A 461,373-nucleotide genomic window follows, 5' to 3' on the forward strand; every position below is an offset into this window, starting at 1 on the left:
GTACGGTCGCGCTTCGCCTGGTACATCGCGACATCGGCGCGGCGCAGCAGGCCCTCGGCGTCGAGGGCGTGCTCGGGGTAGACGGCGACCCCGGCGCTGGCCTCCAGGACCAGGGTGAGGCCGTCGAGGTCCAGCGGCGAGGACAGCTCGGCCACAAGATGGCGGGCGACGCGCTGGGCGCTGGTGGCGGAGTCGCACGTCGGCAGCAGCACCGCGAACTCGTCGCCGCCGAGCCGCGCGGCCTCCGCCCCGCGCGGCAGGGCCAGCCGGAGCCGGTCGGCTATCTGGAGCAGCAGCCGGTCCCCCGCGAGGTGCCCGAGGGTGTCGTTGACGGAACGGAACCGGTCGAGGTCGATCAGGACCAGTGCCGACCGGGCGCCGAGCCCTTCCGCGTCCTCCAACGCCGACCAGGTGCGCTCCAGCAGCCACTGCCGGTTGGGCAGTCCGGTCAGCGGGTCACGGAGCTGCTCCTCGGCCCGCGCCCGGGCGATCCACAGCGTGGAGTCGAGGGCGATCAGCGGGATGGAGAAGAGCGGCAGCACCACCGGCAGCGTCATCGCGACCACACAGATCAGCGGGGCGATCCCGAGCAGGGCGACCGCGACCAGCCCCTGCCGGAAGAGCGCCGTGCGCGCCACGGTCGGCAGCCCGCCGCCCTGCGGAGCCACCGCGTACCACAACAGCGCCCGGGTGACCATCAGATGGACCCCGGCGGCCAGCATGATTTCCGGGACGGCCTCGATACCCCAATCGAGGGGATTCCAGGGCTTCTCCACGGTGGGCAGCACGTCGAACAGCCTCAGCACGAGCGCGGCGGCCCCGATGCCCAGCATGTCCGCCGCGCCGTGCAGGACTCCTTGGCGCCAGCGGTGTCTGCGCGCCATACCGACCAGCACCACGACGGACAGGCTGACGAGGACGGCGGGCACCCAGCCGTACAGCAGCAGGACGGCCAGGGTGAGGGCCGCGCCCGAGCCCGTGCCGCCCCACCACCGGTCGCGGCCGAGCGCCACGAGATGCCCGACGATGATGCCGGTCAGTACGGCCATGGCCCAGCCGGTCGAGCCGCCGGGGAAGAGCGCGTGGCCCTCACGCACCGTACGGATCAGACCGGTGGCCAGCAGGACCACGGCGAGTCCCACCACCAGAGCGGGTGTCCTGGTCGCGATACCCCTGATTCCCGCGAATCCGCGCGGGGGTGAGACCGGGGCGGCGCTCTCGGTCGGTTTCATTCCCGTCCCTCTCACAGCCGGCGGAGCCGATGCCACGCGATGGCACGTTGTCATGCCATCACGGCTGAAACCGCACCACGCAGCCGTGCACGACAGGCGCACATCCCAACAGTAGGCCGCGGAAGGCCTCAACGGGCAGCGCTCTACAGCTCTTGCCCGAATGCGACCCGCCCATCCGTATCCATCTGATATGCGCCGAACGGGTGAGCTTTGGGGCCCTGATCCGGCGCGGCCCGCCCTACTCCGCGGTGCTTTCCCCGGCTGCTTCCTGGGCCGTCTCCCCTGACGCCCCCTCGGCATCCGTCCCGGGGGCCTCCTCCTCGGCGGTCAGCGCGACCTCTCTGGCCGCGTCGGGGCCCTGTGCGAGCAGGACCGCGAAGCCGTCGTCGTCCAGCACGGGCACCTTGAGCTGCATCGCTTTGTCGTACTTCGAACCGGGATTCTCTCCGACCACTACGAACCCGGTCTTCTTCGAAACAGAGCCCGTTACCTTCGCGCCGAGGTTCTGAAGCGCCTCTTTTGCGCCATCCCTCGTGTACCGCTCCAGGGTGCCGGTGACGACCACCGTCAGCCCCTCCAGCGGCCTCGGCCCCTCGTCCTCGCCGGTGCCCTCCTCTTCCATCCGGACCCCGGCCGCACGCCACTTGCGCAGGATCTCGCGGTGCCAGTCGACCTGGAACCACTGGGTGAGGGAGGCCGCGATGGTCGGTCCGACGCCCTCGACGGCCGCCAGCTCCTCCTCCGTGGCCTGCTCGATCCTGTCGATCGAACGGAACTCCCTGGCGAGCGCCACGGCCGCGACGGGCCCCACATGCCGGATGGAGAGCCCGGCGATGATCCGGGCCAGCGGGCGCTCCTTGGCCGCCGCGATATTCGCCAGCATCGCCAGCGCGTTCTTCTTCGGCGCGCCTTCCTGGTTGGCGAAGACCGTGGCGATCTTCTCCTCGCCGGTCTCCGGGTCGCGCTTGGGCAGTCCGCTGTCCTGGTCGAGGACATACGCCTTGATGGGCAGAAGCTGATCGACGGTCAGATCGAACAGATCGCCCTCGTCCAGCAGCGGCGGTGTCTCGGGCTCCAGCGGCTTCGTCAGGGCGGCGGCGGCCACATAGCCGAAGTTCTCGATGTCGAGGCACTTGCGGCCGGCGAGATAGAACAGCCGCTCGCGCAACTGGGCAGGGCAACTACGCGCGTTGGGGCAGCGCAGATCGACATCGCCCTCCTTCATGGCCCGCAGCTCCGTGCCGCACTCGGGGCACTTCTCGGGCATCACGAATTCGTACGCGTCGTCGGGGCGCAGATCGATGACCGGGCCGAGGATCTCCGGGATCACGTCTCCGGCCTTGCGCAGCACGACGGTGTCGCCGATCCACACGCCCTTGGCCTTCACCACGTCCTGGTTGTGCAGGGTGGCGAACTCGACCTCGGATCCGGCGACCGTGACCGGCTCCACCTGCGCGTACGGCGTGACGCGGCCCGTACGGCCCACGCCCACCCGGATATTGACCAGCTTGGTGTTGACCTCCTCCGGCGCGTACTTCCAGGCGATCGCCCAGCGCGGGGCGCGCGAGGTCGAGCCGAGCCGGCCCTGGAGCGGGATCTCGTCGAGCTTGACGACCACTCCGTCGATCTCGTGCTCCACCGAGTGGCGGTTCTCCCCGTAGTACGCGATGAACTCCCGGACGCCGTCGAGCCCTCCGACCACCTTGTTGTGCCGGGCGGTGGGCAGGCCCCATTCGCGGAGCAGGCCGTACGCGTGCGAGAGGCAGTCGATGTCGAAGCCCTCGCGCGCCCCGATGCCGTGCACCACCATGTGCAGCGGCCGGGTCGCGGTGATCTTGGGGTCCTTCTGGCGCAGCGAACCGGCCGCCGCGTTGCGCGGGTTGGCGAACGGCTTGTCCCCGGCCTCCACCAGCCGCGTGTTCAGCTCCTGGAAGGCCTCCATCGGGAAGTAGACCTCGCCGCGGATCTCGACGAGGTCGGGCACGCGCTCGCCCGCGAGGCGGTGCGGGATCTCGGCGATCGTACGGACATTGGGGGTGATGTCCTCGCCCGTACGCCCGTCGCCACGGGTGGCGGCGCGGGTCAGCCTGCCGTGCTCGTACGTGAGGTTGACCGCGAGGCCGTCGACCTTCAGCTCGCACAGGAAGTGGTAGTCGGTGGTGCCCACGTCCTTGGCGATCCGGTCGGCCCACGCGGCCAGTTCCTCGTCGTCGAAGGCGTTGTCCAGGGAGAGCATCCGCTCGCGGTGCTCGACCGCGGTGAACTCCGTCTCGTACGCCCCCGCGACCTTCTGGGTCGGCGAGTCGGGCGTACGCAGCTCCGGATACGTCTCCTCCAGCTCCTCCAGCGACCGCAGGAGCCGGTCGAACTCCCCGTCGCTGATGACCGGCTGGTCCTTCACGTAATACCGGAAGCGGTGTTCCTCGATCTGCTCGGCGAGTTGGGCATGCCGATCCCGTGCCTCCGCGGGCACGGCCGATCGCGCCTGCGCCGGTACTGCGGTCCGCTCTTCGCCAGCCACCGTCTCGTCCTCCCGTTCACCCATGACCCGTCACCCGGGATCGTCACTCAGGGTTGTCCGCGAGGGATCTCGCGGCCCTGACACAGTGCGCCTGCGCGGCGTGCGCGTACGCGGGCGAAGCGCCCGCGAGCCCGCACGACGGGGTGAGCACCAGGGACTCCGCGAGAGTCCCCGGATTCAGCCCCAGCCTGCGCCACAGCGTTCTGACACCCATGACGCTACCGGCAGGGTCGGACAATGGGCCCTCCGTGCCCGGCACGATCCCCGCGAAGAGCTTCGTACCGCCCTCCACCGCCTCCCCGATCTGCTCCTCGTCACGCTCGGTGAGCAGTCCGAAGTCGAAGGAGACACCGGCGGCGCCCGCCCGCCGCAGCAGCGCGAACGGCACGTCGGGCGCGCAGGAGTGCACGACCGCCGTCCCCCCGCTCACCGCGGTCACCTCGCGCAGCGCGCCCCCCACGATCTGCCGGTCCACGGCCCGGTGGGTGCGGTAGCCGCTGGCGGTCCTGACCTGGCCGCGCAGTACGGCGGTGAGGGACGGCTCGTCGAGCTGGAGCACCGGTACGGCCCCCGGCACCCGGCGCCGTACCTCCGCGAGGTGCCCGGTCAGCCCCTCCACCAGCGATCCGGTCAGATCCCGGCAGGCCCCGGGGTCGCTGAGCGCCGCCTCGCCGTTGCGCAGCTCCAGGGCGGCCGCGAGCGTCCAGGGCCCGACGGCCTGGATCTTGAGCGGGCCCTCGTACCCCTGGGTGAACTCCTCCAGCGCGTCGAGGTCCTCGCCCAGCCAGGACCTGGCCCGCCTGGTGTCGCGCCCTGGCCGGTCGCCGATCCGCCAGCCGCTGGGCTCCACGCGCGCGTAGACCTCGACGAGGAGCCCCGCCGTACGGCCGATCATGTCGGCGCCCGGGCCCCGGCCGGGCAGTTCGGGCAGGTACGGAAAGTCCTCGAAGGTTCCGGTGACGGCTTTGGCGGCCTCCCGGGCGTCGCCGCCGGGCATCGACCCGACGCCGGTGGCGGGCCCCCAGCGGAGACCGCCCGTCTGCTCCGTACCGCTCATCGGCCCGGCCGTACGGTCAGATTGTCGATCTGGGCGTCGCGCGGCAGGTCGAGTGCCGTGATGATCGTCGTGGCCACCGACTCGGGGTCCATCCAGAGCGAGGGGTCGTACTCCTTGCCCTCCTGCTGGTGCACCCTGGCCTGCATGGGGCTCGCCGTGCGGCCCGGATAGACCGAGGTCACACGGACACCGTTGGGCTTCTCCTCGTGGCGCAGCGAGTCGGCGAGCGCCTTGAGGCCGTGCTTGGAGGCGGCGTACGCGCCCCACTCGGCGTGGGCGTTGAGCCCGGCCCCGGAGTTGACGAAGATCACCTGGCCCCGGGAGATCCGCAACTGGGGCAGCAGCAGCCGGGTCAGCTCGGCGGGGGCGACCAGATTCACCTGGAGCTGGCTCTGCCAGACCTTGGGGGTCAGCTCGGCGATCGTGCCGAGGTCGACGATGCCCGCGATGTGCAGGAGCGAGTCGAGCCGGTCGGGCAGCGACTGCTGGGCCAGCGCCCAGGAGAGCCGGTCGGGCGCGGCGAGGTCGCCGACGAGCGTACGGGCGCCGGGGAAGTCGGCGCCGAGTTCCTTGGCGCGGCCGGCGTCGCGGGCGAGCAGCAGCAGATCGTCGCCGCGCGCGTGCAGCCGGCGCGCGACGGCGGCGCCGATGCCCGAGCCCGCACCGGTGATGAGATGGGTAGCCATGCCGTCATGGTCGCATCACGGCGGAGCGGTCAGCGCACGCCCGCGCTCTCCTCCAGATGGGCGAGCGCACCGACCCCGTCCTCGGCGAAGAACACCAGGTCGGTGAGGGGGACGGGCAGGAAGCCCTCCTCATCCATCCGGAGGAACTGCTGCTTCAGCCCGTCGTAGAAGCCCGCGGTGTTGAGGAGTACCACGGGCTTGGTGTGCAGGGCGTGCTTCTTCAGCTCCAGGATCTCCGTGGCCTCGTCCAGCGTGCCCGTACCCCCGACCATGATCACAACGGCGTCGGACTTGGCGAGGAGCAGTGCCTTCCGCTCGGACAGGTCCTTGGCGATCACCATCTCGTCGGCGCCGGGCCGCACGAATTCATGGAGGAAATCCACCGAGACACCGACCAGCCGGCCGCCGGACTCCTGCACCCCGTCGGCGACGACCTTCATCAGTCCCTTGTCGGAGCCGCCCCACACCAGGGTGTGGCCGCCCTTGCCGAGCAGCTCGGCGAATTCACGGGCGGGGCGGGTGTAGCGGTCGTCGAGATCGGCGGCGGAGAGGAAGACACAGATATTCATGCGGCCACCATAGGTGCCGGTACGGGCCCGCGGGGAAGACTGCGCGCCGGTCCGTTGCTGAGGAAAGTGCACGAGCCAGTGAGCCGGGAAACACCGAAGGGACCGATCACCATGACCACGGGACACACCATCACCGTCGAGCAGGGCGCCGAGCATGTCCGCGTCGTACGGGACGGACAGGTGCTCGCCGAGAGCCGGCGTCCGCTGGTGCTGCGGGAGACCGGCTGCCCCGTCCGTTACTACCTCCCGCCGGAGGATGTGCGTACGGATCTGCTGACGCCGTCCGAGACCACCACCCACTGCCCGTTCAAGGGCGACGCGGCCTACTGGTCGCTGCCCGGTGCCGCGGATCTGGTCTGGGCCTACCCCACGCCCAAGGACGAAGTCGCTCCGATCAAGGACCACTTCTGCTTCTACGAAACCGAAGTGGTCGCGGCCTGAGAAAAAGCCCTGGCCTGCGGAAAGACGGGCCGAAAAAAATCTCCCCGGTTGAACGATGAGTTGTGCGGCGCCCGCTCGTCTCCCCCAACATGGACATGATGTCTACTGCCATATCGGGGGACGGCACCCCTGTCGCCTATCGCCGCCTGGGCGAGGGACCGCCGGTGATTCTGGTCGGCGGCGCGCTCAGCACGGCGGAGTCGCAAGCACCGCTGGCGAAGCTGCTCGCGCCGGCCTTCGAGGTGCTCGTCTACGACCGGCGCGGGCGCGGCGCCAGCGGTGACACCGCTCCGTACACCGTGGAGCGGGAGATCGAGGATCTGGCGGCCCTGATCGCGGAGGCCGGCGGCAGCGCCTCCGTGTACGGCGTCTCCTCGGGCGCCGCGCTCGTCCTGGAGGCCGCTGCCGCCGGTGTGACGGTGACTCAACTCGCGCTGTACGAGCCGCCGTACGCCGTCGATCCGGCGGATCTGGCGGCGCACTCGGCCTATGCGGAGCGCCTCGGCAAGCTGCTGGACCGTGAGTCGCGGGACGATGCCGTCGAGCTGTTCCTGTCGGTGGTGGGCGTGCTGCCCGAGGCGGTCGCCGGGATGCGGCGGTCGCCGATGTGGGCGGATCTGACGGCTCTGGCGCACACGCTCGCGTACGACAGCGCGGTGCTGGGGCCCGGCGGGGTACCGGCCGAGCGGCTGAAGGGCATCAGGACCCGCGCCATGGTCGTGGACGGCGGGTGCAGCCCGGTGCTGCTGCGGAACGCGGCCAGGTCGGTGGCCCGGGCCCTCCCCCGGGGCCGCCACCGCACCCTCACGGGCCAGACCCACGATGTGGCCCCGCATGTGCTGGCGCCGGTGCTCGAGGAGTTCTTCACGGCGTAGGCGAGGTCCGCCGCACCGGTCGCGCTCAACCTGTCTCGCCGCGATATGGCCGCCTCGCACCGTCCTGCGACAATCGCTCAACCCTGTTTCAGGGAGCGGCAGTTGAACAGGGTTGACGTGAGCATGACTGACCGATAGGTCTGGTCGTTCAACGGGCGTAGACCCGCCTCCGCCTAGGCGGAGACCGTCGCACCGACCGACCTGGAGGAAGCATGTACCGACGATCGACGCCATGGAGACGGACGGCGCTGTCCGCGCTCGGCGCCCTGATCACCACGGTGCTCGTCGCCACGGCCCAGCCCGCCGGCGCCGCGCCCGCTCCCGTCGGCCCGCCCGCGCGCGACACCGCGGGCCGCGACACCATGAGCCGGGCCTTCGGGCAGGCTGCGGCCGAGTTCGGCGTACCGCGCGACCTGCTGGTGGCGGTCGGATACGGCGAGACCCATCTGGACGGGCACGACGGCGAGCCCAGCCAGGCCAACGGCTACGGCGTGATGCATCTCGTCAGCAATCCCAGCAGCCGCACCCTGGAGCGGGCCGCCGAGCTGACCGGCGAGCCGCGCGCCGAGCTGCGCGAGGACACCGCCGCCAACATCCGCGGCGGCGCCGCCGTCCTGCGCTCGTACGCCGACGGGCTGGGGCTGGACGCGACGGAGCGCCGGAGCGTCGACGCCTGGTACCCCGTGGTGGCCCAGTACGGCGGGGCGGCCGACCCCGCCACCGCCCGGCTCTACGCCGACACCGTCTACACCTTCCTCGCCGAGGGCATCAGCGCGCCGGTCACGGGCGGCGAGCGGGTCACCGTACGGCCGCGCGCCGTCGCACCCGAGCGCGGTTCCTACGCGACGGCGGGCACGCGCGAGGGGCGGGCCGCGCTCAGCCCCGACTATCCGCCCGCCGCATGGGTCCCGGCCAACGCGGCCAACTACTCGGCGGGCCGGTCCGCGTCGATCAGCACGGTGGTCGTCCATGTCACCCAGGGCTCGTACGCCGGGACCATAAGCTGGTTCCAGAACCCGTCCTCGAAGGTCAGCGCCCACTATGTGGTGCGCTCCTCGGACGGCGCGATCACCCAGATGGTCCGCGACAGCGACACCGCCTACCACGCGCGCTCGGCCAACTCCTCCAGCCTGGGGATCGAGCACGAGGGCTTCATAGCCGACCCGAGCTGGTTCACCGACGCGATGTACCGGTCCTCGGCCGCGCTGACGAAGTATCTGTGCGAGCGGTACGGCATACCCAAGGACCGGGGCCACATCGTCGGCCACGCCGAGGTGCCGGGCAACGACCACACCGATCCGGGACCGAACTGGAACTGGAACTACTACATGCAGCTCGTGGGCGGCAGTTCGGGCGGCGGGGGCGTACAGCTCGACTTCGCCTCGTACTCCACCCTCAGGAGTGGTTCCACCGGCGCCCAGGTGACGGCGGCTCAGACCCTGCTGAACCAGCAGGGGTACAACGCGGGCACCGCCGACGGCGTCTTCGGCTCGCGCACCACCAGCGCGGTCTCGGCGTTCCAGTCCGCCCGGGGGCTCACCGCCGACGGCGTGATCGGCTCCCGCACGTGGACGGCGCTGCTCTCGGCCGGGGCCCAGACCGTCGTACGCGAGGGCAGCTCGGGCGCGGCGGTGCAGCGCCTCCAGCGTGCGCTGACGGCCGCGCTGGGGCGAACGGTGTCCATCGACGGGCAGTTCGGGTCCGGTACGGCCCAGGCGGTACGGGACTACCAGAGCAGCCGGGGTCTGACCGCGGACGGCATCGTCGGGGCGGGCACCTGGACCGCGCTCCAGGCCGGCCGCTGACGCCCGCGGCGGTACGGGACCGCTGTTGACGGGTCGGCCTCCTTGAAGAGGCCGACCCGTTCCGTACATTCCGCAAAGAAGACGTCCGTAAAAAAAGACGTCCGTAAAAAAGGCGTCTGTAAAGAAGACGGCCCGTTCCGTCAACCGGCCAGAGCCGCCTTACGCCGCTGGGTGGTCGCGATCGTCGCCGAGCCGACCACGCGCGTGCCGTCGTACAGCACGATCGCCTGCCCGGGCGCCACGCCCCGTACCGGCTCCTCGAAACTCACCCGAAGTGTGCCGTCCGCCGCCGGCTCCGCCGTCACCGGTGTCTCGCCGCCGTGGGCGCGGAGCTGGGCGGTGTAGCCGCCGGGGCCGGTGGGCGCGGTACCGCACCAGCGGGGCTTGATCGCCGTCAGCGCCACGACGTCCAGCGCGGCGGCCGGACCGACCGTCACGGTGTTGTCGACCGGCGAGATGTCCAGGACGTAGCGGGGCTTGCCGTCGGCGGCCGGGCGGCCGATGCGCAGGCCCTTGCGCTGGCCGATGGTGAAGCCGTACGCGCCGTCGTGGCTGCCCACCTTCGTACCGGACTCGTCCACGATGTCGCCCTCGGCCCGGCCCAGCCGCTCCGCGAGGAAGCCCTGGGTGTCGCCGTCCGCGATGAAGCAGATGTCATGGCTGTCGGGCTTCTTCGCGACGGCCAGACCGCGCCGCTCGGCCTCGGCGCGGATCTCGTCCTTGGTGGTGAGGGTGTCACCGAGCGGGAACATCGCGTGCGCGAGCTGCCGCTCGTCCAGGACACCGAGCACATACGACTGGTCCTTGGCCATGTCGCTGGCCCGGTGCAGCTCGCGGGCACCGCCCGGACCGGTGACGACCGTCGCGTAGTGGCCCGTGCACACGGCGTCGAAGCCGAGGGCGAGCGCCTTGTCGAGCAGCGCGGCGAACTTGATCTTCTCGTTGCAGCGCAGACAGGGGTTCGGGGTGCGGCCCGCCTCGTACTCCGCGACGAAGTCCTCGACGACATCCTCACGGAACCGCTCGGCGAGGTCCCAGACGTAGAACGGGATGCCGATCACATCGGCGGCCCTGCGCGCGTCACGGGAGTCCTCGATGGTGCAGCAGCCGCGCGCACCCGTACGGAAGGACTGCGGGTTCGCGGAGAGCGCCAGATGCACCCCGGTGACATCGTGGCCCGCGTCGGCGGCGCGGGCGGCGGCGACGGCGGAGTCCACGCCGCCCGACATGGCGGCGAGCACACGGAGGGGACGCTGAGCATTCCGCTCGGGATTGTGAGTCATAACCACACCAGAGTACGGCCCGGCGGGAACCGGAGTCGCTCCGGTTTGCGTTGACGATCACATGGGCGACTACACACCGGGGACGACCGGCGGCGGGCAGGCCTGCGGACGCCATCGCGGCGCCGCGGACGCGGGGGAAATCAACCGCAGGACGGTGCTGATCGGCGGCGCCGCGGCGCTGCTCGGCGGCGGCATCCTGGCGCGGGAGCAGGTCTCACGGGTGTGGTGGCGGGTGCCGGGCATCAACAAGCCGCGCAAGGAGGGTGAGCTCGATTACGCTCCGGCGCAGTGGATCGCGGCCTCCCCCGCGAACTGGCGGCGGGCGGACCGGCCGGCCGACTACGCCGTGGACCGCGTGGTCATCCATGTCGTCCAGGGCAGCTATCAGGTGGCGCTCAAGGTCTTCCGGGACCCGGCCCACGGCGCCGCCTCGCACTATGTGGTGCGCAAGGACGGGCATGTGGCACAGATGATCCGCGAGCTGGACGTGGCGTACCACGCGGGCAACCGGCTCTACAACGAACGGTCCATAGGCATCGAGCACGAGGGCTTCGTGGACGAGAAGTCGTCCTTCACGGACGCCATGTACCGCTCGTCGGCGCGGCTGACCGCGGGGATATGCGCGCGGTACGGGATCCCGGTGGACCGGAAGCACATCATCGGGCATGTGGAGGTCCCGGGCACGGACCATACGGACCCGGGGCCGTACTGGGACTGGGACCGCTACATCGAGCTGGTACGGGAAGCGGGCACGGCCGGGGCAGGCCCGTCCGGCACGGGCGCGGCCTGAAACGGGCCCTGACGAGCCGGCGCCGTAGAGCCCGGCCCCGGGCCCCGGCTGCGGCCCCGCCTCGGACCCCGGCCGTGCGGCTGGGCCCGAGGCCACCTCGAAAGCCCTGGCCCCAGGCAGCCGGGAGGGGTCCTAGGTCGTGTCGGACAAATAGCGTCGTCCGCCCGCAGGGCGGGGCGCGCGGCGGCTGGTGCGTGCGATCGCAAGGCGGAGGATCGCCCGCGTACTGGACGTACTCGGGCGACTCCGACAACGCCGCGAGCGTGCGTGCCAGGCGTCGCGCGCCAGACGGGATGTGTCAGACACGGCCTAGCTGAGTCCCGCGTTTCTGGCGCGGTCGACGGCCGGGCCGATGGCCTTCGCGACCGCTTCCACATCCGCCCCGGTGGACGTGTGGCCGAGGGAGAAGCGCAGGGTGCCCCTGGCCAGGTCCGGGTCGCTGCCGGTGGCCAGCAGGACATGGCTGGGCTGCGCCACACCCGCCGTACAGGCCGAGCCGGTCGAGCACTCGATGCCCTGGGCGTCGAGCAGCAGCAGCAGTGAGTCGCCCTCGCAGCCCGGGAAGCTGAAGTGCGCGTTGGCGGGCAGCCGGTGGACCGGGTCGCCGCCGAGGACCGCGTCGGGGACGGCCTCCCGTACGGCCCCGATCAGTTCGTCCCGCAGGGCTCCGATGTCCCGGGCGAACTGCTCGCGCCGCTCGGCGGCCAGCCGCCCGGCCACGGCGAAGGCCGCGATCGCCGGGGTGTCGAGCGTGCCCGAGCGCACATGCCGCTCCTGCCCGCCGCCGTGCAGAACGGGTACGGGGGTGTACTCACGCCCCAGCAGCAGCGCGCCGATCCCGTACGGGCCGCCGATCTTGTGGCCCGAGACGGTCATCGCGGCAAGGCCCGAGGCACCGAAGTCCAGCTCCGTCTGGCCGAAGGCCTGGACGGCGTCGGAGTGCAGCGGAATGCCGAACTCCGCCGCCACCTCGGCCAGTTCGGGCACCGGCAGGATGGTGCCGATCTCGTTGTTGGCCCACATGACCGTGGCCAGCGCCACATCGCCGGGACCGCGCTCAATGGCCTCGCGCAGGGTTTCCGGCGAGACGCGCCCGTACGAGTCAACCGGCAGGTACTCGACCGTCGCGCCCTCGTGCTCGGCGAGCCAGTCCACCGCGTCGAGGACGGCGTGGTGCTCGACCGGGCTGGCGAGCACCCGGGTCCTGGCCGGATCGGCGTCACGCCGGGACCAGTACAGGCCTTTGACTGCGAGATTGTCGGCCTCGGTGCCGCCCGAGGTGAAGACCACCTCGCTGGGCCGTGCGCCGAGGGCCTCCGCGAGGGTCTCGCGGGCCTCCTCGACGGTACGGCGGGCCCGGCGCCCGGCGGCGTGGAGTGAGGAGGCGTTGCCGGCGAGGGCGAACTGGGCGGTCATCGCCTCGATCGCCTCCGGCAGCATCGGAGTGGTCGCGGCGTGGTCGAGGTAAGCCATGGTGGGCACGATTCTACGAGTCGGGGGAGCCATACACGCGTCCGGTCCAGGCCAGGCCGTGGCCGACCCGGCGCGCCCCGCACGCCCGAGCGCCGAACGGCCGTCAGCCGGTCCGGCACACGAGGACAGGACAGAGCGCCCGTCCGACGCCTGAGGACAAAGCACCGCGCCCGTGCGGCGCATGAGGACAGGACACCGCGCCGGTCCGGCACTCGAAGACAGAGCACGCGCCCGTCCGGCACACAAGGACAGAACACCGCGGCGCATGAGAACACCGCCGGACCGTCACCCGCGCAGCACTATTCACACGGCACTACGTACGTGGCATTACTCACGCGGCGCTACTCCCGCGGCACGCGGGCGAGTTGGCGGGACTGGGTCACCAACCGGTCCGCGCTGTCCCAGATCTCCGCGTCCTCCTCCAGGAAACCCCCGGCGAGATTACGCGTCGTGAGCGCGACCCGTAGCGGCCCCGGCGCCGGCCGGCAGCGGACATGGGCGGTCAGCTCGACCGTCGGGGTCCATCCCTTGAGCCCCAGCTCGAACGCCGTGGGCGGCAGCGCGTCCACCGCCAGCAGCAGCGACAGCGGATCGGCGTCCCGGCCGTCCCCGAACGCGAACCAGGCACGCATCTCGCCCCGCCCGGACGGCGCGCCGACCGCCCAGCCCACCGTGGCCGGGTCGAGCCGCAGGGCCAGCCGGTCGATCATCGAGAAGTCCCCGGGCGGCGTGGGCCCGTCGGCGGTGCTGATGCAGCGCTCCAGCGGCGGCATCTCGGGCGGCTTCGCGGCCGTCCGTATGTCGTCGGACAGCGCGTCCAGATCGCCGTACGACGCGACGACCCTGATCCGCTCGACCTCGGTGCCGTCCTCGGCGGTCTGGTAGAGGGACGCCTGGCCGGTGGAGAGCGTACGGCCGGTCCGTACCGCCTCCGTACGGATCACGGCGGGACCGGGGGTCGACGGCGTGAGGTAGTGCGCCGACACGGCGAACGGGTCGGAGTGCGGCAGGGCGTCACCAAGTGCGCGCCCGATCACCGCCAGCAGATAGCCGCCGTTGACGACGTTCATGATCGTCCAACCCGACGCGAGCCGGGTCTCGTAGACGCCCTCCGCACGTGCGGTGACGGCGGTGTCGCGGTCGAACTCGCTGTCCCCGATGGACGCGATGGATGCCTGTGCCATGGAACGCAACACTACAAGAGGATTGTACTAAGCGGTAGCTTACAAAGGTCACGACAAAGCCGGCCCCTGGACCCGAAAGTCCAGGGGCCGGCCAGGAGTAGAGCGATCCCGGGCCCTACCTACTTCGTGGTCCCGGTCTCCGCGGCGCCGCCCGTCACCGCGGCCGTCTGCGCGCTCTGGTCGGGAGCGTTCTCCGGGTGGTGGCAGGCCGCCTGGTGCCCCGGCGCGAGCTGGATCAGCGGCGGCTCGGTCGTCCTGCACACCTCCGTCGCCTTCCAGCACCGGGTGTGGAAGCGGCAGCCGCTCGGCGGCTTGATCGGCGAGGGCACATCGCCCTTGAGCAGGATCCGGTCGCTCTTCCCGCCGCGCCTGCTCGGGTCCGGCACCGGCACCGCGGACAGCAGCGCCTTGGTGTACGGGTGCTTGGGCGACTCGTACAGCGAGGTACGGTCCGCCAGCTCGACGATCTTGCCGAGGTACATCACCGCGATGCGGTCCGACACATGGCGGATGACCGAGAGGTCGTGCGCGATGATCACATAGGTCAGGCCGAGCTCCTTCTGGAGGTCGTCCAGCAAGTTCACCACCTGCGCCTGGATCGACACGTCCAGCGCCGAGACCGGCTCGTCCGCCACGACCAGCTTCGGGTTGAGCGCGAGCGCGCGGGCGATCCCGATGCGCTGGCGCTGGCCGCCGGAGAACTCGTGCGGATAGCGGTTGTAGTGCTCGGGGCTCAGGCCCACCAGCTCCAGCAGCCGCTGGACCTCCTTCTTCACGCCGCCCTCGGGACGGATGCCCTGGAGCTTGAAGGGGGTGCCCACGATCCCGCCGATGGTGTGGCGCGGGTTCAGCGAACCGTACGGGTCCTGGAAGATCATCTGCACATCGCGGCGCATCGGGCGCATGGCCCCGGCCGAGAGGTGCGTGATGTCCCGGCCCTCGAACTCGACCTTTCCGCCGGTCGGTTCGAGCAGCCTGGTGATCAGCCGGCCCATCGTCGACTTGCCGCAGCCGGACTCGCCGACCACGCCCAGGGTCTCCCCGGGACGTACGTCGAAGGACAGTCCGTCGACCGCCTGGACCGCGCCCACCTTGCGCTTGAGTACACCCTTGGTGATGGGGAAGTGCTTGACCAGGCCGGTGACCTTGAGAAGCGGCTCGGGCGCCGACGCGTCCGTACCACCCGGTCCCTGACCCGCCCCCTGCTCGGGAATCTCTTTGCTCAGATCAGTCACAGCTTCGGCGCAATCTCTTCGGTCCAGATCCGTTCCCGCTCCGCCGGCGTCATATGGCAGGCGGAGAAGTGCCCGTCGGTGATCTGCCGCAGCTCGGGACGCTCGGTGCGGGTGATGTTGCCCTTGGGGATGTCGGCGTACGGGCAGCGCGGATGGAAGGCGCAGCCGGACGGGACGTTGATCAGGCTGGGCGGGGTCCCCTTGACCGGCACCAGCCGGTCGGTCTGCTCGCGGTCGATCCGCGGCATCGAGCCCAGCAGCCCCCAGGTGTACGGGTGCTGCGGCCCGTAGAAGACCTTCTCGGCGGAGCCGCGCTCGATACACCGCCCCGCGTACATCACCAGCAGATCGTCCGCGATCTCGGCGACGACGCCGAGGTCGTGGGTGATGATGACGACCGCCGAGTGGAACTCCTTCTGGAGGTCCCGGATCAGGTCGAGGATCTGCGCCTGGACGGTCACGTCCAGGGCGGTCGTCGGCTCGTCGGCGATCAGCAACTGGGGGTTGTTGACCAGGGCCATCGCGATCATCGCGCGCTGGCGCATACCGCCGGAGAACTGGTGCGGGTAGTCGTCGTAGCGCCTGGCCGGCTCGGGGATCCCGACCCGGTCGAGCATCTCGACGGCCCGCTTCTTCGCGGTCTTCTTGTCGACGGCGTTGTGGACGCGGTAGGCCTCCACGATCTGCGCGCCGATGCTGTAGTACGGGTGCAGCGCGGACAGCGGGTCCTGGAAGATCATCGCCATCTTCTGGCCGCGCAGCTCGCGCACCCGATCGGTGCCCGCGCCGATCAGCTCCTCGCCGTCCAGCCAGATCTCACCGGAGATACGGGCCCGCTCGGAGCTGTGCAGGCCCATGATGCCCAGCGAGGTGACGGACTTGCCCGAGCCGGACTCGCCGACGATACCGAGGGTCTGGCCGGCCTTCAGGTCGAAGCTGACGCCGTCGACGGACTTCACCAGGCCGTCGTCGGTGTCGAAGTGGATCCGCAGGTCCCGTACGGACAGGAACTGCTCGGCGGCGCCCTCGGACCCGGCGCCCGCGCTCGTACCCGTGCTGGCCTTCTCGGCGTCCGGCTTCTGTACGTCGCTCATGAGAGCCTCACCCGGGGGTCGATCGCGGCGTACACGAGGTCCACCAGCAAGTTGCAGACAACGATGAAGAAGGCGGCGACCAGCGTCACCCCCATCACCTTGGGCAGGTCGCTCTGGGTCACGCCCTGGATGGCGAAGGCGCCCATGCCCTGGAAGGAGAAGACCCGCTCGGTGATGACCGCGCCGCCGAGCAGCAGCGCGAAGTCCATGCCGAAGATGGTGACGAGCGGGGTCAGCGCGGCGCGCAGGCCGTGCTTGACGACCACCTTGCGCTCCCGGAGCCCCTTGGCCCGCGCGGTTCTGATGTAGTCCTCACCCATCGTCTCCAGCATTCCGGCTCGGGTGAGCCGTGCGTAGAGCGCGGAGTAGAGGAAGGCGAGCGTGCACCAGGGAAGAATCAGATTCCAGGCCCACTCGCCCGGATTCTCGGTGAACGGTACGAATTCGAGGTTGTCCCAGATCGTCCAGTGGAAGCTGAACAGGGCCAGCGAGACCAGTCCCGTGAAGAACATCGGCAGTGAGACACCGGCCAGGGCGACGCCCATGGCGAGCCGGTCGAAGATCGATCCCCGCTTGAGCGCGGAGAGCACGCCGATCGCGACACCGGAGAGGACCCAGATGACCGCCGCGCCGACGGCCAGCGACAGGGTCACCGGTATGCGCTGGACGATCTCGGGCCAGATCTCGATGTGTGTCTTGAACGAGTAGCCGAAGCACGGCACATGGCAGACCGAGGGGTTGGGGCCGAAGTTGTACTCGGCGCCGACCACGATGCCCTTGATGAAGTGCCAGAACTGGAGATAGAGGGGGTCGTCGAGCCCCAGGTTCTTCTTGACGGCGGCGATGGCGTCCGGGGTAGGACTCTTGCCGATGTACTGGGCGGCCAGCGAGTCGGTCGTCTGGCCGCCGAGCCGGGGCACCAGGAAGAAGATCGCGAACGTGACTGCGCTGACCACCAGCAGCAGCAACACCGCGGCGAAGACGCGTCGGATGATGTACGCAGCCACAGCCGTTTGGTGCCGGGCCGTCCTGACGGGGTACGCCAGGACGGCCCGGCACCTTCACCTGCCTTTCGGGGGGTGCTGTTTTGATGTACAGGTGTTACGTGTTACGCGTTGCGCGGGGTCACCGGGAATTCCCGGTGACCCCGGGTGTCACTTGGTCGAGCTCATCAGCACGTAGTCGTACATGCCGAGGTAGGCCTCGGTGACCGTGACGTTGGCCGCGGAGTCGGGCCGGTAGAGCAGGTTCTTCTTGTAGAACAGCGGGACGACCGAGGCGTTCTGCATGACCATCTCGTCCACGTTGCCCCAGGCGGCCGTACGGGCGGCCGGGTCAACCGTGCCGATACCGTCCGTGAGCGCCTTGTTGATCTTCGGGTCGTTCAGCTCCATCAGGTTCGTGCCACCGGAGGGCTTGATGGCCGAACCGTTGACGATCTGGTCGAGGAAGCCGAAGCCGGTCGGCCAGTCGGCACCCCAGGCCATCATCATGAGACCCGCGTTGTTCTTGTGGACCCAGTCCGGCACACCGGCGAAGTCCGTGAAGTACTTGTCGGCCGGGAAGGTCTTGATCTCGGCGGTGATGCCGATCTTCTTCAGACTCTCCTGGATCTGGGTGGCGACGGTGACCTCGTCGGGACGGTCCGAGCGGGCCGTCAGCGTGGTCGTGAAGCCGCCCGGCTTGCCACACGCGGTCAGCGCCGCCTTGGCCTTGGCCTCGTCGCCCTTGTTGCCCGGCGTCGGGTACAGGTCGAACTTCTTGTAACCGCTCACCGACGGCGGGATCACCGTGCTGGCCGGGTCGCCCTTGACCGCGCCACCGATGGAGTTGACCGCGCCGGCCTTGTCCACCGCGTACTGCACGGCCTTGCGGCACTCGATGTTGTCGAACGGCTTCACGTTGACGTTGATCGCCATGTACGCGAGCGCGCCCGCGTACGGGTTGTCCGTCTTGGCCTTCTCATCGGCCTTGACGAGCACCTTCGGCTGGGTCTTGGCCTGGAGGCCGGTGCCCGCGGCGTCGGCGGTGATCGTGTCGCTGAGCAGGTGCTCGTCGACCGTCGTCGCGTTGACGTTGAGCTTCAGCTCGATCTTGTCCGGCAGCGCCTTGCGGATCGGGTCGCTCGCCTGGTCCCACTCGGGGTTGCGGGACAGCGTCGCGCCGCTGCTCTCGCTGTACGAGTCGAACTTGTACGGGCCGGAGGACACGATGCTCTGGACGTACTCGGCACCCTTGTCGGCCTTCTGCGGGACCGGGGCGGTCTGCGAGAAGGCGGCCAGGTAGTCCATGTCCGCGAACGGCTTGTTGAGCTTGAAGGTGATCGTGTACGGGTCGGGGGTCTCGATGGACTTCAGACCCTCGGGGGACTTGTCCTTGTACGGGCCCTTGTACTTCTCGCCGCCCTCAAGATAGGCCTTGAAGTAGGTGGGGCCGTTGGACAGGGCCTCGGGCGCGAAGTTGCTGCGCTCGATCGCGTACTTGACGTCCTTCGAGGTGATCTCGGTGCCGTCCTGGAACTTCACGCCCTTGCGGAGCGTGTACGTCCAGGTCTTGGCGTCCGGGCTCGCCTTGCCGAGCGAGGTCGCGAGGTCGGGGACGACCTCGAGGCCTTCCTTGCCCGCGGCCGGCTTGAAGGTGACCAGGGAACGGGCGTACAGGCGCGAGAAGTTCTGCACCCAGCCGTAGTAGGTGTTGCCCGGGTCCAGGGAGTCGGGGCCGCTGGAGTGCTCGTAGACGACCGTTCCCCCCTTCTTGTCGGACGCGTTGACGATGCTCGACAGTCCGGCATCGGCCTTGGCGCTACCGCCCCCCTTGCTGCCGTCACTGTCCTTGTCGGAGCTGCCACAGGCGCTCGCACCGAGCGCCATGGCCAGCGTCACGGCGATGGCCGCTGCCGTCTTTCTGCTGTTCATCCTGAGGAAAGCCCCCTCGATTGACGATGTGCGGCAGGGCCGCTCTTACTTGCCACGGGGGTCGAGTGCGTCACGCAGCCCGTCCCCCAGGAGATTGAAGGCCAGCACGGTGATGAAGATCGCCATGCCGGGGATGATCATGAACATCGGGTCGACCTGGTAGAGATCGACCGCGGTGGACAGCATGCCGCCCCACGACGACTGCGGCGGAGCGATACCGACACCCAGGAAGCTCAGCGAAGCCTCGAAGAGGATGTTGGTGGGGATCAGCAGGGTGGAGTACACGAGGATCGGCGCGACCAGGTTCGGCAGCAGCTCGCGGAACAGGATGAACGGTCCGCGCGCGCCCAGTGACCTGGCCGCCTCCACGAACTCCCGCTCACGCAGGCTGAGGGTCTGCGCACGCACGATCCGGCCGATGTACGGCCAGCTGAAGAACCCGATCACGAAGATCAGTACGGCGATACGGAGCGGCAGCCCCGACAGGCCGAAGGCGTTGCCCTGGAGCGACGCCGAGATGGAGATCGCGAAAAGCAGTAGCGGGAACGCGAGGAACGTGTCCATCATGCGGCTGATGGCACTGTCCACCCAGCCGCCGTAGAACCCCGCCACCACGCCCATCACGACGCCGATGACGACCGAGAGCAGTGTGGACCCGGCCGCGACGACCAGGGAGACCCATGAGCCCTCGATGATACGGGCCAGGATGTCGCGCCCGGTCTGGGGTTCGACACCCAGCGGGTGATCCCAGCTCATTCCCCCGAAGCCGCCCTTGGGCGCCAGCAGGGTCGGATCCACCAGGTCCTGGTTGAAGGCGTTGGGGTCGAGCCCGAACACGGCCTGGATCGGCTTGGACAGTACGGCGACAAGAACCAGCAGGATCACGACGATGCCGCCCGCTACGGCGACCTTGTCCCGCTTGAAACGCGTCCACGCGATCCGGCCGAGCGAACGGCCCTCGATCTGCTTGCCCCCGGCGCCCTCCAGGACCGCTTCCGGCTGCGCTGTCGCCGCCGACCCGGTGGTCTCGATAGGTGCCGTCATTGCGCTGGAGACCCCTCTCGGCCGACGGTGGCCGGCCCATGACCGCCGCTGTAGCGGCACTTTCACATCACATGTCGCATGTGGACCCTCTAGCCCCCCCTGTGGCGGAAACCGCTGTCTGTCAGCGCGTCGCACACCAGGCCGGGACCACCTGCTGCACGGAGTCTTCAGTCATTTCGCGATCACCCGCCAGCCCTCCCGGGGAATGTTTGCTCAAACGTGATGCGGGTAGAGGGTTTCCGTTATCCGGACGCCCCGACCGTCTCAGCGGACCAACTCGGCCACTATTCCCCCAGATCGGGCATACCGCGCGACTCATTGCACACTGGGCGGAATCGGATCATCCACATCGCCGCCGCAGGCGTTCGGCACCGTACGCGCATGCCTCGGACATGGCCAGGGGCGCCCCTCAGGGCGCCCCTCGGTACGGCTCAGTGCGTGGTTCAGTACGCCCGGGAGGCCGGCGGCGGATAGCCGTACCCCGTCGCGGGTGCCGCGGCCGCCGCGCCGTGCGCCTCACGGGCGTAGAACGGGCGGGAGTTGGCGCGCAGCCACATCGTCACCGGGTCGTACTCGTCGGACATCGCAACCGTCGAGACCGGCAGCCCGTCCGGGACCGCGCTGATCGACTGCCGCATCATCGTCCGTACGGAATCCACCGACGCCGGACTCGTGTCGTACAGGTCGAGTCCGATGGTGAGATACGGGACGCCGAGCGCCGGCTGCACCCAGGCGCGGCGCAGCGAGCGGACCGCGGGGGTGCGATGGGCGTTCTGGGTCAGCAGGGCGTAGAACTGCGGAAGCTCGATGGCCGGTTCCGACAGGCGCAGCGGGCCCGCGGGCATCCGGTCGAGGCCGGTGGCGATCCGCCGCAGATCGAGCCAGGGGATCCCGACACCGCCGCCCGGGGCATGCGGATTCAGCCAGATCCCCCAGCGGTCGGGGTAGAGGGCGCGGGCGATGTCGCGGCCGGTGACCAGTTCGTGCGCCCGGGTCCAGCCGCTGACGGCCAGCTCCTGCGCGGAGGTGACACAGGGCGCGTACCCCAGGCCCTCGATCTCCATGTTTCCGTACTGGGCGTCGGGCGAGCCCGCACTGCCGTGCCAGAGCAGCATCCACACGCTGTCGTCGGCGAGGGCCTGGAGCAGCGCCTCGTACGCGTCGTAGCGCCCTGGCGTCACCTGGCGCAGCATGTGCTCGACCTGCCCGGCCGCCGCGGTGCCTGACGCGCTCACTCTGGGTCCCGCCCCTCTTCGATCCACCATTCGGCCAGCTCCCCCCGAAGCTCCCCGGCCCCGTCCCGCGGGGCCGCTCCGGGCACCCGGTACGAAGGCTGAGTCATCAAACCAGCTTAGGCCCTGCCTTTCGGGCCCTGCCGGGCTCGCCCGGCCCAACAGGCAGGTCCTGGGCGGCCGCTCCGACACCGGCATCCGGTGTGCCGGGCCGCGTACGGCGAGCCGCTCTCCCCCGCTGTCGTACCCGCGAAGGCCGGGCCTATCCGCGGCGGCCCGGCGTACCCGTGGCTACGCCCTTTGGTAGAAGGGCCGTACCTTCGCGAGTAGATAGTCACCGACCGGGTCCTGGGCCACATCCAGCAGGATGAGGTTGACCGGCCAGCCCACCGCCACGCGCCCCAGCGCGCGCCCGAGCGCGTCCAGGGGCGCGTTCCGGTCGGCCGCATCCCAGGACGAGAGCTGTACGCCGATGAAGAGCGCCGGCGAATCCCCCTCGACGCTGGCGAGCGCGCGGCGGGCCGAGAGCACCACCCCTGATGTCTCGAACTCGCTCCCCGCGGCGGCCAGGAAGTCGACCGGGTCCTCCTGCCAGTCCGGCTCGAAGAGCCTGACCCGGCCGCCGGTGGCCGGCCCGTCCAGCGGGCTGCGCCCCGACCGGCACAGCTCGGCGACGGCGGGCGGCGGCAACGGCATCCCGACCATGCCGCCGGGATTGACCGCTATACCGAGCTGCGGGGGCAGACCCCGGGCGAACTCGCGCGCGGGTGCGATCGTGAAGGGCATATGGGCGCCGACGCACTGGACGAACTGCCCCTGGGAGCTGAAGACCGGAACGTACGGAGCGCCCTCGATCTCCAGGGTCGGCAGATCGAGGGCGGGGCTGTCCGGACCGCCGCCGTTGGGCAGCGGCACCCACACCTCGCTGCGCCCGAGCACCTCCACCAGCCGGCCGCCCGCTCCCTGGCTGCCGAGCGAGGCGGCGAGCACCTCTTCCAGCTCATTGCCCGGCCATGCTGTGTTCACTGTCACTTCCTCCGTGCTCGTACCTGCGGCAGCACCCTAATGCCGCAGGCGGCGGCGCGTCCCCGTCCGTCCACGGATCAGCGACCGGCCTCCCGCCCCGGCTTCTCCAGAAAGGCGATCCGGTCGAGGGCACCGGCCGCGGTCCGGTCCAGGAGCACCGCCGTGGCACAGCCCCGGGGCAGCCGGCCCGACTCGGCGGCGGCCAGCAGCCGCCGTACTGCCCGGCGGTGACGGGCGAACGCGTAGCCCGAGACGCCCCGGCCGCGCTCCCGCTGCCCCTCGCGCGCCACCTCCGGCGGTACGTCCAGCAGTACGAGATGGAGCCGGCGGCCACGTCTGCGGGCCTCGCGGGCGAGCCAGCGGCGTACCCATCTCTGCGTACCGCAGTCGTGCACGACGACGCTCTCGCCGGAGCCGAGCGCACGCCACAGCCCCGCGTAATGCGCCATCCGGACGAGCGGGCGGTAGACGGCATAGGGGAGCGCGGCCGGCAGCCGGCGCTCCCAGCGGTCCCTGGCGTCCTGGGAGTCGATCCCGCCGGCCTCGGCGGCCCGCCGGATCAAGGTCGACTTGCCACTGCCGGGCAGTCCCGAGACCACCACCAGATCGCCCGCGCCGAAGGCCAGGGCGCCGGGCAGCCGGCCACCGCGCCCCCGCAGGTCCCGTACCACCGCGACGGGCCGCGCGACCGCGTCCCGGTCGGACACCCCCTGCTGCGCCGGCACCCCCGCGGTCGTCGCATACGCTCCGGACCCCTGCGACATCATCGCCGTCCCCCCTGTCGATCAGTCGGCGTCAGCTCAGCTAGGGCCTGCCCACAAAGTGTAAAGAAATGGTAATGCGCCACAAGCTTTTCACGCCGGACGGCGCAATGCGGTCCTGCCGCCCCGGTCCACCCGGATGCGTGCGATGATGTGCCCGCCAACTGCATACCGGCCGTTTGAATCCGCGCGGGAGAGTCCCGGTCACTCAGTGCGCCGGGCGCCGAAGGAGCAAGTTCCTCCCTTGAATCTCTCAGGCCCCGTACCGCGTGGATGAGGCAGATCTGAAAAGCGGGCCGCAGCTCTGCGGCTCCACCCAAGGTGCAAGTCATGACCCCTGGTACGGGTGGTCGTGGTGAACCTCTCAGGTTCCGATGACAGATGGGGAGGACCGTCCTCGCCGTCATGCCCTGGGAGCCATCGCGATGAACCACGCCCCCCCGAGCAGCACCCCCCGTAAGACCGCCCTCGACGCGGTGCACCGCGCCCTCGGCGCGACCATGACCGACTTCGCGGGCTGGGACATGCCGCTGCGGTACGGCAGCGAGCGCGACGAGCACACCGCCGTACGGACCAGGGCCGGGCTCTTCGACCTCTCCCACATGGGCGAGATCACCGTCTCCGGCCCCGCGGCCGGCGCGCTGCTCGACTACGCGCTGGTCGGCAACATCGGCTCCGTCGCCGTGGGCCGCGCCCGCTACACCATGATCTGCCAGGAGGACGGCGGCATCCTGGACGACCTGATCGTGTACCGCCTCGGTGAGGACACGTACATGGTCGTCGCCAACGCCTCCAACGCGCAGACGGTACTCGACGCGCTGACCGCGCGCGCCGCCGGATTCGACGCCGAGGTCCGCGACGACCGCGACGCGTACGCCCTGCTGGCGATCCAGGGTCCGCAGTCCCCGGGCATCCTCGGCAAGCTCACCGACGCCGACCTCAACGGCCTCAAGTACTACGCCGGTCTGCCGGGCACGGTGGCCGGGGTCCCGGCGCTGATCGCCCGTACGGGCTACACCGGCGAGGACGGTTTCGAGCTGTTCGTCGAGCCCCGGTACGCCGAGGGCCTGTGGCGGTCGCTGACCGAGGCGGGCGAGGGAGCGGGCCTGGTGCCCTGCGGTCTCTCCTGCCGCGACACGCTCCGGCTGGAGGCCGGGATGCCGCTGTACGGGAACGAGCTGAGCACCGCCCTCACCCCCTTCGACGCGGGTCTCGGCCGGGTCGTGAAGTTCGACAAGACCTCGAACGGCGGCGCCTTCGTCGGCCGCGAGGTCCTGGAGGCGGCGGCCGAGCGCGCCGCGGGCGCCCCGCCCCGCAAGCTCGTCGGCCTGATCGCCGAGGGCCGCCGGGTCCCCCGGGCCGGCTACCGGGTCGTCGCCGACGGGACCCCCGTCGGCGAGGTCACCTCGGGAGCGCCCTCCCCCACCCTGGGCAGGCCGGTCGCCATGGCGTACGTCGACGCCTCGCATGCGGCGCCCGGCACGCCCGGTGTCACGGTCGACATCCGCGGCTCGCAGGAGCCGTACGAAGTCGTGGCGCTGCCCTTCTACAAACGCCAGAAGTGATACGGACATCATCAGCGCCACCCCCGTTCCGCCTTCGTTCCACAGGGATGCCGTCCCGGTGCCATTCGGTTCCGGCTCCGGCCGGCTTCTCGTATCTCGCTCCGTCTCGCTCCGTAAGACAGCCGTTCCGCACCACTCCCCCGCGTACAGGAGAATTCAGGTCATGAGCAACCCCCAGCAGCTCCGTTACACCAAGGAGCACGAGTGGCTGTCGATCCCCGAGGACGGTGTGGCGACAGTCGGGATCACCGAGTTCGCCGCGAACGCTCTCGGCGATGTGGTGTTCGCCCAGCTCCCGGAGGTCGGTGAGACGGTGACCGCGGGCGAGTCCTGCGGCGAACTGGAGTCGACCAAGTCGGTCAGCGATCTGTACGCCCCGGTGACCGGCGAGGTCGTCGAGACGAACCAGGACGTGGTGGACGACCCCTCGCTGGTGAACTCGGCTCCGTACGAAGGCGGCTGGCTGTTCAAGGTACGTGTCGCCGAGGAGCCGGACGAGCTGCTCACCGCCGACGAGTACCAAGACTTTTCCGGCAACTGACGCGTTCCGGCCACCGAGACCCCAGGGACTGTGATGTCTTCGAAGTCGCTTCTGAACTCCTCGCTCCATGAGCTCGACCCGGACGTCGCCGCCGCCGTCGACGCCGAACTCCACCGTCAGCAGTCCACGCTCGAAATGATCGCCTCGGAGAACTTCGCTCCCGTGGCGGTCATGGAGGCGCAGGGCACGGTGCTGACCAACAAGTACGCCGAGGGCTACCCCGGGCGCCGCTACTACGGCGGCTGTGAGCATGTCGATGTGATCGAGCAGATCGCCATCGACCGGGTGAAGGCGCTGTTCGGCGCGGAGCACGCGAACGTACAGCCGCACTCGGGGGCCCAGGCGAACGCGGCGGCGATGTTCGCGCTGCTCTCCCCCGGCGACACGATCATGGGCCTGAACCTCGCGCACGGCGGGCATCTCACCCATGGCATGAAGATCAACTTCTCCGGCAAGCTCTACAACGTCGTCGCCTACCACGTCGACGACGAGACCGGCCGGATCGACATGGCCGAGGTCGAGCGGCTCGCCAAGGAGTCCCGTCCCAAGCTGATCGTGGCCGGCTGGTCCGCGTACCCCCGCCAGCTCGACTTCGCGGGCTTCCGCCGGATCGCGGACGAGGTCGGCGCGTATCTGATGGTCGACATGGCGCACTTCGCGGGGCTGGTCGCGGCGGGGCTGCACCCCAACCCGGTGCCGCATGCCCATGTCGTGACCACGACCACCCACAAGACCCTGGGCGGCCCGCGCGGCGGTGTGATCCTCAGTACGAAGGAACTGGCGAAGAAGATCAACTCCGCGGTCTTCCCCGGTCAGCAGGGCGGTCCGCTGGAGCATGTCATCGCGGCCAAGGCGGTCGCCTTCAAGGTCGCGGCGACGGAGGAGTTCAAGGAGCGCCAGCAGCGCACCCTGGACGGCGCCGGGATCCTCGCGGAGCGGCTGGCGCAGCCGGATGTGGCCGAGGCGGGCGTGTCCGTACTGTCCGGTGGTACGGATGTCCATCTCGTCCTGGTCGATCTGCGTGACTCGGAGCTGGACGGGCAGCAGGCGGAGGACCGGCTGCACGAGATCGGCATCACGGTCAACCGCAATGCCGTCCCGAACGATCCGCGCCCGCCGATGGTCACCTCGGGTCTGCGGATCGGCACCCCGGCGCTCGCCACCCGCGGCTTCACCGCCGAGGACTTCACCGAGGTCGCGGAGATCATCGCGGCGGCGCTGAAGCCGTCGTTCGACCGGGCGGAGCTGGCGGGGCGGGTCTCCGCGCTGGCAGTGAAGCACCCGCTGTACCCGGGCCTGAAGTAACCGCGTAAAGCCGCTCGGCCCCGGCTCGTACGACTGCCGCACCGCTGCACCGCACTACCGCCTTACCGCTACACCGCTGTACCCGGATCCGACGTCACCCGTACGGCCCGGGTTCACGGGGCACCGCGCACACTGAACCGTGCCGCGCGGTGCCCCGGACCGTATGGACCGTATGGACATGACCGTAAGTGCCCGTCTGTACGCATCGGTCCCCCGTCGGCACGTACCCGTCGGCTCCGCCCCACCCCGGCGGACAGCGGCGTCCACCAGCCAGCAAGGAGTCACCACCGTGGCCATCTCGGTCTTCGACCTGTTCTCGATCGGTATCGGCCCGTCCAGCTCCCATACGGTCGGCCCGATGCGCGCGGCCCGGATGTTCGCCCGCCGCCTCAAGAACGAGGGCCTGCTGGCCCACACCGCCACGGTCCGTGCCGAGTTGTACGGTTCGCTCGGCGCGACCGGCCACGGCCACGGCACCCCCAAGGCCGTCCTGCTCGGCCTGGAGGGCAACTCGCCCCGCACGGTCGACGTGGAGCACGCGGACGAAGAGGCGGAACGTATCCGCAGCAGTGGCAGGCTGAGTGTGCTCGGTATGCACGAGATCGCCTTCGACGCCGGTACGGATCTGATCCTGCACCGCCGCGAGACCCTGCCGTACCACGCCAACGGCATGACCCTCTTCGCGTACGACGGCGACGGTGGCCTTCTGCTGGAGAAGACCTACTACTCGGTGGGCGGCGGCTTCGTGGTGGACGAGGACGCCGTCGGCGAGGACCGGATCAAGCTGGACGACACCGTCCTCCGCTATCCGTTCCGCACCGGGGACGAACTGCTGCGGCTCTCCCGTGAGACCGGTCTGTCGATCTCCGCGCTGATGCTGGAGAACGAGAAGGCCTGGCGCACCGAGGACGAGATCCGGACCGGGCTGCTGGAGATCTGGCGGGTGATGCAGGCGTGCGTCTCACGCGGGATGGCACGCGAGGGGCTGCTGCCCGGCGGTCTGAAGGTCCGCCGCCGCGCCGCGCACTCCGCGCGCCAGCTCCGCGCCGAGGGCGATCCGCAGGCGCACGCCATGGAGTGGATCACCCTCTACGCGATGGCCGTGAACGAGGAGAACGCCGCGGGCGGCCGGGTCGTCACCGCGCCCACCAATGGCGCGGCGGGCATCATCCCGGCGGTCCTGCACTACTACATGAACTTCGCGGCGGGCGGCGCCACCGCACAGGAGAAGGACGACAACGTGGTCCGCTTCCTGCTGGCCGCCGGCGCCATCGGCATGCTCTTCAAGGAGAACGCCTCCATCTCCGGCGCCGAGGTCGGCTGCCAGGGCGAGGTCGGCTCCGCCTGCTCCATGGCCGCGGGCGCCCTCGCCGAGGTCCTCGGCGGCAGCGCCGAACAGGTCGAGAACGCCGCCGAGATCGGCATGGAACACAACCTGGGCCTCACCTGCGACCCGGTCGGCGGCCTGGTCCAGATCCCCTGCATCGAACGCAACGGCATGGCCGCGGTCAAGGCGGTCACCGCCGCCAAAATGGCCCTGCGCGGCGACGGCACCCACAAGGTCTCCCTGGACAAGGTCATCAAGACCATGAAGGAGACGGGCGCGGACATGTCGGTCAAGTACAAGGAGACGGCCCGCGGCGGGCTCGCGGTGAACATCATCGAGTGCTGAGAAAGCGCACTCCGACGGGTTGTCAGATGCGTTCGCCTACCGCGTTCGCCGACTGGATTCGTCGGCGTCGTGAGCGGAAATGGGGGGTCACCGGGTCGGCGGGTGGTCCGGGGCTCCGGCTCCCATCGAGTGCGACAGCAGCAACAGCGCCGCCCGTGTCCCGGCGTCCGTGGCGTCCGTCTCCGGAGCGTTCGTCTTGCGCGTGTTCATGGTGACCAGCCTGCCGATCGCGGCCCGGCACGCCGGGACGCCGTCCTCCTCCACGGCCCGGCGCCTGGCGAACGACTTGACGTGCTCGTGGTACGTGTAGCGGCCCGGCCTGTCCGTCTCGATGAGGTGGACGTCGACGAGCGACTCCAGCAGCCGTTCCGTGCGCGCGAGGGGAAGCTGGAGGATCTCCGCCGCGGCCCGCAGCACGATCCCGGTGCCCTCGAACAGCGCCACCAGCCGGAAGGCGCGCGCTTGGGCGGCGTCCAGTCGCCGGTAGCCGGGCATGAGCGGCGCGTCGTGCGCGCGGCAGTCCGGGTGCCGGGCGGTGAGGGTGAGCTGGTTCGCCTCCGCGTTGAGCTGACGTTCGACCGCCGCCATGGTCCACCCGGGACGGGCCGCCACCCGCAGCCCGGCCAGCCGGATCGACAGCGGGATGCCGGAGCACGCGGCGACAAGCCGCCGGGCGGCCGCCGGTTCCGCCCGTACCCGGTCGGGGCCCGCGACGCGCGACAGCAGGTCCAGCGCCTCCTCCGGATCGAGAACGTCCGCCTTGCACCAGTGGACACCCGGCAGCTCGGGCATGCGCGACCGGCTGGTGACCAGGACGGCGGACCCGGGTGTGCCCGGGAACAGATCGCGGATCTGATCGCTGTCACGCGCGTCGTCCAGGACGACCAGCACACGCCGCCCGGCGAGGGTGGTCCGCCACAGGGCGGCCCGCTCACCGGCCGCATCGGGTATCGCGCGGTCGCCGAATCCGTAGGAGCGCAGGAACGCGGCAAGCACGGCAGACGGGTCGGCGGGCCGGTCGCCGGCCGCCCCGAGGTCCGCGTACACCTGACCGTCGGGGAAGGCCGGCCGTACGGCGTGGGCGGCGCGCAGCGCCAGCGCGGTCTTGCCGACTCCGGCCAGGCCGACGAGGCCGACGACGGGCATGCCGTCCGGCACCGTCAGCCTGCCGGTGACCTCCTTCAGCAGCCGCCCCCTGCCCGTGAAGTCGGGTGAAAAGGGCGGCAGTTGGGCGGGGATCAGCCGGGGCGCCGGGGCGCTTCCGTACCGCGGCACGCGCGGGGACGGCTCCAGCAGGGCGGGATCGGCGCTGAGGATGCGCTGATGGATCCGGCGCAGGGCCGGGCCCGGATCCACCCCGATCTCCTCGGCCAGCAGCTCACGGCCCTGCTGGAAGCTGGCCAGCGCGTCGGCCTGCCGGCCCGACCGGTACAGGGCGAGCATGTGCAGCTCGCGCAGCCGCTCACGCATCGGCTGCTCGGCGACCTGCGCGGAGAGCTCCGCGATCAGCTCGACGTGTCTGCCCAGCTCCAGTTCCACCGCGAACCGGCTTTCGACGGCGGTCAGTCTCATCTGGGTCAGCAGAGTGCGCCGGGCATCCGCGGTCACCCCATGGGCGCCTGCCAGCGGAGCGCCTCTCCACAGCGCCAGGGCGTCGCGGAACAGCGTCGCGGCGAGGGCCGGTTCATGGTCGCGGTGCGCCGTCTGGGCCCGCTCGATCCGTTCCCGGAACAGCATCAGGTCCAGCGTGCCCGGCGGCGTCCGCAGTGCGTACCCGCCTCCCGTCGAGTCGATGACGTCCGCGCCGATGACGCGCCGCAGCCTGGAGACGTAGGAACGCAGCGTGCCGACCGCCGTACGCGGCGCGTCCGCCTCGCCCCAGATCGTGTCGACGAGTTCGTCCAGCGCCACCGGCCCTCCCTCACGGAGCAGCAGGGTCGTGAGCGTCGCACGCTGCTGCGGTGAGCCCAGTTGTAACTCCACGTCGTCACGCCACGCCCGGGTCGGGCCCAGCACCGCGAATCGGAATCCCATACGTCCCAGTCACTTTCCTCGGCGGCCGGAGCCGTCATCAACACCTGTGCGGGGACCGGCACATGAGACCGGTACGGAAGCGGACCGAACCCATGTGCCGACGATCCCCCGCGAACACCATGCTGGCCGGTCCGTAGTGGACACGGAGTGCGGAAGATGTGGGCGCGGTCCGCACCACCTCTCCCGTACCGGCCTCTCCGGACCGGAGCGGCGCGCGGCAGCCGGACACGATCCGGCTGCCGCGCGCCCGGGTCAGCCCAGGTCGAGCTTGGCCAGCTCCGCCCAGTACCACGGCACGACCTCGCGCCCCGCGTCGGAGCGCGGGTCCGACCAGTCACGGACCCACTCGCCGAGAATCCCCAGGAAGGAGTTCGGGATGCTGCCGGCCTGGATCAGACGCTGGATCCCGCTCTCGTGTGCGACCGGGCTGGTCCCGCCCACCGCGTCGGCCACGAACATCGTCCGGTAGCCCTCGCTCTGGGCGCGGACGACAGGGAAGGCGAGGCAGATCTCGGTCCACAGGGCGGCGAAGACGATGTTACGGCGCCCGGTCGCCTTGACGGCCCGGCGTACGGGTCCGTCCTCCCAGGCGTTCATGTTCATACGGTCGTACTCGATGAGATCCGGTATCTCTTCGCGCAGATACGGGATGGTGGGGTGGTTGACCCCGGCCTTCACGCCCACGGTGGTGAGCACGGTGGGGACGTCGAGCAGCCGGGCGATCCGGGCCAGGGCCTTGACGTTGAGCTTGAGCAGTTCCCTGTGCATCGAGGTGACCCCGGTGACCATCTCGGGCTGGTAGTCGATCAGCACGAGCATCGAATTGTCCGGGCCGAACAGGGGATTGTCCGCGCTCCGGCCGCTCGCGGCGGCGGGCGCGGTGCCGGTCAGGGCGGGGACGATCGCCGCGGCGGCTCCGACGGCACCTGCGGTGAGTGCTTGTCTACGGGTCGGACTGATCATGACGCGATCCTTCACTGAGAGAAAGATTGAACAATCAACTTCCCTCTCATGCAAGCACACCGCCATCTACAAGCCATTGACGGAACACCTATGAATTCCGGCGGACCACCCCCGCCCCGCCCTCAACACATCGTCAATGGATTTCCAATAACCGGCTGGGAGCCTTGTCGGCAGGAGGCAGCGATTTCGCCGCTGCCTTTTCGGCCTACAACAAGGGAGACCTGATGCCGAATCACTCGACAACGCAGGTGGCAAGACGGGCCATATTCGCCCTGGCGATGATCGCCGGGCTGCTCGGCGCTCTTTTCGCCGGTCCGGCCACGGCAGCGACGGCCGCCGAGCCGCCGTCCACCTCCGCCACCAACGGATACCAGGTCCGTGTATGCGTCGGCGAGGGGCACCCCGACATCAAGGCATTCACCATCAACGGCTTCAACCAGAACAACAACTACGTCGCCTCCCCGAAGACCGACCTTCCCGGCAACAGGTACGGGTTGCGCTGCCAAATCATCTGGAACTGGTACTGGAAGAACTGGATCGACGTCGACTTCTGGGACTACAGCGACGCCAAATTGGACACGCGGCAGTGTTACGTCCCCGAGTCCGGGATGTACGACACGTACGAGTGCATGTTCGGCTGACCGGAATGTCATTCACGCAATTCGCCGATCCCGCTGACCGCACCAAAGGAGACTTGATGCTGCGTCACTCGAAGAAACACCTGGCCGGGAGGGCCATGGCCACGCTGGCGATGGCCGCCGGGCTGGTCGGCAGCCTTGCCACCGGTCCGGCCGCGGCGGCAAGCGCCGCCGAACCGCCGTCCACCCTCGGTACCAACGGCCAGCAGGTCGAAGTGTGCGTCAAAGGCGGACACTTCGACATCAGGGCGTTCACCATCAACGGCACCAACCAGAACAACAACTACGTCGCCTCCCCGAAGCTCCTCCTTCCCGGCGACAGAACCGTGACCCGCTGTTACGCGCTCGCGGGCTGGTACTGGAAGTGGACGATCGACGTCGACTTCTGGGACGACAACGACGGCAAGCTGGGCACACGCCAGTGCTACGTTCCGCTGACCGCGGGTACTCACACGACGCAATGCTGGTTCAACTGATCGCGCGGATTGTGTGAGGCCCCGGCCCACTGCCCGCCCCCGAGCCATGGGGGCGGGCAGAACGCATAGAAGCCGGACCGCCGGGTGAGGGGGAAGGCCGGACCGCCGCTACGGTCGCCGACTCCCGGAATCGTCCCCCCGCCCCTCGGCGACAAGGGAGATCCTGGGCGCGGGAACGGCATCTCCGAGGGCCTTGAGCTTGGTCCGTATCTCGTCGGCGGCCTGGTGATCCATCGGGGCGAAAATGGCCAGCGAATGCTGCCAGACGGTACGGGCGGATCCGTAGTCACCGACCGCGTGATAGGCGTCGCCGAGCTGGTGGAGAGTGCCTGCCTCGTTGTAACGGTCGCCTATCTGGCGGTAGAGCCGCAGGGCGTGCTGATAGCAGGTGGTGGCACGCCGGTGGTCACCGAGACGGTGATGGGCGTGGCCGAGGCTGTCCCATGTCCCGGCCTCGCCGTAGCGGTTGCTGAGCCCCGCCAGTTCGGTGAGAGCCCGCTCGAAGTACGGGACGGCCAGCCGGTGTTCGCCACGGAGAACGTGCGTCCAGCCCAGGGCATGGTGACAGCTCGTCTGCGCCACCCGGTCTCCCACGGCCTCATAGAGGGCGAGGGCCTTCCGGACCGCCGCCTGCGAGTCGTCGTAACGTTCCGTCTGGTCGAACAGCCATCCCTGGCTGCGGTGTGCGTGGGCCAGCCCGAGACGGTCGCCCAGTGCCGTGTGCAGTTCCAGGGAGCCGGCGATATGGGTGTGGGCTTCGTCGTACCGCTTCAGCCGGGCGGAGGCTCGGGCCAGTCCGCGCAGGAGGTGTGCGCGTGCGGCGCGGTGGCCGGCGCGGGTGGCGGCGGCCAGCGCGACGCGCTGCATGGCCTCGGAGTCGTGCCAGTGTCCTTGCCGGTCCCAGAAACGCTCCAGGCACCAGGCCAGTTGCCAGGCGTGTGTGTCGGAGCCCGTCCGGACGGCGAGGTCGACGACCTCGCGCAGGACGTGCCGTTCGGCGGTGTACCAGCGCAGTGCCTGGCCGTCGTCGTCGAGGGTTTCGGGCGTGGCGCCTTCCAGGGCCGGAGGGAGAGTCGTTGCCGTCCACCACGGCGAGTACAGCCGGCCCGCCGCGTGGGCGGTGTACAGGTAGTGGTCGAGAAGACGCCGCACGGCGGCTTCGCGCCGGGGCCGCGGGTCATGGCGTTCTGTGAGCTCCATGGCGTACAGCCGCACCAGGTCATGGCAGATGTAGCGGCCGGGCGCGTGCTCGCTGAGGAGGTGCGCGCGGGTGAGTTCGGCGAGCAACTGCCGGGTGCGTGCCATCGGGACACCGATGAGCGCGGACGCGGCGGGCGCACCGGTGTCCGGTCCCGGGTGCAGGGCCAGCAGCCGCAGGAGCCGGGCGGCGTCCGGGCTGAGGGTGCGGTACGACCAGGAGAAGACGGTCCGTACGTCACCGGCCGGCTCGGGGTCGGTGAACGCGTCGAGGCTGCCCTGTGCCTCGCTGAGTTCCGCCGCGATGGCGGCCAGCGGGAAATCGGGGTGGGCCGCGGCCCGGGTGGCCACGACGGCGAGGGCCAGTGGCAGTCCGGCGCAGTGCCGGACGATCTCGGCCGCCGCGTGGGATTCGGCGATGACCCGTGGGGCGCCGATTCTGCGGACGAGCAGTTCACGGGCCTCCGCGGTGGGAAACGGATCCAGTTCCAGTATCTGGGCGCCGTGCGAGGCGCCCAGGCCGAGCAGCCGGTTCCGGCTGGTCACGATCACCAGGCAGTTCGGGGTGCCGGGCAGCAGGGGTCTGATCTGTGCCGCGTCACGGGCGTTGTCGAGCAGGATCAGCACTCTGCGGCCGGCGAGCAGGCTGCGGTAGGCGCCGGCTTCGCCGTCGGCGTCCGCCGGGATGTGCTGGGGCGAGAGTCCCAGCGCGGTAAGGAATCCCCGTACGGCCTCACGCGGGTCCATGGCGGTGGCGCTGGGATCGAAGCCGCGCAGGTTCACATAGAGCTGTCCGTCCGGATACCGGTGTGCCATCTGGTGGGACAGATGGACGGCCAGCGTGGACTTGCCGACTCCGCCCATGCCACTGATCGCGAGGATCACGGTGGCGGGCGTCATGGTCTCCCTGCCAGACAACAGGAAGCGGGCCCGGGTGAGATCGGCCCGCCGTCCCGCGAACACCGGTAGATCCGCAGGCAGTTGGGCCAGCGGGGGAATCAGCGGGGAGGCAGGTCGCACCGGATCGGTGTCAGGGGTGGGGGCGGTGTACGCGGACCCACGCGCGGCCGGGCCGGTGCGCCGGTCCGCACCGTCCCCGGTCGCCGGGCTGTCGGTCCGCAGGACGCGCGTCTGCGCCTCGCGCAGTTCGGGGCCGGGTGAGATCCCCAGCTCCGCGGCCAGTTCGGCGCGTACCTTCTGCCAGGTGTCCAGGGCCTCGGCACGATGTCCGGCGGCGGCCAGGACAAGGACCAGTCGGGCTTGCAGGGGCTCGTCGAGCGGATGCTCGGCGGCGACCCGGTGCAGCACCATCAGCAGCCGCTCCGCGGCACCGTGGTCCAGCGCCGTGTCGGTGGCCTCCTTGACCGCGATCAGGTATTCGCGGTCAAGGGCGGTGAAGACGGGGTGTGCGCGCGATTCCGCCGGAATGCCGGCGGCTGTCGGGCCCTGCCGCAGATCCACGGCTTCGAGGAAGAGCGCCACCGACTTGTCGAGGTCGCCGCTCCGGTTCGCCGCTCGGGCACGGCCGATGAGGTCCCGGAAGCTCAGCAGGTCAAGGGTGTCGACGTCGGCATTGAGCCGGTAGCCACCGGACTCGCGCACCAGCCAGCGGCCAGTGGCACGGGGCGGCAGGCCGGGCTCCAGACGACGTCGCAGCTCCCCCATCTGCCGGTAGACCGCGTTGGCCGCGCTGGCCGGCGGCTCCTCGCCCCAGAGCGCGTCCACCATCGTGTCCATGCTCACGGGCCGGCCCGCGTGGGCGAGCAGTACCGCCAGCAGCACGCGCTGCTGCGGCGGCCCCAGTGTGACTTCCTCCTCTCTCCGCCAGGCCCGTACCGGTCCCAGAATCGCGAACCGCATCAGAGCTGTCCCTCATTGATGAAGCTGTACGTCACGCCGAGTACTCCTTGAAAAGCACAGGCCGGAAGTGCGGGCCCGGGTCTCCACGAAGCGTAGGGGGGCGCTGTGGTCAAAGTGTGCTGTGCCCGGGCGGGCTGCCCGCGACCAGGCCGGCGATGGCGCCCTCGGCGTCGTACCGTGCGAGTTCGTCGCGCATCTCGGCCGCCCGCCTGCGACAGGCCGGTTCGGTCAGTACGCGCCGGACCGCGCCGCGTACCGCCTCCGGCGTGGGGCGTGCCGTGCCGAGGGAGATGCCGACGCCGCTCCACTGCACCCGCGCGGCCACCTCCCGCTTGTCCTCGCCCTCACCCGCCACAACCAGGGGCACTCCCTCGCCGAGCGCGGCGTGAACGCCTCCGTACCCACCGTTGGTGACCAGTACCGAGGCGTACGGCATCAGCAGCTCGAAGGGGACGAAACCCGCGACGCGCACATTGTCCGGCACCGGACCCAGATCGGCCGGGCCGTCCTGCCGCGCGGTCGCGGCCACGACCAGGACCTCCTCCTCGGCCAGCGCGTGCACGGTCGGCGCCACGAGCTGGGTCAGGTCACGGTTGGCCGAGGAGCCCTGTGTGACCACGACCACGGGCCGGGCTCCGCCTGCCAGCTCCGGCCACCACTCCGGCAGCGGGTGATTCCCCGCCAACGGCGACGGAAGCGGTCCCACGTACCGGAAGGAGTCCGGCAGGTTGCCGCGCGGATACTCGAAGCCGGGTGCCGTCAACTGGAGATAGTGGTCGGGCACCGTGACCATGCTGTTGAAGATGAGGTCGGGCAGGTCGACGCCGGCCGCCTTGAAATTCTGCTCCAGATACCACTGGGTGTCCGTGAGCGCCTCTCTCACCTGCTCGTTCATCGCCCTGTGCCGGGCTCTTCCCGCCGCGCCCGGTAGGGGCGGCACTCCCAGACCCACGGGCGGCGCGTCGTCGCTCAGCAGCGTCGGCATGGTGTTCCCCAGGCTCACGGTCACCGGCCGCTGCCCGGCGGGTGCCGACAGTGTGAGTGCCAGCGAGCCCAGGAACAGCATGTCGCTCACCACCACATCGGCGGGGAACCCGGCCAGCAGCGAGCGCAGCGCACGGAACTGAGCACACGTGGGGTCGCCGAAGACGTACTTCATGTCGTACTCCAACTGCGCGGGACCGGCCGGAATCCCGGCCCGCTCCGGAAAGTAGGCGTCCAGATTCCGGTCGTCGTAGTCGGCGTCCGGCGGCAGCGGTGCGTACCGCGCTCCGACGGCCCGCACGTCGTCGGCGAAACGCGTCCCGGCCAGGACGACGACTTCATGACCGTGCCGGACGAGAGCGGCGGCCGCCGCGAGCACGGGCTGGACATGGCCCTGCAACGGTGTGACGGCGGCAATGATCTTGGCCACGGGACAGACTCCTGCGCTCAGTGGACGAAAGTCCACGTGAGCGTAGGCATGGCGGTGTGGGGAAAAAGTGCTGCGCCGTGGATGCCCGACGCCCGGGACCCCACTCGGCGCGCACTTCTTGCCCACATGCGCTCTTCTAGCCTGACTTCGCAGGTCACGACCACCGATGACCTTGTTTACGGGTTTCAGTACTTTTCAGTAAGTCCCAGCCAGGAGCACATCCATGACTCATGTCACCGTCAATGACACACAGCTCTTCTACACCGACGAGGGACAGGGCGACGAGACTCTGCTGCTCATCCACGGCGGCACCTGCGACTCGCACGACTGGGCCCCGCAGATGGCCCCGTTCACCGCCCGGCACCGGGTCGTCGCGGTCGACCTGCGTGGTCATGGCCGGTCACAGGAGGCCCGGACCACTCATCGCCCGGCCGACTACGCCACCGATCTGGCACTGCTGGTCGAGCTTCTGGGCACCGGTCCGGTCATCGCGGTGGGCCACTCGCTCGGTGCGCTGGTGGCGTCCGTTCTCGCCGTCGAGCACCCTGAACTGGTCCGGGCCGTGGTCGCCGTCGACCCGAGCTGGGGATTCGAGGCCGCGTTCGCGGCGGCCACCGCGAAAGCGTTCCGCACCCCGGACCCGGTGGGTGTCGCAGCCGCGGTCCTGTCGCAGATGGAGGGCTCCGGTCCCGGGACCCCCGCATGGCTGGGCGACTGGCATCGCCGACGGGCCCTCGCCATGTCACCGGACGTGGTGTCCGGAATCTTTCTCGGAATATTCGACCTGGAATCCGAGAAGACCGTGCGCGGCCGGGCCGAGGAATACCTGCTGCGCCGAAGCTGCCCCGTGCTCACCGTCGGGGCGGCGGCCTCGCTGAAGGCCAAGGGCATCGACGGGTACTGGGACAAGTCGGTGAGCGCTCACCCTTACAGCGAGTCGGTCGTCTGGGACGGCGTCGGCCACTGGCTCTTCCAGGAGCGGCCCGACGAGTTCAACGCCCTGCTGCTCGACTGGATCGCCGAGTTTCCCCGACAGCACCGGAGCACGCACCGCCACCGGTGATCCGATGCCGCACGCCGCGTGCGGGGATGGCAACTTGGCCGAAATCAGGGGGATATGCGCCTGACAAGGTGTGCCGTTTCGATGCTCTGGCCCAAGGTCCGTTTCCCTTCGCCAGGAGCATACGATCGACATCAACTTCCCGGCCCGCGAACGGTTCAGCCGCCGCCATGCCGCAGCCCTCGCCCTCGCCGTGCTGATGGTCGCCGGTACGGCCTCGGTGACCTCGTCCAGAGCCGGCGCGTCCGGTCATTCGTCCGGAAAGCCGCTGTCCATCGACCTTGAGAGCGCGACCGTGGCCCAGCTCGGCGGTCTCCTCGACTCGGGGAAGATATCGAGTACGAAACTCACCGAGGCCTATCTGGACCGCATCCGGGCCCTCAACTCCCAGGGCCCTTCGCTCAACGCGATACGTTCCGTCAATCCGAACGCCATGAAGGAGGCGGCCGCGGCCGACCGGATGCGGCGCGGCAAGGGTCCGCACAGTCCGCTGCTCGGTATACCGGTCGTCGTCAAGGACAACATCGATGTCGCGGGCATGCCGACCACTGCGGGGTCGGTGGCGCTCGCCCGCTCGTACCCGGCCAAGGACGCGCCGATCGTCGCGCAGTTCCGCAAGGCGGGCGCGGTCATCCTCGGCAAGGCCAATCTCACCGAGTTCGCCAACTACCTCACCTCCGGGATGCCCGGCGGCTACAGCTCGCTCGGCGGGCAGGTGCTCAACGCGTACGACGGGAGCCAGTCCCCCAGCGGCTCCAGCGCCGGTTCGGGAGTCGCCGCGTCGGCCGGCCTCGGCGCCGTGACCGTGGGCACCGAGACCTCCGGGTCCATCCTCAGCCCCGCGTACTCCAACTCCGTGGTGGGCATCAAGCCGACCGTCGGGCTGGCCAGCCGTACGGGCATCGTGCCGATCGCCGCCAGCCAGGACACCGCCGGTCCGCTCACCCGTACCGTCGCCGACGCGGCGGCCACGCTCACGGCACTGAACGGGAAGGATCCCGAGGACCCCGCCACCGCCGCCAACCCGCTCGTCGGGCACGACTTCACCGACGACCTGTCCACAACCGCGCTGCGCGGGGCCCGTATCGGGGTCGTCGCCGGCCAGGTCCCGGCCGCCGGAACCGACAACCGCGCCCTCTGGGACGCGGCCGTCACCGCCCTCAGGGACCAGGGCGCGATACTCGTCGATGTCACCCTGGACACCTCGGGCCACAGCTCGACGGTCCTGTCGTACGAGTTCAAGCGCGACCTGAACGCCTATCTGGCCAGGCTGCCCCGGAACGCCCCGATGAAGAGCCTCGCCGACATCATCGCGTACAACACCGCGCACCCCGCCGAGGCGTTGAAGTTCGGACAGGTCAACGCGCTCAACTCGCAGGCCAAGGACCTCGGCGCGGACAGCGCCGACACCGCCGCCTACAAGGCGAGCCGCGCCCAGGACCTGGCCGACAGCAAGGACCGTATAGACGCGGTCATGAAGGACAACAGCCTGACGGCCCTGCTGTTCGCCAACAGCGGCAGCGCGGGCATCGGCGCGAAGGCCGGCTACCCGTCGGTCAGCGTCCCGGCCGGCTACCAGGCCGCCAACCGGCGCCCGTTCAGCATCGCGTTCCTCGGTACGGCATGGAGCGAGCCCGCCCTCGTCGGCTACGCGTACGACTACGAGCAGGCCACCAAGCTGCGCCGGGCGCCATCCGTGATCAACCCGGCGCCGTACCGCTGCACCGCGCTCACCGCCTTCACGGAGACCTGCGCGCCCTGACACACCCGCTCGCCCACCCGGCGTGCGTCGGTCATGCCCGTCGTGCACGGCAGGCATGACCGGCGCATGGCACACGCTCGGAGCCAGCAGGACCGCTACCGCTCAAGAAGGAAGCGGTCAGGAACTCGGGACTCAGGAACTCAGTGACCGTACGAGCAGGGGCGCCCCCAGCTCCTGGTGTCCGCCGCTCGCCAGCATGCGCACCTCTCCCCGGTCGCTGATCTCCGCACGGACGATGCCCGTCTCGTCCTCGTAGACGGGGAATCCGCCCGCTCCCGTGCCGGCCGTACGCCGGACGATCACCACGTCGTCCTCCACGGCCGACGCCTGGAACACCAGCTCATAACTTTCCGGATAGTCATCCATCGGGGCCTCCCGACAAGGCTCTCGCAGGGGGCTGCGCCTGCGTCCTCCCATGGTTACCCAGACCCGGACCCCGCGCCTCACGAAACGGACACCGGTCGGGACACGATTCACCGCGCGCACACCGCGGACACACCGCGCGGGTCACCGCGCCGACCACCGCGCCGGTCACTGTGCGCTGAGCCAGTGCGGGTCCGGTACGACCGTGAGGATCGCCGAGAGCAGGACGACCACCGCCAGCACGGCCAGCTCCGCACGGGCGGGAGGGTGGGATCCCGCTCGTGGCGCAGCCGGCGCCGGGCGGTCAGGGCCAGCGCGCTCACCACCACGACCAGAACCAGTTTGGCGATCAGGACCCGGCCGTACGCCGTGCCCAGGACCACATCGACGGGAAGCCTGCGCAGGGTGGAGACCGTGCCCGTGGCGGCCAGCGCCACGAAGGGCCAGACGGCGAGGCGCGCGTACCGCAGCAGCACCGCCCTGGCCCCGGCCGGATCCCCGCGCCGCAGACGCAGCGTGCGCAGGACGTACAGCAGCGAGCCGGTCCACAGCGAGGCGGCGGTGAGATGGACGACGGTCAGCGCCACGCCGAGCACCGGGGTGTACGGCTCGGGGTGCGCCCGCAGCGCCTCCGCGCCGACGACCGCGACCAGCGGAAGCAGGGCCCAGCCCGGGTGGCCCAGGGCGGCGCAGCCCGCGGCCAGCAGGAATCCGTTGGCCATCACGAGCAGCAGCCGGCCGTCCGTGGTGCCGTACACGGTGGTGATGTCCAGCCCGCTGACGGCGGCCAGGACGAGGATCTGCGCCGCCGAGGCGGCGGCTCCGGTGAGTGCGGCGGGCACCGCCCAGCTTCGGGGCGCCGGTCCGGTACGGGCGAGCCGGGCGCCCGCCAGTTCGCCGAGGTGCAGCGCCAGGGCGGCGAAGACGGCGAGCCGCAGCACGGTCGTCCGGCCCGAGCCGGGTATTCGCAGCTCACCGGTGCCGCGCCCGGCCGCGTCCGCGCCGAGCAGCGCGCCGAGGACGGCGAGTACGGCGGCCAGGGCTCCCACGGCGATCAGGCCCCCGGTCACGGCCGTGCCGCGCCCCGGAGAGCCAGTGGTGTCATCGGCGGACGGACCAGGAGGTATCACCTTCTGATCGTCTCTTCCGGGCGCGGGATACGGCAACGCGACCGGCGCGCACGAGGGACCGGCGGGCCGACGGGGACCCGCCGGCCGCCGGGACCAGTCGTCGCGGCCGGTCGGTCCGGCCGTTCGTATCCGGTCAGCCGTTGTTGCGGGAGGCCAGGAACTCGTCGAAGGTGAGCAGCCCGTCGCCGTTGGCGTCATGGGCGTTGATGACGGCCTGCGCGACGGTCTCGGTCACATGGAAGTCGCCGAGCTGCGCCATCACGCTCTTGTACTCGGCCGCCGTGATCAGTCCGTCGCCGTTCGCGTCGAACCGCTCGAACGCCTTGCGCGCGTCGTCGATGTCTGCCATGGTCCCGCCCCTTCGTAATGCCGTTCTGACGCGGTCAGATTAGCTGCTCGCGTAGAGCTAGCCGCGCCAGGGCTTGTAGTGCGGGTTGTCCACACACTCCGTCATGATCTCGGTCTTCTTCCGCTTGTCGACCGGGCAGACGCCGACGATCAGCTCGCGCGAGATCCCGCCGGGGAAGGCGACCTCTTCCTGGTCGGCCCACTTGTGGGTGGTGCCGATGGTCCGGTTGACGTCGATACCGCCGGGGGCGTCGATGTAGTAGTTGAAGCCGCTCTTGTACCACTGCTTGTACAGGTCGTGGTCGTACGAGGTGGAGACATACGGCGAGGGCTGGTTGACCAGCACGTACTTCTCGATGTCGTACTGGCCGTCCAGGGTCGCCTTGGGGTGGAAGCCCTGCTCGAAGACGATCTCCGGGGGACGGCTGTCGGCGCGGTAGAGCTGCTTGCAGTTGGTACGCCAGGACGGTGCCGGGGTGATCCGGTCCAGCTCGACCCTGCGGTCCGCCGCGGCGTACAGCGGGTCGGCGATGACGGGACAGCGTTCGGCCGCGACCGCTTCGGCCGGCACCGCCGGAGCGTGCCCGGTGAGGGCCGGTCCGGTGAGCGTCGGTCCGACGAGGGTCGGGCCACCGGTGGCGGGCGCCGAGACGGCGGGCCCGGAAGCGGTGGGCGCGGCCTCGGTGGTGGTGACCGGAACGAGAAGGGCGACGGCGGACAGGACGACGGCTGCGGCCCGCTGCCGCGAGCGAGAGGTGATCATGGGGAGCACCCTCTCCGCTGGACGGCGGCGGGCCGGGGACCATCACCCGAATGGGGGCGTGTCGGCCCCGAACAGCGCCGGACGGAACGCGAGTTGACAAAAGGCCCGGCCTCCCCGGCCGGGCCCCGACGCCCCTCCCTCAGCCGCGCACCCCTCAGCCCCGCCTCTCACCCCCGCCCGCGAACGGGGCCCGTATGCGCACGGGCCCGTATGCGCACGGGCCCGGATCCGCTCCGGCCGGGCCCCGTCCTCAGCGGAAGACGCCCGTGTGCCCCAGTGAGTAGCGCCCCGGCTGCGGATAGACCGCCAGTCCGTGCGGCCCGCCGTCGACCGGGATCCGGGCGAGCTGCTTGCCGGTGACGGTGTCGATCGCGTACACCTCCGAGTCGTACCGCCCCGACAGCCACAGCACCTTGCCGTCCGCCGAGACTCCGCCCATGTCCGGGCTGCCGCCGTCCGGCAGGTGCCACTTCTTGGTCAGCCGGTTCTTCGGGAAGTCGAAGATCGAGACGGAGCCCTCACCGCGGTTGGAGATGTACATCACCCGGGAGTCGCGGCTGACATACAGCCCATGGGCGCCCTTGCCGGTGGGCAGCAGCTTCGGGGTGGTGAACTTCTCGCCGTCCAGCACCCACACACCGTGCGCCATCATGTCGGCGACGTAGAAGGTCTTGCCGTCCGGCGAGATCTTCACGTCCTGCGGCATCGCGCCCTGGAAGGGCAGTTTCTGCTGGGCCGTCACCGCCATCTTCTCGGTGTCGACCTTCAGCAGCTCGCCGGAGAACTCGCAGGAGACGATGAAGTAGCGGCCGTCCGCCGAGAAGTCCGCGTGGTTGACGCCCGCGCAGGTCACCGGCTCGGTCTTCTTGACCTTCATGGTGTGCGGGTCCCGGAAGACGAGCTGACGGTCGAGCGAGGCCATGACGACCGCGTACTTGCCGTTGGGCGTGAAGTAGAGGTTGTAAGGGTCGTGTACGTCGACGGGCTCGCCCACCTTGCCGGTGGCGGGGTTGATCGGGGTGAGGGTGTGGCCGCGGTTGTTGTTGACCCAGAGGGTCTTCAGGTCCCAGGAGGGGACGACGTGCTGGGGCTGCCTGCCGACCTCGATGGTCTCGATGACCTCGTAGGTCGCCGGGTCGATGACCGAGACGGTGTCGGAGTTGGTGTTGGGCACGTACACCCGTGAGGGGAAGCGTTTCACTACCGGCGAGAGCATGCCGGGCCGGTCCGCGGCGTAGATGTCCTTGGGGTTCTGCACCGGCGGCATGCCGGGCAGTCCGGCGGGCGGGCTCGGCCGGGCCACGGCCGGCCGGGCGGTGGCCTTGGAGGCGCCCGCCCCGCCCCTTCGGTCGTCGGGGCTCGCGCAGCTCGCGAGCAGGGCGAGGCCCGCGGCGCCGAGCAGGGCGGTGGTCCGGGTGAGGGGAGGAGGAAGCATCAGGTCAGCAGCTCCGTGGTCGTCACCGCGCGCAGGCCGCGGCGTTCCAGTGCGTCGAGAAGGGCGGGCAGTGCGGCGACCGTGTCCGCGTAGCCGAAGTGCAGGCTCACCACGGAGCCGTTGCGGATCTGCCCGGTGACGGTACGGACGACGGCCGGGGCGCCGGGCGAGGTGAAGTCGAGGGAGTCGACGTCGTACGAGAGGACGTGCGGGTAGCCCGCCCGCCGGGCCAGCCGCTGGACGAGCGGGGTGGCGTGCTGGGTGCGGGAGGGGCGGAACCAGGTGCCGATGGAGCCGGTGTGACGGCGCAGCCGCTCGGCACAGCCGGTGATCTCCGCGTACGCCTCGGTCTCGTCCATCGCGGAGATGTCGGTGTGGTGGAGCGTGTGATTGCCGAGGTCGTGGCCGCCGTCGAGGACACGTCGTACGAGAGCCGGGTGCTCGTCGACCCAGCCGCCCACGGCGAGAACGGTGATCCGGGCCCCGGCGCGCTCCGCCTCGGTCAGTACGGCGGTGGCGGTGGCGGGGTCGCCCTGGCCGTGGAAGGTGAGCGCGACCCGGGCGCGGTCCCGTGGGCCGTGCGCGATCTCGGCGGGCTGCCCGGGAAACCGCCGGGGCGCGGGCGCGGTACGGGCGGCCGGCCCGGTACCGCGCCCGTGCGGCGGTACGGAGGAGGGCGGCCGGGAGCCGGGCGGTACGGAGCCGGGCGCGCCGGAGACGCGGTCCGTACGGTCCGTACAACCGGTGGCCAGGGCACCCGTGACGGCCGCGCCCGCTGCTGCGCGCAGTGCTCTGCGACGGTCGATGGGGATCACTCCCCCATTTAAGGCGCGCCCGGGGTGAAAGGTGACGATTGACCCGGCAAAGGGGTGGCGGGGTCGCTTGCCCGGCGGAGCCCGTGGGCCGGCGGCCGGGGACGGCGCGGCCGAGTGCCGCGGGACCATGGCCGGGAACGGCGTGGCGCAGTACCGCGGGACCGCTCAGGGGGTCTGGCGGTCCGCCACCCTCATCTCGAACCAGGTGTTCTTGCCGCGCGGCAGCAGGTCCACTCCCCAGCGGTCGGAGAGCCGGTCCACCAGGAAGAGCCCGCGCCCGCTGGTGTCCATCTCGTGCACCGGCATCAGACAGGGCAGCCCGCGCGAGGGGTCCCGTACCTCGATCCTGATCCAGCCGCGGCGGCGCAGCATCCGCAGCCCGAAGACCCGCGCCCCGGTGTGCCGTACGGCGTTGCCGACGAGCTCCGAGACGAGCAGGACCGCGTATTCGGCGGTCTGCGGCGAGAGGGCCCACTGACGCAGCACCACACTGTGGGTGATCCTGCGGGCGGCCGAGGCGGACTCGGGGCGGGAGGGCAGCCGGACTTCCGCCTCCGTCGGATTGCCGAACAACTCCAGCGCCCTGAGCGCCTGTTCGTCATCGACGGACGGTATCCCCCGCGCAGCGACCGCATGACCGCGCTGCCGCGGTTGTTCCACACCCTCCAGGCCCGCCATGTCCCCCATCATGGCCGCCCAGAGCCCGCTCCGGGGCCGTTCCGGGGGAATAGACCCCCCGGAATGAATCATTCCAGGGGGCGCGAAGGGCATATGCCATTGACAGAACTTGGCCTTGCACAGAGGTGCTGACCTGCGATGACGCCTCGCGATTCAATGATCGCCAAGAGTGATCACGCGATGATGCTTAAGGTTTCCTTAAGGCCCCGCTAAGCCGTGCGCGCCCGTGCGTCGGGTTGACGCGGTGGCTCTCCGTGTCCAAGCGGGCCGTCACATCGGGTCATCGCACCGGGCCGTCACACCGGCTCGTCCGGACGGCCCGCCAACCGGGCGCCCCTCAGAGGAACTTGGCCTTGCCGGGGCCCTCCTCCACAAAGGACCGCATGCCGCGCTCGCGGTCCTCCGTCGCGAACAGGCCCGCGAACCAGGTCCGTTCGACGGCGAGGCCCGTCTCCAGATCCGTCTCCAGACCGGTGTCCACCGACTCCTTGGCGGCGCGCAGCGCGAGCGCGGGCCCCTGGGCGAGCTTCCCGGCCCAGGCCAGCGCCTGCTCGTACACCTCGGCCGCCGGGACGACCCGGTCGACCAGCCCGATCGACAGCGCCTCCTCGGCCGCCACCTGACGGCCCGTGAAGATCAGGTCCTTGGCGCGGGAGGGGCCGACGAGCCGGGCCAGCCGCTGGGTGCCGCCCGCGCCGGGGATCAGCCCGAGCAGGATCTCGGGCTGCCCCAGCTTGGCGTTGTCCGCGGCGATCCGGAAATCGGCGCAGAGAGCCAGCTCGCAGCCGCCGCCCAGCGCGTATCCGGTGACCGCGGCGACAACGGGCTTGGGGATGCGGGCCACCGCGGTGAACGACTCCTGGAGCGCACGGGAGCGTACGACCATCGCCGCGTGGTCCATGTCACGCATCTCCTTGATGTCGGCGCCGGCCGCGAAGACCTTCTCGCCGCCGTAGAGGATCACCGCGCGGACGTCCTCGCGCCGGGCCGCCTCCTCGGCCAGCTCGCGCAGCCGGTCCTGAATGGAGGTGTTCAGCGCGTTCATCGGGGGGCGGTCGAGCCGGATGGTGCCGACGCCGCCGGAAACTTCCAGGTTCACGAATGCCATACGACGCAGGTTAGGGCCTTTCGTTTGGATCTGGCTGGACCAGGGAGCGGGGTCTGGTGCCGTGGATCGCAAGGCGGAGGATGGAGCCCACGCGGAGCGTAGGCGACTGACGACAACGCGGCGAGGCGCGGTGCCAGGGCACGCGAGCCCAGCAAGATCCAAACGAGAGGCCCTAACCGGCGCTAACGACAGCGGACCCGGCGCACTGTCACCGTGCGCGGGTCCGTGTCCGTCCGTTGTGCTTCCGCGTGCCGCTGTGCAGCTACTTGGTCCACTCGTCCCAGGGCATGTTCCAGCCGTTGAGGCCGTTGTCCGGGGCGATCTGCTTGTCCTTGGAGTTCTTGACGACGACCACGTCGCCGATGAGCGAGTTCTTGTAGAACCACGCCGACGGGGTGCCGTTGTTCCCGCCGCCCCGGATGTCCCGCAGCCCGACGCAGCCATGGCTCACATTGGCCGAGCCGAAAGTGCTCCGGGGCGCCCAGTAGTTGCCGTGGACGAAGGTGCCAGAGGTGGACAGGCGCATCGCGTGCGGAACGTCCTTGATGTCGTACTCGCCGCCGAAGCCGACCGTCGCGCCGTTCATGCGGGTCACCTCGTACTTCTCGCTGATGACCATCTGCCCGTTGTACGTGGTGGTCGACGGGGCGCCCGCGGTGATCGGGATCTTCCTGATCTGCTTGCCGTCCCGTACGACCTTCATGGTCTTGGCCCGTGCGTCGACGGTGGAGACCTGGCTGCGGCCGATGGTGAACGACACGGTCTTGGCCTGCTTGCCGTAGACGCCCGGGCGGCCCTCGACACCGTCCAGGTTGAGCTTGACCGTCACCTTCGTGCCCGCGGCCCAGTACTTCTCGGGCCGGAAGTCCAGCCGGTCGTTGCCGAACCAGTGGCCCTCGACCGGTACGGGCGGGTCGGCCGTCACCGTGATGGCGTTCTCGACGGCCTCGGGCGCGGTGATGCCCCGGGTGAAGTTGATCGAGACCGGCATCCCGACGCCGACCGTCGAACCGTCCTCGGGCGTGTACTGGCCGATGAAGGTGTTCTTCGGGACCAGCGTGGTGAAGGTGGTGTCCTTGGCGGACTCACGGCCGTCGGCGTCCTTGGCGATCGCGTGCACCTTGTACTTGGTGGCTCCGGCGAGATGCTGGAGCGGCTCCCAGGTGGCGGCGTCCGCGGAGAGCTTGCCCTCGACCGGATTGCCCTTGTCGTCCTGGACGGTGACGGTGGTCAGCTTGCCCTTGGCCGCGGAGACCTTGAGGGCGCCGGTGGTCGCGACGCCCTTGGCACTGTCCTTCGGTGCGATGGTCACGACCGCCACGGAGGCCGCGTTCCGTACCTTCGCGGCGCCCTTGCCGTCGTTCTTGTCCCCGTCCTTGCCGGAGGCCCCGCCCCCGCCGCCGCACGCGGTGACCACGAGGAGGAGCCCGCCCAGCATCAGGGCCAGCGGCCCCGTTCCCCCGTGTCCCCGCCGCTTGCCCGGTATCGGCAGCTCGTTCACTCTGGTCGTCTCCCCTCGCACGGCCTGGCCCCGCCACGGCCCGCACCCCCGCGCGCTGAAGTGCACGCGCACGATAGATAATCACACCGCACGCGACGCGGTGAGCACGCGAATGTCACCGTTCCGTCCCAACAAGTCCGGGACGGCGCAGGTCATCCGGGCTGTACGCGTAGGGGTGTTACGGCCGCGGCCCGGGGTCAGTGGAGTGCCGAGCCCGCCTTCCACCGCTTCCACGTCAGATTCCAGCCGCCGAGCCCGTTGTCCGGAGCGACCGTGCGGTCCGGGGAGTTGACCACTTCCACCACATCGCCGATCAGGGTCCGGTAGAAGAACCAGCCCGCCGGGCTGTCGGCCGCGCCGCCCCTGACGTCCTCCAGCCCGATACAGCCGTGGCTCACGTTCTCCGAGCCGAACGTCTCCTCCGACGCCCAGTAGTTGCCGTGCAGAAACGTCCCGGAGGTGGTCAGCCGTACGGCGTGCGGTACGTCGTCGATGTCGTACTCGCCCCCGAACCCGACCGTCTCGCCGTTCATGCGCGTGACGTCGTACAGCTCGGTCGCGACCATCTTGCCGTTGTACGTCGTGGTGGCGGGCGCGCCCGCGGTGATCGGCAGGGTCGCGAGCAGCTCGCCGTTCCGCCGTACCTCCATGGTGTGCTTGCGGGCGTCGACACGTGAGACCTGGGACCGGCCGACCGTGAAGCCCACGGTCTTGCGCTGGATACCGAACACGCCGGGGGCCGCCTGGACGTCCCGCAGGGCGATGGAGATGGTGACTTCGGTGCCGGGCTTCCAGTACGTCTCCGGCCTGAAGTCGAGGCGCCGGCCGCCGAACCAGTGGCCGACCACCTCGACCGGCGGTTCCGACGTGACTCTGATGGCACGCTCGACGGCCGCGCGGTCGCGGATCCGCCGGTTGAAGTCGAAGGACACGATCATCCCGGCCCCCACGGTGGCTCCGTCCTCCGGCGAGAAGTAGCCGGTGAAGCGGTGGGTGGGGACGTCCGTCGTGAACGTGCTGTGCCGGGCGGATCGGCGGCCCAGGCGGTCCACGGCCACCACGTCGATGCTGTACTTGGCGGCGAGCGCGATCCGCGCGCCCCTTACGGGTGTCCAGGTGCGGCCGTCCGGGGAGAAGCGCCCCGGCAGCTCGGCGGGGCGGGCGTCCTCGATCCGGACGACCCTGACCCGTTCGAGGCGGCCGGCGGACACCCGTACCTCGACCCGGTCGGCCGCGCCGACACCCTTCTCGCCGTCCTTGGGGCTGATCCGGATGATGTCCCGGGGTGCCCGTGGCTTGCTGTCGGTCACCCTTTCCCGGTCGGCGCACCCCGTGAGGCCGGCGGTCAGTCCGGCCAGCAATCCTGTCCATGCCAGGGTGACGGCCACGCCGACCCCTGCCCGCTTCGCCCGTTTCAGTACATGTCTCACGATCCGACCAACGACGACCCCCCTCGGGGGGAAACGTGAGTGCGGGCCCTCTGGCGGGCACAACAGTTGCGAGGACCATGCGAGGACAGCCGCGGCCGGGACGCCGCGCGCCGCCCGCGGGCCCGTGAGCCGCGGGAGGCCGAACAGGTGGCAAAGGCAGCCGACCGGAAGCCGGAGCAGGAAGCGGCGAAGCGCGCGCGGAAGGCGGTCGCCGCGACACCGGGGCCCGTCCGGGGCACGGCCGCACCGGGAACCGCCCCTGGCACGGGCACGCCGGGACCCGCCTCGGGCGCGGGCACTCCGGCCGAGCCGGGCCGGGAAGCCAGCACGAGCCGCGAAGCCGAGACGGGCCGGGAGACCGAGCCGAGCCAGGAGCGCCGGACGAGCCGGGAGACCGGGACGGCCCAGGAGACCGGTACGAGCCAGGAGCGCCGGACGGGCGGGGAGTCCGGGACGGCCCAGGAGGCCGCGACGGGCCGAGAGACCGGGACGAGACAGGAGGCCGAGCCGGGCCAGGATGCCGGCACGGGCCGGCTAGCCGCGACCAGCCAAGAGGCCGGCACGGGCCAGGAAGCCAGGACGAGCCGGGAGAGCCGGCCCGGCGTGGAGAGTCCGCCCGGCCAGGTCCGGGGCCGTCGGCCGAGCAAGCAGCGAGCCGCCCGCGCGGCTCAGGAGAGTCCACCCACGCGGGACGGCCGACTGGAGCAACGCGCCAAGACTGTTCGGGCGGGCGGACCGGCCTCGGAGGGGCAGCCGGGTCCGGCGGCCCTCGACGACCGCTCGGGCCGGGTCGCTCAGTCCGCCCGGACCCGGCGCCCCGGCGCTTCTCCGCTGTACGGGGTCAACGGGCGGCGCCGGGACACCACGGAGCCCGTACCCCCCGTCTGGCCCGGCGCGCCCACTCCGCTCGGCGCCCGCTTCCGTACCGGACCCGACGGGGTCTCCGGGACCAACTTCGCGCTGTGGGCCGGCGGCGCCGATGCCGTCGAGGTCTGTCTCTTCGACGACGACGGCGCCGAGACGCGGCTGCCGCTCGGCGAACTGACGCATGAGATCTGGCACGGGTTCGTGCCGGGGGTACGCCCCGGACAGCGGTACGGGTTCCGGGTGCACGGACGGTGGGATCCCTGGACCGGCGCCCGGTGGAATCCGTCGAAGCTGCTGCTCGACCCGTACGCCCGCGCCGTCGACACCTCCGGCGGGAACGACTACCGCCGGCTGCCCCCCGAGGTGTACGGCCATGTGCGCGACTGGCCGCAGCGGAATGTCGCCGACACCGTGCGCGACGACCGCGACTCCGCGCCGTACGTCCCCAAGGGCGTCGTCGTCCACGAGGACGCGCCCGACGACGAGTGGGCCGAGGACCGGCGGCCCAAGACGCCCTGGGCCGACTCGGTGATCTACGAACTCCATGTGCGGGGCTTCACCAAGCTCCACCCCGGCGTTCCGGAGGAGCTCCGCGGCACCTACGCCGGGCTCGCGCATCCCGCCGCGATCGCGCATCTGCGGAAGCTGGGCGTGACGGCCGTCGAGCTGCTGCCCGTACACCAGTTCGCACACGAGGAGCATCTGCTGCGGCGCGGGCTGCACAACTACTGGGGCTACAACTCCATCGGCTACTTCGCCCCGCACGCCGGCTACGCCTCGGACGGCACCCGCGGCGAGCAGGTCGGCGAGTTCAAGCGGATGGTACGGGCCCTGCACGCGGCGGGGATCGAGGTCATCCTCGACGTGGTGTACAACCACACCGCCGAGGCCGGGGAGCTGGGGCCCACCCTGTCCCTGCGCGGGATCGACAACCGCGGCTACTACCGGCTGCCCTCGGACGCCCGCCGCTACACCGACTACACGGGCTGCGGCAACACCCTCCATGTGGTCCAGCCCCAGGTGCTCCGGCTGATCACCGACTCGCTGCGCTACTGGGTCACGGAGATGGGCGTCGACGGATTCCGCTTCGACCTCGCGGCGGCCCTGGCGCGCTCGATGCACGACGTCGACATGCTGTCGCCGTTCCTCGCGGTGATCGCCCAGGACCCCGTACTGCGCCGGGTGAAGCTGATCGCCGAGCCGTGGGACGTGGGCAACGGCGGCTATCAGGTGGGGGCGTTCCCCCCGCTGTGGACGGAGTGGAACGACCGGTACCGCGACGCCGTACGGGACTTCTGGCGCGGCGCCCTGCCCGATGTACGGGATCTCGGCTACCGGCTCTCCGGGTCCAGCGACCTGTACGCGTGGGGCGGCCGGCGGCCGTACGCCTCCGTCAACTACCTGACCGCGCACGACGGTTTCACCCTGCGCGACCTGGTGTCGTACGAGCGCAAGCACAACGAGGCCAACGGCGAGGGCAACCGGGACGGCACGGACCACAACCGGTCCTGGAACTGCGGGACCGAGGGAGAGACCGACGACCCGGCGGTCAACGCCCTGCGCCGCCGCCAGCTCCGCAATCTGCTGACCACGCTGCTGGTGTCGACCGGCGTGCCGATGCTGGTCGCGGGCGACGAGATGGGCCGTACGCAGGGCGGCAACAACAACGCGTACTGCCAGGACAGCGAGGTGAGCTGGGTCGACTGGTCACTGCTGAACCCGCCCGGCGACCGGACGGACGACCGGCCCGGCGGCGCGCCCGGCGACCGGCCCGGCACACCGCTCGGCGGCCGACCGAACGGCCCGTACGGCGGCCCGGCAAACGACCCGTACGGAGCGCGCGGTCTGTACGAGCTGACCACCCGGCTCCTCGCCCTGCGCCGCGCCCATCCCGTCCTGCGCCGCCGCGCCTTCTTCTCCGGCCTGCCCCAAGCGCCGGACGGGCTGCGGGACTTGGCCTGGTTCACCCGGCGCGGCAGGGAGATGACCGAGGAGGACTGGTACGCGCCGACCGCGACGCTCGGGCTCTTCCTCTCCGGGCGGGACATCCCCGGGCGGAACGAGCGCGGCGAGAAGATCACGGACGACAGCTTTCTGACGGTCCTGCACGCGGCGGGCGCGCCGGCCGGCTTCACCCTGCCCGGACCCCCCTGGGCACGGACGTACGAACTGCTCGTCGACACCGCGCGCGAGGACCAGACACGGGCACCGGGGACGGTCTACCGGGCGGGGGCGACGGTGACGGCTCCGGCGCGCTCCGTCCTGCTCTTCAGGGTGCGGACTTGAGGCGGTAGGGACCTCGGGCGGTACGGAAGAGTGCGTGCCTGAGGCGGTGCGGACCTCGGAGCGGTGCGGACCTCGGGCGGTACGGCATCACGCGCGGCCGAGGCGGTACGGCACAGCGCGCGCCGGTCAGCCCAGGATGCCCCGCTCGTACGCCACCGCGACCGCCGCCGCCCGGTCCTTGACCCCCAACTTGGCGTAGAGGTGCGTGAGATGCGTCTTCACGGTCGCCTCGCTGATGAACAGCTCCGCGGCGATCTCCTTGTTCGGGGTGCCCCGGGCGACCAGTTCGAGCACCTCGCGCTCGCGCGCCGACAGCGGCTCCCGGCCCGCGGCGGCCGGCGTGCGTACCCGTGAGACCAGGCGGGACGCGACGGCCGGCGAAAGGACCGTACGCCCGTCGGCGGCGGCCCGTACCGCCGTGAACAGCTCCTCGCGGGGCGCGTCCTTGAGCAGATAGCCGGTGGCGCCCGCCTCGATCGCGGGGAGGGTGTCGGAGTCCGTGTCGTACGTGGTGAGGACGAGGACCTTGGCGCGGGCGCCCCGGCGCGTGAGTTCGGCGATCGCGTCGACCCCGCCACCGCCCGGCATCCGCAGATCCATCAGCACCACATCGGGGTCGAGCCGGACGGCGAGCGCGACGCCCTCGACACCGTCGGCCGCCTCGCCGAGGACCTCGAAGCCGGGCGCGGACTCGAACATGCCGCGCAGACCGTCCCGTACGACGGGATGGTCGTCGACGACGATCAGGGTGATGGTCCGCTGCTCAGCCATGGCGGACCAACGGTACGCGAGCCGAGACGGCCGTGCCCTGCCCCTCCTCGGACTCGACGGTGACGGTCCCGGCGATCCGTTCGGCACGGGCGCGCATACCGTCCAGGCCGAAGCCGCCCGTACCGGAGCGCGGTGCCACGGAGAGCGGGTCGAAGCCGCGCCCGTCGTCCCGTACGTCGAGACTGATCTCGTCGCCCATGTACGAGAGGGTCACGCCCGCGCGGCTGGCCTTGGCGTGCCGGGCGGTGTTGGCGAGTGCCTCCTGCGCGATACGGAGCAGGGTCGCCGCGACCTCGTCGTGCAGGGGCTCCTCCGTACCGGTGACGGTGACCCGCGCCCGGACGCCGGACCGTTCCGACCAGGCGGCGACGGTCTTTCTGAGCGCCTCGGGGAGCGTGTCGTTCTCCAGCTCGGCCGGGCTGAGGTTCTGTACGGACCGGCGCGCCTCGCCGAGGCTGTGCCGGGCGAGCGCGGCGGCGCGCTCCAGGTGGTCACGGGCGAGCGCGGGGTCGGTGGTCGCGTGCACGACCTGGAGCTGGGCGATGATCCCGGCCAGGCCCTGCGCGATGGTGTCGTGGATCTCGGCGGCGAGTCTGCGGCGCTCGTCGGCGACGCCGGCCTCCCTGGCCTGGACGAGGAGCTGGGCATGGAGGCCCGCGTTCTCGGTGAGGGCCTGCTCCAGCCGGGCGTTGGCCAGCTCCAGTTCGGCGATGGTCGCGGCCTTCTCCTTGGCCGCCTCGGCCTCCCGGGTGCCGAGATGGGCGAAGACGAGGGTGAGACAGGCGTGCAGGCCGAAGAGCCCTGCGAAGAGGATCCAGTGGACAGGGCCGGCGGGCGGCAGTCCTCCCGCGTTGGAGCCCGCCATGATCACGGCCGTGATCAGCAGCCCGGGGCGGACCAGGCGCCGGGGCAGGAGGGGAGCGGCGTCGAAGTAGCCGAGGACCGCGTAGACCGCGAAGAAGGGGTTGAGCCAGGTGAGGGTGAACGCGAGGGCGGTGCGCAGGCCGTAGTAGAGCTGTCCGGGCGGGGAGTGCTCGGGCATGCCCCGCCGTATCCGGCCCCACCAGAGCTGGAGGGCGACGGCCATCGGAACGAGCACCGCCGCCACGTACATCTCCGTGCGGCTCATGGGGAGATCGGCGGCGACGGCGCCGCCGATCAGGGTGGAGAGGCCGAGCAGGACATACGGGCCCCAGCGGTAGAACTGCTCCCAGCGCTCCTCGATGGAGACCGGTACGGGGACCGGCCGGTCAGCGGCCTCGCCCGGTCCCGCGCCGGTCGTCCAGGCACTGCCCGTCACTTCGCGCATCGCTCTCCCCCTCCCCCGATCCCGATCCGATCCCGATCCGATCCCGCCCCCGATCCGACCCCGCTCCCGTGGCCCGTGCCGCTCACTCCCAGCGGAACCAGCGTGCCGCGGCCCCGGTGAGAAGAACAGCCCAGAGCGCGGTCACCCCGAGGTGCGCCCAGCCCGGCCAGCCGCCGCGCATCGCCTCGTCGAGCGCGGCCGAGGCGGCGCCGAAGGGCGTGAACTCCACGATGGTCCGCAGGGTGTCCGGCATCACCTGTACGGGCACCCAGACGCCGGCCGTGAACATCGCGGGGAAGAACACGGCCGAGCCGATGGCCCCGGCGATCTTCTGCGTACGGGACAGCGCGCAGACCGTGCCCCCCAGCGCCAGCGCGCTCGCCGCGGTGAGGACGAGTGCGAGCGCGTACCCCGCGAGCTGCTCCGGCAGCCGTACGCCGAAGGCCAGCCGCCCCACGACGATCACCAGCACGGCCGAGGAGAGCGCGGTCAGGCCGTGCAGGGCGAGCTGGGCGGTGAGCAGTGAGGCGGGCCGTACCGGAGTGGTCGACATCCGGCGCAGAATGCCCCGCTCGCGATAGCCGGTCAGCACGGGGGGCATGGCCTGGATCCCGGCCATGATCAGCGCGAGCAGCACGGAGACCGGCACATAGAGGTCGATGACCCGGCGTCCGCCGAGCGCCGCGTCGGTCTCGCGGAAGGTGGGGATCAGCCCGAGGATCGTGAGGAGGAGCGACGGGAACAGCACGACCCAGAAGAGGATTCCGGGTTCGCGGGCCATCAGGCGCGCCTCGGTCCTGAGGACGGCGGCGGACGCGGGGGACAACATGTCAGTGCCTCTCTTCGGGGCGGTCGGCGGGGGTGTACGGGGCGACGGGGGCGGATCCGGTGGAGGCGGCGGATCCGGTGTCCGAGGCGGATCCGGCGGCGGATCCGGGACTGGCCTCGGCCTTGGTTCCGGCCTTCGCTCCGGAGGTGCCTGCGCCCGTGGCTTCCGCGGCGGATTCCGTTGTGAGGTCGAGGAACGCGTCGTCCAGCGACGCCTCCGTGACCCGGAGCTGGCGGGCCGTGACCCGGTGCCGCGCGAGCAGTGAGATCACCGCGTTGACGGTCTCGTCCGTACCGTTGATCACGATCCGGTCCGCGAGGGTCTCGATGGACGCGGTCCCCGGCAGCGCGGCCAGTTCACGGTCGTCGAGCGGGCGCGAGGGGGTGAAGGAGATGACGGTGGAGGCGGTCGACCGGGCGATCAGCCCGCCCGGCGAGTCCAGCGCCGCGACCCGCCCCTTGTCGATCACGGCGATACGGTCGCAGAGCCGCTGGGCCTCCTCCATGAAGTGGGTGACGAGCAGCACGGTCACCCCGGAGTCCCGGATCTCCTCGATCAGGCTCCAGGTGTCCCGGCGGGCCCGGGGGTCGAGGCCGGTGGTCAGTTCGTCGAGTATGACCACGCGCGGGGCGCCGATCAGGGCGAGCGCGATGGACAGCCGCTGCTTCTGACCGCCGGACAGCTTCGCGAACCGGGTGGTCAGCCTGGGGGTGAGCCCGAGGCGCTCGGCGAGCGGGCGCCAGTCCGCGGGCTTCGGATAGAACGCCGCGTACAGCTCCAGCGCCTCCCGTACGGTCAGCTTCGCCTGGAGTTCGCTCTCCTGGAGCTGTGCGCCGAGGAGGTGCGTCACCTGCTCGTGGTCGGCGACCGGATCGAGCCCGGCCACCCGGACCGTACCGGCGTCGGGGGTCCTGAGACCCTCGACACATTCGACGGTCGTCGTCTTGCCCGCGCCGTTGGGGCCGAGGATTCCGAAGATCTCCCCCTCGGCCACGGCGAAGGACACCCCGTCCACGACGGCCCGGCCCCCGTACTCCTTGCGCAGTCCGCTCACTTCGATAATCGCCATGCCCCGAGAGTCGCCTCCGGGGCGGGCTCCGGGTATCGGCCATCACGCTCGAACGCCCATCAGCCATTCGGTTGATATGGACATACGACAGACGGAGCGCACACTCGACTGGCGGAAAAACACATGAGCGATGTCAGTGGTCAACCGTAGGCTCGCTCGTGATGTCCGAGACAGATGCAACCACCAAGGACCGGTCCTCCGTACGCGCGCTGCTGCGGCTGTGGCCCTATGTACGACCGGTGCGCGCGCGGCTGTTCAGTGCGGCTTTTGTCGCGATAGTCGCGTCGTGCCTGAGTCTGGTGTTCCCGCTCGTCCTCAAGTGGATGGTGGACGGGCCGGTCACCGACGGGGACCCGGGGGGCGTCTGGCTGGGCGCGCTGGCGCTGCTGCTGCTCGGGATCGTCGAGGCGGTGCTGTTCGGTTTCCGGCGCTGGCTGGTGGCCCGGCCGCTGTCGTCGGTGGAGGCGGCGATGCGCGCCGATCTGTACCGCCATCTCCAGCGGCTCCCGGTCGCGTTCCACGACCGGTGGCCGTCCGGCCAGTTGCTCTCGCGGGCGACGACCGACCTGATGCTGCTGCGGATGTTCCTCGCCTTCCCGCTGACCTTTCTGCTCGTCAACACGACCACGATCCTGGCGGGTTTTGTGATTCTGCTGCTCCAGGACTGGTCACTGGGGGTGGTGCTGCTGGCGCCGGTGGTGCCGCTGGTCATCCTCTGCTCGCTCTTCGAGTCGAAGTACTCCCTGGTGGCACGGCAGGCACAGGACCAGGTCGGCGATCTGACGACGGTCGTCGAGGAGGGCGTGCTCGGCATCCGGATCATCAAGGGCTTCGGACGCCACCGCAGCCAGGCACTCGCCTTCCGGGCCCTGGCGCAGCGGCTGCGTGCCACGGAGCTGGGCAAGGCCCGGCTGCTGGCGGGCATCTGGGCGCTGATCATGACCATTCCGGAGCTGGCGATCGGCGCGGCACTGGTGCTGGGCACGGTCCAGGTCGCGGACGGCGCGCTCTCGGCGGGCACGCTGGTGGCGTTCCTGTCGACGGCGCTGGCGCTGCGGTGGCCGGTGGAGTCGATGGGGTTCCTGCTGGCGATGAGCCAGGAGTCCGCGACGGCGACCGAGCGGTTCTTCGAGGTGATGGACGTGCAGGAGGAGGCGGAGCCGTCGCCGGGCCGGGCCGCGGAACCCGGTCTCCCGGAGGCCGGGGACGGGCTGCGCTTCGAGGGGGTCTCGTTCCGCTATCCGGACGCCGAGCCGGACTCCCCGGCCGTACTGGACCGGATCGATCTGCACATCAGACCCGGCGAGACCATGGCGCTGGTCGGGGCCACCGGGTCCGGCAAGACCACGCTCACCGCGCTCGTTCCGCGGCTGCACGAGGTCACCTCCGGGCGGATCACCCTGGACGGCGAGGACATCGCGCTGATACCCCGCCCGCGGCTGCGGGAGCTGGTGTCGGTGGCCTTCGAGGAGCCCACGCTGTTCTCGGCGAGCGTCGCGGAGAACGTGCTGATGGGCGCGGAGAAGGCCGACGAGGAGGCGCTGTCGCGGGCGCTGGACGTGGCCCAGGCGGGCTTTGTCGGCGCACTGCCCCAGGGGGCCCGCACGGAGGTGGGCGAGCAGGGGCTCAGTCTCTCGGGCGGCCAGCGGCAGCGGCTCGCGCTGGCCAGGGCGGTGGTCGGCCGGCCGCGCTTCCTGGTGCTCGACGATCCGCTCTCCGCGCTGGACGTCCATACGGAGGCGCTGGTGGAGGGGGCGCTGCGGCAGGTGCTCAAGGACACCACCGCGCTGGTCGTGGCGCACCGTCCGTCGACGGTGATGCTCGCCGACCGGGTGGCGCTGATCTCGTGCGGGCGGATCGCGGCCGTGGGGACCCATCAGGAACTGCTGCGGAGCAGCGAGGAGTACGCGTGGCTGATGTCCGGGGCGGAGCGGGACCCGGAGCCCGGCGCCGCCGAGGACACCGGGGCCGGGGCCGACGTCGTTGAGGAGAGCGTCCGATGACCATATCGACCAGCACCATGGGTACGGGCCCGGCCCCGGACGACGAACCGGCCACGGGTACGGAGACCGTCACGCTCCAGAAGGCGCCCGTTCCCGCGGGCTCCGTCCGCCCGGGCCCCGCCTCCGAGGCGGCACCCCTCGCCGCCGACGACCCCTTCGGCCAGGACGCGCTGCCCGCGCCGCCCGGCGCCACCGGCGCTCTGCTGCGGTCACTGCTGCGCGCCCGGCGCACCAGGGTCGCGGTGGCGGCACTGCTCCTGCTGCTCCAGCAGGCCGCCGCCCAGGCGGGCCCGCTGCTCGTCGCGTACGCCATCGACCGCGGCGTGCCCGCCTTCCGTACCGGCGACCACGGTCCGCTGATCGCGATAGGCGCCGGGTACGCGCTCTGCGCGGCCGGCTCCGGCGGCTTCCAGTACGCCTTCATCCGCGCCTCCGCCCGTATCAACCAGGACGTGCTGCTCGATCTGCGCGGCCGGATCTTCCGCCACGCCCAGGCGCTGAGTGTGGACTTCCACGAGCGGTACACCTCGGGGCGGCTGATATCCCGGTCGACCACCGATGTGGAGTCCCTGCGGGAACTGCTCAGCGAGGGCCTCCAGGAACTCATCGGCGTGGTCCTGGCCTTCGTCTACATCAGCGCGATGCTGCTCTGGCTGGACCTGGGGCTCGGCGCGCTGGCCGTGCTCTCGTTCGTACCGCTGTATCTGCTCGTACGGCTCTACCAGCGGCGCGCGGCCGAGGTCTTCGGCCGGCGCTCCACCGCGATAGCCGCCGTCATCGTGAAGTTCGCGGAGACGATGAACGGCATCAGGCCGGTGCAGGCGTTCCGGCGCGAGCGGGCCAACGACGCCGAGTTCCGGGTGCTCAACCACCGCCATGAGCGCAGCAACGGCGACGCCCTGCTGGAGATGGCCCGCTATGTGGTCGGCTCGCGGCTCGTCGCCAACACCACCGTCGCGGGGATCGTGCTCTGGGGCGCCTACCGGGTGGCGGACGGCACCCTGGCGCTCGGTGTGCTGGCCGCGGCCGTGCTGTATCTGCGGCGGCTGTACGACCCGATCGACCGGCTCGGCATGTTCCTCAACTCGTACCAGTCCGCGGCCGCTTCGCTGGAGAAGATCGCGGGACTGCTGGCCCAGACGCCCTCGGTGCCCGAGGCGGAGCACCCCCGGCCGCTGCCCCCGCCGAGCGGCGGCTTCCCGGGCCGCGAGGTCGTCTTCGACGGGGTGAGCTTCGCGTACCGTACGGGCGGCGAGGTGCTGCCCCGCTTCGATCTGACGATCCCGGCCGGGCAGACCGTCGCGGTCGTGGGCTCTACGGGCGCCGGCAAGTCCACGCTGGCGAAGCTGCTGGCCCGGTTCTACGACCCGTCGGCCGGCCGGGTCCTTCTCGACGGCGTCGATCTGCGCGAGCTGGACACCCCCGAGCTGCGGCGCGGGGTGGTGATGGTGACCCAGGAGGCGTTCCTGTTCTCCGGCACGGTCGCCGAGAACATCGCCATCGGCCGCCCGGAGGCCACCCGCGAGGAGATGGAGGAGGCCGCGCGGGCCATCGGTGCCCATGAGTTCATCAGCGGCCTGCCGGACGGCTATGACACGGACGTACGGAAACGGGGCGGCCGGATCTCCGCCGGCCAGCGCCAACTGGTGGCCTTCGCCCGCGCGTTGCTCGCCGACCCGGCGGTCCTGATCCTCGACGAGGCGACCAGCTCGCTGGACATCCCGGGCGAGCGGGCGGTGCAGCGCGCCATGGACACCGTCCTGCACGGGCGTACGGCGGTGGTGATCGCCCACCGGCTGTCGACGGTCGAGATCGCGGACCGGGTGCTGGTGATGGAGCACGGCCGCGTCGTCGAGGACGGCGCCCCCGCCGATCTCATCGCCGGCACCGGCCGTTTCGCGGGCCTGCACCGCGCCTGGCGCGAAAGCCTTGCCTGACAAGGGAATTCAACGGGGCATAAACGTTTCGCAGGCATTACCCATATATTACCCACTGGCTAGATTTTGCCTCTTCTGGGGCTGTACCGGTGTGTCGTTTTACTGAGTCTTGGTTTTCTGTAAATGTTTGCCCGTCAGGACAGGGCCTGAACCCGTGACCGGGCGGGTTCTGAATTGAGGGAGAACCATGAGCTACGGCAACACCCTGCGAGAAGCTGTCGCGTCGGAGCGCACCACGCCTCTCATCGGTATCTATGACATGTACTCGGCATCGATCGCGGCCCAGCACTACAACGGATTCTTCGTCTCCGGCTTCGGTTTCGCCGCCTCGCATTACGGACTGCCCGACATCGGTTTCATCGCCTGGCCCGACATGGTGGCCTTCGTGGAGCGGCTCCGGCTGGCCTTCCCGCAGCACCATCTGCTCGTGGACATCGACGACGGCTATGTGGATCCGGAGGTCGCCTGCCATGTGGTGCAGCGGCTGGAGCGCAGTGGGGCGTCCGGGGTGATCCTGGAGGACCAGAAGCGTCCCCGCAGGTGCGGGCACGCGGACGGCAAGCTGATCCTGCCGCTGGAGGAGTATCTGGAGAAGCTCGATCTGGTGCTGCGCAGCCGGGAGGATCTGCTCGTGGTGGCGCGTACGGACGCCACGGAGGAGGGGGAGATCATCCGCCGGGCCGAGGCGCTCGCGGAGAGCGGCGCGGATGTCGTTCTCGTCGACGGGGTGCGGAGTGTGGAGTGGATTCGTAAGATCCGCTCGGTCGTCGGTGACAAACCGCTTCTCTTCAACCAGATCGCGGGCGGGAAATCGCCCCGGCTCTCCCTCTCGGAACTCACGGAACTCGGCGTCGATGTCGCCATCTACAGCACGCCGTGCCTTTTCGCCGCGCATGGTGCGATCGACGGAGCGCTGATTGATCTGAAACTGGCGGACGGGCGGCTCCCGGACACGGCGGAGACCGGATCCATCGGGGTCAAGGGCTCCACGGAACTGCTGGAGCAGAACATCAGCAGGCATCACCGGATCCGTCAGCCGCTTTCGATCTGACCGCGCGTCGTCCGATGTCCGTAAAACTCTTCCGGCCCGGGTCCGGCCGGCACCGGCAGCGAAACGCAGGACCCCTCGCGCGAGGGGCGGCCACGGCGGGGGTCGCCGTGGCCGCGGCGGTGGGCGTGCTGAGCGCCGGCGGCGCGGCGTCCGCCGGGACTCCGCCCGCACCCGTGGCAGCCCAGGACGACGACGAGGACGATTCGCCGGAGCCGCCCCAGGGCAACCGGAGCGTCGGCCTTATCGTGATCGACAACTCCTTCGCGGACTCGTGGCTGGAGGTCGACCGGACGCTCAACACGCTGCTCCTCAGCCGGGGAACGGCGGGCAGCGACCACGACGGGGGCGGCGGCGCCATCGACGTACACACGGGGGACGGCTCGGGCGCCGGAGCCCCGCCGAAACCGGAGCCGGCCCCGGAACCGGCCCAGGCGTCGGCATCCGCACCGGCACCGGGGTCCTCGCAGCACCCGGCCCAGAAGCCCGCGCGGGAACCCGCGCCCGAGCCGCGGCCCGCCTCCTCGGGCCACTGGATCGGCGAGATCGGCCATCCCCCGTGGCAAGGCGAAAGCGGTGAGTGACGTGGCGTCCATGACCTGGCTGAAGTCCTGGCCAGGCCGTTTGAGGAGGGCGGTCGACCTCTATGTGGTCGCCCTCCTCGGCACGGTCGTACTGGCGGCCCTGCTGCCCGCCACTGGCCGGGCGGCGACGGCCGTCGGCGGCGGCGCCGATGTCGCCATCGGCCTGCTCTTCTTCCTGTACGGGGCGCGGCTCTCCACCCGGGAGGCACTGGACGGGCTGCGGCAGTGGAAGCTGCACCTGGTGGTGGGGGCGAGCACCTTCGTGCTCTTCCCGGTGCTCGGTCTCGCCGTCGGCAGCCTCGTACCGTACCTGCTCAGCGAGCAGCTCTACGCGGGGCTGCTCTTCCTCTGCGTCGTCCCCTCGACGGTCCAGTCGTCGATCGCGCTGACCTCCACCGCCCGGGGCAATGTCCCGGCGGCCATCTGCGCCGGTACGTACTCCAGCCTGGCGGGGATGGTCGCCACCCCGCTGCTCGCGGCCTGGCTGATCGGCTCGGGCGTGAGCTTCTCACTCCACGGGCTGCTGACGATCGTGACCGAGCTGCTCCTGCCGTTCCTCGCGGGCCAGTTGCTGCGCCGGTGGATCGGCGGCTTCATCGGGCGGCACAAGAAGCGCATCGGTCTGCTGGACCGGTTCTCCATCCTGCTCGTGGTCTACACGGCGTTCAGCAAGGGCATGGAGGAGGGCATCTGGCGGCAGATGACACCGGGGCGGCTGCTCGCCCTGCTGGTGCTGGCCGCGAGCCTGCTGGCGGTGGCCCTGGCGACGACCTCGTTCGCCGCGCGGCGGCTGGGGTTCGGCCGGGAGGACCGGATCACCATCGTCTTCTGCGGCTCCAACAAGAGCCTCGCGACCGGGCTGCCGATGGCGGCCGTGCTGTTCGGGTCCTCGGCGGGGCTGGTGATCCTGCCGCTGATGCTGTTCCACCAGCTCCAGTTGATGGTGTGCGCGGTGATCGCGGGCCGGTGGTCGCGCGAGCCGGTGACGGCGGGTGCCGCTCCGCTGCCGCCCGTTCCGGTACGTGAGACAGCGCACTGACCCCTCTCGGGCCGCTTCGGCTCCTCGCTCCGCGAGGAAACACGCGGCCAAAATTCGGCCACGTTGCGAAGTGAGCCCGTCAGCGGACCGCCATGGGCCGCTCAACATCGCGTTCACAATTGGCAATCTCGCCCACAGCGCCGCCGCAGACCTCGAATCGGGCCCCGGCGGACCGCTGTTGGCACAGTGCGAACCCTCGGCGGCATCGCCACGATGATCGACGAAACGTCCGCTTAACGAACAGGGTCTGTCGGGCAGCGAACCGTTTCCGGCCAACTTGTTGACGCGCTCCTGACAGTAAGCGGTCACGGCTGTCACTCTTCCCCCGTTCTCCGCACCACATTGCTCCGCTTGCTCTGTCCGGGCTGCCCAACGAGCGGCCCGGTACCCCCTCGCAGAAGGAGTTCGCGTGAGATCCACGCCCAGCCGCCGCGCCACCGCGACCGGCGCTCTGATAGCCGCAGCGGCCCTGCTGTCCGTAGGCCTGCAGGCCGGCACCGCCACCGCCCAGCCCGAAAGCGCACCCGCCGCACCGGTGGCCGGCAAGGCCGACCCCGGCGCGCAGCAGCGCGCTCTCTCCCCCGCGCAGCGCACCGCGCTGATCAAGGCGGCCGACGCCTCCAAGGCGGACACCGCCAAGGAGCTCCGCCTCGGCGCGGAGGAGAAGCTCGTCGTCCGTGATGTCGTCCAGGACGTGGACGGCACCACGCACACCCGCTACGAGCGCACCTACCAGGGCCTCCCGGTCCTCGGTGGCGACCTGGTCGTGGCCGAGAAGGCGGGCGCGACCGAGTCGGTCACCAAGAACTCCCAGGCCGCTCTCAAGAACATCGCCACCGCCGCGGACGTCGCTCCGGCCGTCGCCGAGAAGCAGGCTCTGAGCGCCGCCGCCGCAGAGGGCTCGAAGCAGGCCGAGGCCGACCGCGCGCCGCGCAAGGTGGTCTGGGCGGCGAAGGGCACGCCGGTCCTCGCGTACGAGACGGTCGTCGGCGGGCTCCAGCACGACGGCACTCCGAACGAGCTGCACGTCGTGACCGACGCCGCCACCGGCAAGAAGCTGTACGAGTGGCAGGCCGTCAAGAACGGTGTGGGCAACACGCAGTACAGCGGCCAGGTCACCCTCGGCACCCAGCTTTCGGGGTCGACGTACAGCCTGACCGACACCGGCCGCGGCAACCACAAGACGTCCAACGCGGACACCGGCGCGCTCTACACCGGCCCGGACGACGTCTGGGGCAACGGTTCGCCCTCCAACACGGAGACCGCGGCCGCGGACGCCCACTACGGTGCGGCGGAGACCTGGGACTACTTCAAGAACGTGCACGGCCGCAGCGGTATCCGCGGTGACGGTGTCGGCGCGTCCTCCCGGGTGCACTACGGCAACGCGTACATCAACGCCTTCTGGCAGGACAGCTGCTTCTGCATGACGTACGGCGACGGTGCGGGCGACCTCAAGCCGCTGACGTCGATCGACGTCGCCGCGCACGAGATGTCGCACGGCGTCACCGCCGCCACGGCCGGCCTGATCTACAGCGGTGAGTCCGGCGGTCTGAACGAGGCCACCTCCGACATCTTCGCCGCGGCGGTCGAGTTCTACGCCAACAGCCCGCAGGACCCGGGTGACTATCTGGTCGGCGAGAAGATCGACATCAACGGCAACGGCACCCCGCTGCGGTACATGGACCGGCCGAGCAAGGACGGCGCGTCCAAGGACTACTGGTACTCCGGCATCGGCGGCATCGACGTCCACTACTCCTCGGGCCCGGCGAACCACTTCTTCTACCTGCTCTCCGAGGGCAGCGGCGCCAAGGTCGTCAACGGTGTCTCCTACAACTCCCCGACCTCGGACGGTCTGCCGGTGACCGGCATCGGCATCGCCAAGGCCGAGAAGATCTGGTTCCGGGCGCTCTCCACCAAGTTCACCTCCTCGACGAACTACTCGGCCGCCCGCACCGGCACCCTCGCGGCCACCGCCGAGCTGTACGGCGCCACCAGCGCCGAGTACACCGCCGTCCAGAACGCCTGGGCCGGCATCGCGGTCGGCCCGCGCCCCGGTGGCGGCGGCACTGGCCAGTCGTTCGAGAGCACCACGCAGGTGGCCATCCCGGACAACGGCGCCGCGGTGACCTCCGCGCTCAGCGTCACCGGCGTCACGGGCAACGCCCCGACGTCCCTCCAGGTCGACGTGAACATCACGCACACCTGGCGCGGTGACCTGGTCATCAACCTGCTCGCCCCGGACGGCACCTCGTACCGCCTCAAGGACGCGGTCGGCAGCGACTCGGCCGACAACGTCGTCGAGACGTACTACGTGAACGCCTCGTCCGAGGTGGCCAACGGCTCCTGGCGCCTCCAGGTGCAGGACGTCGCGTCGGCGGACGTCGGCCGTATCAATAGCTGGAAGCTCACCTTCTGAGCTTCCGGGACCGGGCGGTGAGACCGCCTGACCGTGGCTGAACCGGGAACCGCCCGGGGTGTTCCGACACCCCGGGCGGTTCTGCCGTGTCTGTCGTGGCGTGGGTCCGATGTGCCGCGGTCCCGATGCGCCGCTGGTCTGGTGTGCCGTGGGCCGATGTGCCGTAGGTCCCATGTGCTACGGGTCCGGTGTGCCGCGGATCCCATGTGCCGCGGGCCGACGTGCCGCGGGTTCACGGAACCGGGCCGGCGGGTCCGGCCGGGCGGAATGCGGCGATAGGGTGCGGGGATGGCACACGGCACAGCGGAGGAGGACGCGTGAACCGGCTCACGTACGACGACGTCAAGCAGGCCGGGGACCGGATCGCGGGCCGCGTACGCCCGGTGGTCCTCGCGCCGGCCGATCCCGGCGCCACCGGTCGGGCCGACGGCTCCGCGGAGGTCTGGCTGGCGCTGGAGTTCCTCCAGCACACCGGGAGTTTCAAGGCCCGGGGTGCCCAGAACTTCCTCCAGGCCCACCGCGCCGCCGGCACCCTCCCCGACACCGGGGTGACCATCGCCTCGGGCGGCAACGCGGGCCTCGCCTGCGCCTGGGCCGCCCGCGCCCAGTCCATACCCGCCACGGTGTTCCTGCCCGAGAACGCCCCGCCGGTGAAGATCGCCAGGCTCCGGTCGTACGGCGCGGAGGTACGGCTCGTCGGCACCCGGTACGCCGAGGCCCTCGCCGCCTGCGAGGAGTTCGCCGCGCGGAGCGGAGCGCTCGCCTCGCACGCGTACGACCACCCGCTGATCGCCGCCGGGGCGGGCACCCTGCTGGAGGAGATCCACCAGCGGCTCCCCGGCCTCGACACGGTGGTGGTCGCGGTCGGCGGCGGAGGCCTGTTCGCGGGCGTCGCCACGGCGGCCGGGCATCATGGCGTACGGGCCGTGGCGGCGGAACCGGAGAACTGCCGGGCCCTGAACGCCGCGATCGAGGCCGGTACGGTCATCGAGGTCCCCGTCGATTCGATCGCCTCGGACTCCCTGGGCGCCTCCCGCGCCACCCCGCTCGCGCTGGCCGCCGCCCAACAGGCCGATGTCCGCTCGGTGCTGGTCCCCGACACCGAGATCTCCCGCGCCCGCCACACGCTCTGGGACACCCACCGCATCCCGGTGGAACACGGCGCGGCCACCGCGCTGGCGGCGCTCACCTCGGGCGCCTACCGCCCGGCACCGGGCGAGCGGGTCTGCGTGATCCTCTGCGGCGCCAACACGGACACCCGCACCCTGACCGAATATCCCTGAGCCGCGTCACGCACAGAGCGCTACAGGACCGGCGGACCCTGCTCGATCCGGCGCAGCACCGGTGCGAGCCGGTCGAGTTCCTCACTGCCCTGGATCTGCCGCTCGTCCCACCAGGTGGCTCCCGCCTCGGCCAGCGGGCCGATCAGATCACGGGTCCTGCCGGGATCGCCGCCCGGTGTGGCACCGCCGAGGACGATCTCGAAGGGGGTGTCTGACCGGTCCTCGCGCTGCTCGCGCAGGTACGCGACCAGGTCACGGACCTGGTCAACAGGTGGCACGTGGCCGTGCCTGGCGTCGGTGAACAGGGGGACCGCGCCGTCCCAGCGGGCGGCCCGGCGCATGGGCGGGCGGTTCGGCCAGAAACCGGCGACCCAGACGGGCGGCCGGGGGCGCTGCACCGTGGCGGGCAGCAGCGTCACGTCCCGTACCCGGTAGTGCCGTCCGTCGTGGTTCACCGGCTCGCCCGACCAGTAGCGCCGCAGCAGGTCAAGGCCCTCGTCCAGCCGCTCGGCCAGCACCTTCGGGTCCGTGGTCTCGCCGAAACTCGCGTACTCGTCCTCGACGGGCCCGCCCAGCCCCGCACCGAAGACGACCCGGCCACCGCTCACGGCGTCCAGGGTCGCCACCTGGCGCGCGAGCTGCTGGGGGCGCCGCCGGGCGACGGGGGTGACAAGCGTGCCGAGCCTGATCCGGGAGGTGGCCAGCGCGGCGGCGGTCAGCAGCATCCAGGGGTCCGCGAACGGCCTGCCCGAGTGCCTGCGATGCAGCACATGATCCCAGACGAACAGCCCGTCCCACCCGGCCTGTTCCACCGCCACGGCCACCTTCGCCACGGTTCTGGGATCGGCGAAGTCCCCGAAGTTCGGAACATTGACAGAAAACCGCACCCCCGCATCCTGCTCCACCCCACCAGGAACGGCAACCGATCAACGGCTCCGCCGACGGGCGCGCCGCCCAGTGATTCGACTCACCGGACGACGCGCCCCCTGGGGCCATCAACTGAAAGAACTTGCCCCGTCAGTTCGGGTTGCTCGCGTTCGTCAGTGTCTCCCAGGCCACGAACAGGTTGTTCGTGCCCGACGGGCGCTGCTGCTCCGTGAGGCGCTGGGTGTTCGTCATCGCGTATCCCAGACGGGTGTTGAGGGCGTTGAAGCCGACCTCGGTGATCGGGCCGAGACCGCGCTGCACGCTGCCGCCGCACAGGTTCGACGGTACGGGCTCGGCCTGTACCTCGTACTTCGACTGGAAGCCCAGCGCCTGCCGCAGGCGCTCGCCGACCTGGGGGAAGAGGTCCTGGCCCTGGATCCGGGCGGTCTCGTAGACATGTGAGACGGACGAGATGCCGTAGCCGGTGTGCACGAAGTCGCGGCAGGTCTCCTGGGTGAGGCCGGTCATGAAGGTGCCCTGGCCCTGCCAGTAACCGACGATCTTGTCGCGGGTGTTCAGGTTCTGGCTCGGTACGGTCTTGGGCAGATCGCCGTCGGACGCCAGATAGATGTACGCGGGCACCCGGACCAGGTACTTGCCGATCGCCTTGTCCCAGCTCGCCTTGTCGTCGAGGAAGACGGAGATGCTGACCGCCGCCTCCATCATTGTCAGCTCCCAGTTGCCGTTGGAGTTGGAGCCGTTGATGATCTCGGGCAGATAGACATTGCGCAGCATGGTGCTGAAACGCCCGGAGTTGGGCCAGTTGCCGTAGACGTGCTTGATGATCTCGGCGGCCTTGGGCCAGGACGAGCCCGCCCAGCCGGTCTGGAGCGGGGCGTTGCTGTTGGTGTGGTCCTGGATGGAGTTGGACCACGCGTCCATGAGCTGGATGGACTTCTGCGCGTAACGGTCGTCGCGGTTGATGTACCAGGCCAGCGCGGTGGTGTACGCGGCGATGGCGTCCTCGCGCTCGTCCGTGCAGCCGTTGTTGGGGTTCGAGTACGAGCCGCACTCGACGACCGCGCGGGGCTTGGCCGTACGGGAGAGCGAGGCGTACTTGCTCGCCAGCATCTGGTCGTACGCGGCCTTCCAGGGCTGCGCCCCGGCCTGCACCTTGCTCCGTACGAAGTTGAGCTGGGCGGTGCTGAGGTTCACACCGGGGTGGGTGAAGCTCGCCGGAGCCGCGGCGACGGCGGGCGCGGCGGCGGCAGCGGGGGCCGGCTTCGGCGCCTTCTCCGCGGAGGCGGAGGTGGATGCGGAGGCGGGGGCCATGAAGGCCGTGGCCAGGACACCGGCGAGTGCGGCGGAGAGTCCGAGGAATCTGGGCAGTCCGGGGATGGATCCGGGGCGCATGTGGGGGTGCCTTCCGGTCAAGGGGGTGGCCCTCAACTCGATTCACTCATATGAACGTTGAGTGGAGCTGTGAACCGGTCATTGAGTCAGGAAGGTAGAACCATCCCATGGACACGTCAAGGTCTGGACCAATGGCCACGGGCGCCCGGCCCGGCCGGGGTACGAGGAGCCGGGCACCCCCCACGCCCCCATGCCCGGCACCCCCGGACCCCCATCCCATGCCCCGCACCTCCGGCCCGCCGTGCCCGGCCCCCGCCGTCCGCGCCGCAGCACTCAGCGCAGCAGAACCCCCGCCCCCTCCCCCCGTCGTCTCCGTCGGCAGCGCGACCAGCCCCAGGTCCGCGCTGGTGGCGAGCAGCGGATGCGAGGGCAGCACCCGGACCGTGTAGCCGTACGGGCCGGTACGGTCCAGGACGAGCGGCCCCTCGTACACCCAGCGCCCCTCCAGATCGGGCCCGCCGGCCGGCTTGAGCGGGTACGCCCGCGCGTCCACGAGTGTGTCGTCGGAGCCGACCCGGCCCGCGACGGCCTGCACCTCCACATCGTCCGGGCGCAGTTCGCCCAGCGCGGCCCGGACCCGCAGGGAGAGCGTGGAGCCCAGTTCGGCCGCGCCTCCCGCGGCGGTCGCCGCCACCGCCTCCACATGGTCGACCGACACATAGGGCCAGAGGGTGCGCACGCGGTACTTCCAGGACGCCAGCTCCGCCGCGGTCGCCGCGTCCATCGCGCGGTGGGCGTGCGCGGCGGGCTCGTACAGCCGCTCCACGTACTCGCGCACCATCCGTCCCGCGAGCACCTTCGGCCCCAGCGTGACCAGGGTGCTGCGGACCATCTCGATCCAGCGGTCCGGCAGCCCGTCCGCTCCCCGGTCGTAGAACCGCGGCGCGACCCGGTCCTCGATCAGCGCGTAGAGGGCGTTCGCCTCCAGCTCGTCCCGGCGGTTCTCGTCGGTGGCGGCGTCCGCGGTGGGGATGGCCCAGCCGAAGTCCGGCTCGAACCACTCGTCCCACCAGCCGTCCAGGACCGACAGATTGAGACAGCCGTTGAGCGCGGCCTTCATCCCGCTGGTGCCGCACGCCTCCAGCGGCCGCAGCGGATTGTTCAGCCAGACGTCGCAGCCCGGGTAGAGCTTGCGCGCCATGCCCATGCCGTAGTCGGGCAGGAAGACGATGCGGTGGCGCACGCGCGGGTCGTCGGCGAACCGCACCAGCTCCCGCACCAGCCGCTTGCCGCCGTCGTCGGCGGGATGCGCCTTGCCCGCGACCACGATCTGGACCGGCCGCTCCGGGTCGAGCAGCAGATCGGTCAACCGGTCGCGGTCGCGCAGCATCAGGGTGAGCCGTTTGTACGAGGGGACGCGGCGCGCGAAGCCGATGGTCAGGATGTCCGGGGCGAGGACTCCGTCGATCCAGCCCAGCTCGGCGGCCTGGGCGCCGCGCTGGAGCCAGGACGCGCGCAGCCGCTGCCGTACCTCCGTGACGAGCTGCTCGCGCAGGATCCTCCGTACGTCCCAGAGATCGGCGTCCGGCACCGCGGGCGACAGCGTCGCGTCCGGGCCGCCGCCGGACAGCCGGGCGATCTCGGGCGCGACCCAGGTCGGCGCGTGCACGCCGTTGGTCACGGAGACGATGGGCACCTCCTCCGCGTCGAAGCCGGGCCAGAGACCGGCGAACATCTCGCGGCTGACCGCTCCGTGCAGGGTGGAGACGCCATTGGCGCGCTGGGCGAGGCGCAGGCCCATCACGGCCATGTTGAAGAGATTCGGCTCGCCGCCCGGGAAGCTCTCCATCCCGAGACCGAGGACGCGCTCGGCGGCCACGCCGGGCAGTTCGCCGTCCTCCCCGAAGTGGCGGGCGACCAGTTCGCGGTCGAACCGGTCGATCCCGGCGGGGACCGGGGTGTGGGTGGTGAAGACCGTCCCGGCCCGGACGGCCTCCAGGGAGGCCTCGAATCCGAGACCGGTGTCGACGAGTTCGCGGATGCGCTCCAGGCCGAGGAATCCGGCGTGGCCCTCGTTGGTGTGGAAGACCTCGGGCGCGGGGTGGCCGGTGAGCCGGCAGTACGTTCGGACCGCGCGGACCCCGCCGATGCCCAGCAGCATCTCCTGGAGGAGGCGGTGCTCGCTGCCGCCGCCGTAGAGCCGGTCGGTGACCTCGCGCTCGGCGGGGCCGTTCTCCTCGACGTCCGAGTCGAGCATCAGCAGCGGGACGCGCCCGACCCGCGCCTGCCAGACATGGGCCCGCAGGGTGCGCCTGCCGGGCAGGGCGAGGGCGACCTCGGCGGGGGTGCCGTCCGCCTCGCGGAGCAGGGTGAGCGGGAGTTCATTGGGGTCGAGGACCGGATACTGCTCCTGCTGCCAGCCGTCCCGTGACAGCGACTGGCGGAAGTAGCCGTGGCGGTAGAGCAGGCCGACGCCGATGAGCGGTACGCCGAGATCGCTGGCGGCCTTGAGATGGTCGCCGGCGAGGATGCCGAGGCCGCCGGAGTACTGGGGCAGGGCCGCGGTGATCCCGAACTCGGGCGAGAAGTAGCCCACGGCGGCGGGCAGCTCGGCACCCTGCCGGTCGCGCTCCTGGTACCAGCGGTCGCCGCGCAGATAGGTGTCGAGACCGGCCGCGGCGTCGGCCAGCCGGCCGAGAAAGGAACTGTCCGCGGACAGCTCGGCCAGACGGGCGGCGGAGACGGATCCGAGCAGCCGTACGGGGTCGCCGTCGGCGGCCCGCCAGCCGGCGGGATCGACGGATTCGAAGAGCTCTCGGGTCTCGGTGTGCCAGGACCAGCGCAGGTTGCGGGCGAGGTCGCTGAGCGGTTGGAGTGGTGCGGGCAGGACGGGGCGGACGGTGAACCGACGGATTGCCTTCACGTGTTCCACCTTCGCAGGGACCTACGAGTCAGGGCGGGCGCACCACGGGTGTGCGGCCCGCCGTCCCTCCGACGGTAGTCCTCCCGCGCCGTACGCAACCACGGCGCATTCGCGCATTCACGCCCGGCGCTCCACGCCCCAGCAGTGACAGCTCCCCGGATTGCCCACCCGAGGGGAGGGGGAAGGCTCCTCCGGTACGCACAGCGCACACCGCGCCCTCCACCGCTCATACGCGGTGCCCGTACGGCAAACGAGCGCGTTTCCACCCGATTCCAGCGCTATTCGAGTGAACGCGGACAGGAGCGGCCATGCCCGCAGCCTCCGAGTCGTCTACCGAGCAGCTACAAAGAACGTCCAATAGCTCCAAAACATTGCAAACATCACAGGCATCAAAAACCGGTAAAACTACTCAACAGCCGGTAAAAGTTCTCAACCCGCTCAACCTGCCCTGCCTGTCACGCCCGCACAGCCCACAGGTGATCCAGTGAAACCGCTGATTGGTCGCATTCCCGTCCTGGACGTACTCCCGCTCGTCGACTGCGGCAGACGCCCCGCGAAGGCGGTGAGCGGTGAGTCCTTCCAGGTCACCGCGACCGTCTTCCGCGAGGGTCATGACGCCGTCGCGGCCAATGTCGTCCTCATGGACCCCAGTGGGCGCCCGGGCCCCTGGACCCCCATGCGTGAGCTCGCCCCCGGCACCGACCGGTGGGGCGCCGAGGTCACCCCCACCGAGGAGGGTCGCTGGACCTACACCGTCGAGGCGTGGAGCGACCCGGTCACCACCTGGCGCCACGCGGCCCGGATCAAGATCCCCGCGGCTGCCGACGAGCACGACATCGCCCTGGTCCTCGCCGAGGGCGCGGAGCTGTACGAGAGGGCCGCCGCCGGAGTGCCGAAGCGCGAGGGCCGGGAGGCCGTGCTCGCCGCCGTCGACGCCCTGCGCGACGAGTCGCTCTCCGCCGCGGACCGGCTGGTCGCCGCGCTCGCCCCGGCGGCGAACGCCGCCCTTGCCCGCCATCCGCTGCGCGAGCTGGTCACCGCCTCGCGCCCGGCGCCCCTGCTGGTCGAGCGCAAACGGGCGCTGTACGGCTCGTGGTACGAGCTGTTCCCGCGCTCCGAGGGTGCCGTCGTCAAGAAGGGCGAGCCGCCGGTCAGCGGGACGTTCCGTACGGCCGCCGAGCGGCTGCCCGCGGTCGCCGCGATGGGCTTCGATGTCGTGTACCTGCCGCCGATCCACCCCATCGGCACCACCTTCCGCAAGGGCCGCAACAACTCGCTGGACCCCGGCCCGGACGATGTCGGGGTGCCGTGGGCGATCGGCTCCGAGGCCGGCGGCCATGACGCCGTCCATCCCGATCTGGGCACCATGGAGGACTTCGACCACTTCGTGGAGACGGCCCGTACGCTGCGGATGGAGATCGCGCTCGACTTCGCTCTCCAGTGCTCCCCGGACCACCCCTGGGTCACCAAGCACCCCGAGTGGTTCCACCACCGCGCCGACGGCTCCATCGCGTACGCCGAGAACCCCCCGAAGAAGTACCAGGACATCTACCCGATCGCCTTTGACACCGATCTGCGCGGTCTGGTCCGGGAGACCACCCGCGTGCTGCGCCACTGGATGGAGCACGGCGTACGGATCTTCCGCGTGGACAATCCGCACACCAAGCCGGTGGTCTTCTGGGAGAAGGTCATCGCCAACATCAACCGCACCGACCCCGATGTGATCTTCCTGGCCGAGGCGTTCACCCGCCCGGCCATGATGCGTACGCTCGGCGCCGTCGGCTTCCAGCAGTCGTATACGTACTTCACCTGGCGCAACGGCAAGCAGGAGCTGACCGACTACCTGACCGAGCTGGCCTGCGAGACAGCCGCCTTCATGCGGCCGAATTTCTTCGTCAACACGCCTGACATCCTCCACGCCTACCTTCAACAGGGCGGGCGCCCCGCTTTCGAGGTACGGGCCGTGCTCGCCGCGACCATGTCGCCGTCGTGGGGTGTCTACGCGGGGTACGAACTCTGCGAGAACACCCCCGCGAAGCCCGGCAGTGAGGAGTACCTTGACTCCGAGAAGTACGAGCTGAGGCCCAGGGACTGGGAGGCGGCCGAGCGGGAGGGCCGCACCATCGCCCCGCTGATCACCCTGCTCAACCGGATCAGACGGCGGCATCCCGCGCTTCAGCAACTGCGCGACATCCATTTCCACCACGCCGACAATGACGCGGTCATCGCGTACAGCAAGCGGGCGGGCACGGACATCGTTCTGGTGGTCGTCAACCTCGACCCTCACCACACCCAGGAGGCGACGGTCTCGTTGGACATGGAACGGCTCGGCCTCGAACGGCATGAGACCGTTCCGGTGCGCGACGAGCTCACCGGCGAGACCTATCACTGGGGCAGCTCCAACTATGTGCGCCTGGAGCCGGGTGTCACACCCGCGCACATCGTGGTGCTGCGACCGTCCCCGCCGATCGGAGGGTCACCCACATCATGATCGTCAATGAGCCCGTCCACGACACGTTCGAGGACACCCCGGTCAAGGACCGCGATCCCGACTGGTTCAAGCGGGCCGTCTTCTACGAGGTCCTGGTGCGTTCGTTCCAGGACAGCAACGGCGACGGCATCGGAGACCTCAAGGGCATCACGGCCAAACTGGACTATCTCCAGTGGCTCGGGGTCGACTGCCTCTGGCTGCCGCCGTTCTTCAAGTCGCCTCTGCGCGACGGCGGCTACGACGTGTCCGACTACACGTCGGTGCTCCCCGAGTTCGGCGATCTGGCCGACTTCGTGGAGTTCGTCGACGCCGCGCACCAGCGCGGAATGCGCGTGATCATCGACTTTGTCATGAACCACACGAGCGATCAGCACGAGTGGTTCCAGGAGTCCCGCAAGGACCCCGAAGGCCCGTACGGCGACTACTACGTCTGGGCCGACGACGACAAGCAGTTCCAGGACGCCCGGATCATCTTCGTCGACACGGAGACCTCCAACTGGACCTTCGATCCGGTGCGCAAGCAGTACTACTGGCACCGCTTCTTCTCCCACCAGCCCGATCTCAACTACGAGAACCCGGCGGTGCAGGAGGAGATCATCTCCGCGCTGCGCTTCTGGCTGGACCTGGGCATCGACGGCTTCCGGCTCGACGCCGTGCCGTATCTGTACCAGCAGGAGAACACCAACTGCGAGAACCTCCCGGCCACCCACGCCTTCCTCAAGCGGGTGCGCAAGGAGATCGACGCCAACTACCCGGACACGGTGATCCTCGCCGAGGCCAACCAGTGGCCAGAGGATGTCGTCGACTACTTCGGGGACTACACCCTGGGCGGCGACGAATGCCATATGGCGTTCCACTTCCCGGTGATGCCGCGGATCTTCATGGCCGTACGGCGCGAGTCCCGCTACCCGGTCTCGGAAATCCTGGCGAAGACCCCGGCGATCCCGACCAACTGCCAGTGGGGCATCTTCCTGCGCAACCATGACGAGCTGACCCTCGAAATGGTCACGGACGAAGAGCGCGACTACATGTACGCGGAGTACGCCAAGGATCCGCGGATGCGCGCCAACATCGGCATCCGGCGCCGGCTCGCCCCGCTGCTGGACAACGACCGCAACCAGATCGAGCTGTTCACCGCGCTGCTGCTGTCGCTGCCCGGCTCCCCGATCCTCTACTACGGGGACGAGATCGGCATGGGCGACAACATCTGGCTGGGCGACCGGGACGCCGTCAGAACGCCGATGCAGTGGACCCCCGACCGGAACGCGGGCTTCTCCTCCAGCGACCCCGGCCGGCTCTATCTGCCGACGATCATGGACCCGGTCTACGGCTACCAGGTCACCAATGTGGAGGCGGCGATGGCCTCGCCGTCCTCGCTGCTGCACTGGACCCGGCGGATGATCGAGATCCGCAAGCAGAACCCGGCCTTCGGGCTCGGTTCGTACACCGAGCTGCCGTCGTCGAACCCGGCGGTGCTGGCCTTTCTGCGCGAGGCGCCCTCCCCGCAGGGCAACAGTGACGATCTGGTGCTCTGCGTCCACAACTTCTCACGCTTCGCACAGCCCACGGAGCTGGACCTGACGCAGTTCAACGGGCGCCATCCGGTGGAGCTGATCGGCGGCGTGCGCTTCCCCGCCATCGGGGAGTGGCCGTATCTGCTGACGCTCGCGGGCCATGGCTTCTACTGGTTCCGGCTGCGGAAGGACGGCCTGCCGGGCGTCACCTCGTAACGCCGCAGCCCGGTACGAGGCTCCCGTGCGAGGCGGTTTCCGCCGCCCCGCACGGGGCACGCTGTTTGTCCATAGGGAATCGAGAATCTGTACGGACAGAATCGAGCCCGTACGGATCATCCTCACCCGACACGTCCCGCACAGCCGGACAGCCATTGCCGCAATCCGGGACACTCTGCGCATCCTGTGGTGTGCCCGGGGAAAGGACGCGATGCCATGTCGAAGGCTGCATCCACCCGGACTACCCCGTGCCTCGTCACCGCCACGCCCGCTGCCTCACCAGCCGCGTCGTCCGCGCTGTCGCCCGCCGACGCGAGGGCGCTCGTCGGCTCGCTCGCCCCGCTGTTCCATGACTGGCTGCCCCGCCAGCGCTGGTTCGCGGGCAAGGGCCGGCCGGTCACCGGCTTCGTACCGCTGGCGGTCACCGAGCTGCTGCCGATGACCGCGGGGGGTCCGGGGCTGCTGCATCTTCTCGTACGGGTCGAACAGCGCAGCGCGCAGGGCCCGCCGCCGGCGATTCCCTCCTCCACCCCCGCGGGTGCCACGTCCTCGGCGGCGTGCGGCACGGCCGCGGGCGGCGACTGCTACCAGCTTCTGCTCGGGGTGCGCAAGGCGCTGCCTCCGGCGCTGGCTTCCGCGCTGATCGGCCACTCCGCGCAGGGACCGCTGGCCGGGCGCACCGTCTACGAGGGCCTGCACGATCCGCGGCTGGCCGAACTGCTGCTGGAGCGGCTACGGACGCCCGGCGCGCTGGGGCCGCTGCGCTTCGACCGCGCGGGCACCCTGCCGGCGGGGCTGACCGGGCGGCTGCTCGACGCCGAGCAGTCGAACTCGTCCCTGGTGTACGGGGACGCCTTCATCCTCAAGATCCTGCGGCGCGTCTTCCCCGGGCCCCACCCCGATCTGGAACTGCCGCTCGCGCTGGCGGCCGAGGGGTGCGAGCGGGTGCCCGCGCCCGTCGCCTGGTTCGAGGCGGCCGACCCGTCGGGCAGCGGCGACTCGCTCACCCTCGGCGTGCTCCAGCCGTTTCTGCGCGGCTCCCAGGACGGCTGGCAGCTCGCGCTCGGCGCGCTGGCCAGGGGCCGGGACTTCACCAAGGAGGCGCGGGCGCTGGGCCGGGCCACCGCCGAGGTGCACACCGCGCTCGCCGCGGCGCTGCCCACCGTCACCCTGGGGCGGCGGCAGACCGCGCAGCTCGCGGAGGGGATGGCCGAGCGGCTGGAGGCGGCGGCGCAGGCGGTGCCGGTGCTCATGCCGTACGTACCGGGGCTGCGCACCGCGTTCGACGCGCTCGCCGGTCTGGACGAGGCGGGGCGCGGCAGACCTGCCCAGCGTGTGCACGGCGATCTGCATCTCGGACAGACCCTGCGCTCGCCGGACGGCCGCTGGTCGGTCATCGACTTCGAAGGCGAGCCTGCCAGGCCGCTGGCCGAACGCCGCCGCCCGCAGCCGCCGGTCCGCGATGTCGCGGGCATGCTCCGCTCCTTCGACTACGCGGCCCGCTCGCACGAACCCTGGCGCCCGGACTGGGCGGCGCGCTGCCGGGCCGCGTACTGCGAGGGGTACGCGCTGGCCTCGGGCACCGACCCGCGCGCGGAGCCGGAGCTGCTGCGTGCGTACGAGACGGACAAGGCGGTCTACGAGGTGCTGTACGAGGCCAGGCACCGGCCCGACTGGCTGCCGGTCCCGATGGCCGCGATCCGGCGGCTGGCCGGAGACGCCTGAAACGGCGGTCCGGCGCGGGGACACCCCGTGACCGACCCTCCGTGACCGGCCACCGGCGCGGGCGGCGGGAGCGGTGCCGTACCGGCAGGGCACCGGCCGGAGCCGCCCAACCCACCCTTTATCCCCCTGATCCCCTTCATCCGCCCGACACGCCTCATCCGTCCGAGCCGCCCGATCCCCTCCCGTCCACCCAGCCCCGTCCGTCCAGCTCCGTCCGTCCAGTGCGACACCGCCGTAGCACCGCCGAGGAGGCAGCCCCCGTGACCGCCCGCACGCCGTCCGACCGTCCTTCGGAGCCCACGCTCCCCACCACCTCCGTCCCCGCTCCGGCCGCCGGGGCGGGGAAGAAGCCCGCGCGCCGCAAGCGCCCGCAGGACTCCGGTGCCGCCGCCCCGCCGCCGCGCGAGGATCCCGGCGGGCGTACGGAGGCGGTGCGGGCCGCGCCCGCGCTGGACGACACGGACCGGGAGCGGCTGCTCAACGGCTCGCACCACGATCCGCACGCGCTGCTGGGCGCGCACCCGGTGGCGGACGGTGTGCTGTTCCGGACGCTGCGGCCGTACGCGCGCGGCGTGACCGTCGTGACCGGGAAGCCCGCCGCCCGGAAGTCCGCGGGGGGCGCCGCCGTACGGGTCGGGCTGCACGACGACGGCGACGGCTTCTTCTCCGGGATCCTGCGGCTGGAAACCGCCGGAGCCGTCGAAGCAGCCGTACCGGAGTACACGCTCCTCGTCCGCTACAGCGACACCACCGAGCCGCTCGACGAGCTGGAAGTACAGGATCCGTACCGTTTCCTGCCCGCGCTCGGCGAACTCGATCTGCATCTGATCGGCGAGGGCCGGCACGAGGAACTGTGGCGGGCCCTCGGTGCCCGGACCATGACCCACCAGGGCGTGGCCGGCACCCGCTTCACCGTCTGGGCGCCCAATGCCCGGGGCGTACGGATCTCCGGCGACTTCAACTACTGGGACGGCACCGCCCTGCCGATGCGCTCGCTGGGCTCCACCGGGGTGTGGGAGCTGTTCGTACCGGGGATCGGCGAGGGCGCGCTGTACAAGTTCGACATCACCCGCCCGGACGGTTCGCACACCCTGCGCGCCGACCCGATGGCGCGGCGTACGGAGGTGCCGCCCGCGACGGCCTCCGTGGTCACCGAGTCGCACCATGTGTGGCGCGACGAGCAGTGGCTCAAGCACCGCGCCGACCGCCCGGTGCACGAGGCGCCGTTCTCGGTGTACGAGGTCCATCTCGCGTCCTGGCGCCCCGGTCTGACATACCGTCAGCTCGCCGCGCAGCTCCCCGCGTATGTCCGTGACCTCGGTTTCACCCATGTCGAGCTGATGCCGGTCGCCGAGCATCCCTTCGGCGGTTCCTGGGGCTACCAGGTCACCGGCTTCTACGCGCCGACCTCCCGGATGGGCACCCCCGACGACTTCCGGTATCTCGTCGACGCGCTGCACCGCGCGGGCATCGGTGTGATCGTCGACTGGGTGCCCGCCCACTTCCCCAAGGACGACTGGGCGCTGGCGCAGTTCGACGGCCGGCCGCTGTACGAGCACGGCGACCCGCGGCGGGCCGAGCACCCCGACTGGGGAACGCTGGAGTTCGACTACGGCCGCACGGAAGTCCGTAACTTCCTGGTCGCCAACGCCGTGTACTGGTGCGAGGAGTTCCATGTCGACGGGCTGCGGGTCGACGCGGTCGCCTCGATGCTCTACCTCGACTACTCGCGCGAGGAGGGCCAGTGGACGCCCAACGAGCGTGGCGGGCGCGAGAATCTGGACGCCGTTGCGTTCCTCCAGGAGATGAACGCGACCGTCTACCGCCGCTGCCCGGGGGTGGTGACCATCGCCGAGGAGTCCACCGCCTGGAACGGGGTCACCCGCGCCACCCACCATGTGGGCCCCGACGGCTTCGGCGGGCTCGGCTTCGGGCTGAAGTGGAACATGGGCTGGATGCACGACTCGCTGGACTATGTCTCCAAGGAGCCGGTGCACCGGAAGTACCACCACGGCGAGATGACCTTCTCCATGGTGTACGCGTACAGCGAGAACTACGTCCTGCCGATCTCCCACGACGAGGTCGTGCACGGCAAGCGCGCGCTGGTCTCGAAGATGCCGGGCGACTGGTGGCAGCAACGCGCCAATGAGCGCGCCTACTTGGGCTTCATGTGGGCCCATCCTGGCAAGCAACTCCTCTTCATGGGACAGGAGTTCGCGCAGGGCGCCGAGTGGTCGGAGGGGCATGGCCCGGACTGGTGGGTGCTCGATCCGTCGTACGAGGCCGAGGCCGACCACCGGGGCGTACGCGATCTGGTGCGCGATCTCAACAAGGTGTACGCCGCGACGCCCGCGCTCTGGGAGCGGGACACCGTGCCGGAGGGCTTCGCGTGGGTCGACGGCGACGCGGCCGACGACAATGTCTTCGCCTTCCTCCGCTTCGACGCGGACGGCTCGCCGCTGCTGGCGGTCTCGCACTTCTCGCCGGTGGTGCGGCAGCGGTACCGGCTCGGTGTTCCGGAGGAGTTCGCGGCCTGGACGGAGATCCTGAACACGGACGCGGCGCGGTACGGCGGCAGTGATGTGCTGAACGCGGAGCCGCTGAAGCCGGAGCCGGTGGCGGCGCACGGCCGGCCGGAGAGCATCCAGCTCACACTGCCGCCGCTGGCGACGGTGTGGCTGCGGCCGGTCTGAGGGTTCCGTACGGTGCCGCCCCGCCGGGATCGCTCCGGCGGGGCGGCACCGTACGGTTCACGGTCGGCGCGCTCAGATACGTACGATTCCCAGCCGCTGGGTGGCCCGGGTCAGCGCCACATAGAGGTCGTTCGTGCCGCGCGGCGAGGCGTTCAGGATGCCGTCCGGGTCGGCGACGATCACCGTGTCGAACTCCAGGCCCTTCGCCTGGCGCGCGCCGAGCAGGACCACCGGTCGGGTGAGATCGGGCTCGGCTCCCCAGGAGGCGTCCGGGAGTTGTGCCGCGAGAGCGGGCAGCAGGGTGGTCGGGGCGATCACCGCGAGACGGCCCTCGCCCGGGTGCGCCAGCGCCGGATCCGAGGTCAGCGCGGCGGCCGTGGACACCAGAGCCGAGGGTTCCACCGTACGGACGAGGGGTGCGTGGCCGGTCGACCGTACCGACTTGGGGGGTTCGAAGAGCGGGTCCGCGGTCCGCCGCACCTCGGCCGCGACCTCCATGATCTCCACCGGCGTACGGTAGTTGACCCCGAGCCGCACCAGCCGCCAGCGGTCGCGGACGTACGGCGCGAGGATCTGCCGCCAGGAGTCGCAGCCCGCCGCGTCGCCGGTCTGGGCGGGGTCACCGACCAGGGTCATGGAGCGGCTGGGGCAGCGGCGCATCAGCAGCCGCCAGGCCATGGCGGAGAGTTCCTGCGCCTCGTCCACGACGATATGGCCGAAGGCCCAGGTGCGGTCGGCGGCGGCCCGTTCGGCGGCGCTGCGGTGGTCGGCCTCCTCCTGCCGGTCCGCGAACCGTTCGGCGTCGATGATGTCGTGCGCGGCGAGCACCTCGGACTCCTGGTCCTCGAACTCGTATGTCTTCGAGCCCTCGGAGAGGTCGAGCACGCCCTGCGCGTAGGCGATCCGGTCCTGGCGTTCGGCCTCGGCCGCGGCGCGGGCGGCGCTGTCGTCCTCGCCGAGGAGTTCGGCGGCCTCGTCGAGCAGCGGTACGTCGGCGGGGGTCCAGGGGCCGTCGGTCCTGCGGATCAGCTCGGCGTCGCCGTCCGGCAGGCGGGTGGGCTCGGCGAGGAAGTCGGCGATCAGCCGCTGCGGGGTGAGGAGCGGCCAGAGTTCCTCGATCGCGGCGTGCACCTCGCGGCTGGTGGCGATCTCCTTGCCGAGCTGGGCGATGTCGTCCGCGCCGAGCAGGTTCCCGCCGCCGAGCGGATCGGCGCCGAGCCGTTCCGCGAGCTGCTCGGTGAGGGCGTCGATGACATGGAAGGCGAAGTGCGGGCGCGCCAGATTGTGCGGAAGGCCGGTCTCCCGGGCGTGCCAGCGGGCGTCCTCGGCCATGGCGCGGTCGAGGAAGAGCGTTCCGTATCCCTCGTGGGCGATCTCGGTGGCGCGGTGGGGCACGGTCTGCCGGTCGCGCACCACCGCGGTCAGCACCTCGGCCATCGAGGCGCGGCCCTTGATCTCGGCCGCCGCGGGCGTGTCCGTACCGGTGGCCCGTACCCCCGGGAACAGTTCGCCGACCGTCGCCAGCAGCACTCCGGTCTCACCGAGCGAGGGCAGCACCTCGCCGATGTAGCCGAGGAAGGCCGGGTTGGGGCCGACGATCAGCACGGCGCGGCGGGCGAGCTGCTCGCGGTGGGCGTAGAGGAGATACGCGGCCCGGTGCAGCGCGACCGCGGTCTTGCCGGTGCCGGGGCCGCCCTCGACGACCAGCACGCCCCGGTGCGGCGCGCGGATGATGCGGTCCTGCTCGGCCTGGATGGTCTGGACGATGTCGCTCATCCGGCCGGTGCGGACGGAGTTGAGCGCGGAGAGCAGGACGGCGTCGGCGTCCGGGTCCTCGAAACCGGTGCGGGTGGTGTCGGTGAGATCCATGATCTCGTCGTGGAGCGCGGTGACGCGGCGGCCCTGGGTGGTGATGTGGCGGCGCCGGCGCAGGCCCATGGGGGAGAAGCCGGTGGCGAGATAGAAGGGGCGGGCGACGGGGGCGCGCCAGTCGATGAGGAGAGGGGTGCGGTCCTCGTCGTCGAGACGTATTCCGATTCGTCCGATGTGGTGGACATTGGTACCCGGATGAGCGCCCTGGGCTGCGCCGTCGGGTACGTCTTCCTTCCGGGCGGCGTCCTCGTACCGGATGGCGTCCTCGTCGCGCAGGTCGATACGGCCGAAGCAGAGTCCGGTCTCGACGGCGTTGAGGGTGGAGAGGCGATGGGACTGCTCCGCGACGCTGATGTCCCGCTCCACCCGGGCCTGCCGTACGGTCGTGACCTGGCCGGCCGACGCCTCCATGGCGGTCTCGGCCTGCTCCCGGAGGGCGTCGAGGCGCTCGTAGAGGACAGAGATGAATTGCTGCTCATTCCGCAATTCGTCGGCGGATTCCCGCTTGGATTCCCTGGTTGACAATTCAGCCCCTGTCCGATACGCTGCATTCCATTGAGTTCCCCTGGGCCTGCCCACCGAATCATCCGAGTCTTGCGTGTCATCCGCATCGTCCGCCGAGTCGGTGGAACCGGCTGAATCAGGCCATGCAAACACTCAATATACGCAGGCGAATACCCCGGCCGTCAATTCGGACCGGGGATTTTTTCTGGGCATCGCCGGACGGCTCGGACGGATCCCGGGGCGGACGGATCCCCGGGACGGGCGCGCGGTCGCGCCGTCCGGGCCCGGGGACGCGGGCCCGGACGGCGCGATGCCGAAACGGGGTCTCACCACCGGATCGGTCCCGGGGTCAGCACACCCAGAGGCCGTCGGCCTTGTCGTTGTTGGCACTGCCCACGTTCGAGCTGGCGGAGGGGGCCGTGGAGGTCCACAGGACCACCCAGGCGTTGACGCCGTTCCAGTTGTAGACCGTCGTCTGGGTCCCCGACGACTGGTTGTTGTGCCAGGAAGTGGTCTGGTCGTTGAAGCCCCAGTCGGCGAGGTTGACGAAGTTGCAGTCGGACCAGGTCAGACGGCGGCCGTCGAAGTTGGCGTGCTCGTACAGGCACGTCCAGAGATAGCTGCAGTTCGGTGAGCCCGCCGGTGCGAACGCCTCGCCGACGGCGCGTGCCTTCTTCTCGCCGGGCAGCGGGAAGGTCATCACCGCCTTGCCGCCACGCCAGGAGATCTCGTTGAGACCGGTCTGCTCGCCACCGGGTACGGCGGCGAGCTGAGCGTCCACCTCGCGCTGGAGGCCGGCGGCCTCCGCCTTGTCGAGGCCCGCCTGAGCGGCTTGCGCCGCGAAGGCCGGCTGGACCGAGGTGGACGCGGAGGTCGGGCCCGCCAGGCCCATGACCGCCATCGCGGCCGCCGCCAGGGCGACGGACCACTTCGTGAATCTGTGCACGAGAACCCTCGATTCATCGGTACGGAAGTTTGATCCGAAGTACTTCGGTATTTCCGAGGCCCGACATTGCCAGCAGTTCCATCCGGTGGCCATGATGTTTCGGCACACCTCAAAGACGCTGGTCAGCCGAGAGGAATAGCGTGCTCCGTATTCATTTCACCGATGCCGACCTGGCCCGTACACGAATTGCCGCCACGGCCGATCCCCTCTGGGAGATCGTGAGCAGCCTGCACCGCTTCCAGACCAGGAAAGGCCGATGGGCATACACCGACTGGTACCACGATGCCTGTACGCGTATCCGGGAACGTGATCTGGAGAGGACAGTGCGCTCCCTGCTGATACCGGTCGCGCCCAGAGCCGCTTATTATCCCGACTTCCTCACTCCGGCCGAGGGATCCGACGGTCTCAGGGCCGGATTGGCGGCCATTCTGCGGACACCTGGCGAACGGGTCCGGCGTGAAGTGCAGGTCATGGCGCGGGTCAGCGGAGCACCGGCGTGGACATCGCGTCTCGCGGAGACAGGGATGCGCGAAGAACTGGTAAAGGCGCTACGCAGTTATCACGAGGCTGTCATAGCCCCGCACAGTGATCGCATCCAGGCGCATGTGGACGCGGAGCGTTCCTTGCGGACCCGTCCTTTGATGGACCACGGAACGGACGGGCTGCTGCGCAGTCTGCGGCCGGTCATGGAATGGAATCCGCCGGTCCTGCACGTCCCGTGCGCCGGCTGGACGAGAGATCTCCATCTGGGGGGACGCGGACTTCTTCTTGTGCCTTCGTACTTCTGCTGGCAGCAGCCCGTCGCTCTGGCGGACCACGAACTGCCTCCCGTGGTCGTCTATCCAATTGTGCGTCAAGCGCCCGCGCGCAGAAGAACGTCCGGCACTCACCGGGTTTCCGCACTGGAATCCCTCATAGGGCAGAGGCGTGCCGCCGTTCTCCTGGCCACCGGGACGGGCGAGACCACCGGCGGGCTCGCGCGTGCCGCGGGTATCTCCGCGTCCGCGGCCAGCCAGCACACCAGGGCACTGCGGGACGCCGGTCTGATCACCAGCCGGCGTGTGGCCAACTCCGTCCTCCACACGCTGACTCCGCTCGGAGCGGCGCTCATCAGCCCGCCTTCCGCGGAGGGGCAGTGGCAGGGGGCGGCGCTGGACGCGAACGCATGAGGGGAGCCATGAGGCGAGCGAGGCGGCCGGGCCGGGAGACCGCGCCGCGCTGGGAGACCGCGCCGCGCTGGGAGTCGGAAGACTTGTCCGGGAGCCGGGAACCGGGAACCGGGAGCCGGGAACCGGGAACCGGAAGCCGGGAATCGGGAGCCGGAAGCCGGAAGCCGGAAGCCGGGAATCGGGAGCCGGAAGCCGGAAGCCGGAAGCCGGGAATCGGAGGCCTTGTCTCCCCGGGAATCGGGAGCCTTGTCTCGTCGCGGCCCGGCTCCGTTTCCGGCAGGTGTCAGGCGCGGTCCGGCTCGTCCGCCAGCCCCTCGTCCAGCTCCTGGAGCAGCCTGCGCTTCGGGCGGGCGCCGACCATCGATTTCACCGGCTCGCCCGCGCGGAAGAGGATGAGCGTGGGCATCGCGAGGACGCCGTAGCGGGTGGTGGTCAGCGGGTTGGTGTCCACATCGAGCTGTACGACCTTGACGCGGGCGGCCTCCTCCTCGGCCACGGCGCTCAGGACGGGGGCGAGCTGGCGGCACGGCGGGCACCAGTCGGCGGTGAACTCGACCAGGACCGGGAGGCCGGCCTTCAGCACCTCGTCGTCGAAGTCGGTGTCGGTGACGGAGTCGACGCCCGCCGCCCTGGCGCCGGTTGCTCCGGCGCCCGTTGCCTTGATCATTTGTGTTCTCCCTCGTTCATGGGGTCTTGTGCGGTGGGTACGGTCAGCTCGCAGCGGGGCGGGGGCGCGGTGGCCCGCATGACCTCCGCCCGTACGACCTCCGCCCGCACGGCTTCGGCCTGGGCGGCTTCGGCCAGTGCGGCTTCGGCCTGGGCGAGTTGCGCCCCGACCTGGGCCCGGACCGACTGGAGCTGGTCGATCAGACTGTCCAGTTCGGCGAGCTTGCGCCGGTAGACGGCGAGCGAGGCCGGGCACGAGTCCCCGGCCGGGTGCCCGGCGCGCAGGCACTCCACGAACGGCCGGGTCTCCTCCAGATCGAACCCGAAGTCCTGAAGGGTCCTGATCTGCCGGAGCAGCCGGAGATCGCTCTCGTCGTACGTGCGGTATCCGTTCACCGCGCGCCGTGCGGGCAGGAGCCCGCGGGACTCGTAGTAGCGCAGAGTCCGGGCGGTGGTTCCGGCCCGCTCCGCCAGCTCACCGATTCGCATGCGGTCGACCGTAATCCTTGACGCCGACGTCAGGGCAAGGGCCGGGGACATCGCCCCCGGGTGGGCCGGCCAAAGCCATTGACGGCTACCCGGCGCGGCACTACAAGACGTACTGAGAGCGCTCTCAGAGTTGTGGGTTCCAGATCCCGGGATCCTCCTCGGCACGCACCATCCTCACCGGAGGTGTTTCCTTGAGAACGAGCCGCATCAGACACACTCCCCGTACCCCCCTCCTCGCCGCGGCCCTCGCCCTGGCCGTCGCGCTGGCGGGCTTCATCGGGCTGACGGGCGCGGGCACCGCGCAGGGCGCCATTCCGCCCGCCCCCGGCTGGACCGTCCAGTGGAGCGACGACTTCAACGGTCCCGACCGGGCCCTTCCGTCCACCGCCGACTGGCAGATCGACACCGGTCACGGCTACCCCGGCGGGCCCGGCAACTGGGGCACCGGCGAGATCCAGAACTACACCGCGAGCCCCGACAACCTGAGTCTCGACGGCAACGGCAATCTCCGTATCACCCCGCTCAGGGACGGCGCGGGCAACTGGACCTCGGCCCGTATCGAGACCAGGCGCGCCGACTTCAAGGCCCCGGCGGGCGGCACCCTCCGTATCGAGGGCCGGATCCAGATGCCGAACGTCACCGGGGCCGCGGCCGCCGGCTACTGGCCCGCCTTCTGGGCGCTCGGCTCGCCGTACCGCGGGAACTACTGGAACTGGCCGGGCATCGGCGAGTTCGACATCATGGAGAACGTCAACGGGATCAACTCCGTCTGGGGCGTGCTGCACTGCGGGGTCAGCCCGGGCGGCGCGTGCAACGAGACCACCGGGCTCGGCGCCAACCGGCCCTGCCCCGGGGCCAGTTGCCAGTCGGCGTTCCACACGTACCGGTTCGAGTGGGACCGCTCGGTCGCGCCGAACGAGCTGCGCTGGTACGTGGACGAGCAGCTCTACCACTCCGTACGGCAGGACCGCGTCGACGCGGTCACCTGGGCCAATATGACCGAGCACGCCGGGTACTTCCTGCTGCTCAATGTGGCGGTCGGCGGCGCGTTCCCGGACGCGCTGGGCGGCCCGACCCCGACGGCGGCGACCGTGCCCGGCCGGCCGATGCTCGTCGACTATGTCGCCGTCTGGACCCGCGGCGGCGGCTCGCCCCCGACCGATCCGCCGACGGACCCGCCGCCTTCGGGGACCTCGACGCTGTACCCGGTGGCGGGCTCCGGCCTCGGCGCCTCCTCCGGCTCCGCCACCACGGCCACGCTCGCCTCGGCGGGCGGCGCCAACTACGACGGCACACCGCACAGCCCACAGGTCTTCACCTCAAGCGGTATCACCCGCGCGTACAACGGCGGCTCGACGCAGTTCGACCTCTTCGTCGACTCGGGCGCGACGGTCGGCAACGGGCAGCAGGTGCGGGTGAGTTACGACCGTACGGGCGACGGCTCCTGGGACCGTACGGAGACATACACGTACTACGCGACCGATCCGATCCCCGGCTATGAGCACTACACCCAGGCGAGCGGCCTGAAGTCGGCGACCGGATCGCACGGCGACCTCACCAACGGCAAGGTCCGTATCGAGGTCTGGAACGCCATCGGCAACGGCACCAGCACACTCGGCATCGGCAACCAGTCGGTGATCCGGATCCCGTTCGGCTGAGCGGACGCGGGGCGCGGGGCGGCGCCCGGCGACGACCGGGGACCGCGACCGGGGACCGGCTCGTACGGACGTATCGGTGTCCGTACGAGCCGGTTCCGGCGGTTCCAGCGGTTCCGGCGGTTCCGGCGGTCCCGGCGGTCCCGGCGGTCCCGGTGATTCCGGTGATCACGCCGCTCGTGCGGCCCGTCAGAGCCGTGTGCGCACGAGACCGATGAGCTTTTCCGCGGTCGGACGGTCGGATTCGTCCGTGACACTCGTGACCACCTGGAGCGTGCAGGCACGGTCGTCCACGACGAACTCGGCCATATTGCCGGAGCCGAAACTGATGCCGTCAGGGCCGTCGGCGCCGGAATCCGACTGACCCGGAACAGCCGTGCCGGGCGAGCCGATGCTCAGTGTGACGGAGTGGTAGGTGTCGGGGTTCTCCCACAGACACACGCTCTCCCCCACCCCGCCATCGGGCCGGCCGCCGTCGTTCTTGCCGATGACCGGCGTGATCTCCGCGGGCTTGAGCAGCGTGCACGCGTCGACCTTCGCGTCCGACGCCGCGTCCGCGGCATCAGGTTCTCTGCTCGCCGAGGGTCTCGAAGCCTGGTCGCCGGGCGTCCGAGTGTCCGTGGCCGTGTCCGAACCACAGGCGGCCACTGTCGGCACCAACAGGAGCACCAGGCAGGCCGCAGCCAGAGATGAACGCTTCACGGATGATCCTCCAATTCGCCACCCCCGGCCCCCGCCGGGACAACGTCAATGACGGCTCCGCCCGAGGCCCGGGTTGCGGCGGTGCGTGCCAGTTACGTGCGAGAACTGTCACCGGACAGCCACCGCTCCCGCCATGTCGGCGGAGACCGACGGGGACCGGCGCGGCGGGAAACCATGGATCGGCGTCGCGAGTTCGCATCCGACGCGGTGGACGGCGTTCGGACCATCGGTACAGCCGTCAGCCGGCCAGGCCCCGGCTCCTGTTGGTTACTGTCCGCTCATCGGGAGATCAGCTCGCGGCCATGGCTTGACTCGCGCTTTCAGCCTTGGACGGACGCTCGATCGTCGCTCGTCATCTCATGTCTGCCCGGCTTGACGCGCTTCTGACTAGCGTCGTCGTTGTATAAGCCATCGACCCGGGAAGAACCCTTATGTCCATCAGCAGTGACAATCAGTCACAAGAGCCGGCCGGACAGAGCCGGCGAGGTTTTCTGCGCAACACGGCACTGGCAGGCGCGGGAACGGCGGTCGTGGGAGTCGGCGTGGCCGCGCTCGGCGCCACGCCCGCGTCCGCCACGGACGTCACCAACAGCGGCAGGACCGGCAGGACCGGCACATGGAAGCCGGATCCGACCGCCCTCCAGTTCACCCTGGCCGTCATGCCGGACACCCAGTTCCTGTACTGGGGCAGCCAGGACAGCGTCAACCGGACGCCGCAGGAGGAGTCGTTCCGGTACATCATCGACAACAGCGGGAACGCCGACAACAACATCGTGTTCATGGCGCACCTCGGTGACATGACACAGGACGCCGACGCGTCGTCCTTCGAGCAGGTCGACAAGGCCTTCGCCGTGCTGGACTCGCACGGTGCCGCGTACAGCGTGCTCGCCGGCAACCATGACGTGACCGGCGACGACAGCCGCGGCGACACGCCGTATCTGCGGACCATGGGCCCGCAGCGGTTCAAGCGCTCCAAGACGTTCGCCGGATCGGATCCGACCGGTTACAACACCGCGCACATCTTCCAGGCCGCCGGCCTCTCATGGCTGGTGCTGGCCCTGGACTGGCGTACCACCGACCAGGGCTTCGCATGGGCCAACGATGTCATCAAGGCCCACCCGAAGATGCCGGTGATCCTCACGTCGCACGACATCGTCGCCTCTCCGTACGATGACAACGTTTTCCCGTACGAGTCCGGCGACCCGGAGGACAACGCCGTACTCTCCGGTTACGGCCAGACGGTCTGGGACAAGCTGATCAACGACAATGACCAGATCTTCCTGACCCTGAACGGCCACTACTGGCCGCCCGGGCGTACGACCAGGAAGAACGCCGCCGGCAATGACGTGCGCATGCACATCACGAACTACCAGAACCGCTACTTCGGCGGTGGCGGCATGATCCGGCTCTACCACTTCGACCTGGCCCGCGACACGATCGACGTCGAGACGATCAACCCGTGGATCCTGGCGCAGGAGCCGGAGTCCCGCTCCGAGTTGGCGGCCGAGCACGCCCGGATCACCGGCCCCGTCGACAACTTCTCGATCCCGATCGACTTCGAGAAGCGGTTCTCCGGCTTCATCCCGGTTCCGGTCCGGCCCGCCCGGCCGGCCGCCAAGGAGCTGGTGAGAGGCACGCTGGCGTACTGGCGCTTCGACGGGCAGGGCGCGCCCGGCACCCCGCTCACCGTGGGCCAGACGGTCCGCGATCTGTCCGGCAAGGGCAACGATCTGACGGTGGTGACCGTGCCGGGCACCGCCGCCGACGCGCTGACCTGGTCCGACGACCACCACCCCGACCAGCCGGGGCATGCCAGCCTGAAGTTCGCCGGTGGCAGGAACCCTGTCCACGGCACGTATCTGACCACCGGAGCGAAGGCTCCGCTGAACCGCGAGACGTTCTCCGCCGGGTACACGATCGAGACGTTCGTGATGCTGCCGCTGGACTGGGACTCCGGGAAGAACGGCAACGCGTCGATACTCAGCCGCCGGGGTTCGGCCGGGGCGGCCGGCAAGCACGGCAAGAACACCGACCCGAACGAGCCGCTGGCCCAGTTCGCTGTCACGAACAACGGCCGCGAGGCGCAGTTCAACCACTACCCGCTGAACAACACCTACCCGACGACCAACTGGGGTCACGGCATGGTGGAGCTCAAGTGGTGGCACCTGGCGGTGGTCAACGACGGCCGTCTCACCAGGCTGTACGTCGAGGGCGCCCCGGTCGTCGACAACCCGAACCGGCTCTCGGTCGGCCTCACCTCGCTCGGGCTGCCGTGGCTGGTGGGCGGCCACGAGTACGCGGGGGACATCGACGTCGTCTTCCACGGCAATGTCGGTGACATCCGCATCGTGAACCGTCCGCTGTCCATGAACGAGTTCCTGACCGCGAAGTAGACCCGACCGCCGAGCGACCGCCGAGCAGGGCAGTCGGCCCGGGCAAGGCGGTCAGCCCCGTCTCCCGTCTCCGGCCCGCCCGCCGGAGGCGGGAGACACTTCCGGTCCGCGCGCACCCATTTGCGTCGTCCGAGGCATACAGGCGAAAAGGGGGAGGTACCCATCCCTCGCTCGCAACGTCCGCCTCCTTGGCCGGATGACCGTACGCGCTCGTTATGGAGTACGCGATGACCGAAATTGGCGAAACAACCACCTGTCCATTCGATTTCAGCGAAGGTCTGGAATTCGATCCCCTGCTCGCGGAACTCATGTCCAGGAATCCGGTCACCCGGATCCGGCTGCCCTACGGCGACGCGGACGCGTGGCTGGTGACGGGGTTCGAGGGGGTGCGGCAGGTGACCACCGATCACCGGTTCAGCCGGGCGGCGATCACCGGGCGCAACTATCCGCGGCTGACGCCGGAGCCGATCGTCTCGCCGGAGTCGATCAATGTGATCGACCCGCCCCGCTCCACCCGGCTGCGCCAGCTCGCCTCGCAGGCGTTCACCAAGCGGCATGTGGACCGGATGCGGCCCGCCGTCGAGGCCATCGCCTCCCAGCTCCTGGACGAGATGGAGGAGCACGGCGCGCCCGCCGACCTCGTACACCATCTCTCCGACCGGCTCCCCCCGCACACCATCTGCGAGCTGCTCGGCATCGCGCCCGCCGACCGGCCCCGGATGCAGGAGTACGCGCACCAGCTCCTGTCCACCGGACAGAGCACCCGGCAGGCCGCGGCCGACGCGAAGTCGGCGCTGCGCGAGTACTTCGGCGGGCTGGTCAGCGAGCGGCGGCACAAGCCGGGGGACGATCTGATCAGCACCCTGGCCGCCGCCAAGGACGGCGACGACGCCTTCGACGACCAGGACCTCGCGGTCATGGCGCTGACCCTCATGCTGAGCGGGCACGACACGGCGACCTGCGAGATCAGCAATATCGCGTACATCCTGCTCGGCCGGCCCGATCTCATGGAGCAGGTACGGAACCGGCCCGCGGAGCTGACGCGGGTGCTGGACGAGCTGCTCCGCTTCATTCCGTTCCGCAAGGGCGTCGGCATTCCCCGTATCGCGACGGAGGACGTGGAGATCGAGGGCGTCACGATCCGCGCGGGCGACTTCGTCCATGTCTCGTATCTGACGGCGAACCGCGATCCGAAGAGGTTCACCGACCCGGATGTCATCGACCCGGACCGTACGCCCACCCCGCACATGACGTTCGGCTGGGGCGGACACCGCTGTATCGCGGCGCCGCTGGCCATGGCGGAGCTGGAGGCGGCGATCGGGGGGCTGGTGAACCGTTTTCCGCGGCTGCGGCTGGCGGTGCCGGCGGAGGAGGTGCGCTGGGACACGGAGACGATCCGGCGGTTCCCGATCGAGCTGCCGGTGAGCTGGTAGGGGGCGGGACCGGGGAAGGCACGCACCAACGGCCGTACGAAACGGGGTCCCGGGAACGTATCCGGGGCCCCGTACCCGTGCTCACCAGCGGGGTACGGCCGGTGTCGTCCAGTCGGGGTGGGCCACCCGCATCGCTGCGGCGTCGTCGCGGTCGCGCATGGTGCCGTCGTCGTCCAGCCACCGCCGGTGCAGTACGGCGAGCCGCTCGCGGTCGAGTTCGACACCGAGCCCGGGAAGGCCGGGCACGTCCAGACGCCCGTCGCGGAAGGCCAGCCGTTCCTTCGACGTGTCCGTGATGACGTCCTCGGTCTGCCAGGGGTAGTGGCTGTCGCAGGCGTAGTCGAGGTTCGGGACGGTGGCGGCGACATGGGTCATCGCGGCCAGGCTGATACCGAGGTGGGTGTTGGAGTGCATGGACAGGCCGACGCCGAACGTACGGCAGATCGCGGCCAGTTCACGGGTGTTGCGCAGCCCGCCCCAGTAGTGGTGGTCGCTCAGCACGACCTGCACCGCGCCGGTCGTGAACGCCTCGCGGATCTCGGGGAACGTGGTGACGCACATGTTCGTGGCGAGCGGGACGTCGGTGTGGGCGGCGACCTCGGCCATGTTCCGCGTACCGCTGGTGGGGTCCTCCAGGTATTCGAGCACGTCGCGCAGTTCGTCCGCGACCTTGAGCGAAGTCTCCACGGACCAGGCGCCGTTGGGATCGAGGCGGAGCGGCTGCCCGGGGAAACGGTGGGCGAGGGCGCGGACGGCGGCGATCTCCTCGGCGGGTTCGTACACGCCGCCCTTGAGCTTGAAGGAGGTGAACCCGTAGTCGCGGGCGAAGCGTTCGGCCTGCGCGACGATGCCGGACGGGTCGAGGGCGGCGCCCCAGTCGTCGGTCTCGCCCGTCACGCCGCCGGTGCCGGCCGGGCCGCCGGGGTGCGTGGCCCAGCGGTAGAAGAGGTACGCGCTGTACTCGACCCGGTCGCGGACCTTGCCGCCGAGCAGGGCGTGTACGGGCAGACCGGCGGCCTTGCCCCAGGCGTCCAGGCACGCCACCTCGAAGGCGGACACGACGGACAGGCGCAGCTTGTCGGCGGTCTGTACGCCACGGAGTCCGCCGACGTCGACGGAGTCGTCCACGCGGGAGGCGTCCACGGCGACCTGGTCGGCCAGCGCGAACAGCGCGTTCAGATCGGTGACCGGCCGCCCCGGCAGCCGCTCGGCCAGCGGGCGCGCCAGCTCCAGGTACTTGGTGTCCCCGTACGTCTCGCCGACACCGGTCACGCCGCCGGCGGTGACCACCTCGACGATCAGGCGGGGGGTGTACGGCTGGTGGACGCCCTGGGTGTTGAGGAGGGGCGGGTCGGTCACCAGGATGGGAGTGAGGCGGACGTCGGTGATGGTGAGCATGTGAGGCGTCTCCCTATGCGTGCGGCGTCCACGTACACGACTGGAGGCTAGGGATGTGAACTGGGTGAGTCAATGGGGGGTGCGTGGGCGGCGAGGGCTGGCGGGCCCACGTACGGCGTGAGTACCCGGCTGCGCAGTCGGCGCCCCGAGCAAAAACCAGCCCGTCCGGCGATTGAGGACAGACCCCCGACCGCCGGAACCCGGAAGACCGGCCCGTACGGAAGCGTCTCCGTACGGGCCGGTCTCCGGGGGAGCCGGGGCGGGGGGATGGCCCCGGCGGGGTGGGCCGGGGTTGGGGGGAGGAGCCCCGGCCTGGTCGGGAAGTGGGGGTGAGAAGAGAGGGGCAGCGGGTGGGGTCAGACCGCGGTCTTGTCCGGGGTGCGCTGGCCCGGGATCGTCGCGGCCGTGTCCTCCGCCCCGGCGTCCCCGTGCCCGTCGTCCAGCAGCGTCTTCTCGTCGAACGGGATCTCGCCCGCCAGGACCTGGTCCACCCGGGCCTTGTCGATCTCCTTCGTCCATGTGCCCACCAGGACCGTCGCCACCGCGTTGCCCGCGAAGTTCGTCAGTGCGCGGGCCTCGCTCATGAAGCGGTCGATGCCGACGATCAGGCCGACGCCGTCGACCAGTTCAGGACGGTGCGACTGGAGGCCGCCGGCCAGGGTGGCGAGGCCCGCGCCGGTGACGCCCGCCGCGCCCTTCGAGGCGATGATCATGAAGAGCAGGAGGGAGATCTGCTCGCCGATGGAGAGCGGGTCGCCCATGCCCTCGGCGATGAAGAGCGAGGCCATCGTGAGGTAGATCGCCGTACCGTCCAGGTTGAAGGAGTAGCCGGTCGGTACGGTGATGCCGACCACCGGCTTGCTCACGCCCAGGTGCTCCATCTTCGCGATCAGACGCGGCAGCGCGGACTCCGACGACGAGGTCGAGAGGATCAGCAGGAACTCGCGGCCCAGGTACTTCAGCAGCGAGAGGATGTTGAGACCCGCGATCACCCTCAGCAGCAGACCCAGAATGACGAAGACGAAGATCGCACAGGTGATGTAGAAGCCGATCATGATGATCGCCAGGGACTTCAGTGCGTCGAGGCCCGTCTCGCCGACCACCGCCGCGATCGCGCCGAACGCGCCGACCGGGGCCGCCCACATGATCATCGCGAGCATCCGGAAGACCAGGCGCTGGAGGTGTCCGATGCCACGCAGGACCGGCTCGCCCGCCGAGCCCATCGCCTGGAGTGCGAAGCCCGCCAGCAGGGCGACCAGCAGGGTCTGGAGGACCTGGCCCTCGGTGAAGGCAGACACCATCGTCGTCGGGATGATGCCCAGCAGGAAGTCCGCGGTGGACTCGCTCGCCCCCTCCGCCTGTGCCGCGCCCGCGCCGCGGGTGGCCTCGGTCAGGTGGAGGCCCGAGCCGGGCTCCAGGATGTTGCCGACGACCAGGCCGATGGCCAGTGCGACGGTCGACATCACCATGAAGTAGCCGAGCGCGAGCCCGCCGACCGCGCCGACCTTCGCGGCCTTTCTGACCGAGCCGACGCCCAGCACGATCGTGCAGAAGATCACGGGCGAGATCATCATCTTGATGAGGTTCACGAAGCCGGTACCGATCGGCTTCAGCTCGACGGCCACACCGGGAGCCGCGAAGCCCACCAGGATGCCGAGCGCGACGGCGGCGATCACCGCGATGTACAGATAGTGGGTGCGGTCCCGGCGTGCGGCCACGGGTCCTCCTTGACTCGTACCAGCGAATCCCCCCGTCCCTGTCCGTGGGGGTCCCGGCGACTATCCATCAGCATGTGATGCCGGTCACGGTTACGTTCATTTCGTTCATATGAATGCGGCGATGCAGACTTGCGCCATGCACCTGCCCCGGCCCCGCAGCCTCGCCGCCCAGCTCTTCGCCATGCAGGTCGTGCTGGTCGCCGCCGTTGTCGTGGGGTGCGCGCTCTTCGCGTACATCACCGGACGTGCCCACGCGGACGAGACCGCACGTAAGCAGGTTCTGGCCACGGCGCACGCGCTGGCCGATTCGCCCTCTGTACGGGAGGCCATCCGTACGCCTGATCCGACGGCCGTGCTCCAGCCGTACGCGGAACGGGTACGGCGCGACACCGGCATCGACTTCGTCACGATCATGAATCCCCGCGGTATCCGCTGGACCCACCCCGATCCGGCGCAGATCGGGATGCGCTTCCTGGGGCGTACGGCGCCGGCGCTGCGCGGGGAGACCTTCACCGAGACGTACACCGGTACGCTCGGCCCCTCGATGCGGGCGGTCACCCCGATCTGGGACGGCGGCCGGATCACCGGCCTGGTGAGCGTCGGCATCACCGTGGACCGGATCTCCTCCGAAGTGACCCGGCAGGTCAAGGTGCTGGCACTGGTGGCGGGCGCGGCGCTGGTGCTCGGCGGGCTCGGTACGTATGTGATCAACGCGCGGCTGCGCAGGCACACGCACGGGATGAACGCCGCTGAGCTGAGCAGGATGCACGACTACCATCAGGCCGCGCTGCACGCCGTACGCGAGGGGCTGCTGATGCTCGACGGCGGGCGCAGGATCGCCCTGATGAACGACGGCGGGCGCGAACTGCTGGGTCTGGACGACTCCGCGGTGGGCCGTCCCGTACCCGAACTCGGGCTGCCCGCGCCCCTCACCCGCGCGCTGCTCGACCCCGGGCCCCGGGTGGACGAGCTGCATCTCACCGCCGACCGGATCGTGGTCGTCAACACGCGGCCGGTGGTCGGCGGGGAGCGGCGCGGTACGGTCGTGACGCTGCGGGACCACACCGAACTCCAGGCGTTGTCGGGGGAGTTGGACTCGGAGCGCGGCTTCACACAGGCGCTGCGCTCGCAGGCCCACGAAGCGGCCAACCGGCTGCACACGGTCGTCTCGCTGATCGAACTGGGGCGGGTGGAACAGGCGGTGGAGTTCGCCACGGCCGAACTGGAGCTGGCCCAGGCGCTGACGGACCGGGTGGTCGGCGCGGTCGGCGAACCGGTGCTGGCCGCGCTGCTGCTGGGCAAGGCGGCGCAGGCGAACGAGCGCGGGGTGGAGCTGGTGCTGGCGGAGGACAGCCGTATCGACGACGGGGTGCTGCCCGCGACGCTCGCGCCGCGCGATCTGGTGACCATCCTGGGCAACCTGATCGACAACGCGGTGGACGCGGCGCAGGGCGGCGAGGGCGCGCGCGTGACGGTCACGGCGCTGGTGCGGGACGGTCAACTCCTGCTGGGCGTACGGGACACGGGGGCCGGCGTCGACCCGGCGGCCATGGACGAGGTCTTCCGCCGGGGCTGGTCCACCCGGGGCCCGGACCGCGGCCTGGGACTCGCCCTCGTACGCCAGTCGGTCCACCGCGCCCACGGCACGGTGACGCTGACACGGGGCGCGGAGGGCGGCGCGGAGTTCACGGTACGACTGCCGCTGAGCGCGGGCGAGGACCTGGTGGCGACGGTCCCGGAACAGCGGACGGCCGATACGGAAGCGGGGGCGGCGCCGGCCGGTACGGTCCCGGAGCCACGGCCGGCCGATACGGAAGCGGGGGTCGCGGTGGCCGGTATGGTCCCGCCGCAACGGGCGGCCGGTACGGATGAACCGGCCGCCCCCGTCGGGCCGGACGTCCCGGCGCCGCGGGAGGCTTCGGGCCCGGCCGGGCCCGGCACGGGACCGGCCCTGTCCGCCGGTACGGCCCCGGTGCGGGGCGGCCGTACGGGGCGCTCCCCCGGCGTCGGAGCCGCGCCGGACCACCGCGCCGAGCCCCCCGACGACGCCCCGCCGCCCGGCGCCGAGGTGACACCGTGAGCGTCAGACCGCCCATCCGGGTTCTCGTCGTCGAGGACGACCCCGTCGCCGCCGACGCCCATCAGCTCTATGTCGGGCGCGTCGCCGGGTTCGCCGTGGCGGGGGTCGCGCATTCGCGCGGGGAGGCCGCCCGGGTGCTGGAGCGGGCCGCCATCGATCTGATTCTGCTCGATCTGTATCTGCCCGACGGGCACGGGCTCCAGCTTCTGCGCGGGCTGCGGGCCGCGGGCCACCACGCCGATGTGATCGCCGTGACCTCCGCCCGCGACCTGGCCGTCGTACGGGAGGGTGTCTCGCTCGGGGTCGTGCAGTATGTCCTGAAACCGTTCACCTTCGCCACGCTCCGTGACCGCCTCACCCGCTACGCCGAGTTCCGCGCCGCCGCCGGGGAGGCCAGCGGGCAGGAGGAGGTGGACCGGGCGCTCGGGGCGCTCCGGGCCCCGCAGCCGTCGTCGCTGCCGAAGGGGCTGAGCGCGCCGACGCTGGAGGCGGTGACCCGTACCCTCCGCGCCTCCCCCGACGGGCTGACCGCCGCCGAGGCCGGTACGAAAGTCGGTATCTCGCGCATCACCGCGCGCCGCTATCTGGAGCATCTCGTCACCAACGGGCGTGCGGCACGCAGTCCGCAGTACGGGCAGGTCGGGCGGCCGGAGCTGCAGTACCGCTGGATCCCCGCGCCCCACTGAACGCCCCGCTGCGCGGCCCGCCGAACACCCCGTCGCGCCGGGGGGGCGCCAACTACTGGGCGCTGCACGGGGATTGACCATGGTAATGGCCCAGTCCTACGGTCGCCGGGCAGCCCCCTGTGGCTCAGAGGAGGTCGTGCCCGTGCGCCCCACCGCCCCGCTCATCCTCATCGCAGCCCTCGCCGCCGGTGCCCTCACCGCCTGCGGCGGCGGTTCCGGCAGCGACCCGGACACGGTCAAGGTCGCGTACAAGCGCTCCACCGACAACAAGATCCGCATCGCGGACACCTATCTGGAGTCCGTGAAGCGGGAGTTCGAGAAATCGCATCCGGGCAAGAAGGTCCAGCTCATCCCGATCCAGGCGCCGGACAACGACTACGCCACCAAGGCGCAGCAGATGATGCGCTCCCCGAAGACCGCGCCGGATCTGGTCTACGAGGACACCTTCCGTATCAACGCGGACATCAAGGCCGGCTATCTGCGCCCGCTGGACGACTACTTGGCGAAGTGGGACACCTGGGACCAGTTCGTCGACACGGCGAAGTCGGCCGCGAAGGCGGAGGACGGCAAGACGTACGGCGTACCGGACGGCACCGACACACGCGGGCTCTGGTTCAACAAGGAGATCTTCGCGAAGGCCGGCCTGCCCGCCGACTGGCGGCCCCGCACCTGGGACGAGGTCCTGGACGCGGCCCGTACGGTCAAGGCGAAGGTCCCCGGCGTCATCCCGCTGAACGTGTACACGGGCAAGGGCCCCGGCGAGGCGGCCGTGATGCAGGGCTTCGAGATGCTCCTGTACGGCACGGGCGCCGCCGGCGAGGACCCCCTGTACGACGCCTCCGCACGGAAGTGGGTCGCGGGCGGGCAGGGCTTCCGGGACGCGCTGGGCTTCGTCAGGACGGTGTACGCGGAGAAGCTCGGCCCGGACGTCTCGGACGCGCTCGACCCGAACGTCGGCACCCGGGTCGCGACCGAGTGGTTCCCCGAGGGGAGGCTGGCGATCTCGCTGGACGGTTCCTGGATGGGCCAGAACTGGATCAGCGAGGGTCCCAAGGAGTGGCCGCGCTGGTCGACGGACCTCGCCCAGGCACCGATGCCGACACAGCGCGGGCAGGCGCCCGGCGCGGTGTCGATGTCGGGCGGCTGGGCGTGGGCGATCCCGCAGAAGGCGAAGAACCCCGATCTGGCCTGGGAGTTCATCAAGACGCAGCAGACCGCGGAGAACGCGGTGGAGTGGGATGTCGTGGGCGCGCAGATCGCCGTACGGAAGGATGTGGCGGCCGATCCGCGGTACGTGAAGTCCATGCCGGGCATCGAGTTCTTCACCGGCCTGGTGCGGTACACCCACTACCGGCCCGCGCTGCCGGTCTATCCACAGGTGTCGACGGCGATCGGCGAGGCGATGGAGAAGGTGACGACGGGGGACGCGTCCCCGGAGGACGCGGCGAAGGAGTACGACGATCAGCTCAGAACGATCGCCGACGGCGCGGTCGTCACGAAGTGACCACGGACCGGGCCGAGCCGCCGCACGGTGAGAACATCCCGGGGGCGGCCGGGCCCCCGAACCGGGAGGACAAGCCGGCTCCAGTGGGCGGGCCGGTGCGACCGGGCGGCGGGGCGGCGCCCGTAGGCCGCAGGCCGATTGGCCCCGTAGGCGGCCCGCCCGTGCGGGCAGACGGCCGCGAGGCACAGGCTGCCGCCGGGCCGCGCCGGTCGGCGGCCGAGGCCGGCGACCCGGTGGCCGGGAAACCCGTCGGCTCCCCGCGGCCCGCCGCGCCCGGCACGCGCGGGCCGCGGCCCTGGCGGTGGTTGCCCCTCGCGCCCGCCACCCTGCTGCTGCTTCTCTTTCTCGCCGGGCCCATCGTCTACTGCGTCTGGATCGCCTTCACCAACACCCAGTTGACCGGCTCGTCCTCCTCCGACTTCGTCGGGCTCGCCAACTTCCGGCGGGCGTTCGCCGATGAGGACTTCCGTAACGCCGTCTGGCTGACCCTCGTCTTCACCGTCGTCTCCTCGATCCTCGGGCAGAACACCCTCGGGCTGGCGCTGGCCGGGCTGATGCGGGCCGCGTCACGGCCGGTCCGTACGCTCACCGGGGCGCTGGTGATCGCCGCCTGGGTGCTGCCCGAGATCGTCGCCGCGTTTCTGCTGTACGCGTTCTTCCGTCGCGAGGGGACCCTCAACGCGATCCTCGACTGGCTTCAACTGCCGTCCCAGAACTGGCTGTTCACCCTGCCGATCCTGGCCGTGTCGTTCGCCAACGTCTGGCGCGGCACGGCCTTCTCCATGCTGATCTACTCGGCCGCGCTCTCCGAGATCCCCAAGGACATCACCGAGGCGGCACAGGTCGACGGCGCGGGCGGGGTGCGGCGGGTCTGGCACATCACGCTGCCGATGATCCGCCGCTCCATCGGGACGAATCTGATGCTCAACACCCTGTCCACGCTCTCCGTCTTTGGGCTGATCTGGGCGATGACCCGCGGCGGCCCCGGCAACCGCAGCCAGACCCTGCCGGTGTTCATGTACGACCAGGCGTTCCTGAAGAGCCTGATCGGCTACGGCACGGCGGTGGCGCTGCTCCTGCTGCTGGTGGGCTCGCTGTTCTCGCTGGTCTATCTGCGGCTGATGAAGGTGGAGGTCTGATGGCGCGGTCACGGCCGGCACTCCGCCCGCGTACCCGCGGCGGACGCGTACTCACCCGGCGCGCCCGTGGCCGGCTCGCCGCCGACGGCGCGCTGCTGCTCACCGCCGCCGCCTTCGCGCTGCCGCTGCTCTGGCTGATCCTGGCGTCGGTCGACGCGGACGCCGATATGCGCGTACGGGCACCCGCCTCGGTGACCGGGGAGAACTTCAGCGCCGTCCTCACCGACGAGATCACCTTCACGCCGATGCTCAACAGCCTGCTGCTGTGCGGCAGCGCGACCCTGCTCGCCGTGGTGTGCGCGGCGCTGGCGGCGTATCCGCTGTCCCGCTACCGCTCGCGCTTCAACCGCCCGTATCTGCTGACGATCCTGTTCACGACATGTCTGCCGGTCACGGCGATCATGGTGCCGGTGTACGGGCTGTTCGTACAGGTGGATCTCGTGGACACCATGTACGGCACGTCGCTCTTCCTCGCCACCTCCCAGCTCCCGTTCTCCATCTGGCTGATGAAGAACTTCATGGACGGGGTGCCGACGATCCTGGAGGAGGCGGCCTGGACGGACGGGGCGTCGCACGCCCAGACGCTGACCCGGGTCGTCCTGCCGCTGATGGGCCCGGGGCTGACGGTGGTGACCATCTATACGTTCATTCAGCTCTGGGGCAACTTTTTCGTACCGTTCATGCTGCTTCTGACGCCCGAGCAGCTCCCGGCCTCGGTCTCGATCTTCACCTTCTTCGGCAACTACGGATCGGTGATCTACGGTCAGCTCGCCGCGTTCTCGATCCTCTACTCGGCGCCGGTGCTGGTCCTGTACATCCTGATCTCGCGGCGCCTGGGCGGGGGTTTCGCGCTGGGCGGCGCCGTGAAGGGCTGAGCCCCGAAAGCCCGTTCGGCGCCCAGCGGAACGCTCAGAAAACGCTCTCGGCCTCGAACATCCGGTCCTCCGGCACCGTCTTGAGCCGGGTCACCGCCTCCGCCAGCGGCACCATCTCCACCGCCGTCCCCTTGAGCGCCGTCATCACCCCGAACTCGCCCCGGTGCACCGCCTCCACGGCGTGCCAGCCGAAGCGGGTCGCCAGCACCCTGTCGTACGCCGTCGGGGTGCCGCCGCGCTGGACGTGCCCGAGGATGACCGGCCTGGCCTCCTTGCCCATCCGGCGCTCCAGCTCCGCCGCGAGCCGGTTGCCGATGCCCCGGAAGCGCTCGTGCCCGAACTGGTCGATCTCGCCCTTGCCGTACTCCATCGAGCCCTCGGCCGGATGCGCGCCCTCGGCGACACAGATCACCGCGAACTTCTTGCCGCGCGAGAACCGCGCCTCGACCATCTTCACCAGGCTGTCCACCTCGAAGGGCCGCTCCGGCAGACAGATCCCGTGCGCGCCGCCCGCCATCCCGGACTCCAGCGCGATCCATCCGGCGTGCCGCCCCATCACCTCGACGACCATCACCCGCTGGTGGGACTCGGCCGTGGTCTTGAGCCGGTCGATCGCCTCGGTGGCGACGGTGACGGCGGTGTCGAAGCCGAAGGTGCGGTCGGTGGCGTAGATGTCGTTGTCGATGGTCTTCGGTACACCGACGACAGGCATCCCCGCGTCCGCGAGCAGCCGGGCCGCGGTCAGTGTGCCCTCGCCGCCGATCGGGATGAGCGCGTCGATCCCGTACCGCTGCGCCAGCTCCGCGCAGTTCTCGGCGGCTTCGCGCAGCCGGCCGCGCTCCAGCCTGGCGGAGCCCAGGATCGTACCGCCGCGGGCCAGGATGCCGCTGACCGCGTTGAGGTCGAGCGGGCGGAAGTGGCCGTCGAGCAGTCCCTTGAACCCGTCCTCGAATCCGATGACTTCGTCGCCGTATCCGGTCAGGGCGCGATGCACGACCGAGCGGATCACTGCGTTCAGGCCGGGACAGTCGCCGCCTGCGGTGAGAACTCCGATACGCATCGTGCTGGGTCTCCTGCTCGCTAGTGCCGTACGCCTCCGGCCCGCCGCCGCCGTGCCGTCAGCGTGCCACCGCCGTGCCGCCGTGCTTCCCGGAGGGCGTTCTCCGCCCTCCACGCGTGAGCCTGCTCCGATCCTGCCATGGTGATCGGCGTCACGTGCCGGGCGGTCCGCCTGTCGGACGCGCTGTCGGCGGTGCTGTCGAGCGGGCCGGCGTCCGGTTCGTACACCTCGCCGTGTACGGCCGTACACCTCTCCGTACCCGCCCCGCGTGGCGGTCGGCGTAACTACCCTCGGAGGTATTGTCAAGAGGGCCTTACCGCCCCCCAGGGCGCCACGCACAGACGAACAGTACGGACAGCACAGGCAGCACAGGCAGCACGGGCAGCACACGCCGGGGGCGTCCGGCCGGGGGCCCACTCACGAGCAGGAACGACGGGAGAGCACGCGTGACGCGCAGCGTGTACGTGACCGGGATCGACCGCGGGGACGGCCGTCAGGTCGTCGAGCTGGGGGTCATGGAGCTGCTGACCCGCCAGGTGGACCGGATCGGGGTCTTCCGCCCGCTGGTCCACGACGGCCCCGACCGGCTCTTCGAGCTGCTGCGGACCCGCTACCGGCTGACACAGGACCCGGCGACGGTCTATGGCCTCGGCTACGACGAGGCGTCCGCGATCCAGGCCGAGCAGGGCACCGACGAGCTGGTCTCACGGCTGGTGGAGCGCTTCCACCTGGTGGCGCGGGAGTACGAGGTGGTGCTCGTCCTGGGCACGGACTTCGCGGCCACCCAGCTTCCCGACGAGCTGGCGCTCAACGCGCGGCTGGCCAACGAGTTCGGCGCGTCCGTGATCGCGGTGGTGGGCGGCAAGGGCCAGAGCGCCGAGTCCGTACGGGCCGAGGCCGGCAACGCCCACCGGGCCTATCACGTCCTGGGCTGCGATGTGCTGACGGTGGTCGTCAACCGGGTCGCCCCCGAGGACCGGGCCGCGATCGCCGAGGGGATGACCGCGCGGCTGCCGGTGCGCTGTTACGTACTGCCGGACGAACCGGCGCTCGCCGCGCCGACCGTCGCCCAGATCACCCAGGCCCTCGGCGGCACCGTACTGCTCGGCGACGATTCCGGCCTGGCCAGGGACGCGCTGGACTTTGTCTTCGGCGGCGCGATGCTGCCCAACTTCCTGCGCGCGCTGACCCCCGGCTGCATGGTGGTGACGCCCGGCGACCGCGCCGATCTGGTGGTGGGCGCCCTCGCCGCGCACTCCGCGGGCACCCCGCCGATAGCGGGGGTGCTGCTCACCCTCGACGAACGGCCGGACGACTCGGTCCTGACCCTGGCGGCACGGCTCGCGCCCGGCACCCCGGTGATCTCGGTGCCGGGCCGTTCCTTTCCCACCGCCGCCGAACTCTTCGGCCTGGAGGGGAAGCTGAACGCCGACACCCCGCGCAAGGCCGAGACCGCGCTCGGCCTCTTCGAACGCCATGTGGACACCGCCGATCTGCTGGCCCGGCTGTCGGTGGTCCGCAGCGGCCGGGTGACCCCGATGATGTTCGAGCACGAACTGCTCAAGCAGGCACGCGCCCACCGCCGCCGCGTCGTGCTGCCCGAGGGCACCGAGGAGCGCGTGCTGCGCGCCGCCGATGTACTGCTGCGCCGCGATGTGTGCGATCTGACCCTGCTCGGCGACACCGGAACCATCCGAAAGAAGGCCGCGGACCTCGGTATCGATCTCGGCGCCGACCGGGTCCAGCTCATCGATCCGGCCACGTCGGAGCTGCGCCGGCGGTTCGCCGAGCTGTACGCGGAACTGCGCGCCCACAAGGGCGTGACGGTGGAGCTGGCGTACGACATCGTCGCCGACGCCAACTACTTCGGCACGCTGATGGTCCATGAGGGCCTGGCCGACGGCATGGTGTCGGGCTCGGTGCACTCCACGGCCGCGACGATCCGCCCGGCCTTCGAGATCATCAAGACCCACAAGGCCGAGGGCGCCGCCTCGATCGTCTCCTCGGTCTTCTTCATGTGCCTCGCCGACAAGGTGCTGGTGTACGGCGACTGCGCGGTCAACCCGGACCCGGACGCCGCGCAGCTCGCGGACATCGCCGTCCAGTCGGCGGCCACCGCCGCCCGGTTCGGGGTCGAGCCGCGGATCGCGATGCTCTCGTACTCCACCGGCACCTCCGGCTCCGGAGCGGATGTCGACAAGGTGCGGGAGGCGACGAAGCTGGTGCGCGCGGCCCGCCCGGATCTGCTGATCGAGGGCCCGATCCAGTACGACGCGGCGGTCGAGCCGTCCGTCGCCGCGACCAAGCTGCCGGAGTCGGAGGTGGCGGGCCGGGCGACCGTACTGGTCTTCCCCGACCTCAATACGGGCAACAACACCTACAAGGCCGTGCAGCGTTCGGCGGGCGCGGTGGCCGTGGGCCCGGTGCTCCAGGGGCTGCGGAAGCCGGTCAACGACCTGTCGCGCGGGGCGCTGGTGCAGGACATCGTGCATACGGTGGCGATCACCGCGATCCAGGCGCAGGACGGGCCGGCGTGACCGTACCTTCCGTACCTTCTATACCTCCCCTTCCCTCCCCTACCGCCGAAGGCCGACAGCCCGTGAGTTCCCGTGAAGCCGCCACCCGAGTCCTGGTCCTCAACTCCGGTTCCTCGTCGCTGAAGTACCAGCTCCTGGACATGCGGGACGGCTCCCGCCTCGCGGTCGGACTGGTCGAGCGGATCGGTGAACGTACCTCCGCGCTCGTACACACCCCGCAGGCGTCGGACAGCGGCGGAAAGCGTGAACGTACGGGCAGGATCGCGGACCACACGGCGGCGCTGGAAGCGGTCTCGGCCGAGCTGGCGCACGACGGCCTCGGGCTGGACTCCCCGAACTGGCGGCGATCGGCCACCGGGTCGTGCACGGCGGACTCAGGTTCAGCGCCCCCGCGCTGATCGACGACGACGTGGTGGCGGAGATCGAGCGGCTGGTGCCGGTGGCGCCGCTGCACAACCCGGCGAACCTCATGGGGATCCGTACGGCGCGGGCGCTGCGCCCGGACCTGCCGCAGGTCGCGGTCTTCGACACCGCGTTCCACACGACCATGCCGGAGTACGCCGCGCGCTACGCCATCGACACCGCGACGGCCGACGCGCACCGTATCCGCCGCTACGGCTTCCACGGCACCTCGCACGCGTATGTCTCGCGCAGGACCGCCGAGTTGCTGGACAGAGACCCGTCCGAGGTAAATGTGATCGTGCTGCATCTCGGCAACGGCGCCTCGGCGTCGGCGGTCGAGGGCGGGCGGTGCGTGGACACCTCGATGGGGCTGACTCCGCTGGAAGGTCTGGTGATGGGTACACGGTCCGGTGACATCGATCCCGCGGTCACCTTCCATCTCAAGCGGGTGGCCGGAATGTCCGTCGACGAGATCGATGAACTTCTCAACAAGAAAAGTGGTCTGGCCGGCCTCTGCGGGGACAACGACATGAGGGAGATCCAGCGCCGTATCGACGAGGGGGACGAGCGGGCACGGCTCGCGTTCGACATTTACATCCACCGGCTGAAGAAGTACATCGGCGCCTACTGCGCGGTCCTCGGACGGGTGAACGCGGTGGTCTTCACGGCGGGTGTGGGGGAGAACGCGGCGGCGGTACGGGAAGCGGCCGTGGCGGGTCTGGAGGCATTCGGGCTGGCCGTGGACGCGGGCCGCAATGCCGTGCGTTCCGGTGAGCCGCGGCTGATCTCGCCGGACGGGGCGCGGACCGCGGTGGCGGTGGTCCCGACCGACGAGGAGCTGGAGATCGCACGGCAGACCTTCGCTCTGGCCGGCGAGGACCGGACGCTTATCCCCTGAGCCGTCCCCAGCCGTCTCCCGAGCGGGCGACTATCGACCGGCTATCGACTGAGCGGCAGTCCGCCCATTTGTACTTTCCACCAGACGGAATATTCCGCATGGAAACAAACCGATAGGATCCGCCTTATGCGCCGTTCCAAAATCGTCTGCACACTGGGCCCCGCCGTCGACTCGTACGAGCAGTTGAAATCGCTCATCGAGGCCGGAATGAATGTGGCCCGCCTGAATATGAGCCACGGGAGCCACCCGGAGCACGAGGAGCGGTACAACCGCGTCCGCAAGGCCGCTGCCGACACCGGCCACGCGGTGGCCGTGATGGTCGACCTCCAGGGCCCCAAGATCCGACTGGAGACCTTCGCCGAGGGACCGGTCGAGCTGGTGCGCGGTGACGAGTTCACCATCACCACCGAGGATGTCGCCGGCGACAAGTCCATCTGCGGCACCACGTACAAGGGTCTGCCCGGCGATGTCGTCAAGGGCGACCAGATCCTGATCAACGACGGCAATGTCGAGCTGCGGGTCGTCGAGGTCGAAGGACCCCGGGTCAAGTCCGTGGTGGTCGAGGGCGGGGTGATCTCCGACCACAAGGGGATCAACCTGCCGGGCGCGGCGGTGAACGTACCCGCGCTGTCCGACAAGGACGTCGAGGACCTGCGCTTCGGCCTGCGGATGGGCTGCGACATGATCGCGCTCTCCTTCGTGCGCGACGCGCACGACGTGGTCGATGTGCACAAGATCATGGACGAGGAGGGCCGCCGGGTCCCGATCATCGCCAAGGTCGAGAAGCCGCAGGCGGTGGCCAACATGGACGCCGTCGTCGCGGCGTTCGACGCGATCATGGTGGCCCGCGGCGACCTGGCCGTCGAGTATCCGCTCGAAAAGGTCCCGATGGTGCAGAAGCGGCTCATCGAGCTGTGCCGCCGCAACGCCAAGCCGGTGATCGTGGCGACCCAGATGATGGAGTCGATGATCACCAACTCCCGCCCCACCCGCGCCGAGGCGTCCGATGTCGCCAACGCGATCCTGGACGGCGCGGACGCGGTGATGCTCTCCGCCGAGTCGTCGGTGGGCGCGTACCCGGTCGAGACGGTCAAGACGATGTCGAAGATCGTGGTCGCGGCGGAGGAGGAGCTGCTCTCCAAGGGCCTCCAGCCGCTGGTCCCGGGCAAGAAGCCGCGTACGCAGGGCGGTTCGGTGGCCCGCGCGGCCTGCGAGATCGCGGACTTCCTGGGCGGCAAGGCACTGATCGCCTTCACCCAGTCCGGCGACACGGCCCGCCGTCTCTCCCGCTACCGCGCGACCCAGCCGATCCTGGCCTTCACGACGGACGAGGCGACCCGTAACCAGCTCGCGCTGAGCTGGGGCGTGGAGTCGTTCATCGTGCCCTGGGTGACCAGCACGGACGCGATGGTCGACCTGGTCGACGAGGAGGTCCTGAAGCTCCAGCGCTACTCCGAGGGCGACGCCATGATCATCACCGCGGGCTCCCCTCCCGGCGTCCCGGGCACCACGAACATGGTCCGCGTCCACCACCTGGGCGGCGGCGACCGCGACTGACACGCGAACGCCGCGTCTGTACGGCTGTGGGCCGCGCCTCCTTCAACGGGGCGCGGCCCACAGGCGTTTGCGGCCCGCGCCGTTGCGTCGCTTCGCCATTGCGTCGCTTCGCCGTTATGCCGGTTCGCTGCTCGCCGTTACGCCGGTTCGGTGGCGAGCGACGCCAAGTGGTGGAGTTTGGCTTCGCTTTCGGTGCCCGGGGGTGCGGTGAAGACCAGGAGGGTCTGGGGGTGGTCGGGGTCAAGGAGGCTTTGGCCGTGGAGGTGGAGGGGGCCCAGCCGGGGGTGGTGGATGCGTTTGGGCGGGCAGGTGAGGCCCGCTATCGGGTGGTCGCGCCAGACGGCGGCGAATTCCGGGCTGGCGGTCAGCAGGGCGTCGACGAGGGCGCCCGTGCGCGGGTCGTCCGGTTCGCGGGTGGCGGCGGCGCGGAGCTGGGCGGCGATCGTGCGGCTGTGGCGGGCGTGGTCGGCCTCGGGGTGGATCAGACGCGAGGCCGGGTCGGTGAACCAGCGGTAGGCCAGGCTGCGCGCCATGCCCGTGTGGCGGCTGTCGTCCCCGGTGAGCGCGACGGCGAGGCGGTTCTGTACGAGGGTCTCGCCGAGGTGGTTCATCACCTGCGCCGGGGTGTCCGCCAGCCGCTCGAAGATCCGGAGCATGCCCGGGGCGATCTCGTCGCCGGCGGGGATCCGGCGGGGCGGGGCATGGCCTGCCAGCCGGAAGAGATGGTCGCGCTCGTCCGGGGAGAGGCGCAGGGCGCGGGCAAGGGCCGTGAGCATCTGCCGGGAGGGGTGCGGGCCGCGGCGCTGCTCGATCCGGCTGTAGTAGTCGGCCGACATACTGCTCAGCGCGGCGACCTCCTCGCGGCGCAGGCCACCGGTACGGCGTGACCGCCACCCCCGGGGCAGGCCGACGTCCTCGGGTTGCAGGGCCGCCCGGCGGGTGCGCAGGAAGTCGGCGAGTGCGGCCCGGTCCACCTGGCTCATACGGCCACGCTCCTCTCGGTGCGGGGACGGCGGGTCCTCCGTACGGTCGGACGGCGGGTCCTCCGTACCGTCAAGCGTCGCAGACGCCGCGGCAGTGCCACGACCCGCGGTGTTCGCGCGACAGGCACAGGTTGCCGGAGTGGTCCGCATCACCGGACCGGTTGTCCCTGGCTGCTCCGCCACCGCCTTGCCACGCTGGCGCCATGAACAGCATGAGCAGTACGAACGCATGGGACGGGACCCACTGGATCGGCGGTACGGCCGTCCCCGGCGGCCCTGCCTCGATCGATGTGGTGAACCCGGCCACCGGCGCGGTCGTCGCCTCCCTGCCGGCCGGTACCCCCGACGACGCCGACCGTGCCGTCGCCGCCGCTACGGCCGCCTTCCCTGCCTGGGCCGCCACCGCTCCCGGCCGGCGCGCGGAGATCCTGGGGCGCGTCGCCGAGGGGCTCCAGAAGCGCGCCGAGGAGATCGCGGGCACCATCACCGCCGAGATGGGCGCGCCGATCCAGCTCTCCCGCTTCGCGCAGGCCGGTCTGCCGGTCGCGGTGACCGCCGCCTTCGCCGGGCTCGCCGCGGACTTCCCGTGGACCGAGGAGATCGGGCACTCGCTGGTCGTGCGCGAGCCGGTCGGGGTGGTCGGGGCCATCACGCCCTGGAACTTCCCGCTCCAGCAGACCGCGACCAAGGTCGTGCCCGCCCTGCTGGCCGGGAACACCGTGGTCCTCAAGCCCTCCGAGATGGCGCCCCTGAGCGCGCGGATCCTGGCCGAGGTGGCCGCCGAGGCGGGCCTGCCGGCCGGTGTGCTCAATGTCGTGCACGGCACCGGGCCGGTCGTCGGCGAGGCGATCGCCGCGCACCCCGGCGTCGACATGGTGTCCTTCACCGGCTCCACCCGGGCGGGCAAGCGCGTCTCGGTGGTCGCGGCGGACACGGTCAAGCGGGTGGCGCTGGAGCTGGGCGGCAAGTCCGCCAATGTGATCCTGGACGACGCGGACCTCGCCCGGGCCGTCGGCCTCGGGGTCACCAACGCCTGGATCAACAGCGGCCAGGTCTGCGGCGCCTGGAGCCGGATGCTCGTCCCGGCCTCGCGCCACGACGAGGCCGTCGAACTGGCCGTCGCCGCCGCGGCCGAGTTCACGGTCGGCGACCCGGCCGACGAGAGCACCCGGATCGGCCCGCTGGTCTCCGAGGCGCAGCGGCAGCGGGTCACCGGCTATATCGAACGGGGCATCGCGGACGGCGCCACGCTCGCGGTCGGCGGGCCCGGCCGTATCGAGGGGCTGGAGTCCGGCGCGTACGTACGGCCGACGGTCTTCGCCGATGTCGACCCGGACTCCGTGATCGCACAGGAGGAGATCTTCGGGCCGGTGCTCGCGGTGATTCCGTACGCCGACGAGGACCGGGCGGTCGAGATCGCCAACAGTACGGTGTACGGGCTGAACGGCGCGGTGTTCGGCGAGCGGGAGCACGCGCTGGCCGTCGCGCGGCGGCTGCGGGCCGGTCAGATCGATGTGAACGGCGCCGAGTTCAACCCGCTGGCCCCCTTCGGCGGCTACAAGCAGTCGGGCAACGGGCGCGAGATGGGCCGCTTCGGGCTGGAGGAGTTCCTGGAGGTCAAGTCCATCCAGCAATAAGGATCCGGCGGTGAGGAGCCGGCGGCGAGGGCCGCCCCGTACACGCGGGGGCGTACCCGTATCGCCGTACCGGGAAGGACACACCCCGGCCCGCACCCCCGGAGCCGACCACGGGGATGCGGGCCGCTGCTGCCCAGGTCCTGTCCGGCGGACAGGGCCTAGTCCGTCATGTAGTTCTGGAGGCCCGGGACGGTGAGCGTGCCGCCGAACTGGCCTGCCTGGGTCACCTTGACGTCCGTGAAGAAGGCGAACGGTACGTTCAGCGGAGGCGGCGTCCGCGGGCTGAAGGTGATCGGGATGAGACCGAAGAGGTTCCCCTTCAACTCCTCGGTGTACATCGTCACTTCGCCGTCGCGGATCGTGGACGTGGAGCCCTCGCGGGCCTTCACATGCGCCGTCTTGCCCTCGGGGTAGACCACGAGCTGGTGCAGGTCCCTGATGTCCACCGACGAGGCCGTGAACTTCAGCACCTTCTTCGTGCCGAGGCTGGTCCTCACCTCGACGATGCCGTGGTAGTCGAGCCCGCGCAGCGTCAGCAGCGAACTGTCCAGGATCCAGGGGTCGTCGGGCAGCAGCGGGATGCCCTCTTCCTCCTTGGCCGCGGCGAGGGCCTCGGGGTCGGGGGTGGGGCAGGGGAAGGGCTCCTTGCCGCCCGCGCCCGCCGGGATGTCGTCGTCCGCGCGGGCGTCGAGGCCCTTGGCGCTCTCGTCGAGTTCCTCGACGGTGACTCCGGCCTTCCTGGCCGCCTCTTTGATCGCCTCTTTCGTTCCGTCGACGGCGCCGTCGACCGCGTCACTCGTCGAGCCGGCCGGCTCGGGCTTCCCAGTGGAACCGTTGGCCGGTTCGGCGGACGGGTCCGCGGACGGCCGCCGCGCGGGCGCGGTGGCCGACGGCGTCGGCGCCGGGCTGTCCGGCTCGTCCTTGTCGTCGCCCTTGTCCGGTACGCCGAGGATGCCGCCCAGCACATCGCCGAGCCCCAGCGGGTCCAGCGGGTTCTTGGACTTCGTCGGGGTCGGTGTCGGGGTCGGGGCCGGCGGACGGCTCGCATCGCCCGACTCCTCCGACGGCCCGGGACCCGGTCCCTCGGAAGGCCCCGGCCCCGGCGCCCCGGCACTCTCCGACGCCGACGGCGACTCCCCCGGCGCCGGCGACTCCGACTGCGAGGCCGACTCGGACGGCGACGCGGAAGGCGAGGGCGACTCCGACGCGTCCGGATCGTCCGAGCGCGTCACACACGGCCCCGGCGCGAACGGGATGTCCTTGCTGTCGTCGGCCAGCGCGAGTCTGGGCGTGAGCCCCATGCCCACGAAGACCGCCGTCGGCATGGCCGCCAGCGCGATCGCCTTGCCGGCGGGTATGTGCAGCTTGGTCAGGAGCGACTTTCTGGGGGCCGCGTGGCGCGGCCCTCTCCTCTCCCGGGATTCCTCGCCCCCGGCCGCGATCCGCTGCGTTTCGTCACCCCGCACTGTTCCTCCCGCCGTTGGCCTGGGCAGTCGTTTCCGTCACGTTCGGGTCCTCCCCGTCGCGCGGTACGGGAAAGGGGTCACCGGCGCCGTGGGGCTCCGGTGACAGGTGGGGGGTGTGATCGTGCTCGGCGGCCGGCCGGGGCGGTTTGCCGGGTGCCCAGGAGATGGAGAGCGCGCCGCCGATCAGGGCGAACAGGAAGCCCAGCAGAAAGCCGCCGAGGTTGGAGACGGGGATCGACACCAGCGCCAGCAGGATGGCGGCGACACCGGCGAAGACTCTGACGATGCTGTGGAACCACATCGTCAGGCCCAGGGTCACCAGCAGTACGCCGATGATCAGCGAACCCGACCCGGCCGTGGTGGACATGGCCAGGGTGAGATTGCCGAGGTGGAGCTGGGCGTACGGGAAGTAGGCGATCGGCAGACCGCCGAGAAGGGTGAACAGGCCCGCCCAGAACGGCCGGGTGCCCCGCCAGGCGCGGAACCGAAGCCGCCAGTAGGTGAATCCGCGGGAACCTGTGGACTCGGCGCTCATGGAAAACAGCTCCCTGGAATGCGGTGTGCGGGATGCGGTGGTGCGAGAGAAGCGGGGGTGCGGAAAGCGGGGGCCGGACGAGCCGGACGGTCACAGGGCCGGTCCCGGGGAGGGAACAGTCCTACGGCCGCGCGGCCCGCCCGATACGAATGCCTAGTAGCACTCGTACTTCTTGGGGTCACCGACATTGAGCCGGAGGCTCAGGTCCGGGAGCTTGAACGTGCCCGCGCTGGTGGCCCAGGCCGTCTGCCTCACGTCGGTCAGTACGGCTTCCTCGGCCTGCTGGGCGAAGCCGTTCGGATTCGGATTCGTACCCGGCTGGGTACCGGGCACTTCGTTCTCGCCGGCCGCGACACCGATGTCGATGTTCTTGAACACCGCGTCGGCGTCCAGGGATTCGACATCGAGGTAGAGGTTCTGCGCGTCGATGTCGGTGCCCTTGTTACCCGCGGTCAGTACCAGCGTCACGCTCGTGTTGAGCAGTGGCAGCGGGGTGACCACGGACTGGCACATGTTCGTGATCTCGGCCTTCCTGAACCCCGAGACGGCGACCGGGTGGGTGGCCTTGTTGCCTTTGAGGTCCGTGCCCTCGGCGACACCGCCGTACTGGACGAAGTCGTGGCCGACCAGTTCATCGGCCGTCACCTTGAAGCTCTGGCCGGACACGCTGAACGACGCCGCGAGCGCCCCCTGTGCCAGAGCGACACCTATCGCCGCCGTCGCGGCCACGCTGGGCACCATGACCACAGCGAACCGCTTCCATCTGGTCCCGCCACGAACTTGGGACTCCATGAATTTCCTCCTTCTCGGACGTACATCTCCGGATCGGGTTGGAGCCCGTCCTGGGATGGGAGAAGTGCTACGTCCTCGGGAAGGAGAGCGCCTGTGCCGGGGGCGCCAACCGCGCCCGTAACCACCGGCGATCACCCCCGAGCGACAACCACTGGCCACGCCTTCGCGCAACCTCTGGACAGGCCCTGCCGGAAGGCAGGAACCCCCCTGTCCGGTCCGGCGGCCGCAGCCACCGGTCCGCCCGGTGGGGACCCAGGACCGACGGCGCGACTGGTTGCCGTGCTGGTGCGGAATTGGACCGAGCGTCGCCGATCGTGGTCCATTCGCGCCCGGGGCACAAGGGGGTTCGTTACTGGCTAGTAACGGCCTGATAACCAGCAGGCGACCCGATGACATCGGGCGGCCACACAGGGTGCCTCCCGGCGGCGCACCAGAAGCGGCGAATGCCCCTCATAGCCGGACAGAAGAGGGGTGCCGACTTACTGCGAGTAACAGCGGCCACTTTTACCAAGTTTTGGTAAAGCGCGGCCGCTGTCCGCATAGTTCCGCCGCCCGTGCGTTCGGGACATCGGACGATACCGCGAAGGCGCCGCCGCTACAGCACCGGGATACCGCCGAGGCGTCAGAAGAGCACGCGCGCCAGGGCCGAACGCGCCGCCGTCACCCGGGGATCGTCCCCGCCGATCACCTCGAACAGTTTCAGCAGCCGTACGCGCGCCGCCTCCCGCTCGTCACCGGAGGTCCGGCGTACGGTCTCGACCAGCCGGCCGAAGGCGTCCTCCACATGACCGCCCACCAGATCGAGATCGGCCGCGGCGATCTGCGCCTCGACGTCCTCGGGACGCTCCGCGGCGTCCTTCCGTACCTTCGCCTGGTCCATCGCCCGCACCCGGCCGAGCAGTTCGGCCTGGGCGAGGCCCAGCTTGGCCTCCGTGTTGCCGGGGTCGTCGGCGAGCACATTGCGGTACGCCTGGGCCGCGCCGGCGAAGTCGTCGGCGTCCAGCGCCCGTACGGCCGCCTCAAGCAGCGCGTCGTACGGACCGGCCGGAACGGCGGCCTGCGCCGGGGCACCCTCCTGGGCATCGGGGTCGACCGCGATACCGGTGAGCCCGAAGCGCTCCTCGCCCACCTGGATCAACTGGTCCAGGGTCCCGCGGATCTGGGCCTCCGGCGCCGCGCCCTGGAAGAGCGGCAGCGCCTGCCCGGCCACCACCGCGAAGACCGCCGGGATGCCCTGGATCCCGAACTGCTGCATAAGCATCTGATTGGCGTCGACATCGATCTTGGCAAGGACGAACCGGCCGTTGTACTCCCGCGCCAGCCGCTCCAGCACCGGACTGAGCTGTTTGCACGGCTCGCACCACTCGGCCCAGAAGTCGATGACGACCGGGACCTCCGTGGAGCGCTGGAGGACATCGCGCTCGAAGCCCGCCTCATCGACGTCGATCACCAGACTGGACGGGGGGACGGCACCGGTGCCCCCCTGGCGGGCCGCCTCGGCACGGGCCTGCTCCGCCTTCGCCTTGGCCTCATTGGCCGCCTTCACCGCGGCGAGGTCGACGACGCCGCTCATGGACATGTTCCTAGGCTGCATGAGTACATCCTCCCCCTTCGGCGCGCACTTCAGAAAAACGGCCACGGGCCCGTACGAACATGCGCCGGGCATACGCCGGGCCCGTACGACCTACGTTACGCCGCGTGGCCGGCCGGGGCGGACCGTATTCGGCGCGCGGGGCAGCCCTTCTCAGCGCGCCAGGCGGCCCAGCAGCGACGAGGCCGCCATGATGCCCACGACCGCCGCGAACACCAGCACGCCGTAGTCCAGCAGCAGATGGGACGGCGTACCGAGCAACAGGCCGCGCAGGGCGTCCACTTGGTAGCTCAGCGGATTGATCTTGCTGATCACCTGGAGCCAGTCGGGCATCACCGCCACCGGATAGAGCGCGTTCGACGCGAAGAAGAGCGGCATGGTGATCGCCTGGCCGATACCCATCAGCCGGTCACGGGTCAGCACGATCCCCGCGATCGTCATCGACAGGCACGAGAAGAAGGCCGAGCCGAGGACCACCGCGACCGCGACGCCGAGCAGCTTCAGCGGATTCCAGGTCAGGCCGACGCCCAGGGCCGCGGCTATGAGGATCACCACGACCGCCTGGATCAGCGCCTTCACCCCGGAGGCGAAGGCCTTGCCGCTGATCAGGGCGGCTCTCGGGGTGGGGGTGACCAAGAGCTTGGTGAGGATGCCCGCATCCCGCTCCCAGATGATCATGATGCCGTAGAAGATCGCGATGAACATCGCGGACTGCGCGATGATCCCGGGCGCGAGGAAGTCGATGTACGGGATGCCGCCCGTGGGGATCGCCTTGATACGGGTGAAGGTCTCGCCGAAGATCAGCAGCCAGAGCGCGGGCTGAATGGCCCGGGTGTACAGCTCGGTCCGGTCGTGGCGCAGTTTCTGCAGCTCGACCGCGCACATCGCGATGACCCGGGCGGGCAGGACCCGCCAGCCGGTGCGGGCGCGCGGCGGCTTGAGCAGCAGGTCGAGACGGCCGAGATCGGGGCCGTTGCCTGTGCCTGTGCCTGTGCGTGTGCCTGTGCGTGTGCCTGTGCCGGTCCCGTTGGCCGTGCCTGCGCCTTCGCCCTCAGCCGACCCGGGACGCTGTGCGGCGCGTGTTCCTGACATCGCGGAAGTCCCCTCCTTCCTCTTCCAGCCCCCGGCCCGCGACATCGCGGAAGACGTCCTCCAGCGTCGGCGCGGTCTCGCCCGCCGCCTTGCCGCCGGCGGCGACGCGCCGCTCGCGCAGCTCGGTCCGCAGCTCGTCGGGGGTGCCGAGCGCGTGGATCCGGCCGCGGTGCATCAGGGCGACGCGGTCGCAGTACTGCTCGGCCTCGTCCATGTAGTGCGTGGTCACCAGGACGGTCATGCCGGTGGCGTTCCGTACGGCGTTGATGTGCTCCCAGACGCTGGTACGGGCGATCGGGTCGAGCCCGATCGTCGGCTCGTCCAGCATCAGCAGTCTGGGCGCGCTGACCAGGGCCTGGGCGAGTTCGAGGCGGCGGATCATGCCGCCGGAGTACGTCTTGGCCAGCCGGTCCGCGGCGGCGGTCAGATCGACGGCCTCCAGCGCCTGGGCGACCCGCTCGGCGCGCTCGCGGCGGGACACGTCGAAGACACGGGCGAACAGGGTGACATTCTCCCGGCCGGTCAGCGCGGCATCGGCGGAGAGCTGCTGCGGTACGTACCCCAGCAGCCGGCGAACGGCCATCCGCTCCTTCGCCGCGTCGTGCCCGAAGACCCGCACCATGCCCGCGGGGACGGGGAGCAGCGTGGTGATGCAGCGGATCGCGGTCGTCTTCCCAGCGCCGTTCGGGCCGAGCAGTCCGAAGACCTCGCCGGCGCGGACGGAGAGATCGAGTCCGGAGACGGCTTTGGTGTCGCCGAAGGAGTACTCCAGCCCGCGGCAGCTCACGGCTTCGACCTCGGCCGTGCGCGCGGTGCGCACGTCTTCGGTCCCGGCCGCGGTGTGCACAGCTTCGGCTCGGGCCGTGCTCGCGGTGTGTACGTCTTCGGTCTGGGCCGCGGTGTGCACGGCTTCGGCTCGGGCCGTGCGCGCGGCGTCCGTGGCGTCGGTCGTCTCGCCCGGGCCGGTCGGCTCCGGCGTACCGGCAGTGGCTGTGTCGCTCATACGCGCTCCACTTCCTCGTGCATGTTCTGGGCGAGCCTGCGCAGCGCCGGAAGGGCCGCGGCCAGGGCGGCGCGCTCCTCGTCCGTCAGGTGCGCCACCTGTTCACGCATCAGCGCCGAGCGGCGGGCCTCCCAGTCCGCCAGCCGCTCCAGGGCCGCCGGAGTGGGCAGCAGCCGGGCGGACCGGCGGTCGGACGGATCGGTCTCCCGGCGCAGATAGCCGATCCGGCTGAGCTGGTTGACCAGGGTGGAGACCGAGTTCCCGGCGAGATACAGCTCCCTGGCCGCCTCCGACACCCTGATCCCCGGCCGCGCCGCGACCAGTCGCAGCAGATCGACCTGCGCGCCCCGCAGCGGCGGTGCGGTCAGCCCGTCACGCAGCCGCCGTCGGACCATCCGATGGACTCCCGCCAGCACAGTGGCGAGCGTGTCGGGAAACTCCGTCGTGGTCATACCATCACTTTAGCTCTGACTCAGAGGTATCCGCCAAGAGGAGCCCACCGCAAGAACAGGTCAAGAAAACGGCGCCAAGCAGCCGGGCCAGCGGCCGGGACAAGCACCCACGGCAAGGAACAGAGGCAGGAAACACAGGCAGGCAAACCGGGACGGGAACGGGAAAAGCCGGTGGCCGCCCCCCTCTCGGGGAGCGGCCACCGGCCCGGTCGCTGAATCGCCGAAGCCCTCAGAACCCGGGCGGCTCCGTGTAGATCCCCCACTCGTCCCGCAGTACGCCGCAGATCTCGCCCAGCGTCGCCTCCGCCCGTACCGCCTCCAGCATCGGCCCGATCATGTTCGAGCCGTCGCGCGCCGCGGCCAGCATGCCCTCCAGGGCCGTACGCACCCGGGCCTCGTCGCGGGCGTCCCGGCGCTCCGCCAGCACCCGGACCTGGTCCCGCTCGACCTCGTGGCTGACCCGCAGGATCTCCAGATCGCCGGTGACCGACCCGTGGTGGACATTGACGCCGACGACCCGCTTGTCGCCCTTCTCCAGCGACCGCTGGTACTGGAACGCCGACTCGGCGATCTCGCCGGTGAACCAGCCGTCCTCGATCCCGCGCAGGATGCCGGAGGTCATGGGGCCGATCGGGTGACGCCCGTCCGGGTGGGCCCGCAGCCCCCGCTCCTTGATCCGGTCGAAGATCTTCTCGGCGTCGGCCTCGATACGGTCGGTGAGCTGCTCGACGTACCAGGAGCCGCCCAGCGGGTCGGCCACATTGGCCACCCCCGTCTCCTCCATCAGCACCTGCTGGGTACGGAGCGCGATCTCGGCGGCCTGTTCGCTCGGCAGGGCGAGGGTCTCGTCCAGCGCGTTGGTGTGCAGCGAGTTCGTACCGCCCAGGACCGCCGCCAACGCCTCCACGGCCGTCCGTACGACGTTGTTGTACGGCTGCTGCGCGGTGAGCGAGACGCCCGCGGTCTGGGTGTGGAAGCGCAGCCACTGCGCCTTGTCGGTGCGCGCCCCGTACACCTCCTTCATCCAGCGCGCCCAGATCCGGCGCGCCGCGCGGAACTTGGCGATCTCCTCGAAGAAGTCGAGATGCGCGTCGAAGAAGAAGGAGAGCCCGGGCGCGAAGGTGTCCACGTCCAGACCGCGGCTGAGCCCCAGCTCCACATAGCCGAAGCCGTCCGCGAGGGTGTACGCCAGCTCCTGCGCGGCCGTCGCGCCCGCCTCGCGGATGTGGTAGCCGGAGACGGAGAGGGGCTTGTACGCGGGGATGGAGCGGGCGCAGTGCTCCATGAGGTCGCCGATCAGCCGGAGATGCGGCTCGGGCTGGAAGAGCCACTCCTTCTGGGCGATGTACTCCTTGAAGATGTCGGTCTGGAGCGTGCCGTTGAGCACGCCCGGGTCGACGCCCTGGCGCTCGGCCGCGACGAGATACATGCAGAAGACCGGGACGGCCGGGCCGCTGATCGTCATCGAGGTGGTGACATCGCCGAGCGGGATGTCACCGAAGAGGATCTCCATGTCGGCGGCGGAGTCGATGGCGACGCCGCAGTGGCCGACCTCGCCGAGGGAGCGCGGGTCGTCGGAGTCGCGGCCCATGAGCGTCGGCATGTCGAAGGCGACGGAGAGGCCGCCGCCACCGGCGGCCAGGATCATCTTGTAGCGCTCGTTCGTCTGCCGCGCGTTGCCGAAGCCGGCGAACTGGCGGATGGTCCAGGTCCGGCCGCGGTAACCGGTGGGGTGGAGGCCGCGGGTGAAGGGGTACTCACCGGGCCAGCCGATCCGCTCGAATCCGTCGTACGTGTCGCCGGGCCGGGGCCCGTAGACCGGCTCCACGGGGTCCCCGGAGAGCGTGCTGAAGTCGGCGTCGCGCTTGCGAGCCGTGTCGTAGCGGGCCTGCCAGCGGCGGCGGCCCGCCTCGATCGCGTCGGCGTCCATGCAGTCAAATTTACTAGGACGTCCAAGTATCTGTCGATGGCAACCGCCCACGCATTCGAGAGCGCGGGCGTTGCGGCTGGGGCCTCTCGCTGGGCCCTAGGCCTTGGCGAGGGCGGGGTCGCTCTGCGCGAGCTGCGCCTTGACCTCGCGGGTGACCTTCGGCTCGACGAAGAACGACGCGACGGGGATGCAGCCGGCGGCCAGCACCCAGAGCAGCTTGCCGAACGGCCACTTCATCTTGGAGCCCAGATCGAAGGCGAAGATCACATAGATGATGAAGAGCACGCCGTGGATCTGCGAGATCAGCATCGTGTCGCCGGTGTCGAACCCGTACTTCATGATGATCGCGACAGTGAAGACCAGCAGCCATACGGCGGTGACGTACGCCATCACCCGGTAGCGGGACAGCACGCTTTGTTTCATGCCGACGAGCGTAACGGGGCGCGACAGGCGATCTTCCGGCACCCCATGGCCGCCCGGCGCGAGCACCGCATGGCCCGCACGGGCCGAGCACTCCATGGCCGCCCGGGGCGAGCACCCCATGCCCCGTCGGCCCCGGCCGCTACTCTTCGAAGTCCTGCGCCGCCACCCGCAGCGGCCGCAGCATCGCGAAGATCTCCGCGCACTCCTCGGCGTCGTACGCCCCCAGCCCGAACTCCATCTCCATCAGATCGCGGGTGGCGGCCTCCACCACCTCGCGCCCCTTGTCCGTGATGGAGGCGAGGGTGCCGCGGCCGTCGTTGGGATTGGGCCGCTTGTCGACCAGGCCGGCGATCACCAGCCGGTCCACGGTGTTGGTCACCGAGGTCGGGTGGACCATCAGCCGCTCACCGATCTTGGACATCGGCAGCTCGCCCTCCTTGGAGAAGGTGAGCAGCACCAGCGCCTCGTACCGGGCGAAGGTCAGCCCGTACGGCTTGACCACCGCGTCGACCCCGGCGAGCAGGATCTGGTGCGCGCGCATGATCGACGTGATCGCGCCCATGGCGGGTACGGGACCCCAGCGCTGCCGCCAGTGTTCGTCGGCGCGTGCGATGGGATCGAACGGGAGATTGAGCGGCTTCGGCACGGCATCGACCTTACCCACTGGTCACATAGCGGTCAGCCCTGTCTCGCCCTTCGGTCCGGCCGTTCCGGCGAGCGGCCCCGCGCGGTGTCGCACCACCGCGACCACAGACTGCTATGTCACGATTATCCGGTCTTGTCTACCCCAGTCGCCGTATCCCGGCCGTCGTCGTCCGAGGGGGCTGTATGTCCGGCCGCAGGCCGCACCGCTCGTACTCACTCACCGCCGCCTTCTCCGCCTTCGTCACCACCGTCCTCGCGCTGACGGCCGCGGCCTGCGGAACCTCCTCCTCCGAGTCCCCGCGCTCCGCCGCGAAGAGCGGCGCCGCCGACGGGACCGGCGCCGCCACGGTCGAGGACGAGGCAGCCCACATCACCGCGTCGCCGTTCTGGATCGACCCGGAGAGCGACGCGGCCCGCCAGGTCCGGCAGTGGGAGAAGGAGGGCCGCAAGGACGACGCGAAGGCCCTGCGGCTGATCTCGGAGCGGGCGGTGGCCGAGTGGCCGGCCGGGGACGACCCCGTACCGGAGATCGCCAGAGCGGTACGGGGAGCCGCCGGCAAGCGGACCGCGGTCTTCGTCGCGTACAACATCCCGCACCGCGACTGCGGGATGTACTCGGCGGGCGGCGCCCGCGACGCGGCGGCCTACCGCGCCTGGATCGACGCCTTCGCCGGCGCGATCGGCACGGCCCCGGCCATCGTGATCCTGGAGCCCGACGCCGTACCGCACCTCGTGGACGGCTGCACCCCGGCGCAGTACCACGACGAGCGGTACGGGCTGCTCGCCCAGGCGATCGGCCGGCTGAAGAAGCAGCCCGGGACCAAGGTCTACCTGGACGCGGGCAACCCGCACTGGATCGCCGACCCGGCCCGGCTGACGGCTCCCCTCAAACGCGCCGGGGTCGCCGCGGCCGACGGCTTCTCGCTCAATGTCTCCAACTTCCAGACGAACGACGCCGTCAAGGCCTTCGGCACCCGCCTCTCCGGTCTGCTCGGCGACGCCCACTTCACCGTCGACACCAGCAGGAACGGCGCGGGCCCGCTCGCCGGCCAGGGCGACGAGGCCTGGTGCAACCCCCCGGGCCGCGCCCTCGGCACCCCGCCGACCACCGACACCGGCAACGAACTCCTCGACGCCTACCTCTGGATCAAACGCCCCGGCGACTCCGACGGCCCCTGCCGAGGCGGCCCCCCGGCCGGCACCTGGTGGCCGGACTACGCCCTGGGCCTGGCCCGCAAGGCGAAGGCCTGACCGCCACGGCGCGCGGCTACTCCACCACCTGACCGCGCGAGTTGACCGAGCAGCGCGCCCGACTCCCATGCGGTCTCGGCCGGATCGGTGCGATGGACGCTTCGTATTCTCAAGGCCTCCGCCGGCGGAGGTTCTCCCCGTGGTCATCCACAAAAACGCACTACGGCCGCGTCAGACCGAGGGCTTCAAGGGGTCCGCATAGATACATAGATGTGCGGCGACGGCTTCCTCAACCGCCGCCGGGTGCGGAGCCGATGCGGTGCCTCGCCCACGCATCGGCCGCCCTGTGCATGCGCAGGGTCCATGGGTCCGGGTCGGCGCTCGCGATGTGCTGCCAGAGGCGTGCGCTGGCGTCTGCGAACGCGTTTACGGCTGTCTTCGGTGCCTCTGTCCAAGCGGGAAGCGTGGCAACACAAGACTCTGCCTGGGGGGCGGTGTGCCCACCCGCGATGAGCCAGATGATCCACAGGGCCGGGTCGATCCATCCGGCGCCCCGGGAGGCCCATGCCCAGTCCACCAGGAGGGCGCTTTCGTCATGGACGAGGACGTTGGTGTTATGCCAATCGGTGTGCAGCAGCCGTTCTCCGGCGAAAAGTTCCGGGGTGTCACTGTAGGCGGCCATCCGGTCCGGCATCGTCTTGAGTGACAGGCTCGGGCACGGAACGTCGCCCAGCCTCCGCAGCACGGCGGCCACCAGCGGTACGTCCGGCGATTCCGGCTCGTAATCGGCGTGGCGGCCGTCAACTGCCTCGAACCCGAGCAGGTCCCATCCGGCGGGTTTCAGATGCCATAGCAGGCGCGGGGCGATGCCCTGGACATGCGGGTTGATCTCCGCCTCCCGCTGCTGGGTCCACGCCCGGGGGTGGTCGGCGCGCAGGCCCTTGACGAAGACCGTCCCGGTCTCGGTGTGGATGCGGGCGGCGATTTCGCTGTTGAATCCGGAGCCCACGGGCTCGGTCTTCACCACGGGTCCAGTGGCATCGGCGACAGCAGCCAGTACGTCGACGGGTAGGTCGGTCAGTCGGTCGGTCGGCATGGTGGGAGCCTCCCATGAAACGGCGCAGGGCCATGGGGCTGGCCCCATGGCCCTGGCCTGACTCGACCACCCGGTGCGGACGGGTGTCAGCGGTACGGGTTGTCGTCGTTGCACCCCGGCTGGGACGCGGTGGTGTGCGCCTCCACGTCCTCGACGACACTCACCTCTTCGGGGTCCTCGGCGGTGCGGGTCGGTGTGAGTTCGATCATGACGGTCATGACGCGGTCCCCTTCATTCCGTGCTGGCAGTAGTTGTGCAGTGGTGCCTTCGCCTCCTGAAAGACTTTGGCCATCGGCCGGCAGACCCGGCAGGTGCCGGAGAGCTGACAGCCGGTGCATCCTCCGGTGCGAAGCATGAGGGAATCGGCGATCGAGCCCAGCCGGGCAAGCCCGGCCACGCTCTCGGTGGGAAGGTCGATGTTCGGCTCACGGCCGACCTTGCAGATGGACGCCTTGCCGAAGGGGTCGGCGTGGAAGAACGCGTGACCGGCAGGACAACCCGTGAACGGCGACCTGTGAGTCAGATGCTCCGGGGACTGTGACGGCAGGGCCAGGCGGCGGGCGGTCTCGGCGCTCTCCGCCTTACAGGACAAGGTTTCGGAGTAGCCGGAGTGGCCGGTAGTTCGGGCTTCTGCGCTTACGGTCATCGGGGCCGCTGCGTGATGGGACGGACCAACGCGCAGTGGGCGCGGATAGAGCTGTTGTTGCCGGACCGGACGCCGAAGCATGGTGGGCGGTGGCGGGATCACCGACAGATGATCCACGCGACCGCGTGGAAGTCCCAGACCGGCTCGGAGTGGGCTCACCTGCCCGCTGAGTACGGCTCGTGGAAAGGCGTTTACACCACTGCGGAACTCGGCGATCGACGGCACGGGGGAGCGGGTCTTCACCACTCTGCTCGCCCAGGCCGACGCCGTAGGCGACCTGGGCTGGGTCATCGCGGTCGACTCCACGATCGTGCGCGCGCACCAGCACGCGGCCGGGGCCTGCAAAAGGGGGCCCGCCTGCCGAGCCCAGTCACCATGCGATCGGACGCTCCCGCGATGGGCTGACCACGAAGATTCACCTTGCCGCGGACAGCCGTTGCCGACCGCTGTGCTCTTTCCTCACGCCCGGCCTGGCAAATGACGCGCCCGCGTCCGAGCACGTCATGGCCGCCCTGCGTATATCCAGGACAGTTGGCCGGCTGCGAACCCGGCCTCTCGTTGTCCTGGCGGACCGGGCCTACTCATCCGGGGCTATCCGCCAACACCTGCGCAAGCGGGGGATCCAGGCGGTGATTCCATAGCGTGCCAACCAGGTCGCAAATCGCAGGCGCAAGGGCCGCCGAGGCGGACGTCCACCGACCTTCGACCGTGAGGAATACAAGCGGCGCAACACCGTCGAACGCTGCATCAACCACCTGAAGAATGGCGTGGCCTGGCAACCCGCTACGAGAAGACCGCCACCATCTTCCGAGCCGGACTCCACATCGCAGGCATCTTCATCTGGTCCGCCCGCTGATTCGAGGGGCACCACCCAGCGGGCGTCAATTCCACGGTTCCTGGTGCGGGTCTTCACCCAGCATCTTCGCCGCGGCTACACAGAGGTCTTCGCCGAAGAGCTGGTTGCTGCCCCACTGGGAGCTCCACAGGTCGGATGCGGCTTGAGCCACAGCCCGCCAGGAGAACTCCTCGTCGACTCGCCACGTGCGAATCTGAACAGCCATCTCCGGCGTGATCGTCGCTGGATCCACGGTGTTGTCTGTCATGCCGCCGACCCTAGGGACGTCGCGGAGAAGGTAGCCACAGGATTACGTCCCCTCTTGCCCGTTGGACAGAGCCCAGAACTTCATCTACAGGACTTGGCGAGCCCACGACATCCGGGAACCCCAACTTTTTGGGAGCCGAGCTCCGCGCTCTGATCCGACAAGATCCGAGCGAGAGGGCCTAAGGACGTGTCCGGCCGATCATGTGTGCTCCGAGCCCGAGTCGTTGATGGGAACATGGGACGGGGGGCGATCTAAGCGATGCCGAGTGGCAACGGCCGGGGCCGGCTCAGCTACCTTCCTCGGCGGGCCGCTGGTGCCCGCACGGCACCACATCACCGTTCTTGTCGAAGACCTCGGCGTCGTGAGACGCGTTCACCCACACCGTGATGCCCTGGTCATGCACGACCGTGTTGAACGGCGACTCCTCCGGCTCCGCCTCGGTCACCACCGTGAATTCCTCACCGGGACGCATCCAGTGATCGGTTCCCCACGGCTCGACCCACAGACAGACCATGCTGCTGGTCTCGTTGCTCACGCTTGTCTTGGACATGCTTGCACCATATCCAGCAGCGTGATCAGCCGGACAAGTCCTGGTCTCCTGAGTCCGCTCTCCCCCTCCGCAGCCCGCGCGGCTACTCCACCAGGAGCCACTTCGCCTCCGACGGGGTGCCTTCCTTGTCCGTGACGAAGAGCATGTACCAGCCCGCGGGAACCAGGGTGCGGTCCTTCGGGGTTTCTATCGTCACCGTGTCCTTCGTCCTGGTGAGTTTCAGTTCGATCGAGCGCTGTTCGACGTCCGTCGTGTGGGTGACCGCGCTGGGGCGCATCAGGCGGGCCTTGGTGATGCGGTCCGGGTGCGCCGTGCGGAAGGTGGCGCGGCCGTGGGGGTCGGTGCGGCGGGGGCCCTCGCCCAGGGCCGGGCGGTTCCCGTCCGAGGCGCGGTCGCCCTGGAGGTAGGGCGGGGTGTAGATCTCGATGCGCTGCTCGAAGGTGCCGAGCTTGGTGTTGTCGGCGTCGTCGAAGAGCGGGTCCGAGCCGAAGGTGGCCACGCGGCCGTCGGGCAGCAGAAGCGCCTCCGAGTGGTAGTTGCGGCCCACGGTGGGGTCGGCGGCGCGGCGGAAGGAGTTGGTCGCCGGGTCGTAGAACTGCGCTCTGAGGATGTCGCTGGCGCTGCGGCCGCGGTAGTCCGACGAGCCGCCGGTGGTGAACACCGTGTCGTCCGGCAGCAGCACGCTGCTCAGATAGCGCGTGCCCTGCGGCAGCCGGGGGCCTTCCCGGAACGCCGGGCTCTCCTCGCTCAGGTCGATGATCGCCGTACGCGAGGTGGACTTGGACGACTCGCCGACGCCCCCGCCGCCCAGCAGCATCACCCGCTGGCGCTGGACGGGCGCGAGCATCAGCGAGGCCGACGTCTCGGTCTGGTCGCCGTCGATGAGTCCGTCGATACCGGTGAAGGTGTTCTTGCTGAGATCCCAGAGGCCGGGCTTGCGGCCCTTGTCGGCGGGTCCGTACCCCGCGTTGGAACCGGAGTAGAAGAGCTTGCCGCCCTTGGTGAGGAAGAGCGCGGGATAGGTCGGGAAGTAGCGGGTGGGGCCCTTGGACCACTTCTTGGTCTTCGGGTCGTACACCTCGTTGTCCCCGGTGAGCACGGCGCCGACATCGTCCAGGCCCGACACCGCGAGCACCTTGCCGTCCTCCAGCCCGACCAGGGTCGGGTACCAGCGGGCCTCCTTCATCGGATCCACCCGGATGTACTTCTCGGCCGTGGGGTCGAATTCGTACGCCGATCTGATGCCCTGGAAGTCCTGCTTCTCCGTGGTGAGTTTCTGTGCCAGGCCGTAGAGATTGGCGGCGTCCTTGCCCTTGAGGCCGAGGATCTCGTACTGCGCGGCCTGGGTCGTCAGCGCCTGCGGGCCCTCCTTGACCGCCTCCACGAAGACCCGTGCCTCGCCGGCGGTGACCTTGGTGCGCCAGGGCTGCATCCGGTCGCCCTTGCCGTATCCGGCCTGGATCTGCTTCTTGGCCCTCGGCACGGTCACATCGGCGGTGCTGACGTACTCGACGCCGGACGGGGAGCGGAAGCGGGTGCCCTTCTTGAAGGTGTACGACCGGTCCGGGTTCTCGTTCTTGACACGCATACCGCCGCCCGCCCGCCGTATCCCGCCGTCGAGCACCTCGTACCGCGCCGTGCCGCCCGCCACCAGCAGCCGTCCGTCCGGGAGCTGGGAGTGGCCGGAACAGAAGAAGTCCTCCGGGGTGGGGATCTTCTTGAAGGTGTTGTCGGCCGGGTTCCACAGGACCGTGTCGAAGGAGCCCGCGTCGAACTTCTTCTGGTTGTTGCCGGATCCGGCGATGAGCAGCACCTTGCCGGTGTGCAGCAGGGCCGCGTGGATCGCGTTCGTACGGTACTCGGGCGGGACGTCGAGCAGCGCCCAGGAGCCGTACTGCCGCTTGTAGCCCGGCTGGGAGATCTTGTACGCGTGGTACGTCTCCTGGGCGAAGGAGACTGCGGCGGGGGCGTTGAGGCCGAGGAGCAGGACCAGCGCCCCGCCGCCCAGCAGGGTCTTCTTGAACTTCTTCGTCGGTCGGTACGCGTAGGAAGCCATGGGTCGGTTCCCTCCGGTCGTCGGTCACATGCCCCCGGTCGCCGGTCGGTTCGCGCCGGTCGCCGATCGGCTCCATCGGTCACCGGTCGGTCCGCGCCGGTCGCCCCTCAGTTGCCGCCGGTCGTCGCGAGCGCGGGCTCGGGCTCCTCGCCCGGCTCGGGGGCGGGCACGGTGACGGTCTCGCCCGGCCCGGCGGCCTTGCGGCGGACCTCCTCGCGCCAGGTGGTCCAGCCCCAGACGGCGACGGGCGCGAGCGCGATGGCGAGGGCCAGCAGGGCCCAGGTGCGCATCGCCGCGTGGGTGTGGTCCAGGAACACGGACGCGATCAGCGAGGCGAGCAGCAGACCGGCCCAGTACAGATGCAGCCGGAAGGTCATCAGCCGGTCGGGACTGGCGCTGCCGCCCTTGGGGGTGACGACGAAGCTGCCGCGGGTGCGGATCACGGCCGAGCCGAGCGACCGGAGGTAGATCGGCGCGGAGAGCGCGGACATCGCCATCCCGGCCAGCCCGCCCGAGCCCTCGGGCTCGTGGGGGGAGACATTGTGGCGCCGGTTCCAGAGGTAGAGGCCGATCTGGAGGGCGGCGGCGTCGCTGTAGAGCATCAGCAGGACCGACGAGGACACCTGGGTGCCGGAGGCGCCGAGCCAGAGGAACAGGACGCAGCTCAGAATGCCCAGCAGCCAGTTGACCGCGGTCATCGGGTAGTAGACGAGCATCAGCGTGTAGCTGAGCAGCCGGCCCGGCGGCATCCGGAAGGGTGCCTTCCAGTACTGCGTGAAGAGCGTCTCGTACGTCCCCCGGGACCAGCGGAGCTGCTGGGTGAAGAAGTCGGTCCAGGAGGCGGGGCCCTCGCCGACGGCCAGTACGTCGGGGGTGTAGACGGAACGCCAGTAGCGGCCCGTACGGGGGTTGAGCCTGCGGTGCAGTTCGAAGCCGGTGGCCATGTCCTCGGTGATCGAGTCGTACAGACCGCCGATCTGCTTGACCGCGCTGATCCGGACGACATTGTTGGTGCCGACGAACATCGGGGCGTGATAGCGGTTTCCGGCCCGCTGGATCAGCGCGTGGAAGAGGAACTGCTGCGACTCGGCGGCCTTGGTGACCGGTGAGGTGTAGTTGCCGTACACCTGGGGTCCCACGACGAAGGCCACATCCGGATCGCGGAAGTAACCCATCATCCGCTCCAGGTAGTTGGGGAGCGGTACGTGGTCGGTGTCGACGGAGGCGAAGAAGTCGTACTCGTCGCCGTGCATCGCGATCCACGCGTTGTAGTTGCCGTGTTTGGTACGTGTCTTGTGCGCGCCCTTCCGCTGGTTCCATTCCGGCACCCCGTGCCGGGTGAAGTGACGGACGCCCAGCTCCTCGCAGAGCGCCCTGGCCTCGCTGTCGTCGCCCTCGTCGAGCAGCCATACGTCGAGCGGGCCGCAGTGGCGCAGCCGTACCGCCCCTTCGAGCGTGCCGCGCGCCATGGACAGCGGCTCCTTGCCCGGTACGTACGTGGTGAGGAACGCGACCCTGGTACCCGCCTCCGCGGGCACGGGTATGGGGTCCCTGGCGACCATCGTGGCGTGCGCGACCGAGGTGACGTTGACGAGCATGAACAGGGAGATCAGCCCGATCGAGCCGAGCATCACCTGGTCGAAGACGACCAGCCAGCGCTCGCCGCCCTCGCGCCTGGTCCGGTGGGTGGGCCAGACCAGATAGACGAGGAGGGCGCCGGAGAGCACCGGGGCGAGGGCCATCAGCAGGACCGCGCGTATCCGGTGGGGTTCACGGGCGAGCAGACTGCGGTAGCGCACGCGGTACGCGCGGCTGGTGTCCGGTCCGCCCGGCCTTTCCGGCCCGGCCGGCTCCGTCAGGGGACCGGCGAGGCAACTGTAGAAGTCGTAGTCGTAGCCGTCGGAGTCGTAGCCGTCGGACCGCACGGTGCCTCCAGAGGTCGCGAGGTCGATATCCCCACGGAAAGGGATATCGACCGGCGTGTCGACCTGGGGTCGTCCGTGCGGGCGGTTCGGGGCCGGGGCGTTACCGCGTACGGGCGCGGGCGGTGGCGCGGGGCCGGGAAGGGGAGACAGACTCGGAAGCGCCCATGCCCGGGCGCGGATACCGGACGGCGCCGACTGATCAGGAGGCTTCGCCCGGCGCCGACAGATGCCGTTCCACCGTCTCGACCTTCGAGGTCAGCCCGTCCGTGACCCCCGGCCGGATGTCCGCCTTGAGCACCAGCGAGACCCGTGGCGCCCGCGCCTCGACCGCCGCGACGGCCCGCCTGACCACGTCCATCACCTCGTCCCACTCGCCCTCGACCGAGGTGAACATGGCGTCGGTACGGTTCGGCAGCCCGGACTCGCGGACCACCCGGACGGCGTCGGCGACGTACTCACCGACGTCCTCCCCCACGCCCAGCGGGGAGACGGAAAAGGCGACGATCATGCGTTCACCGTACCTTCGCGGTCCTCGCGGCGGGCGCGGGAGGCGATGACCTCGTCCTCGGCCGCGCGCTTGAGCTTGCGCTCGGCGAAGAAGCCGCCGGTCGGCAGGACGGAGAGGACGAAGTAGAGGGCCGCCGTCCCGAAGGACCACTTGGTGCGGTTCCAGGCGTCCAGCCAGAAGATCACGTACAGGATGAAGAGCAGGCCGTGGATCGCGCCCATCACGGGCACCGCGTTGAAGTCCGTCGTGCGCTTGAGCACCGAGCAGACGAGCAGCAGCAGAAAGGACACGGCCTCGGGGGCGGAGACCAGGCGGAGTCGGTGGAGGGAGGAGGCGGTCTTGATGTCCACGAGGCAGGCACCTTTGTCGTCAGGGGGCGTCGGGGGGAGGCAGGGCCGCGCGATCTTGTGAACGCGCGCACAAGCGGGACCATTGTGGCAGCCCGGTTTTGCCCGACCGTTACGAGGGTGGTACGCCGCCAGAACGCCTTCGGGACGGAAAGACCTGTTCGTACCCTCCTCGGCCCATTACCTTCGATCCGTGGCTCAGTTCCGACTGCAAGGCAGCAAGGTGCTCGCCGTGGACATGTCCGGCGACGCCGTCAAGGCGAAGAACGGCTCGATGGTCGCGTACGACGGCCAGATGGCGTTCAAGAAGATGTCCGGCGGCGGTGAGGGCCTGCGCGGGATGGTGACGCGCCGCCTCACCGGTGAACAGATGACCGTCATGGAGGTGAGGGGCCAGGGGACCTGCTACTTCGCCGACCGGGCGAGCGAGATCAACCTCGTGTCGCTGCACGGCGACAAGCTCTATGTCGAGGCGAGCAATCTGCTCTGCACGGACGCCGGGCTGCGGACCGGTACGACCTTCACCGGGCTGCGCGGCGGCGCGACCGGCAACGGTCTGTTCACCACGACCGTCGAGGGGATGGGGCAGGCGGCGATCATGTCGGACGGCCCGGCAGTGGTCCTGCGCGTGACCCCGCAGTACCCGCTCTCGGTCGACCCCGGCGCGTACATCGCCCACCAGGGCAGTCTCCAGCAGCACTTCCAGGCGGGGGTGACCTTCCGCACCCTCATGGGCGAGGGCGGCGGCGAGGCCTTCCAGATCCGCTTCGAGGGCGACGGGCTCGTGTACGTACAGCCCAGCGAGCGCAACACGGTCGGGGGCGATGTGTGATGCCGTTCCGCGAGATCAACTCGAAGATGGTCGAGGCGACGGTGATGCCCGGCCAGAAAATGTTCAGCCAGCGCGGCGCGATGCTCGCGTACCGGGGCGAGGTCAGCTTCACCCCGAACATGCAGGGCGGCCAGGGCGGGCTGATGTCGATGATCGGCCGGCGGGTGGCCAATGAGGCGACTCCGCTGATGACGGTGGAGGGCAGCGGTACGGTGCTGTTCGGCCATGGCGGCCATCACATCCAGGTCATCAATCTCGCCGGGGACACCCTGTATGTCGAGGCCGACCGGCTGCTCGCCTTCGACGGGACGCTCCAGCAGGGCACGATGTTCATGGGCTCGCAGGGCGGGGTCATGGGCATGGTGCGCGGCCAGGTGACCGGCCAGGGCCTGTTCACCACCACGCTCAAGGGGCATGGCGCGGTCGCGGTGATGGCACACGGCGGGGTGATCGAGGTGCCGATCAGCCCCGGCAGGGATGTCCATGTGGACCCCCAGGCGTATGTCGCCCACCATGGCGAGGTACGGAACAAGCTCTCCACGGCGCTCGGCTGGCGCGACATGGTGGGGCGCGGCTCGGGCGAGGCGTTCCAGCTCGAACTGAGCGGCAGCGGTGCGGTGTACGTCCAGGCGTCGGAGGAGAAGCTGTGAGCGCGCCCGTGATCCATGACCCGATGACGCTGCCCAGCGACGACAACGTCAACGCGTACACCTTCTGTGTGGAGCTGAAGGGGAGCCAGTGGTTCCTCCAGAAGGGGAAGATGATCGCCTACTACGGGCGGATCGACTTCAACGGGATCGGGCACGGCCGCTTCGACCGGCTGCTGCGTACGAGCTTCCACTCGCCGCTGCACGCGAGCGACTGGGTGGTGGCGGAGGGCAGCGGCAAGATGCTGCTCGCCGACCGGGCCTTCGACGTCAATTCGTACGACCTGGAGGACGGCAATCTGACGATCCGCTCCGGGAATCTGCTGGCGTACCAGCCGTCGCTCGCGCTGAAGCAGTCGATCGTGCCGGGCTTTCTGACGCTGATCGGTACGGGGAAGTTCGTGGCGGCCTCGAACGGTCCGGTCGTCTTCATGGAACCCCCTATCCGGGTGGATCCGCAGGCCCTGGTGGGCTGGGCGGACTGCCCCTCGCCGTGCCATCACTACGACCACGGCTATATGACCGGGGTGATGGGCGGGCTGCGGTCGCTGACGGGGATCGGGGGCACCTCGGGCGAGGAGCACCAGTTCGAGTTCGTCGGAGCGGGTACGGTGCTGCTCCAGTCGACCGAGACGCTGATGGCGGAGCAGGCGACGGGCGCGGTGCCGCACGAGCCGGGCGTGCCGGGCGGCGGCGCTCCCGCGCCGGGCCACGGTCAGCCGGGCCAGGGGGCGGCGCCCAGGCTGCCGGGGCAGCTCGGGGATCTCCAGCGTCGCTTCGGGTTGTGACCGATAGGCTGCGGAGCGTGACGTCGAACGCCGGTGCGCGGCGTCACCTCGCGCAAGGCCACCTCGCGCAAGATTTATACGGAATTCAACTTCTTAGGTAGAATCCATACATGGAGACCGAGACCGCCACCCGCTGGCTGACCGACGGGGAACAGTGCGCCTGGCGCACCCACCTCGATGTCAACAAGCTGCTGACGCACCAGTTGGAGAAGGACCTGCAGCCGTTCGGACTGACCATGAACGACTACGAGATCCTGGTGAATCTCTCGGAGTCGGCGGAGCGGCGCATGCGGATGAGTGACCTCGCGGCCACCACGCTCCAGTCCAAGAGCCGGCTCTCGCACCAGATCACCAGGATGGAAGCGGCGGAACTGGTCCGCAGGGAACACTGCGAGTCGGACCGGCGAGGTCTGTACGCCGTGTTGACGGACCACGGCATGGACACGATGCGCAAGGTGGCACCGCACCATGTGGCGTCGGTACGCAAGCACTTCATCGATCTGCTGTCGCCGGAAGCGCTCACGCAGTTGCGGGAGTCACTGACACCGGTGGCGGAACACCTGCGGGGCCGACGCGGGAGGTTGTGACTTTGAGGGCTCGGTTCGCCGGGGGCTGGTCAGGTGGGGGGTAGGCGGAGTTCGAAGCGGGCTCCGCCTGCGGGGGCTGGGGCGGCTGTGAGCGTGCCGCCGTGGCGTTCGGCCACATCGCGGGCTATGGCGAGGCCCAGTCCGGCGCCGCCGTCGTCACGATCCCGGGCCTCGTCCAGCCGTACGAACCGTTCGAAGATCCGCTCGCGCTCCGCCTCAGGCACCCCGGCACCGTCGTCGGTGACCGCGAGCACCACCTGTCCGTCCGCCGACCGCCGCACGGACACCCGTACCGAACCGCGTGCGTGACGTTGCGCGTTGTCGAGCAGATTGCCGAGCACCCGTGCCAACTGGCCGCGCGATCCGGCGACTTCGACCCCCTGTCCCAGGTCGAGTGCGACCGGAACGGCGTCCAGGGTCCGCTGCGAGACCTCCTCGCGGACCAGCGCGCCCAGATCGAGCCGGTTCTGCCCCGGCCGCTCCCCCGCGTCCAGCCGGGCCAGCAGCAGCAGATCGACGGCGAGCCGTTGGAGCCGTACGGTGTCCGCGACCGCGCCCGGCATGTCCAGCAGTTCCGGGTGCGCGTCGCCCACTTCGAGCTGGGTGCGGAGGGACGCGATGGGGCTGCGCAGTTCGTGCGAGGCGTCCGCGACAAAGCGGCGCTGCCGGTCGACGGCCGCCTCCAGCGCGGTGAGCGTCTCATTGGTCGTACGGGCGAGCCGGGCCACCTCGTCATGGGCGGCGGGCTCCGGCACCCGTCTGGACAGGTCCTCGGACGCGGTGATGGCCGCCATCTCGCGCCGGATGCCCTCCACGGGCCTGAGCGCCCGCCGGGTCACCAGCCAGGTCACTCCCGCGACGACCAGCAGCAGGACGGGCAGTCCCAGCAGCATCGCCACGGCGGCCGTGCCGACCGCGGTGTCCCGGGCGGCCAGCGAGGCACCGGCATGGACGACGACGGTTGCGCCGGAGCCGTCGGTCACGGCGATGGTGGCGAAGCGGTAGTCGCCGGCCGTGCCGTCGACGGTGGCGCTTCCCGAGGTGTGCTCGGTGATGTCGCCGATCTCGCCGACGGCGGGGACGGCGCGGCCCCCGTGGTCGTCGCCGGTCTCGACGTCGTCATCGCCGTCGTCGTCCCCGCTGTTGTCGCCGCCGCCACGGCCGCCGTCCACCGGTTGGCCCGACTGCGGGGCGGAGGGCGCCGGTACGACCGCGGCGGCGGGCACCCCCGTACCGCTGATCCGCTCCAGGTCCTCGCCCATCGCCAGCAGCCGGCCGTCCTGGGTGGCGACCTGCACCGGATGGTCCGCCGCCTCGGGGAGTTCAAGATCCCGGTACGACGTCCGGCCGGGGACCCGGGAGGCGATGTCCAGGGCGACATCGCGCGCCGCGGAATCGGCCTCGCGGTCGGCCTGGTCGGTGAGGTTCGCGCGGAGCGAGAGAAGGACCGCGATCCCGGCGGCCACGAGCGCGACCGCCACGACGGCTGTCGCCCCCAGAGAGGTCTTGGCCCGTACGGAGCCGAAGGGGCGTACGGAGCCGAAGGGGCGCTTTCCGGCGCTCATGACGACGTCAGCCGGTAGCCGGCGCCGCGCACGGTCTGGATGGCGGTCGCACCGATCTTGCGCCGCAGCGCGCTGATGTAGACCTCGATGATGTTGGGATCGCCGTCGTAGGCGAAGTCCCAGACATGCTCCAGGATCTGCGGCTTGCCGACCACCTCGCCCGCCCGGACGGCGAGTTGTTCCAGCACGGCGAACTCCTTGGCGGTCAGGGCCACTTCGGTCCCGTCCCGGAAGACCCGGCGGGCCGCGGTGTCGATGCTCAGCCCGCCCACCCGCAGGACGGGCGAGGCGCCGGCCGAACCACGGCGGCGCAGCAGCGCCTTGACGCGGGCGACCAGCACGACGTACGAGAACGGCTTGGTCAGATAGTCATCGGCGCCCGTGTCGAGTCCCTCCGCCTCGTCGTACTCGCCGTCCTTCGCGGTCAGCATCAGGATCGGTACGTCGTTTCCGGCGGCGCGCAGGGCCGCGCAGACCCGGTAGCCGTTCATGCCGGGCAGCATGATGTCGAGCACGACCAGGTCGTAGACGCCCTCCCCGGCCCGGTGCAGCCCTTCGAGGCCGTCGTGGACGACATCCACGGCGAAGCCCTCGGCCTTCAGTCCGCCGGCGAGCGAGACGGCGAGCCGCTTCTCGTCCTCCACGATCAGCAAGCGCATGCCCCCACCTTCCCAAACGGAACCTGAAGATCTCTTCAGGTCGCTTCAGGCGGGCTTCAGCTTCGGTGGACGACATTGAGGGCGTTGGCAGTCGGACCGACCGGGGAGTACCTCATGAAGCGCAATCTCACCATCGCCGCCATTGCCGTGGCGGCTCTGATCGGCGGCGGAACGTACACGGCGGTCGCCATGGGCGACGACGACCGCGGCACGACGCGGACCGGGGCGAGCGCGGGGACGGGGACGCTGCCGGTCCCGGTGCCGCGGCCCGGCTCGGCGGACCCGACGGCGGACCCCACCGCGGATCCCACAGCGGACCCGGCGGCGAGCCTGACGGCTGACCAGGCGGCCGACGCGGCGCTGAAGCGGGTCCCGGGCACGGTGACTTCGGTCGAGCGGGACGACGACGGTGACGACGACCGCGGCGACCACTGGGAGGTCACGGTACGCACCAAGGACGGCCACAGCCGCGAGCTGAACGTGGACACCCGGACGGCCCGAGTCACACCGGACGACGACCACGACGACGACCGGCACGGCCACGACGACGACTGACGGCCCGTTTCGTCCTCAATCGCCGGACGGGCTCAATTGGGCACCCGGCACCGGAGGCACCCGTTCCGTCCTCAAACGCCGGACAGGCTGGAATTGCCCGGCACCCGGGAAACAAGCCCGTCCGGCGATTGAGGACGGACCGGCACCGGACGGACCCGGTACCCACCGCGCCACCGGCACCCCGTCACGCCTCCGTCAGGCCCGCCACCAGTTCGTCCGACGCCGCGTACGGGTCCAGGTCGCCCGTCACCACGCGTTCCGCCAGGGCCGCGAGTCGGCGGTTGCCGTGGAGGTCGGCGATGCGGGTGCGGAGGGCCGTGACGGCGATCGTCTCGACCTCGTGCGCCGCGCGGGCGGTACGGCGGCTGGTGAGGACGCCGTGCTCCTCCATCCACGCCCGGTGCTTCTCCAGCGCCTCCACCACCTCGTCGATGCCCTCGCCGCGCGCCGCGACCGTCTTGACGATCGGTGGCCGCCAGTCGCCCGGGCCCCTGGCCTCGCCGAGGCCCAGCATGTGGTTCAGCTCGCGGACGGTCGCGTCGGCGCCGTCGCGGTCCGCCTTGTTCACCACGTACACATCGCCGATCTCCAGGATTCCCGCCTTCGCCGCCTGGATGCCGTCGCCCATGCCCGGCGCCAGCAGCACCACCGAGGTGTCGGCCTGGGAGGCGATCTCGACCTCCGACTGGCCGACCCCGACCGTCTCCACCACGATCACGTCGCAGCCCGCCGCGTCCAGGACCCGGATCGCCTGCGGAGCCGCCCAGGCCAGACCGCCGAGATGGCCGCGGGTGGCCATGGAGCGGATATAGACGCCCGGGTCCGAGGCGTGTTCGGACATCCGGACCCGGTCACCGAGCAGCGCGCCCCCGGAGAAGGGGGACGAGGGGTCGACCGCGAGCACCGCGACCCGCTTGCCGGCCCTGCGGTACGCGCTGACCAGCGCCGAGGTGGATGTCGACTTGCCGACACCCGGCGATCCGGTGATCCCGACGACATACGCCCGGCCCGCGAGCGGCGCCAGCGCCGCCATCACCTCGCGGAGCTGCGGCGACGCCCCCTCGACCAGTGAGATCAGCCGGGCCACGGCCCGCGGGCGGCCCTCCCGCGCCTGAGCCACCAGTTGGGGGACGTCCTGCGTCACAGCTCCAGCTCCGTTCCTCGGCGGTGCACACGGCGGTGCATATGAACGTACGTGCATACGTACGAGATGTACGGACGGCTACGGCTACCCCGCCACCCGCAGGATCAGCGCGTCCCCCTGCCCGCCCCCGCCGCACAGCGCCGCCGCGCCGACACCGCCGCCGCGCCGCTTCAGCTCCAGCGCGAGATGCAGTACGAGCCGCGCGCCGGACATCCCGATCGGGTGACCGAGGGCGATCGCGCCGCCGTTCACGTTCACCTTTTCCGGGGACACTCCGAGGTCCTTCATCGACTGCACAGCGACCGCCGCGAAGGCCTCGTTGATCTCGATGAGATCGAGGTCCGCGACGCCGATGCCCTCCTTCTTGAGGGCGTGCTGGATGGCGTTGGACGGCTGGGACTGGAGCGAGTTGTCCGGGCCCGCCACATTGCCGTGCGCGCCGATCTCCGCGATCCACTCCAGGCCCAGTTCCTCGGCCCTGGCCCTGCTCATCACCACGACCGCCGCGGCGCCGTCCGAGATCTGCGAGGACGTGCCCGCCGTGATCGTGCCGTCCTTGTCGAAGGCCGGGCGCAGCCGGGCCAGGGACTCCACCGTGGTCTCCGGGCGGATGCCCTCGTCCTGGGTGAACAGCACCGGGTCGCCCTTGCGCTGCGGGATCTCCACCGGGACGATCTCGGCCTCGAAGATCCCGTTCTTCTGCGCGGCGGCGGCCCGCTGGTGGGACAGCGCACCGAATTCGTCCTGCTCGGGACGGGCGATACCGAGCCGGGTGTTGTGCTTCTCCGTCGAGGCGCCCATGGCGATCTCCTCGAAGGAGTCGGTCAGCCCGTCGTACGCCATCGAGTCGAGCAGCTCGACCGCGCCGTACTTGTAGCCCTCACGGGACTTGGGGAGCAGGTGCGGGGCGTTGGTCATGGACTCCTGGCCGCCCGCGACCACCACGTCGAACTCGCCCGCGCGGATGAGCTGGTCGGCGAGCGCGATCGCGTCGAGCCCGGAGAGGCAGACCTTGTTGACGGTGAGCGCGGGCACGTTCATCGGAATGCCGCCCTTGACCGCGGCCTGGCGCGCCGGGATCTGCCCCGCCCCGGCCTGGAGCACCTGGCCCATGATCACGTACTGCACCTGGTCGCCGCGAATCCCCGCACGGTCCAGCGCGGCCTTGATCGCGAAGCCGCCCAGCTCCGCGCCGGAGAAGGATTTCAGCGAGCCGAGCAGCCGTCCCATGGGAGTACGGGCGCCCGCGACGATCACGGAGGTGGTGGTGTTCGAGTCCGACATGAGACCTGATCCCCTTTGCGTGGAGCGTGAGGAGTGAACGAGGGTTTACTCCAATGTACTGAGCGGTACGCGCCGGGGTCACCCGGCCGTGCGTGTGATCGCGCGCACGTTGCGTAACCGGCGGCGAGACGCTGCACTGTCCCCATGCTGACGCGAATCGACCACATCGGAATCGCCTGTTTCGATCTCGACGCCACCGTCGAGTTCTACCGGGCCACCTACGGATTCGAGGTCTTCCACACCGAGGTCAACGAGGAGCAGGGCGTCCGCGAGGCCATGCTCAAGATCAATGAGACGTCCGACGGCGGAGCTTCGTACCTCCAGCTCCTCGAACCCGTACGGGAGGACTCCCCCGTCGGCAAGTGGCTCGCGAAGAACGGCGAGGGGGTCCACCACATCGCGTTCGGGACCGCCGATGTCGACGGGGACGCCCGGGCGGTCCGTGACAAGGGCGTACGGGTCCTCTACGACGAGCCGCGCAGGGGTTCCATGGGCTCGCGCATCACTTTCCTGCACCCGAAGGACTGTCACGGAGTCCTCACAGAACTCGTCACCTCCGCCCCGGAGCACTGACCTTAAGGATTCCCGGCCCGGTAGAGTGGGGCGCTCCGGGCCGGGGCCGGGCCGGGGCCGCGCCCCTGCCGTTGATCTGACACCATTCCCCGGGGGGCCGTTCGCCGCGAACGGTGCTCGATTGGGCAGTTGCGACCAGGGGACGGATGGGACCGCGCAGTGCGGGGCTACGAACGCCAGGAGAGCCACCGAGCTGACGACGACCACCTCTCGCGGTTCGAAGCCGAGATGGACCGGCTGAAGACCGCGCGGGAGAAGGCCGTCCAGCACGCCGAGGACCTCGGTTACCAGGTCGAGGTATTGCGCGCCAAGCTCCATGAGGCACGCCGCGCCCTGGCCACCCGTCCGTCGTCCTACGACAACGGCGACCTCGGCTACCAGGCCGAGCAGATGCTCCGTAACGCCCAGATCCAGGCCGAGCAGATGCGCGCGGACGCGGAGCGCGAACTGCGCGAGGCCCGGGCGCAGACGCAGCGGATCCTCCAGGAGCACGCCGAGCACCAGGCCAGACTCCAGGCGGAGCTGCACGCGGAGGCCGTCCAGCGCCGGCAGCGGCTCGACCAGGAGCTGGCGGAGCGCCGCCAGACCGTCGAGTCGCACGTCAACGAGAACGTCGCGTGGGCCGAGCAGCTCCGCGCCCGTACGGAGTCCCAGGCCCGGCGGCTGCTGGACGAGTCGCGCGCCGAGGCCGAGCAGTCCCTGGCCGCCGCCCGCGCGGAGGCCGCCCGGGTCACCGAGGAGGCCCGCCGGCGGCTCGGCGAGGCGTCCGAGGCGTCCAGGTCGGAAGCTGAAGCGATACTGCTCCGGGCCCGCAGGGACGCGGAACGGCTGCTGAACGCGGCGTCCACGCAGGCGCAGGAGGCCGCCGGCCACGCCGAGCAGTTGCGTACGTCCACGACCGCCGAGGCCGACCAGGTCCGCCAGCAGGCCGCCGAGCTGAGCCGGGCCGCCGAGCAGCGGATGCACGAGGCGCAGGAGCGGCTGCGGGAGGCCCGCGCGGAGGCCGAGAAGGTCGTCGCGGAGGCCAAGGAGTCCGCGGCCAAGCGGCTGGCCGGGGTCGAGTCGCAGACCGAGCAGCGCACCCGTACGGCCAAGTCGGAGATCGCCCGGCTGGTCGGCGAGGCCACCAAGGACGCGGAGGCCACCAAGGCGGAGGCCGAGCAGGCGCTCGCGGACGCCCGCGCCGAGGCCGAGAAGCTGGTCGCGGAGGCCGCGGAGAAGGCCCGCACCGTCGCCGCCGAGGACACCGCGGCCCAGCTCGCCAAGGCGGCCCGTACCGCCGAGGAGGTGCTGACCAAGGCCTCGGACGACGCCAAGGCCACCACCAGGTCGGCCGGCGAGGAGGCCGAGCGGATCCGCCGGGAGGCCGAGGCCGAGGCGGACCGGCTGCGCAACGAGGCGGCCGAGCAGGCCGATCAGCTCAAGGGCGCGGCCAAGGACGACACCAAGGAGTACCGCGCCAAGACCGTCGAGCTCCAGGAGGAGGCGCGCAGGCTGCGCGGCGAGGCCGAGCAGCTCCGGTCCGAGGCGGTCGCCGAGGGCGAGCGGATCCGCGGCGAGGCCCGCAGGGAGGCCGTCCAGCAGATCGAGGAGGCGGCCAGGTCCGCCGAGGAGCTGCTGACCAAGGCCAAGGCGGACGCGGACGAGCTGCGTTCCGGTGCCACCGCCGAGAGCGAGCGGGTCCGTACGGAGGCCATCGAGCGGGCCACCACGCTGCGCCGGCAGGCCGAGGAGACCCTGGAGCGCACCCGCGCCGAGGCCGACCGGCTGCGCGCCGAGGGCGAGGAGCAGGCCGAGGCCACCAAGGCCGCCGCCGAACAGGCCGCGGCCGAGCTGCGCGAGGAGACCGAGCGCGGGATCGAGGCCCGCAAGGACGAGGCCTCCGACGAGCTGACCCGGCTGCACACCGAGGCGGAGAAGCGGCTCACTTCGGCCGAGGAGGCGCTCACCGAGGCGCGCGCCGAGTCGGAGCGGATCAGGCGGGAGGCCGCGGAGGAGTCCGAGCGGCTGCGGGCCGAGTCCGCGGAGCGGATCCGTACGCTCCAGGCGCAGGCCGAGCAGGAGGCCGGGCGGCTCCGCAACGAGGCGGCGTCCGACGCCTCGCAGTACCGCGCCGAGGCGGAGGCCGCGGCGGTACGGCTGCGTACGGAAGCGGCCACGGAGGCCGAGCGGCTCAAGACGGAGGCCCAGGAGACCGCCGACCGGGTGCGGGCCGAGGCGGCAGCCGCGGCGGAGCGGGTCGGCGCCGAGGCCGCCGAGGCGCTGGCCGCGGCCCAGGAGGAGGCGGGCCGCCGCCGCCGCGAGGCCGAGGAGACGCTGACGGCCGCCCGCGCGGAGGCGGACCAGGAGCGCGAGCGGGCCCGCGAGCAGAGCGAGGAGCTGCTGTCCTCGGCGCGCACCCGGGTCGAGGAGGCACAGGCCGAGGCGCACCGGCTGGTCTCGGAGGCGGACTACCGCGCCACGGAGCTGGTGGCCGCGGCCGAGCAGACCGCGCAGCAGGTACGGGACTCCGTCGCCGGTCTCCAGGACCAGGCCGAGCAGGAGATCGCCGGGCTGCGCTCCGCCGCCGAGCACGCGGCCGAGCGTACGAAGACGGAGGCGCAGGAGGAGGCCGACCGGGTCCGCGCGGACGCGTACGCGGAGCGGGATCGGGCCTCGGAGGACGCGAGCCGGATCCGGGCCAGGGCCCAGGAAGAGGCCGACGCCGCGCAGTCCCTGGCCGAGCGGACCGTGGGCGACGCGATCGCGGAGGCGGAGCGGATGCGCGCCGACACCGCGGAGTACGCGCAGCGGGTACGGACCGAGGCGTCGGACTCACTGGCGGCGGCCGAGCGGGACGCGGCCCGCGCCCGCGCCGAGGCCCGGGAGGACGCGAACCGTATCCGGGGCGACGCCGCCGGGCAGGCCGACCGGCTCATCGCGGAGGCCACGGGCGAGTCGGAGCGGATGCGCGCCGAGGCCGCCGAGACGGTGGGCGCCGCGCAGCAGGCCGCCGAGCGGCTGCGGGCCGAGGCCGACCGGTTCAAGGCGGACACCGAGGCCGCCGCGGAGCGGATCAGGAACGAGGCCCAGGAGGAGACCGACTGGCTCCTGGACGAGGCGCGCAAGGACGCGGCCAAGCGCCGCTCCGACGCGGCCGAGCAGGCCGACCAGCTCATCAACAAGGCGCAGGAGGAGGCGCTGCGCGCCGCCACCGAGGCCGAGAAGCAGGCCGACACGATGGTGGGCGCGGCCCGCAAGGAGGCCGGCCGGATCACCGCGGACGCGACGGTCGAGGGCAACTCCCTGGTGGAGAAGGCCCGTACGGACGCGGACGAGCTGCTCGTCGGCGCGCGGCGGGACGCGACAGCGATCCGCGACCGGGCGGAGGAGCTGCGGGTCCGGGTCGAGAGCGAGATCGAGCAGCTTCACGAGCGGGCCCGCAGGGAGACCTCGGAGCAGCTCAAGACCGTCGGCGAGCGCGTCGACAATCTGATGAAGGCCGCCAACGAGCAGCGGGCCGAGGCCGAGACGAAGGCCAAGGCGCTGGTCGCCGACGCCGGTTCGGAGGCGAGCCGGGTCCGGATCGCCGCGGTGAAAAAGGCCGAGGGCCTGCTCAAGGAGGCCGAGCAGAAGAAGGCCGAACTGATCGCGGAAGGCCAGAAGTTGCGCGCGGAAGCCGACCGGGAGGCCCGGCGTACGGTCGACGACGGCAAACGCGAACTCGATGTCCTGGTGCGGCGGCGCGAGGACATCCAGGCCGAGATCTCCCGCGTCCAGGATGTACTCGAAGCTTTGGAGTCGTTTGAGGCACCCGCCGGTCCTACGAAGGACACCCAGGTCAAGGCGGGTGCCGCGGCGGGAACCACCCGGACGGGTGGCAAGTCTTCCGACGGCTAGCCACTCAAAAGGCTGGACATTCTCCAGATCAAACCTGCATCCGCTCGATGACACGCCGCTAAGGCCCCTAGGATTCCCTCTATCACCTCACCGGTCTCATTCGACAGGAACCCCATGAGCGACACTTCCTCCCCATTCGGCTTCGAGCTCGTGCGGCGTGGTTACGACCGCGGTCAGGTGGACGACCGCATTACCAAACTCGTCGCCGACCGTGACAGTGCTCTGGCCCGCATCACCGCGCTGGAGAAGCGCATCGAGGAGCTCCACCTCGAAACGCAGAACGCCCAGGCCCAGGTAACGGACGCGGAGCCCTCGTACGCCGGCCTCGGCGCCCGCGTCGAGAAGATCCTCCGTCTCGCCGAGGAGGAGGCGAAGGACCTGCGCGAGGAGGCCAGGCGCGCGGCGGAGCAGCACCGCGAGCTGGCCGAGTCGGCGGCCCAGCAGGTGCGCAACGACGCCGAGTCGTTCGCGTCGGAGCGCAAGGCCAAGGCCGAGGACGAGGGCGTCCGCATCGTCGAGAAGGCGAAGGGTGACGCGGCGACCCTGCGCTCGGAGGCGCAGAAGGACGCGCAGTCCAAGCGCGAGGAGGCCGACGCGCTCTTCGAGGAGACCCGCGCCAAGGCCGCCCAGGCCGCCGCGGACTTCGAGACGAACCTGGCCAAGCGCCGCGAGCAGTCGGAGCGGGACCTGGCGTCGCGTCAGGCCAAGGCCGAGAAGCGTCTGGCGGAGATCGAGCACCGCGCCGAGCAGCTCCGTCTGGAGGCCGAGAAGCTGCGTACGGACGCGGAGCGCCGGGCCCGGCAGACCGTCGAGACGGCGCAGCGCCAGGCCGAGGACATCGTGGCCGACGCGAACGCCAAGGCCGACCGGATCCGCAGCGAATCGGAGCGCGAGCTGGCGGCGCTCACCAACCGCCGCGACTCGATCAACGCGCAGCTCACGAACGTCCGCGAGATGCTGGCCACGCTGACCGGTGCCGCGGTGGCCGCCGCGAGCAGCCCGGCCGACGACGAGCCGATCTCCCGCGGTGTGCCGGCCCAGCAGACCCGCTGAGCCCTTCGTATCGCGTAACACCGTTCGTATCGCGTAACGATCGGATAAGCCCCCTGTCACTCCGGTGGCAGGGGGCTTCGCGCACCCTTAGGTTGTCCGCATGATCGGGGTGTGCAGATGATCGAGGTTCACGGATGATCGAGGTCGAGGGGCTCACCAAGCACTTCGGCCGCAAGGTGGCGGTCGACGGGCTCTCCTTCCAGGTGAGGCCCGGTGTGGTGACGGGATTTCTGGGCCCCAACGGCGCGGGCAAGTCGACCACGATGCGGATGATGCTCGATCTCGACGTGCCGACCAGCGGGTCGGTCAGGATCGACGGCAGGCGGTACCGCGAGCTGGCCGAGCCCCTCACCCATATCGGGGCGCTGCTGGAGGCCAAGGCCATGCACGGCGGCCGGAGCGCCTACAACAATCTGCTCTGCCTGGCGCAGAGCAACCGCATTCCCGCGAGCCGCGTGGACGAGGTCCTCGACATGGTCGGGCTGACCGCGGTGGCGCGGAAGAAGTCCAAGAGCTTCTCCCTCGGTATGGGGCAGCGGCTGGGGATCGCCTCCGCCCTGCTCGGCAATCCCGAGATCCTGATGTTCGACGAGCCGGTCAACGGGCTCGACCCCGAGGGCATCCACTGGATCCGTACGCTGATGAAGGCGCTCGCCAACGAGGGCAGGACGGTCTTCGTCTCCAGCCATCTCATGAGCGAAATGGCCCTGACCGCCGACCACTTGATCGTGATCGGGCAGGGCAGGCTGCTCGCGGACACCTCGATGGCGGACTTCATCCACAAGAACTCCCGCAGCTACGCCCGGGTGCGCTCGCCGCAGGCGGAGCGGCTGAAGGACGTCCTGCACGCGGCGGGCTTCACTCCGGCCGAGACCGAGGGCGGGGTGCTGGAGGTCGACGGGGCGTCCACGGAGGAGCTGGGCGAGCTGGCCGCGCGCCATCAGCTCGTACTGCATGAGCTGAGCGCACAGCGCGCCTCGCTCGAAGAAGCGTTTATGCAGATGACGGCCGAGTCGGTCGAGTACCACGCGCACGCCGGCCCCGAGCCCGGGACCGGTCCGGGCGCACCGGCGGCGCCGGCCGCGCTGTACAAGAACGACGAGCGGACCGAGAACAACGAGCGGACCGAGAACGGCGAGCGGGACGAGCACGGCGGGCGGGACGAGCTCGACGGGCGGCGCGGCCACGACCACCAGGGCAAGGAAGTCTGACCATGGCATCGGTACCCGCCGTCCTCCGCTCCGAGTGGACCAAGATCCGTACGGTCTCCTCCACGACATGGACCCTGATCAGCGCCCTGGTCGTGACCGTGGCCCTGGGCGCTGCCCTGTCCGCCCTGCTGAACTCCACCTTCGACGAGCTGCCCGCCCCGCAGCAGGCCACCTTCGACCCGACCTTCACCAGCTTCTCCGGGATGACCCTCGGCCAGCTCGCGATGGTGGTCTTCGGGGTACTGGTGGTCGGCTCCGAGTACAGCTCCGGCATGATCCGTACCTCCCTGGCCGCCGTGCCGCGGCGGGGCACCTTCCTCTTCTCGAAGGTCCTGGTGGCCGGGGTGCTGGCGCTGGTGGTGGGTCTGGTCACCGGCTTCGTGTCGTTCTTCCTCGGGCAGGCGCTGCTCGGCGACCACAGCACCACCATCGGCGCGCCGAATGTGCTGCGCGCGGTGATCGGCAGCGGTCTCTACATGGCGCTGATCGCCCTTTTCTCGATGGGCGTGGCGACGATGCTGCGCAGTTCGATGCTGTCGCTCGGCATTCTGATGCCGTTCTTCTTCCTGGTCTCGCAGATCCTCGCGGCGGTGCCGGTCGCCAAGGATGTCGCCCATTACTTCCCCGACCGGGCCGGCTCCCGGATCATGCAGGTGCTGCCCAATGCCATGAATTCCGAGGAGGCGCCCTACGGACCGTGGGGCGGGCTCGGGATCATGGTGCTCTGGGTGGCGGCGGCGCTCGTGGGCGGCTTTCTCGTACTGCGGAAGCGGGACGCGTAGTCCGGGAAGCCGGCCGCCCGGCGTGAGAAGGCGGGTCGCGTAGCCAGTTCGTCACCGACTCTCCGCCTGAACGACTTCGCGGGAACCGTCAAGGCATGGATATCCTCCTAACCCTTACGGGGGTTTTCGACCGCGAAGGTCACTGCCCCGAAGACCTGACCTGATCGATGGGGCTGGAGAATGATCGAGGCAGTCGGCCTGACGAAGCGCTACGGCGCCAAGACGGCCGTGTACAACCTTTCCTTCCAGGTTCGGCCCGGCTCTGTGACCGGGTTCCTTGGCCCCAACGGTTCCGGCAAGTCGACCACCATGCGCATGATCCTCGGACTCGACCAGCCGACGGCCGGGCATGTCACGGTCGGCGGCCACCCCTTCCGGCAGCTTACGAACGCGCCCCGCCAGGTGGGCGCGCTGCTCGACGCCAAGGCCGTGCACGGCGGGCGCAGCGCCCGCAACCATCTGCTCTCGCTGGCGCAGCTCTCCGGCATACCGGCGACCCGAGTCGACGAGGTGCTCGGGGTCGTCGGCCTCCAGGATGTGGCCAGAAAGCGTTCCAAAGGTTTCTCGCTCGGCATGGGCCAGCGGCTGGGGATCGCGGCGGCACTGCTCGGCGACCCGCAGGTGCTGCTCTTCGACGAGCCGGTCAACGGCCTCGACCCCGAGGGCATCCTCTGGGTCCGCAATCTGATGAAACAGCTCGCCTCCGAGGGCCGTACGGTCTTCGTCTCCTCCCATCTGATGAGCGAGATGGCGCTGACCGCCGACCATCTCATCGTGATCGGGCGCGGCCGGCTGCTCGCCGACATGAGCATCAAGGACTTCATCTCGGCCAACTCCGCGGACTTCGCGCGGGTGCGCACCCCGCAGGGCGAGACGGCACAGCGGGAGAAGCTGATGTCCGCGCTCACCGAGGCGGGCGGCCAGGTCCTCTCCGAGCCGGACGGCGGCCTGCGGATCACCGGTCTCGCGCTGCCGAGGATCAGCGATCTCGCGCACGAGGCGGACGTACGGCTCTGGGAGCTGTCCCCGCACCAGGCCTCACTTGAGGAGGCGTACATGCGGATGACCCAGAGCGCGGTGGACTACCGCTCGACGGCCGACGAGCTGGCGGGCTTCCAGCAGCCGTCCGGCTTCGGACCGGCCTACGGATACGGGTCCGGACAGCCGGGCCAGGGGTACGGGCAGCCGGTCGCCCCGGAGGTGCCGCAGCAGGGCTGGTACCCCCCGCCGCCGCCCGGCGCCAATCCGTACGCGAGTGACGCCCCGGCGGCCTCTCCCGCCGCCCCGGCCGGTCGGCCGGCTCCCGCCACCGCCCCGGCCCCTCCCCCGGCCGTGGACACCACCAAGCGCGCCAGCGACAGCAGCGAGGACCCCCAGTGAAGACCCCGCCGACCCCGCCGACCTCGTCGACCCCGCCGAACCCGTACCAGCAGGTCCCGTCGGGGGCCGTCGGAACCGCTCCCTGGCAGCAGGGTCCCGCGGTCGGATACACCTCGCCGATCCCGGCCCGCCGGGCCCATCTCGGCGACGCCATCGCCTCGGAGTGGACCAAACTCCGGTCCGTGCGGTCCACGATGTGGACGCTCGGTGTCATGATCGCGCTGATGCTGGGCGTCGGGATCCTCACCGCGGTGGTGATCGCCGCCTCGGACGCCCCTCCGATCACCGACGACGAGTCGATGCTCGCCCTCGGCTTCTTCGGGGTGCTGCTCGGCTCGATGTGCGTGATGACGCTGGGCGTGATGACCATCGCCTCGGAGTACGGCACGGGCATGATCCGTACGACCCTGACCGCGTGCCCCAGCCGGGTACGCGTGCTCACCGCCAAGGCGATCGTCTTCTTCGTCCTGGTCTTCGTCATCACGGCGCTCACCACGATGACCGTGGCCGCGGCCCAGGCCGCGATCATGGACGCGCCCTCGCAGGACGGCGGGCTCTGGTTCCGGGCGACGGTCGGCGTGAGTCTCTATCTGGCCACGCTCGGGCTGCTGGCCATGGCCGTCGGCGCGCTGATCAGGCACTCGGCGGGCGCGATCACGGTGATGATCGGGGTGGTCCTGCTGCCGCTGGTGCTGGCGATGTTCATGTTCGCGGATTCGCTCAGCTCGCTGCGGGACGGACTCTTCGAGTACTCGATCCCGAACCAGCTCTCGGTCTTCTACACGGACAGCGCCGGTATCGCGAGCTCTTCAGGACCGCGCGGCTGGGAGCCGCTGTGGATCCTGCTGGTGGTGACGGCCGTCGCGATGGCCGGCGCCTGCTTCGCCCTCGAAAAGCGCGACGTCTAGACACGACGGGACGTCTGGACACGACGCGACGTCTGGACGCGACGCCACGTGCGGACCGCGTGGCTGGACGCGACGTCCGGAGCGCGCGGCCTCGCGCCGCCCGCGCCCTGACGAGCCCCGGGTCCGGCTCAGTACTTCGGCGCGTTACGGGACCGCTGCACCCGCGAGGTGCGGCGGTCCTTCGCGCTCCAGCAGGAGCCGTGCCAGTGCCGCCGGTCGTCCACCCCGCCGTACTCGGGCCAGGCCACCACATGCGGGACCGCGGACGGGATCTCCTGGTCGCAGCCCGGGCAGCGGTAGCGCTTGCCCTCGGCGCTCGCGCCGGCGACATGCCGTACCGACCACTCCTCGCCCTGCCAGGACTCCGACCGCTGGAAGCCGCCGTACCGGTCCCCCGTCTCACCGGCTCGCTCGGTCGGTTTCTCGCCGCCTCGGGGGCGGTTGCGACGCGGGGACACAGGACACCTCACGGGGCAGACAGCACGGTTCCACTCCAGCGTACGGCCCGTACCACCGGGCAGACGTCCCGTGCGGCGCAAGAGGCGCCGGTTCACAGGACCGACTCAAGGGACAATCGCATAATTTTCGCGGGCGGCCGTGCCCTTGGCACGTGTCAGGCGTTGTTGCCACTAGGGGAGTCGCGTCGGCCGCAAGGAGGCAGAAGGCGATGCGTGTTGGAGCTTTCGTACTGTCCGCTCAGTTCCCTGGTCAGGGACAGGGAGAAGCGCTGAACCGGGCCGTGCGCACCGCCGAGTTGGCCGAGGTGTCCGGGCTCGACGCGGTCTGGCTGGCCGAGCACCACTTCGTACCGTACGGGGTGTGTCCTTCGGCCGTGACCCTGGCTGCGCTGCTCCTCGGCCGTACCGACCACATCCGGGTGGGCACGGCTGTCAGCGTGTTGCCGAACGTGCATCCGGTGGCCCTCGGCGAGCAGGCGGCGCTGCTGCATCTCGTGTCGGGCGGGCGGTTCAGCCTGGGGGTGGGCAGGGGCGGCCCCTGGGTCGATCTGGAGGTCTTCGGCTCCGGACTGGCCGCGTACGAGCGGGAGTTCCCCGAAGCGCTCGCCCTGCTGCTGCGCTGGCTGCGCGAGCCGTGTGTGTCGGCCTCGGGCGAGCGGTTCCGGTTCCGCGAAGTCCCCGTCGTACCGCGGGCGGACGAGCTGATCGACACGGCGGGACCCGAGGTGGTGATCGCCTGCACCTCGCCGAAGACGGTGCGGCTGGCCGCCGAGCACGGGCTGCCGATGCTGCTGGGGATGCACTGCGGCGACGAGGAGAAGGCGGAGATGGTCGCGCTCTGGCGGTCGCACGCACGTCAAGCCGGCCTCGGCGCCGAGGAGATCGAGTCCGCCGCGCATGTGTCGGCCGGGGTCGCGCAGATCGCGGACGGGCGGGCCGAGGCGGTGGAGACGCTGGTGAAGGCCATGCCGGGCTGGCTGAGGCAGGGACTGGGCGCGCATGTCACGGTCGACGGCAGGCCGCGGTCGATGCGGGACCCGCTGGAGTACACCGAACTGCTCTGCGGACTGCATCCGGTGGGACCGCCCCGGCTGGCCGTGGACCGGCTCGCGGCCACGGCGGAGCGTACGGGCATCACCCGCTTCGCGCTGCTCGTCGAGGGCTCCGGCGATCTGGCGGCGACGGAGGAGAACATACGGCGACTGGGTACGGAGGTGCTGCCGCAGCTCGGCCCATGAGCCGGCCGCGTACCGCCCCTTCCCGTCGGGGTGTACGCCTCGCTTTCCCCTCGGGGTGTACGCCTCGCTCGAACTGCTGCCGCTCCTGCACCCACGACACCTCCCCGGTGCGGAGCGGCAGCAACGCACGTCAGCAGTCGCGCAGTTCGGGAGACTGGTTGAGCAACTGGGCCCTGACCGAGGTGAATCGGGCCAGCCGCTCATCGACCGAGGTGTCCAGTGGGAACACCGCGACCCGGTGACAGTTCTGGAACGCGATGCGCACCCCGAAGTGCCGCTGGAGCGTCCCGCGAATGGCGTCACTCGCGAGCGCGCGCAGTAGCTGACCACGTGCCTGCTCGTCCGGCGGGGGCGTCTGGTTGTCGGCGAACTGTCCACCGTCCACCTTGAGCTCGGCCACCAGAGAACTGATCATCTCCCATGCGTAGGGCAGGGAGGTCCGGACGCAGTCGACGAAAGCCGCTTCGTCGACCTCGCCTCGCTCGGCCTGATCCAACAGCGCCGGTGAGACGTCGAGCGACATGGGTTCTCCTCTCGCGACCCCGGAAGCGGGGCCTTACGGGCAGGGAAGGAGGCGACGACGACGCAGCGTGCACGACCGGCGACCTCCTGCTTCCACGTTAGGCGTGTGGTGGTGACGGCACCAGGAGAATGGGAACACAACCGGCCAATAACGAACGGGGGCTTCCGGGGCGAATCGCGCGCGGCCTCGCCGGTCGAGTAGCGTTGCCGACCATGCGTCTCGTCATTGCCCGCTGCTCCGTCGACTACGCGGGCCGGCTCACCGCCCACCTGCCCTCCGCTCCCCGTCTCATCCTGGTCAAGGCCGACGGCAGTGTCTCGGTCCACGCCGACGACCGGGCGTACAAACCTCTCAACTGGATGTCGCCGCCCTGCACCCTCAAAGAAGGTGCCGATGACGACGCCGGTGTGTGGACGGTCATCAACAAAGCGGGCGAGAAATTGATCATCACCATGGAGGAGGTCCTGCACGACTCCTCGCATGAGCTGGGCGTGGACCCGGGCCTCATCAAGGACGGTGTGGAGGCCCATCTCCAGGAGCTGCTCGCCGACCGGATCGAGACACTGGGCGAGGGATACAGCCTGATCCGCCGCGAGTACCCGACGGCGATCGGCCCGGTGGACATCCTGTGCCGGGACGCGGACGGCGGGACCGTGGCGGTGGAGATCAAGCGGCGCGGCGAGATCGACGGGGTGGAGCAGCTCACCCGCTATCTCGAACTGCTCAACCGCGATCCCCATCTCGCGCCGGTGAAGGGCGTGTTCGCGGCGCAGGAGATCAAGCCGCAGGCGCGGGTGCTGGCGACGGACCGCGGGATCGGCTGTGTCGTACTGGACTACGACGGGATGCGCGGCATCGAGGACGACAAGCTCCGCCTCTTCTGACGCGCCGCTTCTGATCCGTACGGCTGTGTGTGACCGGTACGGCTGTGTGTTGATCCGTACGGCTGTGTGGGGAGCCGGTGCCGAGGGCGCCGGCTCCCCACGGTGCTAGATGGGTGTGGAACTGGGCTCGGGCTCCGTCGCTCCCGCGCTGAGGCTGGGGAGCGTGCCGCTGGATGTGGTGGTGGGCTCCGACGGGGACGACTCGCTCTCCGAAGGAGTCGGCGTGTCCGAGGGCGTCGGGTCCGAGGCCGACGGCGAATCGGACGGGTCCGTCGGGGGCTTCGGCGGCCGGCTGCTGCTGGTCGGCGGTACGGGCGGCCTGCCCGGCGCCGAGGACGTACCACCGCCCGACGACGAGCCGCCGTCGCCCGGGTCGGACGGGCCCTCCGGGGCCGATGCCGTACCGGACGGGGTGGCGCTGTCCGTCGGGCTCGCGGCCGGGCCGCCCTGTTCCGTACGGCCGGAGCCGGGCCGGTGCGTCGAGACGTCGGCGGGCTGGTCGGCCGGCAGACCGCCGTCGTCGCCGTCGTCGTCCGGGTCGAAGGACGGCTCCGAGCGGTACGGGTCGGGCTGCGTGGGTTCGCCGCCCGAGGTCGCGCCCAGCGTCACCACCGTGCCCAGGACGGCCGCGAGCACCGCGCCCGCGCCCGCCGCGACCAGATTGCGCCGGGCACCGCGCAGCGCCGGACGACGGCCGTGCGCCGGGGACGACTTGGCGGCCGGGGGCGCACTGGGGGAAGCGTGTCGCGCCGGGTGACCAGGGGCGTAGCGGCCCCGGCGAGTCCCTGCGGGACCGGGGTGCCCAGCGCCGGAGTCGAGGTGAGCGGCGAGGGCTCCTCGTACCGTACGGGCGGCTCGCCCGCCGGCGTACGCCCGCCGGAGGCCGCGGCCTCGCGGTCCGCGACCAGGGCCAGCGCCCTGCGCCCCGCGACCGTGCCGGCCTTGTCGGCGACGGCGCCGCGCATCCCGATCGACGCCTCCAGCTCGGCGCGGGCCCGGTCCGGGTTCCCGACACAGAGCGCGAGCACGCCCAACTCGTGGTGGAAATACGCTTCTTCGGCGACCTCTCCGGCGAGCCTCGCGGCCTCGGAGCCGACCCGCAGCGCCCGTTCCCAGGCGCCCCAGTGCAGCCCCGCGAGGAACGCGGGCGCGGCGCTGCGCGCCAGCAGCACCGCGGCGCTCGGGTGCCCCGCCTCCTGGCCGGGCACCAGCGGTCCCAGCGCGGCGAGGACGGCGTCGGCCTCGGCCACGGCCCGTTCGGGGGTGACCGAGGGGTGGCCGGTCCACCAGGCGTAGTGCTGGGCCGCGGTGTGGGCGTGGGCCACGGCGTCGTCGCCGTACCCCTTGGCTTCGAGCTGCGCGACGACTCCGGCGGCGAGCCGGTACCGCCCGCCGACCGGGGTGAGCAGCCCGCAGCTCATCAACTCGCCGAGCGCGGCGTCCGCGTGGGTGTCGCCGACCAGCGCCGGCAGGTGCGCCTGGTGCGGCACCTCGCCGCCGAGGGCGACGGCGAAGCGCAGGGTCGCGCGGGCCGCCTCGCTGAGCCGGGAGGCGAGCAGGGCGGCGGGTGCGGCGCCCTCGCCGAGGCTGGGCAGGGGTATGTCGTATCCGTCGGGAGTGCTCACCGGGGTCTCGGTGATGGCCCGTTCGAAGGGCTCGAACTCGTCGAAGGCCCCGGGGCCGCCGCGGAGCTGGTCGCGCTGCCTCAGCAGCGCCCCGGCCTGGACGAAGCGCAGGGGCAGGCCCTCGGACTCGAACCAGAGGTCGCCCGCCCAGTTCGCCTCCTCGTCGGTGAGGGGGCGTTCGACGGCGCGTTCCAGCAGTTCGAGCGAGGTGCCGCGGCCGAGCCCGCCGAGCGCGACCTCGTCCAGCCGCGCGTCGGCCGAGGGGGCTTCGGTGCCGGGGACCGGGGCGAGGAGATAGGCGCACTCGGGGGTGGCTTCGAGCAGTTCGTCGAGCGCTTCGCCGCCCAGCTCCAGATCGTCGAGGGCGACGACCGCGCCGATCCCGGCGACGAGTTCGAGCAGTCCCGCGCGGTCCGGCCGGCACAGCTCGCTCTTGTACACGGCCGCGTACAGCTCGTACAGCAGCTCGGTGGCGGTCCGGTGGTGCCCGGAGAGCCGTACGACTCCGTCGGGCGCGAGGTTGAGGCAGTCCGCGGCGACGGCTTCGAGCAGTACGGTACGGCCGGAGCCCGCGGGCCCGGTCAGATATACGGAGCGGCCCCGGCCCAGCAGCCCGCGCAGCTCGGTCCGTTCCTCCGCGCGCTCCAGCAGCGGCAGCGGCGGCGCGGCGGGACCTGGCGGTACGGGAGGACGTCCCGCGCGCTGGAGAGCGGCGCGTTCCTCGGCGCTGCGCCGGGCCGGGGCGGGGGGCCGTCTGCCGGGCGGGCACAGCTCGATCTCGCTGCCGTCCACGGGGTTGACGGTCAGCAGGAGGTCGCCGGAGATCAGCTCGACCGTGCGGACGGGCACGGGTGTGGCGGGTCCGGCGCCCTTGAGGTGGGCCAGGGCGGGGGTGACCGCCGGAGGAGGGGTGCGCGTGGGCGTGAGGGCCGCGGTGATGGCGGGGGTGATCTCGACGCGTGGCGGGCGCGGCGCTTCGGCGCCCTCGCTCTCGTACCGCTGCTCCTCGTACCGCTCGTCGTCGCGCTGGTCGTCGTGGCCGAAATCTTTCGGTCCCCGGCTCATCGGGTCCATGGTGAAAAGCCCCCCAGATCGTGGCGTGCCGCTGCCCCCCGGCCTCGCACGCCCATCTGTCGCTTCCGGTCCGGTGCCTGCTCCATGGGTCGGTCGTCGGCAGACGCGCCGACCCTAGACCTGAGGCCATTATCCGTGAACAGCCGGGGTACCGCCGCGTCCAAGACATCACGGTCTTATGAGGATTGTGCGATGTGGCTGGTTTCCAGCAGATCTGGCGGGACGGACGGGGGCCGGCACCTGGCAACCCGGCAACGGTCCGGCTCGGCCGCGTACGGACGGCAGGGGTCGGCGGCGTACGGATGGTACGAGTCGGCCGCGTACGGACGGCAGGAGTCGGCCATGTACGGACGGGCGCGGCGGCCGGGGTGCGGACACCGGCGGCCGGGGCGCGGACCGCCGCGGCCGGATCAGACCCGCGGCAGTGATTCCGCGGCGATCCCGCCCTCGATGGCAAGAATGCGGTGCAGCCGCGTGGCCACGAGCAGGCGTTGCATCTGCGGCGGAACGCCGCGCAGCACAAGCCTCCGGCCACACCGCCCCGCGCGTCGGTGGGCTCCCATGATGACGCCGAGTCCCGTGGCGTCCCAGGAGTCCAGTTCGGTCAGGTCGAGCACCAGATCGCCGACTCCGTCGTCGACGGCCGAGTGCAGGACCGTACGGGCGTCCGCCGCGCTGCGAACGTCGAGGCGGCCCCCGACGACCAGCTCGGCGTGGTCGCCCCTGATGTGCATATGCGCTCCCCGAGAGTGCTTCCGCGTTCCGTTGTGTTCTGTCTGCTGTGTTTTCTATGTATTCCAACAACTGACTGCCGCACGGGCGGAGAAGTTGCCGTCTGTAAGCGAACCGATACCAAAATCACCCCGTGGGGTGATACCGGAGCGGTGCGACGCGGCTCAGCGCCCGACTCTCGACTGCCCGGCTCAGTGCTTGTAGAACCCCTGCCCGCTCTTGCGGCCGATGTCACCCGCGTCCACCATCCGGCGCATCAGCTCCGGCGGGGCGAACTTCTCGTCCTGCGACTCCGCGTAGATGTTGTCGGTCGCGTGGAGGAGGATGTCGACTCCGGTCAGATCGGCGGTGGCGAGCGGCCCCATGGCATGGCCGAACCCCAGCTTGCAGGCGATGTCGATGTCCTCGGCGGACGCGACGCCCGACTCGTACAGCTTCGCGGCCTCGACGACGAGCGCGGAGATCAGCCGGGTGGTCACGAAACCCGCCACATCGCGGTTGACGACGATGCAGGTCTTGCCCACCGACTCGGCGAACTCCCGTGCCGTGGCGAGGGTTTCGTCGCTCGTCTTGTAGCCGCGCACCAGCTCGCACAGCCGCATCATCGGTACGGGCGAGAAGAAGTGCGTACCGACGACGCGCTCCGGGCGCCCGGTCACCGCCGCGATCTTGGTGATCGGAATGGCCGAGGTGTTGGAGGCGAGGACGGCGTCGTCCCGTACGAGCTTGTCGAGCGCGCGGAAGATCTCGTGCTTGACGTCCAGCTTCTCGAAGACGGCCTCGACGACGACGTCCGCGTCGGCGACGGCGTCCAGATCGGTGGTCGTGGTGATCCGGGCGAGGGCCGCGTCCGCGTCGGCCTCTTCGAGCGTGCCCTTGGCGACGAACCGCGCGTACGACCCCTTGACGCTGTCGATCCCCCGGGCCAGCGCCGCGTCGGTGACATCGCGCAGCACGACGTCCCAGCCTGCCTGGGCCGAGACCTGCGCGATCCCGGACCCCATGAGTCCGGCCCCGATGACGGCGAGCTTCCTGGCCACGTCACACCCCACGATTCTTCTTCGGATCCGGTTCGGCTCTGGTGCGGCTTTAACGCGTGTTTACATTGCGCGCTCTGCGGAGGTTAGCGGGCGTGCAGGCGCATGTGACAGCGAAGAGATGCGCGTCACGCCCCGGATGACGGACATCACACCGGGACGGTCCACCGGAGGCTGTGTGCAGCGCACTTGAGGGCCGTGGGGCGTCCTGGACCGCGTCGCGGCAGGCTTTACATGTGACCATCTGGTCACCTATTCTGGATCCGTGAGCGACGACGACCGGGTCTTCAAGGCGCTGGCCGATCCGACCCGCCGTTTCCTGCTGGACCTGCTGTTCGCGCGCGACGGACGCACGCTGAGCGAGCTGGAGTCCGAGCTGGAGATGACGCGGTACGGAGCGATGAAGCACCTGAAGGTGCTTGAGGAGGCGGGGCTAGTCATCACACGCAGATCGGGCCGGGAGAAGCACCACTTCCTGAACCCGGTGCCGATCCGGCTGATCCACGACAGATGGATCGACAAGTACACCGAGCGCCAGGTGTCGGCGCTCACCGAGCTGAAGCACAAGCTGGAGGGGAACACATGAGCACTGCCACGGCCGAGTCGACCAGTACGGTCCAGGTCCACCGGATCTACATCAAGGCGACGGCGCAGGCGGTCTGGGACGCGATCACGAGTCCCGACTGGAACGGGAGGTACGGCTACGGCTGCGCCAGCGAGTTCGACCTGCGCCCGGGCGGTGCGTACCGCTCGCTGTCCAGCGACGAGATGCGGGCGCACGGCGCGCCGGAGCAGATCATCGAGGGCGAGGTCGTGGAGGCCGAGGCCCCGCACCGGCTCGTCCAGACGTACCGGATGCTCTTCACGCCCGAGCTGGCGGCCGAACCGTACACGCGCCTGACGTACGAGATCGAGGAGGAGCCGTACGGAGGTGTCGTCAAGCTCACCGTGACGCACGACGTCACCGACGCGCCGGCGCACGCGGCGCAGGTCGCGGGCAGGATCAAGGAGGCGGGCGGCGGCTGGGCGATGGTGCTCAGCGACCTCAAGTCGCTGCTGGAGACGGGCAAGCCGATGGCGGGCTGAGCGCCGCGGGCAGGCTGGGGCCGGTGCCTTTCGGGGCGCCGGCCTTCGGCTCGCACGGGTTTTGCGGAGGTCGCACGAGGGTTGTACGGGGACCTCGGCCCGGGCCGGACGATCAGCCGGGACCGCGGCCCGAGCGGAAGAGGGCGACCGGGCCCCCTAGGGGGTGTCTTGTCGATCAGGCCGGATCGGTGAGCGGGGTCCGGTGCGTGCGATCGCAAGGCGGAGGAGGGAGCCCACGCGGAGCGTAGGCGACCGACGACAACGCCGCGAGCGTGCGTGCCGGACCCCGCGAGCCCGGCAAGATCGGCGAGACACCCCCTAGGCTGGCCATATGGTCAATCTGACGCGCATCTACACCCGCACCGGCGACAAGGGCACGACCGCTCTCGGCGACATGAGCCGTACCGCCAAGACCGATCTGCGGATCGCCGCGTACGCCGACGCCAACGAGGCCAACGCCGTCATCGGCACCGCGATCGCGCTCGGCGCGCTCCCCGAGGAGCTGGTGAAGGTCCTCGTCCGGGTCCAGAACGACCTCTTCGACGTGGGCGCGGACCTGTCGACACCGGTGGTGGAGAAGCCCGAGTACCCGCCGCTGCGCGTCGAGCAGCCGTACATCGACAAGTTGGAGGCGGACTGCGACCGCTTCCTGGAGCGGCTCGACAAGCTCCGCAGCTTCATCCTCCCCGGCGGCACCCCGGGCGCGGCCCTGCTACACCAGGCCTGCACGGTCGTACGCCGCGCGGAGCGCTCCACCTGGGCGGCGCTGGAGGCGCACGGCGAAACCATGAACGCCCTGACGGCGACCTACCTCAACCGCCTCTCCGACCTTCTCTTCATTCTCGCCCGCGTGGCGAACAAGGAGGTCGGGGACGTGCTCTGGGTACCGGGCGGCGAGCGCTGACGTACAGCCTGTTTCACCTGTTCCGCCGACCGGCGGCCGCGAGTTCGGCTGTGAGATCGACGAACGTGCAGCCGCGCAGTTCCATGGCGAGCTGCGAGGCGATCACCCAGCGGATCCCATGGTCGCCGTAGGCCTTGACGACGTCCTCCACGGGCCCGATGAACGGGTTCGGCGGGTAGTAGCGCGCCCCGTACACCCCGCTGATCCGCGGTTCCCGCACCCGTACGGTGACGAATCCGCGGCGCAGGTGCGGACAGGCGCGGGTCGATTCCGCGGCGCAGGGGAGGCAGACCGGCGGGTGTGTCGCGGCCATCGTCTCCGGCCAGCCGGGCCAGTCGCCGCGGTGATCGGCGAGCAGCCAGAGCACGCCCTGCCCGTTCCGGTCGGCGGGCCCGCCGCAGATCTGGCACAGCATTCTCTGCATGGCCCGGCGCTGCCGCAGGGGATGTACGTTGCCGAACTCGGGCCGCCCCTGTCCCGGCCGGTACATCGCCCGGGTCCACAGCACGCCCTCCTCGTCGCGGTCGATGCTGTGCTCGTCGACGTACGCGATGCCCCGGCCGCCGGACCGGCCCGTCACCGGGGGCGGGTACAGGGGCCATTCCGCGCTCCAGGCGGTGACGTACGGAACGACGCCCGGCGGGCGGGGCGTCGGCGGGCCCTGCACGGCGGTCCGCTTCACCGGCGCTCCTCCGCCACGGTGCGAGCCGCCGGGGCGGGGTACGCGGCCGGGGCCGTACGCGCCGCCCGGGCAGGGACGGCCGTGTGCGCGGCCAGGGTGCCGGTCGTACGGGTCGTGGCGGCGGCCCGGGGCGTACCGACCGGAAGCAAGCACCAGGTCTTGGTGCCGTCGGCGCTGACGCCCCAGTCCCCGCCGCGTCCGGAGACGACCGCGTCCACGACGAGCAGCCCGCGCCCGCCCTCGTCCCCCGGGCGGGCGGTACGGATACGGGCCGGTACGGGCGACCCGTCGTCCACCTCGACCCGGAGCATCCCGAGCCCGGTGAACCGGAGCGTTACGCCGACCTGATCCCCGCGCCCGTACCGCAATGCGTTGGTGACCAGCTCACTGAGCAACAGCCCGACATCGTCGGCGAGTTCACCGAGCCCCCATCCCCGAACCCGCGCGACCCCGCCCCGCCGCACCTGCCCGGGCCACCGCTCATCCCCTTCGGCCATCCCGGTCCGGCCCGGCCGCGAGGCCCGCTCGATGACGAACTCCCACCCCGCACGCCCGTCCGAACCAGGTCCCGTCCGGGTGAGGTCTTCGTATGCGTGTACGCGTGCTCTGAGGGTCACGGCTGGTCCTCCACGGATAGTCGTACTGACGGATCGTCAGCGCGTCATCAGCGCTGCTCAACTAGCCTGTCGGGCACGGTCATTCACCTGCAATCGAATCTGCTTCGAAAATTCAAAGCAGATCGAATTGGACTATGCACAAACCTGCAAGAGGGGCTGCGGGGGACGTACACGAGGTGTAACACTCTGCACACGGCAACACCTGATCAGCACAGAGACACAGCGAGGGGTCACAGTGGCAGCAAAGCGTGGGGCAACCGGAAGGCGCCTCGAACTGGGCCTACAGATGCGGCAGATGCGCGAGAGCATCTTCATGGACAACGGCAAGCCGATGCCCCGCAAGGTGGCCGTCCAGGGCACGAAGCTCTCCGAGGCCGCTCTCCAGCGCATCGAAACCGGCAGTCTGAGCTTCCGCAACACCGGCGATCTGCGCAAGCTGCTGGACAAGTACGGCGTTGACGATCCCGATGTCATCGATCAGCTCGTCGAGTTGAACCGCGACGCGACCAGCCAGGACTGGGTGACGCGATACCGCAGCCATATGCAGCCCGCCATGCAGGGCTTCGTCGGAATCGAGGCGGAAGCACAGGAGATCCGGATCTACCACCCGGCAGTGGTCCATGGCCTGCTCCAGACCGAGGACTACGCCAAGGCGATCTTCGAGATCGAGAAGCCGATCGAGGAAACCACCAGCGAGTTCATCCGGCACAACGTGGCGCTCCGCATGGAGCGCAAGAGACGGGTCCTGGACCGCGAACCGCGCACGGTCAAACTCTGGGCGATCCTGGGCGAGGCGGCCCTGCGTTATGCCATCGGCAGCCCTCAGGTGATGCTGGACCAGTACGAAGAAATCACGCGGCTGTCCAAGCTGGACCATGTCAAAATTCAGGTGCTTCCTCTCAACGGCCGGGGGTACCGGGCGAGTAGCGACCTCGCCATCCTTGACCTGGTGGACGGTTTGCCGCCCATGGTGCAGGTTGACAACGCGTGGGGCGCCGTCTCGACCTCGGACAAGCCCAAGGAGGTGGCGCGGTTCACCCGACGGTTCAACACCATGATCGCCTCGGCACTTCCGCTTGAGGACACGCCAGAGTTCATGCACCGACTAGCGCGAGAGTTGTAGGGCCATTAACACTCACACCACAGCCGCAGAGCTGGCACCGGAAGGCGCCTGGTACAAGTCGTCGTACAGCGGCGGCACCGGCAATAGCTGCGTCGAGATCGCCGACCTGACCCACTGCATCGGCATCCGCGACTCCAAGGACAAGCGCGGCCCGGCCCTGACCACCACCCCGCAGGGCTGGACCTCCTTCATCGAGTTTGTGCGCGCCACACACAACTGATCCCAACTCCCGACGAAGTGGCGGCTTTCCCCATCGTGCGGAGGGCCGCCACGCTCGACGGACGCGTGGGCCGGTGACCCCTACGCGGGGGTGCGGGCGCGGACCATCAGCGTGCCCACATTGGCCGGGTCCGGGGCCGGAAGGACTTGGGCGTCGATGTCGGTGAAGCCGTGACGCTTGAGGAGGTCGGTCCACCAGTAGGGGGCGTACGACCAGCGCACAAGCGGCAGTTTGCGGCCGGCGAGGCCATTGCCGTACATCGGCTGCGGACCGTCGTACCCATCGATCGGTTCGGCCTGGGAGAAGGCAAGGGTGCCACCCGGGTTGAGGCGCTTGGCGATGAGCGGGATCAGTTCGGCGGGGTCGGTGAACCAGATCGCGCCCCAGATGGAGAAGACGGTGTCGTACGTCGTATCCGTACGCGTGAGGTGGTCGCAGGCCTCGGCATGGACGAAGGTCAGCCCCGGCGTGCCGTCCCACCAGTGGCGCGCGCGGGCGATCTGGGCGGCGGAGAAGTCGAGCGCGGTCACCAGGACGCCGGTACGGGCGAGATGCACGGCCTCCTTGCCCTCGGCCGAGCCCAGCTCCAGTGCAGTGCGCGGGCTGCCCAGGAACTCCGTACCCGGGCCGTGCCCGTCGTACTGGGTCCAGGCGAACACGTCCGCCTCCGGCGCCGACTGCTCGCCCTCGCCCCGGTGGGGCTTGTAGCCGTCCCAGTACTCGGGCAGGTTGGCCGACTCGCGGGGCATACGCTTCCTCCGGGAAGGGTCCGACGGACTGGACACCGTACCCAGCAGTCACGCGCGCCACGACGGCTCCCCGGACGGCCGGGGTGCGCGAACTGGTCGCGGTCACCGGCCTCAGCGTCTGAGCGGCGGGGACTTGTGGTGCGGGAGTGGCTTCAGTGGTCGGTGAGCAGTTGTGCGTCGTGGGCCAGGACCGCGGCCTGGACGCGGTTGGCGCAGCCTGTGCGGGTGAGGATTCGGCTGATGTGTGCTTTGACCGTGCTCGCGCTCAGGTAGAGCTCGTCGGCGATCTCGGCGTTCGACAGGCCGGTGCCCAGTAGGCGCAGGACGTTCCGCTCGGCGGCGGTCAGGGATTCGACCTTGCTGCGGGCGGCTTGGGTGTCCTGAGTGGACCGTACGTGCCGTTCCATCAACTGCCGGGTGATCCGGGGGGCCAGTACCGGTTCGCCGCTCGCGGCGAGGCGTACCGCGTGGATGAGTTCGGTGGGGCCCGTGTCCTTGAGGAGGAAGCCGCTCGCCCCGACGCGCAGGGCACGCGTCACGCTCTGCTCCTCGCCGAATGCCGTGAGCATCACCACGTGAGTGGCCGGGGAGGTACGCACGATGTCCTCGGCGGCGGCGATTCCGTCCCTGTTCGGCATCTGGATGTCGAGCAGCGCCACGTCGATCGTCCGGTCCCGGCAGGCCGCGGCGGCCTCATGGCCGTCGCCCGCTTCCGCCACCACTTCGATGTCCTCGGCGTTCTCCAGGATGAGCTTGATACCGGCGCGCATCAACGCCTCGTCGTCGGCTATGAGGACTCGGATCACCGCTTCATCCTAGGCCGCAAGCGGCTTTGTCCCAGGGCGGCTTCATCTCAGGGCGGCCATCGCCAGGAGCGCGATCAGAAAGGTCGCCGTGGGCAGGATCACGAGCGTGGCCGCGCAGCCCGCGCCCAGCACCCGTGGCCAGGTAAGGACCTCGTCCGACAGGGGGAGGGCTGGCCCCGGTGAGCGGGGTGCCCGACGGGGGTACGGCTCCCGGCGCGGGTCCGGTGCCGGGCGGGGGGTACGGGCCCCGGCAGGGGTACGGCCAGGGTGGTGCCGTCCGGACGGCACGGCAGCACGGCGGCCAGGCGGAACCCGCCGTCCGGCAGCGGGCCCGCCACGAACGAACCCCCGAGCAGTGCGATCCGCTCCTCCAGGCCGGCCAGCCCGCTGCGGCTTCCGGACCCCTGGTGACGTCCCGCGCGCGGCGCCTCGTTGGTGACGGAGACTTCGATCCGGGCGGGGGCGCGGCCCCTGCCTTCGGGGGCGATGCCGACCTCGACGCGCGTGGGCGCACCGGACGCGTGCTTGAGCACGTTCGTCAGACCCTCGCGGACCACACGGTGCAGCGACTGGCGGGTGCGCGGGCCCGGTTCGGCCGTGTCGGGGAGCGACCAGTCGAGTTCGACGGTGACACCCGCCTGCCGCGACTCCGCCACCAGAGCGGTGATGTCCTCGCGTGTCCCCCGGTTCGCGTCGGGCTCGGGCACCGGCGCCGCCGTGTCCTCGCGGCGCAACAGGCCCAGGATGTCGCGCAGTTCCTCCATCGCCGTACCTGCGGTCGTACGCAGCAGCTCGGCCTGCCCCGCCAGTGGCGGTGCCTGGCGCGCGGCGGCCAGTTCCAGCGCCCCGGCGTGCACCGATATCAGGCTCAGCCGATGGCCGAGGAGATCGTGCATCTCACCGGCGATACGGGTGCGCTCCTCCAGCCGCGCGGTGGCGGCGGTCAGTGAACGGGCCTGTTCCAGATAGGCGTTGCGTTCCCGCAGCAGACTGACCAGAGGCCGGCGCCGCCCCAGCAGTACTCCGGAGAGCGCGGGGAGCAGCACGAGGAGAACGGCGGAGACGCCGTTCCCGGCCAGTTCCTCCGCCCAGGCGCCCGGCCGGAACAGCCGCTCCGCGATCGTCAGCACGGCGGCCAGCGCGCAGGCCGCCCACACCGCGTGCCACGCGCGGCGCGGCGGTGCGATCCGGCGGGTGGCGGACAGCACGATCAGCGGTGCGACCGCCAGCACCCAGACGTTCGGGCCGACGAGCAGTGGCGCCGTACCCACCACCGCCAGGAACGGCCGACCACGCCGCAGGGGCATCAGGAACACCGCGTAGAGCGCTTCCAGTACGGCCAGGACCGGCCGGTCCGGGGGCACCAGCAGCAAGGGGATCAGCCCGAGGGCCGCCGTCAGCAGACAGCCCAGCGCCTCGGCGGCGACGGTACGGCGCGGGGCGCGGCGCAAGGCGGCCCAGCTCTCTGTTGTCCCGCGCAGCAGCGACCGCACGGTGTGTGCCGGCCGTATGGACCGTACCGACCGTACGGCGCCCGCCGACCGGGCGCGGCGCGACTCCGGCCGCATCGGGTTCGCCGACCGCACCGGGCGTACGGCGCCCGCCGTCCCGGTCCCGTCGGTCGTACGCACTCTCTCGGACCCCTCGGTGGTACGCACTGTCCCGTACCCCTCCGTCGTACGCGCCGTCCCGGACCTCGCGCGTGCCCATGCCCGCCGCGTACGTGCGAGCACGCGCCTCACCGTCATCCCTGCCCTCGCCCCTGGGGTCCGTCCCCGGTGTGTCCGCGCGGCAACGGTAGCGTCGGCTGAACCGGCCGGATCATCGTGGGGCCGGTCCCTCACGCGCTCAGTCGGAGACTCAGGTCCGCCTTCAGCGCGGTCAAGTCCACGCCCTGCGCGCGCAGTTGCTCCGAGACCGGTCCCTCGGCCTCGTCGAGAAGAGCGGCCACGAGGTGCACCGTTCCGACACTGGGAGCGCCGTGCTCGGCGGCGGTGAGCCGTGCCACGGCCAGGGCCCGGTCGGCCGCGGCGGAGAACGGTACGTCCCCGAACACGGCGAGCGGATCGGCGGGGCGGGCCGACCGGCTCAGTGACACCGGGCGCACTCCGTGCGTACGCAGCAGCGTGGCGGCCTCGTTGGCGGAGACCAGCGCCTCGGGCAGCGACCGTCGGGCGACGGACAGCGCCCGGTCCAGGCCCAGGACGGCCAGCAGCAGATCGACCGGTTCCGCCGTGCTCCGTCCGGACCGTACGGCCTGACGTTTGGCCTCCACCGACACCGCGAACAGGATGGGCGTGCCGTCGTCCAGGCTGCCGGACGTCCACGACATCACTTTGCGCGCCAGCCAGTTGCTCCGGTCCTCCAGCACCCCGGCCCGGCGCAGAACGGTGACGGCCGGGGACTGCAGCCGGGCCGTCCCCGGCCTTTCGGCGCCCGGCCCGTCGCTTCCCGGCCCTTCGGCGCCCGCCCCGGCCCGGTCGTCGAGCGTGTCCAGCGCGGCGTACGCGGCGGACAGGTCGAGGCGCCTCAGTACGCACGCCTCCCGCGCCCTGGTGCCGGGGAGGTCGAGCAGGGCGCGGGCCACATGGCGGGAGTACACACCGGGGCATCCCTCCGCGCGAGCGAGCCGGAAGGCATGGAGCAGGCAGGCGCGCAGCGCGCCGGACGGCTCGGGCCATGGCCGGTCGCCCGGCGCGTCTTCTCCCCGGAAGCGCCGCGCGGTGTGCCACTGGGCCACGCGCCAGGCGGCGTCGACCTCGTGCTCGTCGGCGGGTACGGCCGAGGTGCCACCGCCATTGCCAACACTGCCGTCGCCGGCGTTGTCGTCGTCGGTGTTGCCGTCGGAGTTGTCGGCGCTCACCCATCCGCGCCCCGCCTTGCCCGCGATCATCCCGCTCAGTGAGCCGGCTCGTCGCATACCGGGGGCGATCGCCTCGCCGGCTGCCGAGTCACCCAGGACCAGTGCGGCCAGCAGATCCTCCGTACCCACATTCGGGAGCTCGCGCTTGTGCGCGCGGAGGAGCATCTCGGCGAGAAGGTCGATGACGTCGGACTCGAACTCCGTTGCCTCGGAGTCGAGTTGCGCGGCGTGGTTGCCCGTGGCGTCGGTACGCGCCGTGAGCGGAGGTCGGTTTTCCATCGGGTTCCTTCGAGGTTCGGGGCGGCGGTGGCGGTGGCTGTGTTTGTGGCCTGGTCCACGAACGACGCTAGGCGTGCGTCCCGTACCGCCGCATCGGCCGACCGGTCATGCCCGCAGTCCGATCGGCCACAGCCTCAAGTCGACGCTCATCCGCGCTCGCGGAGATACGCGTCCAGCTCGGCGGCCCCGGTCAGCATCGCCCGCCCTCGGGCGGACAGCCGGCCGTGCCAGTCGCTCAGCGCGGCCTCCAGCGGCTCCAGCCCGCCGGCGGCACGCACCTGGGCGATCAGGGGAGCGATCTGCTCCAGCAGGTAGCCGCCCCGTCTGAGCTGGTGGGCCAGCCGGGCGTCCCGTACGTCGGCCTCGTCGTACACCCGATACCCGGTCAACGGGTCGCGGCGCGGGCGCACCAGCCCGGCGCGCTCCCATTTGCGCAGCGTCGCGGGCCGGATCCCGAGCTTCCCTGCCAGCGGTCCGATGAACGTACCGCCGTGCCCGGACACCATCGCGCCGTGCCCCGACACCACGGCCGACCCGGACCCCGCGCCAGGCCCGGCCCCCGCACCACGCTCGGACCCCAGACCGGGCCCGGACACCTTGGTCGACGTCAGGTCGCGGAGGGCTCGCTCCACGGCCTGGAGTGTCCGCCGGTCGTCGAGCAACTGGGCATGGCTCTCATCAATGAGCCGGAACGCCTCGTCGTCCTCGCCCCGGTTCACGGCCCGCATGACCGCCGTCGCCGTCCGGTGGCCGTGGCCGGGCACCAGGGCGAGGAACGCGCCCAGGGCCCGCGCGTGCAGCGGTGTATAGGTGCGGTAGCCGTGGGGTGTGCGGTCGGCCGCCGGAAGGATCCCGGCCTCCTCGTAGTTCCTGACGGCCTGCGTAGACAGACCGTGCCCGCGCGCCAGGTCGATCGGCCTGAGCTGCCCACCGGTTTGAAGGTCCCGTCCCACGGTCCTGACCATATCGTGGCTGTTTTCCCGGCTGTTCGCGGCTGTAGTCGCGGCCGTATCGCGGAAAAGTCTCAACCGAAGGTTCAACGATAGCGTTGAAGGCATGGTCACAGGCACTGACATCAAGGACACCGCCCACGCCGTCGAGGCCGCCGCCGTCATGAAGCTGCTCCCGGCCCGGCCCCGGCTGCTCGCCCTGGGCGAGCCCACCCACGGCGAGGACACGCTGCTCGACCTCCGCAACGAACTCTTCCGGCAGCTCGTCGAGCACGAGGACCACCACGCGCAGGCGGACCCTCCAAAGATCCGGAAAGGCCGACGCACGATCGCGATCGAGAGCGACTGCATGATGGGCCTGGTCGTGGACGACTACGTCACCTCGGGCACAGGCACTCTCGACGAGGTCATGGAACGCGGATTCAGCCACGGCTGGGGCGCCTCCGCCGCCAACCGTGAACTCGTGCGCTGGATACGGGCGTACAACGACAGCCGGCCCCCGTCCGAACAGCTCCGCTTCGCCGGTTTCGACGGTCCGCTGGAGATCACCGGCGCCGCCGGCCCCCGGCAGGCCCTCACCGCGCTCCACGCCTACCTCGCGGTCGCGGCCCGGGTGGACCCGGGCCTGCTCCCCTGCACCGCGGAAACGCTCGACCGCCTGCTCGGCGCCGACGACCGGTGGACCGATCCCGCCGCGATGACGGACCCGTCCCGGTCGGTGGGGCAGTCGGCCGAGGCCAGGGAACTGCGGCTGCTCGCCGACGATCTGGTGGCGCTGCTCGAAACGCAGACACCGCACCTGATCACGGCCACCTCGTGGGACGACTGGGACCGGGCGCGCCTGTACGGGCGCACCGCCGCCGGCCTGCTGCGCTACCACCACTGGATGGCCGACACCTCACCGGCCCGCATGACCCGCCTGGTGGGTCTGCGGGACCGGATGATGGCCGACAACCTCCTCGCCCTCGCCGAGCGGGGCCCGGCACTCGTCCACGCCCACAACGCCCATCTCCAGCGGGACAAGAGCACGATGCGCATGTGGGACCAGCCGCCGGTGGAGTGGTGGAGCGCCGGCGCGCTCGTGAGCGCCCACCTGGGCGAGGAGTACGCCTTCCTGGCCACGGCCCTCGGCACGATCCGGCACCAGGGAGTGGAGACTCCGCCGCCGGACACTCTCGAAGGACTCCTGTACGCGCTCCCGGAGGACCGCTGCGTCGTCGACGCCCCGCGGCTGGCCACCGCCCTCGGGGACACGCGGCCCGCTCCCCGCGTGTCCCCGTACTTCGGCTACGCCCCGCTCGACCCGACCCACTTGCCCGCATACGACGGCATCGTGTTCATCAAGGACATCCCGCAGACCTAAACCCTGTTCCGCAGACAGGCCCCGCTCGACGGACAGGAGCCGGGCCCCGTTCGGCGGACAGAAGCCAGGCCCCTGCCCGGCGGACAGGAGCGGCCCTGTCCGACCCCGTCACCACCCAGGCGAGGCGCCAACGCGTCACCATCCGTGACCGGTAAGCCCCCCACCAGCGATCGGGGGGTGTCATTAGCCCATTTGGACGCTATCGTCCACATATGCACGATGTTCGATGCGTCCGGACCCCCCGGACCGCCGCCGGACAGCGTCCCCGTCGACGATCGGGCCCGGCTCCCTCCGCGTCGCCCGGGGCGGCATAGACGTGGGAGAGCCGGGAGGGCGCGGAGCGCACGGTGACAGCCCGTACGGAGACGACCGCACCGCGGAAGAGGTGGAACGCGTCCTGGCGGGGTTGGTACGGGACACCGGCGCGCACATCGGCGCCGTGTATCTGCTGATCCCGGAGGACCAGGTGCTGCGCATGGTCGTGGTGACCGGTGTGTCACGGCACGTGGCCGGCCCATGGACCCGGGTGGCACTGGCCGCGCCCGTCCCGGTGGCCGAGGCGGTGCGCGAGGGCCGGCCGGTGTGGGTGGCGAGCCATACGGAACTGGCGCACCGGTTTCCCCGTACCGCGCTCGCGCTGCCGTACCACGTCGCCCTGAGCGTCGTACCCCTGACGTCCGGCAGCACCCGCTGGGGCGCCGTGCTCCAGATATGGCCCGGTACGCACGCTCCCGAGCTGTCACGCCGGGAAGCACGGATGACCAACGACGCCCGCCACCGGATCAGCCGCCTGCTGCGGCTGGCCGCGGACGACGGGAATCCGATGCGCCCGACGGATCTGCGCATCGTGGGCCCGCCGCCCACCCGGCACGAACAGCCCGGGGCCGAGCTGACGGAACGCTTTCCGGAAGGTGCCTGCGCGCTGGACCTCGAAGGCCGTGTGACGTTCCTCAACGGCAAGGCCACCGAACTGCTGGGCCGCGGCCACCACGATCTGCTGGGCACCCGGCCCTGGGAGTCCCTGCCCTGGCTGAACGACCCGGTGTACGAGAACGCGTATCTCGCCTCGCTGTTCAGCCGCCTCCCCACGCCCTTCGTCGCCCTGCGGCCCCCCGACAACTGGCTGGCCTTCACCCTCTACCCCGACGCCACCGGCATCAGCGTGCGCATCACGCCCACCGATCCGCCCGGTCACGACCGCGAGCCGTTCCTGACCCCGCCGGTCACGGCGCAGGCCCGCCCCGGCGCCCTCTTCCATCTGCTGCACCTGTCCACGGCCCTGACCGAGGCCGTCGGGGTCAAGGACGTGGCCGAGGCCGTCACCCGCCAGATCATGCCCGTCATCAATGTCCAGGGTCTGGCGGTGCTCAGCGCCGACGAGGGAAGGATCAGGGTCGTCGCCTCCCGCGGCTTCCCGCCGGGAGTCGCGGAGTACTTCGACGGCCTCCCCCTGACCGCGGAGGGCGCGAGCCTGCGGGCCATCGCGACCGGTGCCCCCGCGTTCTACTCGAACAACGAGGAACTCCGGCGCACCTTTCCGCAGATCGAGCTGTACCGGAAAATGGCCGCTTTCGCCTATCTGCCGCTGTTCGCCTCCGGCCGTACGATCGGCTGCTGCGTCCTGGGGTACGACCAGCCGCACCCCTTCTCGCCACAGGAGCGCGCCGGTCTCACCTCGCTGGGCGGAGTGATGGCGCAGGCACTGGAGCGGGCCCGTCTCTTCGACACCGAGAACCAGGTCGCACGAGGTCTTCAGGCCGCTCTGCTGCCGCACGACCTGCCGCGGATCCCCGGCCTCGAAGTCGCCGCCCGCTATCTCCCGGCGACCCGCGGCATGGACATCGGCGGCGACTTCTACGACCTGATCAGACTGGACGACACCTCGGCCGCGGCCGTCATCGGTGACGTCCAGGGCCACAATGTGAACGCCGCCGCTCTCATGGGGCAGGTCCGCACGGCCGTGCACACGCACGCCAGCGCGGGCGCGCCGCCGGACGAGGTGCTCGCGCGCACCAACCGCCTGCTGATCGACCTGAGTTCGAACCTGTTCACAAGCTGCCTGTACGCCCATCTCGACCTGCGGCACAACCGGGCCCGTATCGCGACCGCCGGCCACCTGCCGCCCGTACTGCGCCATCCCGACGGACATACGGAGATCCTGGACGTACCCAACGGGCTTCTCCTCGGCATCGAGCCGGAGGCCGAGTACCGGACCGCCGATGTCCCGCTGCCCCCGGGCGCCGTACTCGCGCTCTACACCGACGGTCTCGTCGAAGCGCCCGGCACGGATCTGGAGGCGGCCATCGAGGAACTCGCCTCCAGACTGGCGGAAGAGGCCCCGGAGCCACTGGACGAGCTCGCGAAAACACTGGTCCGCTGTGCCGGCCGGGCCCGGCAGCCCTCCCGGGGCGGCGACGACATCGCGCTGCTGCTGATGAAGACCGCCCGATCAGGCTGACGGGTGCGTGACCGAGGACGTGGCCGGTCCGCCTGATTGGGCGAGGCGTACACGGAGGGCTTCGGCGTCGGGGACGAACCAGAGCTGAGTGCCGCGGTTGCTCTCGCGGACGAAGTCGCGCAGCGCGGTGCTGGCTTCGGTGTACGAGGTGATGTCGCCGACGACGGCGAGCTTCAGGCGGTAGTTGGCGAACTTCTGGACGATGTCGCCGGCGAGCCGGGTGCGCAGCCGGAAGAAGTCGTCCGTGAACCTGGCGACCGGCACCACGGCCCAGACGGCGCCCTGGTACATCCCCTCGCCGATCACATCGGTCGCAGCACGTTCATCACCGAGCGGGGGCCCGTCGGGCGCGCACATGAGGACGGGGGTGCCGTCGAGGTGCTGGAGTACGTCGGGCATGGGCGGTGTCCCTTTCTCATTCCGGTCGCGCTCTCGTTGCGGTCGCGCTCTCATTCCTGGAGTTGCGCTCTCATTCCGGTTGCGCGAGCAGGGTGTTGATGACTTTCAGCAGGTCGGCGGTGGTGTCGAGGGCACCCAGGACAATGATCTTGAGGGTGGCCCGCTCCTCGTCGTACACGGTCTCGACGCGCAGACGGTCACGGCTGCCCTGGCTGCCGTCCCGGCTCAGGGCGAGGGCCATGACGGTGTTGGTCAGCCGGGTCATCGCCTCGGGGCTGATGGCGTCGATCTGCACGATGCCGGACACCTCGGCGTACCGCGTCCGCCGCACGGGCGGAGGCGCCGCGCTCCCCGTGAACGCCTCCAGGTCCTCCCGGGCGATCCGGTACTGCTTCCCCACCCGCGTCGCCTTGAGCCGCCCGTCCCGTACATAACCCCGCACGGTCTTGACATGCAGGTCCAGCAGTCCGGCCACCTGCTCGACCGAATAGAACTCCCGCACCGCAGCCTGCCTTCCGAGCACACAACTCCCTTTCCTTCCTCAAAGTAACACGCAATGAGCATGAACAGGGAAGGAAAGGGAGTGGGAAGGAGTGGAAGGGTCGAGAGTGGTGGTGCTCAGTTCTTTGTCATCGACGACGACCGTTCCGTGCCCGTGGCTGCCCCCGCCGCCGGTGGCTTCTTCGGCCAGATCGTGTACGTCAGGGCGATCACTCCGTGGATGCCGACCAGCCGGAGGGCGCTGAGCTGCCAGTCGGTGAGGGGGCCCGTACGGGAGGCGTCGTCCACGTACCAGATCGCCAGTTGGAGCAGGGCCACGGCGACCGCCGCGGCCAGGACCGTACGGAGCCAGAGCCCGGCCTCGTGGCGGGCTCTGGCGGTGCCGTGACGCGGGGGTTTGGGCGGCGGCGGGGCGCCGCCCAGGCGGTGGGCGGCGTGGCCGTCGATCCACTTGACGGTGTAGTGGCCGTAGGCGACGGTGTAGCCGATGTAGAGCGCGGCCAGACCGTGTTTCCAGTCGGGCTCGGCACCGTTCTTGAGGTCGACGGCCGTGACTGCCAGCAGGACGATCTCCAGCAACGGCTCCAGCAGCAGCACCGCAGCCCCCAGCCGCGGCATCCCCGCCGGATAGCGCAGGGCCAGTCCGGCGGCCAGCAGCACCCAGAAGCCGACCTCACAGACGATGATCAGCGTGACGATCACGGACCTCTCCTTCCGGTCCCCTCCAGGCTCCTGGCCGTACCGCCGGGGCACGTCGTCGTCAGTGACGAACCACGGCTGCATCCTTCGATGTACCGTGCGCTCCCCCGGGATGGGGAGGCCGGAAGCCGCGTGGAGCGTGTTTGATGGGCGGGTGAGTGCCAGCGCTTCCGCCCTGCTCCGGCTCCGGCTCCCGTTCCGGCGTCCGTACCGTGACGGCCGTGCCGTCCGCGGCCGTCCGCACCGCGACGATCTGCTGATCGCCGCGGGCGGGCTGCTCGGCGGGCTGGTGCTGTGGTTCGTCGGACTGCACACCATCCAGGACACCCGGCCCCTCGCCGGGGCATGGGTGCTCCTCCCCATGACCGTCATGGCCGGTCTTGAGGCGCTGCGCAGGGCCACCCCGCGGCTGACCGTGCTCATCGGCACACTCGCCCTGGTCGCCGACCAGTTCACCACCGGCAGCCTGGCCACGGTCGTGATGTTCACGGACCTGATGTACGCGGCGGTGCTGTACGGGACACCGGCCGCGGCCCGCCGTATCCCCTGGACCACCGCGCTGATCACGATCACCGTGACGATCGGGCTGGCCGCCTGGCTCCACGATGTGGCCGCCCTGCTGCTGGGCGTGGTCACCGGGCTGCTCAGCTTCGCCCCCGCCACCACCGGCGCCGTGGTGCGCAACCACCGCGACGCCGCCGAGGCCGCGCGGCTGCGGGCCGAGCAGACCGCGCTGCTGGCCGAGATCGACCGCGGTCAGGCGGTACGGGCGGAGCGCGCCCGGATGGCCCGTGAGCTGCACGACATGGTCGCCAACCATCTCTCGGCGATCGCGATCCACTCCACGGCCGCGCTCTCCCTGGGCGACGAGCGGACGACCCGTGACGCGCTCTCCGTCATCCGGGAGAACAGCGTCGAGGGGCTGGCCGAGATGCGCAGGCTGATCGGGCTGCTGCGGGACGGCAGCGGGGACGGTGAGCCGACCGCCGCGCCGACCCTGCGCGCACTGGACACGCTGCTGGAGCAGGCCCGTACGAACGGCGCCTCCAGCGGTCTCTCCTTCACCCTGGACGACCGGCGCGAGGGCCGGCCGTACGACCGCCACACCGGCCGACAGCACAGCCACCAGGAGCCCCGGGACGACCAGGACCGGCAGGACCGGCACGAACGCCAGGACCGCCAGGAGGACCCCGCGGCCGACCCCCACGGCCGTACCCCCGGCCTTCCCGCCCCCGTCGAGCTGGCCGCCTACCGCATCGTCCAGGAATCCCTCACCAACGCGCTCAAGCACGCCGCGCCCGGTACCGTCACCGTCGAACTGGCCCGCACCAAGCGGGCGTTGACCGTCTGCGTCAGCAGCCCGTTCGGCCAGGCGCCGGGGCCGCGCGCGCCCGGGTCGGGAGCAGGACTGGTCGGGATGCGGGAGCGGGTGGCGCTGCTGGACGGGGTGTTCGAGGCGGGCCCCGCCGCCCCCGGCGACGGGACGGGCAGGATCTGGCGGGTACGGGCCGAGCTGCCCGTCACGGAAGGAAGCGCTGCGGCATGACGAGAAGCGGTACGGCATGACCATCCGGGTTCTGGTCGCCGAGGACCAGTCGGCGGTACGCGCGGGCCTGGTGCTCATCCTGCGCAGCGAGCCCGGTATCGAGGTCGTCGGGCAGGCCGCGGACGGCGAGGAGGCGGTCGCGATGGCCCGCGAACTCCGGCCCGATCTGGTGCTGATGGACGTACAGATGCCCCGGCTCGACGGCGTGTCGGCGACCCGGGCGGTGGTCGGCGAGGGGCTCGCGGACGTTCTGGTGCTGACGACCTTCGATCTGGACGAGTATGTCTTCGGGGCGCTGCGCGCCGGCGCGTCCGGCTTTCTGCTGAAGAGCGCCGAGGCCGCCGAACTCCTCGCGGCGGTACGGACGGTGGCGCGCGGCGAGGGTCTGATCGCCCCGGCCGTGACCCGCCGGCTGATCGCCGAGTTCGCCGCGCCCGCGCCCGTACGGCAGGCCGACAGCCCGGATCCCGAGAGGCTGAACGTCCTGACGCGCAGGGAGCGCGAGGTGCTCGGCTGTCTCGGCGAGGGGCTGTCGAACGCGCAGATCGCCGTACGTCTGACGATGGCCGAGGCTACGGTGAAGACGCATGTGAGCAGGCTGCTCGGCAAGCTCGAACTGCGCAGCCGGGTCCAAGCGGCAGTACTGGCACAGGAGTTGGGGATCCGGCAGGAAAGGCCTTACCGAGCCCCGTGAACAGCGGCTTTCACCGGACGGCGACCACCGCTCCCCCGCCGCGCCCCACCTCGCCTTTGGTCTGGACCTATTGACGAGTGGTCCAGACCTTCCTACTCTCACCGCACACGCTGCGGTGAGCCGACGCAGGGTGAGCAGTGCACGGACCCACCCCCGCTTAGTCCGGTACTCCGGTACTCATACTCCGGTACTCACCTGAGGAGCACGCTTGAACATCCAACCCGCCCTCCACAGAACGCGATTCAGATCCAAGGCAGTCGCCGGCCTGACCGCGCTGCTGCTCCCGCTCGCGGCCCTGGTCGGCCTCGCCAGCCCGGCCGAGGCGGCCGCCTCGGCGACCGCCACGTACACCAAGGCCTCCGACTGGGGCACGGGCTTCGAGGGCAAGTGGACGGTGAAGAACACCGGTACCACCACCCTCAGCTCCTGGACGGTGGAGTGGGACTTCCCCTCCGGCACCGCCGTCACCTCCGGCTGGGACGCCGACATCGCCGGTTCGGCCAACCACTGGACCGCCAAGAACAAGTCGTACAACGGCACCCTCGCCCCCGGCGCCTCGGTGAGCTTCGGCTTCAACGGCAGCGGCTCCGGCGCCCCTTCGAACTGCAAGCTCAACGGCGCGTCCTGCGACGGCGGTCCGACCGTCCCCGGCGACAACCCGCCCTCGGCGCCCGGCACCCCCACCGCGAGCAACATCACCAACAACTCGGTGACGCTGAGCTGGACCGCGGCCACCGACGACAAGGGCATCAAGAACTACGACGTCCTGCGGGGCGGTACGAAGGTCGCCACGGTCACCGGTACGGCGTACACCGACTCGGGTCTGACCGCGGGCACCGACTACTCGTACACCGTCCAGGCGCGTGACAGCGCCGACCAGACGGGCCCGGTCAGCGGTGCCCGCGCGGTCCGCACCACCGGCGGCGGCGGTACGGACCCGGGCCCCGGCGGCAAGGTCAAGCTCGGCTACTTCACCGAGTGGGGCGTCTACGGCCGCAACTACCACGTCAAGAACCTGGACACCTCGGGTTCCGCGGCCAAGATCACGCACATCAACTACGCCTTCGGCAATGTCACCGGCGGCAAGTGCACGATCGGTGACTCGTACGCCGACTACGAGAAGGCGTACACGGCCGACCAGAGCGTCGACGGCGTCGCCGACACCTGGGACCAGCCGCTGCGCGGCAGCTTCAACCAGCTCCGCAAGCTGAAGGCCAAGTACCCGCACATCAAGGTCCTCTGGTCCTTCGGCGGCTGGACCTGGTCCGGCGGCTTCGGCCAGGCCGTGCAGAACCCGACGGCCTTCGCGCAGTCCTGCTACGACCTGGTGGAGGACCCGCGCTGGGCCGATGTCTTCGACGGCATCGACCTGGACTGGGAGTACCCGAACGCCTGCGGTCTGACCTGTGACACCAGCGGTCCGGCGGCGTTCAAGAACATGATGCAGGCCATGCGCGCCAAGTTCGGCTCGAACAACCTGGTCACGGCGGCCGTCACGGCGGACGCCTCGACCGGCGGCAAGATCGAGAAGGCCGACTACGCGGGCGCGGCCCAGTACATGGACTGGTTCAACGTCATGACGTACGACTTCTTCGGCGCCTTCGCCGCGCAGGGCCCGACGGCCCCGCACTCCCCGCTCACCTCGTACCCGGGCATCCCGCAGCAGGGCTTCAACTCGGCCGACGCGATCGCCAAGTTCAAGGCGCAGGGCGTGCCGGCGAACAAGCTGCTGCTCGGGATCGGCTTCTACGGGCGCGGCTGGACCGGAGTGACACAGGACGCCCCGGGCGGCAGCGCGACGGGCGCGGCTCCCGGTACGTACGAGGCGGGTATCGAGGACTACAAGGTCCTCAAGAACACCTGCCCGCCCACCGGCACCATCGCGGGCACCGCGTACGCCAAGTGCGGCAGCAACTGGTGGAGCTACGACACCCCGGCCACCATCGCGACCAAGACGGCCTGGGCGAAGCAGCAGGGCCTGGGAGGTGCCTTCTTCTGGGACTTCACGGGAGACACCTCGAACGGCGAGCTGGTGACCGCGGTCAAGAACGGCATCGGATAACACCGGCGGCACAGCAGTGAGGGGGCGGCGCCCGAGCGCCGCCCCCTTTCGCATGCCCCAAGACTTCGCGTGCCCCGAGCCTTCGCGTCCCCGTCAGTGGCCGGAGACCCGGACCTCAGGCCACATTCACCCGCTGTCCCGGCGGCGCCGCCTCCAGCCACGCCAGAAAGCCCGTCAGCGCGTCATCGCTCATCGCGAGTTCCAGCCGTACGCCTTTGTGCACACAGCCCAGAATCACCGCGTCCGAGAGCAGCGCCAGCTCCTCCTCGCCCTCCGGCGCCCGGCGCGCCAGCACCTCGATCGCGGAGCGCTCCAGGGTACGGCGCGGGCGCGGGGCGTAGGAGAAGACCCGGAACCAGTTGATGCGGTCGCTGTTGTAACGGGCCACCCCGTACACCCAGCCCTTGCCGGAGAGATCGGGCTCCTCCGGCACGTTCCAGCGCAGACTGCAGTCGAATGTCCCGCCGGAGCGCTGGATCAGCCGCCGGCGCAGTCCGAAGACGAAGAGTCCCACCGCGACCAGTACGACCACCAGTCCGCAGACGAGCAGAGCGAGGACCATCACCATCGACCTCCTCGCCTCGTTCAGTACCGGAACACAAACCGCACCTGCATCGCCTCAGCCGCGACCCGGTCTGGAGAAGTCCAGCCAGGGCCGCGGCTGAGGGTAGAACCAGTGGTGGCGGGGCTCAGCGCACCGCCACCGCACGCAGCCGGACATCGGCGCGCCGCTGTGCGGCATCGTCGTCGTCCGACTTCGCACGCTCCAGCGCCAGCTCCGCGCGCTGGGTGTCGATCTCGTCCGCCAGCTCGGCGATCTCCGCCAGCAGCGAAAGCTTGTTGTCGGCGAACGAGAGGAAGCCGCCGTGCACCGCGGCCACCACCGTTCCACCATCACTCGTACGGATGGTCACCGGGCCCGATTCCAGCACACCGAGCAGCGGCTGGTGACCGGGCATGACGCCGATGTCGCCGGACGTGGTGCGCGCGACGACCAGGGTGGCCTCGCCGGACCAGACACTGCGGTCCGCGGCGACCAGCTCGACATGCAGCTCAGCGGCCAAGGGTGGCTCCTCGGGTCACCACCCGACGGTTTCCGCCGGGTGTCGGTCTTGATTCTATGGGGTGTCGGAGAGAGCGTCGGAGGGGGCGGGACGAACCCGCCCCCCTCTGCAAGCACAAGGCTCAGGAGACGCCCAGCTCCTTGGCGTTGGCCTTGAGGTCCTCGATGCCACCGCACATGAAGAACGCCTGCTCGGGGAAGTGGTCGTAGTCCCCGTCGCAGATCGCGTTGAACGCGGTGATCGACTCGTCGAGCGGTACGTCGGAACCGTCCACACCGGTGAACTGCTTGGCGGCGTGGGTGTTCTGCGACAGGAAGCGCTCGACGCGGCGGGCACGGTGGACGACGAGCTTGTCCTCCTCGCCCAGCTCGTCGATACCGAGGATCGCGATGATGTCCTGGAGGTCCTTGTACTTCTGCAGGATTCCCTTGACCCGGCTGGCCGCGTCGTAGTGGTCCTGCGAGATGTAACGGGGGTCCAGGATGCGGGACGTCGAGTCCAGCGGGTCCACCGCCGGGTAGATGCCCTTCTCCGAGATCGGACGCGACAGCACGGTCGTCGCGTCGAGGTGCGCGAAGGTCGTGGCCGGGGCCGGGTCGGTCAGGTCGTCCGCAGGCACGTAGATCGCCTGCATCGAGGTGATCGAGTGACCACGGGTCGAGGTGATGCGCTCCTGGAGCACACCCATCTCGTCCGCCAGGGTCGGCTGGTAACCCACCGCGGAGGGCATGCGCCCGAGCAGCGTGGAGACCTCGGAACCGGCCTGGGTGAAACGGAAGATGTTGTCGATGAAGAGCAGCACGTCCTGCTTCTGCACATCGCGGAAGTACTCCGCCATGGTCAGCGCGGAGAGCGCCACACGGAGACGGGTGCCCGGCGGCTCGTCCATCTGGCCGAAGACCAGCGCGGTCTTGTCGAGCACGCCCGACTCGGCCATCTCGTCGATCAGGTCGTTGCCCTCACGGGTGCGCTCACCGACACCGGCGAACACGGAAACACCATCGTGCAGATTTGCCACACGCATGATCATTTCCTGGATGAGGACGGTCTTGCCGACGCCCGCACCACCGAACAGACCGATCTTGCCGCCCTTGACGTACGGGGTCAGCAGGTCGACGACCTTCAGGCCGGTCTCGAACATCTCGGTCTTGGACTCGAGCTGGTCGAAGGCCGGGGCCTTGCGGTGGATCGGCCAGCGCTCCGTGATCTGGGACTCGGCGTCGGGCTCGTTCAGGATCTGACCAAGGGTGTTGAACACCTTGCCCTTGGTCACATCGCCGACCGGGACGGTGATCCCGGTGCCCGTGTCGTTCACCACGGCCTGGCGGACCAGACCGTCGGTGGGCTGCATCGAGATGGCGCGTACCAGGCCGTCGCCCAGGTGCTGGGCGACTTCCAGGGTCAGCGTCTTCTTCTTGCCGGCCTCGGCCGGGTCGGCGACCTCGACGTGCAGCGCGTTGTAGATGTCCGGCATCGCGTCGACGGGGAACTCCACGTCGACGACCGGGCCGATGACCCGGGCGACGCGGCCCGTGGCCGCGGCCGTCACAGCATTCTCGGTAGTCGTCGTCATTTACCTGTCACTCCCCGCGGTGGCGTCGGACAGGGCGCTCGCGCCTCCGACGATCTCGCTGATTTCCTGGGTGATTTCGGCCTGGCGGGCCGCGTTGGCAAGCCGGGAGAGGCTCTTGATCAGCTCTCCCGCGTTGTCGGTCGCCGACTTCATCGCGCGCCGGGTGGCGGCGTGCTTGGAAGCGGCGGCCTGCAACAGCGCGTTGTAGATACGGCTCTCGACGTACCGCGGCAGCAGGGCGTCGAGGACGTCCTCCGCGGAGGGCTCGAAGTCGTACAGCGGAAGGATCTCGCCCTTGGTGCCGGCTTCCTCGGCCGCGCCTTCGAGGCTGAGCGGCAGCAGCCGGTGCTCCACCGGCGTCTGCGTCAGCATCGAGATGAACTCGGTGAAGACGATGTGCAGCTCGTCGACACCGCCCTCGGCCGTCTCCTGCTGCACGGCCTCGATCAGCGGCGCCGCGATCCGCTTGGCGTCCGCGTACGTCGGGTTGTCGGTGAAGCCGCTCCACGAGTCCGCGATCTTGCGCTCACGGAAGGTGTAGTAGGCGACACCCTTGCGGCCGACGATGTACGAGTCGACCTCCTTGCCCTCGCCACGGAGCCGCTCGGTGAGCCGGTCCGCCGCCTTGATGGCGTTCGAGGAGTAGCCGCCGGCCAGACCGCGGTCGCTCGTGATGAGCAGGACCGCGGCACGGACCGGCGCCTCCACCTCGGTGGTCAGCGGGTGCTTGGTCGTCGACCCCGTCGCCACCGCGGTGACCGCGCGGGTCAGCTCGGTCGCGTACGGCGTGGAGGCCGCCACCTGGCGCTGCGCCTTGACGATGCGCGAGGCGGCGATCATCTCCATCGCCTTGGTGATCTTCTTGGTCGCGGTGACGGATCGGATGCGACGCTTGTAGACCCGGAGCTGGGCTCCCATGAGTCAGGTCCCTTCCGTCGTCACTTGGAGACGCTGACGGCCGGCGCGTCCTCGCCCAGGAGCTTGCCGTCCGAGGTCTCGAACTGCCGCTTGAAGGCGGCGATCGCGTCCGCGATGGCCTGGAGCGTGTCGTCGGACATCTTGGCGCCCTCGGCGATGCTGGTCAGCAGCTCCTTGCGCTCACGGCGCAGGTACTCCAGCAGCTCGCTCTCGAAGCGGCGGATGTCCAGGACCGGTACGTCGTCCATCTTGCCGTTGGTGCCGGCCCAGATGGAGACGACCTGCTCCTCGATCGGGTACGGCGAGTACTGCGGCTGCTTCAGCAGCTCGACCATGCGCTTGCCGCGCTCCAGGGCCGCCTTGGAGGCCGCGTCCAGGTCGGAGCCGAAGGACGCGAACGCCTCCAGCTCGCGGTACTGGGCGAGGTCCACGCGGAGCCGGCCCGACACCTGGCGCATGGCCTTGTGCTGGGCGGAACCGCCGACTCGGGAGACGGAGATACCGACGTTCAGCGCGGGCCGCTGCCCGGCGTTGAACAGGTCGGACTCCAGGAAGCACTGGCCGTCGGTGATGGAGATCACATTGGTCGGGATGAAGGCCGACACGTCGTTGGCCTTCGTCTCGACGATCGGCAGACCCGTCATCGAACCGGCGCCCAGGTCGTCGGAGAGCTTGGCGCAGCGCTCCAGCAGACGCGAGTGCAGGTAGAAGACGTCACCCGGGTAGGCCTCACGGCCCGGCGGACGGCGCAGCAGCAGGGACACCGCGCGGTACGCGTCGGCCTGCTTCGAGAGGTCGTCGAAGATGATCAGGACGTGCTTGCCCTGGTACATCCAGTGCTGGCCGATGGCCGAGCCGGTGTACGGGGCCAGGTACTTGAAGCCGGCCGGGTCGGACGCGGGGGCGGCGACGATCGTCGTGTACTCGAGCGCGCCCGCCTCCTCCAGCGCACCGCGTACGGACGCGATGGTGGAGCCCTTCTGACCGATGGCGACATAGATGCAGCGGACCTGCTTGTTGCTGTCGCCCGAGCGCCAGTTGTCACGCTGGTTGATGATCGTGTCGACGGCCAGCGCGGTCTTGCCGGTCTGGCGGTCGCCGATGATGAGCTGACGCTGGCCGCGGCCGATCGGCACCATGGCGTCGACGGCCTTGTAGCCGGTCTGCATCGGCTCGTGGACGGACTTGCGGACCATGACGCCCGGAGCCTGAAGCTCAAGGGCGCGGCGGCCTTCGGTCTCGATCTCGCCGAGGCCGTCGATCGGGTTGCCGAGCGGGTCGACGACGCGACCCAGGTAGCCCTCGCCGACAGCGACGGAGAGGACCTCGCCGGTACGGGTGACCGACTGCCCCTCCTCGATACCGCTGAACTCACCGAGGATGATCGAACCGATCTCGCGCTCCTCGAGGTTGAGGGCGAGACCGAGGGTGCCGTCCTCGAACTTCAGCAGCTCGTTCGCCATGGCCGAGGGAAGGCCCTCGACCTTCGCGATACCGTCGCCGGCCACGCTGACCGTACCGACCTCCTCGCGCGAGGCCGCGTCCGGCTTGTACGACTGGACAAAGTTCTCCAGCGCGTCCCGGATCTCCTCCGGCCGGATCGTGAGCTCCGCCATCTGGGTTCCCTGCTCTCCTTGTTGGGCCCGAAGTTTCTTTGGGGGTCTGCGTATCTCGGGGTCTGGGGGCGACCCCCAGGAATCTTCTGCAATCTCTGCACGGCCCAACCGGGCCGCTGGTGCTGCTCTGTTCTGTTGCCTGCCGCTGCTGCCCGGCGCTTCGCGAGTCAGCCGGCGAGCCGCCGTTCCGCCTCTTCGAGACGGTCCGCGACCGTGCCGTTGATGATCTCGTCGCCGACCCGCACCGAGATCCCGCCGAGGACCTCAGGGTCCACGTCCAGATTCAGGTGCATCGGGTGGCCGTACAGCTTCGCCAGTGCCGCGCCGAGGCGCCGCTTCTGTCCGTCGGTGAGCGGTACCGCCGAGGTGACGACCGCGACCATCCGGTCCCGGCGCGCCGCGGCGAGCCGGGACAGGGTCTGGAGACCCGATTCCAGGCTACGTCCACGGGGCTGGGTCACAAGGCGCACAACCAGGCGTTCCGTGACCGGATCGGCACGACCGCCGAGCAGGTCGCTGAGCAGCGTGGTCCTGGCGGAGACCGTGGCCGACCGGTCGGTCAGCGCGGCGCGCAGCGCGGTGCTGGACTCCACGATCCGGCCGAACCGGAACAGCTCGTCCTCCACGTCGTCGAGCGTCCCGTTCCGCTGGGCGGCGGTCAGCTCGGCGACGGCGGCCAGCTCCTCGACGGAGTCGACCAGGTCGCGCGGCTCCGACCAGCGGGAGCGGACCATGCCGGAGACCAGATCGGCGGTCGGGCCGCCCACCTGGCCGCTCAGCAGCCGTCCGGCCAGCTCGGCTTTTGCCTCGCCGGGCTGCGCCGGGTCGGTCAGGACCCGGCGCAGCGACACCTCGCGGTCGAGCAGCGCGGTTACGGCGGCCAGTTCCCCGGCGAGCTTCGCGGCGTCGGCCGACGTGCTGTCGGTCAGCGCGTCGAGACGCTCGCGTGCGGCTGCCAGTGCCTCGCGGCTCGCTCCGTTCATCGCCTGGCCTCGGCCTTCTCGGCGCCGTCCTCGAGCTCGTCGAGGAAGCGGTCGATGGTGCGGCTCTGCCGGGCGTGGTCCTCCAGGGACTCGCCGACCAGCTTGCCGGCCAGCTCCGTGGCGAGCTTGCCCACGTCCTGGCGGAGCGCGCTGGCCGCGGCCTTGCGGTCGGCCTCGATCTGGGCGTGACCGGCGGCGATGATCTCCTCACGCTGCCGCTGCCCCTCCGCCTTCATCTCCTGGATGATGACGGCGCCCTGCTCGGTGGCCTCCTGGCGGAGACGAGCGGCCTCGTGGCGGGCTTCGGCGAGCTGGGCCTTGTACTGCTCCAGCACGCTCTGGGCCTCGGTCTTGGCCTCCTCCGCCTTCTCGATGCCACCCTCGATGGCCTCTCGGCGCTCTTCCAGAACCTTGTTGATGTTCGGGAGGAGCTTCTTGGCGAGGAAGCCGAAGACGATGACGAAGGCGAGCAGACCGATGACAAGCTCGGGAACCGGCGGGACGAGAGGGTTTTCCATCTCCTCAGCCGCGATATTGAGCAGTGGGCTCACATCAGTGCCTTTCGTCTAGTGGGCTGGTCGTGAGTCCGCGATCACGTGCCGTAGACGAACGGCATGACCAGACCGATGAGGGCGAGCGCCTCACAGAACGCGAAACCAAGAATCTGGTTGGTACGGATCAGGCCGGCCGCCTCGGGCTGACGGGCGAGGGCCTGGGTGCCGTTACCGAAGATGATGCCGACGCCGACGCCGGGGCCGATCGCGGCCAGGCCGTAGCCGATGGAGCCGAGCGAACCGGATACGGCGGCAAGAGTCTCGGACATGCCAGTTCTTCCTTCTCTTTCACGGACCGGTGGGGGTTGGCCACCGGACGACTGTGGGGTCTGGGACGGAGTGGGGCGGTCAGTGGTGCTCGGCGAGCGCGCCCTGGATGAAGCTGCACGTCAGCAGCACGAAGACATACGCCTGAAGGGCCTGGATGAAGAGCTCGAAGACGGTCATGACGATGACCATCACGAACGAGACGCCGGCGTAGGCGATACCGATGCCGTTGAGCAGGTACCAGCTCGCGATCGTGAAGAGCAGCAGCAGCGTGTGGCCCGCGAACATGTTCGCGAAGAGTCGCACCGCGTGGGTGAACGGGCGGACCAGCAGGTTCGAGAACAGCTCGATGGTCATCGAGAGCGGAAGGACCGCGCCGAGCGACTTGTCGTAGCCGCTGAAGTTCTTGAAGGCGCCGACGAAGCCGTGCCGCTTGAAGGTGAGCGACACCCACATGACATAGACGATGAACGCCAGCACCGCGGGGTACGAGATGATCGCCGTCACCGGGAACTGGGCGACCGGGATGATCGACCAGAGGTTCATCATCCAGACGAAGAAGAAGAGGGAGACGATGATCGGTACGTACTTCTCGCCCTCCTTCTTGCCGATGATCTCGTAGACGACATTGCGGCGTACGAAGTCGTAGCCGGCCTCGGCCACCATCTGAAGCTTGCCCGGGACAACCTTCGGCTTGCGGAAAGCAGCCCAGAAGAAGCCCACGATGATGAGGGAGCCCAGCAGCGCGAGCAGCATCGTCTTGTTGAAGTACACGCTGCTGTCCGCGTTGCCCACGATGGGCTCGAACAGGAACGAGTGCAGGCCGGGTGCCGGGAAGCCACATCCGTCGAAGATGTGGCAGTCGGTCTCGAAGGCGAGCACCTGCGTCGGGTCAGCACTCACCGCGGGCTCCTTCAGCATGGCGCATAGGTACGGCAACCTCGTTGTGTCGGCGCGGCGCGGAGCCGCGGTTCGGCACTGGACTGGGGGTGGTACGGATGTGGGGACGGCGGTCGGGCGGTGAGCCTCGCGTGAGAACAGGCGTCAGCTCGGATGCCCGCGCCCGCAATGCCGCAGTTGGCACCGGACGATAGCAGGATTTCGAACGGGCACTTATCCCGGCCCTACTCCTCACGCCGACGACCCCGACTTCTCGGACGAGGCGGCGGGGTCGACGTAAAGGATCTTGGCCTTCATATGGGCGCGGGCCTGCGCGGCGACCCACACGAGAGTCGCCGCGACGAGCGTGATGGCGAAGGCCTTCGGGTTGAACAGGGTCGTGTCCTTGAACGCGGCCACGAAGATGAAGAGCAGCAGGAGCTGGGCCGTGTACAGCAACAGCCCCATCGCCTGGAACAGATGCGGCAGCGACGCCGCCGTGCGCTGGAGGACCACCAGCCCGATACCCATGAACAGCACGACCACCAGCGTCCCGACACCGGCTCCCAGAGCACCCTTGCCGCCCGCGGCCACACCTGCGACCACCGTGGCGATCACGCCGGCGGCGGCTGTGGGAACGGCGGTGTGCAGCAGGATCCGGACGTCGTTGGACGGCATGGCGGCAGCTCCGCTTGCTGGGTGGGGCAGATGGTGTCGTCATGGACGAGCGTAGGCCCGGTCCGAGAGAAGGTTTCTCGGGCCAACGAACCGTCGCACTCCGGTCCTTCGGCTCTGTCGCCGGGTCTCGTGAACAGTATCACAAACTATTTGATGAGAGCTTTACCAACGTAGTGTGCTCACTGTCACACATGAGAGTTACCCCGCGCGTGTGTGCAGGACACCGGTGCATGTTGTCTGGTATTGGCCCCTGCTGAGGGTAATGGACCGGCCGTCAGTTCCTCGAACCGGCCTTTCGACGGTCGGGAAAACGCGAACGAGCGCCCAGCGCGGTCGCCCCGTTGACGCCGGCGGGAACAGGCGTGCGCTCCTCGGCCACCGGCTGCGGCCCGGCCTGCGCCTCCTGCGCCATGGCCAGCGCCGGTACGGGAGCGATGGCCTCGGCCTCGACGGCCTCGGCGGCCTGCGCGGGACGCTGCCTGCGCCGGTAGCGCGGCGGTACGAACGATTCCGCCCAGAGCGGAGCCCTCGGCGTGAACCGCGGCAGCAGCAGAAGCACCAGACCCACCGCGCTCAGCGCGACGACCACCAGCAGGATCCACATCGACGCCGAGTGCACCGAGTACGCGACCACTCCGAAGGCGATCAGCGCGGACCAGAAGTACATGATCAGCACCGACCTGCTGTGCGAGTGCCCGATCTCCAGCAGCCGGTGGTGGAGATGGCCCCGGTCGGCGGCGAACGGCGACTGCCCGTTCCAGGTACGGCGCACGATCGCCAGCACTAGGTCGGCGAAGGGGATCGCGATGATCGTCAGGGGCAGCAGCAGCGGGATGAAGACGGGCAGCGCGGCATGTGTGGCCTCGCGGGTGGAGCCCTCGAAGATCTTCAGCACATCGAGGTCGACCTGCCCGGTCACCGAGATCGCGCCCGCGGCGAGCACCAGGCCGATCAGCATCGAGCCCGAGTCGCCCATGAAGATCCGCGCGGGATGCATGTTGTGCGGCAGGAAGCCCACGCACATCCCCATCAGGATCGCCGCGAAGAGCGTGGCGGGGGCGGCGGCCTCGATGCCGTACCCGTACCAGAGCCGGTAGGTGTACAGGAAGAAGGCCGCGGCGGCGATGCACACCATGCCGGCCGCGAGACCGTCCAGACCGTCCACGAAGTTGACGGCGTTGATCGTGATCACGACCAGCGCGACGGTCAGGAGCGTGCCCTGCCAGGAGGTCAGCGAGACCATGCCGGCACCGGGCACCGGGATCCACAGAATCGTCAGACCCTGCATGACCATGACGCCCGCCGCGATCATCTGCGCACCGAGCTTGATCAGGGCGTCGATCTCGAACTTGTCGTCCAGAACACCGATCAGCCAGATCAGGGCGGCACCGGAGAGCAGCGCGCGCGGCTCGTTGGACAGTTCGAAGACCCCGTTGAGGTTCTGCAGGTTGTCCGCGACGAGCAGTCCGGCGCACAGCCCGAAGAACATGGCGATGCCGCCGAGTCTCGGCGTCGGTTCGCGGTGCACGTCACGGGCGCGGATCTCCGGCATCGCCCCGGTCGCGATGGCGAACTTCCGCACCGGGCCGGTCAGCAGATAGGTCACCGCAGCCGTCACACAGAGCGTCAGCAGGTAATCACGCACGGGCTGCCCCACAGGAATCGCTGGCCATCTCAGCCCCACACCCTAGCCCTCGCCGGACCCGCCGGTGGATACCGCGTCGCCATATGAGCCAGGACGGGCTGCCGAACGGGATGGTTGCACGACTGTACGCCGCACCGTGTTCCCGTCAGGAAAGCTTCCCATACGGAGGGAACCGCCCGACCAGGTCCCGTACTTCGGTACGGACCCTGCGAGCCGTCTCCGCGCCCCCGCGCAGCGCCGAGGTGAAGAGGGCCGCGATGCGCGCCATTTCGGCCTCTGCCATGCCCTGGGTGGTCACGGCGGCGGTGCCCAGCCGGATGCCGCGGGCGTCCGGGTACGGCAGTGCGCATGTGTCGAGGACCACACCCGCGGCGGCCAGCCGGCCGCGGGCCGCCTTGCCGTCCAGGCCGAGTGGCCCCGGATCGGCGGTGATGAGATGCGTGTCCGTACCGTCCGTGGTGATCCGGAGACCCTCCGCGGCCAACGCGTCCGCGAGCGCCCGGGCGTTGGCCACGACCTGGTGCGCGTACGCCGTGAACGCCGGGGCGGCCGCCTCGCCGAACGCGACGGCCTTTGCGGCGATCGTGTGCATCTGGGCACCGCCCTGGGTGAACGGGAACACCGCGCGGTCGACGCGCTCGGCGAGGTTCTCCCCGCACAGGACCATTCCGCCGCGGGGGCCGCGCAGCACCTTGTGGGTAGTGGCGCACACCACATCGGCGTACGGCACCGGGTTGGGCGCCGCACCCCCGGCGACGAGGCCGATCGGATGCGCGGCGTCCGCGATCAGATACGCCCCGACGTCGTCGGCGATCTCGCGGAACACGGCGTAGTCGATATGGCGCGGATACGAGATGGAGCCGCAGACGACGGCCTTGGGGCGGTGCTCGCGGGCCAGGGCGCGGACCTGCGCGTAGTCGATGAGGCCCGTCTCCTCGTCGACCCCGTACCCCACGAAGTCGAACCAGCGGCCCGAGAAGTTGGCCGGCGAGCCATGGGTGAGGTGTCCGCCGTACGCGAGTCCCATCGCCAGCACGGTGTCCCCGGGGCGCAGCAGGGCGGCGTACGCGGCGAGGACGGCGGAGGAGCCCGAGTGCGCCTGCACATTGGCGTGCCCGGCGCCGAAGAGGGCCTTCGCCCGCGCGACCGCGATCCGCTCGGCGGCGTCGACCAGCTCGCAGCCGCCGTGATGGCGGCGGCCGGGGTAGCCCTCGGCGTACTTGTTGGCCAGGGGCGAGCCGAGGGCGGCGAGGACGGCGGGCGAGGTGAAGTTCTCGGCGGCGATGAGCTGGAGGCTGTCCGCCTGCCGCCGCGCCTCCCCGAGGATGACCTCGGCCATCTCGGGATCCTGCCGCAGCAGAACGCCGGCCTCGGCCTGAGCGGAAGAGTTGACGACCGGCATGACGGACTCCGGACCTCGGGGGTGCGTGCGCCCTCCCATGCTAGGCACGGGCTGCGGAATCAAGCCCGTCCGGCGCAAATCGAGCCTGTCCGGCGATTGAGGACACAGCACAGCAGCCCGTCCGGCGATTGAGGACGTTCTACCGCGGCGTCCTACCGCGGCGTCACGCCCGTCAGCGCCGTGACCACCGGGTCCAGCGCCTGGTGGATCTCCTCGCCGATCGAGCGGAAGAACGTGATCGGCGCCCCGTACGGGTCGTACACCTCATCCGCCTCCGCCGTGGGCGCCAGCAGCCACCCCCGCAGCGCCGCCGCCGCCCGGACCAGCGCGCGGGCGCGTTCGACCACGCCCTCGTCCACCGGGTCCGGCAGCGTCGCCGGGTCTATCGCCCGTACCAGCCGGGTGAACTCCTTGAGCGTGAAGGTGCGCAGACCCGCCGAGTGCCCCATGGAGATCACCTGCGCACGGTGGTCGCGGGTCGCGGTGAGAACCAGGTCCGCGCGGATCACATGCTCGTCGAGCAGCTCACGCCCGACGAAGCCGGACGCGTCCGCGCCGAAGTCGGCCAGGACGGCCTCGGCGTTGGCCTCCATCGGGGCGCCCTCGTGCCCCCAGGTGCCCGCGCTCTCCACGATCAGGCCGCCGGTGAGCCGCTCGCCGAGGCGAACGGTCAGGGCATGCCGGTGCAGCCGCTCGGTGATCGGCGAGCGGCAGACATTGCCGGTGCTGACGTGGAGGATGCGGAAGGTGCTGCCGGTGTGTGCGGTCTCCGCTATGCCACGCCCCTCAGGGGCGGTCAATTGGCCACCTCGAGGTCGGGTACCACCTTGCGCAGCTCCTCCGCGTCGAGGGCGCCGGCCCGCAGCAGTACCGGGACCGGGCCTGTGACATCGACGATCGAGGAGGGCACGATGCCCGGCGTCGGACCGCCGTCGAGGTAGACCGAGACGGAGTCGCCCAGCATCTCCTGCGCCGCGTCGCAGTCCTCGGGGGACGGGTGTCCCGAGAGATTGGCGCTGGAGACGGCCATCGGGCCGACCTCGGTGAGCAGTTCGATGGCGACGGGGTGCAGCGGCATCCGGATCGCGACCGTGCCCCGGGTGTCGCCCAGGTCCCACTGGAGGGACGGCTGGTGCTTGGCGACCAGGGTGAGCGCGCCCGGCCAGAACGCGTCGACCAGCTCCCACGCCTGCTCGGAGAAGTCGGTGACCAGGCCGTGCAGGGTGTTCGGGGAGCCGATCAGCACGGGCGTGGGCATATTGCGCCCGCGGCCCTTGGCGTCCAGCAGATCGGCGACCGCCTCCGTGCTGAAGGCGTCCGCGCCGATGCCGTACACGGTGTCGGTGGGCAGCACGACCAGCTCACTACGGCGTACGGCCGACGCGGCCTCGCGCAGACCCGTCGAGCGGTCGGTCGCGTCGTTGCAGTCGTATCGCCGTGCCATCAGCCTGACTCCCTTTTACTTTGTGGCTCGGTTCGCCTCCGGGGCGCTCTTGCCACCGTCGACGGTCGATCGTGCTCGGTTCCCTCGTTCCTCGCGAACCTGCGCGCGGTCTCCTTTCGACGGCGACGCGCCCCTTCGGCTCACTCGCCGGGTAGTCGGGGGGCGCGGCGGTCCGAAGCGGACGGGCCGGGGCGAGAGGGTTTACCGGGGCGGTCACGGCAGGGCCTTGCGTGCCGTGGCGAAGCGGGGGCGCTTGTTGAGGTCCGGGTGGTCCGCGGCGTCCGCCCAGCCGGACTCCTCGCTGAAGATCCACGGGACCTGTCCGCCCTGTGTGTCCGCGTGCTCGACGACGACCAGGCCGCCGGGCCGCAGCAGCCGGTGCGCGGTGCGCTCGATGCCCCGGATCGTGTCGAGTCCGTCCTCGCCGGAGAAGAGCGCCATCCCGGGGTCGTGGTCGCGGGCCTCGGGCGCCACGTACTCCCACTCGGTGAGCGGGATGTACGGCGGGTTGGAGATCACCAGATCGACCTGGCCGTCCAGCTCGGGAAGGGCCGTCAGGGCGTCTCCCTGGTGCACGGTGACCCTGGACCCCTCGGCGTTCTTCCGCGTCCACGCCAGGGCGTCCTCGGACAGCTCCACGGCGTGCACCCGGGACCGCGGCACCTCCTGGGCCATCGCGAGCGCGATCGCGCCGGAGCCCGAGCAGAGGTCGACGATCAGCGGCTCGACCACGTCCATCGCCCGTACGGCGTCTATGGCCCAGCCGACGACCGACTCGGTCTCCGGACGCGGTACGAACACCCCCGGCCCGACCTGGAGTTCCAGATAGCGGAAGAAGGCGCGCCCGGTGATGTGCTGGAGGGGTTCCCTGGCCTCACGGCGGGCCACCGCCTCCCAGTAGCGGGCGTCGAAGTCCGCGTCCTCGACGCGGTGCAGTTCGCCCCGCTTCACGCCGTGCACGTACGCGGCGAGTTCCTCCGCGTCGAAGCGCGGTGAGGGGACGCCCGCGTCGGCCAGCCGGCGGGTGGCCTGTGCCACCTCCGCGAGCAGCACGGATCGGGGGTGCGGGGGTCGCCCCCGGGGGTAGCTGCACGCTGGTCCTCCGGGCTGGAGTCGTACGGTTGTTTCTCACAAGTCCTGCGCGGGACACGGCCGTCCCGCTTACCGCCTACCGCTTACTCGTTCACTGCTTACTGCTTACCGGTCACTGCTCACTGCGCAGCCGCGAGCTTCGCGGCCGAGTCGGCGTCGACACAGGCCTGGATGACGGCGTCCAGTTCCCCGTCGAGCACCTGGTCCAAGTTGTACGCCTTGAATCCGACACGGTGGTCCGAGATCCGGTTTTCCGGGAAGTTGTACGTACGGATCTTCTCGGACCTGTCGACGGTACGCACCTGGCTGCGGCGCGCGTCGGCGGCCTCCTTCTCCGCCTCCTCCTGCGCGGCGGCGAGCAGCCGCGAGCGCAGGATACGCATCGCCTGCTCCTTGTTCTGGAGCTGGCTCTTCTCGTTCTGGCAGGAGGCGACCACTCCGGTGGGCAGATGCGTGATGCGGACGGCGGAGTCCGTCGTGTTGACGGACTGGCCGCCGGGGCCCGAGGAGCGGTAGACGTCGATCCGCAGATCGTTGGGGTTGATCTCCACGTCGATCTCCTCGGCCTCGGGCGTCACCAGGACACCGGCGGCGGAGGTGTGGATACGGCCCTGGGACTCGGTCGCGGGCACCCGCTGCACCCGGTGCACCCCGCCCTCGTACTTCAGCCGCGCCCAGACGCCCTGCCCGGGTTCGGTGGCTCCGTTGCCGCCCTTGGTCTTCACCGCGACCTGGACGTCCTTGTAGCCGCCCAGCTCCGACTCGGTGGCGTCGATGATCTCGGTCTTCCAGCCGACGCGCTCCGCGTACCGCAGATACATCCGCAGCAGGTCGCCGGCGAAGAGCGCGGACTCGTCGCCGCCCGCGCCGGCCTTGACCTCCAGGATGACGTCCTTGTCGTCGCTGGGGTCGCGCGGTACGAGCAGCAGCCGCAGCCGTTCGGTCAGCTCCTCGCGCTGCTGCTCCAGGTCCTTGACCTCGGCGGCGAAGTCGGGGTCGTCGGCCGCCAGTTCGCGGGCGGTGACGATGTCCTCACCGGTCTGCTTCCAGGAGCGGTACGTGCCGACGATCGGGGTCAGCTCGGCGTAACGCTTGTTGAGCTTGCGCGCGTTGGCCTGGTCCGTGTGGACCGACGGGTCGGCGAGCTTCTTCTCCAGATCGGCGTGCTCGCCGATCAGTTCCTCGACCGCCTCGAACATCGGATGCTCCTGGGTGTGTACGAACGTGCTTCGGGACGCCAAAGCGCCGGTCCCGGCACCCCGGAGAGGGGCACCGAGAACCGGCGCAGACGGCTCGCTACTTCTTGGCGGAGGCAGCGCCCTTGCCGAAGCGGGCCTCGAAGCGGGCCACGCGGCCACCGGTGTCGAGGATCTTCTGCTTGCCCGTGTAGAACGGGTGGCACTCGGAGCACAGGTCGGCACGGATGGTGCCCGACTCGATGGTGCTGCGGGTGGTGAACGACGCGCCGCAGGTGCAGCTCACCTGGGTCTCGACGTACGTGGGGTGGATGTCGCGCTTCAAGGGTCTCTCCTAGATCCGGGAGGGCGCCGGGTCGCACGCGCGGATTGCTCGTACGTGAACCGGAGCCGACGTACCAGTCTGCCAGGACCGGCCGTATCTCCCAAAACCGGGGGCCGGGCGGAGATATTCCTTGATCCCGGGCCGCCTGCCCGAGGAAGGCCTGTGGAGGTCGGTCCCCGTCAGTCCCCGGTCCGCGTCAGTCCTCCTTGACCGTGCCGTGCGCGTCGCCGCCGTCCCCCTCGGAGTCCTTGGTCGCCGAGGCCGGTATCGGCTTGTCCTGCTTGAGCGCGGTCCAGACCTGCTCCGTGCCCGACGGGATCGGCAGGACACGGTTCGGGTCGGCGGGGTCGTAGCTCACCGGGAGCGTGATCATCCGTACATGCGCGGCGTCCAGGTCCTTGAGGCCGTCGGCGAAGCCGATCAGCGCGCCGACCGAGTCCAGCCGGGAGTCGGTGGTGACGGCCCGGGTGGCGGTGTCCGCGAGGCCGTACAGCTTCTTCGGGCTGCCGACCAGGCCGATGCTTCTGACCTGCTCGATCAGCGCCTTAACGAAGCCCTGCTGGAGCTGGATCCGGCCCAGGTCGCTGCCGTCGCCGACGCTCTCGCGGGTCCGTACGAGACCGAGGGCCTGCTCGCCGTCCAGGACATGGGTGCCGGGCGCCAGGGTCAGCCGGCTTCTGGCGTCCTCTATCGGGCGGGTGGTGGTGACCTTGACCCCGCCCAGTTGGTCGACGAGCTTCTTGAATCCGGTGAAGTCGACCTCGATGTAGTGGTCCATGCGGATGCCGGACATCGTCTCGACGGTCTTCACCGCGCAGGCCGCGCCCCCGACCTCGTACGCCGTGTTGAACATGGCCCCCCGCTGCTCCGGTGCGGTCCTGCCGTCGCCGGTGGCGCACGCGGGGCGGTCGATCAGGGTGTCGCGCGGTACGGAGACGACGCTCGCCGCCTTCCGGCCCGGATAGACGTGGACGATCATCGCCGTGTCCGAGCGGGCGCCGCCGCCGTCCCTGCCGTACTCGGCATTGGCGCCGGAGCGGGAGTCGGAGCCGAGGACCAGGATGTCCTGGGAGCCGCCGGCGGTGTCGGCCGGGCGGTCCCTGCCCAGGATGCGGTCGATGTCGATCCCCCGGAGATTGCCGTCGAGCTTGACGTACACATATCCGAGCCCGGAACCGCCGAGCAGGACCACGACCGCTGCCGACCAAGCGACGACTCTGGCCGCCCTGCGGCGGCGCCTGGTCTTGGCGCCGCGGCGTCGACGGCGGCCCGGTGTCCGGCCGTATATCCGGCTGCTCCCGTCCGTCATGGCCTCCCTCGGTCCGTACCGCCCGTACCGCGCTCCACCCCCTGTGCAATATGTCGCACTTGTCCAGTCAGTGAAGCATCAGGAGGAGAGCACGGCACCCGCTGAGCGGGCCGGGCACGCGGGAGAGGCACGGAAGGGCCGCCAGGAGGGGCCTGTGGGGCTCTGCGGGCTCCTGCCGCGCGCCCGGTGGTGGGCGGGCCGGACAGGGTTACGGAGACGCCGGCGGGCCGTCCGGGCGCTTCCATGGGCCCCGTACGGCGAACCGCCCCGGCGCACGGGCACCGGGGCGGTTCGATGGACATCCGGGGACAGCGGGCCGGGTCAGTCGTTCCCGTTGCCGGGGCCGGGCGTCGTCTTCTGGATCTGGAGCAGGAACTCGGCGTTCGACTTCGTCTGCTTCATCTTGTCCAGGAGCAGCTCGATCGCCTGCTGCTGGTCGAGCGCGTGCAGCACCCGGCGCAGCTTCCAGACCACCGCAAGCTCCTCGCCGCCGAGCAGGATCTCCTCCTTGCGGGTGCTGGACGCGTCCACGTCCACCGCCGGGAAGATGCGCTTGTCGGAGAGCTTCCGGTCGAGCTTCAGCTCCATGTTGCCGGTGCCCTTGAACTCCTCGAAGATCACCTCGTCCATCCGCGAGCCGGTCTCGACCAGCGCGGTGGCCAGGATGGTCAGCGAGCCGCCGTCCTCGATGTTGCGCGCCGCGCCGAAGAAGCGCTTCGGCGGGTAGAGCGCGGTCGAGTCGACACCACCGGACAGGATGCGGCCGGAGGCGGGCGCCGCGAGGTTGTACGCACGGCCCAGACGGGTGATCGAGTCCAGCAGCACGACCACGTCGTGGCCCAGCTCGACCAGCCGCTTGGCGCGCTCGATGGCCAGCTCGGCGACGGTGGTGTGGTCCTCGGCCGGGCGGTCGAAGGTCGAGGAGATGACCTCGCCCTTGACCGACCGCTGCATGTCGGTGACCTCTTCGGGGCGCTCGTCGACGAGGACGACCATCAGATGGCACTCGGGGCTGTTGACCGTGATCGCGTTGGCGATGGCCTGGAGGATCATGGTCTTGCCGGTCTTCGGCGGGGCCACGATCAGACCGCGCTGGCCCTTGCCGATGGGGGCGACCAGATCGATGATCCGCGTGGTCAGCACGCCCGGGTCGGTCTCCAGCCGGAGCCGGTCCTGCGGGTAGAGCGGGGTGAGCTTCTGGAACTCGGGGCGGCCACGGCCCGTTTCGGGCGCCATGCCGTTGACGGAGTCCAGCCGCACCAGCGCGTTGAACTTCTCGCGGCGCTCGCCCTCCTTGGGCTGGCGCACGGCGCCGGTGACATGGTCGCCCTTGCGCAGACCGTTCTTGCGGACCTGGGCGAGCGAGACGTACACGTCGTTGGGGCCCGGCAGGTAGCCGGAGGTCCTGATGAACGCGTAGTTGTCGAGGATGTCGAGGATGCCCGCGACGGGGATCAGCACATCGTCGTCGGCGACCTGCGGCTCGCCCGGGCCGAACTCGTCACGGCCGCGGCGCCCCCGGCGGTCGCGGTACCGGCCGCGCCGGCCGCGCCGGCCGCCCGCCTCGTCGTCGAAGTCGTCCTGCGGTCCCGCGTTCTGTCCGCCGCGGTTGTCCCGCTGCTGGCGCTGGCCGCCGCTCTGCTGCTGGCCGCCGCCCTGGCCGCCCTGCTGTTCGTCGGCCTTGCCCCGGCGGTCGCGCTGCCGGTCGCGGCGCTCGCCGCGGTCCCGGTCCCCGCGCTGGCCGCGGTCCTGGCGCTCACCGCGCCGTCCTTCCGCGTCGCCCTGCGCGGTGCCCGCGCCGGACACCGCCACGGCGGCCTCGGCCCTGCTGTCCGCGCCCGCCTCGGCCTTGCCGTCGGCCGCGGCCTCGCCCGTGACCTCGGGGCTGCCGGCCTGCGCGGTGGCCCGGCGGCGGCGCCGCTCGCCGACCGGCTGGTCGTCGCTGGCGGGCTGGCCGGGGATGTCGATCTGCTGCGTGGCCACGGCCTTCTCGGCGGTGTCCGCGCTGTCCTCGGCCGCGGCGGCCTCGCCCGTACGCGCCTTGGAGGTGGCGCGCCGCTTCGGCTTGGCGGCGGTGTCGTCACCGCCCGCCTCGGCGCTCTTGGCCGTGGACGGGCCTCCGGCCTGCGCTTCCTTGATGACCTCGATCAACTGGCTCTTGCGCATCCGCGCGGTGCCCCTGATGCCGAGGCCGGACGCGACCTGCTGCAGCTCGGCCAGGACCATGCCCTCGAGGCCGGTGCCGGAGCGGCGGCGCCGTGCGGTGGTGCCAGTGGCAGCACCTGCGGCGGGCGCGGTGGCGTCGACACTGTTGTCGGCAGTCACGCCCATCAGATCGGTGGTGTCGCTCACGAAGGGTCCTTCCCTGGAGCGGACGTCGGCCTTCTGGCTCGGCGACCGGTTGTGCTGTCCGACGGCGGTCCCATCCTGTGGACCGCCCCGGGGCGGTGGTCCCGCCGGATATGGCGGAGAAACATGCATACGTGCGATGGGTCCGGCCCGAGGTCCCCCTGCTCGGCCCTCCGCTGGGAAAAACGGGGGGTGTCGCGCCGGTTCCGGTGCGTGCTCAAAACTGCTCAGGCAGGCTGCTCAGGCAGTTGGGGAGGCTCCCGGAAGAAGGTTGGCCCCGAAGCGGGACACGAAGCACCGCGCCTCAAAGACGTCGGTTGCAGACTTGAGGTTAACACTACCGGCTCCAACAAACATTCCCCCTCTCCCTCACCGGCAATCCCGTGCGGCTATGCGCCGAGCGGCAGAACACTGGCGCCCGCGGTGTCGAGTGAGAGCCGGTTGGCCGCCCACCCCTCGCCCGCGAGCCGTGCGACCTTGTCGGCCGCACCGTCCTCGACCAGCGCCAGGACCGTGGGGCCCGCGCCGGAGATGACCGCGGGGACGCCGTCCGCGCGCAGTCGGTTGACAAGGGCGACGCTCTGGGGCATCGCCGGAGTCCGGTAGTCCTGGTGGATCCGGTCCTCGGTGGCCGGCAGCAGCAGCTCGGGGCGCCTGGTCAGCGCCTCGACGAGCAGGGCCGCGCGGCTCGCGTTGACGGCCGCGTCAACATGCGGAACGGTGCGCGGCAGCAGCGCGCGGGCCGTCTCCGTGAGCACCGGGCCGCCGGGGACGAAAACCACCGGAACGATGGAATCGGCGGGATCCATCCTGATGGCCCGGGCCGCGCCGCCGTCCGTCCAGGCCAGCGTGAATCCGCCGAGCAGACAGGCGGCGACATTGTCCGGATGCCCCTCGATCTCCCCGGCCAGCTCCAGCAGCGCCGCGTCGTCGAGCCGGGCGTCCCCGCCTATGGTCACGGCGCGGGCCGCGACGATCCCGGCGCAGATCGCCGCCGAGGAGGAGCCGAGGCCGCGGCCGTGCGGGATGCGGTTGGCGCAGACGACCTCAAGGCCGCGCGGCTGCCCGCCGAGCAGGTCGAAGGCGGTGCGCAGGGAGCGTACGAGCAGATGGCTCTCGTCGCGGGGCAGTGTTTCCGCGCCCTCACCGGCGATGTCGACATGCAGGCCGGAGTCGGCGACGCGGACGACCACATCGTCGTAGAGCCCCAGCGACAGGCCCAGGGAATCGAAGCCAGGACCGAGATTGGCGCTGGTGGCGGGGGTGCGCACCCGTACGGCGGCGGCGCGGAACGCGGGACCGGCCATCGCTCTGACGACTCTCCTTGGCGTGTGGGACCTGTGGCCTGTTTACGTGGGTGTGACGGCGTGACTGGATGATCGTGTGGCAGTGCGGGATGTTCGAGATGTACGGAATATACGCGGACATGCGGAACGCCCGGGGGCCACGGGGGCGACAGCGCCGCGGCATATGCGGCGGGGCGGATTGGGTACAGCCTATCGAAGGAAGGTTGTGTGGCGACATAGGGCGCACAGGAGGCGCACGATGCGTGTCGCGTGCCTCCTGTGCGCCTTTGTCGCTCTTGCCTCGCTTGCCGGCCACCACGGGCGCCGTCCCGCGTCGGTTCGCGGCCGGCCGCCGGTTTCGGCCCGGGCGAGGAGGCTCAGCTCAAACCGAGGCGCTGGGCCGCGACGGTGGCGTCGACCGGTACGGTGACCGGCTGCGGCGCTCCGGCGACCGCCCAGTCCGGGTCCTTGAGGCCATTGCCGGTGACCGTGCAGACGATGCGCTGGCCGGGGTCGACCTTGCCCTCCTCGGCGGCCTTGAGGAGTCCGGCGACGGAGGCGGCCGAGGCGGGCTCGACGAAGACGCCCTCCTGGGCGGCCAACAGCCGGTACGCGGACAGGATCTGCCGGTCCGTCACGGAGTCGATGAAGCCGCCCGACTCGTCACGGGCGGCCAGCGCGTACTGCCAGGACGCCGGGTTGCCGATCCGGATCGCGGTGGCGACGGTGTGCGGGTCCTTGACGACCTCGCCGCGCACGATGGGCGCCGATCCGGAGGCCTGGAAGCCCCACATACGGGGGGTGCGGGCGGCCATGCCGTCGGCGGCGTACTCGCGGTAACCCTTCCAGTAGGCCGTGATGTTGCCGGCGTTGCCGACGGGCAGCACATGGATGTCGGGGGCGTCGCCGAGCGCGTCGACGATCTCGAAGGCGGCGGTCTTCTGGCCCTCGATCCTGACCGGGTTGACCGAATTGACCAGCGCCACCGGGTAGTTGTCGGAGAGCGCGCGCGCCAGGGTCAGACAGTCGTCGAAGTTGCCGTCGACCTGGAGGATCCTGGCGCCGTGCACCAGGGCCTGGCCCATCTTGCCGAGGGCGATCTTGCCCTGGGGTACGAGGACGGCGCAGACCATGCCGGCCCGTACCGCGTAGGCCGCGGCGGAGGCCGAGGTGTTGCCGGTGGAGGCGCAGATGACCGCCTGGGCGCCTTCCGCCTTGGCCCGGGTGATGGCCATGGTCATGCCACGGTCCTTGAAGGATCCGGTGGGGTTGGCACCCTCGACCTTGAGATGAACGTCACACCTGGTCCGCTCGGACAGCACCTGCGCCGGGACGAGCGGCGTACCACCCTCACGGAGTGTGACCACGGGGGTGGTGTCCGTCACCGGGAGGCGGTCCCGGTACTCCTCGATGATGCCGCGCCACTGGTGAGTGCCCCGGTGGGTGCCCTGGTGGAGGCCGATGCTGGTCATGGGTCCCTTACTCCCCTTCAACACGCATGATGCTGGCGACACCGCGCACGGTGTCGAGCTTGCGCAGCGCTTCGACGGTCCCGGAGAGGGCGGCGTCGGGCGCGCGGTGGGTGACGACGACGAGGGCGGCCTCGCCGTCGCCGTCCTGGCGGCCTTTCTGGCGCACCGTGTCGATCGATACGCCGTGCTCGGCGAAGACTGTCGCGACCTGGGCGAGCACACCCGGTTTGTCGGCCACGTCGAGGCTGATGTGGTAGCGCGTCACGACCTCGCCCATGGCGCCGACGGGAAGCTGGGTGTACGCGGACTCGCCGGGGCCCGTGGCGTCGGCCAGCTTGTTGCGGCAGACCGCGACCAGGTCGCCGAGGACGGCGGAGGCGGTGGGCGCGCCGCCCGCGCCGGGACCGTAGAACATCAGCCGTCCGGCCGCCTCGGCCTCGACGAAGACCGCGTTGTACGCCTCGCGCACCGAGGCGAGCGGATGGCTGAGCGGGATCATCGCGGGGTGCACCCGGGCGGTGACGGACAGCCCGTCGGCGGCGCGCTCGCAGATCGCGAGGAGCTTGACCGTACAGCCCATCTTCTGCGCGGAGGCCAGATCGGCCGAGGTGACCTCGGTGATGCCCTCGCGGTGAACGTCGTCCAGGCGGACCCGGGTGTGGAAGGCGATGCCGGCGAGGATGGCGGCCTTGGCGGCGGCGTCGAAGCCCTCGACGTCCGCGGTCGGGTCCGCCTCGGCGTAACCGAGGGCGGTGGCCTCGTCCAGCGCCTCCGAGTAGCCGGAGCCCGCGGTGTCCATCCGGTCGAGGATGAAGTTGGTCGTGCCGTTGACGATGCCGAGGACCCGGTTGACCTTGTCGCCGGCGAGGGACTCGCGCAGCGGCCGTACCAGCGGTATGGCTCCGGCGACGGCCGCCTCGAAGTACAGGTCCCGGCCGTGCCGCTCGGCGGCCTCGTACAGCGTCGTGCCGTCCTCGGCGAGCAGCGCCTTGTTCGCGGAGACGACGGAGGCGCCGTGCTCGAACGCGGTGGTGATGAGCGTACGGGCGGGCTCGATGCCGCCGATGACCTCGACGACCACATCGATGTCGCCCCGTTTGACCAGGGCCATGGCGTCGGTCGTGATCAGCGCGGGGTCGATGCCCGCGCGGACCTTGGAGGGGCGCCGGACGGCGACCCCGGCCAGCTCGACCGGGGCGCCGATCCGCGCCGCGAGGTCCTCGGCGTGCGTCGTCATGATGCGCGCCACCTCTGAGCCGACCACACCGCAGCCCAGCAGTGCCACCTTCAGCGGACGCGTACGCATCATCCGACCTACGCCTTTCATCCATCACAGCCGATTACCGCGGGAATCCGAACCAGTCTCACTCACTGGACGGGGGTTTCTGCCCTCTGTCCAGATTGCGAGACATGTATTTCACTCGCCGACGTCGAGTCGCAGAAGATCTTCCTCCGTCTCGCGCCGGACGATCACCCGGGCCGCCCCGTCCCGTACGGCGACGACGGGCGGCCGGAGCGCATGGTTGTAGTTGCTCGCCATCGAGCGGCAGTACGCGCCGGTGGCGGGCACGGCGATCAGGTCCCCGGGGGCCAGATCGGCGGGCAGGAACGCGTCCCGTACGACGATGTCGCCGCTCTCGCAGTGCTTGCCGACGACGCGTGTGAGCATCGCCTCGGCGTCGGAGCGGCGCGAGACGAGCGCCACGCTGTACTCGGCGTCGTACAGGGCCGTACGGATGTTGTCGGACATGCCGCCGTCCACACTGACATAGGTGCGCAGACCTTCGAGCGGCTTGATGGTGCCGACCTCGTAGAGCGTGAAGGCCGTGGGGCCCACGATGGCGCGGCCCGGCTCGACGGAGATCCGGGGGGTGGCGAGCCCCGCGGACTCACACTCACGGGTGACGATGTCGCTGAGGGCCTTCGCGATGTCGTGCGGTTCGCGCGGGTCGTCCTCGGAGGTGTACGCGATACCGAGGCCGCCGCCGAGGTCGATCTCCGGCAGCTCGACACCGTGCTCGTCGCGGATCTGCGCCAGCAACTGCACCACCCGGCGGGCGGAGACCTCGAAGCCGGCCATGTCGAAGATCTGCGAGCCGATGTGCGAGTGGATACCGGTCAGTTCGAGGCTGTCGAGGGCGAGGGCCCGCCGTACGGCCTCGGCGGCCTGTCCGCCGGCCAGCGCGATACCGAACTTCTGGTCCTCGTGGGCGGTGGCGATGAATTCGTGCGTGTGGGCCTCGACACCGACGGTGACCCGGATCTGGACGCGCTGGCGGACACCGAGGCGGCGCGCGGTGTGCGCGACCCGGACGATCTCCTGGAACGAGTCGAGGACGATCCGGCCGACCCCGGCCTCGACGGCCCGCTCGATCTCCTGGGCGGACTTGTTGTTGCCGTGGAAGGCGACGCGTTCGGCGGGCATGCCGGCGGCCAGGGCGGTGGCGAGTTCGCCGCCGGAGCAGACGTCGAGGTTGAGGCCCTCCTCGTGCAGCCAGCGGACGACGGCCCGGGAGAGGAAGGCCTTGCCCGCGTAGTAGACGTCGGCGTCGCTGCCGAAGGCGTCGGACCAGGCGCGGCAGCGGGCGCGGAAGTCGGCCTCGTCGAGGATGTACGCGGGGGTGCCGAACTCCTCGGCGAGCCGGGTCACTTCGATCCCCGCGACGGTGGCGACACCGTCCCCGTTCCTGCGGACGGTGCGGGACCAGACCTTCTCGTCCAGGACATTGAGGTCGGCGGCGGGGGCGGTGTAGTGCCCCTCGGGGAGTACATCCGCGTGACGGGGGCCTGCGGGGTGTGCGGAACGGCTCATCTCGTGGCTCTCTTGGTTCTCTTGAGTGGTTCAGAGGTGTTCTGGTGCGTCGACGCCGAGCAGGGACAGGCCGCCGGCCAGCACGGCCCCGGCGGCTTCGGCGAGCGCGGTCCGGGAGCGGTGGGCGGCCGAGGGTTTCTCGTCGCCGAGGGGCAGCGGGCGGCAGGTCTCCTGGAAACGCAGGAACGCCTCCGCGGTGAGTTCGAGATGGCGGGCCAGCCGGTCGGGCGCGCGCAGCCGCGCGGCGGCCTCCAGGACGGCGGGGTGGTCGCCGAGGGCGGTGAGGAGGGGCGTGGCGGGCCGGCCGTCGCCGAAGGGTTCCCGGCCGGGGGTGGCGGGCCGGCCGGGCTCCGCCGGCTCGCTCCCGATGCCCAGGCGGGCGGCGGCGCGCGCCTGGGCGCGGGTACGGGCGTACGCGTACCGCACCCGGAAGAGCGGGTTGCTCTCGCGCTGCACGAGCAGGTCCGGGCCGGTGTACGGACGGTCGTGGGCGGCGGGCCGCAGCAGCGCCCAGCGGGCGGCGTCGGGGCCGAGCCGGGCGAGGGCGGCGGGGTCGGGCGCGGGTACGACCGCGAGGCGCTCCTCGGCGCCGGGTACGACGGCGGCCTCGGCGCCCTGGGTGCGGAGCAGCCGTACGACGGTACGGGTCCAGAGGCCGGCCCGCGGTTCGTCGGCCGGGGCGAGGGTCACGACCGTACCGGCGAGGGCGTCGCCGTGGCCGTAGCGGGCCGGGTCGCGGAGGATCGTACGGACCAGGCCGTCGGCGCTGTCCTGGCCGAGGGTGAAGTTCAGGAAGCCGGGTCCGGTGATCTCGACGCGGGCGATGCCGTGGGTGGTGTCGACGCGGCTGCGCAGGATCTCGGCGACCTCGCGGGCGGGGCGTCCCGCGGGTCCGGCGAGGCGCAGGGCGATGCCGGTGGCGTACTCGCCGCGCCCGCCGGGGCGGGACCGCTCGACGACGATCCGCTCGGGGACGGGGCCGGGCAGCGCGTCGTCCGCGACCGCCCGGCACACGGCGTGCCGGACGGTACGGGAGAGCTCTGCGGGAGTCACGGCACCAGCGTATGGGAGGAGGGGGTGACCTCCGCGAGCACGTTCCGCGATGCGGGCAGTGGGGCTTGGCCGGGCGGGCTTGGGCTGGGCCGGGGGCCGGGCGGATCCGTCGGCCGCCGGGTCCGTCGGTCAGCCGCAGGCCGTACCGGCCGTGCCCGCGCCGCGTCGGCCGTCCACCGGGGGCGGGGGGTTGCGGTGGGTGAGACGGCGGACCAGGCGGATCAGCTCGGAGGGCTCGAAGGGCTTGGCGAGAAAGGCGTCCACTCCGGCGGCGAGGCCGGATTCCACTTCGTACTGCGTGCAGGCGCTGATGATCGCTATGGGCAGGCGGCTCGTACGGGGGTCGGCACGGAGGCGGGCGGCGGTACGGGGGCCGTCGAGACGGGGCATCACCATGTCGAGGGTGACCACATCGGGCATGACCTCGTGGACCACGTCCAGGCACTCGGCACCATCGGCCGCGGTCACGACCTCGAAACCCTCCAGTTCGAGATTGACCCTGATCAACTGCCGGATGACCCTGTTGTCGTCGACGACGAGCACCCGGCCGGACGCGCCTGACACATATCGAGGGTAGGTCCGATTCCGGGGCGGCGTCCCGCTTTTGCCGACTTCCGCATCGGCCGCGCGACCGGGGTGCGCTCCGGGGGGTCCCTCGCCGATCTTGCCGGGCCCGATCGGCAGGACACCCCCTAGGCTCTGCGTATGGAGCAGAGCGAAGTCGTTCTCAGGGCCATCGGCATTCTCACGCAGTCCGCGGAGTGGATCCGCGCCGCGGGCGGGGATTCGGGGCCGGCCGCGGAGTCGGGTGCGGGGCAGATCGGGTCGTTGCTGGCCGAGGTCTTCCCCTCCTTCACGGTCTCCCCGGAGGCCACCCCGCTGGAAGCGGCCCACGCGGTGACCGAGGCGGCGCTGCCCGCCATCATGCAGCTCATCGGCGCGTTCAGCTTCGTCTTCTCGGAACTGGCCGAGGTCCACGACTCCGGCCGCACGGACATCAGCTCGGAGGCGGTACTGAGGGACCTGGCCCTGAGAATGTCCCGCCCGAGCGGGGCGGTGTAGACAGCGGCGCCAGGGCCGGGCGCCGCTGCCTGAGGCACCGTCATGTTTCGGGCTGGAGGCGGGTGTTGATTGCCTGGCGGAGGCGTGTGGCCAGGGCTGCTGTTTCTTCGGGGGGTGTGGGCAGGACTCCGTTCTCCGCCATCAGCGCGTGGTACTGCTGCCTGCGGTACGGGACTCCCGGGGGCAGGCCCGCGATGTGCCAGTGGAGGTGGGTGTTGCCCTGTTGGCTGCCCAGTGACAGGAGGTACGTCCGCTCGGGCTTGAAGACGTCCTCCATCGCCAGCGCCACCGTCCTCACGAACAGCATCAGCCGGGTGTACGCGGCCTCGTCCAGGTCGCGGACGGCGTGTTCGATGTGTGGTTTCGGGGCGGCCAGGAGTTTGCCCGGGAGCGTGGGGAAGCGGTCGAAGAAGGCCACGTGGTGCTCGTCCTCGTACACGGTCTCGTGCCGGTACGCCGGATCGCCCGCGAGGAAGGCGCAGACGAAGCACGGCCCGCCGCGCGCCTGTTGTTCGTACTCCTGGAGATCGAAGGGCTGCGCGCCGGGGCGCTCCGACAGGGTCACGGCGAGTTCTTTCCGTTGTTCGACGAGTTCGAGGACTTCGAAGAGTTCGAAGAGTTCGAAGAGTTCGACGAATGCGTCGACTGCTTCAGTTGCTGCCACGACTTCGACGGCTTCGTCTTCTTGGGCTTCTTCGGCTTCTTCGGTTTCTTGTCCTGCGCCGCCTGGCCCGGTGGCGTGGCTTTCGCTGAGGAGGGCGGTGTCGCGGACTCCTGGGGCCGCGTGCCGGTCGGCGGGGGCGGGGAGGGCGACGTGGACGTAGACGTGGACGCGGACGGGGTGTGGCGCTCTGGAGGTGATGGGGGCTGGTGGGTGGTCGGGGCGCGGAAGGGCGTCGGGATCGCTCCCGTACCCGCCGCGATCGCCACGCCGCTCAGCGTAGCCACCGCCGCCAGCGCCGCGACCAGTGCTCTCGCGCCACGGAAGGCATGGACGACCCGGTGGCCGCGCGGGCGCCAGTCGTCCTGGGGTCTCGGGTCCGTCGGCGCGGCCGAGGCGCGGGCCGTACGGTAGGCCGCCAGGGCGGCTTCGTGTCCCGTTCGGGGGGCCGATTCGCCGGACGGGTCCAGCAGCGCCGTACGCAACCGGTCGGCGGCCTCGGAGAGTTCACCGTTCGTGCTCATCCCACATCCTGAAGCGTTGCCGGGGCGGAGGCCGGGGACTGCCCGGAGGCCGGAACCGATGCCGAGGCCGACGCCGAGGCCGCGCCCGCCGTTGACAGGGCCGCGAGCGCCGGTGCCAGCCGCTTCAGGCCCCGGTACGAAGCCGTACGCACCGCTCCCACCCGCTTCCCCAGCACCCGCGCCGCCGCCGGCCCGTCGAGGCCCACCACCACCCGGAGCAGCACCGCCTCCGCCTGGTCCCTCGGCAGCTTTCTGACCAGTGCCAGCGCCCGCTCGGTCGACAGCGACTCGAACGCCTCGCGCTCGGTGTCCTGGCCGCCCGGCAGGTCCAGCAGATCGTGTTCGAAGTCCGTCACCCGCGGCCGGCTGCGCTGACGGCGCAGATGGTCCAGCGCCCGGTGCCGCGCGATCGTGGCCGTCCAGCCCCGGAAGCCGTCCCCGTCCCCCCGGAACCGCAGCAGATCCCTGGCGATCTCCAGCCAGGCCTCGGCCGCGACATCCTCCGCGTCGTCCCCCACCAGCCCGCGCACATAGCCGAGCAGTCTCGGGTGGATCTGCCGGTAGACCGCTTCGAACGCCTCCTCGTCCCCATGCTGGGCGCGCTCGACGGCCATACCGAGCCCCCCGTCCGCTGTCCGGCCGCTCTTCCGGTCCGCTCCCCCGCCGCTGACCACACTGTCACCTTCGTAACGACGCGGCACCGTTCACCGTGCCCATGCCCCCTGTGCCGGTTTCTCCGCGACTTCGTCCGCGAGTTGATCACTTCATTCGCGGCAGACGCGAGACGGCCCACCTGGGACAGCGCGAGCGCTCGCCAAAGCATCACACCGCGCGCGGGTGTGATGTTTCCGTGAAGCCGTGCGCTGGTTCGGCCATGACCTGTTCCCCCGGCAGCAGACGCACCGGCGCCCCCGGACGCCTCGGTGGCGGCGAGCGGTGAGGAGTACGAGGAGTGCGGCTCTCGTGATCGTCTATGTGATGTACGGCGAGGACTGGGACCCGGTGACACGTACGGTCGTCGGCCCGATCGGCCCCCGGGCCGCCGCGGCCCGGGACGCCGCGGGGGCACCGTACGCCGTGATCCTGCGCACCCCCGGCCGCCCGCAGCCGGTCGCGGTGCTGCACATCGCCTGGGCGCACCGGCCGGCCGGCTATCTCGGCATCTGGGCGTACGACGACCAGGGCCGCAGGACCCGGGAGATCGACATCCGGCGGCTGCGGCCCGACCGGCTGTTTCTGCGCCGGCTCGCCCAATGGCGGTACGGCAGCCCGGAGTTGCCGGAATTCGCGGGCAGCGCGGGCCGGGTCAGGATCGACCTCCATCCGGACGGCACGAGCCGCCGGGTGAGCGAGCCGCGCGGCGACGCGGGCCCGGCGCGCCACACCGTCGTGCGGGTGCCCGGGGACCGGAGCTGGGAGCCGGTGCCGGCCTTCGGCGAGTGGGGGCAGGTGGCGGCCACGATGACCGGCGACCGCACCGCGCCGGTCGAGCTGCGGACCATAGCCGATCCGCAGGGCTCGCCGGGGGTACGGAGCTGGCACCCGCCCCGGCCCATGCGCCCGCGCCACCTCGCCGAGATGTTCACGGTGGACGCCCGTTTCACGCCGCCGCCCGGCGACCGCGCCGACCGGTACGCCGTACGGCGCGTCGTCGACGCGGGGCTGCTGCGGCTGCCGAGCGGGTGCCTGATCGCGTGCGATCCGTACGGCGGGGACGCGGACGGGGCGCCCACCGTGTTCTTACGGCCCGGCGGCTACCGCGTGGAGATCGCCGTGGCCGCCTATCCGGTCAAGCAGCCCGGGCACTGGCGGCCCGTCGAGGAGTATGTGGCGGCGCGGGTCGTCGTGTCGCAGAACCCGACCGCGTACTGGGAACCGGCGACCGGCCCCGGCCAGGACGTACGGCTGCTGCGCGACGGCGAGTTCCACGGCTTCGCCGTGGGCTCCGGGACCGGCTGCTTCGCGGACGCCTCGGCCGAGCGGCTGCTCTCGGGGAAGTGGGCCTCGGACGTCCCTCATGAGCAGGACGGCATCACCGTACGGCGGGACCCGGTCAGCGGCGGCGGGCTGATCGCCTTCCCCAGCGGGCGCGGCGACGGCTCGTACCCGGTGTGGGTGGGGCGGGACGCGCGCGGGGACATCACCTGTGTGGTGGCGGACATGCTGATCCTGCACCGCGCGGAGATCGTGGCGGGCTGAAGCGTGCTGTACGGGCCGGTCCCGCCCGTACAGCAAGCGCGTCGGCAGTGCCCTGGGCCGACGGCAACGCCCCTATCCGAAGCGGCCGTTGACGTAGTCGGCCGTCCTGGTGTCCTGCGGCCGGCCGAACATCGCGTCCGTGTCGCCGTGTTCGACGATAACGCCGGGCGTGCCCTGTTCCGCGAGGAAGAAGGCACAGGAGTCGGAGACGCGGGCGGCCTGCTGCATGTTGTGGGTGACGATGACGATCGTCACCTCGGACTTGAGGTCGGCGATCGTCTCCTCGATCCGGCGGGTCGAGGTGGGGTCGAGCGCCGAGCAGGGCTCGTCCATCAGCAGGACCCTGGGGCGTACGGCCAGGGAGCGGGCGATGCAGAGACGCTGCTGCTGGCCGCCGGACAGGGCGCCGCCGGGCTGGCGGAGGCGGTCCTTGACCTCGCGCCAGAGGCCGGCCTTGGTGAGGCACTCCTCGACGAGGTCGTCCTTGCCCTCGCGGCCGGCCTTGATGCGGTTGAGCTTGAGCCCGGCCAGGACGTTGTCGTACAGGGACATCGCCGGGAACGGGTTGGGCTTCTGGAAGACCATGCCGATCTCACGGCGGGCATGGGTGATCCGGCGGCCCCGGTCGTAGATGTCGCCGCCGTCGAGCAGCACGCGGCCGGCGAGCCCGGCGGACGGGATCAGCTCGTGCATCCGGTTGAGGATGCGCAGGAAGGTCGACTTGCCGCAGCCCGAGGGGCCGATCAGCGCGGTGACCCGGTTGGCGGGCATGGTGAGCGAGACCCGGTCGAGGACCTTGTGGTCACCGAACCAGGCGGAGACACTGTCGGCCTCCAGGGTGGCGGGGCCCGCCCCGGGGCGCCGCACGGCGTCAGCGGTGTAGGCCGGTATGGCAGAGGCCGGTGTGGTGGCGGTCATGTCGGTCAACTCCCGGTATTTCAGAGCAGGTTGGGCAGAAGGCGGGTGGCGGCGCCGGCCACGGCCAGCCCCAGGCCGGCCAGTACGGGCAGCGCGCAGATCCAGGTCTGCCAGCGGCCCCACACGCGCTGGGCCCAGGCGGCGAGCAGGGCGGCCAGGAAGAGCCCCTGGGTCCAGAGGAAGACGGCGAGCCAGGCGCCGCTGTCACCCTTGAGCGCCTCTTCGGAGGTGCCGATCCAGCCGGAGCGGCGGTCGCGCGGCGGGCTGGGCTGGACGGGCGAGGTCAGTTCGGCGTCGACGCGCAGCACGCCCGAGGGGGTGTACGCGGGGCCGGTGGCGGTGATCAGGGTGAGCCTGCCCTTGGTGGGGTCGGCGGCCGTGGGCAGCGCGTCACCGGCGCGGCGGATGCCGGTGACCCGGTACTCGGCCTTGCCCTGGCCGGTCATCACGGTGACCGTGGCGTTCTCGGGCAGCCGGCCGAGGCCGGCGAAGGGGCTGCCGTACCCCCAGAGCCTGCCCATGATCACGGAGGTGCCCGCCTGGCCGGGCAGCGGGGTGTCGCGGCGGTGCCCGGGGCCGGACATCAGGACGCCCGAGGTGGTGCCCTCGCCGACGACCTCGTGAACGCCGAGGGCGGGGATGTCCAGGAGACCGACGGGCGCACCGAGCACGAGTGGCTTGCCGTTGCTGTCGTTCCCGCCCACCGGGGCGGTGCCCTCGGCGAGTTGCTTGCGCAGCTCGTCGTACTGGACCTGCTGGTCGCGGGCGTGCTTGAGATGGCCGACGACGGTGAGGTTGGCGGCGAAGCCGAGCAGCACGGCGGCGAGCACGCACAACGCGGCCCCGGCCAGCGCCAGGCCGGGGCGTGCGGGGCCGGGGCGTGCGGAGCCGGGAGCGGCTTTCCCGCGCTCGATGGGCCGCTCGGGTCCGGCCGGCGCGGGGGCGGACGGCGGCGATGTCAGAACGGCCACGGTGGCTGCGCTCCTCGCTGTCTGGGTCGAAGTCTGGTTGTGGGGGGTGCGGTTCTGCTACGGGAACGGGGTACGGGCGCGGGTCCGGGGGCGGGCGGTGCGCTGACCGCCCGCCCCCGGAAGCCCTCGTCCTACCGGGTTACGGGTCAGTCGCCCGCCGGGCCCGACGGCGCGGCGAAGGTCAGCAGACCCTTGCGGCGCGCGCTGACCACGAAGGCGGCGCCCACGCAGAGCAGGGCCAGCGAGCCGAGGCCGATCGCCGCGACTCCGGTACCGGTCGAGGCGAGGGACCCGCCGTCGCCGCCACCGCTGCCGCCGTCCGAGCCACCCGTACCGCCGGTGTCCGACCCGCCGGTGTCGCCACCGGTCGCGCCGTCCGTCGTACCGCCGTCCTCGCTCGCGCTGTCGCTGGGCTCGGGGGTGGGGTCCGGGTCGGTGACCTCGCCGGTGGTGAAGGCGAACGCGACGCTGTGGCCGTCCGCCTTGTCCTCGGCGAGCGTCAGCGTGTGGTCGCCGTCGGCGATGTCCTCGGGGACGGTGAAGTCGTAGCCCTGGACGATGCCTTCGGCGTCGGCCGTGGCGTCGTCGAAGGCGGCCTCGCTGTCGGAGAGGGCGACCTTCACCGCGGAGTTCGGGGAGTAGCCGCGGGCGGTGATGGCGACCTGCTGACCGGCCTCCAGGTTGGGGTTCTCGCCCAGGGGGTTGCCGTCGGCGTCGACGACTTCGAGGTCGGCGGGCTCGTCGGGGGTCTCGGAGGCGGTGGGCGACGGGGAGCCGGTGGGCGACGGAGAGCCGGTCGGCGTGGGGCCGGTCTCCTCAACCGTATAGCCACTGATCTCCCCGGACGAGGCGGCGTAGGCGTCGGGGTCGGCCGGGGTGAACTGGGCCCTGATGTCCTGTACGCCCTTGGTCAGCGCAGACGTTTTGATCACCGCAGTGCCGTTCTCGACCGTAGCCCTGCCGAGCTCGACCGGATCGGCAGGGGCGCGCACCGAGGTCAGGGTGATCTCACCGGCCGCCGTCGCAGGTGTCACCGTCGCGGTGAAGGTCACCTCGGTGCCCTGTACGGGGTGGCTCTCCGGGGATGCCGTCAGCGCGACGCTCGTGGCCTCGGCCTCGGCCACCGCCCAGTTGGTACCCGTGATCTTGATGTTCGTGGTGAAGAAGGACCGGGGCAGCGTGGCGTTGACGGGGTTGACGCAGTCGAGCCTCAGCTCATACGTGCCGTCGTAGTTCCCGTCCGGGAACCAGCCGGTGAGAGCCTTGGAGAGGGTGAAGAGAACGATGCTCGCCGGCATATCGGTGTCGATGGGTCCGGCGTCGTAGCCGCCCGCCTTCACCTCGCCGATCCTGAACTCCTTGGGCTCCGTCGGATGCACCACGAAAAGTCTCAGCACTTGGCCCTGGTCCGCCGGGCACGCCGCGTCCGTGGACATACGCGGGCTCAGCGGATTGTCGGTGATGCTGCCCGAGGTCTTGCTGAAGGTCAGTTCCCCCAGCCGTCCGGCCGCACTCGCGCCGGCCGCGGTGCCGAGCACAGCGGCGGCGGCACCCAGGAGCAGGGCGCAGCACATCAGCAGCGCCGGAAGTGTTCTCGCTCGCGCGAGGCGTGTCATGGTCGTTACTCCTAGTAGGTGTTGGGCACGGGGCGCGGTATGCGGCACAGGTGCCGGTTCGGAAGGGACGGAGACGTGGCCCCGGCTCGGGGCCGGGCCACGGATTCGGATACGCCGTGGGGCCGGGCGCCTGAAGGGCGCCCGGCCTGGTCGTCGAAGCGAGAGGTGAGGATCAGCTCTCCCCCGGAGTGCGGTGCTGCCGCAGGCGGAGCCCAGCGTGGCGAAGCCGTACCGCGCGATCACGCCGGTCCGGGCACAGACCAGGGAGTTGGGGCCCACGAAGGCACTGATGAGTGCGGGGTCCGGGTCGGCGTTACCGGCCAGCCTCGCGGTCGGGACGACGTTGTAGACATCGCGGACGTATGGGAAGTTGACGTTGAGGGTGCCGTTGGCGTTACGCGGGGCAACGCCGTTCACGTTGCCGAGGACCGTGACGCCGTGACGGTCGGTCACCACGCCGCCGGTCTGCGCGATCCACTGGGCGATCGAGTAGGGGGCGATGTCACCGGCGGTGTCCAGCGCGGTGCCGTCGTTGTCCTGGAACGGTCTGACGCAGACACCGATATGCGCCTCGGTCATGCCCAGTTTCGCTAGCAGCCAGCTCCTGGTGCCGGAGCCTTGCTCGGGCAGCAGCGGCGTCAGGTCGACTGCGTTGTGCCTGGTCTTGACGCAGGTATAGATGTCGCGGAGCTGCTGGGTGGTCAGGTCCAGACCCGGGGCGGAGTTGAGCGGGCTGTCGTTGCGTACGACGAAGGTCACCGAGTCCCTGGCGAACGGGATCCAGGTCAGTGTGGTGCTTGCGAACGACGTGGGCCCCTGCGAGGAACGGGCGAAGTCGACGCACCCGGTGTTGTTGAGCATCGCGACGCGCAGCATGTAGATACCCTGCCTCGAGCCATTGGCCCGGCCGCCGAACTCACAGCCTGCGGCGCGGTATTTGACGGGCGAGGGTCCCGTGGCGTCGTACGAGGCGATGAGCTGGTCGTCCGGGAAGCCGTCCGGGTCGGCGATGACCGCACCGAGACCGTTGAGCACGTCCTGCGTGGTGTCCGAGCCCACGCCGACGAGATGGCGGTACTCGCCAGGCCCTGGGTCGCCGGACGCCGGCGTGGTGAGCAGGCTCAGACCGAGGGCGGCGGCGAGGGTGACGGCTGCCGACCGGATGACGGACGCGAGCTTCACTGCGGGTTCCTCCTCCGTGATCGCGGTACTCGGGTCATGAGGTGCGGGGGTCATGGTCATAAGGTGCGGGGCCGGGCACCCGGTGGGTGCCCGGCCTTGGCGCGGTGGGGCGTGCTGGCCGGGGCGGCGCCGGAGATCCGGCATCCGCCCCGGTTATCAGCGCTCGGCCTTGACGCTGACGTCGCCGCAGTTGGCGATCGTGCCGAAGCCGTAGGCGTTGATGACGTCGGTCTGCAGGCACACGTCGGAGGTGCCGCCGACGAACGCCTTCTTCAGGTCGGCGTCGTCGGGGGTGGTGCCGCCATCGATCTTGGCGGTCGGCACGACGTTGTAGACGTCACGGTTGTACGGGAAGTTCACGTTGAGCGTGCCGTCCGCGTTCTGCGGCGCGACACTGTTCACCTTGCCGAGAACCGTGACACCGTGACGGTCCGGCACAACGCCACCGGTCTGGGCGATGTACTGGGCGATCGAGTACGGGGCGATGTCACCGGCGCTGTCCAGCGCCAGGCCGTTGTGCTCCTGCACCGTACCGTCGACGCAGGAACCGATCTGGGCCTCGGTGACGCCGATCTTCTCCAGGAAGAAGGTCCGAGTGCCGGAGCCCGTCTGCGGCAGCAGCGGGGTCAGGGTGACACCGTTGAGCACCCGCAGGCTCGGGTCGCAGGTGTAGATGAGCTTGAGCTGGGCCGTCGTCAGGTTCAGCGCCGGGGTGTTGAGCGCGCTGTCCGAACGGACCGCGACGGTCACCGCGTCCTTGGCGAACGGAACCCAGGTCAGCCGGGTCGTGGTGAAGTCGACCGGGCCACGCGAGGAGCGGGCGAAGTCGACACAGTCGATGCTCGTGTTGGTGAGGTCGTTGCGCAGCGCGTCGATACCGGCCGAGGAACCGTTCGGCCGAGCGATCGAGCCGCCGACACGGCAGGTCACCGAACCGGTGCCCGTCGCGTTGTACGACTGGATGAGCTGGTTGTCCGGGCTGCCGTTGGGGTCGAGGATGACCTCGCCCAGGCCGTTGACGACGTCCTGCGTGGTGTCCGAACCCACGCCGACGATCTGGCGGGTCTCGGAGTCGGCGGACGCGGGAGTCGCGAAAAGGCTCAGGCCCATGGCGACGGCGCCGACAGCGGCGGCCATGCGAATACGGGACTTGACGTTCACTTCTGTTCTCCTCCGTGTATACGGATTACGAGCAATGGACGGTCAAGAGGAATCCGGATTGTCGTAGCTGTCGACCCGTCGGCCGACACCGTGAACAGTTCCTTATTCTCCCGCCGGAGAACCACCAACTCCATTGAAGGAAAAGGTTACGAGGGCATTTCCTAGGCGACTCCTAGGGAATTCACGAGTGGTGACACGAAATTCCCGGAGGGCGGAACGCCGCTCCGGGAATTCCGGTGCCACGGAACGCTAGGTCATCCCGAGCCGCCCGTCGCCGCCCGGCGTGCCGAGAGCCTCAGGAGTACGGGACCGGCCAGCGCGGCGGCACCGCCCGTGACCAGGACTCCGAGCAGCACCCAGCGGATGATGCCGAGGACCTCGCCGGGAGTCAGCCCGCCGGCCGCCGCGGCGACGCTCTTCCCAGGGCCGGAACCGCCGCCGGACGCCGCGGCGCCCGGGGTGGCGGAGGCGCTGGGCGCGTCCGTACCGGGGCCGCCGGCCGCTCCCTCGCTTCCGGCACTCCCCGCCGCCGTACCGCCGGAATCCCCGGCGGGCCCGCCGACAGCGGCCGTATCGGTGCCGCCGCCGGAGCCGCCGGCACCGGCCGGAACGCTCTCGTCACCGCCAGGGGCGGCCGGCTTGCCTCGTTCCAGCTGGTCGGCGGCGGCCAGTGCCTGGTCGCGCAGGGCCTTGGGCATCGGCGCGTATCCGGGCGGCAGCTCACCCGGCGCCAGGCCTGCCGTCTGCCCGTCACCCGCCGCGTACCTGATCAGCCGCGCGTAGTCCCGGCGGGCGTCCGCCGGCTGGTCCAGCGGGGTGGCTGCGTAGGCGACTGCCGTCAGCGGATAGGCTCCGCCCTTCGCGGTGGCCGGGGTGGGCGCCTTCACGCCCTTGACGGCCGAGTCGGGCATCCGGGCTACGGCCTTCAGCAGGGCGTCGGCCGTCGGCTTGACATAGTCCCCGTCAGCGTTGGGAAGCGCGGCGACATCCAGCCCGTAGCGGGACGCGGACGCGGCGTCGACAATGCCGTACGCCTTGCGGCTTCCCGGGACGGCGTCCGATACCACCAGCTTGACGCCGCTGGGAGAACTCGGGTCCTGGGCAGGAACAAAGGTCGCTCCGCTGGCGCCTCGCCGGATCCGCAGCGCCCCGTTGTGCAGGTCGCTGGAGTAGGGGGACCGCTCCTGCTGCCCGTACTTGATCTTCCCTGTCGCACCATCGCCGAAGGCCAGCGACACCTCGGTCTCGGTCGGGTCCGCCTTCGGGAAATCGAGCGGGGCGGTTTTGTCAAGTTCCAGCCCCTGGTAGGAGGGATTCACTTTGGTGCCCCAGGGGTCCGGCTTTCCCTCCAGAAATTCCCGGGCATCGGCGTCCGACTGGAGATAGCGCCACACAAGAGAATTGACATCCGAATTGGCGGCCTGAAGCAGTATTCCGTCAGGACCGAGCTGGGGCGCCACGTCACGGTCGAAATACGGATTCAGCTTTCTGAATTCCGGATCGACAATGATGGAGAGCGCGTTGCCTTCGAGGTGGTCCGGAACTGGGTGCTCGAAACTGACGAGCCGAACGTCATAGGGATACGAACCGGTCAGCAGCTTGGCCAGCAGGCGTGGATTGAGCTTGAGATCATGCACCTGCCCGGCGTCCCCGTCCTCCCAGAAGAAGCCGACCGTGAGAGCGCTGACAGCCACGGGAGCGTGCACAACATCCGTCCCGCCCTCGACCGGGGCCACGGTGATGCCCATCCCGGGTGAACTCGCCGTGGGATTCTCGATGAGCCCCCGTGCGTAGTCCTCGCCGGCCTGGCTGAAGGTGAAGCGCGAGTCGGCTCCCGAGCACAACCGGGTCTGCCAGGACGTGATGGCGTCGGTCAGCAGCTCGGCGCCGATGACGCGGCGCTCGACCTTGTCGGCAGCACAGGTGTTGCCCACCGGACCGAAGTCCATCGGGAAGACGATCCGCTGGTCCCAGTTGGACTGGCTCAGGCCAGAGGTCCTGAGCCCCGTGCCGACATCGCTGGAACCGTCCGGATCGTGTGTGCCACGAGGGACAACCACCAGCCAGCACCGCCGGGGCGTCGTCCGCCCGGCCGCCAGGTCGACCTCACCGCATCCCAGATGGGGTGCTTCGAGCGCCGTCTTCACCTCGAAGACCGCTTCGCCGGTCCCGTCCTGCCTCGTGCGCAGCCAGGGCTGGGCATTCGTGTCGTTGTTGGTGAAGTACGTCCAGTCGGTGGGCGAGTCGGTCTGATCCCCCACCACCGGCCGGAACGGTACGAACGGGTTGCCGCCTCCCGGGTCCTCGGTGTACTTCGTCTCCTGGGGGTCCGCGCCCGTGGGCAGCGCCCGCAGGCCCATGAATCGCTCGCCCGCGTTGTTCGCTCCGAACTCGCACTGTTCACGTTCGGGGCCCGCGGTACCGTCCCCCCAGCACTGCATGATCTGCAGAAAGTTCATGTACTTCATGGACGGCGGCATCTCATGGCTCGTCCAGGTCACCTGGACGCCCTGCGCGCGTAGATTCCTGGTCTGGTGGACCGTCACCTTGAGATCGGAGAAGTCGTCGTACGGGCCCTTCTTGCCCGTCTTCGTCACCGCCGAGTCCTCTTCGGTGTCCGCCGCCCGTACCACCGGTGCCTCCGCCGCCCCGGCAGGGCCCGACGGCAGCGGTACCAGGGCCAGCAGCAGGGCACCGACCAGCGCTCCCATGCCGGCCGTCACCCGGCGGGACACAGTCATGTCGCGCACGCTCATCCCGATCCCTCCCTGCGGCGGGCCCGGGCGGACAGTGCGCGGGCGGTCAGTGGTGGGCCGATGACCACGCCGACCAGCAGGGCCGCGGAGAGTGCCATCAGGGCGCCGCGCAGCCCGGACGCCTCGCCGGAGGCGAGGGTGACGGGGTTGGCGACGACCGACGAGTCACCGCCGCCGGCGGCGCCGTCACCGGTGATCAGCTCGCCGGTGTCGGGGTCGATCGTCCCGCCGGACGCGCCGGCCGCCGTGGCGGAGGGGTCCTGGGAGCCGGACGCTCCGCCTGTGGCGCCGCCCGTGGCCGCGGCTCCGCCGGTGCCGGCCGAGGAGCCGCCCGTACCGCCGGAGCCTCCCGTACCGCCCGTGCCGTTGCCCGAACCGCCGTTGCCCGAGCCGCCGTTGGAGCCCTGTGCCCCCGGCTTCACCGGAGTCGTCTGGCCCTTGGCACCGGCGGTGCCGGTGGCGCACTGGGTCGGGCCCTTCTTGTCGCAGGCCCTCGGCTGCGGGGCGTTCTTGGCGAGGGTGTTGGTGCCGTCCGCCGAGAAGGTGGGGTTGCGGCACTTATTGATGTTGATCTTGTCGGTGGGGGCGCCGGGGATCCGTTTCACCTGCGCGAAGCCGGCCTCGACGAGGTTCTTCGGCAGCGGCGAGTAGCCCAGTTCCTCGGCCATCTGCTGGCCGTCGCAGAGGAAGTAGTTGGCGAAGGTTCCGAGTGACAGGCCCTTGGCCTTGGTCATCGGGTTCTGCTCACCGGTCAGCGAGGTGGGGATGATCATGTAGCTGTAGCTGGAGAGCGGATAGGACCTGGGGTCCCTGGAGTTGTAGACGCCGTCCAGGATCTGGGTCAGATAGTTCGTCGACCCCTTGTCCGGGTTGATCTCCGCGTCGAGCAGCGCGACGGCGACGCTGGAAGCGGTCGGCTCCACGTAGAAGTTGGACTCGTTGAGCACCTTGGCGACCGGGAAGCCGGTGGCGATGGCGTACGAGTACTCGACATAGGTGATCGCGCCCTCGGCCTGGTTCTGCTTCACATAGCCGGAGACTCCGAGCGAGCCGGACTTGGCGATCGTCGAGGTGCCGGGCACCACCGGGAAGTAGGAGGTCAGACCACACGGGGTGGCGCGTCCGGCGCGTCGGCAGAAGTCGTTCCAGGTCGCGCTGTGTTCCTTGGCCAGCCAGGTGGTGAGCTGCGCCGTCGTACCGGAGCCGTCGGAGCGTACGACCGGCACGATCCGGCGGGCGGGCAGGGTCAGGCCGGGGTTGTCCGCCCTGATCTCGGGCGCGTTCCACATGTCGATCTTCGAGGTGAAGATCTTGGCGAGGACATCACCGGACAGCCGCAGATTCGTGACCCGCTTGCCGCCGATCTTCAGGTTGTACATGAAGGCCGTGCCGCCGGCCACGATCGGCATATAAGCGTAGCCGCGCGTGGGCGGGGTGTCGGTGACACCGCCCTCCTTGAGCCCGTACGGGATCTCGGAGACGCCGAAGTCGACGGAACCGTTCCTGAACTGCTCACGGCCGTTGGACGATCCGGTCGCCGCGAAGTTGACGGTCATACCGAAGTTGGAGGCGACATTGCGGCGCCACTGGTCGAGCGCGTTGGCGCTCCAGGTGGAGCCCGCGCCGTTGATCTTCGGGTAGGTCGCCGCCATGGCGGGCGGCGGGCCGACGGCCAGCAGCGCACAGAGCAGCGCGGCCAGCCCCATGGCCAGACGGGAGACGGTCGCGGGTCTCACGGGGAACTCCTGAAGGACGTGTCGGACGGTACGGTCTGCGCGCGGGCTGCTGTGGGGGAAGCGGCACGGGCGGCGAAGCGTTCGGCGTCGCGGCGTGAGGCGAGCACCCGCCGGTGGGTCTGACGGCGCGACAACTGCCCCGGTGCGCGACCGCCGATGATGCGGGCGAGGACGAACAGCAGGAGAACCAGGGCCATCAGCGTCGCGGCGGTGCCGAACCCGCGGGCGATCATGGCGGGTTCGGGCGACTTGACGAACTCGAAGGCGGCGAGCGGCAGCGACACCTGCGCCCCGTCGAACGGGTTGGCTTCCATCTCGGCGGTGAAGCCCGCCGTGAGCAGCACCGGGGAGGTCTCGCCGACTCCGCGCGCGGTGCCGAGGATCACCGAGGTGGTCAGCCCGGAGCGCGCGGTGGGCAGCACCACGTGCCAGGCGGTACGCCAGCGTGAGGTGCCCAGCGCGTACGAGGCCTCGCGCAGGGTGCCGGGCACCAGCCTGATCACCACGTCGGAGGCGCGGATGATGATCGGCAGCATCATCACCGAGAGGGCGAGGGCGGCGGCGAGGCCGGACTTCCCGGTGCCGAGGGAGAGGATGACGGTCGCGTAGATGAACAGGCCGGCGACGATGGACGGCAGCGCGGTCATGGCCTCGACGATGGTGCGGACGAAACGCGCGTAGCGTCCCGGCACTTCGTTGAGGAAGACCGCGCAGACCAGCCCGGCCGGCACGGTCAGCACCAGCGCGATGGTGATCTGCTCCAGCGTGCCGACGATGGCGTGCAGGATGCCGCCCGCGCTCAGCGGGTCGAGCGGGCCCGCCAGCATCATGTCCTGGGTGAAGAAGTTGAGATGGGGCAGCGCCCTGCGGCCCTCCCACAGCGTGAAGACGATCACGTAGGCCAGCGCGGCCACCATGACCAGGCCGAAGCTGCGGACCACGACCCCGGCGATCCGGTCCCGTACGGTCGGCCCGTCCTCGTCGAAGGAGACCACCAGGGCGTACAGGGCGAGGAAGAGGACGTAGGCGCTGAGGACGAAGCCGACCACGCCGTTGAACGGCAGCAGCCAGACGAAGAGCAGGGCGGTCAGACCGATGGCCGCGGCGGCCGAGCCGAGCAGCGCGTAGGTGTCCGTGGCCCGGGTCAGCGTCAGGGAACGCCGCCGCTCGCCGGCCGGCTCGACGGGCCGTGGCAGGCTCGCGGGCAGCACGGTGCGCCGTTCCTCCTTCACGGACGGCGGCGTCTCGGGTGCGAGGGTCATGGCGGGTGGATCCCCTTAGAAGCGGCTTGGAGTCGGCGTGCGGTGGACCGGCGAGGCGCGTGGCGGGAAGCGCTAGGCGTCGCTCGCCGCGCCTGAGCGGCTGCGGGCGACGATCGACGAGGCGGCGAAGTTGACGATCAGGGTCACCACGAAGAGCGCCAGGCCGGCGGCCATCAGCGCGGACATGCCGAAGGGGCTGGCCTCTCCGTACCGCAGCGCGATCAGCGAGGAGACCGAGCTGGTGCCGTTCTGGATGATGTGCCACTGGATCACGAAGACCGGCGAGATGATCAGGTAGACGGCGATGGTCTCGCCCAGCGCGCGGCCGAGGCCGAGCATGGTGCCGCCGATCATGCCGCCCTTGCCGAACGGCAGGACGACGCTGCGGATCATCCCCCAGCGGGTGGCGCCGAGCGCGTACGCGCCCTCGCGCTCGCCGGCCGGGGCCTGGGAGAAGACCTCACGCATCACCGAGCAGATGATCGGCGCGACCATGAGGCCCACCACGATGCCCGCGATCAGGGTGGAGGAGGTGTAGACGGTCTCGGTGGACAGCGGATCGCGCGGGTCGACCCCGACCACGCTGAACGGCGGGAACCAGCCCAGATAGGTGGCGATCCAGCGCGCGGTCGGCAGGATCGCGCCCTCGAAGAAGAACAGCCCCCAGAGCCCGTACACCACACTGGGCACCGCCGCCATCAGGTCGACGATGCTGATCAGCGTGGACCGGATGCCGGGCCGCGCGTACTCGGAGATGTAGAGCGCCCCGCAGAGCGCGAGCGGGACCGCCACGATGATCGCGACCAGGGCGATCAGGACCGTACCGACCATCACCGCGGCGATACCGAAATTGCCCGCGTCCGGCTCCCAGGCCGCGGTGGTCAGGAAGGACCAGCCGGCCCGGTGCAGCGCGGGCCAGGCGCGGTACAGCAGGAATCCGCCGACCAGCAGCATGACGGCGAGCACAAGGCCGCCGCCGCCTCGGGCCACGCTCCGGAAGATCCGGTCGGGCAGCCCGGGGTCGGCGTACAGCGCGCGCGAACTGTCCATGGCGGCCACCCCGTCGGGGTGGCTTCTGACAGGCCCATCGGCCGGTCCGACGGCCACAGTTCGCTCCCTTGTTCGTCTCAGCACACCCAAGACGCTCACGGGACGCGGTTGACACGCGGGCACCTTTACCTGAACAAGGGGCGCCCTAGAGGCAACTTCCGGTTACAAACGTGTGCGAGTGACGTGTGAAAACCCCCCGAACCAAGCACAGAGGGCCACACTCCTGTGCGTATGAGGCATCAACTCCCGCTCCACGGGACCTCGCCGCTTTCGCCCAACTCCCGCAGCAGGTCTCGGAAACGGGCGTACGCGGCGCGACAGGTCGAGTACCGTTCGTACGACCGGGCGGACACTATGGTGCGCTGTCCCGCCTCATTCCTGACTACCCACATCCAGCCGTTGTTCTCCTGCGTGTGCTGGACGCCGCCGGTGAGTACGGCGTGCTGTCGGCACACCTCCTCGAAGGAGGCGCGGCATCGCTCGTACGAGGTGAAAGCGGTTGCCGAAACGGCGACCACCCGCCCGTTCTGTGCGACGACGCGCCATCCATAGCGGCCGTCGGCGTCGATGTCGGTCTGACAGCGCACGCCGGCGGCGTTCCGTAATCTCCCGCTCTCATCGGGCGATCCCATGACCCCACCCCTGCCACTCGTCCCAGGCGGGCCGCGGGTACGGCCCTAGGAGCAGCAGGTGCAACCTAGTGAGACGTTCGTGACGCATGGGATCCGGACGACTACCTGACGACATGATTCGCCAGGAAGTTGCCCCTTGGTCACGAGATCGTCACCAGGAGGGATCACGAGAAATCGTGGGAAACCGCGTTCCTTCCCCACCAACTACGCGCGTCGAACGCACGCACGGCGGACGGCCGGAGCGCGGCCAAAGGGCTCAGCCGAAGCGGCCGTTCACATAGTCGGAGGTACGGGGGTCGGCGGGGTTGGTGAACATCGCCGAGGTGATTCCGTGCTCGACGATGCCGCCCGGGGTGCCCTGTTCGGCGAGGAAGAAGGCGCAGCGGTCGGAGACCCGGGCCGCCTGCTGCATGTTGTGGGTGACGATCACCACGGTGACCTCGCCGGCCAGTTCCTTGATCGTCTCCTCCACCCGCCGGGTCGAGGTCGGGTCGAGCGCCGAGCAGGGCTCGTCCATCAGCAGCACCCGCGGGCTGACCGCCAGGGAGCGGGCGATGCAGAGCCGCTGCTGCTGGCCGCCGGAGAGCGCGCCGCCGGGCTGGCGCAGCCGGTCGCGCACCTCGTTCCACAGGCCCGCCTTGGTCAGGCAGTGCTCGACCAGCTCGTCCTTGGCGTCCCGGCCGAGCCGGACGCCGGTGAGCTTGAGGCCCGCGGTGACGTTCTCGTACACGGACATGGCCGGAAAGGGGTTCGGCTTCTGGAAGACCATGCCGATCTGCTTCCTGGCGTCGGTCAGCCGCCGCTCGGGCGCGTAGATGTCCTGGCCGCCGAGGAGCACCTCACCGGCGAGGGCGGCCGAGGGGATCAGCTCGTGCATCCGGTTGAGGATGCGCAGAAAGGTCGACTTGCCGCAGCCGGAGGGCCCGATCAGCGCCGTGACCCGGCCGGCCGGCATGGTCAGCGACACCCGGTCCAGCACCTTGTGGTCGCCGAACCAGGCCGAGACGCTGCGCGCCTCCAGCTCGGCGGCGGTGCCCGGCGCGGGGGCATCCGCCGGCGGCAGGGGAAGGGTGTCGGAAGGGGAGGCGGTCACGGCGGTGTCCTTCGAAGTCGCGGGGGGGTTAAAGGAGGTTGGGCAGCAGGAGCGCGGCCTGGTCCGCCACGGCGAACCCGAGCGCGCCGAGTACGGGAACGCCGACGACCCAGGCCTCACGGCGGCCCGAGCGGACCCGTATCCAGGTCAGCACGGCGGCGGCGAGCACCAGGGCCTGGCCCCAGAGCACCAGCGGCAGCCACGCCGAGGTCTGGAGCGCCATCGGCTTCTCGTCAGCGGGCAGCGAGCCGGTGGAGTAGAGGGGAGCGGCGCCGGGCTGGACCGCGGAGACCAGGTCCGCGTCGACGCGCAGCAGACCGCCGGGCAGGAACGCGCGGCCGTCACCGGTGATCAGGGTGAGCCGGCCCTGGCCCGCTCCGAGGACGGGCGGCTGCGGGTCGCCCTCCCTGCGGACCCCGAGGACCCGGTAGGTGTGGCGGCCCTGGCCGGTGGTGACCGTGAAGGTCTCGCCGGCCCGCACCTCGTCGAGGTGCGCGAACGGCCCTCCGTACGCGGCCTGACGGCCCATCACGATGCTGACGCCGGGCTGGCCGGGGAACACGGTGTCCCTGCGGTGGCCGGGCCCGGCGGCGAGGACCTCCGAGGTGGTGCCCTCGCCGATCACCGTGCGCAGTCCGAGCTGCGGGATCTCCAGCAGCGCGATGGGGGTACCGGGCTCCAGCGGTTCGCCGTTCTGGGCACGCGGCCCGACCGGCGCGGTGGCGTTGGCCAGCTCGCCGCGCAGCTCGGAGTGGGCCACCTTCTGGTCCCGGCCGTGGCGCAGATCGCCGAGCGGGCCCAGATTGGCGACGAACGCGAGCAGCAGGACGGCGAGGATGCTCAGCGCGGCGCCGGTGGCGCGCAGCGCCGGGCCGGCCGGACGCCGCTCGGGCGTCCGGCCGGCCGGTGAAGCGCCGACCACGCGCTCCAGGGTGTCCTGGGTCACCGTCAGCTCACCGTCACTGACTTGCTGGTGGCGGAGCCGTTGGCGAATCCGGCGCGCCCGGCGGTGACCGTGAGGCTGAGCTTGTGGCCCTTGTCGGCCTTGACCGCCGTGTACGTGGACTTGGTGGCGCCGGAGATGGCCTTGCCGTCCCGCTTCCACACGTAGCTGTACGACTGGGCCGCGGGGGTCCAGGTGCCGGCCTTGGCGGTGAGCTTGCTGCCGACCTTGGCGGTGCCGCTGATCGCCGGTGCGGTCGTCGCCCTGAGCGCGGGGCCGGTGGCGACGGTGACGGCGGGGCTGGTGGCGGTGGTGGTGCCGCCGCTGTTGACCCCGCTGGGCCGGCAGGACAGCTTGTGCGCCCGGTCCGCCGCGCCGAGGACGCGGGTCGCGCCGGTCGCGCCGCTGATCGCCGTGCCGTCGCGCAGCCACTGGTGGCGGACGGTGGTGGCGCCGCTGAACTTCACCGAGCAGGTCACCGTGGAGCCGACCCGGACCGTGCCGGTGATCTTCGGCGCGGTGGTGACCGTCGGCGGGCGGAGCTTGACGGTGTACGGAACGGCCGCGGACGACGAGGCGATGTGGTTCGCCGGGTTCGCGGGTGTGAACTGTGCCTTGAGGCTGTGCGTACCGGCCGCGAGGGCGGTGCTGGTGAGCTTCGCCGAGCCGTTCGTCACGGTGACCGGCGGGCCGTACGGGGAGGTGCCGTCGTAGAAGCGGACACTGCCCGGCGCCGTCGAGGGGGTGATCTTGGCGGTGAAGGTGACCGCCGAGCCCTGGACGGAGGAGCCGGCCGGGGACATCGTGAGGGACGCCGTCGTCGCCACCGCGGGCGCGGTGCTCTGGTACGCCGTGTTCGAGGTGAACCAGATCGAGCCCTTGAAGTCGCCGTACGTGTCGGAGCCGAAGGCCCGACGGCAGGTGACGGTGAACTCGTACCGGCCCTGGAGGGTCTTGAAGCCGGCGGTGTTGGCGTAGTCCCGCATGGTCTCGGTCAGCGGCACCTCGTACCCGGAACCCGCGCTCGGGTAGATGGAGACGGGCGAGTTGCCGACGACGTTCTGGCCTGCGGCGGGGAAGCCCGCGCCGGTCACCGAGACGATCAGGTAGTCCGCGGGATCCGGGCAGGTGCCCGAGGTCTTCAGGGCCATCGGTGAGACGTCGCTGCCGGTGGCCGGGGCCGCGGCGAGGGTGCCGAGGGAGTCGGCCTGTGCCGCGGGCGCGCCGAGCAGCACCGTACCGCCGAAGGCGACGGCGGCGGTGAGGAGCGCGGTCAGGGTCCTGCGGGCCGTCATCGCCGGCCGCCGTTCGGGAAGGTGAGCAGTCCGCGGCGGCGGGCCCAGACGACGGCGAAGGTGCCGAGGGCGATCAGGGCCGCGGCGGCGACACCGAAGATGCCCGCCTGGGCGCCGGTGCTGGCGAGGGCGCCGCCCGTACCGCCGGAGGTGACCTCGGTGGAGACGTCGGTCGAGCCGCCGGAGCCGCTGTCCGCGCCCGCGTCCGTACCGGCGTCCGTCGAACCGCCGTCCGTGGTGCCGCCGTCGGTCGTACCGCCGTCGGTGGTGCCGCCGTCCGTCGTACCGGCGTCGGTGCCCGGGTCGTCGGTCGGCTCGGTCGTGTCACTCGGCTCGGCCGTGTCGCTCGGTTCCGCCGTGTCGCCCGGGGTCACGGAGTCGGACGGGCTCGGGTCGGTGCTCTCCGAGGGGCCGGGCGGGGTGGAGGACGGCGAGCTGGAGGGCCCGTCCGGGTCGGTGTTCTGGTACGCGGTGTTCGAGGTGAACCAGATCGAGCCCTTGAAGTCGCCGTACGTCGCGTCACCGAAGGCACGGCGGCAGGTGAGGGTGAACTCGTAGCGGCCTTCGAGGGTCTGGAACCCGGCGATGTTCGCGTAGTCGCGCATCGTCGAGGTCAGCGGCACCTCGTACCCGGCGGTCCCGACCGGGTAGATGCTGACCTCCGAGTTGCCGACGACGTTCTGGCCCTCGGCGGGGAAGCCCTTGCCGCTGACCTTGACGATCAGGTAGTCGGCGGGCTCCGGGCAGGTGGCGGAGGCCGTCAGGTTCAGACCCGAGACATCGCTGCCGGTGGCCGGGGTCACGGTGAGCGTGCCCGCGTCGGCGGCCTGCGCGCCGGGCGCGCCGAGCAGCAGCAGGCCGCCCGCGGCGGCCAGCAGGGAAGCGGTGGCGGCGGCGGCCGGACCGAAGAAACGTTTGGTGAGCATGGAGGTCTTCTCTTTCCTGGACACGGAAGTGGGTACGGAGGGGGTGGACGCGTGGGACTCGGACGCGGCGGAGCGCGCGGTACGGGTACGGCGCCGGCGGCGCAGCGTCAGCCAGACCGCGGCGCAGACGGCGAGGACCAGCAGCAGCGCGAGCAGCGCCCAGGGCACGGACCAGAAACCGGCGGACCGGTTGGCGCTGGGCAGCGCGGGATCGATGTCGGCGCCGACCGCGACCGGGTCGACGGTCACCGTGGCCGTCGAGCGCATGGCGGGGAACACCCCGCGCACGGTGGCGGTGACGGTGAGGGCGTTGCCCGGCAGCAGTTCCTTGATGTCATGGACACCGGGGACGCGCACCGGGCCGGTGACGGCGTTGCGTACGCGTACGGTCTGCCGCGCCCCGAGCCGTACGTTCCCGGTGTTGCGCACGGTGTAGGTGACCGTGGCCGAGCCGCTGCCGAAGGGGTTCGCCGTCCCGTGGTAGGTGGCGTTCAGCTTCTCCACGGTGAGCTGGGGCTTCAGCTCCCCGGCCACCCTGATGTGGACGCGGGCCCCGACACGCTGCTCGACCGCGACCCGGTCGCCGTCGGCGCCGGACCCGCCGGAGGAGAGCGCGGCGACGATGCCCGCGGCGTGATCACCGGGCCCCGCGCCGCGCGGAACGGTCAGGGTGAAGGGCACGATGACCCGCCCCCGGGCGGGCACGACCACACTGCCCTTGCCGACCTTCACCCAGGTTCCGGCGTCCGTGGACGGGCGCCCCGCGGCCAGCAGGTCGAACCCGCCGTCGGCGGTGTTGAACGCGTCGCTCGCGTAGACCTTCAGCTTCAGCGGCCGGGTGCCGTAGTTGAGGACGGCGAGATGGTCGCGGACCGCCGCGCCGGGCGTCGCGCTGTACGAGTAACCGCTGCGCCGGTCCGGCTTCTTGGGGCCCGAGGGCTGCACCCCGAAGGTGGTGCGGCCGCCCTTGTCGCGCACCGGGCCCGAGGCATGGGCGGCGGGGCCCGCGGTGAGGACGAGCAGGCAGGCGAGTACGCCGGCGAGCAGCGCGGTCACGAGGAAGCGGGCCTGGACAGAGCGGACCTGCGCGGAACGGGCCTGGCCAGAGCGGGCCGGCGGGGCCGGCAGGGAGCGGGCCTGGAGGGAGCTGGTCATGTCGGGGCGTCCGATCGGGGCCGTTCTTCAGGGGTGTTGGAGGTTCATGGCGGATGGGCGGGACGGGTAGGAGCACCCGTCCCGCCCACCTCACGCGACCGTGGGGTGCGCGATCAGCGCGATCGGCACGGTCAGATGGCCGTCAGGGTGAGCGTGGCGGTGTAGGTGCCGGCCACCGTCGACGTCGGGACGTTCAGGCTGAGGTCCGCACCGAGGTGCGAGGTGCCCAGGCCCTTGCCGTTGGCGAGGGTGTGGGACGACTTCAGCCCGGCGGTGCCGCTGTCCGAGGGCTCGGCGCCGGCGGCGGCGTCGACCTTCGCGCCCGCCGTGACGGTCTGGGCGGAGACGTGGTCGATGACGTTCGGCGTCCAGCCCAGGTTCTGGCCGTTGATGGCGTGGGTCGCGCCGTCGGAGAAGTCGGACACCTGGCCGCTGACGGTCCACCCCGGGTTACCGGCGCGGGTGTCGGTCAGGGTGACCGGGTTGAGCGCGCCCGCCGTCGTCAGCAGCTCGCCATTGGCGTCGAGCTTCGGCGAGGGCAGGACGACGTGCGGGTCCTCGACACTGATGACCAGCGCACCGGCCTCGACGGTCGTGGTGATGTCCTCCGAGGTGGACACCCCCTCGAACGCGCCGACGGTGAACGGGACATTGCCCGAGTCGGAGGGGAGGTAGGCGGCACCGTTCTGCGGCACGAAGGTCGCGGTGAACGAGTGCTCGCCCGGAGCCAGGCTGCTGGTGGTCAGCGTGGCCTGGCCGCCCGCCGCCGGCACGGTGCCGATGGTCGTGGCCGTACCGCCGACGGTGTCGGTGAACTTCACCGAGCCCGCCGCGCCCGCGGGCGTGACGGTGGCGGAGAGGGTGACCGGGCTGAACTGCTCGGCGGAGTCCGCCGGGGACACGGCCAGCGCGGTCGTGGTGGGCTTGGCGGCCGCGGCGTTCACCTGGTGGGTGACGGCAGCGGAGACCGAGCCGTTGTACGAGGTGCTCGACGGCGTGAACTCGGCGGTGAGCGAGTGGCTGCCCGCCGCCAGGTTCGTCGTGGTCAGCGTGGCCGTACCGCCGGAGACGGTGACCGGGCTGCCCAGCGCGGTGGCGCCGTCACGGAACTGGACGGTGCCGGCGGCGCCCGCCGGGGCGACGGTGGCGGTCAGGGTGACCGCGTCGCCCTGCTCGGTGGAGCCGGACGGGGAGACCGCGAGCGCGGTCGTGGTGTCCGTCTTCACGTCCGGGTCGTTGGTCTGGTACGCCGTGTTGGACGTGAACCAGACCGAGCCCGTGAAGTCACCGAGGCTGGTGCCGTTGAAGGCGGTGCGGCAGGTGACCGTGAAGGTGTACTTGCCCTGGAGGGTGCTGAATCCGGCGATGTTCGCGTAGTCGCGCATCGTCGAGGTCAGCGGGATGACCATCCCGCCCTCGGGGGTGGTGTTGTACGTCTCGATCGGCGCGTTGCCGACCACGTTCTGGCCGTCGGCCGGGAAGCCGGAGCCCTTGACCGAAGCGATGACGTACGTGGCGGTGTCCGGGCAGGCGCCCGAGGTGGTGAAGCCCATGCCGGTCTCGTCGGTGCCGGTCGCCGGGGTGATGGCGAGCGTGCCGATCTCGGCGGCCTGGGCGGCCGGGGCGGCGATCAGGCCCGCCCCGAGCGTCACGGTGGCGGCCGCGAGAACCGCGGACAGCGCACGGCGGGGTCTGTGGAGGAACACGGTGTCAGATCTCCTTCGTAAGGGGTGCGGGTTACCGGTTCCGGATCAGGGGGTCTGCTTGCTGGTGTCGCCGCAGTTCGGGTTCGCGGCGAACCCGTAGGTGTTGATGACACCGGTCTGCTGGCAGATCAGGGAGTTCGAGCCGGCGAAGACCGTGCTCCAGGGAGCCGTACCGATCTTGCTGGTCGGGATCACGTTGTAGACGTCACGCTTGACACCGAAGTCGCTGTTCAGCGTGGTGGACGCCTTGCCGTCGATGGAGCCGAGGATGGCGCGGCCACGGACGTCGGCCACGGTCTGCGAGCTCTGCGCGATGTACTGCGCGATGGAGAACGGCACGATGGACTTGTCGTCCAGCACGCGGCCGTCGTGCTCCTGGACCGGGGCACCGCTCTTGGTGTCCTTGATGCAGGGGTACACACCGGCGACGACGTCCGCGTCGGTGATGCCGACCGTGGACTCCCAGAAGCTGCGGGTACCGGAGCCGGCCTGCGGCAGCAGGACGGTCAGGTTGAAGTTGGGACCGTTGCCCACGAAGGCGGGGTCACAGTGGTAGATCGCCTTGAGGTCGTTCAGGGTGAGCTTGCGCGGCAGCACGCTGGAGGGCGTGATCGCGTACGAGACACCGTCGACCGCGAACGGGACATAGGTGAGGCCGGGGTTGGCCGCGCCCAGGCTCAGGCTCGACGACCGCGCGAAGTCCAGGCAGTTGTCGCCCGCCTGGAGCGAGTTCAGCAGGGCGGTACGGCCGGCGCCGGAACCGTTCGGGCGGTTCATGGTGCACTTGTTGTTGACCGCGGGGTCCTTCGTGGTGATGGTCGCACCACCCACGGCGTTGTACGAACCGATCACCTTGGTGCCATTGATGGTGACGACCTGGGACAGACCGTTCATCACGTCCTGGGTGGTGTCGGAACCCACACCGGAGAGCTGGCGGTAGGTCGGCGTACCACTCGGCTCGGCGAAAGCGGACGTGCCGACGGTGCCCGCGACGAGCAGCGCACCCGCCACGGCCATCAGGATCTTCTTCTTTTTCACCTTCGTGTACCCCTCAGATAGGCTTGCGCCTGGTGTGGAAACCGCGATCTCTCGCGGGAGGCCGGGTTCCGGCCGTTCCGGAACGTCCGGCCGCCGGCCGGGGGCGGTGGCTGCCGCCCCCGGCCGGTCGTCTCAGGTGGTGTCGTCCTCCCGCCTCAGGGATCTGATCCCGGCCGCGACGACCGGTGCCAGTCTCGGCAGGAGCGGGCCGCCGACGGCGGCCGCGATCCCGGTGATGAGCACGATCAGGACGACATAGCGGATCGCGCCCAGCGCCCAGGGCGGGGTCAGCGGTGAACTCGCCTCCGCTCCGGCCGCCTTGGGCGGTGCGGTGGAGGCGCCGGTCGCGCCGGGGCTCGGGGAGCCCGAGGGTGCCGCGCCCGGCGCCCCCTCGCCCGGGGCTCCGCCGCCCGCCGGCGCGCCGGCGCCTCCCGTACCGGAAGGGGCGCCGTCACCGCCGCCTGCCGCTCCCCCTCCCCGCCCCCCGTGGTGGCGGGGTGGGTGGAGTTCTGGCCACCCTCCTGGGGGGTCTTGCCCGCCTGGGCCAGGATGGTGGCGGCGGCCTGGAGGGTCTGGGTGCGCAGCGCCTTGGGCAGCGGCGCGTATCCCTCGGGCAGCGTGCCGGCCGCCACACCGGGCGTCTGCCCGCCGCCCACGGCATAGGTCAGGAACTCCGCGTAGTCCTTGCCCTCCGCGGCGGTCAACTGGGTGGGCGTGGTGGCCGCGTAGGTGAGCGAGGTCAGCGGATAGGCGCCCTTGGCCTTGGTGGCGGGCACGGGTTCGACGACGCCCTTGACCGGGCCCGGCTTCATCGCGGCCTGGCCCGCCAGCAGAGCCGCGCCGGTGGGCGCGACATACTGCCCGGCGCCGTTGCGGAGCTGGGCGGGGATCAGTCCGTACCGCAGGGCCGTCGCGCTGTCGGCCAGCGCGAGCATGGCCCGCTGCCCGGCCGGCTGCGCCGGGTCCTTCTTGTACGCGGGCGGGGTCGCGGTGTTGTCCCAGGAGGTACGGGCCAGCGAGTCGCCCCGGCCCGCGGAACGGGCGGCCTCGTGCATGTCGTTCGGGTACGGGTGCTTGTCCTGGATGCAGAGCGGGTTCTCGGGGTGGTCGGCGAACTGCTGGCAGAACGGGTCGTTCTTGGGGAAGTGGTCCAGGGGCAGGTCGAGTTCGCGGTAGTGCGGATTGACCGTCATCCCGGAGTTGGCCGGGTCCCCGTACGTGCCCGCGTTGTCGGGCGTCCCGTTCAGGAACTCGCGCGCGGCGGGGTCCTGGTCGATCCAGTCCCACAGCAGCCGGGCGGTGTCCGACACCGCTTGCGGTACGAGGATGTCGCCGAGCTTGCCGCCGAAGTCGAGCTGGGCGTACTCCGGGTTGAGCCGGGTGAACTCCGGGTCGCGGCCCAGGTTGTACGGGTTCTTCTCGGTGCTCGGCGCGAAGCGGGAGTTGCCGTCCTGGTACGACTCGGTGAGCAGCTTGGCCACCAGGCGCTGGTTGAGCTTGAGGGAGGAGAGCCTGCGGCCGTTGCGGGCCCTGACCTCCTCGGGCGCCGAGAAGGTGGACTGGCTCTCGATGAGGAAGCCGATGGTGAGCCCGGAGAGCGCGACCGGCGCGTACACCGGGGTCCCGCCCGACTGCATGTCATCGGCGGTGGCCGGCTGGTTCAGGAACACCATGCCGGGGTGCTCGGAACCGAGCGTGCCCCGCGCGGTGTCGTCCGCCACCTGGGCGTAACGGAAGACCGTCCGGCCGCCGCTCTGGCAGAGCGCGGGCTGCCAGCGGAGGACGGCCTCCTTGGACATCTCGTTGCCCAGGGTGTCGCGTTCGTCGGCGCCGAGCGGGCAGAACTGGCCGATCCGCTCGAAGCGCAGGGGGACGACCAGACGGTGGGCCCAGTTGCTCGCGGAGAGCGGCGACGACTGGAGGAGGCCACTGGACTGGGTGGTGTACGGAGTGCCGTCCACCTCGGTCCGGCCACGTGGTACGACCACCAGCCAGCAGCGGCGGCCCTCGCTCTGGGCGGAGCCGCCCGGCATGGCCTCGCCGCAGCCGAGGCCGGGGGCCTCCACGGCGGTCTGGGTTTCGAAGTAGACCTCGCCGGTGCCGTCGGGGTTGGTCCTGGCGTACGGGACCTCGTTGCTGGTGTTGGAGTCGAAGAAGTCGTTGGAGTTGCCGTGCGGCTCGGTCTCGCCGTCCACCGGGCGGAACGCGACATAGGAGACACCGGTCTCCGAGGGGGGCGGCAGGGTCTGCTGCTCGTCGCGGAGGTTGCCGTAGCTGAGCTGGCGGGTGTTGGTGTACGCGCCCGCGGGCTGGTTGCCGGACCCGGCGCCCAGCTCCGAGGAGCCGCCGAACTGGCACTGCTCGGGGTCGGGCCCGGCCGCGTTGTCGCCCCAGCACTGCATGACCTGGAGGTAGTCGGCGGCGTAGGCGGTGTCCGAGACGGTGGGGGCCCCGCCGGTCCAGGAGACCTTGACGACCTGGTTGACCAGGTGCTGGGTCTGCTCGACCGTGACCTTGAGTCCGGCGAAGTCGCCCTTGCCGGTGACGGTCACCGGGGAGCGGCCCGCGGCGGGGTTGTCGGCCGCGCCCGCCGGGTCGGCACCGCCGAAGAAGGCGCCCGCGCTCAGGGCGCAGCAGAACGCGAGGACGGCGGCGGTGAGGGCGCGGGCGGCCTTCGAGCGGGCTCCCGCGCCGGTGGCGGTGATGCTCATGAGGTCCGCCTCCGCACCGTCAGATAGCGGGACAGCAGCGGAGGTCCGACCGTGACCACCACCAGCAGCAGGGCCGCCAGCACCATCAGCACGAGCCGTACGTTGCCGCCGATCGTCCCCGAGGTGGAGACCGGTACGGCGAAGGCGTCGCCGCCCCCGCCGGCCCCGGCAACGTCCCCGGTGCCGGCGCCGCCCGTCTGGGCTCCCGCCGCGATCGGCTGGCCGGTGTCCGGGTCGATGGCCGTGCCCGCGCCGCCGCCGGTGGCCGCTCCGGCTGCCGTCGCGCCCCCGGTCGCACCGCCGGTCGCGCCCGCGCCCGGGGCGCCGGAGCCTCCCGTACCGCCGCCGCCCGTGGCCGTACCACCGGTGCCGCCGGTGCCACCGCCACCGCCCGTGGAGCCGCCCGAGCCGCCGCCCGAGGCCGAACCACCGCCGCCGCCCTGGGGGACGGTCGGCTTCTTGTCCCCGCCGGTGCCGGTGGAGCACTGGGTGGCACCCTTCCGGTCACAGGCCAGCGGGTACGGGGCGGTCTTGGCGAGGGTGTTGGACCCGTCGGCGGAGAAGGTGGGGTTGTGGCAGTTCTTGATGTTGATGTTCTCGACGTTGACGCCGGGGATCTTCCGTACCTGGGTGAGCCCCGCCTGCACCAGGTTCACCGGCAGCGGCGAGAAGCCCAGTTTGTCGACGTTCTGCTGCCCCTGGCACAGGAAGTAGTAGGCGAACGCGCCGAGTGTCTTGCCCTTGTTGGGGTTGAACTTCCCCTCGACCTTCGTCGGGATGATCATGTAGCTGTAACTGGACAGCGGGTAGTTGCGCCGGTCCTTGCTGTTGTAGACGCCGTCGAGGATCTGGGTCAGGTACTCGGGCGACGAACTGTTGTTGTTGATCTGCGCGTTGAGCAGCGCGACGGCCACGTTCTTCGCCGTCGGCTCGGTGTAGTAGCCGGCCGCGTTGAGCACCTTGACCACCGGGAAGTGAGTGGTCTGGACGGCGTAGGAGTACTCGACATAGGTGATCGTGCCAATGTTGTCCCGCTGGGCGACATACCCCGAGACACCGTTGGACCCGGACTGGGCGACGAAACCGTTGCCCGGCACCAGCGGGTAGTTGGAGGTGGTCCCGCAGGGGGTGCCCCGTCCGGCCTTGGCGCAGTAGCCGTTCCAGATGGAGGGGTACTGCTTGCTCATCCAGGTGGTGAGCTGGGCCGTCGTGCCCGAGCCGTCGGAGCGGACCACCGGGACGATCTTGCGGGCCGGGAGCGACTTGGCCAGGGCCGGGTTGTCGGCCTTGATCGCCGGGTCGTTCCAGAACTTGATGCCACCGGTGAAGATCCTGGCGAGGGCCTCGCCCGACAGCCGCAGGTTGGTGACCCGCTGGTTGCCGATCTTCAGGTTGTACATGAAGGACGTACCGCCGGCCACGATCGGCATGTACGCGTATTTCCTGGAGGGCGGCGAGTCGACGACCCCCGAGTCCTTGATGCCGTACGGGATCTCGGAGACGGCGTAGTCGGCGACGCCGTTGCGGAACTGAGTGCGGCCGTCGGAGGAGCCGGTGCCGGTGTAGGTGACCGTCATGCCGTACTGCTTGACGTTCGCCACCCACTGGTCGAGCGCGTTCTTGCTCCAGGTGGAGCCCACGCCGGAGATCGGGACATAGGTCGCGGCGGCGGCGGGGACGGGCCGGACGAGGGCAAGCAGCACGAGCGTCGCGAGGGCGACGGCCGCCAGGGCGGCGCGTATCGGTCTGCCGGGCAGCGGCGCCGGAAGGGTTCCGGACATCGGGGGGCGACTCCTGTCGGTATGGCGGGGCGGTGGTGGGGGGCTCGGCGGCTCGCCTGTACGGAGTACGGGGTGGCCGGCCCGGCGGGCACGGAGGCCGGGGACGCGGAGGCTCAGTTGCTCAGTTCCTCCACCGGCCCGGGTGGTGGCCCGTCCGTGTCCGTACGCCCTCCTGGCCCGGCGCCCGGCCTGGCCCGGCCGCTCATCCGCTCGGCGTCCCGGCGCGAGGCGAGGACCCTGCGGTGGGTCTGCCGCCGGGTCAGCTCGCCTGGGCCGCGTCCGCCGATGATCCTGGCGACGACGAAGAGCAGCAGGACCAGTCCCATGAGCAGGGCCGCCGCCCCGAAACCGCGGGCGATGAAGTTCGGCTCCGGGGACCGTACGAGTTCGAAGGTGGCCAGCGGCAGCGACACCTGGGGGCCGTGCAGCGGGTTGAGGTTCATGCCGGAGGTGAATCCGGCGGTGAGCAGCACCGGGGAGGTCTCGCCGATCCCGCGCGCCGTACCGAGGATGACGGCGGTGGTCAGCCCGGAGCGCGCGGTGGGCAGCACCACCGTCCACACCGTCCGCCACTGACTGGCGCCCAGCGCGAGGGATGCCTCGCGCAGCGAGCCCGGCACCAGCCGGATCACCACGTCGGAGGCGCGGATGATGATCGGCAGCATCATCACCGAGAGGGCGAGGGACGCCGCGATCCCGGACTTGTCCACGCCGAGGATCAGGATGACGGTGGCGTAGATGAACAGGCCGGCGACGATCGACGGCAGCGCGGTCATCGCCTCGACGATGGTCCGTACGAACCGGGCGTAGGCGCCCGGGACTTCGCTGAGGAAGACCGCGCAGGCCAGCCCGAGCGGCACGGTGATGGTCAGGGCGATCACCATGTGCTCGACCGTCCCGGCGATGGCGTGCAGCATGCCGCCGCTGGTGAGCGGCTGGACGGGTCCGGTGACGGACATGTCCTCGGTGAAGAAGTTCAGATGCGGCAGCGCGGACCGGCCGCGCCACAGGGTGTAGACGACGACGAAGAGGAGCGCGCCGACCACCAGTACGGCGAGGCTGTGGGCGATGACCGCGGCGACGCGGTCCCGTACGGCCATGGCGTTCTCCGAGAAGGAGACCAGGACGGCGTACAGGCCCACGAAGAACAGATAGGCGACCACGACGAAGCCGAGCGGCCCGTCGAACGGCGCGATCCGGGTGAACAGCACCACGGTCAGCCCGAGCGCCGCGGCCAGGGCGCCGAGCAGCGCGCGGACGTCGCCCGCGCGCACGGTGGAGGTGGAGCGGCGGGCCTCGGGCCTGCCGGTGTCCTCCGGTGGTCCGGGGCGGACGGTGAGGGGGGCCAGGGGCTCGGGCACAGGGCTGGTCCGATTCGTTTCGTGCTTCGTCAAATGCGGGGGCCGCGTCTGCGGCGCGTGCGTGTACGGCGTCGTCATCTCAGGCCTCCGTCCCGGCACCCGAGCGGCTGCGGGCCACGATCGAGGAGGCGACGAAGTTGACGACCAGCGTCATCAGGAAGAGTGCGAGCCCGGCCGCCATCAGCGCGGACATGCCGAAGTCGCTGGCGGAGCCGTACCGCAGGGCGATCAGCGAGGAGACCGAGTTGGTGCCGTTCTCCAGGATCCGCGGCTGGATCACGAAGGACGGCGAGATGATCATGTAGACCGCGATCGTCTCGCCCAGCGCCCGGCCGAGGCCGAGCATCGTGCCGCCGATGACACCGCCGCGCCCGAAGGGCAGGACGACGGTCTTGATCACTCCCCACCGGGTCGCCCCGAGCGCGTACGCCCCCTCGCGTTCGCCGACGGGCGCCTGGAAGAAGGTCTCGCGCATCACCGAGCAGGCGATCGGCGTGACCATGAGCGCCACCACGATCCCGGCGATGAAGGTCGAGGAGGTGTAGACGGTCATGGGGGCCAGCGGGTCGCCCGGGTCGGCGCCGTTGACCTTGAAGACCGGGATCCAGGAGAAGTAGGTGGAGATCCACCGCGAGAGCCCGACGATGTGGGACTGGAGGAAGAAGGCCCCCCAGAGCCCGTACACCACGCTGGGTACCGCGGCCATCAGGTCGATCAGGCTGACCATGGTCCGGCGTATGCGCCGGGGCGCGTACTCGGAGATGTACAGCGCCGTGCCCGTGGCGAGCGGCAGCGCGAAGGCGATGGCGACGAGCCCGATCAGCACGGTGCCGGTGAGGACGGCCGCGATGCCGAAGTGATGGGAGTCGGGCTCCCAGGCCTGGGTGGTGATGAACGAGCCCTTGGCGACCCGCAGCGCCTCCCAGGCGCGGTAGCCGAGGAACGTGCCGACCAGCAGCATGATGATGAGCACCACGCCGCCGCTGCCCCGGGCGAGGCCGCGGAAGAGCTGGTCGGGCAGTCCGGCGGAGCGCTTGATCGGCCGCGGCTGGTCGGGCGCCCCGGGGGCGGGCGTGGGAACGGGTGCCGTGATCGTCATCGTGCACCCGCGCCGGCGGCGCGCGCCTTCGTGGAGTCCGGCTTCGTGGAGTCCGGCCGTACCCTCGGCGGCCGGTCACCGGGCGGTTGGGGCTGACGCCTCGCCGAGAGGGGGACCAGACCCGCCGCGAGGTGCGCTTCGGGGACGGCCTTCACAAAGTTCCCCAGGCTGTACTGGCACTCGCGCTGACGCTGGTACGAGCGGCTGGAAACCGCTATCGCCCGCCCGTCCAGGTCGAGCCGCCAGATCCACAGCCCGCTGGCCTCGGAGACCGTGATGACCGGCCGGGTCCTGGCCATGCCGGCACGCAGGGACTCCACGGCGGCACGGCAGGCGGCCAGACCGGGCTGGCTGTCACAGGCCTGGCCGAGACCGCGGTTGTTCGCGCCGAGAAGGCGCCACACCACCGAGACGGTGCCCGTCTCGGCGTCGGTTCTCGGTACGAACAGAAAGCGCGGGTGATTCATGGCCCAGCCCCCCTCCCGGCGCCGCTCCGGCGTCCGGCAGATATTGGCCGATTCCCATCATCGGCCGACCTGACCCTCACGGAGTGCGGAAGAGCGGCGGGCACGGATGAGTGAACACCGGACATCTGAAAAGGGAACGAGGTGTGCAGGGGCCGCACAAGAGAGGGGGTCCTGGAGTGTGGGGCGGCGTTCGTCCACCGTCCGCTCACCGTAGGGCCAGGGGGACGGCTGAGGGAACGGCTGAGGCCCGGCAAACCGCTGACGGTCTGCCGGGCCCCGACTGTCTTGATCCTTACGGTGCTGCGTCGATCACTAGGGGGTGATCCGGAACGCGTCGATCATGCCGACCGAGGTGCTCCGGTTGACGACCCGGATGGTGTGCTGCCCTCGCGAGAGGCCCGTCTTCTGCCAGACGGTCTGCTGGACCTGCCGGGCGCCGGAGATTCTCAGATCCACCGTCGCCTGGAAGGCGTTGTCCAGATAGACATCCACCGTCCCCATGTCCCCGTTGCGTTCGGAGAGGTACTGGATCCCGGTGCCGGTGAAGGTGTACTGCGCCGTCGCGCCCACCGTGGTGCTGTGGTGGGTGTCGTCGTTGTAGTCGCCGTAGCCCCGCCCGGTGGTGAGGTGCCAGTTGCTGTCGTACGTCACCGAGGTGTTGTTCACCATCGGGTTGGGCGTTGTGCCGAGCCCGAGCGTGGAGTTGGTGCCGGAGAGGGACTTGGCGTCCTGGTTGGCCGTCCCGGTGAGCCGGGTGGAGGTGTACGAGCTGAGCGGCTTGGCGGTGCGCTCGACGACGTACACCGTGTTGGCCGAGGTGCTCAGCGCGAATTCGGCGGCGCTGGTGGTGAGGACGGTCGCGTTGTCGGAGACGCGGCGGACGCGGACCTCCTGTGTCCCCCAGGGATTCACGACGCGGGTGCTGTTGCCGTACTGGCTCTTCAGCCCGACGTATTTGATCTCGCCGGCCTCGCGCTCCGAGCTGACCAGGAATCCGCCCTTGGCCATCAGGCTGAATTTGCCGACGAAGCTGGAATCACTGGGCACGGCCGGGAAGACACGGATCTTGTCGTTGTACGACTGGAGCAGCGACTCGTTCATCGCCGAGAGGTGCACACCGAGATACTCGAAGACACCATTGGTGTTGGAGGTCAGGCCGTTCGGATAGTTCTGGTACTGGCGCAGCATGGTCTTCATGCCCTGGAACGTCTGGTCGCCGAGCCCGAGCCGGGCCGCCTGGACCGCGTCGTTCGCCCAGACATTGCCGTACGGGAACGGCCGGGCGTTCCAGGTGTTGATGGCCTTCTGCTGGTCGGGGTAGCCGATTCCGGTGCGGTCGTACGGCCAGATGATCTCGGCCGCGACATTCTCGTTGTTACGGGTCTGGGAAATCGGCGGGGTGTGCGGCAGATACACGTTGGAGTCCGCCGGGTACGCGATCAGGTTGTCCACGATCCGCTGCCACTGCGGCCGGAGGTCGGCGTCGAGCCCCAGCTCCGCGCCGACCTGGATGGCCAGCGGGAACACGGTGCGTACGGCGGCCAGGTCCGTGATCGCGTTCGGCACGTTCCAGTAGGTCTCGTGCGAATTGGACGTGGCCACGTAGTACTGGCCGGTGCCGCTGTTGTACGACAGTTTCGCGGCGTAGAACTTGGCGACCTCACGCAGGAACGGATAGGCCGTGTTCCGCAGGTAGTTGTTGTCGTTGGTGTACTTGGCCTGCAGATACATGTTGTACGCGGCTTCGGCGCCGGTCGACCAGATGTTCTTGGTGTAGTCGCTGTTGATCGTGCCCCGGGCATTGCCGTCCCAGCCCATGGTCTCCGGGACCCAGAGGCCGTCGACGTTGTATCTGGTCTGGGTGTACGCCTTGAGCGCGTTGAAGTTCCGGCTGTACAGGCGGTTGAATCCCTCGAAGAGATCGGCGTGGTTGGAGGCCAGGAACGAGTTGTAGACGTCCCGTTGGTTCCAGAACCAGTACGAGTTGCTCCACTTCGTATTGTCCCCGGTGGCCCGGAACGTTCCGTTGATGAAGTGGAAGGGATAGTTGCCGTAACCGCCGGCGGCGATCATATAGGTGCTGAGGTAGTAGACGTTCTCCATGTAGTCCGCTTCACGGGACCCGTTGGAGTACTGCACGAACGACTTCTCCCAGAACGCGTGCCACCAATTGCGGTAGTTGTTCAGGGTGTTCGTGTATCCGGTGTTCTTCACCGAGTTCAGGGCGTTCTTGGCCTGGGTGACCGAATTGTGGTTCGGGGCGTTCAGCCGGCTGCTGGCGGTGAACCAGATCGTGTAGCTGTTGGACGGCGTGATCGTCAGCCGCACCTTGCGCCCGTCGATGACCTGCGCGTTGTACGCCGCGCCCTCCACGGTCGCCGCGAGGGTGTACCCGAAGTTCTGCGGGTCGGCCTGGCCCCGGCTCAGCCCGGCGCCCGTGGAGTCCGCGTAGGTGGAGACGGTCTTCCAGGTGTCCAGGTTGGGCACGTCACCGCTGTTCCCGAGCCCGGCCACATCCCACAGGCTCAGATCCAGCGAGATGTTCGACACCCCGCTCCGGGTGTCCTCCACATGGATGCCCATCACCTCGGAGTTGGGCGACCCCATGACGGTGACGGTCCTGTTGTTGTCGTACTTGGTGGTGAGCGTCCCGTCGTACAGCGAGAGGCGCTGCTGATATGTGGTGTACCCGCTGTCCATCGCCGGCGTTGTGGCGAGATTCAGCAGCCCGGCGCCGAACGCGGTCTGCTGCGAGGTGTCGACTCCGGACACCTGCATGGACAGACCGTTGTTCTGCCACGCCATGGCACCGATCTTCCCGTTCCCGACGGTCAGCCCGTAGTCGGGATTGGTGTTGGGCCGGTTGTAGACGATGTCGTGCTTGGACAGATAGCTGCCGTAGTCCACATTCAGCGCACCGGTCGCGTTGCTGAACGCGGCATCGGTGGTGGAAGCCACCGCCGGCCCACCGGCGAGACCGGCCAGCAGACAGACGGCGGCGAGGACGAAGACGACTAGTCGGTTGGGTCTCATCGTGTGTCACTCCCACGAGTGGCGAGGCGGCGCCGGAAGGCGCAGGGGAACTTCAGATGCGTGACGTACGCGATGGCGCGTTGATCCATGAAGCAACAAGGTGACATGTTCGCAACACGCAGTGAACATCGGAGGTTTCCCCCGTCAAGCCTCTCGACACAACTAATCCCCGGCCGAGCACACACATTGATCGGACCACCGCCGGGTCACCGCCGAACCACCAACAGAGAAGCTCTGCCGGATGCGTTCCGGCAGAGCTTCGGGGGCTGGGGTTCTCGGTGGGAGCGGGTCAGGAGAGGCGCAGTACGGTGCCCTCGCCGTTGGCGGAGAGGACGAGCGCGCCGTCCGGAGTGAGGGCCAGGCCCGCGAACTGGCGTGGCGGCGCCGGGATTCCGGGCGGCGGGGGCGGGGTGGTACGGGTGATGCCGGGCGGCAGACCCACCGCCAGGTTTTCGGCGTCCACCCGCGTTTCGCCCGTGGTGAGGGAGATGGTCCGCAGCCGGCGGTGTGCCACCTCCACCGTGAACAGTTCGTCGCCGCGGATGACCAGTCCCTGGGGTGCGCCGAGGCCGTCCGCCACCGTCACCGGGACCCCGTCGTCCAGCCGGAGGACCGCCCCCGCGTGGTCGTCGCTGGCATGGCAGCGTCCCTCGTCGTCGAACGCCACGTCCACCGGGTGGTCGAGCCCCTCCACGAGGACGCTCACGGTGTCGGACGAGTCGATCCGTACGATCCGGCCCGCGCCCGTCTCGGCGACCACCAGCGAGCCGTCAGGGGCGATCGCGATGCCGGTGGGGCCGGTCAGGCCGGTGGCCCGTACCCGCGAGGTCTTCCGTACGGGGTCGTACGTACGCACCTCGCCGATCTGCGTGGTGAGGTGCAGGACCGGGCCGTCCGCGGTGACGCCGTGGACGAAGGGCAGCAGTTCATGGGTGGTCACGGCGCCCGAGCCGTCCGGGCCCGCCAGACTGAAGTGGTCCGCCGCGTACACCGTGCCGCCGAGGTCGACCGTCACCCCGAAGGGCCCGTCGAACCCGCGCCGGACGATCTCCCGCGTCCGCCCGTCGGCGTGCATCTCCGTGACCCCGCCGCTGGCGTAGCTGGAGACGTACATCCGGTTCTCCGCGTCGAACGCCGCGTTGTCCAGCCCCGCGACACCCGTCGTGACGACCGTCCGCACTCCGGTGGCGAGATCGATCCGGGTCACGATCCCGGCCTGGCCCCGCGACAGCACCACCAGGACGCCGCCGCGGTCGAACCGTACCGCCACCGGGTCGTGCACATCCTTCGCGACCAGTTCGGGCACCCCGCCGTCCGGGGGGATCCGCCACACCTCGTTGGCCATCATGTGCGGGTAGTACAGGAAGCCGTCCGGGCCGAGCTGCATCGCGTTGCCCCAGGCCAGCCCGTCGGTGAGCACCACCGGGTCACCGCCGTCCGGGAACAGCTCCATCAGCCGGCCGTTGCCGCGCATCTCGTTGACGAAGAGGCGGTCGCCGACGCAGGTGATGCCGTTGGGGACCCGCACCGCGTCGGAGACCAGGGTGTACGCGCCCGAGGGGTCCCGGCGCCACACCCTGCCCGGGGTCAGGTCGGCGATGTACATCGAACCGTCCGCCCCGAAGGCCAGATCGTCCGGCGCCTCGACCGGGCTGTCCAGCGCCACCACCACCTCGACATCCCCCGAGACCGGGTCCACCGCGCTGATCTGCCCGGCGATGAACTGCGCGACGTACAGCCGCCCGTCGGGGCCGAAGGTCACACCGTTCGAACCCCACAGCCGGTTGGGCGGGTTGAGCCTCGCCGTGTCCCAGCGCCTGCTTGTGGCCTGCCACTGGCCGGTCTCGTCGTACCGGCTGGGTCGAGTCACGCTTCCCCACCCCGCTTGACGCCCGCCCCGGCACTCGCCGCTGAACAGACAGTCGTCCGACCGGTCATCCGACGATCACCTCGCCCATGTCCCCGTCCGTCCGCCAGCGGGCGATCAGTTCGTGGAACTCGATCGGCCCGCCCCCGTACGACTCGCTCCGCCCGGACGGCCTCCCCTCGTTGTTGTAGTAACCGGGCGTGCACTCGGCGAGGAACCGCTCCGCGTTCCGCGCCTTCGCCCGGATCGTCGCCACCCACGCCGCCTGCGCCTCGGCCGTCGGCTCGACATAGCGGGCCTGCCGCTTGCGCGCCTCGGCCACCACCTCGGCGACATGGAGCGCCTGCTCGTCCAGAACGTGCACGAAGTTGACGGAGACCGCGTTCTGCAGGGTGCCGAGGTGGAAGAAGTTGGGGAACCCGTGGCTGTAGAAGCCGTGGAGGGTCTTCGGACCGTCCTTCCAGGCCTCGGCCAGTGTGATCCCGCCCCGGCCCCGGACGTCGAGTCCGGCCCGCTCGGCCGGCGGAACGCCGATGTCGAAGCCGGTCGCGAAGATCACGCAGTCGACCTCGTACGGGACACCGCCCACCACCACGGCGTTCTCGGTGATGCGCTCGACGCCCTGCCCGGCCGTGTCGACGAGCGTCACATTGGGACGGTTGAACGTGGGCAGATAGGTGTCGCTGAAGGTGGGCCGCTTGCACATGTAGCGGTACCAGGGCTTGAGCGCCTCGGCCGTCGCCCCGTCCTCGACGGTCGCGTCCACCCGGGCGCGTATCTCGTTCATCTTGGTGAAGTCGGCCAGCTCGGCCAGCCGTCCCAGCTCCTCGGGCGGGACCTCGGAGTCGCCTCCTCCCGGTACGAAGGTCTGGAGCAGCCGGGCGCTCGTCGTCCAGCCGTCCGCGACCAGGTCCTCCTCGGCTCCGCCACCGGCCACATGCGCGAGGAAGTTGTCCCGGCGGCGGCGCTGCCAGCCGGGCGTGACCGAGGCGGCCCACTCCGGATCCGTGGGGCGGTTGGCGCGTACGTCGACCGAGGAGGGCGTGCGCTGGAAGACGTACAGATGTCGCGCGTCCCGTCCCAGGGGCGGTACGCACTGGATGGCGGTCGCGCCGGTGCCGATGACGGCGACGCGCTTGTCGGCGAGCTTGTGCAGATTGCCGTCCGCGTCGCCGCCGGTGTAGCCGTAGTCCCAGCGGCTGGTGTGGAAGGTGTGGCCGCGGAAGTTCTCGATGCCCGGAATGCCCGGGAGCTTCGGCCGGCTGAACGGCCCGCTGGAGACGACCACGTACCGCGCCGCCATCCGGTCGCCGCGGTCGGTGTGAACGATCCACTCGTGGTCGGTCTCGTCCCAGTGGAGCCGCGTCACCTCGGTCTGGAAGCACGCGTCGTCGTACAGCTCGAACTTCCGCCCGATCGCCTGCGCGTGCTGCCGGATCTCCTCGCCCGGCGCGTACTTCCAGCGCGGCATGTAGCCGACTTCTTCGAGCAGGGGCATATAGATGTACGACTCGATGTCGCACTGGACACCCGGATACCGGTTCCAGTACCAGGTTCCGCCGAAGTCCCCGGCCTTCTCGATCACCCGGATCCGTTGCACACCCGCCTGGCGCAGCCGCGCGCCGGCGATCAGACCGCCGAAGCCGCCGCCGATGATCACGGCGTCGACGCGGTCGTTCAGCGGCTCACGGCCGAGCACCGGCGTTGTGTAGGGGTCGTCGACGTAGTAGCCGAACGCGCCGGTGGTGCGCTGGTACTGCTCACTGCCCTCGGGGCGGATACGGCGATCGCGCTCGGCCCGGTACCGGGCGCGCAGGGCGTCGGGATCGAACCCGAGGCCCTCGGGGGTTGAGGCGTGGGGGGTGGACATGCGTTCCTCTCAGCGGTCGCGGAGCGGGACAGAGGCTGTGCTCATGCAACCGGAACGGCCTGACACCCCCCGGCCAGTTGCCTGACGGCAGGCTGACATGAGGAAGGTCACATGTCCGGGCCGGCCGCAGCGCCCGAGGCGGTCTCGGCGCCCGGGCCGGCCTCAGTGCCCGAGGCGGTCTCAGCGTCCGAGCCAGTAGCCGAAGCCCCGGCGGGTGTGGATCAGTCCGGGTTCGTCCTGGTCCTGGTCCACCTTGTGCCGGAGCCGGGAGACGAGCTTCTCGATCGCGTTGTCGGCACGGCTCTCGCCCCAGACATGCCGGCAGATCTGTTCCTTCGACAGGACCCGTTCCGCGTTGACCAAGAGGTGGCGTAACAGCCGGTATTCCGCGGGCGTCAGATCCAGCGCCCGCCCGCCGCGCCTGGCCCGGCAGGTGGCGTCGTTCAGGACGAGATCCCCGTACCGCGGTGCCCGCTCCAGCCGTTCCGGGCCGCGGGCGCGCAGTAACACCTGTGCCCTGGCGAGGACTTCGGCGATCCGGAGCGGTTGGGTGACATAGTCGGCGAGGCCCAGGCCCAGTTCGGGGACGAGCCTGCCCAGGGATTCACAGGCGGTGAGGAACAGTACGGGCGGCCGGTCGGCGGGGGCGACGCGCGGGTATCCGGTGAAACCGTCCGACTCGGCCAGTGTCGTGTCGATGACCACCAGATCGGACGGGTGCTCCGCGAACCGCACCACCGCCTCGGGGATGGTGCCCGCCGTGCCGACCTGATAGCCCGCCAGTTCCAGGGTCGTCGAGAGCAGTTCGGTCGTCCCGGGATCGTCGACGACGACCAGGATGCGCTGCCCGTCCCCGCGAACCGGCGAAGCGATCCCACTGATGCTTCCATTGATGCTTCCAGGCATGGAAAGACCATTCGTGTGTGCCCGCTCGGTCACTGCCCGCCGGTGCCGGTCGCGGCCTCAGGCGGGGTGCTGCGCCCCGTCGTCCTCCGGCGCAGGGGCCGTTCGAGGGGCCGGTCGAGGGGCCTGTCCGGGGGCGCGGTCGAGGCCCTCTTCGTCGGCGTGGGTGATGAAGTCGTCGACCATCCGGTTGAACAGGGTCGCGAGCTGCCGCAGATCCTCCGGTGACCAGGCGGCCAGCGCCACCTGCATCGCCCGGCAGCTCGCCTCACGGACGCGCTCGACCGTCTCCCGGCCGGACGGGGTGAGCTGGATGCGCTGCGCCCGGCGGTCGTCGGGGTCCGGTACGCGGATCACATAGCCGGCCTTCTCCAGGTGCTGCACCTGCCGGGTGATGTGCGAGGCCTCCACGCCCAGCCGCGCCGCCAGTTCGCCGGGGCGGAGCGGATCGGACTCGACGATCTGCCGCAGGAGCGCCACGGCGGCCCGGTCCAGCGGCACTCCGGCCATGGCCATCAGCCGGTCGTGCTGCTTGACCCGCCCGGTGAGATAGGCGATACGGGTGAAGGCGCGCTCGATCCCGGCCGTGTCCGGCGAGACGGGGGCGGCTGCCGGCGGCGGTGTGGACATACACCCACGCTAGCAGGCAATTGCCTGACTCAAGCAATCTTGCCAGGGCCCCATCTACTTGATTGACTCAATCAACTCAGCCGTCGGGCAACTCACAAGCAGCCAGGAAGCAAGGAGCATCCATGAGCAGCGGCACCGGTCTTCGCACCGGCCTTCAAGGGCGCAGTGTCATCGTCACCGGGGCGGGCTCGGGCATCGGCAGGGCCGCGGCCCTGCGGTTCGCCGGGGAAGGCGCGCGGGTCACGCTCGCGGATCTCAACCGCGAGTCCGTCGAGCGGACCGTACGGGAGGTGGAGGCCGCGGGAGGCACGGCCCGGGCGGTCGTCGGCGATCTCGGCGACCAGGAGGTGGTGGATCAGGTCGTCGCGACGGCGGTGGACGCCTTCGGCAGCTTGGACGTCCTGGTGAACAACGCCGGGATCATGGACCGGATGTCGGCCCTCGGGGAGACCGACGACGCCGAGTGGGAGCGGGTGATACGGGTCAATCTGACGGCCCCGTTCCTGCTGACCCGGGCCGCCCTGCCGCACATGCTGGCCGCGGGCGGCGGCTCCATCGTCTTCACCGCGTCCGAGGCGAGCCTGCGCGGCAGCGCGGCCGGCGCCGCGTACACCGCGTCAAAGCACGGTGTCGTGGGGCTGACGAAGTCCCTCGCCGTGATGTACCGGAAGGAGGGAATCCGCGCCAACGCCATCGCCCCCGGCGCCACCGCGACCAATATCCGGGTCGACGCCCAGGGCGGGTCCCACGGCCCGGGCACCATCGGCCCGTACGTCGCCCTCGCCGGCAAGGTGGCCGCGGCGGAGGAGCAGGCCGCCGCCATCGTGTTCCTGGCCTCCGACGCGGCGAGCAACATCAGCGGCGCGATCCTGCCCGTCGACAACGGGTGGTCAGCGATCTGAGCGACCGCGCGGCCGAGCCGCGGGCCGGGCCGGGCCGATCGGCGGGCATGCCTGGGTGACGGGCACGCCTGGCTGACGGGCGCGGCCGAGCGGTCGGCACGCCCGAGCGGCGGGCACGTACGGAAGCCGGTGTTCTCGGAGCCTGAACTCTTGAGAGGATCGGCGGTATGGACAAGCCCACGCACTTGATCGAGTTCGAGACGATGGTGCTCGGGCGGCACATCTATCTCAACACCCCCCGGTCGCGCGGGGGCGACGGCCGACTGGACCGCAGCGCATACATCCTGCTCAGCCGGATCCTGATGGAAGGCCCCATGTCCATCGGGCAGTTGAGTGACGCCTTCGGCCTGGACGCCTCCACCCTCAACCGGCAGACCGCCGCGATGCTGCGTGCCGGGCTGGTCGAACGCATTCCGGATCCGGAGGGCGGTATCGCCCGTAAGTTCCGCGTCACCGCCGAGGGCGAGCGCCGCCTCGACACACACCGGGCGGAGAGCGTCCGGGGCCTGGAGAAGGTGGTGGCCGACTGGACTCCGGAAGAGGTCGCGGCCTTCGCCGCGTATCTCAAGCGCTTCAACGCGGGGATCGAACACCTCGACGGACGGCCCTGGCCCCGGCCGTGAGCCATGCCCACGCCCGCATGAGCCATGCCCCCGCCCGCCCCGCGGCGTGCGCACGCGCCGCGTCGCGCCGGCCGGGTGGCGACGTACGGGCCGGGTCCCCCGTGCCGGCCCGCGTCACCTCGTACCCGGGTCGGAGGTCCAGACACCGCCGGAGAGGCCGTACGGCGAGTCGTTGGCGATCCGGACCGCGTCGTCCTCGTCCTCGCACGAAGCTCGATTTAACTGGTTAGTTAAAACGTAGCTCGGGCGGTCGGTCGACGCAAGGAAGGTTGAATACGGCGCGTGACTACGCCATGACAAACCACTGCCCGCAGCCCGGCAGATACGGCGCCCGGGTCAGACCCGGGCAGGCCGAGGCGCGGCGGGAAGGTACGTGCAGTTACGGGCAGCCACGGAGCCCAGGTCAGCCCCGCGAGTCCCCCGCGGCCCGCGGTGGCCGGACGAGGCGGCCGACCGAGACCACGATCGAGTGCCGGTGGAGGGCCGCCAGCTCCGCGTCACCGGCCGCACGGCCCTCCGGAGACCCGTCGCTCCAGGCGGCGGACAGCACAAGGATCAGCGTGAGCAGCGCATGGGCGGGCATACCGGCGTCGACCAGGCCCGCGGACTGGGCGGCCGAGAGCTTCCGCAGCTTGTCCCGGGTCGCCCCGTACGCGACGGGCAGCACCTCGTCGGCCGGCCTCTCCAGAGCGTGCCAGCGGGCCAGCCGGATCAGATGCGGGTGGGCGACGTAGAAGTCGAACAGGGCCCCGGCGTAACCGGGCAGGTCCTCGGCGTCGAAGGGCGCGGCCTCCAGCAGTTCCTCGATGGCGGCCTGGTAGACCGTGTCGAAGAGCTGCTCCTTGTTGCCGAAGTACACGTAGATCAGGTTCTTGTTCGCCGACGCCGCCGCGGAGATGCGGTCCACCCGGGCACCCGCGATCCCGTACGTGGCGAACTCCTGCGTCGCGGCCTGCAACAGGCGCGCCTTCGTGGCATCGGACTTCTTCACCATGTGTCCAATTTAGCCGCCTGACTAACCGGATCCTTATGCAGCCCATGTACCCTGGCCCTCAAATCTAACTGATCGGTTAGATCGTCGTCGAGAAGGACGAGGCGTACCGCGTGAAGGTTGTCATCTACGGTTCGTCCGGCATGGTCGGTCACGGCGTCCTGCGGGCCTGCGTGCTGGACGAGGGCGTCAGCTCCGTACTCCTGGTGAGCCGCCGGCCCACCGGCCCGCACCCCCGAAGGTCACCGAGATCGTGCACGACGACTTCACGGACTTCTCGGCGATCGAGGACGAACTGGCGGGCGCGGACGCGTGCTTCTACTGCCTCGGGGTGTCGTCGGCGGGCCGCGGTGAGGCGGAGTACACCCGCATCACCTACGACTACACCCTGGCCGCCGCCCGCTCCCTGGTGCGGGTCAGCCCGGGCCTGGTCTTCATCTATGTCTCGGGCGAGGGCACCGACAGCGAGCAGCGGGCACGGGCGGCCTGGGCACGGATCAAGGGCCGCACGGAGAACGACCTGGCCGCCCTGAACCTGCGCGCCCATATGTTCCGCCCCGGCTACATCCAGCCCCGCCACGGCGCCCGGTCCCGCACCCCGCTCTACCGCCTGCTCTACGCCGCCACGTCCTGGCTGTACCCCGTACTCCACAAACTGGCCCCGGCCCACACGACCACCACGGACCACCTGGCCCAGGCGATGCTGACGGTGGCCCGCACCTCCGCCGATTCCCCCCGGATCCTGACGACCCCCCAGATCAACACCCTGGCCACCAAAACCCCACCGCTCCCCCACTGACCTCCGGCACTGGCGTCGCTCACAGGCCGCCGAGCAGCGCGCGGGCCCGGCCTCCCGAAGGGGGCCGGGTCCGGGGAAAGCCTGGTCAGAGACGCTTCGCGCTGCGGAGTGTGGCGGCGTAGTAGCCGTTGCCGTCGAGGCGGGAGGTGCCGCCCTTGTCGCCGATCGTCGGGCCGTTGGCCTCTTCACGGCTGGATATGAAGATCTGGTGGCCGTCCGTGTCCGTGCCCAGGTACATGCCGGTGTGGTCCAGGCGGGACTTCGTCCTGGCGTCGAGCTTGAAGAAGACCAGGTCGCCGGGCTGGAGGACGCTGATGGACTTCGGGCGCTCGTAGCGCGGCTCGGGGCCCGACAGCTTGATGATGTCGACGCCCGCCTTCGAACGCGCCATGCCGTTGGCCGTGCGCGGCAGGCCGTCACCCGTGTCGTCGGACGCCATCAGCGGATAGCGGCCGCGGTAGCCGAACACCGTACGGATGAAGCCAGAGCAGTCGATCGAGCGGTAGCGCGCGGCCTGCGGCTCCTTCACTGTGCCGTCGCGGAAGGTGTACGGAATGCCGAGGTAGTCGTAGAAGTCGGACTCCTCCAGGCGCAGGTCGTTGCCCTCGCTGCCCTCCGGGTTCAGCGGCCCGAAGCTGGCGTCGCCCGCGTACGGTACGCCCTCGTCGTCCTTCTTGACCGGCGCGCCCTCCACGTACTGGAAGGCGAACGCGAAGAGGTCGTCCTCCTCGCTGCCGTAGTACTCCTTGAACCAGTCCTTGAACCACTGCTCCTTCTCGGCGCCCTTCGTCCACGCCTCCGGCATCAGCCGCACCCAGTTCTCGGTGACCACCCGGGACGACGTGTTGGCCGGCTCGTCGAACGTACGGCTCGGACCGGTGAGGGTCGCCGTACGCGCGCCGTCGGTGAACGAGGCGAGGATGTCGCCGTCGCCGCCGCGCAGCACTGAGCGGTCCGGGTTCTTGAGCCGCTCCCAGGTCTGCTCGCCGGAGGTGTTCCCGGCCCCGGTCTTCAGGTTGGGGATGTCGGTGATGGCCTGGACGGCGGGCGCCTTGGCCTGCTCGTCCTTGCGGAGTTCGACGGTGAGGTACGCGCTGCCGGCCAGCAGCGCGATGACGGTCACGCCGTGCAGGACGGGGCGGCCGCGCTTGGACTTGGCACTCATGAGGATGGGGCTCCCGTGGGTGGGCGGGTCAGGCGGACGGCAGGGCGCCGAGCAGGATGCCCGCGGTCAGGACGACATAGGCCGTGAGCGTGACCGTGCCGGTGGCGAGGATGGTCGCGCCCTTGGGCTGGCGTACGAGCTGGTACGCGATGAGGCCCGGCACGATGAAGCCGAGCGTCTGGTTCGCGTACATCAGCGGGAATTCGAGCGACAGCACGATCATCACGGTGCCCTGGAGCAGGACACCGATCAGGACGACCGCCGAGAACAGGCGCTTTCCGTAGAGGATCACAAAGCGCTGGACGAGCAGCGTGGTCACATACGTCAGTACGGTCACGCCGACGACCATGGCGGCGCGCTGGAGATCCTCGACAAGGGTCAGCGCCAGCCAGCCGGGCGTGATCATGCCACCCGGGGAGAGATTGGTCGTGAGATAGCAGACCAGGGAGAACATCAGGCCCAGACCGATGCCGATCGCGGCGATCTCGGGGGTGAGGACTGCGGGGATCAACGGGGTTCTCCTGGGTTCTGCGGCGCGACGGAGTGCGGAGGGTTCGGGTGCGTGGCGTTCGGGTGCGTGGGGTTCTGCGGGTACTCGGGGTGGTGGGGCTGCTGGTGGGGCGCGGGGCGCTCGGCCGGGTCACTGGAACCGCCGGAGGCGTTGCCGGGGACACCGGAGGCGTTGCCGGGACCGCCCGGGATGCCGGAGGCGCCGGAATCGTCCGTCGCCGTCACCGGCATCCGGGCCGGTTCGAACAGACCGCGCTCCCGGGGCGGCCCGGCGGCCGGACGCTGCTGGTAGCGCTGTTCGTACGCCTCGGGGTACCGCTGGTACGGGTCGAGCCGCGGCGCATACCGGGGCAGCGCCAGCGTCTCGTCGTGCCGCGGATGCGGGTTCGGGTCCGGCTGTGCGTGCGGGTGCGAGCCGGGGTGCTGATCCGGCGTGGGTACGGGTCCGGCGGGCGCGGGACCGGCGGGCAGCTCCCGGGCCGGTACGGCGCCGGTCGGTACGGGTCCGGCGGGCAGCTCCCCGGCCGGTACGGGACCGGCCGGTACGGGACCGGTGGATACCGGACCAGTGGGTACGACCGGGATGGCGACGGTGTCCGACACCTGGTCCCCCGCCGGGCCCAGCGCCGGAAGCTGAGATTCCGGCCCGTGCCCCCGCACCTGCCCCGGAGCCTGGCCCTGCACCTCGCCCTGCACCTGCCCGAGCCCCTGTCCCTGAGCCCGCGAGCCACCGGCACCCGGGCCACCGGCGCCCGGACCACCGGCACCGGCCCCCGGCCCCTCCGGACCTCCCGGCCCCGCGGCCCCGTCCGCCTCGTCCACCGTCTCGTCCGGCGGCAGCTCCGCGAGATGCTCCAGCAGCAGCTCCCCCTGCCCATGGATATTGCCGATCGCCACCAGCGACGAGTCCGGCCCGAGCATCCCGAGCAGCTCCCGCATGAACTCCTCGGGATCCCGCTTGTCACCGCCCAGATCCACCGCCCGCGACCGCCACTCCCCCGGAATCGCGTCGATCGCGCTCTTCGCCGGGTGGCCGATCACAAAGACCTTCTCCGGCTGGAGTTCGGGAATGATCTCGCCCATCTGCCCGTTGCGCTCGACCCGGTCGGGACGGCAGTTGATGACCACGTGCAGCGGACGGTTGATCGCGCCCAGATCCAGCAACTGATTGATGTTCATCAGCGTCGACTCGGGGTCGTTCGCCGCGAAGACGTTCGCGAACCGCAGCCGCTTGCCGTCCGGCGTGAGGTAGCGCTCCACGGACAGCACACCCGGGTCCGGCGGCGCGTCGTACATCCCCTGGAGCGCCGTCTCCCGCGCCACGCCCAGCAGTTCGGCGACCTTCAGCGCGATGGCCACGTTCTCCTTGAACGTGAACCAACTGAAGCCCCGCAGCTCCTCGTCGGTGACCGTCTCCGGGTCCGCGTAGATCAGTTGGCAGTTACGGGCGTCCGCCTCCTCCTGGAGGATCGCGAACCGGTCCTTCTCCGCGGTGACGCAGATCCCGTCCTCCGGCATCGAGCGGGACAGCGAGCGCGCCACGTCGTCGAGGGTCGGGCCCATCTCGGCGAGGTGGTCCTCGCGTACGTTGCAGAGCACCCCGATCGTGGACCGGATCAGCTTCGACTGATTGATCTCCTGGAGCGCCGGCATGACGGCCATGCACTCGATCACCAGCGCGTCGGGGTTGTACGCGGCGGCGCGCCGTACGATCCCGATCTGCTCCACCACATTGGCGATGCCGAACTTGCGGTAGACCGGCTCCTCGGTCGCGTCCGGGTGGATGAAGCGGGCCGCCGTGCCGGTGGTCTTGGCGACCGTGATCAGCTCACCGCCGCGCAGCGCGCCCGCGCACAGCCGGGTGATGGAGGACTTGCCGCGGATTCCGTTGACCAGGACGCGGGTCGGGATGCGGTTCAGGTTGGCGAAGTGCCGTGCCTGCTCCACGAGTCCGGCGACCAGCAGGATCGTGCTGCATGTGAGCAGCACGAAGTAGAGGAAGAGCACGGTCGGTCAGATCCTTTCGGCGAGGGTCTGGGGTGTGCTGTCGCGTCTGCGCTGTTCCTGGAGTTGCTGGCGCAGGAGTTCCAGGGAGCGGGCGATGGCTCCGACCTCGTCGTGGTGGCGGGGGTAGAGGACGGTTCTGCGGTCGCCGTCGGCGAGGGTCTCGGCCTGGCGGGCCAGGGCGCGCAGGGGGCGGGCGACGACGATGTGGAGCCAGCCCAGGCAGGCGGCGGCCGCGGTGACGCCGAGGAGTCCGGCCAGGACGGTGCGGTTCTGGGCGCTGTATTCGGGGATGGCGAGGGCGGAGGCGGGCTGCCAGCTCACCACGGTCCAGCCCAGTGCTTTGGCGGCTCCGCCGCCGGCGAAGGGGGCCGCCGCGGCGATCTGGACGCCCTCGCCGTCGCGGAAGAGGACCCCGCTGGGGCGGGTGCTCAGTCCGGCTTTCTGGTTGGTGGCCTCGACCAGTGACTCCAGGCGTGCCGAGGGGAGGTTCTCGAAGGCGCGGTAGCCGGTGTTCGAGCCCAGGACCCGCCGTTCGGCGTCCACGATGCGTACCTGGCCGAGTCCGGGGCGTTTGAGGAGGGAGTTGAGGAAGTCGATGCGGAACTCGCCGACCACCAGGGCGCCGTCGCGGCCGGGGAGTTCGGCGTATCCGGTGATCCGCGGCTCCTTGGCACCGTCCCCGAGAACGGCGATCGGCTCGTTGCCGGGACGCTTCGCCCCCGGGTCCGCCGGACTGTCCCCGGCCTGCGCCAGGACGGTGCCGTCGGCGGAGAGCACGTACAGCGAGCTGTAGCGGGGGTGTTCGGTCATGGTCCGTTCCAGGACGGTCGTCATGTCCCCGGCCCCGGTCTCGTCACCGATGAGGGTGGCGACGGACAGCAGGTCGGCATACCCCTCGTTCAGCGCCCGTCGCACCCGGTCCGTGACCGTGTCGGTACGGTCCCGCTGATCACTCACAAGCTGCTGCGGCACCACCAGCGTGTCCCCGGCACGGTTCAGCACCAGCATCATCGGAACCGACCAGACCAGCAGGAGAATCCCACCGCCCGCCAGCAGCGCCCGGGTGCCGACGCGCCGCCCGCGCCGCCGCTTCCCGCCGCCCGTACCCGTACTCCCGTCGGGCGCGGGGGCGCCGAGGAGCTGGAGCCGGAGCTGTTCCAGCGCGTCGCCGATCCGGCGCGCCTCGCCGAACCGGGGCACGGTCACCGGCCGGGTGAGATCGCCGCGGGTGAGGCGGCGGCTCTCCAGGAAGAGCCGGAGCAGCGGGCCCTGGACCGTACCGAGCAGCAGGGCCACGGCAAGGGCGCCGATGACCAGCAGCGCGCCGGCGGACCACAGGCCGAACATCGGGTCGTTCACCCGACTGGTGTTCTCCGGGACGGTGACCAGGGTGACCACGGAGAGACCGAGGCTGGTCGCGTCGGTGCTGCCGCCGGCCTCGGGCGCGGCGAGCGTCGCGTACCCGGCCACCGGGCGCTCCCCGCTGATCAGCTTGGTGCCGGTCATGGATCCGCTGACCCCGAGGAAACCGCCGGAGCCGGGTTCCTTGGTGGTGAGCGGGTTCTGTCCGGACTTTTCCGCGGAGCGCTTCGCGAAGGTACGGAGCTGCTTCTCGGTCTGCTCGATCTCGTCCTTGGCGGTGTCCGAATCATCCTCTTCGGGCACCTGGAGGCCGTCGCTGCTGAGGACCGTGCCGCCCGCGTCGACCACGGCGATCGCCCGGAACTTGCCGAGGCTCACCCCGGGGACCTTCAGGCTGTTCGAGGTGATCAGCAACTGCTGCGGCCGGCCCTCCCAGGACAGCAGGGCAAAGGTGAGCAGCCGGGTCTCGCCGTTCTCCAGCCGGATCATCCGGGGGGCGAGGCCGTCCTCGTCGGAGAGTTTCTGCAGGTCGACGGCGAGGAGCGGTACGTTCTCGCCGCGCGCGGCAAGCAGTTTGCCCGACTTGATCTCGACGATCGCCGAGCCGCGCCACTTCTGGTAGACGTTGCCCAGTTTGTCGAGAACGGTGTCGGCGGAGACCGGATCGCCCGCGTTGAAGAGCGACGCGGTCCGGTCGAGGTCGGTGATCGATTCGTCCAGCGAGGCCCGGAGCGCGATCGCGCCGTCCTCGGCGAAGTGCTGCTGGGAGATCCGTACCGCCTTGGGAAGCGGTTCGGCCGTGCCGAATCCCAGGGCGGTGAGGCCGGCCAGCGCGAGCAGCAGTGCCGAGAGGACCGCGATCGGTGGGCGGATGCCACCCAGGAGCGACATGTCGGCCCGTTTACGGACCTTGTGCCGCCGCTTCGCAGACGAAACGGCCATGGGTACCTCTCTCAGCATGGTGCGGCCGGCGCCGGAGCACGCGCGGGCGTGCGCGCGCTGGCGCGGGCGTGTGGGGGTCGAACAGGTCCCGTACGGGGCTCTGCCGTACGGAACGGACGCAGGACGGCGGAAGCCCAAGAGGACGCTACCGACCGCGAAAAGATGACCGGCCGCGGGGTCGAATGGTTGTACACAATCGAACCGGTACGCGGTGTGATCTGAATTACAGATGTTACGTGCGGGACATGAGAGGCCCGCAACCGGGGCAAAGGGCCCCGGTCAAAGCCCGGCTGAACGGGCCACCAACAGGCAAACCAGCAGGCAGCCGACGGGGCACTAGCCCGGCGGCTCCTCCAGGGGCGTCAGCCCGTCCTTCGCCGCACCCCGGTTGAGCATCGTCCCTTGTGTACGGTCGAAGGCCAGCCGGTAACGGGCGAGTTGCTCCTCCGTGTACTTCTTGCCGTCCTGGGACTTCCCGTCCTCCAGCGCCCGCGCCACATCGACCAGCCGGTAGTCCGTCACCGCGCCCTCGGGCAGCTTGTCGGGCAGGGCGGGGTCCTCCGGCACCGGAGGGATATCGACAAAGGTCGGTACGTACTGCGCCTGTACGTCCCACTTCGCACCGTGCTTTGTGAATGTGAACCAGCCAATGGCTCCCTCTTCGGACTGACCGCTGGGCACCTCGTGCCGGGCGACCTGATTGCCGAGGCCGTACGCGACCCAGGTGCCGTTGATCTTCTCCATCGGCTGCACGACATGGGCGTGGTGCCCGATCACCAGGTTGATGCCGGTCTGCTTCGCGATGCGCTCGGCCAGCTCCATCTGCGAGGTACTGGGCGCGTTGTGGTGCTCACGCCCCCAGTGAATGCTGAGGATGACGACATCCGCGCCCGCCTTCCTGGCGCGCTTCTCGGCGTCGGCGATCGCGGTGAACGAGGTCTTGTTGACCAGCCACGGCTTGTCCGGGGGCACCTGGTCGGACCCGAAGCCGAAAGCGAAGGAGATCTGCGCCACCTTCACCCCCTTCACCTCGGTGATCAGCGGCTTCAGCCACTCGGCCTCGCTCCGGGCCGAACCCGTGTGTCCCAGACCGGCCGCGTCCAGAGTGTCCAGCGTCCGCTCGACCCCGGCGGCGCCATGGTCGATCGAGTGGTTCGACGCCGTCGAGCAGGTGTCGTAACCGATGTTCTTGAGCGTGCCCGCGATCTCCGGCGGCACCTGGAAATTCGGGAACCCCTCGTACGGCCCGCCCTTCGGAGCGATCACCGGCTCCATGTGGCAGATCGCCAGGTCCGCCTTGCTGATGACGGGCTTCACGCCGGCCATCAGCGGGGCGAAGTCCAGCTCGGGACCGCCCGCGGTGGCCTTGCCGTCCTTGCGCGCCTGGTCGGTCAGCGGCGGATGGATCAGTACGTCACCGGCCGCGGCAACCGTGAACGAGGGACCCCCGCCCTTGGCCGCGCCCGCGTCCCCGCCCCCGGAACCGAGTGCGGAACAGCCCGCGACGGCCGCGGCGAGGCAGACTGTCACGGCGGCACGGAAGGTGGCGCGGGGAGCCGTACGCGTACCGGTATGGCGTCCGCGGAGCGGAGAGAGAGGCGCGAGGGGTTGCTTCACAAAGGTATTTTGTACGCCATATGGAACGATCTTCGACCGTGAAGATAACAATCACGGCAAGCCTGCTGGTCGGAGCACTGATAGTGGCCGCTGTGGTGATCGTCACTCCACTCTGGGACCGCGACTCCGGCGGCCCCTCCCGGCCCGCCGCGGGTTCCGGCACCGAACTCGACCTGGGCCGGCGCGTCGCGGACTTCGCCCAGGACACCGTCGCCGACGCCGGCTTCCGGCCGCCGAACCGCGTCGAGCGCGAGACCGTCGCGGCCGGGGTCGGGCTCTATCTCGACGGCAGGCGGGGCGAGGCCGAACGCAGGCTCGCCGAGGTCGACTTCGGCGTACGGATCCTCCGGGACAGCGGGCAGGGCCGCCGGTTCGCGGAGATAGCCGACCGCGCGGACGAGGACACGCGCGGCTGGGGCCGTGTGTACATCCCGCTCGACGGGCCCGCCCGCTTCTCCGTACAGGTACCGCACCCCGTGGCCGACGCCTACAGCGAGACCCTCGGCGCCGGTGTCCTGCGCGACACCCCCGGCGGGGTACTCGTCGTCGCCGGCGCCCACCGCACGGCGGGCGAGGGCAACGCCGCGGACATGGCGCACCGTACCGACACCGTCTTCCACGCCGTCTGCGCCGAACTCGTCGCCCGCCGTCTGCCCGGCATCCAGATCCACGGCTTCGCCGACACCACGTCCCCCGGCCACGAGGCGGTCGTCTCCACGGGCGCCGGCGACCAGGCCCGCCCCCAGGCCGTCGCCCTGGCCCGCGCTCTGAAGACCGCCGGGTTCCGGATCTGCCGCGCCTGGACCGCCAACTGCCCCCTGGCGGGCCGCACCAACAAACAGGGACGCCTGGCGGCCGACGCCGGAGTCCCGTTCATCCACGTGGAGTTCAGCCGCACGGTACGGACGGACCCGGCCCGTATCCGCGCCGCGGTCGAGGCCATGGGCACGGCGGTGGCGGACTGGAAAACAGCGCCGGACGGGCTGCTGAGCCCGTCCGGCGCTTGAGAAGGGATCGGAGCCGGACCGCACCGGCCCCGGTCGATCGGACCGGACCGGTCAGCCCCGGCGGGCCGGGAGGACCTGGATCGTGTCGCCGACCGCGCGTTCGCCGGTGGCGTCCGAGGTGGTGTTGACCAGCTTGCCGCCGACGACCATCGCGCTGGAGCCGCCGCCGTCCAGGTTCAGGGCCTGCTTCGCGCCCAGGGAGCGCATGAAGCGGGCGGCCTCGCCCAGCGTGAAGCCCTCGCTGACGCCCGGCTGGCGCCCGTCGACCGTGACCAGGAGCAGCCGACCGTGGCCGTCGATACCGGCCATGGTGCGGGGCTGGCGTACGTTCGACCAGGCGAAGCCGAAGGAGAGGTCCAGCGGGTCGAGCGTGCCCTCCGTGGCGGCGTCGATGGAGACCCTGCCGTCCCGCACCAGCGTCGGGGCGGCGCTGACGATGCTGTCGTGGGCGCCGAGCTCGATCTGCCGTCCGGCGGAGTCGCGGATGACCTCCTGCACCGAGATCCGCTCGCCCTCGCGGGCCTGTGCCGTCAGCCAGTCGGCCGCGCCGCCGACGCCCTGGAGCACCGAACCGCCGGCCGGGACCTCACCGCCGCGCGCACCGACCGAGACCACACGGTCCTTGGAGTCGAGCACGACCTGGATACCGGCGCCCTGCGGCAGCGCGGCACGGAACCTCGGGGTGAACTTCACCAGGTCGTTCGGCAGGGTGCAGGTGGTGTCGTGGCGGGCCAGCTCGGTGGGGACGGCGCCGGGGCGGCCGCAGTTGCGGACCTTTCCGGGGAGCCGGTTGATGCCCTGCACCGCGTACGAGGAGGACTTCGCCCGGGCGGTGACCGTGGTGGACAGATCGGCGATACGGGGGTGCCGCCCGCCGTCCGCCATGATCAGCGCGGCACGGGAGCCGACGGCCATCGACTCCAGCTCGCCGTCGTACGCGGAGATACCGGCCACCGTGCCCTGCACACCGTCCGCGTCGGAGGTGATGAAGAAGCCGCCGTTGACGGCCAGCAGCGAACCGTTCTTCACGGCGACGGAGGAGGTCGTCTCGCGGTCCGCGACATTGCCGTCGTGGGTGCTCTCCACGGTGCCGCGGAACCGGGCCGGGTCGATCACCGCGACATGGATGCTCTCCCGGTCGGCCGACTGGCGGCCGTCGTAACCGGTCCACTCCACGGAGGTACGGAAACCGCCCGCCGTGATCGCCTGGTTGGCGGTCTGGGCCTCGGCCTGGGTGGCGTACGAGCCGACCCGCACCTGCCAGCCCATCGTGCCGCGCGGTGTGTCGGCGTACTCGTCCCAGACGACCCGCTCGGCCCGCGGCTCGAACCCGGCGGCGCGGAGCTTCGCCTCCGTGCTGTCGGCCCAGGCACGGTCGCCCAGCGGGGCCCAGGTGGCGGCGCCGGTCAGCCGGTTGACGGCCGGGGCCTGGACCGTGACCGTCCAGACCGGTGCGGCGTCCTTGTTCTGGAGGACGCCGCTGCGCACCTGGATGCCGGGCGCCACGGTGTCCGTCTTCCACTGCACCTGCTGGAAGGCGGAAGCGGAGCGGTGGGCCGGGGCGGGAGCGGAGACCGCGACGGCCTGCGCCACGCCGGAAACGGTCAGGGTGTTGACCCCCACCAGCGCGACGGCCGCCCCCAACGCGATACGTGTCCGCACGCCCCGCCGGGCTCCGCGCGGGTGCTTTCTGTCCTGACCGTCCATGATGTCCCCTAGCAGTTGACGCTCTGACCGAGGCCATCCCAGCCACGCACGGGGACCGGGACAAAAACGGACGGGGGCGCTCCGCCGAAGGCGCGATGAAGGAGCCCTGGGGCGACCGCGCACGACACCGACGCCCCACGCGGCCTTCCGGCCCGCACGCTTTCGGTATCTTTCGCCATGGGCTTGCTGTCCTCGCAAACCCACCAGCGGAAGGACGAATATGAAATTATCCCGACCGGGCGTCAGCCGACCGAGCCTCAACCGCCGCGCATTCCTGGGGGCGGCGGCGCTTTTGCCACTGGCCGGATGCACGAACGGCACAACGCCCGATTCCCGTCCCTCGTCGCCGGCTTCCGCGCCCTCCGCCCGTTCCGCTCCTTCCGCCGCCTCAGCCGCCGTGCCGAATCGCCGCCACGACCGACTGATCGAGCTTGAACGGAAGTTCGAGGCACGTCTGGGGGTTTATGCCCTCGCCACCGGCACGGGCGAGGGAATCGCCCATCGGGCGGATGAACGATTCGCGTTCTGCTCGACGTTCAAGGGAGTGGCGGCAGCCGCGGTTCTGCACCACAACCCGCTGTCGCATCTCGATACCGTCGTCCGGTACACCGATGACGACCTCATGAAGCACGCCCCCATCACCTCGCAGAATGTGGCGAAGGGGATGACGATCCGTCAACTGTGCGACGCGGCGGTCCGCTACAGCGACGGTACGGCCGGCAATCTGCTGCTCCGAGACCTCGGCGGCCCGGCCCGGCTCACGGCGTACACCCGGACCCTGGGAGACACGGTCACCCGGATAAACCGTACCGAGCCGGAGATCTCGGAAGCCATCCCGGGAGACCCCCGCGACACGACATCCCCCCGGGCATTCGGCACCAACTACCAGAAATTCGTGCTGGGGAACGCCCTGCCGAGCGACAAGCGCGCCTTCCTCCGTGACCTGCTGGAACGCAACACCACCGGCGCCGAACGCATCCGGGCCGGTGTGCCGCGGGGCTGGACAGTGGCCGACAAGACCGGGACCGGCAGCTACGGCACGCTCAACGACATGGCCATCGTGTGGCCGCCGAAATCCGCGCCGCCCCTGGTCATCGCCGTCATGTCCACCAAAGCCGGCAAGGACGCCGAATACGATCAGAGCCTCATCGCCGAGGCCGCCGAGTACGCCGTGGAAACTCTCGCCTGAGGAAATTCCGCTGGACGGGCGGCGGAAGCAGATGAAGCGCATGGGGCCGGCGGAACCGCTGGATCCGATGGCCGCGCGCCTGCCTCACCGCCCGTCCCGGGCGGAATCCCGGATTGTGTCAGGAACCCTCGATCCGCTGGTACCAGGTGTCGCCCACGACCATGTCCTGAATTCCGCGTGACTCACAGTAGAGCACGAGATCGGACATCCGGTTGATGAACCCTTCACCGTTGAAGTTCAGCGATGTGTTGCACAGCACGCCGATTCCCCGCTCGGCGGCGAACGCCGAAAGCAGCCGGTGCAATTGCGGGTTGCCCGAATCCCGTACGGTCTGGACCCGTGTCGAACCGTCCACATGCGTCACGGCCCGCAGACCGCTGGACTCCCGTACATGCCGGAAATACAGCATGTACGGATCCTCGAAGTCCTGGTGGAACGCCTTGCCCAGGTCCTCGACCCGGGCGCACGGCGCGATGGGCCGGTAGTCCTCCCGCTGCTTGATGGTGTTGAGCCGGTCGCGGGTGGCCGCGCCGAACGGCTCGGCCAGGATGGACCGGTTGCCCAGGGCGCGCGGCCCGATCTCCCATCGGCCCTGCACCCACGCCACGATCCGGCCGGTGGCGAGGGCCCCCGCCAGGGCGCCGTCGTCGAGCGGACGGGAGCGCCAGCGGGCGGGATCCGGCCGGGTGTCGCTGACGAAGTCGAGTCCGCTGTACACGCTCCAGTCGATATGGGGATCGCCGGTGAAGGTCGAGAGCGCGTCGATGGCGGTGCCCAGCGCGGAGCCGGAGTCATTGGTGCACGGGGCGACGAAGACCGAGGAGAAATGGCCGAGTTCGGCCCACTGGCTGTTCCAGTCGCAGTTCAGCCCGCAGCCGCCGGAAATATAGAGCGGACTGCCTTCCGGCATGTGCTCGCGTGCGACCTGGGCGAAGGTCTCGAAGAGACGCTCGGTCAGCAGCGCGGCGGCGGTCTTGCATTCGTCCGACTCGACGCCCGCGTTGTAGAGGACCGAGTCCCGGTACTCGTCCTTGGGCGCCGGGTACATGGAGTCCTGCTTCAGGATCCGCTCGACGACATGCTTGATGTCGGGACTGGCGTCGCACGCGTCTCCGAACGCCGCCAGCGCCATCAGCTTTCCTGCGTCGTTGAGGCGCGGCTTCCCTCCGGAGTCGGGGAAGGTCGGGTCGGCGAGCCCGAAGAGAAAGGAATAGCGGGCACCGGGCGCCGTCATGACCGGCACCGTGTGGATGATCCGCTGGCTGGAGTCGACAAGATAGAAGGCGCCGACGTCGCCCTCCCAGACCAGGACCGTCCGTACGGGGCTGTCATCCCGCGGGGCCATTCCCAGCGCCATGTAGATGTGCGATCTCTCGTGCGTCGAGGTGAAGAACCGGACCTCTTTGCCGAAGAAACGAGAGGTGGTGACGGTGGGCTCCTGCGTGCCCTCGTATCCGGCGCCGGTGTACGAGATGCGTGTCGGGCGCAGATCGCTCCAGCCGCCGAGGGCCACCACGTCCGGTATCGCGTCAAGCCGCTCCGCGATGTCCAGGATCGTCGTCGGCAGCAGGGGCGTGTACCGCGGGCGTGAGTCCTTCTCCGATTCCAGCGAGTAGAGCAACTGACGATTGTCGACCGCGGCGACCGCGCCGTCATGACCCGGCTTCAACGCAACGACGAGCATTCCTGTCCTTCCCACGAATGAGGCCATCGTCGATGGCCGGGTGTGATCCGGTTCCGGGATCCGCGACAGCGCCTATGACTCGGCGGTCGCGTGCATCGTGATGTAGTTGGTCCCGATCCATTCCCCGAAGGTCGCGGTCTCGGCGTCGAGGCTGACATCGAGGCCGTATGTCCGGGCCTTGGGGACCGAGAACGCGAAGTCGGTCGAGGGGCGCAGGAAGAAGACGCTCGACATACGGTCGCTGCCCTCCCGCATGCCGGCGCCCGGGGCCCTGACATGGTGCTGGGGTGCGGGCACCGCGCCCTGGGTGGCCAGCGGGGCGATGGCACCGCAGAGCACGATCACGGCGTCCCGCACGGCCGGCAGGCTCACCATCGTGCCGCCGATCTCGGCCTGGAGGCTCACGAATCCGTTGGCGCACGGGGTCTGGTGGATGAGGGTGATGATGGACAGGTCGTAGTGCGGCGCCATCCGCCGCGGCTCCCGCTCGGCGGCGCGGTGCTCGGGGACCTCTGGGAAGTAGCGCAGCCGCAGTACGGGGTCGCAGTCCAGCAGCGTGTCCATGTCCCCGGCGTCATACGTGCCGGTCGCGTTCAGAACCACCCGCGCGGCTTCCCGCGCCGCCGTGTAGAGGTTGTCGAAGTGGTCCGTCCAGACCTTCTCGAACCGCTGCGTGGGGAAGAGATTGCCCGAGACGCCCATCGAGTACGACATCGAATAGTCGGTGTACGTCCCGGTGTTGGTCACCTGGGCCGTGCTCTCCGCCTCCAGGGCGGAGTAACCGCGGCGCATGGTCGGGATCTTGGTGGTCACGGCCTCCTTCTCCTCCGGAGTGCCGTGCTCGAAGAAGTCCATGGCCGTGTCCGCGGCCAGTTGGTGGTCCTCCTCCCGCACACCGTAGTCGGTGAGATAGAAGACCCCCATCTCCGTCACACACGTGCGGAACTTCTCCTGGTCGGCGCCCTTCCGCAATTCGGTGAGGCTGAAGATCGGTACGGTCGTGTCCGCCATGTCACCTGCTCCCTCTCGGCTTTCTGATCCAGCTCTCTGATCCGGCTTTCGTGATCCGGCTCTCTGGTCGGTCTCTGATCCGGCTTTTCCGCCCGGCGGTCAGCCATAGAAAAGCAGGGCACGCATTTCCAGGGATGTCCGCAAGTGCCCGGTGGCGGGCCCCTTCTCGTCGAAGAAGGCCGTGTGCGGACAGAGACCGGCCACATCGGTCAGGTCGTCGCGCTCTCCGTGCTCCACGCCTTCAGCGGCGAAGGCCAGGCCGCGGCTCGCGCTGTCGTAACACTTGAAAAGGATCACTTCATCGGGTGAGAGCGACCCCCAGTAGTACCAGCGGTGGCCCGGGTTGTGTCTCACGGAGTAGTTCTCACGGTCCTTGAGCCACGCCGGGAAATGCAGCCGGGTCGGCACCAGATCGGCAGCGGGATCCAGCGACCGGTAGTCGCACAGGGCGAGCGGGTAATTGCGTACGGGTTCGATCAGCGGCCGCCAGACGTTGATGATCTGGAATCTGCGGAACGGGCGCCCCGGCCCGATGTGCTCCTCGGCACGGGCCCGGGCACTTTTCGGGCTCTGATCGACATGCACGCGCTGATGCGGCGACTGATGGGAGGCGTCGTGGGGGACGCCCGCGTCCTCCCGCCGCACGGTGGCGTCGAAGAACCGCACCACGTCCGCACCGGTGAGGGACCGGAGCAGCTCCGCCGTCTCATGCCGGTACAGCTCAAGGTCCGCCGCGGAACTCTCCACCAGGGCCCGTTGATCCACCCGCGTGGGCGACACGATCCTCTCGAATCCCATGTCGTCGAGTTCCGGCCGGACCGGGCTGTCGCGCACGTCGGTGACGACGGTCTCGGTGGCGACCTTGCGGAAGTTGAAGAGCACCTCGGGCGGCCGGGACAGGGCGTCGATGCACCAGTCGTCGTCCCGCCCCGCCGGGGTCAGCGGGGCGCTGTAGTACAGGAGACTCGATACGGTCGGCATTCCGTACGCCTACTCCTTCGTCGCCGACCGCCGGAAGACGCCGCGGTCCAGTTGCGGGCTGGCATTGGCGTACACCATGTCCATGGTCAGTACATCGCGGAAGGCGGCGAGATACTGGGCCAGCAGCTTGGGGCTGTACCGGTTCCAGTAGGGAATCATGTCCTCGATGATGAAATAGTCGCCCTGTTCGAGCAGATGGTCGACGGCCCATTTCATGATGTTGAACGTATTGCTGTGCGCGTCGTCGATGAAGACCAGTGGGTGGGCCGCTTCACGGAGCGGCTCAAATGTCTCCAGTGCGGCGCAGTCGGCCTCGTAAAGAGTGATGCCCGACTTCTCGGCGGGCGGGATCTGGCACCGTGACAGATCGCGGTCGATCCCGATGACTTCGCAGTCGATCCCCATGAGCCGGGTCAGATCGCGGAACCAGACCAGTGAGCCGCCGCTGTACACACCCAGTTCGACCACGGTCCGTGGCCGCACCTCCCACAGCAGATCGTGGTAAGCCGCCTGCGTATCCGGGTCCTTGAGCATCCGCAGGCCCCGCCACTGGTAGCGGGCGAAGTCCGCGAACCCGAGATCGCGGGGCGCCTCCGCCCACTCGTCGAGCGGCCACTCACGAGGCCGTCCGTCGAGGACAGGAGGGTGGTAGACCGGATCTTCGCCGACCCCCCGGAATATATTCAAATCCAGGAAATCTTCACGAGAGTACTCGTTCAATGTGCTCTCCCTAGCCGGTCCGAAAGCTGCACCGACATTCTGCCCGGCACCGCTCTTGAGGCACTCTTCCGGCTCTCTCTGATTCCTCTTCGTGCCTTTCTTCGCGGTTTTCCGCGACGGCAGGAAAGCATCTGTCCGGGATCGTACGACGGCTGCTACTGTGCCTCACGTCGACCGAATGCCGGCGGGTCCCCTTTTCTTATTCCGAATTCCCGGGAGATCACGACATGGCTGTTGCCGACTGGGACGAAGCCCGCGGCCGAATGCTGCTCGACCCCACCGCCGTCAATCTCAACACCGGTTCCGGCGGACCGCTGTCGCGCTCCACCTTCGAACGCGTCACCGGTCTGCGTACCCGTCTCGCCCACGCGCCCATGGACTTCCTGCTGCACGAGGTCCCTCCGCTGCTGTGGACGGCGCGGGAGCGCCTGGCCGGCTTCCTGGGCGCCGACCCGTACCGCCTGGTCCTCACCACCAATGTGACCGGGGCCGTCAATCTGGTGGCGTCCTCACTGAGCCTGGCCGCGCCGGGCGAGATCCTGCTGACCGATCACGAGTACACACCGATGCGCTGGTGCTGGGAGCGGATGGCGCGGCGGCTGGGCCTGGAGCTGAGGACGTTCCGGCTGCCGGTGCTGCCCGCCCATCCCGGTGAGATCGTGGACGCGGCCGTCGCCGCGATGAGCCCACGGACCCGGCTGCTGTCCTTCAGCCATGTCACGGCGACCACCGGACTGGTCCTGCCCGCCCGGGAGTTGTGCGAACAGGCACGCCGGCGCGGGATCACGACCGTGGTGGACGGCGCCCACGCCCCGGGGCTCATCGGCCTCGGCCTGGCGGACATCCCTTACGACTTCTATGCCGGAAGCGGCCACAAATGGCTCCTCGCCCCCACAGGCGTCGGCTTCCTGCACTTCGACGCACGGCACCGGGACAGTCTGCGGCCGGCACAGGTGAGCTGGGCGTACGAGCCCCCGCCGGGGCCGCCGGACGAGCGCGACCGGTTCGGCAGTACGCCCCGGTTGCGCAGACTGGAGTGCGAGGGCACCCGGGACCTCTGCCCCTGGCTCGCGATACCCGAATCGATCGATTTCCAGGCGGAACTGGGGCACGACCGGATCCGTGCGCGCAGACGCGAGCTCGCCGACTACACCCGCCAGCGCCTCACCGGCTGGCAGGGGCTGGAGCCCGCCACCCCCGAGCCGGCGGCGCTGTCCGGCGGAATGGTCGCGTTCCGCCTGCCCGAGAAGTCCGGAGCCGGGACGCTGCGCCAAAGGCTCTGGGAGCGCTTCCGGATCGAGGCAGCGGTGTCCGAGCGCCCGGACGGACCGCTGCTCCGGGTCTCGGTGAACTTCTACACCACCGAATCCGAGATCGACCGCTTGGCGGAAGCACTCAAGGAGCTGCTGTACGAGGGGAGTTGAGCGTGCCGGACACCGGTGCCGGACACGACCGCGGCCCTCAGGCGCCGGGACGACATCGACGGCGCCCCGCCGCGTCGCTCCCGTACCGGGGAAGCGTCCGCGGCTCCGCCCCGGCGGACACCGTCACCTCGTACGGGGTGCCGGCGCGCAGGGCGTTCTCGTCCTGACGCAGGATCGCCTGCATCACCCTCGTCATCCGCTCCCCCGGGCTGATCCCGATCTGCTCCCGCAGGATGTCCTTCGCCCGGTGGAAGACCTGGATCGCGTCGGCCTGGCGGCCCTCGGCGTAGTAGGCCTTCATGAGGGAGACGTACAGGTCCTCGCGGAAGGGATCGCGCTCGACCAGCTCCGACAGACGGATGATCGCGTCGTTGTGGCGCCCGAGACCGACATCGATCAGGGCCCGCAGTTCGACCGCCGCCCGCCGCTCCTCCTCCAGGGTCTCCCCCTTCAGCCGCAGCCTGCTGGAGGTGACGTCGGCGAAGGCCGGTCCCTTCCACAGGGCCAGCGCGGCGTCGAGCCGCTCGGACGCGTCCCGGTGCTCCCCGCGCGCGTACAGGTCCCGTACGACACGTACCGCCTCCCGGAACACGAACAGATCGATGCACCGCGGTGACACCCGCAACTCGTAGCCGTGATCGTGCGAGCCGAGTGCGTCGCGGGCGAGGCCCGCCTGCACCAGGGCGGTACGGATCATCCAGGCCGAGGTCTGGAGCTGGCCGGAGACGGTCGTGGGCGGCTCGCCGTCCCACGAGTCCTCGATGATCGCCTCCTTGGAGGTGAACTGCCCCGGCCGCAGCGCCAGGGACGCGAGGAATCTCCGCTGCCGCTGCCCTCTGATGGGTATCGGAACGGCGTCCTTCACGGGAGTCACCGGGCCGAGAAGCCTGATCGTCACATCGTTGCAGGTGTCCATGGCTGATCCCCTTGTGAATGAACCACGCCCTCACCCTTGTGGGGCGGACATGGCACTGGCGTATTCCCTGTCGGCATCCGTGCTTGCGTGCGGTCGCGCCGGTCACCTGGCGACCGGCACCCCGGTGGGGGCGCGGCGCCGGTGCCGACGCGAGTCGGAGGAACGGGCTGTTGAGGACCGGCAGTCAAGGGCAGTCGGGGGTACGGGAGTCGCGGCGCCGCCGCCGGATCAGGAGCGCACGAGATTCTCCAGGAACGCCGCCGCGACGGGACCCGCGTCGGAGCCGCCCGAGCCGCCGTCCTCCAGCAGGACCGCCCACGCCAGGTTCCGGTCCCCCTGGTAGCCGATCATCCAGGCGTGTGTGCGCGGAGGGGTCGCCGTACCGAACTCCGCCGTGCCCGTCTTCGCGTGCGGCTCGCCGGGGATGCCCTGGAGCGCCCGGCCGGCCCCCTCGGTGACGGTCGCGCGCATCATGCCGCGCAGCGCCTCGACGACTCCGGCGTCCAGCCGGGCGGGGGCGTCGTACCGCTTCTTCACGGCGTCGGGCACCAGGACGGGCTGCTGGAAGGCGCCCGCCTTCACCGTGGCCGCGATCGAGGCCATCACCAGGGGCGAGGCCTGCACCCGGGCCTGCCCGATGGTCGAAGCGGCCTTGTCGTTCTCGCTCGTGGCGACCGGGACGCTGCCGTCGTACGTGGCGGTGCCCACGTCCCAGGTGCCGCCGATGCCGAACGCCTGCGCGGTGTCGTGCAGGGCGGACTCGGACAGCCTGCCGCGGGAGTTGACGAAGAACGTGTTGCAGGAGCGGGCGAAGCTCTCCCGGAAGGTCGACCCGGCGGGCAGCGTGAACTGGTCCTGGTTCTCGAAGCGTTGCCCGTTGACCTCGGCGAACTTCGGGCAGTCCGCGCGGTCCGACGGCTTCATGCCCTGCTTCAGCAGGGCCGCGGCCGTCACCACCTTGAAGGTGGAACCGGGCGGATAGCGGCCCTCCAGCGCTCGGTTCATACCGGAGGGTCTGTTCGCGGCGGCCAGGACATGGCCGCTGGACGGGTCGACGGCGACGATCGCCGCGGTCTTCTCCAGCCCGGTCAGGGCGTCGGCGGCGGCCTCCTGGACCGCGGGATCGATGGTCGTACGGACCGGCCTGCCCTCGCTCCCCCGGCCGGTGAGCTTCTTCACCACCCGGAGGGACTGACGGTCCACGACCACGACCGCCCTCGACGGGCCCGGTCCCGCGAGCTGCTTGTCGTAGCGTGCCTCAAGACCCGAGATCCCCTTGCCGGTCCCCTCGTCGACCATGCCGACGAGGGAGGCGGAGCGCAGTTCGTCGCCGTTCCTGTCGAGGACGGCGGCGCGGTCCCGCGTCTGGAGGGCGAGGGTCTGGCCGGGAACGAGATCAGGATGGGTCGTCTCCGTATGGAATTCGACCTTCCATTTCTCCCCGCTCCTGATGACCTTCGCTCTGGAGTCCCACCCGTAGTCACCGGCGCCGGGAACGGCCATCTTCACGGTAAAGGGAATTTCCACTTCCCCTTCCGTTTTCCGCTCGCCGGTACCGGCACTGATCTCGGTCCTCGACGGCTTGAGGTTCGTCATCAGGGATTTAATCAATGACTCGGCGTTGCCGGGGGTGTCCGTCAGCAGACCGGCCCGCCGGGCGTCGCCCGCCTCCCACGCGGCGAGGAACTTCTCGAACTCCCCCGTCGCGGCCACCACCTGCGGGTCCGCGTCCTCACCGGCAACCAGGCTGACGTAACCCCAGTAACCGATCCCCGCGGTCACGGCCAGCACGGTGACCGCGGAGACGATCGTCCGGCCGGGAGACCGGCGCCTGGGGTACGGCGAGTTATCGCCATGGCTGTCGGAATGCATCATGAGGCCCAGGCTATGCGTGTCCGCTCTTCCGCCGCTCCCCCGCGTACGGCGTTCGGGACGACGCGGGAGCGAAAACCGGAACGACGGATAAGAAGGGCTGCCGGCCGAAGCCGCTGGTAAAGGGACAATAAAGGGGGACTCTGGGGATGAACCTATAAGACAAGGTTGGCGCGAATCAGTCGTTCACCGCCACTCCCTGCCACTAACTCTGGACTAGACCACTGGAGGAATTCCCTCCCGAGCGGCCTTCTTTCCGCATTGAACCGGATTGAATTGGCTCGATCCCGTCGAACCCGGCCGCATGACGCCGAGTCCCCGCCCCTGCCTCATCGCGTCCCGCTCACTGTTCCAGAACGGCCTTCATCACATTCCGCGCGATGGGGCCGCCCAGGCTGCCGCCCGAGATGTCCTCGCGCGAGATGTCCATGTCGGTGGGGTCGATGAAGACGGCCACGGCGACGGACGCGCCGTCGGACTTCTTGCCGTACGAGACGAACCAGCCGTACGGCACCTGGTCGTTCACGTCCACACCACGCTGCGCCGTCCCGGTCTTGCCGCCCACCGTGATGCCGTCGATCAGGGCCTTCTGGGCGCTGCCCTCCTTGGCGGTGTGCTCCATCATCTCCCGTACCTTCGCGGCCGTGCCGGAGGAGACGGGCTCGCTCATCACCTGGGGTTCGTTCTTCTCCAGGGTGCTCAGATCCGGGGACCGCAGCTCGTCGACGATGTACGGCTGCATCAGCTTGCCGTCGTTGACCAGCGCGGCGGTCACCATGGCCATCTGCATCGGAGTGCTGGTGAGGCTGCCCTGGCCCATACCGGTCAGCGCCGTACCGGGCTTGTCCAGGTCCTGCGGGTACAGGCTCGCGGTGGCCCGCAGGTCGCCGAAGACGTCCGAGTAGACGTCCTCGTTGAAGCCGAACTTCTCGGCCGTCTCACGCATCCGGTCCTGCCCGAGCTCGACCGCCGCGTCGAGGAAGACGTTGTTGCAGGAGTACTGCATGGCGGTCTTCAGTGACGCCTTGTTGCAGACGGCGTTCCCGGCCTCGCTGCCGACCTCGTTGGTCGACTGCGGCAGGGGGTACGGCGACACCGCGTCCGAAGCGGCGTCGATGTCCGTCACCACACCGTGCTCCAGCGCCGCCGCCGCGGTGAGGATCTTGAAGGTGGAGCCGGGCGGGAAGGTCTCGCGCAGCGCGCGATTGGCCATCGGCTTGCCCTTGTTGTCGTCGAGCGCCTGGAACGTGTCGCCTTCCTTGAAGGTGTTCCCGGCGAAGGACCCGGGGTCGTACGAGGGGGTCGAGACGAGGGCGAGCACCTTCCCCGTACGCGGGTCGAGCGCCACGACCGAGCCGCGGGCCCCGAGGTCGGTGAGTCCCTTGTACCCGGCTTCCTGCGCCCGGGGATCGATCGTCGTGATCACATCCCCGCCGCGCCGTTCCTTTCCGGTGATGATGTCCGTGAAGCGCTGGAACGCGAGCCGGTCGTCCTGGCCGCTGAGCACGCCGTCGTACGTCTTCTCCAGCAGGGACATGCCCATGGTCTGCGAGGCGTATCCGGTGACCGGCGCGTACATGGGGCCGTTCTTGTAGGTGCGCTTGAACTTGAATTCCGCGCCGTCGACCTCCGCCGAGCCGGTGACCGACGCGCCGCCCACCACGATGTCGCCGCGCGGAGTCGCGAACTGCTTGATCTGTACGCGTCGATTCTTGTCGTCGTTGGCGAGTTCCTCGGCCTTCACGAACTGGAGCCAGTTGGCTCGAATCAGCAGCGCGAGCATCAGAAGTCCGCAGAAGATGGCTATGTGTCTCAGCGGCCTGTTCATATCGCACCGTCTCCGGTGGCCGGACCGCATACGGTCAACTGGCGGGCGGTGGTGGCCACTTGTCGCTGTGACAAAGCCAACAGAGTAAATCGGACCTGGGGCGTAAGGTAAAGCACCATGTGCGGCAGCCTAGTTGATATCCAATTCGGCAACGGCACGGTGGGGGATCACGCGTGACCAATATTCCGGAGACGGGCCGGACCCCACGGGTTCAGCTCCGGCTCGTCGTCATCCAGGTCCTTGCCTTCTCGCTGCTTCTCACCCTCGGCGGCCGGCTGTGGTATCTCCAGATCCGGGAGAGCGACGCGTACGCCGAGGAGGCCTCCGGCAACCATGTGCAGCGGGTCGTCCAGCCCGCGGTACGCGGCTCGATCCTGGACGCTCGCGGAGTGCCGCTCGCCGACAACGAGACCCGGCTCGTCGTCTCCGCCTCCCGCACCGAGCTGCTGACGATGGAGGACGACGGCAAGGAGGTCCTCACCCGGCTCGCCGGAGTCCTGGGCATGCGGCCCGAGGACGTCATGGACAAGGTCCGGCTGTGCGACGCCGAGACACCACAGCCGTGCTGGAACGGTTCGCCGTACCAGCCGATCCTCATCACCGACGAGGCCACCGCCCAGCAGGCCCTTCAGATACGCGAGCGCGCCGAGGACTTCCCGGGCATCGTCACAGAGCCGGCCGCCGTGCGCCGCTACCCCGGCCCGGGCGGGGCCGAGACCGCGCAGGTGCTCGGCTATCTCTCGCCCGTCACCGACGACGAGGTCCGGCGGGCCCAGGACACCGACTCGCCGTATCTCCGGTCCGACCAGGTGGGACGGAGCGGTCTGGAGCGCCAGTACGACAAGGAGCTGCGCGGCAAGGCCGGTGTCACCCGCTACGAGGTCGACAATCTCGGCCGGGTCCTCGGCCAGGGCGAGAACGACCCGGCGGAGCCCGGCTCGCATCTCGTCACCAGCATCGACTCCCGCGTCCAGCGCGTCGCCGAGTACGAGCTGAACGAGGCGATGAAGGACGCCCGCAAGGAGTGGGACCGGAACACCAACGAGTACTACAAGGCGGACTCCGGCGCGGTCGTGGTGATGGAGGCGAAGACCGGCCGCGTCGTCGCCATGGCGTCCAACCCGGCGTACGACCCGAACGCCTGGGTCGGCGGGATCTCCGCCAAGGACTACGAGAAGCTCACCGGCGAAGCCTCCAACAACCCGCTGCTGAACCGTGCGATCCAGGGCCAGTCGGCGCCCGGCTCGATCTTCAAGGTCATCCCGACCACGGCCGCGGTCAACGCGGGCTACTCGTTCGACGGACCGTACGACTGCTCCAGCTCGTACTCCATCGGCGGGCGGGCCTTCGGGAACTTCGAGGCCAGGGCGTACGGTCCCATCAGTCTCGGCCGGGCGCTGGAGGTCTCCTGCGACACCGTGTTCTACCGGCTGGCGCACGAGGAGTGGCTGAAGGACGGCGGCACGACGCCGAAGAAGGACGCCAACGACTGGTTCTACACGACGGCCCACCAGTTCGGCCTGGGGAAACCCACCGGGATCGATCTGCCCAACGAGGTCGGCGGCCGGGTCCCGGACCGCCAGTGGAAGCAGGAGTACTGGGAGGCCAACAAGGACGCCTGGTGCGCGCAGGGGAAGAAGAACGGCAGTTACACCGAGCGGATCGCGTACGAGAACTGCCTCGAAGGCAACAAGCTGCGCGCCGGTGACTCCGTCAACTACTCCATCGGGCAGGGCGACACCCTGGTCACCCCCATCCAGATGGCCAGCATCTACGCAGCCATCTCCAATGGCGGCACCCTCTACACGCCCACCGTCGGCAAGGCGGTCGTCAGCGCCGACGGCAGGAACGTGCGGGAGATCGAGCCCGAGTCGCACGGCAGGCTGCCCATGACCAAGAAGACGCGCGACGAGATCGACGAGGCCCTCGCGGGGGTCGCCACGCGCGGTACGGCCGACTGGCGGTTCGCGGGCTGGCCGCAGGACGAGATCCCGATGCACGCCAAGACGAGTACGGCCGAGGTGTACGGCAAGCAGACCACCTCATGGTTCGCCACGTACACCGAGGAGTACACGATCGTGATGACGATCTCCCAGGGCGGTACGGGGTCGGGCGCCTCGGCGCCCGCCGTGCGCAAGATCTACAACGCGCTGTACGGGATCTCCGAGGACGGCACCATCGACCGCCGGAAGGCACTGCTCCCCACGCCGCAGAAGGGCCTGCCGAAGATCACGCCACACGGATAGGGCCTGTACAGCTAGATCCTTTACGTCTCGGCCGGCGGATCTTCGTGGGTCAGGCCGGGCCGCCGTGGTCCGGGGCTCGCTTTCACGCGGGCCCCGGACCGTACGTGTCCAGGCTCTACAGCCGTGTCAGTTTCGCGCCGAAGGACGGCTCCGCGAGGTCGGTCTTGAGGGCCACCGGTATCTTCCGCGCCTCGGCTCCGGTGCCCACGGTCAGCTCGCTGACCACCGTGCCGGCCTTCGCGGTACGGGAGATGGTGTCGCCGTCGCTGAACGTGAGCTTCAGCTTCTGCCCGGGAACGCCGACCGCTATGAGGTCCTCGGTGGCCACGACCGGTGTCCGGCCGCCGAGACCGTCGTCGACATGCCCGACGACCTGGCCTTCACTGATGGCGACGGCGGAGGTCAGGGCCGTACGCACCGCCTTGATGACCTTCTTGCTGTTGTCCTGCACCAGGACGAGGCTGTCGGCGCCGTTGGGGTCGGGTCCTGGGGCGTGCTGGTCCATCATCGTGCCGAGGATCAGCCGGTCCTCGCCCTCCACGGTCTTGTAGGCCGCCCAGGACAGGGTGCCTCCGGCCGGTGTGTTCGAGCCGGTCTTGATGCCCCGGATGCTCAACCCGGCCATGATCAGGCGGTCGTTGTTGTTGTAGATGCGCCCGTGGCCGGGGATGTCGGCGTTGGGCAGCGCGACGATCGCGCGGAAGGCGTCGAACTCCATGACCGCCTCGGCCAGTTTGAGCTGGTCGACGGCGGTACTGACGGTCTTCTCGTCGAGCCCGCTGGGGTCGGTGTAGGTGGTGTTCTTCATGCCGAGGGCCTTGGCCGCGTCGTTCATCTTCGTGACGAACGCCGTCTGGTCCTGGGACCCGGTGTCCCAACGGGCCAGCAGCCGGCCGATGTTGTTGCCCGACGGGATCATCAGCATCTTGAGCATGTCCTGCTGGCTGAACGTCTGGCCCTCCTCAAGCCCCTCGATACGCGACTCGTCCTCGGACTTGCCGTCTTCCACGGTCTGGGCGTCGACCTCGATCAGCGGCCCCTTCTCGTCCTTCTTGAGGGGGTGTTCGCGGAGGATCACATAGGCCGTCATGATCTTGGCGATACTCGCGGTCGGTACGGGCTTCTGCTCGCCGAACGTCCCGACGCTGCCCGACCCCACAACCGTGACGGCGGCCTGTCCCTGCTCGGGCCAGGGGATGGAGAGGCTGTCGCCCCCGACGGTGAAGGCGGGCGGGGTCGCGCCGAGATCGAGAACCGGATCGGGGAGCGGGCGGAATGTCTGTACGGTCAGGAAGACCAGCCCGAGGAGTACGACGAGCGGCGTCCAGATCTTGAGCCTGCGCACCAGGGTGCGGGCCGGGGACGGTGGCGGCGCGGGGGTGTTGGTGAGCTGCGCGAGCAGGTCGAGCGGGGGGCGTACGTCCTGCTCGGCGGAGTTGACCCGGGGCGCCTCGGCGGACTTCAGGGCCACGAATTCGCTGGTGGGGGGCATCCGGACCGGCGGGACCGGCGGGTGTGTTGGGAACGGGCGCGGGGGACGGTGCGGGCGGGGCGGACGCGGGCGTCACAGGGGTGCGTGCGGCGGGCGGGGCGGGCTTGGCGGCCGGGGCGGGTGCGGTCGGCGGGGTGGGCGCGGCGGGCCGGGCGGGTTTGGCCGTGGGGGCGATCCGGAGTGTGACCGTCGGTGTTGTGACGTCCTGGGTGCTGTCCGAGGATGTGGGCTCGGCGGAGGGCTTGGCGGAGGGCTTGGGCGATTCCGGCTTGCCGGAAGGCGTGGCTGACTGCGTCTCGGCGGACGGCTTGCGCGCGGCGCCGGGCTCTTCGCGCTTCAGTGTCCCGGGTGCCTTGGCCGCGCTGCCCGCCTTCGCCGCGCTGCCGGCCTCTGTCCGCGGGCGGTCGACCGTATCCCCTGCCGTGTCGGTGCCGGCGCTCGCGGGCGACGCCTTGGAGGGGCCGGGGGCCGGGGACCTGGTCGCCGATAAGCCGGCCGTCGCCGCAGGTTCGGGGGCTTTCGCGCGGTCGGCCGCTCCCGGCGCCGGCTGCTTCTCCGCGGCGCCCTTCGATGGCGGCGCCTTCTTCTCGGACGGTTCTCTCGGCTCTCTCGGCTCGCTGTTCTGATCGAGTGTGTCGGGGGATCGGTCCGCCATTGATGTCTCCTTGATATGCCGCGACGCCGCTTCGTGCCCGAACCGGGCGGTGTCGCGTGTTCTGATGCCGGGTGCTTCGGTCCGGCGCGGGCGCGAGTGCTCCCGTACCGCTTCCGTGAGCGCCTTGGCGGCCGGCCCCCGGTGGGCCGTCGGGGCCGTCGCTGTGTCCGGCGCGGGACACGGACCAGGCGTACGGCCGCTCGTCGCGGTCATCGGCACCCCGCCGGGCGGTACGGAACTCGCGCCCGACCGTGACCCTATCGATCTTCGCCCCGCTCCCGCTGCCACCCCTGGCCGTGCGGCCGATTATCTCCTGCGCATCGTTCGCGGTCGTGCGGATGGCGACCGCGGACGGCCCCGTCAGCGCCGAGTGGCGTGTTGCGTGTCACGCAGGGCAGGCAGTACGGGGGTGAGCGCGGCCAGGGCGAGCAGGATCACGGCAATGGCCTGAAACGCGCTCCCGTAACTGTCGGCCAGTGCGGCGGGCGTGGCCCGGATGCCGGAGGTGGCGGTCGCGGTGAGGGTCAGCACCACGGCGAGGCCGAACGCGCCGCCGAACTGCCGTGAGGTGTTCATGAGTCCGGAGGCCGCGCCCGCGTCGGCGGACCCGACGCCGGCGGTGACGGTGGTGGTCAGCGGGGTGCTGAGCAGTCCGCCGCCGAACGAGATCGCCACGGACGGGCCGAAGATACCGGTGAGATAGCCGCTGTCCGGGGCGATACCGCTCTGCCACCAGAAACCCGCAGCGGAGATCAACGCCCCGGTGGCGATCAGCACCCTGGCCTGCACATGCTGCATCAGCCAGGGGATGAGGCGCAGCCCGACCAGGAGCATCACCACCGCGTGCGGCACGAACGCGAGACCTGTCTGCGCGGCGCTGTAGTGCAGCACATCCTGCATGGTCAGCGTCAGGAAGTACCACAACGGAACCTGGCTCGCCCCGGCCAGCACCATCGCCAGGTTCCCCCAGCCGATCCCGGGCAGCCCGAACAGCCGCGGCGGTATCAGGGGGGCCGGGGCGAATCTCGTCTCGACGACCACGAACGCGGCCAGGGCGGCGGTCCCGCCGAGCAGCGGCAGCGCCGTGTCCCGGTCGGTCCAGGCGTGCGTATGGGCCTGGGCGACACCGAGGGTGAGCAGGGTCAGCGCGGCCGTGGCCAGCACCGCGCCGGGCAGGTCGAGCCGTACCCGCCGCGCGGGCGCACCGCGCCGGGCGAGCACCCGGGCGGCGAACAGGATCGCCGGAACCCCGATCGGTACGTTGATCAGCAGGACGGAACGCCAGGACAGATACTCGGTCAGCACCCCGCCGAGCAGATTGCCCGACGCCCCGCCGGCCAGGCTCACCGCCGTCCAGATCGTCAACGCCCTGGTACGCGCGGGGCCTTCGGGAAAGGTGGTGGTCAGCAGGGTCAGGGCCAGCGGGGCGAGCACGGCCGCGCCGATCCCCTGCGCGGCCCGTGCCGCGATCAGCATCGCCGGGCTGGCCGCGACCCCGCCGATCAGACTGGCGACGGTGAACACCGCGAGCCCGCCGATGAACACCCGCCGGTGTCCGTAGAGATCGGCCAGCCTCCCGCCCAGCAGCAACAGCCCCGCGAACGCCAGTGTGTAGCCGCTGACGACCCATTGCAGGCCCGCCGGGGCGAACCCGAGATCCGTCTGGACCGAGGGCAGCGCGACGGTCATCACGGAGACGTCGAACAGGACCAGGAAGTGCGCCGTACATGCCAGGACAAGGGCCGTCGTGGCAGCGGATCTCCCCTGCATGGCTGGGACTCCCCCGGTCGGCTTCTGAGCCGTACGCTCCGGCGAGCGCAGGCGTCGGCGTACCCCCGCTCGGCGCGCCCATGCGGCACGCTCCGTGCCATCCGTGCCACGAGGAATCCGCATGCGAGGAATCCGGCTACGAGGCCGGGGAGAAGTTCACGCCCTGGGCCAGTGCCACATGTCCGGAGTAGTTGACCGTGTTGGTCGCGCGGCGCATATAGGCCCGCCAGGCGTCGGAGCCCGACTCGCGCCCGCCACCGGTCTCCTTCTCACCGCCGAACGCGCCGCCGATCTCCGCGCCCGAGGTGCCGATATTGACGTTGACGATGCCGCAGTCCGCGCCGTCGGCGGCGAGGAACCGTTCCGCCTCGCTCTGGTCGCTGGTGAAGATCCCGGACGACAGCCCCTGCGGCACATCGTTGTGCAGCCGGATCGCCTCGTCGAGGTCGCGGTAGGTCAGGACGTACAGCAGCGGCGCGAAGGTCTCCTCGCGTACGACGGCGGTCTGCGCGGGCATCCGTACCAGGGCGGGCCGGACGTAGTACGCGCCCGGTGCCGCCTCGGTGAGCTGCCGTTCCCCGCCGGTGATCACGGTGCCGCCCTCCGTGGTCGCGCGGTCGAGGGAGAGCCGCATCCTGGTGTGGGCGGTCTCGTCGACGAGCGGCCCGACCAGGGTGGTGTCCTGGAACGGGTCGCCGATCGGGAGCCGGCGGTACGCGGCGGTGAGCCGTTCGACGACGGTGTCCGCGATGTCCTCGTGCACGATGAGTCTGCGGAGCGTCGTACAGCGCTGGCCCGCCGTGCCCACGGCGGCGAACAGGGCCGCGTTCACGGTGAGTCCGAGATCGGCGGACGGGGTCACCACGGCGGCGTTGTTCCCGCCCAGCTCCAGGATGCTGCGTCCGAACCGGGCGGCCACCCGGGGCGCCACCGCGCGGCCCATCCGGGTCGAGCCGGTCGCGCTGATCAGCGGCACCCGGGGCGAGTCGACAAGGCGCTCGCCGGTCTCGGCCCCGCCGAGGACGACCTGGTTGAGACGGGCCGGGGCGCCGGTCTCGGCGATGGCGCGGTCGAGCAGGGCGGAGCAGGCGAGGGCGGTCAGCGGGGTCAGCTCGGACGGCTTCCACACCACGGTGTCACCGCAGACCAGCGCCACCGCGGTGTTCCACGCCCACACCGCGACCGGGAAGTTGAAAGCGCTGATGACACCGACCACGCCCAGCGGGTGCCAGGTCTCCATCAGCCGGTGGCCGGGGCGCTCGGAGGGCATGGTGCGGCCGTAGAGCTGCCGGGACAGGCCCACCGCGAAGTCGCAGATGTCGATCATCTCGCGCACTTCGCCGAGCGCCTCTGAGCGGATCTTGCCCGCCTCGATGGTGACCAGATCGGCGATCTCCCGCTGGTGCTCGGCGAGCAGTTCGCCGAGCCGCTTGACCAGCGCGCCGCGCACCGGCGCCGGGGTGGTCCGCCATTCGCGGAACGCCGTGTCCGCGGCCTCGACGGCGCGGTCGACATCCGCCGGGGTGTCGGCGCGCAGGCCGAACAGGGCGGCGCCGGTGACGGGCGTACGGGCGGTGATCGCGTCGCCCTTGTACGCGGCGATGTCGACCCCGCAGCGCGCCAGGGCCGTCTCCGCCCTGTCACGTATGCCGTCGGTGCCGCTGACTCCTGCTGTGCCCATGGCGGTGCCCTCTCTGTGCCTCGGAACCATGCCTCGGAGCTGTGCTCGGACTTCCTGTGCCCTGGGCATCCCGTGCCCTGGACTTCCCGCACGCCGGACTTCCTGTGCCTCTGGCGGCCGGTGCCCGGTGCCCAGGACCGGACCGCCTATGCCTAAGAACTCGTACGGATGTTGACGTAGTTGCCCTGGATCCAGTCCTTGAACGTGGCGGTCTCGCCGTCCAGGCTGATGTCGAATCCGCACTGCCTGGCCAGCGGGACCGAGAAGGCGAAGTCCGAGTCGGGCCGCAGGAAGAAGACACTGGACGTACGGCTGCTGCCCGCGATCCGGTCCAGGCCCGGCGCCGCGACATGGTGCTTCGGCGCTTTCACCTGGCCGCCGGTCACCAGGGTCGCGACGGCTCCGCAGAAGACAAGAACGGCGTCCGGCTTGGCCGGCAGATCCACGAAAGTGCCGCCGACCTCGCACTGGAGGCTCACAAAGCCATTGGGGCACGGCGTCTGCTGAATCACCGTCACGGTCGACAAATCGTAATGCGGCGCCATACGCAACGGCTCTTCCTCGGCGCTGCGATGTGCCGGGACCTCGGGGAAATACCGGAACCTCAGCAGGGGTTCACAGTTGACGAATGACTCGACGCCACCCTCCGGCTCGGTCCCCGTCGCCTTCAGGACCTGGCGCGCCGCCTCCCGGGTGGCGTCATACATACGGTCGAAGTAGTGCGTCCAGATCCGCTCGAAGTCCCCGGTGGGAAATATATTGTCCGAGGTCCCCATCGAATAGCACATCGAGTAGTCGGTGTAGCTGCCGGTGTTGGTGATCTGCGCGGTGCTCTCCGACTCCAGCCCGGTGAATCCACGGCGGACGGTGGGAACCGGGGAGGTGACGGCCCGCTTCGCCTCCTCCGTACCGTGCTCGAAGAAATCGACGACGACATCCTTGGCAGATTTCTGGTCGGCTTCCGACAGGCTGCTGCCCGTCAGATAAAAAACACCTTTCTCCGCCAGGCAGCTACGGAACTCGTCCTGGCGGAGCCCCTCCTGAAGCTCGGACAGGTGGAACGTCGGTACCGTCGTGTCCATCAACACGTACTGCTCCTCTCGTCACCGCTCGGGCAGGTGGAAGGCGATGAACGTGAAGCACCGTAGCAGCCGCCGCCGATTTCGAACAGGTGCTTTCCTGCCGTTACCGGAAATCCCGGAAGAGAACTCCGAGAGAGCCGGAAGAGGACCTCAAGAGCAGCCCGGGGCAGAATGGCAGCATGGGTGAACAAGAGCACTGTCCTGAACACGGCCTTTCAGTAACGGGAGAACTGAACGCTCAGGACGTGCATAGCGCGCTTGAGCCCCATATGCTTGTGGACGGCTACGACATCGTCCTCGATTTTTCCGCCAGTTCGGGTTCCTGGCTGGTCGACGCCGTTACGAAGAACCGCTTTCTCGATCTCTTCTCCTTCTTTTCCTCGGCACCGCTCGGCATTAATCCGTCCTGCATTGTCGACGACCCGGAATTCATGCGCGAGCTGGCCGTGGCGGCCGTCAACAAGCCGTCGAACCCCGACCTCTACTCGGTTCCATACGCCAGGTTCGTCAGGACCTTCGCCCGGGTGCTCGGTGACCCGCGGCTGCCGCGGCTGTTCTTCGTGGACGGCGGGGCGCTGGCCGTGGAGAACGCTCTCAAGGCGGCCCTCGACTGGAAGGCCCAGAAGCTGGGCCTGGACGAGCGGGCCGTCGACGGTCTCCAAGTCCTGCACCTGGAGCGGTCGTTCCACGGGCGCAGCGGCTACACCATGTCGCTGACGAACACCGAGCCGGCGAAGACCGCCCGCTACCCCAAGCTCCCCTGGCCCCGGATCCCGTCCCCCGCCCTTCAGCACCCGCTCGCCGAGCACGCAGGTGCCAACCGGGAAGCCGAGCGGCGGGCGCTGGAGGCCGCCGAGGCGGCGTTCCGCACCGCGGGCGGCATGATCGCCTGCTTCATCGCCGAGCCCGTGCAGGGCGAGGGCGGGGACAACCATCTCGGCGCGGGCTTCCTCCAGGCGATGCAGCGGCTCTGCCACGAGCACGACGCCCTGTTCGTGCTCGACGAGGTCCAGAGCGGCTGCGGGATCACCGGTACGGCATGGGCGTACCAGCAACTCGGCCTGGCGCCCGACCTGGTGGCGTTCGGCAAGAAGACCCAGGTCTGCGGGGTGATGGGCGGCGGCCGGATCGACGAGGTCCCGGAGAACGTCTTCGCGGTCTCGTCCCGGATCAGCTCGACATGGGGCGGCAACCTCGCCGACATGGTCCGCGCCACCCGGATCCTGGAGACGATCGAGCGTACGCAGCTCTTCGACACCGTCGTCCGGCGCGGCAAGTACTTCGGCGACGGCCTCGAAGCCCTGGCCGCCACGTACCCCGCCGTTGTGACCAATGCCCGCGGCCGGGGTCTGATGTGCGCCGTGGACCTGCCGGACACCCGGCTCCGTGACGAGGTGCTGCGCCGGATGTACCGGGACCACCGGGTGATCGCCCTGCCGTGCGGCGAACGCGGCCTCAGGTTCCGCCCCGCGCTGACGATCGGCGAGAGCGAGATCGATCAGGCCCTTGACGCGCTGGCGCGCAGTGTCGAGCCGCTCGCCGCCTGACGCACCACACGCACTCCCCCCACGCGCAGTCCCCCCACATGTAGTCCCACTCGTCCGCATCCCGTACGACGGAGAGCCCACGAATGATGTCAGCACGGTACCCGAGGACCGCAGCCGACTGGACTGCCCGCATCGAAGAGGTGTCGAGCGAGCGCTGCGATCTGGAAATGCTGCTCAAGGACGAGTGGCGCAACAAGATCGCGGTACGGGACGACGATCCTGGTGTCCGTACGACGAAGCACCAGGATCTGCTGATCGGCGGCCAGGACTACGCCGCGCTGAAGGCCGCGGTCCGGGACGACGAGGCCATGTCCGTGGGCGCGTTCGCGCTCGCCGCGCTGCACAGCGTCATGCGCGCGTACGGCCACGGGAACCGGACCGTCGCGGCCTTCGTCGACGCCACCGGTACGGACGACCCGCGGCAGGCCGCCGTTCTCCCGGTCGTCGTCGACCACACCGAACAGGCCCGGCTCACCTGCGCCGCGGCCGTACGGGAACTGGACGAGGCACTGCGGCACAAGGACGCGTACGGGAGCCCGGCCGAGCTGCTGGAGCGCGGCCTCTTCGACGCCCTGCTCGTACTCACCGACCGCGATCCGGCCCTGGCCGACCTGCCGTCCGCCCCGCTCGCCATGATCGTCCGGGACATCGAGGCCGAGGGCTGCCTGCGATGGACGATGGCCTACGCGGAGGACCTGTTCGAGGACCGGACGGTCGCCGGTGTGCTCGATGTCGTACGGGAGGTGCTCGGCCAGTTCGTCGGCCGGCCCGCGCACCCCGTCGCCGGCATCGAACTGGCGTCTGAGGAGCAGCGGGAGCAGCTGCGCCAATGGAACGCCACCGACGGTGACTTCCCGGAGGGGAAGCGGCTCAACGAGCTGTTCGAGGACGCCGTCCTGCGGTCGCCCGACCGCGAGGCCGTCGTCTTCGGCGACACCTCACTGACCTACCGCGAGGTCGACGAGCGGTCCAACCAGTTCGCGCACTGGCTGCTCGGCCCCGGGATGGGCGTGCGCCCGCAGGAACTGATCGGGCTCTACCTCGACAAGAGCGATCTGGGTGTCTTCGCCACCCTCGGCATCTGGAAGTCCGGCGCGGCGTACGTACCGATCGATCCGGCCTACCCGGCGGACCGGGTGCGGTTTGTCGTCCGTGACACCGGCCTGTCCGGCATCGTCACCAACCGCCACCACGCGGCACGGCTGCGGGACACGCTCGAAACGCTCGGTCCGGACCACTCCGGCGTCCGCGTCATCGAGATCGAGACCGTGCTGGCGGAGCAGGACGCCGGCGGGAGCGCGCTGCGGGAGAGACCACGGCTCTCCCTGGGCAGCCGGGACCTCGCGTACCTCACGTACACCTCCGGCACCACGGGCGTGCCGAAGGGCGTCCCCAAGTACCACGACAGTGTCGTGAACAGCATCACGGATCTGTCCGAGCGGTACAGCATGCGCTCGCCCGGCGAGGAGCGGGTCGCGCTCTTCGCCTCGTACGTCTTCGAACCCCACCTGCGGCAGACCCTGATCGCGCTCATCAACTCGCAGACGCTGGTGATCGTCCCCGAGGAGGTCAGGCTCGACCCCGATCTGTTCCCCGCGTACATCAAGCGCCACGGCGTCACCTATCTCAATGCCACGGGATCGGTGGTCCAGCACTTCGACCTGCGCCGCTGTACGAGCCTCAAGAGGCTGCTGCTGGTCGGCGAGGAGCTGACGGCGGCCGGGCTGCGCCAGCTCCGTGAGAAGTTCTCCGGTCGAGTCATCAATGAGTACGCCTTCACCGAGGCGGCCTTCGTCACCGCCGTCAAGGAGTTCGCCCCGGGCGTGACGGAGCGCAAGGACCGCAGCATCGGGCGGCCGGTACGGAATGTGAAGTGGTACGTACTGAGCCAGAATCTGAAGCAGTTGCCGATCGGCGCCATCGGCGAGCTGTACATCGGCGGGCACGGGGTCGCCCCGGGCTATCTCAACCGTGACGATCTGACCGCGGAACGGTTCATGGCGAACCCGTTCCAGTCGGAGCGGGACAAGGCACGCGGTGTGAACGCCCGTATCTACCGGACCGGGGACCTGGCGCGCGTACTGCCGTCCGGCGAAGTGGAGTTCATGGGGCGCAGCGACTTCCAGCTCAAGCTGAACGGCGTCCGGGTGGAGCCGGGCGAGATCGAGGCGCAGGCGACGGAGTTCCCGGGGGTGCGCAAGTGCACCGTCGTGGCCCGCGAAGGCGCGGGTGGTACGGGCGACCGCCACCTGGTCGGGTACTTCGTGACCGAGCGCTCGGCGCAGGTGACCGAGGACGAGCTGCTGGCGTTCCTCGAACAGCGGCTGATACGGATCATGGTCCCGGCCCGTATGGTCCGCCTCGACACCATCCCGGTCAATGTCAACGGCAAGGTGGACTGGCGGGCGCTGCCGGAGGTGGAGCTCGCCCGCCCGGGCGGTGCCCACCGGGACGGGACGCCCGCGCCCACCCCCGGCGGTGCCCCGGCCGATGGCGGCGCGCGCTCGGGGGTCGTCGACGAGCTGCGCGAGATCTGGAGCACGGTGCTCGGGGTGCCGGCGGCACGGATCGGGGACGGCGACGACTTCTTCCGGCTCGGTGGCCAGTCCATTTCGTGCATCCTGCTGATCGCGCGCGTGAGGCGGCGGCTGGGTGTCTTCGTCGGCGTGGAGGACGTGTTCACCCTCAGAACGCTGGGCGAGCTGGCCCGCCACCTGGACCTGCGGCGCGAGGAGCCGGGGCACGCGCCCGGTCCGGAGCTGTCGGCCGCCGTGGAGCGGGCCGACGGCGAGGGTGTGCCGGCCGAGGGCGAGTCCGTCGGGCTTCTCGCGAACGGTCTGCAACAGGGTCTGCTCTACCACGCCCTCAAGCGCAGGAACGGCGACGACGCCTATGTCATGCAGTCGGTGCACCGCTACCACTGCGGTATCCGCCCCGATCTGATGCGGGACGCCTGGCAGCACGCGCGGCGTAAGTACCCCGCGCTGAGGCTGCGTTTCGAGTGGGGCGAGGAGCCGCTCCAGATCGTCGACAACGACGACAAGCCCTTCGAGTGGCGCTTCACCGACCTGAGCGATGTGGCGGACTCCGCTGAACGGGACGCCCGTATCAAGGAGTTGCAGGAGCGGGACCGGACCGAGCCGTACGATCCGGGCGCGGGCCGGCTCTTCCGGGTCTATCTGATCAAGCAGCGCGAGGACCTGTTCTCGCTGATCTTCAGTTGCCACCACATCATCCTGGACGGGTGGAGCCTGCCCGTACTCCACGACGACGTGCACCGTACGTACCTGCGTCTGCTCCGGGGCACCGACGCCGAACCGGCCGTCGACAGCGCGTACCTGGCGGCGCAGCGGCACTGGGAGGCACACCGGAACGACGACGTCGAGTACTGGACGCGGCAGGTCGAACGCATCGACGAGCGCGGTGACTTCGCCGGGCTGGTCAAGGAGGACCTCCGGTACCAGGTCGCGCTGAGCGACTACGACCACGTACGGGAGCACCGTACGAAGAAGCTGCGCCTCGGCGCGGAGCGGACGGCCGCGCTCAAGGCGGTGTGCGCCGCCCACCGGGTCACCCTGCACTCGGTGCTCCAGTTCGTCTGGCACAAGGTGCTGTACGCCGTCGGCGGCGGGAACACCACGGTGGTGGGGACGATCGTGTCCGGCCGCAACCCCCATATCGACGGCATCGAGAACTCGGTGGGCCTGTTCATCAACACACTGCCCGTGATCGTCGACCACGACGACCAGGCGGCGAAGAGCGTCGGCGAGGCCATCGGCGAGATCCAGGCCGCGGTGAACACCATGACCGGCAAGAGCACCGTGGAGCTGGGCCGGCTGGAGACCGGCGGCATGAAGCGCCGGCTGTTCGACACGCTGCTCGTGCTGGAGAACTATCCGCGGCTCCTGGACGAGGACGAGGAGCGGGAGCACGAGGAACTGCTGCGCTTCGAGAAGGCGTACGACGCCGACAAGGTCGACTATCCGCTGGCCGTCGTGGCGCGCGAGGAGGGCGACGAGCTGACGGTCACGCTGTGGTACGCGGGTGAGCTGTTCGACGACGACGCCATCGGCACGCTGCTCGATGTGACCGGCACACTGTTCGGCCAGGTGGCGGAGGACATCGCGCGGCCGGTCGGCACCCTCGAATTCGTCTCGCCGCCGATGATCGAGCGCTTCGACGCGTGGAACCGTACGGAGACCGGGTTCCCGGACGGCAAGACCCTGCACGGGGTGTTCGAGGAGATGGCCGCGGCCTGGCCGGACGAGATCGCCGTGGTCTACCGCGAGACACGGCTGACGTACCGTCAGCTCAACGAGCGGGCCAATCAGTTGGCGCACTATCTGCGGACCGTCGAGGATCTGCGGCCGAACGACCTCGTCGGCCTGATGGTGGACAAGAGCGAGCTGATGATCACCGCGATCCTGGCGGTGTGGAAGACCGGGGCGGCGTACGTACCGATCGACCCGGGCTATCCGGACGACCGCGTCGCCTTCATGCTCGAAGACACCCGGTCCCGTCTGGTGATCACCAACCACGCCCACGCCGAACGGGTCCGCGGCCTGCCCGGCGCGGCGGAGCTGCCCGTGGTGGAGCTGGATCAGCTGCCGATGGGCTACCGGTCGACGGACAACCCGGTCACGGCCGTGTCCAGCACGGACCTCGCCTACGCCATCTACACCTCCGGCACCACGGGCAGGCCCAAAGCCGTACTCGTGGAGCACCGCGGGGTCGTCAACCTCCAGACGTCCATGGTGAAGCTGTTCTCGCTCGGCAAGAGCGCGGGCGACGAGGCCCTCCTGTCGTTCTCCAACTATGTGTTCGACCACTTCGTCGAGCAGATGACCGATGCCCTGCTCAACGGGCAGAAGCTGGTGGTGCTCGACGACTCGATGCGTACGGACGCCGAGCGTCTGTACAAGTACATCAACGACGAGAACGTCACCTATCTCTCCGGCACGCCCTCGGTCCTCTCGCTGTACGACTACTCGACGACGACATCCCTGACCCGTATCGACGCGATCGGCGAGGACTTCACCGAGCCGGTCTTCAACAAGATCCGCGGGATGTTCCAGGGCACCATCATCAACGGGTACGGCCCGACGGAGATCTCGATCACGAGCCACAAGCGGCTGTACGCGCCCGGCGAGCGCCGTGCGACCAAGAGCATCGGCCATCCGGTGGCCAACACCATGTGTTACGTGCTCGACAAGTCGATGCGGCGCGTGCCGGTCGGAGGCATGGGCGAGCTGTACATCGGCGGTGTCGGTGTCACACGCGGATATCTCAACCGTGACGAGCTGACGGCGGAGCGTTTCCTGGACAACCCGTTCCAGACCCCGGAGGAGAAGGCGTCCGGGCAGAACGCGCGTATCTACCGGACGGGCGACCTGGCCCGTTGGCTGCCCAACGGCGAGCTGGAGTGCCTGGGCCGCACCGACCACCAGGTCAAGATCCGCGGACAGCGTGTCGAACTCGGCGAGGTCGAGGCGGCCCTCTCGTCGTACCCCGGTGTGACCCGGTCCCTGGTGATCGCCCGTGAGCACCGGGCGGCGGGGCCCGGCGGCGCGGGGCTCGCGGGCGCGCAGAAGTATCTCGTCGGCTTCTACGTCTGCGACCGCGAACTGGACGAGACGGATCTGAAGCAGTGGATGCGCCGGAAGCTGCCCGAGGCCGTGGTGCCCTCCCGCCTCCTGCGCATCACGGACATCCCGGTGACACCCAGCGGAAAGCTGGACACACGGCGGCTCCCGGAGACGGACTTCGGGCCGGACGAGGGCGGGGAGTACGTCGCGCCCTCGAACGATGTCGAGGCCAAGCTGTGCGGCATCTGGTCCACGGTGCTCGGTGTCGCGCCCGACCGGGTCGGTGTGCACGACGACTTCTTCGCGCTCGGTGGCGACAGTCTGCGCGCGATGGTGCTCGCGCAGGCCATCACGACCGGTTTCGGCCGTGGCCTGGGCGTCACGACCGTACTCCAGCACACCACCCTCGGGGCGCAGGCGGCACATATCCGGGAGATGGCCGCGCTCGTGGAGGAGGGGCGGGGCGAGCCGGCGGGCGGCGGAGGCGCGGCGGGCCTGGCGGGCTTGGCCGGGGTGGCCGGGGTGGAGAACCCTCCGGCGTCGCTGGCGCAGGAACGCCTGCTGTTCATCGACGAATTCGAGGGCGGCACCGCCGCGTACAACATCCCGTTCGTCCTCCGGATCGCGACGGCGCCGGACGACGGGCACGTAACGCGGGACACGGTCACGCGCGCGCTGCACACACTGGTACGCCGCCATCCCGCGCTGCGCACCCTGCTCACCATGGACGGTGCCGGTGTCCGGCGGCAGCGCACGCTGTCCCAGGACGACGCGTCCGCCCTGTTCGATGTGCCCGTGCACACGGTCGGGAGCGTCCCCGAGCTGGACGAGAAGCTCGTGGAGCGTTCCGGACATGTGTTCCGGCTGCACGAGGAACTGCCGCTCCAGGCAGACCTGTTCGCGCTGGGCACGGACCACGGCAGTGTGTATCTGAGCATTGTCCTCCACCACACATGCTTCGACGGCTGGTCGTGGAACACCTTCCGCGGCGAGCTGGCGGCCCTGCTGCGCGGTGTGCCCGAGGCGGAGCTGGGGGCGGGGCACGGTACGTACGCGGACTTCGCCGTGTGGCAGCGGGAGTATCTGACCGGGCGACGGCTGTCGGAGCTGACCGGGTTCTGGACGGACAGGCTGGCCGGGTTCGAGACGGTCAGGCTGCCGCTGGACAACCCGCGCCCGGCGCGGTTCGACTACCGCGGCCGGGAGATCGAGTTCGGCCTCGACGAGCGGACCACCGAGGTGCTGAGGGCGCTGGCCCAGTCGTCGAGAGTGAGCCTGTACAGCGTGCTGCTGGGCGCCTGGTGCCTGATGCTGCGCATGTACACCGGCCAGGACGACTTCGTCGTCGGAACCCCGTCCGCCAACCGCGGGCGCCCGGAGTTCGACCGTACGATCGGCTTCTTCGCGAATCTGCTGGCCCTGCGTGTCCGGGTCGACGCGGACGCCACGCTCGCGGAGTACCTGCGCGCGGTCGGTGCGGATGTGGTGGCGGCGCAGGTGCACGGCGAGCTGCCGTTCGAGCAGCTCGTGAAGGAGCTGGACCCGGAGAGGGATCCGAGCCGTCACCCGGTCCTCCAGATCAACTTCACCCTTCAGAACGTCACGGACCGCGACCCCGGTGCCGACGCGGCTGCTTCGGCGTCCGACGGGCGGAAGGCGCTGGTCGACTACAGGCCGGACGGCGGCGGCTGGACGGCCACCAAGTTCGATCTGTCGGCCACGCTCACCGAGAACTCGGGCGGCCTGGCGGGCAATCTGACCTTCGCCGCGTCCCTCTTCGACGATGCGAGCGCCGACGGCTTCATCTCCACGTTCCAGCATGTCCTGCGGGAGTTCGCCCGGCTCTCGGGCTCCGCGGGCCGGGCCACGCTGGCGGACGTCACCTGCCTCGACGAAGCGGGCCGGGCTGCACTGCTGGCCGACGCGGCGGAGCCCGGCGGCGTCGTCGTACCGGCCGCCGCGACCGGTACGTCCCGGACACTGCACGGAGTGTTCGAGGAGATGGCCGAGGCCTGGCCGGACGAAATCGCGGTCGTCCACGGCAAGACGAAGCTGACATACCGTGAGCTGAACGAGCGGGCCAACCGGTTGGCGCACCATCTGCGGACCATCGCGGAACTGCGGCCGAACGACCTGGTGGGCCTGGTGCTGGACAAGAGCGAGCTGATGATCGCGGCGATTCTGGCGGTGTGGAAGGCCGGCGTCGCCTACGTACCGATCGACCCCGGATATCCGGACGACCGGATCGCCTTCATGCTCGAAGACACCCGGGCCCGTCTCGTACTGACCGACCACGCCCACACCGGGCGGCTCCGCCGACTGCCCATTGCGGCGGAACTGCCGGTGGTCGATCTGGACGAGCTGCCCATGGGCCACCGGTCGGCGGAGAACCCCGTCACGGCCGTGACGAGCACCGACCTCGCCTACGCCATCTACACCTCCGGCACCACCGGCCGGCCCAAGGCCGTACTCGTACCGCACCGCGCGGTGGACAGCTTCCGCGAGCAGGTGGCCGAGCGCTACTTCGGCACTCCGGGCTCATCGCGCCAAGGTGTCCTGTTCCTGGCCAACTACGTCTTCGACTTCTCCGTCGAGCAGTTGGCGCTCTCGGTGCTCAGCGGCCACACCCTGATCGTTCCGCCGCCCTCCCCCGCCCACGACGACGGCTTCTACGACTACGCCAACCGTGCGGGGCTCACGTATCTGAGCGGTACGCCGACACAGATCCAGCAGTTCGACCTCACGCGGCTGCCGCGTCTGCGGTGTGTGCTCGTCGCCGGTGAGGCGTTCCACGAGCGCCACTTCCGGAAGATCCGGAGCGAGTACGCCGGACCGATCGTCAACGCCTTCGGCACCACGGAGACGGCCGTCTACAACACCGGCCGGCGCTTCGAACCCGGTGAGCCCTACCGGAACACCTTCGGGCAGCCGCTCGGGAACACCCGGCTGTATGTCCTCGGCGACTCGTTGAACCTGCTTCCCACGGGGGCGGTCGGCGAGCTGTACATGGCCGGTGAGTGTGTCACGGACGGGTATCTGAACCGGCCGGACCTCACACGCGAGCGGTTCCTGCCGAACCCGTTCCGGACCGAGGCCGAGCGCCGCGCCGGCCGGTACCCGGTCATCTACAGGACCGGTGACCTCGTGCGGCGGACGAGGGACGGCGAGTTCCGGTACGTGGGACGCAATGACGCGCAGGTCAAGATCCATGGCATCCGTGTCGAACCCGGCGAGGTCGAAGCGGTGCTGGCCGCCTGTCCGAACGTACGGGAGTGTGCCGTCGTCGCCACGGCCGACGGACACGCCCCGGACAGCGGCGGCAAGCGGCTGGTCGGCTACTACGTGGCGGAGACGGGCGTCGGCGGGGCGGTGGACCCGGCCGTCGACCCGGCCGTCGAGGAGGACCAGATCTTCGCCGCCCTGCGCGCGAAGCTGATGCCCGGCATGGTGCCCTCGCTGCTGGTACGGCTCGACCGGCCGCTGCCGATGACCATCAACGGGAAGCTCGACACCAAGGCGCTGCCGAAGGCGGTCCTGTCCGCGGAACGCGCGGGCTACACCGCGCCGCGCAGCCGTACCGAGGCCCGGCTGTGCCAGCTCTGGAGCGCGGGGCTGCCGGGTGGCACGGTGGGCATCGACGACGACTTCTTCCGGTCGGGCGGTGACAGCCTCAGCGCCCTGCGTCTGGCGAGCCAGGTGCGGCGGGAGGTCGGCCGCAAAATCAGTGTGAAGGACATCTTCGACTTCCCCACCGTCCGGCGGCTGGCCGACCACGTACTGTCCGGGCCGGAGAGCGGGCGCGGTACGCGGGGCGGCGAGCGGGACGAACGGGTGGAATCCGAGCAGCCCGAGCAGGGCCGCCTGTCCGGTGACTGCCCGCTGCTTCCCATTCAGGAGTGGTTCTTCGCGAAACCGCTCGCGGACCGCGGCTGGTGGAACCACAACTTCGCCATCACCACACCACCGCTGGAGATGACGAGGCTGCGCCGGGCGCTGACGAGGCTGGTCGCCCACCATGACGCGTTCAGCCTCCGCTACACCGGGTTCGACGCTGCCGGATCCGGTGGCGCCGGGTCGAACGGTGTCGGGCCCAGCGGTCTCGGGTCCAGCGATCACGCGTCGAACGGTGACGGGTCCAGCCGTGACGTTACGGAGATCAGCCAGGCGTACGGTGACGGCCGCCCGGATGTCGTACTGCACGAACTCGACGTACGCGGCCTGCGCGACGCGGACATCAGCCGGCGGCTCGCTCAGTGGCAGAGCGGTTTCGACCTGGAGCGCGGACCGGTCGCCTGTGCCGCGTATCTCCACGGGTTCGACGACGGCACCTCCCGCGTCTGGTTCGCCCTGCATCATCTGATCGTCGACACCGCGAGCTGGCACATCCTCACCCAGGACCTGGAAATCCTGTACCACGACGGGGAGTTGGAGGAGAAGACAGCCAGCTACCGGCAGTGGGCCCGGGCTCTGGGCCGCTATGTCCCCGGTGACGACGAGCGGCGGCTCTGGACGGAGATCAACGAGGGCATGGCCTCCGCGGCGCCGAGCGTACTGGCACCGTCACCGGAGGCGAACGGCGCGGCGGCACACCGCGAGGAGTTCGCGCTGAGCCCGTCGGACACCCGGGCCCTGCTCACCGAGGCCCACCGGGCGTACGACACCACCATGAACGACCTGCTGCTGACGGCGACCGGACACGCGCTGCGGTCGGTCACGGGTCTGGCCACGAACCACATCACGGTCGAGGGCCACGGCCGCGAGCTCTTCGACGGAGCCCCCGATGTCCGGGACACGGTCGGATGGTTCACGACCATGCATCCGCTGGCCGTCGAAGTGGACCCCCAGGACCTCGGGCGCGGCATCCTCGCGACGAAGGAGGCCCGCCGACGGGTACCGCACAACGGCATCGGTTACGGTGCGCTCTTCGGCCGGTACGGCAGTGAGCACGCGCCCCTTCCGCCGGTCAGCTTCAACTATCTCGGGCTGATATCCGACGAAGTACCACAGGCGCCGGACCAACTGGCCGGCTGGCGGCTCGACTCGGCGATGTCGGGCAGCAATGTCTCCGGACGCAACCAGGGCGCCGATCAGTTCAGTGTCGACGTGACCATGAGATGCGCGGGCGGCCGGCTGATCACGGTGGTCGACAGCCGGCTGGACCGGGCCACCACCCGACGGTTCGCCGGCGAACTCAAGTCGTGGCTGGAGCGATTGGTCGCCCACACGTCGACGGTAACGAGCGGCGGAACAGGCAACGGGACGAGCAACGGCACGGGCCATGCGCAGGCGGCCCCGCAGACGGCGCACGAGGATGAGGCCTTCGAGCCGTACATCCTCGTCAACGAGGAAAGCGCGGAGCGCACCCTCTTCGTCTTCCCGCCCGGCGAGGGCGGTGCCGAGAGTTATCTGAGCAATATCGCGCAACGGCTGCCCGGGTACCGGCTGGTGCTGTTCAACAATGTGCATCTGCACTCCCCGATGGAGTCGTTCGAGGCCCTGGCCCGGTTCTATACCGAGCACATCCGGCGCCTCCAGCCGTCCGGCCCGTACAGCTTCTTCGGCTGGAGCTTCGGAGGGGTTCTCGCCCTGGAGGTTTCGCTGCAACTGGCCCGCGCGGACGAGAAGATCGACAACCTGTTCCTCGTCGACCCGTACTTCAATGTGCCGCAGGCGTCGGCCCGGATCGGACTGCCCGATGTCGAGGACATTCTCGATCCGATCAATTACCACTACGCGCCGAGCGAAGCGGATCTGAAGCGGCTCGGGGTCCGTATCGGAAACCTGGTGATGTTCAAGGCGGTCGAGCCGAACGACATCGTCCGCGACGAACACCAGCGCCGGCTGTTCGCGTTCTACCAGCGGTCACCGTACAACAGCCTGGACACTCTTCTGCCGGCCGATTCGATCGAGATCCACCCGCTGCCCGGCGAGACCCATCATTCATGGGTACGAAACGAGCGCCTGGTCAGGGGCATGTGTGAACGCGTCTCCGCGGCGCTGTCCGATGCCTTTGAACAGATTCCGGCTGAATAGGCCGAGTCCCTGAAGGCCGAGTCCCTGGAGGATTCTTCCATGCCCATTCTGATGCCGTCGGCATACGTTCCGACCATCGACATCTCACCGCTGTTCGGCGACGACTCGGACGAGAAGACACGCGTCGGACAGGAGATCAACAAGGCCTGCCGCGGGTCCGGCTTCTTCTACGCGTCGAACCACGGGGTCGATGTCAAGCTGCTCCAGGACGTGGTCAACGAGTTCCACCGGACCATGACCGACCAGGAGAAGTACGACCTGGCCATCCACGCCTACAACAAGAACAACTCGCACATCCGCAACGGCTATTACATGGCGGTCAAGGGGAAGAAGGCCGTCGAGTCCTACTGCTATCTGAATCCGTCGTTCAGCGACGATCACCCGATGATCAAGTCCGGAACGCCGATGCACGAGGTGAACCTCTGGCCGGACGAGGACAGGCATCCTGGATTCCGCCCGTTCTGCGAGTCGTACTACCGGGACATGCTCCGGCTCTCCACGGTCATCATGCGCGGTTTCGCCCTGGCCCTGGGCAAATCCGAGCACTTCTTCGACCCCGCTCTGGCCGAAGCCGACACGCTCTCGTCCGTATCCCTGATCCGCTATCCCCATCTGGAGGACTACCCGCCGGTCAAGACGGGCCCGGACGGTACGAAGCTGAGCTTCGAGGATCATCTGGACGTTTCGATGATCACCGTTCTGTACCAGACCCAGGTCCAGAACCTCCAGGTCGAAACGGTCGACGGCTGGCAGGACCTGCCGACGTCCGAGGACAACTTCCTGGTGAACTGCGGTACGTATATGAGCCACGTCACCAACGACTATTTCCCGGCCCCGAATCACCGGGTGAAATTCGTCAACGTGGAGCGCCTGTCGCTCCCCTTCTTCCTCAATGCCGGCCACAACAGCACTGTCGTCCCCTTCACCCCGGAGGGCGACTCCGCGAATCCGGCGAACCAGTCGGCGAACCAGCCGATGTCCTACGGCGAATACCTCCAGCACGGCCTGCGCGCTCTGATCGTCAAGAACGGCCAGACGTGAGCCCAGCGGGCCCCGGTCGGCGGCCGGGTGGCGCGGCGGCTCACGGCCGCCGCGCCACAGGTGCGCTCGGGAGTCACGTTGTGGTGCAGGAGACGGTCGGCCAGGTCTGGTTGCCGTTGTGCTGGATGGTGACACCCCAGTTGTTGCCACTGCCGTTGGGTTTGGCGGTGAGCGTCTGGGAGTTGGGGTAGCCGGCGGTGATGTTCCAGGTCGACAGGATCCTGGCCGGCGACGGCACGTTCATCGTCACCGTCCACGTGCTGGAACCACTGACCGCGACATTGAGGTTGTACCGGTCACTCCACTGCTGACCGGCCGACAACGTCGCGGTACAACTGCCACCGCCACCGCCACCGCCGCCGCCACCGCCGTCGGGGGCCACGGCGCGGCCGGTCTGCGGGGAGATCATTCCGGCGCACAGGCCGCGCGCCGCCAGCCCCTGGGCGATCCGCGGGATCGCCGCGACCGTGTTGGCGGGCCAGTCGTGCATGAGGATGATCTGGCCGTTGGTGAGCCGGCCGGCGGCCTGGACGATCGCGTCGGTGCTGGCGTTGTTCCAGTCCTGCGAGTCGACGTCCCAGATGATCTCGGTGAGTCCGTACTTGGCCGCGACCGACCTCACCGTCGCGTTGGTCTCACCGTACGGCGGCCGGAACAGCTTCGGTGTGCCGCCGCCCGCGCCCGCGATGGCCTGCTGGGTACGCGAGATCTCCGAGTCGATCTGCGCCTGGCTCTGCTGGGTCAGATGCGGGTGCGTGTAGCTGTGGTTGGCGACCCACATGCCGGCGTCGACCTGGGCCCGGACCTGGGACGGGTTGGCGGCCGCGTACTGGCCCTGGTTGAACATCGTGGCCCGCAGCCCGTTCTGCCTGAGCGCGTTGAGCAGGCTCGATGTGGTGCCGGACGGGCCGTCGTCGAAGGTGAGCCCGACGTACCCGTTGCAGGCGGCGGCCCGCGCCGGGGCGGCCTGCGCGGGGACGGCGGTGTTGACGGTGAGGGCGCTCGCCGCGGCCAGTGCGACGACGGCCAGTCCCGTGACCAGGGAGCGTAAGGAGAGTTGTGCTCTGGCTTTCATGAGGAGTGGTCCTCCAGCCGGGGATTCGGGGTCAGGTCGTGGTGCAGGAGACTGTTGGCCAGGTCTGGTTGCCGTTGTGCTGGATGGTGACACCCCAGTTGTTGCCACTGCCGTTGGGTTTGGCGGTCAGCGTCTGGGAGTTGGGATAAGCGGCGCTGATGTTCCAGGTCGACAGGATCCTGGCCGGCGACGGCACGTTCATCGTCACCGTCCACGTACTGGAACCACTGACCGCGACATTGAGGTTGTACCGGTCACTCCACTGCTGACCCGCGGACAACGTCGCCGTACATCCGCCACCACCGCCTCCACCGCCACCGCCCGAACCGGTGCCGTCCACGGTGATGTTGGAGTTGCCGCTGCTCTGGTAGCCCTCGGTGCCGAGGATCATGTAGTTGAAGGTGCCCAGGCTCATCCCGGCGCGGGCCCAGGCGTCGAAGTGGTTGCCGGTGGTGATGGTTCCGCCGGTCCTCTTCGCCTGCCGGACGCTCCAGTACTGGTTGAAGGTCCGGATGCCCTCGATGGAGGGGGCGTTGTAGCGCGTCGTCTGGTAGATGTCGTACGTACCGCCGTCGCTGGTGACGGTGCCCTTGTACGTTCCCGTGGGCCGGTACGTGCCCCAGTTGTCGACGACGTAGTACTCCACCAGCGGGTTCGTCGACCAGCCGTAGAGAGCCAGATACGCGTTGCCGGACGGGTTGAAGGTGCCCGAGTAGGTCACGCTCCGGCGCCCGCCGGTGCTCCAGCCCTTGCCGGCGACGAAGTTCCCGGTGTTGCTCCATGAGGTGCTGTAGTTGCCGCCGGACCCCAGGTTCATGGAGACCGAGCCCTGTGAGTCGGTCCAGAACGAGTAGTAGTAACCGTTGTTGGTGCCGGTCTGGTTCGTGGTGACGACCGTGTCGGCGTTGGCGGTGCCAGGCATGGTCATCGCGGCCACGGCGACCAGTAACAGAGTGCAGGCACTGCTGATGAACAGCCTGAAGCGGCGAGCCGGCGCGAAGCGGCCGAGCGCGCGGCGCGTCGGACGTGCGGGTGCGTCGTTCATGTACGTGCTTCCTCCTCGTCCTCATGAGGCCGACGGGGGCCGGGCAGCGTGACATGCGTCTGCACGGTGCGGTGGGTCGTCGGTGGCGGCCACCATCGGCAGTGGTCGAGCTCTACCAACGGCGACAGTGTTGAACTGGCCCTGTCGGCTGTCAATAGTTTCGGCAACGAATGCGAAATATTCGCGGAGCCTGACATGCGGCGGGCGAGCATTCATACAGCTCAGATGCCATATCTGACCGACCGAATCAAAGCACGCACAGAGGAAGCTCTCACGCCGAGATCAAAATCCAGCTAGCCGCTTCGAAACATTTCGAAGAGTCCTCGTCGTTCAGCGCCTCGCCAGACGCAGGGCCTCGGCGATGGACGTGAAGGCGGGCATCGGATCGGCGTCGATGGGCTGGGGGTAGAGCGGTACGTTGTCCGCCCCGGCCGCCGGCCGGGCCTCGACCCGCGCGGCGATGTCCTCAGCGCTGCCGTACGCGGCCGGCGCGTCGACCACGGCGACGGGCAGCTTCCAACAGCGGCTCGTACGAGGACGCCGTACGCGAGACAGCCAGGCCTATCGAGCCATATCGCCAAATGCCCTCAAAAAAGCCGGAGTTCACGCCCCAGGGGCACTCCCGCCGAGGCGATCAACACCCGGCCCGCCGATGGTCACCGCGCTTGACAGCCACACTCCCGAGGTGAACACTATTCACTAGGTAAACGGCATTAACCTCAGTGCCCGCGTCCGGCGGCCCAGGGTCGGCCGACGCCGCCGAGGACGACGCCGTACCCGCCCACACGGCCCCGCTGTGACATCCGCCGCCCATCCCACACTCCGCACAGCACACACTCCGCCCCTCACTCACCCCGCGCAGCACACAACAGGCACGGCACACAACAGAAGGAAAACGACCATGGCCGACCCCGGCAGCTCCTTCCCCGTACTTTCCATGGACCGGGAGAAGGACACACCGCTCGACCCGCCGTCCCAGTACGCGCGGCTTCGCGAGGAGGCGCCCGTCTCGCGGATGTCCCTGTGGGGCGGCAGGGCCACCCCGTGGCTGGTCACACGGTGGGAGGACGCCCGTACCGTACTGGCCGGCACCGGAGTCAGTTCCCGGTCCTCGCATCCGAACTACCCGTCCGCCGTCGCCGACGCCCCGGAGATGCCTCCCGGGTACTTCTTCGGCCAGGACGACCCGGTGCACGACGTCTTCCGCCGTGCGCTGACCCGCGAGTTCATGGTCAAGCGCATCGAGGCGCTGCGGGAGCCCACCGTACGGATCTTCGACCGGCTCATGGACGAGATGGTCGAGAACGGCGGGCCCACCGACTTCGTCGAGGCCGTCGCGCTGCCGCTGCCCTCCCTGGTGATCTGCGAGCTGCTCGGTGTGCCGTACAGCGACCACGACTTCTTCCAGTCACGCTCAAAGGTCCTGATCGACAGCGCCGTGACCGGCGAGCAGAAGGGCGCCGCGCTCCTGGAACTCGGCGACTATCTGCAAGGGCTGGTGGAGGACCGGCGCCGGGAGCCGAAGGACGATCTGCTCAGCAGGCTGGCGGAGCAGGTCGAGGCGGGTACGTTCTCGGCACGGGACGCCGCCGATGTGGGGGCGTTCCTTCTCTTCGCCGGACACGAGACCACCGCCAATATGATCGGGCTCGGCGTCCTCGCGCTGCTGGACAACCCGGACCAGCTTCCCCGTCTCCACCAGGGCAAGCAGGAACTGGCCAACGCCGTCGAGGAGTTGCTGCGCCATCTGACCATCGCGCACACGGGACTGGCGCGGGTGGCCACCGAGGACATCACCGTCGGCGATGTCACGATCCCCGCCGGCGACGGCATCGTCATCCTGCTCAACTCCGCCAACCGCGACGCCGATGTCTTCGGCGATCCCGACACACTCGATCTCGCCCGCGTCAACGCCCGTCAGCATGTGGCCTTCGGCTACGGCATCCACCAGTGTCTGGGCCAGCCGCTCGCCCGGATGGAGCTGCAGATCGTGCTGCCCGCGGTGTTCCGCCGCCTTCCGGAACTGCGGATCGCGCCGGGCCAGGAGGTCACCTTCAAGCAGACCTCCGCGGCGTACGGCCCCGGTGTCATGCCGGTCACCTGGTGACGGACGGCCGTACGACAGCGCGGTCACCACACGTACGCACACCCGTACGCACACCCCGTACGCCCCCCGTACGCACACCCCCACTCGAAGAGAAGAAGCACATGCGTGTAGAAGTCGATGTCCCGAAGTGTGTCGCCTCCGGGCAGTGTGTCCTGATCGCCCCCGAGGTCTTCGACCAGCGGGACGACGACGGGATGGTCGTCCTGCTGGACGAGTCCCCGGCGCCCGAATACGCCGACCGCGTCCGCGAATCGGCACTGGTGTGTCCGGCCGCGGCGATCACACTGACCGAGTCATGAGCCACGACGCCGACTCCTCCGGCGCCTCGCCCGGCCCGGAGACGGTGTCCGCGGCCGGCCTCCCCGTGCCCGGCCGGGTGGTGATCGTCGGGGCCTCCGCGGGCGGCCTCGCCACCGCCGAGGCGCTGCGCCGGCTGGGTTACGGGGGCGAGGTCACCGTCGTCGGGAACGAACCGCACCTCCCGTACGACCGGCCGCCCCTGTCCAAGGGGTTCCTCACGGGCCGACTGGCCGCGGAGAAACTGCTGTTGCGCTCCCCCGACGGGCTCGAAGCGCTCGGTGTGGATCTGCGGCTCGGACAGACGGCCACCGGCGTCGCTCTTGCGGAGCGTACGGTGACGCTGGCCAGCGGGGCGGCCGTCGGTTACGACGCCCTGGTCGTCGCCACCGGCGTACGGCCGCGTCGGCTGCCCGGTACGGAGGGACTGCACGGGGTCCACCACCTGCGCACACTGGACGACGCGCTCGCCCTGAAGGAGCGGCTGCGGCCCGGCGGGCGGCTGCTCGTCGTCGGTGCGGGCTTCGTCGGCGCCGAGGCCGCGGCGACCGCACGGAGCCTCGGTCTCGCGGTGACACTGGTCGAGGCGGCACCCGTGCCGATGGCGCACGCGGTCGGCGAGGAGGTGGGCCGGGCGCTGACCCGGGCGCACCGTCAGCACGGTGTCGACCTGCGTACCGGAGTCACGGTGGACGAAGTGCTCAGCCACGACGGCGAGTTCACCGGCGCCCGGCTGACCGACGGCTCGGAGATCGCGGCCCCGGACGTCGTCGTCGGTATCGGCTCCCATGCCAACACCGAATGGCTGCGGGGCAGCGGACTGCTCCTGGACAACGGTCTGGTGTGCGACGAGTTCAGCTCGGCTGCACCACGCGTCCATGGCGTCGGCGATGTGGCCCGCTGGCACAACCCGCTGTTCGGCGTACCCATGCGGATCGAGCACCGTACGAACGCCGCCGAACAGGGCCTGGCCGTCGCCCGCAACCTGCTCGAACCCACCGCCCGGCGGCCGTTCGCGCCGGTGCCGTACTTCTGGTCCGACCAGTACGGCCTGAAGATCCAGGCGTACGGCCATCTGGCCGGGCACGAGGAGACGGCCGTCGTCGAGGGCGACCTCGGGTCGGACCGCTTCCTGGTCGCGTACCGGCGCGGCAGCCGCGTCGCCGGTGTGGTGGCCGTCAACATGCCACCGAAGACGCTGCGACCCTGGCGGGCGGCGATCGCCGCCCGCCGCTCATGGAGCGTGGAGGTGCCCGCTTCCGCTCCGGCACACTGACGACCAGAGCACGCGCCTCTCACCGGCACGACCGGTGAGAGGCGCTTCGGACATCGGAACGCGCACCCGAACCCAGAGGTGAATACCATTCACCTCTGGGTGAAGGATGTTAACCTGTGCGGCGTGACTGTCAAACGACGCCCCACCGGCCAGCACCACGGAGATCTGCGCAACGCCCTGGAGCAGGCGGCGCTGGCCCTGGTCGCAGAACGGGGTCCGCACGGTTTCACACTCGCCGAGGCGTGCCGCCGCGCCGGTGTGAGTGTGTCGGCACCGTACAAACACTTCGCCGACCGGGACGCCCTGCTGGCTTCACTGGCACTCAAGGGCTACGAGGAACAGCACCGCCGCTACACCGCCGCGCTCGCAAAAACCACCGACCCCGCCGAACAACTGGCCGCGTTCGCGGCGGCGTACGTACGCTTCGCGGCCGAGGAACGCGCGCTGTTCGACATCACGTTCCTGGCCGGCCTGGACAAGTCCCGCCACCCCAAACTGGCCAAGGCGGGCACGGACCTGTTCGACACCCTCATGCCTATCACCGGCCAGCTCACCACGGACCCGACGGCGGCCTTCGACCTGCTGGTACGCATCGCGGCGGCGGCACACGGGTTCGCACTGTTCCTCCAGCAGAACATGCTCCCCACGGGCCAGAACAGCCTCCCAGAAGCCGAAACCCGAGCAGCCCGCACGGCCCACGCCATCATCGACCAACAAACGCACACGAACGACTGACCTCCCACCCGGCCCACCTGCACAGACCCCCGACCGGGCACAACGCCTGACCTGAGGACGCGGGGCACGGGGACGGACTGAGCCGTCGATGGGCGGTGAGTTGACGATTCCGATGACCGTCCCAGCGAGTCGAGCAGCCACGTAGTCGATCCGCGTTCCAGCCGCAGCGTAGGGGCCCTACGCCTGCCGCCCGGCGCCACCGTGCTCACCGCCGCGGATCGCTGCCCGCTCTGTGTCGCCAAGTCGCCAACCGCAGGCCTTGCTTATATGAAAATCTGATTGCCATGCGGAATGGTCATGAGGCTCAGCCGATCGTTGGGATCAGCGCGAAGGGAGACGGGAACAGAGGCAGGCACTCGTCGAGGCACGGGGACAACAGCAAGGAAGACGGTGCTGCCCTCTTCCACCGCCCGTCGCGGACAGTCTCCTTCGTGATGGTCCACGTCGGCCAAGCGCCCGAAACCCAGCGCAACTTGCAACACGGGATCGAAACCCGGTCGTGGGGGTTCCCGCTGTGGAAGCCCGAGTACCGGTCTGCGAGGCCACGCTTCGCCGTGCTGGCCACGGGAGTGGGCCCGCGCGTACCACTCGACGTGTGGAGCACCAAGAAGATCACTCTGTACCTCTTCGAGGTACGTGAGAACTTCTACGAGGCTGAGGCTCCTCACTGGCCGGACGAGGAAGCCGAGAACACCATCAAATACCCGGTGCGCTTCGGTATCGAGCCGTTGGCTGTACTCCACGACGTCTCCCTCGCTGAGGACGGTGCTCTTGGACTGGCCGCCAGCGACGCCATACGTGTTTCAGGGACACAGCGAGGCATAGGCCTGCTCGTCAACATGGATCCGCAGCCATTGTTTGATGCGGCTGGGATCCCGACGAACTGGTCCGAACAGCAGATGGTGGCTCTCAACCGGACACCCGGCTTCACTGCGGAACAGGTGAAACCTCCCAAGCCACCAAAGCAGGGTTCCGGCGGAGCGGGCTTCGTCTCCGACCCCAAGAAGCGCAAGGCCATCGAACTGCATGCGGAAGACATGGCAGTCGCTCACTACGAGAGAGATGGCTGGACGGTCGAACGTCTTGGCAAGCCGTATGACCTCCACTGCACTCGCGACAGGGAGGAGCGCCGCGTCGAGGTGAAGGGGACAACGGGAGCGGCCACAAGCGTCGACCTGACGATCAATGAGGTCGAGCATGCCCGGGACCCGCGGAACAGCGTGGACCTGTTTGTGGTCAGCGACATCAAGGTGGATATGCGGACCGCCCCCTACACGGCGAGTGGCGGCAGGGTGTTGCACCTACATGACTGGGCGCCGGCCGAGGAGGACCTGAGGCCGCGGAGCTTCGAGTACCGGCTGCCACTCGCCTGACTGCCCGGATGCACCTTCAGGCGGTTCGAGGAGTCCCCACCAGCCCCCTCGCCTTCGTGTCCAACGCTTTTACGGAGATCGTCGATGCCTCTTCTTCGCATGTCCGCACGTGCATTGTTCGATCAGTGCAGTGACGGAGTCCTCTTCGAGCGGCTCGCCCAGAAGTACCGTTCCGTGCTCTTCCAGAATCCGTCGTCCAGTGAACGCCGCTCGTGGGAGAACAGCCTCCCGGCCCTGGCAGAGGTTCTGCGCGACGCCGGGCTTGATGACGTCGAGGTTCTGATCGAGCACCAATTGCCCCTTACCAGCTTGCGCGCAGACGTTGTCCTCGCCGGCTCACATCCCACAACGGGCAGACCGTCCTACGTCATCGTCGAACTCAAGCAGTGGAGCGAAGCGCAACTCGTTCCGGGCACCGACAACCTCTGCTTGGTAGGGGGAATGGGCAATCGACCGGCTCTACATCCCGTGGCTCAGGTAAGCCGTTACTGCGACTACCTACAGGACTTCACCAATGTGCTCAGTGTTCAGGAGGACGCTGTCGCGGGCGTGGCCTATCTACACTACGCAGTCGATCGGAATGTCAGTGAACTATTCAGATTGCCCGACGCCAGGGCGCAGCTTTTCACAGATACATCCCGTGGGGAACTTATTAAGTATCTACGGACCCGCCTTTCTGGCTTGGATGGTTCACCAGAGGGCGATTCTCTCCTGACCAGCCCCCATGCTCCAAGTCGTCAACTGATGCGCGCCGCCGCTGCCGAGATAATCGACGGCGGCGAATTCCTCCTGATGGATGAGCAAGAGGTAGCGGCTCGCTTGGTCAAGCGGGCAGCGGACCTGTCGCGACAGTCGGACCAAAAAGAAGTCATAGTGATATCCGGGGGCCCCGGTTCGGGCAAGAGCATCATTGCGCTGCACCTAATGGGGCACCTGCTGAGAAACGGACGAAGCGTCGTCCACGCCACCGGATCCAAGTCCTTCACCACCACTCTCCGACACATCGTCGGCACTAAGGACGGACGCATTCCAAAGCTCTTCCGGTATTTCTTCGACTTCTCAGATGTCGAACGAAACGGGCTGGACGTCTTGATCTGTGACGAAGCCCATCGCATTCGCCAGCAGTCCGCGAGGCGGGACACGTACGCCGGGCATCGGAGCAGTCGAAGACAAGTGGAGGAACTCATCGACGCAGCCAGGGTCCCCGTCTTCCTGCTCGACGAGCATCAGGTCGTGAGACCAGGGGAGATGGGACGTGTCGAGACCATCGACGAGGCTGCTCACGCGCGCGGGTGCATTGTTCGCCATGTCGATCTCAACAACCAGTTCCGATGCGGCGGGAGCCGTGCCTACGAACACTGGGTACTCCGTCTCCTCGGCCTTGAGCCCGGAGGTCCGATTCCGTGGCAGCCCGAGGAAAACTTCGAGTTGCTCGTCGCCGAATCGCCCCAAGAGATGGAGAGCTACCTACGCGACCGACAGGAATCCGGCTACACCTCTCGCATGACGGCCGGCTTCTGCTGGCAGTGGAGCGACCCGCGGATTGACGGCAGCCTGGTCGATGACGTGGCCATTGGGGCGTGGCGCAGGCCCTGGAACCTTAGGGGCGAGCAACCCATAAATGGGGCACCCATATCCTCGCTATGGGCCACTGATCCGTCAGGCTTCGGGCAGATCGGGTGCATTTATACGGCCCAAGGATTCGAGTATGCCTGGAACGGAGTGATCTTCGGTCCCGACCTGGTGTGGCGAGGAAATAGGTGGCGTGCTGTCCCTGAAGGCAGCAAGGATCACACCGTCAAAAAGGCGACGCCAAAAGAATTCGACCACCTTATGCGGAATACATACAAGGTACTACTCACGCGAGGACTGGTCGGCACAGTACTTTACTCGACCGATCGCGAGACTCGGGCCATGTTGGCTAACCTGATTCCAACTGGGATAAACCCGGTTCCGTGAACGTACGTGAATCGCCGTGGCCTCTGAGGAACCAGACGACGCCCATCTGCTGAGGACGAATGGCTCTTACAGGTCCTCGGCCGAGCTTCCCGCTCGCCGCCGATCGGGAGATCACCGAAAAGTCCATCCCCACTCAATCGACGGCCACGAGCAAGCCGCGAACATGCGTCTTGTAAAAACACTTGAGGACGTTAGCGACGCCGTTTAGGTGCTTTATAGTTGAGGTGGTGTGCTCCATCGGTTCGCCACCTCAACTATGATGCGGCGATATCGCGGCCTTCGCAAGCAGAGAGTATCCCCGGTAGAAATGGCTGAGCTCCTCGGCACCTTTGCCCCAGTGGATAAGGTCGCCGTACTGGAAAAGCTTCACCAGTACTTCCGGCTTCACATCGGCATTGGGCAACATGTCCGTAGACCAGCCTTGAGCCTCGCACACTGTGCGGTCTGCCAGAAAGGTCAGGAGATAGGCGCGCGCAACTGCCCTTGTGCACCGTTCCAGCAGCGCTGCACTTCGTCTCGTCGGTTGCGCTCAGAGTCCAGGGTTTCATGAAGCAGAAAACTGCACCCGCCAACCTCCTAAACGGACTGGACAGCCCTCCGGTGTGTCGGAGGCGTGTCGCGAACACTGAGAGACAGCGAGAGAGGGCGGGAGTCAGTAAGACTGACTCCCGCCCTCTCATGTCGGCATCCGCCCCGGTCAGCGCATGATTGACGCTGGCTGCTGGCGAGTGCCCCCGGCAGGATTCGAACCTGCGCACACGGCTCCGGAGGCCGTTGCTCTATCCCCTGAGCTACGGGGGCGAGTCGCTGTGGTGGCGACGGGTGAAACCCTACCAGCTTCGGCGGGGTGGCTGTGAACAGGTATTTCCAGGGGTGGGTCAGGCTGTGGAGCGGGGCTTCTTCTTGGGGGCCGGCTTCTTCGTGGCGGCCTTCTTCCGTGGCTTCGGGGGGAGCTTGGTGACCTCGGCGACCTCGTCCTCCGCGCCGCGGGCCTCCTTTGCCGCGCGGACGCTGTTCTCCAGGGCCGCCATCAGGTCGATGACCCGGCCGCCGCCCTCCGCCGGTGCGTGTTCCGGCAGGGGTTCGCCCTCGGCCTTGGCGGCGATCAGTTCCTCGACCGCCTCGCGGTAGTCGTCGTGGAGGGAGTCGAGGTCGACCGAGCCGAGGGTGTCCATCAGGGCGTCGGCCAGGTCGAGTTCGGCGTCCCGTACGGTCACTTCGGTCTCGGGGGCGACGCCCTCGGGGGCGCGGATCTCGTCCGGCCAGAACATGCCGTGCATCGCGATCACATCGCCGACCACCCGCAGCATGCCGAGCCGCTCGCGCCCGCGCAGGGCGAACTTCGTGACCGCGACCCTCTCGCTGCGCTTCAGCGCCTCGCGCAGCAGGACGTACGGCTTGGCCGCGGGCACGCCGTTCGCGGAGAGGTAGTACGCCGTGTCCATCTGGAGCGGATCGATCGAGTCCGCCGGGACGAACGACACGATCTCGATCGTCTTCGCCGTCGGCAGCGGCAGCGAGGCGAGGTCCTCGTCCGAGATCGGGATGATGGTGCCGCCCGCGTCCTCGTACCCCTTGCCGATGTCGGCAGTCGACAGTTCCTTCCCGTCCAGTTCGCAGACCTTGCGGTAGCGGATACGGCCGCCGTCCTCCTTGTGGATCTGGCGGAAGGAGATGGAGTGGTTCTCGGTGGCGTTCACCAGCTTGATCGGGATGCTGACCAGGCCGAAGGAGATCGCACCGTTCCATATGGATCGCACAGCCCATCCCTTTCGTCCGTTAATAGGGAAGTTTTGTGGGATTCTCATCGTATGACGCCGATCACCGTGGTGGAGGGGCGGCGCCTGGCGCTCAGCAATCTGGAGAAGGTGCTGTACGGCGCGACGGGCACCACCAAGGGCGAGGTCCTGCACTATTACGCCCGTACGGCGGGCCCTCTGCTGGCCCATCTCGCCAACCGCCCCGTCTCCTTCCTGCGCTACCCGGACGGGCCCGGCGGACAGGTGTTCTTCACCAAGAACCCGCCGCCCGGCACCCCTGACTGGGCGCGGGTCGCCGAGGTGCCCCGGAAGACGGCCGACAGCGGCCGGCAGGTGGTGGTGGAGGATCTGCCGACGCTGATGTGGGCAGCGAACCTGGTGGTCGAGTTCCATACGCACCAGTGGCAGGCCGACACACCCGGCCTCGCCGACCGGCTGGTCCTCGATCTGGACCCCGGGGCGCCCGCGACCGTGGTGGAGTGCTGCGCGGTGGCGCGCTGGCTGCGCGGGCGGCTGGGCGCGGACGGGCTGGAGGCCTTCGCGAAGACCTCGGGGTCCAAGGGGCTGCATCTGCTCGTACCGCTGGAGCGGGCCCCCTCGGCGGAGGTGTCGGCGTACGCGAAGGGGCTGGCCGTGGAGGCGGAGGCGGCGCTGCCTGAACTGGTAGTGCACCGGATGACCCGCTCGTTGCGGCCTCGGAAGGTCTTCGTCGACCACGGCCAGAACGCCGCGGCGAAGACGACCGCGGCGCCCTACACCCTCCGCGCGCGGCCGGAACCGACCGTCTCCACGCCGGTGACCTGGGACGAGATCACGGACTGCACGGGCGCCGAGCAGCTCGTCTTCCGGCTGGAGGACATCGCGGGACGGCTGGAACGGTACGGTGACCTCCTCGCCCCGCTCCTCGACCCCGACCGCGCGGGCCCGCTGCCCGGGGCGTGACCCGGGGTGCACGTGACCCGCGCGCGACGACCCAGGCCGGTCAGCGGTCGGGGGTACGCGCGTACCGCACGTACAGCGCGCCGCACACGTACCGCGCGCTACACCGACAGCCAGGTGTGGCGGTCGCGGGCCGTCGCGTACAGGGTCTCTATGTCCGCCGGTTTGAGTACGCCGCCGAGGGACGCGAGCGACGGGATCTCGGTGTCGCGCAGGATCCGTACGTCCGGCGGGGACGGGAGTGTGCCGGTACGGCCCGTACGGAAGGACGGCTCGGACGCGTCGACCACGGCGAGGACCGGTCGTACGGCGGTGGCCAGGGCGTACGAGGCGCGCTCGGCGGCGCGGCGAGCCCAGCGGAGCTGGGGAAGCGGTGCGGAACGGCCTGTACGGACCATGGGGTCGGCGATACGCACCCGCTGCCCGTGGGCGGCCAGGGTACGGACGGCCAGTACGCCCGCCGGGCCGATGGCGAGATGGTCGATACGGGCATCGGCGCCGGGCAGCGGAATCGAGTGCAGCACCCGCCAGCCGACGCCCTCCAGACGGTCGAGCTGGTCACCGATGATCTGCTGGGCGAGCAGTTCGGTACGCAGTGGGTTGTGGCGGCCTTGGTCCTTGCGCCATGTGCCCGCAGGCCATGCGGCCGTACGCCATGTGGTCCGGCCCCATGTGCCGCGACCCCATATGCGCTGCCGCCACGGGGCGGCGCTCTGTGTGGACGCGCTCTGCGCGGTCCCGCCCTGTGTGGTCCCGCTCTCCGTGGATCCACTCTGTGTGGGCGCGCCCTGTGTGGGCGCGCTCTGTGTGGTCCCGCCATGTGTGGTCGTACGCCATGTGGTCCGGCCATGGTTCAGGCGACCCGGCCGCGCGTCCGGTGCGGGCGGCGCCTCTCGTACCGCCGATGCCGCCAGTTCCGCGTGGAGCGCCTCGCCCGGGCGGTTGGGGGCGAGGTCGTCGTCCGGGTGGAGGGAGAGCCGGTCGAGATCGGCCGGGGTCGGCAACGGGGGCGGTCCGACGGTCACCTCACCCGCGAGGTACGGCATGAGCGCGGCCAGCACGTCCTCGCGCCCCGCACCGGGGAGCGCTCCGGGGAGCACGCTGACCCGGCCGCCCGTTCCGGCGCCCGGCCCCTGGCCGTCGCTGTCGTACCAGGCGACGGTCGTACCGTCCGGCAGGCTGACATACAGCCGGTCCCGGCCCCGTACACGCACTGGCGTTACACGTAATCGAATCGCCGTCACAGCACCTCACCCCCACTACGGACCATGCCCATGGGACCAGCCGCAGGGCAGCCGAGGCAATAGCCCCCGAAGCCCCCGGCTCACTCGCTCTTACCCCCGCTGTCACTCCCGTACGGCAAGCTGGTTACAAAGACCGCACTCTGTCGGGGGCCGCGTGTCCCGCGGAAGGAAACCCAGATGATCATCTTCGGCACCAAGGGCTACCTCTACCAACTCGCGATACTCACGCTGGTCTGCGGCCACTGCGGCAACCCCTCCGCGCACACCCTGAAGAAGCGCGTCACCAAGTTCACGCTGTTCTTCGTGCCGCTCTTCGCGTTCTCCACGAAGTACGTCACCCAGTGCACCTTCTGCGGTGCCGAGCAGCGGGTGACGAAGGAGCAGGCGGACGAACTGCTCCTCCAGAGCACCGGCCACGGCGCGGCGAACCTCGCGTACAACCAGCAGGAGCAGCGGAACCTCTAGGGCCTGCCTCCATCAGGCTTCAGCCGTCGGGCTCCGGCCGCCGAGCTCCGGCCACCGGGCTCCGGCCACCGGGCTTCAGCCGCCGGGCCTCGGACGTCGGACCCCGTTGCGGCACGGAGAGTCATAATTTGCGGACTCTGAGTAGCGAACCTAGCGTGAGCCTCGCGAGTCATATGCCGGAATCACCGGCTCCTCGCCCTCAGGTCACAGGAGTCTCCATGCTCGTGCGTTCGCTCGGCCGTACCGCCGTCGCCCTCGCCGTCACCGCGGTCACCGCCGCGACTCTCGCCACCGCCGCCGTCGCGCCCGCGGCTGCCGCGCCCCTGACCACCAGCCCCTCGGCCGCCGAGCCGGAGGACCATACCAAGCCCGCAGCGATGCCCACCCCCGAGCCCGCTGCCAGCAAGCCCGCCCCCAAGCCCGCCCCCGGCACCGACGCCGCGGTCCCCGCCCGTTACCGCGGCAAGGTCGTCGCCAGGACCGGCCTCCTCCTCCGAGACAAGCCGACGCGCAGCAGCAGAGTCGTGGGCGAGCTGGAGTACGGCGAGATCGTGCGCATCTTCTGCCGGGTGGAGGGCGGCGACGTGGAGGGGAACAACCGCTGGTACCTCCTGGCGGACGGTAGCTGGGCCTGGGGATCGGCCAAGTACATCCGCAGCCTGGGTGACACCCCGCACTGGTGCTGACGCGCCGTCAGGGACACGGCATCCTCATCCGCCGCCGCCCACCGCCAGCCACTCAAACCTGACACAAACCTGACACAAAGCCCGGCACAAAACCTGACGCGAAACCAGCCACAGCGCCGGTCCGGCATGCCTTACGCCGCCACATAAACGGACATAAGGCATGCCGCCTTGCTACGTTTCGCTCCATGACCGCAACGACGGCGGACACTCCCCCGCCCGAGCCACGCCTCCGCAAACGCCGCGGCGTCGAACTCTCGCTCCTCGTCTGCGCCGTCCTCATCTCCGTCTTCGGCTACGTCAGTGTCGGCCTCGGCACATACGGAGCCGTGCCGCCCGGCGCCGCCGGTTACGGCGCCGGGCTCGGCATGCTCGCCCTGCTCGCGCATATCGCCGTCCGTCTGCGCGCCCCGTACGCGGATCCCCTGCTGCTGCCCATCGCCGTCCTGCTCAACGGTCTCGGTCTGGTCCTGATCTACCGGCTCGACCTGGAGACCCCGAACGCCGTCGCGGCGCCGACGCAATTGGTGTGGTCGACGTTCGGCGTCGCGCTGTTCATCGGCGTCGTCGTGTTCCTGCGCGACCATCGCGCGCTTCAGCGGTACGCGTATCTCTCGGTCGTCACGGCGCTGGTGCTGCTGATCGTGCCGATCTTCTACCCCGCCGTGAACGGCGCGAAGATCTGGATCAGGATCGGCGGGCTCTCCTTCCAGCCGGGCGAGTTCGCGAAGATCCTGCTGGCGGTCTTCTTCGCCGCGTATCTCGCCGCGAACCAGAACGCGCTCACGTACACCGGCCGCCGGTTCCGCAAGCTGCATCTGCCCACCGGGCGGGTACTCGGGCCGGTCGTCGCGATCTGGCTGCTCAGTGTGATCGTGCTGGTTCTCGAACGGGACCTGGGCACGTCGCTGCTCTTCTTCGGGCTGTTCGTGATCCTGCTGTACGTGTCGACGGGGCGAACCGGCTGGATCGCCGTCGGTCTGCTCCTCGCGGCGGCCGGCGCCTTCGCGGCCGGCTCGCTGGAACCGCATGTGCACAGCAGGGTGCAGGACTGGCTGCACCCGTTCGCGTCCATCGAGGCGGGACGGGGGCCAGGCCAGCTCGCGCAGTCGCTGTTCGCGTTCGCGGCGGGCGGGCTGTCGGGGACCGGGCTCGGCCGGGGCGAATCCATTCTGATCGGCTTCGCGGCCAAGTCGGACTTCATCCTCGCCACCGCGGGCGAGGAACTGGGGCTGCTCGGGCTGGCCGCGCTGTTCCTGCTGTACGCGCTGCTGGTCGCCCGGGGGTACTGCGCGGGGCTGGTGCTGGTGGACCCGTTCGGCCGGTTGCTCGCCACCGGGCTGGCGTCGATCCTGGCCCTTCAGGTGTTCGTCATCGCGGGCGGGGTGATGGGGCTGATTCCGCTGACCGGTATGGCGATGCCGTTCCTGGCACAGGGCGGTTCGTCCGTGGTCACCAACTGGATCAGCGTGGCGCTGCTGATCCGGCTCAGCGACTCGGCACGCAGTCCGCGGCCGGGGGCGGGTACGGATGAGGGCGCCGACGCGGCGGGGCCCGCGAGCTCGGTGAACCCTTCGATTGCTGCGAGGCCCGCGAACCCGGCCGAGCCGGGTGGCTCGGGTGGCCCCGGAGGGCCGGAGGGCCCAAGTGCCGGCCCCGGGAACCCCACACACACCGCGGGCCTCATGAGCCCCACCGGCCCGAACAGACCTGCCAGCCTCAGCGGTCCCACCGAGCCGGTCAGCCCCGGTAGTCCCGGCAGCCCCGCCCACCCGAGCGCCCCCGACGCCGAGCGCGGCACCGTCTCGCCCACCGTCCTGGAGGACGACCGGTGATCCGCCATATCCGGCACACCGCCCTCTTCTGTCTGCTCCTCCTCATCGCCCTGCTGCTCAACGCCATCAGGATCCAGATCGTCGAGTCCCGCTCCCTCGACAACAACCCCGCCAACCGCCGTGCCTCCGTGGCCCGTTACGCCCAGCCGCGCGGCGACATCCTGGTCGAGGGCAGGACGGTCACCCGCCCCAAGGACACCGGCGAGCTACTGCGGTACGAACAGACCTACACCCAGGGGCCGTTGTACGCGCCCGTCACCGGCTACGCCTCCCAGACGTACGGCACGACCCTGCTGGAGAGCGTCGAGGACGAAGTCCTCTCCGGTACGGAACCGCTGCTCTCCCCGCTCCCCTTCCTCCCTCTCTGGCACGACATCACCCGCGGCCGGCAGCCCGGCGGCACGGTCGTCACCACCATCAGGGCCTCGATGCAACGGGCCGCCTACGAAGGGCTCGCCGGGCGGCGGGGCGCGGTCGCGGCGATCGAGCCGACCACCGGCAGGATTCTGGCGCTGGTCAGCAGCCCCTCGTACGATCCGGGACGGCTGTCCGGCACCGGCCGTGAGGTGACCGCGGCCTGGAACCGGCTGACCGGGTCGAGCACACAGCCCATGCTCAACCGGGCCATCCGGGAGACCTATCCGCCCGGTTCGGCCTTCAAGATCGTTACGGCGGCGGCCGCGCTGGAGTCCCGTACGGTCGTGGACGCCGACGCCCCGACGCCCGTAGCCGAACCGTTTGTCCTGCCCGGGACCAGGACCACCCTCCCCAATGAGGTGGCGGGCTGCCACCGCGCGTCGCTGGCGTACGCGATCAGATGGTCGTGCAACTCGGTGCTGGCCGGGCTGTCCGTACGGACCGGGCTGGCCGGGATGGTGGAGACCGCGGAGGGGTTCGGTTTCAACGACAGCGGGCTGCGGATTCCCACCGGGGTCGCCCCGTCCCGCTTCGGCACCCGGATGAGCGATGCCGAGCTGGCCCTGTCCTCCATCGGGCAGCTCGACACCCGGGCCACCCCGCTCCAGATGGCGATGGTCGCGGCGGCGGTGGCCAATGGCGGGGACCTCAGGCACCCCTATCTGGTGGACCGCGTCACCACGTCGGACGGGGACGTGGTGACGCGTACGGGCGAGCGGCCGTACCGGCGGCCGATGAGCCCGGCCACGGCGCAGCAGTTGCGGGAGATGATGACCGAGGCGGTCAGGGACGGTACGGGTACGAGGGCCGCCATCCCCGGGGTGACGGTCGGCGGGAAGACGGGGACGGCGCAGCACGGGGTGGGCAACTCCGGTCTGCCGTACGCCTGGTTCATCGCCTGGGCACAGGAGGAGGACGCGGTACGGCCCGCCGTGGCCGTGGCGGTGGTCGTGGAGGACACGGCGGCCGACCGCGCGGACATCAGCGGGGGCGGGAGCGCGGCACCGGTCGCGCGGGCGGTGATGGAGGAGGCGCTGCGAGACTGAGCGCGGTGGGGCACGGGCGGGGTGGGCGGGGGTCCGGGGAGGGGAACGGGGAACGATGACGGGGTTCACGACAGAGCCGGCCACGGAGCCAGGCACAGAATCAGGCACAACACCGGGCACGGAGCCAGGCACAGAACCGCGGACCGAACTGCGGACAGAACCGGTTACGGGACCGGGGACGGAACCAGCTACGGAACCGGGGACGGGGCTGGTCGCGGAGGCGTTGGAGCGGATCGAACGGCTCGATCCCGGACTGTGCGCGTTCATCGAGGTGTGGGGCGACGAGGCGCTGGAGCGGGCGCGGACGGTGGACCGGCGGCTGCCGCTCGCGGGCGTGCCGTTCGCGGTGAAGGGACCGTCCGGGATCCGGTCCTACGCGGCGCGGCGGCTGATCGCTGCGGGGGCGGTGCCGGTCGGCTCGACGGCGGTGCCGGGGCCGGGTACGTACTGGCAGACCTGGGGGCAGGGCAGGTACGGCCGTACGGTCAACCCGTACCGCGCGGACCGTACCCCCGGCGGGTCCTCGGCGGGCTCGGCGGTGGCGGTCGCGGCGGGCATGGTGCCACTGGCGACGGGCAGCGACGGGGCGGGCTCCGTGCGGATTCCGGCCGCTTGGTGCGGGGTGTTCGGTCTGAAGACGACGAACGGGCTGCTGCCGTCGCCGGACCGGACGGGGCTGGCCTCGGCGGGCGTGCTGGCACGGTCGGCAGCGGAGGCACGGGCGTATCTGAGGTATGTGCTCGGCACGCGTGTGCTCGGCACATGTGCGATGGGCACATGTGCGTCCGATACATGTAGGCCAGGCAGATGTGCCGCCAGTGCGCGTGCGCATGACACGTGCACAGCCGGTACCTGTGCGCCTGACACATGTACCGCCAGCACATGTACGGCCGGCACATGTACAACGGGCACATGTATGGCTGGCACGTGTGTGGCCAGCACATGTACGGGCAACACATGTGCGCCCGGCACGTATGCATGCGACACCTGTGGCCCGTCCGAGCTGCGGCTTCCGGTGCCCGCGGTCTTCTCGCCCGATCTGGGGTTCGCGGACTCGGACCCGGAGGTGGTGGCAATGGTACGGGGCACGGTGGAGCGGCTGGTGGCGGCCGGGGTCGTACGACTCGTACCACCGGCACACGAAGCGCCCCCGCACCCGCACCCGGCCCGCACGTCCTTCGCCCTGCTCGATCCGCGCGAGGCCTGGATCGCGATACGCGGCGGCGATCTGGCAGGGCCAACGGGCGTACGGGCGGCGGAAGTACGGGCCGAGAACAACCGGCGGCTGGCCGCCCTGTTCGCCCGTACGCCTCTGCTTCTCACCCCGGTCACCCCGAACAGGCCACATGGTCACGAAGGCCCCGGCGACCGCTACTCCACCGCGCTGACCTGGGCGTTCAATCTGAGCGGGCACCCGGCGGCCAGCATCCCGGCCGGTTTCACCTCGGACGGCTGCCCGGTCGGTCTGCATCTGGTCGCGGAGCGCGGAGCGGATGCCTCGCTGCTCGACATCGCCGCCGCGGCCGAGCAGCACGCGGTCGCGGTTTGACGAAAGGGTTGACGGTCTTACTGACACACAGTCTTATAAGGGGTGACCCGCCGGTAACCCAGCCATGAGGTGCGCTCAGCCATGACGCCCACAACGCCTGCGAAACCCGCGAAGCCCGCGAAGCCCGCGAAGCCCGCGACCGAACACGACCACAATCACAACCTCGGCCGTCGCCACGACATACACCTCCTCCATGACGCGCTCGGCCCGCTCAAGGACCGCGAGCAGGTCGCCGCGCGGCTGCTCGAAGCCTCCGCCAGGCACTCATTCGATCCCGACAAGGAACTCGACTGGGAGGCACCGGTCGAGGACGGCAAATGGTTCTGGCCGCCCGAGCTGGTCTCCCTCTACGACACGCCCCTCTGGCGGTCGATGCCGGAGGAGCAGCGCATGGAGCTGGCCAGGCACGAGGCCGCGTCGCTGGCGTCGCTCGGCATCTGGTTCGAGATCATCCTGATGCAGCTTCTTGTGCGGCACATCTACGACAGGCCCGTGACCAGCGACCATGTCCGTTACGCCCTCACCGAACTGGCCGACGAGTGCCGCCACTCGATGATGTTCGCGAAGCTGATCCGCAAGGGCGGCGCACCCGCGTACCCCGTACCGCGCTTTCACCACAATCTGGCACGTGTCCTCAAGTCCGTGTCCACGACGCCCGGTTCGTTCGCGGCCACTCTCCTCGGCGAGGAGATCCTCGACTGGATGCAGCGGCTGACCTTCCCGGACGAGCGCGTCCAGCCGCTCGTGCGCGGGGTGACGCGGATCCATGTGATCGAGGAGGCGCGCCATGTCCGGTACGCACGCGAGGAGTTGCGGCGGCAGATGGTGACCGCGCCGCGCTGGGAGCGGGAGTTCACCCGGCTCACCTCCGGACAGACGGCCCGGGTGTTCTCCGTCTGCTTCGTCAATCCGCAGGTGTACGAGAACGTCGGCCTCGACCGGTACCGGGCCGTCGCCGAGGTACGGGCGAGCGGCCACCGCCGGGAGGTGATGCGGGCGGGCGCGAGGAAACTCACGGACTTCCTCGACGACATCGGCGTCCTGCGCGGCGCCGGGCGCGCGCTCTGGAAGTCGTCGGGGCTCCTCGCCTGACCCGCCGTCCGACGCCGGCCCCGTCCCGCGCCCGGCGCCCGCCTCAGCCAAGCCGCCCCGCCCGGTGCCCGCCTCGCCCTGCCCCCGCCCCGTCCGACGTCCACATGAGCTGACGTCCGCTCCGTCCAGCCTCCGCCCCGTCCGGCGTCCGCCGCCCGCTGCGGTTACGCTGCCCGCATGACCGCGCCGGCAACACCCGCGTACCGAAGGCTCAGCGTCGAGGAGCGCCGTACCCAGCTTCTCGCCGCGGCGCTCACGCTCTTCGCGCACCGGGCGCCCGAGGATGTCTCCCTCGACGACGTCGCGGCGGCGGCCGGGGTGTCGCGGCCGCTCGTCTACCGGTATTTCCGCGGCGGCAAGCAGGAGTTGTACGAGGCGGCGCTCCGCTCCGCCGCCGATGAGCTGGAGCAGTGCTTCGCCGAGCCGTCCGCGGGACCGCCGACGGAGCGGCTGGGGCGGGTCCTCGACCGCTATCTGGCCTTCGTCGACGAGCACGACGCCGGGTTCAGCGCACTGCTCCAGGGCGGCAGCGTCTGCGAGACGTCCCGTACGACCGCGATCGTCGACGAGGTACGGCGGGCCGCGGCCGAACAGATCCTGCTGCACATCTGCCCGGGCCGCCCGTCGCGGAACGTCCCGGGCATGCCGGGAACCCCGGGGCCGCGCCTGCGGATGATGGTGCGCACCTGGATCGCCGCGGTCGAGTCGGCCTCGCTGATATGGCTGGACGAGGAAAAGCACCCGCCCGCCCCGGAACTCCGCGACTGGCTGGTCGACCATCTCATCGCCCTGCTGGTCGCCACGGCGGCCTCGGACGAGGAGACCGCCGGAGCCGTGGACGCCCTGGTCTCCCGCGAACGCCCGAACGGGCCCGTGGCCAGACTGGCCCGCAGAGTGGCCCCCCGAGTCGGCGAAGCAGCCCACCTCCTCTGATCCCCTCACCTCCTCTGACGCCTCACCTCCTGTGCCCCCTCGCCTCCCCTGATCCCCCACCTCCTCTGCCCCCTTGCCACCCCACGCCTCGCCTGCCATCCCGCCCCGCTCCACCCCTCCCCGACCAGCCGCCCGTCCCGGACTGGGGGAGACTGAGGGCGTGAGAAGCGAGGACACCCTCTTTGTCGGGGGGCCGATGGACGGGCGGGTGCTGGCTGTGCTGACTGGGGTCACCGGACACCCGCCGAAGTGGTACGAGATTCCCGTGCCCGGTACGGATGGCGGGCCCGTTGTGGTGCACACCTATCGGCGTGCGCCCGCGGGGTACAGCAAGCGGCTCGGGCTTCAGCGGGGCTGGGTGTACGGGTACGTGTCCGCCGGACGGGAGCGGCGGGCGCTGAAGTGGCCCTGGTCGAAGCCGGGCGGTCCCCCTCAGGAGTGACGCTCCTCCGCCAGACCGCCTACTGGCGATGTATTAGCCGTATAAGCAACTTTCCTTATCTCATCATCACCTGGGGCTGGACCGTCCGTCCCGTGACCGGAGGTGATGAGGTGTCAGGCAGAGCGGTACGAGTACGAGCCGCCTGGGCGGCGGGGCTGGCCGCCGTGACGGTGCTCGGTACGGCGCCCTGCGCCTCGGCGGCCCCGTCCCCCTCGCCGTCGCCCGCCGCGTCCCGGGATGAGCCCGGCCGGGCCGGTGGCGCCGATGGCGCCGGTGACACCGTGGACGGCGCCCCGCCCCGTACCGTCTCCCAGATGCTCACCCGCCTCCAGCGCCTCTACCGCCAGGCGGAGCGCGCCACCGAGGAGTTCAACGCCACCGAGGCGGAACTGACCCGGCAGCGTGCCGAGACCGAGCGGCTCTCGGCCGCCCTCTCCCGGGCCCGTACCGCACTGGCGCTCAGCCGGGGCGAGGCCGGCCGGCTGGCGCGCGAGCAGTACGAGGGCCACTCCTCCGAACTCTCCGGCTATCTGCGGCTGTTGCTCGCCGAGAACCCGCAACACGCCCTGGACGAGAGCTATCTGCTGCGCCGCTCGGCCCGCCACCGTGCCCATACCCTGGCCCGGCTCACCGGCGGCGAGAAGCGCGCCGCCGCCCTCGCCACCGCCTCCCGCGAGGCCCTCGCCGCGCAGCAGGCCCTCGCCACCAAGCAGCGCAAGCAGCGCGACATGGTCCGGTCGAGGCTGCTGGACGTCGAGAAGATGCTCGCCTCGCTCAGCGGACGGCAGATCGCCGCGGTGGCCGCGCTGGAGAAGGCCGGTACGGACAAGGCCCAGCGCGAGCTGCTCGCCTCGGGCGCGCTCGGCGAGGGCCTGGGGCCGAAGGGAGCGGCCGGGGCACCGGGCGGAGGTGCGAGCAGGGCGCCCTCCGCCAACGGTGACGAGGCGGTGCGCTACGCCGTCGAGCAGATCGGCAAACCGTACGAGTGGGGCGCCGAGGGTCCCGACACCTTCGACTGCTCGGGGCTGACCCAGCAGGCCTGGGCGAGCGCCGGGGTCTCCGTCCCCCGTACCAGCCAGGAGCAGTGGGACCAGCTCCCCGAGATCGAACTGCACGAGCTGCGCCCCGGTGACCTGGTGATCTACTTCCCGGAGGCCACGCATGTGGCGATCTATCTGGGCGACGGAATGGTGATCCAGGCCCCGCGCCCCGGTGCCCGGGTCAAGGTCTCGCCGATCGCCGCGAACCCGCTGCTGGGCGCCGTACGGCCGGATCCCGAAGCCGAGTCGCTGCCCGCGGACGAGTACGAACGGCCGGAACTGCCCGCAGGCGCCATGGACGGCTCCGACACGGGCTACAACGAGGGCTGAGCCGCCGCCCGTACAGGCTTGAGGACCCGCGCCCGCACGCCTGCTCACGCAGCCGCCCGCGCGCTTGGGCGTACCCGCCGAGCCCGCCGGCCCGGTCGACGGCGCGGCTCGGTTCGGGCCCGGTGTGCCGGATGCGGGCGGGCGCTACTCCGGGGACGTCTTCAGCGCGTGCCGTACCAGTGTGAGCATCGACTCGACGACCGTGTCCCGCTGGCGCGCGTCCATGGTCAGCATCGGGATGTCGTCGGGGATCGTCAGCGCGTCCCGTACGTCCTCGACGTCGAACGGTTCCGCGCCCTCGAACTGGTTGACCGCGATGACATAGGGCAGCCCGGCGCTCTCGAAGTAGTCGAGCGCGGGGAAGGCGTCGGCGATCCGGCGGGTGTCGCAGAGGATGACCGCGCCGATCGCGCCGCGCACCAGGTCGTCCCACATGAACCAGAAACGTTCCTGGCCCGGCGTACCGAAGACGTACAGCACCAGGTCGTTGTCGAGCGTGATACGGCCGTAGTCCATCGCCACGGTCGTGGTGACCTTGTCGGGCGTGGCGCTGAGATCGTCGGTCTCGGCGCTGGCCTCGGTCATCAGGGCCTCGGTCTGGAGCGGGGGGATCTCCGAGACCGCGCCGACGAAGGTCGTCTTGCCCACACCGAAGCCGCCCGCGACCACGATCTTGGTGGCGATGGGCGCACGGGTGTGGTCCAACTGCCATGCCTGGAGCTGCTCTTCGGGCTCGGGCTCAGGCACTCGGAACGGCGAGGCCGCCGATCTCGATTCGAACAGCGAAACCCCCGCACCCGAGCCCGGGACAGCGGCAGTAGTTGTGACGTCAGAGACGACGGAGTCCACTCAGCACCCTTTCCAGCAGCGCGTGGTCGGGCTGGCCGGTGCCCTGCCCGGTTCCGTACACACGGATCTTTCCCTGGTCGGCCAGGTCGCTGAGAAGTACCCGGACGACTCCCAGCGGCATCTTGAGCAACGCCGAGACCTCGGCCACTGTACGCATGCGCCGGCACAGCTCGACGATCGCCCTCATCTCCGGCATGACCCGGGACGAAGCACCGCCGTCCGTCAGCTCCTTGCGCTCCTCCGGCGCCTCGATCGCGGCGACGAAGGTCTCCACGAGCAGCACATGCGCGAACTGGGTGCGCCCGCCCGTGAGCGAGTACGGACGCACCCGGGCGGACCGGTGATCCTCACCCCGGGCCGACAGCCGACGGCCCGGATCGGATACCGGCGTCATTCGGCCTTCTCCATGGACTTCCGCAACTCGTCGCGGAGTTCAGGGGTGAGCACATGTCCGGCGCGCCCGACGAAGAGCGCCATGTGGTACGCGACCACACTCATGTCACAGTCGGGGGTGGCGTGCACCCCCAGCAGCGAGCCGTCACTGATCGCCATGACGAAAACGCTGCCTTCTTCCATGGCGACCATGGTCTGTTTGACCCCGCCGCCCTCCATCAGCTTCGCCGCTCCCACGGTCAGGCTGCCGATCCCCGAGACGATGGTGGCCAGATCGGCGCTGGAGCCTCTGGGGCTCTCGTGGCGTCCGGCGGTGGCCGCCTCGGTGCTCTGCCCCGGGTCGGAGGAGAGCAGCAGGAGTCCGTCGGACGACACCACGGCGACCGAGTGCACTCCTGGCACCTCCTCGACGAGGTTGCTCAACAGCCAGTGCAGGTTCCGGGCTTCACTGCTCAGTCCGAACGTACCGGTCGCGGTCAACTGCGTGCCTCCTCGACTGTCTCCCCCGTCTCATCGGTATGTATCCCGGTGCGGGCCGTGGGCGCCACCCGCTCCGTGAGTTCGGCCTCGACATCGCGTCGGCCGTCCTTCGCCCCCTGGTGGAAGCCGCCGAGTCTGCGCCGGAGGGCTTCCGCGTCGACACTGCCGGTCCGCTCGGTCGGAGCGGCGGCAGGCTGGACGACTCTGGGGGTGCGCTTGGGCAGACCTTTGCCGGTGGTGCGTTCCCGCCGGGGTGCGGCGCCCGGGCCGGCTGTCGAGGTGTCCGCCGCGGTGGCCGGAGCCGTGGCCGGCTTCGGCGCCGCGCTGGTCCGGCGCGGCAGCGGCATCGTAAAGGTGTCCTGGTCCGGGCCCGCGGTCTCCGACTCGCCGTCACGGACGCGCTCATGGCGGTCGGGACCGATGGCGTACGGGCCGGGCAGCGGGGCGGGATCGGGTACGGCGAGGGCTCTGGCGGCGGGGAGTCCGCGCCCGGATTCGGGCTCGGGTTCGGTCTCCGACCGGGTGCCCCGCTCACGCTCGAAGCTCTGCTCGGGCTCGAAGCCCTGCTCGGACTCGCGTGCCGGCTCGGGCTCTTCGGGCTCCTGCGCGGTGAGCGGCCCGGATTCCGGCTCCTGCTTCCGGATCCCCCGTGTCGGGAGGGGATCCGTCCCGGGCTCGTCCTCCGCGGACTCGGCGGACTCCATGGACTCGGCGGGCTCGGTGGACTCGACGGTTTCCGCCGCTTCGGTCTCCGAGGCGTCCGCGGTCTCCGCCGCCTCGGCCTCCGCCTTGCGGATCGCCTCCTCGGCCGCCACGACCAGCGGATCCGGTTCCGAACCCCCGGGCAGGCCGGGCGAGCTGGTCTCCGCCAGTGCTTCGGCCGCCGCCGGTTCCGGCTGCTGGGTCACCGTCGCCGGTGCCGCCCGGTGCGGCGCGGCGGCCTGCGGGGACGCCTGCGGCGACGCCGGGAGCAGCGACGGCGGCAGGACGAGGACCGCGGCCACGCCGCCCTGCTCGTGCTCGCGCAGTTCGATCCGTACGCCGTGGCGCGCCGCGAGCAGTGCGGCGACCCGCAGCCCGAGGCCCTCGCCGTCGATCTCGTTCCCGTACCGCTTCCGCGCCCGGCCGTCGAGGCCCACACCGCCCAGCGGGTCGTCCTTGGTGTCCTCGGGGTTGGCCAGCCGGGCATTCAGCTCGGCGAGCCGGTCCGGGGACATCCCGATGCCCTGGTCCTGGACGGAGAGCATCACCTCGCCGCTCTCCAACAGCCAGCCGGAGAGCTGGACTTCGGCCTCCGGCGGGGAGAAGGACGTGGCGTTCTCCAGCAGTTCGGCGACGAGATGGCTCAGGTCGTCCGCGGCGAAGCCGGCCACCTGGGAGTGCGGCGGCAGCGACTGGATGGTGACCCGCTCGTACCGTTCGATCTCGCTGACCGCGGCGCGCAGGACGTCCACGAGCGGGACCGGGCCGTGCGAGCCGCGGCCGTGGTCGTGGCCCGCGAGCACCAGCAGGTTCTCGCTGTGGCGGCGCATGACCGTGGCCATGTGGTCGAGCTTGAAGAGGGTGTCGAGGCGCTGCGGGTCCTGCTCGTCCTCCTCCAGCCCCTCGATCACCGCGAGCTGGCGCTCCACGAGGCCGAGCGTGCGCAGCGAGAGATTGACGAAGGTGTGGTGGACGGTGTGGCGCAGACGCTGGAGCTGAGCGGCGATCTCGGCCGTACGCTCCTGGAGTTCGACGCGCTGTGCGGCGACCTTCTCGCGCGCGCCGATCAGGTCCGTACGGTCGCCGTCCAGGCTCTCGGCCCGCGCGGAGAGGTCGAGCAGGGTGCTGTGCAGGCCGTTGAGGGACCGTACGACCTGGGCGAACTCGTCGTTGCGGCCGGTGAAGACGACGGGCGTCTCGGTCGCGGGCGCCGCGGCGAGCCGGGCGGCGCCGATGCGTAGGACGGCGAGCGGGCGGGTGAGCGTACGGGCGACGGCGGTGGACACGCCGACGGCGACCAGCAGACAGCCGCCGAGGAGCGCGATCCGCAGTTCGAGGCCGGTGACACCGTCGTCGCGGAGCTTTTCGAGGCGCTCGAGGCCGCGGGAGCCGAGCCCGGACTCGACGCCGCGCATCTGGTCGACCCTGGCAGAGAGGGCGGCCTCGGCCTTGTCCTGGTCGGCCTCGCGGTCGGCGTCGGAGAGTTCGGGCTGGTCGGTGAAGCGGGTCAGATACCGCTCGGCGGTCTTGACGTCCGGGCCGGTGACGGTGGCGGCGAGGGACTCGCTCGCCTCGGTGTCCGCGGTCTGGTCGAAGTCGGCGAGCGCGGCGAGTTCACGGACGCGCGACTGCTGGGCGGCGGCGGTGAGTTCGTCGCGGAGCTGGTCGTTCTTCTTGCTGTCCGAGTCGGACCCGGACTCCACCGGGAGCCCGGTGACCGGGTCGTACTGCGGTCCCGAATCGGTCGGCGCGGGTATGGCGAGCGCGGCCATCAGCAGACCGCGGGTGGCGGACGCCTGCTCGACCGCGCGGCCGAGCGCGCCGGGGGCGCGGGTGCCGTCGGCGACCTCGGCCGGGGTCTTCTCGGCCAGCTCGTCGGCGAGGGCCTGGAGCTTGGCGATGACGTCCGAGTACGCGCGGTACGCCTCCAGCGCGGAGCCCTTGCCGGTGAGGGCGGTACGGCGGATGGAGGGGACGGTGGAGAGGTCGTGCAGCAGACCGGGGGAGGCGGACGCGGCGGCGCGGATCTCGTCGATCTGGCGGTCGACGCGCGCGCTGCGGGCCTCGGAGACGGTGTAGAGGTCCTTGCCGCCCCCGCTCCCGTTGTCCTCGGGGTCCGGCTGTTCCTCGCGGCCCGCGGCGATGTAGACGATCACCTCGTCGCGCTCGTCGGCGAGGGAGTGGGACAGGATCACGGCCTGCTGGTTCAGCTCGGCGAGGGTCACCAGCCGCTGGGCGTCGTTCAGTTCGGCCGAGGCGTTGAGGACGGCGGGGGTGCCGGCCGCGATGACGGTCATACCGACGACGGCGACCCCGGCGACGAGCCGGGTGCGGACGCGGACACGGCGGCCCTCGGGGACCGTACCGCCGGTACCCATACCCGTACCAGCGCCGATACCCGCACCGCCTCCGCCGATACCCGTACCGCTGCCGATGGCGCCGGCGGACCGGCCGGACTTCCCGGGCCCGGGTGCCTTGCCTGCCTTCTTGCCCTTGCCGCCCGCCTTGCTCTTGCCCGCGGGCTGCGCCGGGCCGCTGTCGCCGCCCTGGCCGGGCCCGCCGACCGCGTTGGGAGCGATAGTGGCGTTGATGGTGGAACCAGCCAATCCGGCCGGTCCGGCCATGCCGCCATTACCTGCGGTCACACTGCCCGTTCCGGCCACGCCTGTCGTGACCTCGCCGGTCTCAGCCTTGGTCGCCCCGCCGCGCGTGACACCGTTACCCCGAGGCCGCTTCTTCTGCACCGGTGCTCGCATTCTTGACTCGTCCGCCCATGAAGCAGAGGTGACGACCGGTCACAACGAAAGGGCCCCCACCTCTGGTACGGCATCAGACCATCCCAGCGCGTTCGGACAAGGGGGCACGCATCGGCCGCTCCGCCACCTGAACGAGTGAACATCACGATGGAGTTGGCAAACAACTCTTCCCAGCCGATGCCCAGCCGGAACCTGGCGTACCGGGTGGACCTTCGGGGCGTGCTTTGGCAGGATGCGCGCCCGCAGCTCGCCGGTCACGGTCAGCACTGTCCCACCCCGCCCTCGTACCGCGTTCATTCTGACCGAATGACAGTGGTTGACCAGGCGGTACGAGTCCACGGACAGCGCGTGCAGAGACCGTGAAGGAGTCATGGGGTCCACTGGTGGAATCGTGCAGACTGGACATCATGCGCATCGAACTGGCCAGCGCGCCGGGGGCCGCCGCGAGGCCCAATGAGGACTGGACATCCGTGACTCTGCCAGCCGTCGGCCGGGGTGGTGCACTGGTCGTACTGGACGGGGTGACCCCGCCGGCGGGGGACGACGGTTGTGTGCATGGTGTGCCCTGGTTCACCGCGCGACTGGGCGGGGCGCTCGCCGAACTGTCCGGTTCCCGTTGGGATATGACACTGGCAGAAGTCCTTGCCACTTCGATCACCCGTACGGCGGACGCACATCGCGACACATGTGACCTTTCTCACGTGCGCACGCCCCAGACAACCGTCGTACTGGCGCGCTGGGACGGGGACGGCGTCGAACATCTGGTCCTGTCCGACTCGACACTGCTGCTGGAGTCGCCGGACGGCGCGGTACGGGCGGTGCTGGACGACCGGCTCGACCGCGTACCGCGCGCGGCGCTGCGCTCGGTGGCCTCGGCGGACGCGCTGCGCAACGCGGAGGGCGGCTTCTTCACGGCGGCGGCGGACCCGGAGGTGGCGGCGCGGGCGGTGACGGGCCGTACACCGGCCGCGCGGATACGGTCGCTGCTGGCCCTGACGGACGGCGCGGCCCGCTGGGTGGACGTGTTCCGGGAGGGCGGCTGGGCGGACTGCCTGGCGCTGGTACGGAAGAACGGACCGCAGGAACTGATCGACCGGGTCAGGGCGGCGGAGTACGCGGATCCGGAGGGGACGGCGTTCCGGCGGGGGAAGGCGAGCGACGACGCGACGGTGACGTTCGTGGAGCTGTGAGGGGAGCGGTGAGGGGGGCCGCGAGTGGCGCTGCGAGGGGGCCGTGAGTGGAGCCCGTGAGTGGAGCCCGTGAGCGGAGCCCGTGAGCGGAGCCGCGAGGGGAGCCGTGAGGGGGCCGCACTCCCCCTCCCCGCTCCGTCCTCCCCGGGGCGCTCAGCTCTCCGCGCGCTTGTTCAGGTGGTTCAGCAGCCGGGCCAGCTCGGCGATCTCCGCGCGGTCCCAGTCCGCCAGCTTCTGTACGTACATCGCGCGGCGGGCGTCCCGCACCCGTCGGAAGCGCGCCCTGCCCTCGTCGGTGATCCGGATGAGCCAGGCGCGCCCGTCCGCCGGATCGGGCTCACGCGTGACCAGCCGCAGCTCCTCCAGGGCGCGGAGCTGCCGGCTCATCGTGGCCTTGCCGACGCCGAAGTACGCGGCCAGCTCGGTGGCGCGCTGACCGCCGGTCTCCTCCAGCCGTACGAGCAGTCCGTACGCGGCGGGTTCCAGATCGGGATGGACCGCGCGCGCCATCTCTCCGGAATTGGCGCGGGCGCGGCGCAAAAAGACCGCCAGTTCCCGCTCCAGGGCCAGGAATTCATGGTCCACACCATTCCACCGGCCATGCTCCGGTTCATTTTCCGTACTGCTCCCGTGCACGTCAGCACCCATCGCGCGCTTTTCCGCTCCTGAAAGTTTCTTTTGCCGACGACTGTTGCCGCAGCTCGGCCAGTATTTCGCAGGTTTATACCAACGGCAGCCGCGTGGCGCCCTTCCGTCACCTGGTCTACGTGCGTAGCTTCATGAGTGACATGTCCATCCCCACCGCATGTCGACCCATCACGCGCACTCCCCCCACGAGGTCTTCGGAGGCACGCAATGCCCGTGCACAGATCCGGAACGACCGGCCGCTCACTCATCGCCGCGGCCGCCGCGCTCCTCACCGTCCCCGCGCTCGCCCTCACCCTGCCGGGTACGGCCGGCGCCGCCGACAACCCGGCGGGTCCGCCGGCCGACAGCACTCCCCCACGAGGCTCTGCCCATATGGGCATGGGCGTAATCGAACACGATGGCCAGGGCGGTCTGCCCCGTACGGACCGTGCCGTCCAGACCGAAGGTGTGGACGTCTCGGGGCACCAGGGCAATGTCAACTGGTCGGCGCTGTGGAGCAGTGGTGTGAAGTGGGCCTATACCAAGGCCACCGAGGGGAACTACTACAAGAACCCCTACTTCGCACAGCAGTACAACGGCTCGTACAACATCGGCATGATCCGTGGCGCGTACCACTTCGCCACCCCCAACGACTCCAGCGGCGCCAACCAGGCCAACTACTTCGCCGACGGCGGCGGCGCGTGGTCGCGCGACGGCAAGACGCTGCCGGGTGTGCTGGACATCGAGTGGAACCCGTACGGCGCGGCCTGCTACGGCAAGACGCAGTCCCAGATGGTCGCCTGGATCCGCGACTTCCTGACCACCTACCGGGCCCGCACCGGCCGTGACGCCGTGATCTACACGGCCACGAGCTGGTGGAAGGACTGCACCGGAAACTACGCGGGCTTCGGCAGCACGAACCCGCTGTGGATCGCGCGCTACGACACGACGGTCGGCGAACTCCCGGCCGGCTGGGGCTACCAGACGATCTGGCAGTACACGTCGACGGGCCCGATCGTGGGCGACCACAACCGCTTCAACGGCGCCCTGGACCGAGTCCAGGCCCTGGCCAACGGCTGACCCCAAGCCCCCGCGGTCCCGGCCCCCGCCCCCGGCCGGGACCGCTCCGCCCTGCGGCGCGCAGGCCTGTTTACCGACTCCTTCGCACCGCGCCTCACGGCCGAGGGCGAAGCCGCGCGCAACGGGCGTACGTCCGGGCTCATGGAAAGCGTCGCTACCGCAACTGAGCCGCTTACCGTGTAAAGCAGCGAGGTCGGGCACGGGCCGGGTGGAGGAATGCCGTGAGCGCTGGTGAGTGGGTGAGCAGCTCGATGCCGTACGTGGCCGCTACGGGGGTGAGTGCAGCCGACGCCTGGGCGGCCGAGGCGGCCGCGCGGGGGCGGCGGGGTGGGCAGCGGATTGTCGGTGCGGGAGAGGTCCCGGCGCCTGCCGATGTGGCGGAGCTGCTCGGGGTGCCCGAAGGAGAGGCCGTCGTCGTCCGCAGACGGGTCATGTACCTGGACGACCGGCCCTGCGAGCTGACCGACACCTACTACCCGGCCTCCATCGCCCGTGGCACCCGCCTCGCCGGTACAGCCAAGATCCCCGGCGGAGCCGTCGCCCTGCTCCGCGAGCTCGGACACGTGGGCGTGCTGGTCAGGGAAGACGTAACGGCCCGATTGCCCACCCCCGAGGAGCGGGACGCCCTGCGCACCGAGCCCGACGAGCCGGTCCTGCGTCTCGCACGGGTCACCCTCGACGCCGACGACCGGCCCGTCCAGGCCGACCTCATGACCATGCCGGCCCGCCTTCAGCGGCTGCGCTACGAGCTGCGGATCGGATGACCGTGCCCAGAACCGAACAGGACGCACACGACCGCCGTTCCCTCCACGAACGGATCGCCGCCGACCTGCGTGACGAGATCATGACCGGCGACCTCGCGCCCGGCACCGGCCTGCCGTCCACCGCTCAGCTCAAGGACCGGTTCGACGCGTCGAACGCCACCATCCAGAAAGCACTCCAGCTCCTCAAGGACGAACGGCTCGTCGTGGGACGCGCGGGCGCCTCCGTGACCGTACGGGACCACCGGCAGCTCACCGTAAGGCCCGCCGCGTACATGGCCCCCGCCGCCGATGGTGAGGCCTACCCCTGGCTGGCCGAGACCGCGAAACACGGCGGAGAGGCCCGGAGCCGACTGCTGTCCGTGGGCGAGGCGGCGCCTCCGGCGGACGTCGCCGCGGCGCTCGGCCTGCCCGAGGGCGGTACGGCCCTGCTCCGCCACCAGGTGCTCACGCTCGACGACGAACCGGTGGAACTCGTCCACTCCTACTACCCGCTGGACATCGCCCGGGGCACCGCGCTGATGGAACGCCGCCGTATCAAGGGCGGAACCCCGGCGCTCCTGGCCTCACTCGGCCACCCGCCCCGCCTCAGCGTCGACCGCGTCTCCGCGCGTGTGCCCACGCAGGAGCAGTACGAGGCGCTCCGCCTGCCGGGCGACCTGCCCGTGCTGCGGACGCTGCGCGTGGTGTACGGGGACGGCGAGCGACCCATCGAGGCGACGGTCATGGCCAAGGCGGGCCATCTCTACGAGCTGCGCTACGAGTTCACGCCGGATCAGCCGTAACCAGAACTCGTACGGCCGCGGCCGGCCCCGGGTGGGGGCCGGCCGTGGGGGGTGTTGTTCGTGCGGGGGTCAGGCCGCCGTCTTGGTCAGGGTGTCCGGGATCGCTGCCGGGGTGAGGGCCAGGTCCAGGACCTGGCGGACGTCCGTCACCGGGTGGACGTCCAGCTTGTCGAGGATCTCGGCCGGGACGTCGTCCAGGTCCGGTTCGTTGCGCTTCGGGATCACGACCGTCGTGATGCCCGCGCGATGGGCGGCCAGCAGCTTCTGCTTGAGGCCGCCGATGGGCAGCACCCGGCCGGTCAGCGAGACCTCGCCGGTCATGGCGACATCCGTACGGACCAGCCGCCCGCTGAGCAGCGAGGCGAGCGCCGTCGTCATCGTGATGCCCGCGCTCGGGCCGTCCTTCGGCACCGCGCCCGCCGGGAAGTGGATGTGCGCGCCCCGGTCCTTGAGGTCGGCCACCGGCAGCTCCAGTTCCGCGCCGTGCGAGCGGAGGAAGGAGAGCGCGATCTGCGCCGACTCCTTCATCACATCGCCGAGCTGTCCGGTCAGGGTCAGCCCGGACGCGCCGGTCTCCGGATCGGCCAGCGACGCCTCCACGTACAGGACGTCGCCGCCCGCGCCGGTCACCGCGAGGCCCGTGGCCACGCCCGGCACCGCCGTACGCCGCTCGGCCGGGTCCTGCGCGGACTCGGGCACATGGTGCGGCCGGCCGATCAGCTTGCGCAGATGCTCGGCGCCGAGGGTGAACGGCAGCTCGCGGTCGCCCAGTTCGTGCTCGGCCGCGACCTTGCGGAGCAGCCGTGCGATGGCGCGCTCCAGGTTCCGTACGCCCGCCTCGCGGGTGTACTCCCCGCCAGCTTGCGCAGCGCCTCGTCCTCCAGCGTGACCTCGCCGGGCTCCAGGCCCGCGCGTTCGAGCTGCCTGGGCAGCAGGTGGTCCCGGGCGATGACGATCTTCTCGTCCTCGGTGTAGCCGTCGAGCCTGACCAGCTCCATACGGTCGAGCAGCGCCTCCGGGATGGCCTCCAGGACATTCGCCGTGGCCAGGAACACCACGTCGGACAGGTCGAGTTCGACCTCCAGATAGTGGTCGCGGAAGGTGTGGTTCTGCGCCGGGTCCAGGACTTCGAGCAGCGCCGCGGCCGGGTCGCCGCGGAAGTCGGAGCCGACCTTGTCGATCTCGTCGAGCAGGACGACCGGGTTCATCGAACCCGCCTCCTTGATCGCCCGCACGATACGGCCCGGCAGCGCGCCCACGTACGTACGCCGGTGCCCGCGGATCTCCGCCTCGTCCCGTACGCCGCCGAGCGCGACCCGTACGAACTTGCGGCCCATCGCGTGCGCCACGCTCTCGCCGAGCGAGGTCTTGCCGACGCCGGGAGGGCCGACGAGGGCCAGTACGGCGCCGCCGCGCCGGCCGCCGACCACACCGAGGCCGCGGTCCGCGCGCCGCTTGCGCACGGCCAGATACTCGGTGATCCGCTCCTTCACGTCCTCCAGGCCCGCGTGCTCGGCGTCGAGGACGGCCTGCGCGCCGCGGATGTCGTACGCGTCCTCCGTGCGCTCGTTCCAGGGCAGCTCCAGGACCGTGTCCAGCCAGGTGCGGATCCAGGAACCCTCCGGGCTCTGGTCGGAGGCGCGCTCCAGCTTGTCGACCTCCTTGAGCGCGGCTTCCCGCACCTTCTCGGGGAGATCGGCGGCCTCGACACGCGACCGGTAGTCGCCGGACTCGTCCTCGTCCCCTTCGCCGTTCAGCTCGCGCAGCTCCTTGCGTACGGCGTCGAGCTGGCGGCGCAGCAGGAACTCGCGCTGCTGCTTGTCGACGCCCTCCTGGACGTCCTTGGCGATGGACTCGGCGACATCCTGCTCGGCGAGGTGGTGGCGGAGTTGCTCGGTGGCGAGCCTCAGCCGGGCGACCGGGTCGGTGGTCTCCAGCAGCTCGACCTTCTGGGCGGTGGAGAGGAACGGTGAGTAACCGGAATTGTCGGCGAGCGCGGACACGTCCTCGATCTGCTGGACACGGTCCACGACCTGCCAGGCGCCGCGCTTCTTGAGCCAGTCGGTGGCGAGCGCCTTGTACTCCTTGACCAGCTCGACGACCGCGCCGGGCAGCGGGTCGGGGGCGGTCTCGTCGATGCTCAGCCCCTCGATCCAGAGGGCCGCGCCGGGCCCGGTCGTACCGGCCCCGATCTGTACGCGTCCGCGCCCCCGGATCAGTGCGCCGGGGTCGCCGTCGGAGAGCCGGCCGACCTGCTCGACGGTCCCGAGCACGCCGGTCCCGGCATAGGTCCCGTCGATGCGCGGCACGAGCAGCACCTTCGGCTTGCCCTTCCCTCCGTCCTCGACCCGTGCGGCGGCCTGCGCGGCCTCCACAGCGGCCCGGACCTCGGCATCGGACAGGTCGAGCGGCACCACCATGCCGGGCAGCACGACCTCGTCGTCGAGCGGCAGCACGGGAAGCGTGAGCGGTGTGGACATGGCAGCCATGATCTCCCCTTCGGCAGTCAAGTTGAGCTATACCGACTCAATGCTTGTGAGCCTCGGTATGTTCCCCCGGGGGCGTTCGCTCTGAGCGATCGCACTGCCACGGCGGACGGCCACGGGGACTGCCACGGCGGGACGGCCACGGCGGCGAGAGGGGCCGTGTGGGGGTGAACACCGGGGGTGGGCGATGGCTTCCCGGGGGGGGCGACGGGGGCGGGGCTGGGGGCGACGGGGTGGGCTGCCCCGGGGGTACGGGGATACGGGGGGGACGGGCGGGGCACCCGGCCGCTGTGGCGCTTGTCCGGGCGGTGTCGGCGCGGGCCGTGTGAACCGTTCGTGGTGGCGGGGGCGATAGAGGGGTGTGAGACTTTTCCGCCCCATGGGGGGTGAGCCGGATGACGGGGTCCTGTTGCGGGCTGTCGGCGCGGGGGGACCCGGAGGCGCTGGGGGTGCTGTACGACCGGCACGCCGGGTGGCTGTTCGCGCGGCTGACGCGGCGGTGCGGGGATCCCGAGACCGTACGGGAAGTCCTCCAGGACACCTTCGTCACCGTGTGGCGTTCCGCCGCGAGCCATCGCGGCGGCGAGGCCGGGGGCTGGCTCTGGGTGATCGCCGCGCGGCGGCTGGTGGACGCGGAGCGCTCACGGGCGCGGGCCGAGCGGGCCGACCGGGCGGAGGCCGGGCACGAACCCGGCGCCGTCGCGCCGTCAGCCGAGGAGCGTGTGCTGGCGGGGCTGGAGTACGGCGACGTCGGCGCCGCGCTCGACCGGATCTCCCCCGAACTCCGCGAGGTTCTGCGCGCCACCGTCGTCGACGGCCTCACCACCCGTGAGACCGCACGGCTCCTCGGCATACCCGAGGGCACCGTCAAGTCCCGTGCGGCGCGGGCCCGCAAGGAGCTGCGGGCCGCGCTGGACCAGATCGCCCCGATGGGAGGTACGGCATGAACACCGCCGGAAAGCGCCCCAAGGGCGCCTCGCACGGCATCCCCGCCTCGCACCGCATCCGCGCCTGGCACGGCATCCGCGCCTGGCATGTGGACGACGCGCTGGCCGCCGCCTACGCGGCCGGCTCCGCGCCCGAGCCCGACGCCTGGTCGCTGGAGAAGCACGTCGAGTCGTGCGGCGCCTGCGCGGTACGGGTGTCCGCGGCGGTACGGAGGGGTGCCGCGGGTCCCGTACTCGCCGAGGTCAGAGCGGCGGTGCTGACGGCAGCGGCAGGGCCGTCAGTACGGCCTTCAGCGCCGCCGCTGCCGTCAGTACCGGCGGCGCGGCCCACACCGCGCGTGGGCGCCCCGCGGACCGGGCTCGTGGCCCGCGTCCTCTGGGCCGCCGGGCCCGCGCTGCGCGGTTCCTGGCTGGTGGCCCTGGTGCTGGTGGCCGCGGGGGCGGTCGGGCTGGCGTACGGCGCCGGGTTCGCCGGGGCGCGCCCGCTGCTGCTGGCGCTGGCGCCGGTACTGCCGCTCGCCGGGGTGGCGGTGTCGTACGGGCAGCACGTCGACCCGATGTACGAGATCGGCGCGTCCAGCCCGGGCGGCGGGCTGCGGCTGCTGCTGACCCGTACCACCGCCGTACTGGCGGTGAGCCTGCCCCTGCTCACCCTGACCGGCGCGGTGCTGCCCGCCTCGGCGGAGGTTCCGGGCGCGGCGGCATGGCTGCTGCCGGGGCTGGCGCTGACGCTGGCGGCGCTGGTGCTCGGTTCGTACGTGGGGTGCCGTACGGCGGCCGGCGCGGTCGCGGCGGTGTGGGCGGGGGCGCTCGCCGTACCCGTGCTGGGGACGGCCCGGCAGGGGGACGCCGTCGCGGTCTCGCCGCTGCCGGTGGCCGAACTGTCCACGTATCTGGCCCGGTTCCTCGACGGCGCGGCGGCGCAGGGCGGCTGGGGCGCGGGCGCGGCGGTGTGCGCGGGGCTGTTGGTGCTGCGGCGGCGGTCGTTCGACCACCCGGACTTCGGCGCTCCGGGGCGCGTATGAGGCGCGTGGGCGAGGCGCGTCGGCGGGCGGATCAAGACGGCGAAGACGGCGAGCGGTCAAGAGCAAGCGGTCAAGAGCAAGTGGTCAAGGGGAGAGCGCATGACGGCAATGGACACGGCTGACGCGGTGGGAGCGGGGAAGGCGGTGGGGACGGGAGTGGACGTACGCAGGCTGACAGTGAGGCACCGGCGTACGGTCGCGCTCGACGCGGTCGATCTCGGCTTCGGCACCGGCGTGCACGGCCTGCTCGGCCCGAACGGAGCCGGCAAGACCTCCCTGATCCGGGTGCTGGCGACCGTCGCCGCGCCGGCCGCGGGGCGGGTCGAACTGCTCAGCCGCGACGTCTCCCGGCACGACGACCGCTCGGCGGTACGGCGGCGGCTCGGCTATCTGCCGCAGGAGTTCGGCTACTACCCGGGGTTCACGGTCCGCGAGTTCGTCTCGTACGTGGCGTGGCTCAAGGAGATGCCGGCGGCGGAGGTGCCGGAGGCGGTGGCGTACGCGGTGGAACGGGTGGGGCTGGCGGACCGTATCGACGCCAAGGTGAAAACGCTCTCCGGCGGGATGGTGCGACGGGTCGGGATCGCGCAGGCGATCGTGAACGAGCCGGAGTTGCTGCTGCTCGACGAACCGACCGCCGGTCTCGATCCGGAGCAGCGCGTCGAATTCAGAGCACTGCTCCGCGAAATGGGCACCGCTTCCACGGTCATCGTCTCCACGCATCTGGTGGAGGACGTCGCCGCTGCCTGTTCGGAGGTCACCCTGCTGGAGTCGGGCCGGGTCGCGTTCCGCGGTACGACGACGGAGCTGACGGCACTGGGCGCGGAGGCCGGCGAACCGGGCGACCACCCGATCGAACGGGGCTACACGGCGGCGCTACGGTCCCACCGCACGGCAGCGACGACGGCGCCCGGACCGGCCACGGGGAGGCAGGGATGAGCGACCTCGACACGCCGGGGACCACGGGCACCGCGGGCCCGTCCGGAACCTCAGGCGCGGCTGTCGGCCTCGGCCCGACCGGCACCGCAGGAACCACCGGCACCCCGGGCACCCTCAGAACCTCGGGTCCGACCGGTGCCCCAGGCGCCGCTGTCGACCCCTGCCCGTCCGACACCGCAGGCCCGACCGGAGCCCAAGGCACCACCGTCGGCCCCGGACCGTCCGGCATTCCGGGCGCCCTCGGCGCACCTGGTCTTCCCGGCGCTGCCGACACCGCCGACACCGCAGCCGGCCCCGGTGGTGACCTCGCCGCCGCCCCCGGCACCCCCGGCTCCTCCGACACCCTCGGCACCCCCGGCAGCGCCGACGCCGCCCGCTCTCCCCGCCGCCCCAGCACCCCCCGTACCCCCCACACCTCCACCACCCCACGCACCCGCGTCCCTCGTCCCCGCTCCGTCTCGCCCCTGCGGGCCGAGTTCCTCCGGGGGGCCGGGCCCTGGGGCGGAGGCGTGAGCGCGCTCGTCGTCGGGGTGACCATGTATTTCCAGCCACCCGGCTGGGAGGCCCACTGGGTCGATACCACCGATCTGCTGCGTGCCGTCGCGCTGCTGCTCTGCGGACCCCTCGCCGTCGCCGTCGGGTGCTGGCAGGGCGGACGGGAACGGCGGCGCGGGACCGAGGAGCTGTGGGGGTCGGTTCCCCGTACCCGGCTGCGGCGGGTGCTGATGGCCGTGGCGCCCACCGCCTTCTGGCCGGTCGCCGGGTATCTCGTCGCCGCGGCCGGGTGTCTGCTCGTGGCCTGGCCGCATACGAGTGGGGGCCGGCCCTTCGTCTCGCTGATCGGCGCGGACGCCGTGGCCCTCGGCGCCCTCGGGGTGCTCGGCTTCGTCGCCGGCCGGCTGGTTCCGTGGCGGCTGGCCGCCCCCATGCTCGCGGCCGTCACCTATGTCGGCCTGGCCATTCCCCTGTACAGCAACGCCCCTGCCCGCTGGCTGAATCCAGCCGTCCAGCACAGCTACACGTGGGATCAGCCTGTGTGGTGGTTCGGGCCCGCGAGTGCCGTGTGGACGGGCGGTATCGCCCTCGCCGCGCTGCTCGCGTACGCCGCCCGGCGCCGCGCCCTCGCCCTGCTGCCGCTCGCCCTGGCCGTCGCCGCCGCCGTGCCGATCGCACGGACCGGGGACGCGGTCTGGTACCCCGATCCGGAAGCGGCCCGGCTCGTCTGCGACGACGGCACACCACAGGTGTGCGTGACGGCGGTCGACCGGAAACTGCTGCCCGGCACCTCGGCCGCGCTCGCCGGCCTCAACGCGAAACTGCGCGGCGTCCCCGGAGCACCAGCCCGCTGGGTCGACGGACCGTACGGAAACGACACCCGCCCGGGGGACGTGCGGCTGCCGACCCTGGTCGAACCGACCGTACGCGGCCGGTCCTTCACACACGAGGCGGCCAGGCGGCTCCTCGACGGCTGCGTACGGACCACGACCGACACCCGCGGCCAGGAACAGATCGATGCCATCGACCTCGCCGTAACCCAATGGCTCGCCCCGCGCCCGGACTTCGGCCCCTCCACGCAGCCGGAAGTCACGGTTCATCTCAAGCGGCTCCGCGCCATGGACACCGAGCAGAGCCGTGCCTATCTCGCCCGCTATCTGGCCGTTGACCGCTGCCGCCCCGACACCATCCCGGCCCCGTGACCACAACAATGACGACCAAAACAACTCCCTCGACCCTGTTCACGCTGTACGCCCTCTACGCCCGCTCCCGCATCCTCCCCGCCACCCTCGCCGCCCTCGCCTGCACCGCACTCGCCGCCGCGTGGGCCGCGTACTGGCTCCAGGCGCAGCCTCGGTTCGGCCACAGCCCGAGCGCCCGCGTCCCGGTCGTGGTGCTCGCTCCGCTGCTGGCGGCGGGGGTGATCGGGACCGGGCTGTATACGCACAGCGACGAGCTGGACCGTACGGCCGTACGCCCGTGGTGGTTCCGGCGGGCGGCCCATCTGCTCGTACTGACCGCGCTCGCGGCCGCGTGCCTCGCGCTCGCCGTACCGGGCCACCCCGAGGAGTTCGGGGCTCCGGCGATCGTGCGCAATCTGCTCGGTGCCACCGGAGTCACGGCCGGGGCGGCGGCCCTCCTCGGGGCGCGGCTGAGCTGGCTGCCGATGACTGTGTACGTGAGCGGCACCTATCTGTCCGCGCCGCGGACACCGGGCGGCGCGGCGGCCGTCTGGGCATGGCCCATGCAGCCGGGACCGCAGGCCGCCGCATGGGTGACGGCGGTGGTCGCGTACGTCGTCGGGGCCGCGCTGTACGCGTGGCGGGGTGCGCGACGCGAGAGCCGGTGAGACCGGTGAGATTCGACGGAACCGGTTTGGCCCCTTCCGACTCTGAGCGTAAGGATGGCGGCGACGTCGTCCGTACCCTCCCGGCGGAAAGGCCAGCATGCCCGCACCCCCGACCACCCTCCCCGCGCCCGTCACCCTCGACCGGCGTGACGGGCCGTACGGCGAGATCGTTCTGCGGCAGCGCGGCGAGCGGCTGGAAATCATCGCCAACGGGTGCTTCCTGATGGACACCTCGGACGGGCGTTCCGAGCGGCTGCTGATCGACGCCGCCCTGGCCGCGCTGCCCGCCCCGCCCGACCGGAACCCGCTGCCGTCCGTCCTCATCGGCGGACTCGGCGTCGGCTTCTCGCTGGCGCACGCCGCCGCCGACCCGCGCTGGGGCCGCGTCGTGGTCGTCGAGCGCGAGCAGGCCGTCATCGACTGGCACCGCGAGGGCCCGCTCTCCCGGATCTCGGCCGCGGCGCTGGCCGACCCCCGGGTGGAGATCGTCCGGGCCGACCTGGTCGCGTACGTGCGGACCGCCACGGAACGTTACGACGCGCTCTGCCTGGACATCGACAACGGACCCGACTGGACCGTCACCGAAGGCAACGGAAACCTGTACTCCGCGGACGGTCTGGCCGCCTGCCGCGCGCGGCTGGAACCCGGCGGTGTGCTCGCCGTATGGTCGGCCCGGCCCTCCGCCGCGTTCGGCGAAGCGTTGCGGAATGCCGGTTTCACCGGGGTACGGGAGGAAGAGATCCAGGTTGCCCGAGGCGTACCCGACGTGGTCCATCTCGGTGTTCGCACTGCGTAGCCGGGAAGCTCCCGCTGCCTCTACGCTGCACCACACACACATCGATCCACATCCGCAGCGGGGACGTGGATCGCGGGATCAAGGATCACGGAACGCGTACCAGGGGCGGGCGATGGAGCAGACACACACCAGCCACAACGGAGTGGCGGCCACGCCCGGCGCCCAGCGCCGGGTCCTGGTCGTCGAGGACGACACGACGATCGTCGACGCCATCGCGGCGCGGCTGAGGGCCGAGGGATTCCTGGTCCAGACGGCGGCGGACGGCCCGGCGGCCGTCGACGCCGCCGAGGCCTGGCAGCCGGACCTGATGGTCCTCGACGTCATGCTGCCCGGCTTCGACGGTCTTGAGGTCTGCCGCCGGGTCCAGGCGCAGCGCCCGGTGCCGGTGCTGATGCTGACGGCGCGCGACGACGAGACCGACATGCTGGTCGGCCTCGGGGTCGGCGCCGACGACTACATGACCAAGCCGTTCTCCATGCGGGAGCTGGCGGCCCGGGTGCATGTGCTGCTGCGCCGGGTGGAGCGCGCGGCGCTCGCCGCGGTGACTCCGCGCAGCGGCATCCTGCGCCTCGGCGAGCTGGAGATCGATCACGCGCAGCGCCGGGTGCGGGTGCGCAGCGAGGACGTCCATCTCACGCCGACGGAGTTCGATCTGCTGGTCTGCCTGGCGAACACCCCGCGCGCGGTGCTCTCCCGGGAGCAGCTCCTCGCCGAGGTGTGGGACTGGGCGGACGCCTCCGGGACCCGTACGGTCGACAGCCACATCAAGGCGCTGCGCCGGAAGATCGGCGCCGAGCGCATCCGTACGGTGCACGGCGTCGGGTACGCGCTGGAGACCCCCGCACCATGAGCCCGCCGGCGTCCGGCGGCTCCGGCGGCACCGGCAGACCGGGCTCCGCCGGGCCGGGTACCGGCAGACAGCACACGGGCGGACACAGCGCCGACAGGCACGGCACCGGTCGGCGCGGCACGGCCGGACACGGCACCGGCGGCTCCGGCGCGGAGATCACCGCCGCCCCCGAGGGCACCGGTCTGCGGCCGTTCTCGATCAAGGCCAAGCTCGGCACGCTCGTCGTCGTCTCGGTCTTCATCACCACCGGCCTGCTGATGGTCGCCCTGCGCACCGAGACCGAGCTGCGCTTCATCACCGTCTTCTCGGTGATCGCCACCCTGCTGATCACCCAGTTCGTGGCCCATGGCCTGACCGCGCCCCTCGACGAGATGAACACCGTCGCCAAGGGCATCTCCCACGGCGACTACACCCGCCGGGTCAGCGGCGCCGACCGCAAGGACGAGCTGGGCGACCTGGCCTCCACCATCAACCGCATGGCCGACGACCTGGAGGCCGAGGACCGGCACCGCAAGGAGCTGATCGCCAATGTCTCGCACGAGCTGCGCACGCCCATCGCGGCCCTGCGCGCCGTACTGGAGAACGTCGTCGACGGGGTGTCCGCCGCCGATCCCGAGACGATGCGCACGGCTCTGCGCCAGACGGAGCGGCTCGGCCGGCTGACCGAGACCCTGCTCGATCTGTCCCGGCTGGACAACGGCGTCGTACCGCTCAGGGCACAGCGCTTCGAGGTGTGGCCGTATCTCTCCGGGGTGCTCAAGGAGGCCAATCTGGCCGCCTCGCGGCGCGCGATGGGGTCCGGCTCCAGCAGTCACACCCGTACGGACGTGCATCTGCATCTCGATGTGTCGCCGCCCGAACTGACCGCGCACGCCGACGCGGAGCGGCTCCACCAGGTCGTCGCCAACCTCATCGACAACGCCGTCAAACACAGCCCGCCGCACGGCCGCGTCACCGTACGCGCGCGGCGCGGCACCGGGCCCGAGTCGCTGGAGCTGGAGGTCCAGGACGAGGGCCCGGGGATCCCCGAGCAGGAGCGGCACCGGGTCTTCGAGCGGTTCAACCGGGGTACGGCGCCCTCCCCGCACGGCCCCGGCAGCGACGGCGGTACGGGGCTCGGCCTGGCGATCGCCCGCTGGGCGGTGGATCTGCACGGCGGCCGGATAGGAGTGGCCGAATCGGCTCGCGGCTGCCTGATACGCGTCACTCTTCCGGGAACACCCCGAACGCACGATTGACGTAGGCTTCGAACTGCGAGGCCCTGAGAAGTGCCGGGGTACGCGAGGGGTACGACGTGGTGACCGCAGAAGCACGAGGTGCGGTCCGAAGTCCGGTCTTCACCGGGGTGTTGTATGCCCTGCCACCATGGAACCCCGCTTGTTTCCCGCCATTTCATACGCCGAAACCCGCCGTCGGATGTGATGTGCACGACGATGGCACGCCCGGCCTGCACTTGAAGGCCTGGTGGGCGTAGCCTTGATTCCCGCTGTCCATCACCTTGTGAAGCGGAAGAGGGCGGTTCACGCCGTGTCGTCTCAGTCCCCCAGTAACGCGAGCATCTCGACCGACGAAGACGGGCAGGGCAAGAACCCTGCGGCCGCCTTCGGAGCCAACGAATGGCTCGTCGACGAGATCTACCAGCAGTACCTCCAGGACCCGAATTCGGTCGACCGTGCCTGGTGGGACTTCTTCGCCGACTACAAGCCGGGCACTCCCGGCACGGCGGGCGAGCCCACCAAGAGCACCGTGACCGCAGCCGCGGGGGCTGCGGTGACCACGACCCAGGCCGCCCCGGCCCCGGCCGCCCAGGCTCCGGCCCGGCCCGCGCAGGCCGCCGCCGCGCCCGCCGCTCCGGCGAGGCCCGCGGCTCCCGCCCAGGCCGCGCCGCCCGTGGCCCCGCCCGCGCCCGCCGCCGTCCCCGCTCCCGCGCCCGTGCGGCCCGCCCCCGCGGCGGCCCCGACCACCCCCGCGAAGCCCGCCGCGCCCGCCCCGGCCCCCGCCGCCGCCAAGGCCGCCCCCGTGGCGCCCGCCGCTGCCGCCCCCGGCGGCCCGGAGTACGTACCGCTGCGCGGCCCCTCCGCCGCCGTCGCGAAGAACATGAACGCCTCGCTGGAACTGCCCACGGCCACCTCCGTGCGCGCGATCCCGGTGAAGCTGCTCTTCGACAACCGCATCGTCATCAACAACCACCTCAAGCGGGCCCGCGGCGGCAAGATCTCCTTCACGCACCTCATCGGGTACGCGATGGTGCAGGCCCTCAAGGCCATGCCGTCGATGAACTACTCGTACGCGGAGCGCGACGGCAAGCCGACCCTGGTCAAGCCCGAGCACGTCAACTTCGGTCTGGCCATCGACCTGGTGAAGCCGAACGGCGACCGCCAGCTCGTCGTCGCCGGCATCAAGAAGGCCGAGACGCTCAACTTCTTCGAGTTCTGGCAGGCGTACGAGGACATCGTCCGCCGCGCCCGCGCCAACAAGCTGACGATGGACGACTTCACCGGGGTCACCGTCTCGCTGACCAACCCGGGCGGCCTCGGCACGGTCCACTCCGTGCCGCGTCTGATGCCCGGTCAGTCGGTCATCATGGGCGTCGGCTCGATGGACTACCCGGCCGAGTTCCAGGGCACCTCCCAGGACACCCTGAACAAGCTGGGCATCTCCAAGGTCATGACGCTGACCTCGACCTACGACCACCGGGTCATCCAGGGCGCCGCCTCCGGCGAGTTCCTGCGGATCGTCAGCCAACTGCTGCTCGGCGAGAACGACTTCTACGACGAGATCTTCCAGGCGCTGCGCATCCCGTACGAGCCGATCCGCTGGCTCAAGGACATCGACGCCTCGCACGACGAGGACGTCACCAAGCCCGCGCGGGTCTTCGAGCTGATCCACTCCTACCGGGTGCGCGGCCATGTCATGGCCGACACCGACCCGCTGGACTACCTCCAGCGCAAGCACCCCGACCTGGACATCACCGAGCACGGCCTCACCCTGTGGGACCTGGAGCGGGAGTTCGCGGTCGGCGGCTTCGCCGGCAAGTCCATGATGAGACTGCGCGACATCCTGGGCGTGCTGCGCGACTCGTACTGCCGCACCACCGGCATCGAGTTCATGCACATCCAGGACCCGAAGCAGCGCAAGTGGATCCAGGACCGGGTGGAGCGTCCGCACGCCAAGCCCGAGCGCGAGGAGCAGCTCCGGATCCTGCGCCGGCTGAACGCGGCCGAGGCGTTCGAGACCTTCCTCCAGACCAAGTACGTCGGCCAGAAGCGGTTCTCGCTGGAGGGCGGCGAGTCCGTCATCCCGCTGCTCGACGCCGTTCTGGACGCCGCCGCAGAGTCCCGGCTGGACGAGGTCGTCATCGGCATGGCCCACCGCGGCCGGCTCAATGTCCTGGCGAACATCGTGGGCAAGTCGTACGCACAGATCTTCCGCGAGTTCGAGGGCAACCTCGACCCGAAGTCGATGCACGGCTCCGGCGATGTGAAGTACCACCTGGGCGCCGAGGGCACCTTCACCGGTCTGGACGGCGAGCGGATCAAGGTCTCGCTGACCGCCAACCCCTCGCACCTGGAGGCCGTGGACCCGGTCCTGGAGGGCGTTGTCCGCGCCAAGCAGGACATCATCAACAAGGGGGGCACGGACTTCACGGTCCTGCCGCTCGCGCTCCACGGCGACGCGGCCTTCGCCGGCCAGGGCGTCGTCGCCGAGACGCTCAACATGTCGCAGCTCCGCGGCTACCGCACCGGCGGCACGGTGCACATCGTCATCAACAACCAGGTCGGCTTCACCGCCGCCCCGGAGTCGTCGCGCTCCTCCATGTACGCGACCGACGTGGCCCGCATGATCGAGGCGCCGATCATCCATGTGAACGGCGACGACCCGGAGGCCGTGGTCCGTGTCGCGCGGCTCGCCTTCGAGTTCCGCCAGACGTTCAACAAGGACGTCGTGATCGACCTCATCTGCTACCGCCGCCGCGGTCACAACGAGGGCGACAACCCGCAGTTCACCAACCCGCAGATGGTCCGTCTGATCGACAAGAAGCGCTCGGTGCGCAAGCTCTACACCGAGTCGCTGATCGGCCGCGGCGACATCACGCTGGAAGAGGCCGAGCAGGCGCTCCAGGACTTCCAGGGCCAGTTGGAGAAGGTCTTCGCGGAGGTCCGCGAGGCCACCTCGCAGCCCGCCCCGGCGCAGGTCCCGGACGCCCAGGCCGAGTTCCCGGTGTCGGTCGCGACCGGCGTCTCCCAGGAGGTCGTCAAGCGGATCGCCGAGTCGCAGGTCAGCATCCCCGACTCGGTCACCGTCCACCCCCGGCTGCTGCCGCAGCTCCAGCGCCGCGCCGCCTCGGTCGACGACGGCACGATCGACTGGGGCATGGGCGAGACCCTCGCCATCGGCTCGCTGCTGATGGAGGGCACCCCGGTCCGGCTCTCCGGCCAGGACACCCGCCGCGGTACGTTCGGCCAGCGCCACGCGGTCCTGGTCGACCAGGAGACCGGCGAGGACTACACCCCGCTCCAGTACCTCACCGGCGAGCAGGCCCGTTACAACGTCTACGACTCGCTGCTCAGCGAGTACGCGGCGATGGGCTTCGAGTACGGCTACTCGCTGGCCAGGCCGGACGCGTTGGTCATGTGGGAGGCGCAGTTCGGCGACTTCGTCAACGGCGCGCAGACGGTCGTGGACGAGTTCATCTCCTCGGCCGAGCAGAAGTGGGGCCAGACCTCCGGGGTCACCCTGCTGCTGCCGCACGGTTACGAGGGCCAGGGCCCGGACCACTCGTCCGCCCGCCCGGAGCGCTTCCTCCAGATGTGCGCGCAGAACAACATGACGGTCGCCATGCCCACGCTGCCGTCGAACTACTTCCATCTGCTGCGCTGGCAGGTCCACAACCCGCACCACAAGCCGCTGGTCGTCTTCACCCCGAAGTCGATGCTGCGTCTGAAGGCGGCAGCCTCGAAGGCGGAGGAGTTCACCAGCGGCGGCTTCCGCCCGGTGATCGGCGACGCCGGTGTGGACCCGGCCGCGGTCCGCAAGGTGGTCTTCTGCGCCGGCAAGGTCTACTACGACCTGGACGCCGAGCGGCAGAAGCGCGGCATCACGGACACCGCGATCCTGCGCCTTGAGCGGCTGTACCCGCTGCCGGGTGCGGAACTCCAGGCCGAGATCGCCAAGTTCCCGAACGCCGAGAAGTACCTGTGGGCACAGGAGGAGCCGGCGAACCAGGGTGCCTGGCCGTTCATCGCGCTCAACCTGATCGACCACCTGGACCTGGCGGTCGGCGCCGATGTGCCGGGCGCCGAGCGGCTGCGGCGGATCTCGCGTCCGCACTCCTCGTCGCCGGCGGTCGGCTCCGCGAAGCGCCACCAGTCGGAGCAGCAGCAGTTGGTCCACGAGGTCTTCGACGCCTGACCGTCTGTTAGTCCTCAAACGCCGGACGGGCCGCAGTTGGCCCGTCCGGCGTTTCGTTTGAGCTTCGTTTGAGGACACAGCACTAGATCGTCTGCGGCTCGAAGTCCCAGTGGGTCCGTACGGTCGTGGGGGCCGGCTGCCCTTGCGCGGCGGCCAGCCCTGCCTGGCAGGCGAGCGTCAGGGGATGCTGCGGGCCCAGGGCCCGTAGCGCGGCGTCGGCGTTCTCGCGACTCAGGGCCAGCGCGCCCGCCCGGTCCTCGGTCTCCAGCCGGGCCGCCGCCGTATTGAGCGCGCAGCCCACGGTCCAGGGATGAGCGGCACCGACCGCGGCAAGCATCCGCGCGTACGCCTCTTCGATCACCTCGTGCCCCTCGCCCCGCTCGCCGAGGGCCAGCAGGGTCAGGCCCAGATTGCCCCGTACCCCCGCGGTGAACGGATGGTCCCGCCCCAGCATCCGGGTATAGCGCTCCTCCACGGTCCGGTGCAGACCGAGCGCACGGGCCGGATCGCCCGTCTCGCGCTCCAGCCAGGCGCAGCTCGCCGCGACCATCATGGTGAGCGGATCGTCACCGCCCAGCACCCGATCACAGCGCTCCAGCGTCTGCGCGAACAGCGGCCCGGCAGCGGCCGGATCGCCCGCCAGATAGCGGCACAGCGCCAGATTGTGCCCGGCCCGCAGGGTCTGCGGATTGTCCGGCCCCAACTCCCGCTGATGCGTACGGAAGTTCTCCGTCTGAAGCTCCTCCGCCTCCTGGTAGCGGCCCAGCAGCCGCAGATCGATGGCGACGTGGAGTTCCGAGTACAGAGTCAGCCGGTGCACGGGGCCCAGCACCCGGCGCCGGATCGTGAGATTGCTGCCGTTCAGGGCGCGGGACTCCTCGTACCGGCCCAGCAGTCGCAGCGAAACCGCCAGATTGTTCCGGGCGTTGAGGGTACGGGCGTCCTCCAGGTCGAGGAGTTCGCGGTACGAGAGGAAGATCCAGCCGGAGAGTTCCCGTGCCTCCTCGTACCGCCCAAGGCCACGCAGATCGGCTGCGAGCCCACTCGCGGCCCGCAGATGCGCCGGGTGCTCCCTGCCGCGCTCCTCGCGCAGATGATTCGCGGCGGCGCGGTCGATGGCCTCGCTGCCCGCGTAGTCGCCGACCGCACGCAGCAGATTGGCGTAGTGGTGGCTGAGGTCCCAGATCCTGGGGTGGTCGGCGCCGAGAAGCAGTCGCCAGGACTCCCAGGCGCGTCGGCCGAGGTCGATGCCCTCGCCGTACTCGCCCGAAATGTACATGTGGCGCAGGCAGTTGAGGACCAGCGTGTGCATGGCGGGCTCGGTGCTCTGCAGCGCGTCGGCCCAGATGAGATGTGGCGTGATCGCCGCGTACCGGGGCCAGTTGGCCACATCCGTGGGGTTGCCGGGGTCCGCGGCGGTGAGCGCCCGCCGGGCTGCTCCGATCAGCTCCTCGTGGACCTGGGGCGACATGCTCCGGTGGATGGCATGGCAGACCATCCGGTGCATGGAGAGCGTCTCGGCCGCCGCTTCACCGCCCTCGCCGTCGGCCGGCCCGACCGCGCGGACCACGGCGTACTGCCGCAGTTTGCCGATCACCCGGTCCCACTGCTCGGGGTCGGCGACCAGCGCGGCGATCCGGGGCGGGAGGTCCTCCGGCGGCAGGTTCCGTACCAGCCGTACGGGAATGGCGCCCGGCGCGAAGAAGGTGAGGAGCTGGAGCAGGTCCACCGCCGACGGGACGGCCTCCCGGAGCTGGCCGAGCAGAATCGACCAGGCCGTCTGGAAGGCGACCGGGGAGTCGGAAGGGATTCTGACGACATCGTCGCGGTCCATGCTCTGGTGGAGCACTTCGACGTACTCGGCGACCGACAGGTCCGCGTCATGGAGCCAGCCCGCCGTCTGGTCCAGCAGCAGCGGCAGATCCTCCAGCGCCTCCGCCAGTTCGTCCGCCTCCCGCCGGGTGAGGCGCGGTGCGCGGCTCCGGATGAGGGCCACCGACTCGTCGCGGTCGTAGACCGGGACCTCCATCAGCGCGCTGCGGCGCTCGGCCCAGCCCCGGTTCCGGGAGGTGATCAGGACATGGCCGGGCCCTTCGGGCACCAGGTCCCACAGCTCGTCCGGTTCGTCCGCGCCGTCCAGGACGAGGAGCCAGCGGCGGTACGGTTCACCGCGCCGCAGCGCGTCCAGCACCGCGCGCACCCGCTCGCCGTAGTACGTCGCGCCCGTCACCAGGCCCAGCTCGGGAGCGAGTTCGGCCAGCCCCTGGCGGCAGGCGGCCCGGTTGTCCGCCGCGATCCACCACACCACGTCGTACTCGGCGGCGAAGCGGTGGGCGTACTCGGCGGCGAGCTGGGTCTTGCCGACGCCCGACATGCCGTGCAGGGTCACGGCACGGGTACCGGGACCGGTCTCCCGGAGGGCCTGGTACGTGCTGTTGAGCGACTGCTCACGGCCGGTGAAGCGGGTGTTCCTGCGGGGCACCCCGCCCCAGACCCTGGGCGCATCCGCTGGATAGCGGGGTGCCGGGCCGGGGTCGCCGGGGTCGGGCGACGCGTCCAGGCCGAAGAGGAAGAGGAGTCGCTCCTCGGCTTCGGACGCGCGGAGATCCGCCAGGGACATCAGGGAGAGGGACACCCCGGCAGTGGGCAGCCGGGCGGAGGTGACAGCGACGGCGACGAAGCGGCCGGGCTCGGCGGCCGGCAACGCCCACAACGCGCGGCTCCACTCGTCGTACCCGTGCCGGCGGAACTCGAAGAACCGCTCGCTGAGAACGAGCAGGATCCGGCCCGGTGTCCGGGCCAGCTCCCGCAGGGACTCCGCGAGCGGAACCTCCGCCGACGGATCCCACCGCCGATACGAGACACGCAGTCCGCGGCGCCCGAGCCGGTCCCCGATCCAGTCGGCCCAGATCCGGTCGGAACCCGCGAAGACGATCAGCACGGATCCGTCGGGCGCGGACGCCGCGGCCCGCGCGCCCTCGGCCGTCTCCTCGCCCGGCCGCTCAAGCCCGCCGGGGACCGCGGTGTCCCGGGGTGGCTCCTCCACCGGTGACCGAGCTGACGAGCCCCGGGCACGCGAGCCCCGGTCCAGGACGGCCCGCGGCCGCTCCGGCAGGCCGCGCGTACCAGGTGCTTCACCCGCATCCGTAACGGCCGCCGCGGCGGTGGCGTCCACCGGGTCCGGCGCCCCCGGCACATACCCCGCCACTGCCGCCGCCCCGCCCGCCCCCTCGCCCGGTTCCCTGATCCGGCAGGGCAGTTCGGCCTTCCGTACCGGCATCCCCCACTCGTTGCTGATGGTCAGCCACAGCCCCGCGGGCCCCGCCACCTGCCCCGCCGTCACCACGAACCGCACGGGACCGTACGTACCGCCGAAGCGGTGCAGTACGACGCTGGGGTCGTCCAGTACCTCGCACACGAAGTGCGGGGCGCCGTCCAGCCCGACCGTGAAGGTCAGCTCCTCCTCCTGGTAAGGCCAGTCGGGGGCGTCCTCGGCGCCGTCCGCGCTCAACGGGCCGCGCAGATCGACGGTGACCAGATAGGCGCGCCCCGCCTCGGCCTCGCGCGGCCGGCTGACGACGGGCTCGATCAGCAGGGGCCGCTCCGTACCGCCGCCGCTCACGGCGCGCCCCCTTCCGCCCCCTCATCACCGCGCCCGCCATCACCGGGCCTGTCGTCACCGGGCCCGTCCTCGTCGGCCCCGCCGGTGAGCAGGAGTGTGGTGAGCGGATGGCCGTAGTACTGGAACATGAAGCTGTAGAGCAGCCGCAGAACCCGCTTCTGCCCCTGTCTGTCGACCTCTCCGTCATCATGCCGGGTCCGCGGGATGTCCGTCAGAGGGCCGAAGTCGTCGAGCGCGCGGGCCCGGAAGGCGCGCAGCGCGTGGGTGACCGGCAGCCGCGGTCGCGCGGTCACCTCCCGTACCAGCCCGTTGATCAGATCGCGCGCCTCGTGGTCGCCGACCTTGCCCGCCGTGACGATGCAGCCCTCGGCGCCCTTGCGCAGGAACAGTTCGGCGAAGCCGCGCAGCACCTCCTCGCCACCCGCGTCGTTGTCGACCAACCGCCCGGAGTGGCAGGCGTTCAGACAGACCAGCGAACGGTGCTCGTCCAGGACGGCCATGGCGCGCTCGTCCAGCTCGGCCCAGGTCACCTCGGCCAGGGAGAGCGCGCTCACCCGCTCGTCATAGGTGCCGTGGCAGGCCATATAGACGAGTCCGGTGGGGTCGTCGGCCGCGCGCCGGTCGAGGGCGTCGAGGAAGCCGCTCATCGTGGTGTGCGGCTGGTGGGAGTACGGGCGGAACGCGGCGATGTCATGGTGCATGCCCCGGTGGTAGTAGCCGAGGATCCCGCCCGCGCAGTCGCCCGGGCCGTGCGGCAGACCGCTGTCCAGCTCATGGATGGTGGTCCAGCGGGATATCGCCACCAGCGCGCCCAACAGCCCTTCCGCCAGCCCGTGTTCGGTGTCCGCGGGCAGCCAGAGGGTCTCCCAGGGCAGTTCGTACCCGGTGTCGTCCCAGACCAGCACATGCAGGGCGGAGCCGTGCTCCGCGCGGGCCCGGTTGATCCAGTCGGCGAGCCGCCGCTGGTTGCGCGACCAGTGGCGGATGGCGCGCAGGAGTTCGGACGGCGCCTCGCCGCCCGCCCGGGCGTTGCCGAGACCTATCCCGGCGGGGCGGAGCTGGGTGGGGCCCGTGGTGTACGGGAGGGACGCCAGCCCTTCGCAGCGCGCGCTGAAGCCGAAAGCCTCACGCCCGTTCGGATGCCGGCCCCGTACGACCCTGATCACGGCCATGGCGTCGGGGAGGCGGGCACCCGGGTCCACCGGGGCCGCGCCCAGTGCCTCCGGCTCGCCCGGCTCGGCGTGCGCGGGAACGGGGGTGGTACGGGGACGGGGGCGCTGGATCAGGCCCGGCAGGGTCCGCCGTACGCCGGTGGCGTCGGACAGCCAGCGGGCGATCCGGTGCGGCTCGCGGTGCGGCTCACCACCCATCCCCGCTCACCGCCTCCGCCGGACGGCCCTCGGCCACGCTCCCGCCGAGCGCGTCCGCGAGGAGGAAGGGCAGATCGGCGTACGGCTGCCGCGCCGGATCGACGACCGTACGGTGCAGCCGGGTCCGGTCCATCGCGCTGATCCGGGCGGCGACCGCGAGCGCGTCGTCGATTCCCGTACGGGCGACCGGGACCACGGGCGGCCGGCCGCGGCGGCTGGCGTCCAAGGGGACATTGCCGCGCCCGTCGGTGGCGACGACCAGCCATGCCTCGACCAGTCCCGCCCGGTGGTGCTGAAAGGCCCGGCGCAGCGCCTGTCCGGCCAGTTCGAGGCCGTGGGCGAGCGGGGTGGCGCGGCCGGGCGGCCGGGCGAGCGCGGCGGTGATCCGGGGGTCGAGGACGCTGCGGGCGGTGAACGTCTCGGCGCGCAGTTCGCTGAGCGCGTCCCTGGCGCCCACTTCGACGATCTGCGCGGACGCCCGGTTGACATAGGCCCACTGGAGGAACGGTTCGAGCGCCTCGTACCAGTTCCAGCCGGCCCGGCAGGTGTGGTCGAGGACCAGGGTGAGGAGCCGCTCCGGCTCGGGAGCCCGTACATAACCGCGCAGATCGGCGGGGGCGACGGCCAGCCGCGGCGGATGACCGCGCACCGCCTGGTACTTGGCCGCCTCCATGGCCGTACGGACAAAGGCCAGGTCCCGCAGGTCGTACGGGCGGCGCACCCCGATGACCGGCCCGCGCGCGGCGCCGGGTCCTGCGGCACGCCGCCAGGGGGTGCGCAGGGAGGCGAACTCGGGCAGGGGCGCGGCGTCGTCCTCGGGGTAGGGGGTGGCGGTCGCCGGGGCGCCGGGGACCTGGCCGGGGCCGATGGGCTCGGCTCCGGCGTCGGGTGCGAGCACCGGCCGCCCGGTGGGTGCGCGCCGCTGTCCTTCCGGGCCGTGGTCGGTACGGCGCGGTGCGCGGCGGGTACCGGGTGCCGGGCCGCGCGGGGGCGGTACGGCGGGTCCGGGGCCGGGGTCCGGCATGGGGTCGTGGTCCTCGGGCGCCTGTGGCGCGGACGGCAGTCCGATCAGCCGCGCCGCCTCGTCGACCCGGGCGGCCGTGACCTCGGTGGCACCGTCGAGCCTGGTCAGCGCGCGGGCGATCCGGGCGAGCGCGAGGGCCCTGCGGTGCCCGGTGCCGGGTCCGAGGAGTTCCAGTACGCGCGGGGCGAGCGCGTCGGCGAGGACGAGCGGCGGCGCCTGGCCGGGCGCGACGCGGTCGAGTGCGGCCCGGTCGAGTGCGGCCCGCCAGACGTCGGGGAGCGGGCCGAGGGGGTCGGGGCCGGGGAGCGTACGCAGTCCGGCGACGGACAGCCGGACCGGGAAGCGGTCGAGGAGATGCGGCGAGACCCGTTCGGTGTCCTCGGCCCGGCAGCCGGCCAGCCAGCGGGCCCGCGGCTGCCACTGGCGGCGCAGCCCGGAGTGCTCGACGGTGGCGACATCCGCGCCGAGGAGCTGCACCACGGCCCGCATCCCGGACACCCCGAGCCTGGCGAGATCGGGCACGACGACGAGGGACGGCCCGGGGGCGGGCTCGGTGAGCGGCCCGGGTTCGAGCGAGAACCGGATCCCGCCGGGCCCGCGCCGCAGCCGGGGCCGTATCCACAGATCCTCGTCCCGGGCGGCGGCGCCGAGCACGGTACGGGACGTCCCGCCGGCCTCCCCAGGCCGGCCGAGCAGCCCCGCGAACACATCGGCGAGCGGAGCGACCAGCTCCGGTGCCAGATCGAACAACAACACCCCGGCAAGCCCGGGTTCGACAGCGGCACAGACGAGGGCGGCAAGCAACCGCCGATGCGAGTCGCCGGGCAAGGGGACAACAGGCGCGGCCGGTACCGCAGACGGGCTCCAGCCCGGGCCCGGCACCGGATCCGAAGCCGGAGCGCGGCCCGAGGCTGGGCCCAGGACCTGGTCCTGCGCCGGAGCCCGGCCCAGAGACGCGTCGGAAGGCGAGCCCGACGACGAGCCCGGAGCCGGGTCCGAAGTCGGGCCCACGGCCAGGGCCGACGCGGGATCCGGAGCCGGCCCGTGGTCCGGGGTACGATCCGGGGCCGGCCCCAAAGCCGAGGCAGGCGCCTGAGCCGCGGTCGGCTCCGGATCCGACGGCAGGTCCGGAGCCGAGGCCGGGGCCCGACCTGCGGTAGGCAGCGGAATCGGCACCGAGACCGGCACAGCAGCCGGATCCGACGGTGAGTCCGAGCCCGACGGGCGGGCCGAAGACAAGTCCGAGGCCCCCACCGGGCCCTGGGCGGACGACAAGTCCGGCGCAGTGGCGTGAACCGAAGGCACGTCCGAAGCCCCCACCGGGCCCTGGGCCGAGGACGGGTCCGGCGCCGGGGCGTGGACCGAAGACAGGTCCGAGGCCTTCACCGGGCCCTGAACCAACGACGGGTCCGGCACAGCGGCCGACAACGAGTCCGAGGCCGGGGCCTGGACCGGGGACACGTCCGAAGTCCCCACCGGGTCCTGAACCGAAGGCTCGTCCGGTGCCGGGGCTGACGACGGGTCCGGGGATGAAGCGGGCGCGGTCATGAGGCCCCTCAGTCGAAGAGGTCGTCGACTCGGGCGTCGTCGTCCGGGCCCCACTCGAACGTACCGCCGTGCGCCGACTCAGGCCGCCGGTGCCGCAGTGCGAACGGCAGCACCCGCCGTACATGCCGGGGCTCGGTCCGTACCGCCCCCTCCAGCGCGGCGAGCGCACGCGCCGCCTGCGCCGCGACCAGCTCGCCCCGGTGCCCCACCGCCGACAGCCGTCCCGCGCACTCCGCGCACAGCATGCCGACCGCCTCCGGCACCTCGACCCCCGGCAGCGCAGCCCGCGCGGCCAGCAGGGCGCTCCGCAGCGCGGCGCCCTCCCGTTCCGCCTCCGCCCGCCAGGGGGACTCGCCCCTGGCCAGCTCCTCCTCGAAGGCCAGCACCGTCATGATCATCCGGTGCCGGTCCTCGGTGGTCAGCCCCGCGGTGGTCACCATCAGGCCGAAGCGGTCCAGCAACTGCGGCCGCAGACCGCCCTCTTCGGGGTTCATCGTGCCGACGAGCCCGAACGAGAGGTGCTTGGCCGCGGCGATGCCCTCGCGCTGGACGGACAGCACCCCGGTGGAGACGACATCCAGGATGATGTTGACCAGGTGGTCGTCGAGGAGATTGACCTCGTCGACGTACAACAGCCCCTTCTCGTCGGCCTCTTCGAGGAGCCCGGACTGTTCCCTGGCCTCGCCGCGCATCAGCGCGTCCAGCTCCCAGCCGCCGAGCACCCGGTCGTCGGTCGCGTTGATCGGCAGGGTCACGGGCAGCTCGCCGCGGGTCATCAGCGCGAAGGCCCGTACGACCGTGGACTTGGCGGTGCCGCGCTGGCCGGTGATCAGGACACCGCCGATGCCGGGCGCGACGAAATTCAGCTCCAGTGCCAGCTTGAGGTCGTCCTGCCCGACGACGCGGCTGTACGGAAGGATCGGGATCGCCGCGGGTACAGGCACCACCGGAGCCTCGGGAGACGGCGCGGGCGCCGGTACGGAGGCGGGGGCCGACGCGGTCAGGGGGCGGGCGCCCGCCGTTGTCCCCCGTCACGAAGCGGCTCCGTCACCGGAACCGCGCACCGTGAAGCCCGCACCTGGACGGGCCGCCGCGGAACCCGCCGCCCGACCACTCGCCGCACTGCCCGCCGGGCCACTCGCCGCACCCGCCGCCGGGCTGCTCCCCGGACCACCCGCCGGATCAGCCGCCCCCGGACCGCTCACCGACACCACCGCCGGAGCCGTCCCCGCAGCCGCCCCCGGAGCCATCCCTCCCGGCTGCCAGCGGAAGGTGACCTGGAGCTGTGCCTCCGCCCCCGCCTTCACCACCGCCGCCATCCCCGCGTCCAGCGTGACCGACACCTGGAGCTCGATCTCGTCGGGCCGCAGCCCGTCCCCCAGATCGCCGAGTCTCCGCATCGCCTGCGACGCGCAGCGCCGCGCCAGATCGAGGCCGTCCCCGTAGACGTCCGTGGCCACCCGGATGACCCGCTGCGCGGCCCCGTCCCGGGTGGCCTCGTCCTCGTACACCGAGTCGTACGCGGACTCGTGCCCCGAGCCGCGTGCCGGGCCGGGCACGCCGCCCGGCCCCGGTAAGTCCTCCGCCCGGCCCACCACGACCGGGATGGGCCCGTCCTCCCCCGGTGCCACGGGCCCCACGACGACCGTCATTCCGCTTCCCCCCTCGTGCCGCTCGTCCTGCTCGGCTCGTGCCCCTCGTGCCGCTCCTGGTCAGGTGAGCGGCGGCTCGAAGTCCCAGTACGGCCGGACACGGGACCTGGCCGCGACGGTGTGCACATGCTGCGGACCCAGCGTCGCCGCCAGATCGTCCAGCGCCTCCTGTTCGAACTTCTCGGCGCGCTGCGTGTCCCGCAGCCCCCGCAGGTCCGCCGCGTGCGCGATCCGGGCGGAGAGCGTCAGCGGGTGGGTGCGGCCGAGGACCTCGGTGGCTCCGGTGATGGTGGAGCCGGTCAGCGCCGCCGCGCCCTCCGCGTCACCGGTGATGTTGCGCAGCGCGGAGGCGTTGACGGCGCAGCCCAGCGTCCACGGGTGTGTCTCGCCCACGGCCCTGGTCATATCGGTGAGGGCGTTCTCCGTGAGTTCCAGCGCCTGGTCGCGCTCGCCCACGTTGCGCAGGATCAGCGCGTGGTTGGAGCGGGTGCCCGCGACATACGGATGGCTCTCGCCGAGCATCCGCAGATAGCCCTCGACGACCCGGTCGCTTATGTCCATGGCCCGGTCGATGTCGCCGTGCTCCCGTGCGAAACAGCTCTGGCCCGCCGCGAACATCATGGTCAGCGGATCGTTCTCGCCGAGCACCCGCTCACAGCTCTCCAGCACCTGGGTGAACAGCGCGGAGGCCCTGTCGCGTTCGCCCGAGCGGTACAGGCACAGCGCGAGATTGTGCTCGGCGCGCAGGGTCTGCGGATTCTCCCGGCCCAGCACCATGCGGTGGACGCGGGCGCTCTGCGACTGGAGGGACTCGGCCTCGCTGTAGCGGCCGAGGAGCCTGAGGTCCGTCGCGTAGTTGATCTCGGAGTAGAGCGTCCAGGCGTGCCGGGGGCGCAGAAGCTGCCGCCGGGCCTCCAGGGTGCGCCGGTGCAGGTCCAGGGACTCCTCGTACCGGCCGAGCAGCCGGAGCGAGATGGCCAGGTTGTTCTGGGCGTTGAGGGTGCGGGAGTCCTGCTCGCCCAGGAGTTCACGGAACGAGGCGAGGATCCAGCCGGAGATCTCCAGCGCCTCCTCGTACCGCCCGAGGCCGCGCAGATCGGCGGCGAGCCCGCCCGCCGCGCGCAGATGCTCCAGATCCTGCGGGCCCTTCTCCTCGCGGAGATGCTCCACGGCCGCCCGCTCGATGGCTTCCGTACCGGCGTAGTCGCCGACGGCCCGCATCAGATTCGCGTAGTGGTAGCTGACGTCCCAGATCCTCGGGTGGGTGGCGCCGAGGAGATCGCGCCAGGCCGCCAGCGCGCGCCTGCCGAGGGTGATGCCCGCGCCGTACTCGCCCGAAAGGTACATGTAGCGCAGGCAGTTGAGGACCAGGGTGTGCATCGCCGGGTCGGTGCTCTGGAGGACGTCGGCGGCCTTGAGGTGCGGGGTGATCTCCGCGTACCGGGGCCAGAGCCGGGTGTCCGTCGGCCGGCCGGGTTCCGCCCGTACCAGTGCCTTGCGGACCACCTCGATGAACTCCTTGTGGTCCTGCTCGGGCATGTCCTGGTGGACGATCTGATGGACCATCCGGTGCATGTAGAGCGCGTCGCCCGGGGCGCCGGAGGCACCTTCGCCGCTCACCGCGTCATGGACCTCGCGCTCGCCGACCCCGGCGGCGCGCACCACGGCGTACTGTCGCAGCTTGTTGATCGCACGGGCCCAGCGCACCGGGTCGTCGACCAGGCCGCGCAGCTTCTCGGGGAGGTCCTCCGGCGGCAGGTCGCGCACCAGCCGTACGGGAATGGCGCCGGGCGCGAAGAACGTACAGAGCCGGAGCAGGTCCACCGACTCGGGCACGGTCTCGCGAAGCTTGTTGAGCAGTATCGACCAGCCGGTCTGGAAGGCGAGCGGGAAGTCCGCGGAGACCTTGACGACGTCCTGGTCGATGCCGTCCTCAAGAAGCGCGATGTACTCGTCGACGGACATGTCGGAGTCGTTGAGCCAGCCGGCCGTCTGGTCGAGGAGCAGCGGGAGGTCTTCGAGGGCCTCGGCGAGCTGCCCGGCTTCCTCGTACGTCAGGCGCGGGGCCCGGCGCCGTACGAAGGCGACCGACTCGACGCGGTCGTAGACCGGGACCTCCAGCAGGGTGCTGTTGTGCTCGCCCCACTCCGGGTTGCGGGCCGTGATCAGCACATGGCCGGGGCCGGTCGGCACCAGGTCCCAGATCTGGTCGGGTTCGTCGGCGCCGTCCAGGACGAGCAGCCAGCGGCTGTACGGTTCGCCGCGCCGCAGCGCGTCCCTGGCGGCCCGCAGCCGCTCCCCGTACTCGACACCGGTGGACAGGCCGAGCGCGGGGGCGAGTTCGGCGAGTTTCTGGCGGCAGGTGACGCGTTTGTCGGCGGAGACCCACCACACCACGTCGTACTCCGCGCCGAAGCGGTACACGTACTCGGCGGCGAGCTGGGTCTTGCCGACCCCGGACATGCCGTGCAGGGTGACGACTCCGGCGCCGCGCCCGGCTTCCTGGAGGGCGTGGTACGCCGCGTTGAGGAGGGGCTCGCGGCCGGTGAAGCGGGTGTTGCGGCGGGGCACTCCGCCCCAGACGTCGGGCGAGTCGGCGGGATAGCGGGGGCCGCGCCGCAGGTCTCCCTGGTCGCCCAGGGGTTCGGCGGGCAGCCCGAGGCGGGTCAGGACCCGGCGCTCGGCCTCCTGCTCGCCGACCGTGGTGAGATCGGCGGCGGCGAAGACGGTGGTGGCGCCGGGCAGCGCGGCCGTGGTGACGGTGACGCCGGCGAAGCGCTCGGACTCCGCGGCGACCACCTCGCGCAGCGCGCTGTTCCACTCCTCGTGGCCGCGCGGGCCGAGCTGGAAGTACCACTCGCTCAGTACGACGAGGACGGGCCCCGGCGCCAGCAGCAGATCGCGCAGGCAGTCAGCGAGCGGGACATCGTCCGGCGGGTCCCACCGCTGGTAGACGACGGCCAGTCCGCGCCGTTCGAGCCGGTCCCCGATCCAGGCCGCCCAGGCCCGGTTGAAACCGGCGAAACTGATGGTGACAGCCTGCGGCCCGGTTGCTCCAACTGGCTTACGCACCGCGGGCATTCGACCGTCTCCCTGCATCGTCATACGCCCTTCTAACATACTCCGCGCCCCCTGGTTTCCATCCCGGGGCGTGCCGCATCACGTTCCGTTCCTTTGGCGCCAGATCATCCGTGCCGTCCGTACGTAGGACGCGGCCCGGGCGAGATGTCCGGGCGGCGGAGGATCTTCGGACAGCCGGTGGTACACGGTGATCATCTCGTTGACGAGGATCCGTCCTTCGCGGGTGAGCGCCCCCGAGGCGGCCAGTACGGGCAGGACCGCGCCGACCTGTTCGCGGCAGCGCGCGTGCTCGGCCCATGCCTGGTCACGGGCGGCGAGCCGGTCCGCGCCGAGGGCGTAGCGCTGCCAGAAGTCGGCGAGCGCGATATGCGAGAACGCGCCCTGGAGCAGCCCGTCGAAGGGGCGCGGGTCGGAGCGCCAGGGGGCGAAGTGCCGGGGCGCGGCGTCCTCGTGGTGGAGGGGGGCGAGAGCGGCGAGGGCGGCGAGCTTGGTGTGCTGGAGTTCGTGCACAAGGGTCGACGCGAAGAGCGCGGGGGTGGCCGGCCGGCTCGTGAGGACCGCGCCGAAGGCCTCACGGCGGGTGCCGCTGCACTGCGCCGGGCCGTCGCCGGAGGGCGCGGAGCCGGGCGGCGGCGAGAGCGGGACCAGACAGTGCAGCAGGGCGGCGGTCTCCTCGGAGCGGTGCGGGCCGCCGATCCGCAGCAGCGGCTCCACTTGCGCCCAGGACCGCGCCCAGCTCTCGCGGTGCGTGTCGTCGAGGCTGGCGACGGCGGACAGCCCGAAGCGTTCCAGCCGGGTGCCCGCGGTGCGGTACGGATCGGTGTCGTCCAGCGGTACGGGCGCGGCTCCGGGCCGTACGGCGGGCAGTGTCAGTACGGGCAGCCAGCGCGGGTCGCCGGAGCGGGTGCCGTCGTCGGTGAGCCGTACGGTGACGGGCGGGGCGGCGCCCGCGCCGCCGCCCGCGCCGTCGCACGGACGGAGTGTCACCCGGCCGTCGGCCAGCTCGGCGTCGACGGGTGAGGGCGGGCCCGGCTCGGTACGGAGAGCGCCCAGGGTGGGCAGGGCGAGCAGTCCGTCGTGGGCGGTCAGCCGGGCGGTGAAGGGCAGCCCGGCGCGGATCGCCGCGGCGGCGGCAAGCGCGCTGAAGTGGTCGAGATCGGCGGGGAGTTCGGGGTCGGGGGCGGCACCGGTGAGGCCGCGCAGACAGCGCTGCGCCCAGGGGCCCGCGAGCGGATAGAGCAGCACGGTCCGCACGGCGGCCCGGTCGGTGCGCTCTGCCGCCTCCAGCAACGCCCAGTCCTGGCGCAGCCGGTCGAGCGCGGCGGGCGGGCAGAGGGCGGCGGGGGCGGCCTCGGCGGCGTCGAGAAGGGCCCGCAGCAGGACGAGGCGACGGGTGTGCTGGTCCCGCACCAGCAGCCCGAGCGCCTCGGACCCGCCTTCGGTACGGCCGATCTCCCGCACCACGGCCTCGGGTATGCCGCTCACCGGATGCCTCCGCCGATCGCCGCGACACCGATGGGGCCGGTGACCGCCGGGACCTCCGGGGGCGGGGTCACGCCCGGCCGGTCGGCGCCGATCCCGGCCCGGGGCCCATCGGTCCGAACCGCGTCGGCCCGGTCGGCTTCCGGCCGGGCCGCGCCGGTCCCGGCCGTACCGGACCGGGTCCCATCGGTCCGCGTCGCCCCCGGCCGGGCCGCGTCCCGCGTCGTCGCCTCCGTGAGCCTCTTCGCCACATGGCGGATCAGCCGGTCCAGGTCCGCGCAGTAGACCGACGGGTGCGTGAAGCCGTCGCCGTCGCGGTAGCGGTGGGCGTAGTTGCCGCCGCCGCAGACGGAGAGCAGGGGGCAGGTGCGGCAGCCCGGGGACAGGGCCGACGCGCCCGACTGGCGGGCGGCCACGCCCGGGTGGGCCAGGGCGTCGTCGAAGGAGTGCCGGAAGATGTCGAGGCCGGTGGCGGCGGCGCCGTCGTACGCGGACTTGAGCGAGTCGACCTGCTCGATGGACCCGTCGGTCTCGATCACCACCGCGTTCAGCGGATCCAGCCCGAGGGACTCGGTCGCGGCGGGCAGTCCCAGCAGCAGCGCGAGACACTCCTCGAAGAGCCGGATCCGGGTCTCCCTGCGGCCCGCGGACCACCAGCGGTCGAAAACCGCGCTGAGCCAGTCGCCGTACGGGGTGGGCCGGCCGGCGGCGGGGCCGTGGCGGGGCGGATCCATGGCCGGCAGACCGGGCGGCGGTGCCGTCCAGTTGCCGTGCGGCAGGAGCAAGTCGATTGCGGGCGGCCGCAGTTCCAGCAGCGACTCGTACAGCTCGACCGGCCCGGTCCGCGGGTCGACGACGGTCAGGATCCCCGCGTACGCCTCCGGGTGGTGCTCCGCGAGCAGCCGCGCCCCGCGCTCGGCGGCGGGCCAGGAGGGGCGTCCCGCGTGGTCGGTGCGGAGTGTGTTGTGTTCGGGCCGGCCGCCGTCGAGGCTCACACCGACACGTATCGAGTGACGGGCGAGGGCGGCGATCCGGCGCTCGGTGAGCAGAGTGGCGTTGGTCTGCACGGTGGCGTGGACCGTACGCTCCCGGCCGGCCCGTTCCCGTACGAGACCGGCGAAGGCTGCCAGCCGCGCGGCGCCCGCGAGCAGCGGCTCACCGCCGTGCAGGACGAGTGAGAGCGCGGTCAGCCCGTGTGCGCCGGCGTGCTCGGCGATACGGGTGGCGGCGCGGTCGAGGACCTCCGGCGCGGCGGCCGCGGGCCGGCCGCGCCAGGTGTGGTCGGGGCCCTCGTACAGATAGCAGTAGCGGCAGGCGAGATTGCACCGCCCGTGCACCTTGACGATGAACTGCCCGAAGGGCACACCACCGGGCCGTGCCCCGGCGTGCGGGTACGCCGCTCCGCGCGGACTCCCCCGTCGAGCCACGTCCGTAACCCCCATGATGTACGGCGTGCGGGCCGCCTCGCCCGCCTGTCCGGGACACCGGTGTCCCGGAGCGAAATCGTGGTCAAACGCCCTTGTCAGAAGGCGTTGTTGAATCCCCAGAGCATCTCGCGCGGCTGCTCCGACCTGTCCCGCAGATCCGCCACCACCTCGGTGAGCACCGGGTGGTCCAGGGTCCGCAGCTCCGCCAGGTCCAGTGCCAGCAGATCGGGCAGCTCACCGCCGCCCGTGGAGACTTCCGCCGCCGCGCCGTGTGCCGACTCGCTCATCTTTTCTCCCCGTTGCCGTGTCCGGGAGCGCTCTCAGCGCTCCAGCTCGGCCAGTCGCTCCATGGTCGACCGGGCCGTCTCACCACCGCCGTCCGGCAGCTTGCGCCATTCCGTGCGGGCTGCCCGGTACGCCTCGCGCGCGGCCCGGGGCCGGCCCGCCCTCTCGTATGTCATACCCCGCCAGTGGTTCGCTTCAGCACGCAATCCGACCGCTTCCAGCCGTTGTCGGAGACTTTCCAGCTCTGTTTCGGCGACTCTCGCCGCGTCGGCCGCGTCACGGAACGCCTCGGCCGCGTCGTCGAGCCTGGCGGGGCGGCGCAGGGTCTCGTACGCGTCGAGATGGGAGCGCCCCAGCTCCAGCCAGCAGCGGGCCTCGGTCAGCGGATCGCCCGCCTCCTGGGCCGCGAGGCCGAAGAGGTGCTCGGCCTCGCGCAGATCGACGCGGTCGTCGTTGATCCGGTGGCGCAGCATCAGCGCCCGGCCCAGCATCAGCAGCCGTTCCGCCTGGCGCGCGGTGCCGGTGACCGTTTCCGTACGGCAGTCGCGCAGCACCCGTACGGCCGCCCCGGTGTACGGCGCTCCGTCGGGCAATTCGGCCCGGCGCAGCAGGGCGGAGCCCCATTCGGCGAGCAGATCGGCGTGGGCCCGGGAGTCGCGGGCGGTACCGCGGGCCGCGCGGGAGAAGCACTCGGCGGCCTCTTCGAGGTCGGCGGGATCCCCGGAGCGTTCGTACCGGGCGACGCGCACCCGGCCCGCACGGGCCCGGAGCGAGGAGAGCAGCCGCTCGTCCCGTACGGTCGCGAGCGACTGGTCGACCAGCGTGGCGGCCTCCTCCAGGCCCTCGCCGGACCGCAGCAGGGCGTCGACCAGGTCGAGCAGGATCCTGGCCTGGGTGGAGACGGTGTGCTGCCCGGTGCCCGGCGCGAGTGCCTTGCGCAGGGAGCGTGCGGCCTGGGTCGCGTACACCTGGGCCTGTTCGGTGTCGCCGGTGGCCCCGGACAGCCGCAGCAGGGTACGGCCGTGGGCGAGTGGCAGCCCGGCGGGACGGTTCTCCTGGTCGGGCCAGACGTCGGCGAAGGCCTCCAGCATGCCGATCGCGCCCTGGAGCAGCGCGCTGTCGCCGCCGAGGCGCCACTGTGTCTCCAGTGCGCGCACCCGTTCCAGGGTGAGCCGCAGTGCCTCGGCGGGCTCCAGTCCCGGTGCCGCGCAGGCGACGGTGTACTCGCGGTCGGCGCGGCGCAGCAGTTCCAGGGCGCCCGGCCGGTCGCCGCGCCGGCGCCGGTCCTCGGCGGCGGCGTGCAACACCTGTGCCAGTACGGCCCGTTCACGGACCGCCCGGGGATGGGCGACGGCCCGCTCGGCGGCCCGTACCGCCTCGCGCAGCAGCTCGCCGCCTCCCTGGACCTCCCACAGCCGCAGCAGCCCGCGCGCGAACTCGGCCCACAGCTCCGGGTCGGCGGCGCCCGGCGCCTCGCGCTCGGTGGCCGCGCGGAGCTGCTGGACGGCGTCGATCAGATACTGGACCATGCCGTCGGACTCGAACTGGCGCAGCAGCGCCCGGGCGCTCTCCACCGCCGCGTTGGTGGTCGGGTCGCCGGTTCCCGGGCCGTCCGGATCACGGTCGGTGAACTGCTCGGGCAGCGGCATGAACCGCTCCAGCACCCGGGCCGCGACCTCGGCGAAGGGATGCGGGACCCGCTGGCCCCGGCCGCCCGGCTCGCCGCCGTCGGTGCCGTCGACGCCATCGGCCCCGAACGCGCCGTCCGTCCCGAAAGCGGCGTCGTCGTCCAGGCTGCCGCGCGGGAAGAGCGGCCCGTGGCGGCCGTCGCCGAGCTGCGCGAGCGCCAGGGCGGGGAAGTTGGGTCCTCCCCTGCCGAACCGCTGCTCTATGTACTCGGAGCAGTGTTTCAGTACGAGCAGCGCCTCGTCCCGCCCCAGCGGCCCGAGCAGCGCCTCCTGTACCCCGGGGGCGAACTCGTACCACGGCCCGTCGTCCGCGCCGTCGCTCTTGCTGCGCGAGAGCAGTCCGCTGAGCAGCACCTCGGCGAGTTCCGAGGGGCCCGAGTCGGGCAGCATCGTGCGCTGTACGAGCTGCATCACCGGCAGATAGAGCGGGGCGGCGGCGAGATAGACGGCGAGCTGGCCGGCGACCGGGGAGGCCGCCGAGCGGAATCTGCTGACGAGCTGGAGCGAGGACATGCGGTCGCCTGGGCGCGGCACGGGCGCCGCGCGGTGGTCGGCACGCACCCAGCCGACGGCGCCGGAGATCCGGCCCGCGCCGGTCCCGGACAGCAGCCGGGCCCAGGCGCCGAGCGCGCCCGCGACCGGCGGCAGCACGGGAACGGCGAGGGCGCCCGGATGCGCCGCGGGCCCCGCGGCCGTCTCGTCGGAGACTCTCAGTACGGCGGCTCCCGCGAGCCCTTCGCCCCGGGAGAGCACCCCGTAGGTGACGGGCAGCCGGGTGCGGTTCCACATGCGCTGCGGCAGCGGCTGGATGACGGCGGTGGGGGCCTGGCGGCCGAGCTGGTGCAGCAGCCGGTGGGCGCGCCCGCTGTGCCAGAGCGGTCCGGCGCAGTCGCTGACGACCACGGTGACCCGGCGGCCCGTGGGGTCGCTGAGCCGGTCGGCGGAGCTGAGGGGCGCGGCGGCCGGGTCGGGGCTCCTGCTGACGGCGGGCGCTCCGTCGGGGCCCTGGTGCAGATAGCGCACCTGCACATCCCGGAAGGCGCCCAACTGCCCGAAGATCTGCTGGAGTTCGCCGAACAGCCGCTCCCACACCCGCATCGACGACGAGGCGTCCATGACGAGCTGGAGGAGCGCGTCCGCGCGGGACACCCCGCGGAACACCGGGATGATCAGCCCGCCCGCGCGGGCACTGAGTTCGACGGTCGCCACCTCATCGAGGGTACGGCGTACCGGAGGCGCGGCCGGACGGTACCGCTGGAGCGGGCGCAGGGCGCGCTGGAGTTCGAGCGGCGCGGGCAGCGCGGGCGCGGCGGGCACGCCGAGGGTGAGCGCGGCAGAGCCGCTGCCGGGACCGGAACCCACCCGGGGGCCGCCGTGACGGGGTTCGGGGTGGAGGGCGATCCGGGGGTCGTGGTCGCGGGGGCCCGCCGGGCGGGACGCCTCGTCGTCCGGGCCGCCCTCCTGGCCGGCGCCGTTGGCGTTCGCGGGCGTGACGGGCGCGGGCGCGGGCCGCGTCTGCTCCGTACCGGTACGGGCCGTTCCGCCGGCGGGCGGGGTGCCCGGGTGGCCGGAACCGGTCTGCTGGGCCAGCCAGATGGCGTCGCAGAGCTGCTCGGCGTCCGGGTCGAGCCCGGCCTCGCGCAGCCGGGCGACGAGCGCGGTGAGCAGGGCGCCGTCGTACGGAGGCGGCTGCTCACCCTCGGCGTGAGCGCCCGGCCCGGAGGCGGGCCGCTGCTGGGCACCGGGCTCCGGGGCGGGCCCGTCCTGGGCGTGCCCGGGTCCCGGCTCCGGCTCGCTGCCCGGGCCGTGAGGTTCCGTGACGTCGGGCATCAGCGCATCACCTCGGCCGGTCGAGTCGCTGGATGAGCAGGTCGGCGAGCCGGTCACGGCCCGCCGGGGCGGCGGTGTCGGTGAGGTAGATCGCGTTCAGGAGCTGGTCGGTGGAGATCAGTTCACTGCGCGAGCGCTCCAGGAAGTGGGCGATCAGATCGTTGCCGGCGCGGGCCGCCTCGTCGCCGAGATGGGCCCGTACGAAGGTGGCGAGCCGCTGGTGGTCGGGGCGGCCCAGCTCCAGATGGATGCAGCGGCGCATCAGGGGTGCCGGGAAGTCGCGCTCCCCGTTGCTGGTGAGTACGACGAAGGGGAAGGCGCGGCACTGCACCCGGCCGCCCCTGACCTTCACCTTCGTACCGTCGTCGGTGAGCACCTCGGCCTCGCCGTCAGGCAGCCGGTCGGCGATGCGCTCCAGCTCCGGTATGCCGAACTCGCCCTCCTCCAGCACATTGAGGAGATCGTTCGGCAGATCGATGTCGCTCTTGTCCAGCTCGTCGATGAGCAGGACGCGGGGCTGCTCGGAGGGGAGGAGGGCGGTGCCGAGGGGGCCGAGGCGGATATAGCTGCCGATGTCGGCGGACGGGTCCTGGTGCTCCCCGCCGTCCGCGGCGCTGTCGGCCGTGGCCCGGTGCGCGGCGATCTGCACGTCCTGGAGCCGGGCGATCGCGTCGTAGTGGTACAGCCCCTCCAGCAGGGTGGACCGGCTGACGATGGGCCAGCGCAGCACCCGGCCGAGCCCCAGTTCGTGCGCGACGGAATGGGCCAGGGTGCTCTTGCCCGCCCCGGGGCTTCCGGTGACCAGCAGCGGACGCCTCAGATAGAGCGCCGCGTTGATCATCTCCAGCTCCTCGGCACCCGGCCGGTGCAGCTCCGCCTCGTGCCGGTAGCCGCCGAGGCGCCGGTCGGCCGAACCGTCGGAGGAGGCGTCACGGCCCGCGAAGTCCCGCCAGGGCGGCGGCGGAGGGAGCTGGGTGATCCCGCCGTGCGGTTCGCCCGCCCCTCGGTAGATGAGCCACTCACCGGGTTCAGTCATCGCGTCATCCTCTTCATCACGGTGCCGGTCATGGCGCCTCCAGCAACTGCCCCGAGCCCGGCAGCGGGTGGTGCGGGTCGTCGTAGTACAGCGCCACCCCGTCCGACCAGTACGTTTCCGTGCGGCCCTCGCGCACGCCGCGCCGCAGCTCCTGGACCGTGCGCGGCAGTTGACCGGCCGTACCCGCCCCGGCGAGGGTGTCGGCGGCGCGCCGGTGGAAGTCCGCGCAGACCGGATCCGGCCGCGCCGCGCCCCGGCGCAGCAGCGCGAGATGGAAGCCGCCGAGCGCCATCCGGGTCAGCCCTGCCGCGGTCTCCGCGTCGGGCCGGTCGCCGAACCGGCAGAGCACGGGCACCGCTTCGTACGCCAATGCCCGCAGGTCCTCCTCCATCGGTACGGGTACCCGCAGACCGTCCTCGCAGTCAAGGATCTCGGCCCGCATCGCCACGTTCCAGGTGCGGTTCCAGCGGGCTCGCCGCTCCCGGGCCTCATCCTCGGAGTACGGCGGCTCACGGTCCGAGGGGCGCACCACCACCGGGCGTACGGTGCCCAGCGGCGGCCCGCCGGGCGCGAGCTGCCAGCGGTCGACGTCCAGGCCCAGCAGCGCTTGGACGACGGCGACTTGCAGCACGGCCGGGTTGTCCGGTTCGTCGCACCGCCGGAACGCCTCGGTCAGCGGGGCGGCGAGCCTGGCCGGCAGCTCCTGGCCCGGCGTGCCCCGGCTGTCCTCCCGTACCGGCAGCACCTCGCCGGTGTGCCGGGCGACACCGATGCGCCAGTCGTAGCTGTCCCGCTCCCAGCCGCGCGGCTCCAGCTCCAGCAGGACGAAGGGCCCCTCGCCGTCCACCCGCCGCTCTCCGTACGCGGGCCAGGCGCGGCGCTGCGCGCGGTCCGTACGGTGGCGGGCCACGGACCGCAGCCGGGTGATCTCGTTGCGGAAGTCCCGGGAGAGCCGGTCGTCCGCGATCCACTTCACCCAGTTCCACAGGGCTTCCTCGGCCGCCGCGGTGGAGGGGGTGACATAGGGGCGCTCGGCGGCGATGACGCTCATGCAGTAGCGCAGTACGAGTTCGAGGGCGGCCTCCCCGCCCCTGTTCTCGTACAGCGCCCCGAGCCCGTCCCGCCAGCTCCGGGGTGCCGGATAGCGGTCGACGGAGTGGACATTGGGCAGCCGTACGAGCAGATCGAGCAGGCTGTGCGTGGAGACGGGCGGCGGCAGTTCGGCGAGCCTGCCGAGCAGCATCATGCGCTGCTGGGGGCTGAGCGCGCGGTCGGCGCCCGCGCCGAGTCCGCTCTGCACATCCGCCCATGTACGGCCCGTGCCCACGCCGTTGGTGTGCCGGTCCGCGTGGTAGCGGTCGTGCGCGTGGAAGACGGCCTGGTAGTCGTCGTCGGACTCGGACGCGGCCATCTCGGGCGGCACCGGCAGCAGCCGCAGCCGCTCGATACCGATGGAGGTGCCGCCCATGCCGCCCACGAGCTGCGACTTGAGCACCCCGACGACCTCGCCGCGGGTCAGATCGACGGTGGGCCCGCCGGACACCCCCGGCGGCAGGACGTCCCCGCCGAGCCGCATCTGCTCGTCGGGGTCGGCCCAGCCGCCGACCGTGCCCTGCACCGAGCACTGTCCGTACAGCCGCTTCAGCCGGCCGCCCACCTCCGTCCAGCCCGAGTAGACGACCTGGCCGCCGCCGAAGTAGGCCGCGGGCCGCTCGGTGACATACACACAGGCGTGCTCGACGGGCCTGCGGAGCCGGATGAGCGCGAGATCCGGGGCGGGCCAGCCGCCCGCCGGTCCCAGCGGGGCCGCGTCCGCCGCGCCGCGCGGGGGCTCGGGGAGCGCCGCGACCACGGAGCCCTCCACCGAGGTCTCGCCGCTGCCGGGGCCGAGCTCGTAGACCACTGTCACGTCCCGCCCCTCTCCCCCCATCGCCACGTGCGCGCACGTGAGAACCCAGCTCGGGGCGATGAAGAAGCCGCTCCCCAGGAAGCCGCCACCCGATCCCTCAGGGGCATACCCGTACGCCGGGCCATGGATGCGCACGGTCGCCGCCATCACGAGGTCCAAGAGCGCACGCCGGGTGTCCTCCGAGGCGCCCGGCACACCCCGGCCGAACCCGTCGATCATGGTCCGCTCCCGGCCGGAGGCGTGGGCCCGGCGGAATGCGCCGGTGCGCCCGGTGGTGCGCCCCCGGGCACCGGTGCGGCGGGCGGGCCGGGCGGGGCCGCGGTGCTCCCCGGTACGGATGTGCCCGAGGGCCCGGCGGCCTGGGCGGGCACCTGTGGCGGGTCCGTCAGATCGGCGGGCGGGCCGCCGCCGTTCCAGGTGAGCGTGACCTTGATCGTCCCCTTGGCCTCGCCGTCCGCCAGCAGTCCGACGACCTTGCCGGACTTGGCGGTCAGTTCGATGCCGAACTCGACGCTGACCTCGTCGGGCCGTACCGCCCGCAGCGGCTCCGCCAGCGAGCGCGCGACGCTGGTCACCACCCCGTGCAGACTCTCCACCCGCGCCTGTACGCGCTCCGCGAATCCGGTGTCCGCGTAGGTCAGGCCCCCGGAGGGCCGCCCCAGCTCCTCGGCGCCCGAGATCCTGGCCCAGACGGGCGTCCCGTCGGGCATCTCGACACGTGTGATGCGGACGTCTCCCGTACGGGCCTCTCCATCGTCCATGGTGCCCCCGTTTCCCCCAATTCCCCGCAGGTTAACGGCAGTAGGGAGCCGAAGCGAGGTGTTGGTACAGGACGGCGATTCGCCCCCGCCCGGTTCCGGACGCCTCCGGAACCGGGCCCGGAACGGCCGTACGGTACGAGCACCGCCTCCCACCAGGCACGAGACGGCCCGTGCGCGGGGACTAGGCTGTGCCACATGTACTTCACCGACCGTGGGATCGAGGAACTGGAGAAGCGGCGCGGCGAGGAGGAGGTCACCTTCGAGTGGCTGGCCGAGCAGCTCCGTACGTTCGTCGACCTCAACCCCGACTTCGAGGTCCCGGTCGAGCGGCTGGCGACATGGCTGGCGCGGCTGGACGATGAAGACGACTTCGCCGCAGACGGGGACGAATAGGCTTCCGGCCGGGCCCGGCGCGGAGCCGGTCGTAGGTGAGCGCCAGCACCCCCTGCGCGATCAGCAGACCGCCGGCGAAGGCCCATCCCGCGTTGCGGCGGCGCACCGCCCACAGTGTGAGCGGGACGCCCGCGACGAGCTGTCCCGTACCGGCCAGCCGCGCCCGGGGGCCGCGCAGCCAGGGACCGAGCGGTCCGCCCTCGACCGCCGCCAGTTCGGCCCGTACGGTGTCCCGCCAGCCCGCCCACTCCACCTGCTCGGCGCCCGGCTGGACGCGCGCCACCTCGCGCAGCCGGTCGGCCGGTTCGCCCGGGGCGAGTCCGACCGGGAGCACCACCCCGGCGCGGCTGAGATACGCGGCGAAGGCGAGCAGCCGGTCGCGGGAGTCGGCGGCCGGGTCCTCGCGGGTCAGCGGCTCCAGGGCCGGGAGGTCCAGCACGGGATCGAGGCCGAGGCGGGCCGCGAACGTGCGCATCGCCTCGTCCTCCCCGGCCGGGGTGCCGTCCGCCAGCCAGATGTAGCCGACCGTGCGCCGGAAGCCGGCCGCCAGGGTGTAGCCGGCGCGGTCCGCGTCCCACCACAGGGCGAGGATCGGCCAGTTGGCGCCGACGGCCAGCGCGGTGGCCCAGCCGGTGACGACGCGGTCCACCGGTTCGCCGCCGTCCCGCCAGGGCTTGCCCTCGGGCACCAGCACGCTCCAGCCGGGGCCCGCCTGGGCGAGCAGCAGCCGTTCGCGGAGGAGATGGGCGGCGGGCCGTACCACCGCCGGCTCGGCCCGGCACAGCAGCAGTGCCCCCACGGAAGTAGCGTTCATGCCCCTTACGCTAGGGCACTTCGCCCGGATTTGAGCGCCGTGTCCAGGTGGCGCCACCCCGGGGTTCCCCCGGGTTCGGCCACCCGGCCTTGACTTCCCGTAACCGCGATATATCGTGTTCTTGAAGACACGCGATATGTTGCGTCAAGGCAGGTCCGTCCAAGGCAGGTCAGCAGGCCCCGGGAGGTCAGCACCATGGCAGAGTCGACATGGAGGGTCGCCGAGCCGACGAAGCTCACCTTCGACGACCCGGTGACGGCGCTCAGCGTCCGTATCGTCAACGGAACGGTCAATGTCGTCGGTACGGACGAGGCCGCGCCGGGCGGGCGGGACGGAGCCCGGCTGGAGGTCTCCCGTATCGAAGGACCGCCGCTGATCGTGACCCGGAGCGGCTCGACACTCACCGTGGCCTACGAGGACCTGCCCTGGAAGGGCTTCTTCCAGTGGCTCGACCGCAAGGGCGGGAAGCGCAGCGCGGTGATCTCCCTCGCGGTGCCGGCGGGCGCGGCGGTCGAGGTCGGGGTGGTCGGCGCGGGAGCCATGGTCTCCGGTGTACGGGGGCGTACGGACGTCCGCGGGGTCAGCGGCGACACCACGCTGGTGGGGCTGTCGGGCACGGTCCGCGCGGACACGGTCTCCGGCAGTCTGGAGGCGCAGGCCGTCACCGGCGATCTCCGGTTCAACTCGGTCTCGGGCGATCTGACGGTGGTCGAGGGTGCGGGGTCCTCCGTACGGGCGGACTCGGTCAGCGGCGATATGATCGTCGACCTCGATCCGGGCGACCGGCCCACGGACATCAAGCTGACGTCGGTCTCCGGCGAGGTCGCGATCCGGCTGCCGCACCCGGCGGACGCACGGGTCGAGGCGAACACGGCGAGCGGGGCCGTGTCCAACGCGTTCGAGGACCTGCGGGTCGGCGGGCAGTGGGGGGCGAAACGGATCACCGGCACGCTGGGGGCGGGCACGGGCACGCTCAAGGCGACAACGGTGTCGGGGTCGATCGCGCTGCTGAGAAGGCCACCCGCGGAGCACGGGAACGAGCATGCGCACGGGAACGGGCACGGGCACGCGTACGAGCACGGACCGGCGGGCGGCGCGGTCCCGGCCGACGCGGTGACGGACAGTGCGGTGCCGGACAGTGTTGTTCGGGACGGCGCGGTGCCGGACGGCGGGGTCACGGACGGCGGGGTCACGGACGGCGGGGTGCCGGCCAAGGGCGCCGCGGCCCGTGCGACTTCCGCCCAGACCGACGCGAAGGAGTTCTGACATGCCCCCGGTCTTCGCCCATGGGCGGCTCCGGCTGTATCTGCTCAAGCTCCTCGACGAGGCGCCGCGCCACGGTTACGAGGTGATCCGGCTGCTGGAGGAGCGCTTCCAGGGCCTGTACGCGCCGTCCGCCGGCACCGTCTACCCGCGGCTGGCCAAGCTGGAGGCCGAGGGCCTGGTCACCCATGCCACCGAAGGTGGCCGCAAGGTCTACTCGATCACCGACGCGGGCCGCGCAGAACTGGCCGGGCGCAGCGGCGAACTGGCCGATCTGGAGCTGGAGATCCGCGAGTCCGTCTCCGAACTGGCCGCGGAGATCCGCGACGACGTCCGGGGCGCGGCGGGCCAGTTGCGCAGCGAGATGCGCGCGGCGGCCTCGGAGAGCCGTACGGGAGGGGCACGGCAGGACTGGGACGCGGCGTTCACGGACAGCGAGTCCTGGCGCGCGGCGAAGGAGGAGCTGAAGCGCGCGAAGCAGGAGTGGAAGGAGCAGGCCAGGCGGGCGAAGGACGAGTCCCGCCGGGCCCGCGAGGACGCGCAGCAGGCGCGCCGCCAGGCCAAGGAGGCGCAGGAGTCGGCGCGTGAGGAGATGCAGCGCATCGCGAAGCAGGTCCAGGAACAGGTCCAGGACCACTTCCTGCGCGGCGACTGGCCGACGGGCGTACGGGAGGGCCTGTCGGAACTGGCCGGCCAGCTCAGCGGCCTGGCCCGCGGCACCAAACCGTGGCCTACGGAGCCGGGGTCGGGGGCGGGGGCAGCGGCAGGTGCCGGGACGAAGGAGCGTGGCACGGCCGGGGACGGGCCGGCGCAGCACGGTACGGCGGGATCCGGGACGAAGAAGGCCGGCACGGCGGGGCGGGCGTCGGCCGGGCACGAGTCCGCCGAGTCCGGGGCGTCGGCCGCGTACGAGCACGGGCCCGCGGCGCCTGCGCCGGACCCCGCCTGGGCGGCGGACACCCCGGAGACGGGCGACCCGGCCCGCGATCTGGAACGGCTGCTCGACCGCTTCCGCGACGACATCCGCGACGCGGCCCGCGACAACGGCGTCACCCCGTCCCAACTGGCGGCGGCCCGCCGCCACTTGTCCACGGCCGCGGCCCATATCTCCGCGGTCCTGCGCATGCCCGGGGCCTGATGGGGCAGCGAAAGGCGGACCCGCCCACACCGGCCGAGCCCTGGGGTACGCCGCTGCCCCTGCCCTCCCACACGGGCAGCAGGCGCATCACCTGGGACGCCCTGCCCCGGTCGGTGGCGGCGGGGATCGAGCGGGTGCTCGGCGGCACGGTGGCCATGGCCACCAGCCGGCAGGGCGGCTTCTCCGACGGCCTCGCGGTCCGGCTGCGCCTGACCGACGGGCGCGGGGCGTTCGCGAAGGCCGTCGACTCGACGGCAGCTCCGACCGTCGGGGAGTTCCACCGTCGCGAGATCGCGGTGGCGGGCGCCCTGCCGCCGGGGGTGCCCGCGCCCCGGCTGCTGGGGTCGTTCGACGACGGCGCGTGGGTGGCGCTGGTCTTCGAGGACATCGAGGGCGCGCTGCCGGCACAGCCATGGCGCGAGCCCGAACTGGAACGCGTACTGGACGCCCTCACCGGCCTGGCAGACACCCTGACCCCGGCACCCGCCATCGGCGGAGCGGAACGCGCCCCACGACTGGGCGGCTGGACCCGGCTGGCCCACAGCCCCTAGGGGGTGTCTCGCCGATCTTGCCGGGCTCGCGGGGCCCGGCACGCACGCTCGCGGCGTTGTCGTCAGTCGCCTACGCTCCGCGTGGCCTCCCTCCTCCGCCTTGCGATCGCACGCACCGGACCCCGCTCACCGATCCGGCCCGATCGACAAGACACCCCCTAGGCCCTGGCGCGACTGGCGACGCTCGCGCCCGGCGCCACCGCCGATCTGGACCTGCATCTGGCACTGGAGGCCCATCTCGCCGAGGCGACCGCCGGAGAGACCCTGGCGCACGGCGACCTCTACCCGTTCAACATCCTCCTCACCGCGGACCGCGTCGTCGTAGTGGACTGGCCCCACGCCTGGACCGGCCCCCGCCACGCCGACCTGGTGATGCTCCTGGGCAGTGTGGCCCTCAGCGGAATCGACCCGGAGCCGCACGCATCCCGCCACCCCCTCCTGACCGGCGTCGACCCCGAAGCCGTCGACGTCCTGATCTCGGCCCAGGCCGGCTTCCTCCTCGCCGCAGCGGCCTCGTGGGCCCCCGCTACGGACCCGAACATCATCCGCATGATGACCGGCCTCGGCCGGGCGTCCCTGCGCTGGCTGTCCGCCCGCCGACAGCAGCGGAAGCAGTAGTCCGCCCGCAGCCGCCCAGGCGTCGAATTCGTGTGTGGCGGGGATCACATTGGACGGAAAACCTGCGGCACGTCCCGGGCGTCCAGCGGGTGTGAGATCAGCCAACGCAACGCCGCACAAGTCGGCCTCGGTGCCGGGGGCCGGGCCATCCGGTGCTCCGGCGCATCGCGTCCGTGCTTGCCGACCCTGGCCACCGGCCGTACGAACGTCGCGCCGCAGATGCCCGCGTGAGGGCTGGTCCTCGCGCTCGGTATCGGTGTCTCCATCGCCCGCAGAGGCACGTACTCCGTGCCGGGAGCCCGTCGACGACCTCTCGATGCGCGCGCCGACGCTCCCCTGCGAGGGCGACACGTTCAACGCGCTGAACGGCGGTGCGTCCCGGTGAGATGGCTGACGCTGTACGCGCGCTCACGGCAGGTGCCCGCGTCGCTCGCCGTGGTGGTGATCAGCGCTGTGGCGGCGTGGGCACTCGCCCGGGACGGGGTCGAGGGGCCCGTTGATCCGCGGCTGCCCGTGCTCGTCCTCGCCATGGGGGCGATGGCGGTCTCGGTCGGGCTCGGCGGGCAGGATCTCGCGCTGGACCGGACGGCCGCGATCCGCTGGGCGCCCCGCAGAGCGGCGCATGTGCTGCTCGCCGGCGCGGTCGTCGGCGCCGTGCCGGCGGTGCAGACGATGGGCGAGTCCATGGCCACCACCGCGTTCGTCGTCCGGGACAGCGCGGGGCTGATGGGGCTGGTCGCCCTGGGCGCGGCGATCTCGGGCAGGCAGTACGCGTGGACGCTGCCGTTCGCCTGGCTCGTGTTCTCGTTCTTCGTGCCGTCCGGCACGAGTGTGCCGACGCGGGTGGCGACGTGGATGCTGCTGCCGCCCGGCACGGCGGCGGGCACCTGGACGGCCGTGGTCCTCACGGTCGTCGGCACCGCGGCGTATGCCGTCGCGGGACCGAGACGGTAGCCGGTCCGGGCCACGGACCGGCCCACCGGACCGGCCCACCGGCTCGGGCCGCGGCCGTGGCAGTGAGGGGCCGAGGACCCCGGCCCGTACACCGCGCTCCGGGTCCGGACCCACACCCTGGCAGGGGTACGGGGCGCCCGCCCCGGGTACGAACCGACGGGCCGCCGTGGCCGTCAGCCCGCCGCCGGAAGCGTGCCCGGATCGCCGAACATCGTCCGTTCCAGGGTCGTGTACGTCGCCCCGTGGTCCGACAGGACCTCCGACACGACGCCGGGGCGCGCCGCCAGCGCCAGCAGGATGTGTTCGTCGCCGATGTGCCGGTCGCCGCGGCCCGCCGCGATGCGCAGGGACCGCTCCAGGACCCGCTTCGCGCCCGGGGTGAGGCCCCGGTGACCGGACCACCAGCGCCGTGGGCGGCCGGCCGCCCCGTCCGCGCGCATCGCACCCTCGCCGTGCGCCTCCTCGATCTTCGAGACGATCCGGTCCACATCGATCCCGATGCCGGCCAGCGCGTCGGCGTCCGCCTTCGACAGGCCGCCGTGCCTGCGGGCGTCCGCCAGGGACTGTTCGACGGCGGGGCGGCGGTCCCGTATCCCCAGCGCCGTGAACGCGAACGACGTCCGCGTACCCTCCTGGTCGAGCAGCGCGAGCAGCATGTGCTCCTCGGTGACCGAGTCCGCCGCCATGCGCTCGGAGTGGCCGACCGCCCCGGTGACCACACCCCGGGCGCCCTCGGTGAACCGTTCGAACATCACTGCCTCCCGTGCTTCTTGTGCGCGGCCTGCCGGCTGACGCCCAGCACATCCGCGATCTCCTGCCACGACCAGCCCTGCTCGCGGGCGCTGCGCACCTGTACGGCTTCGAGCCGCTCCAGCAGCAGCCGCAGCGCGGCGACCGCTCTCAGCCCGACCCGGGGGTCGCGGTCACCCGCCCGCTCGGCGAGATCCGTTGCTTCGGTCATGGTGTCAATCTACGTTGACAAGCGGGAGATGTCAACCAAAGTTGACACGCTCGGGAGCCCTTACGGCTTCAGCACCACCTTCCCGAAGAGGTCGCCCCCCGCCATCCGCGCGAAGCCCTCCCGCGCCCGGTCCAGCGGCAGCACCTCGTCGATCACCGGCCGCACCCCCTTCGCCGCGCAGAACGCCAGCAGGTCCTCCAGCTCGTCCTTGGACCCCATCGTCGAGCCGACGACCCGCAGTTCCAGGAAGAAGATCCGGGTCAGTTCGGCGTGCGCCGGGCGGTCGCCGCTCGTCGCGCCCGAGATCACCAGCGTGCCGCCGCGCCGCAGGCACTTGACGGAGTGCGACCAGGTCGCCGCGCCGACCGTCTCGATGACCGCGTCGACCCGACCCGGCAGGCGCGCGCCCGGCTCGAACGCCTCCAGCGCGCCCAGTTCAACGGCCCGCGCCCGCTTCGCCGCGTCGCGGCTCGTCGCGTACACGCGCAGCCCCGCCGCACTGCCGAGGACGATCGCGGCGGTCGCGACCCCGCCGCCCGCGCCCTGTACGAGAACCGAATCGCCGGGCCGCACACCGGCGTTGGTGAAGAGCATCCGGTACGCGGTGAGCCAGGCGGTCGGCAGACAGGCGGCCTCCTCGAAGCTCAGCTCCGGGGGCTTCGGCAGGACGTTCCAGACGGGTACGGTGACCCGCTCGGCGAAAGTGCCCTGGTACCGCTCGGTGAGGATCGAACCGGTCTCGCGCGGCCCGACCCCGTGGCCGGTCTGCCCGATGACGGAGTGGACGACGACCTCGTTGCCGTCCTCGTCGAGCCCCGCCGCATCGCAGCCGAGGATCATCGGGAGCTTGTCCTCGGCCAGCCCCACTCCGCGCAGCGACCAGAGGTCGTGGTGGTTGAGGGAGGCGGCCTTCACCGTGACGGTGGTCCAGCCGGGCCGCGCCTCGGGGGCCGGGCGCTCGCCCAGCTCAAGGCCGTTGAGGGGATCGTTGAAGTCGGTACGCGCTGCGTAGGCGGCAAACATGCCCCAGACCCTAGATGAGCAAGTCCGGAGTCGCGTCTGTCTGGCGACGCCAGTTCGGACTCACTCATCCAGGCCCAACGACACGGGCCGTGCCGTACCCCCGCTCACAAAGAAGGGGTACGGCACGGCCCGTACGAAAAGGCCCGATCCGGCGCCGTCAGCGCCGGGCCACGCCCTCCGCCCGTGCCGCCGCGGCCACCGCCGCCGTCACCGCCGGGGCGACCCGCTCGTCGAACGGCGACGGAATCACATAGTCCGCCGACAACTCGTCACCGACGACATCCGCCAGCGCGTTCGCCGCCGCGATCTTCATGCCCTCGGTGATACGGGACGCCCGGACCTGGAGCGCCCCCGCGAAGATCCCCGGGAAGGCCAGCACGTTGTTGATCTGGTTCGGGTAGTCGCTCCGCCCGGTCGCCACCACCGACGCGTACGGGCGCGCGATGTCCGGGTGGACCTCGGGAGTCGGGTTGGCCATCGCGAAGACGAACGCGCCGGGCGCCATCGACGCGATCGCCGGCTCCGGCACCGTACCCCCGGACACGCCGATGAAGACGTCCGCGCCGGACAGCGCGGACTCCAGCGAACCGGAGAGCCTGGCCCGGTTGGTCAGCATGGCCAGTTCGCGCTTGACCTCGTTGAGATCGCCGCGGTCGGGGCTGACGACGCCCTTGCGGTCGGCGACCGCGACATCGCCGATCCCCGCCTCCAGCAGGAACTTGGCGATCGCGACACCCGCCGCGCCGGCGCCCGAGATGACCGCGCGCAGATCGCCCAGCTCGCGCTTGGTCAGCCTGGCCGCGTTGCGCAGCGCCGCCAGCGTCACCACGGCAGTGCCGTGCTGGTCGTCGTGGAAGACGGGAATGTCCAGCCGCTCCTGGAGCTTGCGCTCGATCTCGAAGCAGCGCGGCGCCGAGATGTCCTCCAGATTGACCCCGCCGAAGGAGGGCGCGAGCCGTACGACGGTCTCCACGATCTCGTCGGTGTCCGTGGTGGCGAGCGCGAGCGGCACCGCGTCGACACCCCCGAACTGCTTGAACAGGATTGCCTTGCCCTCCATCACGGGGAGCGAGGCCTCAGGCCCGATGTCGCCCAGGCCGAGCACCGCCGTACCGTCCGTCACGACGGCGACGACCTGCGACTTCCAGGTGTAGTCGTGCACCAGGTCGGGCTGCTCGGCGATCGCGCTGCACACCGTGGCGACACCGGGTGTGTACGCGAGGGACAGGTCGTCCTTGTCCCGGACCGGGACGGTCGCCCGGATGGCCATCTTGCCGCCGCGGTGCAGCGCGAAGGCCGGGTGGAAAGCCGGATCGGCCGGGGCGGCGTCCGGACTCCCCGGGACGCTCTGCCCGTCGGTGGCGCTGTCGCTGCGAGGATTGACGATCTCCGCTGCCATGTGTTGGTGACCCCTTACGTCTTTCATCAGTTGAGGGTGGCCACTCCTGGTTGAGGAGGGGTGGGTGGGCACCGCGTCCGTGGCCCGCCCGGCGGCCGGCCCGCCATGCGGGACCGCCGCGCGCGGGGGTACGTACGGTCGCGCGGACGCGCCGCACACGCGCCCTGAGCCCCGGATCAGGGGGTATTCGTCCTTCGTGTCCGGCAGACCTCCGCGCTCGGGCCGGGGGAAGGCAGGGAGAAGGCAGTCCAACAGAAGGTCCGGTCTTGAGGTACCGCCATGTTGGGGGTGGGGGTTTCCCGTTATCCGATTTTGACATGCCCGGCCCCCTGAATGGGCCCGTCCGAATGGCAAGATGCCCTAATCACAATCGGTCGCGCCACTCGAAGACGCGTGCTCGGCCACTTGGCAGCTTCCCTCATTACCGGAGGACTCCGATCATGACCGCACGCACCGACAGCCGTACGACCGCGCGCGCCTCCCGTCGTACCACCGCCGCGAGGTCCCGGATCGCCGCGGCGGGCGCGATCGCGGTCGCGGGCACCCTGCTGCTGACCGCCTGCGGGGACCAGACGGACAGCGGCAACGAGGGCGCGAAGACGTCCGAGGCGTCCAAGGCCCCGCTCTTCGACCAGCTTCCCAAGGCCGTCCAGGACAAGGGCGTGATCAAGGTCGGCTCGGACATCGCGTACCCGCCGATCGAGTTCAAGGACGAGTCCGGCAAGACGGTCGGATTCGACCCGGACCTGGCGGACGCGATGGGCAAGCTGCTCGGGGTGAAGTTCGAATTCGAGAACGGCACCTTCGACACCCTGCTGACGGGTCTGCGCTCCAAGCGGTACGACATCGCGATGTCGGCCATGACGGACACCAAGGACCGGCAGAACGGTGTGGACAGCGACACCGGCAAGAAGGTCGGCGAGGGCGTCGACTTCGTGGACTACTTCACGGCCGGTGTCTCGATCTACACCAAGAAGGGTGACGACAAGGGCATCGCCGCCTGGTCCGACCTGTGCGGCAAGAAGATGGTCGTCCAGCGCAACACCGTCTCGCACGACCTGGCCAAGGCCGAGGACAAGAAGTGCAAGGAGACCGGCAAGGGCGGGATCGGGCTGGAGGCCTTCGACAACGACCTGGAGGCCCAGACCCGGCTGCGCGCGGGCGGCGCCGACGCGGGCGCCAGTGACTTCCCGGTCGCGGCGTACGCGGTGAAGACCTCGGGCGGCGGCAACGACTTCCAGCTCGTCGGCGAGCAGGTGGAGGCCGCTCCGTACGGTATCGCGGTGGCCAAGGGCAACGAGCTGTCGAAGGCGCTCCAGGCCGCTCTGGACGAGGTCATCAAGAACGGTGAGTACGGCAAGATCGTCGCCAAGTGGGGTGTCGAGGCGGGCGCGGTCACGGAGGCCAAGCTCAACGGCGGATCCTGATTCAACGGCGGATCCCGAACCGGTCGGTCCACAGCCGGTCCGAAGGCTCTGAAAGGCGACATCCGTGACGGTTGACATCCACAAGTCGGACGGCCCCCAGGACGGCCCCGGCGTCGCTGCGGCGCCCGCCGCACCGGAGTCCATCAAGGCGATTCCGGTGCGGCACTACGGGCGGTACGTGTCCGCGCTGGTCGCGATCGGCGTACTGGTCGCGCTCATCTACGCCTTCGCGCAGGGCGATGTGAACTGGGCCGCCCTCCCCGACTACTTCTTCGACGACCAGATACTGACCGGCGTCTGGAACACCGTGGTGATCACGGTGCTGGCGATGCTGCTCGGGGTGGTGCTGGGCATCGTCCTGGCGGTGATGCGGCTGTCGAAGAACCCGGTGACCTCCGCCATCGCGTGGTTCTACATCTGGTTCTTCCGCGGCACGCCGGTATACGTGCAACTCCTGGTCTGGTTCAACCTGGGCATCGTCTTCGAGTACATCAACCTGGGGCCGATCTACAAGGACGAGTGGTCCTCGTTCATGACTCCGTTCCTCTGCGCGCTGCTGGGGCTCGGGCTCAACGAGGCCGCGTACATGGCCGAGATCTGCCGGGCCGGCCTCCAGTCGGTCGACGAGGGCCAGACCGAGGCGGCGCACGCGCTGGGCATGAGCCACGCCAAGACGCTGCGCCGGATCGTCGTACCGCAGGCGATGCGGGTGATCGTGCCGCCGACGGGCAACGAGGTCATCAACATGCTCAAGACCTCGTCGCTGGCGGTGGCGGTGCAGTACACGGAGCTGCTGCGCGCGACCCAGAACGTGTCGCAGACGTCGGGCGCCACGGTCGAGATGCTCTTCCTCGCCGCGGTCTGGTACATGATCCTGACCTCGGTGCTCAGCATCGGCCAGTACTACTTGGAGCGTTACTACGCGCGTGGCTCCAGCCGCAGCCTGCCCGCGACCCCGTTCCAGCGCGTCCGCTCCAATCTGCTCTCCTTCCGCCGCCCCAAGGGAGGCATCGCATGACCGCCACCACGACGGGCACGACGGGCACCACCCCGATGGTGAGGGCCGAGGGCGTCCACAAGTCCTTCGGCGCGGCCCATATCCTCAAGGGCATCGATCTTGAGGTCGCGCCGCGCGAGGTCTTCTGTCTGATCGGCCCCTCCGGCTCGGGCAAGTCGACCTTCCTGCGGTGCATCAACCATCTGGAGAAGATCAACGCGGGCCGGCTGTCGGTCGACGGCGAGCTGGTCGGCTACCGCCAGAAGGGCGACAAGCTGTACGAGCTGAAGGACAGCGAGGTCGCCAGGAAGCGCCGGGACATCGGCATGGTCTTCCAGCGCTTCAATCTCTTCCCGCACATGACGGCGATGGAGAACATCATCGAGGCGCCGGTCCAGGTCGCCGGTGAGACCAGGGCCGTGGCCCGCGCCCGCGCCGAACGGCTGCTGGACCGGGTGGGCCTCGCCGACAAGGCCGCCAGCTACCCGTCCCAGCTCTCCGGCGGCCAGCAACAGCGGGTGGCGATCGCCCGGGCGCTGGCGATGGAGCCGAAGCTGATGCTCTTCGACGAGCCGACGTCGGCGCTCGACCCGGAGCTGGTGGGCGACGTCCTGGACGTGATGCGCGACCTCGCCCAGGACGGGATGACGATGATCGTGGTCACCCACGAGATGGGCTTCGCGCGCGAGGTGGGCGACGCGCTGGTGTTCATGGACGACGGGGTGGTGGTCGAGTCGGGCCACCCGCGCGAGGTCCTGACGAACCCGCGGCACGAGCGGACGAAGTCGTTCCTGTCGAAGGTGCTGTGATCCCGTCGAAGGTGCTGTGACGGCGCTCTGAGCTTTGCCGGGGCTCGGGACTGCGACCGGGCTCGGGCTGTGGCGGGGCTCGGGGCTGTAGCGGTCGGGGCCCTGGCGGGCGGCGGCTTGAGCGGAGGGGCGGGTACGGGTTCGTACCCGCCCCTCCGCGTACGTTCAGCGCCTGCCCCCGACCGGGGTCACTTCAGTGCGAGGACGACCGTGTCGGAGGGGGAGGCCCAGACGGGGCGGGCCTCGGTGAAGCCGGACTCGCGCAGGGTGCGCAGGTGCCATTCCGCGGAAGGTGTGTCGCCGTCGGCGTGTTCTCCGTAGATCGCGAACCGCTCGGCGGTCGGCGCGGCGAGGACGGGGTCCTTGGCCGCCAGATCCCACCAGTCGGACCAGTCGAGGGCGCCCGCGGCCTTGGCGCGGTCCATGGCGGCGTGCCGGTGGGCACGCTCGGCCGCGTTGATCCGGGGGGTGCCGAGGTCGGTCATGTGGTCGGCATTCATCAGGACGCCGCCGTCCCTGACGAGCCCGGCGAGCTGCCCGTACAGCGTGGTCAGCGGTCCGACGGGCAGCCAGTGCAGCGCGGTGGCGGTGAGGACGGCGTCGTACGAGCCGTACGGCAGCAGCCGTGTCCAGCCCGGGTCCGCGAGGTCCGCGGTCACGAAGCTCACGCGCTCGTCACCGGCGAAGTAGCCACGGGCGATGGCGAGAAGGGCGGGGTCGAGGTCGACGCCGGTACTGGTGGCGGCGGGGAACCGGCGGACCAGCCGGTCCGTGATACTTCCCGTACCGCACGCGAGGTCGAGGACCCTCGGCTCGGGGCCCACCACCGCCTCGACCATGTCCAGCATCACCCGGAAGCGTTCCTCGCGGTCCGGCATGTACCACTCCTGCTGCCGGTCCCAGCTCTCCTGCCAGGCGCGCCAGTCGGTGCCGGCTGCCGTCTCGGTCATGGCCCTCTCCTCCGTAACACGCGCACAACCCGTAATACCCTGGTGGCATATATAGCCATTACATCGATGCCCAACCCGACCCTAGTGCTCCGTCCGGCCGTGGCACTAGACCCGCTCGTAAGGACTATCAGTGGAACTGGCCTCTTACTCGGACTCCGCCGTACGCCTGGTCAACACCGAGGAGCCGGCCCGCGGCACGGACACCCTGACCTCGGTCGAGGCCGTACGCGCCCTGTTCGGCGCCGGCTCCCAGGCGGCGGCCCGGCGCGCCACCGAGGCGGATGTCACCCGCTTCCGCTCGGTACGGGCCCGGCTGCGCGCGGTCTTCACCGCGGCCGACGCGGGCGAGGCCACGCGGGCGGTGGACCTGCTCAACTCCCTGCTGCTGGAGTTCCCGGTCAGCCCGCAGATCTCCGGCCACGACTACCTCGACGACGAGGGCCGGCCGCGCTGGCACATGCACCTCGCGGACCACCCCTCCAACGCGACGGCGGGGTACGCGGCGACCGCCGCGATGGGCCTCGCGTTCCACCTCACGGAGTACGGGGTCGACCGGCTGGGCCTGTGCCAGGCGGCACCGTGCCGCAACGCCTATCTCGACACCTCGACCAACCGGTCGCGCCGCTACTGCTCCGACCGCTGTGCGACCCGCGCCAATGTCGCCGCCTACCGGGCCCGCAAACGCCTGGAGACCGAGCGCTCGGCCGACACCGGCCGTACCGCGCGCAGCAGCCAGGAGACCACCGCCCGTACGGACCGCTGACCGCCCAGCGGCCGGTACCTGGCCCTGACCCGGCCCAGCAGCAGTTCCTCGGGCACGGTGCCGAAGACCCGGCTGTCGCCCTCGGCCCCGGGATTGTCCCCGAGCACCCACCAGCCGCCGTCACGCCGCTCCGCCAGCCGCTTCACGATGAGCAGGTCCTGCTGGAGCGGGTGTTTCAGCACCGCCACATCGCCTGCCTTGACGGGGGCGTAGTAGTGCACGAGGAGCTGGTCGCCGTGCTTGAGCGTCGGATACATGGACGGACCCATCACCTCGGCGATCCCCAGTCGCGCCCTCGGCCGCACTTCCGGTTCCCGCCCGCGCTCCGCCATCCGGCACCTCCCGGTCCCACGGTACGTTCCGCCACCAGTACCGTATTTCACCCCGGACTTTTGTCCTAAGCCCAAGGGGGCCCCCGCGAAATCGGGCTTCTCACGGAGTAATGTCCCACCTGAGAAGACGATCACGAGGAAGGACAGCTCCATGCTTTCCCGCCTGTTCGCACCCAAGGTGAAGGTCAGCGCCCACTGCGACCTCCCGTGCGGTGTGTACGACCCTGCCCAGGCCCGCATCGAGGCCGAGTCGGTCAAGGCCGTCCAGGAAAAGATGCAGGGCAACGACGACGCCCACTTCCAGGCGCGCGCGACGGTCATCAAGGAGCAGCGCGCCGAGCTCGCGAAGCACCATGTCTCGGTGCTCTGGAGCGACTACTTCAAGCCCCCGCACTTCGAGAAGTACCCGGAGCTCCACCAGCTGGTCAACGACGCCCTGAAGGCGCTGTCGGCCGCGAAGGCCTCCAAGGACCCGGCGACGGGCCAGAAGGCCCTGGACTACATCGCCCAGATCGACAAGATCTTCTGGGAGACGAAGAAGGCTTGATCACCTCTCCACCCCCGCCGGCCGCCTTCGGCGGACGCGGGACGGGGCAGGTGAGCAGGATGAGGGCCCGGCGGTTGTGACCGCCGGGCCCTTTTCTGCTGTGCGCGCGTGCTGCGCGCGCCGGGATCGGGGGCGGGTTCCGGGCGTGCAAGGTTTCTGCAAGCCCTCGGCAAGGCTTCCGCCTGGTTCGGCGGGCATCTCGGGCTCGAAAGGTCCGAGAAGGTACGTCGGGGGAATCGATGACGGATGTGAAGGGGCCCATGGGTCCCGCACGTACGGAACCCGGTCAGTGGCTGACACTGGCCGGGTGCAAGAGGCTGCTGATCATCGCGCACACCGAGGTGTACGCGCAGAGGCTGCGGGATCTGCTGCCGCTGCTGGAGTCCGATCTGCGGATCCAGGTGGTGTTCACCATCGCACCGCACGCGTTCAACGGGGGAGCCGCGCGGGCGCTCCGGGATGTGGGGAGCACGCTGCTGCCCTGGGAGGAGGCGGTACGAACCGAGTTCGACCTCGCGCTGGCGGCGGGGTCGCAGGGGATGGAGAAGGTCCGCGCCCCGCTGATCCGTATGCCGCACGGAGTCGGGCACATGAAACTGTCGCGGACGGCCGACGACCGGACGCCGGGGGAACCGCGGACCGTCGGCGGCATGGGCCGCAAGTATCTGATGTGGGACGGGAAGGTCGTACCGAAGGCGTTCGCCCTGGCCCATCACGAGGACCTCGCCACGCTCGAACGGTCGTGCCCGGAGGCGCTGCCGGTGGCCGAGGTGGTGGGCGACGCCTCGTACGACCGTATCGCCGTGAGCCTGCCGCTGCGTGAGCGGTATCGCACGGCGCTGGGCGTACTGCCGGGGCAGAAGCTGATCCTGGTCCCCTGCACCTGGGGGCTCGGCTCGTCCTTCAACCGGCTGGACGCCCTGCTGCCCAGGCTGTTGACGGAGCTTCCGCGCGAGGAGTACCGGATCGCCGTGACCGTGCACCCGAATGTCGCCGCAGGGCATGGCGACTGGCAGGTGGGTGCCTGGCTGTCCGCCTTCCGGCGGCGCGGTATCGCGGTCATCGCGCCGGACGCCGACTGGCGCGCCCCGCTGATCGCGGCGGACTGGGTCATCGGCGACCATGGCTCCGTCACCCTGTACTCCACCCTGACCAGGGCGGCGATCCTGCTGGCGCGCTTCCCCGAGCGGGATGTCAATCCGGCGTCACCGGGAGCCGAGCTGGCGCGGATCGCCCCCTCGCTCTCCCCGTCCCACCCGCTGCCGGAGCAGCTCGCCTACGCGGCGGCCGAGCGTCCGGCCGAGGAGTACGCGCGGATCGCGGCCCGGATCTCCTCGGAGCCGGGGCGTTTCAACCGGCGGATGCGGCGGCTGATCTACCGGATCCTGGGGCTGGGCCAGCCCGCGTTCCAACCGGTGACCCGGCCACTGCCGCTGCCGCTGGGCCTGGAGCCCGGTGCTGGCGCCGACGCCGCGGGGGTGCCGGCATGAACGTATGGAAGGAGACCGGGGGAGCGTGCGCAGCCGACGGGCATCTGACCGTGGATCTCGACGGGGGCACGGCGGACGTATGGCGGCAGTGCGCCGATGTGCTGTACGCCAGCCGTGAACGTACGTCCGCCGAAGCGGAAGCACTGGCCGCACGGACTCTGCTGCGCTACCCGGGCTGCCTGCTGACGCTCGTACGGTACGAGGGAGGCGGCTGCTGGGCCGCCGTCCGCGCCGCGGACCGGACGGTGACACTCCCGGTCCCCGACGCGTCTCCCCGCCAGTGCTGCGCGTGCGTCGCGTCTCTGCTCTATCCGGCGGTGGTCAGAGCCCTGAGCCGCCACCACGCGCGTCAAGGCCCCGCAACCGAGCCTCCAGACGAGCCGCGTCGCCCTTGCTGACCGCCGCATAACGGGCCAGGGACTGTTCATACCAGTCCCTGGCCTTCTCCTTGTCCCGGTGTTCGTCCCGGTGTTCCCTGTTACGCCGCCAGGACGTCCAGCAGCGGGCTCTTGTTGCGCCTCAGCCAGTGGCGGTACGGGGTCGCCTCCAGAGCTGCTTCTCGGTACGCGTCCGCCAGGTCCGGGTAGACCTGGGCTCCTATGGAGGTTTCGCCTGTGGTGGGGCCCGGGCGGGAGAAGAGGAGGAGGCGGACTGCGAGGGGGTCGTCGCGGAGGGGTCTTATGGCCATGTCGTCGCGGGGGCGGGAGGTGGGCTGGCAGGGGGCGACCGCTTCGCCGACGGCGATCAGCGACGCGGCTGTCATGTAATCCCCGTGCAGCACCGGCGGGTTGAGGCCGGCCGCGTTCAGGACGCGGCGCAGTGCGTCCCATTCGCCGTCCACCGTCGGGTCGACCATCCAGCGGTCCCCGGCGAGGTCCGTGAGTTCCACGACCGGGCTGGCCGCCGCCGGGTGGTCGCGGGACATGGAGATGAACTGCGGCTCCCGCTCGACCAGTACACGCTTCTCCAGTCCCTCCGGGACGGTGAGCGGGCAGCCCTCCACCTCGTGCACGAAGGCGACATCGAGCTGTCCGGTGGCGACCGCGCGCAGCAGGGCGTTGGCGGAGACGTCCATGTGGAGCGAGATGTCCGTGCCGGGCAGCCGGTTCCCGAGGCGGCGCAGCCAGCCGACCAGCGCGCGGCTCGCGGTCGAGCCGATCCGCAGGCGCGGCCCGCCGGCCCGGTCCGCCGCGGCCCGCGCCTCGGCGACCAGCGCGGCCATTCCCGAGACCAGCGGCCGGGCCCGGCTCACCACGGAGCGGCCCAGCGGGGTGGGCCGGCAGCCGGTGCGTTCGCGCGAGAACAGCTCCGCGCCGAGGGAGTTCTCGATGCGCCGTAGCTGGGTCGTCAAGGACGGCTGGCTCATGCCCAGTTGCCTGGCCGCTTTGTGCAGACTGCCGGTATCGGCGATGGCGCACAGGGCACGCAAGTGTCTCACCTCCAGCTCCATGCCCCGAGAGTAGAGCGGCCCTCAGAGCCGCACCAGGTGACCAAATCGCAGTAATTGGCGCCGCATTCGGCGAAATTCGGCCAGGGCGAACGCCGGGGTGATGCTCCGGTGTTATCGCGAATTGACATCATCCCCACAGGGACCGGCTCCCCGAGACTCTTCCCAACCGAACCCGTTCATCGGACGATTAGGGAGCCCCCCACATGAAGCACCCCAAGACGGCGATTTCCGCGATCTGTGGAATTGGCCTGGCATTCGCGACCGCGTTCAGTGTCGCACCCACGGCCACCGCCGCCGGCACCGGTACCTCCGCGCCCGCGGAGACCGGTTCGTACGCCGCCTTCGAGGGCTCGAAGGCCGAGGCCGCGGGCACGAAGGCGTTCTTCGACGCGGTCCTGAAGTCGGTCGCCGAGAAGCGTGCCGCGAACCCGGGCGTCCAGGCCGTCACCGTGGTCTACAACGCGTCGGCCGCGCCCCGCTTCGCCAGTCAGATAGCCAGCAGCACGTCGATCTGGAACAGCGCCGTCACGAATGTCAGGCTCCAGGCCGGCAGCAATGCCGACTTCACGTACCGCGAGGGAAATGACCCGCGCGGCTCGTACGCGAGCACCGACGGGCACGGCCGGGGATATATCTTCCTCGACTACGCGCAGAACCAGCAGTACAACTCCACCCGCGTCACCGCGCACGAGACCGGGCATGTACTCGGCCTGCCGGACCACTACTCCGGTCCGTGCAGCGAGCTGATGTCGGGCGGCGGCCCCGGTACCTCGTGCCAGAACGCCCAGCCGAACTCCGCCGAGCGGTCCAGGGTCAACCAGCTCTGGGCGAACGGCCTCGCCGCCGCCATGGCCAAGGTCTCCTGACCCCGGTCCCGTCACACCCGCACAGCACGACCCGTACGACAGGGGCGTCCCGAACCCGCGGCAACCGCGGCAAGGGGCGCCCCTGCCCGTGTCCCCCCTTGGTAACGTCGGCCGGTGGACTTCAGTACGGAAACCGGCCGGGCCATCGAGGGCGAGTTCGAGACCCATGTGACGGTACGGGCCGACCGGCCGGGCACCTTCGCCGCGCTCGCCGAGTGGGCCGCCGCGCACGGCCTCAAACTCACCCATATCGTTCTGGACCGCGGCCGCACCCCCTCACAGCCGATGCTCACCCTGTGCGGTTCGGGCAGTCTCGACCAGCAGCGGCTCGCCGCCGAGCGGTGTACGGAGGGGCTGGCGCGAGCCGGATTCACCGTCTTACGGACGAAGATGGAGGCCGCGCCCTGGAACGCGGGGGTGCCGCAGACCGACACGGAGGCGGCGGCGCTGCCCGCGCACTGCCACTTCGAGCACCACATCAAGCTGCGGCTGCCGATCCCGTACGACACACAGCGGCTGGCCGCGGTCGCCGAGGGGCACTCCGCGCACATCTCGCGCAATGCGCGGCGGGTGCTGTCGGGTGGCGTCCAGGAACGCTTTGTGACCCAGCGCGCCCGCGGTGTCGGCCGCCCGACGGCCCGCGCCCGGCTCGACGCACTGCTGGACGGGCTCATCACGGCCGGCTTCCAACCGGTGGACATCGAGGAGGAGTTCGTCCTCCACGATGACAATCCGGCGGTGGACAGCGGCTGGATCGAGGAGAGGGCGGCGCAGCCGGAGGGCTGAGGGGACGGACGGTGGACTGAGGGGACGGTGGGCAGAAGGGGCAGTGGGCCGAGGCGACGCGGCCGAGGGGACGGTGGGGCCACCCCGGGACCGGGTCCAGCGGCCAGGTCGGGCGACCGCGTCGGGCGACCGGTTCAAGCGGCCCCGGCGGGCCACGCGCGGTCAGCCGCGCGGCTGCCGAGGCGCCCCGCCGGCCTCGTCCCTCAGGCCGCTCCCACCAAGGACTTGCCGCCCAGTTCCATGCCCTCCGGGAGCTGGCGGCGGATGCGGTCCAGCGCCTCTTCGAAGCCGCCGCCGGCGATGCCCGACGCGTACGCCGCGCCGCCGAAGTGGAGCGTCAGGCTCAGCTCCGGGCCGCGCCCGGCCGGCGCCTCGGGGCCGCGCTCGCCGAGCGCCAGCAGGCAGCTCAGCGTGGCCTGCTGGACCGTACTGCCCGAGCCGACCGGCAGCGGGATGTCCCACTCCATGACGCACGACGACAGGGCCTCGCCCGCGCCCACCGGCTCCAGCGTGGCGAAATCCGCCCCTTCGTACTCAACTCCCCTTATTCGGGTGCGCACTTGCCGCCCACCCGCGGTGAGGGTGATCGCTTCCGCCCCCTGGCGGTCCCGGTACCAACCCGCCCATGTGTCCGTCGACTCCGCTGTCATGGCGCGGACTGTAGCGCTAGCGGATCTTCCTCCGCAGCACGGGTCACCGCTTCCTGTCGTACTTCCGGACAAGTACCCCATGCTTCCGGACAGGCGTGCCCCTCCCGAAGGCGGGGCGCGCCCCTCGTACGGGCCCCGGCCGGTCGTACGGACCGGCCGGAACCACCGGCGTACGGCCAATTTCCGGCGGATTCAGGCCACATAGGCCACATCTGCGGCGCGGCGCGTAGGTCGACCGTCGCGCCCATGAACGCGAACCCGAGCCGTTCATACAACCGCCGGCCGCGCCCAGTTGCACCGGGCCGTACGGATGGACCTCACCCGCACCCGTCACCCGCCCTGCCGACCAGACGGCCCACCGACCCGCCAGCCCACCGACCCTCCGACCCGCCGACCGTACGCCAGCCCATACGGCACAGACCTCCGCCTCACCCCCTCACCGCGTACGCCGCGTCACGTACTCCGCCAGCGCCAGCAGATCCCCCGCCGCCGCCAGATCCGGCACCGCCCGCGAGAGCTGGTGGACCGCCCGGGACATCCGGTCCGCCGCCTGCTGCTGCGCCCAGTCGCGACCGCCCGCCCGCTCGACGGCCGCCGTCGCGCGCCGGACCGCGTCGGCGTCCATCGGCGCCCGGTACAGCCCGGCCAGTTCCTCGGCGGCCGGGGTGCCGGAGGACAGGGCCGCGACCACCGGCAGTGACTTCTTGTGCGCGACGAGATCGGCGCCGGCCGGTTTGCCCGTACGGTCCGGGTCCCCCCAGATCCCGATCAGATCGTCGATGAGCTGGAACGCGAGCCCGGCCTCCCGGCCGAAGGCGTCCAGCGCGGCGACCTCCTCCTCCCCCGCGCCCGCGTACAGCGCGCCCAGTGCGCACGAAGTGCCCAGCAGCGCGCCCGTCTTGGCGGTCGCCATGGCGACGCACTCGTCCAGCGAGACATCGAGCGGATCGCGCCGCTCGAAGGCGCAGTCCGCCTGCTGGCCCGCGCACAGCTCGATGACACAGGCCGCGAGCCGCGCCGAGGCGGTGGCGGACGCCGGATGCGGATCCTCGGCGAGCAGCCGCAGGGCGAGGGACATCATGGCGTCGCCCGCGACGATCGCGTCCGGCGTGCCGAAGACCGTCCAGGCGGTGGCGCGGTGCCGCCGGGTCGGGTCCTCGTCGATCACATCGTCGTGGAGCAGCGTGAAGTTGTGCGCCAGCTCCACGGCCACGGCCGCCCGTACGGCCTGCTCCGGGTCGCCGCCGAGGGACCGGGCGGCGGCGAGGACGAGCGCGGGTCTGATCGACTTCCCGGCCCGTCCGGAGGCGGGTGTTCCGTCGGCGTGCTCCCAGCCGAAGTGGTACATCGCGACCCGCCGCAGCGGTACGGGCAACGACTCGACGGTGGAACGCAGTTCGGGATGGACAGTCGTACGGGTGCGCTCCAGCAGAGCGACGGCCTCATGGCCCTCGGCCGCGGTGTCCGCGCCGCTCCCGCCGGCCGCGTCCGCGCTGATCATGGTCACGGTCACTTCCCTCTGTGGCATGTGGCATGTGGCGTGTGGGGACCGATGGGGGCCGGGGGCCGGGCACCTGCTGCCGGTGCCCGGCCCCCGGGCGCTCACCTCACGTCCAGCGCCCCACCTCCACGTTCTCCAGCACCCCGAGCGCGTCCGGCACCAGCACCGCCGCCGAGTAGTACGCCGTGACCAGGTACGAGATGATCGCCTGCTCGTCGATGCCCATGAAGCGGACCGACATGCTCGGCTCGATCTCGTCCGGGATACCGCTCTGCTGAAGCCCGACGACCCCCTGCTCGGCCTCGCCCGTACGCATACAGATGATCGAGGTCGTCCTGGCGTCGGAGATCGGGATCTTGTTCGAGGGGAAGATGGGCACCCCGCGCCACGCGGGCACATGGTGGCCGCCGACCTCGACGGTGTCCGGGTAGATCCCGCGCCTGTTGCACTCGCGTCCGAAGGCGGCGATGGCCCGTGGATGGGCGAGGAACAGCTTGGATCCCCGGCGGCGCGAGAGCAGCTCGTCCATGTCGTCCGGGCTGGGTCCGCCGTCGTGCGGCTGGAGCCGCTGCCCGTAGTCGCAGTTGTGCAGCAGCCCGAACTCGCGGTTGTTGATCAGCTCGTGCTCCTGGCGCTCGCGCAGCGCCTCGACCGTGAGCCGCAACTGCTGCTCGGTCTGGTTCATCGGCTGGTTGTAGAGGTCGGCGACCCTGCTGTGCACCTTCAGCACGGTCTGCGCGACGCTCAGTTCGTACTCGCGCGGCGACGCGTCGTAGTCCACGAAGGTGTGCGGTACGACCGCCTCGCCGACATGGCCCGCCGAGAGGTCGATCGCGGCCTCGCCGTACTTGTTGGTGCGCTGGCGCGGTACGAAGGCGAGCGCGGCCAGGTGCGTACGGAGCGACTCCTCGCGGTCGGCGAGGTTCAGTACGTCGCTCCTGCTCAGCGTCAGGACCGTGCACGCCGTCGCCGCGCGTGCGGTGTATTCCCAGGTGGCCTCCCCATCCACCAGGGCCTGGTCCCCGAAGTACGCGCCGTCGGCGAGCACTTCGAGCACGGCGTCGTCTCCGTACGGCCCCGGGCGTGTCTTCTCGACCCTGCCGTGCGCCAGCAGGAAGACCTGGTCCGCGGGATCCCCGGAGACGGCCAGGGTCTCGCCGGCCGCGAACTCCCGCTGCTCGCAGCGGCGCGCCAGCTCGGCGAACACCCCTTCGTCGCCGTACGAGCGCAGCGCGGGCAGCTCCCCCAGCTCGGCCGGGACGACCGCGACCCGGTCCCCGGTCTGCACGAAGGTGACGCGTCCGTCACCGACCGCGTAGCTGAGCCGGCGGTTCACCCGGTAGGTGCCGCCCTGCACCTGGACCCACGGCAGCATCCGCAGCAGCCACCGGGAGGTGATCTCCTGCATCTGCGGAACCGACTTGGTGGTGGTCGCCAGGTTCCGGGCGGCGGCCGTGCCCAGACTCTGCTGGGCCGGCGGCTGCACTGCGCGGACCTCGTCACCAACCGACATGAAGTCTCCCTCTCGATCATGTGCTGACCTGCAAGCAGAAAGCTTCCAGCACGGTGCGTGGGCGCGCCATTACACAAAAGAGTGGGACTGGATCCACGCCGGCGGGGCACAGGGCTCCGTCATGTCCTGATCGGCTCGCACACGGTCCGAACAGCCAGTAGGGACAAGGGGGTTCGGGTAACAAGCGCGGTACGGGACATTCCGTTCGCCGAACAGAAGGGAGTCGGCCATGGCCCGACCCATGTCCGCGGGACGTTTTCTCGACGCGCTCACGAGCGAGGGCCTCACGGTCGTCGAATCCGGCGACTGGCGCAGCCACAACCGCGACCACAAAGGGCCCTGGGGGCCGGTCCACGGAGTGATGATCCACCACACCGTCACCCGGGGCACCGACGCCACCGTACGGCTGTGCAAGAACGGCCATACCGCCCTGCCCGGGCCCCTGTGCCACGGGGTGATCGCCAAGGACGGCTCGGTCCATCTCGTCGGGTACGGCAGGGTCAATCACGCGGGGCTGGGCGATGTCGACGTACTGCGGGCGGTGATCGCGGAGCGGCGGCTGCCGAAGGAGCGCGAGGCCAACACCGACGGGAACCGCTATTTCTACGGCTTCGAGTGCGAGAACCTCGGCGACGGCGAGGACCCCTGGCCCGCCGTCCAGTTGGAGGCGATCGAGCGGGCCGCGGCGGCCGTCTGCCGGCACCACGGCTGGAGCGCGGCCTCGGTGATCGGGCACCGGGAGTGGCAGCCGGGCAAGGTCGACCCGCGGGGCTTCACGATGGCGTCGTTACGGGCCCGGGTGCACGACCGCCTGGCCTGACGGCACGGTCTCCGGCCACGCGCCCGACAATGGGCGGGTGACCTCCTACGAAGCGCTCGATCCCGGCGTACTGCGGCCACGGCTCCCGTCGCCGCTGCTGCCGGCCGAGGACGAGCGCTTCGCCCGGCGCGGCGTACGGCTGCTGCTCAAGCGCGAGGATCTGATCCACCCCGACCTGCCGGGCAACAAGTGGCGCAAGCTGGTGCCGAATCTGCGGGCCGCCGCGGCCGGCGGCCGGCGCACCCTGCTGACCTTCGGCGGCGCGTACTCCAACCACCTCCGCGCGACGGCGGCGGCCGGGCGGCTGCTGGGCTTCGGCACGGTCGGTGTCGTACGGGGCGACGAGCTGGCCGGCCGGTCGCTCAACCCGTCGCTCGCCCGGTGCGCGGCCGACGGGATGCGGCTCGTCTTCATCGACCGCGCGGCCTACCGCCGTAAAACAGACCCTTCGGTTGTGGCCGGCCTCCTGGCGCGGGAGGGGCTCGATCCCGGCTCGGTGTACGTCGTACCGGAGGGCGGCAGCAACGCGACGGCCGTACGGGGGTGCGCGGACCTCGGCCGGGAGCTGCGCGGCGCGGCGGAGACCGTGGCCGTCGCCTGCGGTACGGGAGGGACGCTGGCGGGGCTGGCCGCCGGGCTGGGTCCGGAGCAGCGCGCGGTGGGGTTCCCGGTGCTGCGGGGCGGGTTTCTGGAGGGGGAGATACGGGACCTCCAGCGGGCGGCGTTCGGGGGTCCGGCGGGGCGGTGGAGCCTTGACGACCGGTTCCACGGCGGGGGTTTCGCCCGTACGACTCCGGAGGTCGAGGCGTTCGCGGGGGACTTCGAGCAGCGGCACGGGCTGGCGGTGGAACGTCTCTATGTCGCCAAAATGCTGTATGGACTTGGCGTCTTGGCGCGGGAGGGGGCGTTCGCGCGGGGCTCGGCGGTGGTGGCGGTGATCACGGGGGTGCCGGAGCCGGCGGCCGGCGCGGAGCCGGCGGCCGGGCCGGGCGCGGACCCGGGCACCGGGCCAGGCGCGGAGCCGGGCACCGGGCCGGGCGCGGACCGGGGCGCGTGAATCCGCCGGGTCCGGCCGGCTGCCGGTTTGTCCTCAATCGCCGGACGGGCTGGACTGTGCCGCCACGGGCCTCGATTGCCCGCCCGGACGGGCTGGAATTTCGCGCCGGGCAGACCGATCCGTACCGCCGGACCGGCTCAGTCCTCCGTCTCGCGGTACGCCGCCGCCTCCTCCAGGTCCAGTCTGCGCAGCAGCGTCCGCATCATCTCGTCGTCGATCCGCCGCCGGTCCCGCAGCTCCACGAACACCGAGCGCTCCGTCTCGATCATCTCGCCCGACAGCCGCCGGTAGGTGTCGTCCGCCGACTCCCCCGTCACCTCGTTGACCGCCCCGAGCCGCTCCCAGACCGCGTTGCGGCGGCGCTCCAGGACCGCCCGCAGCCGCTGCGCCAGCGGCTCGGGCAGCGCGTTGCGCTCATCGGCCAGCAGCTCTTCCAGCCGCCGCTCCGCCGCCGCCGATGCCTCGCTCTGCGCCTGCGCCTCGGCCAGGGTCTCGGCCTGCCGGTCGCGGGACGGCAGCATCCGCACCCGGATCAGCAGCCGGATCAGCACGGGCAGGGTGAGCCCCTGCACGACCAGGGTGCCGATCACCGTCGTGAAGGTCAGGAACAGCACCAGATTGCGGCCGGGGAACGGTCTGCCGTCGTCCAGCGCCAGCGGGATCGAGAACGCGATCGCCAGCGACACCACACCCCGCATGCCCGCCCAGCCGACGATCAGCGGCGAGGTCCAGTTGGTCTCCGGCTCGCGCTCCTTGATCCGCCGGAACATCGCGCGCGGCAGGAACGTCGCCGGATAGACCCAGACGAAGCGGACCACCACCACCGCCACGAAAACCCCGACGGCGTAGACGAGCGACTCCCCGACCCCGTACTCCCCGAGCCCCTCAAGGACGAACGGCAACTGGAGCCCGATCAGGGCGAAGACCGCCGACTCCAGGATGAACGCGACCATCTTCCACACCGCGTGCTCCTGGATCCGGGTCGCGAAGTCCACCTGCCACGAGCGGTGCCCCAGATAGAGCGCGACCACCACGACCGCCAGCACCCCCGAGGCCCCCGCCTGTTCGGCCAGCGCGTAGGCGACGAACGGGATGAGCAGGGAGAGGGTGTTCTGGAGGAGGGGCTCGGTGAGATGCGTACGGAGCCAGTGCAGCGGCATCATCAGCACCAGGCCGACGCCGACCCCGCCGAGCGACGCCAGCGCGAACTCCGCCATCCCGCCCGCCCAGCTCGCGCCCGCGCCCACCGCCGCGGCCAGCGCCACCTTGAACGCGGTGATCGCGGTGGCGTCGTTCACCAGCGACTCGCCCTGGAGGATCGTGGTGATCCGGCTCGGCAGGCGCAGTCTGCGGGCGATGGCCGTGGCCGCCACCGCGTCCGGCGGCGCGACCACCGCGCCCAGCACCAGCGCGGCGGTCAGCGGCAGATCGGGCACCAGCAGATAGGCGAGCCAGCCCACCGCGACGGTGGCGAAGAGCACATAGCCGATCGAGAGCAGCGCGACGGGCCGCATGTTGGCACGCAGATCGAGATACGAACTGTCCACCGCCGCCGTGTACAACAGGGGCGGCAGCAGCAGCGGCAGCACGATGTGCGGATCGAGTGTGTAATCGGGCACGCCCGGCACATACGAGGCGATCAGCCCCGCGGTCACCAGCAGCAGCGGCGCCGCCACCGGTGTCCTGCGCGATGCGCCGGCGATCGCCGCGCTCCCCGCCACCAGCGCCACCAGGGGCAATACGTCCATCCCACCGTCCTCACACGCGTCGTAACCTGGTCATCATGAGTGAGTGCCCCCACATCGCGGAACTGCCGCGCTCCGAGCCCGCCCCTCGCGGCGAGACCTGCGGGGCGTGCCTCGCGGTCGGCGGCCACCCCGTCCAGTTGCGGCTCTGCCTCGTCTGCGGACAGGTGGGCTGCTGCGACTCGTCCCCCTATCAGCACGCCACACGACACTTCAAGGAGACGGGGCACGCGGTGATGCGGAGCTTCGAGCCCGGTGAGAGCTGGCGGTGGTGCTATGCGGACGGTTCGATCGTTTGACGGCTGGGTACGTCAACCCTCCCCCGGCTGCCCGGAATTGAGGGCGGCAGACCACTAGCCACTTTCCGTGCTCATATGCTTACCATGAGTGACAGTCGCCGGACGGGGGTCCCCGGCGACACGGCACCATGGATCGCGATAGCGTCGCCAGTCCAGACCGGCTACGTACCGACTACGTACCGCGAGGCTCCGGGACATCCCCCGTTCCGGAGCCCTGAAGAGCTTGTGCCACCTTGGAGGTGAGGGTGTCCCAGATCGCAGGCGAGCCCGGGACCGAAGACTTCGTGGAAGTCCGGCTGCCCGCTGCGGGTGCCTACCTGTCCGTGCTGCGTACGGCCACGGCCGGCCTCGCGGCACGCTTGGACTTCACCCTCGACGAGATCGAGGACCTGCGTATCGCGGTGGACGAGGCCTGCGCGATCCTGCTCCAGCAGGCCGTACCGGGCTCCGTCCTCAGTTGCGTGTTCCGCCTTGTCGAGGACGCGCTCGAAGTGACCGTCTCCGCGCCCACCACGGACGGGCGGGCGCCGGAGCGCGACACCTTCGCCTGGACGGTGCTCTCGGCACTGGCGGGCAAGGTCGACTCGACGGTGGCGGAGGACCGTACGGTCACCATCAGCCTCTACAAACAGCGCGGCGCGGGACCCGGGCCGGCGTGAAGAACGAGGAACGGGGACGGTCCGGTGCGTGACGAGGGGCGCATCCCACGGGAGCCGCGGGGGAGGGCACGAAGCTCCGGAGGAGCTGGTGCTCGCCCCCGCGGGCATCCCGGAGCAGCAGGCCCGTCCCCATCCGGTGGACGGACTTGACGGCCAGACGGCCGCGGCGGAGCAGGCGCAGGCAGAGCGGGCGGCCTTTATGAGCGAGCAGCACAACGACAAGCACCACGATCCACATGACCGCAGCGGTGCGCGGGCGATGTTCGTCGAGCTGCGCAAGCTGCCCGACGGCTCGCCCCAGCGGGCGGACCTACGCAATCAACTGGTGCGGATGCATCTGCCCCTGGTCGAGCATCTGGCGAGACGGTTCCGCAACCGCGGGGAGCCGCTGGACGATCTGACTCAGGTCGCGACCATCGGCCTGATCAAGTCGGTGGACCGGTTCGACCCGGAGCGCGGTGTCGAGTTCTCGACGTACGCGACACCGACGGTGGTCGGCGAGATCAAGCGGCACTTCCGGGACAAGGGCTGGGCGGTACGGGTACCGCGCCGACTCCAGGAGCTCCGGCTCGCCCTGACGACGGCCACGGCCGAGCTGTCGCAGCAGCACGGCCGTTCGCCCACGGTCCATGAACTGGCGGAGCGGCTGGGGATCTCGGAGGAAGAGGTCCTGGAGGGGCTGGAGTCGGCCAACGCGTACTCCACACTGTCGCTGGACGTCCCGGACACGGACGACGAGTCCCCGGCGGTGGCGGACACACTGGGCGCGGAGGACGAGGCGCTGGAGGGCGTCGAGTACCGGGAGTCGCTCAAGCCGCTGCTGGAGGATCTGCCGCCCAGGGAGAAGCGGATTCTGCTGCTGCGGTTCTTCGGCAATATGACCCAGTCGCAGATCGCGCAGGAGGTCGGCATCTCGCAGATGCATGTCTCGCGGCTGCTGGCCCGCACGCTGGCGCAGCTCCGGGAGCGCCTGCTGGTGGAGGAGTAGCGGCGGCGGTTCCGTACGCCCGGCCGCCGACAACGGCCGGGCCCGTTCATGCGGTGGGGTTTTCCGGCGACGGCGGCGGTCCGGCGAGAGCTGTCCCGGCCGGCGGGTCGGACAGCCCTTGACCAGCCTGATCCGAACGGAAGGCGCTGGTCAGGCGTCGCGGGCCGGTCCGATGCCCAGGGCCTCGGTGGTCGTCGGGTTGACGATCAGGACCAGTCCTGTCACCGCGACCACCGCCAGCGCGATACCGGCGGGAATCAGGGCACCCGTGGCACGCAGCAGGGTCCAGGCGACCGGCAGCGCCATGATCTGGGTGATCAGCGCGGGGCCCCGGCTCCAGGAGCGGCGCAGCAGCAGTCCGCGGGCGGCGAGCAGCGGAATGACGCCGAGCACGGCCAGGGTGATGCCGCCCATCTCCGCCTGCTCGGGCTGGTCGGGCCGCCCGAGCACGCCCATCACCAGCAGATACACCCCGCCGACGACCAGGGCCAGGGCTTCGAGCCCGCAGACGGCGGCCGCCGCGGTCAGGCGCGCGGGGCGCGGGGCCGGTGCGGGGGCGGTGTTTTCTTCGCTGCTGCTCACCCCAGCAGGGTAACCAGAGCGCTTTCGCGTACGGCCGGAGCCCGGTTCCGTACCGACCGGTAGGCCCGGTCCGCCCGACGGCGACCCATCGCCGCCCGGCCGGTAATCTGCTGAACATGCGCGCACTTCTTGTGGTCAATCCGGCAGCAACCACCACCAGCGCGCGCACCCGTGATGTCCTCATGCACGCGCTGGCCAGTGAGATGAAGCTGGAAGTGGTGACCACGGAATACCGCGGTCACGCGCGTGACCTGGGAAGACGCGCCGCGGACTCGGACGATGTCGAGCTGGTCGTGGCGCTCGGTGGGGACGGCACCGTCAACGAGGTCGTCAACGGACTGCTGCACAACGGCCCCGATCCGGACCGGCTGCCGCGTCTCGCGGTGGTCCCCGGCGGCTCGACCAATGTCTTCGCACGCGCGCTCGGGCTGCCCAATGACGCGGTCGAGGCGACGGGCGCCATCCTTGACGCGCTGGCCCTGCGGAGCGAACGTACGGTCGGTCTGGGACTGGCGGCCGGGACACCCGGTACGGAGGACGAGGCGGTGCCGGCACGCTGGTTCACCTTCTGCGCGGGATTCGGCTTCGACGCAGGGGTGATCGGCCGGGTCGAACAGCAGCGGGAGCGCGGGAAGCGGTCGACGCACGCCCTCTATGTGCGGCAGGTCGTACGGCAGTTCCTGGAGGAGCCGCACCGCAGACAGGGTCTGATCACTCTGGAGCGGCCCGGCGCGGACCCGGTCGAGGATCTCGTCCTGTCCATAGTCTGCAACACCGCGCCCTGGACCTACCTGGGCAATCGTCCGCTGTACGCCTCTCCCGAAGCGTCCTTCGACGCGGCCCTGGACATCCTCGGGCTGACCAGATTGTCGACAACGGCGGTGGCCAGATACGCGACACAACTGCTGACGTCGAGCCCCGATCGGGGCCCCCATGGACGCCATGCGGTGACTCTTCATGATCTCACGGACTTCACCTTGCATTCCAAGGCACCCCTCCCGTTGCAGATGGACGGAGACCACCTCGGACTGCGCACGAGCGTGACGTTCACAGGCGTACGCCGTGCACTGCGTGTGATTGTGTGAGTGGAAGGGCCAAAACTCCTTTCACTCGAACGTTTAGGCTGGGATCCACCCCATGGAAGTACGGCTGTGACCTAGTCGACACCGAGGAATCAAAAAAAACTTTCCAGAAGGGGTTGTATCCGCCGCCGAGGTTTGCGAATCTCTACTTGGCGATCGGGACGGCCCGCACCATCGGCCTCTCTGAGAACCAGAACCCCTCCTCATTCCAAGGACCACACCAGTCCGTCTGGCGGTCGGCCCTTCCCTTGTCGGGGGATTCGTGAAAGCGTTCACATTCACAAGCAATCTGCATGTAATACCAAGAGAGGTAGCAGCCATGGACTGGCGTCACAACGCCGTTTGCCGCGAGGAAGACCCCGAGCTGTTCTTCCCCATCGGCAACACCGGTCCTGCGCTGCTGCAGATCGAGGAAGCCAAGGCCGTCTGCCGTCGCTGCCCCGTCATGGAGCAGTGCCTGCAGTGGGCGCTCGAGTCCGGCCAGGACTCGGGTGTCTGGGGTGGCCTCAGCGAGGACGAGCGCCGCGCTATGAAGCGCCGCGCCGCTCGCAACCGGGCGCGTAACGCGACCGCCTGAACCACCCTGCACGAGCCTCAGCCCGGCGGAGCGTACAGCGTGTACGCATAGCCCCGCCCCCGAACCGCAGCGCGCAGTACCCCCCGATGCGCATCGCACAGTGAGCTTCGAGCCGAGCCCCGGACCGTCACCACGGTCCGGGGCTCGCTGCTGTGCGTACGTCAACGCGGCGCCAAGTCCGCCATCCTTACGGCTGCTTCCGCTATTTCTGCGGTTCCACCGGGATATCGAGCGCGACCCGCGTACCTCGGCCCGGCGCCGGCACCATGTCGAAGCCGCCGCCCAACTCCCCCTCCACCAGCGTCCGTACGATCTGGAGCCCCAGATTGCCGGACTTGTGCGGGTCGAACCCCTCGGGCAGACCGCGCCCGTCGTCCTGGACGGTGATCAGCAGCCGGGCATCGGAACGGGCGCTGTCCCCACGCTGTTTGCGGGAGTCCCCACTGCGTACCACCGACACATCGACCCAGCCCTGTTCCCCCGGCGCGAAGGCGTGTTCGAGCGCGTTCTGGATGATCTCGGTGAGCACCATCGAGAGCGGGGTGGCCACTTCGGCGTCCAGGATCCCGAACCGTCCCGTACGGCGGCAGGCGATCTTGCCAGGTGAGATCTCGGCGACCATCGCCAGCACCCGGTCGGCGATGTCGTCGAACTCCACCCGCTCGTCCAGATTCTGGGACAGCGTCTCATGAACGATCGCGATCGAACCGACCCTGCGCACCGCCTCGTTGAGCGCCTCGCGGCCCTGCTCCGAGTCCATCCGCCGGGCTTGGAGGCGCAACAGCGCGGCGACCGTCTGGAGGTTGTTCTTCACCCGGTGGTGGATCTCCCGGATGGTGGCGTCCTTGGTGATCAACTCGCGCTCGCGGCGGCGCAGTTCGGTGACATCGCGGAGCAGCACCAGCGAACCGATGCGGGTGCCCTTCGGTTTGAGCGGGATCGCGCGGAGCTGGATGACCCCGCCGCTGCCCTCGACCTCGGTCTCCCGGGGCGCGTAACCGCTGGCGAGCCGGACCATGGCCTCGTCCACCGGGCCGCGCGCGGGGGCGAGTTCGTCGGTGGTCCGGCCGAGGTGGTGGCCGACCAGGTCGGAGGCGAGGCCGAGCCGGTGGTACGCGGAGAGGGCGTTGGGGCTCGCGTACTGGACGACCCCCTCGGCGTCGAGCCGGATCAGCCCGTCGCCCACGCGCGGGGAGGCGTCCATGTCGACCTGCTGGCCGGGGAAGGGAAAGGTTCCGGCAGCGATCATCTGGGCCAGGTCCGAGGCAGACTGGAGATAGGTCAGCTCCAGCCGGCTCGGGGTGCGGACGGTCAGCAGATTGGTGTTGCGCGCGATGACACCGAGGACGCGGCCTTCGCGCCGTACGGGGATGGACTCGACCCGCACCGGCACCTCCTCGCGCCACTCGGGGTCGCCCTCCCTGACGATGCGGCCCTCGTCCAGCGCGGCGTCCAGCAGCGGCCTGCGGCCCCGGGGCACAAGATGGCCGACCATGTCGTCCTGGTAGGAGGTCGGTCCGGTGTTGGGACGCATCTGGGCGACGGACACGTAGCGGGTGCCGTCGCGCGTGGGGACCCACAGGACGAGGTCGGCGAAGGAGAGATCGGAGAGGAGCTGCCACTCCGAGACCAGCAGATGCAGCCACTCGAGGTCGGATTCGCTGAGGGCCGTGTGCTGTCGTACGAGGTCGTTCATGGAGGGCACACAAGCGAGCGTACCCGGGGCGTACTCCGCACCCGCGGGCCGCGGCGCCGCGACGGGACCCTCAACCCGTCCGGCACCGCAGCCCGGAGCAGCCCGGCCGGCGGGTGTGCGGTCCCGTACGGCCGTGGGAGAGGTTCCGCCGCAGTCAGGGCAGAGAGCGCCGGTACCTCGGTCCACCCTCCTGTGCGGGGAGGGCGGAGGCTCTATAGCGTCATTGTGGACTAGACCATTCCATGCTGTCCATGCGTATGCGGAGCCTATTTCATGACGGCTCTGCTAGATTGGTCTATACCACATCGGATACTGAGTCAGATCGGCGGGCCCACCGTGGAAGTTGTGATCGTCCAGGACGCGGCGGCAGGAGGCGAACTCATCGCGGAGAGCATCGCCGCCCTGCTGCGCCGCAAGCCCGACGCCCTGCTGGGCGTGGCCACCGGGTCGACCCCCTGCCCGTCTACGAGGCCCTGACGGCCAAGGTCCGCTCCGGCGCCGTCGACGCGTCGGGCGCGCGGATCGCCCAGCTCGACGAGTACGTGGGGCTGCCCGCGGGTCACCCCGAGTCGTACCGCTCGGTCGTGCTGCGCCAGGTCGTCGAGCCGCTCGGGCTTCCGGAGAGCGCCTTCATGGGGCCGGACGGCACCGCCGACGACGTCCAGGCGGCGTGCGAGGCGTACGACCGGGCGCTCGCCGAGGCGGGCGGGGTCGATCTCCAGCTTCTGGGGATCGGCACGGACGGGCACATAGGGTTCAACGAGCCCTGCTCCTCGCTCGCCTCGCGCACCCGGATCAAGACCCTGACGCGGCAGACGCGGGCGGACAACGCGCGCTTCTTCGACAGTCCCGAGGAGGTGCCGCACCATGTGATCACCCAGGGCATCGGGACGATCCTGGAGGCCAGGCACCTGGTGCTGCTCGCGACGGGCGAGGGCAAGGCGGAGGCGGTGGCGCAGGCGGTCGAGGGGCCGCTCGCGGCGGTGGTGCCGGCGTCCGCGCTCCAGCTCCACGCGCACGCGACGGTGGTGGTGGACGAGGCGGCGGCGTCGAAGCTGAAGCTGGCGCCGTACTTCCGCGACACGTTCTCGGCGAAGCCGGACTGGCAGGGCATCTGACCCATCCGACCCGAACACGACGGTGCCGGGCCGCCCCCGCGTGGGGCGGCCCGGCACTGTCGCCTCGTCGCGGCCGGGGCGTGGTCACCGGTGGCGACTCGGCGCCGTGGCCGTCCGGCCGCCGGTTCGCCCTCGGTCGCCGGACGGGCTGGCCGAGCCCGTCCGGCGCTTGAGGACAAAGCACAGCAGCCCGTCCGGCGATTGAGGACAGCAGCCAGTCCGGCGTTGCGGGCTCAGGTTTCGCGGCCTGTGATGACTTCCGCCGCCGCCTGGCCGCAGACCCTCGCCGCGCCGTATGTGGCGATGTGCAGGGCTCCCGAGGGCTCCGCCTCGTTCACCCCCATCTCCACCACGACCGTCTCCGGACGCGCCGCGAGCAGCGCGCGCAGGGCCGCCGCCATCCACGCGTGCCGGTGCACATCCCGTACGACCGCGACGACCGTACGGTCGCCCGCCGCCGCCAGCACCCGCGCGACCAGCGCGTCCGTCTCCGTGCCCGCGATTCCCGCGCCGCTGTACGAGCCCGTCTCCGTACCCGGCAGCAGCCGCTCCAGCTCCGCCGCGACGCCCCACGGGGTCTCGTCCCCGACGGCGATGTTGGCGACGGGGGTGAAGGCGGCGACATAGGGCGGGGTGTCGAGCGGCTTGGCCGTCCCCGTCACCCGCAGGGCGCGACGGGCCGCCCGCAGACCGATAGCGGTGCCGGGCGCGGTCCCCTCCTGTGTGTCCGCGCCCGGCTCCGAAGCCCCCTGGCCCGCAGAGTCCAGCCGGCGAGACCGCGCACACGCGCGGCGGCGTCGGCCAGACGCTCCTCGGGCAGTTCACCGGTCCGTACCGCCGCGACCAGGGCGTCGCGCAGCAGCAGTACGGTGTCCTCGTCCGCCAGGCCGCCGCCGACACAGATCGCGTCGGCGCCCGCGGCGATCGCGAGAACGGAGCCGCGCTCGATTCCGTACGTCGAGGCGATGGCCTGCATCTCCATGCCGTCGGTGACGATCAGGCCCTCGAAGCCCAGCTCCTCGCGCAGCAGTCCGGTGAGGATCTGGGGGCTGAGGGTGGCCGGCCGGTTGGGGTCGAGCGCGGGAAGCAGGATATGCGCGCTCATGACGCATTTGGAACCCGCGTCGATGGCCGCGCGGAAAGGCAGCAGGTCACGGGCGTGCACTGTGTCCAAGTCCACGTCGATCCGGGGCATCGCGTGGTGGGAGTCGACCGCGGTGTCGCCATGGCCGGGGAAGTGCTTGGTGCAGGCGGCGACCCCGGCGCTCTGCAGTCCCTCGACATACGCGGCGGTGTGCCGGGCGACCAGCGCGGGATCGGCGCCGAAGGACCGTACCCCGATGACGGGGTTGTCGCGGTTGGAGTTGACGTCGGCGGAGGGGGCCCAGTTGAGGTTGACCCCGCACTCGGCGAGCCGCCGGCCCAGCTCCCTGGCGACCTCCCGGGTCAGGTCCACATCGTCGACCGCGCCCAGGGCGTGGTTGCCGGGGAAGGAGGAGCCGTGCCTGACCTCCAGCCGGGTCACATCTCCGCCCTCCTCGTCGATCGCGACGAGGACGTCGTCCCGCTCGGCCCTGAGCTGCGCGGTGAGCGCGGAGAGCTGGCCGGGCGAGGCGATGTTGCGGCCGAAGAGGCCCACGGAGGTGAGGCCCTCGCCGATGCGGCGCAGCAGCCAGTCGGGGGCGGTGGTGCCGAGGAAGCCGGGCTGGAGCACGGCGAGGGCGTCGCGGGTGAGGGTGTCCGTACTGCTTACGAGCGTGGTCATCGGCGGCATCAACCCTTCACTGCACCGGAGGTGAGGCCGGTTGCCATGTATTTCTGCACCAGGAGGAAGAAGGCCACGACCGGGATGGCGATCAGGACCGAGGCGGCCATCAGGGCTCCGTAGTCGATACCGCGCGAGGTGGTGAAGTTCATCAGCCACACGTTGAGCGTGTACTTGTCGTTGTCCTGGAGGACGACATAGGCGAGGAGGTACTCGTTCCACGCCGTGATCAGGGAGAAGATCGCCGCGGCGGCCAGTCCGGGGGCGAGCAGCGGGAAGGTCACGCGCCAGAAGGCGCCCATCCGGCTGCAGCCGTCCACCATCGCGGACTCCTCCAGCTCCGGCGGGATGTTGATCACGAAGCCGCGGATCATCCAGGTCGCGAACGGCAGGGTCGAGACCAGATAGATGACGATGACGCCCCAGTACTCGTTCAGCCCGCCGAGGTCGTTGAGCTGGATGTAGATGGGGATCAGCATCGCGGTCGGCGGCAGGAGCTGGACGGTCAGCAGCACGATCATGAAGAACTTGCGGCCGCGGAACCGGAACCGGCCGATGGCGAAGGCGGCAATGGTGGCGAGCAGCATGCCGCCGAGGACCGCGACCCCGCACACGATCAGGCTGGACTGGATGGCCGTGCCGAAGTTGGGCTGGTCGACGGCCCGCTGGAAGTTGTCGAAGGTGAACGAGGAGGGCCAGAGGGTCTGGTCGTAGCTGCGGATCTCGTGGTTGGGCCGCAGGGCGCTGATGAGCAGCCAGTAGACCGGGAAGGCCATCAGGACGAAGACGGCCAGGCCCAGGATGTTGTAGCCGAGGCGGTTCTTCTTGCGGTCGGGACGGAGGACCTGCGTACCGTCCTGGGTGCGGACCTGGGGCGTGGAGGCGCTCACTCGACCTCTCCGATCTTCAGCAACTGGCGCAGGTAGTACACGGCGACGCCGGAGAGCAGCAGGACCGTGATGAGGGAGATGGCCGCGCCCTGGCTGAACGAGTTGGACTCAAACGCCTTCTCGAACGAGTAGATGCCGAGGACGGTGTACTCCGGCTCGGGCTTGTTGCCGCGGATCAGGAAGATCTGGCCGAAGACATTGAAGTCCCACAGGACGGACAGGGTGGCCACCATCTGGAAGACCGGCTTGATCACCGGCCAGGTCACATAGCGGAAGACCCCGGCCGGGCCCGCTCCGTCCAGGGACGCGGCCTCCTCCAGCTCCCGGGGGACCTGGGTGAGCGCCGCGTACAGCGTGACCGCCACGAAGGGGATGGCGCCCCAGACGACGACCGCGCCGATGACGAGGAAGCCCTCGACGGGGTTCAGGAACCAGTTGTGGCCCTGGGCGTCCACTCCGAGGTACTTGGTCAGCACCATGTTCAGCACGCCGTAGTCGGAGTCGGCGAACCAGCGGAAGATGGAGGTCGCGACCAGCAGGGGCATCGACCAGGCCGCGATCAGCGCCGCGGTGAGCAGCAGCCGTACCCAGGTGTCCATGCGCTGCATCAGCATGGCGATCCCGAGCCCGATGCCCATGGTGGCGACCACGCAGACCACCATGAAGATGACGGTCCGCCAGACGACGGCCCAGAACTCGCCGTCGCCGAGGATATTGGTGAACTGCTCGAAGCCCACCCAGGGAGCGGGGTCCCCGGTCCAGAGTTCGCGCCGGCCGACATCCTGGAAGGACATGATGACCGTCTTGACCAGGGGCCAGGCGAAGACGGCGGCGATCGCGACGAACGCGGGTGCTATCAGAAGGTACGGCAGCAGGGCGCCCGCCTTGCGCGGTCTGTGCGGCACGCTCTTCGGCGGCCGAGGGCCGCTGCCTTCGGAGACCCGCGCTACGGTTACCGGCGGATCGGCTGCTTTCATGTCGGCGGCACTCACTGTGCTGGCCTTCCGTTCGGACCTGGTACCGGAGGACGGGGGGCGCCGGGCCCGTGGTCGGGCCCGCCACCCCCGCGGGTCCTGTCCGGCCGGTCTTCGCGGGCCGGACAGGACCCAGGCGATCAACTCGTCAGGATTCCTGTTCGGAAATCCTGGGCCGGAACTCCTGGATCAGGACTCCTGGTTGATCAGCTCGTTGATCTCCGCGTCGGCCGCCTTCGTGGCCTCGGCCACCGACTTGCCCTTGATGATGTCGAGCAGCATCACCTCAAGGGTTTCCTTCTTCTCGATGGCGGTCCAGCCCGGGGCGATCGGGGTGAACCAGGCGTCCGGTACGGCGTTGGCGATCGGCGCGGTCTCCGGCTTGGCCTTCAGCGGTTCGAGCTGCTTGGTGTTGTTCGGCAGGATGTTCTTGGAGGCGAGGACGTCCTGCGACTTGGCGCTGGTGAAGGCCGCTATCCACTCCTCGCCGAGGTCCTGGACCTTGGACTTGGAGATGGTGGCGAGGTCGGAACCGCCGATGAAGGACGGCAGGGCCTTGCCGTCGGGGCCGGGCATGCCGGCCGTACCGATCTTGTCCTTGAGCTTCGGGTTGCCGTTCGCGGCGGAGTCGACGACGCTGCCGGCCTCCCAGCCGTTGCCGTACAGCAGCGCGGTCTTCTCGTTGGCCATGACGTTGGCGTGGTCCGCCTCGTCCTTGGTCTTGTCGCCGTGGTTGTACTTGTTGACCAGGTCGACGAAGTGCTGGATGCCCTTCTGGGCCTCGGGGGTGGAGAGGCTGGCCTTCCACTCCTTGGCGCCCTCGTCGTACGTGGCCACCTTGCCGCCGTACGCCGCGACGTACGAGAGCGCCGCGTACCAGTAGCGGCCCGGCAGGTAGAGCGGCGAGAAGGCCTTGTCCTTGCCGTACTTGGTGCCGACCTTGTCCAGCGCGGCGGTCAGCTCGGCCTCGGTGGCGGGCAGTACGTCCGAGCCGGTGGCGGCCTTGAACATGTCCTTGTTGTAGATCGCCACCCGGGCACCCGCGTAGTAGGGCACGCAGTACTGCTTGCCCTCGAAGGCGCACGTGTCCTTCAGACCCTTGATCCAGGTGTCCGAGTTCTCGTACTTGGCCGGGTCGATCTCACCGAGCGCGCCGTTGAGGATGTACGTCATCGTCTCGGTGTTGCCCAGCTCGACGACATCGGGGTACTTGTCGCCGGCGAGCGCCGCGTCGAGCTTCTTGGCCTTGTCCGCCCACTGCTGGTACTGGACCTTGACCGTGACATTCGGATACTTCGCCTTGAACTGGTCGTTGACGCTCTTGACCAGCTCGGGCCAGGTGCTCTGGGCGTCCGACATCAGCCAGACGGTGAGCGTCTCCTTGCGGTCCTTGGGATCCTTCGACGCCGAGCTGTCGTCCGAGCCACACGCGGCAATACCGACCATCATGCCCGCGACGCCGACCGTCGCGATGAGCTTGCGCTTCACGCCACCCTCCTCAGGGATGCCTGCAACCCCTGCCCACCGCGATGACCGCGAAGACGTACGACGAGTACTGCTGGGGCTGGGACCTGGTCTTTAATGGTTTAGACCAGTACGGGGAGCTTGGCCTAGACCTTTAGGGGTGTCAAGGGTGTATAAGAAGGGCAGTCGTGTCCGTTATCGGACCGACACCTGAGGGAGGGCGACGACCCGTGGCCGGACCGTGCCACCATGTGAGCCGCGACAGACGGAGGAGCCGGTGACGGCAGCAGCGCAGGAGTCGGGAAGGCAGGCCATGGCCACGGACGGGGGCGGCAGCGGAAATGGAAGCGGTCCGGAGACCGAGAGCGGGAGCCCCACCCGTACGGCGCGCGTGCCCAAGTATTACCGACTGAAGCGGCACTTGCTCGATATGACGGAGACTCTGCCGCCCGGCACTCCGGTGCCGCCGGAGCGCACGCTCGCCGCCGAGTTCGACACCTCGCGCACCACCGTGCGCCAGGCCCTCCAGGAACTGGTCGTCGAGGGCCGGCTCGAACGGATCCAGGGCAAGGGCACGTTCGTCGCCAAGCCCAAGGTCTCGCAGGCCCTCCAGCTCACCTCGTACACCGAGGACATGCGCGCCCAGGGCCTGGAGCCGACCTCCCAGCTCCTGGACATCGGCTATGTCACGGCCGACGACACCCTGGCCGGTCTGCTCGACATCACCACCGGCGGACGGGTGCTGCGGATCGAACGGCTGCGGCTGGCCAGCGGTGAGCCGATGGCCATCGAGACCACGCATCTGTCGGCCAAACGCTTCCCCGCGCTGCGCCGCTCGCTCGTCAAGTACACCTCCCTCTACACGGCGTTGGCCGAGGTGTACGACGTCCATCTCGCCGAGGCCGAGGAGACCATCGAGACCTCGCTGGCCACTCCGCGCGAGGCCGGGCTGCTCGGTACGGATGTGGGGCTGCCGATGCTGATGCTCTCGCGGCACTCGCTCGACGCCGCGGGAGAGCCGGTGGAGTGGGTGCGCTCGGTCTACCGGGGCGACCGCTACAAGTTCGTGGCGCGCCTGAAGCGCCCCGCCCGCTGACAACCGGGCGCTGTCTCCTTCGCGTTCGCGCAGGCTGCTCGGTGTTCGGCCCTATCCCCTCACATGCCTTTGCCGTAGATTTCCTCGCGCTCATCAATGGCGATCAGTGAGGGGACGGATGCGCTGTGTCAGAAGTGTCAGGGGTTCGTGAAGAAAAGCCGGCCGCGAGCAGACGTCCATTAGTCACGCCCGCGCGCGTGGTGATAGCGGTCTGCCTCGTCGCGCCCTTTGTGGCGCTGCTCTGGGTCGGCTCGTACGCGAAGACCGAGCCCGTCTTCATCGGCATCCCGTTCTTCTACTGGTACCAGATGGCCTGGGTGCTGGTCTCGACCGGGCTGACCATGATCGCGTACCAGCTCTGGCAGCGTGACCAGCGCGCCCGTGCGGGAGGTGCGTCACGATGACCGACGGCGTGAACGGTGTGGCGCTCACCGTCTTCATCCTCTTCTTCGTGGCCGTCACGGTCATGGGCTTCCTGGCCGCGCGCTGGCGCAAGGCCGAGAACGAGCACAGCCTGGACGAATGGGGCCTGGGCGGCCGGTCGTTCGGCACCTGGGTCACCTGGTTCCTGCTCGGCGGCGACCTCTACACGGCGTACACCTTCGTGGCGGTCCCGGCGGCGATCTACGCGGCGGGCGCGGCCGGCTTCTTCGCCGTGCCGTACACCATTCTGGTCTACCCGCTGATCTTCACCTTCCTGCCCAGGCTGTGGTCGGTCTCGCACCGGCACGGGTACGTCACCACCTCGGACTTCGTCCGGGGGCGCTTCGGCTCGAAGGGCCTCTCGCTGGCGGTCGCGCTCACCGGCATCCTCGCGACCATGCCGTACATCGCACTCCAACTGGTCGGAATCCAGGCGGTGCTCGATGTGATGGGCCTCGGCGGCGGTGAGAACACCAACTGGTTCATCAAGGACCTGCCGCTGCTTCTCGCCTTCGGGGTGCTCGCCGCGTACACCTACTCGTCAGGGCTGCGCGCGCCCGCGCTGATCGCCTTCGTCAAGGACACCCTGATCTATCTGGTGATCGCGGTGGCCATCATCTACATCCCCATCAAACTGGGCGGTTTCGACGACATCTTCGCCAAGGCGGGCGAGGCGTTCGCACAGACCAATCCGGCGACCGGCGCGCCGCGCGGAGCGCTCGTACCGGGCGAGGCCGGGCAGTGGGGCTATGCCACCCTGGCGCTCGGTTCCGCGCTCGCGCTCTTCATGTATCCGCACTCCATCACGGCGACGCTGTCCAGCCGCAGCCGCGATGTGATCCGGCGCAACACCACGATCCTGCCGCTGTATTCGCTGATGCTCGGCCTGCTGGCGCTGCTGGGCTTCATGGCGATCGCCGCCGGAATCAAGGTCGACAACGGGCAGTTGGCGATCCCGCAGCTCTTCGAGAACATGTTCCCGGACTGGTTCGCGGGCGTGGCCTTCGCGGCCATCGGGATCGGCGCGCTGGTGCCGGCCGCGATCATGTCGATCGCCGCGGCCAATCTCTTCACCCGCAACATCTACAAGGACTTCATCAGGCCGGACGCGACCCCGGCGCAGGAGACCAAGGTGTCGAAGGTGGTCTCGCTGCTGGTGAAGGTGGGCGCGCTGGTCTTTGTGCTGTCCATGGACAAGACGGTGGCGATCAACTTCCAGTTGCTGGGCGGGATCTGGATCCTCCAGACGATGCCGGCCCTGGTCGGCGGCCTGTTCACCCGCTGGTTCCACCGCTGGGCACTGCTCGTCGGCTGGGGCGTCGGCATGCTGTACGGGACGGCCGCGGCGTACGGGGTGGCGAGCCCCACCCAGAAGCACTTCGGCGGATCGTCGGCGGAGATCCCGGGGATCGGCGAGATCGGCTACATCGGTCTGACGGCGTTCGTGCTGAACGTGGTGGTCACGGTGGTGCTGACGTTCGTGATGCGGGCGGTCAAGGCGCCCGAGGGCGTGGACGAGACGAGCCCGTCGGACTACACGGCGGACGCGGGGGATCCGGGGGTACGGGTCGAGCCGGCGAAGGAGACGTCGGGCGACCCGGTGCACTGAGCCGGTATCAGCCGTTCGTTCGGGCCGTCGCGCTTTCCCTGCTGGTCAGGGGGCGCGGCGGCCCGTTGTCGTACCCATGGCGCACACTCGGTGCATGGACTTCACGATCAGGGAGGCCGAGCCCGGGGAGTACGCGCGGCTCGGCGACATCACCGCGCAGGCGTATCTCGCGGACGGGCACCTGGACTTCGGTGCGGACGACCCGTATCTGCCCACGCTGCGGGATGTGGCCGCACGGGCGGCCGAGGCGGAGGTGCTGGCCGCCGTGGACCCGGGCGGGACCGTGCTGGGCGGGGTCACCCTGGTCCTGGCCGGCGGGCCCTGGGCGGACATCGCGCAGGACGGCGAGGCCGAGTTCCGGATGCTGGCGGTCGACCGGGCGGCCCGTGGCAGAGGCGTGGGCGAGGCGCTCGTCCGCGCCTGTGTGGAGCGCGCCCAGGACACGGAGGGCTGTATACGGCTGGTGCTGTCGACCCAGGCGTCCATGCGGCAGGCCCACCGGATCTATGAGCGCCTGGGCTTTGTCAGGACCCCGGAGCGGGACTGGGAACCGCTGCCGGATCTCCCGCTGCTCGCCTATGTCCTGGACCTGCCCGGCGCCGCCGACGGTGGTGCGCCCGGGGGCGGCTGACCGTACTCGACACTACATCTGGGGGGTGGCGCGACTCCCAGCCACCAGATGTATGCTCGATCTCGCTGTCGACGCAGGGGAATCCGGTGCGAATCCGGAACTGTCCCGCAACGGTGTGCTGTGGTGCGCTTTGCCGTGCCCGCGAGTCCGAGCGCCTGCCGACGGTGCGTCCGGGTCGGCCGATCCGGGCGCCGAGACGTCCGGGCCTCGCGGTTGGGCCGGTGGACGCCGCGCCGCGTGCTGCCCGGATCCCGGGAGTACGGCGGTGCGCGCCCCCGTGTTCCCTCGCGCCGGCCCGGAGCCGAGCGAGGGAGAGCACCACGTGACCATCGCGCCAGCGGATCCGGCGGCAGCCGCTCCGGGAATCACCGGGCCCGACGGCCGGGGCGACGCGCCGGCCGCCGGACCGGCCGGCGGACCGGGCGACGCGCTGCTGCGGGTCCTGACCGGACTGACCGCCGATCTGCCCGACGCCGACCCGGGCAGAGTGGCCGCCGCCGCGCTCCGGGGCGGTAACGCCCGGTCGGACGAGGCCGAGTTGCGCGGGCTCGCCGTGGAGGCGGCCGCCGGTCTGATCGCCGAGGACCCCTCGTACTCCCGGCTCGCCGCCCGGCTGCTCACCCGCGCGATCGCGGAGGAGGCGGCCGGCCAGGGCGCGGTGTCGTTCTCGGCGTCGGTCGCGATCGGGCACCGCGAGGGCCTGATCGCCGACCGTACGGCCCGTTTCGTCGCGCTGCACGCCGCCCGGCTCGACCGGCTGGCCGATCCGGCGGCCGACGACCGCTTCGGCTACTTCGGGCTGCGTACGCTCCACGACCGCTATCTGCTCAGGCACCCGATCACCCGCCGGGTGATCGAGACCCCGCAGCACTTCATGCTGCGGGTGGCCGGCGGACTCGCGGAGGACGAGTCGGCGCGGGCGCTGGACGAAGTCGCCGCGCTGTACGGGCTGATGAGCCGGCTGGAGTATCTGCCGTCCTCGCCGACGCTCTTCAACTCCGGTACCCGCCACCCCCAGATGTCCTCCTGCTATCTGCTGGACTCCCCGCTGGACGAGCTGGACTCGATCTACGAGCGGTACCACCAGGTGGCCAGGCTCTCCAAGCACGCGGGCGGCATCGGCATCCCGTACTCCCGTGTCCGCTCGCGCGGTTCACTGATCCGCGGCACCAACGGGCACTCCAACGGCATCGTCCCCTTCCTCCGCACCCTCGACTCCTCGGTCGCCGCGGTCAACCAGGGCGGCCGGCGCAAGGGCGCGGCCTGTGTCTATCTGGAGACCTGGCACGCGGATCTGGAGGAGTTCCTGGAGCTGCGCGACAACACCGGCGAGGACGCCAGGCGCACCCACAATCTGAATCTGGCGCACTGGATCCCGGACGAGTTCATGCGCCGGGTGGAGGCGGACGGCATGTGGTCGCTGTTCTCGCCCTCCGATGTGCCGGAGCTGGTGGATCTGTGGGGCGAGGAGTTCGACGGGGCCTACCGCGACGCGGAGGCGGCGGGGCTGGCCCGCAGGACCGTCCCGGCGCGCGAGCTGTACGGCAGGATGATGCGCACCCTCGCGCAGACCGGTAACGGCTGGATGACCTTCAAGGACGCGGCGAACCGTACGGCCAACCAGACCGCCGCGCCCGGCGCGGTCGTCCACTCGTCCAACCTCTGCACGGAGATCCTGGAGGTGACGGACGACGGCGAGACGGCCGTGTGCAACCTGGGATCGGTCAACCTGGCCGCGTTCGTGCTGGATCCGGGCGAGCGGGGCGAAGGGGACGCGCCGGGTACGTCCGGCGACGGGTTCGACTGGGAGCGGCTCGACGAGACGGTCCGTACGGCCGTGACCTTCCTCGACCGGGTCGTGGACATCAACTTCTACCCGACCGAGCAGGCCCGGAACTCCAACGCGAAGTGGCGGCCGGTGGGTCTGGGGGTCATGGGCCTCCAGGACGTCTTCTTCAAGAAGCGGCTCCCCTTCGACTCCCCCGAGGCCGCCGCGCTCTCCACGCGGATCGCCGAGCGGATCATGCTCGCCGCGTACGAGGCGTCCTGCGACCTCGCCGAGCGCTCAGGACCGCTGCCCGCCTGGTCCCGGACCCGCGCCGCCCGTGGTGTGCTGCACCCCGACCACTACGGTGTGGAGCCGGTCTGGCCGGAGCGCTGGGCGGCGCTCCGCGCCCGTATCGCCTCGACCGGGATGCGCAACGCGCTGCTCCTGGCGATCGCGCCGACGGCCACCATCGCGTCGATCGCGGGGGTGTACGAGTGCATCGAGCCGCAGGTCTCCAATCTCTTCAAGCGCGAGACGCTGTCGGGTGAGTTCCTCCAGGTCAACTCGTATCTGGTGGCGGACCTGAAGAGGCTGGGCGCCTGGGACTCGGGCTCGCGCGAGGCGCTGCGCGAGTCGAACGGCTCGGTGGCGGGCCTCAGCGGCGTCCCCGCGGAGATCCGCGCGCTGTACCGCACGGCGTGGGAGATCCCGCAGCGCGCGCTGATCGACATGGCGGCGGCGCGTACGCCGTATCTGGACCAGAGCCAGTCGCTGAACCTGTTCCTGGAGACGCCCACGATCGGGAAGCTCAGCTCGATGTACGCGTACGCCTGGAAGCAGGGGCTGAAGACGACGTACTACCTGCGCTCGCGCCCGGCGACCAGGATCGCGAGAGCGGCGGGCGCGTCGGGGGCCGCGGGCACCGCTCCCGTACCCGTGCCTTCCGGGTCCGTGCCTTCCGTACCCGTACAGGCCACACCGCAGGACGCGGTGGCCTGCTCCCTGGAGAACCCCGAGTCCTGCGAGGCGTGCCAGTAAATGACCACGGAGACAACGGACATGAAGACGAAGAACCTGCTGGACCCGGGTTTCGAACTGACCCTGCGCCCCATGCGCTATCCGGACTTCTACGAGCGCTACCGCGACGCGATCAAGAACACCTGGACGGTCGAGGAGGTCGATCTGCACTCCGATGTGGCCGACCTCGCCAAGCTCTCCCCCGGCGAGCGGCATCTGATCGGCCGGCTGGTCGCGTTCTTCGCGACGGGCGACTCGATCGTGGCGAACAATCTGGTGCTGACGCTCTACCGGCACATCAACTCGCCCGAGGCTCGGCTCTATCTCTCCCGCCAGCTCTTCGAGGAGGCCGTGCACGTCCAGTTCTATCTGACGCTCCTGGACACCTATCTCCCCGATCCGGAGGACCGCGCGGCGGCCTTCGCGGCGGTGGAGAGCATCCCGTCGATCCGCGAGAAGGCGGAGTTCTGCTTCCGCTGGATGGACTCGGTCGAGACGCTCGACCGTCTGGAGTCCCGCGCGGACCGCCGCCGCTTCCTGCTCAATCTGATCTGCTTCGCGGCCTGTATCGAGGGGCTGTTCTTCTACGGGGCCTTCGCGTACGTCTACTGGTTCCGCTCCCGCGGCCTGCTGCACGGTCTGGCCACCGGCACCAACTGGGTGTTCCGCGACGAGACGATGCATATGAACTTCGCCTTCGAAGTCGTCGACACGGTCCGCAAGGAGGAACCGGACCTGTTCGACGACACCCTTCAGCAGCAGGTCACCGAGATGCTGAAGGAGGCCGTCCGGGCGGAGCTGCGATTCGCCCACGACCTCTGCGGCGAGGGGCTCCCCGGTATGAACACCGATTCGATGCGCGAGTACCTCGAATGCGTCGCCGACCAACGCCTCCAGCGCCTGGGCTTCGCCCCGGTGTTCGGCGCGGAGAACCCCTTCTCCTTCATGGAGCTCCAGGGCGTCCAGGAGCTGACCAACTTCTTCGAACGCCGCCCGTCGGCCTACCAGTCGGCGGTGGAGGGCACGGTCGCCTTCGACGACGACTTCTGACCCGGGCGCGCCCGGCGGCTTCGGCCCATGGCTGGTGCCGCGACCGGCAATGTCTGCCCGTCGAGGAGCGGCGTCCGGTGCGTGCGATCGCAAGGCGGCCGGAAGTCCTTGTAGCGGAGCTACCAGGGCTTTTGGCCAACGCCGCGAGCGTGCGTGCAGGGCGTCGCGACGGGGCAAACCTTGCCGGGAGGGGCACTAGCTGCGGGCCGACGGGGAGCGGGGGTGGAGGCTGGTGGCGATCTTGGGGCCCAGCCAGCGCTTCAGCTTGCGCAGGGGTTCCAGTTGGCCCGCCGCCCGGTCGAGGCGGTAGTAGAGCTGGGGCGGGATGTGCGGAAGCAGGGGGGAGTGGCGCTGGCCCAGGAGGGCGAACATATGGGCCGGGGCGAGGTTGATGTAGCGGGGGAGGTTCTCGTACCACTGCGCGCTGTAGCGGGCCGCGCTCTGGACGGGGAGGAGGGCCGATCTGCGCTCGCGCTCGTAGCGGGCCAGGGCCGGCGCGAGATCCCGGGCGGCACCGGGACCCCGTGGTTCGCGGGTGTCGCCCAGCGCGCCGGCCAGGGCGATGGCGTCCTCCAGGGCGAGTGTGGTGCCCGCGCCGATGGAGTAGTGCGTGGTGTGCGCGGCGTCGCCGAGCAGGACGAGGTTGCCGCGGTGCCAGGTCCGGTTGGTGAGCGTACGGAAGTTCAGCCACTGGGCGCTGCCGTCGGCGTGGGACCGCCCGATCAGCCGGTGTCCGCCGAGCGGCCCGGCGAAGAGCCGCTCCAGCAGGGCCAGGCTGTCGGCCTCGTTCATCCGGTGCAGGCCGAGGCCCTGCCAGGTCGCGGGGGAGCACTCGACGATGCAGGTGCTGTGCTCCTGGCTGAACCCGTAGCCGTAGCACCAGATCCAGCCGTGCGCGGTCTCCACGAAGCCGAAGGTGAAGGAGTCAAAGACCCGGGTGGTGCCGAGCCAGATGTACATGTTCCGCCCGGCCACCGCCTCGGTCCCGAAGTGGTCCGCGTGGCGCTCGCGCAGCGCGCTGCCGACCCCGTCGCAGGCGACGACGAGGTCGGCGTCGGGCGGGCCGGCCGCGGCGTCGACCGGGTGCTCGAACTCGACGCGTACGCCCAGGGATCCGGCCCGCTCGGCGAGGAGTTCGAGCAGCCGGCGGCGTCCGATGCCGAACCCTTCGTCGCCGTGGTGCCTGGTCGTGCTGTCCCGGACATGCGCGACCCCGTCGCTCCAGCGGACCGAGTTCTGCCGGATGGCGCGGGCGGATTCGGGGTCGTGGCGGTGGAGCTTGTCGATGAGGCCGCCCCAGTAGGTCACGCCCCAGCCGTATGTCGACCCGGCCGGGTTCCGTTCGTAGACGGTGATCTCATGGGACGGGTCCTGCCGCTTCATCAGGATCGAGAGGTACAGGCCGGCGGGCCCGCCACCGACGCAGGCGACCTTCACGCGCGCTCCCTTTGGTGACTTTAGTGACGCAAAGTGATCGATTTGCGACGAAGGGTAGCAGGTACGACATGTACCCCCGCGGGATCCACGGCCGCCGGTCCGCCGGCCGTCCGCCGCACGCCGGGCCCGCGCACGGCGTCTTCCGGCCGTTCCCCGCGCTCGGCCCGGCGGAGCTGGCCGTCGATCGCCCGGTCCCTGAGGTGCCAGACCAGCGCCGGCAGACCGAGCAGCACAAAGAAGGCGATAAGGGCGAGAACCGTGAGGAAGATGTCCATGCCCCCACTGTCGTCGCTCCGCCCGGACGCGAGCAGTGGCAGGACTGTCGTCAACCATCGAATTACTGCCAAATCCGATGCACACTGGATCCATGCTGAACAACATCGCGGTCGTGCTGCTCGACGGTGTGCACCCCTTCGAACTCGGCGTACTCTGCGAGGTCTTCGGCCTCGACCGGAGCGACGAGGGCCTGCCCGTCCCCGATTTCGCCGTGGTCTCCGCCGAAGGGCCTGTGCTGCGGTCCCATGCCGGGTTCACGCTCGGCGACATGCACGGCCTCGACCGGCTGGAGAAGGCCGACCTCATCGCCGTACCGGCCGGTGACTCGTATGTGAACCGCGACTATCCCCCGGAGCTGCTGGCGGCGCTGCGCCGCGCCGTGGACCGGGGCGCGCGGGTGCTGAGCGTCTGTTCCGGGGTCTTCGTGCTCGGCGCCGCCGGACTGCTGGACGGCCGGCGGTGCACCGTTCACTGGCTGCACGCGGCGGCGCTGGCCCGCGCCTATCCGCGGGCGGTCGTCGAGCCGGATGTGCTGTACGTGGACGAGGGCCCGGTCATCACCTCGGCCGGCACCGCCGCCGGGATCGACGCCTGCCTCCATCTCGTACGGGAGGAGTACGGGCCGGAGGTCGCCAACGCGATCGCGCGGCGCATGGTGGTGCCGCCGCACCGGGACGGCGGGCAGGCGCAGTTCATCGAGCGGCCGCTGCCGAGGAACCGCTGCGACACGGTCGGCGGGGTCCTCGGCTGGATGGAGCGCCATCTCGACCGGGAGATGACCGTCGAGCAGTTGGCCGCGCGGGCCCATATGTCGCCGCGGACCTTCGCCCGCCGCTTCCAGCAGGAGACGGGGACGACTCCGTACCGCTGGCTGCTGCGCCAGCGCGTACTGCTGGCACAGGAGTTGCTGGAGGCGACGGACGAGACGGTGGACAGCGTCGCGGGGCGGGCCGGGTTCGGGAACGCCGCCGGACTGCGGCATCACTTCCTGCGGACGCTCGGGACGACCCCGAACGCGTACCGGCGTACGTTCCGGGGCCCCTCGCACGCCGCGTGAGGCCCCGTACCGCTGTGGCTGGTGCTGGTGCTGGTGCCAGTTCCCGTGCTGGTGCCGGCGCCGGTCCGACCGCGTCGGACGGGGCGGGGCGGGATCAGATGCCGCAGCTCGGCGCCGACCAGAAGCGGCTCGGCCGGTGGTCGACATGCGCGTGGTCGTTGTGGTCCGGGTAGCCCGGGCCGAGGATCCCGTTGAAGCCGTGGTTGCGGGCCGTCTGGGCCAGGGTGCACAGGGAGTGCGGGCCGGAGCCCAGGTCCGCGGCGTCACCGTAGAGATGACGGCTGCTGGACGCCCCGCCGACCGCGTTGTTGCAGGCCTGCGAGCGGAATCCGCTGGTGACGCGGAGGGGCTGGTCGCCGAGCGCGTGCCGCATCGCCTCCAGCTTCCACATCGTGCGCAGGGCGTTGGACTTGGCGGTGGCCGCGTCCACCGCGCCGCCCGCCCAGGTGGTGTTGCAGGTGTTCAGTTCGGCGTAGCTGAAGTGGATCGGCGTGCAGTCGTCGTCCTGGAGCGAGTACAGCTTGTTGAAGGTGGCCGGGCCCGCGATGCCGTCGGACGCCAGGCCGTACGCCGACTGGAAGCGCTTGACGGCCGCGGCGGTCGCCGGTCCGAAATCGCCGTCGATGGCGAGTACGCCGCCGCTGCCCGGGTAGCCGGCGACCCGGATCTGGAGCTGGGTGACATCGGCGCCGTTCGCTCCCTGGGAGAGGGTGCGGGACCAGGTGTAACACCCGTCGGCCTGGGCCGTTCCCGCGGTGACGAGCGTACCGGCCCAAGCGAAGGACATGGTCATGACAAGGCTGACCAGAAGTCTTACGGTGCGTCGGAGCATTGCGTCTCCTCGTGAGGCTGGAGGGGGGTGTACGCAGAGACTGGCGCACAGGTCGACGCGCGTCAACCGGGCTTCCACCGAGCCCGGTTGACGATCTCTTGACGATCTCCCTGTGAGGTTTCCGCGAACGGCCGGCCGCGCGAACGGTCGGTGTTCGGGACAGCCGGTCCTCCAGGGCCGGCCGTCGGCCCGCCGGATCCGTCGGTCGCTCGGGGCCCGTCAGCCGTTCGGGCCGTCAGTCGTTGGGGACGGTCTCGTAGCGCGGGGTGTTCTCCTCCATCTGCCGCAGCGCGTCCTTGCGGTCGCGCTTGGACAGCCGGTCGATGTACAGACGCCCGTAGAGGTGGTCGGTCTCGTGCTGGAGGCAGCGGGCGAAATAGCCGGTGCCCCGCACCTTGATCGGCTTGCCCTCGGCGTCCTGGCCGTGGACCACCGCGAAATCGGGCCGCGCCAGCGACGCGTACGCCGTCGGCACGGACAGGCAGCCCTCGTTGGCGTCGTCAAGATGCCGGGCCTCGGGCGGCAGCTCCTCCAGCACCGGATTGCAGACCGCGCCGACATGCCGCACCCCGTCGTCGTCCGGGCAGTCGTAGACGAAGACCTTGAGGTCCACCCCGATCTGGTTGGCGGCCAGGCCCACGCCCTCGGCTGCGCGCTGACTGGCGAACATGTCGTCGATCAGCGCGGCGAGCTTGTCGTCGAACTCCGTCACGTCCTTGCACTCCCGGTGGAGCACCGGATTCCCGACGACGGTGATCGGGCGGACCGTACCGCGCTCGCGGTGCGCCAGCTCGCGCGCCTCCGCGTCCTCCGTGTCCACGACGAACCCGTCCTCCGTCTCCGCCACGGAGGCCCCGCTGTCGATCCGCTGGTCCGTCTCCTGCTGCGCCATGTCCGCAGTACGCCTTCCTCGGTACCCGATGCTGCCTGCACGCCGATACTGCCCGTACGACCACTGTTCGCACGACAACTGTCCGCACGATCGCCGCCCGCGCGGTCGGCGTGCTGTGCGCGATGTGCCCGTACAGCCTAAGGGCAGCGATCCGGAGACAGCGGCGTCCTGTGGATATCCGGACATCGTCCGTTCACGAACATCCGTGCCTGTGGACAACCGCGCCCCGCAGCGGCCCCCGCACACACACCACGGGCGGGCCGACGCAGCTCAGCAGACCTCTTCGAGGTCGCGCCACTCGCGGGTGTCCGGGCTGTCGGCGACCCAGCCGTCGAGCAGGCCCCGCACCAGCCCCGGCGGCGCGGCGATCCCGCACTCGCGCTCGGGCGCCCACAGCTCCCCCGCCGTACGGTGCCCCAGCGGCCCCGGGTGGCCCGGCTCGCTGTGGTCGTGCGGATCGAGATGCTCGCCGTCGCCCTCGGCGCTCGGCATCCGGCTCTCCGAACAGGCCCGGCAGAGCAGCCGTACCGAGGACGACCAGTCCTCCGCGGCGAACCCGGCGTCGGCGGCCAGCCGCTCCAGCGCGTCCCTGTCGTCCTCGGTCGCCGCCTCCAGCAGCACGACCCAGGTGGGTACGGGCGAGGGAGCCCACAGCTCGATCTCGTCGAAGACGGGGTAGGCGCGGGTGGCGCCGTCCGGGCCCGCGGCGGTCGTACGCTCGCCGTTCGGCACGCCGTCGTGCAGGACGACCTCGCCCCAGCGGCGGCCAGACGAGGGCAGCGGGATCGACAGCACCTCGATCCTGGCGGGGTCCAGCCTGCGCCCCCAGACCACCTCGGCCTCGCCCTCGGGCGAGAGGCGGACGGCCGCGCTGCCCAGCTCCATGCCCTCCGGCTCGCCGTTGGCCTCGACGCTGTGCGGATTGCCGGGCACCTTCAGCCCGTACGCCTGCCAGGCGCGGCGGGCCAGCGGCCAGTCCTGGAGCGCGGTGGCGGCGATGCCGACATTCCACCAGTCCGGGGCGCCGGTCTCCTTGTCCAGCAGGGCGACGGCGCGCAGCCCGGCGGCGCGGGCCTGCTCCCAGTCGTGCCGGAACTTGTGCAGCAGGGCCAGATTGAACCAGGACTCCGAGAGCCAGGGCTCCAGATCCGCCGCGCGCGTGAGCAGCGCGCCCGCGTCCTCGTACCGGCCGTCACCGATCAGCGTGAACGCGCGGTCGGTGGCCTGCCGCCACGAGGCGGAGGGCCGATGCCGTACCTTCCCGAAGATCCTCACGATTCCCGCCTGCCGGTCGCTCGGGTCAGTGCCCCCGGACACCTTTTCCTCGACACCCTCTTCTTCGCATCCAACCATGCCCGGTCGGACGCCCGCTCATTACCCATGGGTTACCCGGCCCCACCTGCGGCCGGACCTCCCCGGGACAGCACACGCGCCAGGGCTTCCACCACCTCGGGCTGGTAGTCGTACGCCGTCCCGAGCCGGAGCCGCTCCAGCGCGCCGAGCGGGCCACTCGCAGTGCCACATTCCCCGGTCAGGTCGTCATACGCATTGACGGCGCGGACAATCCGGGCGGGCAGCGGCTGTTCCCGGTACGGATCGGCCTGCCGCTCCACCACGACGGCGACGGCGGCCGGCACTCCGGTCTGACGGACCACCGCGCCGCCGAGCAGGGCGATACGCCGCTGCTCGGCCACCGGCAGCAGGGCCGTGGCGCCCTCGGGCACGGGATCGACGAGCGAGAGCTGCCCGATGTCGTGCATGAGGGCCGCGTACTCCAGGACGGTCAGTTCGGGTCCCGAGAGCCCCAGCTCACGGCCGACGGCACAGCTCAGCTCGGCGACCCTGCGGGCATGCCCGTGGGGCGTGTATCCGGCGATCTCGGTGGCCCGGGCGAGGGAGGCGATGGTCTGGCGGTAGGTGGTCCGTACGGCGGCGTAGCGCCGGAAGGAGAGCTGGGTCAGCAGCAGCGGCACACAGAACACGGGCAGCGCCCAGAGGCCCGCGACCGCGACTCCGAGGGCGATGACCGCCCCGGTGGCGCAGACGGCGGAGCCGATGTGGAGCAGCGCGCGCAGTTCGTCCCGGAGGAGGGGGCCGAAGGGATGGCGGGTACGGGCGCGCACCATCAGGGCGGCGAGGACGGCGTCCCAGAGGGCGGTGAGGACGAGCAGGAGGAGGAGCAGTACGGCGTAGCCGGGGCCGGATCCGAAACGTTCGCGCAGATCGGCCGCGCTGTAGAGGGGCTGGAAGCAGACCGCGGCGAAGCCGACGGTGAGGATCCGTCTGGCCATGTGCCCGAGGCCGGGACCGCGGCCCCTGACGACATGCGGTACGGCGCCGGCGAGCCCGGCCGCGGCGACGACGGCGACGGTCTGGAGGACCCCATGGGTGGCGGGGTGGCCGGCGTTCTCGCCGAGCAGGGCGTACGCGAGTGCCCCTGCGGCACCGAGCGGCGCGGGCTCGCGCTCGCCGGGCGGGGCGCCCCAGCGGGCCAGTTCGCCGATGGCGACGAGGACACCGAAGGCGAGGGCGGCGCGGGGCTCGGCGAGGCCCTGCCACAGGGTCCGTCCGAGCCCGGCGACGGTGACGGCCGCGGCGGTGCCGTACACCCCGACGAGCACGGCCAGGGAGCCGATGTGCCCCGGCCGCTTCCCCGCCCCGGCCCGCGCCCCCGATGCCGCCCGGACGGCGGCCGCGGTCATCTCCGCCCTCCACGCGCGGACCGGCCGGGGGCCTGGGCCTCACGGGGAGGGACGTTTCGGCGCGAGGCCGGGGCGGGGTCGGGGTCGGGGACGACGGCGGCTTGCGCCGGAACGTCGTCCGAGCGAGCGGCCCGGCCCGGGGACTGGGCGTGTGGCTGGGCCTGAGCGTGTACCTGGGCCTGGGCCGACGGGCCGGAAGCAGCCCTGTGCGCGACCGGGGCCGACGGGCCGGAAACGCTCTGGTTGGCGGCCTGGGACAACGAGCCCGAAGCGCTCCGGTGCGTGGCCTCGGACGACGAGCCCGAAGCGGCCTGGGCCAGCGGGCACGAAGCCGCCTGGGCCTCGCCCGGCGGGGCACCCGCCGGGTGCGGGGCCGGAGCCGCCCGGCAGCGCTCCTCGTCCGCCGTCACCTCCGTGCACCAGCCATGGCGGTCCAGCGCCTTCGACAGCGCCCGCACCATCTCCGGGTCGAACTGCGTGCCCGCGCACCGCTCCAGCTCCGCCAGCGCGGCCGGCACCGGGCGGCCCCTGCGGTACGAGCGCGTCGAGGTCATCGCGTCGAAGGCGTCGGCCACGGCCACCACCCGTGCGAACTCCGGGATCCGGTGGCCTTCGAGACCGCAGGGATAGCCCGTGCCGTCGAGGCGCTCGTGGTGGTGGAGGATCGCGGCCCGCGCCTCCCCCAGGAAGCCGATGCCGCGCACCATCTCGTGCCCGTACTCGGGGTGCAGCTCGATCACCCGGCGCTCCTCCGGTGTCAGCGGGCCGTCCTTGCGCAGCACCCGGGTCGGTACGCCGAGCTTGCCCACGTCGTGCAGGATTCCGGCGAACCGGAGGACCTCGATCCGCCTCGGCTCCATGCCCAGCTCATGGGCGATCAGCACGGACGCGTGCCCGACCCGCTCGCTGTGCCCGCGCGTATAGGTGTCCTTGATGTCGACCGCCTGGACGAGCGCCCTGATGGTGGCCTGGTGGGCGGCGCGCTCGCGGTGGTACTGGGCGAAGACCCAGCAGGAGATGTACATGGGCAGGAGGACGAAGAGCGCGGAGACCGGCCCGTACGGACTGCGCCACAGGACCGCCATCATCAGCCCGGCGAGACCGTGGGCGGCGTACGGGGCGAGGGAGCGCAGCAGCAGGCCGCGCCATGCCGTACGCGCGGGAAGGCGTTCCGCGGTGACGAGGATGCCGCCGTCCAGCATGGCCAGCGCCAGACAGAAGGCGAGGGTCCCGGCCGCTGCGGGCAGCAGGACGTACGGGAAGTCGGGCCGCGTCAGCCCGTATCCGCCGCCGCCGAGCGCCACCGGGCCGCCGAACAGCGCCTGGGCTCGCGCCGCCGCCCAGGTGGCGATGGCGAGCTGCGCGGCGCGCCAGATCCGCCGGGCGCTCCTGGGACGCCGCTCGGCCCGCGCGCACAGCGCCCCCGGCACCGCGACCAGCGCGGCGGCCGACGGAGGCAGCAGAAAGGCCGCGGCGAGGAGGACGGGGAAGAACGACCCGGCCACGACCGGCGAGGCGCCATGGACCGAGCCCCCCATGAAGCGCAGGAACCGGCCGCGCGCGGGGGTCTCGCAGAAGGCGTACAGCAGCGCGAGCGGCGCGACCGCCGCCCAGGGAGTGCCGGAACTCAGCGCGGGCCACACACAGGCACCGGCGCAGAGCACAGCCACCAGAATGTACGCGCGCGCCGCACCCGGTATGGCCCTCACGCGTCCCCGCCCCTTCCCGTACCCGCCCGAAACAGACGGTCAGGCTAGCGAGCGGGACGGCGAGGAGCGGCCCAATACCACCGATTAGCACCTTTGGGTGACAAGAGCCGCTATCGGGGAGGCTTGGGCACGCTCGCACGTTCTATGGGCATGTTCCAGTTCGTGCACGCATTCGCGTACTTCTTCGTCACTCCGCGGTGGCGCCCGGCAGATCCGCGCCCGTCCGCGACGGCACGTCATGGTCCGGTACGGCCTGTCCCGACCTGATCAGATCGATCCGCCCCATGACCTTGGCGCGCAGGTCGCTCGGCACGTCGTCCTGCCCGCAGCACCTCTTGACCAGCTTCTTCACGGCCTGCTCAAGGCCGTACTTCTGCAGGCACGGGGAGCACTCCTCGAAGTGCACCTCGAACTTGGCGCAGTCGCTGTCCGGCATCTCATGGTCGAGGAACTCGTAGAGGTGGTCGAGAACCTCGGCGCAATCCGTCTCATGCGGCTCTCCGCAGCTCATGAGTCCGAACCTTTCCGATCGTCCGACGACTCTCCCGCACCCGCCGGTACGAGCCCGCGGTCACGGGCGTAGTCCTCCAGCATGCCGCGCAACTGGCGGCGGCCACGGTGCAGTCGTGACATCACCGTACCGATGGGTGTCCCCATGATGTCCGCGATCTCCTTGTAGGCAAAGCCCTCGACATCGGCGAGATAGACGGCGATGCGGAACTCCTCGGGGATCGCCTGGAGCGCGGCCTTCACATCGGAGTCGGGGAGGTGGTCCAGCGCCTGGGACTCGGCGGAGCGCAGCCCGGTCGACATGTGCGACTCGGCGCGCGCGAGCTGCCAGTCCTCGATCTCCTCCGCGGCACTGCGCTGGGGCTCGCGCTGCTTCTTGCGGTACGAGTTGATGAAGGTGTTGGTGAGGATGCGGTACATCCACGCCTTGAGGTTGGTCCCCTCACGGAACTGGTGGAAGGAGGCGTAGGCCTTGGCGTAGGTCTCCTGTACGAGGTCCTCGGCGTCGGCCGGATTGCGCGTCATGCGCAGCGCGGCCGAGTACATCTGGTCGAGAAAGCCCAGGGCGTCCCGCTCGAAGCGGGCGTTGCGCTCGGCAGCGCTCTCTTCGATGATGTTGCCGTCGTCGGCCCCTGCGTCGGTCCCTGTGACCGGACCCACCTCCTCCAACGCTGTGGTGGGACCGAATGCGGACCCACTCGAATCGGAGAATAGTCGACCTTGCTGCGACGAGGCCTGCCGGTCCGGTCCGCCCACCGCCCGAGCGGGAGCGGTCTTGGCCGCGGACAGCACCGTCCACTCCAGGTCAGCGGCGTCTGAGCGGCGCGGGCAGATGGTCGAACCCATACGACGGACTCCCTCTCCATACTCCGGTGTGCACCAGCGTTCGGCTACTCCCCTAAACATCGGTCCCGCCCCGGGCATTCCCCGGGGGGCGGCAGGGGAGCCGCGAGCCCAGCAAGATCCAAACGAGAGGCCTTAACCCGGGAGCCAGGCCGCGACCCCGTCGGTGAGGATCGTCTGGGCCTCCTCCTGGGAGAGGGGCGCTCTCTTGGGTACGGCGAGGCCATGGTCGCCGTACGGCACCTCCAGCAGGGTGTACGAGCCCTCCGGGAACTCCGCGGGCTTCCCGAAGGCGTCATGGCCGCCCTGGACGACCAGTGTGGGCACCCCGGATTCCAGCAGTTCGGCGGCGCGTGACTTCTCCGGCCGGCCCGGCGGGTGCAGCGGAAAGCTCAGGGCGAGTACGGAGTGCGCCCCCAGCTCGCGCGCCGTACGGCAGGCCACCCGCGCCCCGGCGCTCCGGCCGCCCGCGACAACGGGCAGTCCGGGCCTCTCCAACGCGGGCCAGAGCGCCCGCCAGCCGGTGTCGAGGGTCCTGGGCGCGGGCGCCAGCTTCTTGCCGGCCACCCGCCACGGCTGCTCGACCAGGGCGACGGTCACCCCGAGCGGGGGCAGCGCGGCGGCGAGGGCGCGCAGATCGGGCGCCTCGATCCCGCCGCCGGCGCCATGGCCGGCGGCGAGTACGAGCCGGGGCCGCTCCGTCGCGTACCAAGTGATCCGGGCGTCCCCGGCCGGGGTCCCGACGGTCTCTCGCTTCGGTTCGCTCGTCACAGGGCCATCCTGCCGCGCCGGCGCCGGCGCCCGCGTGCCGCGCACACCGGCGCACACCGTCAGGACCCCGTCGGGACCGCCATCAGGAGCCCGGAAGGCCGTCGGGCCTCAGAAGAGCGTGCTCTCCTCCGGCGCCGCCAGCTCCTCCAGCAGCTCGGGGCCGTTGTTGCGGACATTGCTGACCGCCGTCGTCACCGGATACGCCCGCATCAGCCCGGCCGGCGGCGACGCCAGCAGCTCCCGCAGCTCGTCGGGGTCCGTACGGGCCGGGTCCAGCCAGGAGTCCCAGCGGTCCGGGGTCAGCATCAGCGGCATCCGGGGATGGATCTCGGCCAGCGTCCCGGGCCCGTCGGCCGGGGCCACCGCCAGCGGTGTCTTCTCCGCCTCGGTGGTGATCACCGAGCAGGTCGCCCACCAGGCCAGCGGATGCTCGTCCGGCAGGGTCCGGTCGCGCCAGAACTCGTACAGTCCGGCCATGGCCATCACCGAGCCGTCGGCGGGCGTCACGAAATAGGGCTGCTTGCGCGGCCGCTTCTTCCGGCCCTGCTCCTCCAGCTTCCGCTCGTCGGAGCCGGTGACCCACTCGTAGTAGCCGTCGGCCGGCACGATGCAGCGCCGGGCGAGGAAGGGCCTGCGGAACGACGGCTTCTCGTGCACGGTCTCGGCCCGTGCGTTGATCATCCGGGCCCCGCCCTCGGGGGTCTTCGCCCAGGACGGCACGAGCCCCCACTTCAGTCTGCGGAGCTGACGAACCGGACCGGCCCCCACCGCGTCCTCCTCCGGGGACGCCGGGCGCACCGGACGCTCCAGTACCGCGTAGACCTCCTTGGTGGGGGCCACGTTCCAGTCGGGAGCGAGGGTCTCCTCGGGCTCCCACTTCTCAATGCCGAAGAGTCCCTGAAGATCTTCAGGCCTCCGGCTCGCCGCATACCGTCCGCACATAAGTGCCACACTGCCACGACGCAAACCCACCTGAGGAGCCGCCCGAGAAATGGCCAGCATCGACTCGACCTCTCTCGCCGATCTGTGGGACCGCGTCTTCGGCACCCAGCCCGCGCCGGAGAGCTGGCTGGTGGCCGTGGCCGCCGCCGTGGCGCTTCTGGCGGTCGTACCGCGACCGGTCTGGCGGGTGTCCCGCAACGCGATCACCATCGCGCACGAGGGCGGCCACGGGCTCATAGCCCTGGTCACCGGGCGGCGGCTGGACGGGATCCGGCTGCACTCGGACACCTCGGGCCTGACCGTCAGCCGCGGCAGACCCACCGGACCCGGCATGATCCTCACCGCGGCGGCCGGGTACACCGCTCCCCCGCTGCTCGGCCTCGGCGGCGCCTGGCTGCTCGCCGCGCACCACATCACGCTGCTGCTGTGGCTGGCGACGGCGCTGCTGCTCGCGATGCTGGTGATGATCCGGAACGCGTACGGGGCACTCACCGTGATCGTCACGGGGGCGGCGTTCCTGCTGATCTCCTGGCTGACCGGTCCCGCGGTCCAGTCGGCGTTCGCGTACACCGCTGTCTGGTTTCTGCTGCTCGGGGGCGTGCGCCCGGCGTTCGAGCTCCAGTCCAAGCGCCGCTACGGGGGCGCCGGGGATTCGGACGCCGACCAGCTCGGGCGGCTGACGCGGGTGCCGCCGGTGCTGTGGCTGTTCCTCTTCCACACCGTCTCGCTCTGCTCACTCATCGGCGGCGGGCGCTGGCTACTGGGCTGGTAACTGCCCTGTGCACCGTCTATCACCTTCTCGTTACGCCCTGGTTTCGCCACATTTGATCAAGATACGGGTCGGTCACGAACCACTAAAGTGATGGCCATGACCGAAAGCTCCGTGCAGCCCGCCCTCTGGCCCGCCCCCTACGCGCGCGGGGCCGTCGAAGCGACGGTCACCGTGCCGGGATCCAAGTCGGTCACCAACCGCGCTCTGGTCCTCGCCGCACTGGCCGCCGAGCCCGGCTGGCTGCGCCGCCCGCTGCGCTCCCGCGACACCCTGCTGATGGCCGAGGCCCTGCGCGCCATGGGTGTCGGCATCGAGGAGACCCTGTCGTCCAGCTCCACCGCCGCGGGCGTCCCCGCCCCGGGCGGCGAGGCGTGGCGGGTGATCCCCTCCGGCCTGCACGGCCCCGCGTCCGTCGATGTCGGGAACGCCGGTACGGTGATGCGCTTCCTGCCGCCCGTCGCGACGCTCGCCGACGGCACCGTACGGTTCGACGGCGACCCCCGCTCGTACGAACGCCCGCTGGGCAGCGTCATCCACGCCCTGCGCGCCCTCGGTGCCCGGATCGACGACGACAACCGCGGCGCGCTCCCGCTGACCGTGCACGGCGGCGGCGCGCTGGACGGCGGCCCGGTGGAGATCGACGCCTCGGCGTCCTCCCAGTTCGTCTCCGCGCTGCTGCTCTCGGGGGCGCGCTTCAACCAGGGCGTGGAGGTCCGCCATGTGGGCAAGGTCCTGCCGTCCATGCCGCACATCCGGATGACCGTGGACATGCTGCGCGCGGTCGGCGCCCAGGTCGACGAGCCGGAGACCGGCGGCGAGCCGAATGTCTGGCGGGTCTCCCCCAGCGCCCTGCTCGGCCGCGATCTGACCGTGGAGCCCGATCTCTCCAACGCCCAGCCGTTCCTGGCCGCCGCGCTGGTCACCGGTGGCCGGGTCACCGTCCCTGACTGGCCCGAGCGCACCACACAGCCGGGCGACGCACTGCGCCGGATCTTCACCGAGATGGGGGGTTCCTGCGAGTTCGACATGACGGCGGAGGGCACCTGTCTCACCTTCCGGGGCACCGGCGCGATCCACGGCATCGACGTCGATCTGAGCGAGGTCGGCGAGCTGACCCCCGGTATCGCGGCCGTGGCCGCGCTCGCGGACTCGCCCTCCACCCTGCGGGGCGTCGCCCATCTGCGGCTCCACGAGACGGACCGGCTGGCCGCGCTCACCAAGGAGATCAACGAGCTGGGCGGCGATGTCACCGAGACCGCGGACGGTCTGCACATCCGCCCGCGCCCGCTGCACGGCGGGGTGTTCCACACGTACGACGACCACCGCATGGCCACGGCGGGCTCGATCATCGGGCTGGCCGTCGAAGGGGTACGGATCGAGAACGTCGCGACGACCGCCAAGACACTGCCCGACTTCCCGCGGATGTGGACCGACATGCTCGCGGGAGCGGGAGCCTGACGGCATGCGGCGCTACGGCAAGAACCCCGACGAGGACGACATCCGCACCCGCCCCAACCCCAAGGGCAACAGGCCGCGTACGCATATCCGCCCCAAGCACGAGGACGCCTCCGAGGGCATGGTCCTGACCGTGGACCGCGGCCGGCTCACCTGTCTCGTCGAGGACCGGACCGTACTGGCGATGAAGGCGCGCGAACTGGGCCGCAAGGCGGCCGTGGTGGGCGACAGGGTCGGTCTGGTCGGTGATCTGTCGGGCAAGAAGGACACCCTGGCGCGGATCGTACGGATCGAGCAGCGCAGCTCGGTGCTGCGGCGCACGGCGGACGACGACGATCCGTACGAGCGTGTGGTCGTCGCCAACGCCGACCAGTTGGCCATCGTCACCGCGCTCGCCGATCCCGAGCCGCGCCCCCGGCTGATCGACCGCTGTCTGGTCGCGGCGTTCGACGGCGGTCTGGAGCCGCTGCTCGTACTGACCAAGTCCGATCTGGCCGCGCCGGACGAACTGCTGGAGACCTATCGCACCCTGGGCATCCGTCATGTGGTCACCCGCCGCGACGAGTTGGCGAGCGGTCACGCGGCCGATCTCGTACGGGAGCATCTCGACGGGCGGGTCACCGCCTTCGTCGGCCACTCCGGCGTCGGCAAGACGACCCTGGTCAACGCCCTCGTACCGGAGGAGCGCCGGCGCAGCACCGGCCTGGTCAACGCGGTCACCGGCCGCGGCCGGCACACCACCACCTCGGCGCTGGCACTGCCGCTGGAGAAGGGCGACGGCTGGGTGATCGACACCCCGGGCATCCGCTCCTTCGGACTGCACCATGTCGATCCGTCCCGGGTCATCCTCGCCTTCCCCGATCTGGTGCCCGGTACGGAGGACTGCCCCCGGGCCTGCGGGCACGACGAACCGGACTGCGCGCTCGACGCGTGGGTGGCCGAGGGGCACGCCGATCCGGCGCGGCTCTACTCACTGCGGCGGCTTCTGGCCACGCGCGAGCGGCGCGAAGGCGACTGACGCGCACACGTTTGCGATCCCCTGGCGCTGGTAAGGGCATAATCACGTCCGGCCGGACAGGGCGGTCAGCGGTCGTGAAGCAGTCACGGACACGGGGAGGCCTTTGACATGGCGTGGCTGCTGGTGGTCGTCGCCGGACTCCTGGAGACGGGGTTCGCGGTCTGTCTCAAGCTCTCCCACGGCTTCACCAGGCTCTGGCCGACCGTCGCCTTCGCCGCCTTCGCCCTCGGCAGCTTCGGCCTGCTGACGCTCTCTCTGAAGAAGCTCGACGTCGGTCCCGCCTACGCGGTCTGGACCGGCATCGGCGCGGCGGGCACGGCGATCTACGGCATGATCTTCCTCGGCGACGTGGTCTCGACGCTCAAGCTCGTGTCGATCTCCCTGGTGATCATCGGAGTCATCGGGCTCCAGCTCTCGGGCTCGGCGCACTGAGCGGTACGGGCGGGGGCACGGGCAGCGGAGCTGTGACGGCGGTACGGACCAGCGGGCCCACGGATTCGCCGCCGGGCGCGACGAGATGGGCGAGGGCGAGCCGTACGGCCAGCTCGCAGCGGTACAGCAGCTCGGCCCGCCCGGCAGCGGGCCGCGGATGGTCCGCCCGGCTCTGCTCCATCCGGCTCCGCGCCAGCGCCGCCGCGGATCTGTCCCGTACGAGTGCGACCAGGTCACCGGTCGCGGGCGGTCCCGCGTCGGCGCGGCGCTGGGCCGGTACGCCGGACGGCTGGGCGGTGATCCGTACCGGACCGGGGGCGGGCAGCCACTCCCCCCAGCAGCCGGTGAGCAGCGCGCGCAGCAGGGGTCTCGCCCGCGCCTCGGCCACGGTCCATTCGGCGATGCCGACCAGCCGGTCCACGGTGTCCGCCCGCTCGTTCAGCCGGCGCTCCACCCCGCGCAGATAGAGATCGACCTCGCGGCGCAGGAGGGCGCGGGCGAGCCCCTCCTTGCTGCCGAACTCGTTGTAGAGGGTCTGCCGGGAGACTCCGGCGGCCGAGGCCACATCGACCATTCTGACGGCCGACCAGGGCAGCTCACGGAGCGCCGAGAGACCGGCATTTAGTAGGGCTTCACGCGCAGTAGGCATCGTCGCCTCCGGGGCCGTGCGGCTCTGCGCTCAGAGTTGACGGGCTGTCGACGGCTGTCAAGGCCCCCGGCGCGGGCCCGCGCGGCATTGGCTACTTCGGTGCCCCTCCCGGCACCGTTCGCCCCGTCACGACACCCGGCACGCTCGCGCCGTTACGGGTCCCGTGGCCGGGTCCCGCCCCTGGTGGATACTGTGACGACCATGCCCGATTACCACGATGATCTGCGTCTCGCCCATGTCCTCGCGGACGCCGCCGACGCCGCGACCATGGACCGTTTCAAGGCCCTGGACCTCAAGGTCGAGACCAAACCGGACATGACCCCGGTGACCGAGGCCGACAAGGCGGCCGAGGAGCTGATCCGTGGAAACCTCCAGCGGGCGCGGCCGCGGGACGCGATCCTGGGCGAGGAGTACGGCATCGAGGGCACCGGTCCGCGGCGCTGGGTCATCGACCCCATCGACGGTACGAAGAACTATGTGCGCGGGGTGCCCGTCTGGGCGACGCTGATCTCGCTGATGGTGGCCGCCGAGGGCGGGTACGAGCCGGTCGTCGGCGTGGTGTCGGCGCCCGCGCTGGGCCGCCGGTGGTGGGCGGCGAAGGGCGGGGGCGCCTATACGGGCCGGAGCCTCTCCTCGGCGACCCGGCTGCGGGTCTCCAAGGTCTCGCGGGTCCGGGACGCGTCGTTCGCGTACTCCTCGCTGAGCGGCTGGGAGGAGCAGGGGCGGCTCGACGGCTTCCTCGATCTGAGCCGGGCCTGCTGGCGCACCCGCGGCTATGGCGACTTCTGGCCGTACATGATGGTCGCCGAGGGTTCGGTGGACATGTGCGCGGAGCCGGAGCTGTCCCTGTGGGACATGGCGGCGACCACGATCGTCGTCCAGGAGGCGGGCGGCAGCTTCACGGGGCTGGACGGACGGCCGGGGCCGCACAGCGGCAATGCGGCGGCGTCGAACGGGATCCTGCACGAGGAGCTTCTCGGCTATCTCAACCAGCGCTACTGATACCGGCTGCTGATACCGACCGCTGGCACTGGCTGACTGTTCGCCGCCGGCTGCTTGCCGTCGGCTGACTGCCGCCAGCCACTCGCTGCCGACGCCTCGACGTCCGGCGCTCGTGGCCGGTTCCAGGGGCGTTTGTCGGTTTTCCGCGCGCCCCCGCGCTCACCTCCCCCGCCCCCTTGTTGACTGGGGACAAGAGTGTCACTCTGAAAGTCCCCCCACTTGTGAACTTGTGAATTGTTTCTCACAAGGCCCCCCAACGGCCGGAGGGGCCCACGAGACGGTTCGCCAAGGAGGTGTCCCCGCCCCATGCTCGTCCGTGACGCCATGAGTTCGGTGGTACTGACCATCGGGCCCACGCATACGCTCCGCCAGGCGGCCCGGCTGATGTCGGCCCGCCGCGTCGGTGCCGCCGTCGTCCTCGACCCCGACCACTGCGGTATCGGCATTCTCACCGAACGCGACATCCTGAACTCGGTCGGTGCGGGCCAGAGCCCCGACACCGAGACCGCCTGTACCCACACCACCAACGATGTCGTCTTCGCCGCGCCGTCCTGGACGCTGGACGAGGCCGCCGCGGCGATGTCGAGCGGCGGGTTCCGCCATCTGATCGTGCTGAACGACCAGGAGCCGGTCGGCATCGTGTCCGTACGCGACATCATCCGCTGCTGGGCGCCGGACCGGCGCGAGGCGGCGGTCCTGGCCGGCTGACGCGGCCGCCCGGTCGGCCGACGCGCCGTTCCGGTTGCCGGGGTACGGGGGTGTACGGGCACACGGCAGAAGAGGCCGGGTCCCGAAGGACCCGGCCCCGTTCCGTTCCGGCAAGAGACCTCAGCCGCGGAGGGCCTGGACCGCGGCCTCCAGCCGCTTGCCGAAGTCACCGTCCGCCTGGCGGAAGTTGTTCACCGCGCGCTCGGCGATGTCGTCGCGTGACACCTTGGAGATGAAGCCGGCCAGATTCTCGATCAGCCGCCCCTTCTCGTCCTCGGACATCAGCCGGTAGAGATTGCCGGCCTGGACGAAGTCATTGTCCTCGGCGTGGCTCGGCGCCTCGTGGTTGCCGGTGGCGCCGCTCACCGCGACCGGCTGCCAGAGCGGCCTGTCCGTCTGGAACGGGCCGCCGAAGCTGTTCGGCTCGTAGTTCTTGGCGCCCTTGTGGCGGCCGTCGTACAGGAAGCCGTCCCGGCTGTGGTTGCGCGCCTCGGTGGCGTGGGGGCGGTTCACCGGCAGATGGTCGGCATTGATACCGACGCGGTAGCGGTGGGCGTCGCCGTACGCGAAGAGCCGGCCCTGGAGCATCTTGTCCGGGGACGGACCGATGCCCGGCACGAAGTGCGCCGGCGAGAAGATGGACTGCTCGACCTCGGCGAAGATGTTCTCCGGGTTGCGGTTCAGCTCCAGCTTGCCGATCTCGACCGGCGGGTAGTCCTCGTGCGGCCAGACCTTGGTCAGGTCGAACGGGTTGAAGCGGTACGTCGCCGCGTCCGCCGTCGGCATGATCTGCACCTGGACCGTCCAGGACGGGAAGTCACCGCGCTCGATGGACTCGCGCAGATCGCGCTGGTGCGAGTCCGGGTCCTCGCCCGCGAGCACCGCGGCCTCGCCCGAGGTCAGGTTCCTGATGCCCTGGTCGGTCTTGAAGTGGTACTTGACCCAGAAGACCTCGCCGGCCTCGTTGCTCCACTGGTACGTGTGGGAGCCGTACCCGTTCATGTGGCGCAGCGTCGCCGGGATGCCGCGGTCACCGAAGAGCCAGGTCACCTGGTGGGTGGACTCGGGCGACAGACCCCAGAAGTCCCAGACGTTGTCCGCCTCCTGCGAGCCGGTGTACGGGTCGCGCTTCTGGGTGTGGATGAAGTCGGGGAACTTGATGGCGTCCTTGATGAAGAACACCGGGGTGTTGTTGCCGACGAGGTCGTAATTGCCCTCCTCGGTGTAGAACTTCAGCGCGAAACCGCGCGGGTCGCGCACGGCGTCGGCCGAGCCGAGGCTGCCCGCGACGGTGGAGAAGCGCAGAAACGTCTCGGTCTGCTTGCCGACCTCGGAGAGGAACTTCGCGCGCGTCCACCGCGTGACATCGCGGGTCACCGTGAACGTGCCGTACGCGCCGGCACCCCGCGCGTGCACGATGCGCTCCGGGATGCGCTCACGGTTGAAGTGCGCGAGCTTCTCCAGCAGCGCCTGGTCCTGGACCAGCACGGGACCACCGACGCCCGCGCTCTCGCTGTTCTGGTTGTCGGCGACCGGTGCCCCGGCCTCCGTGGTGAGCGGTCCCTGCGTCACGTGCGCCTCCTGCGTCATCTGCCGCCAGTCCTGTCCCTTGGCGTGTACCGTGACCGATCCTACGATGGACATTGTCTAAGTCAAGCATCCATCCAAACTCATACACGCCCCGTGTCTGAACCCCCTCACTGTTAGGCTTGTCGTCATGAGTGACCTGTTGGAACGGCTTCGCGGACGTGGCTGGCGCATGACGGCGCAGCGGCGTGTTGTCGCCGAGGTCCTCGACGGGGACCATGTCCACCTCACGGCCGACGAGGTGCACGCGCGCGCCGTCGCGCGGCTGCCGGAGATCTCCAGGGCGACCGTCTACAACACTCTGGGCGAGATGGTCATGCTCGGCGAGGTGCTGGAGGTGTCGACGGACCGCCGTGCCAAGCGGTACGACCCGAACGCGCACCGGCCGCACCACCACCTGGTCTGCGCCCGGTGCGGCACGATCCGTGATGTCCGGCCCACGGGCGATCCGCTGGCCGATCTGCCGGACGCGGAGCGCTTCGGCTTCACGGTCTCGGACGTCGAGGTGACCTACAGAGGCACCTGTCCGGACTGCGCCTCCGGCTGAGAACGCCCACACCCGAGGCCCCAGGCCCGAAAAACCCGCGAGGCCCGGAAAGCACGTGAGAGACCGGAAAACACCTGAGGCCCGGAACTCTTTCGAATTCCGGACCTCAGGTTTCAGTAGCGGGGACAGGATTTGAACCTGCGACCTCTGGGTTATGAGCCCAGCGAGCTACCGAGCTGCTCCACCCCGCGTCGGTGAACGCAACATTACGTCACGCCCGCCGAGCGGTGCAAATCCCTTACGGGTCAGGCCGTCAGCTCCTGGTGGAGCGCCTCGCGCAGCCGTGCCGCGCGCTCCGCCACCTCGGCCGGGCCCAGCTCGACGGCGCGCGCGCACCAGCGCTGGCCCTCGGTCAGCTCGCCCCGGCGCGCGGCGAGCAGCGCCAGCCGCAGCGCGGCCCGGCCGTGCCCGTCCCGCGCGGCCCGGCCCCACCACTGAGCGGCCTCCCGCTCACCGCCCTCGCGCGCGAGGAGCAGTCCCAGATTGAACGCGCCGTTGCGGCTGCCCGCCTCGGCGGCCAGCCGGTACCAGCGCGCGGCGTCCTCGATGTCCCCGCGGGCGGCGGCGAGCATGCCGACGCGCACCTGGGCCCTGCGATGCCCCTGCTCGGCGGCCCGCTCGTACCACTGCTCGCACTCGCTCTTCACCGTGTGCGGCTCGCCGAGCGCGGGCGGTCCGGGCGGCGGCCTGCGCGAGTCGAGCAGGGTGGCCAGCCGGAACGCGGCCTCGGGGCTGCCGCCGCCGGCCGCGCAGCGCAGATGGCGCTCGGCCGACCGCTCGTCGCCGTCCCGCAGGCAGGCGATACCGACCTGGAGGGCCGCCTCGGTGTGACCCGCGGCGGCGGCCCGCTCGTACCAGCGCAGGGCCGCACCGTCGTCCGCGCGGCCCGCGTGCAGGATGCCCAGGTTGAACGCGGCGTCCACGCTGCCCGCTTCGGCTGCCTTGGAGAACCAGGGCTCGGCCCCCGTCGCGTCGTCGGCCTGGAGCAGCAGGACGGCGAGCGCGTTGGCGGCCTCGCGGTGGCCCGCGTAGGCGGCGCGGCGGTACCACTGCTCGGCCTGGACGGTACGGTCCTGGGCGGCGCAGAGCAGCCCGAGGTTGTACGCGCCGTTGACATCGCCCGCGTCCATCGCGGCGCGGTACCAGCGCTCGGCGGTCTGCGGCTCACCATGGGCGGCGTGCAGTGCGCCGAGGGCGTTGGCGGCGTTGCCGTCGCCCTCCTGCGCGGCGCGCAGCCACCAGATGGCGGCGCTCTCCTCGTCACCGGCGTCCCGCAGCAGGAAGCCGAGGGCGCAGGCGGCCCGTGCCTCGCCGTCCTTGGCGGAGGTCAGATACCAGCGGCCGGCCTCCTTCAGCTCACCACGCTTCTCCAGGATCGCGCCGAGGTTCAGGGCGGCCTTGCGGTGGCCGCGTGCGGCGGCCTGCCGGTACCACTGGGCGGCCTCGCCGAGGAGCGAGGACGGGGAGGCGGCGGGCGCTTCGGTGTCCGCGCCCACGCCCGCGCCCACGGCCCTGCCCGCGCCGGTACCCGTACGCAGGCGTACGCCCGTGCCCGTACCCGTACCCGTGTCGACGCTGATACGGGGGCCGCTCCGGCCCGTTCCGGTCCGGTGGCTTCCCGTGACGCCGCGGTGAACAGCTCCGGCAGGACCACGATGAACACGCTGAACCGCTCCGGCGCGCGCCGCCTCGCGGGCGCGGCGCTCCAGCGCCCTGGCGAGCCGGTACGCCGCCTCGCGGTGGCCCTGCTCGGCGGCGGCCCGCAGCCACTGCTCGGCCCCGGAGTCGCCGCGGTGCTCCAGCAGATCGGCGAGGGCATAGGCGCCGAGGGCATGCCCCTGCTCGGCGGACTGGCGCAGCCAGTACTCGGCGGCCGGCTCGTCGCCCAGCTCACGGTGGTGGCGGCCGAGCGCGTGGGCAGCCGCGGCGGATCCGGCGACAGCGGCGACACGCCACCAGCCGGCCGCCTCCTCCGGGTAGCCGCGCTGATGCAGCAGCACACCCAGATTGTTGGCGGCGGCGCGGTCGCCCTCGGCGGTCGCGGCCCGCAGATACCGCTCGGCTCCGTCGAGATCGCCGCGGCGCAGCAGCAGGGCACCGAGCACGCTCATCGACGCGATGTCCCCGGCGTCGGCCGCCCGGCGGTGGCGCGCCTCGGTCTCGGCGTCGGCGGTCTCCTCCGCGCCGGCCGCCCTCGGGGCGTCGGCGGCAGCAAGAGAATCCGCGGCGTTCGCGGTGTCGGCCGCGTCCGCCGCATGACGCTGCACAAACCGCCCTGTCTCCAACAGAGTTGTCCTATCCCCCATAATTTCCATCGTCGCACCACCTGCCACCCGCGTACAGCAGGTATATCGCGACCCACAAGGTCACTTCAGCGTTTTGTCGACATGCCCACAGAGAGACAAGTCAAACACGCCTGGGCGCAACTCCCACGCCTTGAAACGCAGTTCGATCGGATGCAGTTGCCGGACATACGTCAAGGGCCCGGATCCTGTTGGATCCGGGCCCTTGACTTCGCGTAGCGGGGACAGGATTTGAACCTGCGACCTCTGGGTTATGAGCCCAGCGAGCTACCGAGCTGCTCCACCCCGCGTCGTTGTGTCCCAACCGTACCACGGGGTGGAGTGATGCCTGCTCAGCCGCTGTTGCCGCCCCCGTCCTCGGCCCCGCCGGCACCTGCGGCGGCGGCCCGCTGGAGGGCGTCCTGGAGGGCTTCCTGCGCCTTGCCGTACGCCGTCCAGTCCTGCTCCTTGAGCGCCGCCTCGCCGTCGTCGTACGCCTTCTGCGCGTCCGCGATGGCCTGCTGGAGCGCCGAGTCACCGGTCGCCGGCGGCGGGTTGGTCTCACCGGTCGGCGGTGGTGTCGTCGCCGGCGGCTCGGAACTCTCCTCGCCGAACACGGCGTTGAGCGCCTCGGACAGGCTGTCCTTGAAGACGGGCTTGCCTCCGTAGGAGACGGCCACCTTCTTCAGCAGCGGATAGTTGGCGCTGCCGCCCCGCGCGTACACCGGCTCGATGTAGAGGAAGCCGCCTTCGAGCGGAACGGTGAGCAGATTGCCGTACTCGATGTCCGAGTCGGTGCCTCTCAGGTTCCTGACGAACTCGGCGACTTCGGGCACACCGTTCAGCTCGCTCTGCACCTGCTGCGGGCCCTGGACGGTCGATGTCACTCTCAGGACTCTGATCGTGCCGTAGTCCGTGCTGGTGGCGTCGGCGTCCACCGCCATGAACGCGCCCAGGTTCGGGCGCCCGTTGGGCGTGAACGTGGTCGTCAGCGAGAACTTCTGATCGTCCTGCCCCGGCATCTTGAGGCTCAGATAGTACGGCGGGACCGCACTGCTGTCCTTGTTGGTCGGGTCGTTCGGCACCTGCCACGCGTCACTGCCGCTGTAGAACTGCGCGGGGTTGGTGACGTGGTAGCGGGTGAGCAGCTCGCGCTGCACCTTGAACATGTCCTGCGGATAGCGGAGATGGGCCAGCAGCTCGGGCTTGATCTGGTCCCGCGCCTTCACCGTGCCGGGGAAGGCCTTCATCCAGGTCTTGAGGACCGGGTCCTCGGTGTCCCACTGGTACAGGTCGACCGTGCCGTCATAGGCGTCGACGGTGGCCTTCACCGAATTCCGGATGTAGTTGACCTGGTTCTGCTGGGCGACGACCGCGCGCTGGTTGTCGGTCAGCGAGTCCTCGGTGGTGTCGCCGAGCGTCGTACGGGACGCGTACGGATAGCCGTTCGTCGTCGTGTACGCGTCGATGATCCACTTGATACGGCCGTCGACCACGGCGGGATACGCGTCGCCGTCGATGGTCAGCCAGGGCGCGACCGCCTCGACGCGCTCCTTGGGCGTGCGGTTGTAGAGGATCCGCGAACCGTCGCCGATGGCGCCGGAGTAGACCATCTGCGGCTCGCTGAAGGCCACCGCGTACGCCGCGCGGTTCAGCGGATTGGAGAGATCGACTCCGCTCCTGCCCGCGTAGCTGGTGGTCTTCTCGCCGTTCTTCTCGTAGTCCAGCTCCTTCTGCGGGCCGCCCACGATCGAGTACTGCTCGGTCTTCTCGCCGTAGTAGATCCGCTGCTCGTACTCGCCGAGCCGGCCGGACGTCGGCAGGCCCGACTCGGTGAAGTCGGGGGCGCCGACCGTGCCCTGGTTCTCGTCCGTCACCGTGTTGGTGCCCTTGGACGCGATCACTCCGTACCCGTGTGTATACGTGAAGTGGTCGTTGATCCAGTTGCGCTTCGGGATACCCGTGATGTTCAGCTCGCGCAGACCGACCACCGTGTCCTGCGGCTTGCCGTCGGTACCGGTGTACCGGTCGACGTCCAGCGTGGCGGGGAACTGGTAGTACTTACGCTCCTGCTGCAACTGCTGGAACGCGGGCGAGACCACATTGGGGTCGACGAGCCGGTAACTCGCGGCGGCGTCGGCCGCCTTGCGCTGGTCGGACTTCTTCTCGGGGTCGCCCTTGCCGCCGTAGTCCTGCACATCGGCGTCGTCGATGCCGTACGCCGCGCGCGTCGCGTCGATGTTCTTCTTGATGTACGGCGCTTCCTTGGCCTGCTCGTTCGGCTGGACCTGGAACTTCTGCACGATCGCCGGGTAGAGACCGCCGATCAGGATCGCCGACAGCACCATCAGACCGAAGCCGATCATCGGAAGCTGCCACGTGCGCCGCCAGAGCGTCGCGAAGAACAGCAGGGCGCAGATGACCGCGATGAAGAAGAGGATCGTCTTCGCCGGGAGATAGGCGTTGGCGTCGACATACCGCAGCCCGGTCCAGTTCCCCGCCGCCTTGAAGTCGCTGGACTTGACGGCCAGGCCGTACCGGTCGAGCCAGTACGCCACGGCCTTGAGCGAGACGAAGACGCCGATCAGCACGGAGAGGTGCCCGGTGGCGGCGCCCGTCGCGCGCGCGCCCGGGCTGGTGATCCGCAGCCCTCCGTACAGATAGTGGGTCAGCGCGGCGGCGATCAGCGACAGCACCGCGGCGGCGAAGCCGAAGGCGAGCAGAAAGCGGAACCACGGAAGATCGAACGCGTAGAACGACACGTCCATCTTGAACTCGGGGTCCTTCTGCCCGAACGGCACTCCGTTGACCCACATCAGCCAGGTGCGCCACTGGCCGGAGGCGGAGGCGCCGGCGATCAGCCCGACCAGCGCGGTGATCGCCAGGAGCACCCACTTCTTGTACGGGGCGATCCCCATCCGGTACCGGTCGAGGTTCTGCTGCTCCATGGACATCGCGCTCAGCGGCGGGCGGAGCCGGTGCGCCAGCCAGATGTTCAGGCCGACGGCGAGGGCCATCACCAGCCCGAAGACGGCGAACAGGCCGACCTTGGTCCAGAGCGTGGTGGTGAAAACCGATGAATATCTCACCGAGCGGTACCAGAGCCAGTCGGTCCAGAACCCCGCGAACATGACGAAGAGCATGGCCAGCACGGCCAGCACCCCCAGCGTCATGAGCAGGGTCCGGGCGCGACGGGACGGCCGGCCCACTCTGATCCGTGGCCCGGTCGGGCCTCCGCCGCGGTCCGGCATCTGGAAAGCCAACGTGCGCACCTCGAAGTTCGCGGTCGTGTGTCTCAGCGGGCCAGGTGTCCCACTGGGTAAAGCTGGGCCCCGCGATCGTAAGGGCCCACTCATGCAACTTACTGAGGCTTTACCTAGTTCCCACACCGGGGTCCGGAGGAGGCAGGATATTGGCCATGTCCAATGTCACTCCCTCAGGCACTCCCATGGCCGCCGGCCCGCTGACCCGCGCGGTGCTCGAAATCGACGAGTACGCGTCGGGGCTCGGCTGGGACCAGCCCGCCCGGCTCTTCGCGCTCGTCGACACCGCGCGCCTGCGCACCGACGAACCGGAGCTGGCGGCCCAGCTCGGGCTCGACGACGGCGGGTCCGTCGCGCCGCTCACCCCGATCGAACAGGACGAGATCCCGTCCGGCACCCCGCTGGACGAGTTCCTCGCCACCATCGCGTGGCCCGGCGCGGTGACCGGCTGCGCGATGACGGTGGAGCGGCTGATGCTGCCGCCGTCGGCGGAGGCGTCCGTACCGGACGGGCTCGACGACGCCGGGCTCGCCTCGTGGGTCTCCGCCCATCCGGACCGTCAGGAGGTACGGATGACCGTCGCCGTGCTGCGTGACGGCGCCCGGGAGTCGGCGCTGCGGCTGCGCGAGAAGGACTCGCCGAGCGAGGTGCTCACCGGGTCGGGGCTGGTGCCGGGACTGGCGGAGGCGCTGGCGGCGACCTTCGAGGCGTAGGGGCGGTGTCTTGTCGATCAGCCTGACAAGATCGGCAAGACGCCTGCTAGTCCAGGGGGCAGGCCCGTTCGAGGTGTGATCCGGGCCTGCCCGATGTCATCCGTCCCGCGTACCGGGGCCGGTCAGCCTGCCGAGCAGCTCGGCAGGCCGGCCGTGTCCCCGTTGCGAATCCTGTTCAGCGACTTCCTGGCGTCGTCGATGGTCTTCACCTTGACGAGGGTGAGGCCGGCGGGGATGTCGGAGGCCGCCGCCGCGCAGTTCTGCTCCGGGGTGAGGAAGTACTCGGCGCCCGCGCCGCGCGCGCCGACCAGTTTCATCTCGATGCCCCCGATGGGCCCGACCTGTCCCTCGTCGTCGATCGTGCCCGTACCGGCGACGAACTTGCCGCCCGTGAGCGGGCCGGGCGTGAGTTTGTCGACGATGCCGAGCGCGAACATCAGCCCGGCGCTGGGCCCGCCCACATCCGCGAGCTTGATGTCGACGTTGAACGGGAAGGTGTGGTCGGTCCCGGCCTGGATGCCGACGACCGCCCGGCCGCCGTCCTCGGCCTTCTGCGTGGTCACCGTGACCCGCTCGGTGCCCTCGGGTTCCTTGCCCGCCTTCTCCGCCGCCTTGGCGTCCGCGGCGGGGACGATGCTGAAGACGACGTCCTCACCGGGCTTGTGCTTGGTGACGAGCCGGGCGACATCGGCGGGCTGGCGCACCGGCGAACCGTCCACCTGCTTGATCACATCGCCCGCGTGGAGCGTGCCCTCGGCGGCTCCGTCCTTGATGACGGAGGAGACGACGGTCCGCGAGGAGACCGGGATGTCCAGTTCCTTCAGGGCGGCCACCTTGGCGCTCTCCTGGGACTGGCTGAACTCCTCGGCGTTCTCCTGGGTGGACTGCTCCTCGGTCTTGCCGTCCGGATACAGGGTGTCGTGCGGCACCACGACACTGTCGTGTGCCAGCCAGCCGTACACCGCCTCGACGATGTTCATTTTGTAGTCCGCACCGGTGACCCTGACCGTCGTCATATTGAGATGGCCCGAGGTCGGATAGGTCTGGTGACCGGAGATCTGGAGTACCGGTTCTCCACCTGCGTCGCCGAGGGTGTTCACCGTCGGTCCGGGGCTCATTTCCGAGTACGGCACTGTGATGAGCACACCCGCGCAAAGCAGCGCGATAAGGACGAGGGTGGAGGCGAGCATCGTCGCGGTGCGGCGTGGCATGGAACGACAGTACGGTAAGGGTCCCTCTGTGCACCGCTGGGGCCGTCCGTACGGGGCTGCGCGGGGATCGCGTAGCGAATGCGTACGGGCGGCTTGCGCGGCTGCCGGTGTCAGAACCGGCCCGAACCGGAGTGCGCCCTCTCCATCGCGTCGCGGAACCGGGCGTACCCGTTCAGCTCGGCTATGTCCCCGATGGTTCGATCCCTTGAGGCCCAGCTTCCCCATATCGCCGCGCCTATCGCGGCGAAAAGCGGAATCAGCAACCAGGCTAGTACGGCCATACCGACCTCCCGACCTACATGAGCGACCGCAAACTGACCGATCAGCAGATTAACCATCTGCTGAGACAACGCTGCTGGCAGGGGTGCGGTTACGCAAATCGGGCCGTACACGACTGACCAGGTTTCAGAACCACCGCGCCTCTTGAAGAAGCGCTCTCAGGGGGATGTCGGGCCGCTATGCGCCGACCCATTCCTCGGTGCCGTCCGAGAACTTCTGGTGCTTCCAGATCGGCACCTCGTGCTTGAGGTCGTCGATCAGCTTGCGGCAGGCTTCGAACGCCTCGCCCCGGTGCGGGCAGGAGACGGCGACAACGACCGCCAGATCTCCGACCTCCAGATCGCCCACTCGGTGGACGGCGGCCAGCGCGCGCACCGGATAGTCGGCGGCGACCTTCTCCGCGACACGGCGCAGTTCCGCCTCGGCCGTGGGGTGGCACGAATAACCGAGGGTGTCCACATCGGCGCCCCCGTCGTGGTTGCGCACCGTACCGACGAAGAGCGCCGTACCGCCCGCGGCGTCGTCCCCGACCGCGCGGAACACCTCGTCGACGGTGAGGGGGGTGTCGCGGATCGCCAGCAGCCTGATGGGGTCCTGCGCCGCCTGCTCGCCCGGGTGGGAATGCGTGCTCGCCATGGACCCATCGTGCCGTACACCACTGACATCCCGGAACGGCGCCTCCGGTCCCGCGGCCTCTCGACGGGTCCGTGCAGCTCGACGAGTCCGTACAGCTCGACGGTCAGTGCAGCACCGCGGAGCCTCGTACGGCCCGTGGCGCCGCGCTCCTCACCGTCCCCGGCGTGCCTTGCGGGCCCGTCGTACCAGTGCCGCCGTACCGAGCAGCGCCACCGTCGCGCCCGCCGCGCCCGCCGCCGTGGCGTCCTTGCGGCCGAGCCTGCGGCCCACGACCGTGTGCCGGCCCTCGACCTCCTCCAGCAGCGCGGCGAGCACCGCCTCGTTGGTCCACCTGGGCCGCCAGCCCGCGTCGTGGAGCCTGCTGACGCTGACCACCCAGGGGTGCATGGTGTACGCGAGATCGCCGGCCGGAGAGGGCGTGAGACCGATCCTGTGCAGCCTCGCGGCGGCCCCCAGGGCGACCGCGGAGGGCAGCTCCATCCGGCGGATGCCGCTCAGCTCCTCGACCTCCTCCTGTTCGAGCCAGCCGTCGCAGCCGACCGCGAACTCCCCGTCCGCCTTTTCGAGCGCGGCGTACTCCAGGGCGCTGACCAGGTCCTCGACATGGCAGAACTGCCAGGTGGGCCGGGATCCCGCGACGACCAGCAGCCTCGGCGACTCGAAATAGCGGGTGAGGGCCGTGTCCGTACCGCCGACCAGGACGGCGGGCCGTACGACCGTCACATTCAGGCCGGGGTGCGCGCGGGGCGCGCGGCGGCCCAGCCGTTCGATCTCCAGCAGATCGCCGACGCCCGTGGCCTCTGCCGTGGCGCGCAGTTCGGCGTCCTCGGAGAGCGGGATGTCGTTGTCGGGAAGCGCGCCGTAGACCATGGCCGAGGTGCACAGCACCACCCGGTGGACGCCCGCCGCGGCGGCGGCCGTGAGCACGGTCTGGGTACCGCGCACGTTGTACGCCGTACGGGCGGCGGGGTCGGTCTCCAGATCGAGGTCGAGCGCCAGATGCACCACCACGTCCGCACCGCGCAGCTTCTCCGCGATGGCCGGGTCGCGGACGTCGAGGATGTGCCACTGCGCCTCGGAGACCTCGCCCCTGCGCTCGTCGATGGCGATGACCTGCTTGATGTCCTCGGAGTCGGCGAGGCGCCGGGTGAGCAGGTCGCCGACGCCCGAGGCGGCGCCGGTGACCGCGACGACGGGGCCGCGGGACGAGTGCGTGGTCGGGCGGTTTCGCGCTGCGCGAACCTGCGGATCTGGGGAACTCACCGGGCGTCTCCAGCGGTTGTCTTCAATACGTACGTGAATGACGCGTACGTACCAGGTGACGTCCATCCTGCCGCAGGCCACAGGCCGGCGGAGCACCGAGCCCGGAAGCCGGCCGGGTGTCGGAGGCGGTACCACACTCGTCCGCCCGGTCCCGCTTAGGCTGGGTGGTGTAGTCGGGCAGTCGCCGCCGGCGGACGCCGGTGGCCCTACGAGCCGAGGAACCCCGTGAGTGACACACCATTCGGATTCGGCCTTCCGCCGGAGGAGCCGGAGGACGGCGACGGCAAGAAGAAGGACCCTGCCGGAGGTGGTCAGGGTGCCGGTGGTCAGGGCGGTCCCGGCAACCCCTTCGGCAATTTCGGGTTCGGGCTGCCGGGCGGCGCGGGCGGTGCGGACAATCCGTTCGCCGCGATGTTCGGTTCGCTCAACCCCAGTGATCTGGGCGCGGCCTTCCAGCAGCTCGGCCAGATGCTCAGCTATGAGGGCGGCCCTGTCAACTGGGACATGGCCAAGCAGATCGCCCGCCAGACGGTCGCGCAGGGCACCCCGGACGGCACGAAGGACGCGAGCGTCGGCCCCTCGGAGCGCGCCTCGGTCGAGGAGGCGGTGCGGCTGGCCGATCTGTGGCTGGACGGCGTCACCTCCCTGCCCTCGGGCGCGAACACCGCGGTGGCGTGGAGCCGTGCCGAGTGGGTCGAGGCGACGCTGCCCGCGTGGCAGCAGCTCGTCGACCCGGTGGCGGAGCGGGTGGGCACGGCCATGGGCGAGGTGCTCCCCGAGGAGATGCAGTCCGTGGCGGGCCCGCTGATCGGCATGATGCGCTCCATGGGCGGCGCGATGTTCGGCCAGCAGATCGGGCAGGCCGTGGGCGTGCTGGCGGGCGAGGTGGTGGGCTCGACGGACATCGGGCTGCCGCTCGGCCCGGCGGGCAAGGCCGCGCTCCTTCCGCTGAACATCGAGGCGTTCAGCAAGGACCTCGGAGTGCCCAGGGACGAGATCCGGCTGTATCTGGCCCTGCGCGAGGCCGCCCACCAGCGGCTCTTCGCCCATGTGCCCTGGCTGCGGTCGCACATGTTCGGCGCGGTCGAGGGCTATGCCCGCGGGATCAAGGTCGACACCACCAAGCTGGAGGACGTGGTCGGCCAGTTCGACCCCACGCATCCCGAGGAGCTGCAGGAAGCGCTCCAGCAGGGCATGTTCCAGCCGGAGGACACACCCGAGCAGAAGGCCGCGCTGGCCCGTCTCGAAACGGCGCTCGCGCTGGTCGAGGGCTGGGTGGACGCGGTGGTGCACGAGGCGGCCAAGAGCAGGCTCACGGGCGCCGACGCGCTCCGCGAGACGCTGCGCAGACGACGTGCGTCCGGTGGCCCCGCCGAGCAGACCTTCGCCACCCTGATCGGCCTGCATCTGCGGCCGCGCCGGCTGCGGGACGCCGCCCGCCTGTGGGCATCGCTCACGGACGCGCGCGGGGCCGACGGGCGTGACCGGCTGTGGGAGCACCCGGACATGCTGCCGACGGCCTCCGACCTGGACGACCCGGACGGCTTCGTCCATCACGAGCAGTTGGACTTCTCCGAGCTGGACAAGATGCTCGGCGAGGCAGCGGACGAACCGGACGGCAAGGGCGGCAAAGGTGGCAAGGGCGGCAAGGACGACACCGACCAGTGAGCCTGCGTGACGATCTGCATGACGACCTGCATAACGACGCCGCCCTCGTACTGAAGTCGTACGAGAGCCGGTACGAGGGCCAGGAGGAGCTGCGCGATCTCTATCTGGATCATCTCGCCGCGCACCGGGACGCGATGTGGAAGGCCTGTACGGCGGGGCATCTCACCGCCAGCGCGCTGGTGATCGATCCGGCGCGGGGCCGGGTGCTGCTCACCCTGCACAAGAAGCTCGGCCTGTGGCTCCAGATGGGCGGCCACTGCGAGCCCGATGACCGGACCCTGGAGGGCGCGGCACTGCGGGAGGCCGAGGAGGAGTCCGGGATCGCCGGTCTGACACCGCTGGCGGGCGGTCCCGTACAGCTCGACCGGCATGCCATTCCGGCCCCGTGCCACTGGCATCTGGATGTGCAGTACGCGGCGCTGGCGCCGGCCGGCGCGGTCGAGCGGATCAGCGAGGAGTCGCTCGATCTGCGCTGGTTCTCCTACGAGGAGGCGGCGACGGTGGCCGACGGCTCGGTCGTACGGCTGGTGGAGCGCACGCGGGCCGTGCTGAACGCGTAGGCCCTGTCGGCGGGCGGGGGTGGCCGGGCTTCTTTCTGAGCCGCGGCCACGCTGGGCCGTGGCCACCCCGAGCCGCGTCTCAGGGTGGCCGTCCCTGTCCGTCGATTGTGTCCGTCGATGCCCGGGGAGCGCCGTCCTCCGGTCCCCGGCCGCCTTCCGCAGGCGGCCGGGCCCGGCCGTCATCTGCTCCAGGCGTTGTTCTGGTTCTGGCCGTGCGCTCCGTGCTGGCCGACGCCGAACTGTGCGGCCAGGCCCTGCCCGATCTCCGTGTGCTGCGGCGGCATGACCTCGCTGGGCTGCACCAGTGCGAAGCCCTGCCCCAGGAAGCTCAGCTCCCAGCCCTCGCCCGTGTTGCCGCGCCGCCTCCGTATGCCCGAGGAGTGTGTCTGCGCCTGCATCTGCACCCGTAGCGCGGAGGACCAGGCGACGACCGCGTCGGCGTCGGCGTTGACGTACTTGTCCGGCGTGACCTGCATCATCAGCGGCTGGCCCGAGGTCATCAGCGCGACCTTGCCCCGGCCGGAGACATTGAGCTGGTACTTGCCGGAGCCCGAGATGCCGTACTGGCTGTCCACCGCGATGACTTCGGTGTGCAGCGAGGAGTCGAGCGCCAGCACATAGGCGCTGTCCACCGTCATCCCCTCGTGGTCGACATCCACGACATGGATGTACTGGGCGAGGTTGGCCAGATAGACCGTGCCCTGGCCCGAGCAGCGCATCAGGTCCAGTCCCTCACCGGTGCGGGCGCGGGCCCGGCGCTGGCCCTGCGACTGGTACTCGCCGTCGAAGTCGATCAGCCCCTGATACGCGACCATCGCGCCCTTGCGGGCGAGGACATCGTCCTGGCCGCTGAGCGCGACCCGCAGGAGCTGCGGGTTCTGCACCGCGTACCGCTCCTGGGTCTGCTGTTCCGTATGGGCGAAAAGCGGACTCTGCATGGTGTTCTCGCTCCCCTCAGCGCTGGATCCGCAGGCGGTCGGTGCTGTCCTCGCTGGGCTGTACGACGACGATGCCCTGGCCGGAGAAGGCCATCTGATAGGCCTCTCCGCTGCCCCGCCCGATCAGCGCGGACGCCTTCAGGCTGCGCTTGCCCTTCACCTTGAGGGCCGGGGACCAGGCGACGAGGGCGTCCGGGTCGACATAGGTCTCGTCCTCGCCCCGGCCGCAGTCGACGACGATCGGGGTGCCGCGCGAGGTCAGGGCGACCCAGCCGGTCCCGGCTATCCGCACATTCCACAGGCCCTGTCCGGCGAACTTGGCCAGTCCCTTCACCCGCTCCACGCCCCACTGGAGATGGGCATCGAAGGCCAGCACATTGGTGCCGTTGACCGAGAGCGCGTCATTGTCGAGGTTGATGACCACGACATCCGCGCCGTAGTCCGCGAGATAGAGCAGGCCGTCGCCGGAGCACTTCATCAGGGGTGTGCCCTCGCCGGTCACCCACTGGGAGGCGATCTGGCGGATGGCGGGCGGATTCGGCTCGTACTGGATGAAGCCCTCGTAGGCGACCATCGAGCCGGTGCGCGCGAAGAGGTCCTGTCCTGAGGCCATCGCGACCTTGAGCATGGCGCGGCCGTGGTTCTCCATCCGGGCCGCGACGGGGGTGGGGGCATAGCCCGCGAGCTGCTGGTTCATGGTCCGGGCTCCCTCAGACCTCGTACGGCTGGACGACGATGAAGTTGCCGGGGGCGCCCCGGAACTGGAGGTTCACGGTCTCTCCGCTGTGGCCCGGATACGCGTTGCGGCGCAGCCTGACCTGGCTGGAGATGATCACTTGGGACGCGGCCGACCAGGCGACGACGGCATTGCAGTCGGCGAAGGTCGTGGGCGTGACGGGCAGCACCACCGGGGTGCCATGGGTCTTCACGACGACGGTGCCCGTGCCCTGGAAGAGCATGGTGAACAGGGCGCCGCCCGGTATGCCATGGCCCTCGATCCTGCGGACCTCGTACTGAAGGGACTCGTCGAAGGCGAGGACGTTCTCCGCCGAGACGCAGATCCCGTCGCCCTGAAGCTCCACGGGGTGCAGATGCGCGCCCTCCTCGGCGAGGAAGACCTGGCCGCGGCCGGTACAGCGCATGAGCTGCATCTCCTGGCCGGTGGCGTTGCCGACGACACGGCCGGCGAAACCGGCGCCCTTGTAGCTGAAGTCGACCTTCCCCTGGTACATCACCATGCTGCCCTGGCGGGCCAGGACCGGGGTGCCGCCCATGCCGAGGTCGACCCGCATCAACTGGCCGTTCTGCCGGGTCCAGCGCTGTCCGGTGGGCAGTTCCTTGTACGGCTGGAGGGCGGCCTGAAGACCGGCGCCGCCGGGCGGCACGCCCTGGGGAACCCCCTGCGGAACGCCGGGCTGGACACCCGTCGGCGGTCCTGGCGGCTGTCCGTACGGCGCGGGCGCGGGCTGACCGTACGGGGACGGCGCTTGGGGCGCGGGCGGGACCTGCCCCGGGATCTGCATCGGAGGCTGCCCCGGGACCTGCCCTGGGACCTGGCCGAACTGCGGCTGCTGGGGCGGCTGTCCGTACGGCGCTGGCGCGGGAGGCGGCGGTACGGTCCCGCCGGGCGGGGTCATGGGCGCGGCGATGGTCGGCGCGCCGTGCATCGGCGGGGGTGCCGGGGCGGGGGCCGGGGGTCCGGGCGGCGTCCCGAACACCGGCGCGGGCTGCGGAGCTTGGGGCGCCTGCGGGATCTGAGGCGTCTGGGGTGCGTGAGGCGCCTGAAGTGCCTGAGGGGACGCCGGGACGCCGAACGCGGGCGGGGGCGCCGGGGCGGGCGCGCTCTGCGTGGGTGGGGCGAATCCGGGCACCTGCCCGCCGTCCGGCGGCTGCGGTGCGGCGGGCTCCTCCTCGGCGACCTCACCGCCGAAGTTCCTCAGAAGCGCGTCCAGACCGCCGTCGAAGCCCTGGCCCACCGCGGCGAACCGCCAGACGTCCTTCAGATAGAAGTCACCGAGCATGACCGCCCGCTCGGTGGTGAACTCCGAACCGGTGAAGGCGTATCGGACGACTTCCTCGCCGCCCGCGACAATGCGGATGTACCCGGGGCCGACCTGGGACATCTGGCCCGCGCCGTCGATCGTGGCGGTGAACGAGAGCTTCTGAATGGCGGGCGGAATACGCTCCAGCGTCACCCGGAACGACTCGGTGTCGCCGGCCTGGGCGCCCAGCAACTGGATGGATTCCTCAGGGGACTTCGGCTGGTTGAAGAAGATGAAGTAACGGTCGTCCGAGAGCTGTTCGTCCGCGTCGAGGCCGAAACAGCTAATGTCGAAGCTCAGCCCGGGAGCGGCGATCTGCACACCTACGTACAGATCCGTCCCCGCGGTGAGATCACTGATCTTGGCCTTGTGGCCGCGCTGGAATTCCCTGGCCATGCGTAACGACCGTCCCCCATCCCGAATGTGTTCGCGTCGCGCCAGGCTAACGGCTGCGTACGACATTGAGCCAAGCCGGTACAGACTCGGTACACACGCACCATGCCGGTCCGTATCCGCGCACCCTGGCGGTCCGTCATTCCACGTGCGGTGATTCACCGTGCGGTGATTCCCCGCGTGCGACGGGCAGATGCGGCAGCCGGTCGGCGGCGACGACACCTTCGAGATAGCCACGCGCCCGCTCGGTGCGCGGATAGGCCTCCAGGAGCCGCCAGAACCGCGGCCCGTGGCCCGGTACGAGCAGATGCGCCAACTCGTGCACGAGCACATAGTCGACGACGTACTCCGGCATGCCCTGGAGCCGGTGCGACAGACGGATGCTGCCCTCGGCCGGGGTGCACGAACCCCAGCGGGTGTTCTGGTTGGTGACCCAGCGGACGGACGTGGGCCGGGCACTGCCGTTGAAGTACAGGGCGGAGAGCCGCTCGGCCCGCTCGGTCAGCTCGCCGTCGCCGAGGACGCGCTTGCTCTCCTGCGCGGCGAGTTTGTCGAGCATCACGGTGACCCAGCGCCGCTCCTCGGCCTCCGACATCCGGGCGGGGATGAGGACGATGGTCCGGTCGCCCTCGCGGTACGCCGAGACGGTTCTGCTGCGGCGGGCGCTTCTGCGGACCTCGACAGCGCTCGTCCCCGGGCCGCGCGACAGGCGGCTTGTCACGCTGCGCTCTTCACTTGCGGCGCTGTGCGAGGGGAGCTCCCCCGCGAGGCGAGGGGAAGGATCGGCGGACACGCCCCGACGTTACCCGCTGTGTGTGGGGGAAGTCCCGCCTCCGGGGTGGTTCAATCTTGATCCATTTTCGGCCCCTCGTTATTTGCACGATTAATGCGCGTGCCTGTGGATAACTTTCTGCATCGCCGCGCGCCGCCTTGCATTCTGGGAACACGGATCAACCGGATCGAGCAGTCCGGGCGGGGCCGGGGAGATTCCGGCGGCGGAAATCGAGAGGGAGCGAGAGGGAGGCCGATATGCATCCGATGGTGAAGCCCGCGCTGCGGCGTGCGTGGCGGGAGCGGCAGACCGTGCAGTTCGGGGTCACTCCCGCGCATGCCGTGCTGGTCGGTCCTGTCGATACGGCCACGGGCAGTTTTCTGGAGCTGCTCGACGGGACCCGTGGACTGCCCCTGCTGAGGGAGCGGGCGCATGCGATGGGGCTGCCCGACGGGCTGGCCGATTCGCTGGTGGAACGGCTGAGCGCGGCAGGGGTGCTCGACGATCCGGACGAGGACGGCCCCGCGGCCGAGGGCTTACGGAAGCGGACGGGCGCCTTCGACCGGCTGCGGCCCGATCTGGCGTCCCTGTCCGTTGTCCACCGTGAGCCGGGGGCGGGGATACGCCGGCTGGCGGCGCGGCGGGCCATGCGGGTCCAGGTCCGGGGCGCGGGGCGGGTGGGCGCGGCCGTCGCCGCGGTGCTCGCGGCCTCCGGGGTGGGGCGGGTGGATGTGCTGGACGGCGGGTGTACGGAGGAGGGGGATGTGGCGCCGGGCGGACTGCCCGCCCACAGCGTGGGCGAGCGGCGTGACATCGCGGCGCGGCAGTTGGTCCGGCGGTCCGCGCCGGGGCGTCCGCCGAGCGCGGCGGAGTACGGGGAGCCCTGCGGCGAGGCCGAGCCGGGTCTCTCCCTGGTGATCGTCGCTCCCCGGGACGGGCTCGCGGCGTATGCCCCGGATCCGGCCACGGCCGAGCCCTGGATCGCCACCGGCACGCCCCATCTGTATACGGGGGTGATCGAGGCGACGGGCCTGGTCGGACCGCTGGTGCTGCCCGGTGGCACGGCCTGCGCGGAGTGTGTGGCACGGGCCAGGGCGGAGCGTGATCCGGGGTGGCCGCGGATGCTGGCGCAGTGGCGCTCCGGGCACCGGACTCCCTCGGTGCCGGCCTGCGATCTGGGGCTGGCCACGGCGGTGGCGGGGCTGGCGGCGGCCCATGCCCTGTCGTTCCTGGACGGGGATCTGCCGGCCAGTACGGGGGCGCGGTGGGAGGCGTCGCTGCCGCTGCTGGACTGGCGGGCGGAGCGCGTCACCCCCCATCCGGACTGCTCCTGCGGGGCGGCCGGCGGGCAGGAGGGGGTGCGCATGGCGGATATCGGGGCGTCGCACGACACAATGGCTGGGTAACCGCCGCACGCGGCTCGGCTGTCTGGGACTTGGAGGGGCTTCATGTCTGATCTTCCCCGGAAGGCGGTCACCCGGACCGCGAAGCTGGCCACGCTGCCACTGGGCTTCGCGGGCCGGGCCACCTGGGGCCTGGGCAAGCGGATCGGCGGGAAGTCCGCGGAGATCGTCGCCCGGGAACTGCAGCAGCGCACGGCGGACCAGCTCTTCAAGGTCCTCGGCGAGCTGAAGGGCGGTGCGATGAAGTTCGGGCAGGCACTGTCCGTGTTCGAGTCGGCGCTGCCCGAGGAGATCGCCGGGCCCTACCGGGCGGCGCTCACCAGGCTCCAGGAGGCGGCGCCGCCCATGCCGGTCCGTACGGTCCACGCGGTGCTGGCGGAGCGGCTGGGCGAGGAGTGGCGGGAGCTGTTCCTGGAGTTCGAGGACAAGCCCTCGGCCGCCGCGTCGATCGGGCAGGTGCACCGCGCGGTCTGGCACGACGGGCGCGAGGTCGCGGTCAAGGTGCAGTATCCGGGGGCGGGCGAGGCGCTGCTGTCCGATCTCGCGCAGCTCAGCCGGTTCGCCAGGCTGCTGGGGCCGCTGATCCCGGGGATGGACATCAAGCCGCTGATCACCGAACTGCGCGACCGGGTCGCCGAGGAACTGGACTACGCGCTGGAGGCCGAGGCACAGCAGGAGCATGCGGCGGAGTTCGCGGGCGACCCGGATGTGGTGGTGCCGGAGGTGGTGTACCAGGGCGAGCAGGTGCTGGTCACGGAGTGGATCGACGGGACACCGCTGTCGGAGGTGATCTCCGACGGGACGCCCGAGCAGCGCGACCGGGCGGGGCAGCTCCTCGCCAGGTTCCTCTTCTCGGGCCCGGCCCGCACGGGTCTGCTGCACGCCGATCCGCACCCGGGGAACTTCCGGCTGCTGCCGGCGGCGCACCCTGACGGTGAGGGCGGGGACGGCGAGGAGGGCGAGAGCGGAGAACTCCGGCTGGGGGTGCTGGACTTCGGCACGGTGGACCGGCTGCCGGGCGGGCTTCCCGACACTATCGGCGAGGCGCTGCGGATGACCCTGGAGGACGACGCCGAGGCGGTGTACGGCCTGCTGTGCGAGGAAGGGTTCGTCAAGGAGTCCATCGATCTCGACCCGGACGCGGTGCTGGACTATCTCCGGCCGATCATCGAGCCGGCGGCGGTGGAGGAGTTCACCTTCACCCGGGGCTGGATGCGCGACCAGGCCGCGCGGATAGCGGATCCGCGCTCCCCCGCGCACCAGTTGGGCAAGCAGCTCAATCTGCCGCCGTCGTATCTGCTGATACACCGCGTCACGCTGAGCACCATCGGGGTGCTCTGCCAGCTCAGCGCGACGGTCCGGCTCAGGGACGAACTGGAGGCCTGGCTGCCCGGGTTCGTACCGGAGCCGTTCATACCGGAACAGGCGTCCGCGGCCGAGCCGGAGGACGACAGCGCCTGAACGCGGCGCGGGGGCCGGTCCCTCGGGACCGGCCCCCGCTCGCTGACGGTGATGGGCGCGACTGGACAGTCGGCCGCTTACTGCATGACGGCCATGGCCAGCGCGCGGCGGGCGCGCATCGATACGCGCTCGGCGCGGCGCTGCATCCGCCGGGCGGCGACCAGGCGCGCGGCCCGGCGTTCCGCGTCGGCTTCCCGCAGGCGCTCGCTCATATGCGCGCGCGCCATGGCTTCTGGGATGAGTTGCATCTCACGGGTCCTGTTCTGACGCGAGTCCTTCGCGTCCTTGGTGCTGACGGCTGGGGTGGCGGAGCCGGTGGGCTCTCGCAGGGAAGAGGTCATCGGAGCCTGCTTCTGGGGATCGTGCGTAAACGGACGGTCGATGGTTCCGGTGGCGGTCATGCCGTGACCGGGTTCTTGCGCGGACGGCCACGCGGCCGCTTGCGGGCCACGACCACGCCCTGGACGAAGAGTTCGCCACCCCACACGCCCCACGGCTCGCGCCGCTCCTTGGCGCCGGCGAGGCAGGCCTCGACCAGCGGGCAGGTGCGGCAGAGCGCCTTGGCGTACTCGACATCGGCCGGGGACTCGGCGAAGAAGACCTCGGGGTCGTAAGCACGGCAGGGGACGGCGACGCCGAGGTTCTCGATGGCGTCGTCGAGCGCGGTGAGCGCGGTGAGCGGGGTCAAGGTGGAGTCCTCCGTGGGGACGGGCGGGGAGATCGTTTCGGAAGGCGGTACGGACGGGGCGTGCGCTTCGAGTTGCACGGGTGTCGTTCCTCGTCTGGTCGGTCCGGCCTGGTTGGCCGGGTTTCGGCTTGGTACCGAGCGTTGCTGGTGTCCCGAGGCCCCTTCGTTCCGTCTCTCCCGTTCGGGACAAACAGAAGGGCCGCGGATCCCGGGTGGGGTTCCGCGGCCCTGAAGGCGCCGGCCTGATCGTCTGTCAGGCTGGATCACTCCAGGGTTCGAGCCCACGGAAGGCCCACATCGTGTGGTGCTGCGTCTGCCGCTTGGTTTCGGCACCGGTCGCCGCAAAGGCATAGGCCTTGGCCGCTGCCGCTGCTACTCCTGCTTCCAGTGCCTTGGTCGGTCGCTCATTGCGCACCCCAACGGGAAGACCCGACAGGGCGGCGGGCAGCACGGCGGAGAAGCCGGACAGACCACTGGCGATGAGTTCGGAACCGGAGAAGCCGAGCGGGCAGGCGGAGACGACCGAGCGATCGGTCATTTTGTCGGTGCTGACAAAGTCGATGTTCTTGATGCTGATCACTGGAATCGCCTCCTCTCGGCGTCTCAAGGACTGACCGGAGCCAGTCGCGCGTATTCTGGACAGATACTGCTTTGGACAAGTAGAGCACGGGGACAGGGCTTGGGAGAAGCCCGCTGTTCCCGTGGTTAAGAACCTATGGGGATTGCCCTGGCGGGCGCAAACTATTTTTTCGACGAGTTCGTATCAGTCCTCCCCGCCGTCCCCGGCACGCTCCTCACCAGCGCAGATGGCAAGCACATCGGCTCCGAAACGGTCCAGCTTGCGGGCGCCGACGCCGGCGATCGACGCCAGCTCGCCCGGGCCGGCCGGCACCGCCTCGGCGATCGCCATCAGGGTCTTGTCGGTGAACACGCAATAGGCGGGCTGGCCCAGGGCCCCGGCCTGGTCGGCGCGCCAGTCCCGCAGCCGTTCGTAGAGCGCCTCGTCCATGTCCGACGGGCAGTCCTCACAGCGCATCAGCTTCATCTCGCCCGCGTCGGTCAGGGTCTTGCCGCAGACCCGGCAGAGCGCCGGGCCGCGCCGCTTGCGCCGTGCCGCGCCGCCGCGCTCCACGGCTCCGCCCGGCCTTGTCTCCGTACCCCGCGCCCCGGCGGCGGTGGAGCCCGGGCGCAGTCCGTTGAGGAAGCGGGTGGGGCGGCGGGAGGCCCGGCCGCCGGGCGCGCGGGAGAGCGCCCAGGACAGACAGAGATGCGACCGCGCCCGGGTGACCCCGACATAGAGGAGCCGGCGCTCCTCCTCGATCTGCTCATCGGTCTTGGCGTAGGTGATCGGCATCATGCCCTCGGCGAGCCCGACCAGGAACACCGCGTCCCACTCCAGGCCCTTCGCCGCGTGCAGCGAGGCCAGGGTGACGCCCTGGACCGTGGGCGCGTGCTGGGCGGCCGCGCGCTCGTCCAGCTCGGCCACCAGATCGGCGAGTGTCGCCTCCGGCCTGGCCCGTACGAAGTCCTCGGCGAGCCGGACCAGGGCCGCCAGGGACTCCCAGCGGTCACGCACCGCGCCCGAGCCCGCCGGGGGTTCGGTGGTCCAGCCCTTGGTGGAGAGCACCGCCCGCACCTGCGCGGGCAGTTCGACGACATCGTCGAGCAGGGAGTCATTGCCCCCGAAGCGGGCCGCGCCCCGCAGCGCCGCGCCCGCCTCCCGTACCTCCTGGCGCTCGAAGAACCGCTCCGCGCCGCGCAGTTGATAGGGCACCCCGGCGTCGGCCAGGGCCTGTTCGTAGACCTCCGACTGGGCGTTGATCCGGTACAGCACGGCGATCTCACCGGCCGGGACTCCGGCCGCGATCAGATCGCGGATCCGGCGGGCGGTGCCCTCGGCCTCGGTCGGTTCGTCCACGTACTCCGTGCAGACCGGCTCGGGGCCGGGGCCGCGCTGCGAGACCAGTTCGAGCCGGTGCTCGGCGGCCCTGCCCCGGGCCTGGTTCAGCAGGCCGTTGGCGAGATGGACGACCTGGGGCGTGGAGCGGTAGTCGCGCACCAGCTTCACCACGGTGGCGCCCGGATGGCGGGTGCGGAAGTTCAGCAGATGGTCGGGGGTGGCGCCGGTGAAGGAGTAGATCGTCTGGCTGGCGTCGCCGACCACGCAGAGGCTTTCCCGGTCTCCCAGCCAGAGATCGAGCAGCCGCTGCTGGAGCGGGCTCACGTCCTGATACTCGTCGACCACGAAGTGCTGGTACTGACGGCGGATCTGGTCGGCGATGTCATGGCGGTCCTGGAGGATGCCGACCGTGAGCAGCAGGACGTCCTCGAAGTCGATCACCGAGCGGTCGCGCTTGAGCTGTTCGTACATGCCGTAGATCTGGCCGGTCTCGGCCGGGTCGCGCGGGGCCTCGCGCACGGACTTGGCCACGGCGGCGGGATAGTCGGCCGGGACGGTCTGGGTGACCTTCGCCCACTCGATCTCGCCGGTGACATCGCGCAGTTCATTGCGGTCGAGCCGGATCCGGCAGCGGGCCGCGGCCTCCGCGACGAGCTGCACCTTGCGTTCGAGCAGCCTCGGCAGCTCGCCGCCGACCGCCTTCGGCCAGAAGAACTGGAGCTGGCGCAGCGCCGCCGAGTGGAACGTACGCGCCTGGACACCGCCCGCGCCGAGCTGGCGCAGCCGACCGCGCATCTCGCCCGCGGCCCGGTTGGTGAAGGTGACGGCCAGCACGCTGCCGGGCTGGAGTATGCCCGCGCGCACACCGTACGCGATCCGGTGCGTGATCGCGCGCGTCTTGCCCGTGCCGGCCCCGGCCAGCCACACACCGGACCGTGCAGGGACGTCGCGACCTCGCGCTGCTCGGGGTCGAGTCCGTCCAGCACCGCGTCGGCGTCGCGCGGCGGGGCCACGATCTGGCCGTGCCCTGACTCCTGCGGGAATTCCGGCGGGAAGAGTGGGGAATGCGTTGCTGCTGTCACGCCGCCATGCTGCCAGGTCCCCCGGGACGGGTGCGGTGGTTGTCCACAGGGGAGGCGCATCGGTCGTACGAACACACTGGCGGGCCGAGCCACGCCCCGCCCGAGCCGGGTGCGGTGGCGGGGCGGGAATGGTGGCCGGGGCGTGGACGTTCGACATCATGCGGACAACGCATTCGGCGAGACAGAGGAGCGCGAGGGACATGCCGGGCACTGTGACGATGTACAGCACCACGTGGTGCGGATACTGCCGTCGGCTCAAGGGCCAGATGGATCGCGAGGGCATCGCGTACACGGAGATCAACATCGAGCAGGACCCGGAGTCGGCGGCCTTCGTCGAGAAGGCGAACGGCGGCAACCAGACGGTCCCGACGGTTCTGGTGGTCCCGCCCGGCGGGGGCGAGAACATCGTCATGACGAACCCCAGCCTCGCCCAGGTGAAGCAGGCCCTCGCGGTCTGACCCTCTCCCGGCGCCACGCTCCCTCCGGTGGACATCACCGGAGGGGGCGTCCCGCTGAGCCGCCCGTTCGCCGCCCGTTCAGCCGGCCTGCGCGGCCGCCCGCAGCGGGCATCCCGTACCGACACGCGTTTCGAGGTCGGCCCGCAGAGCCGCCAGCTCCGCCATCCGCGCGTCGATGACCTGGATCTTCCCCTCGAACAGCGCGGACAGCGCGTCGGCGCTGTCCGGCGCCTCGCGCAGTTCCTCCCCGTGCCGTGCGATCTCCGCGAGCGAGAAACCGCCGACACTCGACCCGATCCAGACCCTGTACGCGAATCTCATGGGTTCCGTCGTGGTCGTCTGGGCTCTGCTGCGCATCGTCGGGCCGCTGCCGGTGCACGGACTGCTGGACGGCGTGGCGCGCGTACTGTTCGCGACATGGCAGGGGTACGCGCTGGCCCACGGCGCGTTCCGCGTGCTGTGGCTGTTCTTCGCCGTCGAGGCGACGTTCGGCGTCGTCCAGTTCGTGTCGTGGTGGCGGAGCCGGCGCACCAGCCCGTCCGACGCTGCCGGCTCCCATGGGCGGCCCCGGCTCAGGGCCTCCTCGTAATCGCCCGGGTGCAACCGCCCGGTCGCACCCGGGAGTTGTAGCCGCTCAGTCGCGGCCGCTCAGTTCGCCGGCTTCGGCAGGGGCTTGCCGTACCACAGCTCCACCAGGCGCGCGGCGATGGAGATCCCGGCCGGGGGCAGGATCTCGCCCGACTCGATCGCGGTCCGCAGGTCCTCCCGGGAGAACCAGCGCGCCTCCTCGATCTCCTCGCCGTCCACCGTGATCTGCGACGAGGTGGCGCGCGCCATGAAGCCCAGCATCAGGCTCGACGGGAACGGCCATGGCTGGCTGGCGATGTACTCGACCTCGCCGACCGTGACGCCCGCCTCCTCGAAGACCTCGCGGACCACCGACTGTTCGATCGACTCCCCCGGCTCCACAAAGCCCGCGAGCGTGGAGAAGCGGCCCTCGGGCCAGTGCACCTGGCGGCCCAGGAGCGCGCGGTCCTCCTCGTCGGTGACCAGCATGATCACCGCGGGGTCGGTGCGCGGGTAGTGCTCGGCGCCACAGGCCGGGCAGCGGCGGATATGGCCGGCCGCGGCGATCACGGTGCGCTCGCCGCAGCGCGAGCAGAAACGGTGCAGCCGCTGCCAGTTCTCCAGCGCCACGGCATGCACCATCAGCCCCGCGTCGCGGGCCGACAGCAGCATGCCCGCCTCGCGCAGCCCCGCCGCCCGCGCCGACTGGTCGATACGGCCGGGGAGGCTGTCCTTCTGGAGCGCGAAATAGCGGACACCCGCCTCGTCCATGCCCAGGAAGTAGCGGTGGGCCTCGGTGACGGGCGCCTCGAAGGACGGGATCATCACGAGTTCGGTACGGCCGTCGGAGGTGTCGTCGATCAGCACCTGGCCGCCCGACACCACGAAGACCCGGGTCGTCGGATGGCTCCACGCCGCCGCCAGCCACGCCTCGTCGAGGCGGTGGTGGGCAGCGCGGTCGATACCGCTGGGGGCGGTGAGGCCGATGGGTCGATGTGCGGTGGCGTCACTGCTGATGGTGCTCACAGGTACTTCCAACTCCCCCGGATTGATTGGGTTTCTGATCAGCGGAGTGTGCGGTGCGGGCGAGGCCGGCGCCGGAACCGGCGGCGCGGCCGAGCCGGGCGGGGCCCGCGGTGCGGGAGGAGCTCCCGGCGGACGGGGCGACGGCGCGGGGCCGGGCGACGGCGCGGGGCGGGCCCTCAGCGCAGGGCGGTGGCAAGGTCGCCCCACAGGTAGGCCGTCGTTTCCGCGCCTTTGAGGAGCAGGTCCAGTTCGACCTTCTCGTTCGGCGCGTGCCAGCCGTCGGACGGTACGGAGATGCCCAGGAAGAGCACCGGGGCGCCCAGCACGTCCCGGAGGTCGGCGGCCGGTCCCGAGCCGCCCTCGCGGGTGAAGCGGACAGGGCCGCCGAACGCGCGGCCCATGGCCCGTACGACCGACTGGAGCGCGGGGTGGTCCAGCGGGGTCAGACAGGGACGGGTGGCCGCGCCGAAGCTGATCTTGTACCGGATTCCGGCCGGGATCCTGGCCTCCGTCCAGTCCCGCACGGCCCGCTCGACACGGTCCGGATCCTGGCCCTCGACGAGCCGGAACGAGAGCTTCAGCAGGGCGGAGGACGGGATGATCGTCTTGCCGCCGGGGCCCTGGTAACCGCCCGCGATGCCGTTGACCTCGGCGGTCGGGCGGGCCCAGATCCGCTCCAGGGTGGAGTATCCGGCCTCCCCGAGGGTGCCGTGGGACTGGGCCGTACGGAGCCACTCCTCCTCGTCGAAGGGCAGCTCGGCGAGGAGCGCGCGCTCGGTCGCGCCGAGTTCGGCGACACCGTCGTAGAAGCCGGGGACCGTGACGCGTTCGTGCTCGTCGTGCAGGGCCGCGACCAGCCGGGCGGCGACGGTGGCCGGGTTCGGGACGGCGCCCCCGAAGGAACCGGAGTGGATGTCCTGGTCGGGGCCGTACAGCTCGATCTCGCAGTCGGCGAGGCCGCGCATGCCGGTGCAGACGGTCGGGGTGGACTCGGACCACATACCGGTGTCGGAGACGATTACGGCGTCGGCCGCCAGCCGCTCCGCGTGCTGCTCGGCCAGGGCGCGCAGATGCGGCGAGCCCGACTCCTCCTCGCCCTCGACGAGGAGCTTGAGGTGCACGGCGGGGGTGGTGCGGCCGGTGGCGGCGAGATGCGCCCGTACCCCGAGGGTGTGGAAGAACACCTGGCCCTTGTCGTCGGCGGCGCCGCGTCCGTACATCCTGCCGTCCCGCACGACCGGCTCGAAGGGGTCGCTGTGCCAGCCGTCCTCGCGCGCGGCGGGCTGGACGTCGTGATGGCCGTAGACCAGCACGGTCGGGGCGTCCGGGTCCGCGGAGGGCCACTCCGCGAAGACGGCCGGGGCGCCGGCGGTGTCCCAGATCTCGGCGACCGGGAAGCCGGTCTCCTTGAGCTTCGCCGCCAGCCAGTCCGCGCTGCGCCGCACATCCGCGTCATGGCCGGGCTGGGCCGAGACGGACGGGATGCGCAGCCAGTCGGCGAGATCGTCGAGGAAGGCCGCGCGGTGGGTCTGGATGTACGTACGGACGACGCTGTCCGGGGTGTCGCTCATGATGTCGAGCCTAACGGGCTCAGGGAGCGGTCTCGTCTGCCGGTTCCAGGGATCCCCCGTCCGTGGGCGCGCCGGGGGCATCGTATGAACGTCCCACCTCGTCCGGATGTGCCGGTTGCACCGGATGTGCTGGATGCGACGACTTGTCGTGCCGGGCATCGGGATCGGATATCTCGCCGGTCAGGACACGTTCCAGCTCCGGACGGCCGGGGAGGTGGTCGGGGCGTACGACCTCTCCGCTGCGTACGTACAGGAACGCGGCCGTCACATCGGTCGGCGGAAGGCCGTGCTGCTCGGCCCAGGCCAGGCGGTAGACGGCGAGCTGGAGGGGGTCGGCGGTGCGGGCGCGGCTGGTCTTCCAGTCGACGATCTCGTACGTGTACGCCTCCGCGCCGGTCGCCGGGTCGGTACGGGCATGGCGGTAGACGGCGTCGATACGGCCGCGGATCACGCGGCCCGCCAGGGTGAGGTGGAAGGGTGCCTCCACGCGGTACGGGGTGCGGCGGGCGTACGGGGTGCGCTCGAAGGCGGCCTTGAGCGCGGCCAGGTCGCGTTCGTCCGCGATCTCCGGCTCGTCGTCCGCGCCGCCGGGCAGTTCGTCGGGGCCGAGCATGGGCAGGGGCAGTTCCTCGAACCGCGACTCCACCCAGGCGTGGAACCGGGTGCCCCTGCGCGCGGCGGGCTGCGGCGGGCGCGGCATGGGGCGGGCCAGGTCCTGGGCGAAGGCGTCGGGGTCGGCGGCGAGGCGGAGGAGCTGGGAGGCGGAGAGGGACGGGGGTACGTGGACGTCGCGGACGGTGGCGCGGGCGCGGCGGAGTTCGCCGGTGAGGGCGTCAAGATCGCGGTCCCAGGAGGCGAGGGTGCGGGTCTCCTCCGGGGTGAGGGCGGGGATTCTCTCCGCGGCCCCGCCGCTTCCCGCCCCCGGGTGCCCGCTCCCGGCGTCCCACGCGCCCTCGCCGCTGCCCGGGGTGCGGGGCCCGGGGACGGCACCGCGCGGGGCGCGGGACGGCCAGACGTCCCAGTCGGCCGGATCGTCGCCGGACAGGTCGTCGCCGGAGAAGTCCTCGCCGGACAGGTCGTCGTCGGCCGACCCCTGATCGGCGAGGCCGGAACCGGGGCCAGGACCGGGGTCGACCGGCGCGGCATCGTCCGCCGCGAAGAAATCGTCCGGCACAAACGGGTCATCCGGGGCGAACCATTGGCCGGGATCGTCCGGCTCGACCATGTCCGCCGGGTCGTCGGGGTCGAAGAGGCCGGTCCGGCCCCGGTCGGCCGACGCCGCGCCGGACAGCGCCGCGTCGGCCTGCTCCATGTCGGCCTGCTCCATGTCGGCCGGCTCCGCGTCGGTCGGCTCCGTACCGTCCGATACGGACCGGCCGTCCAAGGCCGGGTCGGCCGAAAGCAGCAAGTCGTCCGGGCCGAACAGGTCGGCCGGCGGCAGCGAGTCGTCCGGATCATCCAGGTCCAACCGGCCGACCGGGCCCGGATCGTCCAGGTCCAGCCGGTCGGCCGGGGCCTCGGGCCCGAAGGCGTCGGCCGGGGACGCCGCGTCGCCGTCCTCGTGCTGGAACTCCGCCAAGTACCTCCGTACCGTTTCCGCCGCCTCCTGGCGGCGAGCCATCGACTCGGGGTCCAGCGGGAGCGGCCAGGGGTGCGCCGTGGACGCCGTATGCAGCGCGGGGTTCTCGTCCGTGTCCTCCGGGGCGTCCGCCCAGGCTTCGATTTCACCGTGGCCCGCCTCGCAGTGGGCGTACAGCGCGTGCAGGAAGTCCGAGGGCCCCCGGGGCCGCTTCTGGGTCGGGCCCCACCAGTGGCCGGAGCCGAGCAGCAGGGAGCGGGGGCGGGTGAAGGTCACATAGCCCAGACGCAGTTCCTCCGTCTTCTGGTGCTCCTTCATCGCCTCCTTGAAGGACTTGAGCCCCTTCGCGTCCCAGGACTCCAGATCCGGCAGCGTCGCCGCGTCGCCGCGCAGCGCGTGCGGGAGGACCTTCGGCTGGGACGTCCAGGCCTCGCGCGCCCGGCTGTTGGGGAACTGGCCCGCGACCAGGCCCGGCACGGCGACCACGTCCCACTCCAGGCCCTTGGACTTGTGCGCGGTGAGGACCTTCACCGTGTTCTCGCCGCCCGGCAGCGCGTTGTCCAGGCCCTTCTCGTACTGCACGGCCGTCCGCAGGAATCCCAGAAACGCCAGCAGCCCGGCCTCCCCGTCGAGCGCGGCGAAGGAGGCCGCGACATCGAGGAAGTTGCTCAGCGTCTCGCGGCGGCGGGCGGCCAGGGCGTGTGGGGACGCGGAGAGTTCCACCTCCAGGCCGGTGGTCGCCAGGACACGGTGCAGGACGTCCATCAGGGGGTCGGCCAAGGAGCGGCGCAGTTCGCGCAGTTCGGTGGCGAGGCGCGCGAAGCGGACCCGGGCGGCGGCGGAGAAGGGCAGGCCGTCCTCCGGGGCGCGGGCCGGTTCCAGGAAGGTGTCGAGGGCGTCGGCGAGCGAGATCACCTCGGCCGGGTCGGTGCCCTCGACCGCCGCGGCCAGCCGCGCGTCGAGGTCGTCCGCCCCGTCCTCGCCGCCGCCCCGGTGGACCAGCAGCCTGGCCCTGCGGCCCAGCAGCGCCAGATCGCGCGGCCCGATCCGCCAGCGAGGGCCGGTGAGCAGCCGTACGAGAGAGGCGTTGGCCCCCGGGTCCTGGAGGACCTCGCACATCGCGACCAGGTCAGCGACCTCGGGGAGGTGCAGCAGCCCGGACAGGCCCACGACTTCGACGGGTACCTCGCGCGCCACCAACGCGCCCTGGATCTCCGGGAAGTCCCCGGCCGTCCGGCACAGTACGGCGATCTCGCCCGGCTCCTTTCCCGTACGCACGAGGTGCGCGATGGAGTCGGCGAGCCACTCGATCTCCTCGGCGTGCGTGGGCAGCAGCGCGCAGCGCACCGCCCCGTCGCGCTCCGCGCCGGGTGCGGGGCGCAGCGCCTCGACGCCTTCGTGCATCGCGCGCAGCGGCCCGGCCAGATCGTTGGCGAGATCGAGCAGCCGGCCGCCGCTGCGGCGGTTCTCACTGAGCGAGAAGCGGGCCGCCGGGGAACCGTCCGCGTGAGGGAAGTGCTCCGGGAAGTCGTCCAGATTGGCCACGGAGGCGCCGCGCCAGCCGTAGATCGCCTGGCAGGGGTCGCCGACCGCCGTCACCGCGTGCCCGGTGCCGCCGCCGAACAGTCCGGCGAGCAGCAGCCGTTGGGCGACGGACGTGTCCTGGTACTCATCGAGCAGAACAACCCGGAACTCGTCCCTGAGCAGTGCGCCGACCTCCGGTCTGGTCGCGGCGAGCTCGGCGGAGAGCGCGATCTGGTCGCCGAAGTCGAGGAGGTCGCGGGCGCGCTTGGCCTCGCGGTAGCGCCGTACCAGATCGAGCAGTTCGCGCCGGGCCGCCACCGTCTCCGGCGCCTTGCGCAGCTCGGCGTTGCTGAGCCGGGCGCCGTCCAGGACGGTCAGCAGCTCGGTGTCGTACGCGCCGAGCCGGTCCGTACGCACCAGATGCTCGGCCAGCTCGCCGTCGAGCGCGAGGAGATCGCTGACCAGGGCGGGGAGCGTCTTGGTCAGGGCGGGGTACGGTCCCGGCGCCTCCCTCAGCACCCGCGCGGCCAGTTGGAACCGGGTGGCGTCGGCGAGCAGCCGGGCGGTCGGCTCCAGCCCTATCCGCAGGCCGTGGTCGGTGAGCAGCCGGCCCGCGAAGGCGTGGTACGTGGAGATGCGGGGCTCGCCCGGGGGGTGGTCCGGGTCGATGACATCGGGGTCGGTGACCCCGGCCCGTACGAGCGCCTTGCGGACGCGCTCCGCCAGTTCGCCCGCGGCCTTGTTGGTAAAGGTCAGCCCGAGGACCTGCTCGGGGGCGACCTGTCCGCTGCCCACCAGCCACACCACCCGGGCGGCCATCACCGTCGTCTTGCCGGAGCCGGCTCCGGCCACGATGACCTGCGGGGCGGGCGGCGCGGTGATGCAGGCCGTCTGCTCCGGGGTGAAGGGGATGCCGAGGAGCTCCTTGAGCTGCTCGGGATCGGTGAGATGTACGGACATGTCTGAGAGGCTATCCGGCACCACTGACAGTGCCGGGTGGCCCTGTTGACACCGGGTCCGGCCGGCTTCACGCCGGCCCCTGGCCGTACGCCCCTGGCCGTGCCCCGCGCCGTATCACGCCACGATCTGCCGTATCACTCCACGATCTGGCGCCCCTCCGGCCGCGCGCTGCACGAAGCCCGGAAGGCGCAGTTGGCGCAGTGGCCGCCGGTGGTGGGGGTGAACCGTTCGTCCAGGACGCGGCCCGCCGCCGTGGTGAGCAGTTCGCCGACCCACTCCCCCGCCAGCGGCTCCTGGGCCTGGACCTTGGGGAGTTGATCGCCGCCCTCCTTCTGCGGGGCGGGCTGGCGCAGTTGTACGAGTTCGGCGCCACCGGGCTCCGGACGGCGGCCGTCGAAGACCTCGTCCAGCGCGCCCTCACGGACGGCGAGCTGGTAGACGGCGAGCTGCGGGTGGCGGGCCACCTCGTCCCTGGTGGGCGCCTGCTTGCCGGTCTTGAAGTCGACGACGTAGGCGCGGCCTTCGCCGTCCTGTTCGACGCGGTCCATGGAGCCGCGGATGCGTACTTCGTACGCGCCCGCTTCGAGGGTGACGTCGAAGCCGTGCTCCGTGGCGGCGGGGGAACGGCCGCGGTCCATGACGTGCCAGCGCAGAAAGCGTTCGAGTGCGACGCGGGCGTGCTGCTTCTCCTGCTGCGACTTCCAGGGCGCGTCGAAGGCGAGCGCGTCCCACACGGAGTCGAGCCGTTCCATGAGGACGGCGAGGTCGGCGGGGCTGCGGCCGGAGGCGACCTCGTCGGCCAGGACATGGACGACATTGCCGAACCCCTGGGCGGCGGTGGCCGGTTCGTCCGCCTTCACCTCGCGGCCCAGGAACCATTGCAGCGCACAGGTGTTGGCGAGCTGCTCCAGGGCGCTGCCGGAGAGCGCGACGGGCCTGTCCCGGTCGCGCAGCGGGACCTCGCTGCGGGTCGGTTCGTACAGCCCCCACCAGCGGTCCGGGTGCGCGGACGGCACGAGCGGCTGGCCCTCCTCGTCGGTCAGCGCGGCGAGCCGGGCGAGGCGGCGGGCCGCGGCGGCGCGCAGGGCGGGGGCGGCCTCGGGGTCGACCGTGGTGGCGCGCAGTTCGGCGACGAGGGGGGCGACGGCGAGGGGGCGGCGGGGGCGGCCGGTGATGTCCCTGGGCTCGACGCCGAGTTCGGTGAGGAAGCGGGAGGGCTGGTCGCCGTCGTCGGCGGGTGCCTTGACGGCGGTGACGACGAGGCGGTCGCGGGCGCGGGTCGCGGCTACGTAGAACAGCCTGCGCTCTTCTGTAAGGAGGGCGCCCGGAGTGAGGGGTTCCGCGAGGCCGTCGCGCCCGATCCTGTCGGCCTCCAGGAGGGAGCCGCGGCGCCGGAGGTCGGGCCAGAGGCCCTCTTGCACGCCTGCGACGACGACGAGCCGCCATTCGAGGCCCTTGGCACGGTGGGCCGTCATCAGGCGTACGGCGTCGGGGCGTACGGCGCGGCGGCTGAGGGTGTCGGCGGCGATGTCCTGGGCGTCGAGCTCCTCCAGGAAGTTGAGGGCGCCGCGGCCGCCGGTACGTTCTTCGGCGCGGGCGGCGGCGTCGAAGAGGGCGCAGATGGCGTCGAGGTCGCGGTCGGCGTTACGGCCGGCCGCGCCGCCGCGCAGGGCGGACCGTTCGAGCCGGCCGGGCCAGGTGGTGCCGTCCCACAGCTCCCAGAGGGCCTCTTCGGCGGTGCCGCCGCCTTCGAGCAGTTCGCGCGCCTTGCGCAGCAGCGCGCCGAGCCGCTGCGCGCCGCGGGCGTACGCCGGATCGTGCGCCACCAGCCGCTCGGGCTCGGCGAGCGCCCGCGCGAGCAGTACGTCGGACGGCGCGGGCGTACGGTTCCCCCCGGCCCGCTCCTCATCGCGCAACGCCCGCCCGAGCCGCCGCAGATCGGCGGCGTCCATGCCGCCGAGGGGCGAGGAGAGCAGGGCAAGAGCAGTCTCGGTATCGAGCCACCCACCTGCGGGCGCCATGGCCTCGCCGGTCTGGGGACCGGCCCCCGCGCCAGCGGAGGCCGGGGTGCCGGCGTCCCCTGAGGCGGCCTCGCCGCCCGGCGGCGCGCCTGCCGGAGCGCCCGGGGCGTCAACCTCCGGCACGGAAGCGTCCGTCGATCCGGCCACCGGGCCGTCAGAAACCCCGGCCGCGGGACCGCCCTCCGGGACGCCCGGAG

367 protein-coding genes, 3 tRNA genes, 13 pseudogenes and 2 riboswitches (2 of these 385 only partly in view) are annotated in these 461,373 nt (G+C 70.6%); of the genes and pseudogenes, 150 read left to right on the forward strand and 233 right to left on the reverse strand.

Going from position 1 to position 461,373, the window contains the following annotated elements; translation table 11 throughout:
• The 5 genes from KQY30_RS09790 to KQY30_RS09810 form a co-directional block, all read right to left on the reverse strand.
• Positions 1-1,232, reverse strand: the 5' portion of a protein-coding gene (locus tag KQY30_RS09790) for a bifunctional diguanylate cyclase/phosphodiesterase (RefSeq protein ID WP_217306485.1). It extends 877 nt beyond the left edge of the window; the window shows 1,232 of its 2,109 coding nt (coding positions 1-1,232); the start codon lies at positions 1,230-1,232; its stop codon lies beyond the left edge, outside the window.
• Between the two features lie 238 nt (positions 1,233-1,470).
• Positions 1,471-3,777, reverse strand: coding sequence for an NAD-dependent DNA ligase LigA (gene ligA / locus KQY30_RS09795; protein WP_217306486.1), 2,307 nt, complete (start codon positions 3,775-3,777; stop codon positions 1,471-1,473).
• Positions 3,778-3,796: 19 nt separating this feature from the next.
• Positions 3,797-4,810 (reverse strand): methionine synthase, encoded by a 1,014-nt coding sequence (locus KQY30_RS09800; protein ID WP_217306487.1) that lies wholly within the window; start codon positions 4,808-4,810, stop codon positions 3,797-3,799.
• Positions 4,807-5,496 (reverse strand): SDR family oxidoreductase, encoded by a 690-nt coding sequence (locus KQY30_RS09805; RefSeq protein ID WP_217306488.1) that lies wholly within the window; start codon positions 5,494-5,496, stop codon positions 4,807-4,809. The genes KQY30_RS09800 and KQY30_RS09805 overlap by 4 nt, the downstream gene beginning before the upstream one ends.
• A 29-nt stretch (positions 5,497-5,525) precedes the next feature.
• Positions 5,526-6,065, reverse strand: a complete 540-nt coding sequence (locus KQY30_RS09810; RefSeq protein WP_217306489.1) for a TIGR00730 family Rossman fold protein — start codon at positions 6,063-6,065, stop codon at positions 5,526-5,528.
• Between the two features lie 105 nt (positions 6,066-6,170).
• On the opposite strand from KQY30_RS09810, the gene KQY30_RS09815 reads away from it, so the two are divergent.
• The 3 genes from KQY30_RS09815 to KQY30_RS09825 all read left to right on the forward strand — a co-directional run bounded on the left by KQY30_RS09815 (position 6,171) and on the right by KQY30_RS09825 (position 9,186).
• Positions 6,171-6,506 carry a DUF427 domain-containing protein gene (locus KQY30_RS09815; RefSeq protein ID WP_046505174.1) on the forward strand — a complete coding sequence of 112 codons (336 nt, stop codon included), beginning with the start codon at positions 6,171-6,173 and terminating at the stop codon, positions 6,504-6,506.
• A gap of 98 nt (positions 6,507-6,604) precedes the next feature.
• A complete protein-coding gene (locus KQY30_RS09820; protein ID WP_217306490.1) occupies positions 6,605-7,381 on the forward strand; it encodes an alpha/beta fold hydrolase in 777 nt (258 codons plus the stop codon).
• A 212-nt stretch (positions 7,382-7,593) separates the two neighbouring features.
• On the forward strand, positions 7,594-9,186 hold the full coding sequence (locus KQY30_RS09825; protein WP_217306491.1) for an N-acetylmuramoyl-L-alanine amidase: 1,593 nt from the start codon (positions 7,594-7,596) through the stop codon (positions 9,184-9,186).
• 140 nt (positions 9,187-9,326) lie between these two features.
• Here KQY30_RS09825 and mnmA read toward each other — a convergent pair whose 3' ends face one another.
• Entirely contained in the window at positions 9,327-10,469 is a 1,143-nt protein-coding gene (gene mnmA, locus KQY30_RS09830) for a tRNA 2-thiouridine(34) synthase MnmA (RefSeq protein ID WP_217306492.1), read from the reverse strand.
• A gap of 61 nt (positions 10,470-10,530) precedes the next feature.
• Between mnmA and KQY30_RS09835 the strand changes: the two genes are divergently transcribed.
• Positions 10,531-11,259, forward strand: coding sequence for an N-acetylmuramoyl-L-alanine amidase (locus tag KQY30_RS09835; RefSeq protein ID WP_217306493.1), 729 nt, complete (start codon positions 10,531-10,533; stop codon positions 11,257-11,259).
• Positions 11,260-11,568: 309 nt separating this feature from the next.
• Here KQY30_RS09835 and KQY30_RS09840 read toward each other — a convergent pair whose 3' ends face one another.
• The 10 genes from KQY30_RS09840 to KQY30_RS09885 form a co-directional block, all read right to left on the reverse strand.
• Positions 11,569-12,732 (reverse strand): cysteine desulfurase family protein, encoded by a 1,164-nt coding sequence (locus KQY30_RS09840; RefSeq protein ID WP_217306494.1) that lies wholly within the window; start codon positions 12,730-12,732, stop codon positions 11,569-11,571.
• A 341-nt stretch (positions 12,733-13,073) separates the two neighbouring features.
• On the reverse strand, positions 13,074-13,916 hold the full coding sequence (locus KQY30_RS09845; protein WP_217306495.1) for a thioesterase family protein: 843 nt from the start codon (positions 13,914-13,916) through the stop codon (positions 13,074-13,076).
• 119 nt (positions 13,917-14,035) lie between these two features.
• Positions 14,036-15,151, reverse strand: coding sequence for an ABC transporter ATP-binding protein (locus KQY30_RS09850; RefSeq protein ID WP_217306496.1), 1,116 nt, complete (start codon positions 15,149-15,151; stop codon positions 14,036-14,038).
• The gene (locus tag KQY30_RS09855; protein WP_217306497.1) at positions 15,148-16,245 is read right to left on the reverse strand and encodes an ABC transporter ATP-binding protein; all 1,098 of its coding nucleotides are present in this window, start codon (positions 16,243-16,245) and stop codon (positions 15,148-15,150) included. The genes KQY30_RS09850 and KQY30_RS09855 overlap by 4 nt, the downstream gene beginning before the upstream one ends.
• The gene (locus KQY30_RS09860; RefSeq protein WP_217306498.1) at positions 16,242-17,252 is read right to left on the reverse strand and encodes an ABC transporter permease; all 1,011 of its coding nucleotides are present in this window, start codon (positions 17,250-17,252) and stop codon (positions 16,242-16,244) included. Before KQY30_RS09860 ends, KQY30_RS09855 begins: the two co-directional genes overlap by 4 nt.
• A gap of 147 nt (positions 17,253-17,399) precedes the next feature.
• Positions 17,400-19,160 carry an ABC transporter substrate-binding protein gene (locus KQY30_RS09865; protein WP_217306499.1) on the reverse strand — a complete coding sequence of 587 codons (1,761 nt, stop codon included), beginning with the start codon at positions 19,158-19,160 and terminating at the stop codon, positions 17,400-17,402.
• A 45-nt stretch (positions 19,161-19,205) separates the two neighbouring features.
• Complete coding sequence (locus KQY30_RS09870) at positions 19,206-20,204, reverse strand: ABC transporter permease (RefSeq protein WP_217306500.1); 999 nt, start codon at positions 20,202-20,204, stop codon at positions 19,206-19,208.
• Between the two features lie 443 nt (positions 20,205-20,647).
• Positions 20,648-21,439 (reverse strand): enhanced serine sensitivity protein SseB C-terminal domain-containing protein, encoded by a 792-nt coding sequence (locus KQY30_RS09875; RefSeq protein ID WP_217306501.1) that lies wholly within the window; start codon positions 21,437-21,439, stop codon positions 20,648-20,650.
• A gap of 288 nt (positions 21,440-21,727) precedes the next feature.
• Positions 21,728-22,462 (reverse strand): enhanced serine sensitivity protein SseB, encoded by a 735-nt coding sequence (locus tag KQY30_RS09880; RefSeq protein ID WP_217306502.1) that lies wholly within the window; start codon positions 22,460-22,462, stop codon positions 21,728-21,730.
• 77 nt (positions 22,463-22,539) lie between these two features.
• On the reverse strand, positions 22,540-23,229 hold the full coding sequence (locus KQY30_RS09885; RefSeq protein ID WP_217306503.1) for an AAA family ATPase: 690 nt from the start codon (positions 23,227-23,229) through the stop codon (positions 22,540-22,542).
• Positions 23,230-23,403: 174 nt separating this feature from the next.
• Positions 23,404-23,501, forward strand: a riboswitch (glycine riboswitch).
• Between the two features lie 147 nt (positions 23,502-23,648).
• Between KQY30_RS09885 and gcvT the strand changes: the two genes are divergently transcribed.
• From gcvT to KQY30_RS09905, 4 genes are all read left to right on the forward strand, one after another.
• Positions 23,649-24,788: a glycine cleavage system aminomethyltransferase GcvT gene (gene gcvT, locus KQY30_RS09890; RefSeq protein WP_217306504.1), complete on the forward strand. Its 1,140-nt coding sequence runs from the start codon at positions 23,649-23,651 to the stop codon at positions 24,786-24,788.
• Positions 24,789-24,951: 163 nt separating this feature from the next.
• Positions 24,952-25,329 (forward strand): glycine cleavage system protein GcvH, encoded by a 378-nt coding sequence (gcvH, locus tag KQY30_RS09895; RefSeq protein ID WP_217306505.1) that lies wholly within the window; start codon positions 24,952-24,954, stop codon positions 25,327-25,329.
• A 33-nt stretch (positions 25,330-25,362) separates the two neighbouring features.
• Entirely contained in the window at positions 25,363-26,634 is a 1,272-nt protein-coding gene (glyA, locus tag KQY30_RS09900) for a serine hydroxymethyltransferase (RefSeq protein WP_217306506.1), read from the forward strand.
• A gap of 289 nt (positions 26,635-26,923) precedes the next feature.
• A complete protein-coding gene (locus KQY30_RS09905) occupies positions 26,924-28,306 on the forward strand; it encodes an L-serine ammonia-lyase (protein WP_217306507.1) in 1,383 nt (460 codons plus the stop codon).
• Positions 28,307-28,393: 87 nt separating this feature from the next.
• On the opposite strand, the gene KQY30_RS09910 is transcribed toward KQY30_RS09905, so the two are convergent.
• Positions 28,394-30,340: a BTAD domain-containing putative transcriptional regulator gene (locus KQY30_RS09910; protein WP_217306508.1), complete on the reverse strand. Its 1,947-nt coding sequence runs from the start codon at positions 30,338-30,340 to the stop codon at positions 28,394-28,396.
• Positions 30,341-30,592: 252 nt separating this feature from the next.
• Positions 30,593-31,303: an isochorismatase family protein gene (locus KQY30_RS09915; protein ID WP_217306509.1), complete on the reverse strand. Its 711-nt coding sequence runs from the start codon at positions 31,301-31,303 to the stop codon at positions 30,593-30,595.
• 224 nt (positions 31,304-31,527) lie between these two features.
• Here KQY30_RS09915 and KQY30_RS09920 point away from each other — a divergent pair, with 224 nt between their 5' ends.
• Both KQY30_RS09920 and KQY30_RS09925 read left to right on the forward strand, forming a co-directional pair.
• The gene (locus tag KQY30_RS09920) at positions 31,528-31,944 is read left to right on the forward strand and encodes a hypothetical protein (RefSeq protein ID WP_217306510.1); all 417 of its coding nucleotides are present in this window, start codon (positions 31,528-31,530) and stop codon (positions 31,942-31,944) included.
• A gap of 56 nt (positions 31,945-32,000) precedes the next feature.
• On the forward strand, positions 32,001-32,417 hold the full coding sequence (locus KQY30_RS09925) for a hypothetical protein (protein ID WP_217306511.1): 417 nt from the start codon (positions 32,001-32,003) through the stop codon (positions 32,415-32,417).
• A gap of 108 nt (positions 32,418-32,525) precedes the next feature.
• Here the strand turns inward: KQY30_RS09925 and KQY30_RS09930 are convergent, their stop codons facing one another.
• Entirely contained in the window at positions 32,526-35,474 is a 2,949-nt protein-coding gene (locus KQY30_RS09930) for a BTAD domain-containing putative transcriptional regulator (protein WP_217306512.1), read from the reverse strand.
• Between the two features lie 109 nt (positions 35,475-35,583).
• Entirely contained in the window at positions 35,584-36,888 is a 1,305-nt protein-coding gene (locus KQY30_RS09935) for a nucleotide disphospho-sugar-binding domain-containing protein (RefSeq protein WP_217306513.1), read from the reverse strand.
• Between the two features lie 223 nt (positions 36,889-37,111).
• Between KQY30_RS09935 and KQY30_RS09940 the strand changes: the two genes are divergently transcribed.
• Both KQY30_RS09940 and KQY30_RS09945 read left to right on the forward strand, forming a co-directional pair.
• The gene (locus KQY30_RS09940; protein WP_217306514.1) at positions 37,112-37,951 is read left to right on the forward strand and encodes an alpha/beta fold hydrolase; all 840 of its coding nucleotides are present in this window, start codon (positions 37,112-37,114) and stop codon (positions 37,949-37,951) included.
• 196 nt (positions 37,952-38,147) lie between these two features.
• Entirely contained in the window at positions 38,148-39,710 is a 1,563-nt protein-coding gene (locus KQY30_RS09945) for an amidase family protein (RefSeq protein ID WP_217310950.1), read from the forward strand.
• Between the two features lie 132 nt (positions 39,711-39,842).
• Here KQY30_RS09945 and KQY30_RS09950 read toward each other — a convergent pair whose 3' ends face one another.
• The 10 genes from KQY30_RS09950 to KQY30_RS09995 all read right to left on the reverse strand — a co-directional run bounded on the left by KQY30_RS09950 (position 39,843) and on the right by KQY30_RS09995 (position 49,281).
• On the reverse strand, positions 39,843-40,076 hold the full coding sequence (locus KQY30_RS09950; RefSeq protein ID WP_046505122.1) for a DUF6296 family protein: 234 nt from the start codon (positions 40,074-40,076) through the stop codon (positions 39,843-39,845).
• A 107-nt stretch (positions 40,077-40,183) separates the two neighbouring features.
• On the reverse strand, positions 40,184-41,143 hold the full coding sequence (locus KQY30_RS09955) for a CopD family protein (RefSeq protein WP_367997411.1): 960 nt from the start codon (positions 41,141-41,143) through the stop codon (positions 40,184-40,186).
• A gap of 193 nt (positions 41,144-41,336) precedes the next feature.
• Positions 41,337-41,552, reverse strand: coding sequence for an EF-hand domain-containing protein (locus KQY30_RS09960; protein ID WP_217306515.1), 216 nt, complete (start codon positions 41,550-41,552; stop codon positions 41,337-41,339).
• A gap of 57 nt (positions 41,553-41,609) precedes the next feature.
• A complete protein-coding gene (locus KQY30_RS09965; protein ID WP_302185306.1) occupies positions 41,610-42,314 on the reverse strand; it encodes an ADP-ribosyltransferase in 705 nt (234 codons plus the stop codon).
• Between the two features lie 250 nt (positions 42,315-42,564).
• A complete protein-coding gene (locus tag KQY30_RS09970; RefSeq protein WP_217306517.1) occupies positions 42,565-43,749 on the reverse strand; it encodes a YncE family protein in 1,185 nt (394 codons plus the stop codon).
• A complete protein-coding gene (locus KQY30_RS09975; protein ID WP_254407041.1) occupies positions 43,749-44,564 on the reverse strand; it encodes a polysaccharide deacetylase family protein in 816 nt (271 codons plus the stop codon). Before KQY30_RS09975 ends, KQY30_RS09970 begins: the two co-directional genes overlap by 1 nt.
• 165 nt (positions 44,565-44,729) lie before the next feature.
• A complete protein-coding gene (locus tag KQY30_RS09980) occupies positions 44,730-45,254 on the reverse strand; it encodes an ATP-binding protein (RefSeq protein WP_217306519.1) in 525 nt (174 codons plus the stop codon).
• A 325-nt stretch (positions 45,255-45,579) separates the two neighbouring features.
• A complete protein-coding gene (locus tag KQY30_RS09985; RefSeq protein ID WP_217306520.1) occupies positions 45,580-46,350 on the reverse strand; it encodes an enoyl-CoA hydratase/isomerase family protein in 771 nt (256 codons plus the stop codon).
• Positions 46,351-46,612: 262 nt separating this feature from the next.
• A complete protein-coding gene (locus KQY30_RS09990; protein WP_217310952.1) occupies positions 46,613-47,788 on the reverse strand; it encodes an Ig-like domain-containing protein in 1,176 nt (391 codons plus the stop codon).
• A gap of 260 nt (positions 47,789-48,048) precedes the next feature.
• Positions 48,049-49,281, reverse strand: coding sequence for an Ig-like domain-containing protein (locus tag KQY30_RS09995; protein ID WP_217306521.1), 1,233 nt, complete (start codon positions 49,279-49,281; stop codon positions 48,049-48,051).
• A gap of 831 nt (positions 49,282-50,112) precedes the next feature.
• Between KQY30_RS09995 and glgX the strand changes: the two genes are divergently transcribed.
• Positions 50,113-52,434, forward strand: coding sequence for a glycogen debranching protein GlgX (gene glgX, locus KQY30_RS10000; RefSeq protein ID WP_254407562.1), 2,322 nt, complete (start codon positions 50,113-50,115; stop codon positions 52,432-52,434).
• Between the two features lie 126 nt (positions 52,435-52,560).
• Here glgX and KQY30_RS10010 read toward each other — a convergent pair whose 3' ends face one another.
• The 4 genes and pseudogenes from KQY30_RS10010 to KQY30_RS10025 all read right to left on the reverse strand — a co-directional run.
• Positions 52,561-53,205: a response regulator transcription factor gene (locus tag KQY30_RS10010; protein WP_217306522.1), complete on the reverse strand. Its 645-nt coding sequence runs from the start codon at positions 53,203-53,205 to the stop codon at positions 52,561-52,563.
• A complete protein-coding gene (locus KQY30_RS10015) occupies positions 53,198-54,514 on the reverse strand; it encodes a sensor histidine kinase (RefSeq protein ID WP_217306523.1) in 1,317 nt (438 codons plus the stop codon). The genes KQY30_RS10010 and KQY30_RS10015 overlap by 8 nt, the downstream gene beginning before the upstream one ends.
• 82 nt (positions 54,515-54,596) lie before the next feature.
• Positions 54,597-55,343, reverse strand: a complete 747-nt coding sequence (locus KQY30_RS10020; protein WP_217306524.1) for an ABC transporter permease — start codon at positions 55,341-55,343, stop codon at positions 54,597-54,599.
• A gap of 169 nt (positions 55,344-55,512) precedes the next feature.
• Positions 55,513-56,412, reverse strand: a pseudogene (locus KQY30_RS10025) (ABC transporter ATP-binding protein); the annotation flags it as partial.
• Positions 56,413-56,573: 161 nt separating this feature from the next.
• Between KQY30_RS10025 and KQY30_RS10030 the strand changes: the two are divergent.
• From KQY30_RS10030 to KQY30_RS10060, 7 genes are all read left to right on the forward strand, one after another.
• Positions 56,574-58,415: an ABC transporter ATP-binding protein gene (locus tag KQY30_RS10030; protein ID WP_217306526.1), complete on the forward strand. Its 1,842-nt coding sequence runs from the start codon at positions 56,574-56,576 to the stop codon at positions 58,413-58,415.
• Positions 58,412-60,352 carry an ABC transporter ATP-binding protein gene (locus KQY30_RS10035; RefSeq protein ID WP_217306527.1) on the forward strand — a complete coding sequence of 647 codons (1,941 nt, stop codon included), beginning with the start codon at positions 58,412-58,414 and terminating at the stop codon, positions 60,350-60,352. The genes KQY30_RS10030 and KQY30_RS10035 overlap by 4 nt, the downstream gene beginning before the upstream one ends.
• A gap of 187 nt (positions 60,353-60,539) precedes the next feature.
• Positions 60,540-61,403 (forward strand): oxaloacetate decarboxylase, encoded by an 864-nt coding sequence (locus KQY30_RS10040; RefSeq protein WP_217306528.1) that lies wholly within the window; start codon positions 60,540-60,542, stop codon positions 61,401-61,403.
• 107 nt (positions 61,404-61,510) lie between these two features.
• Positions 61,511-61,984 carry a hypothetical protein gene (locus KQY30_RS10045; RefSeq protein ID WP_217306529.1) on the forward strand — a complete coding sequence of 158 codons (474 nt, stop codon included), beginning with the start codon at positions 61,511-61,513 and terminating at the stop codon, positions 61,982-61,984.
• 10 nt (positions 61,985-61,994) lie between these two features.
• Positions 61,995-63,023: a bile acid:sodium symporter family protein gene (locus tag KQY30_RS10050; RefSeq protein WP_217310954.1), complete on the forward strand. Its 1,029-nt coding sequence runs from the start codon at positions 61,995-61,997 to the stop codon at positions 63,021-63,023.
• Between the two features lie 409 nt (positions 63,024-63,432).
• Positions 63,433-65,439 carry a M4 family metallopeptidase gene (locus KQY30_RS10055; RefSeq protein WP_217306530.1) on the forward strand — a complete coding sequence of 669 codons (2,007 nt, stop codon included), beginning with the start codon at positions 63,433-63,435 and terminating at the stop codon, positions 65,437-65,439.
• Between the two features lie 317 nt (positions 65,440-65,756).
• The gene (locus tag KQY30_RS10060) at positions 65,757-66,722 is read left to right on the forward strand and encodes a threonine/serine dehydratase (protein ID WP_217306531.1); all 966 of its coding nucleotides are present in this window, start codon (positions 65,757-65,759) and stop codon (positions 66,720-66,722) included.
• 20 nt (positions 66,723-66,742) lie between these two features.
• Here the strand turns inward: KQY30_RS10060 and KQY30_RS10065 are convergent, their stop codons facing one another.
• The 3 genes from KQY30_RS10065 to glgP form a co-directional block, all read right to left on the reverse strand.
• Positions 66,743-67,609, reverse strand: a complete 867-nt coding sequence (locus KQY30_RS10065) for an LLM class flavin-dependent oxidoreductase (protein ID WP_217306532.1) — start codon at positions 67,607-67,609, stop codon at positions 66,743-66,745.
• Positions 67,610-67,739: 130 nt separating this feature from the next.
• Positions 67,740-69,002 carry an alginate lyase family protein gene (locus KQY30_RS10070; RefSeq protein ID WP_217306533.1) on the reverse strand — a complete coding sequence of 421 codons (1,263 nt, stop codon included), beginning with the start codon at positions 69,000-69,002 and terminating at the stop codon, positions 67,740-67,742.
• Between the two features lie 46 nt (positions 69,003-69,048).
• The gene (gene glgP, locus KQY30_RS10075; RefSeq protein WP_254407042.1) at positions 69,049-71,865 is read right to left on the reverse strand and encodes an alpha-glucan family phosphorylase; all 2,817 of its coding nucleotides are present in this window, start codon (positions 71,863-71,865) and stop codon (positions 69,049-69,051) included.
• A gap of 493 nt (positions 71,866-72,358) precedes the next feature.
• On the opposite strand from glgP, the gene KQY30_RS10080 reads away from it, so the two are divergent.
• The 4 genes from KQY30_RS10080 (at position 72,359) to glgB (ending at position 80,504) form a co-directional block, all read left to right on the forward strand.
• Positions 72,359-74,356, forward strand: a complete 1,998-nt coding sequence (locus KQY30_RS10080; protein WP_217310955.1) for an alpha-1,4-glucan--maltose-1-phosphate maltosyltransferase — start codon at positions 72,359-72,361, stop codon at positions 74,354-74,356.
• The gene (treS, locus tag KQY30_RS10085; protein WP_217306534.1) at positions 74,353-76,086 is read left to right on the forward strand and encodes a maltose alpha-D-glucosyltransferase; all 1,734 of its coding nucleotides are present in this window, start codon (positions 74,353-74,355) and stop codon (positions 76,084-76,086) included. The genes KQY30_RS10080 and treS overlap by 4 nt, the downstream gene beginning before the upstream one ends.
• Before the next feature lie 216 nt (positions 76,087-76,302).
• Positions 76,303-77,811, forward strand: a complete 1,509-nt coding sequence (locus KQY30_RS10090; RefSeq protein WP_217306535.1) for a phosphotransferase — start codon at positions 76,303-76,305, stop codon at positions 77,809-77,811.
• Positions 77,812-78,071: 260 nt separating this feature from the next.
• Positions 78,072-80,504, forward strand: a complete 2,433-nt coding sequence (gene glgB, locus KQY30_RS10095; protein WP_217306536.1) for a 1,4-alpha-glucan branching enzyme — start codon at positions 78,072-78,074, stop codon at positions 80,502-80,504.
• A gap of 72 nt (positions 80,505-80,576) precedes the next feature.
• Here the strand turns inward: glgB and KQY30_RS10100 are convergent, their stop codons facing one another.
• Both KQY30_RS10100 and KQY30_RS10105 read right to left on the reverse strand, forming a co-directional pair.
• Entirely contained in the window at positions 80,577-82,862 is a 2,286-nt protein-coding gene (locus tag KQY30_RS10100) for a UvrD-helicase domain-containing protein (protein WP_254407563.1), read from the reverse strand.
• 367 nt (positions 82,863-83,229) lie between these two features.
• The gene (locus KQY30_RS10105; protein ID WP_254407043.1) at positions 83,230-83,826 is read right to left on the reverse strand and encodes a peptidase inhibitor family I36 protein; all 597 of its coding nucleotides are present in this window, start codon (positions 83,824-83,826) and stop codon (positions 83,230-83,232) included.
• 140 nt (positions 83,827-83,966) lie between these two features.
• On the opposite strand from KQY30_RS10105, the gene KQY30_RS10110 reads away from it, so the two are divergent.
• On the forward strand, positions 83,967-84,995 hold the full coding sequence (locus tag KQY30_RS10110; protein ID WP_217306538.1) for an ArsR family transcriptional regulator: 1,029 nt from the start codon (positions 83,967-83,969) through the stop codon (positions 84,993-84,995).
• Positions 84,996-85,278: 283 nt separating this feature from the next.
• Here the strand turns inward: KQY30_RS10110 and KQY30_RS10115 are convergent, their stop codons facing one another.
• Together KQY30_RS10115 and KQY30_RS10120 are read right to left on the reverse strand one after the other, a co-directional pair.
• Positions 85,279-85,662 carry a co-chaperone YbbN gene (locus KQY30_RS10115; protein ID WP_217306539.1) on the reverse strand — a complete coding sequence of 128 codons (384 nt, stop codon included), beginning with the start codon at positions 85,660-85,662 and terminating at the stop codon, positions 85,279-85,281.
• Positions 85,659-86,150, reverse strand: a complete 492-nt coding sequence (locus KQY30_RS10120; RefSeq protein WP_254407044.1) for a MerR family transcriptional regulator — start codon at positions 86,148-86,150, stop codon at positions 85,659-85,661. Before KQY30_RS10120 ends, KQY30_RS10115 begins: the two co-directional genes overlap by 4 nt.
• A 191-nt stretch (positions 86,151-86,341) precedes the next feature.
• Between KQY30_RS10120 and KQY30_RS10125 the strand changes: the two genes are divergently transcribed.
• Complete coding sequence (locus tag KQY30_RS10125) at positions 86,342-87,808, forward strand: glycoside hydrolase family 16 protein (protein WP_217306540.1); 1,467 nt, start codon at positions 86,342-86,344, stop codon at positions 87,806-87,808.
• Between the two features lie 186 nt (positions 87,809-87,994).
• Here the strand turns inward: KQY30_RS10125 and KQY30_RS10130 are convergent, their stop codons facing one another.
• A complete protein-coding gene (locus tag KQY30_RS10130; RefSeq protein WP_217306541.1) occupies positions 87,995-88,507 on the reverse strand; it encodes a DUF3558 domain-containing protein in 513 nt (170 codons plus the stop codon).
• Between the two features lie 431 nt (positions 88,508-88,938).
• Here KQY30_RS10130 and KQY30_RS10135 point away from each other — a divergent pair, with 431 nt between their 5' ends.
• Complete coding sequence (locus KQY30_RS10135) at positions 88,939-90,900, forward strand: LamG-like jellyroll fold domain-containing protein (protein ID WP_217306542.1); 1,962 nt, start codon at positions 88,939-88,941, stop codon at positions 90,898-90,900.
• Between the two features lie 227 nt (positions 90,901-91,127).
• On the forward strand, positions 91,128-92,333 hold the full coding sequence (locus KQY30_RS10140; protein WP_217306543.1) for a cytochrome P450: 1,206 nt from the start codon (positions 91,128-91,130) through the stop codon (positions 92,331-92,333).
• Positions 92,334-92,414: 81 nt separating this feature from the next.
• Here KQY30_RS10140 and KQY30_RS10145 read toward each other — a convergent pair whose 3' ends face one another.
• Together KQY30_RS10145 and KQY30_RS10150 are read right to left on the reverse strand one after the other, a co-directional pair.
• The gene (locus tag KQY30_RS10145; RefSeq protein WP_217306544.1) at positions 92,415-93,731 is read right to left on the reverse strand and encodes a glucarate dehydratase family protein; all 1,317 of its coding nucleotides are present in this window, start codon (positions 93,729-93,731) and stop codon (positions 92,415-92,417) included.
• A gap of 356 nt (positions 93,732-94,087) precedes the next feature.
• Entirely contained in the window at positions 94,088-95,449 is a 1,362-nt protein-coding gene (locus KQY30_RS10150; RefSeq protein ID WP_217306545.1) for a cation:dicarboxylase symporter family transporter, read from the reverse strand.
• Between the two features lie 136 nt (positions 95,450-95,585).
• On the opposite strand from KQY30_RS10150, the gene KQY30_RS10155 reads away from it, so the two are divergent.
• From KQY30_RS10155 to KQY30_RS10175, 5 genes are all read left to right on the forward strand, one after another.
• On the forward strand, positions 95,586-97,529 hold the full coding sequence (locus KQY30_RS10155; protein WP_254407045.1) for an ATP-binding protein: 1,944 nt from the start codon (positions 95,586-95,588) through the stop codon (positions 97,527-97,529).
• On the forward strand, positions 97,526-98,215 hold the full coding sequence (locus KQY30_RS10160; protein WP_217306546.1) for a response regulator: 690 nt from the start codon (positions 97,526-97,528) through the stop codon (positions 98,213-98,215). The genes KQY30_RS10155 and KQY30_RS10160 overlap by 4 nt, the downstream gene beginning before the upstream one ends.
• A gap of 142 nt (positions 98,216-98,357) precedes the next feature.
• Positions 98,358-99,719 carry an ABC transporter substrate-binding protein gene (locus KQY30_RS10165; RefSeq protein WP_254407046.1) on the forward strand — a complete coding sequence of 454 codons (1,362 nt, stop codon included), beginning with the start codon at positions 98,358-98,360 and terminating at the stop codon, positions 99,717-99,719.
• A 305-nt stretch (positions 99,720-100,024) separates the two neighbouring features.
• Positions 100,025-100,858, forward strand: coding sequence for a carbohydrate ABC transporter permease (locus KQY30_RS10170; protein ID WP_254407047.1), 834 nt, complete (start codon positions 100,025-100,027; stop codon positions 100,856-100,858).
• Positions 100,858-101,733, forward strand: a complete 876-nt coding sequence (locus tag KQY30_RS10175) for a carbohydrate ABC transporter permease (protein ID WP_217306548.1) — start codon at positions 100,858-100,860, stop codon at positions 101,731-101,733. Before KQY30_RS10170 ends, KQY30_RS10175 begins: the two co-directional genes overlap by 1 nt.
• A 34-nt stretch (positions 101,734-101,767) precedes the next feature.
• Here KQY30_RS10175 and KQY30_RS10180 read toward each other — a convergent pair whose 3' ends face one another.
• The gene (locus KQY30_RS10180) at positions 101,768-102,793 is read right to left on the reverse strand and encodes an ATP-dependent 6-phosphofructokinase (RefSeq protein ID WP_046501258.1); all 1,026 of its coding nucleotides are present in this window, start codon (positions 102,791-102,793) and stop codon (positions 101,768-101,770) included.
• Positions 102,794-103,239: 446 nt separating this feature from the next.
• On the opposite strand from KQY30_RS10180, the gene pta reads away from it, so the two are divergent.
• From pta to pyk, 3 genes and pseudogenes are all read left to right on the forward strand, one after another.
• A complete protein-coding gene (gene pta, locus KQY30_RS10185) occupies positions 103,240-105,330 on the forward strand; it encodes a phosphate acetyltransferase (RefSeq protein WP_217306549.1) in 2,091 nt (696 codons plus the stop codon).
• Positions 105,331-105,392: 62 nt separating this feature from the next.
• Positions 105,393-106,630, forward strand: a pseudogene (locus KQY30_RS10190) (acetate kinase).
• A 126-nt stretch (positions 106,631-106,756) separates the two neighbouring features.
• Positions 106,757-108,187 carry a pyruvate kinase gene (gene pyk, locus KQY30_RS10195; protein ID WP_217306550.1) on the forward strand — a complete coding sequence of 477 codons (1,431 nt, stop codon included), beginning with the start codon at positions 106,757-106,759 and terminating at the stop codon, positions 108,185-108,187.
• A 137-nt stretch (positions 108,188-108,324) separates the two neighbouring features.
• Here pyk and KQY30_RS10200 read toward each other — a convergent pair whose 3' ends face one another.
• On the reverse strand, positions 108,325-109,170 hold the full coding sequence (locus KQY30_RS10200) for a helix-turn-helix transcriptional regulator (protein WP_254407048.1): 846 nt from the start codon (positions 109,168-109,170) through the stop codon (positions 108,325-108,327).
• Between the two features lie 212 nt (positions 109,171-109,382).
• Between KQY30_RS10200 and KQY30_RS10205 the strand changes: the two genes are divergently transcribed.
• Positions 109,383-110,807, forward strand: a complete 1,425-nt coding sequence (locus KQY30_RS10205; RefSeq protein WP_254407049.1) for an aldehyde dehydrogenase family protein — start codon at positions 109,383-109,385, stop codon at positions 110,805-110,807.
• Positions 110,808-110,965: 158 nt separating this feature from the next.
• Here KQY30_RS10205 and KQY30_RS10210 read toward each other — a convergent pair whose 3' ends face one another.
• From KQY30_RS10210 to KQY30_RS10255, 10 genes are all read right to left on the reverse strand, one after another.
• Positions 110,966-112,273 carry a hypothetical protein gene (locus tag KQY30_RS10210; protein ID WP_217306552.1) on the reverse strand — a complete coding sequence of 436 codons (1,308 nt, stop codon included), beginning with the start codon at positions 112,271-112,273 and terminating at the stop codon, positions 110,966-110,968.
• Positions 112,263-112,808 (reverse strand): DUF6114 domain-containing protein, encoded by a 546-nt coding sequence (locus tag KQY30_RS10215; RefSeq protein ID WP_217306553.1) that lies wholly within the window; start codon positions 112,806-112,808, stop codon positions 112,263-112,265. The genes KQY30_RS10210 and KQY30_RS10215 overlap by 11 nt, the downstream gene beginning before the upstream one ends.
• A 153-nt stretch (positions 112,809-112,961) precedes the next feature.
• Complete coding sequence (locus KQY30_RS10220; RefSeq protein WP_217306554.1) at positions 112,962-113,600, reverse strand: DUF6230 family protein; 639 nt, start codon at positions 113,598-113,600, stop codon at positions 112,962-112,964.
• Between the two features lie 622 nt (positions 113,601-114,222).
• Positions 114,223-115,194 (reverse strand): tetratricopeptide repeat protein, encoded by a 972-nt coding sequence (locus KQY30_RS10225; RefSeq protein ID WP_217306555.1) that lies wholly within the window; start codon positions 115,192-115,194, stop codon positions 114,223-114,225.
• 150 nt (positions 115,195-115,344) lie between these two features.
• Positions 115,345-116,283, reverse strand: coding sequence for an ABC transporter permease (locus KQY30_RS10230; RefSeq protein ID WP_217306556.1), 939 nt, complete (start codon positions 116,281-116,283; stop codon positions 115,345-115,347).
• Positions 116,243-117,286 carry an ABC transporter ATP-binding protein gene (locus tag KQY30_RS10235; RefSeq protein WP_254407050.1) on the reverse strand — a complete coding sequence of 348 codons (1,044 nt, stop codon included), beginning with the start codon at positions 117,284-117,286 and terminating at the stop codon, positions 116,243-116,245. The genes KQY30_RS10230 and KQY30_RS10235 overlap by 41 nt, the downstream gene beginning before the upstream one ends.
• Positions 117,283-117,738, reverse strand: a complete 456-nt coding sequence (locus KQY30_RS10240) for a MarR family winged helix-turn-helix transcriptional regulator (protein ID WP_217306557.1) — start codon at positions 117,736-117,738, stop codon at positions 117,283-117,285. Before KQY30_RS10240 ends, KQY30_RS10235 begins: the two co-directional genes overlap by 4 nt.
• Before the next feature lie 229 nt (positions 117,739-117,967).
• On the reverse strand, positions 117,968-119,668 hold the full coding sequence (locus tag KQY30_RS10245; RefSeq protein WP_217306558.1) for a methylmalonyl-CoA mutase: 1,701 nt from the start codon (positions 119,666-119,668) through the stop codon (positions 117,968-117,970).
• 96 nt (positions 119,669-119,764) lie between these two features.
• Positions 119,765-120,091 (reverse strand): DUF3817 domain-containing protein, encoded by a 327-nt coding sequence (locus KQY30_RS10250; RefSeq protein ID WP_217306559.1) that lies wholly within the window; start codon positions 120,089-120,091, stop codon positions 119,765-119,767.
• Positions 120,092-120,230: 139 nt separating this feature from the next.
• Positions 120,231-120,737, reverse strand: coding sequence for a MarR family winged helix-turn-helix transcriptional regulator (locus tag KQY30_RS10255; RefSeq protein ID WP_046494530.1), 507 nt, complete (start codon positions 120,735-120,737; stop codon positions 120,231-120,233).
• 182 nt (positions 120,738-120,919) lie between these two features.
• On the opposite strand from KQY30_RS10255, the gene KQY30_RS10260 reads away from it, so the two are divergent.
• Positions 120,920-121,987: a glycoside hydrolase family 6 protein gene (locus KQY30_RS10260; RefSeq protein ID WP_217306560.1), complete on the forward strand. Its 1,068-nt coding sequence runs from the start codon at positions 120,920-120,922 to the stop codon at positions 121,985-121,987.
• 229 nt (positions 121,988-122,216) lie between these two features.
• Here KQY30_RS10260 and KQY30_RS10265 read toward each other — a convergent pair whose 3' ends face one another.
• From KQY30_RS10265 to KQY30_RS10270, 3 genes and pseudogenes are all read right to left on the reverse strand, one after another.
• Positions 122,217-123,023, reverse strand: a complete 807-nt coding sequence (locus tag KQY30_RS10265) for an aminoglycoside phosphotransferase (protein WP_217306561.1) — start codon at positions 123,021-123,023, stop codon at positions 122,217-122,219.
• An 86-nt stretch (positions 123,024-123,109) separates the two neighbouring features.
• A complete protein-coding gene (locus tag KQY30_RS37100; protein WP_302185307.1) occupies positions 123,110-123,241 on the reverse strand; it encodes a hypothetical protein in 132 nt (43 codons plus the stop codon).
• Positions 123,238-123,570 (reverse strand): annotated as a pseudogene (locus tag KQY30_RS10270) (radical SAM protein); the annotation flags it as partial. The gene KQY30_RS37100 and the pseudogene KQY30_RS10270, both read right to left, overlap by 4 nt.
• A gap of 114 nt (positions 123,571-123,684) precedes the next feature.
• Here KQY30_RS10270 and KQY30_RS10275 point away from each other — a divergent pair.
• Positions 123,685-124,525, forward strand: a pseudogene (locus tag KQY30_RS10275) (IS5 family transposase).
• Between the two features lie 25 nt (positions 124,526-124,550).
• Here the strand turns inward: KQY30_RS10275 and KQY30_RS10280 are convergent.
• The 6 genes from KQY30_RS10280 to KQY30_RS10305 form a co-directional block, all read right to left on the reverse strand.
• Positions 124,551-124,772 (reverse strand): hypothetical protein, encoded by a 222-nt coding sequence (locus KQY30_RS10280; protein WP_217306562.1) that lies wholly within the window; start codon positions 124,770-124,772, stop codon positions 124,551-124,553.
• A 286-nt stretch (positions 124,773-125,058) separates the two neighbouring features.
• Complete coding sequence (locus tag KQY30_RS10285) at positions 125,059-125,322, reverse strand: hypothetical protein (protein ID WP_217306563.1); 264 nt, start codon at positions 125,320-125,322, stop codon at positions 125,059-125,061.
• Positions 125,323-125,404: 82 nt separating this feature from the next.
• On the reverse strand, positions 125,405-127,378 hold the full coding sequence (locus KQY30_RS10290; protein ID WP_217306564.1) for a galactose oxidase-like domain-containing protein: 1,974 nt from the start codon (positions 127,376-127,378) through the stop codon (positions 125,405-125,407).
• Positions 127,379-127,485: 107 nt separating this feature from the next.
• The gene (locus tag KQY30_RS10295) at positions 127,486-129,303 is read right to left on the reverse strand and encodes a glycosyltransferase family 2 protein (protein ID WP_254407051.1); all 1,818 of its coding nucleotides are present in this window, start codon (positions 129,301-129,303) and stop codon (positions 127,486-127,488) included.
• Positions 129,304-129,502: 199 nt separating this feature from the next.
• Positions 129,503-129,811, reverse strand: a complete 309-nt coding sequence (locus KQY30_RS10300) for an MTH1187 family thiamine-binding protein (RefSeq protein ID WP_217306565.1) — start codon at positions 129,809-129,811, stop codon at positions 129,503-129,505.
• The gene (locus KQY30_RS10305) at positions 129,808-130,161 is read right to left on the reverse strand and encodes a DUF3817 domain-containing protein (protein WP_046494507.1); all 354 of its coding nucleotides are present in this window, start codon (positions 130,159-130,161) and stop codon (positions 129,808-129,810) included. The genes KQY30_RS10300 and KQY30_RS10305 overlap by 4 nt, the downstream gene beginning before the upstream one ends.
• A gap of 190 nt (positions 130,162-130,351) precedes the next feature.
• On the opposite strand from KQY30_RS10305, the gene KQY30_RS10310 reads away from it, so the two are divergent.
• The 4 genes from KQY30_RS10310 (at position 130,352) to KQY30_RS10325 (ending at position 133,012) form a co-directional block, all read left to right on the forward strand.
• Entirely contained in the window at positions 130,352-130,990 is a 639-nt protein-coding gene (locus tag KQY30_RS10310; RefSeq protein WP_217306566.1) for an AIM24 family protein, read from the forward strand.
• Positions 130,990-131,640: an AIM24 family protein gene (locus KQY30_RS10315; protein ID WP_046494505.1), complete on the forward strand. Its 651-nt coding sequence runs from the start codon at positions 130,990-130,992 to the stop codon at positions 131,638-131,640. Before KQY30_RS10310 ends, KQY30_RS10315 begins: the two co-directional genes overlap by 1 nt.
• The gene (locus KQY30_RS10320; RefSeq protein ID WP_217306567.1) at positions 131,637-132,425 is read left to right on the forward strand and encodes an AIM24 family protein; all 789 of its coding nucleotides are present in this window, start codon (positions 131,637-131,639) and stop codon (positions 132,423-132,425) included. Before KQY30_RS10315 ends, KQY30_RS10320 begins: the two co-directional genes overlap by 4 nt.
• Positions 132,426-132,535: 110 nt before the next feature.
• A complete protein-coding gene (locus tag KQY30_RS10325; protein WP_217306568.1) occupies positions 132,536-133,012 on the forward strand; it encodes a MarR family winged helix-turn-helix transcriptional regulator in 477 nt (158 codons plus the stop codon).
• Positions 133,013-133,041: 29 nt separating this feature from the next.
• On the opposite strand, the gene KQY30_RS10330 is transcribed toward KQY30_RS10325, so the two are convergent.
• A complete protein-coding gene (locus tag KQY30_RS10330; protein ID WP_217306569.1) occupies positions 133,042-134,577 on the reverse strand; it encodes a HAMP domain-containing sensor histidine kinase in 1,536 nt (511 codons plus the stop codon).
• Positions 134,574-135,236 carry a response regulator transcription factor gene (locus KQY30_RS10335; protein ID WP_217306570.1) on the reverse strand — a complete coding sequence of 221 codons (663 nt, stop codon included), beginning with the start codon at positions 135,234-135,236 and terminating at the stop codon, positions 134,574-134,576. Before KQY30_RS10335 ends, KQY30_RS10330 begins: the two co-directional genes overlap by 4 nt.
• A gap of 114 nt (positions 135,237-135,350) precedes the next feature.
• Here KQY30_RS10335 and KQY30_RS10340 point away from each other — a divergent pair, with 114 nt between their 5' ends.
• Positions 135,351-135,791 (forward strand): PepSY domain-containing protein, encoded by a 441-nt coding sequence (locus KQY30_RS10340; RefSeq protein WP_217306571.1) that lies wholly within the window; start codon positions 135,351-135,353, stop codon positions 135,789-135,791.
• A gap of 184 nt (positions 135,792-135,975) precedes the next feature.
• On the opposite strand, the gene meaB is transcribed toward KQY30_RS10340, so the two are convergent.
• Entirely contained in the window at positions 135,976-136,935 is a 960-nt protein-coding gene (gene meaB, locus KQY30_RS10345) for a methylmalonyl Co-A mutase-associated GTPase MeaB (protein ID WP_217306572.1), read from the reverse strand.
• A gap of 84 nt (positions 136,936-137,019) precedes the next feature.
• Positions 137,020-138,219 (reverse strand): acetyl-CoA C-acetyltransferase, encoded by a 1,200-nt coding sequence (locus KQY30_RS10350; protein ID WP_217306573.1) that lies wholly within the window; start codon positions 138,217-138,219, stop codon positions 137,020-137,022.
• A gap of 144 nt (positions 138,220-138,363) precedes the next feature.
• Between KQY30_RS10350 and mce the strand changes: the two genes are divergently transcribed.
• From mce to KQY30_RS10385, 7 genes are all read left to right on the forward strand, one after another.
• Entirely contained in the window at positions 138,364-138,792 is a 429-nt protein-coding gene (mce, locus tag KQY30_RS10355) for a methylmalonyl-CoA epimerase (protein ID WP_217306574.1), read from the forward strand.
• Positions 138,793-138,951: 159 nt separating this feature from the next.
• Entirely contained in the window at positions 138,952-142,671 is a 3,720-nt protein-coding gene (gene scy / locus KQY30_RS10360) for a polarized growth protein Scy (protein ID WP_217306575.1), read from the forward strand.
• A 114-nt stretch (positions 142,672-142,785) separates the two neighbouring features.
• On the forward strand, positions 142,786-143,724 hold the full coding sequence (locus KQY30_RS10365; protein ID WP_217306576.1) for a cellulose-binding protein: 939 nt from the start codon (positions 142,786-142,788) through the stop codon (positions 143,722-143,724).
• Positions 143,725-143,858: 134 nt separating this feature from the next.
• On the forward strand, positions 143,859-144,935 hold the full coding sequence (locus tag KQY30_RS10370; protein WP_217306577.1) for an ABC transporter ATP-binding protein: 1,077 nt from the start codon (positions 143,859-143,861) through the stop codon (positions 144,933-144,935).
• Positions 144,936-144,937: 2 nt separating this feature from the next.
• Positions 144,938-145,717 carry an ABC transporter permease subunit gene (locus KQY30_RS10375; RefSeq protein WP_217306578.1) on the forward strand — a complete coding sequence of 260 codons (780 nt, stop codon included), beginning with the start codon at positions 144,938-144,940 and terminating at the stop codon, positions 145,715-145,717.
• 180 nt (positions 145,718-145,897) lie between these two features.
• Complete coding sequence (locus KQY30_RS10380) at positions 145,898-147,097, forward strand: ABC transporter ATP-binding protein (RefSeq protein WP_217306579.1); 1,200 nt, start codon at positions 145,898-145,900, stop codon at positions 147,095-147,097.
• A 119-nt stretch (positions 147,098-147,216) separates the two neighbouring features.
• The gene (locus tag KQY30_RS10385) at positions 147,217-148,005 is read left to right on the forward strand and encodes an ABC transporter permease subunit (protein ID WP_254407565.1); all 789 of its coding nucleotides are present in this window, start codon (positions 147,217-147,219) and stop codon (positions 148,003-148,005) included.
• A 128-nt stretch (positions 148,006-148,133) separates the two neighbouring features.
• Here KQY30_RS10385 and KQY30_RS10390 read toward each other — a convergent pair whose 3' ends face one another.
• Positions 148,134-148,463: an ATP/GTP-binding protein gene (locus tag KQY30_RS10390; protein ID WP_217306581.1), complete on the reverse strand. Its 330-nt coding sequence runs from the start codon at positions 148,461-148,463 to the stop codon at positions 148,134-148,136.
• Between the two features lie 209 nt (positions 148,464-148,672).
• Here KQY30_RS10390 and KQY30_RS10395 point away from each other — a divergent pair, with 209 nt between their 5' ends.
• Positions 148,673-149,701, forward strand: a complete 1,029-nt coding sequence (locus KQY30_RS10395) for an LLM class flavin-dependent oxidoreductase (protein WP_217306582.1) — start codon at positions 148,673-148,675, stop codon at positions 149,699-149,701.
• A 130-nt stretch (positions 149,702-149,831) separates the two neighbouring features.
• Here KQY30_RS10395 and KQY30_RS10400 read toward each other — a convergent pair whose 3' ends face one another.
• Positions 149,832-150,224 (reverse strand): SCO5389 family protein, encoded by a 393-nt coding sequence (locus tag KQY30_RS10400; protein WP_046509118.1) that lies wholly within the window; start codon positions 150,222-150,224, stop codon positions 149,832-149,834.
• A 212-nt stretch (positions 150,225-150,436) separates the two neighbouring features.
• Here KQY30_RS10400 and nucS point away from each other — a divergent pair, with 212 nt between their 5' ends.
• Complete coding sequence (nucS, locus tag KQY30_RS10405; protein WP_217306583.1) at positions 150,437-151,108, forward strand: endonuclease NucS; 672 nt, start codon at positions 150,437-150,439, stop codon at positions 151,106-151,108.
• A gap of 105 nt (positions 151,109-151,213) precedes the next feature.
• Here nucS and KQY30_RS36300 read toward each other — a convergent pair whose 3' ends face one another.
• The 4 genes from KQY30_RS36300 to KQY30_RS10420 all read right to left on the reverse strand — a co-directional run bounded on the left by KQY30_RS36300 (position 151,214) and on the right by KQY30_RS10420 (position 155,579).
• A complete protein-coding gene (locus KQY30_RS36300) occupies positions 151,214-151,744 on the reverse strand; it encodes a hypothetical protein (RefSeq protein WP_254407052.1) in 531 nt (176 codons plus the stop codon).
• On the reverse strand, positions 151,714-153,798 hold the full coding sequence (locus tag KQY30_RS10410) for an ATP-binding protein (RefSeq protein WP_254407053.1): 2,085 nt from the start codon (positions 153,796-153,798) through the stop codon (positions 151,714-151,716). Before KQY30_RS10410 ends, KQY30_RS36300 begins: the two co-directional genes overlap by 31 nt.
• A 419-nt stretch (positions 153,799-154,217) precedes the next feature.
• Positions 154,218-154,541: an STAS domain-containing protein gene (locus tag KQY30_RS10415; protein WP_046496099.1), complete on the reverse strand. Its 324-nt coding sequence runs from the start codon at positions 154,539-154,541 to the stop codon at positions 154,218-154,220.
• A 189-nt stretch (positions 154,542-154,730) separates the two neighbouring features.
• Entirely contained in the window at positions 154,731-155,579 is an 849-nt protein-coding gene (locus KQY30_RS10420; protein WP_217306584.1) for a 3-hydroxyacyl-CoA dehydrogenase family protein, read from the reverse strand.
• A gap of 262 nt (positions 155,580-155,841) precedes the next feature.
• On the opposite strand from KQY30_RS10420, the gene KQY30_RS36305 reads away from it, so the two are divergent.
• The 3 genes from KQY30_RS36305 (at position 155,842) to KQY30_RS10430 (ending at position 157,566) form a co-directional block, all read left to right on the forward strand.
• Positions 155,842-156,162: a helix-turn-helix transcriptional regulator gene (locus tag KQY30_RS36305; protein WP_046496095.1), complete on the forward strand. Its 321-nt coding sequence runs from the start codon at positions 155,842-155,844 to the stop codon at positions 156,160-156,162.
• Positions 156,159-156,662, forward strand: coding sequence for an SRPBCC family protein (locus tag KQY30_RS36310; RefSeq protein WP_254407054.1), 504 nt, complete (start codon positions 156,159-156,161; stop codon positions 156,660-156,662). Before KQY30_RS36305 ends, KQY30_RS36310 begins: the two co-directional genes overlap by 4 nt.
• 331 nt (positions 156,663-156,993) lie before the next feature.
• The gene (locus KQY30_RS10430) at positions 156,994-157,566 is read left to right on the forward strand and encodes a cob(I)yrinic acid a,c-diamide adenosyltransferase (RefSeq protein WP_217306585.1); all 573 of its coding nucleotides are present in this window, start codon (positions 156,994-156,996) and stop codon (positions 157,564-157,566) included.
• A gap of 13 nt (positions 157,567-157,579) precedes the next feature.
• Here KQY30_RS10430 and KQY30_RS10435 read toward each other — a convergent pair whose 3' ends face one another.
• Positions 157,580-158,248, reverse strand: coding sequence for a hypothetical protein (locus KQY30_RS10435; RefSeq protein WP_254407055.1), 669 nt, complete (start codon positions 158,246-158,248; stop codon positions 157,580-157,582).
• Entirely contained in the window at positions 158,245-158,865 is a 621-nt protein-coding gene (locus tag KQY30_RS10440) for an ATP-binding protein (RefSeq protein ID WP_217306586.1), read from the reverse strand. The genes KQY30_RS10435 and KQY30_RS10440 overlap by 4 nt, the downstream gene beginning before the upstream one ends.
• A gap of 295 nt (positions 158,866-159,160) precedes the next feature.
• On the opposite strand from KQY30_RS10440, the gene KQY30_RS10445 reads away from it, so the two are divergent.
• Both KQY30_RS10445 and KQY30_RS10450 read left to right on the forward strand, forming a co-directional pair.
• Complete coding sequence (locus tag KQY30_RS10445) at positions 159,161-159,988, forward strand: DUF5753 domain-containing protein (RefSeq protein ID WP_254407056.1); 828 nt, start codon at positions 159,161-159,163, stop codon at positions 159,986-159,988.
• A 31-nt stretch (positions 159,989-160,019) separates the two neighbouring features.
• Positions 160,020-160,208, forward strand: a complete 189-nt coding sequence (locus tag KQY30_RS10450) for a DUF397 domain-containing protein (protein WP_217310963.1) — start codon at positions 160,020-160,022, stop codon at positions 160,206-160,208.
• 80 nt (positions 160,209-160,288) lie between these two features.
• On the opposite strand, the gene KQY30_RS10455 is transcribed toward KQY30_RS10450, so the two are convergent.
• The 5 genes from KQY30_RS10455 to KQY30_RS10475 all read right to left on the reverse strand — a co-directional run bounded on the left by KQY30_RS10455 (position 160,289) and on the right by KQY30_RS10475 (position 165,858).
• Positions 160,289-160,957 (reverse strand): bifunctional 2-polyprenyl-6-hydroxyphenol methylase/3-demethylubiquinol 3-O-methyltransferase UbiG, encoded by a 669-nt coding sequence (locus tag KQY30_RS10455; RefSeq protein ID WP_217306587.1) that lies wholly within the window; start codon positions 160,955-160,957, stop codon positions 160,289-160,291.
• Positions 160,958-161,109: 152 nt separating this feature from the next.
• Positions 161,110-161,763 (reverse strand): response regulator transcription factor, encoded by a 654-nt coding sequence (locus KQY30_RS10460; protein ID WP_217306588.1) that lies wholly within the window; start codon positions 161,761-161,763, stop codon positions 161,110-161,112.
• A gap of 98 nt (positions 161,764-161,861) precedes the next feature.
• The gene (locus tag KQY30_RS10465; RefSeq protein WP_217306589.1) at positions 161,862-163,394 is read right to left on the reverse strand and encodes a sensor histidine kinase; all 1,533 of its coding nucleotides are present in this window, start codon (positions 163,392-163,394) and stop codon (positions 161,862-161,864) included.
• A gap of 209 nt (positions 163,395-163,603) precedes the next feature.
• A complete protein-coding gene (locus KQY30_RS10470) occupies positions 163,604-164,905 on the reverse strand; it encodes a Clp protease N-terminal domain-containing protein (RefSeq protein ID WP_217306590.1) in 1,302 nt (433 codons plus the stop codon).
• Between the two features lie 146 nt (positions 164,906-165,051).
• The gene (locus KQY30_RS10475) at positions 165,052-165,858 is read right to left on the reverse strand and encodes a TioE family transcriptional regulator (RefSeq protein WP_217306591.1); all 807 of its coding nucleotides are present in this window, start codon (positions 165,856-165,858) and stop codon (positions 165,052-165,054) included.
• Between the two features lie 103 nt (positions 165,859-165,961).
• Between KQY30_RS10475 and KQY30_RS10480 the strand changes: the two genes are divergently transcribed.
• Positions 165,962-167,218 (forward strand): erythromycin esterase family protein, encoded by a 1,257-nt coding sequence (locus KQY30_RS10480; RefSeq protein WP_217306592.1) that lies wholly within the window; start codon positions 165,962-165,964, stop codon positions 167,216-167,218.
• A 316-nt stretch (positions 167,219-167,534) separates the two neighbouring features.
• Positions 167,535-169,676: a SpoIIE family protein phosphatase gene (locus KQY30_RS10485; RefSeq protein WP_254407057.1), complete on the forward strand. Its 2,142-nt coding sequence runs from the start codon at positions 167,535-167,537 to the stop codon at positions 169,674-169,676.
• Here KQY30_RS10485 and KQY30_RS10490 read toward each other — a convergent pair.
• From KQY30_RS10490 to KQY30_RS10500, 3 genes are all read right to left on the reverse strand, one after another.
• A complete protein-coding gene (locus KQY30_RS10490) occupies positions 169,668-170,075 on the reverse strand; it encodes a DUF4180 domain-containing protein (protein ID WP_217306594.1) in 408 nt (135 codons plus the stop codon). The genes KQY30_RS10485 and KQY30_RS10490 overlap by 9 nt on opposite strands.
• A gap of 70 nt (positions 170,076-170,145) precedes the next feature.
• Positions 170,146-170,598 (reverse strand): helix-turn-helix domain-containing protein, encoded by a 453-nt coding sequence (locus KQY30_RS10495; protein ID WP_254407058.1) that lies wholly within the window; start codon positions 170,596-170,598, stop codon positions 170,146-170,148.
• A gap of 95 nt (positions 170,599-170,693) precedes the next feature.
• On the reverse strand, positions 170,694-171,278 hold the full coding sequence (locus KQY30_RS10500) for a hypothetical protein (protein WP_217306595.1): 585 nt from the start codon (positions 171,276-171,278) through the stop codon (positions 170,694-170,696).
• A gap of 250 nt (positions 171,279-171,528) precedes the next feature.
• On the opposite strand from KQY30_RS10500, the gene KQY30_RS36315 reads away from it, so the two are divergent.
• The 3 genes from KQY30_RS36315 (at position 171,529) to KQY30_RS10520 (ending at position 175,577) form a co-directional block, all read left to right on the forward strand.
• Entirely contained in the window at positions 171,529-172,821 is a 1,293-nt protein-coding gene (locus tag KQY30_RS36315; RefSeq protein WP_254407566.1) for a sensor histidine kinase, read from the forward strand.
• A 16-nt stretch (positions 172,822-172,837) separates the two neighbouring features.
• Entirely contained in the window at positions 172,838-173,515 is a 678-nt protein-coding gene (locus tag KQY30_RS10515) for a response regulator transcription factor (protein WP_217306596.1), read from the forward strand.
• Positions 173,516-173,723: 208 nt separating this feature from the next.
• The gene (locus KQY30_RS10520; protein WP_217306597.1) at positions 173,724-175,577 is read left to right on the forward strand and encodes a glycoside hydrolase family 18 chitinase; all 1,854 of its coding nucleotides are present in this window, start codon (positions 173,724-173,726) and stop codon (positions 175,575-175,577) included.
• Between the two features lie 115 nt (positions 175,578-175,692).
• On the opposite strand, the gene KQY30_RS10525 is transcribed toward KQY30_RS10520, so the two are convergent.
• The 25 genes from KQY30_RS10525 to KQY30_RS10645 all read right to left on the reverse strand — a co-directional run bounded on the left by KQY30_RS10525 (position 175,693) and on the right by KQY30_RS10645 (position 202,058).
• Complete coding sequence (locus tag KQY30_RS10525; protein WP_046496055.1) at positions 175,693-176,139, reverse strand: DUF2550 domain-containing protein; 447 nt, start codon at positions 176,137-176,139, stop codon at positions 175,693-175,695.
• 127 nt (positions 176,140-176,266) lie between these two features.
• Positions 176,267-176,641, reverse strand: a complete 375-nt coding sequence (locus tag KQY30_RS10530) for a F0F1 ATP synthase subunit epsilon (protein WP_217306598.1) — start codon at positions 176,639-176,641, stop codon at positions 176,267-176,269.
• Positions 176,642-176,762: 121 nt separating this feature from the next.
• Positions 176,763-178,214: a F0F1 ATP synthase subunit beta gene (gene atpD / locus KQY30_RS10535; RefSeq protein WP_217306599.1), complete on the reverse strand. Its 1,452-nt coding sequence runs from the start codon at positions 178,212-178,214 to the stop codon at positions 176,763-176,765.
• Entirely contained in the window at positions 178,215-179,132 is a 918-nt protein-coding gene (locus KQY30_RS10540; RefSeq protein WP_217306600.1) for a F0F1 ATP synthase subunit gamma, read from the reverse strand.
• Positions 179,133-179,152: 20 nt separating this feature from the next.
• On the reverse strand, positions 179,153-180,748 hold the full coding sequence (gene atpA / locus KQY30_RS10545) for a F0F1 ATP synthase subunit alpha (RefSeq protein ID WP_217306601.1): 1,596 nt from the start codon (positions 180,746-180,748) through the stop codon (positions 179,153-179,155).
• 167 nt (positions 180,749-180,915) lie between these two features.
• The gene (locus KQY30_RS10550) at positions 180,916-181,731 is read right to left on the reverse strand and encodes a F0F1 ATP synthase subunit delta (RefSeq protein WP_217306602.1); all 816 of its coding nucleotides are present in this window, start codon (positions 181,729-181,731) and stop codon (positions 180,916-180,918) included.
• The gene (locus tag KQY30_RS10555) at positions 181,728-182,282 is read right to left on the reverse strand and encodes a F0F1 ATP synthase subunit B (RefSeq protein WP_217306603.1); all 555 of its coding nucleotides are present in this window, start codon (positions 182,280-182,282) and stop codon (positions 181,728-181,730) included. Before KQY30_RS10555 ends, KQY30_RS10550 begins: the two co-directional genes overlap by 4 nt.
• A gap of 41 nt (positions 182,283-182,323) precedes the next feature.
• Entirely contained in the window at positions 182,324-182,554 is a 231-nt protein-coding gene (atpE, locus tag KQY30_RS10560; protein WP_217306604.1) for an ATP synthase F0 subunit C, read from the reverse strand.
• Between the two features lie 79 nt (positions 182,555-182,633).
• Positions 182,634-183,470: a F0F1 ATP synthase subunit A gene (gene atpB, locus KQY30_RS10565; protein WP_217310965.1), complete on the reverse strand. Its 837-nt coding sequence runs from the start codon at positions 183,468-183,470 to the stop codon at positions 182,634-182,636.
• A gap of 213 nt (positions 183,471-183,683) precedes the next feature.
• On the reverse strand, positions 183,684-184,109 hold the full coding sequence (locus KQY30_RS10570; protein ID WP_046496039.1) for a hypothetical protein: 426 nt from the start codon (positions 184,107-184,109) through the stop codon (positions 183,684-183,686).
• A gap of 274 nt (positions 184,110-184,383) precedes the next feature.
• Positions 184,384-185,754 carry an MraY family glycosyltransferase gene (locus KQY30_RS10575; RefSeq protein ID WP_217306605.1) on the reverse strand — a complete coding sequence of 457 codons (1,371 nt, stop codon included), beginning with the start codon at positions 185,752-185,754 and terminating at the stop codon, positions 184,384-184,386.
• A gap of 145 nt (positions 185,755-185,899) precedes the next feature.
• Positions 185,900-187,156: a serine hydroxymethyltransferase gene (gene glyA / locus KQY30_RS10580; protein ID WP_217306606.1), complete on the reverse strand. Its 1,257-nt coding sequence runs from the start codon at positions 187,154-187,156 to the stop codon at positions 185,900-185,902.
• Positions 187,157-187,308: 152 nt separating this feature from the next.
• Positions 187,309-187,956, reverse strand: a complete 648-nt coding sequence (locus KQY30_RS10585) for a protein-tyrosine-phosphatase (protein ID WP_217306607.1) — start codon at positions 187,954-187,956, stop codon at positions 187,309-187,311.
• Positions 187,953-188,600 carry an L-threonylcarbamoyladenylate synthase gene (locus KQY30_RS10590; protein ID WP_217306608.1) on the reverse strand — a complete coding sequence of 216 codons (648 nt, stop codon included), beginning with the start codon at positions 188,598-188,600 and terminating at the stop codon, positions 187,953-187,955. Before KQY30_RS10590 ends, KQY30_RS10585 begins: the two co-directional genes overlap by 4 nt.
• Positions 188,601-188,813: 213 nt before the next feature.
• Entirely contained in the window at positions 188,814-189,653 is an 840-nt protein-coding gene (prmC, locus tag KQY30_RS10595; RefSeq protein WP_217306609.1) for a peptide chain release factor N(5)-glutamine methyltransferase, read from the reverse strand.
• 158 nt (positions 189,654-189,811) lie between these two features.
• Positions 189,812-190,891: a peptide chain release factor 1 gene (gene prfA / locus KQY30_RS10600; protein ID WP_046496029.1), complete on the reverse strand. Its 1,080-nt coding sequence runs from the start codon at positions 190,889-190,891 to the stop codon at positions 189,812-189,814.
• A 97-nt stretch (positions 190,892-190,988) separates the two neighbouring features.
• The gene (gene rpmE / locus KQY30_RS10605; protein WP_046496027.1) at positions 190,989-191,213 is read right to left on the reverse strand and encodes a 50S ribosomal protein L31; all 225 of its coding nucleotides are present in this window, start codon (positions 191,211-191,213) and stop codon (positions 190,989-190,991) included.
• A 196-nt stretch (positions 191,214-191,409) separates the two neighbouring features.
• On the reverse strand, positions 191,410-192,522 hold the full coding sequence (locus tag KQY30_RS10610) for an LCP family protein (protein ID WP_217306610.1): 1,113 nt from the start codon (positions 192,520-192,522) through the stop codon (positions 191,410-191,412).
• A 321-nt stretch (positions 192,523-192,843) separates the two neighbouring features.
• A complete protein-coding gene (gene rho, locus KQY30_RS10615; RefSeq protein ID WP_217306611.1) occupies positions 192,844-194,874 on the reverse strand; it encodes a transcription termination factor Rho in 2,031 nt (676 codons plus the stop codon).
• A gap of 386 nt (positions 194,875-195,260) precedes the next feature.
• Positions 195,261-196,178, reverse strand: coding sequence for a homoserine kinase (gene thrB / locus KQY30_RS10620; protein WP_217306612.1), 918 nt, complete (start codon positions 196,176-196,178; stop codon positions 195,261-195,263).
• Positions 196,179-196,534: 356 nt separating this feature from the next.
• On the reverse strand, positions 196,535-197,629 hold the full coding sequence (gene thrC, locus KQY30_RS10625; protein ID WP_217306613.1) for a threonine synthase: 1,095 nt from the start codon (positions 197,627-197,629) through the stop codon (positions 196,535-196,537).
• 7 nt (positions 197,630-197,636) lie between these two features.
• A complete protein-coding gene (locus KQY30_RS10630; RefSeq protein ID WP_217306614.1) occupies positions 197,637-198,938 on the reverse strand; it encodes a homoserine dehydrogenase in 1,302 nt (433 codons plus the stop codon).
• 108 nt (positions 198,939-199,046) lie between these two features.
• The gene (gene lysA / locus KQY30_RS10635; protein ID WP_217306615.1) at positions 199,047-200,441 is read right to left on the reverse strand and encodes a diaminopimelate decarboxylase; all 1,395 of its coding nucleotides are present in this window, start codon (positions 200,439-200,441) and stop codon (positions 199,047-199,049) included.
• Positions 200,442-200,471: 30 nt separating this feature from the next.
• Positions 200,472-201,494, reverse strand: coding sequence for an ArgS-related anticodon-binding protein NrtL (gene nrtL, locus KQY30_RS10640; protein WP_217306616.1), 1,023 nt, complete (start codon positions 201,492-201,494; stop codon positions 200,472-200,474).
• 129 nt (positions 201,495-201,623) lie between these two features.
• Positions 201,624-202,058: a response regulator gene (locus KQY30_RS10645; RefSeq protein WP_217306617.1), complete on the reverse strand. Its 435-nt coding sequence runs from the start codon at positions 202,056-202,058 to the stop codon at positions 201,624-201,626.
• 141 nt (positions 202,059-202,199) lie between these two features.
• Between KQY30_RS10645 and KQY30_RS10650 the strand changes: the two genes are divergently transcribed.
• Positions 202,200-202,556 (forward strand): hypothetical protein, encoded by a 357-nt coding sequence (locus KQY30_RS10650; protein WP_217306618.1) that lies wholly within the window; start codon positions 202,200-202,202, stop codon positions 202,554-202,556.
• Between the two features lie 40 nt (positions 202,557-202,596).
• On the opposite strand, the gene KQY30_RS10655 is transcribed toward KQY30_RS10650, so the two are convergent.
• Entirely contained in the window at positions 202,597-203,220 is a 624-nt protein-coding gene (locus KQY30_RS10655) for an HIT family protein (RefSeq protein ID WP_254407059.1), read from the reverse strand.
• 75 nt (positions 203,221-203,295) lie between these two features.
• On the opposite strand from KQY30_RS10655, the gene KQY30_RS10660 reads away from it, so the two are divergent.
• On the forward strand, positions 203,296-203,631 hold the full coding sequence (locus KQY30_RS10660) for a hypothetical protein (protein ID WP_217306619.1): 336 nt from the start codon (positions 203,296-203,298) through the stop codon (positions 203,629-203,631).
• 106 nt (positions 203,632-203,737) lie between these two features.
• On the opposite strand, the gene KQY30_RS10665 is transcribed toward KQY30_RS10660, so the two are convergent.
• Positions 203,738-204,355, reverse strand: coding sequence for an RNA polymerase sigma factor (locus KQY30_RS10665; RefSeq protein WP_217306620.1), 618 nt, complete (start codon positions 204,353-204,355; stop codon positions 203,738-203,740).
• A 349-nt stretch (positions 204,356-204,704) separates the two neighbouring features.
• On the opposite strand from KQY30_RS10665, the gene KQY30_RS10670 reads away from it, so the two are divergent.
• A complete protein-coding gene (locus tag KQY30_RS10670) occupies positions 204,705-205,940 on the forward strand; it encodes a DUF4241 domain-containing protein (protein WP_217306621.1) in 1,236 nt (411 codons plus the stop codon).
• 72 nt (positions 205,941-206,012) lie between these two features.
• Here KQY30_RS10670 and KQY30_RS10675 read toward each other — a convergent pair whose 3' ends face one another.
• The 25 genes from KQY30_RS10675 to KQY30_RS10795 all read right to left on the reverse strand — a co-directional run bounded on the left by KQY30_RS10675 (position 206,013) and on the right by KQY30_RS10795 (position 243,102).
• Positions 206,013-206,858: a phosphate ABC transporter ATP-binding protein gene (locus KQY30_RS10675; protein ID WP_217306622.1), complete on the reverse strand. Its 846-nt coding sequence runs from the start codon at positions 206,856-206,858 to the stop codon at positions 206,013-206,015.
• 20 nt (positions 206,859-206,878) lie between these two features.
• Positions 206,879-207,829: a sortase gene (locus KQY30_RS10680; protein ID WP_217306623.1), complete on the reverse strand. Its 951-nt coding sequence runs from the start codon at positions 207,827-207,829 to the stop codon at positions 206,879-206,881.
• Between the two features lie 146 nt (positions 207,830-207,975).
• On the reverse strand, positions 207,976-210,681 hold the full coding sequence (locus KQY30_RS10685; RefSeq protein WP_217306624.1) for an Ig-like domain repeat protein: 2,706 nt from the start codon (positions 210,679-210,681) through the stop codon (positions 207,976-207,978).
• 102 nt (positions 210,682-210,783) lie between these two features.
• Positions 210,784-211,788, reverse strand: coding sequence for a substrate-binding domain-containing protein (locus tag KQY30_RS10690; protein ID WP_217306625.1), 1,005 nt, complete (start codon positions 211,786-211,788; stop codon positions 210,784-210,786).
• A 254-nt stretch (positions 211,789-212,042) separates the two neighbouring features.
• On the reverse strand, positions 212,043-214,529 hold the full coding sequence (locus KQY30_RS37105; RefSeq protein ID WP_217306626.1) for a hypothetical protein: 2,487 nt from the start codon (positions 214,527-214,529) through the stop codon (positions 212,043-212,045).
• Between the two features lie 11 nt (positions 214,530-214,540).
• On the reverse strand, positions 214,541-216,280 hold the full coding sequence (locus tag KQY30_RS10700; RefSeq protein WP_254407060.1) for a phosphate ABC transporter substrate-binding protein PstS: 1,740 nt from the start codon (positions 216,278-216,280) through the stop codon (positions 214,541-214,543).
• Positions 216,277-217,542 (reverse strand): phosphate ABC transporter permease PstA, encoded by a 1,266-nt coding sequence (gene pstA / locus KQY30_RS10705; protein ID WP_217306627.1) that lies wholly within the window; start codon positions 217,540-217,542, stop codon positions 216,277-216,279. The genes KQY30_RS10700 and pstA (KQY30_RS10705) overlap by 4 nt, the downstream gene beginning before the upstream one ends.
• A gap of 72 nt (positions 217,543-217,614) precedes the next feature.
• A complete protein-coding gene (gene pstC, locus KQY30_RS10710) occupies positions 217,615-218,592 on the reverse strand; it encodes a phosphate ABC transporter permease subunit PstC (protein WP_217306628.1) in 978 nt (325 codons plus the stop codon).
• Between the two features lie 239 nt (positions 218,593-218,831).
• On the reverse strand, positions 218,832-219,224 hold the full coding sequence (locus tag KQY30_RS10715) for a hypothetical protein (RefSeq protein ID WP_217306629.1): 393 nt from the start codon (positions 219,222-219,224) through the stop codon (positions 218,832-218,834).
• Between the two features lie 256 nt (positions 219,225-219,480).
• Positions 219,481-220,245 (reverse strand): phosphate ABC transporter ATP-binding protein, encoded by a 765-nt coding sequence (locus KQY30_RS10720; RefSeq protein ID WP_254407567.1) that lies wholly within the window; start codon positions 220,243-220,245, stop codon positions 219,481-219,483.
• Positions 220,246-220,345: 100 nt separating this feature from the next.
• Positions 220,346-221,263 carry a sortase gene (locus KQY30_RS10725; RefSeq protein WP_217306631.1) on the reverse strand — a complete coding sequence of 306 codons (918 nt, stop codon included), beginning with the start codon at positions 221,261-221,263 and terminating at the stop codon, positions 220,346-220,348.
• A gap of 2 nt (positions 221,264-221,265) precedes the next feature.
• Positions 221,266-222,555, reverse strand: a complete 1,290-nt coding sequence (locus KQY30_RS10730) for an Ig-like domain-containing protein (RefSeq protein WP_217306632.1) — start codon at positions 222,553-222,555, stop codon at positions 221,266-221,268.
• The gene (locus tag KQY30_RS10735) at positions 222,552-224,636 is read right to left on the reverse strand and encodes a hypothetical protein (protein ID WP_217306633.1); all 2,085 of its coding nucleotides are present in this window, start codon (positions 224,634-224,636) and stop codon (positions 222,552-222,554) included. The genes KQY30_RS10730 and KQY30_RS10735 overlap by 4 nt, the downstream gene beginning before the upstream one ends.
• A 131-nt stretch (positions 224,637-224,767) precedes the next feature.
• A complete protein-coding gene (locus KQY30_RS10740) occupies positions 224,768-226,342 on the reverse strand; it encodes an Ig-like domain-containing protein (protein WP_217306634.1) in 1,575 nt (524 codons plus the stop codon).
• Positions 226,343-226,387: 45 nt separating this feature from the next.
• The gene (locus KQY30_RS10745; protein WP_217306635.1) at positions 226,388-227,380 is read right to left on the reverse strand and encodes a hypothetical protein; all 993 of its coding nucleotides are present in this window, start codon (positions 227,378-227,380) and stop codon (positions 226,388-226,390) included.
• A gap of 287 nt (positions 227,381-227,667) precedes the next feature.
• Positions 227,668-230,091, reverse strand: a complete 2,424-nt coding sequence (locus KQY30_RS10750; RefSeq protein WP_217306636.1) for a hypothetical protein — start codon at positions 230,089-230,091, stop codon at positions 227,668-227,670.
• Complete coding sequence (locus KQY30_RS37110; protein WP_217306637.1) at positions 230,088-231,872, reverse strand: phosphate ABC transporter substrate-binding protein PstS; 1,785 nt, start codon at positions 231,870-231,872, stop codon at positions 230,088-230,090. Before KQY30_RS37110 ends, KQY30_RS10750 begins: the two co-directional genes overlap by 4 nt.
• 113 nt (positions 231,873-231,985) lie before the next feature.
• The gene (gene pstA, locus KQY30_RS10760; protein ID WP_217306638.1) at positions 231,986-233,233 is read right to left on the reverse strand and encodes a phosphate ABC transporter permease PstA; all 1,248 of its coding nucleotides are present in this window, start codon (positions 233,231-233,233) and stop codon (positions 231,986-231,988) included.
• 79 nt (positions 233,234-233,312) lie between these two features.
• Entirely contained in the window at positions 233,313-234,332 is a 1,020-nt protein-coding gene (pstC, locus tag KQY30_RS10765; RefSeq protein ID WP_217306639.1) for a phosphate ABC transporter permease subunit PstC, read from the reverse strand.
• Positions 234,329-234,799, reverse strand: coding sequence for a hypothetical protein (locus KQY30_RS10770; RefSeq protein WP_217306640.1), 471 nt, complete (start codon positions 234,797-234,799; stop codon positions 234,329-234,331). Before KQY30_RS10770 ends, pstC (KQY30_RS10765) begins: the two co-directional genes overlap by 4 nt.
• Before the next feature lie 312 nt (positions 234,800-235,111).
• A complete protein-coding gene (locus tag KQY30_RS10775; RefSeq protein ID WP_217306641.1) occupies positions 235,112-237,832 on the reverse strand; it encodes a carbohydrate-binding protein in 2,721 nt (906 codons plus the stop codon).
• 289 nt (positions 237,833-238,121) lie between these two features.
• Positions 238,122-239,702, reverse strand: a complete 1,581-nt coding sequence (locus KQY30_RS10780) for a PQQ-binding-like beta-propeller repeat protein (protein WP_217306642.1) — start codon at positions 239,700-239,702, stop codon at positions 238,122-238,124.
• Between the two features lie 64 nt (positions 239,703-239,766).
• On the reverse strand, positions 239,767-241,569 hold the full coding sequence (locus KQY30_RS10785) for an NAD(P)/FAD-dependent oxidoreductase (protein WP_217306643.1): 1,803 nt from the start codon (positions 241,567-241,569) through the stop codon (positions 239,767-239,769).
• 180 nt (positions 241,570-241,749) lie between these two features.
• Positions 241,750-242,475, reverse strand: coding sequence for a response regulator transcription factor (locus KQY30_RS10790; protein ID WP_217306644.1), 726 nt, complete (start codon positions 242,473-242,475; stop codon positions 241,750-241,752).
• 57 nt (positions 242,476-242,532) lie between these two features.
• Positions 242,533-243,102, reverse strand: coding sequence for a MarR family winged helix-turn-helix transcriptional regulator (locus KQY30_RS10795; RefSeq protein WP_217306645.1), 570 nt, complete (start codon positions 243,100-243,102; stop codon positions 242,533-242,535).
• A 122-nt stretch (positions 243,103-243,224) separates the two neighbouring features.
• On the opposite strand from KQY30_RS10795, the gene KQY30_RS10800 reads away from it, so the two are divergent.
• On the forward strand, positions 243,225-244,004 hold the full coding sequence (locus KQY30_RS10800; protein ID WP_217306646.1) for an SDR family NAD(P)-dependent oxidoreductase: 780 nt from the start codon (positions 243,225-243,227) through the stop codon (positions 244,002-244,004).
• 167 nt (positions 244,005-244,171) lie between these two features.
• A complete protein-coding gene (locus KQY30_RS10805; protein ID WP_217306647.1) occupies positions 244,172-244,627 on the forward strand; it encodes a MarR family winged helix-turn-helix transcriptional regulator in 456 nt (151 codons plus the stop codon).
• Between the two features lie 129 nt (positions 244,628-244,756).
• Here KQY30_RS10805 and KQY30_RS10810 read toward each other — a convergent pair.
• Positions 244,757-244,837: pseudogene (locus KQY30_RS10810) on the reverse strand (aldehyde dehydrogenase family protein); the annotation flags it as partial.
• Between the two features lie 193 nt (positions 244,838-245,030).
• On the reverse strand, positions 245,031-245,621 hold the full coding sequence (locus KQY30_RS10815) for a TetR family transcriptional regulator (RefSeq protein ID WP_217306648.1): 591 nt from the start codon (positions 245,619-245,621) through the stop codon (positions 245,031-245,033).
• A gap of 250 nt (positions 245,622-245,871) precedes the next feature.
• On the opposite strand from KQY30_RS10815, the gene KQY30_RS10820 reads away from it, so the two are divergent.
• Positions 245,872-246,417 carry an epimerase gene (locus tag KQY30_RS10820; RefSeq protein WP_217306649.1) on the forward strand — a complete coding sequence of 182 codons (546 nt, stop codon included), beginning with the start codon at positions 245,872-245,874 and terminating at the stop codon, positions 246,415-246,417.
• 85 nt (positions 246,418-246,502) lie between these two features.
• Here KQY30_RS10820 and KQY30_RS10825 read toward each other — a convergent pair whose 3' ends face one another.
• From KQY30_RS10825 to KQY30_RS10845, 5 genes are all read right to left on the reverse strand, one after another.
• On the reverse strand, positions 246,503-247,582 hold the full coding sequence (locus tag KQY30_RS10825; protein WP_217306650.1) for a C40 family peptidase: 1,080 nt from the start codon (positions 247,580-247,582) through the stop codon (positions 246,503-246,505).
• Between the two features lie 28 nt (positions 247,583-247,610).
• Entirely contained in the window at positions 247,611-248,093 is a 483-nt protein-coding gene (locus KQY30_RS10830) for a poly-gamma-glutamate biosynthesis protein PgsC/CapC (RefSeq protein WP_046509324.1), read from the reverse strand.
• The gene (gene pgsB / locus KQY30_RS36335) at positions 248,090-250,099 is read right to left on the reverse strand and encodes a poly-gamma-glutamate synthase PgsB (RefSeq protein WP_254407061.1); all 2,010 of its coding nucleotides are present in this window, start codon (positions 250,097-250,099) and stop codon (positions 248,090-248,092) included. Before pgsB ends, KQY30_RS10830 begins: the two co-directional genes overlap by 4 nt.
• Positions 250,100-250,105: 6 nt before the next feature.
• A complete protein-coding gene (locus tag KQY30_RS10840) occupies positions 250,106-252,403 on the reverse strand; it encodes a cache and HAMP domain-containing protein (RefSeq protein WP_254407062.1) in 2,298 nt (765 codons plus the stop codon).
• Positions 252,404-252,739: 336 nt separating this feature from the next.
• A complete protein-coding gene (locus KQY30_RS10845) occupies positions 252,740-253,933 on the reverse strand; it encodes a CapA family protein (RefSeq protein ID WP_217306651.1) in 1,194 nt (397 codons plus the stop codon).
• 125 nt (positions 253,934-254,058) lie between these two features.
• On the opposite strand from KQY30_RS10845, the gene KQY30_RS10850 reads away from it, so the two are divergent.
• Entirely contained in the window at positions 254,059-255,027 is a 969-nt protein-coding gene (locus tag KQY30_RS10850; RefSeq protein ID WP_217306652.1) for a hypothetical protein, read from the forward strand.
• 51 nt (positions 255,028-255,078) lie between these two features.
• Here the strand turns inward: KQY30_RS10850 and KQY30_RS10855 are convergent, their stop codons facing one another.
• Entirely contained in the window at positions 255,079-256,689 is a 1,611-nt protein-coding gene (locus tag KQY30_RS10855) for a phosphodiester glycosidase family protein (RefSeq protein ID WP_254407063.1), read from the reverse strand.
• 265 nt (positions 256,690-256,954) lie between these two features.
• Between KQY30_RS10855 and bla the strand changes: the two genes are divergently transcribed.
• A complete protein-coding gene (bla, locus tag KQY30_RS10860) occupies positions 256,955-257,923 on the forward strand; it encodes a class A beta-lactamase (protein ID WP_217306654.1) in 969 nt (322 codons plus the stop codon).
• Between the two features lie 118 nt (positions 257,924-258,041).
• On the opposite strand, the gene cmcH is transcribed toward bla, so the two are convergent.
• From cmcH to KQY30_RS10880, 4 genes are all read right to left on the reverse strand, one after another.
• Positions 258,042-259,607: a carbamoyltransferase C-terminal domain-containing protein gene (gene cmcH, locus KQY30_RS10865; RefSeq protein ID WP_217306655.1), complete on the reverse strand. Its 1,566-nt coding sequence runs from the start codon at positions 259,605-259,607 to the stop codon at positions 258,042-258,044.
• A gap of 72 nt (positions 259,608-259,679) precedes the next feature.
• Positions 259,680-260,618: a 2OG-Fe(II) oxygenase family protein gene (locus KQY30_RS10870; RefSeq protein WP_217306656.1), complete on the reverse strand. Its 939-nt coding sequence runs from the start codon at positions 260,616-260,618 to the stop codon at positions 259,680-259,682.
• Positions 260,619-260,717: 99 nt separating this feature from the next.
• On the reverse strand, positions 260,718-261,599 hold the full coding sequence (locus tag KQY30_RS10875) for a CmcJ/NvfI family oxidoreductase (RefSeq protein ID WP_217306657.1): 882 nt from the start codon (positions 261,597-261,599) through the stop codon (positions 260,718-260,720).
• Between the two features lie 9 nt (positions 261,600-261,608).
• Complete coding sequence (locus KQY30_RS10880; RefSeq protein ID WP_254407064.1) at positions 261,609-262,286, reverse strand: CmcI family methyltransferase; 678 nt, start codon at positions 262,284-262,286, stop codon at positions 261,609-261,611.
• A gap of 260 nt (positions 262,287-262,546) precedes the next feature.
• Between KQY30_RS10880 and KQY30_RS10885 the strand changes: the two genes are divergently transcribed.
• Positions 262,547-263,743, forward strand: coding sequence for an aminotransferase class V-fold PLP-dependent enzyme (locus KQY30_RS10885; RefSeq protein WP_217306659.1), 1,197 nt, complete (start codon positions 262,547-262,549; stop codon positions 263,741-263,743).
• A 37-nt stretch (positions 263,744-263,780) separates the two neighbouring features.
• Here KQY30_RS10885 and KQY30_RS10890 read toward each other — a convergent pair whose 3' ends face one another.
• The 3 genes from KQY30_RS10890 to KQY30_RS10900 all read right to left on the reverse strand — a co-directional run bounded on the left by KQY30_RS10890 (position 263,781) and on the right by KQY30_RS10900 (position 268,359).
• On the reverse strand, positions 263,781-264,659 hold the full coding sequence (locus KQY30_RS10890; protein ID WP_217306660.1) for an AfsR/SARP family transcriptional regulator: 879 nt from the start codon (positions 264,657-264,659) through the stop codon (positions 263,781-263,783).
• 228 nt (positions 264,660-264,887) lie between these two features.
• Complete coding sequence (locus KQY30_RS10895) at positions 264,888-266,534, reverse strand: penicillin-binding transpeptidase domain-containing protein (RefSeq protein WP_217306661.1); 1,647 nt, start codon at positions 266,532-266,534, stop codon at positions 264,888-264,890.
• A gap of 340 nt (positions 266,535-266,874) precedes the next feature.
• A complete protein-coding gene (locus tag KQY30_RS10900) occupies positions 266,875-268,359 on the reverse strand; it encodes a penicillin-binding protein 2 (protein WP_217306662.1) in 1,485 nt (494 codons plus the stop codon).
• A 173-nt stretch (positions 268,360-268,532) separates the two neighbouring features.
• On the opposite strand from KQY30_RS10900, the gene mrdA reads away from it, so the two are divergent.
• Positions 268,533-270,605, forward strand: a complete 2,073-nt coding sequence (gene mrdA / locus KQY30_RS10905; protein WP_217306663.1) for a penicillin-binding protein 2 — start codon at positions 268,533-268,535, stop codon at positions 270,603-270,605.
• Between the two features lie 115 nt (positions 270,606-270,720).
• On the opposite strand, the gene KQY30_RS10910 is transcribed toward mrdA, so the two are convergent.
• Complete coding sequence (locus KQY30_RS10910; protein ID WP_254407065.1) at positions 270,721-272,076, reverse strand: D-alanyl-D-alanine carboxypeptidase family protein; 1,356 nt, start codon at positions 272,074-272,076, stop codon at positions 270,721-270,723.
• A gap of 218 nt (positions 272,077-272,294) precedes the next feature.
• Between KQY30_RS10910 and KQY30_RS10915 the strand changes: the two genes are divergently transcribed.
• Positions 272,295-272,723 (forward strand): hypothetical protein, encoded by a 429-nt coding sequence (locus tag KQY30_RS10915; RefSeq protein ID WP_217306665.1) that lies wholly within the window; start codon positions 272,295-272,297, stop codon positions 272,721-272,723.
• Between the two features lie 389 nt (positions 272,724-273,112).
• On the opposite strand, the gene KQY30_RS10920 is transcribed toward KQY30_RS10915, so the two are convergent.
• The 3 genes from KQY30_RS10920 to KQY30_RS10930 all read right to left on the reverse strand — a co-directional run bounded on the left by KQY30_RS10920 (position 273,113) and on the right by KQY30_RS10930 (position 277,285).
• A complete protein-coding gene (locus KQY30_RS10920; protein WP_217306666.1) occupies positions 273,113-274,522 on the reverse strand; it encodes an MFS transporter in 1,410 nt (469 codons plus the stop codon).
• A 136-nt stretch (positions 274,523-274,658) separates the two neighbouring features.
• Complete coding sequence (locus tag KQY30_RS10925) at positions 274,659-276,203, reverse strand: aldehyde dehydrogenase family protein (RefSeq protein WP_217306667.1); 1,545 nt, start codon at positions 276,201-276,203, stop codon at positions 274,659-274,661.
• 152 nt (positions 276,204-276,355) lie between these two features.
• Complete coding sequence (locus KQY30_RS10930) at positions 276,356-277,285, reverse strand: 2OG-Fe(II) oxygenase family protein (RefSeq protein WP_217306668.1); 930 nt, start codon at positions 277,283-277,285, stop codon at positions 276,356-276,358.
• 179 nt (positions 277,286-277,464) lie between these two features.
• Between KQY30_RS10930 and lat the strand changes: the two genes are divergently transcribed.
• From lat to KQY30_RS10945, 3 genes are all read left to right on the forward strand, one after another.
• Positions 277,465-278,832, forward strand: a complete 1,368-nt coding sequence (gene lat, locus KQY30_RS10935) for an L-lysine 6-transaminase (protein WP_217306669.1) — start codon at positions 277,465-277,467, stop codon at positions 278,830-278,832.
• Positions 278,833-278,915: 83 nt separating this feature from the next.
• Entirely contained in the window at positions 278,916-290,450 is an 11,535-nt protein-coding gene (locus tag KQY30_RS10940) for a non-ribosomal peptide synthetase (protein WP_217306670.1), read from the forward strand.
• Positions 290,451-290,489: 39 nt separating this feature from the next.
• On the forward strand, positions 290,490-291,491 hold the full coding sequence (locus tag KQY30_RS10945) for a 2OG-Fe(II) oxygenase family protein (RefSeq protein WP_254407066.1): 1,002 nt from the start codon (positions 290,490-290,492) through the stop codon (positions 291,489-291,491).
• A 73-nt stretch (positions 291,492-291,564) separates the two neighbouring features.
• Here the strand turns inward: KQY30_RS10945 and KQY30_RS10950 are convergent, their stop codons facing one another.
• The 3 genes from KQY30_RS10950 to KQY30_RS10960 form a co-directional block, all read right to left on the reverse strand.
• Positions 291,565-292,566, reverse strand: a complete 1,002-nt coding sequence (locus KQY30_RS10950) for a polysaccharide deacetylase family protein (protein WP_217306671.1) — start codon at positions 292,564-292,566, stop codon at positions 291,565-291,567.
• A gap of 31 nt (positions 292,567-292,597) precedes the next feature.
• The gene (locus tag KQY30_RS10955; protein WP_254407067.1) at positions 292,598-293,611 is read right to left on the reverse strand and encodes a glycoside hydrolase family 11 protein; all 1,014 of its coding nucleotides are present in this window, start codon (positions 293,609-293,611) and stop codon (positions 292,598-292,600) included.
• 330 nt (positions 293,612-293,941) lie between these two features.
• The gene (locus KQY30_RS10960) at positions 293,942-294,112 is read right to left on the reverse strand and encodes a hypothetical protein (RefSeq protein ID WP_217306672.1); all 171 of its coding nucleotides are present in this window, start codon (positions 294,110-294,112) and stop codon (positions 293,942-293,944) included.
• A 400-nt stretch (positions 294,113-294,512) separates the two neighbouring features.
• Between KQY30_RS10960 and KQY30_RS10965 the strand changes: the two genes are divergently transcribed.
• From KQY30_RS10965 to KQY30_RS10990, 6 genes are all read left to right on the forward strand, one after another.
• Complete coding sequence (locus KQY30_RS10965) at positions 294,513-295,718, forward strand: cytochrome P450 (RefSeq protein ID WP_217306673.1); 1,206 nt, start codon at positions 294,513-294,515, stop codon at positions 295,716-295,718.
• Between the two features lie 101 nt (positions 295,719-295,819).
• Positions 295,820-296,017, forward strand: coding sequence for a ferredoxin (locus KQY30_RS10970; RefSeq protein ID WP_217306674.1), 198 nt, complete (start codon positions 295,820-295,822; stop codon positions 296,015-296,017).
• Positions 296,014-297,291 carry an NAD(P)/FAD-dependent oxidoreductase gene (locus tag KQY30_RS10975; protein WP_217306675.1) on the forward strand — a complete coding sequence of 426 codons (1,278 nt, stop codon included), beginning with the start codon at positions 296,014-296,016 and terminating at the stop codon, positions 297,289-297,291. Before KQY30_RS10970 ends, KQY30_RS10975 begins: the two co-directional genes overlap by 4 nt.
• 123 nt (positions 297,292-297,414) lie before the next feature.
• Positions 297,415-298,026, forward strand: a complete 612-nt coding sequence (locus KQY30_RS10980; protein WP_217306676.1) for a TetR/AcrR family transcriptional regulator — start codon at positions 297,415-297,417, stop codon at positions 298,024-298,026.
• 284 nt (positions 298,027-298,310) lie between these two features.
• Positions 298,311-299,399 (forward strand): DUF3883 domain-containing protein, encoded by a 1,089-nt coding sequence (locus KQY30_RS10985; RefSeq protein ID WP_217306677.1) that lies wholly within the window; start codon positions 298,311-298,313, stop codon positions 299,397-299,399.
• Positions 299,400-299,483: 84 nt separating this feature from the next.
• Entirely contained in the window at positions 299,484-301,358 is a 1,875-nt protein-coding gene (locus KQY30_RS10990; RefSeq protein ID WP_217306678.1) for a DUF2075 domain-containing protein, read from the forward strand.
• 729 nt (positions 301,359-302,087) lie between these two features.
• On the opposite strand, the gene KQY30_RS10995 is transcribed toward KQY30_RS10990, so the two are convergent.
• Together KQY30_RS10995 and KQY30_RS11000 are read right to left on the reverse strand one after the other, a co-directional pair.
• Positions 302,088-302,159: transfer RNA gene (locus tag KQY30_RS10995), tRNA-Arg, on the reverse strand.
• A gap of 77 nt (positions 302,160-302,236) precedes the next feature.
• The gene (locus KQY30_RS11000) at positions 302,237-303,118 is read right to left on the reverse strand and encodes a Ku protein (protein WP_217306679.1); all 882 of its coding nucleotides are present in this window, start codon (positions 303,116-303,118) and stop codon (positions 302,237-302,239) included.
• 51 nt (positions 303,119-303,169) lie between these two features.
• Between KQY30_RS11000 and ligD the strand changes: the two genes are divergently transcribed.
• Positions 303,170-304,060, forward strand: a complete 891-nt coding sequence (ligD, locus tag KQY30_RS11005) for a non-homologous end-joining DNA ligase (RefSeq protein WP_217306680.1) — start codon at positions 303,170-303,172, stop codon at positions 304,058-304,060.
• Between the two features lie 98 nt (positions 304,061-304,158).
• Here the strand turns inward: ligD and KQY30_RS11010 are convergent, their stop codons facing one another.
• The gene (locus tag KQY30_RS11010) at positions 304,159-304,971 is read right to left on the reverse strand and encodes a nuclease-related domain-containing protein (RefSeq protein ID WP_217310971.1); all 813 of its coding nucleotides are present in this window, start codon (positions 304,969-304,971) and stop codon (positions 304,159-304,161) included.
• Between the two features lie 9 nt (positions 304,972-304,980).
• A pseudogene (locus tag KQY30_RS11015) lies at positions 304,981-305,292 on the reverse strand (NERD domain-containing protein); the annotation flags it as partial.
• Positions 305,293-305,478: 186 nt separating this feature from the next.
• On the opposite strand from KQY30_RS11015, the gene KQY30_RS11020 reads away from it, so the two are divergent.
• The 9 genes from KQY30_RS11020 to KQY30_RS11060 all read left to right on the forward strand — a co-directional run bounded on the left by KQY30_RS11020 (position 305,479) and on the right by KQY30_RS11060 (position 315,133).
• Positions 305,479-305,766, forward strand: a complete 288-nt coding sequence (locus tag KQY30_RS11020; RefSeq protein WP_217306681.1) for a zinc-ribbon domain-containing protein — start codon at positions 305,479-305,481, stop codon at positions 305,764-305,766.
• Positions 305,767-305,984: 218 nt separating this feature from the next.
• Positions 305,985-306,452 (forward strand): SH3 domain-containing protein, encoded by a 468-nt coding sequence (locus tag KQY30_RS11025; protein WP_217306682.1) that lies wholly within the window; start codon positions 305,985-305,987, stop codon positions 306,450-306,452.
• 185 nt (positions 306,453-306,637) lie between these two features.
• Positions 306,638-308,284 carry an FtsW/RodA/SpoVE family cell cycle protein gene (locus tag KQY30_RS11030; protein WP_217306683.1) on the forward strand — a complete coding sequence of 549 codons (1,647 nt, stop codon included), beginning with the start codon at positions 306,638-306,640 and terminating at the stop codon, positions 308,282-308,284.
• A complete protein-coding gene (locus KQY30_RS11035) occupies positions 308,281-309,747 on the forward strand; it encodes a penicillin-binding transpeptidase domain-containing protein (RefSeq protein ID WP_217306684.1) in 1,467 nt (488 codons plus the stop codon). The genes KQY30_RS11030 and KQY30_RS11035 overlap by 4 nt, the downstream gene beginning before the upstream one ends.
• A 208-nt stretch (positions 309,748-309,955) precedes the next feature.
• Positions 309,956-311,296 (forward strand): amidase, encoded by a 1,341-nt coding sequence (locus KQY30_RS11040; RefSeq protein ID WP_254407569.1) that lies wholly within the window; start codon positions 309,956-309,958, stop codon positions 311,294-311,296.
• An 81-nt stretch (positions 311,297-311,377) separates the two neighbouring features.
• Positions 311,378-312,388: a diiron oxygenase gene (locus KQY30_RS11045; RefSeq protein ID WP_217306686.1), complete on the forward strand. Its 1,011-nt coding sequence runs from the start codon at positions 311,378-311,380 to the stop codon at positions 312,386-312,388.
• 177 nt (positions 312,389-312,565) lie between these two features.
• Positions 312,566-313,321, forward strand: a complete 756-nt coding sequence (locus KQY30_RS11050; RefSeq protein ID WP_217306687.1) for a TetR/AcrR family transcriptional regulator — start codon at positions 312,566-312,568, stop codon at positions 313,319-313,321.
• A 160-nt stretch (positions 313,322-313,481) separates the two neighbouring features.
• A complete protein-coding gene (locus KQY30_RS11055; RefSeq protein ID WP_217306688.1) occupies positions 313,482-313,763 on the forward strand; it encodes a hypothetical protein in 282 nt (93 codons plus the stop codon).
• A 155-nt stretch (positions 313,764-313,918) separates the two neighbouring features.
• Positions 313,919-315,133 carry a C40 family peptidase gene (locus KQY30_RS11060; RefSeq protein WP_254407570.1) on the forward strand — a complete coding sequence of 405 codons (1,215 nt, stop codon included), beginning with the start codon at positions 313,919-313,921 and terminating at the stop codon, positions 315,131-315,133.
• 144 nt (positions 315,134-315,277) lie between these two features.
• Here KQY30_RS11060 and KQY30_RS11065 read toward each other — a convergent pair whose 3' ends face one another.
• The 4 genes from KQY30_RS11065 to KQY30_RS11080 form a co-directional block, all read right to left on the reverse strand.
• Positions 315,278-315,880, reverse strand: coding sequence for an ATP/GTP-binding protein (locus tag KQY30_RS11065; RefSeq protein WP_254407068.1), 603 nt, complete (start codon positions 315,878-315,880; stop codon positions 315,278-315,280).
• 82 nt (positions 315,881-315,962) lie between these two features.
• The gene (locus KQY30_RS11070; protein ID WP_046499732.1) at positions 315,963-316,376 is read right to left on the reverse strand and encodes a DUF742 domain-containing protein; all 414 of its coding nucleotides are present in this window, start codon (positions 316,374-316,376) and stop codon (positions 315,963-315,965) included.
• A complete protein-coding gene (locus KQY30_RS11075; RefSeq protein WP_217306689.1) occupies positions 316,373-316,855 on the reverse strand; it encodes a roadblock/LC7 domain-containing protein in 483 nt (160 codons plus the stop codon). The genes KQY30_RS11070 and KQY30_RS11075 overlap by 4 nt, the downstream gene beginning before the upstream one ends.
• Positions 316,852-319,935 (reverse strand): nitrate- and nitrite sensing domain-containing protein, encoded by a 3,084-nt coding sequence (locus tag KQY30_RS11080; protein WP_217310974.1) that lies wholly within the window; start codon positions 319,933-319,935, stop codon positions 316,852-316,854. The genes KQY30_RS11075 and KQY30_RS11080 overlap by 4 nt, the downstream gene beginning before the upstream one ends.
• A gap of 785 nt (positions 319,936-320,720) precedes the next feature.
• Here KQY30_RS11080 and KQY30_RS11085 point away from each other — a divergent pair.
• Complete coding sequence (locus KQY30_RS11085) at positions 320,721-321,503, forward strand: protein phosphatase 2C domain-containing protein (RefSeq protein WP_217306690.1); 783 nt, start codon at positions 320,721-320,723, stop codon at positions 321,501-321,503.
• A 153-nt stretch (positions 321,504-321,656) separates the two neighbouring features.
• Here KQY30_RS11085 and KQY30_RS11090 read toward each other — a convergent pair whose 3' ends face one another.
• Positions 321,657-322,151: a MarR family winged helix-turn-helix transcriptional regulator gene (locus KQY30_RS11090; protein ID WP_217306691.1), complete on the reverse strand. Its 495-nt coding sequence runs from the start codon at positions 322,149-322,151 to the stop codon at positions 321,657-321,659.
• A 207-nt stretch (positions 322,152-322,358) separates the two neighbouring features.
• On the opposite strand from KQY30_RS11090, the gene KQY30_RS11095 reads away from it, so the two are divergent.
• The 3 genes from KQY30_RS11095 (at position 322,359) to KQY30_RS11105 (ending at position 324,756) form a co-directional block, all read left to right on the forward strand.
• Complete coding sequence (locus tag KQY30_RS11095) at positions 322,359-323,210, forward strand: lysozyme (protein WP_217306692.1); 852 nt, start codon at positions 322,359-322,361, stop codon at positions 323,208-323,210.
• A 221-nt stretch (positions 323,211-323,431) separates the two neighbouring features.
• Complete coding sequence (locus KQY30_RS11100; RefSeq protein ID WP_217306693.1) at positions 323,432-323,974, forward strand: GntR family transcriptional regulator; 543 nt, start codon at positions 323,432-323,434, stop codon at positions 323,972-323,974.
• Positions 323,971-324,756 (forward strand): GntR family transcriptional regulator, encoded by a 786-nt coding sequence (locus KQY30_RS11105; protein WP_217306694.1) that lies wholly within the window; start codon positions 323,971-323,973, stop codon positions 324,754-324,756. The genes KQY30_RS11100 and KQY30_RS11105 overlap by 4 nt, the downstream gene beginning before the upstream one ends.
• Positions 324,757-324,825: 69 nt before the next feature.
• Here the strand turns inward: KQY30_RS11105 and lon are convergent.
• A pseudogene (lon, locus tag KQY30_RS11110) lies at positions 324,826-327,245 on the reverse strand (endopeptidase La).
• Between the two features lie 376 nt (positions 327,246-327,621).
• Between lon and KQY30_RS11115 the strand changes: the two are divergent.
• From KQY30_RS11115 to KQY30_RS11160, 9 genes and pseudogenes are all read left to right on the forward strand, one after another.
• A pseudogene (locus KQY30_RS11115) lies at positions 327,622-328,189 on the forward strand (RNA polymerase sigma factor).
• Between the two features lie 74 nt (positions 328,190-328,263).
• Positions 328,264-329,214, forward strand: a complete 951-nt coding sequence (locus KQY30_RS11120; protein WP_217310975.1) for a zf-HC2 domain-containing protein — start codon at positions 328,264-328,266, stop codon at positions 329,212-329,214.
• Positions 329,215-329,322: 108 nt separating this feature from the next.
• Entirely contained in the window at positions 329,323-330,153 is an 831-nt protein-coding gene (locus tag KQY30_RS11125) for an ABC transporter ATP-binding protein (RefSeq protein WP_217310976.1), read from the forward strand.
• Positions 330,150-331,850, forward strand: coding sequence for a hypothetical protein (locus KQY30_RS11135; protein WP_302185308.1), 1,701 nt, complete (start codon positions 330,150-330,152; stop codon positions 331,848-331,850). Before KQY30_RS11125 ends, KQY30_RS11135 begins: the two co-directional genes overlap by 4 nt.
• An 8-nt stretch (positions 331,851-331,858) precedes the next feature.
• On the forward strand, positions 331,859-332,497 hold the full coding sequence (locus KQY30_RS11140; RefSeq protein ID WP_217310977.1) for a hypothetical protein: 639 nt from the start codon (positions 331,859-331,861) through the stop codon (positions 332,495-332,497).
• 97 nt (positions 332,498-332,594) lie between these two features.
• A complete protein-coding gene (locus tag KQY30_RS11145; protein WP_217306696.1) occupies positions 332,595-333,293 on the forward strand; it encodes a spermidine synthase in 699 nt (232 codons plus the stop codon).
• Positions 333,294-333,405: 112 nt separating this feature from the next.
• Positions 333,406-334,143: a response regulator transcription factor gene (locus tag KQY30_RS11150; protein ID WP_046508857.1), complete on the forward strand. Its 738-nt coding sequence runs from the start codon at positions 333,406-333,408 to the stop codon at positions 334,141-334,143.
• A gap of 182 nt (positions 334,144-334,325) precedes the next feature.
• The gene (locus KQY30_RS11155) at positions 334,326-335,381 is read left to right on the forward strand and encodes a HAMP domain-containing sensor histidine kinase (RefSeq protein WP_046508864.1); all 1,056 of its coding nucleotides are present in this window, start codon (positions 334,326-334,328) and stop codon (positions 335,379-335,381) included.
• Between the two features lie 289 nt (positions 335,382-335,670).
• Complete coding sequence (locus KQY30_RS11160) at positions 335,671-339,555, forward strand: multifunctional oxoglutarate decarboxylase/oxoglutarate dehydrogenase thiamine pyrophosphate-binding subunit/dihydrolipoyllysine-residue succinyltransferase subunit (RefSeq protein ID WP_217306697.1); 3,885 nt, start codon at positions 335,671-335,673, stop codon at positions 339,553-339,555.
• 82 nt (positions 339,556-339,637) lie between these two features.
• Here the strand turns inward: KQY30_RS11160 and fxsT (KQY30_RS11165) are convergent, their stop codons facing one another.
• The 13 genes from fxsT (KQY30_RS11165) to KQY30_RS11225 form a co-directional block, all read right to left on the reverse strand.
• On the reverse strand, positions 339,638-343,177 hold the full coding sequence (gene fxsT / locus KQY30_RS11165; protein WP_217306698.1) for an FxSxx-COOH system tetratricopeptide repeat protein: 3,540 nt from the start codon (positions 343,175-343,177) through the stop codon (positions 339,638-339,640).
• Positions 343,174-344,547, reverse strand: coding sequence for a CHAT domain-containing protein (locus KQY30_RS11170; protein WP_217306699.1), 1,374 nt, complete (start codon positions 344,545-344,547; stop codon positions 343,174-343,176). The genes fxsT (KQY30_RS11165) and KQY30_RS11170 overlap by 4 nt, the downstream gene beginning before the upstream one ends.
• Positions 344,537-346,327, reverse strand: a complete 1,791-nt coding sequence (locus KQY30_RS11175) for a hypothetical protein (protein ID WP_254407069.1) — start codon at positions 346,325-346,327, stop codon at positions 344,537-344,539. The genes KQY30_RS11170 and KQY30_RS11175 overlap by 11 nt, the downstream gene beginning before the upstream one ends.
• Positions 346,328-347,127: 800 nt before the next feature.
• Positions 347,128-348,063 carry an AAA family ATPase gene (locus KQY30_RS11180; RefSeq protein ID WP_254407070.1) on the reverse strand — a complete coding sequence of 312 codons (936 nt, stop codon included), beginning with the start codon at positions 348,061-348,063 and terminating at the stop codon, positions 347,128-347,130.
• An 87-nt stretch (positions 348,064-348,150) separates the two neighbouring features.
• Positions 348,151-348,771, reverse strand: coding sequence for a CU044_2847 family protein (locus KQY30_RS37115; RefSeq protein ID WP_302185309.1), 621 nt, complete (start codon positions 348,769-348,771; stop codon positions 348,151-348,153).
• Positions 348,772-348,831: 60 nt separating this feature from the next.
• Positions 348,832-351,852: an FxSxx-COOH system tetratricopeptide repeat protein gene (fxsT, locus tag KQY30_RS11190; protein WP_217306702.1), complete on the reverse strand. Its 3,021-nt coding sequence runs from the start codon at positions 351,850-351,852 to the stop codon at positions 348,832-348,834.
• A gap of 78 nt (positions 351,853-351,930) precedes the next feature.
• Positions 351,931-353,337, reverse strand: coding sequence for an HEXXH motif-containing putative peptide modification protein (locus KQY30_RS11195; protein WP_217306703.1), 1,407 nt, complete (start codon positions 353,335-353,337; stop codon positions 351,931-351,933).
• Positions 353,334-354,698 carry an FxsB family cyclophane-forming radical SAM/SPASM peptide maturase gene (locus KQY30_RS11200; protein WP_254407571.1) on the reverse strand — a complete coding sequence of 455 codons (1,365 nt, stop codon included), beginning with the start codon at positions 354,696-354,698 and terminating at the stop codon, positions 353,334-353,336. The genes KQY30_RS11195 and KQY30_RS11200 overlap by 4 nt, the downstream gene beginning before the upstream one ends.
• Before the next feature lie 158 nt (positions 354,699-354,856).
• On the reverse strand, positions 354,857-355,048 hold the full coding sequence (gene fxsA, locus KQY30_RS11205) for an FxSxx-COOH cyclophane-containing RiPP peptide (protein WP_217306705.1): 192 nt from the start codon (positions 355,046-355,048) through the stop codon (positions 354,857-354,859).
• Positions 355,049-355,081: 33 nt separating this feature from the next.
• On the reverse strand, positions 355,082-358,564 hold the full coding sequence (locus KQY30_RS11210; protein WP_254407071.1) for an SAV_2336 N-terminal domain-related protein: 3,483 nt from the start codon (positions 358,562-358,564) through the stop codon (positions 355,082-355,084).
• A 7-nt stretch (positions 358,565-358,571) separates the two neighbouring features.
• Positions 358,572-359,600, reverse strand: a complete 1,029-nt coding sequence (locus tag KQY30_RS11215) for a MoxR family ATPase (protein WP_217306706.1) — start codon at positions 359,598-359,600, stop codon at positions 358,572-358,574.
• 28 nt (positions 359,601-359,628) lie between these two features.
• Positions 359,629-361,728: a trypsin-like peptidase domain-containing protein gene (locus KQY30_RS11220; protein WP_254407072.1), complete on the reverse strand. Its 2,100-nt coding sequence runs from the start codon at positions 361,726-361,728 to the stop codon at positions 359,629-359,631.
• A complete protein-coding gene (locus tag KQY30_RS11225; RefSeq protein ID WP_217306707.1) occupies positions 361,725-362,270 on the reverse strand; it encodes a CU044_2847 family protein in 546 nt (181 codons plus the stop codon). Before KQY30_RS11225 ends, KQY30_RS11220 begins: the two co-directional genes overlap by 4 nt.
• A 195-nt stretch (positions 362,271-362,465) precedes the next feature.
• On the opposite strand from KQY30_RS11225, the gene KQY30_RS11230 reads away from it, so the two are divergent.
• Positions 362,466-362,663 (forward strand): DUF6104 family protein, encoded by a 198-nt coding sequence (locus KQY30_RS11230; RefSeq protein WP_217306708.1) that lies wholly within the window; start codon positions 362,466-362,468, stop codon positions 362,661-362,663.
• Here the strand turns inward: KQY30_RS11230 and KQY30_RS11235 are convergent.
• Positions 362,569-363,477, reverse strand: coding sequence for a hypothetical protein (locus KQY30_RS11235; protein ID WP_254407073.1), 909 nt, complete (start codon positions 363,475-363,477; stop codon positions 362,569-362,571). The genes KQY30_RS11230 and KQY30_RS11235 overlap by 95 nt on opposite strands.
• Positions 363,478-363,672: 195 nt before the next feature.
• On the opposite strand from KQY30_RS11235, the gene KQY30_RS11240 reads away from it, so the two are divergent.
• The 5 genes from KQY30_RS11240 to KQY30_RS11260 all read left to right on the forward strand — a co-directional run bounded on the left by KQY30_RS11240 (position 363,673) and on the right by KQY30_RS11260 (position 368,001).
• Positions 363,673-364,743 carry a DUF4097 family beta strand repeat-containing protein gene (locus KQY30_RS11240; protein ID WP_217306709.1) on the forward strand — a complete coding sequence of 357 codons (1,071 nt, stop codon included), beginning with the start codon at positions 363,673-363,675 and terminating at the stop codon, positions 364,741-364,743.
• A gap of 1 nt (position 364,744) precedes the next feature.
• Positions 364,745-365,878 carry a PadR family transcriptional regulator gene (locus KQY30_RS11245; protein WP_217306710.1) on the forward strand — a complete coding sequence of 378 codons (1,134 nt, stop codon included), beginning with the start codon at positions 364,745-364,747 and terminating at the stop codon, positions 365,876-365,878.
• On the forward strand, positions 365,878-366,429 hold the full coding sequence (locus KQY30_RS11250) for a hypothetical protein (protein ID WP_217306711.1): 552 nt from the start codon (positions 365,878-365,880) through the stop codon (positions 366,427-366,429). Before KQY30_RS11245 ends, KQY30_RS11250 begins: the two co-directional genes overlap by 1 nt.
• 225 nt (positions 366,430-366,654) lie before the next feature.
• A complete protein-coding gene (locus KQY30_RS36345) occupies positions 366,655-367,047 on the forward strand; it encodes a phosphotransferase (protein ID WP_302185363.1) in 393 nt (130 codons plus the stop codon).
• 381 nt (positions 367,048-367,428) lie between these two features.
• Complete coding sequence (locus KQY30_RS11260) at positions 367,429-368,001, forward strand: hypothetical protein (protein WP_217306712.1); 573 nt, start codon at positions 367,429-367,431, stop codon at positions 367,999-368,001.
• Positions 368,002-368,174: 173 nt separating this feature from the next.
• Here the strand turns inward: KQY30_RS11260 and KQY30_RS11265 are convergent, their stop codons facing one another.
• The 4 genes from KQY30_RS11265 to KQY30_RS11280 form a co-directional block, all read right to left on the reverse strand.
• Positions 368,175-368,753, reverse strand: coding sequence for a Clp protease N-terminal domain-containing protein (locus KQY30_RS11265; RefSeq protein WP_217306713.1), 579 nt, complete (start codon positions 368,751-368,753; stop codon positions 368,175-368,177).
• Positions 368,753-368,962, reverse strand: coding sequence for a helix-turn-helix domain-containing protein (locus tag KQY30_RS11270; RefSeq protein WP_046500999.1), 210 nt, complete (start codon positions 368,960-368,962; stop codon positions 368,753-368,755). The genes KQY30_RS11265 and KQY30_RS11270 overlap by 1 nt, the downstream gene beginning before the upstream one ends.
• Positions 368,963-369,022: 60 nt before the next feature.
• Positions 369,023-369,985, reverse strand: a complete 963-nt coding sequence (locus KQY30_RS11275) for a zinc-binding dehydrogenase (protein ID WP_217306714.1) — start codon at positions 369,983-369,985, stop codon at positions 369,023-369,025.
• 157 nt (positions 369,986-370,142) lie between these two features.
• Entirely contained in the window at positions 370,143-371,384 is a 1,242-nt protein-coding gene (locus KQY30_RS11280; RefSeq protein WP_217306715.1) for an NADP-dependent malic enzyme, read from the reverse strand.
• Positions 371,385-371,824: 440 nt separating this feature from the next.
• On the opposite strand from KQY30_RS11280, the gene KQY30_RS11285 reads away from it, so the two are divergent.
• The 3 genes from KQY30_RS11285 (at position 371,825) to KQY30_RS11295 (ending at position 374,617) form a co-directional block, all read left to right on the forward strand.
• Positions 371,825-372,811 carry an ABC transporter substrate-binding protein gene (locus KQY30_RS11285; RefSeq protein WP_217306716.1) on the forward strand — a complete coding sequence of 329 codons (987 nt, stop codon included), beginning with the start codon at positions 371,825-371,827 and terminating at the stop codon, positions 372,809-372,811.
• A gap of 64 nt (positions 372,812-372,875) precedes the next feature.
• Positions 372,876-373,829, forward strand: a complete 954-nt coding sequence (locus KQY30_RS11290) for an amino acid ABC transporter permease (protein ID WP_217306717.1) — start codon at positions 372,876-372,878, stop codon at positions 373,827-373,829.
• Positions 373,826-374,617, forward strand: a complete 792-nt coding sequence (locus KQY30_RS11295) for an amino acid ABC transporter ATP-binding protein (RefSeq protein WP_302185310.1) — start codon at positions 373,826-373,828, stop codon at positions 374,615-374,617. The genes KQY30_RS11290 and KQY30_RS11295 overlap by 4 nt, the downstream gene beginning before the upstream one ends.
• A 188-nt stretch (positions 374,618-374,805) precedes the next feature.
• On the opposite strand, the gene KQY30_RS11300 is transcribed toward KQY30_RS11295, so the two are convergent.
• The gene (locus KQY30_RS11300; RefSeq protein ID WP_217306718.1) at positions 374,806-375,567 is read right to left on the reverse strand and encodes a trans-aconitate 2-methyltransferase; all 762 of its coding nucleotides are present in this window, start codon (positions 375,565-375,567) and stop codon (positions 374,806-374,808) included.
• Positions 375,568-375,697: 130 nt separating this feature from the next.
• Here KQY30_RS11300 and KQY30_RS11305 point away from each other — a divergent pair, with 130 nt between their 5' ends.
• Entirely contained in the window at positions 375,698-376,330 is a 633-nt protein-coding gene (locus KQY30_RS11305; RefSeq protein WP_217306719.1) for an ABATE domain-containing protein, read from the forward strand.
• On the opposite strand, the gene sodX is transcribed toward KQY30_RS11305, so the two are convergent.
• Entirely contained in the window at positions 376,234-376,662 is a 429-nt protein-coding gene (sodX, locus tag KQY30_RS11310) for a nickel-type superoxide dismutase maturation protease (RefSeq protein WP_217306720.1), read from the reverse strand. The genes KQY30_RS11305 and sodX overlap by 97 nt on opposite strands.
• A gap of 151 nt (positions 376,663-376,813) precedes the next feature.
• On the opposite strand from sodX, the gene sodN reads away from it, so the two are divergent.
• The 3 genes from sodN to KQY30_RS11325 all read left to right on the forward strand — a co-directional run bounded on the left by sodN (position 376,814) and on the right by KQY30_RS11325 (position 379,097).
• On the forward strand, positions 376,814-377,209 hold the full coding sequence (gene sodN, locus KQY30_RS11315; RefSeq protein ID WP_046500988.1) for a superoxide dismutase, Ni: 396 nt from the start codon (positions 376,814-376,816) through the stop codon (positions 377,207-377,209).
• A gap of 260 nt (positions 377,210-377,469) precedes the next feature.
• Entirely contained in the window at positions 377,470-378,699 is a 1,230-nt protein-coding gene (locus KQY30_RS11320; protein ID WP_254407075.1) for a hypothetical protein, read from the forward strand.
• On the forward strand, positions 378,696-379,097 hold the full coding sequence (locus KQY30_RS11325) for a hypothetical protein (RefSeq protein WP_217306722.1): 402 nt from the start codon (positions 378,696-378,698) through the stop codon (positions 379,095-379,097). Before KQY30_RS11320 ends, KQY30_RS11325 begins: the two co-directional genes overlap by 4 nt.
• Positions 379,098-379,177: 80 nt before the next feature.
• Here KQY30_RS11325 and KQY30_RS11330 read toward each other — a convergent pair whose 3' ends face one another.
• Positions 379,178-380,149, reverse strand: coding sequence for a LysR family transcriptional regulator (locus KQY30_RS11330; protein ID WP_217306723.1), 972 nt, complete (start codon positions 380,147-380,149; stop codon positions 379,178-379,180).
• A 203-nt stretch (positions 380,150-380,352) separates the two neighbouring features.
• Between KQY30_RS11330 and snpA the strand changes: the two genes are divergently transcribed.
• Together snpA and KQY30_RS11340 are read left to right on the forward strand one after the other, a co-directional pair.
• Positions 380,353-381,015 carry a snapalysin gene (snpA, locus tag KQY30_RS11335; protein WP_217306724.1) on the forward strand — a complete coding sequence of 221 codons (663 nt, stop codon included), beginning with the start codon at positions 380,353-380,355 and terminating at the stop codon, positions 381,013-381,015.
• A gap of 114 nt (positions 381,016-381,129) precedes the next feature.
• Positions 381,130-381,801 carry a hypothetical protein gene (locus KQY30_RS11340; RefSeq protein ID WP_254407076.1) on the forward strand — a complete coding sequence of 224 codons (672 nt, stop codon included), beginning with the start codon at positions 381,130-381,132 and terminating at the stop codon, positions 381,799-381,801.
• A gap of 203 nt (positions 381,802-382,004) precedes the next feature.
• On the opposite strand, the gene KQY30_RS11345 is transcribed toward KQY30_RS11340, so the two are convergent.
• The 3 genes from KQY30_RS11345 to KQY30_RS11355 all read right to left on the reverse strand — a co-directional run bounded on the left by KQY30_RS11345 (position 382,005) and on the right by KQY30_RS11355 (position 385,465).
• A complete protein-coding gene (locus tag KQY30_RS11345; RefSeq protein ID WP_217306725.1) occupies positions 382,005-382,451 on the reverse strand; it encodes a DUF6304 family protein in 447 nt (148 codons plus the stop codon).
• Between the two features lie 436 nt (positions 382,452-382,887).
• Entirely contained in the window at positions 382,888-383,952 is a 1,065-nt protein-coding gene (locus tag KQY30_RS11350; RefSeq protein WP_217310983.1) for a family 2 encapsulin nanocompartment cargo protein polyprenyl transferase, read from the reverse strand.
• A gap of 106 nt (positions 383,953-384,058) precedes the next feature.
• A complete protein-coding gene (locus KQY30_RS11355; RefSeq protein ID WP_217306726.1) occupies positions 384,059-385,465 on the reverse strand; it encodes a family 2B encapsulin nanocompartment shell protein in 1,407 nt (468 codons plus the stop codon).
• 229 nt (positions 385,466-385,694) lie between these two features.
• On the opposite strand from KQY30_RS11355, the gene KQY30_RS11360 reads away from it, so the two are divergent.
• Together KQY30_RS11360 and KQY30_RS11365 are read left to right on the forward strand one after the other, a co-directional pair.
• On the forward strand, positions 385,695-386,285 hold the full coding sequence (locus KQY30_RS11360) for an N-acetylmuramoyl-L-alanine amidase (RefSeq protein WP_217306727.1): 591 nt from the start codon (positions 385,695-385,697) through the stop codon (positions 386,283-386,285).
• A 37-nt stretch (positions 386,286-386,322) separates the two neighbouring features.
• On the forward strand, positions 386,323-387,342 hold the full coding sequence (locus KQY30_RS11365) for a 1-aminocyclopropane-1-carboxylate deaminase/D-cysteine desulfhydrase (protein ID WP_217306728.1): 1,020 nt from the start codon (positions 386,323-386,325) through the stop codon (positions 387,340-387,342).
• Between the two features lie 137 nt (positions 387,343-387,479).
• On the opposite strand, the gene KQY30_RS11370 is transcribed toward KQY30_RS11365, so the two are convergent.
• Entirely contained in the window at positions 387,480-389,090 is a 1,611-nt protein-coding gene (locus tag KQY30_RS11370) for a Na+/H+ antiporter (RefSeq protein ID WP_217306729.1), read from the reverse strand.
• Between the two features lie 35 nt (positions 389,091-389,125).
• Between KQY30_RS11370 and KQY30_RS11375 the strand changes: the two genes are divergently transcribed.
• The 3 genes from KQY30_RS11375 to KQY30_RS11385 all read left to right on the forward strand — a co-directional run bounded on the left by KQY30_RS11375 (position 389,126) and on the right by KQY30_RS11385 (position 391,033).
• On the forward strand, positions 389,126-389,386 hold the full coding sequence (locus KQY30_RS11375) for a UBP-type zinc finger domain-containing protein (protein WP_217306730.1): 261 nt from the start codon (positions 389,126-389,128) through the stop codon (positions 389,384-389,386).
• 245 nt (positions 389,387-389,631) lie between these two features.
• Positions 389,632-390,045: an anti-sigma regulatory factor gene (locus tag KQY30_RS11380; protein ID WP_217306731.1), complete on the forward strand. Its 414-nt coding sequence runs from the start codon at positions 389,632-389,634 to the stop codon at positions 390,043-390,045.
• An 88-nt stretch (positions 390,046-390,133) separates the two neighbouring features.
• Positions 390,134-391,033, forward strand: a complete 900-nt coding sequence (locus KQY30_RS11385; RefSeq protein WP_254407077.1) for an RNA polymerase sigma factor SigF — start codon at positions 390,134-390,136, stop codon at positions 391,031-391,033.
• A gap of 150 nt (positions 391,034-391,183) precedes the next feature.
• On the opposite strand, the gene KQY30_RS11390 is transcribed toward KQY30_RS11385, so the two are convergent.
• Positions 391,184-391,615, reverse strand: coding sequence for a hypothetical protein (locus KQY30_RS11390; protein WP_198533789.1), 432 nt, complete (start codon positions 391,613-391,615; stop codon positions 391,184-391,186).
• Positions 391,616-391,731: 116 nt separating this feature from the next.
• Here KQY30_RS11390 and KQY30_RS11395 point away from each other — a divergent pair, with 116 nt between their 5' ends.
• Entirely contained in the window at positions 391,732-392,700 is a 969-nt protein-coding gene (locus tag KQY30_RS11395) for a diacylglycerol kinase family protein (RefSeq protein WP_217306732.1), read from the forward strand.
• A 316-nt stretch (positions 392,701-393,016) separates the two neighbouring features.
• A complete protein-coding gene (locus KQY30_RS11400; protein WP_004937597.1) occupies positions 393,017-393,274 on the forward strand; it encodes a WhiB family transcriptional regulator in 258 nt (85 codons plus the stop codon).
• Between the two features lie 202 nt (positions 393,275-393,476).
• Here KQY30_RS11400 and KQY30_RS11405 read toward each other — a convergent pair whose 3' ends face one another.
• Complete coding sequence (locus KQY30_RS11405) at positions 393,477-394,970, reverse strand: sensor histidine kinase (RefSeq protein ID WP_217310985.1); 1,494 nt, start codon at positions 394,968-394,970, stop codon at positions 393,477-393,479.
• Positions 394,971-395,306: 336 nt separating this feature from the next.
• Between KQY30_RS11405 and nagB the strand changes: the two are divergent.
• A pseudogene (nagB, locus tag KQY30_RS11410) lies at positions 395,307-396,088 on the forward strand (glucosamine-6-phosphate deaminase).
• 233 nt (positions 396,089-396,321) lie between these two features.
• Here nagB and KQY30_RS11415 read toward each other — a convergent pair.
• From KQY30_RS11415 to KQY30_RS11430, 4 genes and pseudogenes are all read right to left on the reverse strand, one after another.
• Positions 396,322-397,853 (reverse strand): annotated as a pseudogene (locus KQY30_RS11415) (glycoside hydrolase family 3 protein).
• An 8-nt stretch (positions 397,854-397,861) separates the two neighbouring features.
• Positions 397,862-398,743 (reverse strand): carbohydrate ABC transporter permease, encoded by an 882-nt coding sequence (locus KQY30_RS11420; protein ID WP_217306733.1) that lies wholly within the window; start codon positions 398,741-398,743, stop codon positions 397,862-397,864.
• The gene (locus KQY30_RS11425) at positions 398,740-399,735 is read right to left on the reverse strand and encodes a carbohydrate ABC transporter permease (RefSeq protein WP_217306734.1); all 996 of its coding nucleotides are present in this window, start codon (positions 399,733-399,735) and stop codon (positions 398,740-398,742) included. Before KQY30_RS11425 ends, KQY30_RS11420 begins: the two co-directional genes overlap by 4 nt.
• A 171-nt stretch (positions 399,736-399,906) precedes the next feature.
• The gene (locus KQY30_RS11430) at positions 399,907-401,205 is read right to left on the reverse strand and encodes a sugar ABC transporter substrate-binding protein (RefSeq protein WP_217306735.1); all 1,299 of its coding nucleotides are present in this window, start codon (positions 401,203-401,205) and stop codon (positions 399,907-399,909) included.
• Between the two features lie 289 nt (positions 401,206-401,494).
• Between KQY30_RS11430 and KQY30_RS11435 the strand changes: the two genes are divergently transcribed.
• The 6 genes from KQY30_RS11435 (at position 401,495) to KQY30_RS11460 (ending at position 408,775) form a co-directional block, all read left to right on the forward strand.
• Positions 401,495-402,277, forward strand: coding sequence for a GntR family transcriptional regulator (locus KQY30_RS11435; protein ID WP_217310986.1), 783 nt, complete (start codon positions 401,495-401,497; stop codon positions 402,275-402,277).
• Positions 402,278-402,474: 197 nt separating this feature from the next.
• Complete coding sequence (locus KQY30_RS11440) at positions 402,475-402,681, forward strand: DUF3311 domain-containing protein (RefSeq protein WP_254407078.1); 207 nt, start codon at positions 402,475-402,477, stop codon at positions 402,679-402,681.
• Positions 402,678-404,309 (forward strand): monocarboxylate uptake permease MctP, encoded by a 1,632-nt coding sequence (mctP, locus tag KQY30_RS11445; protein WP_217306736.1) that lies wholly within the window; start codon positions 402,678-402,680, stop codon positions 404,307-404,309. Before KQY30_RS11440 ends, mctP begins: the two co-directional genes overlap by 4 nt.
• A 94-nt stretch (positions 404,310-404,403) precedes the next feature.
• Positions 404,404-404,940, forward strand: a complete 537-nt coding sequence (locus KQY30_RS11450) for a GNAT family N-acetyltransferase (RefSeq protein ID WP_217306737.1) — start codon at positions 404,404-404,406, stop codon at positions 404,938-404,940.
• A 35-nt stretch (positions 404,941-404,975) separates the two neighbouring features.
• Positions 404,976-405,118, forward strand: a riboswitch (cobalamin riboswitch).
• Positions 405,119-405,304: 186 nt separating this feature from the next.
• Positions 405,305-407,746 (forward strand): ribonucleoside-diphosphate reductase subunit alpha, encoded by a 2,442-nt coding sequence (locus KQY30_RS11455; protein ID WP_254407572.1) that lies wholly within the window; start codon positions 405,305-405,307, stop codon positions 407,744-407,746.
• Between the two features lie 21 nt (positions 407,747-407,767).
• Complete coding sequence (locus KQY30_RS11460) at positions 407,768-408,775, forward strand: ribonucleotide-diphosphate reductase subunit beta (protein WP_217306739.1); 1,008 nt, start codon at positions 407,768-407,770, stop codon at positions 408,773-408,775.
• Between the two features lie 195 nt (positions 408,776-408,970).
• Here the strand turns inward: KQY30_RS11460 and KQY30_RS11465 are convergent, their stop codons facing one another.
• Positions 408,971-410,212 carry an FAD-dependent monooxygenase gene (locus tag KQY30_RS11465; protein WP_217306740.1) on the reverse strand — a complete coding sequence of 414 codons (1,242 nt, stop codon included), beginning with the start codon at positions 410,210-410,212 and terminating at the stop codon, positions 408,971-408,973.
• Between the two features lie 20 nt (positions 410,213-410,232).
• Positions 410,233-410,487: a hypothetical protein gene (locus KQY30_RS11470; protein ID WP_217306741.1), complete on the reverse strand. Its 255-nt coding sequence runs from the start codon at positions 410,485-410,487 to the stop codon at positions 410,233-410,235.
• A 92-nt stretch (positions 410,488-410,579) separates the two neighbouring features.
• On the opposite strand from KQY30_RS11470, the gene KQY30_RS11475 reads away from it, so the two are divergent.
• Positions 410,580-411,545 (forward strand): GlxA family transcriptional regulator, encoded by a 966-nt coding sequence (locus KQY30_RS11475; RefSeq protein WP_217306742.1) that lies wholly within the window; start codon positions 410,580-410,582, stop codon positions 411,543-411,545.
• A 94-nt stretch (positions 411,546-411,639) separates the two neighbouring features.
• On the opposite strand, the gene KQY30_RS11480 is transcribed toward KQY30_RS11475, so the two are convergent.
• The 9 genes and pseudogenes from KQY30_RS11480 to KQY30_RS11520 form a co-directional block, all read right to left on the reverse strand.
• Positions 411,640-412,377 carry a D-Ala-D-Ala carboxypeptidase family metallohydrolase gene (locus KQY30_RS11480; RefSeq protein WP_217306743.1) on the reverse strand — a complete coding sequence of 246 codons (738 nt, stop codon included), beginning with the start codon at positions 412,375-412,377 and terminating at the stop codon, positions 411,640-411,642.
• A gap of 235 nt (positions 412,378-412,612) precedes the next feature.
• Positions 412,613-413,269, reverse strand: a complete 657-nt coding sequence (def, locus tag KQY30_RS11485; RefSeq protein WP_046499289.1) for a peptide deformylase — start codon at positions 413,267-413,269, stop codon at positions 412,613-412,615.
• A 270-nt stretch (positions 413,270-413,539) separates the two neighbouring features.
• A complete protein-coding gene (locus tag KQY30_RS11490; protein ID WP_046499352.1) occupies positions 413,540-414,544 on the reverse strand; it encodes a tetratricopeptide repeat domain-containing protein in 1,005 nt (334 codons plus the stop codon).
• Positions 414,545-414,654: 110 nt separating this feature from the next.
• Entirely contained in the window at positions 414,655-415,971 is a 1,317-nt protein-coding gene (locus tag KQY30_RS11495; protein WP_254407079.1) for an HD-GYP domain-containing protein, read from the reverse strand.
• 395 nt (positions 415,972-416,366) lie between these two features.
• Positions 416,367-417,680 (reverse strand): annotated as a pseudogene (locus KQY30_RS11500) (HD-GYP domain-containing protein); the annotation flags it as partial.
• Between the two features lie 187 nt (positions 417,681-417,867).
• Positions 417,868-418,191: a mycothiol system anti-sigma-R factor gene (gene rsrA / locus KQY30_RS11505; RefSeq protein WP_046500409.1), complete on the reverse strand. Its 324-nt coding sequence runs from the start codon at positions 418,189-418,191 to the stop codon at positions 417,868-417,870.
• Positions 418,188-418,850 (reverse strand): sigma-70 family RNA polymerase sigma factor, encoded by a 663-nt coding sequence (locus KQY30_RS11510; protein WP_217306745.1) that lies wholly within the window; start codon positions 418,848-418,850, stop codon positions 418,188-418,190. Before KQY30_RS11510 ends, rsrA begins: the two co-directional genes overlap by 4 nt.
• A 318-nt stretch (positions 418,851-419,168) precedes the next feature.
• Positions 419,169-419,804 (reverse strand): alpha/beta family hydrolase, encoded by a 636-nt coding sequence (locus KQY30_RS11515; RefSeq protein ID WP_217306746.1) that lies wholly within the window; start codon positions 419,802-419,804, stop codon positions 419,169-419,171.
• Between the two features lie 108 nt (positions 419,805-419,912).
• On the reverse strand, positions 419,913-420,746 hold the full coding sequence (locus KQY30_RS11520) for an SOS response-associated peptidase (RefSeq protein WP_217306747.1): 834 nt from the start codon (positions 420,744-420,746) through the stop codon (positions 419,913-419,915).
• 58 nt (positions 420,747-420,804) lie between these two features.
• On the opposite strand from KQY30_RS11520, the gene KQY30_RS11525 reads away from it, so the two are divergent.
• The 4 genes from KQY30_RS11525 (at position 420,805) to KQY30_RS11540 (ending at position 424,423) form a co-directional block, all read left to right on the forward strand.
• Positions 420,805-421,518, forward strand: a complete 714-nt coding sequence (locus KQY30_RS11525) for a M50 family metallopeptidase (RefSeq protein ID WP_217310989.1) — start codon at positions 420,805-420,807, stop codon at positions 421,516-421,518.
• Between the two features lie 96 nt (positions 421,519-421,614).
• On the forward strand, positions 421,615-422,976 hold the full coding sequence (gene aroA / locus KQY30_RS11530; protein ID WP_217306748.1) for a 3-phosphoshikimate 1-carboxyvinyltransferase: 1,362 nt from the start codon (positions 421,615-421,617) through the stop codon (positions 422,974-422,976).
• A 4-nt stretch (positions 422,977-422,980) separates the two neighbouring features.
• Positions 422,981-423,991: a ribosome small subunit-dependent GTPase A gene (gene rsgA / locus KQY30_RS11535; protein WP_046500412.1), complete on the forward strand. Its 1,011-nt coding sequence runs from the start codon at positions 422,981-422,983 to the stop codon at positions 423,989-423,991.
• Between the two features lie 108 nt (positions 423,992-424,099).
• Complete coding sequence (locus KQY30_RS11540; RefSeq protein WP_046500413.1) at positions 424,100-424,423, forward strand: multidrug efflux SMR transporter; 324 nt, start codon at positions 424,100-424,102, stop codon at positions 424,421-424,423.
• Here KQY30_RS11540 and KQY30_RS11545 read toward each other — a convergent pair.
• Positions 424,389-425,072, reverse strand: a complete 684-nt coding sequence (locus KQY30_RS11545) for a TetR/AcrR family transcriptional regulator (protein WP_217306749.1) — start codon at positions 425,070-425,072, stop codon at positions 424,389-424,391. The two genes, KQY30_RS11540 and KQY30_RS11545, sit on opposite strands and share 35 nt — an antisense overlap.
• A gap of 201 nt (positions 425,073-425,273) precedes the next feature.
• On the opposite strand from KQY30_RS11545, the gene hisN reads away from it, so the two are divergent.
• On the forward strand, positions 425,274-426,074 hold the full coding sequence (hisN, locus tag KQY30_RS11550; protein WP_046500415.1) for a histidinol-phosphatase: 801 nt from the start codon (positions 425,274-425,276) through the stop codon (positions 426,072-426,074).
• 306 nt (positions 426,075-426,380) lie between these two features.
• Positions 426,381-426,782 (forward strand): cyclic nucleotide-binding/CBS domain-containing protein, encoded by a 402-nt coding sequence (locus KQY30_RS11555; protein ID WP_217306750.1) that lies wholly within the window; start codon positions 426,381-426,383, stop codon positions 426,780-426,782.
• 120 nt (positions 426,783-426,902) lie between these two features.
• On the opposite strand, the gene KQY30_RS11560 is transcribed toward KQY30_RS11555, so the two are convergent.
• Positions 426,903-428,372, reverse strand: a complete 1,470-nt coding sequence (locus KQY30_RS11560; RefSeq protein ID WP_217310990.1) for a catalase — start codon at positions 428,370-428,372, stop codon at positions 426,903-426,905.
• Between the two features lie 127 nt (positions 428,373-428,499).
• On the opposite strand from KQY30_RS11560, the gene KQY30_RS11565 reads away from it, so the two are divergent.
• A complete protein-coding gene (locus tag KQY30_RS11565) occupies positions 428,500-428,916 on the forward strand; it encodes a Fur family transcriptional regulator (RefSeq protein WP_217306751.1) in 417 nt (138 codons plus the stop codon).
• A gap of 117 nt (positions 428,917-429,033) precedes the next feature.
• On the opposite strand, the gene KQY30_RS11570 is transcribed toward KQY30_RS11565, so the two are convergent.
• From KQY30_RS11570 to KQY30_RS11585, 4 genes are all read right to left on the reverse strand, one after another.
• Positions 429,034-429,107 (reverse strand) — tRNA-Met (locus KQY30_RS11570).
• A 54-nt stretch (positions 429,108-429,161) separates the two neighbouring features.
• Entirely contained in the window at positions 429,162-431,231 is a 2,070-nt protein-coding gene (locus KQY30_RS11575) for an SEL1-like repeat protein (protein ID WP_217306752.1), read from the reverse strand.
• 204 nt (positions 431,232-431,435) lie between these two features.
• Positions 431,436-431,509, reverse strand: a tRNA-Met gene (locus KQY30_RS11580).
• Positions 431,510-431,551: 42 nt separating this feature from the next.
• Entirely contained in the window at positions 431,552-434,449 is a 2,898-nt protein-coding gene (locus KQY30_RS11585) for a UPF0182 family protein (protein WP_217310991.1), read from the reverse strand.
• Positions 434,450-434,616: 167 nt separating this feature from the next.
• On the opposite strand from KQY30_RS11585, the gene KQY30_RS11590 reads away from it, so the two are divergent.
• Positions 434,617-435,174, forward strand: a complete 558-nt coding sequence (locus KQY30_RS11590; RefSeq protein ID WP_217306753.1) for a PPA1309 family protein — start codon at positions 434,617-434,619, stop codon at positions 435,172-435,174.
• Positions 435,175-435,296: 122 nt separating this feature from the next.
• On the opposite strand, the gene KQY30_RS11595 is transcribed toward KQY30_RS11590, so the two are convergent.
• From KQY30_RS11595 to KQY30_RS11605, 3 genes are all read right to left on the reverse strand, one after another.
• Positions 435,297-436,385, reverse strand: a complete 1,089-nt coding sequence (locus KQY30_RS11595; RefSeq protein ID WP_217306754.1) for a PDZ domain-containing protein — start codon at positions 436,383-436,385, stop codon at positions 435,297-435,299.
• Between the two features lie 456 nt (positions 436,386-436,841).
• Positions 436,842-437,300, reverse strand: coding sequence for a molybdenum cofactor biosynthesis protein MoaE (locus tag KQY30_RS11600; protein WP_217306755.1), 459 nt, complete (start codon positions 437,298-437,300; stop codon positions 436,842-436,844).
• 150 nt (positions 437,301-437,450) lie between these two features.
• Positions 437,451-438,563: an SDR family oxidoreductase gene (locus tag KQY30_RS11605; RefSeq protein ID WP_217306756.1), complete on the reverse strand. Its 1,113-nt coding sequence runs from the start codon at positions 438,561-438,563 to the stop codon at positions 437,451-437,453.
• Between the two features lie 225 nt (positions 438,564-438,788).
• On the opposite strand from KQY30_RS11605, the gene KQY30_RS11610 reads away from it, so the two are divergent.
• Together KQY30_RS11610 and KQY30_RS11615 are read left to right on the forward strand one after the other, a co-directional pair.
• Positions 438,789-440,231: a zinc-dependent metalloprotease gene (locus KQY30_RS11610; protein ID WP_217306757.1), complete on the forward strand. Its 1,443-nt coding sequence runs from the start codon at positions 438,789-438,791 to the stop codon at positions 440,229-440,231.
• Positions 440,232-440,257: 26 nt separating this feature from the next.
• Positions 440,258-440,791: an NUDIX hydrolase gene (locus KQY30_RS11615; RefSeq protein WP_217310992.1), complete on the forward strand. Its 534-nt coding sequence runs from the start codon at positions 440,258-440,260 to the stop codon at positions 440,789-440,791.
• A 179-nt stretch (positions 440,792-440,970) separates the two neighbouring features.
• On the opposite strand, the gene KQY30_RS11620 is transcribed toward KQY30_RS11615, so the two are convergent.
• The 4 genes from KQY30_RS11620 to KQY30_RS11635 form a co-directional block, all read right to left on the reverse strand.
• Complete coding sequence (locus KQY30_RS11620; RefSeq protein WP_217306758.1) at positions 440,971-441,729, reverse strand: AIM24 family protein; 759 nt, start codon at positions 441,727-441,729, stop codon at positions 440,971-440,973.
• 16 nt (positions 441,730-441,745) lie between these two features.
• A complete protein-coding gene (locus tag KQY30_RS11625; RefSeq protein ID WP_046500428.1) occupies positions 441,746-442,426 on the reverse strand; it encodes an AIM24 family protein in 681 nt (226 codons plus the stop codon).
• Between the two features lie 13 nt (positions 442,427-442,439).
• On the reverse strand, positions 442,440-444,167 hold the full coding sequence (locus KQY30_RS11630; RefSeq protein ID WP_217306759.1) for a TerD family protein: 1,728 nt from the start codon (positions 444,165-444,167) through the stop codon (positions 442,440-442,442).
• 136 nt (positions 444,168-444,303) lie between these two features.
• Positions 444,304-444,957 carry a M48 family metallopeptidase gene (locus KQY30_RS11635; RefSeq protein WP_217306760.1) on the reverse strand — a complete coding sequence of 218 codons (654 nt, stop codon included), beginning with the start codon at positions 444,955-444,957 and terminating at the stop codon, positions 444,304-444,306.
• Positions 444,958-445,193: 236 nt separating this feature from the next.
• Between KQY30_RS11635 and KQY30_RS11640 the strand changes: the two genes are divergently transcribed.
• Entirely contained in the window at positions 445,194-446,342 is a 1,149-nt protein-coding gene (locus tag KQY30_RS11640) for a ThiF family adenylyltransferase (RefSeq protein WP_217306761.1), read from the forward strand.
• A gap of 42 nt (positions 446,343-446,384) precedes the next feature.
• Positions 446,385-447,800, forward strand: a complete 1,416-nt coding sequence (locus KQY30_RS11645) for an AarF/ABC1/UbiB kinase family protein (RefSeq protein WP_217306762.1) — start codon at positions 446,385-446,387, stop codon at positions 447,798-447,800.
• 77 nt (positions 447,801-447,877) lie between these two features.
• Here KQY30_RS11645 and KQY30_RS11650 read toward each other — a convergent pair whose 3' ends face one another.
• From KQY30_RS11650 to KQY30_RS11665, 4 genes and pseudogenes are all read right to left on the reverse strand, one after another.
• A complete protein-coding gene (locus tag KQY30_RS11650; RefSeq protein ID WP_217306763.1) occupies positions 447,878-448,201 on the reverse strand; it encodes a hypothetical protein in 324 nt (107 codons plus the stop codon).
• Entirely contained in the window at positions 448,198-448,566 is a 369-nt protein-coding gene (locus tag KQY30_RS11655) for a WhiB family transcriptional regulator (protein WP_046502873.1), read from the reverse strand. The genes KQY30_RS11650 and KQY30_RS11655 overlap by 4 nt, the downstream gene beginning before the upstream one ends.
• 175 nt (positions 448,567-448,741) lie before the next feature.
• Complete coding sequence (locus tag KQY30_RS11660) at positions 448,742-449,068, reverse strand: hypothetical protein (RefSeq protein ID WP_217306764.1); 327 nt, start codon at positions 449,066-449,068, stop codon at positions 448,742-448,744.
• A gap of 183 nt (positions 449,069-449,251) precedes the next feature.
• Positions 449,252-451,317 (reverse strand): annotated as a pseudogene (locus KQY30_RS11665) (ATP-dependent DNA helicase UvrD2).
• A gap of 353 nt (positions 451,318-451,670) precedes the next feature.
• On the opposite strand from KQY30_RS11665, the gene KQY30_RS11670 reads away from it, so the two are divergent.
• The gene (locus tag KQY30_RS11670) at positions 451,671-451,928 is read left to right on the forward strand and encodes a glutaredoxin domain-containing protein (protein ID WP_217306765.1); all 258 of its coding nucleotides are present in this window, start codon (positions 451,671-451,673) and stop codon (positions 451,926-451,928) included.
• A 78-nt stretch (positions 451,929-452,006) separates the two neighbouring features.
• On the opposite strand, the gene KQY30_RS11675 is transcribed toward KQY30_RS11670, so the two are convergent.
• Positions 452,007-452,249: a MerR family DNA-binding protein gene (locus KQY30_RS11675; RefSeq protein ID WP_254407080.1), complete on the reverse strand. Its 243-nt coding sequence runs from the start codon at positions 452,247-452,249 to the stop codon at positions 452,007-452,009.
• Here KQY30_RS11675 and KQY30_RS11680 point away from each other — a divergent pair.
• Positions 452,215-452,517: pseudogene (locus KQY30_RS11680) on the forward strand (hypothetical protein); the annotation flags it as partial. The gene KQY30_RS11675 and the pseudogene KQY30_RS11680 overlap by 35 nt on opposite strands.
• A 59-nt stretch (positions 452,518-452,576) precedes the next feature.
• Here the strand turns inward: KQY30_RS11680 and nudC are convergent.
• From nudC to KQY30_RS11700, 4 genes are all read right to left on the reverse strand, one after another.
• Positions 452,577-453,521 (reverse strand): NAD(+) diphosphatase, encoded by a 945-nt coding sequence (gene nudC, locus KQY30_RS11685; RefSeq protein ID WP_217306766.1) that lies wholly within the window; start codon positions 453,519-453,521, stop codon positions 452,577-452,579.
• A gap of 176 nt (positions 453,522-453,697) precedes the next feature.
• Entirely contained in the window at positions 453,698-455,092 is a 1,395-nt protein-coding gene (locus KQY30_RS11690) for a dipeptidase (protein ID WP_217306767.1), read from the reverse strand.
• A 19-nt stretch (positions 455,093-455,111) separates the two neighbouring features.
• A complete protein-coding gene (locus KQY30_RS11695) occupies positions 455,112-459,155 on the reverse strand; it encodes an ATP-dependent DNA helicase (RefSeq protein ID WP_217306768.1) in 4,044 nt (1,347 codons plus the stop codon).
• Between the two features lie 134 nt (positions 459,156-459,289).
• Positions 459,290-461,373: the 3' portion of an ATP-dependent DNA helicase gene (locus KQY30_RS11700; RefSeq protein WP_217306769.1), read on the reverse strand. 1,570 nt of this gene lie beyond the right edge of the window; the window shows 2,084 of its 3,654 coding nt (coding positions 1,571-3,654); the start codon falls outside the window, past its right edge; it ends in the stop codon at positions 459,290-459,292.

Origin of the sequence: Streptomyces sp. GMY02 (assembly GCF_019056675.1) — a bacterium.
In the GTDB taxonomy this organism is placed as follows: Bacteria; Actinomycetota; Actinomycetes; order Streptomycetales; family Streptomycetaceae; genus Streptomyces; species Streptomyces odonnellii.

Excerpts from the sequence above, each read along its gene's own strand:
- KQY30_RS10245 (WP_217306558.1), bottom strand. The coding sequence starts at position 119,668 with ATGGACGCCGACGCGATCGAGGCGGGCCGCCGCCGCTGGCAGGCCCGC.
- KQY30_RS11145 (WP_217306696.1), top strand. The coding sequence starts at position 332,595 with ATGCCCGCACCCCCGACCACCCTCCCCGCGCCCGTCACCCTCGACCGG.
- KQY30_RS10950 (WP_217306671.1), bottom strand. The coding sequence starts at position 292,566 with ATGAAAGCCAGAGCACAACTCTCCTTACGCTCCCTGGTCACGGGACTG.
- KQY30_RS10015 (WP_217306523.1), bottom strand. The coding sequence starts at position 54,514 with ATGCGCGAAGTGACGGGCAGTGCCTGGACGACCGGCGCGGGACCGGGC.
- KQY30_RS09965 (WP_302185306.1), bottom strand. The coding sequence starts at position 42,314 with ATGATCACCTCTCGCTCGCGGCAGCGGGCCGCAGCCGTCGTCCTGTCC.
- KQY30_RS10365 (WP_217306576.1), top strand. The coding sequence starts at position 142,786 with ATGAGCGACACTTCCTCCCCATTCGGCTTCGAGCTCGTGCGGCGTGGT.
- glyA (WP_217306606.1), bottom strand. The coding sequence starts at position 187,156 with ATGCCGGTCGTCAACTCTTCCGCTCAGGCCGAGGCCGGCGTTCTGCTG.
- KQY30_RS11475 (WP_217306742.1), top strand. The coding sequence starts at position 410,580 with ATGCTGAACAACATCGCGGTCGTGCTGCTCGACGGTGTGCACCCCTTC.
- KQY30_RS10290 (WP_217306564.1), bottom strand. The coding sequence starts at position 127,378 with ATGGCTTCCTACGCGTACCGACCGACGAAGAAGTTCAAGAAGACCCTG.
- lysA (WP_217306615.1), bottom strand. The coding sequence starts at position 200,441 with ATGAGCCGTTCCGCACACCCCGCAGGCCCCCGTCACGCGGATGTACTC.
- KQY30_RS11140 (WP_217310977.1), top strand. The coding sequence starts at position 331,859 with ATGACGACCAAAACAACTCCCTCGACCCTGTTCACGCTGTACGCCCTC.
- KQY30_RS11230 (WP_217306708.1), top strand. The coding sequence starts at position 362,466 with ATGTACTTCACCGACCGTGGGATCGAGGAACTGGAGAAGCGGCGCGGC.
- KQY30_RS11520 (WP_217306747.1), bottom strand. The coding sequence starts at position 420,746 with ATGTGCGGACGGTATGCGGCGAGCCGGAGGCCTGAAGATCTTCAGGGA.
- KQY30_RS09990 (WP_217310952.1), bottom strand. The coding sequence starts at position 47,788 with ATGCTGGGCGGGCTCCTCCTCGTGGTCACCGCGTGCGGCGGCGGGGGC.
- KQY30_RS10750 (WP_217306636.1), bottom strand. The coding sequence starts at position 230,091 with ATGAGCATCACCGCCACCGGCGCGGGAGCCCGCTCGAAGGCCGCCCGC.
- KQY30_RS10815 (WP_217306648.1), bottom strand. The coding sequence starts at position 245,621 with ATGGTGAAGAAGTCCGATGCCACGAAGGCGCGCCTGTTGCAGGCCGCG.
- KQY30_RS11670 (WP_217306765.1), top strand. The coding sequence starts at position 451,671 with ATGCCGGGCACTGTGACGATGTACAGCACCACGTGGTGCGGATACTGC.
- KQY30_RS11325 (WP_217306722.1), top strand. The coding sequence starts at position 378,696 with ATGAACGTATGGAAGGAGACCGGGGGAGCGTGCGCAGCCGACGGGCAT.
- KQY30_RS11630 (WP_217306759.1), bottom strand. The coding sequence starts at position 444,167 with ATGGCCAGGGAATTCCAGCGCGGCCACAAGGCCAAGATCAGTGATCTC.
- def (WP_046499289.1), bottom strand. The coding sequence starts at position 413,269 with ATGGCGCAGCAGGAGACGGACCAGCGGATCGACAGCGGGGCCTCCGTG.
- KQY30_RS37115 (WP_302185309.1), bottom strand. The coding sequence starts at position 348,771 with ATGACGGTCGTCGTGGGGCCCGTGGCACCGGGGGAGGACGGGCCCATC.
- KQY30_RS10380 (WP_217306579.1), top strand. The coding sequence starts at position 145,898 with ATGATCGAGGCAGTCGGCCTGACGAAGCGCTACGGCGCCAAGACGGCC.
- KQY30_RS11395 (WP_217306732.1), top strand. The coding sequence starts at position 391,732 with ATGCGCGCACTTCTTGTGGTCAATCCGGCAGCAACCACCACCAGCGCG.
- KQY30_RS10955 (WP_254407067.1), bottom strand. The coding sequence starts at position 293,611 with ATGAACGACGCACCCGCACGTCCGACGCGCCGCGCGCTCGGCCGCTTC.
- KQY30_RS11285 (WP_217306716.1), top strand. The coding sequence starts at position 371,825 with ATGACCGCACGCACCGACAGCCGTACGACCGCGCGCGCCTCCCGTCGT.
- KQY30_RS09800 (WP_217306487.1), bottom strand. The coding sequence starts at position 4,810 with ATGAGCGGTACGGAGCAGACGGGCGGTCTCCGCTGGGGGCCCGCCACC.
- KQY30_RS11405 (WP_217310985.1), bottom strand. The coding sequence starts at position 394,970 with ATGAACGACCTCGTACGACAGCACACGGCCCTCAGCGAATCCGACCTC.
- ligD (WP_217306680.1), top strand. The coding sequence starts at position 303,170 with ATGACGCCGATCACCGTGGTGGAGGGGCGGCGCCTGGCGCTCAGCAAT.
- KQY30_RS10230 (WP_217306556.1), bottom strand. The coding sequence starts at position 116,283 with ATGTCAGGAACACGCGCCGCACAGCGTCCCGGGTCGGCTGAGGGCGAA.
- KQY30_RS09915 (WP_217306509.1), bottom strand. The coding sequence starts at position 31,303 with ATGATCAGTCCGACCCGTAGACAAGCACTCACCGCAGGTGCCGTCGGA.
- KQY30_RS10225 (WP_217306555.1), bottom strand. The coding sequence starts at position 115,194 with ATGCAGCCTAGGAACATGTCCATGAGCGGCGTCGTCGACCTCGCCGCG.
- KQY30_RS10445 (WP_254407056.1), top strand. The coding sequence starts at position 159,161 with ATGCGCGAGAGCATCTTCATGGACAACGGCAAGCCGATGCCCCGCAAG.
- KQY30_RS11265 (WP_217306713.1), bottom strand. The coding sequence starts at position 368,753 with ATGTTCGAACGGTTCACCGAGGGCGCCCGGGGTGTGGTCACCGGGGCG.
- KQY30_RS10895 (WP_217306661.1), bottom strand. The coding sequence starts at position 266,534 with ATGATGCATTCCGACAGCCATGGCGATAACTCGCCGTACCCCAGGCGC.
- KQY30_RS11435 (WP_217310986.1), top strand. The coding sequence starts at position 401,495 with ATGGCCACGGACGGGGGCGGCAGCGGAAATGGAAGCGGTCCGGAGACC.
- KQY30_RS11540 (WP_046500413.1), top strand. The coding sequence starts at position 424,100 with ATGGCGTGGCTGCTGGTGGTCGTCGCCGGACTCCTGGAGACGGGGTTC.
- ligA (WP_217306486.1), bottom strand. The coding sequence starts at position 3,777 with ATGGGTGAACGGGAGGACGAGACGGTGGCTGGCGAAGAGCGGACCGCA.
- KQY30_RS10010 (WP_217306522.1), bottom strand. The coding sequence starts at position 53,205 with ATGGCTGAGCAGCGGACCATCACCCTGATCGTCGTCGACGACCATCCC.
- KQY30_RS10610 (WP_217306610.1), bottom strand. The coding sequence starts at position 192,522 with ATGACGGACGGGAGCAGCCGGATATACGGCCGGACACCGGGCCGCCGT.
- KQY30_RS11215 (WP_217306706.1), bottom strand. The coding sequence starts at position 359,600 with ATGACTGAACCCGGTGAGTGGCTCATCTACCGAGGGGCGGGCGAACCG.
- KQY30_RS11400 (WP_004937597.1), top strand. The coding sequence starts at position 393,017 with ATGGACTGGCGTCACAACGCCGTTTGCCGCGAGGAAGACCCCGAGCTG.
- KQY30_RS10370 (WP_217306577.1), top strand. The coding sequence starts at position 143,859 with ATGATCGAGGTCGAGGGGCTCACCAAGCACTTCGGCCGCAAGGTGGCG.
- KQY30_RS10825 (WP_217306650.1), bottom strand. The coding sequence starts at position 247,582 with ATGAGTGCCAAGTCCAAGCGCGGCCGCCCCGTCCTGCACGGCGTGACC.
- treS (WP_217306534.1), top strand. The coding sequence starts at position 74,353 with ATGATCGTCAATGAGCCCGTCCACGACACGTTCGAGGACACCCCGGTC.
- rsgA (WP_046500412.1), top strand. The coding sequence starts at position 422,981 with ATGCGGCGCTACGGCAAGAACCCCGACGAGGACGACATCCGCACCCGC.
- KQY30_RS10920 (WP_217306666.1), bottom strand. The coding sequence starts at position 274,522 with ATGCAGGGGAGATCCGCTGCCACGACGGCCCTTGTCCTGGCATGTACG.
- KQY30_RS09920 (WP_217306510.1), top strand. The coding sequence starts at position 31,528 with ATGCCGAATCACTCGACAACGCAGGTGGCAAGACGGGCCATATTCGCC.
- hisN (WP_046500415.1), top strand. The coding sequence starts at position 425,274 with ATGCCCGATTACCACGATGATCTGCGTCTCGCCCATGTCCTCGCGGAC.
- KQY30_RS10050 (WP_217310954.1), top strand. The coding sequence starts at position 61,995 with ATGACCTGGCTGAAGTCCTGGCCAGGCCGTTTGAGGAGGGCGGTCGAC.
- KQY30_RS11675 (WP_254407080.1), bottom strand. The coding sequence starts at position 452,249 with ATGAGATTCGCGTACAGGGTCTGGATCGGGTCGAGTGTCGGCGGTTTC.
- KQY30_RS09810 (WP_217306489.1), bottom strand. The coding sequence starts at position 6,065 with ATGAATATCTGTGTCTTCCTCTCCGCCGCCGATCTCGACGACCGCTAC.
- KQY30_RS10090 (WP_217306535.1), top strand. The coding sequence starts at position 76,303 with ATGTCGAAGGCTGCATCCACCCGGACTACCCCGTGCCTCGTCACCGCC.
- KQY30_RS11690 (WP_217306767.1), bottom strand. The coding sequence starts at position 455,092 with ATGAGCGACACCCCGGACAGCGTCGTCCGTACGTACATCCAGACCCAC.
- KQY30_RS10030 (WP_217306526.1), top strand. The coding sequence starts at position 56,574 with ATGTCCGAGACAGATGCAACCACCAAGGACCGGTCCTCCGTACGCGCG.
- KQY30_RS10490 (WP_217306594.1), bottom strand. The coding sequence starts at position 170,075 with ATGCCCGACGTACTCCAGCACCTCGACGGCACCCCCGTCCTCATGTGC.
- KQY30_RS11620 (WP_217306758.1), bottom strand. The coding sequence starts at position 441,729 with ATGCAGAGTCCGCTTTTCGCCCATACGGAACAGCAGACCCAGGAGCGG.
- lat (WP_217306669.1), top strand. The coding sequence starts at position 277,465 with ATGGGTGAACAAGAGCACTGTCCTGAACACGGCCTTTCAGTAACGGGA.
- KQY30_RS11150 (WP_046508857.1), top strand. The coding sequence starts at position 333,406 with ATGGAGCAGACACACACCAGCCACAACGGAGTGGCGGCCACGCCCGGC.
- pyk (WP_217306550.1), top strand. The coding sequence starts at position 106,757 with ATGCGCCGTTCCAAAATCGTCTGCACACTGGGCCCCGCCGTCGACTCG.
- KQY30_RS11085 (WP_217306690.1), top strand. The coding sequence starts at position 320,721 with ATGCGCATCGAACTGGCCAGCGCGCCGGGGGCCGCCGCGAGGCCCAAT.
- KQY30_RS10335 (WP_217306570.1), bottom strand. The coding sequence starts at position 135,236 with ATGCGCTTGCTGATCGTGGAGGACGAGAAGCGGCTCGCCGTCTCGCTC.
- KQY30_RS10415 (WP_046496099.1), bottom strand. The coding sequence starts at position 154,541 with ATGCACATCAGGGGCGACCACGCCGAGCTGGTCGTCGGGGGCCGCCTC.
- pstA (WP_217306627.1), bottom strand. The coding sequence starts at position 217,542 with ATGACCCTCGCACCCGAGACGCCGCCGTCCGTGAAGGAGGAACGGCGC.
- KQY30_RS11555 (WP_217306750.1), top strand. The coding sequence starts at position 426,381 with ATGCTCGTCCGTGACGCCATGAGTTCGGTGGTACTGACCATCGGGCCC.
- KQY30_RS10665 (WP_217306620.1), bottom strand. The coding sequence starts at position 204,355 with ATGGCCGTCGAGCGCGCCCAGCATGGGGACGAGGAGGCGTTCGAAGCG.
- KQY30_RS10035 (WP_217306527.1), top strand. The coding sequence starts at position 58,412 with ATGACCATATCGACCAGCACCATGGGTACGGGCCCGGCCCCGGACGAC.
- KQY30_RS11245 (WP_217306710.1), top strand. The coding sequence starts at position 364,745 with ATGCCCCCGGTCTTCGCCCATGGGCGGCTCCGGCTGTATCTGCTCAAG.
- KQY30_RS11565 (WP_217306751.1), top strand. The coding sequence starts at position 428,500 with ATGAGTGACCTGTTGGAACGGCTTCGCGGACGTGGCTGGCGCATGACG.
- KQY30_RS11300 (WP_217306718.1), bottom strand. The coding sequence starts at position 375,567 with ATGACCGAGACGGCAGCCGGCACCGACTGGCGCGCCTGGCAGGAGAGC.
- KQY30_RS10400 (WP_046509118.1), bottom strand. The coding sequence starts at position 150,224 with ATGTCGCTCGACGTCTCACCGGCGCTGTTGGATCAGGCCGAGCGAGGC.
- KQY30_RS11105 (WP_217306694.1), top strand. The coding sequence starts at position 323,971 with ATGACCGTGCCCAGAACCGAACAGGACGCACACGACCGCCGTTCCCTC.
- nucS (WP_217306583.1), top strand. The coding sequence starts at position 150,437 with ATGCGTCTCGTCATTGCCCGCTGCTCCGTCGACTACGCGGGCCGGCTC.
- KQY30_RS11080 (WP_217310974.1), bottom strand. The coding sequence starts at position 319,935 with ATGGGTACCGGCGGTACGGTCCCCGAGGGCCGCCGTGTCCGCGTCCGC.
- KQY30_RS10070 (WP_217306533.1), bottom strand. The coding sequence starts at position 69,002 with ATGCGCCCCGGATCCATCCCCGGACTGCCCAGATTCCTCGGACTCTCC.
- KQY30_RS10265 (WP_217306561.1), bottom strand. The coding sequence starts at position 123,023 with ATGCCGACCGACCGACTGACCGACCTACCCGTCGACGTACTGGCTGCT.
- KQY30_RS10215 (WP_217306553.1), bottom strand. The coding sequence starts at position 112,808 with ATGAGCGCCGAGTCCACAGGTTCCCGCGGATTCACCTACTGGCGGCTT.
- KQY30_RS11125 (WP_217310976.1), top strand. The coding sequence starts at position 329,323 with ATGGACACGGCTGACGCGGTGGGAGCGGGGAAGGCGGTGGGGACGGGA.
- KQY30_RS10115 (WP_217306539.1), bottom strand. The coding sequence starts at position 85,662 with ATGATCAAGGCAACGGGCGCCGGAGCAACCGGCGCCAGGGCGGCGGGC.
- KQY30_RS10715 (WP_217306629.1), bottom strand. The coding sequence starts at position 219,224 with ATGGGATCGCCCGATGAGAGCGGGAGATTACGGAACGCCGCCGGCGTG.
- KQY30_RS10455 (WP_217306587.1), bottom strand. The coding sequence starts at position 160,957 with ATGCCCCGCGAGTCGGCCAACCTGCCCGAGTACTGGGACGGCTACAAG.
- KQY30_RS10480 (WP_217306592.1), top strand. The coding sequence starts at position 165,962 with ATGGTCACAGGCACTGACATCAAGGACACCGCCCACGCCGTCGAGGCC.
- KQY30_RS10775 (WP_217306641.1), bottom strand. The coding sequence starts at position 237,832 with ATGAGACCCAACCGACTAGTCGTCTTCGTCCTCGCCGCCGTCTGTCTG.
- KQY30_RS11375 (WP_217306730.1), top strand. The coding sequence starts at position 389,126 with ATGAGTGAGTGCCCCCACATCGCGGAACTGCCGCGCTCCGAGCCCGCC.
- KQY30_RS11595 (WP_217306754.1), bottom strand. The coding sequence starts at position 436,385 with ATGCCACGCCGCACCGCGACGATGCTCGCCTCCACCCTCGTCCTTATC.
- KQY30_RS09910 (WP_217306508.1), bottom strand. The coding sequence starts at position 30,340 with ATGGGATTCCGATTCGCGGTGCTGGGCCCGACCCGGGCGTGGCGTGAC.
- snpA (WP_217306724.1), top strand. The coding sequence starts at position 380,353 with ATGAAGCACCCCAAGACGGCGATTTCCGCGATCTGTGGAATTGGCCTG.
- KQY30_RS10940 (WP_217306670.1), top strand. The coding sequence starts at position 278,916 with ATGATGTCAGCACGGTACCCGAGGACCGCAGCCGACTGGACTGCCCGC.
- KQY30_RS09865 (WP_217306499.1), bottom strand. The coding sequence starts at position 19,160 with ATGAACAGCAGAAAGACGGCAGCGGCCATCGCCGTGACGCTGGCCATG.
- KQY30_RS10570 (WP_046496039.1), bottom strand. The coding sequence starts at position 184,109 with ATGCCGTCCAACGACGTCCGGATCCTGCTGCACACCGCCGTTCCCACA.
- KQY30_RS09930 (WP_217306512.1), bottom strand. The coding sequence starts at position 35,474 with ATGCGGTTCGCGATTCTGGGACCGGTACGGGCCTGGCGGAGAGAGGAG.
- KQY30_RS10540 (WP_217306600.1), bottom strand. The coding sequence starts at position 179,132 with ATGGGAGCCCAGCTCCGGGTCTACAAGCGTCGCATCCGATCCGTCACC.
- KQY30_RS11320 (WP_254407075.1), top strand. The coding sequence starts at position 377,470 with ATGGGTCCCGCACGTACGGAACCCGGTCAGTGGCTGACACTGGCCGGG.
- KQY30_RS10965 (WP_217306673.1), top strand. The coding sequence starts at position 294,513 with ATGGCCGACCCCGGCAGCTCCTTCCCCGTACTTTCCATGGACCGGGAG.
- KQY30_RS36310 (WP_254407054.1), top strand. The coding sequence starts at position 156,159 with ATGAGCACTGCCACGGCCGAGTCGACCAGTACGGTCCAGGTCCACCGG.
- KQY30_RS11460 (WP_217306739.1), top strand. The coding sequence starts at position 407,768 with ATGAAGACGAAGAACCTGCTGGACCCGGGTTTCGAACTGACCCTGCGC.
- mctP (WP_217306736.1), top strand. The coding sequence starts at position 402,678 with ATGACCGACGGCGTGAACGGTGTGGCGCTCACCGTCTTCATCCTCTTC.
- KQY30_RS10870 (WP_217306656.1), bottom strand. The coding sequence starts at position 260,618 with ATGGCGGACACGACCGTACCGATCTTCAGCCTCACCGAATTGCGGAAG.
- KQY30_RS10630 (WP_217306614.1), bottom strand. The coding sequence starts at position 198,938 with ATGATGCGTACGCGTCCGCTGAAGGTGGCACTGCTGGGCTGCGGTGTG.
- KQY30_RS10985 (WP_217306677.1), top strand. The coding sequence starts at position 298,311 with ATGCGGAATGGTCATGAGGCTCAGCCGATCGTTGGGATCAGCGCGAAG.
- KQY30_RS10550 (WP_217306602.1), bottom strand. The coding sequence starts at position 181,731 with ATGAACGGAGCGAGCCGCGAGGCACTGGCAGCCGCACGCGAGCGTCTC.
- KQY30_RS11280 (WP_217306715.1), bottom strand. The coding sequence starts at position 371,384 with ATGGCAGCGGAGATCGTCAATCCTCGCAGCGACAGCGCCACCGACGGG.
- KQY30_RS09885 (WP_217306503.1), bottom strand. The coding sequence starts at position 23,229 with ATGATGTCGCAGGGGTCCGGAGCGTATGCGACGACCGCGGGGGTGCCG.
- KQY30_RS09985 (WP_217306520.1), bottom strand. The coding sequence starts at position 46,350 with ATGGCATTCGTGAACCTGGAAGTTTCCGGCGGCGTCGGCACCATCCGG.
- KQY30_RS10885 (WP_217306659.1), top strand. The coding sequence starts at position 262,547 with ATGGCTGTTGCCGACTGGGACGAAGCCCGCGGCCGAATGCTGCTCGAC.
- KQY30_RS10205 (WP_254407049.1), top strand. The coding sequence starts at position 109,383 with ATGAGCAGTACGAACGCATGGGACGGGACCCACTGGATCGGCGGTACG.
- KQY30_RS11275 (WP_217306714.1), bottom strand. The coding sequence starts at position 369,985 with ATGTTTGCCGCCTACGCAGCGCGTACCGACTTCAACGATCCCCTCAAC.
- KQY30_RS10350 (WP_217306573.1), bottom strand. The coding sequence starts at position 138,219 with ATGTCGGACTCGAACACCACCACCTCCGTGATCGTCGCGGGCGCCCGT.
- KQY30_RS11600 (WP_217306755.1), bottom strand. The coding sequence starts at position 437,300 with ATGGCGAGCACGCATTCCCACCCGGGCGAGCAGGCGGCGCAGGACCCC.
- KQY30_RS09980 (WP_217306519.1), bottom strand. The coding sequence starts at position 45,254 with ATGATGGGGGACATGGCGGGCCTGGAGGGTGTGGAACAACCGCGGCAG.
- KQY30_RS11270 (WP_046500999.1), bottom strand. The coding sequence starts at position 368,962 with ATGACCGAAGCAACGGATCTCGCCGAGCGGGCGGGTGACCGCGACCCC.
- KQY30_RS10800 (WP_217306646.1), top strand. The coding sequence starts at position 243,225 with ATGAGCAGCGGCACCGGTCTTCGCACCGGCCTTCAAGGGCGCAGTGTC.
- glyA (WP_217306506.1), top strand. The coding sequence starts at position 25,363 with ATGTCTTCGAAGTCGCTTCTGAACTCCTCGCTCCATGAGCTCGACCCG.
- KQY30_RS10930 (WP_217306668.1), bottom strand. The coding sequence starts at position 277,285 with ATGGACACGACGGTACCGACGTTCCACCTGTCCGAGCTTCAGGAGGGG.
- thrB (WP_217306612.1), bottom strand. The coding sequence starts at position 196,178 with ATGGCCGGTCCCGCGTTCCGCGCCGCCGCCGTACGGGTGCGCACCCCC.
- KQY30_RS10260 (WP_217306560.1), top strand. The coding sequence starts at position 120,920 with ATGTCCGGCCGCAGGCCGCACCGCTCGTACTCACTCACCGCCGCCTTC.
- KQY30_RS37100 (WP_302185307.1), bottom strand. The coding sequence starts at position 123,241 with ATGACCGTCATGATCGAACTCACACCGACCCGCACCGCCGAGGACCCC.
- KQY30_RS10840 (WP_254407062.1), bottom strand. The coding sequence starts at position 252,403 with ATGGCCGTTTCGTCTGCGAAGCGGCGGCACAAGGTCCGTAAACGGGCC.
- KQY30_RS11170 (WP_217306699.1), bottom strand. The coding sequence starts at position 344,547 with ATGGGTGGTGAGCCGCACCGCGAGCCGCACCGGATCGCCCGCTGGCTG.
- KQY30_RS09820 (WP_217306490.1), top strand. The coding sequence starts at position 6,605 with ATGTCTACTGCCATATCGGGGGACGGCACCCCTGTCGCCTATCGCCGC.
- KQY30_RS10590 (WP_217306608.1), bottom strand. The coding sequence starts at position 188,600 with ATGGCACGGCGATACGACTGCAACGACGCGACCGACCGCTCGACGGGT.
- KQY30_RS10180 (WP_046501258.1), bottom strand. The coding sequence starts at position 102,793 with ATGCGTATCGGAGTTCTCACCGCAGGCGGCGACTGTCCCGGCCTGAAC.
- fxsA (WP_217306705.1), bottom strand. The coding sequence starts at position 355,048 with ATGAGCGAGTCGGCACACGGCGCGGCGGCGGAAGTCTCCACGGGCGGC.
- KQY30_RS09825 (WP_217306491.1), top strand. The coding sequence starts at position 7,594 with ATGTACCGACGATCGACGCCATGGAGACGGACGGCGCTGTCCGCGCTC.
- KQY30_RS11645 (WP_217306762.1), top strand. The coding sequence starts at position 446,385 with ATGTCTGATCTTCCCCGGAAGGCGGTCACCCGGACCGCGAAGCTGGCC.
- KQY30_RS11235 (WP_254407073.1), bottom strand. The coding sequence starts at position 363,477 with ATGAACGCTACTTCCGTGGGGGCACTGCTGCTGTGCCGGGCCGAGCCG.
- KQY30_RS11070 (WP_046499732.1), bottom strand. The coding sequence starts at position 316,376 with ATGACGCCGGTATCCGATCCGGGCCGTCGGCTGTCGGCCCGGGGTGAG.
- KQY30_RS09805 (WP_217306488.1), bottom strand. The coding sequence starts at position 5,496 with ATGGCTACCCATCTCATCACCGGTGCGGGCTCGGGCATCGGCGCCGCC.
- KQY30_RS11095 (WP_217306692.1), top strand. The coding sequence starts at position 322,359 with ATGCCCGTGCACAGATCCGGAACGACCGGCCGCTCACTCATCGCCGCG.
- KQY30_RS10250 (WP_217306559.1), bottom strand. The coding sequence starts at position 120,091 with ATGAAACAAAGCGTGCTGTCCCGCTACCGGGTGATGGCGTACGTCACC.
- KQY30_RS10925 (WP_217306667.1), bottom strand. The coding sequence starts at position 276,203 with ATGGGCACAGCAGGAGTCAGCGGCACCGACGGCATACGTGACAGGGCG.
- KQY30_RS10020 (WP_217306524.1), bottom strand. The coding sequence starts at position 55,343 with ATGTTGTCCCCCGCGTCCGCCGCCGTCCTCAGGACCGAGGCGCGCCTG.
- KQY30_RS11625 (WP_046500428.1), bottom strand. The coding sequence starts at position 442,426 with ATGAACCAGCAGCTCGCGGGCTATGCCCCCACCCCCGTCGCGGCCCGG.
- mnmA (WP_217306492.1), bottom strand. The coding sequence starts at position 10,469 with ATGACTCACAATCCCGAGCGGAATGCTCAGCGTCCCCTCCGTGTGCTC.
- KQY30_RS11045 (WP_217306686.1), top strand. The coding sequence starts at position 311,378 with ATGACGCCCACAACGCCTGCGAAACCCGCGAAGCCCGCGAAGCCCGCG.
- gcvH (WP_217306505.1), top strand. The coding sequence starts at position 24,952 with ATGAGCAACCCCCAGCAGCTCCGTTACACCAAGGAGCACGAGTGGCTG.
- KQY30_RS09950 (WP_046505122.1), bottom strand. The coding sequence starts at position 40,076 with ATGGATGACTATCCGGAAAGTTATGAGCTGGTGTTCCAGGCGTCGGCC.
- KQY30_RS11030 (WP_217306683.1), top strand. The coding sequence starts at position 306,638 with ATGACCGCAACGACGGCGGACACTCCCCCGCCCGAGCCACGCCTCCGC.
- KQY30_RS10470 (WP_217306590.1), bottom strand. The coding sequence starts at position 164,905 with ATGGAAAACCGACCTCCGCTCACGGCGCGTACCGACGCCACGGGCAAC.
- KQY30_RS11480 (WP_217306743.1), bottom strand. The coding sequence starts at position 412,377 with ATGCTCCGACGCACCGTAAGACTTCTGGTCAGCCTTGTCATGACCATG.
- KQY30_RS10395 (WP_217306582.1), top strand. The coding sequence starts at position 148,673 with ATGCGTGTTGGAGCTTTCGTACTGTCCGCTCAGTTCCCTGGTCAGGGA.
- KQY30_RS10235 (WP_254407050.1), bottom strand. The coding sequence starts at position 117,286 with ATGAGCGACACAGCCACTGCCGGTACGCCGGAGCCGACCGGCCCGGGC.
- KQY30_RS10790 (WP_217306644.1), bottom strand. The coding sequence starts at position 242,475 with ATGCCTGGAAGCATCAATGGAAGCATCAGTGGGATCGCTTCGCCGGTT.
- KQY30_RS10515 (WP_217306596.1), top strand. The coding sequence starts at position 172,838 with ATGACCATCCGGGTTCTGGTCGCCGAGGACCAGTCGGCGGTACGCGCG.
- KQY30_RS11135 (WP_302185308.1), top strand. The coding sequence starts at position 330,150 with ATGAGCGACCTCGACACGCCGGGGACCACGGGCACCGCGGGCCCGTCC.
- KQY30_RS11350 (WP_217310983.1), bottom strand. The coding sequence starts at position 383,952 with ATGATCAGCGCGGACGCGGCCGGCGGGAGCGGCGCGGACACCGCGGCC.
- KQY30_RS10240 (WP_217306557.1), bottom strand. The coding sequence starts at position 117,738 with ATGACCACGACGGAGTTTCCCGACACGCTCGCCACTGTGCTGGCGGGA.
- KQY30_RS10945 (WP_254407066.1), top strand. The coding sequence starts at position 290,490 with ATGCCCATTCTGATGCCGTCGGCATACGTTCCGACCATCGACATCTCA.
- KQY30_RS09960 (WP_217306515.1), bottom strand. The coding sequence starts at position 41,552 with ATGGCAGACATCGACGACGCGCGCAAGGCGTTCGAGCGGTTCGACGCG.
- KQY30_RS10220 (WP_217306554.1), bottom strand. The coding sequence starts at position 113,600 with ATGGAGTCCCAAGTTCGTGGCGGGACCAGATGGAAGCGGTTCGCTGTG.
- KQY30_RS11050 (WP_217306687.1), top strand. The coding sequence starts at position 312,566 with ATGACCGCGCCGGCAACACCCGCGTACCGAAGGCTCAGCGTCGAGGAG.
- atpA (WP_217306601.1), bottom strand. The coding sequence starts at position 180,748 with ATGGCGGAGCTCACGATCCGGCCGGAGGAGATCCGGGACGCGCTGGAG.
- KQY30_RS10285 (WP_217306563.1), bottom strand. The coding sequence starts at position 125,322 with ATGTCCAAGACAAGCGTGAGCAACGAGACCAGCAGCATGGTCTGTCTG.
- atpE (WP_217306604.1), bottom strand. The coding sequence starts at position 182,554 with ATGTCCGAGACTCTTGCCGCCGTATCCGGTTCGCTCGGCTCCATCGGC.
- KQY30_RS10735 (WP_217306633.1), bottom strand. The coding sequence starts at position 224,636 with ATGACCAGCTCCCTCCAGGCCCGCTCCCTGCCGGCCCCGCCGGCCCGC.
- KQY30_RS10650 (WP_217306618.1), top strand. The coding sequence starts at position 202,200 with ATGGAGCAGAGCGAAGTCGTTCTCAGGGCCATCGGCATTCTCACGCAG.
- KQY30_RS10325 (WP_217306568.1), top strand. The coding sequence starts at position 132,536 with ATGGAGACCGAGACCGCCACCCGCTGGCTGACCGACGGGGAACAGTGC.
- KQY30_RS11590 (WP_217306753.1), top strand. The coding sequence starts at position 434,617 with ATGTCCAATGTCACTCCCTCAGGCACTCCCATGGCCGCCGGCCCGCTG.
- KQY30_RS11090 (WP_217306691.1), bottom strand. The coding sequence starts at position 322,151 with ATGGGTGCTGACGTGCACGGGAGCAGTACGGAAAATGAACCGGAGCAT.
- KQY30_RS10525 (WP_046496055.1), bottom strand. The coding sequence starts at position 176,139 with ATGGTCCTCGCTCTGCTCGTCTGCGGACTGGTGGTCGTACTGGTCGCG.
- KQY30_RS11695 (WP_217306768.1), bottom strand. The coding sequence starts at position 459,155 with ATGTCCGTACATCTCACCGATCCCGAGCAGCTCAAGGAGCTCCTCGGC.
- KQY30_RS10040 (WP_217306528.1), top strand. The coding sequence starts at position 60,540 with ATGAGCTACGGCAACACCCTGCGAGAAGCTGTCGCGTCGGAGCGCACC.
- KQY30_RS09940 (WP_217306514.1), top strand. The coding sequence starts at position 37,112 with ATGACTCATGTCACCGTCAATGACACACAGCTCTTCTACACCGACGAG.
- KQY30_RS10145 (WP_217306544.1), bottom strand. The coding sequence starts at position 93,731 with ATGCTCACCATCACCGACGTCCGCCTCACTCCCATCCTGGTGACCGAC.
- atpD (WP_217306599.1), bottom strand. The coding sequence starts at position 178,214 with ATGACGACGACTACCGAGAATGCTGTGACGGCCGCGGCCACGGGCCGC.
- pstC (WP_217306639.1), bottom strand. The coding sequence starts at position 234,332 with ATGACGATCACGGCACCCGTTCCCACGCCCGCCCCCGGGGCGCCCGAC.
- fxsT (WP_217306702.1), bottom strand. The coding sequence starts at position 351,852 with ATGCCCGCGGTGCGTAAGCCAGTTGGAGCAACCGGGCCGCAGGCTGTC.
- KQY30_RS10970 (WP_217306674.1), top strand. The coding sequence starts at position 295,820 with ATGCGTGTAGAAGTCGATGTCCCGAAGTGTGTCGCCTCCGGGCAGTGT.
- KQY30_RS10410 (WP_254407053.1), bottom strand. The coding sequence starts at position 153,798 with ATGAGCCGGGGACCGAAAGATTTCGGCCACGACGACCAGCGCGACGAC.
- KQY30_RS10375 (WP_217306578.1), top strand. The coding sequence starts at position 144,938 with ATGGCATCGGTACCCGCCGTCCTCCGCTCCGAGTGGACCAAGATCCGT.
- KQY30_RS10155 (WP_254407045.1), top strand. The coding sequence starts at position 95,586 with ATGCACCTGCCCCGGCCCCGCAGCCTCGCCGCCCAGCTCTTCGCCATG.
- KQY30_RS11250 (WP_217306711.1), top strand. The coding sequence starts at position 365,878 with ATGGGGCAGCGAAAGGCGGACCCGCCCACACCGGCCGAGCCCTGGGGT.
- KQY30_RS11345 (WP_217306725.1), bottom strand. The coding sequence starts at position 382,451 with ATGACAGCGGAGTCGACGGACACATGGGCGGGTTGGTACCGGGACCGC.
- KQY30_RS10200 (WP_254407048.1), bottom strand. The coding sequence starts at position 109,170 with ATGAGCCAGGTGGACCGGGCCGCACTCGCCGACTTCCTGCGCACCCGC.
- KQY30_RS09855 (WP_217306497.1), bottom strand. The coding sequence starts at position 16,245 with ATGAGCGACGTACAGAAGCCGGACGCCGAGAAGGCCAGCACGGGTACG.
- sodX (WP_217306720.1), bottom strand. The coding sequence starts at position 376,662 with ATGGCGGAGCGCGGGCGGGAACCGGAAGTGCGGCCGAGGGCGCGACTG.
- KQY30_RS10135 (WP_217306542.1), top strand. The coding sequence starts at position 88,939 with ATGTCCATCAGCAGTGACAATCAGTCACAAGAGCCGGCCGGACAGAGC.
- KQY30_RS11640 (WP_217306761.1), top strand. The coding sequence starts at position 445,194 with ATGCATCCGATGGTGAAGCCCGCGCTGCGGCGTGCGTGGCGGGAGCGG.
- KQY30_RS10795 (WP_217306645.1), bottom strand. The coding sequence starts at position 243,102 with ATGTCCACACCGCCGCCGGCAGCCGCCCCCGTCTCGCCGGACACGGCC.
- bla (WP_217306654.1), top strand. The coding sequence starts at position 256,955 with ATGAAATTATCCCGACCGGGCGTCAGCCGACCGAGCCTCAACCGCCGC.
- KQY30_RS11225 (WP_217306707.1), bottom strand. The coding sequence starts at position 362,270 with ATGGACGATGGAGAGGCCCGTACGGGAGACGTCCGCATCACACGTGTC.
- KQY30_RS11370 (WP_217306729.1), bottom strand. The coding sequence starts at position 389,090 with ATGGACGTATTGCCCCTGGTGGCGCTGGTGGCGGGGAGCGCGGCGATC.
- KQY30_RS11355 (WP_217306726.1), bottom strand. The coding sequence starts at position 385,465 with ATGTCGGTTGGTGACGAGGTCCGCGCAGTGCAGCCGCCGGCCCAGCAG.
- KQY30_RS09845 (WP_217306495.1), bottom strand. The coding sequence starts at position 13,916 with ATGGCACAGGCATCCATCGCGTCCATCGGGGACAGCGAGTTCGACCGC.
- KQY30_RS11560 (WP_217310990.1), bottom strand. The coding sequence starts at position 428,372 with ATGACGCAGGAGGCGCACGTGACGCAGGGACCGCTCACCACGGAGGCC.
- KQY30_RS09835 (WP_217306493.1), top strand. The coding sequence starts at position 10,531 with ATGGGCGACTACACACCGGGGACGACCGGCGGCGGGCAGGCCTGCGGA.
- KQY30_RS10315 (WP_046494505.1), top strand. The coding sequence starts at position 130,990 with ATGCCGTTCCGCGAGATCAACTCGAAGATGGTCGAGGCGACGGTGATG.
- KQY30_RS11295 (WP_302185310.1), top strand. The coding sequence starts at position 373,826 with ATGACCGCCACCACGACGGGCACGACGGGCACCACCCCGATGGTGAGG.
- KQY30_RS37110 (WP_217306637.1), bottom strand. The coding sequence starts at position 231,872 with ATGTCCGGAACCCTTCCGGCGCCGCTGCCCGGCAGACCGATACGCGCC.
- mce (WP_217306574.1), top strand. The coding sequence starts at position 138,364 with ATGCTGACGCGAATCGACCACATCGGAATCGCCTGTTTCGATCTCGAC.
- KQY30_RS37105 (WP_217306626.1), bottom strand. The coding sequence starts at position 214,529 with ATGACTGTGTCCCGCCGGGTGACGGCCGGCATGGGAGCGCTGGTCGGT.
- KQY30_RS09970 (WP_217306517.1), bottom strand. The coding sequence starts at position 43,749 with ATGCTTCCTCCTCCCCTCACCCGGACCACCGCCCTGCTCGGCGCCGCG.
- KQY30_RS09840 (WP_217306494.1), bottom strand. The coding sequence starts at position 12,732 with ATGGCTTACCTCGACCACGCCGCGACCACTCCGATGCTGCCGGAGGCG.
- KQY30_RS10730 (WP_217306632.1), bottom strand. The coding sequence starts at position 222,555 with ATGACGGCCCGCAGGACCCTGACCGCGCTCCTCACCGCCGCCGTCGCC.
- sodN (WP_046500988.1), top strand. The coding sequence starts at position 376,814 with ATGCTTTCCCGCCTGTTCGCACCCAAGGTGAAGGTCAGCGCCCACTGC.
- KQY30_RS10675 (WP_217306622.1), bottom strand. The coding sequence starts at position 206,858 with ATGACCGCCACCACACCGGCCTCTGCCATACCGGCCTACACCGCTGAC.
- KQY30_RS11585 (WP_217310991.1), bottom strand. The coding sequence starts at position 434,449 with ATGCCGGACCGCGGCGGAGGCCCGACCGGGCCACGGATCAGAGTGGGC.
- KQY30_RS11020 (WP_217306681.1), top strand. The coding sequence starts at position 305,479 with ATGATCATCTTCGGCACCAAGGGCTACCTCTACCAACTCGCGATACTC.
- KQY30_RS09870 (WP_217306500.1), bottom strand. The coding sequence starts at position 20,204 with ATGACGGCACCTATCGAGACCACCGGGTCGGCGGCGACAGCGCAGCCG.
- KQY30_RS10685 (WP_217306624.1), bottom strand. The coding sequence starts at position 210,681 with ATGACCCCCGCACCTCATGACCCGAGTACCGCGATCACGGAGGAGGAA.
- KQY30_RS11650 (WP_217306763.1), bottom strand. The coding sequence starts at position 448,201 with ATGACCGCCACCGGAACCATCGACCGTCCGTTTACGCACGATCCCCAG.
- KQY30_RS11450 (WP_217306737.1), top strand. The coding sequence starts at position 404,404 with ATGGACTTCACGATCAGGGAGGCCGAGCCCGGGGAGTACGCGCGGCTC.
- aroA (WP_217306748.1), top strand. The coding sequence starts at position 421,615 with ATGACCGAAAGCTCCGTGCAGCCCGCCCTCTGGCCCGCCCCCTACGCG.
- KQY30_RS11220 (WP_254407072.1), bottom strand. The coding sequence starts at position 361,728 with ATGATCGACGGGTTCGGCCGGGGTGTGCCGGGCGCCTCGGAGGACACC.
- gcvT (WP_217306504.1), top strand. The coding sequence starts at position 23,649 with ATGAACCACGCCCCCCCGAGCAGCACCCCCCGTAAGACCGCCCTCGAC.
- KQY30_RS10900 (WP_217306662.1), bottom strand. The coding sequence starts at position 268,359 with ATGAACAGGCCGCTGAGACACATAGCCATCTTCTGCGGACTTCTGATG.
- pstC (WP_217306628.1), bottom strand. The coding sequence starts at position 218,592 with ATGGACAGTTCGCGCGCGCTGTACGCCGACCCCGGGCTGCCCGACCGG.
- KQY30_RS10140 (WP_217306543.1), top strand. The coding sequence starts at position 91,128 with ATGACCGAAATTGGCGAAACAACCACCTGTCCATTCGATTTCAGCGAA.
- KQY30_RS11575 (WP_217306752.1), bottom strand. The coding sequence starts at position 431,231 with ATGGAAATTATGGGGGATAGGACAACTCTGTTGGAGACAGGGCGGTTT.
- KQY30_RS11025 (WP_217306682.1), top strand. The coding sequence starts at position 305,985 with ATGCTCGTGCGTTCGCTCGGCCGTACCGCCGTCGCCCTCGCCGTCACC.
- KQY30_RS10175 (WP_217306548.1), top strand. The coding sequence starts at position 100,858 with ATGGCGCGGTCACGGCCGGCACTCCGCCCGCGTACCCGCGGCGGACGC.
- KQY30_RS11470 (WP_217306741.1), bottom strand. The coding sequence starts at position 410,487 with ATGGACATCTTCCTCACGGTTCTCGCCCTTATCGCCTTCTTTGTGCTG.
- KQY30_RS11545 (WP_217306749.1), bottom strand. The coding sequence starts at position 425,072 with ATGCCTACTGCGCGTGAAGCCCTACTAAATGCCGGTCTCTCGGCGCTC.
- KQY30_RS11495 (WP_254407079.1), bottom strand. The coding sequence starts at position 415,971 with ATGACCGCGGCCGCCGTCCGGGCGGCATCGGGGGCGCGGGCCGGGGCG.
- rsrA (WP_046500409.1), bottom strand. The coding sequence starts at position 418,191 with ATGAGCTGCGGAGAGCCGCATGAGACGGATTGCGCCGAGGTTCTCGAC.
- KQY30_RS11210 (WP_254407071.1), bottom strand. The coding sequence starts at position 358,564 with ATGCCCGACGTCACGGAACCTCACGGCCCGGGCAGCGAGCCGGAGCCG.
- KQY30_RS10990 (WP_217306678.1), top strand. The coding sequence starts at position 299,484 with ATGCCTCTTCTTCGCATGTCCGCACGTGCATTGTTCGATCAGTGCAGT.
- KQY30_RS09925 (WP_217306511.1), top strand. The coding sequence starts at position 32,001 with ATGCTGCGTCACTCGAAGAAACACCTGGCCGGGAGGGCCATGGCCACG.
- KQY30_RS09945 (WP_217310950.1), top strand. The coding sequence starts at position 38,148 with ATGGTCGCCGGTACGGCCTCGGTGACCTCGTCCAGAGCCGGCGCGTCC.
- KQY30_RS10975 (WP_217306675.1), top strand. The coding sequence starts at position 296,014 with ATGAGCCACGACGCCGACTCCTCCGGCGCCTCGCCCGGCCCGGAGACG.
- KQY30_RS10340 (WP_217306571.1), top strand. The coding sequence starts at position 135,351 with ATGAAGCGCAATCTCACCATCGCCGCCATTGCCGTGGCGGCTCTGATC.
- KQY30_RS10785 (WP_217306643.1), bottom strand. The coding sequence starts at position 241,569 with ATGTCCACCCCCCACGCCTCAACCCCCGAGGGCCTCGGGTTCGATCCC.
- thrC (WP_217306613.1), bottom strand. The coding sequence starts at position 197,629 with ATGACCAGCATCGGCCTCCACCAGGGCACCCACCGGGGCACTCACCAG.
- KQY30_RS11360 (WP_217306727.1), top strand. The coding sequence starts at position 385,695 with ATGGCCCGACCCATGTCCGCGGGACGTTTTCTCGACGCGCTCACGAGC.
- KQY30_RS10875 (WP_217306657.1), bottom strand. The coding sequence starts at position 261,599 with ATGCCGACCGTATCGAGTCTCCTGTACTACAGCGCCCCGCTGACCCCG.
- KQY30_RS10805 (WP_217306647.1), top strand. The coding sequence starts at position 244,172 with ATGGACAAGCCCACGCACTTGATCGAGTTCGAGACGATGGTGCTCGGG.
- cmcH (WP_217306655.1), bottom strand. The coding sequence starts at position 259,607 with ATGCTCGTCGTTGCGTTGAAGCCGGGTCATGACGGCGCGGTCGCCGCG.
- KQY30_RS11240 (WP_217306709.1), top strand. The coding sequence starts at position 363,673 with ATGGCAGAGTCGACATGGAGGGTCGCCGAGCCGACGAAGCTCACCTTC.
- KQY30_RS10300 (WP_217306565.1), bottom strand. The coding sequence starts at position 129,811 with ATGATCGTCGCCTTTTCCGTCTCCCCGCTGGGCGTGGGGGAGGACGTC.
- KQY30_RS10330 (WP_217306569.1), bottom strand. The coding sequence starts at position 134,577 with ATGAGCGCCGGAAAGCGCCCCTTCGGCTCCGTACGCCCCTTCGGCTCC.
- KQY30_RS11330 (WP_217306723.1), bottom strand. The coding sequence starts at position 380,149 with ATGGAGCTGGAGGTGAGACACTTGCGTGCCCTGTGCGCCATCGCCGAT.
- KQY30_RS10890 (WP_217306660.1), bottom strand. The coding sequence starts at position 264,659 with ATGGACACCTGCAACGATGTGACGATCAGGCTTCTCGGCCCGGTGACT.
- KQY30_RS10770 (WP_217306640.1), bottom strand. The coding sequence starts at position 234,799 with ATGAATCACCCGCGCTTTCTGTTCGTACCGAGAACCGACGCCGAGACG.
- prfA (WP_046496029.1), bottom strand. The coding sequence starts at position 190,891 with ATGTTCGAGGCGGTCGAGGAACTGATCGGCGAGCACGCCGATCTGGAG.
- KQY30_RS10120 (WP_254407044.1), bottom strand. The coding sequence starts at position 86,150 with ATGCGAATCGGTGAGCTGGCGGAGCGGGCCGGAACCACCGCCCGGACT.
- KQY30_RS10280 (WP_217306562.1), bottom strand. The coding sequence starts at position 124,772 with ATGACAGACAACACCGTGGATCCAGCGACGATCACGCCGGAGATGGCT.
- KQY30_RS10430 (WP_217306585.1), top strand. The coding sequence starts at position 156,994 with ATGGTCAATCTGACGCGCATCTACACCCGCACCGGCGACAAGGGCACG.